At 66.3% G+C, this 461,373-nt stretch carries 379 protein-coding genes, 1 tRNA gene, 4 other RNA genes, 11 pseudogenes and 2 riboswitches (2 of these 397 running past the window's edge); of the genes and pseudogenes, 195 read left to right on the top strand and 200 right to left on the bottom strand.

All coding sequences use genetic code 11. The features are described 5' to 3' along the window. The 4 genes from tilS to FHT08_RS05350 all read left to right on the top strand — a co-directional run. Positions 1 to 1,107, top strand: partial view of a tRNA lysidine(34) synthetase TilS gene (tilS, locus tag FHT08_RS05365; protein ID WP_166774776.1) — the 3' portion only. The gene continues 189 nt to the left of window position 1, outside the view; only the last 1,107 of its 1,296 coding nucleotides appear in the window; the start codon falls outside the window, past its left edge; it ends in the stop codon at positions 1,105 to 1,107. Positions 1,108 to 1,138: 31 nt separating this feature from the next. Then, positions 1,139 to 1,402 carry an exodeoxyribonuclease VII small subunit gene (locus FHT08_RS05360; protein WP_016903977.1) on the top strand — a complete coding sequence of 88 codons (264 nt, stop codon included), beginning with the start codon at positions 1,139 to 1,141 and terminating at the stop codon, positions 1,400 to 1,402. Between the two features lies 1 nt (position 1,403). Next, positions 1,404 to 2,279: a polyprenyl synthetase family protein gene (locus FHT08_RS05355; RefSeq protein ID WP_104535815.1), complete on the top strand. Its 876-nt coding sequence runs from the start codon at positions 1,404 to 1,406 to the stop codon at positions 2,277 to 2,279. A gap of 676 nt (positions 2,280 to 2,955) precedes the next feature. Further along, positions 2,956 to 4,053, top strand: coding sequence for a M35 family metallo-endopeptidase (locus tag FHT08_RS05350; protein WP_166774496.1), 1,098 nt, complete (start codon positions 2,956 to 2,958; stop codon positions 4,051 to 4,053). Positions 4,054 to 4,123: 70 nt separating this feature from the next. On the opposite strand, the gene FHT08_RS05345 is transcribed toward FHT08_RS05350, so the two are convergent. Beyond that, positions 4,124 to 4,588, bottom strand: a complete 465-nt coding sequence (locus tag FHT08_RS05345) for a DUF4870 domain-containing protein (protein ID WP_166774495.1) — start codon at positions 4,586 to 4,588, stop codon at positions 4,124 to 4,126. A 90-nt stretch (positions 4,589 to 4,678) separates the two neighbouring features. Continuing rightward, positions 4,679 to 6,046: a metalloprotease PmbA gene (gene pmbA, locus FHT08_RS05340; protein ID WP_166774494.1), complete on the bottom strand. Its 1,368-nt coding sequence runs from the start codon at positions 6,044 to 6,046 to the stop codon at positions 4,679 to 4,681. A gap of 108 nt (positions 6,047 to 6,154) precedes the next feature. Between pmbA and yjgA the strand changes: the two genes are divergently transcribed. After that, positions 6,155 to 6,736, top strand: coding sequence for a ribosome biogenesis factor YjgA (gene yjgA / locus FHT08_RS05335; RefSeq protein WP_166774493.1), 582 nt, complete (start codon positions 6,155 to 6,157; stop codon positions 6,734 to 6,736). Positions 6,737 to 6,905: 169 nt separating this feature from the next. Here yjgA and tldD read toward each other — a convergent pair whose 3' ends face one another. Next, complete coding sequence (gene tldD / locus FHT08_RS05330; RefSeq protein ID WP_166774492.1) at positions 6,906 to 8,351, bottom strand: metalloprotease TldD; 1,446 nt, start codon at positions 8,349 to 8,351, stop codon at positions 6,906 to 6,908. Positions 8,352 to 8,450: 99 nt separating this feature from the next. Here tldD and FHT08_RS05325 point away from each other — a divergent pair, with 99 nt between their 5' ends. Continuing rightward, a complete protein-coding gene (locus FHT08_RS05325; protein WP_104535821.1) occupies positions 8,451 to 9,206 on the top strand; it encodes a DUF6065 family protein in 756 nt (251 codons plus the stop codon). Positions 9,207 to 9,328: 122 nt separating this feature from the next. On the opposite strand, the gene FHT08_RS05320 is transcribed toward FHT08_RS05325, so the two are convergent. The 3 genes from FHT08_RS05320 to FHT08_RS05310 form a co-directional block, all read right to left on the bottom strand. Then, positions 9,329 to 13,255 carry a YhdP family protein gene (locus tag FHT08_RS05320; RefSeq protein WP_166774491.1) on the bottom strand — a complete coding sequence of 1,309 codons (3,927 nt, stop codon included), beginning with the start codon at positions 13,253 to 13,255 and terminating at the stop codon, positions 9,329 to 9,331. Between the two features lie 169 nt (positions 13,256 to 13,424). Next, positions 13,425 to 14,924 carry a ribonuclease G gene (gene rng / locus FHT08_RS05315; RefSeq protein WP_104605991.1) on the bottom strand — a complete coding sequence of 500 codons (1,500 nt, stop codon included), beginning with the start codon at positions 14,922 to 14,924 and terminating at the stop codon, positions 13,425 to 13,427. Next, complete coding sequence (locus FHT08_RS05310; protein WP_166774490.1) at positions 14,924 to 15,496, bottom strand: Maf-like protein; 573 nt, start codon at positions 15,494 to 15,496, stop codon at positions 14,924 to 14,926. Before FHT08_RS05310 ends, rng begins: the two co-directional genes overlap by 1 nt. A gap of 122 nt (positions 15,497 to 15,618) precedes the next feature. Between FHT08_RS05310 and FHT08_RS05305 the strand changes: the two genes are divergently transcribed. After that, positions 15,619 to 16,350, top strand: a complete 732-nt coding sequence (locus FHT08_RS05305; RefSeq protein ID WP_166774489.1) for an SIMPL domain-containing protein — start codon at positions 15,619 to 15,621, stop codon at positions 16,348 to 16,350. A gap of 234 nt (positions 16,351 to 16,584) precedes the next feature. Here the strand turns inward: FHT08_RS05305 and FHT08_RS19950 are convergent, their stop codons facing one another. Next, positions 16,585 to 16,824 carry a hypothetical protein gene (locus tag FHT08_RS19950; protein WP_243848988.1) on the bottom strand — a complete coding sequence of 80 codons (240 nt, stop codon included), beginning with the start codon at positions 16,822 to 16,824 and terminating at the stop codon, positions 16,585 to 16,587. Between FHT08_RS19950 and FHT08_RS05300 the strand changes: the two genes are divergently transcribed. Next, positions 16,718 to 17,320: an energy transducer TonB gene (locus FHT08_RS05300; protein ID WP_243848946.1), complete on the top strand. Its 603-nt coding sequence runs from the start codon at positions 16,718 to 16,720 to the stop codon at positions 17,318 to 17,320. The two genes, FHT08_RS19950 and FHT08_RS05300, sit on opposite strands and share 107 nt — an antisense overlap. Positions 17,321 to 17,558: 238 nt before the next feature. Here the strand turns inward: FHT08_RS05300 and rlmH are convergent, their stop codons facing one another. Next, positions 17,559 to 18,029 (bottom strand): 23S rRNA (pseudouridine(1915)-N(3))-methyltransferase RlmH, encoded by a 471-nt coding sequence (gene rlmH / locus FHT08_RS05295; RefSeq protein WP_166774487.1) that lies wholly within the window; start codon positions 18,027 to 18,029, stop codon positions 17,559 to 17,561. 121 nt (positions 18,030 to 18,150) lie between these two features. Between rlmH and FHT08_RS05290 the strand changes: the two genes are divergently transcribed. Beyond that, complete coding sequence (locus FHT08_RS05290; RefSeq protein WP_166774486.1) at positions 18,151 to 19,692, top strand: alkaline phosphatase PhoX; 1,542 nt, start codon at positions 18,151 to 18,153, stop codon at positions 19,690 to 19,692. Between the two features lie 210 nt (positions 19,693 to 19,902). Here FHT08_RS05290 and FHT08_RS05285 read toward each other — a convergent pair whose 3' ends face one another. From FHT08_RS05285 to FHT08_RS05255, 7 genes are all read right to left on the bottom strand, one after another. Next, a complete protein-coding gene (locus FHT08_RS05285; protein WP_166774485.1) occupies positions 19,903 to 21,018 on the bottom strand; it encodes a J domain-containing protein in 1,116 nt (371 codons plus the stop codon). A gap of 11 nt (positions 21,019 to 21,029) precedes the next feature. Then, positions 21,030 to 21,440: a ribosome silencing factor gene (gene rsfS, locus FHT08_RS05280; protein ID WP_104605985.1), complete on the bottom strand. Its 411-nt coding sequence runs from the start codon at positions 21,438 to 21,440 to the stop codon at positions 21,030 to 21,032. A gap of 57 nt (positions 21,441 to 21,497) precedes the next feature. Next, the gene (gene nadD, locus FHT08_RS05275) at positions 21,498 to 22,181 is read right to left on the bottom strand and encodes a nicotinate-nucleotide adenylyltransferase (protein WP_343204136.1); all 684 of its coding nucleotides are present in this window, start codon (positions 22,179 to 22,181) and stop codon (positions 21,498 to 21,500) included. Between the two features lie 182 nt (positions 22,182 to 22,363). Then, on the bottom strand, positions 22,364 to 23,392 hold the full coding sequence (gene holA, locus FHT08_RS05270; protein ID WP_104605983.1) for a DNA polymerase III subunit delta: 1,029 nt from the start codon (positions 23,390 to 23,392) through the stop codon (positions 22,364 to 22,366). 22 nt (positions 23,393 to 23,414) lie between these two features. Continuing rightward, complete coding sequence (gene lptE, locus FHT08_RS05265; RefSeq protein ID WP_104535832.1) at positions 23,415 to 24,077, bottom strand: LPS assembly lipoprotein LptE; 663 nt, start codon at positions 24,075 to 24,077, stop codon at positions 23,415 to 23,417. A gap of 222 nt (positions 24,078 to 24,299) precedes the next feature. Continuing rightward, positions 24,300 to 26,942 carry a leucine--tRNA ligase gene (gene leuS, locus FHT08_RS05260; protein WP_166774483.1) on the bottom strand — a complete coding sequence of 881 codons (2,643 nt, stop codon included), beginning with the start codon at positions 26,940 to 26,942 and terminating at the stop codon, positions 24,300 to 24,302. A 72-nt stretch (positions 26,943 to 27,014) separates the two neighbouring features. Next, the gene (locus tag FHT08_RS05255) at positions 27,015 to 27,626 is read right to left on the bottom strand and encodes a DUF998 domain-containing protein (RefSeq protein WP_166774482.1); all 612 of its coding nucleotides are present in this window, start codon (positions 27,624 to 27,626) and stop codon (positions 27,015 to 27,017) included. A gap of 189 nt (positions 27,627 to 27,815) precedes the next feature. Here FHT08_RS05255 and trxA point away from each other — a divergent pair, with 189 nt between their 5' ends. The 4 genes from trxA (at position 27,816) to FHT08_RS05235 (ending at position 30,695) form a co-directional block, all read left to right on the top strand. Beyond that, positions 27,816 to 28,673 carry a thioredoxin gene (gene trxA / locus FHT08_RS05250; RefSeq protein WP_104605979.1) on the top strand — a complete coding sequence of 286 codons (858 nt, stop codon included), beginning with the start codon at positions 27,816 to 27,818 and terminating at the stop codon, positions 28,671 to 28,673. Between the two features lie 119 nt (positions 28,674 to 28,792). Then, positions 28,793 to 29,242, top strand: coding sequence for a DUF4442 domain-containing protein (locus FHT08_RS05245; RefSeq protein WP_104606051.1), 450 nt, complete (start codon positions 28,793 to 28,795; stop codon positions 29,240 to 29,242). A 172-nt stretch (positions 29,243 to 29,414) separates the two neighbouring features. Continuing rightward, positions 29,415 to 29,657, top strand: a complete 243-nt coding sequence (locus FHT08_RS05240; RefSeq protein ID WP_104606050.1) for a DUF378 domain-containing protein — start codon at positions 29,415 to 29,417, stop codon at positions 29,655 to 29,657. 132 nt (positions 29,658 to 29,789) lie between these two features. After that, entirely contained in the window at positions 29,790 to 30,695 is a 906-nt protein-coding gene (locus FHT08_RS05235) for a peptidylprolyl isomerase (RefSeq protein ID WP_166774481.1), read from the top strand. A 43-nt stretch (positions 30,696 to 30,738) separates the two neighbouring features. On the opposite strand, the gene FHT08_RS05230 is transcribed toward FHT08_RS05235, so the two are convergent. Continuing rightward, entirely contained in the window at positions 30,739 to 31,626 is an 888-nt protein-coding gene (locus FHT08_RS05230) for a DMT family transporter (protein ID WP_104535837.1), read from the bottom strand. A 170-nt stretch (positions 31,627 to 31,796) separates the two neighbouring features. Between FHT08_RS05230 and FHT08_RS05225 the strand changes: the two genes are divergently transcribed. Next, entirely contained in the window at positions 31,797 to 32,789 is a 993-nt protein-coding gene (locus FHT08_RS05225) for a LysR substrate-binding domain-containing protein (protein WP_166774480.1), read from the top strand. A gap of 464 nt (positions 32,790 to 33,253) precedes the next feature. Further along, positions 33,254 to 33,547, top strand: coding sequence for a hypothetical protein (locus FHT08_RS05220; RefSeq protein ID WP_104534137.1), 294 nt, complete (start codon positions 33,254 to 33,256; stop codon positions 33,545 to 33,547). 204 nt (positions 33,548 to 33,751) lie between these two features. Here FHT08_RS05220 and FHT08_RS05215 read toward each other — a convergent pair whose 3' ends face one another. Continuing rightward, positions 33,752 to 34,555, bottom strand: coding sequence for a DUF4349 domain-containing protein (locus tag FHT08_RS05215; protein WP_166774479.1), 804 nt, complete (start codon positions 34,553 to 34,555; stop codon positions 33,752 to 33,754). Continuing rightward, positions 34,552 to 34,908: a GFA family protein gene (locus tag FHT08_RS05210; RefSeq protein WP_104535840.1), complete on the bottom strand. Its 357-nt coding sequence runs from the start codon at positions 34,906 to 34,908 to the stop codon at positions 34,552 to 34,554. The genes FHT08_RS05215 and FHT08_RS05210 overlap by 4 nt, the downstream gene beginning before the upstream one ends. A 97-nt stretch (positions 34,909 to 35,005) precedes the next feature. On the opposite strand from FHT08_RS05210, the gene FHT08_RS05205 reads away from it, so the two are divergent. Beyond that, the gene (locus FHT08_RS05205) at positions 35,006 to 36,811 is read left to right on the top strand and encodes a DUF885 domain-containing protein (protein WP_166774478.1); all 1,806 of its coding nucleotides are present in this window, start codon (positions 35,006 to 35,008) and stop codon (positions 36,809 to 36,811) included. A 259-nt stretch (positions 36,812 to 37,070) separates the two neighbouring features. Here the strand turns inward: FHT08_RS05205 and FHT08_RS05200 are convergent, their stop codons facing one another. From FHT08_RS05200 to rraA, 5 genes are all read right to left on the bottom strand, one after another. Continuing rightward, a complete protein-coding gene (locus FHT08_RS05200) occupies positions 37,071 to 38,903 on the bottom strand; it encodes an ABC transporter ATP-binding protein (RefSeq protein WP_166774775.1) in 1,833 nt (610 codons plus the stop codon). 274 nt (positions 38,904 to 39,177) lie between these two features. After that, complete coding sequence (locus tag FHT08_RS05195) at positions 39,178 to 39,774, bottom strand: plasmid pRiA4b ORF-3 family protein (protein ID WP_104581894.1); 597 nt, start codon at positions 39,772 to 39,774, stop codon at positions 39,178 to 39,180. Positions 39,775 to 40,117: 343 nt separating this feature from the next. Then, complete coding sequence (locus tag FHT08_RS05190; protein ID WP_166774477.1) at positions 40,118 to 41,383, bottom strand: cation:proton antiporter; 1,266 nt, start codon at positions 41,381 to 41,383, stop codon at positions 40,118 to 40,120. Between the two features lie 323 nt (positions 41,384 to 41,706). Further along, a complete protein-coding gene (locus FHT08_RS05185) occupies positions 41,707 to 43,302 on the bottom strand; it encodes a serine hydrolase (protein ID WP_166774476.1) in 1,596 nt (531 codons plus the stop codon). 23 nt (positions 43,303 to 43,325) lie between these two features. Further along, positions 43,326 to 43,826: a ribonuclease E activity regulator RraA gene (rraA, locus tag FHT08_RS05180; RefSeq protein WP_119128482.1), complete on the bottom strand. Its 501-nt coding sequence runs from the start codon at positions 43,824 to 43,826 to the stop codon at positions 43,326 to 43,328. A gap of 275 nt (positions 43,827 to 44,101) precedes the next feature. Here rraA and FHT08_RS05175 point away from each other — a divergent pair, with 275 nt between their 5' ends. Both FHT08_RS05175 and FHT08_RS05170 read left to right on the top strand, forming a co-directional pair. After that, positions 44,102 to 44,935 carry a DUF72 domain-containing protein gene (locus FHT08_RS05175; protein WP_104535845.1) on the top strand — a complete coding sequence of 278 codons (834 nt, stop codon included), beginning with the start codon at positions 44,102 to 44,104 and terminating at the stop codon, positions 44,933 to 44,935. Between the two features lie 37 nt (positions 44,936 to 44,972). Next, positions 44,973 to 45,920: a DMT family transporter gene (locus FHT08_RS05170; RefSeq protein ID WP_104535846.1), complete on the top strand. Its 948-nt coding sequence runs from the start codon at positions 44,973 to 44,975 to the stop codon at positions 45,918 to 45,920. An 88-nt stretch (positions 45,921 to 46,008) separates the two neighbouring features. Here the strand turns inward: FHT08_RS05170 and FHT08_RS05165 are convergent. The 4 genes and pseudogenes from FHT08_RS05165 to FHT08_RS05150 all read right to left on the bottom strand — a co-directional run bounded on the left by FHT08_RS05165 (position 46,009) and on the right by FHT08_RS05150 (position 52,584). After that, positions 46,009 to 47,075: pseudogene (locus FHT08_RS05165) on the bottom strand (sensor domain-containing diguanylate cyclase). Positions 47,076 to 47,200: 125 nt separating this feature from the next. Further along, entirely contained in the window at positions 47,201 to 47,923 is a 723-nt protein-coding gene (locus tag FHT08_RS05160) for a pseudouridine synthase (RefSeq protein WP_104535847.1), read from the bottom strand. Positions 47,924 to 47,971: 48 nt separating this feature from the next. Then, complete coding sequence (locus FHT08_RS05155; RefSeq protein ID WP_104535848.1) at positions 47,972 to 50,377, bottom strand: EAL domain-containing protein; 2,406 nt, start codon at positions 50,375 to 50,377, stop codon at positions 47,972 to 47,974. Between the two features lie 272 nt (positions 50,378 to 50,649). After that, positions 50,650 to 52,584: a DEAD/DEAH box helicase gene (locus tag FHT08_RS05150; RefSeq protein WP_166774475.1), complete on the bottom strand. Its 1,935-nt coding sequence runs from the start codon at positions 52,582 to 52,584 to the stop codon at positions 50,650 to 50,652. 171 nt (positions 52,585 to 52,755) lie between these two features. Here FHT08_RS05150 and FHT08_RS05145 point away from each other — a divergent pair, with 171 nt between their 5' ends. The 4 genes from FHT08_RS05145 to FHT08_RS05130 all read left to right on the top strand — a co-directional run bounded on the left by FHT08_RS05145 (position 52,756) and on the right by FHT08_RS05130 (position 54,650). Further along, positions 52,756 to 53,256, top strand: a complete 501-nt coding sequence (locus tag FHT08_RS05145) for a sigma-70 family RNA polymerase sigma factor (protein ID WP_166774474.1) — start codon at positions 52,756 to 52,758, stop codon at positions 53,254 to 53,256. A 26-nt stretch (positions 53,257 to 53,282) separates the two neighbouring features. After that, positions 53,283 to 53,930, top strand: a complete 648-nt coding sequence (locus FHT08_RS05140; protein ID WP_104606134.1) for a hypothetical protein — start codon at positions 53,283 to 53,285, stop codon at positions 53,928 to 53,930. A gap of 160 nt (positions 53,931 to 54,090) precedes the next feature. Further along, positions 54,091 to 54,333: an RNA-binding S4 domain-containing protein gene (locus FHT08_RS05135; protein ID WP_104606133.1), complete on the top strand. Its 243-nt coding sequence runs from the start codon at positions 54,091 to 54,093 to the stop codon at positions 54,331 to 54,333. Further along, positions 54,330 to 54,650, top strand: a complete 321-nt coding sequence (locus FHT08_RS05130; protein WP_104606132.1) for a hypothetical protein — start codon at positions 54,330 to 54,332, stop codon at positions 54,648 to 54,650. Before FHT08_RS05135 ends, FHT08_RS05130 begins: the two co-directional genes overlap by 4 nt. 196 nt (positions 54,651 to 54,846) lie before the next feature. On the opposite strand, the gene ubiM is transcribed toward FHT08_RS05130, so the two are convergent. From ubiM to FHT08_RS05100, 6 genes are all read right to left on the bottom strand, one after another. Then, positions 54,847 to 56,025: a 5-demethoxyubiquinol-8 5-hydroxylase UbiM gene (gene ubiM, locus FHT08_RS05125; protein ID WP_166774473.1), complete on the bottom strand. Its 1,179-nt coding sequence runs from the start codon at positions 56,023 to 56,025 to the stop codon at positions 54,847 to 54,849. 31 nt (positions 56,026 to 56,056) lie between these two features. Beyond that, positions 56,057 to 56,132, bottom strand: a non-coding RNA gene (locus FHT08_RS05120) — sX9 sRNA. A gap of 203 nt (positions 56,133 to 56,335) precedes the next feature. Next, the gene (locus FHT08_RS05115) at positions 56,336 to 56,737 is read right to left on the bottom strand and encodes an MAPEG family protein (RefSeq protein WP_104535852.1); all 402 of its coding nucleotides are present in this window, start codon (positions 56,735 to 56,737) and stop codon (positions 56,336 to 56,338) included. Positions 56,738 to 56,762: 25 nt separating this feature from the next. Further along, positions 56,763 to 57,272 (bottom strand): DUF4019 domain-containing protein, encoded by a 510-nt coding sequence (locus FHT08_RS05110; protein WP_166774472.1) that lies wholly within the window; start codon positions 57,270 to 57,272, stop codon positions 56,763 to 56,765. A 150-nt stretch (positions 57,273 to 57,422) separates the two neighbouring features. After that, entirely contained in the window at positions 57,423 to 57,671 is a 249-nt protein-coding gene (locus FHT08_RS05105) for a hypothetical protein (RefSeq protein WP_104535854.1), read from the bottom strand. A gap of 64 nt (positions 57,672 to 57,735) precedes the next feature. Further along, positions 57,736 to 58,917, bottom strand: a complete 1,182-nt coding sequence (locus FHT08_RS05100; protein ID WP_166774471.1) for a hypothetical protein — start codon at positions 58,915 to 58,917, stop codon at positions 57,736 to 57,738. Between the two features lie 148 nt (positions 58,918 to 59,065). On the opposite strand from FHT08_RS05100, the gene FHT08_RS05095 reads away from it, so the two are divergent. The 4 genes and pseudogenes from FHT08_RS05095 to FHT08_RS05080 all read left to right on the top strand — a co-directional run. Further along, complete coding sequence (locus tag FHT08_RS05095; protein WP_104535856.1) at positions 59,066 to 60,529, top strand: AlkA N-terminal domain-containing protein; 1,464 nt, start codon at positions 59,066 to 59,068, stop codon at positions 60,527 to 60,529. Continuing rightward, positions 60,526 to 61,071, top strand: a complete 546-nt coding sequence (locus tag FHT08_RS05090; RefSeq protein ID WP_166774470.1) for a methylated-DNA--[protein]-cysteine S-methyltransferase — start codon at positions 60,526 to 60,528, stop codon at positions 61,069 to 61,071. Before FHT08_RS05095 ends, FHT08_RS05090 begins: the two co-directional genes overlap by 4 nt. A 36-nt stretch (positions 61,072 to 61,107) precedes the next feature. Further along, on the top strand, positions 61,108 to 62,409 hold the full coding sequence (locus FHT08_RS05085; protein WP_104606127.1) for an ectonucleotide pyrophosphatase/phosphodiesterase: 1,302 nt from the start codon (positions 61,108 to 61,110) through the stop codon (positions 62,407 to 62,409). Positions 62,410 to 62,452: 43 nt separating this feature from the next. Continuing rightward, a pseudogene (locus tag FHT08_RS05080) lies at positions 62,453 to 63,748 on the top strand (chloride channel protein); the annotation flags it as partial. Positions 63,749 to 64,051: 303 nt separating this feature from the next. On the opposite strand, the gene FHT08_RS05075 reads toward FHT08_RS05080, so the two are convergent. Continuing rightward, complete coding sequence (locus FHT08_RS05075) at positions 64,052 to 64,234, bottom strand: 30S ribosomal protein THX (RefSeq protein ID WP_016904806.1); 183 nt, start codon at positions 64,232 to 64,234, stop codon at positions 64,052 to 64,054. A gap of 136 nt (positions 64,235 to 64,370) precedes the next feature. Next, positions 64,371 to 64,787, bottom strand: a complete 417-nt coding sequence (locus FHT08_RS05070) for a MerC domain-containing protein (RefSeq protein ID WP_024939915.1) — start codon at positions 64,785 to 64,787, stop codon at positions 64,371 to 64,373. Between the two features lie 164 nt (positions 64,788 to 64,951). On the opposite strand from FHT08_RS05070, the gene FHT08_RS05065 reads away from it, so the two are divergent. Further along, positions 64,952 to 67,018, top strand: a complete 2,067-nt coding sequence (locus FHT08_RS05065) for a TonB-dependent receptor (RefSeq protein ID WP_166774468.1) — start codon at positions 64,952 to 64,954, stop codon at positions 67,016 to 67,018. Between the two features lie 577 nt (positions 67,019 to 67,595). Further along, positions 67,596 to 69,971, top strand: coding sequence for a TonB-dependent receptor (locus FHT08_RS05060; RefSeq protein ID WP_166774467.1), 2,376 nt, complete (start codon positions 67,596 to 67,598; stop codon positions 69,969 to 69,971). A gap of 359 nt (positions 69,972 to 70,330) precedes the next feature. Here FHT08_RS05060 and FHT08_RS05055 read toward each other — a convergent pair whose 3' ends face one another. Continuing rightward, positions 70,331 to 71,362, bottom strand: a complete 1,032-nt coding sequence (locus FHT08_RS05055; protein ID WP_166774466.1) for an aldo/keto reductase — start codon at positions 71,360 to 71,362, stop codon at positions 70,331 to 70,333. Between the two features lie 153 nt (positions 71,363 to 71,515). After that, positions 71,516 to 72,733: an MFS transporter gene (locus FHT08_RS05050; RefSeq protein WP_166774465.1), complete on the bottom strand. Its 1,218-nt coding sequence runs from the start codon at positions 72,731 to 72,733 to the stop codon at positions 71,516 to 71,518. Between the two features lie 101 nt (positions 72,734 to 72,834). Here FHT08_RS05050 and FHT08_RS05045 point away from each other — a divergent pair, with 101 nt between their 5' ends. Continuing rightward, entirely contained in the window at positions 72,835 to 73,749 is a 915-nt protein-coding gene (locus tag FHT08_RS05045) for a LysR family transcriptional regulator (RefSeq protein ID WP_104606121.1), read from the top strand. Positions 73,750 to 74,462: 713 nt separating this feature from the next. Here the strand turns inward: FHT08_RS05045 and FHT08_RS05040 are convergent. Next, positions 74,463 to 74,666 carry a hypothetical protein gene (locus tag FHT08_RS05040; RefSeq protein WP_166774464.1) on the bottom strand — a complete coding sequence of 68 codons (204 nt, stop codon included), beginning with the start codon at positions 74,664 to 74,666 and terminating at the stop codon, positions 74,463 to 74,465. Positions 74,667 to 74,900: 234 nt separating this feature from the next. Here FHT08_RS05040 and FHT08_RS05035 point away from each other — a divergent pair, with 234 nt between their 5' ends. Then, positions 74,901 to 75,809, top strand: a complete 909-nt coding sequence (locus tag FHT08_RS05035) for an AraC family transcriptional regulator (RefSeq protein ID WP_166774463.1) — start codon at positions 74,901 to 74,903, stop codon at positions 75,807 to 75,809. A 113-nt stretch (positions 75,810 to 75,922) separates the two neighbouring features. Here FHT08_RS05035 and FHT08_RS05030 read toward each other — a convergent pair whose 3' ends face one another. Next, on the bottom strand, positions 75,923 to 76,396 hold the full coding sequence (locus FHT08_RS05030) for a cupin domain-containing protein (protein ID WP_166774462.1): 474 nt from the start codon (positions 76,394 to 76,396) through the stop codon (positions 75,923 to 75,925). Between the two features lie 192 nt (positions 76,397 to 76,588). Between FHT08_RS05030 and FHT08_RS05025 the strand changes: the two genes are divergently transcribed. Beyond that, positions 76,589 to 77,488 (top strand): LysR family transcriptional regulator, encoded by a 900-nt coding sequence (locus FHT08_RS05025; RefSeq protein WP_166774461.1) that lies wholly within the window; start codon positions 76,589 to 76,591, stop codon positions 77,486 to 77,488. Between the two features lie 249 nt (positions 77,489 to 77,737). On the opposite strand, the gene FHT08_RS05020 is transcribed toward FHT08_RS05025, so the two are convergent. The 5 genes from FHT08_RS05020 to FHT08_RS05000 form a co-directional block, all read right to left on the bottom strand. Further along, positions 77,738 to 78,721, bottom strand: coding sequence for an aldo/keto reductase (locus FHT08_RS05020; RefSeq protein WP_166774460.1), 984 nt, complete (start codon positions 78,719 to 78,721; stop codon positions 77,738 to 77,740). A gap of 206 nt (positions 78,722 to 78,927) precedes the next feature. Beyond that, complete coding sequence (locus tag FHT08_RS05015) at positions 78,928 to 79,608, bottom strand: TetR/AcrR family transcriptional regulator (protein WP_104535869.1); 681 nt, start codon at positions 79,606 to 79,608, stop codon at positions 78,928 to 78,930. Continuing rightward, on the bottom strand, positions 79,601 to 81,097 hold the full coding sequence (locus FHT08_RS05010) for an efflux transporter outer membrane subunit (RefSeq protein WP_104535870.1): 1,497 nt from the start codon (positions 81,095 to 81,097) through the stop codon (positions 79,601 to 79,603). Before FHT08_RS05010 ends, FHT08_RS05015 begins: the two co-directional genes overlap by 8 nt. A gap of 1 nt (position 81,098) precedes the next feature. Next, positions 81,099 to 84,242, bottom strand: a complete 3,144-nt coding sequence (locus FHT08_RS05005) for an efflux RND transporter permease subunit (protein WP_166774459.1) — start codon at positions 84,240 to 84,242, stop codon at positions 81,099 to 81,101. A 16-nt stretch (positions 84,243 to 84,258) separates the two neighbouring features. Further along, entirely contained in the window at positions 84,259 to 85,485 is a 1,227-nt protein-coding gene (locus FHT08_RS05000) for an efflux RND transporter periplasmic adaptor subunit (RefSeq protein WP_104535872.1), read from the bottom strand. A gap of 130 nt (positions 85,486 to 85,615) precedes the next feature. Here FHT08_RS05000 and FHT08_RS04995 point away from each other — a divergent pair, with 130 nt between their 5' ends. After that, complete coding sequence (locus FHT08_RS04995) at positions 85,616 to 86,236, top strand: TetR/AcrR family transcriptional regulator (protein WP_104535873.1); 621 nt, start codon at positions 85,616 to 85,618, stop codon at positions 86,234 to 86,236. A gap of 358 nt (positions 86,237 to 86,594) precedes the next feature. On the opposite strand, the gene FHT08_RS04990 is transcribed toward FHT08_RS04995, so the two are convergent. The 9 genes from FHT08_RS04990 to creB form a co-directional block, all read right to left on the bottom strand. Beyond that, the gene (locus FHT08_RS04990; protein ID WP_104535874.1) at positions 86,595 to 87,089 is read right to left on the bottom strand and encodes a transcriptional repressor; all 495 of its coding nucleotides are present in this window, start codon (positions 87,087 to 87,089) and stop codon (positions 86,595 to 86,597) included. A 15-nt stretch (positions 87,090 to 87,104) separates the two neighbouring features. Beyond that, complete coding sequence (gltX, locus tag FHT08_RS04985; RefSeq protein WP_166774458.1) at positions 87,105 to 88,508, bottom strand: glutamate--tRNA ligase; 1,404 nt, start codon at positions 88,506 to 88,508, stop codon at positions 87,105 to 87,107. Between the two features lie 67 nt (positions 88,509 to 88,575). Next, positions 88,576 to 89,670 (bottom strand): DUF3616 domain-containing protein, encoded by a 1,095-nt coding sequence (locus tag FHT08_RS04980; protein WP_104606111.1) that lies wholly within the window; start codon positions 89,668 to 89,670, stop codon positions 88,576 to 88,578. A gap of 136 nt (positions 89,671 to 89,806) precedes the next feature. Continuing rightward, entirely contained in the window at positions 89,807 to 90,691 is an 885-nt protein-coding gene (locus FHT08_RS04975) for a carbon-nitrogen hydrolase family protein (RefSeq protein ID WP_104535877.1), read from the bottom strand. A 46-nt stretch (positions 90,692 to 90,737) separates the two neighbouring features. Next, positions 90,738 to 91,388, bottom strand: coding sequence for a GNAT family N-acetyltransferase (locus FHT08_RS04970; RefSeq protein ID WP_181126203.1), 651 nt, complete (start codon positions 91,386 to 91,388; stop codon positions 90,738 to 90,740). After that, positions 91,385 to 91,807: a hypothetical protein gene (locus FHT08_RS04965; RefSeq protein ID WP_166774457.1), complete on the bottom strand. Its 423-nt coding sequence runs from the start codon at positions 91,805 to 91,807 to the stop codon at positions 91,385 to 91,387. Before FHT08_RS04965 ends, FHT08_RS04970 begins: the two co-directional genes overlap by 4 nt. A gap of 7 nt (positions 91,808 to 91,814) precedes the next feature. Continuing rightward, on the bottom strand, positions 91,815 to 93,134 hold the full coding sequence (creD, locus tag FHT08_RS04960) for a cell envelope integrity protein CreD (RefSeq protein WP_047126869.1): 1,320 nt from the start codon (positions 93,132 to 93,134) through the stop codon (positions 91,815 to 91,817). Between the two features lie 128 nt (positions 93,135 to 93,262). After that, complete coding sequence (creC, locus tag FHT08_RS04955) at positions 93,263 to 94,711, bottom strand: two-component system sensor histidine kinase CreC (protein WP_104535881.1); 1,449 nt, start codon at positions 94,709 to 94,711, stop codon at positions 93,263 to 93,265. Between the two features lie 48 nt (positions 94,712 to 94,759). Then, entirely contained in the window at positions 94,760 to 95,464 is a 705-nt protein-coding gene (creB, locus tag FHT08_RS04950) for a two-component system response regulator CreB (protein ID WP_184402834.1), read from the bottom strand. 34 nt (positions 95,465 to 95,498) lie between these two features. On the opposite strand from creB, the gene rlmJ reads away from it, so the two are divergent. From rlmJ to FHT08_RS04900, 10 genes are all read left to right on the top strand, one after another. Continuing rightward, on the top strand, positions 95,499 to 96,407 hold the full coding sequence (gene rlmJ / locus FHT08_RS04945) for a 23S rRNA (adenine(2030)-N(6))-methyltransferase RlmJ (RefSeq protein ID WP_047130508.1): 909 nt from the start codon (positions 95,499 to 95,501) through the stop codon (positions 96,405 to 96,407). Positions 96,408 to 96,597: 190 nt separating this feature from the next. Then, positions 96,598 to 97,140: a GNAT family N-acetyltransferase gene (locus FHT08_RS04940; RefSeq protein ID WP_166774456.1), complete on the top strand. Its 543-nt coding sequence runs from the start codon at positions 96,598 to 96,600 to the stop codon at positions 97,138 to 97,140. Positions 97,141 to 97,863: 723 nt separating this feature from the next. Beyond that, the gene (gene mfd / locus FHT08_RS04935) at positions 97,864 to 101,334 is read left to right on the top strand and encodes a transcription-repair coupling factor (protein ID WP_166774455.1); all 3,471 of its coding nucleotides are present in this window, start codon (positions 97,864 to 97,866) and stop codon (positions 101,332 to 101,334) included. Positions 101,335 to 101,832: 498 nt separating this feature from the next. Continuing rightward, positions 101,833 to 102,162, top strand: coding sequence for an STAS domain-containing protein (locus tag FHT08_RS04930; protein WP_047126873.1), 330 nt, complete (start codon positions 101,833 to 101,835; stop codon positions 102,160 to 102,162). Between the two features lie 16 nt (positions 102,163 to 102,178). Further along, positions 102,179 to 104,188, top strand: coding sequence for a chemotaxis protein CheA (locus tag FHT08_RS04925; protein WP_047126874.1), 2,010 nt, complete (start codon positions 102,179 to 102,181; stop codon positions 104,186 to 104,188). A gap of 68 nt (positions 104,189 to 104,256) precedes the next feature. After that, positions 104,257 to 106,410 (top strand): methyl-accepting chemotaxis protein, encoded by a 2,154-nt coding sequence (locus FHT08_RS04920; RefSeq protein WP_166774454.1) that lies wholly within the window; start codon positions 104,257 to 104,259, stop codon positions 106,408 to 106,410. Positions 106,411 to 106,420: 10 nt separating this feature from the next. Beyond that, positions 106,421 to 106,939 (top strand): chemotaxis protein CheW, encoded by a 519-nt coding sequence (locus FHT08_RS04915; protein ID WP_166774453.1) that lies wholly within the window; start codon positions 106,421 to 106,423, stop codon positions 106,937 to 106,939. A gap of 28 nt (positions 106,940 to 106,967) precedes the next feature. Beyond that, positions 106,968 to 108,251: an EAL domain-containing response regulator gene (locus tag FHT08_RS04910; RefSeq protein WP_166774452.1), complete on the top strand. Its 1,284-nt coding sequence runs from the start codon at positions 106,968 to 106,970 to the stop codon at positions 108,249 to 108,251. Position 108,252: 1 nt separating this feature from the next. Then, positions 108,253 to 109,059: a protein-glutamate O-methyltransferase CheR gene (locus tag FHT08_RS04905; RefSeq protein WP_104535890.1), complete on the top strand. Its 807-nt coding sequence runs from the start codon at positions 108,253 to 108,255 to the stop codon at positions 109,057 to 109,059. Further along, on the top strand, positions 109,056 to 110,183 hold the full coding sequence (locus FHT08_RS04900) for a chemotaxis response regulator protein-glutamate methylesterase (protein ID WP_208408906.1): 1,128 nt from the start codon (positions 109,056 to 109,058) through the stop codon (positions 110,181 to 110,183). Before FHT08_RS04905 ends, FHT08_RS04900 begins: the two co-directional genes overlap by 4 nt. Positions 110,184 to 110,208: 25 nt before the next feature. Here FHT08_RS04900 and FHT08_RS04895 read toward each other — a convergent pair whose 3' ends face one another. The 4 genes from FHT08_RS04895 to gpmA all read right to left on the bottom strand — a co-directional run bounded on the left by FHT08_RS04895 (position 110,209) and on the right by gpmA (position 115,467). Further along, on the bottom strand, positions 110,209 to 111,771 hold the full coding sequence (locus FHT08_RS04895; protein ID WP_166774451.1) for a phospholipase D family protein: 1,563 nt from the start codon (positions 111,769 to 111,771) through the stop codon (positions 110,209 to 110,211). 153 nt (positions 111,772 to 111,924) lie between these two features. Continuing rightward, positions 111,925 to 114,024, bottom strand: a complete 2,100-nt coding sequence (locus tag FHT08_RS04890) for a M13-type metalloendopeptidase (RefSeq protein WP_166774450.1) — start codon at positions 114,022 to 114,024, stop codon at positions 111,925 to 111,927. Positions 114,025 to 114,275: 251 nt separating this feature from the next. Then, on the bottom strand, positions 114,276 to 114,593 hold the full coding sequence (locus FHT08_RS04885; protein WP_166774449.1) for a hypothetical protein: 318 nt from the start codon (positions 114,591 to 114,593) through the stop codon (positions 114,276 to 114,278). Positions 114,594 to 114,717: 124 nt separating this feature from the next. Continuing rightward, complete coding sequence (gpmA, locus tag FHT08_RS04880; RefSeq protein WP_166774448.1) at positions 114,718 to 115,467, bottom strand: 2,3-diphosphoglycerate-dependent phosphoglycerate mutase; 750 nt, start codon at positions 115,465 to 115,467, stop codon at positions 114,718 to 114,720. 103 nt (positions 115,468 to 115,570) lie between these two features. On the opposite strand from gpmA, the gene nfi reads away from it, so the two are divergent. Beyond that, positions 115,571 to 116,284: a deoxyribonuclease V gene (nfi, locus tag FHT08_RS04875; RefSeq protein WP_104535895.1), complete on the top strand. Its 714-nt coding sequence runs from the start codon at positions 115,571 to 115,573 to the stop codon at positions 116,282 to 116,284. Positions 116,285 to 116,983: 699 nt separating this feature from the next. Beyond that, a complete protein-coding gene (locus FHT08_RS04870) occupies positions 116,984 to 117,445 on the top strand; it encodes a hypothetical protein (protein ID WP_166774447.1) in 462 nt (153 codons plus the stop codon). A 98-nt stretch (positions 117,446 to 117,543) separates the two neighbouring features. Here FHT08_RS04870 and FHT08_RS19945 read toward each other — a convergent pair. Then, positions 117,544 to 117,789, bottom strand: a pseudogene (locus FHT08_RS19945) (OsmC family peroxiredoxin); the annotation flags it as partial. 31 nt (positions 117,790 to 117,820) lie between these two features. Next, positions 117,821 to 118,678 carry a pirin family protein gene (locus FHT08_RS04865; RefSeq protein WP_104535898.1) on the bottom strand — a complete coding sequence of 286 codons (858 nt, stop codon included), beginning with the start codon at positions 118,676 to 118,678 and terminating at the stop codon, positions 117,821 to 117,823. A gap of 230 nt (positions 118,679 to 118,908) precedes the next feature. Between FHT08_RS04865 and FHT08_RS04860 the strand changes: the two genes are divergently transcribed. Next, on the top strand, positions 118,909 to 120,981 hold the full coding sequence (locus FHT08_RS04860) for a carbon starvation CstA family protein (RefSeq protein ID WP_104535899.1): 2,073 nt from the start codon (positions 118,909 to 118,911) through the stop codon (positions 120,979 to 120,981). After that, a complete protein-coding gene (locus FHT08_RS04855; protein WP_016904074.1) occupies positions 120,981 to 121,205 on the top strand; it encodes a CstA-like transporter-associated (seleno)protein in 225 nt (74 codons plus the stop codon). The genes FHT08_RS04860 and FHT08_RS04855 overlap by 1 nt, the downstream gene beginning before the upstream one ends. A 1,020-nt stretch (positions 121,206 to 122,225) precedes the next feature. Here FHT08_RS04855 and FHT08_RS04850 read toward each other — a convergent pair. Then, positions 122,226 to 122,930 carry an HAD family hydrolase gene (locus tag FHT08_RS04850; RefSeq protein WP_166774446.1) on the bottom strand — a complete coding sequence of 235 codons (705 nt, stop codon included), beginning with the start codon at positions 122,928 to 122,930 and terminating at the stop codon, positions 122,226 to 122,228. A gap of 240 nt (positions 122,931 to 123,170) precedes the next feature. Between FHT08_RS04850 and FHT08_RS04845 the strand changes: the two genes are divergently transcribed. Then, positions 123,171 to 123,935 (top strand): ankyrin repeat domain-containing protein, encoded by a 765-nt coding sequence (locus FHT08_RS04845; protein WP_166774445.1) that lies wholly within the window; start codon positions 123,171 to 123,173, stop codon positions 123,933 to 123,935. A gap of 36 nt (positions 123,936 to 123,971) precedes the next feature. Then, the gene (locus tag FHT08_RS04840; protein ID WP_166774444.1) at positions 123,972 to 125,138 is read left to right on the top strand and encodes an XVIPCD domain-containing protein; all 1,167 of its coding nucleotides are present in this window, start codon (positions 123,972 to 123,974) and stop codon (positions 125,136 to 125,138) included. A 184-nt stretch (positions 125,139 to 125,322) separates the two neighbouring features. On the opposite strand, the gene FHT08_RS04835 is transcribed toward FHT08_RS04840, so the two are convergent. From FHT08_RS04835 to FHT08_RS04800, 8 genes are all read right to left on the bottom strand, one after another. Next, positions 125,323 to 126,573: a DUF819 family protein gene (locus FHT08_RS04835; RefSeq protein WP_166774443.1), complete on the bottom strand. Its 1,251-nt coding sequence runs from the start codon at positions 126,571 to 126,573 to the stop codon at positions 125,323 to 125,325. Between the two features lie 223 nt (positions 126,574 to 126,796). Beyond that, on the bottom strand, positions 126,797 to 127,012 hold the full coding sequence (locus FHT08_RS04830; protein ID WP_104536698.1) for a hypothetical protein: 216 nt from the start codon (positions 127,010 to 127,012) through the stop codon (positions 126,797 to 126,799). A 513-nt stretch (positions 127,013 to 127,525) separates the two neighbouring features. Then, a complete protein-coding gene (locus FHT08_RS04825; protein WP_166774442.1) occupies positions 127,526 to 128,134 on the bottom strand; it encodes a nucleotidyltransferase family protein in 609 nt (202 codons plus the stop codon). A 525-nt stretch (positions 128,135 to 128,659) separates the two neighbouring features. Beyond that, positions 128,660 to 129,673, bottom strand: a complete 1,014-nt coding sequence (locus tag FHT08_RS04820) for an XdhC family protein (RefSeq protein ID WP_104535905.1) — start codon at positions 129,671 to 129,673, stop codon at positions 128,660 to 128,662. Next, positions 129,670 to 131,877, bottom strand: coding sequence for an aldehyde oxidoreductase molybdenum-binding subunit PaoC (paoC, locus tag FHT08_RS04815; protein ID WP_166774441.1), 2,208 nt, complete (start codon positions 131,875 to 131,877; stop codon positions 129,670 to 129,672). The genes FHT08_RS04820 and paoC overlap by 4 nt, the downstream gene beginning before the upstream one ends. A 1-nt stretch (position 131,878) precedes the next feature. Continuing rightward, on the bottom strand, positions 131,879 to 132,829 hold the full coding sequence (locus FHT08_RS04810) for a xanthine dehydrogenase family protein subunit M (RefSeq protein WP_104606092.1): 951 nt from the start codon (positions 132,827 to 132,829) through the stop codon (positions 131,879 to 131,881). Next, positions 132,826 to 133,485 (bottom strand): aldehyde dehydrogenase iron-sulfur subunit PaoA, encoded by a 660-nt coding sequence (paoA, locus tag FHT08_RS04805; RefSeq protein ID WP_258077209.1) that lies wholly within the window; start codon positions 133,483 to 133,485, stop codon positions 132,826 to 132,828. The genes FHT08_RS04810 and paoA overlap by 4 nt, the downstream gene beginning before the upstream one ends. 557 nt (positions 133,486 to 134,042) lie before the next feature. Continuing rightward, on the bottom strand, positions 134,043 to 135,050 hold the full coding sequence (locus FHT08_RS04800; RefSeq protein WP_166774439.1) for an NAD(P)-dependent alcohol dehydrogenase: 1,008 nt from the start codon (positions 135,048 to 135,050) through the stop codon (positions 134,043 to 134,045). Between the two features lie 273 nt (positions 135,051 to 135,323). On the opposite strand from FHT08_RS04800, the gene FHT08_RS04795 reads away from it, so the two are divergent. After that, on the top strand, positions 135,324 to 136,829 hold the full coding sequence (locus FHT08_RS04795; protein ID WP_208408831.1) for a sensor domain-containing diguanylate cyclase: 1,506 nt from the start codon (positions 135,324 to 135,326) through the stop codon (positions 136,827 to 136,829). A gap of 299 nt (positions 136,830 to 137,128) precedes the next feature. Here the strand turns inward: FHT08_RS04795 and FHT08_RS04790 are convergent, their stop codons facing one another. Further along, positions 137,129 to 137,644 (bottom strand): single-stranded DNA-binding protein, encoded by a 516-nt coding sequence (locus tag FHT08_RS04790; RefSeq protein WP_166774437.1) that lies wholly within the window; start codon positions 137,642 to 137,644, stop codon positions 137,129 to 137,131. Positions 137,645 to 137,917: 273 nt separating this feature from the next. Here FHT08_RS04790 and FHT08_RS04785 point away from each other — a divergent pair, with 273 nt between their 5' ends. Then, on the top strand, positions 137,918 to 138,916 hold the full coding sequence (locus FHT08_RS04785; protein ID WP_166774436.1) for a polyprenyl synthetase family protein: 999 nt from the start codon (positions 137,918 to 137,920) through the stop codon (positions 138,914 to 138,916). A 76-nt stretch (positions 138,917 to 138,992) separates the two neighbouring features. Here the strand turns inward: FHT08_RS04785 and FHT08_RS04780 are convergent, their stop codons facing one another. The 5 genes from FHT08_RS04780 to FHT08_RS04760 all read right to left on the bottom strand — a co-directional run bounded on the left by FHT08_RS04780 (position 138,993) and on the right by FHT08_RS04760 (position 145,744). After that, positions 138,993 to 139,793: a dienelactone hydrolase family protein gene (locus FHT08_RS04780; RefSeq protein ID WP_104606088.1), complete on the bottom strand. Its 801-nt coding sequence runs from the start codon at positions 139,791 to 139,793 to the stop codon at positions 138,993 to 138,995. A 157-nt stretch (positions 139,794 to 139,950) separates the two neighbouring features. Next, positions 139,951 to 141,360, bottom strand: coding sequence for a UDP-N-acetylmuramoyl-L-alanine--D-glutamate ligase (gene murD / locus FHT08_RS04775; protein WP_166774435.1), 1,410 nt, complete (start codon positions 141,358 to 141,360; stop codon positions 139,951 to 139,953). Beyond that, positions 141,341 to 142,696, bottom strand: coding sequence for a UDP-N-acetyl-alpha-D-muramoyl-L-alanyl-L-glutamate epimerase (gene murL / locus FHT08_RS04770; RefSeq protein WP_166774434.1), 1,356 nt, complete (start codon positions 142,694 to 142,696; stop codon positions 141,341 to 141,343). The genes murD and murL overlap by 20 nt, the downstream gene beginning before the upstream one ends. Continuing rightward, positions 142,693 to 143,151 (bottom strand): hypothetical protein, encoded by a 459-nt coding sequence (locus FHT08_RS04765; protein ID WP_104535913.1) that lies wholly within the window; start codon positions 143,149 to 143,151, stop codon positions 142,693 to 142,695. The genes murL and FHT08_RS04765 overlap by 4 nt, the downstream gene beginning before the upstream one ends. Next, the gene (locus tag FHT08_RS04760; RefSeq protein ID WP_104535914.1) at positions 143,135 to 145,744 is read right to left on the bottom strand and encodes a bifunctional aspartate kinase/diaminopimelate decarboxylase; all 2,610 of its coding nucleotides are present in this window, start codon (positions 145,742 to 145,744) and stop codon (positions 143,135 to 143,137) included. Before FHT08_RS04760 ends, FHT08_RS04765 begins: the two co-directional genes overlap by 17 nt. Positions 145,745 to 145,928: 184 nt before the next feature. Here FHT08_RS04760 and FHT08_RS04755 point away from each other — a divergent pair, with 184 nt between their 5' ends. Next, positions 145,929 to 146,807 (top strand): PhzF family phenazine biosynthesis protein, encoded by an 879-nt coding sequence (locus FHT08_RS04755; RefSeq protein ID WP_047126900.1) that lies wholly within the window; start codon positions 145,929 to 145,931, stop codon positions 146,805 to 146,807. A 31-nt stretch (positions 146,808 to 146,838) separates the two neighbouring features. Then, positions 146,839 to 147,720 carry a PhzF family phenazine biosynthesis protein gene (locus tag FHT08_RS04750; protein WP_166774433.1) on the top strand — a complete coding sequence of 294 codons (882 nt, stop codon included), beginning with the start codon at positions 146,839 to 146,841 and terminating at the stop codon, positions 147,718 to 147,720. Positions 147,721 to 147,848: 128 nt separating this feature from the next. On the opposite strand, the gene FHT08_RS04745 is transcribed toward FHT08_RS04750, so the two are convergent. From FHT08_RS04745 to FHT08_RS04725, 5 genes are all read right to left on the bottom strand, one after another. Further along, positions 147,849 to 148,445 (bottom strand): glycine zipper 2TM domain-containing protein, encoded by a 597-nt coding sequence (locus FHT08_RS04745; RefSeq protein ID WP_047126902.1) that lies wholly within the window; start codon positions 148,443 to 148,445, stop codon positions 147,849 to 147,851. 148 nt (positions 148,446 to 148,593) lie between these two features. Further along, on the bottom strand, positions 148,594 to 149,034 hold the full coding sequence (locus FHT08_RS04740) for an OsmC family protein (protein ID WP_104606082.1): 441 nt from the start codon (positions 149,032 to 149,034) through the stop codon (positions 148,594 to 148,596). A gap of 213 nt (positions 149,035 to 149,247) precedes the next feature. Further along, positions 149,248 to 150,195 (bottom strand): aspartate carbamoyltransferase catalytic subunit, encoded by a 948-nt coding sequence (locus tag FHT08_RS04735; protein WP_047126904.1) that lies wholly within the window; start codon positions 150,193 to 150,195, stop codon positions 149,248 to 149,250. 15 nt (positions 150,196 to 150,210) lie between these two features. Further along, on the bottom strand, positions 150,211 to 150,678 hold the full coding sequence (gene ruvX, locus FHT08_RS04730; RefSeq protein ID WP_047126905.1) for a Holliday junction resolvase RuvX: 468 nt from the start codon (positions 150,676 to 150,678) through the stop codon (positions 150,211 to 150,213). Continuing rightward, on the bottom strand, positions 150,671 to 151,237 hold the full coding sequence (locus FHT08_RS04725) for a YqgE/AlgH family protein (RefSeq protein WP_047126906.1): 567 nt from the start codon (positions 151,235 to 151,237) through the stop codon (positions 150,671 to 150,673). The genes ruvX and FHT08_RS04725 overlap by 8 nt, the downstream gene beginning before the upstream one ends. Before the next feature lie 329 nt (positions 151,238 to 151,566). Between FHT08_RS04725 and FHT08_RS04720 the strand changes: the two genes are divergently transcribed. Continuing rightward, positions 151,567 to 152,121 (top strand): DNA-3-methyladenine glycosylase I, encoded by a 555-nt coding sequence (locus FHT08_RS04720; RefSeq protein ID WP_104606080.1) that lies wholly within the window; start codon positions 151,567 to 151,569, stop codon positions 152,119 to 152,121. Here FHT08_RS04720 and FHT08_RS04715 read toward each other — a convergent pair. The 3 genes from FHT08_RS04715 to FHT08_RS04705 form a co-directional block, all read right to left on the bottom strand. Continuing rightward, positions 152,106 to 152,780: a YitT family protein gene (locus FHT08_RS04715; protein ID WP_166774773.1), complete on the bottom strand. Its 675-nt coding sequence runs from the start codon at positions 152,778 to 152,780 to the stop codon at positions 152,106 to 152,108. The genes FHT08_RS04720 and FHT08_RS04715 overlap by 16 nt on opposite strands. 280 nt (positions 152,781 to 153,060) lie before the next feature. Continuing rightward, on the bottom strand, positions 153,061 to 154,191 hold the full coding sequence (locus tag FHT08_RS04710; RefSeq protein WP_047126909.1) for a PilT/PilU family type 4a pilus ATPase: 1,131 nt from the start codon (positions 154,189 to 154,191) through the stop codon (positions 153,061 to 153,063). 122 nt (positions 154,192 to 154,313) lie between these two features. Then, positions 154,314 to 155,351, bottom strand: a complete 1,038-nt coding sequence (locus tag FHT08_RS04705) for a type IV pilus twitching motility protein PilT (protein WP_003489919.1) — start codon at positions 155,349 to 155,351, stop codon at positions 154,314 to 154,316. Positions 155,352 to 155,672: 321 nt separating this feature from the next. On the opposite strand from FHT08_RS04705, the gene FHT08_RS04700 reads away from it, so the two are divergent. The 7 genes from FHT08_RS04700 to FHT08_RS04670 all read left to right on the top strand — a co-directional run bounded on the left by FHT08_RS04700 (position 155,673) and on the right by FHT08_RS04670 (position 160,704). Then, entirely contained in the window at positions 155,673 to 156,365 is a 693-nt protein-coding gene (locus FHT08_RS04700; protein ID WP_047126910.1) for a YggS family pyridoxal phosphate-dependent enzyme, read from the top strand. A 58-nt stretch (positions 156,366 to 156,423) separates the two neighbouring features. Next, a complete protein-coding gene (gene proC, locus FHT08_RS04695) occupies positions 156,424 to 157,272 on the top strand; it encodes a pyrroline-5-carboxylate reductase (RefSeq protein WP_047126911.1) in 849 nt (282 codons plus the stop codon). A 598-nt stretch (positions 157,273 to 157,870) separates the two neighbouring features. Then, the gene (locus FHT08_RS04690; protein WP_026064288.1) at positions 157,871 to 158,296 is read left to right on the top strand and encodes an HU family DNA-binding protein; all 426 of its coding nucleotides are present in this window, start codon (positions 157,871 to 157,873) and stop codon (positions 158,294 to 158,296) included. Positions 158,297 to 158,431: 135 nt separating this feature from the next. Further along, on the top strand, positions 158,432 to 159,052 hold the full coding sequence (locus tag FHT08_RS04685) for a M23 family metallopeptidase (RefSeq protein ID WP_104535916.1): 621 nt from the start codon (positions 158,432 to 158,434) through the stop codon (positions 159,050 to 159,052). Positions 159,053 to 159,142: 90 nt separating this feature from the next. Then, a complete protein-coding gene (locus FHT08_RS04680; RefSeq protein WP_166774432.1) occupies positions 159,143 to 159,451 on the top strand; it encodes a DUF3861 family protein in 309 nt (102 codons plus the stop codon). Positions 159,452 to 159,731: 280 nt separating this feature from the next. Then, complete coding sequence (locus FHT08_RS19810; RefSeq protein WP_104535918.1) at positions 159,732 to 160,052, top strand: hypothetical protein; 321 nt, start codon at positions 159,732 to 159,734, stop codon at positions 160,050 to 160,052. 55 nt (positions 160,053 to 160,107) lie between these two features. Continuing rightward, complete coding sequence (locus tag FHT08_RS04670; RefSeq protein ID WP_104535919.1) at positions 160,108 to 160,704, top strand: DUF1439 domain-containing protein; 597 nt, start codon at positions 160,108 to 160,110, stop codon at positions 160,702 to 160,704. Between the two features lie 146 nt (positions 160,705 to 160,850). Here FHT08_RS04670 and FHT08_RS04665 read toward each other — a convergent pair whose 3' ends face one another. After that, entirely contained in the window at positions 160,851 to 161,393 is a 543-nt protein-coding gene (locus FHT08_RS04665; protein ID WP_166774430.1) for a type 1 glutamine amidotransferase domain-containing protein, read from the bottom strand. Between the two features lie 106 nt (positions 161,394 to 161,499). Then, entirely contained in the window at positions 161,500 to 161,967 is a 468-nt protein-coding gene (locus FHT08_RS04660; protein WP_104535921.1) for an SET domain-containing protein-lysine N-methyltransferase, read from the bottom strand. 174 nt (positions 161,968 to 162,141) lie between these two features. On the opposite strand from FHT08_RS04660, the gene FHT08_RS04655 reads away from it, so the two are divergent. The 16 genes from FHT08_RS04655 (at position 162,142) to FHT08_RS04580 (ending at position 178,152) form a co-directional block, all read left to right on the top strand. Next, positions 162,142 to 162,600 (top strand): SUF system Fe-S cluster assembly regulator, encoded by a 459-nt coding sequence (locus FHT08_RS04655; RefSeq protein ID WP_104535922.1) that lies wholly within the window; start codon positions 162,142 to 162,144, stop codon positions 162,598 to 162,600. Between the two features lie 16 nt (positions 162,601 to 162,616). Continuing rightward, entirely contained in the window at positions 162,617 to 164,074 is a 1,458-nt protein-coding gene (gene sufB / locus FHT08_RS04650) for a Fe-S cluster assembly protein SufB (RefSeq protein ID WP_166774429.1), read from the top strand. Beyond that, positions 164,071 to 164,526 (top strand): lysozyme inhibitor LprI family protein, encoded by a 456-nt coding sequence (locus tag FHT08_RS04645; RefSeq protein WP_166774428.1) that lies wholly within the window; start codon positions 164,071 to 164,073, stop codon positions 164,524 to 164,526. The genes sufB and FHT08_RS04645 overlap by 4 nt, the downstream gene beginning before the upstream one ends. Before the next feature lies 1 nt (position 164,527). Beyond that, positions 164,528 to 165,292: a Fe-S cluster assembly ATPase SufC gene (gene sufC / locus FHT08_RS04640; RefSeq protein ID WP_166774427.1), complete on the top strand. Its 765-nt coding sequence runs from the start codon at positions 164,528 to 164,530 to the stop codon at positions 165,290 to 165,292. Next, on the top strand, positions 165,292 to 166,560 hold the full coding sequence (gene sufD, locus FHT08_RS04635) for a Fe-S cluster assembly protein SufD (protein WP_166774426.1): 1,269 nt from the start codon (positions 165,292 to 165,294) through the stop codon (positions 166,558 to 166,560). The genes sufC and sufD overlap by 1 nt, the downstream gene beginning before the upstream one ends. Further along, the gene (locus tag FHT08_RS04630; RefSeq protein ID WP_104535926.1) at positions 166,557 to 167,801 is read left to right on the top strand and encodes a cysteine desulfurase; all 1,245 of its coding nucleotides are present in this window, start codon (positions 166,557 to 166,559) and stop codon (positions 167,799 to 167,801) included. The genes sufD and FHT08_RS04630 overlap by 4 nt, the downstream gene beginning before the upstream one ends. A gap of 176 nt (positions 167,802 to 167,977) precedes the next feature. Then, entirely contained in the window at positions 167,978 to 168,517 is a 540-nt protein-coding gene (locus tag FHT08_RS04625) for a GNAT family N-acetyltransferase (RefSeq protein ID WP_166774425.1), read from the top strand. Beyond that, positions 168,514 to 168,843, top strand: a complete 330-nt coding sequence (locus FHT08_RS04620; protein WP_047129065.1) for a non-heme iron oxygenase ferredoxin subunit — start codon at positions 168,514 to 168,516, stop codon at positions 168,841 to 168,843. Before FHT08_RS04625 ends, FHT08_RS04620 begins: the two co-directional genes overlap by 4 nt. A 565-nt stretch (positions 168,844 to 169,408) precedes the next feature. Then, the gene (locus FHT08_RS04615; RefSeq protein WP_104535928.1) at positions 169,409 to 171,727 is read left to right on the top strand and encodes a TonB-dependent siderophore receptor; all 2,319 of its coding nucleotides are present in this window, start codon (positions 169,409 to 169,411) and stop codon (positions 171,725 to 171,727) included. 48 nt (positions 171,728 to 171,775) lie between these two features. After that, complete coding sequence (locus tag FHT08_RS04610) at positions 171,776 to 172,462, top strand: Fe2+-dependent dioxygenase (RefSeq protein WP_104535929.1); 687 nt, start codon at positions 171,776 to 171,778, stop codon at positions 172,460 to 172,462. Next, complete coding sequence (locus FHT08_RS04605) at positions 172,455 to 173,213, top strand: tetratricopeptide repeat protein (RefSeq protein WP_166774424.1); 759 nt, start codon at positions 172,455 to 172,457, stop codon at positions 173,211 to 173,213. The genes FHT08_RS04610 and FHT08_RS04605 overlap by 8 nt, the downstream gene beginning before the upstream one ends. A gap of 7 nt (positions 173,214 to 173,220) precedes the next feature. After that, the gene (locus FHT08_RS04600) at positions 173,221 to 173,859 is read left to right on the top strand and encodes a PepSY-associated TM helix domain-containing protein (RefSeq protein ID WP_104535931.1); all 639 of its coding nucleotides are present in this window, start codon (positions 173,221 to 173,223) and stop codon (positions 173,857 to 173,859) included. Between the two features lie 23 nt (positions 173,860 to 173,882). Next, on the top strand, positions 173,883 to 174,398 hold the full coding sequence (locus FHT08_RS04595) for a DUF2271 domain-containing protein (protein WP_104606067.1): 516 nt from the start codon (positions 173,883 to 173,885) through the stop codon (positions 174,396 to 174,398). 172 nt (positions 174,399 to 174,570) lie between these two features. Continuing rightward, positions 174,571 to 175,374: a DUF4198 domain-containing protein gene (locus tag FHT08_RS04590; RefSeq protein WP_104606066.1), complete on the top strand. Its 804-nt coding sequence runs from the start codon at positions 174,571 to 174,573 to the stop codon at positions 175,372 to 175,374. Positions 175,375 to 175,441: 67 nt separating this feature from the next. After that, the gene (locus FHT08_RS04585) at positions 175,442 to 176,416 is read left to right on the top strand and encodes an FAD:protein FMN transferase (protein WP_166774423.1); all 975 of its coding nucleotides are present in this window, start codon (positions 175,442 to 175,444) and stop codon (positions 176,414 to 176,416) included. After that, positions 176,413 to 178,152, top strand: a complete 1,740-nt coding sequence (locus tag FHT08_RS04580) for a flavodoxin domain-containing protein (protein ID WP_166774422.1) — start codon at positions 176,413 to 176,415, stop codon at positions 178,150 to 178,152. The genes FHT08_RS04585 and FHT08_RS04580 overlap by 4 nt, the downstream gene beginning before the upstream one ends. 291 nt (positions 178,153 to 178,443) lie before the next feature. On the opposite strand, the gene FHT08_RS04575 is transcribed toward FHT08_RS04580, so the two are convergent. The 3 genes from FHT08_RS04575 to FHT08_RS04565 all read right to left on the bottom strand — a co-directional run bounded on the left by FHT08_RS04575 (position 178,444) and on the right by FHT08_RS04565 (position 180,754). After that, positions 178,444 to 179,109, bottom strand: a complete 666-nt coding sequence (locus FHT08_RS04575) for an EF-hand domain-containing protein (RefSeq protein WP_166774421.1) — start codon at positions 179,107 to 179,109, stop codon at positions 178,444 to 178,446. 153 nt (positions 179,110 to 179,262) lie between these two features. Continuing rightward, the gene (locus FHT08_RS04570) at positions 179,263 to 180,018 is read right to left on the bottom strand and encodes a HutD family protein (protein ID WP_166774420.1); all 756 of its coding nucleotides are present in this window, start codon (positions 180,016 to 180,018) and stop codon (positions 179,263 to 179,265) included. 361 nt (positions 180,019 to 180,379) lie between these two features. Further along, positions 180,380 to 180,754, bottom strand: a complete 375-nt coding sequence (locus FHT08_RS04565; RefSeq protein WP_308685772.1) for a helix-hairpin-helix domain-containing protein — start codon at positions 180,752 to 180,754, stop codon at positions 180,380 to 180,382. Positions 180,755 to 180,911: 157 nt separating this feature from the next. On the opposite strand from FHT08_RS04565, the gene FHT08_RS04560 reads away from it, so the two are divergent. The 4 genes from FHT08_RS04560 (at position 180,912) to murU (ending at position 184,631) form a co-directional block, all read left to right on the top strand. Further along, positions 180,912 to 182,405, top strand: a complete 1,494-nt coding sequence (locus FHT08_RS04560) for a M20 family metallopeptidase (protein WP_104606062.1) — start codon at positions 180,912 to 180,914, stop codon at positions 182,403 to 182,405. A gap of 165 nt (positions 182,406 to 182,570) precedes the next feature. Continuing rightward, on the top strand, positions 182,571 to 182,843 hold the full coding sequence (locus FHT08_RS04555; protein WP_006452367.1) for a GlsB/YeaQ/YmgE family stress response membrane protein: 273 nt from the start codon (positions 182,571 to 182,573) through the stop codon (positions 182,841 to 182,843). A 58-nt stretch (positions 182,844 to 182,901) separates the two neighbouring features. Next, the gene (locus FHT08_RS04550) at positions 182,902 to 183,924 is read left to right on the top strand and encodes a phosphotransferase (RefSeq protein ID WP_166774419.1); all 1,023 of its coding nucleotides are present in this window, start codon (positions 182,902 to 182,904) and stop codon (positions 183,922 to 183,924) included. After that, on the top strand, positions 183,921 to 184,631 hold the full coding sequence (gene murU / locus FHT08_RS04545; RefSeq protein WP_104535940.1) for an N-acetylmuramate alpha-1-phosphate uridylyltransferase MurU: 711 nt from the start codon (positions 183,921 to 183,923) through the stop codon (positions 184,629 to 184,631). The genes FHT08_RS04550 and murU overlap by 4 nt, the downstream gene beginning before the upstream one ends. Before the next feature lie 1,018 nt (positions 184,632 to 185,649). On the opposite strand, the gene hda is transcribed toward murU, so the two are convergent. Genes hda through FHT08_RS04525 form a run of 3 tightly spaced genes read right to left on the bottom strand, consistent with a single transcriptional unit; the run spans position 185,650 to position 188,632 of the window. Next, on the bottom strand, positions 185,650 to 186,360 hold the full coding sequence (gene hda / locus FHT08_RS04535; RefSeq protein ID WP_047129075.1) for a DnaA regulatory inactivator Hda: 711 nt from the start codon (positions 186,358 to 186,360) through the stop codon (positions 185,650 to 185,652). Continuing rightward, positions 186,357 to 187,523 carry an AI-2E family transporter gene (locus tag FHT08_RS04530; protein ID WP_039813322.1) on the bottom strand — a complete coding sequence of 389 codons (1,167 nt, stop codon included), beginning with the start codon at positions 187,521 to 187,523 and terminating at the stop codon, positions 186,357 to 186,359. Before FHT08_RS04530 ends, hda begins: the two co-directional genes overlap by 4 nt. Further along, positions 187,520 to 188,632 carry a DUF2066 domain-containing protein gene (locus tag FHT08_RS04525; RefSeq protein ID WP_166774418.1) on the bottom strand — a complete coding sequence of 371 codons (1,113 nt, stop codon included), beginning with the start codon at positions 188,630 to 188,632 and terminating at the stop codon, positions 187,520 to 187,522. The genes FHT08_RS04530 and FHT08_RS04525 overlap by 4 nt, the downstream gene beginning before the upstream one ends. Positions 188,633 to 188,654: 22 nt before the next feature. On the opposite strand from FHT08_RS04525, the gene purM reads away from it, so the two are divergent. From purM to FHT08_RS04500, 5 genes are all read left to right on the top strand, one after another. Further along, the gene (gene purM / locus FHT08_RS04520) at positions 188,655 to 189,788 is read left to right on the top strand and encodes a phosphoribosylformylglycinamidine cyclo-ligase (protein WP_208408830.1); all 1,134 of its coding nucleotides are present in this window, start codon (positions 188,655 to 188,657) and stop codon (positions 189,786 to 189,788) included. A gap of 14 nt (positions 189,789 to 189,802) precedes the next feature. Next, positions 189,803 to 190,261, top strand: a complete 459-nt coding sequence (locus FHT08_RS04515) for a hypothetical protein (protein WP_166774416.1) — start codon at positions 189,803 to 189,805, stop codon at positions 190,259 to 190,261. A 36-nt stretch (positions 190,262 to 190,297) separates the two neighbouring features. Further along, positions 190,298 to 190,951: a phosphoribosylglycinamide formyltransferase gene (gene purN / locus FHT08_RS04510; protein ID WP_166774415.1), complete on the top strand. Its 654-nt coding sequence runs from the start codon at positions 190,298 to 190,300 to the stop codon at positions 190,949 to 190,951. A gap of 65 nt (positions 190,952 to 191,016) precedes the next feature. Next, positions 191,017 to 191,832, top strand: a complete 816-nt coding sequence (locus FHT08_RS04505; RefSeq protein WP_166774414.1) for a DUF3108 domain-containing protein — start codon at positions 191,017 to 191,019, stop codon at positions 191,830 to 191,832. 3 nt (positions 191,833 to 191,835) lie between these two features. After that, positions 191,836 to 192,519, top strand: coding sequence for a DUF3108 domain-containing protein (locus FHT08_RS04500; RefSeq protein ID WP_104597592.1), 684 nt, complete (start codon positions 191,836 to 191,838; stop codon positions 192,517 to 192,519). A 397-nt stretch (positions 192,520 to 192,916) separates the two neighbouring features. On the opposite strand, the gene FHT08_RS04495 is transcribed toward FHT08_RS04500, so the two are convergent. From FHT08_RS04495 to FHT08_RS04485, 3 genes are all read right to left on the bottom strand, one after another. Further along, positions 192,917 to 193,240, bottom strand: coding sequence for a hypothetical protein (locus FHT08_RS04495; RefSeq protein WP_104535949.1), 324 nt, complete (start codon positions 193,238 to 193,240; stop codon positions 192,917 to 192,919). Beyond that, on the bottom strand, positions 193,237 to 194,511 hold the full coding sequence (gene murA, locus FHT08_RS04490; RefSeq protein WP_104535950.1) for a UDP-N-acetylglucosamine 1-carboxyvinyltransferase: 1,275 nt from the start codon (positions 194,509 to 194,511) through the stop codon (positions 193,237 to 193,239). The genes FHT08_RS04495 and murA overlap by 4 nt, the downstream gene beginning before the upstream one ends. Before the next feature lie 120 nt (positions 194,512 to 194,631). Then, on the bottom strand, positions 194,632 to 194,859 hold the full coding sequence (locus FHT08_RS04485; RefSeq protein WP_016905061.1) for a BolA family protein: 228 nt from the start codon (positions 194,857 to 194,859) through the stop codon (positions 194,632 to 194,634). Between the two features lie 54 nt (positions 194,860 to 194,913). Between FHT08_RS04485 and FHT08_RS04480 the strand changes: the two genes are divergently transcribed. From FHT08_RS04480 to FHT08_RS04410, 15 genes are all read left to right on the top strand, one after another. Then, a complete protein-coding gene (locus tag FHT08_RS04480) occupies positions 194,914 to 195,915 on the top strand; it encodes a KpsF/GutQ family sugar-phosphate isomerase (RefSeq protein ID WP_104535951.1) in 1,002 nt (333 codons plus the stop codon). A 49-nt stretch (positions 195,916 to 195,964) separates the two neighbouring features. Continuing rightward, positions 195,965 to 196,513, top strand: a complete 549-nt coding sequence (locus FHT08_RS04475; protein WP_104535952.1) for an HAD hydrolase family protein — start codon at positions 195,965 to 195,967, stop codon at positions 196,511 to 196,513. Then, on the top strand, positions 196,510 to 197,085 hold the full coding sequence (lptC, locus tag FHT08_RS04470; RefSeq protein ID WP_047126938.1) for an LPS export ABC transporter periplasmic protein LptC: 576 nt from the start codon (positions 196,510 to 196,512) through the stop codon (positions 197,083 to 197,085). Before FHT08_RS04475 ends, lptC begins: the two co-directional genes overlap by 4 nt. Continuing rightward, positions 197,063 to 197,623 (top strand): lipopolysaccharide transport periplasmic protein LptA, encoded by a 561-nt coding sequence (gene lptA / locus FHT08_RS04465; RefSeq protein ID WP_104535953.1) that lies wholly within the window; start codon positions 197,063 to 197,065, stop codon positions 197,621 to 197,623. The genes lptC and lptA overlap by 23 nt, the downstream gene beginning before the upstream one ends. After that, positions 197,623 to 198,342 carry an LPS export ABC transporter ATP-binding protein gene (lptB, locus tag FHT08_RS04460; RefSeq protein ID WP_047126940.1) on the top strand — a complete coding sequence of 240 codons (720 nt, stop codon included), beginning with the start codon at positions 197,623 to 197,625 and terminating at the stop codon, positions 198,340 to 198,342. Before lptA ends, lptB begins: the two co-directional genes overlap by 1 nt. Positions 198,343 to 198,382: 40 nt before the next feature. Beyond that, positions 198,383 to 199,822 carry an RNA polymerase factor sigma-54 gene (locus FHT08_RS04455; RefSeq protein WP_104644739.1) on the top strand — a complete coding sequence of 480 codons (1,440 nt, stop codon included), beginning with the start codon at positions 198,383 to 198,385 and terminating at the stop codon, positions 199,820 to 199,822. 87 nt (positions 199,823 to 199,909) lie between these two features. Beyond that, entirely contained in the window at positions 199,910 to 200,227 is a 318-nt protein-coding gene (gene raiA / locus FHT08_RS04450) for a ribosome-associated translation inhibitor RaiA (protein WP_047126942.1), read from the top strand. A 21-nt stretch (positions 200,228 to 200,248) separates the two neighbouring features. Next, positions 200,249 to 200,707, top strand: a complete 459-nt coding sequence (locus FHT08_RS04445; RefSeq protein WP_026064839.1) for a PTS sugar transporter subunit IIA — start codon at positions 200,249 to 200,251, stop codon at positions 200,705 to 200,707. Next, positions 200,704 to 201,654, top strand: coding sequence for an HPr(Ser) kinase/phosphatase (gene hprK, locus FHT08_RS04440; protein WP_104535955.1), 951 nt, complete (start codon positions 200,704 to 200,706; stop codon positions 201,652 to 201,654). The genes FHT08_RS04445 and hprK overlap by 4 nt, the downstream gene beginning before the upstream one ends. Further along, positions 201,651 to 202,523, top strand: a complete 873-nt coding sequence (gene rapZ, locus FHT08_RS04435) for an RNase adapter RapZ (protein WP_166774413.1) — start codon at positions 201,651 to 201,653, stop codon at positions 202,521 to 202,523. The genes hprK and rapZ overlap by 4 nt, the downstream gene beginning before the upstream one ends. Before the next feature lie 517 nt (positions 202,524 to 203,040). Continuing rightward, positions 203,041 to 203,433 (top strand): PTS fructose IIA subunit family protein, encoded by a 393-nt coding sequence (locus tag FHT08_RS04430; RefSeq protein WP_166774412.1) that lies wholly within the window; start codon positions 203,041 to 203,043, stop codon positions 203,431 to 203,433. Beyond that, positions 203,426 to 203,695, top strand: a complete 270-nt coding sequence (locus FHT08_RS04425) for an HPr family phosphocarrier protein (protein ID WP_016904613.1) — start codon at positions 203,426 to 203,428, stop codon at positions 203,693 to 203,695. The genes FHT08_RS04430 and FHT08_RS04425 overlap by 8 nt, the downstream gene beginning before the upstream one ends. Positions 203,696 to 203,753: 58 nt before the next feature. Then, positions 203,754 to 205,484 (top strand): phosphoenolpyruvate--protein phosphotransferase, encoded by a 1,731-nt coding sequence (ptsP, locus tag FHT08_RS04420; RefSeq protein WP_166774411.1) that lies wholly within the window; start codon positions 203,754 to 203,756, stop codon positions 205,482 to 205,484. A 143-nt stretch (positions 205,485 to 205,627) separates the two neighbouring features. Beyond that, on the top strand, positions 205,628 to 206,989 hold the full coding sequence (mgtE, locus tag FHT08_RS04415; protein WP_016904202.1) for a magnesium transporter: 1,362 nt from the start codon (positions 205,628 to 205,630) through the stop codon (positions 206,987 to 206,989). Between the two features lie 211 nt (positions 206,990 to 207,200). Further along, a complete protein-coding gene (locus tag FHT08_RS04410) occupies positions 207,201 to 207,938 on the top strand; it encodes a prolyl oligopeptidase family serine peptidase (RefSeq protein WP_208408897.1) in 738 nt (245 codons plus the stop codon). A 37-nt stretch (positions 207,939 to 207,975) separates the two neighbouring features. On the opposite strand, the gene cydB is transcribed toward FHT08_RS04410, so the two are convergent. The 7 genes from cydB to FHT08_RS04375 form a co-directional block, all read right to left on the bottom strand. Further along, complete coding sequence (gene cydB / locus FHT08_RS04405) at positions 207,976 to 208,992, bottom strand: cytochrome d ubiquinol oxidase subunit II (RefSeq protein WP_166774409.1); 1,017 nt, start codon at positions 208,990 to 208,992, stop codon at positions 207,976 to 207,978. Next, the gene (locus FHT08_RS04400) at positions 208,992 to 210,389 is read right to left on the bottom strand and encodes a cytochrome ubiquinol oxidase subunit I (protein ID WP_166774408.1); all 1,398 of its coding nucleotides are present in this window, start codon (positions 210,387 to 210,389) and stop codon (positions 208,992 to 208,994) included. Before FHT08_RS04400 ends, cydB begins: the two co-directional genes overlap by 1 nt. A 181-nt stretch (positions 210,390 to 210,570) precedes the next feature. Beyond that, a non-coding RNA gene (locus FHT08_RS04395) (sX9 sRNA) lies at positions 210,571 to 210,647 on the bottom strand. A 492-nt stretch (positions 210,648 to 211,139) separates the two neighbouring features. After that, a complete protein-coding gene (locus tag FHT08_RS04390; protein ID WP_166774407.1) occupies positions 211,140 to 212,528 on the bottom strand; it encodes an amino acid permease in 1,389 nt (462 codons plus the stop codon). 262 nt (positions 212,529 to 212,790) lie between these two features. Continuing rightward, complete coding sequence (locus FHT08_RS04385) at positions 212,791 to 213,852, bottom strand: polysaccharide lyase family 1 protein (RefSeq protein ID WP_166774406.1); 1,062 nt, start codon at positions 213,850 to 213,852, stop codon at positions 212,791 to 212,793. A gap of 577 nt (positions 213,853 to 214,429) precedes the next feature. Then, a complete protein-coding gene (locus FHT08_RS04380; protein WP_166774405.1) occupies positions 214,430 to 215,371 on the bottom strand; it encodes a proline iminopeptidase-family hydrolase in 942 nt (313 codons plus the stop codon). Positions 215,372 to 215,646: 275 nt separating this feature from the next. Continuing rightward, complete coding sequence (locus tag FHT08_RS04375) at positions 215,647 to 216,396, bottom strand: LuxR family transcriptional regulator (protein ID WP_166774404.1); 750 nt, start codon at positions 216,394 to 216,396, stop codon at positions 215,647 to 215,649. Positions 216,397 to 216,590: 194 nt separating this feature from the next. Here FHT08_RS04375 and FHT08_RS04370 point away from each other — a divergent pair, with 194 nt between their 5' ends. The 4 genes from FHT08_RS04370 to FHT08_RS04355 all read left to right on the top strand — a co-directional run bounded on the left by FHT08_RS04370 (position 216,591) and on the right by FHT08_RS04355 (position 221,728). Then, positions 216,591 to 217,976, top strand: coding sequence for an APC family permease (locus FHT08_RS04370; RefSeq protein WP_166774403.1), 1,386 nt, complete (start codon positions 216,591 to 216,593; stop codon positions 217,974 to 217,976). A 459-nt stretch (positions 217,977 to 218,435) separates the two neighbouring features. Continuing rightward, positions 218,436 to 219,833 (top strand): trypsin-like peptidase domain-containing protein, encoded by a 1,398-nt coding sequence (locus FHT08_RS04365; RefSeq protein ID WP_166774402.1) that lies wholly within the window; start codon positions 218,436 to 218,438, stop codon positions 219,831 to 219,833. Between the two features lie 232 nt (positions 219,834 to 220,065). After that, positions 220,066 to 220,470 carry a hypothetical protein gene (locus FHT08_RS04360; protein WP_166774401.1) on the top strand — a complete coding sequence of 135 codons (405 nt, stop codon included), beginning with the start codon at positions 220,066 to 220,068 and terminating at the stop codon, positions 220,468 to 220,470. Between the two features lie 250 nt (positions 220,471 to 220,720). Continuing rightward, entirely contained in the window at positions 220,721 to 221,728 is a 1,008-nt protein-coding gene (locus FHT08_RS04355; protein ID WP_166774400.1) for an MBL fold metallo-hydrolase, read from the top strand. A 164-nt stretch (positions 221,729 to 221,892) separates the two neighbouring features. Here FHT08_RS04355 and FHT08_RS04350 read toward each other — a convergent pair. The 7 genes from FHT08_RS04350 to soxR form a co-directional block, all read right to left on the bottom strand. After that, a non-coding RNA gene (locus tag FHT08_RS04350) (sX9 sRNA) lies at positions 221,893 to 221,967 on the bottom strand. 59 nt (positions 221,968 to 222,026) lie between these two features. Beyond that, positions 222,027 to 223,544, bottom strand: a complete 1,518-nt coding sequence (locus FHT08_RS04345) for a tryptophan halogenase family protein (protein WP_166774399.1) — start codon at positions 223,542 to 223,544, stop codon at positions 222,027 to 222,029. Positions 223,545 to 223,719: 175 nt separating this feature from the next. Next, positions 223,720 to 224,757 carry a cupin-like domain-containing protein gene (locus FHT08_RS04340; protein WP_166774398.1) on the bottom strand — a complete coding sequence of 346 codons (1,038 nt, stop codon included), beginning with the start codon at positions 224,755 to 224,757 and terminating at the stop codon, positions 223,720 to 223,722. Between the two features lie 4 nt (positions 224,758 to 224,761). Next, complete coding sequence (locus FHT08_RS04335) at positions 224,762 to 225,523, bottom strand: SapC family protein (protein ID WP_166774397.1); 762 nt, start codon at positions 225,521 to 225,523, stop codon at positions 224,762 to 224,764. 455 nt (positions 225,524 to 225,978) lie between these two features. Beyond that, on the bottom strand, positions 225,979 to 229,137 hold the full coding sequence (locus FHT08_RS04330) for a TonB-dependent receptor (protein WP_166774396.1): 3,159 nt from the start codon (positions 229,135 to 229,137) through the stop codon (positions 225,979 to 225,981). Positions 229,138 to 229,934: 797 nt separating this feature from the next. Then, the gene (locus FHT08_RS04325; RefSeq protein ID WP_166774395.1) at positions 229,935 to 231,926 is read right to left on the bottom strand and encodes a M1 family metallopeptidase; all 1,992 of its coding nucleotides are present in this window, start codon (positions 231,924 to 231,926) and stop codon (positions 229,935 to 229,937) included. Positions 231,927 to 232,126: 200 nt separating this feature from the next. Beyond that, positions 232,127 to 232,573, bottom strand: a complete 447-nt coding sequence (gene soxR / locus FHT08_RS04320; protein WP_104607027.1) for a redox-sensitive transcriptional activator SoxR — start codon at positions 232,571 to 232,573, stop codon at positions 232,127 to 232,129. A gap of 99 nt (positions 232,574 to 232,672) precedes the next feature. Between soxR and FHT08_RS04315 the strand changes: the two genes are divergently transcribed. Then, entirely contained in the window at positions 232,673 to 234,043 is a 1,371-nt protein-coding gene (locus FHT08_RS04315; protein WP_166774394.1) for an MFS transporter, read from the top strand. A gap of 587 nt (positions 234,044 to 234,630) precedes the next feature. On the opposite strand, the gene FHT08_RS04310 is transcribed toward FHT08_RS04315, so the two are convergent. The 9 genes from FHT08_RS04310 to pdxH all read right to left on the bottom strand — a co-directional run bounded on the left by FHT08_RS04310 (position 234,631) and on the right by pdxH (position 241,003). After that, the gene (locus tag FHT08_RS04310; RefSeq protein WP_166774393.1) at positions 234,631 to 235,797 is read right to left on the bottom strand and encodes a glutathionylspermidine synthase family protein; all 1,167 of its coding nucleotides are present in this window, start codon (positions 235,795 to 235,797) and stop codon (positions 234,631 to 234,633) included. Position 235,798: 1 nt separating this feature from the next. Beyond that, positions 235,799 to 236,374, bottom strand: a complete 576-nt coding sequence (locus FHT08_RS04305; RefSeq protein WP_166774392.1) for a DUF1190 domain-containing protein — start codon at positions 236,372 to 236,374, stop codon at positions 235,799 to 235,801. A gap of 12 nt (positions 236,375 to 236,386) precedes the next feature. After that, entirely contained in the window at positions 236,387 to 236,791 is a 405-nt protein-coding gene (locus tag FHT08_RS04300; protein ID WP_005995053.1) for a DUF350 domain-containing protein, read from the bottom strand. A gap of 37 nt (positions 236,792 to 236,828) precedes the next feature. After that, entirely contained in the window at positions 236,829 to 237,506 is a 678-nt protein-coding gene (locus tag FHT08_RS04295) for a YjfK family protein (RefSeq protein ID WP_166774391.1), read from the bottom strand. Then, positions 237,503 to 238,585: an ion channel gene (locus FHT08_RS04290; protein ID WP_166774390.1), complete on the bottom strand. Its 1,083-nt coding sequence runs from the start codon at positions 238,583 to 238,585 to the stop codon at positions 237,503 to 237,505. The genes FHT08_RS04295 and FHT08_RS04290 overlap by 4 nt, the downstream gene beginning before the upstream one ends. Before the next feature lie 25 nt (positions 238,586 to 238,610). Further along, positions 238,611 to 239,381 carry a PspA/IM30 family protein gene (locus FHT08_RS04285; RefSeq protein ID WP_166774389.1) on the bottom strand — a complete coding sequence of 257 codons (771 nt, stop codon included), beginning with the start codon at positions 239,379 to 239,381 and terminating at the stop codon, positions 238,611 to 238,613. A 12-nt stretch (positions 239,382 to 239,393) separates the two neighbouring features. Beyond that, on the bottom strand, positions 239,394 to 239,810 hold the full coding sequence (locus FHT08_RS04280; RefSeq protein ID WP_104533991.1) for a YjfI family protein: 417 nt from the start codon (positions 239,808 to 239,810) through the stop codon (positions 239,394 to 239,396). Between the two features lie 126 nt (positions 239,811 to 239,936). Further along, the gene (gene aac(6') / locus FHT08_RS04275) at positions 239,937 to 240,350 is read right to left on the bottom strand and encodes an aminoglycoside 6'-N-acetyltransferase (protein ID WP_243848975.1); all 414 of its coding nucleotides are present in this window, start codon (positions 240,348 to 240,350) and stop codon (positions 239,937 to 239,939) included. Between the two features lie 53 nt (positions 240,351 to 240,403). Then, positions 240,404 to 241,003, bottom strand: a complete 600-nt coding sequence (gene pdxH / locus FHT08_RS04270) for a pyridoxamine 5'-phosphate oxidase (protein WP_104535976.1) — start codon at positions 241,001 to 241,003, stop codon at positions 240,404 to 240,406. A gap of 380 nt (positions 241,004 to 241,383) precedes the next feature. Here pdxH and FHT08_RS04265 point away from each other — a divergent pair, with 380 nt between their 5' ends. The 17 genes from FHT08_RS04265 to FHT08_RS04185 all read left to right on the top strand — a co-directional run bounded on the left by FHT08_RS04265 (position 241,384) and on the right by FHT08_RS04185 (position 253,595). Further along, positions 241,384 to 241,926, top strand: coding sequence for a shikimate kinase (locus tag FHT08_RS04265; RefSeq protein ID WP_104535977.1), 543 nt, complete (start codon positions 241,384 to 241,386; stop codon positions 241,924 to 241,926). After that, positions 241,923 to 243,035 (top strand): 3-dehydroquinate synthase, encoded by a 1,113-nt coding sequence (gene aroB / locus FHT08_RS04260; protein WP_166774387.1) that lies wholly within the window; start codon positions 241,923 to 241,925, stop codon positions 243,033 to 243,035. The genes FHT08_RS04265 and aroB overlap by 4 nt, the downstream gene beginning before the upstream one ends. 193 nt (positions 243,036 to 243,228) lie before the next feature. Further along, positions 243,229 to 243,480, top strand: coding sequence for a WGR domain-containing protein (locus FHT08_RS04255; RefSeq protein WP_166774386.1), 252 nt, complete (start codon positions 243,229 to 243,231; stop codon positions 243,478 to 243,480). 8 nt (positions 243,481 to 243,488) lie between these two features. Continuing rightward, positions 243,489 to 244,553, top strand: a complete 1,065-nt coding sequence (hemE, locus tag FHT08_RS04250; protein WP_166774385.1) for a uroporphyrinogen decarboxylase — start codon at positions 243,489 to 243,491, stop codon at positions 244,551 to 244,553. Between the two features lie 794 nt (positions 244,554 to 245,347). Continuing rightward, positions 245,348 to 245,641: a RebB family R body protein gene (locus FHT08_RS04245; protein WP_104535980.1), complete on the top strand. Its 294-nt coding sequence runs from the start codon at positions 245,348 to 245,350 to the stop codon at positions 245,639 to 245,641. A gap of 22 nt (positions 245,642 to 245,663) precedes the next feature. Next, positions 245,664 to 245,933, top strand: coding sequence for a RebB family R body protein (locus FHT08_RS04240; RefSeq protein WP_104535981.1), 270 nt, complete (start codon positions 245,664 to 245,666; stop codon positions 245,931 to 245,933). Between the two features lie 30 nt (positions 245,934 to 245,963). Beyond that, positions 245,964 to 246,230, top strand: a complete 267-nt coding sequence (locus FHT08_RS04235) for a RebB family R body protein (RefSeq protein ID WP_104535982.1) — start codon at positions 245,964 to 245,966, stop codon at positions 246,228 to 246,230. 52 nt (positions 246,231 to 246,282) lie between these two features. After that, positions 246,283 to 246,555 carry a RebB family R body protein gene (locus FHT08_RS04230; RefSeq protein ID WP_047696493.1) on the top strand — a complete coding sequence of 91 codons (273 nt, stop codon included), beginning with the start codon at positions 246,283 to 246,285 and terminating at the stop codon, positions 246,553 to 246,555. Between the two features lie 106 nt (positions 246,556 to 246,661). Further along, a complete protein-coding gene (locus FHT08_RS04225) occupies positions 246,662 to 246,997 on the top strand; it encodes a hypothetical protein (protein ID WP_104535983.1) in 336 nt (111 codons plus the stop codon). Positions 246,998 to 247,086: 89 nt separating this feature from the next. Then, entirely contained in the window at positions 247,087 to 247,266 is a 180-nt protein-coding gene (locus FHT08_RS04220) for a RebB family R body protein (protein ID WP_243848944.1), read from the top strand. Beyond that, positions 247,263 to 247,928, top strand: coding sequence for a RebB family R body protein (locus FHT08_RS04215; protein ID WP_166774384.1), 666 nt, complete (start codon positions 247,263 to 247,265; stop codon positions 247,926 to 247,928). Before FHT08_RS04220 ends, FHT08_RS04215 begins: the two co-directional genes overlap by 4 nt. A 79-nt stretch (positions 247,929 to 248,007) precedes the next feature. Further along, positions 248,008 to 248,355 (top strand): hypothetical protein, encoded by a 348-nt coding sequence (locus tag FHT08_RS04210; protein WP_024939226.1) that lies wholly within the window; start codon positions 248,008 to 248,010, stop codon positions 248,353 to 248,355. 19 nt (positions 248,356 to 248,374) lie between these two features. Continuing rightward, positions 248,375 to 249,445 carry a hypothetical protein gene (locus FHT08_RS04205; protein WP_166774383.1) on the top strand — a complete coding sequence of 357 codons (1,071 nt, stop codon included), beginning with the start codon at positions 248,375 to 248,377 and terminating at the stop codon, positions 249,443 to 249,445. A 275-nt stretch (positions 249,446 to 249,720) separates the two neighbouring features. Then, on the top strand, positions 249,721 to 250,062 hold the full coding sequence (locus FHT08_RS19940; protein ID WP_243848943.1) for a hypothetical protein: 342 nt from the start codon (positions 249,721 to 249,723) through the stop codon (positions 250,060 to 250,062). Positions 250,063 to 250,235: 173 nt separating this feature from the next. After that, on the top strand, positions 250,236 to 250,922 hold the full coding sequence (locus FHT08_RS04195) for a glycoside hydrolase domain-containing protein (protein WP_166774382.1): 687 nt from the start codon (positions 250,236 to 250,238) through the stop codon (positions 250,920 to 250,922). 608 nt (positions 250,923 to 251,530) lie between these two features. Then, a complete protein-coding gene (locus FHT08_RS19935; RefSeq protein ID WP_223293132.1) occupies positions 251,531 to 252,154 on the top strand; it encodes a hypothetical protein in 624 nt (207 codons plus the stop codon). 223 nt (positions 252,155 to 252,377) lie between these two features. Next, the gene (locus FHT08_RS04185; protein WP_102580871.1) at positions 252,378 to 253,595 is read left to right on the top strand and encodes a hypothetical protein; all 1,218 of its coding nucleotides are present in this window, start codon (positions 252,378 to 252,380) and stop codon (positions 253,593 to 253,595) included. Positions 253,596 to 253,997: 402 nt separating this feature from the next. On the opposite strand, the gene FHT08_RS04180 is transcribed toward FHT08_RS04185, so the two are convergent. Beyond that, positions 253,998 to 255,521 carry an AraC family transcriptional regulator gene (locus tag FHT08_RS04180; RefSeq protein WP_166774381.1) on the bottom strand — a complete coding sequence of 508 codons (1,524 nt, stop codon included), beginning with the start codon at positions 255,519 to 255,521 and terminating at the stop codon, positions 253,998 to 254,000. A gap of 444 nt (positions 255,522 to 255,965) precedes the next feature. On the opposite strand from FHT08_RS04180, the gene mdtD reads away from it, so the two are divergent. Beyond that, positions 255,966 to 257,387, top strand: coding sequence for a multidrug transporter subunit MdtD (gene mdtD, locus FHT08_RS04175; protein ID WP_104605752.1), 1,422 nt, complete (start codon positions 255,966 to 255,968; stop codon positions 257,385 to 257,387). Positions 257,388 to 257,461: 74 nt separating this feature from the next. Here the strand turns inward: mdtD and FHT08_RS04170 are convergent, their stop codons facing one another. Both FHT08_RS04170 and FHT08_RS04165 read right to left on the bottom strand, forming a co-directional pair. Continuing rightward, positions 257,462 to 261,004 (bottom strand): ATP-binding protein, encoded by a 3,543-nt coding sequence (locus FHT08_RS04170; protein ID WP_343204131.1) that lies wholly within the window; start codon positions 261,002 to 261,004, stop codon positions 257,462 to 257,464. 378 nt (positions 261,005 to 261,382) lie between these two features. Continuing rightward, positions 261,383 to 264,949, bottom strand: a complete 3,567-nt coding sequence (locus FHT08_RS04165) for a hybrid sensor histidine kinase/response regulator (protein WP_104535991.1) — start codon at positions 264,947 to 264,949, stop codon at positions 261,383 to 261,385. Positions 264,950 to 265,045: 96 nt separating this feature from the next. Here FHT08_RS04165 and FHT08_RS04160 point away from each other — a divergent pair, with 96 nt between their 5' ends. Genes FHT08_RS04160 through FHT08_RS04150 form a run of 3 tightly spaced genes read left to right on the top strand, consistent with a single transcriptional unit; the run spans position 265,046 to position 266,855 of the window. Then, positions 265,046 to 265,708 (top strand): YceI family protein, encoded by a 663-nt coding sequence (locus FHT08_RS04160; RefSeq protein WP_166774379.1) that lies wholly within the window; start codon positions 265,046 to 265,048, stop codon positions 265,706 to 265,708. A gap of 2 nt (positions 265,709 to 265,710) precedes the next feature. Then, positions 265,711 to 266,274, top strand: a complete 564-nt coding sequence (locus FHT08_RS04155; RefSeq protein WP_166774378.1) for a cytochrome b — start codon at positions 265,711 to 265,713, stop codon at positions 266,272 to 266,274. A gap of 11 nt (positions 266,275 to 266,285) precedes the next feature. Next, positions 266,286 to 266,855 (top strand): YceI family protein, encoded by a 570-nt coding sequence (locus FHT08_RS04150; protein ID WP_104535994.1) that lies wholly within the window; start codon positions 266,286 to 266,288, stop codon positions 266,853 to 266,855. A 112-nt stretch (positions 266,856 to 266,967) separates the two neighbouring features. On the opposite strand, the gene FHT08_RS04145 is transcribed toward FHT08_RS04150, so the two are convergent. Then, positions 266,968 to 267,201, bottom strand: a complete 234-nt coding sequence (locus FHT08_RS04145) for a glutaredoxin family protein (protein ID WP_104605613.1) — start codon at positions 267,199 to 267,201, stop codon at positions 266,968 to 266,970. Between the two features lie 85 nt (positions 267,202 to 267,286). Here FHT08_RS04145 and FHT08_RS04140 point away from each other — a divergent pair, with 85 nt between their 5' ends. Both FHT08_RS04140 and FHT08_RS04135 read left to right on the top strand, forming a co-directional pair. Continuing rightward, complete coding sequence (locus FHT08_RS04140) at positions 267,287 to 268,669, top strand: L-serine ammonia-lyase (protein WP_104535996.1); 1,383 nt, start codon at positions 267,287 to 267,289, stop codon at positions 268,667 to 268,669. A gap of 433 nt (positions 268,670 to 269,102) precedes the next feature. Continuing rightward, a complete protein-coding gene (locus FHT08_RS04135; protein WP_104605754.1) occupies positions 269,103 to 270,098 on the top strand; it encodes an alpha/beta hydrolase in 996 nt (331 codons plus the stop codon). Positions 270,099 to 270,130: 32 nt separating this feature from the next. On the opposite strand, the gene FHT08_RS04130 is transcribed toward FHT08_RS04135, so the two are convergent. The 3 genes from FHT08_RS04130 to FHT08_RS04120 are packed head-to-tail and all read right to left on the bottom strand — an operon-like array spanning position 270,131 to position 273,461. Next, positions 270,131 to 271,219, bottom strand: coding sequence for a homoserine dehydrogenase (locus tag FHT08_RS04130; RefSeq protein WP_166774377.1), 1,089 nt, complete (start codon positions 271,217 to 271,219; stop codon positions 270,131 to 270,133). Beyond that, on the bottom strand, positions 271,216 to 272,433 hold the full coding sequence (locus FHT08_RS04125) for an O-succinylhomoserine (thiol)-lyase (protein ID WP_104535999.1): 1,218 nt from the start codon (positions 272,431 to 272,433) through the stop codon (positions 271,216 to 271,218). The genes FHT08_RS04130 and FHT08_RS04125 overlap by 4 nt, the downstream gene beginning before the upstream one ends. Beyond that, the gene (locus FHT08_RS04120) at positions 272,430 to 273,461 is read right to left on the bottom strand and encodes a homoserine O-succinyltransferase (protein ID WP_053054152.1); all 1,032 of its coding nucleotides are present in this window, start codon (positions 273,459 to 273,461) and stop codon (positions 272,430 to 272,432) included. Before FHT08_RS04120 ends, FHT08_RS04125 begins: the two co-directional genes overlap by 4 nt. Before the next feature lie 71 nt (positions 273,462 to 273,532). Further along, positions 273,533 to 273,652, bottom strand: a riboswitch (SAM riboswitch). A gap of 128 nt (positions 273,653 to 273,780) precedes the next feature. Here FHT08_RS04120 and FHT08_RS04115 point away from each other — a divergent pair. The 4 genes from FHT08_RS04115 to FHT08_RS04100 all read left to right on the top strand — a co-directional run bounded on the left by FHT08_RS04115 (position 273,781) and on the right by FHT08_RS04100 (position 279,175). Then, positions 273,781 to 274,701, top strand: coding sequence for a M23 family metallopeptidase (locus tag FHT08_RS04115; protein ID WP_166774376.1), 921 nt, complete (start codon positions 273,781 to 273,783; stop codon positions 274,699 to 274,701). 135 nt (positions 274,702 to 274,836) lie between these two features. Continuing rightward, the gene (locus tag FHT08_RS04110; RefSeq protein WP_104590172.1) at positions 274,837 to 276,441 is read left to right on the top strand and encodes a peptide chain release factor 3; all 1,605 of its coding nucleotides are present in this window, start codon (positions 274,837 to 274,839) and stop codon (positions 276,439 to 276,441) included. A 75-nt stretch (positions 276,442 to 276,516) separates the two neighbouring features. Continuing rightward, on the top strand, positions 276,517 to 277,161 hold the full coding sequence (locus tag FHT08_RS04105) for a hemolysin III family protein (RefSeq protein WP_016902756.1): 645 nt from the start codon (positions 276,517 to 276,519) through the stop codon (positions 277,159 to 277,161). 58 nt (positions 277,162 to 277,219) lie between these two features. Next, positions 277,220 to 279,175 carry an AsmA family protein gene (locus tag FHT08_RS04100; protein WP_166774375.1) on the top strand — a complete coding sequence of 652 codons (1,956 nt, stop codon included), beginning with the start codon at positions 277,220 to 277,222 and terminating at the stop codon, positions 279,173 to 279,175. 531 nt (positions 279,176 to 279,706) lie between these two features. On the opposite strand, the gene FHT08_RS04095 is transcribed toward FHT08_RS04100, so the two are convergent. From FHT08_RS04095 to mtgA, 3 genes are read right to left on the bottom strand one after another with little or no spacing between them, the layout of a single operon-like run. Next, positions 279,707 to 280,135, bottom strand: coding sequence for a CBS domain-containing protein (locus FHT08_RS04095; protein ID WP_166774374.1), 429 nt, complete (start codon positions 280,133 to 280,135; stop codon positions 279,707 to 279,709). After that, positions 280,095 to 281,141, bottom strand: coding sequence for a glycosyltransferase family 2 protein (locus FHT08_RS04090; RefSeq protein ID WP_166774772.1), 1,047 nt, complete (start codon positions 281,139 to 281,141; stop codon positions 280,095 to 280,097). The genes FHT08_RS04095 and FHT08_RS04090 overlap by 41 nt, the downstream gene beginning before the upstream one ends. Positions 281,142 to 281,143: 2 nt before the next feature. Beyond that, the gene (gene mtgA, locus FHT08_RS04085) at positions 281,144 to 281,884 is read right to left on the bottom strand and encodes a monofunctional biosynthetic peptidoglycan transglycosylase (RefSeq protein ID WP_166774373.1); all 741 of its coding nucleotides are present in this window, start codon (positions 281,882 to 281,884) and stop codon (positions 281,144 to 281,146) included. Between the two features lie 74 nt (positions 281,885 to 281,958). Here mtgA and FHT08_RS04080 point away from each other — a divergent pair, with 74 nt between their 5' ends. The 3 genes from FHT08_RS04080 to FHT08_RS04070 all read left to right on the top strand — a co-directional run bounded on the left by FHT08_RS04080 (position 281,959) and on the right by FHT08_RS04070 (position 286,930). Continuing rightward, the gene (locus tag FHT08_RS04080) at positions 281,959 to 282,849 is read left to right on the top strand and encodes an Hsp33 family molecular chaperone HslO (protein WP_166774372.1); all 891 of its coding nucleotides are present in this window, start codon (positions 281,959 to 281,961) and stop codon (positions 282,847 to 282,849) included. Positions 282,850 to 283,001: 152 nt separating this feature from the next. Next, a complete protein-coding gene (locus tag FHT08_RS04075; protein ID WP_208408892.1) occupies positions 283,002 to 283,838 on the top strand; it encodes a hypothetical protein in 837 nt (278 codons plus the stop codon). A gap of 242 nt (positions 283,839 to 284,080) precedes the next feature. Further along, on the top strand, positions 284,081 to 286,930 hold the full coding sequence (locus FHT08_RS04070; RefSeq protein WP_166774370.1) for a TonB-dependent receptor: 2,850 nt from the start codon (positions 284,081 to 284,083) through the stop codon (positions 286,928 to 286,930). A gap of 105 nt (positions 286,931 to 287,035) precedes the next feature. Here the strand turns inward: FHT08_RS04070 and FHT08_RS04065 are convergent, their stop codons facing one another. After that, on the bottom strand, positions 287,036 to 287,644 hold the full coding sequence (locus FHT08_RS04065; RefSeq protein WP_016902764.1) for a TetR/AcrR family transcriptional regulator: 609 nt from the start codon (positions 287,642 to 287,644) through the stop codon (positions 287,036 to 287,038). 137 nt (positions 287,645 to 287,781) lie between these two features. Between FHT08_RS04065 and FHT08_RS04060 the strand changes: the two genes are divergently transcribed. Then, positions 287,782 to 288,705, top strand: coding sequence for an alpha/beta hydrolase (locus FHT08_RS04060; RefSeq protein ID WP_166774369.1), 924 nt, complete (start codon positions 287,782 to 287,784; stop codon positions 288,703 to 288,705). After that, a complete protein-coding gene (locus FHT08_RS04055; RefSeq protein ID WP_166774368.1) occupies positions 288,702 to 291,176 on the top strand; it encodes an acyl-CoA dehydrogenase in 2,475 nt (824 codons plus the stop codon). The genes FHT08_RS04060 and FHT08_RS04055 overlap by 4 nt, the downstream gene beginning before the upstream one ends. A 246-nt stretch (positions 291,177 to 291,422) precedes the next feature. Here FHT08_RS04055 and FHT08_RS04050 read toward each other — a convergent pair whose 3' ends face one another. Further along, entirely contained in the window at positions 291,423 to 291,776 is a 354-nt protein-coding gene (locus FHT08_RS04050; RefSeq protein WP_166774367.1) for a DUF1304 domain-containing protein, read from the bottom strand. A gap of 837 nt (positions 291,777 to 292,613) precedes the next feature. Continuing rightward, positions 292,614 to 293,975 carry an MFS transporter gene (locus FHT08_RS04040; RefSeq protein WP_166774366.1) on the bottom strand — a complete coding sequence of 454 codons (1,362 nt, stop codon included), beginning with the start codon at positions 293,973 to 293,975 and terminating at the stop codon, positions 292,614 to 292,616. A gap of 369 nt (positions 293,976 to 294,344) precedes the next feature. On the opposite strand from FHT08_RS04040, the gene FHT08_RS04035 reads away from it, so the two are divergent. The 3 genes from FHT08_RS04035 to FHT08_RS04025 all read left to right on the top strand — a co-directional run bounded on the left by FHT08_RS04035 (position 294,345) and on the right by FHT08_RS04025 (position 297,320). After that, positions 294,345 to 295,688, top strand: coding sequence for a serine hydrolase domain-containing protein (locus tag FHT08_RS04035; protein ID WP_172454262.1), 1,344 nt, complete (start codon positions 294,345 to 294,347; stop codon positions 295,686 to 295,688). A gap of 642 nt (positions 295,689 to 296,330) precedes the next feature. Continuing rightward, positions 296,331 to 296,762: a hypothetical protein gene (locus tag FHT08_RS19930; RefSeq protein WP_243848942.1), complete on the top strand. Its 432-nt coding sequence runs from the start codon at positions 296,331 to 296,333 to the stop codon at positions 296,760 to 296,762. A gap of 240 nt (positions 296,763 to 297,002) precedes the next feature. Continuing rightward, a complete protein-coding gene (locus FHT08_RS04025; protein WP_166774365.1) occupies positions 297,003 to 297,320 on the top strand; it encodes a hypothetical protein in 318 nt (105 codons plus the stop codon). Positions 297,321 to 297,513: 193 nt separating this feature from the next. Here FHT08_RS04025 and FHT08_RS04020 read toward each other — a convergent pair whose 3' ends face one another. From FHT08_RS04020 to nudE, 7 genes are all read right to left on the bottom strand, one after another. Continuing rightward, positions 297,514 to 297,744 carry a hypothetical protein gene (locus FHT08_RS04020; RefSeq protein ID WP_166774364.1) on the bottom strand — a complete coding sequence of 77 codons (231 nt, stop codon included), beginning with the start codon at positions 297,742 to 297,744 and terminating at the stop codon, positions 297,514 to 297,516. Positions 297,745 to 297,770: 26 nt separating this feature from the next. Beyond that, complete coding sequence (gene gcvH, locus FHT08_RS04015) at positions 297,771 to 298,166, bottom strand: glycine cleavage system protein GcvH (RefSeq protein WP_104536012.1); 396 nt, start codon at positions 298,164 to 298,166, stop codon at positions 297,771 to 297,773. 145 nt (positions 298,167 to 298,311) lie between these two features. Then, positions 298,312 to 299,421 (bottom strand): glycine cleavage system aminomethyltransferase GcvT, encoded by a 1,110-nt coding sequence (gcvT, locus tag FHT08_RS04010; protein ID WP_166774363.1) that lies wholly within the window; start codon positions 299,419 to 299,421, stop codon positions 298,312 to 298,314. 267 nt (positions 299,422 to 299,688) lie between these two features. After that, positions 299,689 to 300,024 (bottom strand): YnfA family protein, encoded by a 336-nt coding sequence (locus tag FHT08_RS04005; RefSeq protein WP_166774362.1) that lies wholly within the window; start codon positions 300,022 to 300,024, stop codon positions 299,689 to 299,691. Next, the gene (gene mazG, locus FHT08_RS04000) at positions 300,021 to 300,980 is read right to left on the bottom strand and encodes a nucleoside triphosphate pyrophosphohydrolase (RefSeq protein WP_166774361.1); all 960 of its coding nucleotides are present in this window, start codon (positions 300,978 to 300,980) and stop codon (positions 300,021 to 300,023) included. The genes FHT08_RS04005 and mazG overlap by 4 nt, the downstream gene beginning before the upstream one ends. Before the next feature lie 177 nt (positions 300,981 to 301,157). Continuing rightward, the gene (gene cysQ, locus FHT08_RS03995; protein WP_024939266.1) at positions 301,158 to 301,958 is read right to left on the bottom strand and encodes a 3'(2'),5'-bisphosphate nucleotidase CysQ; all 801 of its coding nucleotides are present in this window, start codon (positions 301,956 to 301,958) and stop codon (positions 301,158 to 301,160) included. Then, positions 301,955 to 302,503: an ADP compounds hydrolase NudE gene (gene nudE, locus FHT08_RS03990; RefSeq protein ID WP_166774360.1), complete on the bottom strand. Its 549-nt coding sequence runs from the start codon at positions 302,501 to 302,503 to the stop codon at positions 301,955 to 301,957. The genes cysQ and nudE overlap by 4 nt, the downstream gene beginning before the upstream one ends. A gap of 41 nt (positions 302,504 to 302,544) precedes the next feature. Between nudE and bioA the strand changes: the two genes are divergently transcribed. Beyond that, on the top strand, positions 302,545 to 303,963 hold the full coding sequence (gene bioA, locus FHT08_RS03985) for an adenosylmethionine--8-amino-7-oxononanoate transaminase (protein WP_166774359.1): 1,419 nt from the start codon (positions 302,545 to 302,547) through the stop codon (positions 303,961 to 303,963). Further along, positions 303,954 to 304,688 (top strand): 16S rRNA (uracil(1498)-N(3))-methyltransferase, encoded by a 735-nt coding sequence (locus FHT08_RS03980; protein WP_166774358.1) that lies wholly within the window; start codon positions 303,954 to 303,956, stop codon positions 304,686 to 304,688. The genes bioA and FHT08_RS03980 overlap by 10 nt, the downstream gene beginning before the upstream one ends. A 299-nt stretch (positions 304,689 to 304,987) precedes the next feature. Here FHT08_RS03980 and FHT08_RS03975 read toward each other — a convergent pair whose 3' ends face one another. Continuing rightward, positions 304,988 to 306,004: a glucokinase family protein gene (locus tag FHT08_RS03975; protein WP_104605645.1), complete on the bottom strand. Its 1,017-nt coding sequence runs from the start codon at positions 306,002 to 306,004 to the stop codon at positions 304,988 to 304,990. A gap of 696 nt (positions 306,005 to 306,700) precedes the next feature. On the opposite strand from FHT08_RS03975, the gene FHT08_RS03970 reads away from it, so the two are divergent. The 10 genes from FHT08_RS03970 (at position 306,701) to FHT08_RS03925 (ending at position 327,450) form a co-directional block, all read left to right on the top strand. Then, on the top strand, positions 306,701 to 309,355 hold the full coding sequence (locus FHT08_RS03970) for a TonB-dependent receptor (RefSeq protein WP_104536020.1): 2,655 nt from the start codon (positions 306,701 to 306,703) through the stop codon (positions 309,353 to 309,355). 208 nt (positions 309,356 to 309,563) lie between these two features. After that, the gene (locus FHT08_RS03965) at positions 309,564 to 311,243 is read left to right on the top strand and encodes an alpha-L-fucosidase (protein WP_166774357.1); all 1,680 of its coding nucleotides are present in this window, start codon (positions 309,564 to 309,566) and stop codon (positions 311,241 to 311,243) included. 14 nt (positions 311,244 to 311,257) lie between these two features. Further along, a complete protein-coding gene (locus FHT08_RS03960) occupies positions 311,258 to 312,313 on the top strand; it encodes a glycosyl hydrolase family 18 protein (RefSeq protein WP_166774356.1) in 1,056 nt (351 codons plus the stop codon). Positions 312,314 to 312,559: 246 nt separating this feature from the next. Beyond that, positions 312,560 to 315,046, top strand: a complete 2,487-nt coding sequence (locus FHT08_RS03955) for a family 20 glycosylhydrolase (protein WP_166774355.1) — start codon at positions 312,560 to 312,562, stop codon at positions 315,044 to 315,046. A gap of 21 nt (positions 315,047 to 315,067) precedes the next feature. Continuing rightward, a complete protein-coding gene (locus tag FHT08_RS03950; RefSeq protein ID WP_166774354.1) occupies positions 315,068 to 317,749 on the top strand; it encodes a glycoside hydrolase family 2 protein in 2,682 nt (893 codons plus the stop codon). A 237-nt stretch (positions 317,750 to 317,986) separates the two neighbouring features. Then, a complete protein-coding gene (locus FHT08_RS03945; protein WP_166774353.1) occupies positions 317,987 to 320,656 on the top strand; it encodes a glycoside hydrolase family 3 C-terminal domain-containing protein in 2,670 nt (889 codons plus the stop codon). 448 nt (positions 320,657 to 321,104) lie between these two features. Next, positions 321,105 to 322,547, top strand: coding sequence for a glycoside hydrolase family 125 protein (locus FHT08_RS03940; protein WP_166774352.1), 1,443 nt, complete (start codon positions 321,105 to 321,107; stop codon positions 322,545 to 322,547). Between the two features lie 135 nt (positions 322,548 to 322,682). Further along, positions 322,683 to 325,025, top strand: coding sequence for a GH92 family glycosyl hydrolase (locus FHT08_RS03935; protein WP_166774351.1), 2,343 nt, complete (start codon positions 322,683 to 322,685; stop codon positions 325,023 to 325,025). Positions 325,026 to 325,074: 49 nt separating this feature from the next. After that, on the top strand, positions 325,075 to 326,916 hold the full coding sequence (locus tag FHT08_RS03930) for a beta-galactosidase family protein (protein ID WP_104536027.1): 1,842 nt from the start codon (positions 325,075 to 325,077) through the stop codon (positions 326,914 to 326,916). 318 nt (positions 326,917 to 327,234) lie between these two features. After that, positions 327,235 to 327,450: a hypothetical protein gene (locus FHT08_RS03925; protein WP_016904393.1), complete on the top strand. Its 216-nt coding sequence runs from the start codon at positions 327,235 to 327,237 to the stop codon at positions 327,448 to 327,450. Between the two features lie 62 nt (positions 327,451 to 327,512). Here FHT08_RS03925 and FHT08_RS03920 read toward each other — a convergent pair whose 3' ends face one another. Together FHT08_RS03920 and FHT08_RS03915 are read right to left on the bottom strand one after the other, a co-directional pair. After that, entirely contained in the window at positions 327,513 to 327,842 is a 330-nt protein-coding gene (locus tag FHT08_RS03920; protein ID WP_104536028.1) for a RebB family R body protein, read from the bottom strand. A gap of 321 nt (positions 327,843 to 328,163) precedes the next feature. After that, positions 328,164 to 329,543: an alpha-L-fucosidase gene (locus tag FHT08_RS03915; protein ID WP_104536029.1), complete on the bottom strand. Its 1,380-nt coding sequence runs from the start codon at positions 329,541 to 329,543 to the stop codon at positions 328,164 to 328,166. A 110-nt stretch (positions 329,544 to 329,653) separates the two neighbouring features. Here FHT08_RS03915 and FHT08_RS03910 point away from each other — a divergent pair, with 110 nt between their 5' ends. Beyond that, positions 329,654 to 330,766, top strand: a complete 1,113-nt coding sequence (locus FHT08_RS03910; protein WP_166774350.1) for a sialidase family protein — start codon at positions 329,654 to 329,656, stop codon at positions 330,764 to 330,766. 535 nt (positions 330,767 to 331,301) lie between these two features. On the opposite strand, the gene FHT08_RS03905 is transcribed toward FHT08_RS03910, so the two are convergent. From FHT08_RS03905 to pilG, 10 genes are all read right to left on the bottom strand, one after another. Further along, on the bottom strand, positions 331,302 to 332,033 hold the full coding sequence (locus FHT08_RS03905) for a copper homeostasis protein CutC (RefSeq protein ID WP_166774349.1): 732 nt from the start codon (positions 332,031 to 332,033) through the stop codon (positions 331,302 to 331,304). Then, positions 332,030 to 333,094 (bottom strand): N(4)-(beta-N-acetylglucosaminyl)-L-asparaginase, encoded by a 1,065-nt coding sequence (locus FHT08_RS03900; RefSeq protein WP_166774348.1) that lies wholly within the window; start codon positions 333,092 to 333,094, stop codon positions 332,030 to 332,032. The genes FHT08_RS03905 and FHT08_RS03900 overlap by 4 nt, the downstream gene beginning before the upstream one ends. 192 nt (positions 333,095 to 333,286) lie before the next feature. After that, entirely contained in the window at positions 333,287 to 333,859 is a 573-nt protein-coding gene (locus FHT08_RS03895) for a GNAT family N-acetyltransferase (protein ID WP_104536032.1), read from the bottom strand. 235 nt (positions 333,860 to 334,094) lie between these two features. Further along, positions 334,095 to 334,571 carry a chemotaxis protein CheW gene (locus tag FHT08_RS03890; RefSeq protein WP_104536033.1) on the bottom strand — a complete coding sequence of 159 codons (477 nt, stop codon included), beginning with the start codon at positions 334,569 to 334,571 and terminating at the stop codon, positions 334,095 to 334,097. 35 nt (positions 334,572 to 334,606) lie between these two features. Next, entirely contained in the window at positions 334,607 to 335,794 is a 1,188-nt protein-coding gene (locus FHT08_RS03885) for a chemotaxis protein CheB (protein ID WP_104605670.1), read from the bottom strand. Between the two features lie 7 nt (positions 335,795 to 335,801). Further along, on the bottom strand, positions 335,802 to 342,878 hold the full coding sequence (locus tag FHT08_RS03880) for an Hpt domain-containing protein (RefSeq protein ID WP_166774347.1): 7,077 nt from the start codon (positions 342,876 to 342,878) through the stop codon (positions 335,802 to 335,804). A 113-nt stretch (positions 342,879 to 342,991) separates the two neighbouring features. Then, a complete protein-coding gene (locus FHT08_RS03875) occupies positions 342,992 to 345,028 on the bottom strand; it encodes a methyl-accepting chemotaxis protein (protein WP_104536036.1) in 2,037 nt (678 codons plus the stop codon). A 39-nt stretch (positions 345,029 to 345,067) separates the two neighbouring features. Continuing rightward, positions 345,068 to 345,598, bottom strand: a complete 531-nt coding sequence (locus tag FHT08_RS03870) for a chemotaxis protein CheW (RefSeq protein ID WP_003482487.1) — start codon at positions 345,596 to 345,598, stop codon at positions 345,068 to 345,070. Beyond that, entirely contained in the window at positions 345,598 to 345,960 is a 363-nt protein-coding gene (locus tag FHT08_RS03865; protein ID WP_104536037.1) for a response regulator, read from the bottom strand. The genes FHT08_RS03870 and FHT08_RS03865 overlap by 1 nt, the downstream gene beginning before the upstream one ends. A 17-nt stretch (positions 345,961 to 345,977) precedes the next feature. Next, positions 345,978 to 346,379 carry a twitching motility response regulator PilG gene (gene pilG, locus FHT08_RS03860; RefSeq protein WP_024711139.1) on the bottom strand — a complete coding sequence of 134 codons (402 nt, stop codon included), beginning with the start codon at positions 346,377 to 346,379 and terminating at the stop codon, positions 345,978 to 345,980. A gap of 240 nt (positions 346,380 to 346,619) precedes the next feature. On the opposite strand from pilG, the gene gshB reads away from it, so the two are divergent. Together gshB and FHT08_RS03850 are read left to right on the top strand one after the other, a co-directional pair. Next, on the top strand, positions 346,620 to 347,570 hold the full coding sequence (gene gshB / locus FHT08_RS03855) for a glutathione synthase (protein ID WP_104536038.1): 951 nt from the start codon (positions 346,620 to 346,622) through the stop codon (positions 347,568 to 347,570). Further along, entirely contained in the window at positions 347,567 to 348,439 is an 873-nt protein-coding gene (locus tag FHT08_RS03850; RefSeq protein ID WP_104536039.1) for an energy transducer TonB, read from the top strand. The genes gshB and FHT08_RS03850 overlap by 4 nt, the downstream gene beginning before the upstream one ends. An 82-nt stretch (positions 348,440 to 348,521) precedes the next feature. On the opposite strand, the gene FHT08_RS03845 is transcribed toward FHT08_RS03850, so the two are convergent. The 5 genes from FHT08_RS03845 to mrcB form a co-directional block, all read right to left on the bottom strand. Then, positions 348,522 to 349,436, bottom strand: a complete 915-nt coding sequence (locus FHT08_RS03845) for an ADP-ribosylglycohydrolase family protein (protein ID WP_104605678.1) — start codon at positions 349,434 to 349,436, stop codon at positions 348,522 to 348,524. Then, positions 349,433 to 350,152 carry a tRNA (adenosine(37)-N6)-threonylcarbamoyltransferase complex dimerization subunit type 1 TsaB gene (tsaB, locus tag FHT08_RS03840; RefSeq protein ID WP_166774346.1) on the bottom strand — a complete coding sequence of 240 codons (720 nt, stop codon included), beginning with the start codon at positions 350,150 to 350,152 and terminating at the stop codon, positions 349,433 to 349,435. Before tsaB ends, FHT08_RS03845 begins: the two co-directional genes overlap by 4 nt. Before the next feature lie 28 nt (positions 350,153 to 350,180). Then, positions 350,181 to 352,187, bottom strand: a complete 2,007-nt coding sequence (locus FHT08_RS03835) for an ATP-dependent DNA helicase (RefSeq protein WP_104536042.1) — start codon at positions 352,185 to 352,187, stop codon at positions 350,181 to 350,183. A 251-nt stretch (positions 352,188 to 352,438) separates the two neighbouring features. Further along, positions 352,439 to 352,963: a hypothetical protein gene (locus FHT08_RS03830; protein ID WP_104536043.1), complete on the bottom strand. Its 525-nt coding sequence runs from the start codon at positions 352,961 to 352,963 to the stop codon at positions 352,439 to 352,441. Positions 352,964 to 352,976: 13 nt separating this feature from the next. After that, positions 352,977 to 355,421 (bottom strand): penicillin-binding protein 1B, encoded by a 2,445-nt coding sequence (gene mrcB / locus FHT08_RS03825; RefSeq protein WP_104536044.1) that lies wholly within the window; start codon positions 355,419 to 355,421, stop codon positions 352,977 to 352,979. Between the two features lie 239 nt (positions 355,422 to 355,660). Here mrcB and FHT08_RS03820 point away from each other — a divergent pair, with 239 nt between their 5' ends. Then, positions 355,661 to 357,763, top strand: coding sequence for a glycosyltransferase (locus FHT08_RS03820; RefSeq protein ID WP_166774345.1), 2,103 nt, complete (start codon positions 355,661 to 355,663; stop codon positions 357,761 to 357,763). 60 nt (positions 357,764 to 357,823) lie between these two features. On the opposite strand, the gene FHT08_RS03815 is transcribed toward FHT08_RS03820, so the two are convergent. Further along, the gene (locus FHT08_RS03815; RefSeq protein WP_166774344.1) at positions 357,824 to 359,338 is read right to left on the bottom strand and encodes a hypothetical protein; all 1,515 of its coding nucleotides are present in this window, start codon (positions 359,336 to 359,338) and stop codon (positions 357,824 to 357,826) included. A 198-nt stretch (positions 359,339 to 359,536) separates the two neighbouring features. Beyond that, positions 359,537 to 361,717, bottom strand: a complete 2,181-nt coding sequence (locus FHT08_RS03810) for a bifunctional (p)ppGpp synthetase/guanosine-3',5'-bis(diphosphate) 3'-pyrophosphohydrolase (RefSeq protein WP_166774771.1) — start codon at positions 361,715 to 361,717, stop codon at positions 359,537 to 359,539. A gap of 293 nt (positions 361,718 to 362,010) precedes the next feature. Here FHT08_RS03810 and pqqA point away from each other — a divergent pair, with 293 nt between their 5' ends. From pqqA to FHT08_RS03760, 10 genes are all read left to right on the top strand, one after another. Then, positions 362,011 to 362,091: a pyrroloquinoline quinone precursor peptide PqqA gene (pqqA, locus tag FHT08_RS03805; RefSeq protein WP_002812057.1), complete on the top strand. Its 81-nt coding sequence runs from the start codon at positions 362,011 to 362,013 to the stop codon at positions 362,089 to 362,091. Between the two features lie 66 nt (positions 362,092 to 362,157). Beyond that, positions 362,158 to 363,057 carry a pyrroloquinoline quinone biosynthesis protein PqqB gene (gene pqqB, locus FHT08_RS03800; RefSeq protein ID WP_166774343.1) on the top strand — a complete coding sequence of 300 codons (900 nt, stop codon included), beginning with the start codon at positions 362,158 to 362,160 and terminating at the stop codon, positions 363,055 to 363,057. Continuing rightward, positions 363,054 to 363,806, top strand: a complete 753-nt coding sequence (gene pqqC, locus FHT08_RS03795; RefSeq protein WP_047127017.1) for a pyrroloquinoline-quinone synthase PqqC — start codon at positions 363,054 to 363,056, stop codon at positions 363,804 to 363,806. The genes pqqB and pqqC overlap by 4 nt, the downstream gene beginning before the upstream one ends. Then, on the top strand, positions 363,803 to 364,081 hold the full coding sequence (gene pqqD / locus FHT08_RS03790) for a pyrroloquinoline quinone biosynthesis peptide chaperone PqqD (protein ID WP_047127018.1): 279 nt from the start codon (positions 363,803 to 363,805) through the stop codon (positions 364,079 to 364,081). Before pqqC ends, pqqD begins: the two co-directional genes overlap by 4 nt. Beyond that, on the top strand, positions 364,078 to 365,217 hold the full coding sequence (pqqE, locus tag FHT08_RS03785; RefSeq protein WP_166774342.1) for a pyrroloquinoline quinone biosynthesis protein PqqE: 1,140 nt from the start codon (positions 364,078 to 364,080) through the stop codon (positions 365,215 to 365,217). Before pqqD ends, pqqE begins: the two co-directional genes overlap by 4 nt. 62 nt (positions 365,218 to 365,279) lie before the next feature. Continuing rightward, positions 365,280 to 365,792 (top strand): hypothetical protein, encoded by a 513-nt coding sequence (locus FHT08_RS03780; protein WP_166774341.1) that lies wholly within the window; start codon positions 365,280 to 365,282, stop codon positions 365,790 to 365,792. A 61-nt stretch (positions 365,793 to 365,853) separates the two neighbouring features. Continuing rightward, the gene (locus FHT08_RS03775; protein ID WP_166774340.1) at positions 365,854 to 367,371 is read left to right on the top strand and encodes a PhoPQ-activated protein PqaA family protein; all 1,518 of its coding nucleotides are present in this window, start codon (positions 365,854 to 365,856) and stop codon (positions 367,369 to 367,371) included. 309 nt (positions 367,372 to 367,680) lie between these two features. Then, a complete protein-coding gene (locus tag FHT08_RS03770) occupies positions 367,681 to 368,715 on the top strand; it encodes a glucokinase family protein (RefSeq protein ID WP_166774339.1) in 1,035 nt (344 codons plus the stop codon). A 101-nt stretch (positions 368,716 to 368,816) separates the two neighbouring features. Beyond that, the gene (locus FHT08_RS03765; RefSeq protein WP_166774338.1) at positions 368,817 to 371,453 is read left to right on the top strand and encodes a TonB-dependent receptor; all 2,637 of its coding nucleotides are present in this window, start codon (positions 368,817 to 368,819) and stop codon (positions 371,451 to 371,453) included. Between the two features lie 63 nt (positions 371,454 to 371,516). Next, a non-coding RNA gene (locus FHT08_RS03760) (sX9 sRNA) lies at positions 371,517 to 371,593 on the top strand. A gap of 109 nt (positions 371,594 to 371,702) precedes the next feature. Here the strand turns inward: FHT08_RS03760 and hrpA are convergent. Continuing rightward, on the bottom strand, positions 371,703 to 375,824 hold the full coding sequence (hrpA, locus tag FHT08_RS03755) for an ATP-dependent RNA helicase HrpA (RefSeq protein ID WP_166774337.1): 4,122 nt from the start codon (positions 375,822 to 375,824) through the stop codon (positions 371,703 to 371,705). Positions 375,825 to 375,914: 90 nt separating this feature from the next. Here hrpA and FHT08_RS03750 point away from each other — a divergent pair, with 90 nt between their 5' ends. The 4 genes from FHT08_RS03750 to FHT08_RS03735 all read left to right on the top strand — a co-directional run bounded on the left by FHT08_RS03750 (position 375,915) and on the right by FHT08_RS03735 (position 379,765). Beyond that, positions 375,915 to 376,472: a Dps family protein gene (locus FHT08_RS03750; RefSeq protein ID WP_016903711.1), complete on the top strand. Its 558-nt coding sequence runs from the start codon at positions 375,915 to 375,917 to the stop codon at positions 376,470 to 376,472. Positions 376,473 to 376,864: 392 nt separating this feature from the next. Continuing rightward, positions 376,865 to 378,661, top strand: coding sequence for a DNA helicase RecQ (gene recQ, locus FHT08_RS03745; protein WP_166774336.1), 1,797 nt, complete (start codon positions 376,865 to 376,867; stop codon positions 378,659 to 378,661). A 138-nt stretch (positions 378,662 to 378,799) separates the two neighbouring features. After that, positions 378,800 to 379,282 (top strand): hypothetical protein, encoded by a 483-nt coding sequence (locus FHT08_RS03740; RefSeq protein WP_166774335.1) that lies wholly within the window; start codon positions 378,800 to 378,802, stop codon positions 379,280 to 379,282. Between the two features lie 78 nt (positions 379,283 to 379,360). After that, on the top strand, positions 379,361 to 379,765 hold the full coding sequence (locus tag FHT08_RS03735; protein ID WP_166774334.1) for a response regulator: 405 nt from the start codon (positions 379,361 to 379,363) through the stop codon (positions 379,763 to 379,765). Between the two features lie 1,221 nt (positions 379,766 to 380,986). On the opposite strand, the gene FHT08_RS03730 is transcribed toward FHT08_RS03735, so the two are convergent. After that, positions 380,987 to 381,697: an rRNA pseudouridine synthase gene (locus FHT08_RS03730; RefSeq protein ID WP_166774333.1), complete on the bottom strand. Its 711-nt coding sequence runs from the start codon at positions 381,695 to 381,697 to the stop codon at positions 380,987 to 380,989. A 116-nt stretch (positions 381,698 to 381,813) separates the two neighbouring features. On the opposite strand from FHT08_RS03730, the gene FHT08_RS03725 reads away from it, so the two are divergent. Together FHT08_RS03725 and FHT08_RS03720 are read left to right on the top strand one after the other, a co-directional pair. Continuing rightward, a complete protein-coding gene (locus FHT08_RS03725; protein WP_104536055.1) occupies positions 381,814 to 382,020 on the top strand; it encodes a hypothetical protein in 207 nt (68 codons plus the stop codon). A gap of 503 nt (positions 382,021 to 382,523) precedes the next feature. Then, on the top strand, positions 382,524 to 384,692 hold the full coding sequence (locus FHT08_RS03720) for a methyl-accepting chemotaxis protein (RefSeq protein ID WP_166774332.1): 2,169 nt from the start codon (positions 382,524 to 382,526) through the stop codon (positions 384,690 to 384,692). Between the two features lie 826 nt (positions 384,693 to 385,518). Here the strand turns inward: FHT08_RS03720 and FHT08_RS03715 are convergent. Both FHT08_RS03715 and FHT08_RS03710 read right to left on the bottom strand, forming a co-directional pair. Beyond that, positions 385,519 to 385,944, bottom strand: a complete 426-nt coding sequence (locus tag FHT08_RS03715) for a GNAT family N-acetyltransferase (RefSeq protein ID WP_104536057.1) — start codon at positions 385,942 to 385,944, stop codon at positions 385,519 to 385,521. A gap of 26 nt (positions 385,945 to 385,970) precedes the next feature. After that, positions 385,971 to 386,474: pseudogene (locus FHT08_RS03710) on the bottom strand (LysE family transporter); the annotation flags it as partial. Between FHT08_RS03710 and FHT08_RS03705 the strand changes: the two are divergent. From FHT08_RS03705 to FHT08_RS03695, 3 genes and pseudogenes are all read left to right on the top strand, one after another. Further along, a pseudogene (locus FHT08_RS03705) lies at positions 386,467 to 386,981 on the top strand (LysR substrate-binding domain-containing protein); the annotation flags it as partial. The pseudogenes FHT08_RS03710 and FHT08_RS03705 sit on opposite strands and share 8 nt — an antisense overlap. 232 nt (positions 386,982 to 387,213) lie before the next feature. Further along, positions 387,214 to 387,888, top strand: a complete 675-nt coding sequence (gene queC, locus FHT08_RS03700) for a 7-cyano-7-deazaguanine synthase QueC (protein WP_104536058.1) — start codon at positions 387,214 to 387,216, stop codon at positions 387,886 to 387,888. 47 nt (positions 387,889 to 387,935) lie between these two features. Further along, positions 387,936 to 388,011 (top strand) — tRNA-Lys (locus FHT08_RS03695). Between the two features lie 411 nt (positions 388,012 to 388,422). Here FHT08_RS03695 and queE read toward each other — a convergent pair. From queE to aspS, 16 genes are all read right to left on the bottom strand, one after another. Then, positions 388,423 to 389,106 carry a 7-carboxy-7-deazaguanine synthase QueE gene (gene queE / locus FHT08_RS03690; RefSeq protein WP_047127026.1) on the bottom strand — a complete coding sequence of 228 codons (684 nt, stop codon included), beginning with the start codon at positions 389,104 to 389,106 and terminating at the stop codon, positions 388,423 to 388,425. A 42-nt stretch (positions 389,107 to 389,148) separates the two neighbouring features. Beyond that, on the bottom strand, positions 389,149 to 389,967 hold the full coding sequence (gene ybgF, locus FHT08_RS03685) for a tol-pal system protein YbgF (RefSeq protein WP_047127027.1): 819 nt from the start codon (positions 389,965 to 389,967) through the stop codon (positions 389,149 to 389,151). 6 nt (positions 389,968 to 389,973) lie between these two features. Then, positions 389,974 to 390,492, bottom strand: coding sequence for a peptidoglycan-associated lipoprotein Pal (gene pal / locus FHT08_RS03680; protein WP_016904129.1), 519 nt, complete (start codon positions 390,490 to 390,492; stop codon positions 389,974 to 389,976). A gap of 57 nt (positions 390,493 to 390,549) precedes the next feature. Then, a complete protein-coding gene (gene tolB / locus FHT08_RS03675) occupies positions 390,550 to 391,869 on the bottom strand; it encodes a Tol-Pal system beta propeller repeat protein TolB (RefSeq protein ID WP_104536059.1) in 1,320 nt (439 codons plus the stop codon). 262 nt (positions 391,870 to 392,131) lie between these two features. Then, on the bottom strand, positions 392,132 to 393,169 hold the full coding sequence (gene tolA, locus FHT08_RS03670) for a cell envelope integrity protein TolA (RefSeq protein ID WP_104536060.1): 1,038 nt from the start codon (positions 393,167 to 393,169) through the stop codon (positions 392,132 to 392,134). After that, complete coding sequence (gene tolR / locus FHT08_RS03665) at positions 393,159 to 393,608, bottom strand: protein TolR (protein ID WP_016904126.1); 450 nt, start codon at positions 393,606 to 393,608, stop codon at positions 393,159 to 393,161. Before tolR ends, tolA begins: the two co-directional genes overlap by 11 nt. A gap of 235 nt (positions 393,609 to 393,843) precedes the next feature. Next, the gene (tolQ, locus tag FHT08_RS03660) at positions 393,844 to 394,623 is read right to left on the bottom strand and encodes a protein TolQ (RefSeq protein WP_016904125.1); all 780 of its coding nucleotides are present in this window, start codon (positions 394,621 to 394,623) and stop codon (positions 393,844 to 393,846) included. Between the two features lie 11 nt (positions 394,624 to 394,634). Next, the gene (gene ybgC, locus FHT08_RS03655) at positions 394,635 to 395,093 is read right to left on the bottom strand and encodes a tol-pal system-associated acyl-CoA thioesterase (protein WP_104536061.1); all 459 of its coding nucleotides are present in this window, start codon (positions 395,091 to 395,093) and stop codon (positions 394,635 to 394,637) included. A 52-nt stretch (positions 395,094 to 395,145) separates the two neighbouring features. Next, positions 395,146 to 396,180 carry a Holliday junction branch migration DNA helicase RuvB gene (gene ruvB / locus FHT08_RS03650; RefSeq protein ID WP_104536062.1) on the bottom strand — a complete coding sequence of 345 codons (1,035 nt, stop codon included), beginning with the start codon at positions 396,178 to 396,180 and terminating at the stop codon, positions 395,146 to 395,148. A 178-nt stretch (positions 396,181 to 396,358) separates the two neighbouring features. Further along, a complete protein-coding gene (locus FHT08_RS03645; RefSeq protein WP_166774331.1) occupies positions 396,359 to 398,266 on the bottom strand; it encodes a potassium transporter Kup in 1,908 nt (635 codons plus the stop codon). A 52-nt stretch (positions 398,267 to 398,318) separates the two neighbouring features. Then, positions 398,319 to 398,903 carry a Holliday junction branch migration protein RuvA gene (gene ruvA / locus FHT08_RS03640; protein WP_016904121.1) on the bottom strand — a complete coding sequence of 195 codons (585 nt, stop codon included), beginning with the start codon at positions 398,901 to 398,903 and terminating at the stop codon, positions 398,319 to 398,321. A 118-nt stretch (positions 398,904 to 399,021) separates the two neighbouring features. Further along, positions 399,022 to 399,546 (bottom strand): crossover junction endodeoxyribonuclease RuvC, encoded by a 525-nt coding sequence (gene ruvC / locus FHT08_RS03635; RefSeq protein ID WP_047127032.1) that lies wholly within the window; start codon positions 399,544 to 399,546, stop codon positions 399,022 to 399,024. Positions 399,547 to 399,675: 129 nt separating this feature from the next. Then, positions 399,676 to 400,404 (bottom strand): YebC/PmpR family DNA-binding transcriptional regulator, encoded by a 729-nt coding sequence (locus FHT08_RS03630; RefSeq protein WP_024940614.1) that lies wholly within the window; start codon positions 400,402 to 400,404, stop codon positions 399,676 to 399,678. Between the two features lie 75 nt (positions 400,405 to 400,479). After that, entirely contained in the window at positions 400,480 to 401,166 is a 687-nt protein-coding gene (locus tag FHT08_RS03625) for an alpha/beta hydrolase (protein WP_243848941.1), read from the bottom strand. 166 nt (positions 401,167 to 401,332) lie between these two features. Then, positions 401,333 to 401,860, bottom strand: coding sequence for an N-acetyltransferase (locus FHT08_RS03620; RefSeq protein ID WP_047130453.1), 528 nt, complete (start codon positions 401,858 to 401,860; stop codon positions 401,333 to 401,335). A 356-nt stretch (positions 401,861 to 402,216) separates the two neighbouring features. Next, positions 402,217 to 403,983 carry an aspartate--tRNA ligase gene (gene aspS / locus FHT08_RS03615; RefSeq protein WP_166774330.1) on the bottom strand — a complete coding sequence of 589 codons (1,767 nt, stop codon included), beginning with the start codon at positions 403,981 to 403,983 and terminating at the stop codon, positions 402,217 to 402,219. Between the two features lie 157 nt (positions 403,984 to 404,140). Here aspS and FHT08_RS03610 point away from each other — a divergent pair, with 157 nt between their 5' ends. Then, positions 404,141 to 404,914, top strand: coding sequence for a DUF3011 domain-containing protein (locus FHT08_RS03610; protein WP_166774329.1), 774 nt, complete (start codon positions 404,141 to 404,143; stop codon positions 404,912 to 404,914). A gap of 83 nt (positions 404,915 to 404,997) precedes the next feature. On the opposite strand, the gene FHT08_RS03605 is transcribed toward FHT08_RS03610, so the two are convergent. Then, positions 404,998 to 405,291 carry a zinc ribbon domain-containing protein gene (locus FHT08_RS03605; RefSeq protein ID WP_047127036.1) on the bottom strand — a complete coding sequence of 98 codons (294 nt, stop codon included), beginning with the start codon at positions 405,289 to 405,291 and terminating at the stop codon, positions 404,998 to 405,000. Between the two features lie 453 nt (positions 405,292 to 405,744). On the opposite strand from FHT08_RS03605, the gene FHT08_RS03600 reads away from it, so the two are divergent. From FHT08_RS03600 to FHT08_RS03590, 3 genes are all read left to right on the top strand, one after another. Beyond that, positions 405,745 to 406,989: an MFS transporter gene (locus tag FHT08_RS03600; protein ID WP_047127037.1), complete on the top strand. Its 1,245-nt coding sequence runs from the start codon at positions 405,745 to 405,747 to the stop codon at positions 406,987 to 406,989. Positions 406,990 to 407,796: 807 nt separating this feature from the next. Then, the gene (locus tag FHT08_RS03595; RefSeq protein ID WP_166774328.1) at positions 407,797 to 410,208 is read left to right on the top strand and encodes a TonB-dependent receptor; all 2,412 of its coding nucleotides are present in this window, start codon (positions 407,797 to 407,799) and stop codon (positions 410,206 to 410,208) included. Positions 410,209 to 410,432: 224 nt separating this feature from the next. Beyond that, positions 410,433 to 412,583, top strand: coding sequence for a phospholipase C, phosphocholine-specific (locus FHT08_RS03590; protein WP_166774327.1), 2,151 nt, complete (start codon positions 410,433 to 410,435; stop codon positions 412,581 to 412,583). Between the two features lie 69 nt (positions 412,584 to 412,652). On the opposite strand, the gene FHT08_RS03585 is transcribed toward FHT08_RS03590, so the two are convergent. Together FHT08_RS03585 and bla are read right to left on the bottom strand one after the other, a co-directional pair. After that, positions 412,653 to 413,600: an alpha/beta hydrolase gene (locus FHT08_RS03585; RefSeq protein WP_166774326.1), complete on the bottom strand. Its 948-nt coding sequence runs from the start codon at positions 413,598 to 413,600 to the stop codon at positions 412,653 to 412,655. A 114-nt stretch (positions 413,601 to 413,714) separates the two neighbouring features. Then, complete coding sequence (gene bla / locus FHT08_RS03580; RefSeq protein ID WP_166774325.1) at positions 413,715 to 414,608, bottom strand: class A beta-lactamase; 894 nt, start codon at positions 414,606 to 414,608, stop codon at positions 413,715 to 413,717. Positions 414,609 to 414,708: 100 nt separating this feature from the next. On the opposite strand from bla, the gene ampR reads away from it, so the two are divergent. After that, positions 414,709 to 415,584: a LysR family transcriptional regulator AmpR gene (ampR, locus tag FHT08_RS03575; protein ID WP_104605738.1), complete on the top strand. Its 876-nt coding sequence runs from the start codon at positions 414,709 to 414,711 to the stop codon at positions 415,582 to 415,584. Positions 415,585 to 415,602: 18 nt separating this feature from the next. Here the strand turns inward: ampR and FHT08_RS03570 are convergent, their stop codons facing one another. Further along, positions 415,603 to 416,103 (bottom strand): YcxB family protein, encoded by a 501-nt coding sequence (locus tag FHT08_RS03570; RefSeq protein WP_046343867.1) that lies wholly within the window; start codon positions 416,101 to 416,103, stop codon positions 415,603 to 415,605. A 50-nt stretch (positions 416,104 to 416,153) separates the two neighbouring features. Beyond that, positions 416,154 to 418,070: an ABC-F family ATP-binding cassette domain-containing protein gene (locus FHT08_RS03565; protein WP_166774324.1), complete on the bottom strand. Its 1,917-nt coding sequence runs from the start codon at positions 418,068 to 418,070 to the stop codon at positions 416,154 to 416,156. 177 nt (positions 418,071 to 418,247) lie between these two features. Between FHT08_RS03565 and FHT08_RS03560 the strand changes: the two genes are divergently transcribed. The 4 genes from FHT08_RS03560 (at position 418,248) to FHT08_RS03545 (ending at position 426,669) form a co-directional block, all read left to right on the top strand. Then, positions 418,248 to 420,635, top strand: a complete 2,388-nt coding sequence (locus tag FHT08_RS03560; protein WP_166774323.1) for a TonB-dependent receptor — start codon at positions 418,248 to 418,250, stop codon at positions 420,633 to 420,635. A gap of 235 nt (positions 420,636 to 420,870) precedes the next feature. Beyond that, entirely contained in the window at positions 420,871 to 421,296 is a 426-nt protein-coding gene (locus FHT08_RS03555; protein WP_047127044.1) for a VOC family protein, read from the top strand. 275 nt (positions 421,297 to 421,571) lie between these two features. Beyond that, complete coding sequence (locus tag FHT08_RS03550) at positions 421,572 to 423,959, top strand: TonB-dependent receptor (protein ID WP_104536076.1); 2,388 nt, start codon at positions 421,572 to 421,574, stop codon at positions 423,957 to 423,959. Positions 423,960 to 424,269: 310 nt separating this feature from the next. Next, positions 424,270 to 426,669: a TonB-dependent receptor gene (locus FHT08_RS03545; protein ID WP_166774322.1), complete on the top strand. Its 2,400-nt coding sequence runs from the start codon at positions 424,270 to 424,272 to the stop codon at positions 426,667 to 426,669. Positions 426,670 to 426,726: 57 nt separating this feature from the next. Here the strand turns inward: FHT08_RS03545 and FHT08_RS19925 are convergent, their stop codons facing one another. Next, on the bottom strand, positions 426,727 to 427,014 hold the full coding sequence (locus FHT08_RS19925) for a hypothetical protein (protein WP_243848940.1): 288 nt from the start codon (positions 427,012 to 427,014) through the stop codon (positions 426,727 to 426,729). A 149-nt stretch (positions 427,015 to 427,163) separates the two neighbouring features. Between FHT08_RS19925 and ybaL the strand changes: the two genes are divergently transcribed. From ybaL to FHT08_RS03525, 4 genes and pseudogenes are all read left to right on the top strand, one after another. After that, the gene (ybaL, locus tag FHT08_RS03535) at positions 427,164 to 428,861 is read left to right on the top strand and encodes a YbaL family putative K(+) efflux transporter (protein ID WP_166774321.1); all 1,698 of its coding nucleotides are present in this window, start codon (positions 427,164 to 427,166) and stop codon (positions 428,859 to 428,861) included. Between the two features lie 129 nt (positions 428,862 to 428,990). Beyond that, positions 428,991 to 429,411: pseudogene (locus tag FHT08_RS03530) on the top strand (aldolase/citrate lyase family protein); the annotation flags it as partial. Then, a pseudogene (locus tag FHT08_RS20190) lies at positions 429,412 to 429,759 on the top strand (hypothetical protein); the annotation flags it as partial. Next, positions 429,681 to 430,376, top strand: a pseudogene (locus tag FHT08_RS03525) (hypothetical protein); the annotation flags it as partial. The pseudogenes FHT08_RS20190 and FHT08_RS03525, both read left to right, overlap by 79 nt. On the opposite strand, the gene FHT08_RS03520 reads toward FHT08_RS03525, so the two are convergent. The 13 genes and pseudogenes from FHT08_RS03520 to FHT08_RS03465 all read right to left on the bottom strand — a co-directional run bounded on the left by FHT08_RS03520 (position 430,283) and on the right by FHT08_RS03465 (position 446,376). Next, a complete protein-coding gene (locus FHT08_RS03520) occupies positions 430,283 to 431,188 on the bottom strand; it encodes a GyrI-like domain-containing protein (protein ID WP_243848939.1) in 906 nt (301 codons plus the stop codon). The pseudogene FHT08_RS03525 and the gene FHT08_RS03520 overlap by 94 nt on opposite strands. A 125-nt stretch (positions 431,189 to 431,313) precedes the next feature. Next, positions 431,314 to 431,376: pseudogene (locus FHT08_RS19805) on the bottom strand (histidine phosphatase family protein); the annotation flags it as partial. Then, positions 431,372 to 431,482, bottom strand: a pseudogene (locus FHT08_RS19915) (nicotinate-nucleotide--dimethylbenzimidazole phosphoribosyltransferase); the annotation flags it as partial. The pseudogenes FHT08_RS19915 and FHT08_RS19805, both read right to left, overlap by 5 nt. Positions 431,483 to 431,511: 29 nt before the next feature. Then, positions 431,512 to 431,649, bottom strand: a pseudogene (locus tag FHT08_RS19910) (bifunctional adenosylcobinamide kinase/adenosylcobinamide-phosphate guanylyltransferase); the annotation flags it as partial. A gap of 44 nt (positions 431,650 to 431,693) precedes the next feature. Continuing rightward, positions 431,694 to 433,571, bottom strand: coding sequence for a TonB-dependent vitamin B12 receptor (btuB, locus tag FHT08_RS03505; protein WP_166774319.1), 1,878 nt, complete (start codon positions 433,569 to 433,571; stop codon positions 431,694 to 431,696). A 115-nt stretch (positions 433,572 to 433,686) separates the two neighbouring features. Next, positions 433,687 to 433,910: riboswitch (cobalamin riboswitch) on the bottom strand. 713 nt (positions 433,911 to 434,623) lie between these two features. Continuing rightward, positions 434,624 to 435,910, bottom strand: a complete 1,287-nt coding sequence (locus tag FHT08_RS03500) for an aminotransferase class V-fold PLP-dependent enzyme (RefSeq protein ID WP_166774318.1) — start codon at positions 435,908 to 435,910, stop codon at positions 434,624 to 434,626. Between the two features lie 210 nt (positions 435,911 to 436,120). Continuing rightward, a complete protein-coding gene (clpB, locus tag FHT08_RS03495; RefSeq protein ID WP_166774317.1) occupies positions 436,121 to 438,706 on the bottom strand; it encodes an ATP-dependent chaperone ClpB in 2,586 nt (861 codons plus the stop codon). A 241-nt stretch (positions 438,707 to 438,947) separates the two neighbouring features. Further along, positions 438,948 to 439,721 carry an ATP-binding cassette domain-containing protein gene (locus tag FHT08_RS03490; protein ID WP_166774316.1) on the bottom strand — a complete coding sequence of 258 codons (774 nt, stop codon included), beginning with the start codon at positions 439,719 to 439,721 and terminating at the stop codon, positions 438,948 to 438,950. Next, positions 439,718 to 440,512, bottom strand: a complete 795-nt coding sequence (ssuC, locus tag FHT08_RS03485) for an aliphatic sulfonate ABC transporter permease SsuC (RefSeq protein ID WP_166774315.1) — start codon at positions 440,510 to 440,512, stop codon at positions 439,718 to 439,720. Before ssuC ends, FHT08_RS03490 begins: the two co-directional genes overlap by 4 nt. 163 nt (positions 440,513 to 440,675) lie before the next feature. After that, a complete protein-coding gene (locus tag FHT08_RS03480; RefSeq protein ID WP_166774314.1) occupies positions 440,676 to 441,659 on the bottom strand; it encodes an aliphatic sulfonate ABC transporter substrate-binding protein in 984 nt (327 codons plus the stop codon). Between the two features lie 11 nt (positions 441,660 to 441,670). After that, entirely contained in the window at positions 441,671 to 442,711 is a 1,041-nt protein-coding gene (mgrA, locus tag FHT08_RS03475; RefSeq protein ID WP_166774313.1) for an L-glyceraldehyde 3-phosphate reductase, read from the bottom strand. Between the two features lie 16 nt (positions 442,712 to 442,727). Then, positions 442,728 to 444,056 (bottom strand): LLM class flavin-dependent oxidoreductase, encoded by a 1,329-nt coding sequence (locus FHT08_RS03470; RefSeq protein WP_166774312.1) that lies wholly within the window; start codon positions 444,054 to 444,056, stop codon positions 442,728 to 442,730. Between the two features lie 64 nt (positions 444,057 to 444,120). Further along, positions 444,121 to 446,376, bottom strand: coding sequence for a TonB-dependent receptor (locus tag FHT08_RS03465; RefSeq protein ID WP_243848938.1), 2,256 nt, complete (start codon positions 446,374 to 446,376; stop codon positions 444,121 to 444,123). 271 nt (positions 446,377 to 446,647) lie between these two features. Between FHT08_RS03465 and FHT08_RS03460 the strand changes: the two genes are divergently transcribed. Both FHT08_RS03460 and FHT08_RS03455 read left to right on the top strand, forming a co-directional pair. Further along, complete coding sequence (locus FHT08_RS03460; protein WP_104536094.1) at positions 446,648 to 446,956, top strand: GIY-YIG nuclease family protein; 309 nt, start codon at positions 446,648 to 446,650, stop codon at positions 446,954 to 446,956. 45 nt (positions 446,957 to 447,001) lie between these two features. Beyond that, positions 447,002 to 447,709 carry a glutathione S-transferase gene (locus tag FHT08_RS03455; protein ID WP_104607480.1) on the top strand — a complete coding sequence of 236 codons (708 nt, stop codon included), beginning with the start codon at positions 447,002 to 447,004 and terminating at the stop codon, positions 447,707 to 447,709. Between the two features lie 133 nt (positions 447,710 to 447,842). On the opposite strand, the gene FHT08_RS03450 is transcribed toward FHT08_RS03455, so the two are convergent. The 5 genes from FHT08_RS03450 to FHT08_RS03430 all read right to left on the bottom strand — a co-directional run bounded on the left by FHT08_RS03450 (position 447,843) and on the right by FHT08_RS03430 (position 454,001). Further along, entirely contained in the window at positions 447,843 to 448,658 is an 816-nt protein-coding gene (locus tag FHT08_RS03450; RefSeq protein ID WP_166774311.1) for a DUF3014 domain-containing protein, read from the bottom strand. Between the two features lie 1,081 nt (positions 448,659 to 449,739). Continuing rightward, complete coding sequence (locus FHT08_RS03445; protein WP_166774310.1) at positions 449,740 to 450,909, bottom strand: lysozyme inhibitor LprI family protein; 1,170 nt, start codon at positions 450,907 to 450,909, stop codon at positions 449,740 to 449,742. Further along, entirely contained in the window at positions 450,906 to 452,507 is a 1,602-nt protein-coding gene (locus FHT08_RS03440) for a hypothetical protein (protein WP_166774309.1), read from the bottom strand. The genes FHT08_RS03445 and FHT08_RS03440 overlap by 4 nt, the downstream gene beginning before the upstream one ends. A 136-nt stretch (positions 452,508 to 452,643) precedes the next feature. Continuing rightward, positions 452,644 to 453,492 (bottom strand): hypothetical protein, encoded by an 849-nt coding sequence (locus FHT08_RS03435; protein WP_243848937.1) that lies wholly within the window; start codon positions 453,490 to 453,492, stop codon positions 452,644 to 452,646. Positions 453,493 to 453,527: 35 nt separating this feature from the next. After that, complete coding sequence (locus tag FHT08_RS03430) at positions 453,528 to 454,001, bottom strand: DUF3574 domain-containing protein (protein ID WP_166774307.1); 474 nt, start codon at positions 453,999 to 454,001, stop codon at positions 453,528 to 453,530. A gap of 228 nt (positions 454,002 to 454,229) precedes the next feature. Between FHT08_RS03430 and FHT08_RS03425 the strand changes: the two genes are divergently transcribed. The 5 genes from FHT08_RS03425 to FHT08_RS03405 form a co-directional block, all read left to right on the top strand. Beyond that, positions 454,230 to 456,665: a TonB-dependent receptor gene (locus FHT08_RS03425; RefSeq protein WP_166774306.1), complete on the top strand. Its 2,436-nt coding sequence runs from the start codon at positions 454,230 to 454,232 to the stop codon at positions 456,663 to 456,665. Between the two features lie 127 nt (positions 456,666 to 456,792). Next, positions 456,793 to 457,551: a trehalose-phosphatase gene (gene otsB / locus FHT08_RS03420; RefSeq protein ID WP_166774305.1), complete on the top strand. Its 759-nt coding sequence runs from the start codon at positions 456,793 to 456,795 to the stop codon at positions 457,549 to 457,551. Positions 457,552 to 457,601: 50 nt separating this feature from the next. Then, on the top strand, positions 457,602 to 459,380 hold the full coding sequence (locus FHT08_RS03415; protein WP_166774304.1) for a glycoside hydrolase family 15 protein: 1,779 nt from the start codon (positions 457,602 to 457,604) through the stop codon (positions 459,378 to 459,380). Continuing rightward, complete coding sequence (gene otsA / locus FHT08_RS03410; protein WP_166774303.1) at positions 459,377 to 460,744, top strand: alpha,alpha-trehalose-phosphate synthase (UDP-forming); 1,368 nt, start codon at positions 459,377 to 459,379, stop codon at positions 460,742 to 460,744. Before FHT08_RS03415 ends, otsA begins: the two co-directional genes overlap by 4 nt. A 329-nt stretch (positions 460,745 to 461,073) precedes the next feature. Further along, on the top strand, positions 461,074 to 461,373 hold the 5' end (the start) of the coding sequence (locus FHT08_RS03405) for a membrane-bound PQQ-dependent dehydrogenase, glucose/quinate/shikimate family (RefSeq protein ID WP_208408886.1). It continues 2,139 nt past the right edge of the window; 300 of the gene's 2,439 nt are visible here — the first part of the coding sequence; it begins with the start codon at positions 461,074 to 461,076; its stop codon lies off the right edge, out of view.

Here is a 461,373-nt window from a genome sequence, read left to right as displayed (position 1 = left end):
CGCCAGTGCGATGCCCTGCGAGTTCCATTGCAGATCGCGCACGTGCAGGTCGCGCGCGACAGCGGCCTGGGGCTGGAAGCGGCGGCACGCCAGGCACGCCACGCCGCATTTGCCGCCGCGCTGGCGCCGGGGGAATGGCTGGCGCTGGCGCACCATCGCGACGATCAGGCCGAAACCTTCCTGCTGCGCGCACTGCGCGCTTCCGGCCCGGACGGCTTGGCCGCGATGCGCGCGCAGCGTCCTTTCGCCGCCGGCATGCTGTGGCGTCCCTTGCTGGCGCATGCGCGCGCCGAGGTGCAGGCGTATGCGCAGGCACATCGCCTGCAGTGGATCGAAGACCCCAGCAATGCCGACGCCCGCCACGACCGCAACTTCCTGCGTACCCGGCTGATGCCCGTACTGCAGCAGCGTTGGCCACAGGCCGCCGAGGCACTGGCGCGCAGCGCGCAGCTGAGCGCCGATGCCAGCGACCTGCTGCTGCAGGAGGACACCGCGCTCCTGCCCGGCCTGCTGACCTCCGCCGGCGCACTGGATCTGCAAGTGTTGCGTGCGCAGCCGGCAACACGTCGGCCGCGGCTGCTGCGCGCCTGGGTGGCTGCGGCGCAGGCGCCGCCGCTGCCTGCGCACGGCGTTGCCGCCTTGGAGCGGGAAATCGACGACGACGCGCCGGATCGGCAGGCCTGCTTTGCCTGGCAACAGGTGCAGGTGCGGCGCTGGCGCCAGTGCCTGTACCTGCTGCGTTCGCATACCGCGTGGCCGGCGTCATGGCAGACCAGCTGGGATGGCGCCACCCCGCTGCCGCTGCCGGACGGCGCATGCCTGCAGTTGCAAGGCGAACCCGGCCTGCGCTTCGCGCAACCGCTGATGGTGCGCGCACGCCAGGGTGGCGAACGCATCGTGTTGCCGCAGCGCGCGCGCACGCATCGGCTCAAGCACCTGCTGCAGGCGCTGGATCTACCGCCCTGGCAACGCGCGCGCCTGCCGGTGCTGTGGGCCGGCGACCAGGTACTGGCAGCCGGCGACCACATCGTCTCGGCGGCATTGAGCGACTGGCTGCGCGCACACGGCGCGTCCTTGCAGTGGCACGACCACGCCAATGCGAATTGACCCGCCTGCCTGCGCGCCGCACACTTTGACGATGGTCAAAAAATCCTTGAACGAAACCTCCCCGGTCGCCCGCTTCGAACAGTCGCTGGAAGAACTCGAGCAACTGGTGCAGAAGATGGAAGTCGGCGACCAGAGCCTGGAGCAATCGCTTACGGCCTACGAGCGCGGCATCGGTCTGTACCGCGACTGCCAGCAGGCACTGGAACAGGCCGAACTGCGCGTGCGCATGCTGACCGACCCCGCGCGCCCCGATCTGGCCGAAGACTTCCAGGCGCCGTCGCAGGACGGCGGCTGAGGTGAGTTCGGCGTTGTTCGAACACTGGATCGGCCGCACCGAACGCAGCCTGGAGGCCTGTCTGCCAAGCCCCTTGTTGGCGCCGCAGCGACTGCACGCCGCGATGCGGCACGCGGTGCTGGGCGGCGGCAAGCGCATGCGTCCGCTGCTGGTGTATGCGGCCGGCGCGCTGTTCGGCGCCGACGAGGACAGCCTGGACACGCCCGCGGTGGCGGTGGAGCTGATCCACGCCTATTCGCTGGTGCACGACGACTTGCCGGCAATGGACGACGATGCCTTGCGTCGCGGCCAGCCCACCGTACATATCGCCTTCGACGAAGCTACCGCGATCCTGGCCGGCGACGCGCTGCAGACGCGCGCCTTCGAGCTGCTGGCTGCGGCCCCGGTCAGTGCGGAGCTGCGGGTCGGCTGGCTGCAGAGTCTGGCCACCGCCGCAGGCGCTGCCGGCATGTGCGGCGGCCAGGCGCTGGATATCGACGCCACCGGCCGGTTGCAATCGCTGCCCGATCTCGAGCGCATGCACGCCCTCAAGACCGGCGCGCTGATCCGTGCCGCAGTGCGCATGGGCGCGCTCGCCGGCGCAGCCGCAGCCGACGATCAGCAGCGCCTGGATGCGTTTGCCGATGCGCTGGGCTTGGCGTTCCAGGTCCGCGACGACATCCTGGATGTGGAGTCGAGCTCGGCGCAGCTGGGCAAGACCGCCGGCAAGGACGCCGCACAAGCCAAATCCACCTATCCCGCCCTGCTCGGAATGGACGGCGCCAAAGCCAAACTGGCCGAGCTGGCCACACGCATGCACGACATCCTGCAGCCCTACGGCCCGCCCGGCGACACGCTGGCGACACTGGGCCGGTTTGCGGTGGACCGCGCGCACTAGGGCGCCGCGTTCGTTCGAGCTACCGTGCCGCCGCGCCGTGCCCCTCGTGCCGATGCCTGGTGCCAGATTAGGTGCAGACATCGCCGCACGGGCAGTCACCGGCCGGCATGAGCAGCGCCGTCCGCGCGTGGTCGATCAGCGCGACGGCCAGCCGACCAACAGGTGACCGACGCGAAGGCAGCGCCCTGCCCGCGCAAGCACCACAGACCGGCCGACGATTCGCCAGCGGCCTGCGGCCACGACGACGACCAGGGTTTTCAGGCAATCGATGGCCTGGCCACCGCATCTCCCGCGCTCGCGGCGGACTCGCACCGCATTCTGTCGCGCACTTCGACACCTGCATCGATCAGACGATCGCGCCGCTTTTTGCGCACACCGTGCGCCAGCGCACGGTGCGGTGATGGCGCACCGCCCTGCAAGCACTGCGCTATGTCACAGAACGTAAATTTTCTTCCCAAACATTTTTCACAGGAAGATTTTCATAGATTGATCAAAAAGCGAGGAAGAATTCACATTTTTCTGCCGATTTGTCGCCATCGGTGTTCGCATTTGTCATTGAGTGGCCACCGGCAGGCCAAAAACAGCATCAATCGATTCTCTTGTTGCGTCTGCTCGCTCTGCCTAGGTTGACCTGCCCGCGTCCGCGGACATCCCCCGACCACATGGAGAGTCACTGGTGAAGAACGTTTTTCTCGCATCGTTTGCAGCAGGCACGCTGGCCGTTGTTGGCGTGCTCGGTTCGGCGCAGGCACAGTCCGTGCGCGGCCCGGTCCCGTTGACCATCGAACTGGCGCCGGTCGCCGATCAGGCCGGGCGACACCAGGGCAAGATCGCGGTGACCGTCACCAACAACGGCAGCCAGATCGCCCGCGTGCCGACCTATCAGCTGCCGCTGCAGACGCTGGATAACGGCATCCTGGAAGTGAGCCGCGATGGCGTGCCGGTGACCTACACCGGACGCCTGGTCAAGCGCGGCCTGCCCAAGGCGGCAGACTTCACCATCCTCAAGCCCGGCCAGAGCGTCAAGGGAGAGGTCGATCTGGCCGGCGCCTACGATCTGTCGACCAGTGGCAACTACACCATCCAGGTCCGTTCGTCGCTGCAATACGCCTCGCTGTCCGACGGCAGTCTGATGAAGGCGGCCAACGGCCAGCCGGCCGTGGCCACCAGCACGCCGCTCACCGTCTGGCTGGATGGCGCGCGTCGCGGCGTGCAGCGCCAGCTCGCAATCGGTCCGACCGCGGTGGTTAATGGCATCAACTACCTCAACTGCAGCACCACCCGCACCAATCAGGCCGCCAGTGCCGTCACCGCCGCGCGTAATTACTCGCAGAACGCGCGCAACTACCTCAATGCCGGCAGCACCGGAGCGCGCTACACCACCTGGTTCGGCGCCTACAACGCCTCGCGCTACAGCCGGGTCAGCTCGAACTTCGTCAACATCGACAACGCACTGGACCAGAACAACGGCCAGCTGACGATCAACTGCAACTGCGAAGCGGATCTGGCGGACGCCTTCGCCTACGTCTATCCAAACCAGCCGTACGAGATCCATGTCTGCAATGCGTTCTGGAGTGCGTCGACAACCGGCACCGACTCCAAGGCCGGAACGCTGGTGCACGAGACCAGCCACTTCACGGTCGTCGCCGGCACCCAGGACCGTGTCTACGGCCAGTCCGGCGCGCGCAGCCTGGCGATCAGCAACCCGGCCCAGGCGATCACCAACGCCGACAGCCACGAGTACTTCGCCGAGAACACCCCGGCGCAAAACTGATCGCATCATCGTCTGAAACGACGAAGGCCCGGCATCGCTGCCGGGCCTTTGTCATTTGCACCGCGCCGGATTACTTGATCAGGCGCAGCGTGAACGGATAGCGGTAGTGCTCGCCGTTATTGGCCTTGACCGCGGCCAGGATGCACAGCACCAAGTTGGCGATCCACACCAGCGTCGGCACGAAGAACAGGATGCCGAACGACACGATGGTCAGGATCACCGCAGCCACATAGGCAATGATCACGGTGATCTGGAAATTCAACGCTTCCTTGGCCTGATCGGTGGCGAACGGCTTGGACGGGCTGGCGTCCTTGCTGATCAGCCAGATCACCAGCGCGCCGATGAAGGACGTGAGGATGCCGAGCAGGTGCGCGGCCAGCGCCAGGGTGCGCTCCTCCGACGGCGTACTGGTCCCGATCGGCGGCGGTGGCGGTACGGCGTGTGACTCGAATTCGCTCATCATCTCTCCCCATGCATGGTTGTGGTGCGGCGGACTATAGCAACGATTCAGCCAGCCACCAGTGCGGGAAGACATGGTCTCGGCGGCGCACGGCCACTGCCGCCAGGCAGAGCGGCAAGATGCGCGCGCGCCGGGTGGCGGGCGCGGCAGCCCGGCCAGCTGCGCTCAGCTGTCGCCTGCCACCGTCATGCGGTTGAGCAGCACCGAGCCGATCTTGACGTGCGAGCGCGGATCGACATCGTTACCGACCGCCTCGATGCCGGCGAACATCTCGCGCAGATTGCCGGCGATGGTCAGCCCGTCGACCGGATAGGCGATCATGCCGTTCTCGATCCAGAAGCCACCGGCGCCACGCGAATAATCGCCGGTCACCGGATTGACGCCGTTGCCCATCAGCTCGGTGACCAGCAGGCCGCGCGACATGCCGGCAACCAGCGAAGCCAGGTCGCCGGCATTTGCGCTGACCTGCAGGTTGTGCACGCCGCCAGCATTGGCGGTGGTCTGCAGGCCCAGCTTGCGCGCCGAATAGCTGCCCAACACGTAACGCTGCAGCACGCCGTCGCTGATCAGTGCCGAACGCCGCGTCGCCACGCCTTCGCCGTCGAACGCGGCCGAACGCAGTCCGCGCCGCAGATGCGGCAGTTCTTCGATATTGAACCAGTCCGGGAACAGTTTGCTGCCGACACTGTCGAGCAGAAAACTGGCGCGGCGATACAGCGCACCGCCGGAGACCGCGCCGAGCAGATGCCCGACCAGCGAGCGCGCCACCTCCGGTGCGAACAGCACCGGCAGCTGGCCGGTCGGCAGCGAGCGTGGCTGCAGCCGCGCCAGGGTGCGTTCGGCGGCGTGGCGGCCGATCGCTTCCGGGGCCTCCAGGTCTTCGCGTGCGAGGGCACTGCTGTACCAGCCATCGCGCTGCATGCCGTCGCCCTGGCCGGCGATCAGCGCGCAGCTGATCGAATGATGGGTGCCGCGCTCGCGACCGATGAAACCATGCGAGTTGGCATACACCGACAGGCTGAGCCCGGTGCTGGCCGAGGCGCCGTCGGAGTTGCTGATGCGCGCATCGGCATCGCGCCCGGCGCTCTCGCAGGCCAGCGCCAGGTCCACCGCGGTGTCGGCGTCCAACGCCCACGGGTGCCAGCTGTCCAGCTCGGGGAAGTCGCGCGCCATCAGCTCCGGGTCGGCCAGGCCGGCAGCGACGTCGTCCTCGGTGTAACGGGCGATCGCGCAGGCCTGGGCGACGGTCGATTCCAGGCTGGAATCCTGCAGATCGGCGGTGCTGGCGCTGCCCTTGCGCTTGCCGAAGTACACGGTGACCGCAATGCCGCGGTCGCGGGTGGATTCCACCGTCTCCACATCGCCCAGGCGCACGTTGACGTCCAGGCCGCGCTCCTCGCTGCAGCTCACTTCGGCCTGGGTGGCGCCGGCCGCACGGGCGCGCTCGAGCAGGCGCTGCGCGATGTCGGTAAGCGCGTCCAGGCGCTGCAGGCTGTCGTCGTGGACACGTGTTTCGGAGGAGAGTGCGTTCAATGCTTTATCCTAGTCTCATGGTGCGAGTGACCTGATAGCGGGTCCCTGCGCAAGAGCTGGCCGGCATGGCCAGAATTTTTAATCAGTCTGTTTTGGGATGTATTGGCAATGCGCGGACGCGACGAAGATACCGGTGAATTTCGCGGCGCCAGCCGCAGCCAGCAGCGGCGCGAGGCGCTGGAAATTTTCGACCTGGGCGAAAAGCTGGTGGCGCTCACCCCCGCGCAGCTGGCCAAGTTGCCGGTGCCAGAATCGCTGATCCCGCATATCGAAGAGAGCAAGCGCATCACCTCGCATATCGCGCACAAGCGCCAGCTGGCGTTTCTGGCCAAGCACATGCGCCGCGAGGACGATCAGACGCTGGCCGCGATCCGCGATGCGCTGGATGCCAACAGCGACACCGCGCGCCGCGAAGTGGCCGCGATCCACCGCGTCGAGCGCTGGCGCGAGCGCCTGCTCGCCGACGGCGACGTGGCGCTGGCCAAACTGCTGGAAACCTACCCGGCCGCCGACCGCCAGCAACTGCGTCAACTGGTGCGCAACGCCATTCACGAGCGGGCCAAGAACAAGCCGCCGCGCGCCTACCGCGAGCTGTTCCAGGTACTGCGCGACCTGTCTCAGGAGCAGGGACTGGAGAGTGGGGAATCGGGATTGGAAGACGACGAATCGGCGTCGGAAGGCGACGAATAAGGCTCCGCCCGATCCATCCAGCCCCGCAACGGCCATCCCGGCCGTTGCCAACCCCGAATCCCGCTTCCTGAGTTCCCGCAGAAACGGACAATCACCCAAGCGGAACCCACCACACCCCGCAGTCCCCGCTGTTGCGATTCCCGATTCCCGATTCCCGAATCCCCGCATCTCAGGCCTGCGTTCCACCAACGGTGATGCCGTCGATCAGCAGCGACGGCTGGCCGACGCCGACCGGCACGCTCTGCCCGTCCTTGCCGCACACGCCCACGCCTTCGTCCAGTGCCAGGTCGTTGCCGATCATGCGCACCTTCTGCATGGTTTCCGGGCCGTTGCCGATCAGCGTGGCACCCTTGACCGGCGCGGTGACCTTGCCGTCTTCGATCAGGTAGGCCTCGGTGGCCGAGAACACGTACTTGCCGCTGGTGATGTCGACCTGTCCGCCGCCGAAGTTGACCGCGTAGATGCCCTTTTTCACCGAGCGGATCATTTCCTGCGGATCGTGCTGGCCGGCGCGCATGTAGGTGTTGGTCATGCGCGGCATGGTCAGGTGCGCGAACGATTCGCGCCGGCCGTTGCCGGTCGGCGCCACGCCCATCAGGCGCGCGTTGTGGGTGTCCTGCATGTAGCCGACCAGTACGCCGTCTTCGATCAGCGTGGTGCACTGGGTGGGTGTGCCCTCGTCGTCGATATTGAGCGAGCCGCGACGGCCATCCAGGGTGCCGTCATCGACGATGGTCACACCCTTTGATGCCACGCGCTCGCCGATGCGGCCGGCGTAGACGCTGGTGCCCTTGCGGTTGAAGTCGCCTTCCAGGCCATGCCCTACCGCCTCGTGCAGCAGCACCCCGGGCCAGCCCGGGCCGAGCACCACCGGCATCACGCCGGCTGGTGCCGGAATCGCATCCAGGTTGACCAGCGCCTGACGCAGCGCTTCGCGGGCGAAGCCTTCCGGGCGACCATCGGCGAACAGTTCGGCATAGCCGTAACGGCCGCCGCCGCCGGAGTAACCGGACTCGCGCCGCCCGCCCTGCTCGACGATCACCTGCACGTTCAGGCGCACCAGCGGGCGCACGTCGGCGGCGAGCACGCCGTCGCTGCGCGCGATCAGTACCGTGTCCACACCGCCGGACAGGCTCACCATCACCTGCTTGACGCGCGGGTCGGCAGCGCGCACGTACTGATCGATACGGCGCAACAACTCGACCTTGGTCGCGCTGTCCATGTCGTCGATCGGGTCGGTCGCCGGATACAGCGCGCGGCCGTTGCCGCGCACCAGCGAACGGGTGGATTGCGCGCCGCCCTCGCGCGAGATCGCGCGCGCGGACTGCGCCGCCTCCAGCAAGGCGTCGCGCTGGATGTCGTCGGAATAGGCGAAGCCGGTCTTCTCGCCGGCAATCGCGCGCACGCCCACGCCTTGTTCGATGGAATGCGCACCGTCCTTGACGATGCCGTCTTCCACGCTCCAGCTCTCGCGCCGCGAATGCTGGAAATACAGGTCGCCGAAGTCGATGCCCGGGCCCAGCAGGGCGCCGAAGGTGCGGTCGAGATGGCCGGTGTCCAGGCCGGAAGGAAGCAGCAGCCGGGTTTCGGCCAGAGTGAGAGCGTTATCGGTCATGCGGTCAGGATGGGGCCCGCGCGCCGGGGAGACAAGTCGTTCGGCTGAACATGCGGCACGGCTATCATCGCAGGCCCATCGCCACGCCGACGCCCGCGCATGAAGCTCACTGCCCACGTCCTGGATGGCCATACGCTGGACATCCGCCCCGCCCCGCACGAGCGCGACTGGATGGACGCCACCGACCAGCGTTATGCGTACCGCTGCCTGCCGCTGGCGATCGCCAATGCGCATGGCTGGGAGCTGTTGTGCCAGGCCGGTTTCGAGGCCAGCTGGGACGGGCGCGAGGGTCTGGATGCGATCCGGATCAGCGTCGATGCCGGCGCCGCGTCACCGGCGATCAGCCACTTCGGCTACGGCGTGCTGACCTTCCACGTGCCCTGCCTGTTTCGCACCGATACCGGCATGGATCTGTTCGTCACCGGGCCCTTGAACCGGCCCAAGGACGGCATCGGCGCGCTGAGCGGCATGGTCGAAACCGACTGGAGCCCGTACACCTTCACCATGAACTGGAAGTTCACCCGGCCCGGGAAGGTGCGCTTCGCGGCCGGCGAGCCGTTCTGCCATCTGTTCCCGCTGCCGCGACACCTGATCGAACAGGTGCAGCCGCAGTGGAAGCCCTTGTCCGAGGCGCCGCAACTGGCGCAACAGCATGCCGACTGGACGCGCAGCCGCACGCAGTTTCTGCAGGAACTGCCGGATGCGCAATCGGCCGCCGCGCGCGAGAAATGGCAACGCGGCTATTTCCGTGGCGTCGCCGGTGCCGATCAGGCGCCGGTGCAGGGCCACCGCTCGCGCCTGCGTCTGCCGATGTTCGTACGCGCCGACAGCGACGGCGACAGTTCAGTCGACTGAGTGCATCAGTGCGCGCAGCTTGCCGGCTGGCGCGCGTGCCGCGTTCGATCGACTTGCGGTAAGACCTGAGCGCCCGCGACGACCAGCACCGACGCTCGCCAGCGCGCCCGCAATCGGGCGCGTCAGCGTGGCGACCGACCGGGCGTGCCTGGAGTTGCCGTTGGCGTGTCTGCTGCAGGCGGCTTGCCCGGCGCGCGCTCGCGCACTTCGCGTTCCACCACGTCCACCTGCGGATCCTTCCACGGCCCGGTGACGTGATAGGTCTTGGCGCCGATCGCCCCCAGCGGCTTGCCGAGCACCGCATTGGCGGCCGCGCCTACCGCCGCACCGACCGGGCCGCCGGCCACGGCGCCGACCACCGTGAGCAGATTGCCGGCCTTGGGGTTGACGTCCACGGTCTGGTCGAAGGTCTGCGCACGTAGGTCGGTCTGCCCCCGGATGGCGATGTCGGCGGCCGGGCCTTCGATGCGGATCGCATCGGTGCGCGCGAAGCCGTCGCCGAAGCGCACCTGGCCGTCCAGCTTGTTGAAGGCCAGCCCCTTGGAGAAGAAATCGCGGAAGTCGAACATCAACCGGCGCGGCAACTGCGCCACGCTGAGCAGGCCGAGCACGCGACCGGCGCCCGGGTCCACTTCCAGCAGCTGGCCGTTGCGCACGTCGATCTTCAGATCGCCGTCCAGCGAACCGAGCGCAAACCCGGTCGGCGAGCCCTGCCAGCCGGCATTGAGTTCCAGCTGCCCTTCGCCGCCGCGCAGCTGGCCGCCCAGGGTGAGGTTCTGCAGCAGGTTGCCGAGATTGCGGCTGTCCACCCGCGCCGACAGCCGGGTGCTGGCGGAATCGCCCTTGCCGCGCCAGGCGCCGGTCAGGCCGATATTCTGGTCGTTGGAGCGCAGCTGCAGCTGGTCCACCTGCATGCCGTCGGTCAGCCGGCTGCTGCGCAGGGTGGCCGCGCCCAGGGTCATCTTGCCGACCTGCAGGTCGTCGATATCCAGCGACAGCGGCGGGATCGAGACCGGGTCGAACTCGGCCACCGCGCGACGCGCCGGTTCCGGCAAGGCACCAGCCAGCGGATCGCCCGGCTCGGGCGCGGCCGGCTCGGCCGCTGCGGCCACCGGCTGCCAGTGCACCGTGCTCAGCTTGCCCTGCACGGCGGCGCCATCGGCATTGGGCACGCTGAGCTGGCCGGCCAGCGATGGGCCGTCCAGGGTCACCGCGACCGCGTCGCGGGTCGGCCGCAGGCGCAGGCGCGTCTGCGGGAACACCCCGCCGATCATCAGCAACCGGTCGGCCTGCACATCCACCTGCTGCAATGGCACGGCGTCCTGCTTGGGTGCTGCTGGCTGGCCCGGCAGCGGCGGCATGTCCGGCTCGCTGCTGCCGCGCGCCAGGCTGATCCAGTCGATCGCATCCAGCGAGGCGGTGCGGCCGGTGACCACCAGGCCGTTGGCGGGCGGACGCTCGGTGACCGTGTCGGTGCCCATCACCACGCGCACGCCGGTCTGGTTGCCGTGGCTGCTGGCCTTGAGCGCGACCAGCTTGCCGAAGGCCACGTCGATGTCGCCATCGCCCACCGGCAAGGCCACCTTGACCTGCGTGTCCAGCGGCTGCGTGGCCGCCTTGTCCAACGGTGCGGGCAGATCCAGGGTGGTGCCGACCAGCTGCGAGCGCAGCGTCAGCAATGCCTGCGCGTCCGCCTGCCCCGGCGACGGCAGCGGCACATCCACGCCCACCTGCCACGGTGCGCTGCCATGCACGTAGGGGCGCAACCATTCCATCTGCGGCGCGCGATCGAACAATTCCTTGGCATCCAGGGTGGCGCCGAAGCGCGCCTCGAAGGCCTGTTCGGGGTCCTGCACGAAGCCGCCGGCGCGCAACGACAACTCGCCGCTGCGGCCCTGGTGCTGCACGCTCAGGCGTTCGGCGGCAAAGCCGGTGTCGCGGTACTGGGCCTGCCCGTTGACCTGATCGAAGGCCAGGTTCCAGCGCGCATCGGCCAGCCTGGCGCCCTGCAATGCGACCGTGCCTTGCAGATGGCCGCCCACGCCCTTGCTGCGTAACGGGCGCAGCAGATCGAAGCTCGCCGCTGCCGGGCCGGACACGGTGAGATTGCGCAAGGTGTCGCCGTAGCGTTGCTCCAGCGGGCCCTTGCGCAGCATGCCCAGCAGCTGCGCGGCGTCGGCCCGGGTGGAGGCGCGCACGTAGAGCTCGGAGGCGGCGAAGCTGGGAATGCCGGCCTCCAGGGACGCGATCGGCGCGCCGGCCAGCTCGCCCTTGCCCTGCAGGGAAAATCCGTTGCCGATGAAGCGCAGATCGGCCTGCACCTGCTCCATTGCCGGCCAGTCCGGATTGAACGGGATCACGCCGTCGCGGATCTGGCCGAAGGCCTCGAACCGGCCGTCGTTGTTGTCGAACGGCCAGTCGTCCAGATCGCCGCTGACCAGGCCGGTGCCGCCGGTGATCACGCCACCGGCAACCGCCGTGTCCAGCCAGTCGATGGCCGCTTTGCTCATCTTGGAGCGGATCCAGAACTTGCGTGCCACCGGCAAGGCGACATCGTCCAGTTGCGTGGCCAGCTGGATGCGCGGGCGGCTGCCATCGTTCTGGAACCACAGCCCGCCGCGCACGCTGGCGCCGTAGTCCTTGGCCTGCACGCGTAACGCCGGCGTGGCTACCTGCCAGCCGGCACCGTCGCGCCAGCCCACGATGCTGCCGGCCAGCTGCAACTCGTGTACCACCCCAAAGCCGGTCGGCCAATCGAAGCGCAGCGTGGCATCCGGTGCGGGGTCGAGCTGAATCGCCTGCGCATCGCCATCGATCCGGCCACGCAGACCGCTGATGCCAGGCGCGTTGCCCACCGGCAGGAAGCCCAGCTCCTCGATCCGGCCCTGCGCCCGCACCGCCCCACCCTGCTCGCCGGCGATCTGCAGATCGGCCAGGCGCACCTGCGGCCGGGACAGGCTCAGCCAGCGCCGCAGGCCGGGCGATAGTTGCTCGCTCAAGGCGGCCGCCGCGATCAGGCCCGAGACATCGAGGTGTTTGCCCACCACCGCATAACGGCGCCCGCCAGCAACGCTCAGCCCGTCCAGCCGCTGCAGCCTGGCCGCCTGGCCCAACCGCAACAGCGGCGCATCCATCCGCCAGCCGCCGTCGATGGCCTGCCAGCGCGCGCGCGCCTGCAGCCGCTCCCACGCCAGCGTGCGGCGTGCGGTCTGCTCGGGCAATGCCGCGCCGGACAATCGCAGTTGCCGCAGATCGGCATCCACGACGACTGCAGTGATCCGGCGCGCGCGCAGTTGCGCCCAGGCCTGCAGGCGTCCGCCACCGCCGTCCACGCGTATGCCGCCGAACTGCAGCAACGGCGCCCAGGCGGCCAGATCGGCCGGGTCGGCTTGCGCATAGGCGCTGCCGTCGCCGCTGTCGCGATCGAACGCGATCACCGTGGTCAACGGCGCGCGCTGCAGGTCGATCCACGCGCGGCTGCCGACCTTAACGGTCGAGCCGTTGACGCGCAGGCGCAGGTCGATGCGCGGCAGTGTGGTGTCCACGCCGAGCGACGGCGCGGCCACCCGCAGGCGCGCCTCGGCCACCTGGATCTCGCCGAGCCGGCGCAGCGCTTCCAACGGGTCCGAACGCCGCCCGGCCGGCAGGCCCTGCACCGACCACACGCCATCGTCGCTACGTTGCAGCGTCAGCGCCAGGCCACGCAGACGCACCTCGGTCAGCGAGTGGCCGGGCAACAGGCCGGCATACATCGCCAGCAGGATTTCGGCCTGGCCCACGCGCACCTCGCCATGCGGGCCGATCCGCAGGCCATCCAGCCGCAGCAACGGGCCGCGCCGGGTCCATTCGGTCTGCAGGCGATCGAAGGCGATCGGCTGGCCGGCGCGCTGGCTCAGCCACGCGGCGATCTGCTGCGGCCGCTGCTCGGCCAACGGCAACGCCTGGCTGGCCGCACCCACCAGCAACGCGATCGCCACCAGCGCAAGCGCAGTGGCGGTGATCGCATAGCGGCGAAACAGACGGAGACGGCGGCGCAGCGGGGTGGGCATTAACGGCGGGGAATGGGAAATAGGGAATAGGGAATCGTAGGAGCACAAACCGCGCCGCGCACACGCTCATCCATCCACGCGCGCCGCCATTCTAAAGATGTCACCAGCACCCCACAGAGCGCCTTCTGCTCCACCCCAATTCCCGATTCCCGACTCTCCATTCCCGGACTCACAACAGCACCACATCGAACTGCTCCTGCAGATACTGGTCGTCGGACTGGAAGCGGATGCTCTTGCCGAGGAATTCCTCCAGCTCGGCCACCGCGGCCGACTCCTCGTCGGTGATGCGGGCGACGACCTTCGACGAGGCGATCACCAGCAGCCGCGCGGCATCGAACTGGCGCACCGCGCGGGTGATCTCGCGGAAGATCTCGTAGGTCACCGTCTCGGCGGTCTTGATGGTGCCGCGCCCGCTGCACTGGCCGCAGGTCTCCGACAGCTGCCGCTCCAGGCTTTCGACGGTGCGCTTGCGGGTCATCTCGACCAGGCCCAGCGGCGAGAACTCGTAGACGGTGGTCTTGGCGTGATCGCGCGCCAGCGCCTTTTCCAGCGTGCGCAGCACCTGGCGGCGATGCTCGGCGTCGTCCATGTCGATGAAGTCGATGATGATGATGCCGCCCAGGTTGCGCAGCCGCAGCTGCCGCGCCACCGCCTGCGCGGCCTCCAGGTTGGTGCGGAACACGGTTTCCTCGAGGTTGCGCTGGCCGACGAACGAACCGGTGTTGACGTCGATGGTGGTCATCGCCTCGGTCTGGTCGATCACCAGGTAGCCGCCGGACTTGAGCGGCACCTGCTTGTTCAACGCGCGCCCGATCTCGTCCTCGACCCCATACAGGTCGAAGATCGGCCGGTCGCCGGTATACAGCTCCAGCCGCTCGGCCAGCACCGGCATGTACTTGGCCACGAACGCCTGCAGCTGCACGAAGGTCTCGTTGGAGTCGACCTTGACCTTTTCCACGTCGCGGCGGATCAGATCGCGCACCGCACGCAACGGCAGGCTCAGGTCCTCGTAGATGATGCTGCACGGCGGCGCCTCGCGGCCGCGCCGCTCGACCACGTTCCAGACCCGCGACAGGTAGGCGATGTCCTCGGCCAGCGCCTCGGCCGGCTGGCCTTCGGCGTTGGTGCGGATGATGTAGCCGAAGCCGCCGTGCTGGGCCGAGACCTCGCTGACGATGGTCTTCAGGCGCAGCCGCTCGGCCTCGTCCTCGATCCGCGCCGACACCCCGACGATCTTGGATTGCGGCAGCAGCACCAGGTAGCGCGAGGGGATGCTGATCTGCGTGGTCAGCCGCGCGCCCTTGGTGCCGATCGGGTCCTTGACCACCTGCACCACGATCTCCTGGCCGTCGCGCAGCAGCTCCACGATCGGCACCGCCGCCGCCGGCGGCGGCGGGATCGGGGTCTCCTCGGTATCGACCACGCTGGCCGGTGCCGGCACCGGGCGCACCACGTCGTTGGCGTGCAGGAACGCCGCGCGCTCCAGACCCAGCTCGACAAATGCCGCCTGCATGCCCGGCATCACCCGCTGCACCTTGCCCTTGTAGATATTGCCGACCACGCCCCGGCGCCAGCCGCGCTCGATATGCAGCTCCTGCAGCATGCCGTTCTCGATCACCGCGACGCGGGTTTCGCGCGGGGTGACGTTGACCAAGATCTCTTCCGACATCAATGCGCTCCGAAGGCTGTGAGCAACTGCGAGGTGTGAAACAGCGGCAATCCCATCACACCGGAATAGCTGCCGGACAGATGGCTGATAAAACGTTCGGCGCGGCCTTGAATCGCATACGCGCCGGCCTTGCCCATCGGCTCGCCGCACGCCACGTACGCGGCAATCTGCGCAGCATCGAGCGTCGCGAAGGTCACCTCCGACACCACCAGGGCCTGCACCGGCGCGCGTTGTGCGCAGACTAGAACCACTGCCGTGAGCACCTGGTGGGTACGTCCTGACAGCAGGCTCAGCATGGCGATCGCATCGTCCGCATCGACCGGCTTGCCGAACACCCGCTCGCCCAGCACCACTTCGGTATCGGAGCCGAGCACGATCGCATCGGGGTCGCTGGCCTGCACCTGCGCCAGGCCGGCACGCGCCTTGTCCAGCGCGACGCGCTGCACGTACTGCGCAGGCGATTCGTCGGCCGCGCGCAGTTCGGGCACGTCCAGTTGCAGGGTCTGGAAAGGCACATCCAAGCGTTGCAGCAGTTCTTGTCGGCGCGGCGACCGGGAGGCGAGATAGAGCATCCGTCCAGCATACCTGTTGCTCCTCCCCGCCCGCTTGCCGATCCGGGCGACAGTGGTCGCGTTCGACTCACAACATGTTCATCGAACCGGCAACACGCTTCCCCTACAGACAAGGAGATCTCATGCGTACCACCCTCACACCGTTGTTGCTGGCCCTGTCCATCGCTGCCGGAACCGCCATGACCGCCCACGCCCAGACTGCTCCGAGCTACACCATTCCCAACGACGGCACCCTGCTCAACGTGTCGGCCGAAGCGGACGCCAAGCGCATACCGGACATCGCCACGCTGTCGGCCGGCGTGGTCACCCAGGCCGCCGACGGCAACGCCGCCATGCGCCAGAATGCCGAACAGATGAGCAAGGTCATGGCCGCGATCAAGGCCGCCGGCATCGCCGACAAGGACGTGCAGACCACCGGCATCAACCTCAGCCCGCAGTACACCTACAAAGAAAACGAAGCGCCCAGAATCAACGGCTACCAGGCCAGCAACACGGTCAGCCTCAAGGTCCGCGACATCTCGCGCCTGGGCAAGGTACTGGACGCGCTGGTCGCGCAGGGCGCCAACGATATCAACGGCCCCAGCTTCTCGGTCGACCAGCCCGAACCGGCCTACGACGAGGCCCGCGTGGCCGCCCTGAAGAAGGCCCAGGCCCGCGCCGACACCTACGCCAAGTCGCTGGGCCTGAAGGTGCGCCGCATCGTCAGCATCTCCGAGGGCCGCAGCGGCGGCGTGCGTCCGATGATGATGGCCGCCTCGATGCGCTCGGCCAAGGCCGAGATGGACACCCAGGTCGCGCCGGGCGAAAGCACCTTGTCGATCAACCTGGAGGTGACGTTCGAATTGGGGCGCTGACCTGACCGAAATCGCGTTCGGTTTGCTTTCCAGACTGCCCTCCTCGAGGGCAGTTTTTTTATGGGGCAAGCCAAAAGTTCTGTTTCCGCGCCTTGCGACGACACCTGCCCGCTTCCCTACACGAGTCTGACGCGCCGAATGTGTGCGGGTCGATACGGCCGGGGCGCATCAACCCGCCGACCGCCAGCGCTTCGAAATCGCTTGTGCCCGCGCAGAGCTCGCGGTAAACCTACGCTACCGGATGGTGTAGTGCGTCCGGGTCGCGCTGGTCCTTTCCGCAGTTCCGTTGAGGAGGTGGATGATGGTTCGCACGCAATCGCAGGTTTCTTCCCGATCCACAGGCATCGACACGTCGCGCGTTCTGGCGATGAGCACGGCGGTGGCCTTGCATCTACTCGCCGGCGGGTTGTTGTTGATACCGCTCTCGTACCGGGCAATTCCGCAACAGCCCGCCCCGAAAGAACGCTGGCTCATGCCCATCACCATCGCGACGCCGCCGCCACCGGTATTTCCGATCGAGGTGGAGTTCACGCCGCAGACAACGCACACACCGCCGACCACGGTGCCGGTGCAGGTGCGGACCCCGGAGATCAGTCAGCCGGCCGTGGTCGACAGCGCACCACTTGCCTTAGCTGCGGTCTCCGATGCGGTGCCTGACAGCGCGCCGGCAATTGCCGCGCCCAGCGGCCCGGTCGAGGCAGGCCAGCTGCAGTATCTGAGTTCACCGGCGCCGAGTTACCCGGTGGCAGCGCTGCGTGCCGGGCAGCATGGCACGGTGCTGCTGCGCGTGTTGGTCGGCACCGATGGGCGCCCGGCCGAGGTGAGCGTGCAGACCAGCAGCGGTCATCGCGCGCTCGATCTGGCGGCACGCAGCCAGGTGCTGCGCAACTGGCGCTTCCAGCCGGCGATGCAGAACGGCCAGGCCGTGCAGGCCTACGGCCTGGTGCCGGTGAGTTTTTCGTTGAACTGATGCGCCATCACCTGCGGCGACCCGGATGCCCGGTCGCCGCATGGTCTGGGGCCGCGCCGCCAGCTGCTGCGAGGCCACGGTTTCAGCTGTTGCAGGCGCATCGTTGCATCGCGCCTTGCGTGCACACTGACGACGTGCGGTCTCGTGAATCGGGTTGAGGATGTGCCCGGCTACTGGCGCACATACCCATCTCGAAAGCGAACGGGCTACGCGCGGAGTACTGCCGTCGCGATGCCGCTTACGCGCGGTGATACGGATGATTGGCCAGCATCGCCGCAGCGCGGTACAGCTGCTCGGCGACGATCAGGCGCACCAGCATGTGCGGCAGGGTCAGCAGGCCGATCGACCAGCTTTCGCTGGCGGTTTTCAGTACCTCGGCGGCGTGACCTTCGGGGCCGCCGATCAGGAACGCCAGATCGCGGCCCTGCCCGCGCCAGTGCTCCATGCGCTGGGCCAGCTGTTCCGAACTGAGCGGGCGGCCCGGGATATCCAGCGCAACCACGTAGGCGTTCTTGGGCAGCGCGGCGAGCACGCGGCGCCCCTCGTCGTCGATCGCCCGTTGTGCATCGCGGCCCTTGCCGCGCAGGCCGGGTTCGATCTCGACCAGCTCCAGCGGCATCCAGTGCGAGAGACGTTTCTGGTATTCGGCAAAGCCCTGCGCCACCCAGGCCGGTGCGCGCTCGCCGGTAGCGATAAGTCGGCATTTCATGACGGCATGATATCCGCGTCACAGCTTGGGCATCGGAACCGGGTCGATCACACCGGTGTCATGGTGCGGTTACAGCGGGCTTCTAGGGTCGGCGCACTACCCAGCCCGCAGGAGTCGTTCGATGCCGATTTTCGATCCCGCCCGCCGCCAGGTGCTCAAGGGCAGCGCTGCCGCGATGGCCGCCGGTGCGCTTGGCAGTTTGAGCGCGCTGCAAGCGCGCCAGGCCCAGGCCGCCACCAGCACCTCGCCGCCGCTGCAACTTGCCCCGGTGCCCAGCCGGTATGGCCCGCTCGCGCCGGTCGCCGACCAGAGCACCGGGCTGCCGTTGCTGCAGCTGCCGCGCGGTTTCAGCTACCGCTCGTTCGGCTGGAGCGGCGATCGCATGGACGATGGCCAGCCCTGCCCCGACCGCCATGACGGCATGGCCGTGGTCGGGCTGCGTCGGCCCGACTGGCGTCCGGGCAGCGATCCGTCGCGCGGCCTGGAATATGTGCTGATCCGCAACCACGAACGCGGTGCGACCACGCCGTTCCGCGCACCGGCGATGTACGACACCGGCATCGTCAGCGGCACCCAACTGGCCGGCGGCGGCACCACTACGCTGAGTTACGGCCGCCGCGGCTGGGGCAGCCTGGAGCCGAGCCTGGGCGGCACGCTGGTCAACTGCGCCGGCGGCCCGACGCCATGGGGCACCTGGTTGAGCTGCGAGGAGATCAAGACCAACGCGGTATCCAGCACCGGCCGCAAGCACGGCTACGTGTTCGAAGTGGATCCGGACAGCCAGCGCACCACCGGCCGGCCGCTGGTCGGGCTGGGCCGCTTCAGCCACGAGGCGGTGGCAATCGATCCGCGCACCGGCATCGTCTATCTCACCGAGGACGATCGCAACAAGGCCGGTCTGTACCGCTTCATTCCCAACGACCGCCGTGGGCGCAATGGCTCGCTGGAAAATGGTGGCCGCCTGCAGGCCGCACGCGTGCGCGGGCGGCGCAATGCCGATCTCACCGTGGCCAGCATCGGCCAGCAGTTCCAGCTGGAATGGGTGGATATCGAAGAGCCGGATCTGGACAGCATCGCCGCGCCGGCCGGTTTTGCCGACATCGGCGCCAACGACACCCTGAGCGGGCCGTTCGCGCAGGCCTGGGCAGACGGTGCGCTGCGCATGAGCCGTGGCGAAGGCATCTGGTATAGCTACGGCAAGCTCTTCATCGTCGACACCAGCACCGGCGTGGATGCGCAGGGCCGGCGCGGTTACGGCAATGGCGCGGTGTGGGTGCTGGACCTGTTCACCCAGCGCCTGAGCGCCCTGTTCGTCAGCGGCAATCAGCTGGCCGCACATAACCCGGACAACGTCACCGTCAGCGCGCGCGGCGGCGTGGTGCTGTGCGAAGACGGCGGCGAGAGCCCGGACGCATACGGCCCCGGCGCGCGGTTGCTCGGGCTGACCCGCGGCGGTGAGTCGTTCTACCTGGCCAAGAACAATGTGCAGCTCACCTCGCAGCAGATCGCCGATGCCGGCAAGACCGTTGCCGAGGGCGATTACCGCGATACCGAGTTCTGCGGCGCCTGCTGGGATCCGCTGGCGCGCACCCTGTTCGTCAACATCCAGACGCCGGGCATCACCCTGGCGATCACCGGGCCGTGGGAGCGCGGGCCGTTGTGAGAGCGGCCGTAAGTTGGCTTTCGTAGGCAGATGACAACGGCCACTGCGGCCGAACGGGCCGGCATCCGTTCGGCCGCGTCGACCCGGCCGCCGGTGCAACGCCGCGCAGGCAGGCGTGTGGGTCGCATGGCTGGCAGCGCATGCCCAACCGCGGTTGCGCGCACCCGCGGTGGCGGGTGTGCACGCTGACAACGACATTCAACACCGGGATCAGAACCAGGGCGCGTCGGGGGCGCCCGCCATGGCGCGCTGCAGTTTCAACCAGCGCTTGAACGATTGCGGGTCTTCCAGCTCGCGCAGGCCCCGGCGCGCGTCCAGCAAGTCGTCTTCGACCTCGCGCTTGAGTTGGGCCATCAACCGGCCCAGTCGCTCCGGCTTTGGGCGCGACGGCAGCTCCAGCCCGTATTCGGCGCAAAAGTCGTCCGACTGCTGCCGCACCTGCTGTTGCAACTGCCTGCACTGCCGATCCAGCTCGCGGTTGTAGTCCTGCAGGCGCGTGGCGCTCATCGCATCCACGCCTTGCGCGTCCATCAGGCCGATCTCGGCCTGCAGTTCGAGCAGACTCAGCAGATCGCCGGCCTTGTAGGCCGCGTTGAGCCGCTGCATCAGGACGGTGCGCGCGGCGTGGTCGTCGGCGCCCTTGGCGCGGTCCGGATGCAGATTGCCGGCCAGCTTGCGATACAGCTCGCGCAGCGGCGGCGGCGCGGCATTCTCCCCCACCGCCTTGTGCTCGGCGCGCTTGCGCCGTTGCGTGTGGCGTTGCTGTTGCTGGGCACGCTCCTGCTGCAGGCGCTCGCTGACGCGCGCGTACAGTTGCTCGGGCGAATCGATGCCATCCAGCTCGTCGGCATCCAGTCCGTAGGCCTGGCCGAGGATCTGCTTCATCAGCGCATCGGACGCGGCGACTTCCTGGTCGTAACCGGCTGCGCTGTGGCGATCGTAGATCGGGCGCAGTGCCTCGTGGCCGGCCTCGATCAGCGGGGCGGCGATATCGCACAGCAACTCGGACAGGAAGGCGCGGTCGGCCTTGCCCAGTTTGACCGTGGCATGCGCACGATCGAGCTCTTCGACCAGCGCGATGTCGGCCGCGCGGCGGCGGTCGAGCAAGGGCTGCAATTCGGCGTGGTAACGCGCGCGCCACAGCGAGAGCGCGAGGTGCCAGGCCTGCAGGTCGGCACGAAGCCGTTCCAGGTCCTGCAGCAATCGGTCGAAGCGCTTGCGTGCCGGCGACAGCGGCGCGCCGGAGGCGTGCGCGCCCTGGCTGCGCAGGTGTTGCAGCGCCTGCGAGGCAGGCGCATCGGTCGGGGGTCGGGCATTGCGCGGCATGCCCGGCTCACTCACTCTTCGGAGTCGGCATCCGCGTCGTCCGGACGCTGGTCGCCCACCGTCCACAGACGTTCCAGTGCGTAGAACTCGCGCACGCGCGGCAGCATCACATGCACCACCACGTCGCCCAGGTCCACCAGCACCCACTCGGCCTCGCGCTCGCCTTCCACGCCCAGCGGCATCACGTCCAGCCGCTTGGCGAACTTGACCACTTCCTCGGCGATCGACTTCACGTGGCGGGTCGAGGTCCCCGAGGCGACCACCATGTAATCGCACACGCTGGACTTGCCGCGCACATCGATCTCGACCACGTCCTTGGCTTTCAGCTCCTCCACGGCCTCGCGCACGGTGGCCAGCAGGGCCGGCACGGACGGCGGCGGATTCGGGATGGAGGTCTTGATGACTTGGGCTTGGGTGGTCAAAGCGGGCAACTCGATGGAATTGGCGTGAATTATAGGCCGGTCCGGCCAGTTGCGTGTTCAGCTCGTCGGCAGGGTGCAGCCATAGAGGCCTTCGTGCGCGATAAATGCCGCCACCGACGCCGGCACCAGCGCCTGCCAGTCGCCGCCGCCGGCGATGCGCGAGCGCACCGCGCTGGCCGATTCGCCGCGCAACGGCTGCTGCAGCGACCACAGGCGGCCGGCTGGCGACATGCCCAGCTCGCCCGCCCCGGCGGCCCAGCGGCCCTGCACTGCGGCGGCGAGCTGCGGCGTAGCGGCCAGGTCCAGCGTCGTGCCCGGACGCGCGGCGATGACGAAATGCGCCAGCTCGAACAAATCCTCCCACTGATGCCAGCTGCTCAGCCCGACGAAGGCATCGGCACCGAGCAGCCAAGCGATCGGCAGCGTGGGGCCGAGCTCGGCGCGCAGCGCGCGCAAGGTCTCGACGGTGTAGGACGGCGCACGGTCGCGGCTGGCGCGTTGCAGCTCGCGGGTGTCCAGCGCCAGCCCGGGGGCGTCGGCCAGCGCCAGCTCCAGCATGCGCGCGCGCTGCGCTGCGGTGGCGCCGGGTGCGGGACGGTGCGGCGGATCGGCGGCCGGGACCAGGTGCACCAACGCGCCCAGCTCGTCGCGCGCGGCGCAGGCGATGGCGAGGTGGCCCAGGTGGACCGGATCGAAGGTGCCGCCGTAGTAGAGGTGGAGCTGGGATTCGGGAATCGGGATTGGAGAATCGGAAGAGCGCGGAGCCGGTGCTGCCGGGTGGGACTCGGTGGGCGGAGAGGTTTGGGCCGCGCTGCTCGGGGTGGCCTTATTTGCGGCCTGGCCTGGGGTTGCGCTGTGTCGGGAGGTGGAGCGCGCATCGCTGTTGGCGGAGGCGTGGTCGCCGGTGGCGGCATCGCCGGCTTTCACGCCAGCAATCTCACCGCGCGGGCTTCGGCCACGGCCACCAGCAGGCGTTCCAGGCCGACCCAGGGGTCGCCATCGGCGCGGCCCTTGGCCATGCGGTCGACCCGCGAGGCTTCGGCGACGAAGCGCTCCCAGCGGCGCGGTTCGGGATGCCGTTGCAGCGCGCGCTTGAACGGCGCCTGGCGCGATTCCCACAGGCCCTGCGCCTTCATTTCGGCGGCGAGGTTGCCGCCGTTGGCCTGCACTTTGGCCAGGGACGCGGTGCGCAGCAGTTCCTTGATCAGGATCGGCATCAGCGCGGCCACCGCCTCGCCTTCGGCGCGCAGGCCGGCGAGCATGCGGATCACTGCGGCCGGCTGCCCGGAAAAGGTGGTTTCGGCCAGGCGGAACACGTCGTAGCGCGCCGCATCGGCAACCAGCGACTCCATCGCCTCCAGGTCCAGCACCTTGCCATCGGCCAGCAGCACCAGCTTGTCGATTTCCTGCGCGGCGGCCAGCAGGTTGCCTTCCACCCGCTCGCTCAGGCGCTGCACGGCAGCGGCGTCGGCACGCAGGCCGTGGCTGCGCAGGCGGCGCTCGATCCAGTCCGACAACTCGTGGGGTTTGATCGCCCAGGCCACCGAGATGGTGCCGATGCGGCCGATCGCATCGGCCCACTTGCCCTGGTGCGCCTTGCTCCAGTCGTTGGCGGTGATCAACAGGACCACATCCGGCGGCGGGTTGGCGCAGAAGCGGGTGATGACCTCGGCGCCGTCCTTGCCCGGCTTGCCGCTGGGCAGGCGCACTTCCACCAGCCGGCGCGGACTGAACAGGCTGGGCGCGTTGAAGGTCGCATCCAGCTGGTTCCAGTCGAACTCCCGGCCATCGGCATCGAAGACCTCGCGCTCGCTGATGCCTTCGGCGCGTGCGCGTGCGCGCACCGCATCGGCCGCCTCCAGCACGCGCAAGGTCTCCGGACCGGCGATCAGGTAGACCGGCTGCAGCGGCTGATTGGACTGGCCGGCGAGCTGCTCGGGACGAAGTTCCATGGGGCGAGAAGCGCGCGCTGGCTCAGCGGTTGTTCGATGACGGTTGTGGCGTCGTCGACGGTTGCGTCGAACCAGGTGTCGTCGATGAGGGCGTTGTCGATGGCTGTTGCACCGGCGGTGTGGTGGCCGGCTGCAGCGGTGCGCTGGGCGTGCTTTCCAGCGTCTCGCCCCGCTCCACGCGCGCGCGCACAACGCTGTCGATGCGCCGCAGGATCGAGGCCGACATGTCCTTGCGCAATTCGTTGGCCAGGATCTCGCGCTCGGTGGCGGTACCGGTGGCGTCCACCGGTGGCGACACGTAGTCGCGCGACAGCTCGATCACCTGCTGCGGCACCAGCACCGAACCGCTGGCAGTGGTGACGGTGAAGATGGCCGCATAGCGCAGGCTGTACTCCTGCGCGCGGCCCTGGCTGTCGATGGCGATCGGCAGATCGCCCCAACGTTCGGACAACACCTGCACCTGAGCAAAGCCGGTCTTGGCATCTTCGTCGGCCAGCGTGGCGCCGGCGGCCTTGAGGCCACGCCGCAGCAACTTGGCCAATTCGCTGTACTGCACCGCGGACTGCACCTTCACCGCAGGCGTATCCGGCGGCAGCGCCAGCGAGTTGCGCAGATGGAAGCCGCAGGCGGTGAGGCTCGAGACAAGCACGAGGGACGCAGCGAAGGCAGTAGGAAATCGAATCATGGGCACAGTCTGGATGAGCGCCCCGGCGGCGGCAACAGGCGGCTAGCCTGCCCGACACCGCGTGAACGGGGCTTGAGAGGGCGCCGCGAAAACCGCGGCGCCCGGGAATGACAAACGCGTCGCCACGCGCCGGTGAAATGAATGACCACACGCCACTGCGGCAATCTCATCTGCGCGTCGCCACACCGGTCCGCGACACTGCCCGGACCGGCGTGGCAACGATCAGCCCGCCACGATATTCACGATCTTGCCGGGCACGATGATGATCTTGCGCACGCTCAGCCCGTCCAGGAACTTGGCCGCGTTCGGCTCGGCCTGGGCCAGCGCTTCGATCTGCTCGCGCCCGACATCGGCAGCGACCTCGATGGTGCCACGCAACTTGCCGTTGATCTGGACTGCCAGGGTCAGCGCGTCGCGCACCAGCGCGGCGGCATCGACCTGCGGAAACGCGACATCTTCCAGCAGCGTCTCGCCGCGGCCCAGCACCTGCCACAGGGCGTGGCTGGCGTGCGGGGTGATCGGGTTGAGCAGCAGCACCATCGCTTCCAGGGCTTCCTGGCGCACCGCACGGCCCTGCGCGCCGGCATCGTCGAACTTGGCCAGCGCGTTGGACAGCTCCATCACTGCGGCGATCGCGGTATTGAAGCTGTGGCGGCGGCCGTAGTCGTCGCTGACCTTGCCGATGGTCTCGTGGGTCTTGCGGCGGATCGCCTTGTGCTCGGCGCTCAGCGCGGCGGCATCCAGTGCGGCGGCAGCGCCCTCGCCCACGTGCTTGTGCACCTGCACCCACAACCGGCGCATGAAGCGCGCCATGCCATCGACACCGGCCTCGTTCCACTCCAGCGACTGCTCCGGCGGGGCGGCGAACATCGAGAACAGCCGCACCGTGTCGGCGCCGTACTTGGCCACCATCGACTGCGGGTCCACGCCGTTGTTCTTGGACTTGGACATCTTCTCGGTGCCGCCGATGTGCACCGGCTGGCCGTCGGCGATCAGCACCGCGCCGGTGACGCGGCCGCGCTCGTCGCGCTGGATCTCCACGTCGGCCGGATTGATCCAGTCCTTGCCGCCGTTGTCGGCATCGCGATAGAAGGTGTCGGCGATGACCATGCCCTGGGTGAGCAGGTTGGTCACCGGCTCGTCGCTGTCCACCAGCCTCGCGTCGCGCATGAGCTTGTGATAGAAGCGGAAGTACATCAGGTGCAGGATCGCGTGCTCGATGCCGCCCACGTACAGGTCGGCCGGCATCCAGTAATTGGCGCGGCGATCGACCATGTCGCGTGCGTTGGGGCTGGTGTAGCGCGCCACGTACCAGCTCGACTCCATGAAGGTATCGAAGGTGTCGGTCTCGCGCTCGGCCGGGCCGCCGCAGTCCGGGCAGGTGGTCTGGCGCCAGGTCGGGTCGGTCTTGATCGGCGAACCGGTACCGGCAAATTCCACGTTTTCCGGCAGCACCACCGGCAACTGGTCTTCCGGCACCGGCACCGCGCCGCACTTGGCGCAATAGATCACCGGGATCGGGCAGCCCCAGTAGCGCTGGCGGCTGACGCCCCAGTCGCGCAGGCGGTAATTGACCCGGCGCTGGCCCTGGCCCTTGCGCTCGAAGCGCTCGGCCAACGCCTCGAAGGCGCCGCCGAAATCCAGGCCATCGAACTCGGCCGAATTGATCAACTCCAGCGGGCGGCTCTTGTCGGTGTACCAGTCGCGCCACTGGCTGGCGTCCCAGCTTTGCTCGTCGTCGTTGCGCGGCTCGCGCAGCTTGACCACCTGCACGATCGGCAGCTCGTACTTGTTGGCGAACTCGAAATCGCGCTGGTCGTGGCCGGGCACCGCCATCACCGCGCCGGTGCCGTAGCCCATCAGCACGAAGTTGGCCACCCACACCGGCACCTGCTCGCCGCTGATCGGATGCACCGCGGTCAGGCCGGTGGCCATGCCGCGTTTTTCCTGGGTTTCCAGCTCGGCTTCGGAGACGCCGCCGTGCTTGAGCGTTTCCAGCAGCGCGGCCAGCTCCGGGTTGGTTTTGGCCGCATGCAACGCCAGCGGATGCTCGGCGGCGATCGACACGAAGGTCACGCCCATCAGCGTATCCGGGCGGGTGGTGAACACCCGCAGCGGGTCCAGTGCAGCGCCGTCGGTGTCGCGCACGTCGAACTGGATCTCCAGCCCTTCCGAGCGGCCGATCCAGTTGCGCTGCATGGTCTTGACCGAGTCCGGCCAGCCGTCCAGCTGGTCCAGGCCGTCGAGCAGTTCCTGCGCGTAGTCGGTGATGCGCAGGAACCACTGCGGGATCTCGCGTTTTTCCACCAGCGCGCCGGAGCGCCAGCCACGGCCGTCGATGACCTGCTCGTTGGCCAGCACGGTCTGATCGATCGGGTCCCAGTTCACCACTGCGTTGCGGCGATAGGCCAGGCCCTTGCGCATCAGCCGGGTGAACATGCGCTGCTCGTGCACGTAGTACTCGGGCGTGCAGGTGGCGAACTCGCGCGACCAGTCGATCGCATAGCCCAGCGATTTGAGCTGGCCGCGCATGTGCTCGATGTTGGCGTAGGTCCACTTGGCCGGCGCGGTCTTGTTCTTGATCGCCGCGTTTTCCGCCGGCAATCCGAACGCGTCCCAGCCCATCGGCTGCATCACGTTGTGGCCGGTCATGCGCTTGTAGCGGCTGACCACATCGGAGATGGTGTAGTTGCGCACATGGCCCATGTGCAGCGCACCGGACGGGTACGGCAGCATCGACAGGCAATAGAACTTCGGCTTGTCCGAAGTTTCGTCGACCTGGAAGGCGCGGGTGGCATCCCAGAACTGCTGGGCGGAGGTTTCGACCTGCTGCGGGTCGTAGGCGTTCGGTTCGACGGTGGACATTGGGAGCGGATGCTCGGGCGGTGCAAAGCGGCACAGGGTACCGCAGTGCAGCAGGTGCTCCAAACGCTTGCCTCAGGTGGCGGGTCTGGCCGGCCAGCGCCAGGCCGCCACCGCGAGCCAGCCGACCCAGGCCAGGAACGCCAGGCGCTGGGCGATCGCCTGCCGCAGCAGGCCCGGCGGGCCGAACGCCAGCACCGCCACCAGCAGCCCCGCGCCCAGGCTCAGCCACGCCAGTGCGCGGGTGCCGGGCCGGTTGAGCAGCGCGGCGGCGAGCAGCAACATGCCCGGCACGAACGCCACCGCCCACAGCAGCCAGGCGGTGGCATGGGCCTGGCTAGCGCGCCCGTCCAGATCGGTGGGGTCCAGGGGCAAGGCGCCCATGCCGAGAAAGGCCAGCCCGGCCAGCACGATCAACTGCCCGCCCACGCGCAGGCTCCAGCTGGACCTGGCCGGCATGCGCGCCAGCAGGCTGACTCCGGTGGCCATGCCGAGCGCACCGACCAGCACGAACGCCAGCAGGTTGAAGCCCAGCGCATGCGGCATCCCGTTGGCACCGAGCAGCGCAACCGGATGGCTGGCCTGCAGGTAACCGGGCAGTGCCACGCCGAACCCGGCCACCGCCAGCACGAAGACGGTTGCGGCGACCAGGCCCAGGTAGCGCTGGGTGCCATCGATGCGTGTCATTGCCTTGCTCCAACGCGGGGCGCAGGCTGCGCCACCAGGACGCAGCATTGTCGTGCCGGGCGCGCGTGGCGTGAACCCCTGCCGGCGTGACGGCCGGCCACGCGCCATGCGCCCGGGCCGGCCAGCCTTGTGTCGGCCCGGTTTGCCACCATTACCTCCCACTGTTGCCGCAATCACTTCTGGAAGCCCATGTCCGACAAGCCGCACGTATTCGATGCCACCACCGACACCTTCGAGACCGAGGTCCTGCAGAAATCGTTGACGACACCGGTGCTGGTGGACTTCTGGGCCACCTGGTGCGGCCCCTGCAAGTCGTTGACGCCGATCCTGGAAAAGCTCGCCGCCGACTACAACGGCGCCTTCGAGCTGGCCAAGGTCGATGTGGACAAGGAGCAGCAGATCGCCGCCGCGTTCCAGATCCGCTCGGTGCCGACGGTGTTCCTGGTCAAGGGCGGCGAACTGGTCGACGGTTTCCCGGGTGCGATGCCGGAAGGCCAGGTGCGCGAATTCCTAACCCAGCACGGCGTGCTGCCGGCCGAGCCGCAGGTCGCCGAAGAACTGCCGCCGGCCCCGCTCGAGCCGCAGGACCAGGTGGCCGCGCTGCGCGAGGCGATCGCCGCCGAGCCGGACAAGGACGAGCTCAAGCTGGACCTGGCGCTGGCGCTGCTCAAGACCGGCGACACCGCCGAGGCCGAGCAATTGATCGACGCCCTGCCCGCTAACCTGGCCACCGACGACCGCGCGGTGCGCGCCAAGGCGCGGCTGAGCTTTGCCAATGTGCTCAAGGACGCGCCGGATACCGACGCCCTGCAGGCCGCCGTTGCGGCCAACGGCACCGACCTGCGTGCGCGCCATCTGCTCGGCGTGCGCCACCTGCTCGACGGCCACGACGAAGTCGCGCTGGAGCAGTTCCTGGAAATGCTGCGGCAGGACCGCGCCTTCGACGACAACCTGCCGCGGCGTAGCCTGATCGATGCGTTCCGGGTGATCGAAGACGAAGACCTGGTCGGCCGCTACCGCCGCAAGATGTCGTCGCTGGTGTTCTAAGCGCAACCGGCACCATGGCGCCCGGTGCAGGCCGGCCGGGCGTTGCCGTCACCGCCACAACCTCCATACGCATGCGAATGGTATGCTGCGGGCCCGCCCCCGCCATGGACCCTGGCCGCATGCGCGCTTCACTGTTCAAGCTCGGTATCAACCTGTGGCCGCCGTACCTGTTCGCCGGTATCCATGTCACCGAGTTGTCGGCCGATTACCGCCACGCAAGCGTGGAACTGCGCCAGCGGCCGTGGAATCGCAATTACGTCGGCACCCACTTCGGCGGCAGCCTGTTCGCGATGACCGACCCGTTCTGGATGCTGCTGACCATGCAGAACCTGGGGCGCGACTACTACGTGTGGGACAAGGCCGGCAGCATCGAATTCGTCAAACCCGGGCGCGGCACGGTCAGTGCGGAGTTCGTCATCGACGACAGCGTGCTGGCCGAGTTGCGCGCGGCCACCGCCAGTGGCGAAAAACACCTGCGCTGGTTCGAAAACACAGTGCACAACCGCCAGGGCGAGGTGGTGGCGCGGGTGCGCAAGCAGTTGTACGTCAAGCGCAAACCGGCACGCTGACATTGCGCCGCCGGTGCATTGCCGGATGGCCAACACATTGCATCGGTTTCGCGCGCGTCGTGCGGAGGTGATCGTGGCGTGCGCCAGCCCGTCACGGCCCCGTGCACGCTCACGAGGCGTTGCGTGCGACATGCGGTCGCTGGGATCTCCCAACCCGCATGGTCTGTTCTTCATGAAAACGCTCAACGTCATCACCCTGGTGCTTCTTATCGTCGGCGGCTTGAACTGGGGCTTGGTCGGCCTGTTCCAGTTCGATCTGGTCGCCACGCTGTTCGTCGGCCAGGACGCCCTGCTGTCGCGTGTGGTCTACACGCTGGTCGGCCTCTGCGCGTTGTGGCAGCTGGTCCTGCTGTTCGGCAACGACCACGGCGCCAACGTTCACCACACCAGCCCGCACGTGCGCAACAACCCGTAAGCGCACGGCAGCAGCAGGCATGCGCATGACAACACGACGCCGGCGCATTCCGCCGGCGTCCTGCTGTGCGTGCGCTTTGCGTCCGGGCGCGTGGTCGGCAAGAATCGGGCATCCCTCCCGCTGGCTGCCTTCATGCTTCTGCGCACTGCTGCTTCCGCCTGCCTGCTTGCCCTGGTGTTACCGACTGCCGCCAACGCCGCCTATCGCAGCCCGCAACAGATCCTGGATGCCTCGCCGGCCAGCGCATGGCGCGTGCTCGACCCCGAGCGCACGCTGTACCTGGAACTGGATGGCGGACGGGTGATCATCGAGCTGGCGCCGCAGTTTGCGCCCGCGCACGTGGGCAACATCCGCACCCTGGCGCACGAACGCTTCTGGGACGGGCTCAGCATCTACCGTTCGCAGGACAACTTCGTGGTGCAGTTCGGCGACCCGGATGGCGAGACGCCGGCCAAGGCCAGGTCGCTGGGCTCGGCGAAGACGCACCTGCCGGCCGAATTCGAACGTCCATCGCAGGGTCTGGATTTCCAGCGCCTGCCCGACAGCGATGGCTGGGCAGCGCAGGTAGGCTTTGTCGACGGCTTCCCGGTCGGGCGCGACAGCGCCAGCGGCAAGACCTGGCTGGCGCATTGCTACGGCACCCTGGGCGCCGGCCGCAACAACGACGAAGACAGCAGCATCGGCGCCGAGCTGTATGTGGTCACCGGGCAATCGCCGCGCCAGCTGGACCGTAACATCACCGTGGTCGGTCGCGTGGTCAAGGGCATGGAGTTGCTCAGCGTGATCCCGCGCGGCCCGGACCCGATGGGGTTTTACGAAGACGCAACGCAGCGCTCGCCGATCCGCGCCATTCGCCTGGCCAGCGAGGTGCCCTTGCCCGAACGCACGCCACTGCAATTGCTGCGCACCGACAGCCAGACCTTCCGCGATGTGGCCGAAGCGCGCCGCAACCGCAAAGACGATTTCTACAAGCGCCCGGCCGGGCATATCGATCTGTGCAATGTGCCGTTGCCGGTGCGGACGCCGCCGGCTGGCTGAGTCGGGAATCGGGAATCGGGAATCGTAAAAGTGGGGCGCTTGCCTAGCGGGCGCGTTGGCTGAAGGCGACGCTGCCCAGGATCAGCACCGCGGCGACCAGCATGGTCCAGGTCAACGGCTCGCCCAGCAGCGACCATGCCAGCAGTGCGCCGAACACCGGCACCAGGTAGGTCACCGTGGAGGCGCGTGCCGGGCCGATGCGCTGGATCAGGCGGTAATACATCAGGAACGCCAGCCCGGTGCAGACCACGCCCAGCGCGGTGGCGCAGGCCCAGGCCACTGCCGGCACCGGCGTGGTCGGCCACTGCCACCAGGCCAGCGGTGCCAGCAGCAGCGCGCTGCAACCCAGCGTGGATGCCGCCGACGCGGCCGGTGGCAAATCGCCCATGTGGCGCTTCACCAGGTTGTAGCCGATGCCGTACAGCAGCGACGCGCTGGCGCCCGCCAGTGCCGCCGGCCCCACGCTCAATCCGGCCGACTTGCCGGTGGCCAGCACCAGCACACCGATGAAGCCGATCAGCAAGGCCAGCGCGCGACGCGTGCCGATCTTCTCGCCGAAGAACAGGAAGGCGATCAGTGCGGTAAACAACACCGTCATCGCATTGCAGATCGCACCGATCGCAGCCGGCGCGTGTTGCGCGCCCCAGGCGAACAGCAGGAACGGCAACGCGGAGTTGAGCACGCCGATCGCCGCCAGCATCGGCCAGCGATGCAGGGGGAACCGCTCGCGCGCCAGCCACAGGAACGGCAACAGCACCAACGCCCCGAGCGCCAGGCGGATTTCCACCAGCACCACGGTGCCGAACCTGGGTGCGGCCACGCGCATGAACAGGAACGAGCAGCCCCAGACGATGCCAAGAAACCCCAGCTCCAGCGGGGTGCGCCATTCGCGTGGCGCGGCCGCCGGCCGCGTTGCCGGTTGCGCGCTCATCGACCCGCCTGCGCAAGCTGCGGTGAAGTGCTGAAACCGCAAAGGACAACGTCAGGCAGGCAGATGGACATGGCACGATCATCGCGATGGGGTAATGCAGCATCGGCTGCCACCGAAGGCGCGACAAGCGCGTAGTATCGAGGCGAGCCACAAATCTCATTCATGCCTCGATGAACCTGCGCCCTACCCTGTTACCCGCGCTGGGCGTGTTCGCCGCCGCCGCGCGCCACCAGAACTTCGCGCATGCCGCCGAAGAACTGCATCTGACCGCCAGTGCGGTCAGCCACCACGTGCGCAAGCTCGAGGCGCTGCTGGGCGTGACCCTGTTCCAGCGCTTGCCGCGTGGGGTCAAACTCACCGCGGAAGGGCGCCAGCTGGCCGATGCCGCCACCGCAGCGTTGGCCGAGATCGCCTCCGTGGCCGGCAACCTGCATCCGCGCGAAGACGCCATCCCGTTGCGCGTGACCACCTTGCGCTCGCTGTCGTACTGCTGGCTGTTGCCGCGGCTGCCGCGCTTCTGTCGCGCGTACCCGCATATCCGCATGGATCTGCAATCGGACGCGGCGTTTTCCCGGTTCGAAGAGGGCGGCCCGGATCTGGGCATCCGCTATGGACAGGGTGCCTGGCCCGGATTGACCTCGCATCACCTGATGGACGATGAGCTGTTTCCGGTGGCCTCGCCATCGCTGCCGGAGGTCGCCGCGCTACGCACGCCGGCGCAGATCGCGCAATTGCCGCTGCTGACCGACATGTCGCCGCAGGGCTGGCGTGACTGGTTCCGTGCCGCCCAGGTGCGCGGCACCACGCTGCCGCCGATGCACACCTTCAACGACAGTACCGACGCGATGCGCGCGGCAGTCTATGGCCTGGGCGCGGTCCTGGCGCGCAAGCACATCGCCCAACCGTATCTGCAGCGTTACGAGCTGGTGCGCCTGCCCGGCCCCACCCTCAAGGCACGCTACGCCTATTACATCGTGCACCCCAGCCACCGCGTCCCCGGCCCTGCGGCAATGGCATTTATCGACTGGCTCAAGCGCGAGGCCCTGGACGAACGCACCCCGATGCCGGCACTGCCGGCAGAGCTGGTGGCGTTGCCGGCGAGCGAGGCGTCGGGTGCACCGCGCGCGCAGCGGCGATCGCGCAAAGCATCGGCTACGGAATGAGGTTGCGCAGGAATCTCCCCTTGCCCCCTCTGCGCGAGCGTTACCTCTGCGTTTTGCCTCCGGGACATCGCCCCCTTCACGGAGAGAAGGTGTCCGAAGAGGTAGCAGCGAGGCCTTGAGCGGCTGTTGCTTCTTCCTCCGGGAGACGTGCCCCCGATGCCGCTGATGAGGGTACGAGCGAAACCGGGCAGAGTTTGAGTGCACGTGTGGCTTCGCCTCGTACCCTCACCCCACCCCCTCTCCCGCAGGAGAGAGGCTTTTTGTTGCGCCGGGGGGCTTTGAAGACGCGCGCGTCAGTGGCGCGCAAGCGTTGCCTTAAGTCACCCCGCAGGAAAGGGGCTTTATCGCGAGCGGCAAAAGCGCTCGATGGGTGACATGCTCGATGGAGCAGCCGACGCCCACCATCACCTCGTTTTGTCCTGCCGGTGCCTAGGCTTTGGCTCCCCAATCCCCAGGACACTCCCATGCCTACTCTTCGCATGCGTATCACCGGCACCGACGACGACGCGCGTGCCATCGCCAACCTGCTGCAGAGCATCGAAGGCATCGAGCACGTGGAAGAAGTCGACGATCTGATGCCGCACCTGGACGACGACGACTCCAGTTCGGCCGGCCTGTCCGACGACGAAGGTCCGGGCAGCCACGAGTTCGAGGTGGAAGCCGGCAACGACGCCACTGCGCAGAAGGTGCGCGACGCCGTGCAGGAACTGGCCCTGCAGCTGGACGTGTTTGTCGAGTACGAACTCGACGAAGGCTGAGCGGGCCAGAGACGACTGCGCTGCCCATGCAGGCGCAGTCGGTACCCGGAAGCTGGCGCACACGACGCGCTGCGCCGCTACCGCGTGCAGACAGCGCAATTGAGAGCACTGTGCAACCCTCAACGCTTCGAGTAACTCTCTGAAGTAAGCGCCCGTCAGGGACACGCGCAGCCGGCGCGGCATCGCCGGCCGGCTGCGTGGTGGTCAGGACATCCGGCGCCGCCGCGCACGCCAGCGCCATGCCTGCAGCAGCAGCCAGCCGGCAATCAGCCCTACCACCGCAACCGGCAGCAACGCCGCCACCGCGCGGATCACCCAGGCCACGCTGGACGCGAAGACCTGGCCGAACTCGGCTGCCGCCCCGGCAACTTCGCCCCTGCCCCGCTCGCCACCGGTCCCGCGAAAATTGAGCGTCAACAACTGCGTGCGTACGCGCCGTTGTTGCTGCGCAGCGTCCTGCTGGGCCTGTTGCGCTTCGGCCTCAATCTCGGCCAACCGCTTGGACAGCGCCAGCAGATCGGTCACGGCCAGATCGCGGCGTTGCTGCAGTTCGAGCAGGCGGGCATGTTCTTTCTGCAGGCGTGTCTGCGCCAGCCCGGTGTCGGCGATCTGCTGCGCCAGATCCTCGGCACGCGTGCTGCGCGCGGCGACATCGCCATGCTGGCCGGCCAGTTGCACCAGCGGCTCGATGGCGTCCGGCACCACCCGCACGCTGACGCCGCCGCTGGGGTCGCGCCCACCGGTTTGCTCCACCGCCAGCAGCGTGCAGTCGCCGAACTGCGCGGACTGGCAGGCGGTGCGTACCGCCGCGATGCGTTGGCCAATCTGATCGGCCGGCAGCTCGATCCGTACATCATGCTCATATGCCAGGGCGTTGCCTTGCGCGGTAGGCGGTGCCGGCGCCGGCGCGCCGCCGTCTGCCGCCATCTCCGCAGACTGCCTGGCACATCCGCTCAGCGCCCAGCCCAGCAGCAACCCGACCGCGTAACGCTGCACGCCGCGCCTCATCGGCTTGCTCCATCGACCGCGTGCACGCTCAGCGCGGCCAGATCCAGTTCCGGCAGGCAACGCAGGTTGACCGCGACACCGGCCTCGCCGGTCTTGGGATTCACGCCCTCGCTGAAGGGCGCGATGCCGCACTGCGGACAATGGTGGTGATCGATATGCTGCTGGTTGAAGCGATAGGTTCCCAGCGCCTCGGGCTCACCCTGCAGACGCAACTGCGCGCGCGTGCCGAACCACAACAGGCCGCCGCGGCGACGGCACAGCGAGCAGTTGCAGTCGTATGCCTCGGTGATCGGCGCATCGGTCTCCAGGTCGAACGCGATGCGTCCGCAATGACAGCTACCGGCGTAATGCATGGTGATCCTCCTTGGAAGGGGCCACTCTAAACCAATGGCGGATGCGGACAAGCGCGCACATGCCTATGCTGGCGGACTGTTTCCATCGGGATCCACCATGCGTCAACGTTTGCTTGTCCTCGCCCTGCTCGCCGGCCTCGGCGCCTGCCAGCAACAGCCCGAATCGCCGCGCGCCGGCGCCCCTGATGCCACGACGCAGGATGCGCAGACGCCGGATGCGCGCTTTGCAGCGCTGTCCAAGCGCGCGCTCGACACCTGGATGCAGCTGTCGCCGGTCACCGCCACCCAGACCGGCGATCACCGCTTCGACACGCAGATCGACGATCTGAGCAGCGCCGGCCGCCAGCGCAGCCTGGATGCCGGCAAGGCTTTGCTGGCCGAGCTGGATGCCATCGAGGTCGCCAAGCTGTCGCGCGAAAACCAGGTCGATGCGGCCATTCTGCGCAACCAGCTGCAATCGGAAATCTGGAACACCGAGGTGCTGCAGAGCTGGGCCTGGGACCCGCAGGTCTACAACGGCCTGGCCGGCAGCGCGCTGTATGGCCTGATGGCGCGCGAATTCGCGCCGCTGTCCGAGCGCCTGACCTCCGCCACGCAGCGCATGGAAAAGATTCCCGGCATCTTTGCGCAGGCGCGCCAAAACCTGGACCCGGCCCGCGTGCCGAAGATCCATGCAGAGACGGTGGCCAAGCAGAACAAGGGCATCCTCAGCATCGTCGATACCTTCATCGCGCCCAACATCGGCCAACTCGGCCCGATCGAGGCGGCCCGCGCGCAGGCCGCCATCGACCGTCTGCGCAAGGCCGTGGCCGAGCAGCAGACCTGGCTGGATACCGTGCTGGTACCCAATGCCAAGGGCGATTTCCGCGTCGGTGCGCAACTCTACGACCAGAAGCTGAAATTCGCGCTGCTGTCGTCGCTGTCGCGCGCCGAGATCAAGCAGCGCGCCGAGTCCGAGCTCAAGCGCGTCCGTAGCCAGATGTACGGCATTGCCCGCACGGTGCTCAAGGACAAGCCCGGCGCACCCAAACTGCCCGAGACGCCCAACGACGACCAGCAGCAGGCCGCGATCGAGGCGGCGCTGGAACTGGCCTATGCCGACAAGCCGGCCCGCGACAAGGTGGTGGACGACGCCAAGGCCGCACTGGCGCAGTCCACCGAGTTCGTGCGCCAGAAGGATCTGATGACGCTGCCCGATTCGCCGGTGGACATCATCCTGATGCCGGAATTCCAGCGCGGCGTGGCGGTGGCGTACTGCGATTCGCCCGGCCCGCTCGACAAGAATCTCAAGACCTTCTATGCGGTCTCGCCGATTCCCGACGACTGGAACGACCAGCAGGTCGATTCGTTCCTGCGCGAATACAACAGCCGCATGATCCACCTGCTCAGCATCCACGAAGGCACCCCGGGCCATTACCTGGAAGGCTGGCATTCGGCCAAGTTCCACTCCACGCTGCGCGCGGTGCTGCGCTCGGGCATGTTCGCCGAAGGTTGGGCGGTGTACACCGAACGCATGATGCAGGAACAGGGTTATCTGGATAACGACCCGCTGTTCCACCTGGTGCAGCTCAAGTTCTACCTGCGCACCATCGCCAACGCCATCCTCGACCAGGGCGTACATGTGGACGGCTGGGAGCGCGACAAGGCAATGCACCTGATGACCCACGACACCTTCCAGCAGGAAAGCGAAGCGGCGGGCAAGTGGGTGCGTGCGCAGCTGTCGTCCGCGCAGCTGCCGACTTACTTCGTTGGCGTGCAGGAACATCTGGACACGCGCAAGGCGGTGCAGGACAAGCTGGGCAAGGACTTCAACCTGAAGGCGTACCACGACAAGATGCTGTCCTACGGCGCCCCGCCGGTACGCTTTGCACGCGAGTTGATGCTGAACCAGCCCATCGAGTGATTGATCCTTCTCCCTCGGGAGTAAGGTGCCCTGCATGGGCGGATGGGGGTACGGGCGAAGCCTGGCGTAGCCGGGACTAGCGAGTGGCTTCGCCCCGTACCCTCACCCCAACCCCCGCTCCGCGCCCCGGCCCGCGCTTGCGGCGCGGGCGCTCCAAGGCACGCGCGCCAGTGGCGCGCAAGCCGTGCCTTGGCGCCCCGGCAGGAGCGGGGCTTGTTGCTGCGGTGGTTGCACGTCTGCGCAACCCACTAAAGCCCTCTCACCGATCCGCCGCAACGAACCCTCCAGTCTGCCGCGCCCACAGACGCGCGTACAGGCCACCCTGCGCAATCAGTTGCGCATGCGTGCCGGTCTCGACAATGCGTCCGGCATCCATCACCACCAGCCGGTCCATGCGCGCGATGGTCGAAAGACGGTGCGCGATCGCGATGACGGTCTTGTTGCCCATCAGCGCATCCAGGCTGTCCTGGATCGCCGCTTCCACTTCCGAGTCCAGCGCCGAGGTGGCCTCGTCCAGGATCAGGATCGGCGCGTCCTTCAGCAGCACGCGCGCAATGGCGATGCGCTGCCGTTGACCGCCCGACAGCTTGACCCCGCGTTCGCCCACATAGGCATCGAATCCGCGACGGCCTTCGCCATCGACCAGCGTGTCGATGAAGCCTTCCGCGCGCGCCTTGCGCACCGCTTCCAGCATCTGCGCGTCAGTGGCCTGCGGCCTGCCATACAGCAGGTTGTCGCGGATCGAACGATGCAAGAGCGAGGTGTCCTGGGTGACCAGGCCGATCTGCCCGCGCAGGCTTTCCTGGGTGACCTGGGCGATGTCCTGCCCGTCGATGAGGATGCGCCCCTGCTCCAGGTCGTACAGCCGCAGCAGCACGTTGACCAGGGTCGACTTGCCCGCACCCGATGGCCCGACCAGGCCGATCTTCTCGCCCGCGCGTACCTGCAGATCCAGCCCGGCAATCACCCCGCCGCGCTTGCCGTAGTGGAAATGGATGTGCTCGAACTGCACCTGGCCGTGCGTCACCTGCAGCGGCACGGCGTCGGGCGCGTCCTGCACCAGCACCGGCTGCGAGATGGTCTGCATGCCGTCCTGCACGCTGCCGATGTCTTCGAAGATGCCGTTGACCGTCCACATGATCCAGCCGGACATGTTGTGGATGCGGATCACCAGACCGGTGGCCAGCGTGATCGCGCCCACGCTGATCTGGCCGCGGCTCCACAGCCACAACGCCAGCCCGCAGGTGCCGACGATCAAAAAGCCATTGGCCACCGCGATGGCGGTATCCATCGTGGTGGTCACGCGCGTCTGCCCGCGATGTTTCACCGCCAGTTCGTCGATCGCATCGCGCACATAGGCCTGCTCGCGGCCGGCGTGGGCGAACAGCTTGAGCGTGGAGATATTGGTGTAACCGTCGACGATGCGCCCGGTGGCCTTGGAGCGCGCATCCGATGCGACCCATGCGCGCGCCTTCATGCGCGGCACGAAGAACGCCATCAGCGCGACATACACCACCAGCCAGATCAGCAACGGCAGCATCAACCAGGGGTCGGCCTGCGCAAACAACCACAGCGCGCTGCCGGTATAGACCACGATGTACCAGAGCGCATCGACCATCTGCACCGCCGATTCGCGCAGCGAGGTTCCGGTCTGCATCACCCGGTTGGCGATACGGCCGGCGAAATCGTTGTTGAAGAAGCCCAGGCTTTGCCGCACCACGTAGTTGTGCATCAACCAGCGCGAGCGGTTGCTCAGGCCCGGCACGATCGCCTGGTTGACCAACAGATTGTGCAGCCCGGTGAACAGCGGCCGCGCCACCAGCGTGATCGCCGCCATCCAGATCAATTCGCCGGCATGACGACGGAAGAAGTCCGCGCCCGGTCGCTCGGCCAGCATGTCGACGATGCGCCCGAGGAAGTCGAACATCGCCACTTCCACCAAGGCCAGCAGCAGTCCGGCGACCAGCGTGGCCAGCAGGATCGGCCACAACGGCCGCAGATAATGCAGATAGAACCGCCACACGCTACGCGGCGGCATGTCCCGCTCGATTGGCGGAAAGACATCGATCAGGGATTCGAACCAGCGAAACATCGCAGACACTTTCGGGAAAAACCGGGGGCTCAGGCTAGCTGATCGCGCGTCAAGCTGCAGTGGCGCCGGTGCCGGTGCCGGCGCCTGCATCCACAGACGCAAGCCAGGCATGCGCTGCATGCGCCGGACAACCGGCTCCCTTGCATCGCTTGCGGCTGCCTGTGCCAGGCAGGGCCTGGTGACCACCACAGGTCATGGGGTGTCAGCCAGTGGCTGCACCGTGCTGACCAGCGCGCGTCGGGATCACGCTGGCCAACGTCCTGCGCAGTGACGCTCACTCACGAACACGCGCGAGCAGGCGGTTGACCTCGGCCGGATCGAAATGGCCCGGCTCCAGGCGCCCGCCCAGAGTGGCCAGTTCCTGCACATGCTGGGCATGATCCGGGTCGGCGATGATCTGCAGCAATGCCTGGTAGTGGTCGATCCCTTCGCTGTTTTCCGGCGGGCAGGCGTTGGCGCCGTCCACGCAACGGGCTACACGCAAGCCCGCATCCGGCGGCAGGATCGCCTCGACCTGGACGCGGTGCTGCCAGCCGGCGCCGGCACCATAGAAATAGTCGAAGCGCTCCAGCTCGCCCACCGCGCTTTCGACGGTGACGCGCGCGGCGTGCTTGAGCCGCGAGCGGTCCGGCACGTCCAGCCCGGACTCGCCATAGCGGCCGCCGCCCAGGTCGAATTCGTACGGATGCGCGCCGTGCCAGCCCATCACCGGTTGCAGCACGCGATGCAGCGTGGCCAGGCGCAGCGCCCCCGCCACCAGCACGCGGCGCCAGATCAACGGCGCGCTCTCCACCAGCGAAACATGCAGCTGATACACCGGCGCAGGCGCGGGCACCGCCTGCTGTGCAGCTTTCTTCTTGGCCTTGCTCATCGTGTCTTGGCTACCTGTTTGCGCTGCAAGTATGCAGCGCCGCGCCACTGGCTGCATCGCTGCGCCGCCGGTGCCGCAAGCTGCACCCTGCCGCTATCGGTCCTGCAGGCGCGCGCACGCACCTGCAACGGACCGGCCACACACGCCGGGATGGTGACTCCGCCGCCGCACGGTGCCCGGATGCTGCACGGATGCCCGCAAGCCGCGCGACGCCGCGCACGCCAGCGCGCGGGGCGCCGTGTATCGCAGCAGGCATCGAGGCGCCTGGATGCGACCACCATCGCGGCGCAGGCGTCAGACGACAGCAGCGCCTGCCCGCATCGGTGGAATCGATGGCAGCGCCTCAGCGCTGCTGCAGGCTCGGCACCGCATCGGTCACGTTGCGATGGCGCCGCATGATCCAGTTGAACAGCGGCGTGGCCATCAAGGTCGAGAGGATCGCCATCAGCACCAGCACCGAGAACAGGCCTTGTTCGATCACCCCGGCCTGCAGGCCGATATTGATGATGATCAGCTCCATCAGGCCACGTGCATTCATCAGCGAGCCGATCGCCATCGCATCGCGGTTGTTCTCGCCGGTGGCACGCGCCGCGGCCCAGCAGGCCACGCCCTTGCCGATGAACGATGCGGCCAGGATCGCCACGCCTGCCAGCATGATCTGCGGCTGCAGCAGCACGCTGAGCTGGGTCTTGAGGCCGGAATAGGTGAAGAACAGCGGCAGCAGCAATACCACCACGAACGGCTGCAGCATCTCGCGCAGTTTTTCGGTCAGCGCACCCCTGGGCAGGCAGACGCCCAGCAGGAAGCCGCCAAACACGGCGTGGATGCCGATCGCATCCATTGCCCACGCGCTCAGGCAGAACAGCATCAACACCACCGCGAGCACACCGTTGCCGAGCGGCTGGTTCGGCACCACGTAGGCGTCCAGGCGGCGCAGCAGATGCCGGCCGACAAAGATCATGAACAATGCATAGGCCACCCCGCCGCCGATGGCCAGATAGGCACTACCCCAACTGCCGCCAAAGCTCGCCAGCACCACGGCAAGAATGCACCAGGCCGCCGCATCGTCGAACGCACCTGCAGTCAGTGCCAGCGTGCCCAACGGGCTATTGGTCAGACCGCGCTCGTGGATGATGCGCGCCAGCATCGGGAACGCGGTGATCGCGATGGCCGCCCCCAGGAACAGCGAGGCCTCCATCAACTTGGCCTTTTCCGAAAACAGGCCGCCGACGTTGATCAACCACGGACACATGGCAAAGGCCAATGCAAACGGCACCGCGATACCGGCCATCGACACGCTCATCGCACTGCGATAGCGCGCGCGGAAATGGTCCCCGCGGAAGTCGGTACCGACCAGGAACATGTACAGGCCCACGCCGAACTGCGCGAACACGTACAGCACATCCATGGTCTGCCTGGGAAACAAGGCTGCCTGCGTCGCAGGTGCCAGCACGCCGAACAGCGACGGCCCCAGCATCACCCCGGCGATCATCTCGCCCACCACCTGCGGCTGGCCGATCCGCCTGGCCAGCAGCCCCACCAGACGACAGGCCAGCAGGATCGCGGCGGCCTGCAGGAAGAAGTACACCGACATCTGCGGAGTGGTCATGCGTTCGGCGACATCCCTGAGAAGTGCGCGGATCATAACGAGCCGTGTCGGTGGGCGATAGCCATCGTGCAGCTGGCACGCAGGCCTTGGCGGAGCGAGGCTGGAGTCATCGTCACGGTTGGCCCGGACGACACGTGGCCGATGCGCCGAGCCCGGTTGCGCAAGTCCGCACTGATCAGACCATGCGCGGTGTGCGCGGCTGCGGCGCCGATGGCGCCCCACCGCCAGGCCATCGGTGCGCACGGCGCCGGCGCTGCAGCACAGGCGGCCGGCCACGCACGCTCGGTGCAGTGGCGATGGCCGCCGCAAGGATCAGCGAGGCATCACTTCTGCGTCGGCTGCGCTGCCGCCACCGGCGTCAACACCAGATCCTGGAAATCGAAGCTGAAATCGGTCAGCGGCGACACCGCCTCCATCCGCATCTCGCGCACCGCGCCATCCGGGGTCAGCGCGAAATTGACGAAGGCATCGGCATTCAAGGAGCGGTCGTCCCAGCGCACGATGAAGCTGTCGTGCTGCCAATGCTCCAGCGTGCCGATCAATTGCGCGGTCCTGGAAAACTGCAGACGCAGGCGCTTGCCGTCCTGACGGATCACCACATCGCCGTACCACGGGTCGCGATAGGTCGCCGCATAGCTGCGCAACGGCAGCGACGGCGTGGAGCGCGCTGCACGTGCGTCCAGATGCTTCTTCCAGCTGGTGTCCGCATCGCCATCGGCCTTGGCCACGGCCTTGGCATAGGCGGCGGTCCAATCGGTGGCCGGCACCTGCAGGAACGCATCCAGCACCTGCAGGGTCACTGCATTGAAGGCCGCGCCGACTTCCTGGTTGGTCAACACCACCACGCCCAGTTGCTGGTCGGGCACCAGCGTCAGCCGCGACACCATGCCCGGCCAGCCGCCGGTGTGCCAGACCAGCCGATGGCCGCGGTAATCGCTCAGGCTCCAGCCTTCGCCGTAGCCGGAAAAATTGGGCCGTGCTGCCGCCAGCTCCGGCACGGCCGGTTCGGCAATCGCGATCGGCGTGATCATCGACCACATGTCCTGCTGCCGCCTGGCACTGAACAGCCGGCTGCCATCCGGCAGCACGCCGCCGGCCAGTTGCACCTTCATCCACAGCGCCATGTCGTGCGCGCTGGCATAGATGCCGCCGGCACCGGAATTGTTGGACCAGGTCAGTGGCGCGACGGTGCGCAGCTCGGTGAAGTCGTACTTGGCATGGCCCACCGCCGCGTTGTCGCCCGGCTGCAGATGGTCGGCATTGAAGCGCGTGCCGCGCATGCCGACCGGAGCGAAGATGCGTTGCTGCAGGAACGCCGCATAGCTCTGCCCGGAGACCTGCTCGATCACCTTCTGCGCCACCGCGTACAAGATGTTGTCGTAGGCGTAGCGATCGCGGAAACCGCCCTTCAACGGCACCTTGGACAGGCGCTGCACCACCTCGTCGGTGCTGTAGCTGGTGGTCGGCCAGAACAGCAGGTCGCCCGCGCCCAGACTCAGGCCGCTGCGGTGCGCGAGCAGATCGCGCAGGCGCATCTCGCCGCTGACGTACGGGTCGGACATGCGGAACCACGGCAGGTGATCGATGACCTTATCGTCGAGCGAGAGCTTGCCCTCGTCGGCCAGGATCGACAGCGACGCGGCAGTGAAGGCCTTGGTGTTGGAGGCGATCGCGAACAGCGTATCGGCCTGCACCGGCGCAGGCTTGCCGATCTCGCGCACGCCGTAGCCGCGCTCCAGCACCACCTGCCCATCCTTGACGATGGCCACCGCAATGCCGGGCACATCGAACTGCTCGCGCACGCGCTCCATCTGCGCGTCGAACTGCTGCATGCCGGCGGGAAGCTCGGCCGCCCGCGTCGTCGCCACCACGCTTGCCAGCATCAGCACGCCTCCACTCAGCCATCGGTTCACGGTCACTGTCCCAGGTCCTCGCATGTCGCTCAGATCGATCCGCCCGCACTGTCCAGCGACAGCGGCAGCGGTGCCACCAACACGCCGTTGCCATCGGCATACAGCCAATGGCCGGGCACGAAGGCCACGCCGGCAAAATTCACCGGCACATCCACATCGCCCAGATCGCGCCGCTCGGTGCGGCGCGGGCAGGCGCCCAGCGCCAGCACGCCCAGCGGCAGCGTGGCCAGGATCTCCACATCGCGCACGCAGCCGTGGATCAACACGCCGGCCCAGCCGTTGGCGAGCGCCTGTGCGGCGATCTGGTCGCCGAGCAGGGCATGTTTCAACGAGCCCTGCCCGTCCACCACCAGCACCCGTCCGTCGCCGGGCGTGGCGGCCAGTTCGCGCACGCGCGAGTTGTCCTCGAAACAGCGCACGGTGACGATCGGCCCGGAGAATGCCGCACGTGCGCCATAGGAGCGGAACACCGGTTCGGCGATGCTCACCTCGGGAAAGCGGTCACACAGATCGGGCGTGGTCCAGGTCATCGCTGCGGTCCGGAAGAGGCGATCTGCGATGGTAGCGGCATGGCCGCGTCCGTGTAAGCCGCCGATCGCCGGCTGGCCGGGCTGCGCCTGCATCGGTGTGCACAATGCCTACATGCCGCCCCGCGCCAACAGCCGCGCCTGCCTGGCAGTGTGCGCGAGCGTCTTGGCAGCTGCCCCACTTCGCTGCGCAGCTGCGGGGCTATCATCTGGGCGGCCTGCCACATGTGCGCGTATCCGACATGCCGGGGGGCGCTCACGCCAACGTGGAATCGCTCATGACCGATCTGTTCGCTGCCACCCCGCCCGCGCTCGATGGCATCCACGTCGGTATCGGCGGCTGGGTGTATGCGCCTTGGCGGGCGGGGATGTTCTATCCGCAAGGGCTGGTGCAGCGCCGCGAGCTGGAATACGCAAGCCGCCACGTCACCGCCATCGAGATCAACGGCACGTATTACGGAACGCAGAAACCGGCGACCTACGCGAAGTGGCGCGACCAGGTACCGCCCGGGTTCGTCTTCTCGGCCAAGGCACCGCGCCGCATTACCCAGTCGCGCAAACTGGCCGGCACGCAGCCGCAGGTGGACGACTTCATCGGCGGTATTGTCGAGCTCGGCGACACGCTGGGGCCGCTGGTGTGGCAGTTCGAACAAGGGCATCGGCTGCAGGCCGACGACCTGGACGCCTTTTTGTCGTTGCTGCCCAAACGCGCCGGCAAGCGCGTGCTGCGCCATGTGCTGGAAATCCGCGACCACGACGCGGTGGATGCGTCGCTGCTGGCACTGGTGCGCCGGCATGGAGTGGCCACGGTATTCACCGATTCGGACGAGCATCCGTCCTTTGCCGATCTGTCCACCGACTTCGTCTATGCACGCCTGATGCGCAGCCAGGCGCGCCTGGCTGCCGGTTACCCGGCGCCGGCACTGGGGCAGTGGGCCGAGCGCATCCAGGCCTGGCAGCGCGGCGACGATCCGGCGGATCTGCCGCATATCGACGCGTCGACGCACGTCGCGGCCATGCCGCGCGAGGTGTTCGTGTTTTTCATCAGTGCCGCCAAGGAGCGCAATCCGGCTGCGGCAATGGCGTTGTTGCAGCAATTGGGTTCGCGCTAGCACAGGCGTTGCGTCGCGTCTTCGGCGACAATGGCGCATGCCCACGACCGACCTGCGCAAGGCGCAACTGCAAATCCATTTCTGCGTCCTGCTCTGGGGCATCACCGCGATCCTGGGCAAGCTGATCACGCTGCCTGCGCTGCCACTGGTGTGGTGGCGCATGTTGATCGTGGTGGTGGCGCTGGCGCTGTTGCCGCGCGTGTGGCGTGGACTGCGCGGCTTGTCCGGGCGCGTGGTGCTGGGTTATTGCGGCATCGGCGCGTTGGTGGCCCTGCACTGGCTGACCTTCTACGGCGCGATCAAGCTGGCCAATGCCTCGGTGGCCGCGACCTGCATTGCGCTGGCCCCGGTGTTCACCGCAGTGATCGAGCCATGGGTGACGCAGCGCCCTTTCCGCCCGCGCGAATTGCTGTTCGGCCTGGCGGTGCTGCCCGGCGTGGCCCTGGTGGTCGGCGGGGTGCCCGATGGCATGCGTGCCGGGGTGGTGGTCGGCGCGATTTCGGCGGTGTTCGTCGGCCTGTTCGGCTCGCTCAACAAGCGCATGGTGGCGCATGCCGACCCGCTCACCGTCACCGCGCTGGAACTGGGCGCCGGCACGCTGACCCTGACCGTGCTGGCGCCGGCCATGCCATTGGTGCTGCCGTCGCTGCACGGCGCGCTGCTGATCGTTCCCAGCCTGCACGACGGCGTCCTGCTGCTGGTGCTTTCGCTGGTTTGCACCTTGCTGCCGTTTGCGCTGGCGCTGGTGGCACTGCGCCATCTCAGCGCCTACTCGGTGCAACTGGTGACCAATCTCGAACCGGTCTACGCCATCTTGCTGGCAATCGTCCTGCTCGGCGAGCAACGTGAGCTGACCCTACAGTTCTATCTCGGCGTGGCGATCATTCTCGGCGCGGTGTTCCTGCATCCGGTGCTGGAACGCCGACGCAGGATCGTGCATCCGGAACTGCTCGGCACTGCCGAGGCGAAGAACATCGTCGACTGACCGCACGGCACAACCAACAACCGTCGTCGTAGGAGCGGCCCAGGCCGCGACCGGCCCTATCGATGACGCACCCGCGTGCGCACGCCACCTACCCCAACGCCACCACCTGGTCGCGCCCGCCACGCTTGGCCGCATACAGGGCCTGATCGGCACGCTTGATCACCGCCTCCACGCTTTCCTGCGGATGCAGCGTGGCCACGCCGATGCTCACCGTCACCGGCAGCGCGATCGTCATCACCGCCACGCTCTGGCGCAGGTATTCGCACTGCACCCGTGCCTGCAGCAAATCCACATTGGGCAGCAGCAGCACGAATTCCTCGCCACCGTAACGCGCAATGGTGCCGGCACCGGCCACATGCGCGCGCAACAATGCCGACAGTTCGCGCAGCACCACATCGCCCTGGTCGTGCCCATGCACGTCGTTGACGGTCTTGAAGTGATCCACGTCCAGCAACGCCACCGACAACGGCTGGCCTGCCGCACGTGTCTGGTCCATGGCCGCAGCCAAGGCCACTGCAAACGCGCGTCGATTGGGCAAGCCGGTCAGCGGATCGGTACGGGGCTGCTCGACCAGATCGGCATTCAACGCATCCATTTGCGCGTAGTAACCGGCCAGTTGCTGCTCGTACCATTCGCGCTCATGCAGTTGCTGCCGCAGGCGCTTGCCGGCCAGACGCAGTTCCAGCAGATGCGCGGCCTGGCGCGACAATGCCTGCAAGGCGGCGCGCTGCTCGTCGCGCAGATGCGCCGGCGTCTGGTCGAAGACGCATAACGAGCCCAGCGCCATGCCCGCGCTGGTCACCAACGGCGCGCCGGCGTAGAAGCGCACCGCAGAACTGCCGGTCACCATCGGGTTGTCGTGGAAGCGCGGGTCGAGCAAGGTGTCGTCGACCATCATCACTTCGTCCGGGCGCAGGATCGCATGCGCGCAGAACGAGATGTCGCGCGATGCTTCGCCGCGCGGTGCGCCATGTGCGGACTTGAACCATTGCCGCTGTTCGTCCACCAGCACCACCGCCGCCATCTGCGTCTCGCACAGCGTGGACGCAATCATGGTGAGGTCGTCGAAGGCACGTTCGGGCGGCGAATCCAGCACCTCGTACTGACGCAGCGCTGCGAGCCGGCTTCGTTGTCCGGCAATGTCGGTTTGATCACTCTGCCCGCTCCCCAGCTGGCTGTCAGCGTCGGAAAGTATGACCGAGCCGGCCATGCGCGGCCATCGGCTTGCGCATGCAGCCGACGCACCGTGCCGCTGGTTCAGCCCAGTGTGCCCGAACAGCTCACCAGTCGGCGCGCTGCGGTAGCAATCCGCGCAATTCCGCATCGCTGAGATTGCGCCACTGCCCGGGCTTGAGCGCGGCCAGCTTGATGTTGTCGATGCGCACCCGGCGCAGCTGGGTCACGCGGTAGCCGAATTCGGCGGACATCAGGCGGATCTGCCGATTCAAACCCTGCTCCAGCACGATGCGGAAGCCGAACTTGGCGATGCGCGCGGTGCGGCACGGCAACGTGGTCTCGTTGTGGATGCGCACGCCGCGCGCCATGCCACGCAGGAATTCGTCGGTAACCGGCTTGTTGACCGCCACCAGATATTCCTTCTGGTGGCGATTTTCCGCGCGCAGGATCTCGTTGACGATGTTGCCGTTGCTGGTCATCAGGATCAGCCCCTCGGACTCCTTGTCGAGCCGGCCGACCGGGAAGATGCGCTGCTCGTGGCCGACGAACTCGACGATATTGCCCTTGACCGAACTCTCGGTGGTGCAGGTGATGCCCACCGGCTTGTTGAGCGCGATGTAGACATGCTTGCGGCCACCGGGCTTGCCGGCGGCGCGCGTGCGCAGCGGCTGGCCGTCCACCAGCACGGTGTCTTCCTCGCCCACCACCGCACCGGTGCCGGCAGCCACGCCATTGACGGTGACCCGGCGTTCGCCGATCAGGCGATCGGCCTCGCGGCGGGAGCAGAAGCCGGTTTCGGCGATGTATTTGTTGAGTCGGGTCGTCATCGGCCGATTATCGGCGATTTGGAGCGGCGCGCGTGCACCAATCTGCGATCAGGACAGCGCCAACAGCGGTTGCCCGGCATGCAGCAGCTCGTCCAGCGGGCATGGCCGATGCAGGCTGAAACCCTGCACCTGGCCGACACCGGCCTCGCGCAGACCGGGAATGTCCGCCTCCGACTCCACGCCCTCGGCCACCACTTCGATCCCCAGCGCCAGGCCTACCTGCGCGATCGAATGCACTGCCGCACGGTCCACCGCGTCATGCGCGTAATTGCGCACGAAGCCGCAATCGATCTTGAGAACATCCACGGTGAATTGCTTGAGATAGCCGAACGAGGCCAGGCCGCTGCCGAAATCGTCCAGCGCCACATGGCAGCCGCGCGCGCGCACGCTCTGCACGAAGCGCTGCGCATGCTCCAGATCGCCGATGACGGCGGTCTCGGTGATCTCCATGCACAGCTTGGGCACCAGGCCGGGGTAGCGTTCGAACAAGGACCACACGAAATCGAGAAAGTCCGGCTGCGCGATCGACTGTGCAGACAGATTGACGTGGCACAGGTCCAGCATGGCCACATGCATCGGATTGGCCGCCAGCTGCGCGCACAGCGTTTCCAGCACATGCACATCGACCATGCGTCCCAGGCCGTAGCGCTCCACCGCAGGCAGAAATTCGCCCGGACTCAGCACCCGCCCGTCGCGCGCGCGCATGCGCACCAGCACTTCGTACTGCAGGCGTTGCGGATCGCTCAACACCTGGATCTTCTGCGCATACAACAGCAGGCGGTCTTCGGCGAGCGCCTGCTGCACCGCGCTGATCCAGCCGCCGTCGTGGCGGCGCCGTGCCAGGGCCAGATCGCTTTCGCCGAAACAGCGGATCCGGTTGCGCCCCTCTTCCTTGGCCGCATAGCAGGCCAGATCGGCGGCGGTCATCAAGGCATTGACGTCGCTGGCGCCCTGGCGGATTTCCACCACGCCGAAGCTGCAACTCGGCGTCAGCGGCCGTCCACCCCGATGGCTCCACGGCTGGCCCAGCACCGCATGCATGCGCTCGAGCAGGGTCCGCGCCTGCACCAGATCGGTATTGGCCAGCAGGATCGCAAATTCGTCGCCACCCAGCCGCCCCAGCCAGTCGCCGGAGCGCAACTGCATGGTGATCACGTCGGCGAAGTGGCACAGGAATTTATCGCCCACCGCATGCCCGAAGGTGTCGTTGACCAGCTTGAAGTGATCCAGGTCGACGAAACACAGCGCGTGGCACAGCTGCGGCGATTGCGGCGGCTCGATCAGGCGAAATAGCCGGCGTTCGATCTCACGGCGGTTGATCAGGCCGGTCAAGGCATCGTGACGCGCGTGGAAGGCGACTTCGTCGGCCAGCTCGTGCGCATGCGAGACGTCTTCGATCACCGCCAGTACCAGGGTCGGCTCCTCCGGGCCGGGCTCCACCAGCGACGCGCTCCAGCGCCCCCACATCACCCCGCCATCGGCGCGCAGAAAGCGTCGCTCGCCGGTCTGCAGCAGCGTCGGCCAGTCGACCAGGCCGCGGCTGTCCAGCGCGATGTCGTCCGGATGCATCACCTCGGCCAGCGTGCAGGTCTGCAGTTCCTCCGGCCGGTAGCGCAGGATGTTGGCCATCGCGGCATTGGCGTCGAGCACTCGGCCGCGCAGGTCGAACTTGACCATGCCCAGCGCCGCCTGCTCGAACGCGGTGCGAAAGCGTCCCTCGTGCGAGAGCAGATAATTGCGGATGCGGCGCATCGCCAGCACGCAGGTGGTCAGCACCAGCAACAAGGTCGCCAGGCTGCAGGTCACCATCACGTCGTGCAGCAGCCGCGCGCAACCGACCAGCAGCGCCTGGAACTGCGCCGCATCGCTGCGCATGCGGCCGTCGAGCAGATGCAGCTCGTCGCGCAAGGCCTGCAACGCGCGCGGATCCGGCCGGCTGGTGGCCTGCACGGATGCGGCCCGGTCGGCCAGGGCGCTCAGCTGCGACAGGTCGGCATCGGTGTGTTTCCATATCGCGATGGCATCGCCCAGATACGGAAGGACATGGCCGTAGCGATACAGCCGCACCATTTGCGGCATGTCCTCACGGGCATTGCGGCCGGCGGCCAGCCCGGCATATACCGCAGTCCGGTCGATCACCGGCTGCTCGACCGCCTCGCGTGCCGCGCGGTCGCCGAGCGGCACGTCCAGTGCGCGGCAGGCGGCCTGCAGGTCGGCCGGATCGCCGCTACCCAGATAGCGCTCCAGCCAGTATGCCGACTCCTGCTGGGCATTGGACCAGTGGCTCTGGCCGACGATCCAGGCCATTGCCCCGGACTGGATCTCGATCACCAGCGCCGAGAGCGCCGCCATGCTGACGGCCATGCCGATCAACAAGGCCAAGGGAAGCGTCAGCCAGCCGCGCATCAGGTGCATGGTCCGCCTATTGCTCTTGCCGCCCGCCTTCTGCGCCATCGTCTTCCTCGACCCCTGCCGCCGCCCAATGCGATTGATGCGCCCGGTGGGCGCCTGAAGGCAGTAACGGCCGCAACGGCGCAGGCTGTATGGCAGCGCCCGCTTGGACGCGATCGAGGCAGGAACTTAGCTCGGCTAACGCGATGCCACCGGCAATCTCCGCCATGTCGGCACGTGACGCCTGCATGCCGATATGCACCAACTGGCATAACGACTGCAGCGACCGGCCGCGTGGGCCGGACGACCGCACGCAACCGGATTGTCAGCGGCGCTTACTCGCCGCGGGGCTTGGGCGGGCCCTTGCGATGCGGCGCGCCGGCGCGGTCCATCGGACGGTTCGGGCCATTCGGGCGGCCGGACGGCCTGCCCCCCCGCGGGAAGCGCGGCTTGGACGGCGATGCGGCCGCCTCGCCTTCTTCCAGCTTGCGCATGTTGAGCTGCTGGCCGGACACCCAGACCTTCTTCAGGTGCGTCAGCAGCTCGCGCGGCATGTCGGCCGGCAGGTCCAGGATCGAATAGTCGTCCTGGATGTCGATACGGCCGATGTAGCGGCTTTCCAGGCCGGCTTCGTTGGCGATCGCGCCGACGATGTTGGCCGGTTTCACGCCGTGGGTGTGGCCCACTTCGATGCGGTAGCTCTCCATGCCGAACTCCGGCTCGCCACGCGGGGCAACCGGATCGCGACGCGGACGCTCGGCGCCCGCGCCGTCATCGCCAAACGCCGGACGTTCCGCACGCGGCGGGCGTGCAGCGCGCTCGCCATCGGCACGCGGGCCACGTTCGAACTTCGGCTCGAAGCGCGGACGCTCTCCACGATCGCTGCGGTCGCCGCGCTCGTTGCGCTCGCGCGGTGCTAATTCCTCGCGCGCGCCACGCACCGGCGGGGTCAGCAAAAACGGCGCATCGCCCTGCAGCAACTTGGCCATCGCCGCGGCGATATCGATCGCCGGCACGTTGTTCTCGCCCTCGTAGCGCTGCAGCAGATCGCGATACATGTCGATCTGGCCACCGGCCAGGGTCTCGGTGATGCGGGTCATGAAACGTGCCACGCGGGTATCGTTGACCGCATCCACGCTCGGCAGCTGCATTTCTTCGATCGGCTGACGGGTGGCGCGCTCGATCGAGCGCAGCATGCCCTTTTCGCGCGGGGTGACGAACAGGATCGCGTCGCCGTTGCGGCCGGCACGGCCGGTACGGCCGATGCGGTGCACGTAGCTTTCGGTGTCGTACGGGATGTCGTAGTTCAGCACATGGCTGACCCGCTCCACGTCCAGGCCGCGCGCGGCCACGTCGGTGGCGACCAGGATGTCGAGCTTGCCGTCCTTGAGCTGGGCGATGGTCTTCTCGCGGGCGGCCTGCTGCATGTCGCCATTGATGGCCGCCGCGGCCATGCCGCGTGCCTGCAGCTTCTGCGCCAGCTCTTCGGTGGCGGCCTTGGTGCGCGCGAAGATGATCATGCCGTCGAACGGCTCGACCTCCAGGATGCGGGTCAGCGCGTCCAGCTTGTGCAGGCCGCTCACCCACCAGTAGCGCTGGCGGATATTGGCCGAGGTGGTGGTCTTGGCCGCGATGGTGACTTCGGCCGGGTCCTTGAGATAGGTCTGTGCGATGCGACGGATTGCCGGCGGCATGGTCGCCGAGAACAGCGCCACCTGGCGCTTCTCCGGCAACTTCTTCAGCACCGCTTCGACGTCGTCGATGAAGCCCATGCGCAGCATTTCGTCGGCTTCGTCCAGCACCAGCGTCTTGAGCTGGGACAGGTCGAGCGTGCCGCGGTCCAGGTGATCGATCACGCGGCCTGGAGTGCCGACCACCACATGCACGCCGCGCTTGAGCGCGCTCAGCTGCTGTGCGTAGGGCTGGCCGCCGTAGACCGGCAGCACGCGGAAGCCGGGAATGGCCTCGGCATATTTCTGGAACGCCTCGGCGACCTGGATGGCCAGCTCGCGGGTCGGGGCCAGCACCAGCGCCTGCGGCTTGAGCTGGTTGAGGTCGGCATTGGACAGCACCGGCAGCGCGAACGCGGCGGTCTTGCCGGTGCCGGTCTGCGCCTGGCCGAGCACGTCGCGACCGGACAGCAGCGCAGGAATGGTGGCGGCCTGGATCGGCGACGGCGACTCGTAACCGACGGCGGCAACCGCCTTCATCACAGCGTCTGAGAGGCCGAGGTCTGCAAACAGCAGCGGCGCGGGAGATTCTTGGGTCATTGGGTAACTCCGGAGGCGCCGCACGGAGCCGGCAGGCGCAAAGCAGCATAGTGTGCGCCCTGAGGCCCCCTGCTGTCGAAATTTCCGTGACAGTCCATTCAGGTTGTGAGGATCCGCCCGCTGCGGCGAACCATCTCCTGACCCTTGTCATCCACCCACCCGGCCGGAGCCATGTCCCTGGAAACAGACCTGCACACCCGCTTCAACGCCTTGCTGCAGCGGCACCGCGGCATCGTCCTGAAGGTCGCGGCCAGCTATTGCTGGAATCCGGACGACCGCGCCGAGCTGGCGCAAGACATCACCGTGCAGTTATGGCGCGCGTTCCCCGGCTACGACGCCGGCCGGCGCTTTTCCACCTGGATGTATCGCATTGCCTTGAACGTGGCGATCAGCGATCTGCGCGGCCGCAGCCGCGCGCCGCAGGACCCGCTCCCGCTGGAGGCGGTGGCCGACAGCATCGCCGACCCGCTGGCGCGCGACCCGGCACACGCGCAGCAGGTCGCCGCGCTCCACGGCTTCATCGCCCACCTGCCACCGCTGGAACGCGCCTTGATGCTGCTGTACCTGGACGCGCACAGCTACCGCGAGATCGGCGAGGTGCTCGGCATCAGCGAGACCAATGTCGCTACGAAACTCAGCCGCCTCAAGGCGCGCATCCGCGCCGAACTCTGACCACCCACTCGCCCAAGGAACATTCGATGGAACTCGACGACATGCAACGCGCCTGGCACGCGATGGAACACCGCCTGGATCAGCACAGCACGCAGATCGCCCACATCATCGGCGAGGTACGTGGCCATGCGGCGCGCACCAGCCTACGCCCGCTGTGGCTGAGCCAATCCGCGCAATTGTTGTGCGCCGTGGCGCTGCACGTCGTGATCGCGCGCAGCTGGCTTGCCCACACCGATCAGGTTGCGGCCATCATCGGCGGCGTGCTGCTGCAGCTGTGGAGCATTGCACTGGCGATCTCCGCACTACGGCAGCTGCAGCTGCTGGCGCAACTGGACTTTGCCGGACCGCTGCTGCCGACGCAGCGCGCACTCGCCCAGTTGCGGCACTGGCGCACACGGGTGGCCCCGTGGCTGGGCGTGGCGTTCTGGGTGCTGTGGGTGGCCGTGGCGGACGCCGGCTGGCGCAGGCTGACCGGCCTGACCCTGCCGCACGACTGGCTGCTGCTCAATCTGCTGGTGGGCGTGCTCGGCGGCATCGGCACCTGGCTCGGCTATCGACGGCTGCAGCGCAGGCGCCATCCGTGGCTGGAGCGCATCGACAACGCGCATGCCGGGCCCGGCGTCGTGCGTGCCGAAAGCATGCTGGAGGAGATTGCACGTTTTCGACGCGAATGAGCGGGCCGACGCCGCGCCGCGACTCCCGCGTGATGGATGCCGGCAGTGCGCCGGCATAGCGGTGCTGTAACGACTCCAATCGCCGGCGCTGCATCTGGCACGGTGGTGTTGTCGGCTGCGACGGGCGGATAATCCCGGTCTTCCTGTCACCGAGCGCACCATGCAATTTCTGGAATTCGACCTGGACGGCGAGTACATCGAACTCAACCAGTTGCTCAAGCTGGCCGGTATTGCCGACAGCGGTGGGCAGGGCAAGGCGATCGTCGCCAGCGGCGCGGTCAGCGTCGATGGCGTGCAGGAACTGCGCAAGACCGCCAAGATCCGCCCCGGCCAGCGCGTGCAACTGGACGATGTGGAGATCCGCGTGCTGGCGCTGGACCCCGATGCGGAGCCAGAAGAATGAGCGTGGTGGAAGTCAGCTGGCGCAACAACGCGCCCTCGGCTGAAGACCCGGACCACGATGTCTATATTTTCTCGATCGACGCCGATTCACCCACGCCATTCTGGTTCGAGCAGTCGATCCGTGGCGGTCACGCCGAGCGTGGCGGTTGCAGCATGCTGGCCTTGCACGAACTGGAAGGCTGGCGCGGCGATTGGCGCGCAGACGTGACCAAGGCCGGCTGCGCCTGGGTGATTCCACTGCTGGAACAGGCCCTGCGCAGCGGCGATGCGCGCACCGCGATCGATGCGATTCTTGCGCGGATAAACGCGCCGGCCTGATGGCCGCGTGCCCGACTGCGGCGCGCCTGATGACAGCCGAGCCGACCGAGCCCACCCGATTGCCGCACGAGCACCTGCGAACGGGCCGCCGACCGCCTTGCCCGCCCACGCGTCGAACAGCGTTGCAGGCCAGTGCGCATGAGGAACACAGCGCAGCGCTGCACGCACTGCGCCTCCCCGCTCCCACGTCGATAGGTCAAACGCTGCGCTGGGTCAGATGCGCCGCGATCGCCTGCTTGAACGGGGCCACCGCCTGCGCCGCGCGCAAGGCACCACGTCGCAGCAGGCGGGCCGGCGCACGGTCGTCGGTGTACAGCGCGGCCAGTGCATTGGTCGCTTCGTAGAGCGGTCGCGTCGCCAGCCGGTGCGCCCGCTCGTACCCCTGCAGCAACGCCGCAGCACCGATGTCGCGCCCGGCGGCGGCAGCGGCGCACACACGCTCGGCCAGGCGCGCCTGGCTCTGCAATCCAAAATTGAAGCCATGCGCAGTGACCGGGTGCATACCCACCGCGGCATCGCCGATCAGCGCGGCACGCTCGGCGATAAAGCGTTGCGCATAGGCCGCCACCAGCGGATAGGCATGCCGGCTGCCGTCCTGCTGCATCGGCCCGAGCCGATGCTCGAACGCCTCGGTCACCGCCGCACTGAAGTCCGCCGCCTCCATCGCCAGCAACGCCTCCACCTGTCGCGGCGGCAGGGTCAGCACCGCACCGGCACGATTGCCCTGCAGCGGCAACAACGCCAGCGTCTTGCCGTAGCCAAACCACTCCCAGGCGGCATGCCGGTGCGGCAGCGCATGCCGCATCCGGCACACCAGCATGGTCTTGCCGAAATCCCGCAGCTGCGCGCCGATGCCGAGCAGGCGCCGGGTGCTGGAAAAGCGGCTGTCGGCCGCCACCAGCAGGCGCGCCGACACGGTTTCCCCATCGGATAACTGCAGCACCACGCGGCCGCGCTCCTGCTGCACGGCCTGCAGCGTGCAGGCGCAGCGGATCTCCAACGCAGCTTGCGCCTGCACCGCCTGCCAGGCCGCGCGACGGATCAGATGATTGGGCACCAGCCAGCCCAGATCGCCGGCACCACGCGCCGAGGCGGCAAAGGTCAGTGCGAAGTGCGAATGCCCGTCCATGACGCGTGCGTCGCGCAGCGGCGAGATCGCATCGGCGGGAAACTGCTGCCAGATGCGCAGTTGCTCCAGCAATGCACGCGAGGCATGGGTCAGCGCGATTTCGCGTCCGTCGAAGGCCGGCTCGGCCAGCTGCGTGCGCGGCTGCTGGTCGACCACCAGCACCGACAGGCCACTGCCGGCCAACGACCGCGCAAAACACAGGCCGACCGGCCCGGCACCAATGACTGCGATATCCACCGATTGCATGCCGCTCTCCTTCACCGCCGATGCCTAGAGAAGCTAACAAAACGCGGCGTGCAGCGGTCAGGTGGATAGGATCGGCGCGGAGAAACCGGACTATACGCCTGGCCCGTGCCGCACCGAGCACGCCCGCCTGGCGCTGAGCGCGGCAGTCTTGATAGTGGTCGTGAGTCTAGCGGCAGTGGTGTCGGCCGGACTTGATCAGGATCAAGCAGCGACCGGAATAGTGGGCCCACCGCAGTCGCGGGCGCGCAACTTATCGCTGCGTTTTCTCAGTCATGACACCACCGGCTGCGCGCACGCAGTCTGGCGTACGTCACCAGCCCAGCAACGCCCGCACCAGTTTGACGATGCCCCACAACGACACCACCCAGATTGCGCTACGCAGATAGGGAATGCCTGCCGCATACGCCGGCACGTAAGCCACGCGCGCCCATAGATACAGCTGCACGCCCAGGGCAGTGTCTGCACTGGTACGGCCGGCGATGCTCACCGCCAGTACCGCAGCGGCGAAGATCGGGAACGTCTCCTGATAATTGCGGAAGGCACGATCCAGCCGCGCGGCGACGCCGGTCAACGGCTTGGGCTCGCCATCGCGCGCGCTGGCGTTCCACTTGGTCCCGCGCTGGGCGGTCATGCTGGCCGAGGCCGCCAGCAGTTGCACCAGACCGAGCACCATGGCCCAGCCCAGCATCTGCAGTTCGATCGTCAGTTCCACGTTGGTCTCCCGATGAGCCGCAGCATCACTTGACCGACGCGCGCAGGCTGTAACCGGCGAGCCGCCAGGTCTTGTCTTCGTCCAGACGGAACGACACCAACTCGCGCACCGGCTGCTGCGCCTTGGCAAAACGGGTCGGGAAGCTGACGTTGATGTACAGGCCTTCGGGCACCTGCGCGCCGGCGGCGTATTTGACCCGCGTCACCGAGCCCTGCCCGCGCCCGACCACCGGCCCCAGGCGCGCGCGCTCTGCGCCGATCTGGGTCACGAAGACATCGCGTTTGACCGCGGTCTTGGCGACGCTGGATGCGCCATCCCACAGCGAGGCCACCTGGTTGGCATCGACCATTTGCGCCACCCGCAATGCCGCCTGGGTCATCTCGGTATTCTGTTTGACCAGTTGCGCCTGCTGCGCCGGGCTGGCCGCGGGTGCCGGCTGGGGAGTTGCGGCCGGACGTGCAGCGGTCTGCGGCTGTTGTGCCAGGACCAGCGAGGGAGCCAACAGCAGCGCGGCAAGCAGACGAGGACGGAACATGGGGCAGATGACCTTGTGCGTAGCAAACGGATGGGAACCACCGCAGGGTTCGCGGCGGGTGCGGCAGTTTAAGACCTGCGCTGCATATTGAGGTGAGTGTGCAGCGACGCGCGAGCCGGGTGCCGGAAACGCACGCCTGTCACTCGAAAATCAGATGTCGCCGCCGGGCGGAACCGCCGCGACACCGCGCGGTCGCCATAGTCGCCAGCTGATCCACAGCGCGCGGACGACGGCCACGATCAAAGCCACCAGGCTCAGCCATACCGCCAGCGTCGCCGGCCACTGCACCTGCCTGGCCGCAGCGATCATCTGCAGCAGTTCGGCCACGCCAAATCCGGCCAGCACCAGCAGCGCCGATGGCAGATATGCCAGCGCTACGCCTTTCGTCTTTCCAAGCATGCCGCCCCCCGGCTCCGTGATATGCCGCGACCATAGGCAGCCGGCAGTGCGGTGGGTGTGAAGCTCAGCCCTCGCCCTGGGCCGGCTCCGACGCGGGCTCGGCAGCCGACTCTGCCGCCGGTGCCGCGGTTGGCGCTGCGGCGGACATTCCCGGCGCTGCCTCGGTCGCCGCCGCGGCCTGCGGCGCGGCGCTGGCCGGCAGCGCGGCGGCATCGGTTTCGGCCAGCGGGCTTTCTTCCGGGCAGGTCGCATCCGGGAAGCCGAAGCGCTGCTTCAAGGCCAGGCCGCAGGCGTTGACCGCCTCCAGATCGGCGCCCTCGCCCTTGCAGCGCTGATCGAAGGCGACCAGAAACGCGTCCTTGCGGCGCACAAAGGCATCGCCGCACTTGCGCATCTGGCGGATGCGCTCCAGGTCGTCCTGCACCGCGTTGGTGCCATCCAGCCCGTACTCGCGCAGCTCGTCCATCGTCAGCAGGCGCAGGCTGCGGTTGGGCACGGTCATCATCAGGTCGGCCACCGCCACGGCCACGCCGTTGCGCTCCAGATAATCCTTGACGTTGCCATAGACCTCGCGCAACTCGCGATTGAGTTCCGCGCGCGAGGTGGCCTTGGAACTGATCCGCATCATGCGGTGGATGCCGACCTTGCCGGCCACCAGCCGGTTGTCGCCTGCGGCCAGCACGAACACGCAGGCGCTGTGGCAGATCGAGCCTTCGCGCACCCAGATGGTCCAGTTGGATTCGCCGATGACATCGCCGGCGCGAATCGCCGCTTCCACCTGCCCGCCGCTGGAATCCAGATCCAGGATGCGATGCGGCAACTGCAGCTGCTCGGCCACTGCGGCCAGCCGCCACACCAATGCGGCGAAGCCGGCGTTGATCTTGCCGGCATAGCGCACCCGCAGCAGGCCGGTGTCCCGGCACGGCGCCAGCGCCGCCTCCACGCTGGCCCGGTCCAGCGCCGGCAGCAACGTGCCGTCGCCGGCTTCGCTGCTGTAATCGGTGGCGCAACTGATCCAGGCCTTGCCCGCGTCCAGCTCCGCCTGCGGCCAGCCGGCCTCGCCAGCCTGTGCACGCGGCCGCGGCGGCGGCGCCGGCTCGGGCGTATCCACCGACACCATATGGTCGCCATCGCCCTGCCCCGCGCCGCTCTGCTGCGTCGCGGCGGCATCGGCCGAGGTACCGGTGCGGTCGCAGGCCGCCAGCGCCAGCACGCATGAAAGGGACAGGCAGAGCAGTTTCAGCATGATGTCAGGCAACAGACCGCGACGGGGATCACCCTCAGTCTATGGCTGAATGGGCGAAGCGTTTGACCCTGCCATGAACGCACAGGCCCGGCGCAGCCCTGTCCGAAAACGGCCAGCCGACGCCGGGGCGAGCGCATAGACTGGCGCCATGCAGACCGCCACGCCCGACCGACTCCAATGCGACCGCGCCCGTCTGGCGCGCGACGCACGCTTCGACGGGCTGTTCTTCACCGCGGTGCGCAGCACCGGCATCTACTGCCGCCCGGTCTGTCCGGCGCCCCCGCCCAAGCCGGGCAACATCAGCTATTACCCCAGCGCGGCGGCAGCCAGTGCCGCCGGCTACCGCCCCTGCCTGCGCTGCCGCCCCGAGCTGTCGCCGCAGGCGCAGCAGCACCTGGGCGAGGAGAGCGTGCAGCGCGCACTGGCGATGATTGCCGACGGCGCCCTGCTGGAGCAGCCGGTGCAGACCCTGGCCGACGCGGTGGGCCTGAGCGCGCGCCAGTTGCAGCGGCAGTTCGTACAGCAGCTCGGTGCCACCCCGATCCAGGTGCACGGCACGCGCCGGCTGCTGCTGGCCAAGCAGTTGCTGACCGAGACCGCATTGCCGGTCACCGAGGTCGCGCTGGCGGCCGGCTTCAACAGCCTGCGCCGCTTCAATGCCGCGTTCCTGGAAGGCTGCGGGATGCCGCCGTCGGCGCTGCGCAAGCAGCGTGCCGAGGTGCCCGGTGGCGAGTTGACCCTGCGCCTGGGCTATCGCCCGCCGCTGGATCTGCCGGCGATGCTGGCATTTCTGCAGCGCCGCGCGATTCCCGGCATCGAGCAGGTCGACGCCAGCGGCTACCGGCGCGTGATCGGCACACCGGGCAACGCGACGCTGATCGAGGTCAGCGCGGCACCGCAGCGTGCGGAGTTGTTGCTGCGCATCGGCGCGACCGACCCGCGGCAGATTCCGCAGATCGTGCGGCGGGTACGCCGGCTGTTCGACCTGGATGCGGATCTGCAGGCGGTGCACGCCACGCTGGCGGCCGAGCCGCTGCTGGCCGAGGCGATCGCGCGCCGTCCCGGCCTGCGCGTGCCGGGCGGCTGGGACGGCTTCGAAGTGGCCGTGCGCGCCGTGCTGGGCCAGCAGATCAGCGTGGCCGGCGCGGCGACGCTGGCGGCGCGGCTGGTCGATCGGCATGGCGGCCATCATGGGGAGATGCCGCCCGGCCTGGACCGCATCTTTCCGACCCCGGTACAGCTGGCCGAGGCGCCGCTGGAACAACTGGGGCTACCGCGGGCGCGCGCCGCCACGCTGCGTGCGCTGGCCTCGGCGTGCGCGCAAGGGCGGCTGCATTTCGGCGCCGGCCAGCGCCTGCCCGAGTTCGTCGCCGCCTGCACCGCGTTGCCCGGCATCGGGCCGTGGACCGCACACTACGTCGCCATGCGTGCGCTGTCGCATCCGGACGCGTTTCCGGCCGGCGACCTGATCCTGCAGCAGGTGCTCGGCACGCCCGGGCGCCTGAGCGCGCGTGCCACCGAGGCGCGCTCGCAGGCCTGGCGGCCGTGGCGCGCCTACGCCGTATTGCACCTGTGGCATCTCGCTGTCGATCGCAAGGACACCCGCTCATGAGCACGTTGTATTACGACACCTTCCCTTCGCCGATCGGCGCGCTCAGCGTGGCCGCCGATGCTGCCGGCGTGCACCACATCCTGTTTGCGCAGAACCGCTACGACGCGATCGGCCGCGCGCGTTGGCAGCACGACCCCGATGCGCCGCTGGTGCGCGAGGCACGGGAGCAATTGCTCGACTATCTGCACGGCGGGCGGCGCAGCTTCGATCTGCCATTGGCCCCGACCGGCACGCCGTTTCAGCTGCAGGTCTGGCATACGCTGGCGCAGATTCCGTTCGGGCAGACCTGGAGTTATGCGCAACTCGCGCATGCGGTGGGACGCCCGGCCGCCAGCCGCGCGGTTGGCGCTGCCAATGGACGCAATCCGTTGCCGATCGTGCTGCCCTGCCACCGTGTGATCGGCGCCAACGGCGCGCTGACCGGCTTCGGCGGTGGCCTGCCGACCAAGCAGGCCTTGTTGCAGTTGGAAGGCTGGTCGCCGCGCCAGAGCGCAGCTGCCGACGATCTGTTCGCCGCATCTTCCGCAGCCGGCGGGCGCTGACTTCGCGGCGTCATTGTGAGGCCGTAAACTGGGGCGATGATCGATCGACGTTTTCTGTTCGCCGCAACCGCGCTCGCGCTGCTCGCGGCCTGTACTTCTCGCCCCCCTTCGCACAGTACGCCAGCGCCCGCCCCTGCGGCGCCCGCGTCGGCAGACGCACCGCACAGCGATTTGCCGCACAGCGTGCTGCTGATCTCCATCGACGGGCTGCGCGCGGACATGCTCGATCGCGGCATCACACCGAATCTGTCGCAGCTGGCGCACGACGGCGTACGTGCGCGCTGGATGACGCCGTCGTACCCGTCGCTGACCTTCCCCAATCACTACACCCTGGTCACCGGCCTGCGCCCGGATCACCATGGCATCGTGCATAACAGCATGCGCGATGCGACGCTGGGCGGCTTCTGGCTGAGCAAGCAGGACGCGGTCGGCGATGCGCGCTGGTGGGGCGGCGAGCCGCTGTGGGTGGGTGCGGAAACGCACGGCCTGCATGCCGCGACCTGGTCCTGGCCCGGCAGCGAGGCGGCGATCGGTGGCGTGCGCCCCACGCGTTGGCGCCACTACGAAAAAGGCAGCGGTCTGGACGCGCGCGTGGACGAAGTGCGGGGCTGGCTGGCCGCGTCCGGCGCCGCCAGCAACCGCCTGGTCACGCTGTACTTCGAACACGTGGACGAAGCCGGCCACGACCACGGCCCGGAGTCGCGCGAATATGCCGACAACGTGCGTGCGGTGGATGGCGCGATCGGCCGGCTGCTGGCCGGCATGCAGCGCGACGGCACGCGCGCGCGCACCAATATCGTTGTGGTCTCCGACCACGGCATGGCCGAGGTGGCGCCCGGGCATGCGATCAGCGTGGACGACATGGCGCGGCCGGACATCGCCACTGCCGTGACCGACGGGCAGGTGATCGGCTTTTCGCCATTGCCGGGACAGCAGGCCCGCGCCGAAGCTGGCCTGCTCGGTGCGCATGCGCAGTACGACTGCTGGCGCAAGCCGGAGCTGCCGGCACGCTGGCACTACGGCACGCATCCGCGCATTCCGCCGATCGTGTGCCAGATGCACGAAGGCTGGGATGCACTGTTCCCGGACAAACTGGCCAAGCGCCCGCGCGATCAGATGCGCGGTTCGCACGGCTTCGATCCGGCGCTGCCCTCGATGCGTGCAGTGTTCCTGGCGCAGGGCCCGGACCTGGCGCAGGGCAAGACATTGCCGGGTTTCGACAATGTCGATGTGTATGCGCTGATGACCCGGCTGTTGGGCATTCCCGCCGCCCCCAACGATGGCAATCCCGCCACGTTGCTGCCGGCCTTGCGCGCGCCGCCGGCTGCCACACACTGAGTGACGCGTCGCGGCCGCGCTGCGTCGATGCGACAATCGCGCCATGCCTGCTCCTGCCCCCTCGCCGCGCCGGCTCCGGCTGCGGCCGTTGTTGTCCCGCGAAGGCTGGCGTCGTCGCGCCGCACTCTGGGGTGGCGCGATTGCAGTGGCGCTGGTGGCGATCGTGTTCGCCAAGGCCAGCGACGCCGCCTTCCAGTTGTTTCAGCGCATCACCGCGCATTCGATCTGGTGGGCGCTGCTGCTGACGCCGGGCATCTTCGCCCTGCTGGCCTGGCTCACCTCCGGCGCAATGCGGCCCACGCGTGGCAGCGGCATCCCGCAGGTCATCGCGGCACTGGAACATGACGACGCGGCATTCCGCCAGACCAATCTGTCGCTGCGCGTGTCGCTCGGCAAGCTCGCCCTGACCACCTTGTCGCTGCTCGGTGGCGCCTCGGTGGGACGCGAAGGCCCGACCGTGCATGTCGGCGCCAGCCTGATGCATGTGTTCGGGCGCTGGTTCGGGTTTCACGATCCGCGCGAGCTCTCGCATTTTCTGCTTGCCGGCGGCGCTGCCGGTATCGCCGCGGCGTTCAACACACCGCTGGCCGGGGTGGTGTTTGCGATCGAGGAATTGAGCGGGCGCTTCGAGCACCGCTTCTCCGGCACCTTGCTGACCGCGGTGATCGTCGGCGGCGTGGTGTCGCTGGGTCTGTTGGGTAACTACACCTACTTCGGCAAGCTGGCGGTGGCCTTGCCGCTGGGCCAGGCGTGGCTGGCGATCGCGCTATGCGGCAGCGTGGCTGGCCTGCTCGGCGGCATCTTCGCGCGCCTGGTGCTGGCCAGTGCCGGCGGCAAGCCGCGCTGGCTGGCGACGCTGCGCCGGCGCCATCCGGTGCTGCTGGCCGCGCTGTGCGGGGTGCTGCTGGTCGGCCTGGCACTGCTGTTCGGGCAAGGCGCGTTCGGCACCGGGTACGAGCAGGCGCGCAGCCTGGTGCAGGGCCAGGCGGTGGTCGGCCACGAATTCGGACTGGTGAAGCTGGTGGCCAATCTGGTCTCGTACCTGGCCGGCATTCCGGGCGGGCTGTTCTCGCCAGCGCTGGCGGTGGGCGCCGGCATCGGCCACAACCTGTCGGTGCTGATGCCGGGCTTGGACCCGCGTACCTTCGTGCTGCTGGGCATGTGCGCATACCTGACCGGCGTGACCCAGGCGCCGTTGACCTCGGCGGTGATCTCGCTGGAACTGACCGACACCCGCCAGATGCTGTTGCCGATCCTGGCCACCGTGCTGATCGCGCGCGCCATGTCTGCGCTGGTGTGCAAGACGCCGCTCTATCGTGGCCTGGCCGAACAGTTGCTGGCGCCGACGCCGACACACCCACCGACCACTGCGGCGACGCACTGACCACCCCACGCGGGAAAGCGGCGCAGGGCCGGTGGACCGCACGGTGCAGATGCCGGCCATGCCACCGCACACTCCGGATGGCGCTGTGACGCCCTGCGCCAACGGGACGCCAGCGGCGCGCGCGCCTTGCCGGTTAGACGCCAGCCGGTGGCGACCCGGCTGGTGGGGCAAGCACTGCATTACGCGTCTGCGCCGATGCCAGGCATAAAAAAACGCGGCGCAAGCGCCGCGTTCTGCTGTCGCGAAGCGGGCGAAGGATCAGCCGGCCTTGGCAACGGTCTTCTTGGCGACAGCCTTCTTGGCCGGGGCCTTGACCACGCCCTTCTTGGCGACCGGGGCAGCTGCACCCACGACAACCTTGCTCACCGCGTGCGAACGCGAATTGCCGTAGCTGGAATTGTAGCGCTTGCCCTTGGCGGTCTTGCGGTCACCCTTACCCATGTTCGTCGACTCCTGAATGTGAATGCTGAATACAAAATCCCCGTGCTGAACACGGGTCTGGCGAGGTTTACGCCGGCGGCGCCCTCGCGCAAGGCCGGCAAGCCTACCACGTAGGCCCCGGCCCGCGCAGCCCGGGCTAGTGTGCGCAGCTGGCGTCGTGGACGTGGGCGTGCCCGTGGTTCAGACGCAGATTGACCAGGTGGGCGATGCCGACCAGCGCACCACCGAGCGTCATCACCACCGCATGCGGCACCACCGCGTGGTGCAAGGGGTCGTAGAGCAAGCCGGCCCACAGCAGCAGCAAGCCCGGCAGCAACAGCGCCAGCGCATGCAGCGCCTTGTGGCGGCGATACCCCAATACCAGGCTAAACAAGCCCAGCAGCGTCACGAACACCACGATGGCCAATTCGACCCCATCGCCCAGCCAGAACGACAAGCCCAATGAGGGGGCCAGGGCCAGTACCAGCGGCAGCACCGCGCAATGCACGGCGCACAGCAGCGAACCGGTCGCACCGAAGCGGTCGAGCACATGGCGAAGAGACGGTAGAGGCATGACTTCCAGCAGGGGCTCGCGGCGACGTGGAATAATATAACATCTTCCTTGTTCCAGACCCGCACCGCTACATCGCACATGCAAGCGGGTCCTGCCGTCGGCACAGTCGCCAAACTGCGCCTTATCATTGATATGCAGTAACAAAACACAGAGTCCGGCCTGCCATGCATCCTCGCCCCGCTTTCTCGTTCCGTCGCTCCACGCTCTCGCTGGCGTTGACCAGCCTGCTGACTCCCGCCCTGGCCATGGCCGAGGACGCGCCGGCAGCTGCCGACCCGCAGACCCCGCCCAGCTCGGACACGCGCCACGACGCCACCGCCTCCAGTGGCCGCCATATCAAGGACCTGGACAAGGTCGTGGTCACCGCCAGCCCGCTGCGCGATGCGGCCGGGGAATTGAGCCGCCCGGTCGAGGTACTGGCCGGCGAGCGTCTGGACGAGGTGCGCAGCTCCAGCCTGGGCGAAACCGTGGCCAGCCTGCCCGGTGTGCAGAGTTCCAATTTCGGCCCCGGCGTCGGCCGGCCGATCATCCGCGGCCTGGACGGCCCGCGCGTGGCGGTGCTGCGCGATGGCCTGTCCAGCCAGGACGTGTCCACGGTCAGCCAGGACCACTCGCCGGCGATCGAGCCGTTCCTGGCCAACCAGATCGAAGTGCTCAAGGGCCCCTCCACGCTGCTGTACGGCTCCGGCGCCATCGGCGGCGTGGTCAACGTGGTCGACGGGCGCATTGCCGAAACCCCGGTAGATGGCTTCAGCGGCCGCGCCGAAGTGCGCTTGGACGGTGGCGACAAGGACGGCAACACCGACATGTTCCGCGTCGATGCCGGCAATGGCAGCGGCCTGTCGATCCACGCCGACGGCGTGTACCGCAACCAGAACGATTACGACACCCCGCAGGGGCGCCAGCTCAACAGCTGGATCGACTCCAAGGTCGGCTCGGTCGGCGCCTCGCTGTCCGGCGACTGGGGTTTCGTCGGCCTGTCGGCCTCGCGTTTCCGCGACAACTACGGCAACCCCGGCGAGCCGGGCGATCCGACGATCGGCGAGCGTGGGGTGTCGTTGAAGCTGCAGCAGGACCGCTACGACCTCAAGGGCGGGCTGACCGATCCCTGGGGCGAAGGCAGCGCGCTGCGCTACAGCTTCGGCCACACCGATTACGCGCACACCGAATTCGAAGGCGAAGAAGTCGGCACCGTGTTCACCAAGCGCGCCAACGAAGGCCGCGTGGAAGCCTCCTTCACCTTTGGCGGCGGCTGGCAGACCGCGTTCGGCCTGCAGGGCAGCGACACCACCTTCCAGGCGATCGGCGAGGAATCCTTCGTGCCCAAGACCGACACCCGCTCGCTCGGCGTGTTCGGCGTTGCGCGCAACAGCTGGGAGCGCGTCACCGCCGAAGTCGGCGCGCGCGTGGACAAGGTCAAGTACCGCACCGACATCGGCGTGGACCGCGACTTCACCCCGACCAGCTTCTCGGCCAGCGGCGGTTTCCGCTTCAACGAGCAGTGGCGCCTGACCGCCAACCTCGACCATGCCGAACGCGCGCCGGCCGAGGAAGAGCTGTTTGCCGACGGCCCGCATATCGCCACCCTCGCCTACGAGATCGGCGATGCGGATCTGAAGACCGAAAAGGCCAACCAGGCCGAGCTGGGGTTGAACTTCCAGAACGCATGGGTGGATGCCAAGATCGCCGCCTACTACAACCGCTACAACGACTTCGTCTACATCGTCGATACCGGCGGCCAATGGTTCAACGAAGAAGACAACGACTTCCTGCCGATCCGCCAGTGGACGCAGAACGATGCGGTCTTCCACGGCTTCGAGGGCGAGGCCACCTTCCATCTGGCCGACAACGACACCGGCGCGTGGGACCTGCGCGTGTTCGGCGACACCGTGCGTGCGCGTCTGAAGGATGGCGGCAACCTGCCGCGTATCGCACCGGGCCGGGTCGGCGCGCAGATGCGCTGGAACGCCGATGCATGGCGCGCCTCGCTCGGCGCCACCCGCACCATGAAGCAGGACAAGGTGGCGGTGAACGAGACCCCAACCGACGGCTATACATTCGTCGATGCGCATCTGGCCTACCACGTGGACCGCGGCAGCAACGCGTGGGAAGTGTTCCTGGACGGCAACAACCTGACCAACCAGGACGCACGCGTGCACACCTCCTTCCTCAAGGACGATGTGATGCTTCCCGGGCGCAGCGCCTCGTTCGGCGTGCGCCTGTTCTTCTGACGGTAGCTCTCTCCCGCCGTCATAAGCGAGGCCGCCTTCGGGCGGCCTCGTCATGTCCGGCATCGGGACCACCGGTCTCGGTGCGCTGCAATGCCGCACGTACCGGCATGGAGATGGCAGTTCTGCGCCGCACTGATCAACCTGCCGATCCGCGAAACGGCGCCAGGACGCGCAGCAGCGTAAAGCGGACGCAAGCGCGTGCCCGCCTGGCATAAGGTAAAGCACCGTGCGTGGTGTCTCGCATGACATGCGTAAAGGCCATCGTGCTGCCGCGATGGATCGCATCGCCTGCGCTGTGGCGCGCATTGAAACAGCGCCACACGCAGCCCGATGTCGACGCAGCTGCCATGCGCACATGCCGCTAGCGCCGTGCTGCAGTGAACGATGGCGAGCCCGTTGACTGCAGCTTGCCGCGGCGCACAACAGCTTTTGCCGGCAACTCCGTTAGAACAACACCGCGACGTGTGTCGCCGCGTTGCGTAACCGGCCTCTATCACGTGCTGCCGGCCACCCTTTGACGACGCATGCACGATGCGCGCATTGCCGCCAGCTGCGACGCCATCTCAGGAGAGCTTTCATGACCTCATCGATGCCCCGCTATGCACTGTCCCTTGCCATCGGCACATTGCTTGCGCCCGTTGCGCATGCGCAATCCTCAACCGCGGAGCCTCGCAGCGAGGCCACCACGTTGGATGCAGTGATCGTCAGCGGCACCGCGCGCTTCAAGGGCCTGGCCAAGCGCGATGCCAGCTTCTCGATCACCACTGCCAGCCCGGAGCAGATCCAGCAGGCCGTGCCGCAGAGCACTGCAGACCTGCTGAAGATCGTGCCCGGCGTATGGGCCGAGCCCAGCGGCGGCGGCACCGGTGCCAATATCTTCGTGCGCGGCATGCCGTCCGAAGGCGATGCGCCATTCGTGACCATGCAACTGGATGGCTCGCCGCTGTTTCCGCCGCCGACCCTGTCGTTCCTGGAGAATTCCACGCTGCTGCGCGTCGACGACACGGTCGAGCGCATGGAGGTGTTGCGCGGCGGCTCCAGCCCGATCTTCTCCAACGGCCAGCCGGGCCTGACGGTCAATTTCATCCAGAAAAAAGGCCAGGACGAGCCCGAAGGCAGCGTGCGCCTGACCGGCGGCAACAACGCCCTGCGCCGCATCGATGTGTTCAACAGCGGGCCGATGGGCAATGGCTGGTACTACAGCGTGGGCGGTTTCTTTCGCCAAACCGATGGCGTCCGCGACCCGCAGTTCTCCGCCGACAAGGGTGGCCAGTTCAGCGCCACCTTGAGCAAGCGTTGGGACAGTGGCGAGCTGTCGTTCTACGCGCGGCATACCGACGACAACAATGCCTTCTACACCGCCATTCCGCTGCTGTCGCGCAACAACGGCAACGATCTGTCCAGTTTTCCCGGATTGAATGCGCAGACCGGCACCCTGCTCGGCCGCGACTTCCGCAATGTCGACCTGCTGGTCGGGCCGGATGGACAGACCATCCGCCGCGATCTGGCTGACGGACGCGGCGTCAACATCGATGTGTTCGGCGGCGAACTGAACTGGGAGACCGGCGACTGGACCATTGCCGACCGCTTCAACGTGATGAGCGGCAGCGCGCCGACCTATGCGTTGTTCACCGGCGATGCGCCGCAGCGCCTGGGCGATTTCATCGCCAGCTACGGCAGCAGCGGCACCGCGACGTACACCAATGGCGGCGGCATGGTCGATCCGAATCAGCAGGTGCTGGAAGCCGGCTGGTGGTCGGTGGACAAGCGCCTGAATTCGCTCACCAACGACCTGCGCCTGAGCCGCGAACTGTTTGCCGGCAATACGCTCACAGTGGGTGCGTACTACGCCAGGTATTCCTCGGCCGACACCTGGTACCTGGGCAACACCATGCTGCTCACCGCGCAGAACAACGCGCGCCGTATCGATCTGGCGCTGGACAACGGGCAGCAGGCCACGCGCCAGGGCTTCACCAGCACCGCGTTCTTCAACCTGCGCGCCAACTACGATGGCGAGAACATCGCCGCCTTCGTCGCCGACGAATGGGAGCTCAACGCGCGGCTGCGCCTGGACCTGGGCGCCCGCTACGAACGCCAGAGCGTCACCGGCGATGTGCACGACACCGCCACGGTCGATCTGGACGGCAACCCGGCCACGCTGTACGACAACGCCACCTCGCTGGCGCTGGCCAGCACGCGCCGCATCGACCAGGACGATGAGGCGTTCTCCTGGACGGCGGGCCTGAACTTCACGCTCGATGCGCACAACAGCCTGTTCGCACGCGTCAACTCGGGGGTGAAGTTCCCAGGCTTCGACAATCTGCGCGATGGTCAGAATCGCGTGCAGGAAGTGGATCAGTACGAACTCGGGCTCAAGTCCGGTGCCGGCAGCTACGACCTGTACCTGACCGCGTTCTACAACACCTTCAAGAACTCGCCGTTCCAGGCGTTTTTGGCCAATGGCGAGAACTTCACCACCGTGGGCGACGCGCGTGCGCGCGGGCTGGAAGTGGAAGGCGCAATTCGCCCGTTCGGCGGCTTCGAGCTGGCCGGCACCGGGGTGTGGCTGGATGCGAAGTACCGCAACTACCGCGAGTTCACCGGCAACCAGGTGATGCGCCAGCCCAAGCGCCAGTTCCGCATCACGCCCAGTTATTACTGGATGCTGCCGTTCGGCGACCTGAAGGTGTTTGCCACCTATTCCTACATCGGCGATCGCTTTGCGGACCTGGCCAACAGCCAGCTGCTGCCGTCCTACGACATGCTCGACATTGGCGCCAATCTGCATGTGGGCGAACACTGGGAAGTGACCGCCAGCGGCAGCAACGTCACCGACACGCTGGGCCTGACCGAAGGCAATGTGCGCGTGCCGGGTGCTGCGACCGGCGGCGTGTTCATGGGCCGGCCGATCGCCGGACGGCAGTATCAGATGTCGGTGGCGTATCGCTGGTAAGCAAGCCAAGGCGTCGTTCCGCGCGGCAGTCCAGGGCCGTCGCGCGGTCTACGTGTGGGCGCACTGCCACGTCCTCGAACGCGCAACGTGGAAACACAGACACACTGCATGCCTGCCTCTGGCAGCCGGTCAGCCGTTACCCCGTCGCAGCCATTCGACTGCTGTGCTTTCTCATCGCCAGCATCGGCCGCGCAACCGCGCACAGCGGGGCCGATCGACGACCTGTCGCATCCGCCGTTCAACCCGGGTGCGCTCTTTCGGCTCTTTCGAGGCATAAGGGTGCCCTATCCCGAGGTAATTCCGCGCGCGGCACGGCCGTTGTGATGCGGCCCTTGTGATGCCGCTCTCGTGATGCCGCACTACACCGGCAGCGGGCTGCGTTCGGCAAAGTGCCCGCGCCAGTACGGGTAATACGGATACGGCGGCTCCACCGCGCTCACCGCATCCAGGCGCGCACGTTGCTCGTCCGTCAGCGACCACCCCACCGCGCCCAGGTTCTGGCGCAGCTGCGCTTCGTCGCGTGCGCCGATCAGCACCGTGCTCACGGTGGGCCGTTGCAGCAGCCAGTTGATGGCGATCTGCGGCACGCTGCGGCCGGTCTCTTCGGCAATCGCGTCGAGCACATCGACGATGTCGAACAGGCGCTCGTCGCTGATCGCCGGCCCGGCGGCAGCGGTGGCGTGCAGGCGACTGTGTTCGGGCAACGCCTGGCCGCGGCGCAGCTTGCCGGTCAGACGCCCCCAGCCCAGCGGACTCCACACCACCGCGCCCACGCCCTGGTCGATGCCCAACGGCATCAGCTCCCATTCGTAATCGCGCCCGGCCAGCGAGTAGTAGGTCTGGTTGGCGACAAAGCGGCTCCAGCCCTGCGCGTCGGCCACCGCCAACGACTTCATCAGCTGCCAACCGGCGTAGTTGGACGCGCCCAGGTAGCGCACCTTGCCGGCGCGGACCAGCGCATCGAGCGTGGTCAGGGTTTCTTCCACCGGGGTCATCGCGTCGAAGGCATGCAGCTGCAGCAGATCGATATAGTCGGTACGCAAGCGTCGCAACGAGGCATCCACCGCACGCAACAGGCGGAAGCGCGAGGCGCCGGCGTCGTTGGGACCATCGCCCAGACGCAGACCGGTCTTGGTCGAGAGGATCACCTGATCGCGGCGGCCCTGCAGCGCCTGGCCGAGAATCTCTTCAGAGGCGCCGTCCGAATACACATCGGCGGTGTCGAACAGGTTCAGGCCCGCCTCCAGGCACAGATCGATCATGCGCCGCGCCTGCGCCACATCGGTATCGCCCCATGCGGAAAACAGCGGCCCCTTGCCGCCAAAGGTGCCGGCCCCCAGACCCAGCACCGGCACCTTGAAACCGGAACGGCCGAGAAAACGTGTGTCCATCGCAATGCTCCTTGAAACCGAAAGAAAATCCGCGCGCCGTGCCGGCCGATCCGGCAACGCGCGACACCGGGCGCGACGATCCGCTCGCCGACCACCTGCGCGATCGCGCAGGTAGCCGGCTGCGCGGCCACTGCGCTCATGCCTAAGAACGAATCAACCGGCCTGCGCGCACACGCCCGGTGCGGCGGCACGCCGGCGTTGCAGCTGCACGCTCCACAACGCAATCCCCAGGCCGAGCGCGCTCAACAGCGTGGCGACCCACGGGGTGGCGACCAGCCCGGCGCGCGTGGCGATCACCACACCGCCCAGCCAGGCGCCCAGCGCATTGCCCAGATTGAACGCGGCGATATTGAGACTGGAGGCCAGGTTCTGGCCGGCACCGCGTGCATGCTCGAGCACGCGCAACTGCAGCGGCGCCACGGTGGCGAAGGCGGCCACGCCCAGCAGCCCGACGAACACCACCATCGCGGTCTTGATGTGCAGCACCAGGCCCATCGCGGCGAGCACCAGCACCAACGCCGCCAGGCTGCCCAGCAAGGCGGCGGTGGGGCGCCGGTCGGCCAGACGCCCGCCCAGCAGATTGCCCGCGATCATGCCGACGCCGAAGACCAGCAACACCGGCGACACCGCCGTCTGCGCGAAACCGCTCACGTCCACCAGCAACGGCTGGATATAGGTGAACACCGCGAACACACCGGCATAGCCCACCACCGTGATTGCCAGCGCCAGCAGCACCTGCCCGCGCCCCAGCACCGCCACTTCCTGGCGCCACGACACCGGCGCGGCCGCGCCTGCGTTCGCCGGCACCCACAACGCCACTGCGGCCGTGGCCAGCACGCCGACGATCGCAACCGCCCAGAACGTCGCCCGCCAGCCCAGCTGCAGGCCCAGCCAGGCGCCGGCCGGCACGCCCAGTAGCGTGGCCACGGTCAGCCCGGCAAACATCAGCGAGATCGCCGACGCACGGCGCTCGGCCGGGACCAGCGAGGTCGCCACCACCGCGCCCACGCCGAAGAAGGTGCCGTGCGCCAGCGAGGTCAGCACGCGCGCAACCATCAGGCCGGTGTAATCCGGCGCCAGCGCGCAGGCCACGTTGCCCAGGGTGAAGATCGCCATCAGCCCGACCAGCACCGCCTTGCGCGGCAGCCGTGCACTGGCCAGCGTCAGCACCGGTGCCCCGACGAACACGCCCAGTGCATAGCCGCTGATCAGCAGGCCGGCGGCGCTGAGCGACACGCCCAGGTCGGTGGCCACCTGCTGCAGCAGGCCCATGATCACGAACTCGGTGGTGCCGATGCCGAAGGCACCGATGGTCAGCGCCAGCAGCGCTGGGGGAAAACGCGAACAACGCGCGGAAGCGGACGTGGACATGGACATGGACCAGGGAAGACAACCCACAGCCTGCGCTCCGGCGTACCAAGCAAAAACCCCTGCTATCCTGATTCACTATCAACCAATCGTTGAGAATCGTAATGGACCGCCTCGGCGATATCGCCCTGTTCCTGCGCGTGCTCGATTCCGGCTCGATCACCGCCGGTGCGCGCAGCCTGGACCTGTCGGTAGCGGTCGCCAGCCAGCGCCTGAAGCGGCTGGAACGCGACCTGGGCGTGCGCCTGCTGCACCGGACCACGCGCCGGCTGCACCCGACCCCCGAAGGCCAGCGCCTGGCCGAGCGCGGCCGCGTGCTGGTGCAGGATCTGGGTGCGCTGGCCGACGATCTGCGCGAAAGCGCACACGCGGTCGGCGGCATCCTGCGCATGACCATGTCGGCCTCGTTCGGGCGGCAGTACGTGTCGCCGCTGCTCCCGGAATTCCAGGCCCGCCATCCGCGCGTGCACATCAGTGCGCACCTGAGCGACGACCTGGTGGACCTGGTCAAGCAAGGCTTCGACCTGGCGATCCGCATCGGCCCGCTGGACGACTCCGGGCTGGTGGCGCGGCGCATCGCCGACAACCGCCGCACCCTCGCCGCCTCGCCCGATTACCTGCAGCGCCATGGCACCCCGCGCACGCCGGACGACCTGGCCGGGCATGCCGGGGTGCTGCTGATGGGCCGCGACGGCCGCCAGGACGTGTGGCCGTTGCAAACGCCGGAGGGCGGCCTGGTACGCGTCCGCATGCAAAGCCGCTTCGAGAGCAATTTCGGTGAGTTGATCCGCGATGCAGCCGTCGCCGGCCAAGGCATCGCGTTGCATTCGTACTGGCATATCGCCGAGGAACTGCGCAACGGCCGATTGGTCGAAGTGCTCCCCGATTACCCGCCGCCAACCTCGCAGATCAACGCGGTGATGCCGGCGCGCCAGCTGCAGCCGCCGCGTGTGCGTGCATTCGTGGATTTTCTGCAGGAACGCCTGGGCGAAGTGCCGCCGTGGGAGCTTGGCGGTTGAACGCGAGCGCGCTGGTCGCTTCGGCCGATCCTTGCTGGACGCAGCCCGATGCGTGGCTGCTAATCAACATCTTGGTTGGTTGGTGGCTGGATGGCACGTTGCAAGACGGAGAGCCGATATGGGTTTGCGGATAGATCAGCTGTAAGGCAGCGATCTGCAGCTTGGCGGCAGGGCCCCTGCCCGCCCACCATCGCAGGACACGCCGCAAGTACGTCCGTGTAGGCTCTTACGCGGCATCCATGCCGCGTAAGGTCCCGCGACGGTGAGCGGGCAAGGACCTGTCGGGATGGTCGGTGTGCACAATTACGAACATTGCCTGCTGCGCGTTGTTTGATGCCGATGCGCCAGCTCAACACCCGATGCATCTCGAGCGACAACCAGTCGGGATGGTCGGTGCGCATAGCTACGAGCAGTGCGTCATGTGCATTTGGATAGCGATGTACCTGCGCGGCCCAACAGTCAACGACCAATGCACGTCGCGCGACAGGCAGCTCTTATGCGAGCGCCGACCATCTTTCTGGTGCGGTGTCCTCGCCGCTTGCGGGACCCTTGGCGGCATGGATGCCGCCAAGGAGTCTCCACGGATGGATTCACGGCGTGTCCCGAAAGTGGTGAGGGCACCGCACACTCGGCTCACCAACCAATAAAGCGCGTGCGGCCGGCATGTTGGCACCGTCGCTCTAGCGTCAAGGATGTTGTTAGCGCCCTCGTTTTTATCGTCCCGCACGCAGCAAGCGCCGGTGCAATCCACGCCGCTGCGCTTCGCTGAGCAGATGTCCATGCGTGTTCAACAATGCCAGGATCTGCTGATGCGCTTGCGCCGTGCGGCGCGCAAGTTCGGCCGTAGCGGCGGTCTCGAGCGCCTTCCAGTCGGCCGGGCTTGCCGGTGCGGCGATGGTCGAACGTTTTGCGGGCATGGGACTGGGCGGTCACGGAAACAGACACCCATGATACGGCGCATATGTGAGCGCCAGATCGTGGCTGGCCTGCCGTTTTGAGGCACCGGGCGCGTGGGCCTGACCGTCTGTGCCGGCGCCAATCGGCGCTACCCCTACCCGCTGCTGTGGCAGGCATGCCAACTCCATGACAGTGGGTCTTGTAGGATCGACGGCATCGCGGCCACGCCGCCTGGTGCCATTGCCGAGTCCTGCATGTCCGCCTTGACCGAGATGACCGACATCCTGCTGCGCCATGCTCCTGGCGACGGCATGCACGCCACCCGGATTGCCGGGTTGCAGATCATGCGCAGCGCCTCGCCCACCGTGTCGGTGCCCACGGTCTATACGCCGATGCTGTGCCTGGTGGCGCAAGGCCGCAAGCAGGCGATGCTGGGCGCGGCGGCGTACATCTATCACCCGCAGATGTATCTGGTGGCCTCGGTGGATCTACCGATCGTCGGTTCGGTGATCGAGGCCAGCGCCGCGCAGCCGTATCTGTGTTTCTGCCTGGATCTGGACACCGCCGTGCTGAGCGATCTGGCCGTCAGCCACCCGGAGCTGGTCGAGCCGCAACGCGATGCGGCGCAGGCGGGCTTGTTGCTCAACCACAGCACGCCGCCATTGCAGGACGCTGCAGTGCGGCTGGCGCGTCTGCTCGACCAACCGCAGGAGATCGCCGCACTGGCGCCGCTGGTCCTGCGCGAAGTGCTCTATCGCCTGATGGCCGATCCGGCCAATGCGGTGGTGCGCCAGATGGCCATCGCCGACAGCCGGCTCAACCAGATTTCCAAAGCCATTGTCTGGCTGCGCGAGCATTACGCACAGCGCTTCCGCATCGAGCAGATTGCCGATCTGTCGGCAATGAGCCGCTCCACCTTTCATGCGCATTTCAAGGCAGTCACCTCGATGACGCCGCTGGAATATCGCTCGCATCTGCGCGTGCACGAAGCGCGCCGGCTGATGCTGGCCGAAGCGCTGAATGCCGCCGATGCCGGCTTCCGCGTCGGCTACGAGAGCGCCTCGCAATTCAGTCGCGACTACGCACGCATTCTCGGCGCGCCGCCCGCACGTGACGCCCAACGGTTGCGTGCCGGGGCACAGGCTGCGACACAAGCGGCGTAAGCTCATTCGTGCGCAGTTACGCAGCGGAGCCTAGTCACGCGCGCCCGCACTAAGCGGCATGCATCACCAACGATGACGCGGCAGACCGCACCACGTCATCGTTGAGCGCCGTTTCACTCGGCCGCGTACTGCGCCTCGCTGACCTGCTCCAGCCAGGTCACCGGCGAGCCGTCCTGCGCTTCGGCGATGGCGATATGCGACATCGCCACGGTGGCGTTGGCGCCGTGCCAGTGCTTGACGCCCGGCGGAATCCACACGATGTCGCCCGGGCGGATCTGCTGCGCCGGCTTGCCCCATTCCTGCACGCGCCCGGCACCGGCGGTGACCATCAGCGTCTGCCCCAGTGGGTGGGTATGCCAGGCGGTGCGCGCGCCAGGTTCGAAAGTCACCGTGGCGCCGCCCACCCGCGCCGGCGCATCGGCCTGGAAGGGCGCATCGATGCGCACCTTGCCGGTGAAATAGTCGGCCGGGCCGGCCGCAGATGCGGCGCCACCGGCCTTGCTCACCCTGATCGCCTGTTGCTCTTCACCACCGGGCGTGGCGGCAGCCATCATCGACAGCGACATCGCAGTTGCGAACAGATTCATGGCAGTGCTCCTCGATCCAAGTGCCTGCACTGTAGCGCGCATGCGCGCCGGCACTACCCGGGCAACCGCGCATGCACCTAGAAACACAGCGCATCAATGCGGCAATGACACCTCGGATTTGAAGCCATCACGCAGCATCGCGCATGATGCAGCGGCATGAATGGCATGCGCTGGAGTCGGCCGTCGCAAGCAATGGCGCGGGAAAATCTCAACGATCTGCAGGTCTTCGTCACCGTGGCGCGCGAGGGCAGCTTCACCCGTGCCGCCGCGCAGCTGGGCGTCTCGCAATCGGCGCTGAGCCATACCGTGCGCGCACTGGAAACACGCCTGGGCGTCCGTCTGTTGACCCGCACCACGCGCAGCGTGTCGATGACCGAAGCCGGCGCACGCCTGTTCGACACCGTGGCACCGCGCCTGGAAGAGATCGACGACGAGCTGTCCGCGCTCACCGACTTCCGCGACAAGCCGGCCGGCACCATCCGTATCACCACCGCCGGCCACGCTGCCGATGCCTACATCTGGCCGGCGTTGTCGAACGTGCTGCCCGACTATCCCGACCTCAAGATCGAGGTCACCGTCGATTACGGGCTGGCCGACATCGTTGCCGAGCGCTACGACATCGGCATCCGGCTGGGCGACCAGGTCGCCAAGGACATGGTCGCGGTGCCGATCAGTCCGATGCAGCGCATGGCGGTGGTGGCGGTGCCGGGCTACTTCGTGCACCACACCATCCCCGCCGCGCCGGCCGAGCTGGCCCGGCACAACTGCATCGGCTTGCGCCTGCCCACCCATGGCGGCCTGCTGCCCTGGGATTTCGAAAAGGACGGCCGCGAGGTCAAGGTGCGCGTGGACGGGCAATGGACCTTCAACGGCAGCAGCGCCATCCTGCGTGCCGCGTTGGCCGGCGGCGGACTCGCGTTCTTGCCGGAAACCATGGTGCTGGAGCACATCGCCGCCGGCCGGCTACGCCGCGTGCTGGAGGACTGGTGCGAGCCGTTCGACGGCTATTACGCCTACTACCCCAGCCGCCGCCAATCCTCGCGCGCACTCAAGGTAGTGATCGACGCATTGCGGCACGACCTGGCGCACTGACGCGCCCCTGTAGGAGCGTGCCTGCGCGCGACGACGCGTTACCGATAACGCCCATCGCGCGCGAGCGCGCTCCTACGAAAGCGTCGGTTTGCGGCGGGTTTGAAGGGGTGATCAACGCATTGCGACACGATCCGGTGCGGTGACACGCCCGTGTAGGAGCGTGCCAGCGCGACGAGGCGTTTTCGATAACGCCCATCGCGCGCGAGCACGCTCCTACGACAGCGTCGGTTGGGCGGGTTGATCGCTGGGTTATTTACCGACCAGCTTCTGTCGCTCCGGGCTGTAACGCTCGCCGACGATCGCCACCGCATCCAGCGCCTGCTGGATGCGCGCAAGATCCTCGCTGTTCAAGGTCAAGGCAGCGGCGCCCAGGTTTTCTTCCAGGCGATGCAGCTTGGTGGTGCCGGGAATCGGCACGATCCACGGCTGGCGCGACAGCAACCACGCCAGCGCGACCTGCGCCGGGGTGGCGCCCTTGTCGGCAGCGATGGCCTGGATGCGTTGGACCAGCACCTGGTTGGCCTGACGCGCCTCGGCAGCGAAGCGCGGCACCTGATTACGGAAATCGTCGGCAGAAAATTGCGTGTCGGCCTGGATGGCGCCGGTCAAAAAGCCCTTGCCGAGCGGGCTGAACGGCACGAAGCCGATCCCGAGCTTTTCCAGCGTTGGCAAGACGCTGGTTTCCGGCTCGCGCCACCACAGCGAGTATTCGCTCTGCACCGCAGTCACCGGCTGCACCGCGTGCGCGCGCCGGATGGTGTCGGCACCGGCTTCGGACAGGCCGAAGTGCGTGACCTTGCCTTCGGCGATCAAGTCCTTGACCGTGCCGGCCACCTCTTCGATCGGCACCGCCGGGTCCACGCGATGTTGATAGAACAAGTCGATGCGGTCGGTCTTCAGGCGCGTCAGGCTGGCCTCGGCCACCGCACGGATCCGCTCGGGACGACTGTCGAGCCCGGCGTCGGCATGTCCGTCCTTGAAGCCGAACTTGGTCGCAATCACCAGTTGGTCGCGGTGCGCCGCCAGTGCTTCGCCCAGCAATGCCTCGTTGGCGAACGGCCCGTAGGCCTCGGCCGTATCGAAGAAGGTGACGCCGCGCTCCACTGCCGCATGCAGCAAGCCAACGGCCTCCTTGCGCGCGGTCGCCGGCCCGTAGCCATAGCTCAGGCCCATGCAGCCCAAGCCCAGCGCGGACACCTGCAGTCCGCTGTTTCCCAACTGTCGTGTTTGCATCGTGTGCTCCCGCGGCAACGGCCGCATCGAATGAGTCGGCCGCAGGCGGCAATACCGCTGCAGCACCGATGCATCACGATAGCCGCGTGCCGCAGGCAGATTGCACAGCAGGCGGTGCTAACGCTTATGAGCGCCCCTCATCAACGCGCGCGGTGCCGGCAACGCGCCACCGACCACCCATCCATCGTGCTGCCCTGCCGCCGCCGCTAGAACCCGTGCGGTACTTCGCGCCTGCCTGTCGTCACCGCCGACGGTTGCGGCCGATACGCGCGCAGGAACAGCGCCACCGCACTGGCGACAGACGCGTGCTGCGCGGCGGCCGGTGGCTGCGACCTGTCGCCACGCATCGCCGCATTGGCCGGCATCCCGGTCATCAATCCGAAGAAATGCACCGAGGCATCCGGCAGACTGTCGATGACCAGGCTGCCCTGCTCCACTTCGCGCGCCAACACCGCACGCATCGTGGTGTCGTAGCGTTCGAAGCCCAGCGTCCACATCTCCTCGCGCACCTGGCTGGGCAGCGCCGGCGGCCGCACCAGGCCATAGGCAGCATCGCCCAGTGCGTTGCTGGCCGCCATACGCACGACCGCCTCGGCGATGGCGAGCAGACGCACAGGCAACGGCCCGCGCATGTTCAACAATGTCTCCCATGGATTGGGCGACTGGTGCGCCAGCGCCTCCAGAGTGGTACGCAACAGCACCTCCTTGGAAGCGAAGTGCACATACACCGTGGCCTTGGACACCATTGCGCGCTCGGCGATGCTGTCCATGCTGGTCCTGTCGAAGCCCTGGCGCGGAAACAGCTCGGCTGCCGCGCGCAGGATTGCGCCACGCTTGTCGTGCGGTGCGCGCCTGGGCGTTGCGGCCTCGGCAGCGGCGTCATCCACGTGGCTGCCCCGTCGCGGTCGTGGCCACCGCCGGGTCGGCCGATTGCAGCCAACCGCCGCCCATCGCCTTGTAGAACGTCGCCAGATTGGTGAAGCGCGACAGCTGCGTGGTGATCAAGGTCTGCTGCGCGCCGTACAGCGCGCGCTGCGCATCCAGCGCCTGCAGGTAGCTGTCCACGCCGCGTTCGAAGCGCGCCTGCGACAGCCGGTAACTGTCGGCAGTGGCATCGACCAGGGCCTGTTGCGCCTGCAACTGCCGGCCCAGGGTCTCGCGTTGGGCGAGCGCATCGGAAACCTCGCGGAACGCGCTCTGGATCGCCTTTTCGTATTGCGCCACCTGGATATCGCGGTTGGCCTTGGCCATGTCCAGGTTGGCGCGGTTACGCCCGGCGTTGAAGATCGGCAACGTCAGCGTGGGCACGAAGCTCCAGGCGCGGGTGCCGGAATCGAACAGGTTGGACAAGCTGCTGCTGGACGAGCCGGTCGATGCGGTCAGGCTGATGCTCGGGAAGAACGCCGCACGCGCCGCGCCGATGTTGGCATTGGCCGCACGCAGGTTGCGCTCGGCCTCCAGGATGTCCGGGCGGCGCTGCAGCAACTGCGACGGCAACCCGGCCGGCACGCTGGCCAGCACGTTGCCGTCCACGCTGGCGCCATCGGGCAAGGCCTGCGGCAACAACGCCGCCGGCACCTGCGTGCCGACCAGCAGCACCAGGGCATTGCGGTCCTGCGCCACCTGCGCGGTGTAGCGCTCCACATCCACGCGCGCGGTTTCCACCGTGGTCTGCGCCTGGCGCAGGCTGAGCTGCGAAGCCACACCCAGCTCGAAGCTGCGTTGCTGCAGGCGATAACTGTCGCTCTGGCTGCTCAAGGTGGACTGCGCCAGTTGCAGCAACTGCTGATCGGCCGCCAGCGTCAGATAGGCGGTGGCCACCTCGGCCACCAGGCTGATGTGGGCGCTGCGGCGTGCCTCGGCGGTGGACAGGAACTGTTGCAGCGCCTGTTCCTTGAGGCTGCGCACACGTCCGAACAGATCCAGCTCGTAGGCGCTGATGCCGATGTTGGCGCTGTAGGTGCGGAACACCTGCGGCTGGCCCGGAATGGCCAGCTCCGACGGCGTGCGTGCGTTGTTGGCGGTGCCGGTGGCCTGGACGGCAGGCAGCAGCGCAGCACGCTCCACCCGGTACTGCGCACGCGCCACTTCGATATTGAGCGCGGCCACGCGCAGGTCGCGGTTGTTCTCCAGTGCCAGGGCGATCACCTGCTGTAGCGCGGGATCGGTGAACACCTGCCGCCAGCCGATGTTGGCGATATCGATCGCCTGCTCGGGGCTCGCCGTATCGGTCGTAGTGGATGCCGTCGCGAGCTCGGTGCCGGCAAAGCGCTCGGGCACCGGTGCGTCGGGCCGTGCATAGCGCGACATCAGCGTGCACCCGGACAGCACGCTGGCCACCGCGATCGCGGTCAATGTCATGCGGATCGGTGTCATCTCAGTGTCCTGCCGGTTGCGGTGCGGGCGGAGTGGGCTGTGCGCGGCGCTTGAACAAGCCGCTGACCAGCACGAAGAACAACGGCACGAAGAAGATCGCCAGGATCGTGCCGGACAACATGCCGCCGATCACGGCGGTGCCCAAGGCGTGCTGGGCGCCTGCACCGGCCCCACTGCCAAGCACCAGCGGCACCACGCCCAGGATGAAGGCCAGCGATGTCATCAGGATCGGCCGCAGGCGCATGCGCGCCGCTTCCAGTGCCGATGCGACCAGGCTCTTGCCGCCTTCATGCAGTTCCTTGGCAAATTCCACGATCAGGATCGCGTTTTTCGATGCCAGGCCAATGGTGGTGAGCAGGCCCACCTGGAAGTACACATCGTTCATTTTCCAGGTCAGCATCGCGCCCAGCAATGTGCCGAACACGCCCAGCGGCACCACCAGGATGACCGAGAACGGAATCGCCCAGCTTTCATACAACGCGGCCAGACACAGGAACACGATCAGGATCGACAAGCCGTACAACAGGCCGGTCTGGCCGGTTGAGGATTTCTCCTGCCGCGACAGCCCGGTCCACTCGAAACCGATGCCCGGCGGCAACTTGGCTGCCGCCGCTTCGACGATCTGCATCGCCTCACCGCTGGAAGCCACACCCGGCATCGCCATGCCCAGGATCTCCACCGACGGCACGCTGTTGTAACGCTCCAGACGCGGCGAGCCCGAACCCCAGCGTGCGGTGGCGAAGGCGTTGAACGGCACCATCGTGCCGGCGCTGTTGCGCACGAACCAACGATCGATGTCCTGCGGATTCATGCGGTACGCCGCATCGGCCTGCAGCATCACCTTCTTGACGCGGCCCTTGTCGATGAAGTCGTTGACGTAGGTACTGCCCCACGCGCTGGAGAAGGTGTTGTTGATATTGGCGATCGACACGCCCATGGCCTGCGCCTTGTGCGAGTCGATCTCCAGCTTGAACTCGGGCGTGTCCTCCTGCCCGTTCGGGCGCACCGCCACCAGCCGCTTGTCCTGCGACAGCTCGGCCAGCAGCTGGTTACGCGCCTGCATCAGGGCCTCGTGGCCGAGGTTGGCGCGATCCTGCAGCATCAGGTCGAAACCGGTCGCATTGCCCAGCTCGGACACCGCCGGCGGTGCGAACGCGAACACCGTGGCATCGCGGATGCCGGCGAAGAACGCAGCGGCCTTGCCGGCCACGTCGGTGACGCTCTGGCCCTTGCCGGTGCGCTCGTCCCACGGCCGCAACTTGACGAAGGCAAAGCCCACGTTCTGGCCGGTACCGGCAAAGCTGAAACCGGAGACCGCAAAAATGCCGGCGACCGAGTCCTTCTGATCGGCCAGGAAGTGATGCTCCACCTGCTTGAGCACCTCGCCGGTGCGCGCATCGGTGGCGCCGGGCGGCAACTGCACCAGCACGAACAGCGTGCCCTGGTCCTCGTCGGGCAGGAAGCCCACCGGCAGCTTCATGAAGCCGACCACCACCAGCGCCAGCAACACCGCGTAGGCCAGCATGTAGCGCCAGCCCTTGCCCAGCATGTGCCGCACCACGCCCTGGTAGCCGTTGTTGCCGCGATCGAACACGCGGTTGAACCAGCCGAAGAACCCGGTGGTCGCCAAGCCATGGCCTTTTTCCACCGGCTTGAGCAAGGTGGCGCACAAGGCCGGGGTCAGGATCATCGCCACCAGCACCGACAAAGTCATGGCGGAAACAATCGTGATCGAGAACTGCCGGTAGATCACTCCGGTCGAGCCGCCGAAGAACGCCATCGGCACGAACACCGCGGCCAGCACCAGGGCCACGCCGACCAGCGCGCCGGAGATCTGGTCCATCGACTTGCGTGTGGCGTCCTTGGGCCATAGATGCTCCTCGCCCATCACGCGTTCGACGTTTTCCACCACCACGATGGCATCGTCCACCAGCAGGCCGATCGCCAGCACCATCGCGAACATGGTCAGCGTGTTGATGGTGAAACCGAACGCCGCCAGCACACCGAAGGTGCCCAGCAACACCACCGGCACCGCGATGGTCGGTATCAAGGTCGCGCGGAAATTCTGCAGAAACAGGTACATCACCAGAAACACCAGCACCACCGCTTCGATCAGGGTATTCACCACCTGCTCGATGGAGATGCGCACGAACGGCGTGGTGTCGTACGGCTTTTGTACCTTCATGCCGGGCGGGAAGAATTTCTCCTGCTCCTCCAGGCTCTTGTCGATCGCGCGCACGGTGTCCAGCGCATTGGCACCGGTGGCCAGCTTGATCGCCAGCCCGGCCGCCGGCTTGCCGTTGTAGCGGCCCACCGTGTTGTAGCTCTCGCTACCCAGTTCGATGCGTGCCACATCGCGCAGGCGCACCTGCGAGCCATCGGACTGCGTGCGCAGCAGGATGTTCTCGAACTCCTCGGCGGTCTTCAGCCGGGTCTGCGCGGTGATGGTGGCATTGAGTTGCTGGTTGGGCACCGCCGGCAACGCGCCCAACTGACCGGCCGAAACCTGCGCGTTCTGCGCCTGGATCGCGGTGCGCACATCCACCGGGGTCAGGCTGAAATTGTTCAACTTGTTGGGGTCCATCCATACCCGCATCGCGTACTGCGAGCCGAACAGGGTGGTGTCGCCCACGCCTTCGACGCGGCTGATGGTTTCCTGCACGTTGGCAGCCACGTAATCGGAGAGGTCCGAATCGCTCATGCTGCCGTCTTCGGAAGTAAAGGCCAGCACGTTGAGGAAGTTGGCGGCCGATTTGGTCACCGTCACGCCCTGCTGCTGCACTTCCTGCGGCAACAACGGCGTGGCCAGCGACAACTTGTTCTGCACCTGCACTTGCGCGGTGTCCGGGTCGGTGCCGTTGTCGAAGGTCAGCGTGATGGTCACCGCACCGCTGGATTCGCTGGTGGAAGCCATGTAGCTGAGGTGGTCCAGCCCCTTCATCTTCTGCTCGATGACCTGGGTGACGGTGTCTTCCAGCGTCTGCGCCGAAGCGCCCGGATAGTTGGCGGTGATGGCGACGGCCGGTGGCGCGATGCTGGGGTATTGCGCAATCGGCAAGGTGGCGATGGACAGGATGCCGGCCAGCATCACGATGATGGCCAATACCCAGGCGAAGATCGGACGATCGATAAAGAAGCGTGCCATGACGTGTGATCCCGCCTCAGTTGGCCGCACGCGGTGCGGTCGGGGCGGGAGGAGTGCCAGCGGCGGCATTGCCGGCACCGGTGGCCTGCTTGCCCTTGGGCTGCCAGGGCACGGTCTTGACCTCGATGCCGTCGCGGGCGCGCGAGACGCCTTCGACCACCAGCTGTTCGCCGGCCTTCAGACCGCTGCGCACCAGCCACTGGTCGCCGACTTCGCGGTCGGTTTCCAGCACGCGCAGTTGCAGCTTGTGATCGGCGCCGACCACGAAGGCGGTCGGCTTGCCGGCGCCATTGCGCGAGACCGCCTGCTGCGGCACCAGCACGCCCTGCTCCTTGATGCCCTCCTGCAGCACCGCGCGCACGTACATGCCCGGCAACAACTCCGCATTCGGGTTCGGGAACACCGCGCGCAAGGTGATCGAGCCGGTGTTCTGGTCGACGGTGACATCGGAGAACGCCAGGTGACCCTGCAACGGATAGGTGCTGCCGTCTTCCAGCAGCAGCGACACCTTGGCCGCATCGTCGCCGGCCTTCTCCAGATCGCCGCGCGCCATCGCCTGCTTCAGGCGGAGCAAGGCCGCGCTGGGCTGGGTGACGTCGATGTAGATCGGGTCCAGTTGCTGGATGGTCGTCAGTGCGGTGGCCTGGTTGGCGGTCACCAATGCTCCCGGGGTGACGCTGGAGCGGCCGATACGACCGGAGATCGGCGCGTCCAGACGCGCGAAGGCCAGGTTGATGCGCGCGGTTTCCACGCTGGCCTTGCCGGCCGCCACGTCGGCCTCGGCCTGGCCCAGTGCGGCGGCGGTGTCGTCGCCGTCCTGTTGGCTGATGGCCTTGATCTGCACCAGTTCGGTGTAGCGCTCGGCCTTGAGCCTGGCGGTGCGCAGGTTGGCCTGCGCCTTGGCCAGGGTGGCCTGGGCGCTGGCGTAGCTGGCGCGATAGGTCGCCGGATCGATCTGGTACAGCGTCTGCCCGGCCTTGACGTCGCCGCCTTCGGTGAACTGGCGCGATTGCACGATCCCGCCCACCTGCGGGCGAACTTCGGCAATCAGGTAGGGAACCGTGCGTCCGGGCAGCTCGGTGGTCAGGGTCACCGAATGCGACTTGACGGTCAGCACGCCCATTTCGGGTATGCCCTCCTCCGGCGGCGGACCGCCCGGCGGGCTGCCGCAGGCACTGAGCAGGACGGTGGCAGCAACGGCGGCAGCGAGCAGGGGCAGGCGAAACGAAGCATGAGGACGCACGGGGAGGTCTCCGACGGGACGCAGGATGATTAAATCTAAACGGTACGGTTCGGTATCCTAATAAGCGAATCCGCAGCCGTCAAGCATTCCTGCCCAGTCGGTATACTTAAGCACCCAAGGGAGCCAGTTGATGCGGGTCAGAACCGAAGAAAAACGCCACGCCATCGTGCAGGCGGCCAGCGAGGTATTCCTCGAACTAGGCTTCGAAGGCGCCTCGATGTCGCAGATCGCCGCCCGCGTCGGCGGCTCCAAGCGCACGCTCTACGGCTACTTCCCGTCCAAGGAGGAGTTGTTCGTGGCGTTTGCCAAGGACATGTCCGACCGCTATATCGACCCGGTGCTGGACGCGCTTTCGCAAAGCAACGGCCCCGTCGCCGAGACCCTGCAGCGCTTCGGCGAGGACATCCTCAGCTTCCTGTGCGCGCCCAGCTCGATCACCATCTGGCAGACCATCATCGGCGTGTCTGGGCGGTCGGACGTGGGGGCGCTGTTCTTCACTGCAGGCCCCGAGGAAGGCCTGCAACGCATGGCCGGCTATCTGCAGACGCAGATGGATCGCGGCGTGATCCGCTGCGCCGACGTCCTGATCGCGTCAAGGCAGTTCGGCGGGCTACTGGAGGCGGAAACCCTGATGCCCTGCCTGTTCGGCGCACTGAAAGACCCCTCGCCCGAGTATTTGCGCGAGGCGACGCAGCGCGCGGTCGCCCTGTTTCTGGCGGGCTATGGATGCAAGAGCGCTGCCGCGGCGTGATGTGCGGTGGTGTTTGATACCTGGGGTAAGCGATGAGTCGCTAGCGACCCCAGTGATGCGCGTGTATGGCACTGGTGCACGCGCGTACTGTTCGAGGCTTTGTCGGTGTGACAACAACAGCGCATCCGTCTGCAGCAGATTGCTGCGTCTGCGCACTGCCGGCAACTTGAGAGCCGCTAACAAAACTACGTCACGCCAGCTGATCTGCTGCATCGCTGCAGGCCCTTGCCCGCCTACTGTTGCGGGACACGCTGCAGGTACGTCCTTGTAAGCCCTTGCGCAGCATCCATGCCGCGTAAGGTCCCGCGACGGTTTGTTCGCCGCTCCAAGTGAACCGCCCTGCGTTGCCTGGCGATCCTTACTCGGCCACCGCGCACTTGGCGCACAGGCCATGCACTTCCAGCGTCTGCGCCTGCGGCTGGAAACCCAGCGCCTTGGCGCGCGCTTCCAGTTGCGCCACCACGTCGCGGTCTTCCAGCTCCACCGCGCTGTGGCAGCGGTCGCAGATCAGGAACGGCACCGAGTGCTGGGCACTGTTGGGGTGGTGGCAGGCGACGAAGGCGTTGACCGACTCGAGCTTGTGCACGAAGCCGTTGGCCATCAGGAAATCCAGCGCGCGGTACACCGTGGGCGGGGCGTCGGCACCGACGCCCTTGCCTTCGCGCACCCAGTCCAGCAGTTCGTAGGCCTTGACCGGCTTGCCGGCGTCGGCGATCAGCCGCAGCACATTGGCGCGGATCGGCGTCAGCCGCAGGCCGCGCTCGCTGCAGGCCCGCTCCACCGCGCGCACGAAGCCGTTGGCGTCATCGACGTGGTGATGCGGTGCAGTGCAGGCGTGTTCGTTGGTCTTCATCACAGGCTCCGGCGGTCAGCCCGCCCCTATCTTGATGAGTGCCGCATCGATGCGTTTCAAGGCGCCCTCGCGTCCGGCCAGGTACACCGTCTGCGAAATGTCCGGGCTGACCTGGGTGCCGGTGATGGCCACGCGCAGCGGCTGGGCCACCTTGCCCATGCCCAGCTCCAGCGCGGCGGCCGCGTCGTGCAGCGCGGCCGAGACGGTCTCCACGCTCCATTCGCCCTGCGCCGCCAGCAGTTCGCGCGCCTTGCCCAGCGGCACCTCTGCGCCCAGCTTGAGGTGCTTCATCACTGCCGCTTCGTCGTAGGTTTCCAGCGGCTGGTACCAGACCACGGCTTTTTCGGCCATTTCCTTCAAGGTCTGCACGCGCTCGCGCAGCGCCACCACCACATCGGCGGCGGCCGGGCCGGCGGCGACGTCGATACCCAGCCTGGCCAGCTGGTATTCCAGCTGTGGGGCGATGCTGGCCGGGTCGTCGGTCTTCAGGTAATGCTGGTTGACCCAGCCCAGCTTGGCCATGTCCAGCCGCGCGGCCTTGGAATTGACGTCCTTGACGTCGAACAGGTCGAGCAATTCCTGCCGACTGAACAACTCCTGGTCGCCGTGCGACCAGCCCAGACGGGCCAGGTAGTTGATCAGCGCATGCGGCAGATAGCCGGCGTCCTTGTACTGCATCACGTCGGCCGCGCCGGTGCGCTTGGACAACTTGGCGCCCTGCTCGTCCAGGATCATCGGCATGTGCGCGAACTTCGGCACCGGCGCGCCCAGCGCCTGGTAGATGTTGATCTGGCGCGGGGTGTTGTTGATGTGGTCGTCGCCGCGGATCACCTCGGTGATGCCCATGTCCCAGTCGTCCACCACCACCGCGAAATTGTAGGTGGGGAAGCCGTCCGGGCGGAAGATCACCATGTCGTCGAGCTCGCTGTTGGCGATCTCGATGACGCCCTTGATCAGGTCGTCGAACACCACCGTGCCGCCGGCAGGATTCTTGAAGCGGATGACCCGGTTGGGGTCGTCGCGGTACGGCAGGTTCTGCTCACGGGCGGCACCGTTGTAGCGCGGCTTCTCCTGCCTGGCCATCGCGGCCTCGCGCATGGCGTCGAGTTCGTCGCGGGTCTCGTAGGCGTAATAGGCCTTGCCCTGCGCCAGCAGCTGCTCGGCGACCTCCCTGTAGCGGGCGACGCGCTGGGTCTGGTAGATCGGGCCCTCGTCGTAACCCAGGCCCAGCCATTCCATCGCCTCGAGGATGGCGTCGATCGCCTCCTGGGTGCTGCGCTCACGGTCGGTGTCCTCGATGCGCAGCACGAACTGCCCGCCGCGGCGGCGCGCCTCCAGCCAGCAATACAGCGCAGTGCGGGCGCCGCCGATGTGCAGGTAACCGGTGGGGCTGGGGGCAAAACGGGTGCGGCAGGTCATGGAGCGCTCGGCAGAACGGGGATCGGCCGATTTTACCTTGACCAGCGCAGAGCTGCCCGCGCCCGCCTCAGCGGTTGCGCAACAGGTCGCCGTAGACCACGTCATCGCCGCCGCCGCTGCGCGCCGGGCCGGGCGCGTCGTACAGCACCAGCCAGCTGGGCGTGTCGCCGGCCAGGTGCCTGGGAAGATTGCAGATCGCCTCGGCGCGGTCGCTGTCGGTGCCGTGCGGCAACACCGCCGATTCCAGCAGCTCGTGCTGAAAGCGCGCCGGCGCCTGGTTGGCGGCCAGCACCGCACGCGCGCCAGGCCATTTGAACAGGCGGATTTCGCCGTTCAGCACCATGGTCGGGCCGGCCAGCAGGTACAGGTCGTCGCCGGAATAATGCAGGTCGCGGATGCCCAGCCCGCCCAATTGCAGGAAGTGCTTGCGCAGCAGCGCGCCGTCTTCGTCCAGCGGCACCAGCCGCAGATGGTCGCCATGCGCCTGGACCCGGATCTCCAGCAGCGCCGACCAGCCGCGTAGCACCGGCCCGCGCAGGCCCAGCAGCAGGCGCTCGCCATCCACCACGATGCCTTCGATGTCGAAGCCGTTGTCCTTGCCGGGGATCTCCAGGAACGGGCCGAAGTGCGGGTCGTCGGCCAGCAGGTCGGTGAGCTGATTGTGTCTGGCATCGCCCTTGAGCCGCAGTGCGCGACGGCCGTCGGCGGCTTCGCGTACCAGGCGCGGGGTGCCGTCGGCATCGCGCTCGATCGGCAGGCAGGCCAGCAGGCGACGGTTGGCGTCGAGCTTGAGCTTGGTCAGGCGCTTGGCGTTTTCGGCATCGTCGCGACTGCGCTTGGCGTTCTTGCGCTTGAGCCCATGCGAGCCGATCACCCACAGCAATCCATCCGACAGCGCCATTCCTTCCAGATCCGCCTCCTCGGCCGCCTCGCCGGGCAGATCCAGCAACTCGGCCAATGCAAAGCTCTGCCCGTGGCCGAAGCGCAACGTCTCGTGCTGCACGGGGTCGAGCCTGCGCAGGCGATCCACGGCGCAGGCCTCGTCGCCGGCCACCCACAGCCAGTCATCGGTGAAGGCCGCGCCGGACAGATTGCTGTGCACCCGCGCACCGGGCGCGAACTCGAGACGGACGCTGTGCGGAATCAGGGTTTTCTTGGCCATGGGAACCTGGTGGTTGGTGCAAGGGATGCGAGTGATGGCCGGCGCAGAACGGTCGGGGCGTACGCGTGGCGCGATGGGTCGCGGGCACCGACTGCGCTCGCCTGATGCTGCGCGCAGTGGCTGGCCGCGCGCCCGGTCAGTCGAACGTGGCCAGCCTGGCACGCACGAGCTGAGCGCCCAGTTGACCGACCCAATCGCGATCGTTGGCGACCTGGGCCTGCGCGCGGCTGGCCTCGAAGGCGGCAAAATCCAGCTCCGCATACGCCCACACGGCAGTGCCCTGGGTCTGTACCAGCACGCCATCGGCCGGGAAGCCGACATCCATCGGTGCGAACACCGCCGCTTCGCCGGTATTGACGTCCAGCGCCGGGCTCCACGGCGCTTGCCCGGCCGTGACCGATTGCGCGACGAACACGCGGTTTTCCAGCGCGCGCGCCAGGCAGCCGACGCGCACCCGCATCGCCCCGGCAGCGGTGTCGGTGCAACTGGGCACGATCAACAGCCGCGCGCCGGCCTCATATTGCGCGCGCACCGGCAGCGGAAACTCGCTGTCGTAGCAGATCGCGATCGCCGCACGCACGCCGTCCAGGTCGAACACCTTCAGCGCATCGCCCGGCTCGATCAGCCCGGTGGCCTTTTCGAAGCCGGTCAGCTGCAGCTTGTCCTGCCAGCCGTGCCGGCCATCGGGCGTGAACCAGTCGCTGCGGTTGCGGTAACGGCCCTGGCCCAGGTCCAGCAGAAAGCTGCCGGCAACCAGATGCAGCCGATGCTGGCGCGCCAGGCCGGCAAACAGCTCCAGCCACGGCGCACGCAGCGCCTGGATCGCCGCCAGCGACTCCGGCAATCCGGCAGAAATCTGCGTATCGAAGGTCGCGCCCAGTTCCAGCGCCAGATACTCCGGCAGCACCAGCAGGCGTGCGCCGGCGGCGGCAGCCTCGCCCACCAGCGCGGACTGGCGTGCGGCGAACGCGGCGAAGTCGGCAGGTTTGCCGATCGGGTACTTGGCGACGGCAATTTTCATCTGCTGGCCTGATTGCGATTGATCGATGGCGGAAGAAGTGACTCGGTCACGGCGGCAGTGGCCGCGTCCACACCCGCAGACTGTGGTCGATCTCGCCGTGTTGCAACTCCGCCCACGCCAATTGCACGCGCATGTCCGGTTGCGGTGCATAGCCACGCTTGCGCCAGAACACATCGTTGGGTCGGTGATCGGCCGGCCTGCGCGGATCGTCCTGCGCGCGTTCCACCGAACAGAACGCGGTGAGCGCGAAGCGGCCCAGTGCGCGCGCATGCGCCTCACGCTGGTCGAAAAATGCGTGGCCGATCCCCTGCCCGCGATATTCCGGCAGCAGCACCGATTCGCCGAAATAGAACACGCTGGCCGGCTCGATGCCGGCCGCACGAAACGGCGCATGAAAGGCCTCGCTGTCGTCGAGCAGCGGCAGCCCGGTGGAGGCGCCGATCACCGCATCGCCATCGCGTGCCAGCACGAACACGCTGTCCGGCGAGGCCGCGTAGGCGGCCAGATAGCCGCGCTCGTAATCGGCGTCGCCTTCGTACAGGTATGGCCAGGCGCGGAACACCGCGATGCGCAGTTGCGCCACCGCAGCCAGATGCGGCAGTACCTGCGCGCCGCGCACCGTTTCGACAATCAGGGAGGAGCCGCTCATGCCGGCCATGGTAAGCCAGCCTGGCGCAGCTGCGCCGCCGTGGGTCAGCGCAGCCAGCCGCCATTGCCCGGAGCCGCCGCAGCCGGCTGCTGCCACAGCAACCACACCGCCGCCTCCTCGCTGGCCAGCAGCACGCCGAGCAGTGCATCGGTGCTGCGCGCCCAGTAGCTGCCGTTGCTCAACCGCTGCCACGGCCCGTAGCGCCGCGGACGCATGCTGTCTGTCTGCACATCTTGCCGCTGCGCCGCCTGCAGGAACCCGCTGCCGCCCAGGCGCAATGCCTGCGCGGTGCCCGCATGCAGGCGCAGGCCGATCACGCCGCAGCGTCCATCGCGGCGCAAGGGCAAGGCCAACAATGGCGAAGCTTCCCAAGACTGCGGCAACGCTGCGGGAAGCAGCGCCACCGTGTCGATCCCGGCGGGCAGCAAGCGCTGCGCCCGCCGGTGCAACTGTGCGTGAGCGCGCATGCCGGCCTCAGCGCAGGCTGTTGCCAAGCTCGTACCAATCGAGCTTGCGGGTGACCCACATGATGCTGGCCAGAATGCCGAACAGCAGCAGCGATCCCATCAGCAGCGCGTTGTCTTCGGAGATCAACAGGCTGTAGAGCACCCCGTACAACGCGGTGAGCATCGCCGAGAACCCGGCTGCACGCACCCAGCTGCGCAACACCCCGGACAGATAGAAGAACTGCAGGCCGATACACGCCGCGGCCGAGACCAGATACGCCTGCCAGAACGCGATGTGCTCGGAAAGGCTCAACAGCAGCAGGAAGAAGATCGCCAGCGCCAGACCCACCAGCAGGTATTGCAGGGGATGGATCGGCAAACGCTTGATCAACTCGAACAACACGAATGCCACGAAGGTCAGCACCACGAACAGGATGCCGTACTTGCTGGCCCGGTCGGCCTGGGTGTACACGTCCACCGGATCGACCAGCCGCACTTCCAGCGTATCCAGCGCCGACTGGCTGGACTGCAGCTGCGTCTGCGCACCAGTGGCCAGCGACGACAACGACCAACTCGCATCGAAACCGCGCTGGCCGATCGTCGGCGCATTCGGCAAGAAGCGCCCGCCAAACAGCGGATGCGGCCAGGCCGAGCGCAGGGCGATGTCGTTGTTGTCGGCAATCGGTGCGATCGCCAGGCTGCGGGTGCCATCCAGCACGAAGGACATCTCCACCAGGTTGCCATCGCCCAGCGTGCCGGCCAGCGCATCGCTCAGCGGCTGCAGATCGGCATGGATACCGGCCGAGCGCTCCGCCAGGCCGCCGGCCCCGCTCTCCAGCGGCAAGCTGCGGCCGTCCACCCGCAGGCTCGGCGTGCCGACCAGGCCGCGCACATCGGAAATGCCCACCGCCAGATGCGGCCGACCATAGCTGCGACCGGCCACGGCCGGATAGGCGAACGGGTCGAACTCGGCCTTGAGCCCGGCCTTCCACGAATACACCTGCACGCGGAACAGGCCGATCTTGCGCTCGGACGGGGTGAGCTCGCCGCTCAGGGTGAGCGTGCGCGGGGTCTGCAGCAGCTGGCCCTCGCGCTTGCGCCAGACCTTGCGCGGGTTGCCCTGTTCGTCGGGCTCGGTGACCTGCACGTCCTCGGTAAACGGCAGCACCCGCACCGGCGCGATGAACTGCTGCTCGCCGGCCTTGCTCTGCGCCACCCGCTCCACCGCCTCGTCGCGGTAACGCGCACGGTCCTGCACCGTGCCGCGGATCAACAGCAATGGAATCAGCAGCAACAGGATCAATCCGCCAATGGTGGCGAAGCGCAACAACAGTTTCAGGGATTTCATCGACCTTCCTCAGTCTGGGAGGTCGCCAGGGTGCGGTGCGCCGGTGTCGGGGATTTGAGGCGAATTTGAAGCCAATGTGAAGTGGATCATCGGACGGCGACTCGGTCGTGCCGGGCCGAAGCCTTGCATCAGCCAGCCGGCAGCCGCAGCGTCGCCAACGCGCCGCCGCCCTCGCGGTTGCCCAGCGTGGCCTCGCCGCCATGCAGGCGCGCGACTTCGCGTACGAACGGCAGGCCAAGGCCGGAGCTGCGTTGTCCGGTCTGCGGGCGGGCCAGCGAATAGAAACGCTCGAACACCCGTTCCAGTGCGTAGTCCGGCACGCCGCTGCCGCGGTCCTGCACTACCAGCTGCACCTGCCCCTTGAGTACCTGCGCACGCAGCTGGACGGTGCTGCCCTGCGGTGAGAACGCGATGGCATTTTCCAGCAGGTTGATCAGCGCCTGGCGCAGCAGGAATCCATCGCCCAGCACGGACTGCTCGCGCGCTGTAGCGGATGCGGCATCGCTTTCAAGCAGCACGCCGGCCGCTCTCGCACGCGGCAGCACCGCATCCAGGACGGCCTGCAGCAAGCCAGCCACCGCGATACGCTCGCGTGTCTGCAGCCAGCCGTGCTGTTCCACCTCGGCCAGTGCGAGCAGCTTGTCGATGGTCTCGGTCAGGCGCAGCTCCTGCGCGCGGATGCTGGCGACAAAGTGCTGGCGATCGGCTTCCGGCAGTGGCTCGCTCAACAATTCGGACGCACCCCGGATTGCCGCCAGCGGGCTCTTCATCTCGTGCGTCAGCGACTGCACGTACTGCTCCACGTAGGCCTTGCCTTCCAGCTTGCGCCGCATGCTTTCCAGCGCCTGGCCCAGGTCGCCGATTTCATCGCCGCGCGGTTTGGGCGGCGGCACCGGTACGCCCGCGCTCACCGCCTGCGCGTAGCGATTGAGCCGGCCGATGCCGCGCATCAGCCACCAGGTCATCCAGATGCCGATCAGCGCGGAAATGCCGATCAGCCAGGCACCGCGCTGCAGGATGTTGCGCTGGCTGGCCTCGATGAACGGGTCGATGCTGCGATTGGGCTGCGCCAGCGTCAGTACGCCGATCAACCTGGCCGGGTCATTCGGCGCGTAGATCGGCGCGGCCACATGCATCACCGTGGCGGTCGGGTCGCCATCGACCTCGGGGCTGGAGCGGGCGCCATATTCGCCGCGCAAGGTGCGATAGACATCGTTCCAGCGCGAGTTGTCGCGGCCCACATCGCGCCCCAGCGAATCGAACACCACCACGCCGCGTGCGTCGGTCACGGTGACGCGGTAGGCCACGTTGTTCTTGCGGAACCGCCACACCCAGGCCTTGGGATCGCGCCGCTGCGCCTGCGCCAGGTTGCGCGCGAAACTGCCGTTGGCGATGGTGCCGGCAGCCAGCTCGCCGCCGGCCATTTCCGCCAGTACATTGGCCGCATCCACCAGCGTGGATTCCATCGCCTGGCGCACGCCCGGCTTGACCTCGTTGACGAACACCCGCATTACGAAGAACGCGGCCAATCCGACGATCAGAAAGAAGCCCAGAAACAGCTTGAGACCGAGCCGCATCTCAGGCCCCGGCCGGGAGAACAACGTGACGCCTGCGCTCGGCCACGGCTATAGCTCCAGCGCGTAGCCGAGGCCACGATGGGTGCGGATCGGGTCGGCCGGCACGCCGGCCTGGCGCAACTTGCCGCGCAGCGTCTTGATATGGGTGTCCACGGTGCGGTCTGCGCTGTCGGCAGCAGCGTCCCAGCCGCGGTCCATCAGCTGCGCGCGGCTCAGGATCGCGCCGGGGCGCTGCAACAGGGCCGACAACAGCGCGTATTCGTAGCGGGTCAGCGGCAGCAGCGCATCGCCGTAACGGATGCGGCTGCCCTCGCGATCGATCGCAAACGCGCCATGCGGCTGCCAGCCAGTGTCCAGTGCGGCGGCCACATTGCGACGCCGCAGCCGCGCGCGCACCCGCGCCACCAGCTCGCGCGGGGAGAACGGCTTGGCCATGTAGTCGTCGGCGCCCAGTTCCAGGCCGAGCACGCGGTCGATCTCGTCGTTGCGCGCGGTCAGGAAGATCACCGGCACATCGCTGAAACCGCGCAGCGCGCGGCACACCTCGAAGCCGTTGATGTCCGGCAGGCCCACGTCCAGCACCACCACATCGGCCGGGTCGGCACGCAGCCGCGCCAATGCGTCGCGGCCCAGCAGGCAATGTTCGGGCACATAGCCTTCGCTGCGCAGCGCGTACAGCACCGTATCGGCAATGGCGGCTTCGTCTTCGACGACGAGCACGCGGGCGGGGGACTCGGACATGGCGCGCAGCATAGCCGCATGCTGGCGCGGCCCGTACACTGCCGCGATGAACTATCGCCACGCCTTCCATGCCGGCAACCATGCCGACGTGCTCAAGCACATCGCCTTGCTGGCGCTGATCGACACCCTCAAACGCAAGGACACCCCGTTCTTCGTGCTCGACACCCACGCCGGGCGCGGGCGCTACCAGCTCGGCGGCGAGGAAAGCCGCAAGACCAACGAGGCCGATGCCGGAGTGATGCGGCTGATGGCCGAATCGACCCTGCCCGAGGTGGTCGAACGCTATCTGCGCGCGGTGCAGGCCGACAACCAGGGCGTCGCCCGCCCGGCCACGCCCGGCCAGAAGCCGGCACGCCCCACCGCCGGCATCCAGATCAACCATTACCCCGGCTCGCCGCTGCTGGCAGCGCAGGCGCTGCGCGAACAGGACCGCATGGCGTTCTGCGAGTTGCAGCCGGAAGAGGCCGAGGCGCTCAAGCGCCTGTTCGCCAGGGACAACCGCGTGCGCGTGCATGCCGGCGATGGCTACGAGGCGATTCGCGCATTCGTGCCGCCGCGCGCGGGCGAAACCAGGATCGGCCGCGGGCTGGTGCTGATCGACCCGCCGTACGAGGCGCAGGAGGCCGAGTACCCTCAGGTCATCCACAGCGTGCGCGAGACCCTGGCGCGCTGGCCGCAGGCGATCTGCATGGTGTGGTACCCGATCAAGCTGCGCCGCAGCCTGCAGCCGTTCATGCGCAAGGCCGCCACGCTGCCGGCCAAGTCGGTGCTGGTCGCCGAGCTGCAGGTGCGCCCGGACGACTCACCGCTGCGCCTGACCGGCAGCGGGTTGCTGATCGTCAATGCACCGTGGCAGTTCGACCAGGTGCTGGCGCCCGCGCTGCCGGTGCTGAAGCAGCATCTCGGCGAGGCCGGCGCCTCGACCCGGCTGGAGTGGCTGCGCCAGGACACCTGAGTCATCGATGGCGGCGCTTCTTCGCGCTGACAATCGCGGCGCCACACTCACGACTGGATCACAGTATCGCTCGGTACAGTGGCGAGGGAAGCAATGCCATCCCCTGACGGCCCCAGCGGCGCACCGGATTCGTTCACGGTCGTGCCCTGGGCGGGTGCCAGAATCTTCCGATCTTTAAGGAACACCGGTCATGGCCATTCGTAATCGCATGCCTCCTTGGCATGAAAATTTCAGCCTGCCCAATGGCCGCACCCTTCTGCTCCGCCCGATCCGCCCCGAGGACGGTCCGCCGCTGCAGGGCGCTTTCAGCCTGTTGGGACCGGAGGAAATCCGCGCGCGCTTTGTGCGTTCCTCCGCCGAAATCACCCCGGAGATGGTGCAGCGCCTGACCCATCCCAACCCCAAGAGCGAAATCGTGCTGGTGGCCGCCGAACAGCTGCCGCCGGGCGAAGCGCTGGTGGGCGCGGTGGCGCGCGCGGCGCTGGTGCCGGGCACCCGCCAAGCCGAGTACACCATCCTGGTCAGCAGCTTCGTCGCCGGCCAGGGGCTAGGACGGCAGCTGATGCGCAAGCTGGTCAAGTGGGCACGGCGCAAGTACCTGGATTGCCTGTTCGGCGACGTGCTGCAAAGCAATATGCCGATGCTGCAGCTGGCCGAGTCGCTGGGCTTCAAGCCGCAGCCGCATCCGGATTCGCCGGAGTTGGTGCGGATGGTGCTCGAGCTGGATGCCTGAGGGCTGGGATTCGGGAATCGGGAATCGGGATTCGGGATTCGGGAATCGGGAATCGGGAATCGGGAATCGGTTTAGAGCAGGATCTGCGGATTGGCTGAAGGCCCTTGCCCGCCCACCATCGCAGGACACGCCGCAAGTACGTCCCTGTAGGCTCTGGCGCGGCATCCATGCCGCTCAAGGTCCGGCGACGGTGGGCGGGCAAGGACCTGTCGGGATGGTCGGTAGGCATAGTGCGAACAGGCACGGTGTCCTGCTCGGGCAAGGACGCGTCCGCCCGTTCCACAACAAAGCCAGGGTAGCGGACCAGCTTTTCAAACAACCGACTAACTGTCTGGGGCGGTGCCCTCACCGATTGCGGGACCGTGTGGCGGCATGGATGCCGCCACCGAGCCTCCACGGATGGATTCACGGCGTGTCCCGCGAGCGGTGAGGACGCCGCACCCTCGACTCACCTGGCTTTGATTGCTGATCTGCTGCTTGGCTGCAGGGCCCTCGCCCACCCACCATCGCAGGACACGCCGCAAATACGTCCCTGTAGGCTCTTACGCGGCATCCATGCCGCGTAAGAGCCCGCGACGGTGAGCGGGCAAGGACCTGTCGGGATGGTCGGTTGTAGATGGCGAGAGCGCCGTACATCCGACCAAGGCGGCGCAGGTGGCCCGACGCCGGCTTTCACGCCGGATGGACCGGCCGCGGTGGGGGCTCTGGTAAAATTGCCAGCTGATGCCGTCGCCAACCACCTTCCCTTCTCCGCCGCTGCCCAAGTCCGGCCAGCTCCGCGCCTATTGGCGCGCTCCGTCTTCGCCGACTGCGCTGGCCTGGTCGATCGCACGCGCCGCCGAGGCGCATGCCGGCCCGCTGCTGGTGATTGCCCGCGACAACCAGAGCGCGCATCAGATCGAGGCGGATCTGCATGCCTTGCTTGGCGAGCACGCGACGCTGCCGGTGGTGCCGTTTCCCGATTGGGAAACCCTGCCCTACGACCAGTTCAGCCCGCACCCGGAGATCATCAGCCAGCGCCTGGCCGCACTGCATCGGTTGCCCGCACTGACCCGTGGCGTGGTGATCGTGCCGGTGCAGACGCTGATGCAGCAGTTGGCGCCGCTGAGCTACATCGTCGGCGGCAGTTTCGATCTCAAGGTCGGCCAACGGCTGGATCTGGATGCGGAAAAACGCCGTCTGGAAAGCGCCGGCTACCGCAACGTGCCGCAGGTGATGGACCCGGGTGATTTTGCGGTGCGCGGCGGCCTGCTCGACGTGTTCCCGATGGGCGAAGCCACTCCGTTGCGGATCGAGTTGCTGGACGAGGATATCGACTCGATCCGCGCCTTCGACCCGGAATCGCAGCGCTCGCTGGACAAGGTCGAGGCCGTCAAGCTGCTGCCCGGCCGCGAAGTGCCGATGGACGATGTCAGCGTCGAACGTGTGCTGGCCTGCCTGCGCGAGCGTTTCGACGTGGATACCCGGCGCAGCGCGCTGTATCAGGATCTGAAATCGGGCCTGGCGCCGTCGGGGGTCGAGTACTACCTGCCGATGTTCTTCAGCAAGACCGCCACCTTGTTCGATTATCTGGACAAGCGCGTGCTGCCGCTGGTCGCCACCGGCGTCTCCAACGCGGCGGACACGTTCTGGGCACAGACACAGGACCGCTACGAGCAGCGCCGCCACGATGTGGAACGCCCGCTGCTGACGCCGGACGAGTTGTATCAATCGCCGGACGCATTGCGCGAGCGGCTCAACAAGCTGGCGCGTATCGAAGTGTGGACCAGCGATCATCCGCGCATCGACGAGGCCGCCGCACTCGGCGACCAGCCGTTACCGCCGCTGCCGGTGGCGGCAAAAGACGCACCGGCCGGTCAGGCGCTGGCCTCGTTCCTGGGCCATTACCCTGGCCGCGTGCTGGTGGCCGCAGATACTGCCGGTCGTCGCGAAGCCTTGATGGAAGTGCTGGCCGCCGCGCAGTTGAAGCCGGAGGTGGTCGCCGACCTGCCCGCCTTCCTGGCTGCGCCCGGGCTGCGCTTCGGCATCACCGTGGCGCCGCTGGAAGACGGCTTTGCGCTGGACGCCCCGCAGATTGCGGTACTGACCGAGCGCCAGCTGTTTCCCGAGCGCGCCAACCAGCCACGCCGCAGCCGCCGGGTCGGACGCGAGCCGGAAGCGATCATCCGCGATCTGGGCGAACTGTCCGAAGGCGCGCCGATCGTGCACGAGGATCACGGTGTCGGCCGCTACCGCGGGCTGATCGTGCTCGATGCCGGCGGCATGCCCGGCGAGTTCCTGGAAATCGAATACGCCAAGGGCGACCGGTTGTATGTGCCGGTGGCGCAGCTGCATCTGATCAGCCGTTATTCCGGCGCCTCGGCCGAGACCGCGCCGCTGCATTCGCTCGGCGGCGAGCAATGGACCAAGGCCAAGCGCAAGGCGGCCGAAAAGGTCCGCGACGTGGCGGCCGAATTGCTGGAAATCCAGGCCCGCCGACGTGCGCGTGCCGGTCTGGCCTTGCAGGTGGACCGAGCGATGTACGAGCCGTTCGCGGCCGGTTTTCCATTCGAGGAGACCGCCGACCAGCTGGCGGCCATCGATGCGACGCTGCGCGATCTGGGCAGCAGCCAGCCGATGGACCGCGTGGTCTGCGGCGACGTCGGCTTCGGCAAGACCGAAGTGGCCGTGCGTGCCGCATTTGCCGCGGCAAGCGCCGGTAAGCAGGTCGCCGTGCTGGTGCCGACCACGCTGCTGGCCGAGCAGCATTACCGCAATTTCCGCGACCGCTTCGCCGATTACCCGATGAAGGTGGAAGTGCTGTCGCGCTTCAAAAGCACCAAGGAAATCAAGGCCGAGCTGGAGAAGGTCGCCAGCGGCGAGATCGACGTGATCATCGGCACGCACCGGCTGCTGCAGCCGGACGTCAAGTTCAGGGACCTGGGCCTGGTCGTGGTCGACGAAGAGCAGCGCTTCGGTGTACGGCAGAAGGAGGCGCTCAAGGCGATGCGCGCCAACGTGCATCTGCTCACGCTCACCGCCACGCCGATCCCGCGCACGCTCAACATGGCCATGGCCGGCCTGCGCGACCTGTCGATCATCGCCACCCCGCCGCCGAACCGGCTCGCGGTGCAGACCTTCATCACCGCCTGGGACAACACGCTGCTGCGCGAGGCCTTCCAGCGCGAGCTCAGTCGCGGCGGGCAGCTGTACTTCCTGCACAACGATGTGGAAAGCATCGTGCGCATGCAACGCGAGTTGTCCGAACTGGTGCCGGAAGCGCGCATCGGCATCGCCCACGGGCAGATGCCCGAGCGCGAGCTGGAACGGGTGATGCTGGATTTCCAGAAGCAGCGCTTCAACGTGTTGCTGTCGACCACGATCATCGAGTCGGGCATCGACATTCCCAATGCCAACACCATCATCATCAACCGCGCCGACCGCTTCGGCCTGGCCCAGTTGCACCAGCTGCGCGGCCGCGTCGGCCGCTCGCATCACCGCGCCTATGCGTACCTGGTGGTGCCGGATCGTCGCTCGATGACCTCCGATGCGGAGAAGCGTCTGGAAGCGATCGCCTCCATGGACGAGCTCGGCGCCGGCTTCACCCTGGCCACGCACGATCTGGAAATCCGTGGTGCCGGCGAGCTGCTGGGCGAAGACCAGAGCGGGCAGATGGCCGAGGTCGGTTTCAGCCTCTATACCGAGTTGCTGGAACGCGCGGTGCGCAGCATCCGCCAGGGCAAGCTGCCGGACCTGGATGCCGGCGAGGAGGTTCGTGGCGCCGAGGTCGAGCTGCACGTGGCCTCGCTGATTCCCGAGGACTATCTGCCCGATGTGCATACGCGCCTGACGCTGTACAAGCGCATCTCCAGCGCACGCGATGCCGATGCGCTGCGCGAATTGCAGGTGGAGATGATCGACCGCTTCGGCCTGCTGCCGGACCCGGTCAAGCACCTGTTTGCGATTGCCGAGCTCAAGCTGCAGGCCAATGCGCTGGGTGTGCGCAAGCTGGACCTGGGCGAGAATGGCGGCCGGCTGGTCTTCGAGGCAAAACCGGCGATCGACCCGGTCGCGGTGATCCAGCTGATCCAGAAGCAGCCCAAGATCTACACCATGGACGGCCCGGACAAGCTGCGCATCAAGCTGCCGCTGCCGGAAGGCGCCGACCGTTTCAACGCCGCACGCGGCCTGCTGACGATGCTGGCGCCGAGATAACGAAGCTCCCGGGGCGGTGGCGCCTGCTTTGCGCACCGCTCTCGGTCATGGAAGACGCAAGGACGGGTCGATCGCCTTGCAATTGCGGCGCGGGGTGAACCCGGTCCAGTGCGGCATTTCACTACGCGCAGCACCTTGCGATGCCGGTGCGTGACCGCTGCTGCCTGTTTCGTGTGCATTCCCGGCAGCGGCGGCGCACCCATCCAGGCCGCACGCAGGAAAAGCAGGCCACCATCCGGCTGGCTGTCCTGCGGGGCTGTCCAGGACATTGGTTCCTGAGTCTGCTTGCGACAAAGCTGAGCAGTTAATGTCCGGGAAGTGATGGGTTTCGCAAATCCGTCACCGCAGTGAATTTGGCCTCAATATTCCTGCCGCGCGCCGATACCTGCATGGACCGGCGTGATCCCCGTGTGCAGAGATGCCCGCGAGCCCACGCCGGAGCGACCGTCTTCCGCGTCCAGGCACGCACCCGTGCGCCATCGCATCGTTGAGGCATCAATGAACACGCTCCTGTCCGATCTACCCGCGCCGCTGACGCTCGCCCTCGAAGGCGAGATGACCATCCGTCGCGCTGCAGAACTCAAGCCGCTGCTGCAGCCGGCATTGCTGCATCCGGGTGGATTGCATCTGGACCTGGGGGCCGTCAGCGAGATCGATACCACCGGTCTGCAGCTGCTGCTGGCGACCAAGCAGGCGATCCAGGCCGACGGACGGCCGTTTTCGCTGACCGATTCCAGCCGCGCGGTGGTCGATGTGATCGAACTGCTCGGCCTGCTCGAAGCGCTGTACCCGCATGCGGTTGCAGGTATCGGCGAACGCATTCACTAACGGACTGGCAACGCGCATGGACATGAACCAGCTGATGCAGACCTTCCTGGCCGAGAGCCGGGACCTGCTCGAAGACATGGAACGTCATCTGCTCGAAGCCGAGCGCGGCGAATCCTCGCCGGACGCGGTCAATGCGATCTTCCGTGCGGCGCACACCATCAAGGGCTCGGGCGGATTGTTCGATCTGCCGCAACTGGTCGGCTTCACCCATGTGGTGGAAAGCGTGCTGGACCTGGTACGCGATGACGCGCTGACGCTGAGCTCGGAACTGATCGCGCTGCTGCTGGTGTGCTGCGACCACATCCATGCGCTGGTGGAAACTGCGGCCGACCCCGGTCACGCCGATGCCGCCGCATTGGCTGCAGAGGCCGAGCCCCTGCTGGCACAATTGCAGACCTACCTGCAGGTCAGCGCATGCGGTGTCACTGCCACGGCCCTCCAGCACAGCATTCCGGAAAAACAGAGCGGTTACTGGCGCATCACGCTGAAACTGTTCGCCGACGCGCTGCGCTACGGCAACTCGCCGCTCAAGCTGATTCGCAATCTGCGTGGGCTGGGTTCGGTCGAGTCGATCAGCACCGACGTCAGCCAGCTGCCGAGCTTTGAGGCACTCGATCCGGAAGCCAATTATCTCGGTTTCCAGATCCTGCTACGCAGCGATGCCGACCGTGCCGCCATCGAGGACGTGTTCGAGTTCGTACGCGAAGACTGCGATCTGGAAATCATCTCGGTGCCGGCGCCGTCAAACGCCACCGCCGTGCTTGCAAGCGAGCCGGCCGTGGCTGCCGCAGCGCCGATCGTCGGCTTGCTGGCTGCCGCCCCGGCCACAGCGCCGGTGCGTGCGGCGCAGGACACCGGCGCACGCAACACCGACGCGCGCTCGATCCGCGTCGATGCCGACAAGCTCGATCGCATGATCGACCTGGTCGGCGAACTCATCATCGCCGTGGCCGGCACCAATGCCAACGCACAACGCACCGGCGACACGCAGTTGCTGGAATCGGCCTCGATCCTGGCCGGCCTGGTGGAAGAGGTGCGCGAAAGCGCCCTGCAACTGCGCATGGTCAAGATCGGTGGTACCTTCAGCCGCTTCCAGCGCGTGGTCCACGATGTGGCACGCGAACTCGGCAAGGACATCGCGCTGGTGGTGGCCGGCGAAGACACCGAGCTGGACAAGTCGGTGGTGGAGAAGATCGGCGACCCGCTCACCCATCTGGTGCGCAACGCGATGGACCACGGCATCGAGCCGGCGGAGGTGCGCGTGGCGCGCGGCAAGCCCGCACGCGGCACGGTGGGCCTCAACGCATATCACGACTCCGGCAGCATCGTCATCCAGATCACCGACGACGGCGGCGGCCTGAACCGCGACCGCATCCTGGCCAAGGCGCTGGAACGCGGCCTGATCGAGCCGGGCCGCCAGCTCAGCGACCGCGAGGTGTTCGCGATGATCTTCGAGCCGGGGTTTTCCACCGCCGAAAAGGTCACCAACCTGTCCGGGCGCGGCGTCGGCATGGACGTGGTCAAGCGCAACATCACCGCGCTGCGCGGCACCGTGGAGATCGACAGCACGGCAGGCGCTGGCACCACCATCTCGGTACGGCTGCCGCTGACGCTGGCCATCATCAACGGCTTCCAGGTCAGTGTCGGCAAGTCGGTGTTCGTGGTGCCGCTAGACGTGGTGGAGGAATGCGTAGAGTTCACGCCCGACTACAGCAGCGACTACATCGACCTGCGTGGCAGCGTGCTGCCGTATGTGCGCCTGCGCGAACTGTTCGCGCTCGGCGGCAGGACGCCGGCGCGCGAAAGCATCGTGGTGATCCGCCAGGGCGCCCAGCGTTTCGGCCTGGTCGTGGACACCTTGCTGGGCGAATGGCAGACCGTGATCAAGCCGTTGTCCAAGGTCTTCGCACAGGTCAAGGGCATCAGTGGCTCGAGCATCCTGGGCAGCGGCGATGTCGCGCTGATTCTCGATGTGCCCAGCCTGCTCCAGCAATTGCATCCAAATCAGGACGCCCTGGCGGCCTGAGCACATACACCAGCACTCTCCACATCACCGCGTCATTCGTTGTTACCTGACCCCAGGAAGCTGCCGCCATGCCACACCGTTCTCCGATCGCCACGCAGTTGTGGTTCACCACCGCCCTCGCCCTCGCCTTGCCCGTCGTGGTGGTGGTTGCGGGCGTTGCGCTGACGTTGTCGCGCGGCGCCCTGATCGCCGCCAGCGTACTCGCCGCACTCCTCAGCGGTGCATTGCTGCTCCGCGCGATCCGTACGGCTACCGGCTCGCTGGAGCTTGCCGCCACGACGCTGGATGCCTTTGCGCGCGGCAACTTCGCCATCGCCATGCCGCAGTTGCCCGACGAGCAGGCCTGCGAGGTGCTGCGTTCGCTGCGCAAGGTGCAAAGCACCATCGCCCACGTGAACGAGGAGATCAACCGCGTCTCGCAGGAACACGACGCCGGCGATATCGACGTACGCATCGACGTGGCACGCTTCGACGGCGACTTCCGCACGATGGGCGAAGGCATCAACCGCATGGTGGCCAGCCATATCGCGGTCAAGAAGCAAGCCATGGACTGCGTGGCCGAGTTCGGGCGCGGCAACTTTTCCGCCGAGCTGGAACGCCTGCCGGGCAAGAAGGCCTTCATCAACGAGATCGTCGACCAGATCCGCGGCAACCTCACCGGCATGGTCGCCGAGGTCAACCGCATGGCGACCGAGCACGATGCCGGCGATATCGACGTGGTCATCGACACCCAGCGTTTCACCGGCGATTTCCGCCGCATGGCCGAAGGCATCAATACGATGGTGGCCAGCCATATCGCGGTCAAGAAACAGGCCATCGCCTGCGTGGCCGAATTCGGCCGCGGCAACTTCACCGCGCAGCTGCCGCTGCTGCCGGGCAAGAAGCGCTTCATCAACGAGACCCTGGAACAGGTGCGCGGCAGCCTCACCGGCCTGATCCGCGAGATCAACCACATGTCGGCCGAGCACGAAGCCGGCGATATCGACGTTGTCATCGACAGCAGCAGTTTCGACGGCGATTTCCGCAGCATGGCCACCGGCATCAACCAGATGGTGGGCGCCCACATCGCGGTCAAGAAACTGGCCATGGGCGTGGTGGCCGAATTCGGGCGCGGCAACTTCGACGCACCGCTGGCGCAGCTGCCGGGCAAGAAGGCCTTCATCAACGATACCGTGGAGCGTGCGCGTGGCAACCTGCGCAGCATTTCCGAAGTGATCCAGGTGATGGGCGCGATGGCCGGCGGCGATCTCACCCACACCGTGGAAGGCCACTACGAAGGCGCCTTCGCCGACATGCAGCGCTACGTCAACACCACCATGGGCCGGCTGACCGAGATCGTCGATGAGGTCAACCGCAACGCCGAGAATCTGGCCAGCGCCGCCGAACAGGTCAGCGCCACCGCGCAGGTGCTGGCGCAGGCCGCCAGCGAACAGGCGGCCGGCGTGGAAGAGACCAGCGCCTCGCTGGAACAGATGACTGCCTCCATCGCACAGAACACCGAGAACGCGCGCATCACCGACAGCATGGCCGCCAAGGCCGCGAGCGAGGCCGCCGACGGCGGCGACACCGTGCGCGCCACCGTGGTGGCGATGAAGGACATCGCCAAGAAGATCGGCATCATCGACGACATCGCCTACCAGACCAACCTGCTGGCGCTCAATGCCGCAATCGAAGCGGCGCGCGCCGGCGAGCATGGCAAGGGCTTTGCGGTGGTCGCAGCGGAAGTGCGCAAGCTGGCCGAGCGCAGCCAGATCGCCGCGCAGGAAATCGGCGAGGTGGCCGGCTCCAGCGTGGACCTGGCCGAAAGCGCCGGCCGGGTGCTCGGCGAGATGGTGCCCTCGATCCGCCGCACCTCCGACCTGGTGCAGGAAATCGCCGCCGCCTCCGAAGAACAGACCGCCGGCGTCAGCCAGATCAATACCGCCGTCGGCCAGTTGAACCAGACCACGCAGTCGGCTGCGGCCAATGCCGAAGAACTGGCCGCCACCTCGGAGGAAATGAGCGCGCAGGCCGAACAACTGCAGCAGTTGATGGGCTTCTTCCGGCTGGGCAATGGCTCGCGCGCCGTAGCCTCGAACGCCAACAAGCCTGGCCCGCGCCGGATCGCTACGCACAGCAACAACCCGATCAGCGCGCCGCCGCGCCGTACCAACGTGCGCCAGATCAGCGCGGTGGCGGCCGCCGCCGATACGATCGACGAATCGCAGTTCGCCAGCTTCTGAGGAAACGACGATGCAACCGCACAGCGCAGCCAGCACCACGACAGCGCCGTCATCGACGGCACCGCAGCAATACCTGACCTTTCTGCTGGGCACGGAAATGTTCGGCCTGGGGATCCTCGGCATCAAGGAAATCATCGAATACCGGGCGCCCACCGACGTGCCGATGATGCCGCCGGCCCTGCGCGGAGTGATCAACCTGCGCGGCGCGGTGGTGCCGGTGGTGGATCTGCAGCAACGCTTCGGCCGCAACGCCAGCGCGATCACCAAGCGCAGTTGCATCGTGATCGTGGAGATCGCCCATGGCGAGGCACATCAGGTGCTTGGCCTGTTGGTGGATGCGGTGAGCGAAGTGCTGGAGATCGCGCCAGACGCTATCGCCGGCGCTCCCAGTTTTGGCGCCGGCATCGCACGCGAGTGCATCCATGCGATGGCCAGGATCGGCGAACGCTTCGTGATCCTGCTCGACGCCGAGGCCGTGCTGGGCAACGACGCACTCGTACACCTGCCTGTCGCCGACCTGGCAGCCTGACATGTTCTGCATGCACGCAAGGACTCCCATGCGCCCCACCCTTCTCTCCTGCAGCTGCGCGCTGGACGGCCCGGTACTGGTCGTTGACGACAGCGTGGTTCAGCGCGAACACGCGATGGCGCTGTGCCGCCAGCTCGGCGCCGTGGCGGTCGACGGCGCGGTCGACGGCCACGCCGCGCTGGCCTGGCTGGGCAGTGCGATTGCGCCATCGCTGCTGCTGATCGACCTGGAAATGCCGGGCATGGACGGCGTACAGCTGCTTGATGCGCTGGCGCGCGGCAAGTACGGCGTGCCGGTGGTCGTGGTCTCTCAACGCGGTGGCGCCTTGATCGATGCGGTGACGCAGCTCAGCCGCAGCGCCGGCGTGCACGTGCTCGGCGGCATCGAAAAGCCGATGCAGCTGCAGGATCTGGCCAACGTGCTGGAATGCGAACCGGAACCGGCCACAAACGCGCCTACGTTTGCACAGGCGGCGATTTCGCCGCTGATGTCCAGCGGTGGCGCGGCGGCATCGCGGCTTGACCGGGCCATGCGCCGCGGTGAAATCCGCGTGGCCTACCAACCCAAACTCGATCTCAGGGATGGCCGTCTGCGCGGTGTGGAAGCGCTTGCCCGCTGGCGCCGTCCGCAAGGCGACATGATCGGACCGGACCGCTTCATTCCGCTGGCAGAACGCGAAGGCCTGATCCATGCATTGACCCAGCAGGTAATCGACCTGGCGGTCGCGCAACTGGTGGACTGGCGTGCAGAAGGCTTCGAGCTGAGCCTGGCGTTGAACCTGTCGCCCAACTTGCTTGGGGAGCAGGGCTTTCTTGAACAACTGTGCGGCAAGCTGAGCGACAACGGCCTGAGCCCTGCCGATCTGGTGCTGGAACTCACCGAAAGCGCCATCGTGGAGCCGACCAATGCCTTGAGCATGCTGGCGCGTCTGCGTCTGCATGGGTTCGGCCTGTCGATCGACGACTACGGCACGGGCTTTTCCTCGCTGCAGCGTCTGGCCAGCATTCCCTTCACCGAACTCAAGCTGGATCGCAGCTTTGTGCATGCCGCCCATCGCAGCCGCAGTCAACGCACCGTGCTCGAATCCACGCTGGAACTGGCGCACCGGCTCGAACTCACCGCCGTGGCCGAGGGCGTGGAAACGCCGGACGACTGGCGCATGCTGCGCGAGCTGGGCTGCGATCTGGCGCAAGGCTATCTGATGGGTTCGCCGATGCCCGGGCCGATGCTATCGGAATGGTGGCGCGAACACGCCGTGCGCATCGCACGCCTGTGCGGCGACGTGCTGCCCAGCGATGCGGATGTTGCCTGACATGAGCACGGCCACCGCCATCACCGAACAGGAATTCGGCCGCTTCCAGCGCTTCATCTTCGAAGCGGCCGGCATCAGCATTTCTCCCGGCAAGAAGGCCATGTTATGCGGCCGCCTGGGCAAGCGCCTGCGCGAACATCAGTTCAGCAACTACACGCAATATCTGCAGTTGCTGGAAGGCCGGCAGGACCGCGCCGAGATCCAGACCGCGATCGATCTGCTGACCACCAACGAAACCTACTTCTTCCGCGAGCCCAAGCACTTCGAGCTGCTGCGCAGGCTGGCCGGCGAACATCGCGGCGGCCTGCCGTTCCGCTGCTGGAGCGCGGCCAGTTCCAGCGGCGAAGAAGCCTACAGCATGGCGATGGTGCTGGACGACACCTTGCAGGGGCGTCCGTTCGACGTGGTGGGCACCGACATCAGCACCCGCGTACTGGCCAAGGCGCGTACCGGACATTACGCGCTGCAACGCATCGACGGCATTCCGCAGGCGTATCTCAAGCGCTATTGCCTACGTGGTCAGGGCGAGTACGACGGCACACTGCTGGTGGAACGCCGCCTGCGCGACCGGGTCAAGTTCGTGCATGCCAACCTCAATACGGCATTGCCGATACTGGGTAGCTTCGATGCAATCTTCCTGCGCAATGTGATGATCTATTTCAACGGTCAGACCAAGCGCGAGGTCATCCTGCGCGTGCTGTCCAACCTCAAATCAGGTGGATACTTCTGCATCGGTCATTCGGAAAGCCTGAGCGAACTCGACATCGGCCTGGTGCAGGTGGCACCCTCGATCTTCCGCAAGGCCTGAGCCAAGGATCCGACGTGTCGACAGCCTTCAATCGCCCTGCCGCCAGCCCCAATCCCATCAAGGCCATGGTCGTCGACGACTCGGCGGTGGTGCGCCAGGTGTTGGTCAGCGTGCTTAACGACGCACCCGACATCGAGGTCATCTCCACTGCGGCCGACCCGTTGCTGGCCATCGAAAAGATGCGCAAGCAATGGCCGGACGTGATCGTGCTGGATGTGGAAATGCCGCATATGGATGGCATCACCTTCCTGCGCAAGATCATGAGCGAGCGCCCCACACCGGTGGTGATCTGTTCGACGCTCACCGAGAAAGGCGCACGCGTCACCATGGATGCCCTGGCTGCCGGCGCGGTGGCAGTGGTGACCAAGCCACGGTTGGGACTCAAGCAATTCCTCACCGACTCGGCCGAGGAACTTGTCAATACGGTGCGCAGCGCCGCACGCGCCAACGTCAAACGGCTGGCCGCCCGCGTTGCCGCAGCGCCACTGGAAGCCGAGGTCAAGCACACCGCCGATGTGATCTTGCCCGCGCAAAGCGGCCGCGCGCTGGCGCAGACCACCGAGCGCATCGTTGCCATCGGCACCTCCACCGGCGGCACCCAGGCACTGGAAGAAGTGCTGACTGCACTGCCACGCGTCTGCCCCGGCATCGTGATCGTGCAGCACATGCCGGAGAAATTCACCGCAGCCTTCGCCGCGCGCCTCAACGGCCTGTGTCAGATCGCGGTAAAAGAGGCCGCCAACAACGACCGGGTGATGCCGGGCCGCGCACTGATCGCGCCGGGCGGCAAGCATCTGCTGCTGCGCCGCAGCGGCGCGCAATATTTTGTCGAAGTGATGGAAGGGCCGCCGGTCAATCGGCATCGTCCGTCGGTGGATGTGCTGTTCCGCTCGGCCGCGCGTGCGGCCGGCAGCAATGCGTTGGGCATCATCATGACGGGCATGGGCGACGACGGTGCCGCTGGCCTGCTGGAAATGCGCCAGGCCGGCGCGCGTACCGTGGCGCAGGACGAACACACCAGCATCGTGTTCGGCATGCCCAAGGAGGCGATCAAACGCGGCGGCGCCGACCGCATCCTGCCGCTGGGCGCGATGGCACGCGAGATCGTGACACAGTTGCAGTGACGCGCGGCACGCGGAAACAGCAGAACTACAACTGCGACTCCAGCGGCAACCAGCCCATCACCGTCGCCGCACCACGTCGCCACACGCTCGCTGCCGGCTCCTGCGACCATACCTCGGGCGGTTGTGCCGCATCGTCGTGCCAGCGCAGCTCGCCCTGATCCAGGGTCACTCGGTAACTCAACGGCGCACTGATCTTGCGGTTGTAGACCTGCTCCAGTTGCGCCGCCACTGCGCGATCGTTGAACAGCAGGCCCATCTCGGTATTGAGGTTCATCGAGCGCGGATCCAGATTGAACGAGCCGATGAAACCGCTGCTGTCGTCCACCACGAATGCCTTGGTGTGCAGGCTGGCACCGCTTGAGCCGAACAGGCTGCCGTCCGGCTTGCCCATCGGCTTGAGCTCGTGCAGACGCACGCCTTGCGTCAGCAAGGGAACGCGGTAATCGGCATAGCCGCTGTGTACGGCAACCACATCGTTTGCAGCCAGCGAGTTGGTCAACACGCTGACGCGCACATTGCGCCGACGCAACTGGTCGATCCAGCGCATGCCTTCCTCGCCCGGCACGAAGTACGGCGAGATCACCTTCAGTTCGTGCTGCGCACGCGCCATCTCGCCGATCAAGACCGGCGTCATCCAGTCCGCCTGCGGCGATGCGCCATCGGCCTTTTCCGGCGGGTCGGAGACGATCCGCGCCTGATCCAGCCAATGCACCTGGCGCTGGCCCTGCGTCAAGGCCTGCACGCTCGGCGATTGACGCAGCCGCTCCACATAGGGATGCGCGCGTGCCGATTCCAGGCCGGCGTCCAGACTGCCGCGCAACGCATCCAGCGCCTGCGGCTGTGCGGTCACCAGCGCGGCCAGCGGCAACGCGTTGGGGCTGTTCCAGTACGCATCGAAGACCTGTTCGGCCTGGCCGACGGCCGGCCCCATCAAGGCCGCATCCATATCCATGAAGTTGGTGTCGCGCGCCGCATCGAAGTACTCGTCGCCCACGTTGCGGCCGCCCACCACCGCCATCCGGCCATCGGCAATCCAGGCCTTGTTGTGCATGCGTCGATTGATGCTGAACATGCGCAGCACCATCTCCACGCCGCGCATCAGCGTGCCTTCGCGCGCACGGGTGGGGTTGAACAGACGGATTTCGATCATCGGGTGGCTGTCCAGCGCCGCCAGTATCGAATCGCTGCCATGGATGTTCATGTCGTCCAGCAGCAGGCGCACGCGCACGCCGCGATCGGCCGCATGCAGCAGTTCGTTGTGCAGCAGGTTGCCGGTGAAGTCCGCATGCCAGATGTAGTACTGCAGATCCAGGCTGCGGCCGGCCGCACGCGCGGTGAGCGCACGCACCGCGAATGCATCGACGTTGTCGGGCAGGATCACCATGCCGGTCTGATCGGCATGTGCCTGCTGCAGCGGCGCGACGACCTGATCGATCGGCGTTGCGATCGCCGTGGCAGGCAGCGAATGGCTCACTGCGCCACGCTGACGATCGGCAAAGCGCCCATAGCCGTACAACGACAGCACGCTGCCCAGCACCAGGACCAGCACACCGATCCCGATCGCTTTGAAGATCTTTCGTCTTGTCACTGCAGCCCCCCCTGCCATTCGGAGCGCGGCAGTCTAGACGCTGCGCAGGCAGCCCGATGTGCAGATGCAGCAAGAATCATGCGCTACAAAGCCGTTGAAACGCGCGGTTGCTGCCGCACGCGCGGCAGCAACCGCGCTTGCCGCAGGCGCCGATCACCAGATCGCAACGCGATCCTTGTCCGCACGGACCATCGCATCGCCAGGCCTGCACTGGAATGCCTGCGCAAATGCCGGCATGTTCGAGGGCGCAGCATTGGCGCGGAAATTGGCCGGCGCATGCGGGTCGGTGTTCAGGCGCACGCGCAACTCACCGTCGGTGAAGTTGCGGCGCCACACCGTGGCCCAGTTCATGAAGAAACGCTGGTCCTGGGTATAACCGTCGATGTCCTTGCCGGCGTCGGGTTGTTCCTTCGACGCCATCTGCAGCGCATCGTAGGCCACGGTGAGGCCGCCCAGGTCGCCGATGTTCTCGCCCAAGGTCAGCTTGCCTTTGACCTGTACGCCGGGAATCGCCTCATAGCCGTCGAACTGCGCCACCAGCCGGTCGGTGCGCTGGGTGAACAGCTTGCGGTCCGCGTCGGTCCACCAGGTATCGAAATTGCCCTTGGCATCGAACTGGCTGCCCGAGTCGTCGTAGCCATGCATCATCTCGTGCCCAATCACCGCGCCGATACCGCCGTAATTCAACGCTGCATCGGCCTTGGAGTCGAAGAACGGCGGCTGCAGGATCGCCGCCGGAAACACGATCTCGTTGCGCGTGGCGTTGTAGTAGGCGTTGACCGTCTGCGGGGTCATATGCCACTCGCGCTTGTCGACCGGTTTGCCGATCTTGTCCAGCATGTAGCGATAGTTGAATGCCTGCGCCGCCTGCATGTTGGCCAGGAAACCATCGCCACGGGTTTCCAGGCCCGACCAGTCGCGCCATTGATCCGGGTAACCGATCTTGGGCGTGAAGCTGGCCCACTTTTCCAGCGCGCGCTGCTTGGTGTCCGCGCTCATCCAGTCGAGCTTTTCCAGCCGTGCCTTGAGCGCCACCGAGAGGTTCTGCACCAGCTGCTGCATCTGCTGCTTTGACTCGGCCGGGAATGCGGACTGCACGTACAACTGGCCCAGGGCCTCACCCATCGCCTCGTTGACCGCGTTCAAGGTGCGCTTCCAGCGCGGCAGCATGTCCTGCTGGCCACGCAGCGTCTTGGCATAGAAATCGAAGTTGGCCTGCTCGAACGGTTTGGCCAGGTACGGCGCTGCCTCATCCACGCTGTGGAAACGCAGGTACGCCTTCCAGGTCTCCACCGGCGTGTCGGCCAGCATCGCATCGAACTCGGCGAAGTAACCCGGCTGGCTCAGCGAGAAAGTCCCTGCCGGAACCTTCAGGGCGCTGAAGAATGCCTGCCAATCGAAATGCGGTGTGATGGCATTGGCGCCGGCCACATCGACCGGGTTGTAGCGCTTGGCCGGGTCGCGCAGTTCGATGCGCGACAGCGAGGCATTGGCCAGGCGCGTTTCGAACGCCATCACCGCCTTGGCCTGGGTTGCCGCCTGCGCTGCTGCAATGCCGGACAGTTCCAGCACGCGCGCGATGTAGGCCACGTACTGCTCACGGATCCTGGCCTGCGCCGGATCGGTGTAATAGCCCTTTTCCGGCAGCCCCAGACCGCCCTGGCCTGCGTAGGCGATCATCTGCTCGGAATTCTTGTAGTCGGCGTTGGCGCCGAACGAGAACATGAACCCCTGGCCCTTTGCATAGCTGTCGCGCAACCATGCGGCGATGGCCGGCGCATCGGTCAGCGCATCGATCGCCTTCAGCTGCGGCTGCAGCGGCGTGATGCCGGCCTTGTCGATCGCCGCTTCGTCCGAGCCGGTGCGCCACAGGTCGGCGATCTTGGCATCCACCGAGCCGGCCGACAGGTTGCCGCGCGCCAGTTGCTCCACCAGCGCGTGCTGGATGGTCAGCGAACGCTCGGCCAGCACTTCGAAACTGCCCCAGCTGGTGCGGTCCGATGGCACCGGATTGGCCTTGAGCCACTTGGCGTTGACGAAGCCGTTGAGGTCCTGGCACGCGTTGATGGCCGGATCCAGATCATTGATGCCGAAGGCCACGATCGGTGCATCGAGCTTGGACACATCCACCCTGGTCGGTGCGGCCGGCGTTGCGGCCGGTGCCGGCCTGGCAGTGTCGTCGGAACCGCCACACGCCGAGAGCGTCACCGCGATAGCCACCGCAAGCGACAGCGTCGCGAATTTGCTCAACATCGTTCCATTCTCCAAGGCATGCGACCGCATCAGACGCGGTCAAAAAAAGTGGGCTATCAACGCAGACACACCAACCACACCATCATCGCAGCGGCACCGCAAGATCCTGACGTCCGGTACCACGCCTTGGCGAAGAACACGCAACGCCCAACCGCGCACTCCGCGGCGCCTGGGCACGCGCGTGCCGGCGCTCTCTACTTCCGCGGAAAACCACCCAGCAGCCCGGCGCAGCAGCGCGCCATCGACTGCGGTCATTTGCGCGCGTACACCGGTGCCATCAGCAGATACACCGGATACGCCAGCACCATCAGCACCAGCGCGATCTCATGCCCGGACGCCGCTTCCGCCCAGGATTCCATCTGTCGCGACGGCCCGAAAAAACCAAACGCCAGCAGCACGACACCCATGACACAGATCAGCAGCGTCAGGCCCATCGCCGACGCGGATACGCTGCCCCGGGCCAGCAACGCGAACGCAGCGCTGCCACCTGCCAACAGCAACCCCAACGTCACCAGATACGCGCGGCAGTAGGTGGCACTCATCTGTTGCCTGTTACGCTTGCTGGACATCATGTCTCCCCTGCAAGAACACACGCTCGCGTGTCAGATGCGGAGCGCGCACTCGAGCGCGCGCTGCGAACCCCACGCCACGCTGCGCGCGTCATGCATGCAGCGCAGCCAGCGGATGCGACGATTATTTTGCCTTGCCCTGATTGGCCACCGCTTCGGCGGCGCACTTGGCCGCTTCCTGGTCGCCCAGATAGCGGTAGCTCTGTACCTGCAGGTTGTCGTCCAGCTCGAACAGCAACGGGATGCCGGTCGGGATGTTGAGCTCCAGGATCTGCTCGTTGGAGACAGCGTTGAGGTACTTGTACAGCGCACGCAGCGAGTTGCCGTGCGCGGTCACCAGCACGGTCTGCCCGGCCTTCAACTGCGGCGCGATCGCGTCGTGCCAGTAGGGCAACACGCGCACCAGTGTGGTCGCCAGCGACTCGGTGCCCGGCAAGGCATTGCGGTCCAGCGTGGCGTAACGACGGTCGTGACACGGATGGCCAGGGTCGTCGACGTCCATCGCCGGCGGCGGGATGTCGTAGGAACGACGCCAGATCTTGACCTGCTCTTCGCCGTGCTTGGCGGCCGTCTCGGCCTTGTCCAGCCCCTGCAGGCCACCGTAGTGGCGCTCGTTGAGGCGCCAGCTCTTGGACACCGGCAACCAGTCCTGGTCGAGTTCCTTCAATGCGCCCTGCAACGTATGGATGGCGCGCTTGAGCACCGAGGTGTGCGCCACATCGAACTGCAGGCCTTCGTCCTTCATCAGCTTGCCGGCCGCAGCGGCTTCCTGGCGACCTTGCTCGGTGAGCTCCACATCCACCCAGCCGGTGAAACGGTTGTCCAGGTTCCATTGGCTCTGGCCATGGCGCAGCAGTACGAGTTTACGGGTCACTACGGTTCTCCGATTGGGGGCCGATCAGCCTGCGATTGTAACGGCAGCCAGCGCATCGCAGGCGTGCACGACACCGCCACGGCCGGCGCGCGATGCTGCGGCCATGCAAACGATCGATCCCGTCTTTGCCGGTTGGGATGGCAGCGTCACCCAGGCGCGACAGTTGCAACAGCAACTGGCACACCGCGTGGTGCTGCAGGACCAGCCCGGCGCAACACCGCAGCTGCTCGCCGGCTTCGACGTCGGCTTCGAAGACGACGGCCAGACCACGCGCGCGGCCGCGGTGCTGCTGGATGCAGACACGCTGATGCCGCTGGAAACCCATGTCGCGCGCGTGCCCACCTCGATGCCGTACGTACCGGGGCTGCTCAGTTTTCGCGAGCTGCCGGCCTTGCTGCAGGCGCTGGCACTGCTCTCGCGCCCGCCTGATCTGGTCTTCATCGACGGCCAGGGCATCGCGCATCCGCGCAAGCTCGGCATCGCTGCACACTTTGGCGTGGTGACCGGCTTGCCCAGCATCGGCGTGGCCAAGCAACGCCTGGCAGGCAGCTTCGTCGAGCCAGGACCCGGGCGCGGCGACCATAGCCCGATCCTGTTGGGCGGCACGCAGATCGGCTGGGCGCTGCGCAGCAAGCTGCGCTGCAATCCGCTGATCGTCTCGCCTGGCCATCGCGTCTCGATGCAGGGTGCGCTCGACTGGACGCTACGTACCTTGCGCGCCTATCGCCTGCCCGAGCCCACGCGCCTGGCCGATCGGCTGGCCTCGCGGCGCGGCGAGATCGCCCTGGACGCCACGGCGCCCGGACAACTGTTCTAGCGCGCGGCAGTCGATCGCGATCGACATGCTGCGTGCCTGCCGCTGTCGTCCGCGCTGGACCATCTCGGCGCGCTCGTGCTGGCCGCCAGCGTACCCCCGCAGTGCCTTTCCAGAGCGCGGCATCCAGGCGCATCGCATGTCAACGGTGCCGACACCGACACGAGCTGTCGCGCGGTCGATGGATGATTCTTCCTGCGATGAGTTACGTCATCTTCGCGCGAGCGTTCATGACTGGGGTCACTGCAGCACATCGCTACGCGCCGCTCGACTGCAATCGCGCGGCATGCGCCGTTGGACATGGGAAAGACACCCCCCGCCTTCGCGCGCGACACAGCCGGAGCGATCCGCCTTGGTTGAGCGCCTTCCCCGCCTGCACGCATGCAACGCTGGCGACCGAACGTGCGCTCTACATCCTCGACGGCGAGGCGCAGCTGGATGGCGCCGATGTGGTAGTCAGCAGCGGGCGGGCGCCGTGTACCCACCCAGGTCTCGAAACGGGAGTGCCCGTGCGCACGGCCGATTGCAGCCCGGCCTGCGAATTGCGCTTGAGCTTGCAGCCAAACCTGTGGTAGTGATGTCTCCATAGGTTGGGACAGGTTGCGTGCGAGGCACAGCCGGGCGGGGAGCGCACAGGCTGATGCGGCGACACGCGCGACGACGCTGTCTCTGCGCAGACATCCAACGCCGGGGAATACTTGAATGAAGTCCGCATCCTGCCTTGTCGGCCTGAGCCTGCTGTGGGCCGCCGCCGCCGTTCACGCCCAAACCTCACCGGTCTGCCCGCCGCTACCGCCAGCCTCCGGGCTGCAGTGGAACGAGCTTGCGGGCGCGGACTATCTGGTCTGCAAGGCCATGACCGCAGACGGTCGCCAGGTGGTCGGTGTGATGCTGACCACCCGCGACCCGGCGATGACGCTGGCGCGCGACCGACGCGCGGAGAAAGGCCAGATCCAGCAGGAGGACTTCTATTGGTACAAGCTCGACCTGGGCGGCCGTGACCTGCCGGGCATGGAATCGCGCCGCGTCACCGTGGTCGAGCTGGGCAAGAAGCGCTACGCACAGCTATGGATCGACGGCGCCAACACCGAGGAACTGGCCTCGATGCAGTCGCTGGTGCAGAACATGGATCTGCAGCCCGCCAGCCTGGCCCTGCAGCGCTGACGCAGGCGGTAGTGAAGCGCCAGGGCATGCCCACCTGACGCGGTCTCTCAAGCGGGCCGGCTGAGCAAATGCTGCCGCACAACCGGCTCGCCTGCTTTCTAGCGCCCGCCGCACCCGCCGACGCGTCGCCGCCTCCTTAGCAGTGCGGTGGCGATCCATACCTTGCCCTTGAGCAGGCGATGAATCGGCCATTCGTCGTCCACGTCCACGCTACGCACCGTCCAGCGCGCCTTCCAGTTCGATCTGCCGCGTGATCACCGTGCCCGCAGCACCGCGCTGGGTGTGATGCAGATGCAATGCACCGCCGTCAAAGACCACTGCTTGCGCGCGGCCATCATCGGCACCGCTGCCCCACGGCGGCTGCAGCGCGCCGGCTCAGAACCGCCCCTCCTGGAAATCGACGAAGGCCTGCATCAATTCCTGCTTGGTGTTCATCACGAACGGGCCGTGTCGCATCACCGGCTCGTTGAGCGGGCGACCCGCCACCAGGATCAGCTGCGCACCGTCCGCACCTGCACGTAGCGTCAAGCGCTCGCCACCGCCCAGCACCGCCAGTTCCTGAGCCGGCAGCGCACGCGCGGCATCGCCCTCGCCCACCGTCACCGTACCTTCGAACGCGTAGGCAAATGCGTTGTGGCCGCTGGGCAGCACATAGTCCCAGGCCGCATCCGGCGCCAGTGCGATATCCAGGTACACCGGCGCGGTGGCCGGTTGCACGATCGGGCCGCGCACCTCGCCCACCGCGCCGGCGATCACCTTGACCGTGACGCCGGGCGCAGGCTGGGCGACCGGAATGCTCTCCGGCGCGTACTCCTGATACCTGGGGTCGGTCATCTTGTCGCGCGCCGGCAGGTTCACCCACAGCTGAAAGCCGCGCATGCGCCCGGATTCCTGCTCGGGCATTTCCGAATGGATCAGCCCGCGCCCGGCGGTCATCCACTGCACGCTGCCCGGGGTCAGCAGACCTTCGTTGCCATGGTTGTCCTTGTGGCGCATGCGCCCGTCCAGCATGTAGGTCACCGTCTCAAAGCCGCGGTGCGGATGGCTGGGAAACCCGGCCAGATAGTCTTCTGCCTTGTCGGTGCCGAACTCGTCCAGCATCAGGAACGGGTCCAGGTCCGGCAGCTGCTGGGTGCCGATCACGCGGGTCAGCTTGACCCCGGCGCCGTCGGAGGTGGGCATGCCACGAATGGTGCGCAGCACGCGTGCCGCTGCGGTGGTGGTGACGCTCATCGACCTCTCCTTAGCGTGAATGACTGGCCCGAATAATGGATGCAGCCGGCACGCGGCCCAACCGCGACCGGCGCAACCGATCGTTCCAAAACCCGCCGGCGCCGCCGCGCGATCCGGCACGCGGCGACCGGACGCTCTACAACTAAAGTTTTACCCTGGCCCCGAACGACGCCATTGACCCCGGGCGGGCAGAGGGTGACCCTTGGGTGAATCGTTCCTGAGGGGCATGCATGAAAGGGTTCTCGAAGCTGGCCTGGGGCGCGCTGGCGCTGCTGGCCGCGTTCTGTCTGGGCACCGTGGCACTACGGCGCGGCGAACACATCAACGCGCTGTGGATCGTGGTGGCGGCGGTGTCGATCTACCTGATCGCCTACCGTTTCTACAGCCTGTTCATCGCCGACAAGGTGATGCAGCTGGACGTCACCCGCGCTACCCCGGCGGTGGCCAACAACGACGGTCTGGACTACGTGCCCACCAACAAGCACGTACTGTTCGGCCATCACTTCGCCGCGATCGCCGGTGCCGGGCCATTGGTTGGCCCGGTGCTTGCCGCACAGATGGGCTACCTGCCCGGCCTGCTGTGGCTGGTGGTCGGCGTGGTGTTTGCCGGCGCGGTGCAGGACTTCGTGGTGCTGTTCCTGTCCAGCCGCCGCAACGGCCGCTCGCTGGGCGATCTGGTGCGCGAGGAAATGGGCCAGGTGCCCGGCACCATCGCCTTGTTCGGCGCCTTCCTGATCATGATCATCATCCTGGCGGTGCTGGCGATGGTGGTGGTCAAGGCACTGGCGGAAAGCCCCTGGGGCATGTTCACCGTCATCGCCACGATGCCGATCGCGCTGATGATGGGCGTGTACATGCGCTACATCCGGGTCGGGAAGATCGGCGAGATCTCGGTGGTCGGCCTGATCCTGCTGCTGGGCGCGATCTGGCTGGGCGGCAAGGTCGCGGCAGATCCAACTTGGGGCCCGGCATTCACCTTCACCGCCAAGCAGATCACCTGGATGCTGATCGGCTACGGCTTTGTCGCCTCGGTGTTGCCGGTGTGGCTGCTGCTGGCACCGCGCGATTACCTGTCTACCTTCCTCAAGATCGGCACGATCCTGGCGCTGGCGATCGGCATCCTGGTGGTCATGCCGGATCTGAAGATGCCGGCACTGACCCAGTTCGCTTCCACCGGCGATGGCCCGGTCTGGAAGGGCGGCATCTTCCCGTTCCTGTTCATCACCATCGCCTGCGGCGCGGTTTCCGGTTTCCATGCGTTGATCGCCTCGGGCACCACGCCCAAGCTGCTCGCCAACGAAGGCCACATGCGCTACATCGGCTACGGCGGCATGCTGATGGAGTCGTTCGTGGCGGTGATGGCGCTGGTGGCCGCATCGATCATCGAGCCGGGCATCTACTTCGCCATGAACAGCCCGGCCTCGCTGGTCGGCAGCGACACCGTGGCCGTTGCGGCCAAGGTGTCCGAATGGGGCTTTGCGATCACTCCCGAGGTGCTGGAGGCCACAGCACGCGACATCGGCGAGCACAGCATCCTGGCACGCGCCGGTGGTGCGCCCACCCTGGCGGTGGGCATCGCGCAGATCCTGCACCAGCTGCTGCCGGGCGAAGACACCATGGCATTCTGGTACCACTTCGCGATCCTGTTCGAAGCCCTGTTCATCCTGACCGCCGTGGATGCCGGTACGCGTGCGGGCCGCTTCATGCTGCAGGACCTGCTGGGCAACTTCATCCCGGCGCTGAAGAAGACCGAATCGTGGGCCGCCAACATCATCGCCACCGCCGGTTGCGTGGCGTTGTGGGGTTACCTGCTCTACACCGGCGTGATCGACCCGTTCGGCGGCATCCAGACCTTGTGGCCGTTGTTCGGCATCTCCAACCAGATGCTGGCCGGAATCGCGCTGATGCTGGGCACGGTGGTGCTGTTCAAGCTGAAACGTGACCGCTACGCCTGGGTCACCCTGGTGCCGGCGTTGTGGCTGCTGATCTGCACCACCTATGCGGGGCTGATCAAGATCTTCGACAGCAACCCGGCGCAGGGCTTCCTGGCGCAGGCGCACAAATACCAGGACGCCATCGCCAGCAACACCATCACCGCGCCGGCCAAGACGGTGGCGCAGATGCAGCAGATCGTCACCAACGCCTACGTCAACACCGGGCTGACGGTGCTGTTCCTGTTCGTGGTGGGTTCGATCCTGATCTACGCGATCAAGACGATCGTGATTGCGCGCCGCAATCCGCAGCGCAGCGACCGTGAAACCCCGTACGTGGCTTTGCAGCCACACCAGATGGCGGATCTGTAATGGGCACCCAACTCGTTCTGGCCAGCCAGTACCAGGTGCATCGTCGCATCTGGCGGCGCCTGATCCAGACCGCACGCCTGTGCTGCGGCATTCCCGATTACGACAACTACGTGCGCCACATGCTGGAAAAACACCCCGACAAGCCGGTGATGGACTACCCCACCTTCTTCCGCGAGCGCCAGGATGCGCGGTACGGCGGCAAGAGCGGGTTTCGCTGCTGCTGACCGGATGACCGGATAGGTGGCGAGTCGGAACGCAGCAGGGCGCGATGCGAATCGCGCCCTGTTGCGTTGATGGCTTGGGATTGGCTGCAAGGCCCTTGCCCGCCTACCATCGCGGGACACGCCGCAGGGTAGGTCAGCGCTCCCATGCAGGCCTGGCAAATCAGCGGGTTTTCAACCGACCACCGAGCAACTTTCTGGTGCGGTGTCCTCGCCGGTTGCGGGACCCTTGGCGGCATGGATGCCGCCAAGAAGCCTCCACGAGCGGATTCACGGCGTGTCCCGCAAGTGGTGAGGGCACCGCGCACTCGACTCGCCGCGCTGTTGACTGCACTCAACCGCCGCTGCTGCTGCGCGAAGTCTTGGTTGCTGTTGTGTCTTTTGTCTCGAGCAGAATTATCTAGTGCGGATGGATCAGTTGCGGAGCGGTTGATCTGCGGCTTCGCTGCAGGGCCCTTGCCCGCCCACCATCGCAGGACACGCCGCAAGTACGTCCTTGTAGATTCTTACGCGGCATCCATGCCGCGTTAGGTCCCGCGACGGTGAGCGGGCAAGGACCTGTCGAGATGGCAGATGTGCATGGTTGCAAGCGGTGCACGATGTGCGTTGGTCGGATCATTGGGTGTCGACCAGCTTCTCACCATCCCATCGCGAGCCGAGCGGTGGACGGGCTTTCAGCACGCAACCCACAAACGTCTCGTCTGCCACCCAAAGCCGAGCAACAATCTCTCGAGAAAGCCACTAACCAATTTTCTGGTGCGGTTCCCTCAGCGGTTGCGGGACCGTGTGGCGGCATGGATGCCGCCACCGAGCCTACACGGACGTCCTTGCGGCGTGTCCCGCAAGTGGTGAGGGCACCGCGCGCTCGACGGACCAAGCTCTTGACTGTCTCCAAGCGACGCTACGACGCAACAGCTCTGTCATTGCAGGTCGATTGAACATCTGGCCCAGTCAGTTGCAGAACGAGAGGGCTGCGATTCCGCCACCCTCGACACTGCGTCCAACACGTTCTGCCGGCAGCTCTCAGCCAGCGCGTTTTTGCGCCAGCTGCCCGAACAACGCAGGCAGATCGCGCATATCGTCGAACACCGCCAGCACACCGATGCGACGCAAGGTGTCGGCATGTCCGTGCGGGATATGGCTGGCACCGATAAACCCCAGTACCTGCATGCCGGCCGCCAGTGCGGCAGTCGCACCGGTGGGGCTGTCTTCGATCACCAGGCAGCGCTCCGGCGCAACGCCCAAGGTCCGTGCAGCCAACAGGTAGACATCCGGCGCCGGTTTGGGCCGCTCCACCATATCGGCACTGAAGATGTGCCCCGCCGCGCGCACGGTGAGCCCCACCCGTTCGACCGAGGCAATCACATTGTGGCGGCGGCTGTTGGAGGCGACCGCCAGCGGCAACGGAATCTGTTCCAATGCATCGCGCGCGCCGGCGATTGGCTGCACCTCGGCTTTGATCAAGGCTTCGCCACGCGTCTGGATCTGTGCCAGCAAGGTCTCCGGCAGCCGGACCGCGAAATGTTCCTGCACGCGCCGCAATACCTCACGCGTGGTCTGCCCGAACGTTGTCCCGAGCAGATGCTCCAACGCCTCGGCCGGCACGAAGGCCGCCAGCGCCTCGCGCATCACCCGGTCGGCCAGTATCTCGCTGTCGACAAGCACGCCATCGCAATCGCTGATCAGTAATTCGTAGACCATTGCACCCATCTGCTCGCAAAGCGCCATTATGCCGGCCGCCCCGTGACCGTCGGCTGTGGCGGAGTGCAGGCGCGTATGAGGCCCATCGTGATGCATCGGCGACAGGCCGACACCACGACGGCAAGCGGACTCAACAACTGAAACCCGTGGCGCCGGCATGTCACAAAATCTTACCGCGCATCGTTTGTGCAGCTGGTAGGATCGGCCCGGCTGCGGAAGGACACACCGCAGTGCCACCAGGAATGCGATCAGGAGAAGGAGATTTCGATGCAGACGCGATTCCCCACCCTGCTCGTTCTTGCGACCTCGTTTTTCGCGGTCTCATGCACCGCCTCGCCCGGTGCCAAGGAGCAAACCACCATGTCAGCTACGCTGCAGGACCACACCGTCGCCTTCCGCGACCCCGGCCTGACCGACATCGCCAGCGCCATTGCCCATGGTGATGTCGCTCGAATCCGTGCACTTGCACCGACGGTCGATCTCGCCGCACACGGCGATCAGAACGTCACCCTGCTCGAGTGGGCGATCTGGAACGAACAACCCCGCGCCCTGGCCGCATTGCTCGATGCCGGCGCAGATCCGTCGTTGCCCGGCATGGACCAGGAAACGGTCGTGCATATGGCCGCCATGGCGAAGGATGCGCAATATCTGAACATCCTGCTGCAGCACCATGCGCCGATCGATGTGGTCAGCGCGCGCGCAGGGTGGACGCCGCTGTTCCGCGCCGTGCAGAGCAAGCGCGACGCGCAGATCGCGTTGTTGATCGAAGCGGGCGCCGACGTGCAGCGCGTCGACAACACCGGCAACAGCGTGCTGCATCTGGCCGCACAGAGCGGTGCGGCAAGCCCGGCAGTGCTGCAATTGCTCAAGGCCGGGGTGGACCCCACGCTGCGCAACGCGCAACACCAGACCTTCCAGGCGTATTTCTTCACCACCCCCGACCGCCTGCTCAATGCCGCCGGCCAGCAGGCCAGGTCGGACGTGCGCGCATGGTTGAGCGCCCACAACATTCCCGTGGAAAGCAGCCGCTAGGCGGGCTTTTCGCACGACGAACGCAAGGAGCCGCGCATGAGCCCGTCAAATTCCTCGTCCACCCCATTCGCAGAGTCGATGCGTGGACAGCAACCGCAGCCGGAAGACCGCCAGTTCCCGGCGGTGCTGCAAGACCTCTACGCCACTGCCTCGCAGCGACGCGAAGGCAGCGCTGAAACCTTTGCGCCACTGCCCAACGGCTGGACGCGCATGGACGACAGCACGCTGCAACGGGCCGGCATCGACTCCGGCCTGCTGCACGATGCCAAGAGCGGTTTCGATGCCGCGTTCTACCGCAACGAGCAGGGCCAGGTGGTGCTCGGCTTCTGCGGCACCGACGAAGGCAAGGACTGGAAGCACAACCTTGGCCAGGGCCTGGGCTTCGACGACGCGCAATATGCGTCTGCCATCCAGCTCGGCAGCCAGGCCAGGCAGGCGTTCGGCGACCAGGTGGTGATCTCGGGACATTCGCTCGGTGGCGGCCTGGCGGCCGCGTCGGCGATGGTCAACGACATCCCAGCCGTGACCTACAACGCCGCCGGCGTCAACGACCGCACGCTGGAGCGCCAGGGCCTGGATGCCTCGGCGGCCAAGGACTACGCCAGCAGCGAGTTGATCCGCGGCTACCACGTCAAGAACGAGATCCTCACCCATCTGCAGGAAGACAGCATCCCGCTGAAGTGGGCGATGCCCAATGCGGCCGGCCATCAGATCGAGCTGCCGGAACCGGACCCGCTGTCGTTCGGGCAACGTCTGGTGCCGGGCATGATGTTGAAGCACCGCCTGGATCTGCACGGCATGGACTCGGTGATGAAGGCGCAGGACATGCAAGCGCCTGGGCAGGCGCAAGGTGCAGGCAGCCAGTTGTTCAACGACGCGGTGGTGCGTCTGGACGGCCAGCGCGAACGCCTGGGCCTGCGCGACGACACCGCGTTTCTCAACACCGCCGCCAGCGTGGCCGCACGTGCGAGCAGCGACGGCCTGCAGCGGATCGATCACCTGGTGCCCAACCGCGACGGCGACAGCCTGATTGCGGTGCAGGGCCGGATGGACGACCCGGCGCATCTGCGCAGCCATGTGCAGACTGCCTCGGCGGCCAACGAGCCGGCGCACGGCAATGTCGATCAGTTGCAGCAGCACAACCAGCAACAGTCGCAACAGGGCACGCAGCAGGAAGCGCAGCGGCGCGGCCTGCAGCAATAATCGCGACCGGGCACTGGCGCTGGTCAGTGCCCGCCTCGAGGTGGCTGACAACACCTCGCAAGCGGCGATCACATGGATGCACGCGTGCATCCGGCACTGCGGCAATGCGTGATACCGCGAGGTAACCCCGGCACGTCCTGCCACACCTTCCCGACGACGCTCCCCCGACCGTGCGACGGTCCGGTCAGCCGGCTCCCGCCATCGCGCGCAACGTGATGCCCACCAGATAGGCCAGATAGGTGCCGGTGGCGTAGCCCATCGTGCCCAGCAGCACACCGACCGGGGCCAGGGCCGGATGGAACGCAGCGGCCACCACCGGTGCCGAGGCCGGTCCACCGATATTGGACTGCGAGCCGATCGCGAAATAGAAGAACGGCACCCGCAGCAGGCGGCCCAGGCCCCACAGCAACCCGATATGCACCGCGATCCAGATCAACCCGAGCAGGAACAGCCACGGTCGGTCCAGCAGCGCCAGCAGATCCATCTGCATGCCGATGCAGGCGATCAGGAAATACAGCAGTAGCGAGCCGATCCTGGAAGCGCCAGCGCCTTCCAGCGAACGCGCGCGGGTGAAGCTCAGCAGCAAGCCGATACTGGTCGCCAGCACTACGACCCACACGAACGGCGTGTCCAGGCTGAACTGGCTGGACCAGCCCAGGTGAGCCTTGCACCACGCGGCCAGCGGATTGGCCAATGCGTGCGCCAGCCCGACCCCGCCGAACGCCACCGCCACGATCACCATCAGATCGGCCAGGCTGGGAATGCGCGCGTGCTCGGCCTGGAAACGCGCCATGCGCTCCTGCAGGGAATCCAGCGCGCGGGTATCGGCGCCGCTGCGCGCATCGATGCTGCGTGCGCGCCCGGCCAGGACGATCAGAACCGCCATCCATACATAACCGACGCCCACATCCACCACCGCAAACTGCCCGAACGTGGTGGCGTCCACATCGAACACCTCGCGCATCGCCAGCATGTTCGCCCCACCGCCAATCCAACTGCCCGCCAACGCGGCCATGCCGGCCCAGGTATCGCCCGCCACCGTGGCCGGATGCACCCAGCCCATTACCCAGAACGCCACCACCGCCCCCAGCATGATGCTCAGCGACGCGCCCAGATACATGGCGACCAGCTTAGGGCCCAGTTTCAGGATGGCGCCCAGATCGATGCTCAGCGTGAGCAGGATCAACGCGGCCGGTAGCAGCACGTCGCGTGCGATGGGGTTGTACAGGCGGGTATTGGCACCGTCGATCAGGCCAACGGTGTTGTAGATGCCGGGCAGCAGGTAACACAGCAGCAGCGCCGGCACCACGGCATAGACGCGTCGCCACAGCCCCTGCTCGCGCGACGAGGTCCAGAACACCGCCCCCAATGTCGCAGCGATCAGGCCGAACACGACGATATCGTTTTGGATCAGTGCAGAACCGGCGACGTTCACTAGGGCGGTATTCTCGACAAAGGACCGCCAAGGTGCGGATCGCAGCAAGAATGGCCGATCGGCTGCATCCAGTCGACTGGATACCCGGGCAGGGAAGTGCGGCGTGACTGCACGGCCGCCGGCTTGGCGCATCCGCACACGTTGCCGGGCACACGCAGTTACCCGCCTCGCCCGGGCGGATCGTCATCGCTTGCCGCACGATCCCCGCAAGGGGCTGGCTCGCTCAGCCGTAGCGACGTACCACGCGGTCGCCTGCGGCGGTCTTCAACACCACGTCGCTGGGCTGACCGGTGGTCAGACAATGCAGCTTGGCCATCAATTCGGCATTTTCCAGCGCGCCCTGCTCGCGTAGATAACGCAGCGGCGACCACTGCGGCCGGGTCACCCACCAACCGCCCTGTTCCGGGTGAATACGGACAACATAGCGGGACTCGTCCATCAGGGCCTCCGGCCGGCGCATGCAGCGATCGAACGACGGAAACGGGCACCGTGGAAAGGCGCAGCGCACCGACGGCGGGAGGGCCATGGCCCGGTCAGGGATGCCGGCGTGCCCTTACTCAAGGGGCCGCGGGAGAGTGGCCAAAGGCCCCGCGTCCGGCATAGCCAGAATGTCTTTTCGCTCATACAAACGCCGTCGGGCGGACACTGGCACAAAGGTAGGAAAATTCTTACATGACACCGATCAGAGCTGGCGCTAAATTCGCGTTCGAGCGGCACGTACACGTCGCAGATGGCCGTCGACGGGCGCAGACGGCGCGGGGAAATTCGTCGCTCTTGAAGATGCCTTGGGGGAGACGTCGCATGCATCTGCTCAGGAAGTTCCAGTTTCCGGTCAAGACCGCAATGGTGGTGGGCTATGTCCTGGTGATCAGGGAAGCGATCGTGCTGTGGTCCTGATACCGCTCTGTCTCCAGGCTGCCGTATAGCGATTAGCTGCACCCGTCACGGTGTCTCAATCCGCATCCACCCAGCCACGCTGTTGCGCTGCGACCAGGTCGGCGGGCGTGTCCACGTCCAATGCGAGCGCCGGGGCGCTGATGCAGCCCAATGTCTGCACGTCCAGGCTGGCGAACAAGCCACGCAGGCCGCTGTCGCCCTGGAGCGGTACATCGGCCCAGGCCGTGTGGGACACCACCGCGGGGATGCCGCGCACACCGGCATACCCGCTGGTGGCACATCCGGATGCGGCACGGTCAGCCTCTTCCAGCAAGGCGCGTAGATGCGGCGCGTCCAGCGCGGGCTGATCGCACCCCAGGATCAGGCTGCGCCTCAGCGACGTATCGTCCTGCACATGCTGGCGCAGCGCAGCCAGACTGGAGCCCATGCCGGCGGCCCACTCGGAATGACGTAGCACTTCCACGTCCAGACCTTGCAGGACATCGGTCAACGCGTCGGCATCGGCGCCCAGCACCACCACGCAGCGACGTGGCGCCGTCTGCAGCGCGATGCGCGCGAAACGCCGCAACAACGGTTCGCCCTCGCGCAGCAGCAATTGTTTGGAGCGCCCCAGCCGGCGTCCTGCACCCGCGGCGAGCAACAGCGCAACGTGATCGCTACTCATGCGTCGGATGCCATCGCGCGAAGCGCACACCGGCGCGCGGTCGGCAGCATCGGGCCCGAATCGAAAAGTGCATTGCACGGGGTTGCGTCTGGACGAACGATAATGGCTGACGACGGCAGTCGAGCTGCGTCGCAGAAGACGTCGGCATAGTGATCAAGTAATTCGGTCATGGCGACGTGGCGTGCATATTGGAGATGCGCCAGCCTAAAGATGTAACTGTGCGCGCAGAGTGACTAAATGCAATGCACTCACCGGACGCGAGTAACGCTCGCGCTGCAGCAGGGATTTCAGCGGATTGCCGGCGCTGGATGGCGCAGTTATCGTCATCCGGGAGGCGCAGCAGGTAAATGCATGCCTTATAAGACATATCAAAGATTACTTTTTTACAAATAAGTCTTTTTCAGTGCAGAAACTTATCCGGCAACCACGCACCAACAGTGTTGGCGACTGAATATTGAGATTCACATTGACGTGAATGCAAACGCGACTGAGGCTTCCCTGCCCGCTCGCAGGGCAGCAACAGACTCAGCCAGCCACTGCAGCTGCCTGCCCATCGGCAACCGCCTGGGTGGCTTCGGCAATGATGCCGAGCGCAATCGTATGCGGTGAGGAGCGCCCCATGCGCCAACCCGCCGGCAGCCGCAATCTGGCCAGGGCGACATCGTCATGCCCGAGTGCACGCAGTGCCTGCAGGCGTGCCTTACGTTTCTGGCGACTGCCCAGAATGCCGATGCAGGCAGCCCTGGAGGCAAGCCCCCGACAGGCGACCTGCAGATCGCTGTCGCCGTCGTGCGCGAGGCTGTACAGCGCAGTGTCCGCATCCAGATGCAGATCCTGCAGCGCTTCGCCCAACGTACGGCGATCGTAATGGTCCGCGGCCAGTCCCGGCGGTGGTTCGCTGGGTCCATGCGGACGCAGCACACGTACCTCGATGCCCATCTGGCTGGCAAGCGACACCAGTACCAGCAGCGCAGGATCGGCACCGACCAGCACCAGCCGTAACGGGGGCCGATGCGTGCGCAGGAATTCGTCGGGACGCAGGTCCTGCATATTGACCGGATAACGGACTGCGCCAGTGATCCGATCCAGCGCGACATGAAACGGGCGACGATGCTGGCGCGCATTGCGCCAGCGTGCCAGATGCTCGCCCAGGTCCTGCACCGGCCAGACCAGCACGCCGATACGGCCGCCACAGCTGAGCTGGATATCCAGCACCTGACTGCCTTCGCCGTAGTCCAGCCAGCGTGGAGTACCGTCGCGCAGGGCGGCGATGGCCTCGTGCGCCACTGCGGCCTCCACGCACCCGCCCGAAACGTAGCCGGCCACCCGGCCGTCGGCGCTGATGGCCATCTCGCTCCCCAACGGCCGCGGCGAGGAGCCTTGCACCTCGATCAGCGTGGCAATGGCCACACGCTGCCCCGCTCGGTGCCAGGCGCTCAGCGTGGGCAGCAGGTCATCGTGCAGGGCATAGCTCGGCCATGCCGGCCACGCCGGCTCGGCCGGCGCCGCATGCGTGACCGGGGCCACCACCGCACTCACGCGCGCAGCAACTCGGGCAGATGCGGGAGCAGCTTGTCCAGCGTGACCGGGTAATCGCGGACGCGCACGCCGGTGGCGTTGTAGACCGCATTGGCGATCGCCGCCGCCACCCCGCAGATGCCCAGCTCGCCGACCCCCTTGGCCTTCATCGGCGACGACATCGGGTCGCTTTCTTCCAGGAAGATCACGTCCTGATGCGGGATGTCCGCATGCACCGGCACTTCATAACCGGCCAGGTCGTGATTGACGAAAAAGCCCAGCCGCTTGTCGACCGCCAGCTCTTCCATCAGGGCCGCACCCGCGCCCATGGTCATGCCACCGATGACCTGGCTGCGCGCAGACTTGGGGTTGAGGATGCGCCCGGCCGCGCACACCGCCAGCATGCGGCGGATGCGCACCTCGGCAGTGGCGATATCCACGCCGACTTCGACAAAGTGCGCGCCGAAGGTCGACAGCTGATGCGTCTTGGAAAGTTCGCCGAACTCGATCTTGTCCTCCACCACCAGGGCGCCATTGGCCGCGGCATCACCGAGCGCGATGCGCTTGCCGCCGGCACGCACGTGGCTATCGGCGAATTCAGCCTTGGCCGGGTCCAGCCCCAACTGCTCGGCGACGGCTTCGCGCAGTTTCACTGCCGCGGCATACACGCCGGCAGTGGAACTGTTCGCACCCCACTGGCCGCCGGAACCGGCCGAAGCAGGGAAGCTGGAATCGCCCAGCCGCACGTCCACCCAATCCAGCGGCACGCCCATCATCTCTGCGGCGGTCTGCGCAATGATGGTGTAGGAGCCGGTGCCGATATCGGTCATGTCGGTTTCCACCACCACCCGGCCGCCCTGCTCCAGCCGCATGCGCGCGCCGGAGGTCATCACCGGTGCATTGCGGAATGCGGCCGCCACGCCCATGCCCACCAACCAGCGCCCATCGCGGTTGCTGGCCGGCTTGGCCTTGCGCTTGGACCACTCGAAACGCGTTGCGCCATCTTCCAGGCACCTGACCAGCTGACGCTGCGAGAACGGACGCTGCGGGTTTTCCGGATCCACCTGGGTGTCGTTGACGATACGGAACTTGACCGGGTCCATGTCCAGCTTCTCGGCCATCTCGTCCATGGCCACTTCCAGTGCCATCAGGCCCGGCGCTTCGCCGGGCGCACGCATCGCATTGCCTTCTGGCAGATCGAGCACGGCCAGGCGTGTGGAAATCAGGCGATTGGCACCGGCGTACAGCAACTGGGTCTGCGCGGCCGCGATTTCCGGTCCGCCCTCGGGCAGGTCGCCGGACCAGCTCTCGTGCGCGATCGCGGTGATCTTGCCATCGCGCTGTGCACCGATACGGATGCGCTGCACGGTGGCCGGGCGGTGCGTGGTGTTGTTGAAGATCAGCGGCCGCGGCAGCATCACCTTGACCGGACGTCCGACCTGGCGCGCGGCCAGCGAGGCGAGCACCGCATCGGCACGCAGGAACAATTTGCCGCCGAAGCCGCCGCCGATGTACGGCGACATCAGACGGACGTTTTCGCGCGGGATCCCCAGCGTCTTGGCCAGATCGCCCGCGCTCCAGTCGATCATCTGATTGGAGGTCCACACGCTCAGCTTGTCGCCTTCCCACATGGCGATCGACGCGTGCGGCTCCATCATCGCGTGCGAATGATCGGGCGTGGTGTATTCGGCATCCAGCTGCACCGGCGCGGCCGCGAAGGCGCTATCGAAATTGCCGACTGCACTGTTCGGCGCCTCGCCCTCCTTGGTGACCTTGGCGCCATCGCGTGCCTTTTCCAGATCGTAGGCGCCGACATGGCGAGCGTAGTCGACCTTGATCAGCTGGCCTGCGGCACGTGCCTGCTCGAAGGTTTCGGCAACCACCACCGCAATGGCCTGGTGGTAATGCTGGATCTCCGGACCGCCGAGCAACCTGGCCGTGTTGTATTTGCCTTTCTGCAACTTGCCCGCATTCTGCGCGGTGACAATGCCAAGCACGCCCGGCGCATTGCGCGCCGCGCTCAGATCGATGCTGCGAATGCTGCCCTTGGAGATGCCGGCGCCCACGATATGGCCGTAGGCGGCACGTCCAGGCAGATCGTGATGCTCGTACGCATACGGCGCCAGCCCGGTGGCCTTGAGCGGACCGTCGATACGATCGACCGGCTTGCCGACGACCTTGAGCCGGTCGATGGGATTGGTACTGGCGGGAGTGTCGAATTTCATATCAGGCCCTCGTCTCGGCCAGGACCGCGGTCAAGGCGCGCTCGACCAGCGGCAGCTTGAAGGCGTTGTGTTCGGTAGGTCGTGCGCCGTCGAGCAGCACGGAGGCAATTGCACGCGCGCCCTGGCGCGACTGCGCTTCGGCCGCCTCGCTGCGCCACGGCTTGTGGGCGACACCGCCTACGCCGACACGCAGGCTGCCATCGCGCTGCACGACCGCTGCAACCGACACCAGGGCGAATGCGTAGGAAGCGCGATCGCGCACCTTGCGATAGACATGCGTGCCGCCGAGCGGCTTGGGCAGGCTCACCGCCGTGATCAGTTCGCCGCGTTCCAGCACGGTTTCCAGGTGCGGCGTCTTGCCGGGCGCACGATAGAACTCGGACAACGGCACCGCTCGTGTCTGTCCATCCGGACGCACCGTTTCGACCACCGCGTCCAGGACGCGCATGGCAACGGCCATGTCGCTGGGGTGGGTGGCGATGCACTCTTCGCTTGCGCCGATCACCGCCAGCTGCCGGTTGAAGCCACCGATCGCCGCGCAACCGCTGCCCGGCAGGCGCTTGTTGCACGGCTGATTGGTATCGTAGAAATACGGGCAACGTGTGCGTTGCAGCAAGTTGCCTGCGGTGGTGGCGCGATTGCGCAGCTGCCCCGACGCACCTGCCAGCAATGCGCGCGACAGCACGGCATAATCGCGACGCACACGGGCATCGGCTGCCAGATCGGTATTGCGCACCAGGGCGCCGATGCGCAGGCCGCCGTCCGGCGTTTCCTCGATGGTATCCAGACTCAGTCCGTTGACATCGATCAGATGCGAAGGCGTCTCGATCTGCAGTTTCATCAGATCGAGCAGGTTTGTGCCGCCTGCGATGAACTTGGCATCCGGCTGGCGCGCAGCCTTGGCCGCGGCGTCGGAGGGCGAGGCGGCGCGTTCGTAGCTAAACGCCTTCATGCGCGCTCTCCCGCAACATCGTTGATCGCATCGACGATGTTGGAGTACGCGCCGCAACGGCAGATGTTACCGCTCATCCGCTCCTGCAATTCCGGCGTGGTGAGCCTGGTCTTGCCGGTCAGATCCTCGGTGACATGGCTGGGGATGCCGCGCTTGACTTCATCCAGTACCGCCACCGCCGAACAGATCTGCCCAGGCGTGCAGTAACCGCACTGATATCCATCGTGCTTGACGAAGGCCGCCTGCATCGGATGCAGCTTGTCCGGCGTGCCCAGGCCTTCAATGGTGGTGATCTTGCCGCCCTGATGCATCACCGCCAACGACAGGCAGGAGTTCATCCGCTGCCCATCGACGATCACGGTACAGGCACCGCATTGGCCATGGTCGCAGCCTTTCTTGGTGCCGGTCAGATGCAGGTGTTCGCGCAGGGCATCGAGCAGCGTGGTGCGATTGTCCAGCGTCAGGGTCACTGGCTTTCCGTTGACCTCGAACGCAACCTGGCTCGATGCATCGGCAGGCTCGACCGCCTGCCGGTGCGACATCGCCTTGCCTGCAGTCACGGCCATCGACTGGTTTGCGGCAACGCTGGCTGCCGATGCCGTGCCAGCGATCAGTATCTCGCGACGGGTCATCTTGATCTCTCTCATGGCTGGCATCTCCAACAATGCTGGCTTATACATTCCTTAAACAATGTGCAGCGCGGTCGGTCACAATCACGTGAGCATGCAGCGCATGCGTGCGGGCGCGAAGCGGGGGTATGGCCCGATTCTAGAGCCGCGTTCGGCGGGTATTGGCGGCATGGAGTGCATGCGCCTATGAAGCGCGCTCATCATTGCTGAAATGCATGGCCCACTCGCTACGCAACGATCATGCGGGCTGGCAGCCCGCGTTTTGCGGGCTTCGCGGCGTATGAAGTGATTCAAGATCTTCTACATGCTGCCAGGAAACACATGCTGAGCGGGAAGACGTCATCCCCGTCCGCGCGCTTGCCTCCGTCTCCACTGCGCGGTGCTCGTCTGCCGCATCCGGATGCACTGCATCGAGGACATCCGGACGCGAACGACCGACTTGGAGCGACCACCAACGCGTGACCGGCAGCCGTCAGGCGGGGCATGGATGGCGTGAAAGTGTGGGTCAGTGCCACATGCCGATTCACGCAGCGCCCGCGCCCGCGCCCGCCTGACGGTAAGCGCAGGAGTTTTGTCAGCCGCTCCTAGAATTCCAGCACGATCTTGCCCAGATGGCCGCTGGCCTGCTGCAACGCGAAGGCGTCGGCGATAGCGTCGAGCGCGAAGGCGCGATCGATCACCGGACGCAGCGGCAAGGCATCCAGTGCACGCACCAGTTGCCGTTGATGCATGCGGCTACCGACCACCAGCCCCTGCAGGCGCTGCTGTCGGCCCATCATTTCGGCGGTCGGCACCGGACCCGCGGCACCGGTCAACACACCGATCAAGGCGATATGCCCACCCACCCGCGTAGCGCGGATCGATTGCGCCAGGATGCCCGGCCCACCGACCTCGACCACATGATCCACGCCACGCCCGTTGGTGATCTCCAGCACCTGCGCCGACCACTCGGCATGCTGACGATAATTGATGATGTGGTCTGCGCCCAGCGCGCGCGCACTGGCCAGTTTCTCGTCGGACGACGATGTCGCAATGACGGTGGCGCCCATCGCCTTGGCGAACTGCAATGCAAAGATCGACACGCCGCCGGTACCGAGCACCAGCACGCTGTCGCCGGCCTTGAGTCCGCCATTGACCACCAGGGCGCGCCATGCCGTGACGCCGGCCGTGGTCAAGGTCGCCGCTTCGGCATGGCTGTAGCCGGTCGGAGCGTGCGTGAACGCATGCGCGGCGGCCACGACCGCAGAGCGTGCATAGCCATCGACGCCATCGCCGGGCGTGGTGGCAAAGCCGGCCTGCTGCGGCTCGCCATCCAGCCACCCGGGGAAGAAGGTGGACACCACATGGTCGCCGACGGCGAATTCGTCCACTTCAGGCCCGACGGCTTCGACCAAACCGGCACCGTCGGACATGGGGATGCGGCCGTCAGCCGTCGGCATCTGCCCGGCCACCACGCCAAGGTCATGGAAATTCGACGAGCTTGCATGCAGCCGCACCCTGATCTGACCGCGTGCCGGCTGCCCGGGGTCGGGCAACGCAACGACGTGTAATGCATTCAGGCCTGCAGGATGAGCTAAACGAATCGCGCGCATGAGGCGCTCCTTGCTGTGATCGACGTTCGGGATAACACCCCGGGCGTTATCCGCATGCAGTCGAGCTGGCTTTCGGTCCTGTTGTCGGTAGCCGTGCGTGATCGCATCGTCGAGCGCGTGACGAGAGCAGGCTGGACAGCAGCGCGGTCGCACGCCACGCGAACTGCCGCGCAACGCATGAGGCATCAATCACAGATCGGCATTGCGCCACGCGATGCAAGCGATTCCACGCGACGCCAACGGCTAAGCTGGCACGGCAGTTGCAATGTCCTGATGTCCAGACAGGTAACTCCCGTGACATCATCCACAAAGCGGCGACGGCAACGAGCACAACGCATCGCGCTGCACTTTGTGCTGAGCATTTCGTGCTTGCTGCTGCTGGGTTCGGAATACTGGTCCATCCACGAAGAGCGCGGAAGTGCGCTGCGCACCGCCGAAGCGCAATCGTTGAATCTTGCCAATTCGCTGGCGCAGCATGCCAGCGACACCATGACGATCGCCGATGCCGTGCTGTCCGGGTTGGTGTCGCGGGTGGAGCACGACCAAAGATCGGCCAGTGCGCGACTGGTCATGCATGATTTTCTCGTGCATGAAGCGCGTCGCTCGGACCGGCTGCATGGCATCTTCATCTATGCGCCCGACGGCAGCTGGGTGAGTTCGTCACTGGATAGCACGCCCAGAACGCACAACAACGCCGATCGCGCCTATTTCAAATATCACCGCAACCATCGCGACGCCTTGTCGCTGGTCGGACCGCCGGTACAGAGCCGATCCGATGGCAGTTGGGTGCTCACGTTGAGCCGGCGCCTGAATACCCCGAGCGGCGAGTTTGCAGGAGTAGTCCTGGTCACGCTGCAACTGAAGTATTTCCAGAATTACTACAGCACTTTCGAGGTCGGCCCGAACGGCACCATCGGCATGACCAATGACGATGGCATCGTGCTGGTGCGCCTGCCCGACAAACCGGGCGTGATCGGCACCTCGATCGCAGGCACTTCGATCTACGCCACCATGCGCGCCCGCAGGCACGGCACTGCCACCTATCGTTCGCCGATCGACGGCGTGGAGCGCATTTCCAGTTTCACGCCAGCGCGGGCGTATCCATTGACCGTGTTGACCGGTGTCTCGGTCGATGACGCATTGGCCAACTGGCGGCAATCGGCGCACCAGCGCATCGTGGTCGCCGCCTTGGGGTGCGCGTTGCTGTTGGGCGTCGGCATCTGGCTGGATCTGCAACTGCGCCGCATGCATCGCAACGAGGACAAACTCAGCACCGAAGCCTGGATAGATGCACTCACCGGCATCGCCAACCGCCGTGCGTTCGACCACCGGCTCTCCCATGCCTTGCAGCAGGCTGTCCATCGACAAGCGCCACTCTCGGTGCTGATGATCGATGTCGATCATTTCAAGCTCTACAATGACACCTATGGCCACGTCAATGGCGACGCCTGCCTGCGTCTGATCGCGCGCGCGATTGCCGGCTGCTCGCGGCGCAGCGAAGACATTGCCGCGCGCTACGGCGGCGAAGAGTTCGGCATGATCCTGCCGCAGACAGATGCCGCCGGCGCACTGCGGCTGGCCGACGCGATCCGCAGCGCCGTCGCCGGGCTCGGCCTGATGCACCTGTCCAGCCCGACCAGCGCGCACGTCACCGTCAGCGTCGGCGCAGCGACGTTCGAACCGGGCCAAGCGCCACGCACCCCGGATGCCTTCGTGCACGACGCCGACTCGGCGTTGTATCGCGCCAAGCAGAACGGCCGCGACCGGACGTCGGCGTAGCGCGACAGACAGCGGAACTGCGCTCAACACCGGGCGGGCGCGGCCCATGTCCGGAATCGGCGTGTGTCAGGCTTACACACCATGGGTGCGCGGCGTTCTCAGCCACCTGACGATTGCACGCGAGGTGCTGTTAGCCACGTTTGGTCGAGATTGGTGAGCGGCGCCGTCGTACTGGGCAGGTCAACCTGCGCGTCCAGGGCGCTTCGGAACAGCCCGGCCTGCGTCGATGCAACAGCGGCCAGCAAGCAAAAGGCCCGCGCGATGCGGGCCTTTTGACTGACAAACAGGCTGACTGCCGATCAGAACGGAATATCGTCGTCGGCAAAATCGTCCATCGGCGGCGCCGACTGCTGCTGGGCCGGCTGCTGACGACGCGGGGCGTAATCCTGACCGCCGCCCTGACCGCCACCGCCCTGCTGCTGGCGCGGAGCCTGGCTGCGCTGCGGGCGATCGCCGCCCATGCCACCGCCGCCGCCTTCGCCACGGCCGCCGAGCATCTGCATCTCGTTGGCGACGATGTCGGTGCTGTACTTCTCCACGCCGTCCTGGCCGGTGTACTTGTCGTAACGCAGCTCGCCTTCGACGTACACCTGCGAGCCCTTACGCAGGTATTCGCCGGCGATCTCGCCCAGCTTGCCGAAGAACACCACCCGATGCCACTCGGTGCGCTCCTGGTTGTTGCCATCGCGGTCCTTGCGCATGCTGGTGGTGGCCAGACTCACGCGCGTGATCGCCATGCCGGCCTGGGTGTACTTGGTGTCGGGATCGTTGCCGAGGTTGCCGACGAGGATGACTTTGTTGATGCCGCGGGCCATAGATGCTTCCGAGATGGTGCGCCGGCGCCAGTGGGCACGGCGGTGAATGTCTTGGTGCCAATGTTACCGCACCTGCCGGCCTCGGTACCGGCGGATCGCCGCTGAACCGGGCCGGGGAATGCCGCGCAGGCAGGTCGGAATCCGGGCGCTCGCGGACAGGCCCGACGCCCGCGCCGCAAGGGTTTGCAGCCACGCCGGAGGCCCTCGCACACGGCCAGCGGGACGGATCTGGCCCAGACATCTATAATCGGCGCACATCACGAACGCCTGCGCATGACCATCGCCGAAGACCTCTCCACCGTCCTGGGCCTGCCCCAGATCCAGTCCCTCGCCGCGCCCGACATGGCCGCGGTCGACGCGCTGATCCGCCGCCGTCTGGCCTCGGACGTCGTGCTGATCAACCAGATCGCCGATCACATCATCTCCGCCGGCGGCAAACGCCTGCGTCCGATGCTGGTGATGCTGGCCGGCCACGCCGCTGGCGGCTCCGGCCCGGAGCACCATCAACTGGCGGCGATCATCGAGTTCATCCACACCTCCACATTGCTGCACGACGACGTGGTGGACGAATCGGACCTGCGCCGCGGGCGCAGCACTGCCAATGCGCTGTGGGGCAACGCGCCCAGCGTGCTGGTCGGCGATTTCCTGTATTCGCGCAGCTTTCAGTTGATGGTGGAGCTGGATCGCATGGAAGTCATGCAGATCCTGGCCGACACCACCAACCGCATCGCCGAAGGCGAGGTGCTGCAGCTGCTGCACGTGCACAACCCCGACACCGACGAAGCCGCCTACCTGCGCGTGATCGAGCGCAAGACCGCGGTACTGTTCGCCGCCGGCACCCGCCTGGGCGCGCTGGCCTCGGGCGCGGATACGCAGGTGCAGCAGCGCCTGTACGACTACGGCATGCAGTTGGGCTTTGCCTTCCAGATTGCCGACGATGTGCTCGACTATGCCGCCGACGCCGCGGACCTGGGCAAGAACCTTGGGGACGACCTGGCCGAAGGCAAGGCGACCCTGCCGCTGATCCACGCCATGGCGCACTCGGATGCGAGGACCCGGGAGCGGCTACGCCAGATCGTCGAAGAGGGCGATGCGAGCGCAATGCCCGAGGTGCTGGCGGCGATTCACGCCACCGGCGGCCTGGATTACAGCCGCCAGCGTGCCGCCGAATACGCTGCCGCTGCGGAACAGGCGCTGGACGGTTTGCCGCCCAGCCCTGCGGTTGCAGCGTTGCGTGGTCTGGCACGTTATGCGGTGGAACGCACGCATTGATCCGGGCGGCAGGTTTCGCCTGCCGCGCTCACTGAACGGGCTGTCAGGCGGCGGTGAGCCGCGTCCAGTCATCTCATCAATCGCCAAAGCGTTCGTCGAAGAAATCGCCGAGCATGCGGTAGGCACGTTTCGCCGCACGCGGGTTGTACAGGCAGCCTGGCGGGCTGTTGGCATCGGCTTCGGCAAAGCAATGCACCGCACCGCTGAAATTGACGAACTGCCAGTCCGCGCCCGCCGCATTCATCTCGGTTTCGAAGGCCGCGATGTCCGCCTTGCTCACGCTCTTGTCGTCGGCGCCATTGAGTACCAGCACCGGCGTCCTGGCCGAGCCGGCCGCCGCCGGGCTGGGTGTCGCGATGCCGCCGTGCAGGCTGACCACACCGGCCAGCTGCGCACCTGCGCGCACCAGCTCCAGCACCGTGGTGCCGCCGAAGCAGAACCCCACCGCACCGATGCGTGATGCATCCAGCGGTGCCTTGCCGGCCTGCGCCTTGAGCGCATCCACCGCTTTCAGCGCGCGGGCGCGCAGCGTCGGCGGGTCCTTCTTCAGGGCACCGGCAAACTGCCTGGCCTCGCTGTCGTTGGCCGGACGCTTGCCCTTGCCGTAGACGTCGGCAACCAGCACCACGTAGTCATCGCCGGCCAGCTGCTTGGCCTTGGTGACCGCCGAATCGTTGACGCCGCGCCAGTTCGGCACCATCACCAGGCCTGGGCGCTTGGCGGCACCGGCATCGTCGTAGACCAGCACGCCGCTGAAGGTGTCCTTGCCGATCGTCCATTCCAGCGGTTTGGCCTGCATCGCTGCGGCCGCGGGCAACGCCAGCGACGCCAAGACACCGAACAACCCAACGCCACGCCATCTCCATTGCTTGTGCATGTGCCTGCTCCCGGGAAGGTCCGGCGAGTGTAGACGCTGCTGCCGTGCAGGCCGGGTCAGCGTGGACGCCGACGGACCGACCGCGGCAGCGTTCTGCCACGGCCGTCGAAAAAACCCAGGCAAATGCCGCCGTCGACTGGCGTACAGCAATGCAGCGCTACTGCACGCCCAAGCCGGGAATCGCGCTGATCGCCGCCGGATCGAACCCGGCCAGCTGGGCGAAATGGCGGCCGCGCGCGACATAGTCGCTATACGCGCCGAAGCTGGGCGCGCCCGGCGACAGCAGCACCACGCCGCCCTGCTCGCCCAGCGCCTCGCGCGCCAGCTGCATCGCGCGTTCCAGGTCGTTGGCGGCATGCAGACCGAAGCGACCGCGCTCGGCCAGCGGAGCCAGCAACGCGTGGATACGCGGCCCGTTCGCGCCCATGGTGACGATTTCCAGCGGCGCCTGCTGCGCCATCTGCGCGGCAAAATCCTGCCAGTCCAGCCCGCGATCGTGGCCACCGACCAGCAAGGCCACGCGGCGTTGCGCAAAGCAGGCCAGCGCCGCCAGTGAGGCGTGCGGGGTGGTGCTGATGGAGTCGTTGACGTAGCTGATGCCGTCCACGCTGCCGAGCAGCTGCAGGCGGTTCGGCAACGGGCGGAAGCTCGCTGCGGCCGGCGCCAGCGCCGCAGCGTCCAGCCCCAGGGCTTCCAGCGCTGCCAGCACCGCGCACAGGTTGCGCCGATTGTGTTCGCCGGGCAGCGGCACGTTGGCGGTGTCGAACACCGGCTGCTCGCCGCGATACACCACATCGCCGCGCAGATGCCAGCCATCGGGATGGTTGAACCAGCGCACCTCGCTGTCCGGCAACTGCAACTGGGTCAGATGCGGATCGGCGGCATTGAGCAAGGCGATCCGCGGACGGCCTTCGGTGACCAGCGCCAGCTTGTCGCGCACGTAGCGCGCCTGGTCGCCATGCCAGTCCAGATGCTCCGGAAACAGGTTCAACACCAGCGCCAATTGCGGACGTGCGCCGCTGCGCCCCACTTCGCCGGTCTGGTAGCTGGACAACTCGATCGCCCAATAGCTCGGCGGCGGTTGCGGCGCCAGCACTTCCAGCAAGGGTTGGCCGATATTGCCGACCAGGGCGATGCGATGGCCGGCCGCACGCAACAGATGCGCCAGCAGCGCGGTGGTGGTGCTTTTGCCCTTGGTGCCGGTAACGCAGATGGCGCCGGGCACAGAGCCGTCAGGCTGCGCCTGTTCGGCAAACCACAGCGCGGTGCCGCCGATGAATTGCGTGCCGTGCTCGGTTGCAGCGGTGTGCGCCTCGGGACGATACGGGCTGATGCCGGGCGATTTCACCACCACTTCGAACCGGCCCAGCGCATGCGCGCTGGCATCGGTTTCCACATGCAATGCAGCATCGGCCAGCGTCTCGAGCTCGCGTGCTTCCTCGGCGTTGCAGAACACCGTCAGCGATTGGGTAGGCAAGCGGGCACGCAACGCGCGATACGCCGCGCGCCCTTCGCGCCCCCAGCCCCATAACGCGACCGCCTTGCCCTCAAGCTGCGAAATTCGCACGCACGCGCTCCCACAGCGCCGACGGAATCCGGTGCTCGCCGTCGATGGCCAGCAACGGCACCAGCTGCAACGCCTGCTGGTCCAGCTGCGGCTGGATCTCGCGGATGAAACGCAGCACCAGCGCGTCTTCCTTCCATTCGGCACGGCCGGCCAGCACCGCCATCGCCGCGCGCGATTCGCGGCCTTCGCCGACGCATTCGAACGGCTTGTGGTCCTGGAATTCCAGCAGCGCATCGTAGCCGCCGGCCTGGGTTGCATCGTCGAGCAGATTGCGCCCGAAGATCTTGACCAGCCGCGTCTTGGGCATGAACGGCGCCAATGCCAGGAACACGAAATGGCACTTCGGGCACACGCCACACCAGCGATGCACCGGGCGCTCGCCCATGATGTGGAAGTTGCGGTTGCAGCTGGAAAAATGCGCGTCGTAGTGATCGGTCTTGGCGAACTGGCGCGCCACCGCCAGCTCCGACAATGGCCGCAGCAACGAGTAGTACCGCAGGTCGCCCGCCACATGCCGCTGCACGTAATCGCCGAACGCCTGCTCGAACGCCCAGCCCTTGGACCACTGGTGATTGACCTCGCCGGTGCCGGGAATCTGGCTGCCGTAACTGGCCGAACGCTCGTTGGAAAACACTACCTGGTCCACACCATTGAGCAAGGCCGACAACACCAGGATGGCCGAGTTCACCGCAGTGACCGGGATATGCCCGTTCCAGGCGCCCTGGCGATTGAGCTCGAACAATTCCGGCGCCAGCACGCGGCCGATATTGAGCACCGGCAAACCGGTGCGCTCGGCGCAGGCCCGGATCAGCTGCGAGCCGCCGATCCAGCTGACGGTCTGGTCGATGCCGGCATGCCGCAGCGCTTCGATACTGACCAGCGAATCCTTGCCGCCACCGATCGCAACCAAGGCGTGCTCGCGCAGGCCCAGCGCGGGCGCAGCGCCAGCAGCCGGTGCAGCCACCGGGAAGTGGATCTTGCCGTGCAGGTTCAAGCCATTGCGATAGGCGAACTCGCCCAGGCCGTGCAGGTAGACGTTTTCCACCAGCGCAGCGGTATCGGCATCGATGCTGTAGCTGTCGATGGCGATGGTCGGCGGCACTGCGGCCTTGTAGTAACTCACGCCCGCGATGAGATGCAGCAACTGCAAGGCCTGTTGCACGGCAGCGGCCTGCGCGCCGTCCAGCGCGAACGGTGCGCCCGGCACCGCGACGGTCTCGACCAGCTCCGGCCCTTGATCGAAGGCATACACCAGCGTCGCCACGCCGGTGTGCGCGTCCAGTGCGCAACGCACGAAACGGAAGGTGGAGATCTGGTGTTTGTCGAAAGCGCTCATGGACTACCTGCAGGAACACGTACGCGACGCAGATAACGCCGGCACAGGACATATTCAATCATGGAAAACGGCACCGCAGCCCACAGCAGCGGCAGGCAACCGAACAGCACCGCCAGCAACAGCACATCCAGACGTGCAGCCGTGGTATCGCCGGACACCGCAAAGGCGACGGCGAGATACAGCGCCACCACCGGCACATAACTCAGCGCGCTCAACAGCACCGTGCGCACCGCCATCCCGCCACTGCGACGCGACGGACCCCGCGCATCGCGCCCACGTTGCCAACGCCCGGCCAACCATGCGCCGATACCGGCAGCGACCAGTGCGGGCAGCAGCCATTTGAAGGTGTCGCTCCACGGCATGCCCAGGCTCAGTTGCTGCAGCGCGGTGGCGAACACGATCGCAGCACCACCGGCCAGCATACTGAGTGCAATGAACTCAGCCTGCGGGCGCATCGATCACCTCTTCGCGCGGCAATTCGCGCTGGTTGTAAGTGCTGGCCATCGAGTAACCGTAGGCACCGGCATCGGCCAGCAGCATCACATCGCCCGGCGCGGTGGCGGCAGGCAGACGACGGCGCTTGCCGAACACGTCGGACGATTCGCAGATCGGCCCGACGATATCGAAGCTGCCATCGGCCGGCGCGCCGAGCTGGCTGAGATTTTCGATGTCGTGCCAGGCGTCGTACAACGCGGGCCGGATCAGCGTGTTCATGCCCGCATCCAGGCCTACGCGCTGCACGCCGTCCTTCTCGATCACCTGGGTCACCTGCGCCAGCAGCACGCCGGCTTCGGCCACCAGGTAACGGCCCGGCTCGATTGCCAGTCGATAGCCCGGATGCACCGCCTTGACCTCGGCCAGGCCCTTGGCCCACAGCTCCAGATCGAACGGCTCGTCCTCGGCACTGTAGGGAATCGGCAGGCCGCCACCGATATCGATGGTCTCCACCGTGCCGATGCGGCGCGCGAAGCCTGCCAGTTCGTCGTACATCATCCGCCAGTGTTCGCCGGTCTCCACGCCGCTGCCCAGGTGCGCATGCACGCCGGTGATGGTGACCTCCAGCGTGCGCGCCACGTCCACGAACTCGTCCACGCGCGTGGACGACAAGCCGAACTTGGACGCCTTGCCGCCGGTGTTGACCTTCTCGTGATGCCCGTCGCCATGCCCCAGGTCGATGCGCAGCCACACGTTGCGGCCGCGGAACACCTCTGGCCAGCGCCGCAATGCTTCGACGTTGTCCACGGTGACGGTCACGCCCAGCGCAAATCCCGCTTCGTACTCGGCCCTGGGCGCAAAACTCGGGGTGAACAGCACGCGCCGCGGCGACAGCTCGGGCAAGGTATCGAACACGCGGCGCAGCTCGCCGTGCGAGACGCATTCCAGGCCAAAACCGGCCTGTTCCAGCGCCATCAGGATCGCCGGATGCGCATTGGCCTTGATCGCGTAATAGCGCTGATCCACCGCCGCGATCTGCGCCAGCGCCTGCGCACGCGCACGCACCGTGGGCAGGTGATAGACGTAACGCGGCGTACCGGCCTTGGACAGTGTCAGCAGATGGGTGCGCTCGGCGTGCCACCACGGCGTGGGCCGCGGGCGCACCGAGCCGATGATCTGCCGCCAGCGCGGCCCGAACACCTCGCCCTCGCTCACCGGCATCGCACCGCTGTCGATCAGTTCTGCATGCAGGATCGGCAGCAGGCCATCGGCATCGGCTTCGTCGATGACGAAGGTCAGATTCAGGTCGTTGGACGACTGCGAGATCATGTGCACGCGTTCCTGCCCGAACGTGGCCCACACGTCGGAGAGCTTGTGCAGCAGCGAGCGCATGCCGCGCCCCACCAGGGTGATCGCCGCACACGGCACGATGATCTTGACCTTGCAGATCTGCGACAGATCGGCCGACAACGCCGCCAGCACATCGGTGTTGACCAGGTTCTCGGACGGGTCCAGCGACACGGTGACATTAGTCTCGGCCGAACCGATCAGGTCCACCGACAGGCCATGCTTCTTGAACAGGGTAAACACATCGGCCAGGAAGCCCACCTGCTGCCACATGCCGATGCCTTCCATCGATACCAGCACGATGCCGTTGCGCCGGCTGATTGCCTTGACGCCCGGCACCGGCTCGGCATTGCCGTCGATGCTGGTGCCCGGCAGATCGGGGCGCTCGGTATCCAGGATCGCCATCGGCACGCCGGAATCGCGGCATGGCTTGATCGAGCGCGGATGCAGCACCTTGGCACCGGTGGTGGCGATTTCCTGCGCCTCGTAATAGTCCAGGCGGGTCAGCAGCCGTGCGTCCGGTACCTCCTTGGGATTGGCGCTGAACATGCCGGGCACATCGGTCCAGATTTCCACCCGGCTGGCGCCGAGCAGCGCACCGAAATACGCCGCCGAGGTATCCGAACCGCCACGCCCCAGGATCGCGGTGCCGCCATCGGCGTGCCGCGAAATGAAGCCCTGGGTGATCAACAGGCGCGTGGGCTGCGTATCGAAACGCGCGCGCCAGTCGGCATCGGACTGCCACTGGCAGGACACCGACAAGCGCTTGGACCACTCGCTCTGATTGGGCTGCGGCGGCAGCGCCGACAGCCACTGGCGCGCATCCAGCCAGCCCATGTCCAGGCCGCTGGCATGCAGATACGCCGCACCGATGGTGGAAGACAGCAATTCGCCCTGCCCCAGCACCTCGGCCTGCCAGTCCAGCGTGCGCGTTGCCGCGCGCGTATCGCCGATCAATGCATGCAGGGCGGCCAGGCGCTCGCCCAGCACCGCATCGGCATCCAGTTCCAGCTCGGCCAGGAACTGGCGATGACGCTGCTCCAGCGCCGCAACGCGCTGCGCGCTGTCGGCAGCGCCATCGGCGATCGCGGTGAGTTCGTTGGTCACGCCCGACAGCGCGGACACCACCACCAGCACGCGGCCGCCGGTCTCGTTGGCCCGTTTGCTCGCCAGTTTTCCAATCGTGTCCCAGCGATGACGACGCGACACCGAGGTGCCGCCGAACTTGAGGACGATCCAACGATCGGTAGAGTGGGGAGCTGACATTGAGATAGGCGTTTAGGATGAGGGGGAAGACGCCCGGTACGCCGGGCGGAACCTCCGATTCTACTGCCAATGTCGCCTGCATGACCCCGTGTGCGGTCGCAGCCTGCCGGCGGCCACTGCCATCACCGCAACGGTTTGCGCTGCAACCATCGACGCGCCTTCCATCGACCGAGATCCATGCCCCATGAGCAAGCACCGCTACCTGCAACTGGATGTGTTCGGCGGCCAGCATGGCCGCGGCAATCCGCTGGGCGTGGTCCTCAACGCGCAGACGTTGTCGTCGGAGCAGATGCAGCAGATTGCCGCCTGGCTGAACCTGTCGGAGACGATCTTTTTCCTGCCGGTCAGCGCACCCGATGCGGACTACCACATCCGTATCTTCACGCCACGCGCCGAGCTGCCGTTTGCAGGCCATCCCAGCGTCGGCGCTGCGTGGGCGGCGGCGACGCACGGGCTGGTTGCGTTCAAGCCGGACGGCCGGATGCGCCAGCAATGCGCGGCGGGCGTATTGCCGGTGCAGGTGCTCGACCGACATGGCGCCTCGCTGGTGCGGCTGCGGGCACCGCATGCGCGCGCGATCGAGACCGGTCAGACGCATGCTGCGGCGTTGCACGATGCCTGCGCTGGCCTGCGCCTGGCCGCACGCCCGGCCGCACTATGGAACAACGGCCCCGGTTGGTGGCTGCTGGAACTGGCCGACGCGCAGGCGGTACGCCAGGCGGCGCCCGATCTGGCTGCGATCAGCCGCCTGACCCAGGCCAGCGCGGCCACCGGCCTGGCCATCTACGCGCCGCAGGCCAGTAGCGACGCGGACCTGGTGGTGCGCGCCTTCTGCCCCGGCGACGGCATCCCGGAAGATCCGGTCACCGGCAGTGCCAACGCCTGCATTGCCGCGCGCCTGCACGGCGAAGGCCGCGTGCCGGGCGAGGCGTTGCGCTACGTCGCCAGCCAGGGCCGCGAGGTCGGCCGCGACGGCCGTGTGCACGTGGAGGTGGATCACGAAGGCGAAGTCTGGATCGGCGGAACGACCAGGCAAGTGATCGAAGGCCGTATCGATTGGTAAGCTGCCGCGCCCTGTTCGCGGAGCCGCCGCCATGACCACCCGCCGTTTCCTGCAACTGGATGTGTTCTCCGCCCGCCCCGGCAGCGGCAACCCGCTGGCGGTGGTGCTCGATGCCGAAGGCCTGGACGATGCGGCGATGCAGGCCATCGCACGCTGGACCAAGCTGCCGGAAACCACCTTCGTGTTTGCGGCGCCGGATGCGCACTGCAGCTATCGGCTGCGGATGTTTTCGCCGCAAAAGGAAGTGCCGTTTGCCGGCCACCCCAGCGTCGGCACCGCACACGCGGTACTGGAAGCCGGCCTGGCCGCACCCGACGACGGCGTGTTGATCCAGGACGGTATCGCCGGCCAGCTGCCGCTGCGCGTGGAGCAGACCGCAGGCCACCGCAGCATCGCCATCCGCACCCCGCGCGCGCGCGCGGCCGAGCAGGTGGAGGCCGACGACCCGCGCCTGCGCGATGCGGTGCGCGGCTGGCCACTCGGCAGCTTGCCGCCCGCCTTGATGGACGGCGGCCGCACCTGGTGGGTGATGGAGCTGGCAAGCGAAGCGGCGCTGCGCGGCCTGCAGCCGGACTGGGACGCGATCGCCGCGCTGGCCGAATCCACCGGCAGCATGGGCGTGTTCGCCTATGCGCGCGCCGCAGCGCCCGGCGCCTACGATCTGGCGGTGCGCGCCTTCGTCGGCAATGGCCGGCGCTTCGAAGATGCCGCCTCCGGCGCGGCCAATGCGGTGCTCGCCGCCTGGCTGGACAGCCGCCAGGCATTGCCGGGCAAGGAACGTCGCTACGTGGTCAGCCAGGGCCGCGAGATCGGCTTTGACGCCTTGCTGGAATTGCGCATCGACGCCAATGGCGATGTGTGGTCTGGCGGCCAGGTGCAGACGGTGATCCGCGGCACGCTGGATTGGGCGTGATCGCGCCTGATCCGGCAGGCTGAAAAGCGCGTGCGTCGGAACAAAAAACGCTGCGATCACCCGCAGCGTTTTCGTCATTCAATGGGCCGATATCGATCGCCTGACCGCGGCACACGACACCGCACCGGTCAGTCGGGACGCACGTCCACGCGTACCCGGATACGGTCGCCCGGGTTGTAGTCGCTACGCGTATGATAGGTGCGGCCCGCGTATTCGTACGTCACGTCGTAGCCGTCGACACGGTCGCGTTCGCGGCGGTAGGACACCGGCTCGCAGACGCTGACATTGCCCTGGTAGTTGCGATTATTGGCTTCGTAGATCGAGCGACCTGCCGCGACGCCGGCCATGGTGCCGACTGCCGTGCCGACCAGACGGCCATTGCCGCCACCGACCTGGCTACCAAGCACCGCACCGGCGATACCACCGATCACGCTGGCCACACCACGATTGGACACGCCGGCCTGGCCATAGCTGCCGCCGTCGCGGTAATAGCCGTCGTTACTGGTGTAGTAACCGTCGGCCGGGCGGTTGTAGCAGCGTTCGCTGCTGCGCTCGCCATACGAATCGGTCACGATGATCGGGTCCACGCGCACCACCCGCGCATATTCATAACGACCGTCCTCATAGCTGCCACGTCCGTCGTAGCCGCTGTCATAGCGCTGCGCCGTTGCATTGCCTGCAACTGCCACACCCATCACCAGAGCACCAAGCACAAGAGTTTTCATTGCGGCAGCTTCTACAGGGGAGGACACGCTGCCGATGCTCGACCTGCGCCAGTGAAACCGCCCTGAACCGAACCGACCTCGCAAAGCCCTATTCAGGTCGCCGCCAGCTGCGTGCGCCGGTAGTTATCGCCAACGCACGCAAGTGGGATCACGCCTGGCTGGAAAACTCGGTTTCCAGACTGATCGGCACGGCGCTCAGCGCCTTGGACACCGGGCAGTTCTTCTTCGCGGTGTCGGCCAGTTCGCGGAACTTGGCTTCGTCGATACCCGGCACCACGGCCTTGAGCTTGAGGCGGATCTGCGACAGCTGCGGGCCGCCTTCCATCGACAGATCCACGTCTGCACGGGTATCCAGCGAGGTCGGCGGAAAACCGGCTTCGCTCAGCTGCGCCGACAGCGCCATGGTGAAGCAGCCAGCGTGCGCGGCGGCGATCAGTTCTTCCGGGTTGGTGCCCTTCTCGTCGCCGAAGCGGCTATTGAAGGCATAGCGGGTCTTGTCCATCAAGCCGCTTTGCGGCGTGCTGAGCTGGCCTTTGCCGGTCTTGAGGTCGCCTTCCCAGTGAGCGGTGGCGTGACGTGAAATACCCATTGCGATCTCCTGCGATGAAAGGAGGCGTCACGATAGGCGACTGGATGTTACGGCGTGGTGCCTGGATCGGGAATCGGGAATCGGGAATCGGGAATCGTAGGAGCAGGCCGCGCGCGGGTTCTGATGGCAAGGCGTTGGGATGTGCGCGCGAAGACGCGCACCTGGCGCGACCGCGACCGCATTGCGGGTGCGCGGCCGCGTTGCTGGGTTCGCTCAACCCAGCAGGGTTTCCAGTACGGCCATGCGCACCGCCACGCCGTTGGCGACCTGGCGCAGCACGCATGATTGCGCGCCGTCGGCGACTTCGTCGGTGATTTCCACGCCACGGTTGATCGGGCCAGGATGCAGCACGGCGGCGTCGCGGCCGGCACGTGCCAGGCGCTCGCGGGTGAGTCCGTAGTCGCTGTGGTACTGCTCCAGCGACGGCACCAGGCCTTCTTCCATGCGCTCGCGCTGCAGGCGCAGCATCATCAAGGCATCGGCCCCTTCCAGCATGGCGTCGAAGTCCTGGCCGACCACGCAGCCATTCAGCATGTCGTCGTCGGGCAGCAGGCTGGCCGGGCCGCAGACGCGGATCTCGCCGGCGCCCAGCGTGCGCAGTGCATGCAGGTCCGAGCGCGCAACGCGCGAATGCTTCACGTCACCGACAATCACCACCTTGAGCTTGGAAAAATCGGTGCCCTTGGCCTGGCGCAGGGTGAGCATGTCGAGCAGGCCCTGGGTGGGATGCGCGCTGCGTCCGTCACCGGCGTTGATCAAGGCGGTGCCCTCGCCTGCAGCCGCGGCCAGCGCTTCCACCGCACCATCGTCGGGATGGCGCACCACAAAGCCGCGTACGCCCATCGCCTCGAGATTTTTCAACGTGTCGCGCGCAGTTTCGCCCTTGCGGGTGGACGAGGTGGAGGCATCGAAATTGAGCACGTCCGCGCCGAGTCGCTGTGCAGCCAGATGAAACGAGCTGCGCGTGCGCGTGGACGGTTCGAAGAACAGCGTGCACACCGCCGTGCCGGCAAGCACGCTGCGCTTGCCCACGCGCCCCACCGCCGCGTCGCGGATCTGGCCGGCACGATCGAGCAGCTGCAGCAGCGTGGCGCGCGGCAGTCCTTCCAGGGTGAGCAGGTGGCGCAGGCGTCCGTCCGAATCGAGTTGCATGGTGGTCATCGCAGGTCGGGAGTGTCAGGGAAGAAGAGTGGCTTGGTCGGGCGCGGCCAACCAGCGTTCGACGATCACCGCGGCCGCCATCGCGTCCAGCGCCTCGGCATCGCGGCGGCGCTTGCGCCCGTCGGCGCGCTCGCGCGCGAAACGCTGCGCGGCTTCGACCGAACTGGAGCGCTCGTCGATCAGCACCACCGGCAGCGCGTAGCGCTCGCGCAGTTGGCGGGCGAAGGCATGCGCGCGCTTGCGTGCGGGTTGGTCCTTGTCGTCCAGGGTCAGCGGGTCGCCGACCACCAGACCGTCGGGACGCCATTGCTTATGCACACGATCCAGCGCGACCCAGTCCGGGCCGTTGGTATGTACATGGATGACGGCCACCGCACGCGCGCCGGCACCGAGCGCGGTGCCGACGGCCACGCCGATGCGGCGCGATCCCACGTCGAAGCCCAGCACCGTGCCATCCGGGCGGAAAGCGCCCGCCTCAGGCATGCCCGGAATAGTCCGTGAGCCGGAACAGATCCACACCGATGCGCCCGGCGGCGGTCTGCCAGCGATCTTCCAGCGCGGTGGCGAACAACACATTGGCATCCGACGGCGCGGTCAGCCAGCTGTTCTCGCCCAGTTCGAATTCCAGTTGACCCGCGCCCCAACCGGCACAGCCCAGCGCCACCAGCGCATTGCGCGGGCCTTCGCCAGCCGCCATGGCTTCGAGAATGTCGCGCGAGGTGGTCAGGTAGACGCCCTGCCCCACTTCCAGGCTGGAATCCCAGTCACGCGCATCGTCGTGGATGACGAAACCGCGTTCCGGGTGCACCGGCCCGCCGCTGAGCACGACCTGCTCGCGCAGGTGCTCGTCGACGGTGTCGATGCCCATTTGCGACAGGACTTCGCCCAGTGTGTATTCGGAGGGCCGGTTGACCAGTACGCCCATGGCGCCGTTCTCGTCGTGCTGGCAGATCAGCGCGACACTGCGCGAAAAGGTGGGGTCGGACAGCGCCGGAAGCGCGATCAGCAGTTGGTTGGCCAGAGGCGTGGGCAAAACAGACATGGCCGCATTCTAGCCGTTCGCTTCGCCGCGCGCAGAGCCGCTGCCATACTTGCTGCATGCGGGCGGCACCGGACCGGCGATGCTGCCGATGGACAGCGACCTCGCAGACGCCACCGATGGCACCCGGCAGGCAAGGCCGGCCCATTCAGATTGCCGGCGGCTGCGCAGCGCGAACATGCAGGCTGCGCTGTGCCGCGATCGATCTGCTACGGCACAGCAGTCGATCCGTGCACCCACGCGTCGCTGTTCGGTCGCTATCGTTGGGCATTGGATTCCCTGCCATTGTGCACGGGTCCACCGACACCTGCTCCACCCACAACAGGCATCTTATGAGCGGCTACTGCAGCATCGCCCCGGGCCACCCGGTCCACGGGCACTATCACGACCACGAATACGGCTTTCCACAGCGTGAGGAGCGCGAGCTGTTCGAGCGCCTGGTGCTGGAGATCAATCAGGCCGGCCTGAGCTGGGAAACCATCCTGCGCAAGCGCAGCAACTTCCAGCGCGCCTATGACGGCTTCGATGTGGACACGGTGGCGGCCTATGGCGAGAGCGACATTGCACGGCTGCTCGGCGACGCCGGCATCATCCGCAACCGGCTGAAGGTGCTGGCGGCTATCCACAATGCGCAGGTCGTCCGGCAGCTGCGCGCCTCGCACGGCAGTTTCGCGCAATGGCTGGACGCACAGCATCCGCGCGACAAAGCGGCCTGGGTCAAGCTGTTCAAGAAGACCTTCCGCTTCACCGGCGGCGAAATCACCGGCGAATTCCTGATGAGCCTGGGCTACCTGCCCGGTGCGCACCATGCCGATTGCCCGGTATTTGCGCGCATCCAGGCGTTGTCGCCGCCGTGGGTGCAAGACGGCAATCAGACACCCATGTAACGATGCGGCCGGTGATTGAACATCAGCACCAGGCTGAGCATCAACGCACCCAGCGCCGAGTACAGTACCTTGTCCGGGGTGAGGACGCCGAAGGCGACCAGCATCAGCATCGCATCGAAACTCATCTGCACCTTGCCGGCGCTCCAGCCGCGCTCGCGCTGCAGGTACACCGCCAGGATGCCGATGCCGCCCAGGCTGCCGCGGTGGCGGATGAAGAACAGGATGCCCAGGCCCGCCAGCGCGCCGCCGACGATCGCCGAAAACAGCGTGCTGATGTGCGCGTAATCGGCCCAGCGCGGCAGCAGGTCGGTGAGTGCGCCGCAGGCGCCCACTGCGGCAAAGGTCTTCAAGGTGAATTCCCAGCCCATGCGGCGCACGCTCAGCCAATAGAACGGCAGGTTGACCAGCACGAACACCAGGCCGAAGTTCCAGTGCAGTGCGTAATGCAGCAGGAACGCCACGCCGGCCATGCCGCCGATCATCAGGCCGCCCTTGGCGAAGATCGCCAGGCCCAGCGACGCCACCAGCGTCGCCAGCACCATGCCCTGCACGTCCTCGGCCACCGAGTGGTGAAACGCATGATCGTCGGCCGCGGTGCCGGCCGAATCCGGTGGCGGCGTCAACGGACCGGAAGTCATCACTGTGCCGTCGTCGGGCAACGGCTGTTGCTCCGGACGGAGATCGGAATCGGGAAGGCTCACGGACTGGGCACTGCGGTGGGGTGCGGATATTAGACACTATCGGCGCACCTGGTTACATCTGAAACATCACGCCATTCGCGCGTTGCGACGCCGCGCGTTCATCGAGCGCAGCGGCGTCCACCGCTGCATCGCGCAGGACACAGCGGCACGCAGGGCGCTGCAACGAATCCGGCGCAGGCCGTCCCGTTCGCATGCACCCCCGGCCATCCGTCACCGCGTGCCACGCGCCTGCAGGCGCTCAGCGAACCTCGGCGATCTCCACGCCATCCAGGCCCTGCGCCAGGGTCTTGGCGTCGCCGCCCTGCGAGAGCTTGATGCGCAAGCGCACCTCGTTCTGCGAGTCGGCGTAGCGCAGCGCGTCTTCGTAGCTGATCTCGCCGGCCTGGTACAGCTCGAACAGGCTCTGGTCGAAGGTGCGCATGCCCAGGTTGGTGGACTCCTTCATGATCTCCTTGAGCTTGTGGATCTCGCCGTCGCGGATGTAATCCTGCACCAGCGGTGTACCCAGCATGATCTCCATCGCCACGCGACGGCCGCGGCCATCCGGGGTGGGGATCAACTGCTGCGCGACCACGCCCTTGAGATTGAGCGACAGATCCATCAACAGCTGGTTGCGCCGGTCTTCCGGGAAGAAGTTGATGATGCGGTCCATCGCCTGGTTGGCGTTGTTGGCGTGCAGGGTGCACAGCACCAGATGGCCGGTTTCGGCGAAGGCCACGGCGTGTTCCATGCCTTCGCGGGTGCGCACCTCGCCGATCATGATCACGTCCGGCGCCTGGCGCAGGGTGTTTTTCAGCGCGTTTTCCCAGCTATCGGTATCGATGCCGACTTCGCGCTGGGTGATGATGCAGCCCTCGTGCTTGTGCACGAATTCGATCGGGTCTTCGATGGTGATGATGTGCCCGGTGGAATTCTGGTTGCGGTAACCGATCATCGCCGCCAGCGAGGTGGACTTGCCGGTCCCGGTGGCGCCGACAAAGATGATGATGCCGCGCTTGGTCATCGCCAACGTCTTGATCACCGGCGGCAGGCTCAATTCTTCCACCGTGGGAATGCGCGTTTCGATCCGGCGCAGCACCATGCCGACCTGGTTGCGCTGGTAGAAGCAGCTCACGCGAAAGCGCCCAACCCCGGACACGCCGATGGCGAAATTGCACTCGTGGGTCTTTTCGAACTCTTCGCGCTGCGACGGCGTCATCACGTTCAACACCAGGTCGCGACTCTGTTGCGCGGTCAGCGGCGTCTGGGTGATCGGACTGATCTTGCCATGCACCTTGATCGCCGGCGGCATCCCCGAGGTGATGAACAGATCCGACGCCTTCTGGTGCGCCATCAGCTTGAGGAAGGAGGTGAAGTCGATGGTGCTCATGGCGTGCTCCTTCGGAGCCGGAAATGGGGAATCGAGAATCGGGAATTGGAAAAGCCGGGAGCCGGGACCGGTCAGGGGTGCATGCTTTCGCGATTCCCCATTCCCGATTCCCTATTCCCGAATCACTCGAATATCCGCTTGTCCTTGGCGTACTCGCGGGCCTGGTTGCGCGTGATCAGGCTGCGCTTGACCAGGTCCTGCAGATGCTGGTCGAGCGTCTGCATGCCGTATTGCTGACCGGTCTGGATCGAGGAATACATCTGCGCCACCTTGTCCTCGCGGATCAGGTTACGGATGGCCGGGGTGCCGACCATGATTTCCCAGGCCGCGGTGCGTCCGCCGCCGACCTTCTTCAGCAGCGCCTGCGAAATCACCGCACGCAAAGATTCGGACAGCATCGAGCGCACCATCGGCTTTTCGCCGGCCGGGAACACGTCGATGATGCGGTCGATGGTCTTGGCGGCCGAGCTGGTGTGCAGGGTGCCGAACACCAGGTGGCCGGTTTCCGCAGCGGTCAACGCCAGGCGGATGGTTTCCAGATCGCGCAATTCGCCGACCAGGATGATGTCCGGGTCTTCGCGCAGCGCCGAGCGCAGTGCCTCGTTGAAGCCGTGCGTATCGCGGTGCACTTCGCGCTGATTGATCAGGCACTTCTGCGAGGTATGCACGAATTCGATCGGATCCTCGACAGTGAGGATGTGGCCGTATTCGTTCTTGTTGATGTAGTCGATCATGCCGGCGAGCGTGGTCGACTTTCCCGAGCCGGTCGGGCCGGTCACCAGGATCAAGCCCTGCGGCTGGTCGATCAACTGGCGAAAGATCGGCGGGCAGCCCAGGTCTTCCAGCGTCAGCACTTCGGAAGGAATGGTACGGAACACCGCACCGGCGCCGCGGTTCTGGTTGAACGCATTGACGCGGAAGCGCGCCAGCGACGGAATCTCGAACGAGAAGTCGACCTCGAGAAATTCCTCGTAATCGCGACGCTGCTTGTCCGACATGATGTCGTAGACCAGCGCGTGTACCTGCTTGTGGTCCAGGGCCGGAATATTGATCCGACGGACATCGCCATCGACACGGATCATCGGCGGCAAGCCGGCCGACAGATGCAGGTCCGATGCCTTGTTCTTGACAGAAAACGCCAATAGTTCAGCGATATCCATGCGCTGCTTTTCCCCTAGGCTGCGATTGGAAGGTACTCCCCAAGCGGCAGTATAGCGTTCTGGCTGCTGGCGGGAAGCGGCGCGCGGCCGGTTCAGGCCGGCATCGTCGCGCGGGCCTGAAGGCGTTGGTCTGGAGCCGCGGCGCGGGCACGGCCGATGCCTGGGCAGCTCCGGCATCGGCCGCCAGCTCGCCTCGCTGTGGGCCGGCCCGGCGCGTCCATGGGCCATGGCCGCGTCATTGGCCGGCCCGGTTCGGCGACCCGGCTGGAAGGACGCAGCCGGGGGCGGCACTATAGCGTTCCTTCCCACCTGGATTGCCACGTGCCGGCTTCGTCGCTGCAGCAGATTCTCGATGCCATCCACGCCGCCGCGACTCCACACGCGCGCACCGATGTGCGCCTGCTGGCGGTGTCCAAGACCCGACCGGCGGACGCGGTTGCCGCGCTGGCGGCGCAGGGCCAGCGCGCATTCGGCGAAAACTACGTGCAGGAAGCGCAAACAAAGATCGCCCAACTGCAGATGCTGGGACTGGAGTGGCATCTGATCGGCCACCTGCAATCCAACAAGGCCGAACTGGCCAGCCAGTGGTTCGACTGGGTGCAGACCGTGGACCGCGCCAAGCTGATCGCGCCGCTGGTCAACCACCGCCCGGCCGATCGCACCCCGTTGAATGTGCTGATCCAGGTCAATATCGACGACGAGGACAGCAAGCACGGTTGCGCGCCGGAAGCGGTCGACGGGCTGGCCGCGGCCATCGCGCTACAGCCGCGGCTGCAATTGCGCGGCCTGATGGCGATTCCCGCGCCATTCCCCGAGCAGGCGCGCCGCATGGCGGCGTTCACCCGCATGCAGGCACTGTTCGAAGAGCTCAAGCGCCGCTACCCGCAGGTGGATACCTTGTCGATGGGCATGAGCTCGGATTTTGCCGAAGCGATTGCGGCCGGCGCGACCATGGTGCGGGTCGGGACTGCGTTGTTCGGCGAACGCGGCTCGTCGGCTACTGCAGCGTCCTGACCGTTTTTCCCGATCAGCCTCGCCCAGCACGCTGTGTCCTCTTACTTAAGGTGTCGCAATGACTCTGCCCTCCTCGCCCTCGCCTTCTGCCGCTGCGCTTACCGCATTCGTCGGCGGCGGCAACATGGCGCGCAGCCTGATTGCCGGGCTGATCCGGCAAGGCGTGCCCGCGGCCAGCATCCGCGTCGCCGAGCCGGTGGCCGACCTGCGCGATGCGCTGTCGCGCGACTTCGGCGTACATGTTGTGGAGCAGGCGCGCAGCGCCGTGGACGGCGCAGCCCTCTGGGTGCTGGCGGTCAAGCCGCAGGTGCTGCCAGGGGTATGCGCGCAGCTGGCCGATCTTGCGCAGGCGCAGCAGCCGCTGCTGCTGTCCATTGCCGCCGGCATCACCGCTCCGCAGCTGGATCGCTGGTCCGGCGGCGACCTTGCGGTGGTGCGCGCAATGCCCAATACGCCCGCCCTGCTCGGCGCCGGCGTGACCGGGTTGTACGCCAATCCACGCGTGTCCGAGGCGCAACGCGCGCAGGCGGCCGGCTTGCTGGAGAGCGCCGGTGTCACCGTCTGGATCGACGACGAGGCGCAGATGGACGCGGTGACCGCGGTGTCCGGCAGTGGGCCGGCCTATCTCTTTCTGCTGGCCGAAGCGATGGAGGCCGCCGCGCAGGCACAAGGCCTGCCGGCCGAGACCGCACGCACGCTGGTGCTGCAGACCCTGCTCGGCGCCTCGCGCATGCTGACCGAATCGGGAGAAGCACCGGCACTGCTCCGCCGCCGGGTGACTTCGCCCAACGGCACCACGCAGGCGGCAATCGAGACATTTCAGGCCGGCCAGTTCGAAGCGCTCACCGCCAGGGCGATTGCCGCAGCGACCGAGCGCGGCCGCAGCCTCTCGGCGGCCAATGACTAGGCCGCCTGTGACCGGGCATCATCCGGATTAGGAATGTTCCGCAGCGGCCGGCCGGGTCGCGCGCAGGACAGCCACGGCAATTGCGCAGTGGAACCGTCACGCAACGCAGCGCACCGGCCCTTGTCGGGTGTGGAAAAATCCGGCGCACGCTGCCGGCGCCCACGGCAGCAGCGGCGCGAACGCAGCGGATTGGCTGATCAGAACAAGGCCTCAGGAACGTGCGCCAGCAGTTGGCGACGCAAACCTGTCCTGCACCGCACGGCCACGCGACGCTTGATCGCGGCAGCGAACGCCACCGGCGGCAGCACACCTTGGCCAACGCTCGGCGCCCAGCACGCGGCGAAAACGCCCAGATGCCTGCGCGCAAACGATCTGCTGCTATGCGTCAGACACCGCGTCTGCCTGCGCATCGCAGCCGCGTCGACAGCGCTTTCGCCGAGGTTTTCTGCCACCGGTGAACGAATCCCCGTCAAAAGACGCTTTTTTTCCGTCGTTTCATCGTTTCCCTATTGGCGGCGCGCAGCAGTTGCCCTACATTTCGCGTTGCCGACTGGGTCGGCAGACCCAACACCACCAACGATCACGGAACACATAACTCATGGCAAAAACCGCCGCTAAGAAGGCTGCCCCCAAGAAGGCAGTGAAAAAGGTCGCCGCGACCAAGACCGCAAAGCCGGCCAAGGCCGCTGCTGCCAAGTCCGCTGCGCCGAAGCCGATCAAGGAAGCGCTGAGCAAGACCGGCCTGGTCGCGCACATTGCCGAATCCACCCAGCTGGCTCCGAAGGACGTCCGCGCCGTTCTGGCTACGCTGGAATCGGCCGCACATTCGTCGCTGAGCAAGAAGGGCGCCGGTTCGTTCACCCTGCCGGGCATGCTGAAGCTGACCAGCGTCCATGTGCCGGCCAAGCCGAAGCGCAAGGGCATCAACCCGTTCACCAAGGAAGAGCAGACCTTCGCGGCCAAGCCGGCCAGCTTCAAGGTCAAGGCTCGCCTGCTGAAGAAACTGAAGGACGCCGCGCTCTAATCGAGCACGCCTCCGGTGTCACGAAGGCGGCCTGCGGGCCGTCTTTTTTTTGAGCGTGCAGGACCGCCCGCGGCACTCCCCACATGCCGCTCATCGCCGCTTGCCTACCCTGCACGCTGATTTGCAACGCAGCAGGTGCATGTGACCGGCCCATCGTCTCCTGGCCCATCCACACCGCCGTCATCGGCAACCCGTAGCCCTGCACGCCGCGTGCGCCGGCTGCTGGTGTCGATCGCGCTGCTGTGCGCCCTGGGTGTCGCCGCGCCTTGGGCATGGCAGTTGCCGGTTGCCGAACAACTGCGCACCAGCTGGGAGCTGTCGCGCATGTCGCCACCGGTGCAGTTGTTGGTCCCGGTTCAAGGCGTGCAGGCGCGCCGCATTGCCGACACCTTCGGCGCACCGCGCGGCCGCGACCGACGTCATGCCGGCGTGGATATCTTCGCCCCGCGTGGCACAACGGTGCTGTCCGCGACGCGCGGAGTGGTCAGCGCCATCCGCGATCAAGGCCTGGGCGGCAAACAGGTCTGGGTGCTCGGGCCGGCAATGGAACGCCATTACTACGCGCACCTGGACGATTGGGCCGCGGGCCTGGCTGTTGGCGATATCGTCGAGCCCGGCACACCGCTTGGCATGGTCGGCACCACCGGCAACGCGCGCGGCACCCCGCCGCATCTGCACTATGGTGTCTACGGGCGCAACGGTGCGTACGATCCGCTGCCGTTGCTACGCAAACCCGTGCCACAGCCGGCACAGTGAGCATGCTGGAACACTGCGTCATGGCCTGAGCTATCGAGGCCGTTGCCGGCTACGCCTATGGTGGAGGCAGCCCAAGGAACGCCCCCCTCCATGTCCCGAAGACGCTATCGCATTACGGTCACGCCCATCGAGAGCGATGGCCGCCCCTGCAGCGATCGCTGCACCATCGAATTCGAACAGCGCTCGCGGGCCGACTGGATGCGGCTGCTCGAGGAGCTGCACCTGCGACGCGATCTGAGCAGCGACGAATGCGCGGCGCTGACGGTCGGCTCGCAGCTGCTGGAAGACCTGGCCGCCCGCCCGCGCGCGCAGCCAAGCGATGCACTGGAGGCCTTGCGGCCAAAACTGCAGTTGCTGCTGGAGCGCCTGCAACGTGTGCAGCCGGCCGCCGGCACCTGAGACCGGCATCGCAGCGATCGCTACACTGCGTGCATCTGGGGACGAGAGATGCGCCATGCGAGGGTTGGGGATCGTCATGCTTGCAGCGGCAATCGCAGGTTGCAGTTGTCATCGCAGCGCAGACCAAGAAACCGACAACGCGGCACCGTCCTCGCACGTTGTCGCGGCGACGCAAACGCCGGGCGTCGGCTCGGGGGGCAATGCGCGCCCAACACCGCCAGGCGACGCCAGGCCCGACGATGCCGTCGCGCGCGCCAACTTCGCTAAAGCAAGCGCAACCGTGCGCCGGTACCTGGGGGCGTTGCCAGGTACGGCGCGTGGCGATGCCGACGCCCTGTGGAGCGGCGGTCGCCCTGCGCCGGTGCCTGACGATGCAGCGCTGCGCGGCATCGGCAATATCCAGTCGATGCGCATCAACAACGACCCGCCGGTCGCACTGGATCAGGAACGGCCCTCGCGCCGGATCGAAGTGCCGGTGCAGCTGATCGTGCGTACCGACACCGGCACCCAACGTCTGGTCGGCGCCTATCGGCTGCAGCCGCGCAACGGCAGCGACGACTGGGAGATCTACTCGGCCACCCTGCACCCGGTATTGCGCTAACCCACGGTTCACCGGCACTGACTAAGGTGATGTCACCTGTTGCCGGAGTCACCCGATGAAACTGCGTTCGCTTGCCGGATCCATGCTTGCCCTCGCTCTGGCGATACCGACGACCGGCGCGTGGGCGACGCCGCAGATCCAGGGACACCAGATCAGCGTACAGGGCAGCGACCTGCAGCAATTCCTGGGCGGTCGCTTCCCGCAGACACACGATGCGCTGGGCGGCCTGGTCGAGATGACGGTCAGCAATCCGGCGCTGTCGCTTCCGCCGGGCGACCGGCTCAAGATGGCATTCGACCTGGCGCTCGCCACCGCCGGCGGCGCGCCCGCGCCGGTCGGCAATGTGACCTTGACCAGCGCACTGCGCTACGACACGGCCAAGCAGGGCTTTTATCTCGATCAACCCACCATCGACGATTTCCGCCCGGCCAACGCTGGCGCAAAACTCGACCACAGCACCCGCGAGTTGCTCAATGCCTGGCTGGCCGATTACGCGCGCAAGGAGCCGATCTATCGCATCGATCCGGCCATCGCGGCGGTGATGGGGAATGTGCAGGTGGAGTCGGTGGGTATCCACGACGGCCGCGTCGCGGTGAATTTCAACCAGAACATCGAGCAACTGGTGCCGGCCGCTGCATTGTCCGGGAAATAGGCTGACGCGCTAGTTGCAACGCAGGACCGAAGCGCGCCGTCATGCCGTTGCGCCAACCTGCGCGAACGGCCATTCGGTCAATACAAAGGCCCGGCGTCATGGCGTCAGGCCTTTGTCTTGATACTTCCAACATTGCAACGAACCGGTCAGGCCACCAGGGCCTTGGCCACTGCAGCGGTGAAGGCTGGGATGTCGTCGGGCTTGCGACTGGTGATCAGCGCCCCGTCGACAACCACCTCCGCATCCTGCCAGCGTGCGCCGGCATTGCGCAGATCGGTCTTGACCGACGACCACGAGGTCACATCGCGGTCGCGAACCAGATCGCTTTCCACCAGCAGCCACGGGCCGTGGCAGATCGCGGCAACCAGCTTGTCGGCACTGGCAAAGGACTGGATGAACGCAATCGCCTTGGCGTCGCCGCGCAAGGTGTCGGGGTTGAGCACGCCGCCGGGCAGCACCAGCGCATCATAGGTGTCGACCTTGGCCTGATCCAGGCGCTGGTCCACCGGCACCGAATCGCCCCAGTCGGTCTTGTTCCAGGCGCGAATCTGCACAGCGTCGCCGGGCGCAATCACATCGACCTTGGCGCCCCAGGATTCCAGCAGGCGCTTGGGCTCAATGAGTTCGGATTGTTCGAAGCCATCGGTGGCCAGCACTGCGATGGTCTTGCCGGAGAGCGAATACGACATGCGGGAATTCCTCATTGAAAAGAAGCCCGCACGCTAGGCATGCACCTGTTGCGCATGAGTGAATCGATGTGTGCGCCGCGTCAGTGCGGCAGCCGGATGCGGATGCTCAGCGCTTGGGCTGCAGCATCGTGCCGGTGCAGTTCTTCGACCCGCAGCGGCACGCCCAGATCTTCTTCAAGCGCGGCGTATGTCGCTCGGCCAGGGTGATGCCGTAATTGTAGGTGAGTTCCTCGCCGGCCTTGATCGCGCGCTTGGCCTCGATGAAGATCTTGTCCTTGCTGCGGTCCTCGCCTTCGGCCTCTTCGATCACCGCTTCGCAGTTGGGATTGCAGCTGTGGTTGATCCAGCGCGCGACGTTGCCTTCGTAATTGGCATCCAGCACGTAGTCGTCGCTGAGCGTGAACAGGAAGGTGTGGCCGCTCTCCACATCGCCGGTGTCATCGGCATCCACTTCCGCGTGCGTGCGCAGGCGCCCCTTGTACTGGATGATGCGCTCGCCTTTGCGGAGCGCGGCGAGGGCGAACATGCCATTGCCGTGGATACGTGACTTGCGGGCGGCAACTTTGCGCGACATGAAGGGGTCCAGTGATGGGGCCGCTCATTGTGACTGCAGCGCGACGATGCGCCAAGCACAAGCGCACCAGAAACCGCAACGGCTACTGCTTGCCGGCGGCTGAACCGGGCAGGTGGCCCTGCTCCGGCTGAAAGCGTACAATTTCGGTCCGCTTTAGGATTTATCGCCTTCCTCATGTTGCGCGTCACCAAACTCACCGATTACGCCACTGTCGTGTTGACCGTCTTGGCAGCGCGCTGCGGTCAGGTGCTCAGCGCCAGCGAACTTGCCGAGCAGGCCGGCCTGGAAGCGCCGACCGTGAGCAAGATCCTCAAGCCGCTGTCGCAAGCGGGCCTGGTCGAAGGGCTGCGCGGCGTGCACGGTGGCTACCGGCTGGCGCGCGCGGCCAGCGAGATCACGCTGGTGGAAATCGTCGAGGCGATGGAAGGCCCGCTGGCGATCACCGAATGCAGCCAGGACCACAGCCAGTGCGGCATCGCGCAGACATGCGGCGTGCGCTCCAACTGGCGCCTGATCAACGACGTGGTCGGCGATGCATTGCGTCGTGTCACGCTCGCACAGATGTTGCAGCCCCTCTCTCTCCCTGGCGACGGCCGTCGGCGTTCCATCGCCGCACGCGTCGCGACCACCTGACCCTGTAGGCAGCCCGATGGCCACCGAACTTGCACCCCCGCAGAATGCCGAAATTATCGAACGGCTGGGCCGACGCTATGACGCCGGCTTCATCACCGAGATCGAATCGGACTCGCTTCCGCCCGGCCTGGACGAGGACGTCATCCGTGCGTTGTCGGCCAAGAAGGACGAGCCGCAATGGATGACCGACTGGCGTCTTGAGGCGTACCGGCACTGGCTGAAGATGCCGATGCCGGAATGGGCGAAGTTGAAGGTCTCGCCGATCGATTTCCAGGCGTTGAGCTATTACTCCGCGCCCAAGGGCCCGAAGTACGCCTCGCTGGACGATGTGCCCAAGGAATTGCTCGATACCTATGACAAACTCGGCGTGCCGCTGCACGAGCGTGCCCGGCTGGCCGGCGTGGCGGTGGATGCGGTGTTCGATTCGGTCTCTGTCGGCACCACCTTCCGCAAGGAACTGGCCGAAAAGGGCGTGATCTTCTGCTCGATGTCCGAGGCGATCATGGAACATCCGGAAATCGTCAAACAGTATCTGGGCAGTGTGGTGCCGGTCGGCGACAACTATTTCGCCGCGCTCAACTCGGCGGTGTTCTCCGATGGCAGCTTCGTGTTCATTCCTGCGGGCGTGCGTTGCCCGATGGAACTGAGCACCTATTTCCGCATCAACGCCGGCCATACCGGGCAGTTCGAGCGCACCCTGATCGTGTGCGAAGACAAGGCCTATGTGTCGTACCTGGAAGGCTGCACCGCGCCGATGCGCGACGAGAACCAGTTGCACGCGGCGGTGGTCGAGCTGGTGACGCTGGAAGATGCCGAGATCAAGTATTCGACCGTGCAGAACTGGTACCCGGGCGACGAAGAAGGCCGTGGCGGCATCTACAACTTTGTCACCAAGCGTGCCGAATGCCGTGGCGCGCGCAGCAAGGTCACCTGGACCCAGGTCGAAACCGGCTCGGCGATCACCTGGAAGTATCCCTCGTGCGTGCTGCTCGGCGACGATTCGGTCGGCGAGTTCCACTCGGTCGCGCTGACCCACCATCGCCAGCAGGCCGACACCGGCACCAAGATGATCCACATCGGCAAGCGCACCAAGAGCAAGATCGTCAGCAAGGGCATCAGCGCAGGGCGCGGGCAGAACACTTACCGCGGCCTGGTCAAGGTCGACCGCAACGCCGACGGCGCGCGCAACTACACCCAGTGCGATTCGCTGCTGATCGGCAAGCAGTGCGGCGCGCATACCTTCCCCTATATCGAGGTGAAGAACCCGGGCGCCACCGTCGAGCACGAGGCCACCACCTCCAAGATCAGCGACGACCAGCTGTTCTATTGCCGCGCGCGCGGCATCAGCCAGGAAGACGCGGTGTCGCTGATCGTCGATGGCTTCTGCAAGCAGGTGTTCCGCGAACTGCCGATGGAGTTCGCGGTGGAAGCCAAGAAGCTGCTGGAAGTCTCGCTGGAGGGATCGGTCGGATGATCAGGCCTTTGCTTCTGCTGCTGGCCTCGGCGCTGCCGACGCTGGCCCTGGCGGCTGCGCCGGCGCCCGCCCCCAGTTGCTACGACGCCCCCAGCCAGGGCGCGCTGAACCAGTGCGCCGCGAACGAGTTCAAGGACGCCGACGCCCGCCTCAACCGGACCTGGAAGGCGATCCAGGCCAAGTATTCCGATAGCCCGCTGTTCCTGGCCAAGCTCAAGCTCGCCCAGCAACGCTGGCTCGCGTTCCGCGACGCCGAGCTGGAGGCTCGGATGCCGCTCGCCGCGCACGCCGATCCCACCGCCGAATACGGCTCGGTCTATCCGATGTGCGTCGGCCAGATCGAGGCCGAGCTGACCCTGCAGCGCGTGAAGCAGCTGCAGGCCTGGCTTGACGGCGTCGAGGAAGGCGAGATGTGCGCCGGTTCCATCAAAAATTCTGCGGAAGTGAAGTGACATGCTGAACATCGAAAACCTCCACGCCAGCATTGCCGGCAAAGATATCCTCAAGGGCTTGTCTCTGGACATCCAGCCGGGTCAGGTGCACGCCATCATGGGACCCAATGGCGCAGGCAAATCCACGCTGGGCAATGTGCTGGCCGGGCGCGACGGCTACGACGTCAGCGCCGGCACCGTGCAGTTCGAAGGCAAGGACCTGCTCGACCTGTCGCCGGAAGAACGCGCGGCAGCCGGCCTGTTCCTGGCTTTCCAGTACCCGGTGGAAATCCCCGGCGTCAACAACACCTACTTCCTGCGCGCCGCACTCAATGCGCAGCGCAAGGCGCGTGGCGAGGACGAGCTGGACTCGATGCAGTTCCTCAAGCTGGTGCGGCAGAAGCTGGCCGTGCTGCATCTGAAGGACGAGCTGCTGCATCGCGGCGTCAACGAAGGGTTCTCCGGCGGCGAAAAGAAGCGCAACGAGATCTTCCAGCTGGCCGTGCTCGAACCCAAGCTCGCCATCCTGGACGAGACCGATTCGGGCCTGGACATCGATGCGCTCAAGAGCGTGGCCGACGGCATCAACGCGCTGCGCTCGCCGGAGCGTTCGTTCCTGGTGATCACCCACTATCAGCGTCTGCTCGACTACATCACCCCGGACGTGGTGCATGTGCTGGCCGAGGGCCGCATCGTGCAGAGCGGCGGCCCGGAACTGGCGCTGGAGCTGGAAAAGCACGGCTACCACTTCCTCAAGGACCGCGTGGTACCCGAGGCGGCTGCCTGATGAGCGCCCTGCTGGATTCCCTCGCCCGCGGCTTCAAGGGCAACGACGCGCGTCGGGTCGAACTCGACGCCGCGCTGCAGACCGGCCTGCCCGGTCCGCGCGCCGAAGCCTGGAAGTACACCTCGCTGCGGCAACTGGAGCGGCGCAGTTTCCAGCCCGCGCCGCTGGTGCCCACATTGATCGATGCGGCGCTGCTGGACGAGATCCCATCGCCGCGGCTGGTGTTCGTCAACGGCCGCCCGTCCGACGCATTGAGCGAACTGTCGACGCTGCCGGACGGCGTGCGGCTGGACACCTTGTCCGCGTCGCTTGCCGCAGGAGACGGCGACGGTGCCCAGCAATTGCTTGGTCGCCGTTTCGAAGGCAGCGATGAAATCTTTGCGCGCCTCAACGCCGCGCTTGCCGACGAAGGCGTGCTGGTTCACGTGCAGGAAGGCGCGCAGATCGAGGCGCCGCTGCACCTGGTCTTTATCGGCGCGGCCGCCGAGCACGATCTGTCCTGGCATCACCGCCACCTGATCGAACTGCGCGCCGGCGCTGCGCTGAATGTGGTAGAGCATCACCTGCATGTCGGCGATGCCGCGCATCTGCACAACAGCCTGATGCATGTCCATCTGGCCCAGGATGCGGTGCTGTCGCATGCCCGCGTGCAGGCCGGCAGTGCGCACGCAACGGCGCTGCTGCGGACCGATGCGGCGCTGGCGCGCAATGCGCGCTACCAGCGCGTGGATCTGGAACTGGGTGCCCACCTGTCGCGCCACGAGCTCAACGTGCGCCTGGAAGGCAACAACGCCCAACTGATCGCCAATGGCGTGCTGCTCGGCAACTGCCGCCGCCATGTCGATACACGTCTGGGCATCGCGCACATCGCACGCGACACCACCTGCGAGCTGGTCTGGCGCGGCGTGGGCGCCGATCGCAGCCGGGTGGTCTTCCACGGCGGCATCAACATCCGTCCCGGCGCAGACGGCACCGATGCGCGGCTGTCGAACAAGAATCTGCTGCTGTCGGCCAATGCCGAGATCGACACCCAGCCGGTGCTGGTGATCGATGCCGAGGAAGTACAGGCCGCGCATGGCGCAACCGTCGGTCAGCTCGACGACAACGCCTTGTTCTATCTGCGCTCGCGCGGCCTGCCGCAGGCCCAGGCGCAGCGCTTGTTGAGCGCCGCGTTCTGCCACGAGCCGCTGCGCGTACTGCCCGCAGCGCTGAGTGCGGTGCTGGCGCTGCAGCTGGACCGCGCACTGGCCTCGGCAGGCGTGGCATGAGCGCACCCGCCGTCACGCACCTCGCCGCGCCGGATTGGGAACGCGTGCGCTCGGATTTCCCGTTGTTGATGCGGCAGGTGCACGGCAAGCCGCTGATCTATTTCGACAACGCCAACACCGGGCAGAAGCCGCTGCAGGTCATCGCCGCGACCGACGAGTTCTATCGTCGTCAGAACGCCAATGTGAGCCGCGCGGTGCATGCGCTGGGCACCGAAGCCACCGATGCCTTCGAGGGCGCGCGCAGCAAGCTTGCACGGTTTCTCAACGTACGCACCGACGAGCTGGTGCTGTGCAGCGGTACGACCTTTGCGATCAATCTGGTCGCCTATTCCTGGGCGCTGCCGCGCCTGGGTAGCGGCGATGTGATCCTGATCTCGCGCATGGAGCACCACGCCAACATCGTGCCGTGGCAGTTGGTGGCGCAACGCACCGGCGCCACCATTCGCGTGGCGGAAATCACGCCGGACGGCGCGCTGGATCTGGACGCCTTGCGCACGGCGATGACGCCGGAGGTCAAGCTGCTGGCGATCACGCATGTGTCCAACGTGCTGGGTACGGTCAATCCGGTGCGCGAGATCTGCCGCGAGGCGCGCAAGCGCGGCATCGTCACCGTGGTGGACGGTTCGCAGGCCGCGCCGCATCGGCGTATCGACGTGGCCGGCATCGGCTGCGATTTCTACGCCATCACCGGCCACAAGATGTGTGGGCCCACCGGTACCGGCGCGCTGTGGGCACGGCGCGAGCACCTGCAGGCGATGCCACCGTTTCTGGGCGGCGGCGAGATGATCAAGGAAGTCAGTTTCGAGGGCACCGTGTTCAACGATGCCCCGCACAAGTTCGAAGCCGGCACGCCCAACATCGCCGGTTTCATCGGCCTGGGCTCCGCAGTCGACTACCTGGAATCGATCGGGTTGGCGCATGTGGAAGCGCGCGAGGCCGAGCTGCTGGCGCATTTCACCGAGGAGCTGCAGCGCATCGACGGCCTGCGCATCTTCGGCACCACACCGGACAAGGCCGCCGTGGTGTCGTTCCTGATCGAAGGCGCGCATGCTCATGACTTGGCCACCCTGCTCGACCTGGAAGGGATCGCGATCCGCTCGGGTCAGCACTGCGCGCATCCGCTGCTGCAGTACTACGGCGTCGCCGCCACCTGCCGCGCCTCGCTGGCGTTCTACAACACGCATGACGAGATCGAGCGCTTTGTTGCTGCGTTGGTGAAGGTGCGTCGGTTGCTGGGTTGATTGGAATCGGGAATCGGGAATGGAGAATCGAAAAAGCGCTGTCGCGCATACTGATGCAGTTCGACACGTTGGAAGTAGCTCATCAAGCGGCGCAACGCTTTTCCCGATTCCCGATTCCCGATTCCCGATTCCCGATTCCCGATTCCCGATTCCCGATTCCCGCTAAACTGCACCCCATGCAGACCATCACCTTCCGAACCGCCACCGTCGACGACATCGACGCCCTTGTCTCGCTGGTGACCTCGGCCTATCGCGGTGATGTCAGTCGCGTTGGCTGGACCACCGAGGCCGACTTTCTGGACGGCGCGCGGATCGATCCTGCGGTGCTGCGCGAGGACCTGTTGCGCGATCGCAGCCTGGTGCTGCTGGTCGAGCAGGACGGGCGCCTGCTGGCCTGTGCGCATATCGCCGACGACCACGGTGCCGGCTACTTCGGCATGTTTGCGGTGGACCCCTCGCTACAGGGCGGCGGGCTGGGCAAGACGCTGCTGGCCGAGGCCGAGCGTATCGCCTACAGCGAGTGGCAGCTGCCGGTGATGCGGATGACGGTGATCGACATCCGCGACGAGCTGATTGCGTTTTACCAGCGGCGCGGCTATCGCCGCACCGGCATCACCAAACCGTTCCCGTATGGCGACGAGCGGTTCGGTGTGCCGCTGCGCCAGGACCTGCGCTTCGAGGTACTGGAAAAACCGCTCGGCGGCGCAGCGCTGTGAACCAGGCCTGGACCTTCGTCTGCGCCAGCGAGGCGCTGCTGCCCGGCGAGCTGCAGACCGTCTGGGACGAGGTGACCGATACCCCGATCGTGATCTTCAACCTCGACGGCGAGTTGTATGCGCTGGAAGACCGCTGTAGCCACGAAGACTATGAATTGTCGCCGGGCGCGTTCGACACCGCAGAAGGCAGCATCGAGTGCCTGCTGCACAGCGCGCGCTTCGACATCCGCGACGGCCGCCCGCTCTGTGCGCCGGCCTACACCGCGGTGCCCAAATTCCCGGTCAAGCGCGAACACGGCGGCATCTGGACCCGCGACGACCGCTGACAACCGCCGGATCCGTGCGTGACACGACACCCTTGAGCGGAGACCACCCGAGGCTCTGATCCGAAGTCTCGGCCCCGGCCGCACGCCCCCCCTGGCATCTGCGGATCTGCAGCCTGCCTGAGAAGAGGCGCTGCGCCATCAACGAGCTCGACCAGCCCGATGGCGGCACGTGGGCATCTTGCCAGGGCGCATACATGCCAAGGTCCCTGCGACCTCAGATCGATGGCGCAAGGCCTGACGCTCCGGGCAGCGTGGTTGCCTCGATGTGTGGCGCCAGACGACAATCATTGCAAAGAAGAATGATTTTCATTTAAGATCTCAGCCCTTCAGGCCTTCTTAACAACTGGCCTGCCCTGCGATCCCATGCGCCCAATTCTGCTCGGCACTTCCTTCCTGACCTTGCCTCGTTTGCGCCCCGCTGCGCAGCGCCGGTGCGTGGCCGGAAACTGGTCGGGTCAATTGGCCGCCTCGGGCTAGCGGGCGCGCATTTTCCGATCTGCCTTCCCATCCGCATCCGCCGAGCCATCGCCAGGCAGGAGCCTCGCTTTCCTCTTCGAGACGCCTCATGACTCCCAGGATTTCCCCGCTCACCTCGGCCGTGCTGCTGACGCTGTCCGCTCCTGCCTTCGCCCAGCCTGGCGATGCGCCGGCACCTCCGGGCGCGGTCGATCTGGACGCCATCCGGGTGCAACAGGAACGCGCGCAGAAGCCATCCTCGCCCAAGTACACCGAGGTGCTGCGCGACACGCCGCAGACGATCACCGTGGTCACCAAGCAGACCATGGACCAGCAGAACCTGCTGTCGCTGCGCGACGTGCTCAGCACCCTGCCCGGCATCACCTTTGGCGCGGGCGAAGGCGGCGGCGGCTACGGCGACAGCATCAACCTGCGCGGCTTCACCGCCAGCAGCGACATCACCACCGATGGCGTGCGTGACAGCGCGCAATACAGCCGCAGCGACATCTTCAACCTGGAAGCGGTGGAACTGATCAACGGCGCCAATTCGGCGATGTCCGGCGCCGGCTCGGTCGGCGGCAACATCAATCTGGTCACCAAGACCGCCGGCCAGGGCGACTTCACCAATGTGGTGGTCGGCGGCGGCAGCGATCGCTATGGACGGCTGACCGCCGACAGCAATCACGACTTCGAGAACGGCACCGCCGTGCGCCTGAACGCGATGGGCCACACCCAGGACGTGCCGGGGCGTAACGAGGAATTCCGTCACCGCTGGGGCTTTGCGCCGTCGGTGGCGTTCGGCCTGGGCTCGGATACCCGCTTCACCCTGAGCTACCTGCACCAGCACGACAACAACCTGCCGCAGTACGGCGTGCCGTTCGCGCTCAGTCCGTTCAACGACGGCCCGCTGCCGGGCGTGGACCCGGAAACCTTCTTCGGTTACCGCAACACCTCGCGTCAGGAAATCGACGTGGACATGCTGACCGGCGTGCTGGAAATGGATTTCGACGACAACGTCAAACTGCGCAGTCTGGCGCGCGTGCAGCGCGTCGACCAGACCACCAACGCCACCGCACTGCAGGGCACCTGGTGCCTGCCCAACGGCACCGACCCGTACACCGGCCGCGCCTGCGTCGGCCAGCCAGCGGCGAGCTGGAATCCCAACAGCGGCCCGCGTGGCCTGGTCCGCGAGACGGAGAACTTCATCGCGCACAGCCAGACCGACCTGACCGCCACCCTGCACACCGGCGCCATCGAGCATCGCGTGGTCGCAGGCGTAGCCTTCAGCAAGGAAGACTTCGAACTCGATAGCGGCACCACCTTCCGCAATGCCGACGGCTCCGCCACCGGCATCACCTATCCGCTGCAGTCCTTCGACAATCCGTACAACATCTGGACCGGCCCGCAGAATTACGTCCGCACCGGGCGCAGCAAGGGCAGCCTGACCAATCAGGCGGTGTACCTGTTCGACACGCTGCAGTTCAACGAACACTGGATGCTCAACCTGGGCGGCCGCTACGAACACAACGAAGGCGACAGCACCACCTACACCGTCAACGCCGCCGGCAACGTCACCGGCGTGAGCGCGGGCTTCCCGGCCGGCAGCGAGGAGGACCTGTTCTCGTATCGCGCCGGCCTGGTATTCAAGCCGGTGGAGAACGCCAGCCTGTATCTGTCCTACGCCAACAGCAAGACGCCGTCCAAGGCCTCGGTCAACGGCTCGTGCACGCCGATCGCCACGGCCACCGCCGGCGCCAACTGCAATGTCGAGCCCGAAACGGCGGTCAACATCGAACTGGGCGGCAAGTGGGACGTGCTGGACCAGCGTCTGGCACTGACCGCTGCGCTGTTCCGCAACGAGCGCGAAAACTACAAGGTCAACAGCGGCGATCCGCTGATCCCCGAGCAGGTGCTGGACGGCAAGGCCCGCGTGGACGGCATCGCGCTTGGCGCCGCCGGTTACCTGACCGACCGCTGGTCGATCTTCGCCAACTACACCTTCCTGGACAGCGAAGTGCTGCAGAGCGTGTCCAACCGCACCGAGAGCCTCACCGGAGACCCGGTGGCCGGACGCGCGCTGGTGCAGACCCCGCGCAATGCCGGCAATATCTGGACCACCTATACGCTCAACCAGTGGACCTTCGGCTACGGCGTCACCTACCAGGGCGGTTTCTATCCCAACAACGCCTCGGCTGCGGCCTATCTCAAGACCGACGACTACTGGGTGCACCGCGCAATGGTCGGCCTGCGCGTCAACGACTGGCTCAGCCTGCAGTTGAACGTCAACAACCTGTTCGACGAGGAGTACTACACCAGCGTGCGCAACAACCTCACCGTCAATGCGGCCGGCACGGTCACTGCCGGCAATGGCTGGGCGCTTCCGGGCGAAGGCCGCTCGGCGGTGTTGAGCGCCACCTTCAGTTTCTGACCCACTGGCACGCCGTCCGCACAACGCGGGCGGCGTGGAGACCACCGCATGTTGCTGCCCATTCCCGATGTTCTCAGTCCCGCCCAGCTCGCCGAGCTGCGCGCGCGGCTGGACGCGGCCGACTGGGCGGACGGCCGCATCACCGCCGGCCATCAGTCGGCGCAGGCCAAGGACAACGCACAGCTGTCCGAAGCCAGCGCCACCGCACGCGAGGCCGGCGCGCTGGTGCTGGACGCGCTCTCGCGAAGCAGCACGTTCTTTTCGGCGGTATTGCCGCGGCGCATCTATCCGCCGCTGTTCAATCGCTATAGCGGCGGGCAATCGTTCGGCTATCACGTCGACAACGCGATCCGCTATGACCGCAGTCGCGGCGGCGCAGATCCCGTGCGTACCGATGTTTCGGCCACCTTGTTTCTCAGCGACCCGGACAGCTACGACGGCGGCGAGCTGGTGATCGAGGACACCTACGGTACGCAGTCGGTGAAGCTGCCGGCCGGGCACCTGGTGATCTATCCCGGCACCAGCCTGCATCGGGTGATGCCGGTAACCCGCGGCGCCCGTGTCGCCTGTTTCTTCTGGACCCAAAGCATGCTGCGCGACGATGCGCAGCGTCGCTTGCTGTTCGAACTGGATGTGTCGATCCGGCGGCTCACCCAGGACACCCCCGGCCATCCGTCGCTGATCCAGCTCACCGGCGTCTATCACAACCTGTTGCGGCAATGGGCCGATGTCTGAGCCCGCACTGGACCCGCCGCAGCTGATCGAGCTGCTGCACACGCAACCCGATCGCGCGGTCGCGCTGCTGCGCAGGGCCGCCGAGCGCCAGGATCTGGCAGCGCAACTGCTGCTCGCCCAGCTCTACGCCGAAGGCCGCGGCATCCCCGCCGATCCGGCCATGGCGATGCTGTGGTACGAGGTCGCCGCCAATGCCGGGCATCCGGAAGCGATGAACCAGCTGGGGCGCTGCCACGAACTGGGCTTCGGCACCGTATGCAACGAGCTGCTGGCGGCGCTGTGGTACCGCCGCGCCGCCGAGCATGGGCTGGATTGGGGCATGTACAACCTCGCCCATCTGTATGGCTCGGGCCGGGGCGTGGCGCAGGACCACGCGCAGGCGTTGGCGCTGTATCGCACCGCCGCCGAGCGCGGGCATGCCAAATCGATGAACTTCGTGGCGCGCTATCTCGACCAGGGCCTGGCCTGCACTGCCGATCCGGTCGCCGCGCGCCACTGGTACCGCCGCTCTGCCGAGGCAGGCGATTTTCGCGGCCAGGCCGGTTACGCCACCTTGCTCGCAGACGCCGGCGACATCGACCAGGCCGAGCGATGGATGCGCCGTGCGATCGCCGGCGGGCATGCCGGCTTCCTGCAACAGCTCACCCCGTTGCTGGCGGGTGCAACGCAGCCACGTCTGCGCGGGTTGCTGAGCGAAGTGGCCGCGCGGCAATCGCACCTGCGGCCGTCGCCCGCAGCGGATGTGGCCTGAGCGCGCCATGGCGACCTCCAACGACACTCTTGCCACCACCCAGCAACGCCGCGGCTTCTGGCTGCGCATGCTGCATCAATGGCATTGGATCAGTTCGGCGCTGTGCCTGATCGGCATGCTGCTGTTCACCATCACCGGGCTGACCTTGAACCATGCCGGGCGCATCGAAGCCAGCCCCTCGACCGAACACCGCACGCTCACGCTGCCGCCGGCATTGCTCAAGTCCCTGGGCACCCGCGACGACGGCGATGCCCCGTTGCCGCCACGCGTGGCGCAGTGGCTGGGGCGTGAGCTGGATATCAGCATCGGTAACCGTGCTGGCGAATGGTCGGCCGACGAGGTGTATCTGGCGCTGCCGCGTCCTGGCGGCGATGCCTGGCTGAGCCTGGACCGCAGCACCGGCGCGATCGAATACGAGCGTACCGGGCGCGGTGCCATCGCCTATCTCAACGATCTGCACAAGGGACGCAATGCCGGGCCGGCCTGGGGCTGGTTCATCGACGTGTTCGCTATCGCCTGCCTGGTGTTCTGCATCACCGGGCTGTTCCTGCTGCATCTGCATGCGCGCCAGCGCCGCATGACCTGGCCACTGGTCGGCCTGGGTCTGCTGATTCCGTTGCTGCTCGCCCTGCTGTTGATCCACTGACTTTTTTCCTACCGGAGACGATCATGCGCGCCACCCTGACCATCGCCCTGAGCGGCCTGCTCGCCATGCCTGCGTACGCCGCCACGCTCGACATCAACGTCGAGATCCCCAAGCTCAACGTCGCCGAATATCACCGCCCGTACGTAGCGATCTGGCTGGAAGGTGCCGACCAGAAGGTCGCCGCCAATCTGGCGGTCTGGTATCAATCCAAGGACACCGCCGAAGGCCACGGTACCAAGTGGCTGCCGGATCTGCGCCAGTGGTGGCGCAAGAGCGGCCGCACGCTGGACGTGCCGGTCGACGGCGTCACCGGCCCCACCCGGCCTGCCGGCGCGCACGCGTTGTCGTTCACCGATACCAAGGGCGCGCTGAAGTCGCTGCCGGCCGGCCAGTACACGCTGGTGGTGGAAGCCGCGCGCGAAGTCGGCGGCCGCGAACTGGTCAAGGTGCCTTTCAGCTGGCCGGCGACGTCTGCGCAGACCGCTAAGGCCAGCGGCAGCAGCGAGCTCGGCGCCGTCAGCCTGGTCGCAAAACCCTGAGCATTGCCTGCTGGTGGCGGCCGCGCGCAGCGTACGCGGCCGGCCGCGGCACAGGTGCGCAGTGCATCGCGTTGCCAGACACATATCGCTTCCCACGCATCCACCCAGCGCCATACCTGCGCGCTGATCAGACACGTGACCTACCGTCCTCATCGTCCTTCAAGGAGTTGTCATGAAACGTTCGCTCGTCCTGATCGCCATGCTCGCCGCATTGCCGGTCAGCGCACTCGCCCACAAGGCCTGGTTGCTGCCGTCGCAGACCGTCATCGCCGGTGAGGCGCCGTGGATCACCGTGGATGCAGCGGTGTCCAACGACCTGTTCTACTTCAACCACGTGCCGCTGCGCCTGGACAACCTCAGCATCACCGCGCCCGATGGCAGCGCGCTCAAGCCGGAAAATCCGGCCACCGGCAAGTACCGCAGCGTGTTCGATCTGCAGCTCACCCAGCCCGGCACCTACAGGCTGAGCATCGTCAACGCCGGCCTGTTCGCCAGCTGGAAGGAAGACGGCAAGCCAAAGCGCTGGCGCGGCGACGAAGCCCGCTTCGCCACCGAAGTGCCGAAGAACGCGCAGGACCTGCAGGTCTCGCAGTCCTTCAATCGGGTGGAAACCTTCGTCACCCGCGGTGCGCCGACCACCACGGTCTTCAAGCCCGCCGGCAAGGGCATCGAGTTGATTCCGATGACCCATCCCAACGATCTGGTTGCCGGCGAAGCGGCGCAGTTCACGCTGCAACTGGATGGCAAACCGGCGGCCGGGCTGGAGATCGAGATCGTGCGCGGCGGCACCCGCTATCGCGATGCGCAGAACGAGATCAAGCTCAAAACCGATGCCAAGGGCGGCTTCAGCGTGACCTGGCCGGAGCCGGGCATGTATTGGCTGGAAACCACCACCGAAGACACCAAGACCTCGCTGCCGCAGGCCAAGCAGCGCCGCCTGGGCTATGTCGTCACGCTGGAAGTCTTACCGCAGTAATCTGCCGGTGCGCGGCAGGAGCGCACGCAGCGTGCATCCTGCCGCCCCATCTTCATAAGATCCGTCCATGTCCGCATCGTCTTCCGCCGACCACGCCATCGCCACGCTCGGCGGCCGCAGCATGGGCACCACCTGGAGCGTGAAACTGGTGGCGCCGCGCCGGCGCGATCTGCACCCCTTGCATGCGTGCATCCAGGCCGCGCTGGATCGCGTGGTCGTGCAGATGAGTACTTGGGAGGCCGATTCGGATATCAGCCGTTACAACCGTGCACCGGCAGGCAGCTGGCACCGTCTGCCCGACGAATTCCACACAGTGCTGACTGCAGCATTGGAGATTGCGCAGGCCAGCGAGGGGGCCTTCGACCCCACTGTCGGCCCGATGGTCGAGCTGTGGGGCTTCGGTGCTGCCGGCGCGCGCCAGCGCGTGCCGGCAGCGGACGCGATCGCGTTGGCGAGCCTGCGTTGTGGTTGGCAACGCCTGCGCCTGGATGGCATGCGGGTGCTGCAGCCGGGCGCGGTGGCACTGGATCTGTCCGGCATCGCCAAGGGCTTCGGTGTGGATTGCGTGCATCGGGCGTTACTGCACTCGGGTATCGACAGTGCATTGATCGAGGTCGGCGGCGAATTGTTCGGTTACGGATGCAAGCCCGACGCCAGCGCGTGGCGCGTGCTGGTCGAATCCACCCCCGACGAAGACGCCGGCACCGCGCTGCCGGCACGTGTGCTGGCATTGGACGGCCTGGCGGTCGCCACCTCCGGCGATCGCTGGCACCGCTTCGATGCCGATGGCGCACGCTATACGCACACCTTCGACCCACGCACCGGCGCGCCCGTTCCGCATGCCCCCGCGGCGGTCACCGTCCTCGCATCCGATGCAATGCAGGCCGATGCCTGGGCCACCGCCATGACTGTGCTTGGCATTGATGCCGGTCTTGCCCATGCCCGCAGCGCAGAACTGGCCGTGCGATTTCTGGTGCGCAGGGACGGCATTCTGTTCGAATCCATGAGCCCTGCATTCGAACGCCACCTGTCCGCGTCATGATCACCGCCAACTCACGCGTGTGGCTCGGCAACGGGCTGGTACTGCTGGCGCTTGCCGCCATCGTCGGCTGGCTGGCCGGCCTGCATGACGGCACCTGGTGGAGCGTACCCACGCCGCATCGCTGGCAGCTGGCAGCGCTCGGCCTGGCACTGTATCTGGCCCTGTGCGCGGCCGTGCTGCTGCGGGCACGCAAACGCGGTGGCGCACACCATGCACACGCCAGCGGTGTGTTGATCGTCTGGGCAAGCCAGACCGGATTTGCGCGTGAGCTGGCGCAACGCAGCGTTGCCGCGCTGCAATCGGCAGGGGTCGCCGCACATGCGCTGCCGATCGAAGCCGTCGATAGCGATCAACTCGCACGCGTACCGCGGCTGCTGTGCATCGCCAGCACCACCGGCGAAGGCGATGCACCCGATCATGCGCAGGCGGCCGAGCGCGCCTGGCTGGCCGACGACGCGCGGGATCTGGCTGCCGTGCGCTATGCCCTGCTGGCACTCGGCGATCGTGGTTATGCGCACTTCTGCGCGTTCGGACGGCGCCTTGACGATCGCCTGCAGGCGCGCGGCGCCACTCGCCTGTTCGAGCGCATCGAGGTCGATAACGCTGACCCGAACGCGCTGCAGCAATGGCAGCGTCTGCTGGCGGAACTGGCGCCCGCGCTCGCGACGCAACCCGACTGGGGCCTGCCGACCTATATCGCCTGGCAGCTACGCGAGCGTGTCCACGTCAATCCCGGTAGCGCGGGTGCGCCGGTCTACCGACTGCGCCTGACGCCATGCGATGGCGCCTTGCCGCACTGGAGCGCAGGCGATATCGCGGAGATCGCACCGCATAATGCGCCGGACGCGGTGGAGTCCTGGCTGCAGCGCAACCAACGCGATGGCGCGCAGCGAATCGACGGCCGCACCCTGCGCGACTGGCTCGGCGGTGCACAACTTCCCGTCGATGCCGATGCCGCTCTGGGTAGCGATGTGGGTGCCGGCGCCAGTCCTGTTTCCGCTTTTGGTTCCGATGCCGATGCCGGAGTCAAAATCGGCCAAGGTACGGATACGAGTACAGACACAGCCACAGCAACTACAGGTGGAAATTCAGCACTGGACGCAGAAGCACTGGTGCGCCGCCTGGCCGCCTTGCCCCATCGCGACTACTCGCTTGCCTCCATTCCCGAGGAAGGCCACGCCGAACTGCTGGTACGCGAGCATCGGCACGCCGACGGCAGCCTGGGGCTGGGTAGCGGCTGGCTCTGCGTCCACGCACCGATCGGCGCGGCCATAGCGCTGCGCCTGCGCAGCAACCCCGGCTTCCACCCGCCCGCACCCGACCAGCCGATGCTGCTAATCGGCAACGGCACCGGCATCGCCGGTCTGCGCGCGCATCTGCGTGCACGCATCGCAGCCGGTGCACGTCGCAACTGGCTGCTGTTCGGCGAACGCAATGCCGCGCACGACGCACTGTATGCCGACGAACTGCAGCAGTGGCTGCAGGACGGATGGATCGAGCGCCTGGATCTTGTCTACTCGCGCGATCAACCACAGCCGCCGCATTACGTTCAACACGCACTGGCGGCTGCCGCCGATCGCTTGTGTCGTTGGATCGATCAGGGCGCCTGCATCTACGTCTGCGGCAGCCTGCGCGGCATGGCGCCCGAGCTCGACCTTGCGCTGGATTCCATCCTCGGTGCCGGTGTCAGACAGGAACTGCTACGCAACGGGCGCTATCGCCGCGACGTGTACTGAACCATCTTGTGCGGCTGCCAGAGCGACCACAACGCGACTGCACAGACGCCAGCCGAGCGCGCCTGTTGCTGACATCCGCAGCATCCATGCATCCGGTAGCAGCGCGCCAACCGCATCGGCTGATCAGCCGATGCGGTTAGCGCGCAGCCACCTGCCCTTCCCGATGGTCCCAACCGTTGCCAGCTGCCGACAACCGCATGTGACGTTGTGTCAGCCGCCGACGGCGAGGGAGAAAGCACATTGCCCCGAAGTGCATCGAAAAGCGTCCCCGTTATCGCCCAACCACCCCAGTTACGCTGCCAGATCGACCAGAGTGCTGGTTGCCGCGCTGCCGCCAATGCTGCGGTACTGCCCTACAGCCATCTGTACCAACGCTGCATACGCCTGCTGCGTGCCATCACTGCCGGATGCATCGGCGGACGACGGCGGGCGCGGCGGCGGATCGCGCGGCTGCATCGCCTCTTGCAGTTCCTGCAGACTCAGCGCTCCGCTCTTGTCGCTGTCGAGCAGGTCAAGCAGTTGCGTGCTCGATGCGCTGTCGCCATTGACCAGCGTGCTCAATTCACCGCTGCTGACACTCTCGTCGCCATCGCTGTCCAGGCCCGCGAACAACGACTGCACGTCCTGTCCTTGCTGACCCGGCGGAGGCGGCGGCGGCGGTAACGCCTGTGCCAGTTCGCTCTCGCTGACGGTGCCGCCACCATCTTGATCTAGCATGCTCAGCAGCCCATCGATGTCGATCTTGCCGTCCTCATTGCTACTGGACGACAACGCGGTCGACAGTTCCGACGCGGTCAGGCTGCCATCGCTATCGCTATCGATGGACTTGAACAATTGCGTCAGCGGATTGGCTTTTTCCGACTGCGCCGTGGATGCGGTGTTGCCGGTGGCCGCACTGCGGTTTGCATAGGACGTGTAGGCGGCATAGCCGGACCCGACCGAGCTGATGGTACTCATGGATTTCCCCCTGGAATTGCCGGAACCACTCCCGACGCTCGCACTGTTCCCGAGCCAGGTGGCACAGCGATGCCATCGTTTGTCTGCATTGACACGAATGCATCCGGGCACGTGCTGAGGGGCGCGACCTGCCGCGGATAAAGATGCAACGTCCTAGACCGGCCTTACCCGGATCGCCAGTAACTCGCCGCCGCCATCGAGCACGTAACGGGTACGCGAGGAGGCGCTCAGCCACGCGGTATCGCCCGCAGCCAACGGCGGCAAGCCACTATCGCGTCCAAAGCTGGCCTGGCCTGCAAGCAGATGGATTGCCCAGGCGCTGCCCGGATCGGCGAAGAACAGCATGGTGCCGACCAGCGGCCGATGCAGCAGTTCGGTCTGCACCAGGTCACGCCGCCACATCAGGTTGAAATCCCGAGTCGGCCCGTCGAGCAGCGTCGCATGTACCGTTTCTTCGCCTGCGAATCGGGCTCGCTGATACGGCGGCAGCAATTCGCAGCTGCGATGACTGCTGCCGGAAGCATCGGTACCGCCATCGGCGCCGGCGTCATTGCCGCCATGGTCAGCGCTACCGCCCTCATTGCCGCTATCGCTTTTGCTGCCACCGCCACCGCCACCGCTAACAGCAGTGCCACCACCAATACCGGTCGCGGTGCCAGTACCGCTGGCGGCATCGCCAAACTGCAACCGCATGCCATTGCCGTGCAATAGCACTAGCTCGCGATCGATGCCCGGGAATGCGGAAAATGCCGCGTCCTGCTCGATCTCGGCGATCGACAGCCGCAGCGCCCAAGCGTCGACATGGCCGAGGCGCAGGATCTCGCGCGTCCAGCCCAGTCGATTGCGCCATCGCTCGCGCCGGTAGTCGGTGGCCGGAATCACCCGGCTGCTCAGGTCTGTCAGCTGCATTGGCGCATTGTGCCGCAAGCGTGGCGCCCAGGCCGTCTCGTATTGTGCATCGCGCCTGACGCTGAGCCTCAGGCGTGACGCCGAGCCTCGAACTTGATGGTGTGGCCAACACCTCACAAAGCGGCCGGTGCCTTGCGATATGACTGGCGCTTCCTGCTGAGACCGCCCTTCCTGCGGTCACCGCCGCTTGGGTGCGCGTAACCCAAGTGGCCCCAAAACGAAAAACGCCCGGCTGCACATCCAAGTGCAACACCGGGCGATTCCACGTCCTTGTCGGCTTCCAGCCATCCCCCGGACATCCTGTCCAGTTAGGTTGCGGCCACGCATCCTCGCGTCGAACCGTATCTCGGATCCCTTCCCCTCAACGCCGTCCCACCGGTTTCACCGCCGCCCCCTTGGCAGCCTTCTTGGCGGGAGCCATCGTGGCTCCTACTTCGATCAGGTCTCGATTCCGTTCGACCGTCTTGAGTCCGATGCCCTTGACCAGTGCCAGTTCCTCGGCACTTTTGAAGGGACCGTTCGCCTGACGGTGCTCGACGATTGCCTCGGCTTTTGATCGCCCGACGTTCGTCAGCACCTTGTCCAATTCCTCAGCAGACGCGGTGTTGATATCGACCTTGTCGAACGCATACGCATTCGAGGACAACAGCAACGCCAGTAGCAGGGACTTCAGGGCTACGGTAAATGACTTCATTGCAACGCTCCTTGTGGCTTGGGTGATGGTCCTAGCCAGCATTCCTGCCGGCGGAGCCAGTGTCCCGCGCCACATGCAGCAATCCTATCGCCAACGAACTTTTCACACAGCCGGTGAACTGCGCGACGCCTTGTAGGGAAATACCTACCCCAAGGCGCGGAGGTAGAATGTGCCGTTACGTCACGTATTCGGAGTCTCCATGGACAGCGCCAAGATCGACCAATTCATCAGCGACACCTGGGACCGCGAAATCGTCCCGCAGTTGGTCGATTACATCCGTATTCCCAACAAATCGCCGATGTTCGATGCCGATTGGGTCGCGAATGGCTATATGGAACAGGCGGTCACCCTGATGGAAACCTGGGCGCGCGTGCAGGCGATCGAAGGCATGCAGGTCGAGGTGGTGCGCCTGGAGGGCCGCACGCCGTTGATCTTCATCGAGATCCCGGCAACCGGCGCCGAATCGGGCGACGACACCGTGCTGCTGTACGGCCACCTGGACAAGCAGCCGGAAATGACCGGCTGGGACGCCGACCTCGGCCCATGGGAGCCGGTGCTGCGCGACGACAAGCTGTACGGGCGCGGTGGCGCAGACGATGGCTATGCGATCTTCGGTTCGCTGGCGGCGGTACTGGCGCTGCGCACCCAGGGCCTGCCGCATGCGCGCTGCGTGGTGCTGATCGAGGCCTGCGAGGAATCCGGCAGCTACGACCTGCCGGCCTATGTCGACCATCTGGCCGCACGCATCGGCAAGCCATCGCTGGTGGTGTGCCTGGATTCGGGCTGCGGCAACTATGAGCAGTTGTGGTGCACCACCTCGCTGCGCGGGCTGACCGGCGGCAATCTGAGCGTGAAGGTACTGGAGGAAGGCGTGCATTCTGGCGACGCCTCCGGCGTGGTGCCGTCCAGCTTCCGCTTGCTGCGCCAGTTGCTGTCGCGGATCGAGGACGAAGTCAGCGGCCGCATCCTGCTGGGCGGACTGCATGTGGAGGTGCCGGCCGAGCGTCTGACGCAGGCCAGGGCCGCGGCGGCGACGCTGGATACCGCCATCTTCGACAAGTTCCCGATGGTCGATGGCCTGGCGCCGATGCATGACGATCTCACCGAGCTGGTATTGAACCGCACCTGGCGCCCGGCGCTGTCGATCACCGGCGTGGCTGGCATGCCGCCGCTGGCTTCGGCCGGCAACGTGCTGCGCCCGCAGACCGCAGTGAAGCTGTCGCTGCGCCTGCCGCCGACCGCCGACGGCAAGGCCTGTGGCGAACTGCTCAAGGAAGCGCTGCTGCGCGATCCGCCCAACGGCGCCCAGGTAACGCTGGAGCTGGAGAAGGCATCGTCCGGCTGGAATGCGCCGGCGATGGCGCCGTGGCTGGAAAAAGCCATCGACGAGGCCAGCCTGGCGTTCTTCGACAAACCGGCGATGTACATGGGCGAAGGCGGCTCGATCCCGTTCATGGGCATGCTGGGCGAGAAGTTCCCGGGTGCGCAGTTCATGATCACCGGCGTGCTCGGCCCGCACTCCAATGCGCATGGCCCCAACGAGTTCCTGCACATCCCGATGGGCAAGCGGGTGACGGCCTGCGTGTCCAAGGTGATCGCCGAGCATCACGCCGCCTGCCTGCGCGGCGAGACCAGCGGCTCGCCGGTGGCCGCTGACAGCGGCACCCGTCATGGCGGGCATGGCTGCTGCTGATTGATCCCTGACCGCCCCGCGCATCATGGGGTGGTCAGGTGCTTTGTCATGCGCGGCGGCGCGCATGGATATGGTCCCAACGCCGTCGCGGCAGTCGGCACTGCACACGTGGTTGCCGCGGCGGCGAATGCTAGTCTGCCGATCCCTCTTCCCTCAGTGCCTGCGATGAACAATCTCTTCGGTAGCGACAGCTGGCTTTACATCATCCTGGTTGGCTTCGTGGTCGGGCTGCTGGCCCGTTTCATCACGCCCGGCACCCAGCGGCTGGGTTGCCTGCTGACCATCGTGCTGGGCATCGCCGGTGCAGTGGTGGCCAGCTGGTTCGGCCGCTACATGGGCTGGTACCACGCCGGTGAACCGGCCGGTTTCCTCGGCGCATTGTTGGGTGCGATCGCGATCCTGGCACTGCTGCGCCTGTTTAGCGGCAGCAAGCGTTGATCGAACCGGCGTCGCTTTCGACCTGGCTACGCCTCACTCCCCGAGACAGCACTCACCCATGACGTCATCGTTGCTTACCGATACCGCGCGCGATGCGCTCCGTCTGCAGTGGGCGCGGCATGTGCTAGATGACCTTGAGGTCACGCTGCAACGTGCCTCTGTCGATGCGGGATTTCGCAGTTACTGGCGTACGCAAGGACGCGGCGCGGATCGCATCCTGATGGATGCGCCACCTGCACTGGAAAACGTGGCGCCCTGGTTACGCATGCACGCCCTGCTCGGCACCCACGGCGTGCGCGTGCCACAGGTGCTTGCGCAGGATCTTGAAACGGGCTTCCTGCTGCTGGAAGACCTGGGCGTGCCGACCCTGGCGCAGGTGCTAACCGACGCCAATGCCGACGCGTTGCTGGATGCTGCGATCAGTCAGTTGCTATTGCTGCAACGCATTGCCCCGCCCCCCGACAGCGGCGTGTTCGGCGAGGCGCTGCTGCAACGCGATGCCGGCCTGTTCGAAGAATGGTTTCTCGGCCGCCACCTGGGCCTGCAGCTGGACTGCGGGCATGCCGAGCAGTTGCAGTTGGTGCAGCGCCGTTTGATGGACAACGCGCTGGCGCAGCCGCGCGTGTTCGCCCATCGCGATTTCATGCCGCGCAATCTGATGCCGGTCAGCGACGGGCTGGCAGTGCTGGATTTCCAGGATTGCGTGATCGGGCCGATCGCCTACGACCCGATCAGTCTGTTCAAGGACACCTCGGTGAGTTGGCCGCTTGCGCGCGTGGATGGCTGGCTGGAGCGCTACCACGCACGTGCCGCAGCAGCCGGTTTGCCGGTGCCGCCGCTGGCGCAATTCCTGCGCGATGCGGACTGGATGGGCGTGCAGCGGCACCTGAAGAATCTCGGCATCTTCTCGCGCCTGAACCATCGCGACGGCAAGCATTGGTATCTGGATAACGTGCCGCGTTTCATCGCCTATCTGGACGAGGTGTTGCCGCGTCATCCCGAGCTTGCGCCGCTGATCGGCCTGCTGGAAGACCTGGTCAAACCCGCCTTGGCGGCACGCTCCGCGCAGGCCGGGGCATGAAGGCGCTGATCTTCGCAGCCGGCTTCGGCGAACGCATGCGTCCGTTGACCGAGCGCACGCCCAAGCCGCTGTTGTCGGTCGGCGGCACGCCGCTGATTGTCTGGCATCTACGTAAGCTGGCCGCGCTGGGCGTGGACGAGGTGGTGATCAATACTTCATGGTTGGCCGACCAATTTCCTCATGTACTGGGCGATGGCGGCGCATTCGGGCTGCGGCTGACGTACTCCTTCGAGGGCGACAGCCCGCTGGAAACCGGCGGCGGCATGCTGCACGCGTTGCCGTTGCTGGGCGATGCCCCGTTCCTGCTGGTTAACGGCGATATCTGGACCGATTTCGATTTTGCGCGGCTGTCGGGTGCGCCGGCGGGACTGGCGCAGCTGGTGCTGGTCGATCAACCAGCCTATGCAGCACGCGCAGACTTTGCGTTGGATGCCGATGGCAAGGTGCGCGCAGATCTGCCCGCGACGCTGACCTACGCCGGCATCGGCATGTATCGACCGGCGTTGCTGGCCGATTGGCAATCGGTCATCGGCCAGCTCCCGGAGCCCGCCGGCACGGCGCCGCGCTTTGCGCTGGCGCCGATCCTGCGCGCGCAGATGGCCGCAGGCCTGATCGACGGCATCCACCATGCCGGGCGCTGGACCGATGTCGGCACGCCGCAGCGATTGGCGGAGCTGGATGCCCGGTTGCTGCGCGACGACGGCTGATCGCAGCCACGCCACTGCAAACGCCCGGCCCCATGTCATGCATTGCTCGAACCACGAACACCGACCATCTCGACGGGCCTTGCATCCAACCCGGTGCCCACCGCTCCTGCTGTAATCCATGCGCACCGCCATCCCGACAGGTCCTTGCCTGCCCACCGTCGCGGGACCTTACGCGGCATGGATGCCGCGTAAGAGCCTACATGGACGTACTTGCGGCGTGTCCTGCGATGGTGGGCGGGCAAGGGCCTTGCAGACAACCCACAGATCTGGAGCTCTGCAGTTCTGCAGCCGATCTATCGCACTGTCTGGGCCACTCGAGACAAACGTGGAGACGTGGACCGTGGCGGTGCTTAGTTGCGGTCCGACATTTGAACCAACGGTTTGGTTGGTCGAGGGCGCGATGCCCTCACCACTTCCGGGACACGCCGTGAATCCGTCCGTGGAGGCTCCTTGGCGGCATCCATGCCGCCAAGGGTCCCGCAACCGGTGAGGACATCACGCCTGCCAGGTTGGTCGTGCGCTGTTGGAACTGCACAAGCGAGATGACTTACAGTAAGCCAGATGACTTAACGTAGCGGCATAGTCGCTTGCATGCATGGATGCACGGCTATGTAACGACATGGGCAATCCCGATTGCCTCTCTGCGCGCATTCGGCGGAAAGCGTCGCTGCAATCAGATCACGTCAGTCAGATCACACAAAGTCCATGGAACTACCGCTGACCTAACTCGCCGACCGCCGCTCCTGCTGTGATCCATGCACACCGACCATCCCGACGGGTCCTTGCCCGCCCACCATCGCGGGACTTTACGCGGCATGGATGCCGCGTAAGAGCCTACATGGACGTACTTGCGGCGTGTCCCGCGATGGTGGGCGGGCAAGGGCCATGCAGCAGAGCCACAGACCATCTGCTTTAAAAGCTTTAGGCGTTGTGCCTCGAGTGCCTGGACACTGCGATAGATGCAGATGGGAAGCGCAAAGCAGCCCGTGCCTGTCTAGCGGTGAGCGGGATAATTCCGTCAGCTGCTCGACGAGCCGCGGTCCTCCAGCACCCGCCGCAGAAACGGCACGGTGATGCGGCGCTTGGCAGCGAGCGACTCGCGATCCAGCCGGTCCAGCAATGCCACCAGTCCGGCCAGTTCACGCTCGCTGTGGGTCAGCAGCCAGTCGATTGCCGCTTCGTCCAATGCCAGCCCGCGCCGTTGCGCACGATCGCGCAATACCGCCGCGCGCCCGGCGTCGTCGAGCACGGGCAGGCTGACGCGGATGCACTGCGACAGCCGCGAGCGCAGATCCGGCAACACCAATGCCAGGCCGTCTGGCATGTGCCGTGCGGTGTATAGCAAGGTGGTGCCGGCAGCACGCGCGCGGTTGTGGAAATCGAACAGCGCCACCTCGTCGTCGCGCTGTCCGGCGACGCTCTCCACGCCATCCAATGCGACCAGGCTGCGCCCTTCCAGCGCCTCGAGCGCATCGCGCAACCGGCCCGTGGCGGCATGCAGAGGCAGGTACGCCGGGGCACGCCCGGCCTGCTCGGCGGCAGCGCACAACGACAACGCCAGATGCGTCTTACCGGTGCCGGCGGGGCCGGCCAGATACAGCCAGTCGTTCACCTGCCCGATCGCCAACGCCTGCAGTTGCGACAGCAGGCCGTCGGGCGGGGCGATGTAACTATCGAATCGCTGATCGGGCGGCGCGCGTAACGCCAGTGGCAACTGCGGAACGCTCACAACCGATCCGTGTCCTTGCTTGGGTCGATGATCACGCTGCGCTCGTTGGTGGACTGCAGCACGATACCGGCGCGTTCGCCCGCATACAGATCGCTGCGCGTGTACTGCTCATGCGCATAGCGCAGCAGCACATTGGCCACCGCCGCCACCGGCAACGCCAGCAGCATGCCCAGGAAGCCGAACAACTGGCCGCCCGCCATCACCGCGAAGATCACCGCCACCGGATGCAGGCCGATCTTGTCGCCGACGATGCGCGGCGTCAGTACATAGCTTTCGAGCAACTGGCCGACGGTGAACACCACCCCGACGCCGATCAGCAGCTTCAGGTCGAAACCCTGCGCCTGCACCACCGCCGCCAGCAGGGCGAGCACGATGCCGGTGGTGGCGCCCAGATAAGGAATGAAGCTGATCAGGCCGGCGATGATGCCGATCAACAGGCCCAGATTGAGCCCGATGATGGACAGCCCGGCGGCGTAGATCGCCCCCAGCGCCAGCATCACCAGGAACTGGCCGCGGATGAAGCCACCCAGCACGTCGTTGGATTCCTGTGCCAGCCGGCTCACGGTGCCGATGTAGGCGCGCGGAATGACCGCAGCCACACGCTCGACCAGACGGTCCCAGTCGCGCAGGAAGTAGAACGCCAGGATCGGCAGCAACGCCAGGTTGATCACCCAGGTCACCATCGCAAAGCCCGACCGCTGCACATAGCCGAAGAAGGTCTTGGCGGCGCCGCCGGCCTGTTCCCAGTGGCTGCGGATCCAGTCGATCAGACGCTCCGGGTCCAGCCAGCCCATCAGCTCCACGCCGGTCTTGGCTTCCAGCCACGGGATGGCGGTACTGATCGCCCAGGCACGCATCTGCGGCAGCGCATCGATCAGCGTCATGATCTGGCGCTCGATCATCGGCACCAGAATCATCAGCGCCAGCACGAACAGCAGCAGCGCCAGCACGAACACCAGCACCACCGCGATGTTGCGCGAGCGGCCGGCGCGCTCGATGCGGTCCACCAGCGGGTCGCCCAGCCAGGCCAGCAGCAGCGCCAGCACGAACGGCGTCAGGATCGGCGACAGCAGCGATACCACCCACAACACGCCGACAGTCACCGCCACCCATTTCAGGCGACGCAGAAACAGGGCGATTTCGGCTTCCGGAGTCAAAGTCATTTCAGGCGGTACTCGGCGTGCTCGTTTTCGAGAATGATCGGGCCCTCGGTCGGCACCGAAACGGGTACCAATGGGCTGTTGTCGCCGAGCATACGGTTGAGACCGGAAATACCCGTGAGCAATTCCAGATCCACTTCCATGCGGTCGCCGTTGGCGCTGATTGGGCGGATGCTGCGCACCACCGAGACACCCTGCAGCGCGGCAGAGACGCGCAGGTAATCGTCGGCGCTGCCGATGCCGGTGATCACCGCGCGGTAGACCCCGGGCACACCCGAATCCACGCGCTTGGCGTAACGCTTGACCAGCGCATCGGCCGCGCCGTCGGCACCGGCAGCCATCGCGCGACGCGCGTCGCCGTCGCTGCTGGTCCAGCTGGACAGCACGTTGCCGTTGTCGACGAACACCCAATCGGCGGTCCAGCCGGCGTCATTGCGGTAGAGCTTGCCGATCAACTGCATCGGCGGGCTGTACTTGGCTGAGGCGCGCGCCACTGCGGCGGTGTCCTTGCGCCAGATCGCGCCGGCCAGCACCTGCTCGGCGGCGGCACCGCCGGGCAGGCCGAGCCGGTAGCCGCGCTCGATTGCCCGGTCCAGCACGCTGCGCGCGGCATTGGCCTGCGCCACACCGACCAGGCGCGGGCCGCTGCCGTCATCGATGGCCAGCCACAGCACCGGCTTGGGCCGCGGCAGCGGCCACACCGGCAGGCCCAATGCGGCGATCAGGCCATCCACGTCCGATTGCCGGAAGCGCGCCACCAGCACGGTGCGGAAGGTCGGCGCGCCGGTGCGCGAGGTGCCCTGGTCCTGACGGTAATCGTAGTTTTCGACATAGCTCGGCGCGCTGCGCAGTGCCTGCGAAACCCCCGGGCGGCTCATCACACCACGGTCGCCGGACACCTTGCCCAGCACCGCGCCGAGCGCGCGCGCCAGCGCACCGGGGCGATCGGACTCGCTCTGGCTGTTGACCGGCACTTCGGCCTCGTAGGCACTTTGCGCCTTGGCGACGTCGCCTTCGGTGCGTAGATCGGCCTGCGCAAGGGCTGGCGCGAGGGGCATGGCGACCACGAGGGCGAGAAAGAAAGCGAGACTGCGGCGCATCGACGGTTCCATGACTTAAGCGTATCCAGGTGAATTGTTGCCCGAATGGGACGCCAGCGCCAACGTGGCTGCTAAAATCGCCGCCTTTACAGCCGAGCCCTCCCCGCCCGTGACCAGCCCAACGCCCTCCAATCCCTCGCCCATGACCTACCGTGAGGCAGGTGTCGACATCGATGCCGGCAATGCATTGGTCGAACGCATCAAGCCGCTGGTCAAGCGCAGCTTCCGGCCGGAGGTGATGGGTGGCCTGGGCGGTTTTGGTGCCTTGTTCGACCTGTCCGGCAAGTACCGGGAGCCGGTGCTGGTGTCCGGCACCGACGGCGTCGGGACCAAGCTCAAGCTGGCGCAGCAGCTGGGCCGGCACGACACCATCGGCATCGACCTGGTCGGCATGTGCGTCAACGACGTGCTGGTGCAGGGTGCCGAGCCGTTGTTTTTCCTGGATTATTTCGCCACCGGCAAGCTGGACGTGGACACCGCCGCGGCGGTGGTCGGCGGCATCGCGCGCGGCTGCGAGCTGTCCGGCTGCGCCCTGATCGGCGGCGAAACCGCCGAGATGCCCGACATGTATCCGCCGGGCGAGTACGACCTGGCCGGCTTCACCGTCGGCGCGGTGGAAAAATCGCAGCTGCTGGACGGCGCGCAGGTCCGCGCAGGCGACGTGCTGATCGGCATCGCCTCGTCCGGCCCGCATTCCAATGGCTACTCGCTGATCCGCAAGATCTACGAACGTGCCGGCTCACCCGCCGAGCTGGTGCTGGACGACGGCGTCAAGCTGATCGATGCGCTGATGGCGCCGACCGCGCTGTACGTCAAGCCGGTCCTGGCGCTGCTCAAGTCGCATGGCGACAGCATCCACGCGATGGCGCACATCACCGGCGGCGGGCTGACCGAAAACATCATCCGGGTGATCCCCGAGGGCCTGGGCCTGGACATCGACGCCAGGGCCTGGACGCTGCCGCCGGTGTTCGCCTGGCTGCAGCGCGAAGGCGCGGTGGCCGATGCGGAAATGTGGCGCACCTTCAACTGCGGCATCGGCTTCGTGCTGATCGCCGCGCCTGGGCGGGCCGCCGCGCTGGAACAGGCACTGGATGCGCAGTCGCTGGCGCATTGGCGCATCGGCCAAGTGGTCCCGGCACAGGGCGACGAGCGCGTGCGGATCGGTTGATCGAGGAGAGCTGCATGGACGCTTCCCCACGCGCACTGCCGGCATCGGCCAGCGCTGACGATCTCCAGCATCTGAAACTGCTGTCGGTCTTTCACTATGTGCTGGCCGCCATCACTGCGCTGTTTTCGCTTTTCCCGTTGATCCATCTATTCATGGGCATTGCAATCATCACCGGGCACCTGCCCATGACAAATGCCAATGCGGACGCACCATCGATGGATCCGCGATTGTTCGGCTGGTTCTTCGTGGCGTTCGCGGCTGTGTCCATTGGCTGCGGCCTGACGCTGGCGGCGTTCATGGCCTACGCGGGCCGCTGCATCGCCCAGCGCAGACGGCATCTGCTGTGCCTGATCGTGGCCGGCATTTCCTGCTCCTTCATGCCGTTCGGCACCTTCGTCGGCGTGTTTACGCTGGTGGTGCTGCTGCGCCCGCAGGTCAAGGCCTTGTTCGCTCCGACCGCCACCGCAGCGTGACGCGCACTGCCCCATGACTTCAGCGAACCCGACCCCATGAGCCTGCGTCTGGCCGTCCTGGCCTCCGGCCGTGGCAGCAACCTGCAGGCCATCCTCGATGCCATCGCCAGCGGCCGGCTGCGGGCCAAGGTCGTCGGCGTGTTTTCCGATCGCCCGCAGGCGCCGGCACTGCACAAGGTCGATGCGGCATTGCGCTGGAGCGCCAGCCCGCGCGACTTCGCCGACCGCGCGGCCTTCGACGCTGCGCTGGGCGATGCGATCGCCGCCGTGCAGCCGGACTGGGTGATCTGCGCCGGCTACATGCGCATCCTCGGCGAGCCGCTGGTGCGTCGCTTTGCCGGGCGCATGCTCAATATCCACCCCTCGCTGCTGCCCAAATACCGCGGCCTGCACACCCATGCCCGCGCACTGGAAGCCGGGGATGCCGAACATGGCGCCAGCGTACATCTGGTGGTGCCGGAACTGGACGCCGGCACGGTGGTCGCGCAGGCGCGCGTGCCGGTACTGCCCGACGACAGCGCCGAGCAGCTGGCTGCGCGCGTACTGGCGCGCGAACACCCGCTGCTGCTGGCCACACTGGACCTGCTCGCCAGCGGGCGCGTGGACGTGCGTGGCGATGGCGTCCATATCGACGGTCAGTGCCTGTTTACGCCACTGCGACTAGAGTCCGCTGACACCGCATTCGCCTGAATGCCGATGCGCCCTCCTCATCCTGTCTCGGACATCCTGGCGGCCCCCTGCCTCGCTCTCAGCGCATGAAACTCCTCCCGATCGCCACCGCGCTGCTGACCACTGCCCTGCTCGTCCCGGCCGGTGCCGGCCGTGCGCAACAGGCGCCTGCCGTGCCTGCGCCAGCGGCCCCTGCTCCGGTTGCGGCGCCGCCGGCATCAGCTGCCCTGCCTGCCAGCACCTGGACGCCGCCGCCACTGCAGCCCTTCGTGGCGACGTACCAGGCGTTCTACCGCGGCAAGGAAGCCGGCGATGCCACCATGCAGGTCAGCAACGGCGAAGGCAGCCAGTGGCGTATCGACATGTCGGTGCACGGCCGCAAGGGTTTTGCCAGCATCCTGGGGTTGAATCTGGAACAGAGCACGGTGTTTCGCGTCGATCGCGACACCTACGTGCCGTTAAGCCAGAGCACCGTGCGCAAGGCGATGTTCTTCGGCAAGAAGGTCACCGGCGTCTACAACTGGCAGACCGCCAGCGCCCAGTGGGACGGCGATCTGAAGAAGGAGCGCCAGCAGGCGATTCCCTTGCAACGCGGCGACCAGAGCGCGCTGTCGCTGAACCTGTCGCTGATGCGCGACGCACAACCCGGGCGCAGCCTGAGCTATCGCTACGTCGATGTCGGCCGGGTGCGCAAGTACGACTACAAGGTCGCCGATGCCACCGAAGTGGTGCAGGTCGGCGATCTCAGCTACGACGCGTTGCGCGTCTACCGCGTCAACAGCGGCGACAACGAAACCATCCTCTGGATTGCCAACGGCGTTCCCACGCCGGTGCGTATCCTGCAACGTGACAAAGGTGAGGATCAGGTCGATCTACGCCTGGTCGAATATCAAGGAGCCTGACCCATGCACACCGTTTCCCGCACCTGTTCGCTGATCGCCGCTGCCGCACTGGCCGTGGCCAGCCTGCCCGCGTTCGCCATGCAGCCGTTCCAGGCCGATTATTCGGCCAACTACATGGGCATGCAGGCCAACGGCACCATGACCCTGGCCGCCGCCGGCGCCAATCAGTGGCGCTACACGCTCACCATCCAGAACCAGCTGGCCAACCTGACCCAGAGCACGGTGTTCGAAGAGAGCAACGGCCAACTGCGCCCGGTCAGCGGCAACGACACCTCGTCGATGATGGTCAAGCGCCGCAACGTCACGGCCAATTACGACTGGAAGACCAGCCAGGCGACCTGGGGCGGCGACATCAAGCCGGACCGCCGTGGCCCGGTGAAATTGCAGCCCGGCGACATGGATGCGCTGCTGATCAACCTGGCGATCACCCGCGACCTGGCCGCCGGCAAGCCGCTGAACTACCGCATGGTCGACGAAGGCCGCATCAAGCCGATGAGCTACAAGGTGATCGGCAAGGAAACCATCACCGTCAACGGCAAGCAGGAACAGGCGACCAAGGTGTCGCGCGTGGACGGGGACAAGGAATTGATCGCCTGGGTGGTCAAGGACCTGCCGGTGCCGGCGCGCCTGCTGCAGAAGGAAAAAGGCCAGGACGCGCTGGATCTGACCATCAAGGGCCTGCGCTAAGCAAGATGTAACTGACATTTTAAGAGCGCGCCAAGGCGCAAGGCTTTAGGAGCCAGTGGGTCGAGGGCGCGGTGCCCTCACCGCTCGCGGGACACGCCGTGAACCCGTCCCTGGGGCTCGGTGGCGGCATCCATGCCGCCACACGGTCCCGCAATCGGCGAGGACACCGCACCAGAGAGTTAGTCGGTTGTCTTATTGAAAACATGCGCACCGACCATTTCGACGGGTCCTTGCCCGCCCACCGTCGCGGGACCTTACGCGGCATGGATGCCGCGTAAGAGCCTACATGGACGTACTTGCGGCGTGTCCCGCGATGGCGGGCGGGCAAGGACCCTGCAACCAAGCCGCAGATCAGCCAATCTACGACTGATCTATATCCGCACCGACCTATCACTCCTCAGGGCTTGGCCGCCGCCTTGTCGTCCCCGTTGGAAAACACCGTGCGGCAGTCCACGCGGATCTGCTCGCCGTTGCTGCGCCAATAGAACAGATCGCAATGGCGCTTGCCGTCGACGGTCTTCTTGACCGCCACCGCATAGAACGACTGCGCAATCTCGTCGCGGCTGGCGGTGCCGTCGTTGTTCCAGTCCATGTCCTTGAACTCGACGCCCTGGGTGATCGCCATGCCCACCGACCAGGCATACGCCAGCCACGCCAGGATCAGCACGATCACGCCGAGCAGGATCTTGCGCCGGGTGGTGAACCGCCCGCGCAGGATCATGCGATGCGCCGGATGGTCGCACCCAGCGCCCCCAGCTTCTCCTCGATGTTTTCGTAGCCACGGTCCAGGTGGTAGATGCGATCGATGGTGGTGTCGCCGTCGGCCACCAGGCCGGCCAGGATCAGCGACGCCGAGGCGCGCAGGTCGGTCGCCATCACCGGCGCGCCACTGAGGCGCTCGGCGCCGCGCACGATCGCGGCATGGCCCTCGACCTGGATGTCCGCGCCCAGGCGCAGCAGTTCGTTGACGTGCATGAAACGGTTTTCGAAGATGGTCTCGTTGATCACGCCCACGCCATCGGCCACGCAGTTGAGCGCCATGAATTGCGCCTGCATGTCGGTGGGGAACGCCGGGTATGGCGCCGTGGTCAGGTTGACCGCGCGCGGGCGCTTGCCGTGCATGTCCAGCGTGATGCTGTCAGCGGTGGTGGTGATGCTGGCGCCTGCTTCGGTGAGCTTGTCCAGCACCGCGTCCAGGGTGTCCGGACGGGCACGACGCACGGTGACGCTGCCGCCGGTCATCGCCGCAGCGACCAGGAAGGTGCCGGTCTCGATGCGATCCGGCAGCACCGCATGATGCCCGCCGCCCAGGCGCTCGACGCCCTGCACCACGATACGCGGCGTGCCGGCGCCTTCGATCTGCGCACCGAGCGCGATCAGGCAGTCGGCCAGGTCGGTGACTTCCGGCTCCATTGCCGCATTTTCCAGCACGGTGGTGCCTTCGGCGAGCACGGCGGCCATCAGCACGTTCTCGGTACCGGTGACGCTGACCATGTCGAACACGTAGCGGCCGCCCTTCAGGCGCCCGTTGCTGGTGGCCTTGATGTAGCCGTTCTCGACGCTGATCTCCGCACCCAGCGCCTGCAGGCCCTTGATGTGCTGGTCGACCGGGCGCGAGCCGATCGCGCAGCCGCCTGGCAGCGACACCTCGGCGCTGCCGTAGCGCGCCAGCAGCGGGCCGAGCACCAGGATCGAGGCGCGCATGGTCTTGACCAGCTCGTAGGGCGCGACCTGGTGGGTGACCGAGCGCGGGTCGACCAGGATCGAGCGCCCCTTGGCCAGCGTGCCTTCGTCGATGGTGACCTCCGCGCCCAGTTCGCCGAGCAGCTTCACGGTGGTGATCACATCGTGCAGGTGCGGCACGTTGCTGATCTCCACCGGCGCATCGGCCAGCAGGGTCGCGCACAGGATCGGCAGCACCGCGTTCTTGGCGCCGGAAATATTGACCTCACCGTGCAGCGCTTGGCCGCCGGTCACTACGATTTTTGCCATGGGAGCTTGGGGAATCCGGTAAAGGGATGTCGGGGGAATGGGAAGCGTCGCCAGGAGTCGGCCGGGCAGCTGGCAGTCGGGGCGCAGGCGCAGCCCGACCGGCCAGGACCCGACTGACGCTCAGCCTTCGTCGGGCGTCAGCGTCTTGAGCTGCAGCGCATGGATCGCCCCGCCCATCAGCTCGCCCAGGGTTGCGTACACCATGCGATGGCGCGCCAGCGGGGCCTTGCCGGCAAATGCGGGGCTGATCACGGTCGCCTCGAAGTGCACGCCGTCGTCGCCGTGCACGTCGACGCGGGCTTCGGGCAAGCCGGATTCGATGAGTTTACGGATGGTTTCGGCGTCCAAAGGGCGTTTCCTCATAAAATGAGCGCACATTCTACTCTTCACCCGAGCCCCCGCATGGCCGTCTCGCACCTGCCCTCCACCACCGTCAGCGATGCCAGCCTGGTCGCCAGCGGCCAGCGCGTGCTGGAGATCGAACGCGAGGCGCTGGCCAGCGTGGGCGCACGGATCGGCAGCGACTTCGCCGCGGCCTGCCGGCTGGTGCTGGCTTCGCGCGGGCGCGTGGTGGCCACCGGCATGGGCAAATCCGGGCATATCGCGCGCAAGATCGCCGCCACCCTGGCCTCCACCGGCACGCCGGCGTTCTTCGTGCATCCGGGCGAAGCCGGGCACGGCGATCTGGGCATGATCACCGAGGCCGACATCGTGCTGGCGCTGTCCTACTCCGGCGAATCGGACGAGGTGCGCATGCTGCTGCCGGTGCTCAAGCGCCAGGGCAACCCGATCATCGCCATGACCGGGCGCCCGAGCTCCTCGCTGGCCCAGGCCGCCGACGTGCATCTGGATGTGAGCGTGTCCACCGAAGCCTGCCCGCTGCATCTGGCGCCCACCTCCAGCACCACTGCCTCGCTGGCGATGGGCGACGCGCTGGCCGTGGCGCTGCTGGACGCGCGCGGCTTCACCGCCGACGACTTTGCGCGCTCGCATCCGGCCGGCAGCCTGGGCCGGCGCCTGCTGCTGCATATCACCGACGTGATGCACAGCGGCGATGACCTGCCGCGCGTGCGCGAGGACGCCAGCCTGAGCGAGGCGCTGATGGAGATGAGCCGCAAGCGGCTGGGCATGACCGCGGTGGTCGATCACGACGGGCACCTGATCGGTCTGTTCACCGACGGCGATTTGCGCCGCGCGCTGGACAGCGACATCGACGTGCGCAGCGCCGGCATTGCCCAGGTGATGACGCACAACCCACGCACCATCGGTGCCGACCAGCTGGCCGCCGAAGCCGCACGGCTGATGGAGGATTACAAGATCAACGGTCTGATCGTGGTCGACGCGCAACAGCGCGCGGTGGGCGCATTGAACATTCACGACCTGTTGCGCGCCAAAGTGGTTTAACAGGTTCAGTTTTCTACCGTTGGAACCCCGTTCTCACCGATTCGTACCGATGCCCTATTCCCCATTGCAGCACCTGCCCGCCGACATCACCGACCGCGCCGCGCGTATCCGCCTGGCCTGTTTCGACGTCGACGGCACCCTGACCGACGGCCGGTTGTATTACGACCATGCCGGCAACGAGAGCAAGTCCTTCAATGTGCTCGACGGCCAGGGGCTCAAGCAGCTCGACCATGCCGGCATCCATGTCGCGCTGATCACCGCGCGCGCCAGCCTGTCGGCGGAAAAGCGCGGCCAGGATCTTGGCCTGCATGTGCAGATCGGGGTCAAGAACAAGCGCCTGGCCGTGCTGGCCCTGTGCCAGGAGCACGGTCTGTCGTTGGACCAGGTGTTGTTCATGGGCGACGACCTGCCCGACCTGCCGGCCCTGTTGGCGGTCGGCCTGCCGGTGGCGCCCGCCGGCGCGCACCCGTTGATCGCCGAGCGCGTGCAGTGGCATACCCGGGCACGTGGGGGCGAAGGTGCCGCGCGCGAGGTCTGCGACGTGGTGCTTGCCGCGCAAGGCCAGATCGAGGGCATCATCGAAAGGTTTTCCGCATGAGCTGGAACTGGCGCAGTACCCTGGGCGTGGCGCTGTTTGCCGCCGCAGTGATTTCCGGCTGGTCGGCCTGGCAGCAGCGCGCGCGCCCGGTTGCCGAGGCGGTGGACGATTCGCGTGCCGACTATGTGCTACGCGACTTCGAACTGATTGCGCTGGACAAGGAAACCGGCAAGGAATCGATGACGCTGCGTGCGCCGGAAATGCATCGCAACCGCGCCGATCGCACCTCCGAGGTCACCACCCCGGTGTTCCTGTTGCCGGACAACGCCAATCAACCCTGGACACTGCGCTCCAAGACCGGCTGGATCAGCCCCAAAGGCGATGAGCTGCGCCTGCGCGGCGATGTCGAGGGCGACAGCCCCACCGGCGGCGCAACCCCACCGACCACGTTCCGCACCCAGAGCCTGGACGTGTTCCCGCAGCAGAATCTCGCCAAGACCGCTGCTCCGGTGAGCATGAGCCGACCGGGTATCATGCAAAGCGGGGTCGGCTTCGAGGCCGATCTCAAATCACGCCAGTACAAGCTCCTTTCCCAGGTCAAGACCCGTTATGAACCGAATGCTGCCCGCTAAACTGGCGTTTGCCGCGCTGCTGCTGCCCGCCCTTGCATTGGCCAAGACCAGCGATCGCAATCAGCCGATGGCGATCGATTCCAATGCCAACGACTGCAACATGCTCGACGACAGCGGCAAGTGCCGCTTCAGCGGCAATGTGGTGATCACCCAGGGCACGCTGGAAATCCACGCCGACACCGCCGACATCTTCCAGAAGAACGGCCAGACCGACCGCGTCGTGCTGACCGGCAAGCAGGCCACGCTGAAGCAGCAGATGGACGACGGCGCGATGATGAACGGCCAGGCCGACAACATCGAGTACCAGGTCGCCAACGAAGTCATCGTGCTGACCGGCAACTACAAGGTCGACTCGCCCAAGGGCACCAATGCAGGTCAGCGCATGGTCTACAACACCAAGACCGGCAACATGCAGAGCGGCGGCGACGGCAGCCGCGTGCGCACCATCATCCAGCCCAAGACCGCGGCGCCGGCAGCAGCAACGCCTGCGGCAACGCCGGCCGCCAAACCCGCTGCCAAGCCGCAGGGGAAGAAGTAATGCTGGTCGCCACCGGTCTGCGCAAGAAATACAAGCAGCGCGAAGTGGTCAAGGAATTCGGCCTTACGCTCGAGGCCGGCGAAGTGGTCGGCCTGCTCGGCCCCAACGGTGCCGGCAAGACCACCTGCTTCTACATGATCGTCGGTCTGGTCGAGGCCGATGCCGGGCGTATCGAGCTGGATGGCCGCGATCTCACCGCCGAGCCGATGTACGCACGCGCCAAGCTCGGTGTCGGCTACCTGCCGCAGGAGCCGTCGATCTTCCGCAAGCTCACCGTGGCCGACAACATCCGCCTGGTGCTGGAGCTGCGCGAGGAACTGGATGGCGACGGCCGCGAGAAGGAACTGGTCTCGCTGCTGGAAGAACTGCAGATCACCCACGTGGCCGACCAGCTCGGCGCCAGCCTGTCCGGCGGCGAGCGGCGGCGTTGCGAGATCGCGCGCGCGCTGGCGGCCAAGCCGCGCATGATGCTGCTCGACGAACCCTTCGCCGGCGTCGATCCGATTTCGGTCGGCGAGATCCAGCGCATCATCATTCACCTCAAGGAACGCGGCATCGGCGTGCTGATCACCGATCACAACGTGCGCGAAACCTTGGGAATCTGCGACCGCGCGTATATTCTCGCCGAGGGGGGCGTGCTGGCGCAGGGGGCACCAGATGCGCTGCTAGCCAATCCCGACGTCCGTCGCGTGTATCTGGGGGAAACTTTCCGCCTTTGAGCGCGTCGCCGCGCCATCGATTCTTCCAGTCAGTGCCCGCATGAAAGCCCGGCTCCAGACATCGCTAGGACAGCAGTTGGTCATGACGCCGCAGTTGCGTCAGGCGATCAAGCTATTGCAGATGTCCACCACCGAGCTGGAACTGGAAATCGCCGAAGCGGTGGAGACCAATCCGCTGCTGGAATGGGCCGACGAGGCCGCGCATGCGGCCAACGAGCTGCCAGTGGAGTTGTCGTCGTCGGCTTCCACCGACGACACCCCGCGCGAAGAACCGGCGCCGGCAGAGCGCGACGACGACTGGTCGCAGGACGAGTTGCAGTGGACCGGGTCGGGCAGCGGCGGCAGCTTCGACGACGACGAGTCCGGCGATGCCGCCGAGCGCGTGGCCGAATCCGAGACGCTGGCCGACCATCTGTTGTGGCAGCTGCACCTGTCGCCGCTGTCGCCGCGCGACCGCCAGATCGGCGCGCTGCTGATCGATGCGCTGGACGAAGACGGCTACCTGCGCGAGCCGCTGTCGGCCATTCTGGAAACGCTGGCGCTCGGTGCGGCGGTGGACGAGGCCGAAGTGTTCACCGTGCTGCACCAGATCCAGCGTTTCGACCCGGTCGGCGTGGGTGCACGCAATCTTGGCGAATGCCTGGCACTGCAGCTGGCCGTGCTCGATCCGGCCACGCCGGGGCGAGAATTGGCGCTGCAGATCGTGGCCGGCCCGCTGGAGCGGCTGCCACGCAGCGGCGTGGCCGGTCTGGCGCACGAACTCAAGCGCTCCACCGCCGATGTCGACCAGGCGGTCCAGCTGGTGCGCTCGCTGGACCCGCGCCCGGGCAAGCAGATCGGCGGCCTCACCCAGGACACCTACGTGGTGCCGGACTGCGTGATCTGGCGCCAGCGCGGCGTGTGGCGGGCCTCGCTGGCCGGCCGCGCCCAGCCCAAGGTCACCATCCACCGCGGCTACGAGAATCTGATCCGCAGTTGCGGCGAGTCCGACGCCGGCTATCTGCGCGGCCAGCTGCAGGAGGCGCGCTGGCTGCTCAAGAGCCTGGAGGCGCGCGGCGAAACCCTGCTGCGGGTGGTGCGCTGCCTGCTGCAGCACCAGGCCGGATTCCTGGAGTTCGGCGCGCAGGCGCTGCGGCCGCTGACCCTGCGCGAGATCGCCGGCGAGCTCGGCCTGCACGAATCGACCATCTCCCGCGCGATCGCCCGCAAATACGTGCGTACCCCGCGCGGCACCATCGCGCTACGCTCCTTCTTCGCGTCCGGCATCGACACCGACAGCGGTGGCGAGGCCTCCAGCACCGCCATTCAGGCGATGATCCGGCGCCTGATCGAGGCGGAAAACCCGCGTAAACCGCTGTCCGACGCCAAGTTGGCCGATCTGTTGAAAACGTCCGGCGTACCAGTGGCGCGGCGTACCGTTGCGAAGTATCGTGAGGCCATGAACATTTCCGCCTCCCACGAACGCGTCCGTATCGCCTGACGTTGCACCCACTGCAACGCCGGCCTGCGCCGGGTGAGTCGGATCACCGGAAAGGTTCATTGGCCCACCGACCAATGGAGGTATCCGATGCGTATCGAGACGTATGGCCACCAGCTTGAAGTGACCCCCGCGCTGCGGGAGTACGTGGCAAGCAAGCTGCAGCGACTGCAGCGCCATTTCGACCAGCACTGCGAAGTCCGGACCCAGCTGGCCGTTCGCAAGCCAGACCATCACGTGGTCGCCACCGTCAACCTTCCCGGTCGCACCCTGCACGCAGATGCCAGCGGCGCCACCATGTATGCCGCCATCGACCTGCTGGTCGACAAGCTCGACCGCCTGGTGCTCAAGCACAAGGAAAAGAAATGTAACCACCATGCACGCGAGGTGCGCGACAATCCCGCATGACGCTTCCCGCTTGATGCCCTCATGCCTTTAACCGATCTGATGGCGGCCGTGCGCACCGTGGTGTCGCCGGCCGCCGATCGCGACACCGTCCTGCATGCCGCCGCCGACTTGCTGTCCTGCCGTCAGGCCGGCGCCGACGAGCTGTATGCCAACCTGTGCGAACGCGAGGCCCTGGGCAGCACCGCCATCGGCCACGGCATCGCCATCCCGCATGGGCGTTGCCCCAATCTCACCGAACCCCGTGGCGCATTGCTGCGGCTGGACACCCCGGTGGCCTTCGGTGGCGATGAGCCGGTGGACCTGATCTTCGCGATGGCGGTGCCTGCGCACTACACCCACCAGCATCTGATGCTGCTGTCGGAACTGGCCGAGCGGTTTTCCGATGCGGACTTCCGTCAGCAGTTGCGCGCCGCCCCCAATGCGGACGCCTTGATGGCGCTGCTCACCGACGCACCTCCAGCACAGGCCAGCGCCGCATGAATACCAGCATCACCGCACGCGAACTGTTCGACCAGCAGCGCGACAAGCTGGCATTGCGCTGGGTGGCCGGCCACAAAGGCGAGCACCGCGAGATCGAGGCCGGCAGCAACATTGCGCGCCGCCCGTCGCTGGCCGGCTATCTCAACGTGATCTACCCCAACAAGGTGCAGATCCTGGGCACCGAAGAGCTGGCCTGGCTGGACTCGCTGGATGCGCGGCAACGCTGGGAAACCATCGAGAAGATCATCCAGGTGCAGCCGTTGGCGCTGGCGATCAGCAAGAACCAGTCCTGCCCGGAAGACCTGCGCGCGGCCGCCGACGAATCCAACACGCCGCTGTGGATCTCGCCCAAGCGCGGCCACGAGCTGCTCAATCACCTCTCCTATCACCTGGCACGCACGCTGGCGCCACGGGTCACCCTGCACGGCGTGTTCATGGAGATCTATTCGATCGGCGTGCTGATCACCGGCGAGGCCGGCTCGGGCAAGAGCGAGCTGGCGCTGGAGCTGCTCAGCCGCGGTCATCGGCTGGTGGCCGACGACGCGCCCGAGTTCACCCAGATCGCCCCCGACGTGCTCGACGGCACCTGCCCGGAATTGCTGCAGGACCTGCTGGAGGTACGCGGCCTGGGCGTGTTGAACGTGCGCGACATGTTCGGCGACACCGCGGTGAAGAAGAACAAGTACCTGCGCCTGATCGTGCACCTGACCCGCCCGATGACCGAACCCACCCCGTCCGGCTACGAACGCCTGACCGGCGATTCCGGCAGCCGGCATGTGCTGGATCTGGACGTGCCGCTGATTACCCTGCCGGTGATGCCCGGCCGCAACCTGGCGGTGCTGACCGAGGCCGCCACGCGCCTGCATATCCTGCGCACCAAGGGCATCGACCCGGCGGCGATGTTCATCGCCCGCCACAGCAACCTGCTGGAGCGACGCACGCCATGAGTACCGCGCCCTCCACGTTGATGATCGTGAGCGGGCTGTCCGGCTCGGGCAAATCGGTCGCGTTGAAGACCTTCGAGGATCTGGACTACTACTGTTCGGACAACCTGCCGGTGGAGCTGCTGCCGGATTTCGTGCGCAGCCGCCTGCGTGGCAACCCGCTCGGCGATCAGCGCCTGGCGGTGGGCATCGATGTGCGCAGCCGCAGCGATCTGACCCAGCTGGCGCAGTGGCGCCAGGCTGCGCAGGAATACGGGATCGAGGCGCGACTGCTGTTTTTCGAAGCCAGCGACGAGGCGCTGATCAAGCGCTACGCCGATACCCGCCGCCGCCATCCGCTCAGCCATCTGGGTCTGGCGTTGCCGGAAGCGATCACCCGCGAACGGCAGCTGACCGAGCCGCTGCGTACGCAGGCCGATGCCATCATCGACACCAGTACGCTCAACGTGCACCAGCTGCGTCGCCGCGTGGTCACCGAGTTTGCGCTCGGCACCAGCGACCGGCTGTCGCTGCTGTTCGAATCGTTCGCCTACAAACGGGGCGTGCCGGCCGAAGCCGACTTCGTGTTCGATGCGCGCGTCCTGCCCAATCCGCATTGGGACCCGGAACTGCGCCCGCTGACCGGCCGCGATGCCGGCGTGCGCGACTATCTGGACGAGCAACCGGATGTGGTGCGCTACAGCGCGCAGATCGTGGACCTGCTCGATACCTGGCTACCGCGGCTGCGCAACGATACCCGCAGCTACGTGACCATCGCCTTCGGCTGCACCGGCGGCAAGCACCGCTCGGTGTATCTAGCCGAACGCATGGCGCGGCATGCGCGCGAACAGGGCTGGCCGGAGGTGGCGACGTTTCATCGCGAGCAGGATTGAGGGGCTGTGATTGGGGAATCGGGATTCGGGAATCAGGAATCGTCAAAGCGGTGCAACGCGGCTTGGAATGTGCGAACGACTACCACATCCGTGCGTCGGAGCATTGTCGCGTGAGTTCTGGCTCTGGCGTCGGGTCCCTGCCCAGGGTTTGCTGTCGATGCTTTGGTGTTGATGGCCGTTTGGAAGCTGCAGGCCACCTTTTGTCGCTGCTGCTTCCTTGTCTTGCCGCGGGCGCAGATCGATCGGCCTGGCGCAGGCATTGGGCCTGCGAGAAAAAACTTTTTTGATCGGTGCATTTCGTCGGCGCGTTCTGGTCGCGCGCTGCAGCGTTCGCTTGTGATGCGGTTCGCATCGGGAGACTGCGCACGTCACGATCACCGCCACGCCGGCAGCAACGCGCTTGCTGCGTGCATTGCACGCGACACACCGCAGCGGTCTTAAACGGCTATTCATTTCGCAACACATCGGTGCCGGCAAACGCTATCGCGCGGTCATGCCGACCTGTTAACGTTTCGGCATGGCCTGTGGCATTCTCCTCATTACTCATCCCGGCATCGGCGTGGCGTTGTTGCACGTGGCGACGGGGCTGTTGCGGCAGTTGCCGCTGAAGACCGAAGCGTTCGATGTGCCGCTCGATGCAGACCTGGACGCATTGCTGCCCCAGGCTTCGTCGGCGATGCGACGGGTCGACAGCGGCGACGGCGTGCTGGTCATGACCGACCTGTACGGCGCCAGCCCCAGCAATCTCGCCAGCCGGTTGGCAAAGCTCGGCACGCCGGTCCGCCGGGTGTCCGCACTCAGCCTGCCGATGCTGTTGCGGGTGATGAACTACCCCGAACAAGGATTGCAGGAGCTACCCGCCACCGCGGCGGCAGGCACCCGCAACGGAGCGATCATCGACGATGCTTGAACGCGAACTCATAGTTTCCAATCGACTCGGACTGCATGCACGGGCAACCGCCAAGCTGGTGCAGACGCTGTCGTCCTATCGCAGCAACGCCACCCTGGCGGCCAAGGGCCGCGAGGTGAATGCCAAGAGCATCATGGGCGTGATGCTGCTGGCCGCCGGCCAGGGCACCAGCGTGGTGGTGCGGCTGGATGGCGAGGACGAGGCGCAGGCCCTGCAGGCGCTGGTGGATCTGTTCGAGCGTCGTTTCGACGAGGACAGCTGAGCATGTGCTGCGTCGGTGCGGGGCTGACCGACAGGGCGCGGCCGCGCCCGGGCCGCGCATGAGCCTGCGTTTGCGTGGACACGCCGCCTCGCGCGGCAACGCGCTCGGACGCGCGCGCGTGCGCCAGAGCCACACGCTGGAAGTGGCCGAACAGCGCGTGCCCGCCAGTCAGGTGGAAACGCAGCTGCAGCGTCTGCATGTGGCAATCGAGGCGGCACGCACCGAGATGCAGCAGCTGCGCGACCGCCTGCATGGTGCGCTTGCGCGCGAGGTCGGCGAATTCCTCGAACTGCATGCGCTGCTGCTCGACGACCCGGAGCTGTTGCAAGGCCTGGACGAGTTGATCCGTACCCACCGTTACAGCGCCGACTACGCCCTGCGCGTGCAGCGCGACCGGCTGGCGGCGGTGTTCGACGGCATGGAGGACGCCTACCTCAAGAGCCGCATGGACGACCTGGATCACGTCATCGGTCGCATCCATGCGTTCTTGCACAAGCGCGCGCCCGACCTCAAGGGCGTGGCCGGAGAAATCCTGGTCTGCGACAACGTGGCACCCTCGGAGCTGGCGCAACTGCAGGCGCAAGGGGTGGTCGGCATCGTCACCACTGCCGGCAGCGCGCTGTCGCATAGCGCGATCCTGGCGCGCAGCCTGCACCTGCCGTTGGTGGTGGGTGTGAGCGATGCGGTACAGCGGATCGACGATGGCGATGTGTTGATCGTCGATGCCGGTTCCGGCCAGGTGATCGTCGATCCCAAGCCCGAGCATCTGCGCGACTACCGCGAGCGCCTGCGCGCGCTGGCCAAGGAACAGCGCGAACTCGGCCGGCTGCGCTCCAAACCCACGCGCACGCGCGACAACGTCGATATCACGTTGCTGGCCAATGCCGAATCGCTGGAGGACGTGGCGAAGGCGCACGCGCTCGGTGCCAGCGGCCTTGGCTTGTACCGCACCGAATTCCTGTTCCTGCAGCGCAACGAGCTGCCGGGCGAGGAGGAACAGTTCCACACTTATCGCGACACCGTACTGGGCATGAGCGGCCGCCCGGTCACTATCCGCACCCTAGATCTGGGCGCCGACAAGGCCGACCGCACCGGTCTGACACTGAGCGATGAGGACAATCCGGCGCTGGGTCTGCGTGGCGTGCGGTTGTCGCTGGCCCGCCCTGCGGTGGCGCAGGCGCAGTTGCGCGCGATCCTGCGCGCCTCCGGCTACGGGCCGGTGCGCATCCTGGTGCCGATGGTCAGCGGCCGCGAGGAAGTCCAGCTGCTGCGCCGGCAGATCAAGAAACTGGCCGCGCAATTGCGCGAGCAAGGCCACGAGATCGCAGAGCACATTCCGCTCGGCGCGATGATCGAAGTGCCGGCTGCGGCCCTGGCGCTGGACTGCTTTATCGACGACATCGATTTCCTGTCGATCGGCACCAACGATCTGGTGCAGTACCTGCTGGCGGTGGATCGCAATAACGAGGCATTGGGCGAGTTGTATTCGCCGTTGCATCCTGCGGTGCTGCGCCTGATCGCACAGGTGATCGCCACCGGGCGCGCGTATGCCAAGCCGGTGGCGGTGTGCGGCGAGATCGCGGGCGACCCGCGCTTCGTGCCGATGTTGCTGGCCTTGGGGCTCACCGAGTTCAGCCTGCATCCGGCCACGTTGCTGGAAGTGCGCCGTGCGGTACGCGACATCCACCTGGGCGAGTTGCGCGTGCAGGGCGACAAGCTGCTGCGCGCGCGCGACCGCAAGGGCATCGAGAAGTGGCTGGCCACTGTCGCGCAGGGCCTGGCGCGCTGAGCGATCGCGTCATCGCGCGGGCGATGTTCGAGCGCGTTGCGAGCGGCACTGTAGGTTTCGTCACCATGCGCAAGCGATAATGCCGTGCTGATTCAGCAGCGCGTCTTCCATCGGGACGTGTCCACTCTTCCAGGGAGCCGCGCATGGCCGAAGCCGTCCGCCACGACAAGACCGCGCGCCAGCTGCGATTGCTGTCCGATGCGCTCGACAGCGGACGCCTGGGCCCGGTACGACGGCTGGTCAATACGCTGGCGCCGGCGGAGATCGGCAACCTGCTGGAATCGCTGCCGCCCGGCAAGCGCGAGGTGGTGTGGGGCCTGGTCGACCCGGAAGACGACGGCGAAGTGCTGCTGCATGTCGGCGATGAAGTGCGCGAAAGCCTGCTGGCCGACATGGACACCGACGAGATCGTCGCCGCGGTCGAAGACCTCGACATCGACGATCTGGCCAATCTGGTCGAAGACCTGCCCGACACCGTCATCGACGAAGTGCTCAAGTCGATGGACCGCGAGAACCGCGAGCGGCTCGAGCAGGTGCTGTCGTATCCGGAAGACACTGCCGGCCGCCTGATGAATCCGGACGTGGTGACGGTGCGCGCCGACGTCAATGTCGATGTGGTGCTGCGCTATCTGCGCCTGCGCGGCGAGCTGCCCGACCACACCGACCACCTGTACGTGGTGAGCCGGCGCCATCAGTACCTGGGCCGGGTGTCGCTGGCCGCGCTGGTCACCCATGAGGACAGCACGCCGGTCAATCGCCTGATCGACGACGAACAACCGGCGATCGATGTCGGCGATGGCTCCGACGAGGTCGCGCGGCGCTTCTCGGACCACGACTGGATCTCCGCCCCGGTGGTGGACGACAACAACATCCTGCTCGGCCGCATCACCATCGACGACGTGGTCGACATCATCCGCGAACAGGCCGAACACCAGGCCATGAGCGCGGCAGGTCTGGACGAGGACGAGGACATGTTCAGCCCGGCGCGGCGCGCCTTCCGCCGCCGCCTGATCTGGCTGGGCATCAACCTGTGCACCGCGTTCCTTGCCTCCAGCGTGGTCAGCCGGTTCGAAGGCACGATCGAGAAGCTGGTGGCGCTCGCGGCGCTGATGCCGATCGTCGCCGGCATGGGCGGCAATGCCGGCACCCAGGTGCTGGCCCTGATGGTGCGCGGCCTGGCGCTGGGCCAGATCGGCTCTTCCAACGTGATGACCCTGCTCAAGAAGGAGCTCACCGTTGCGCTGATCAACGGCCTGGTGCTGGGCGTGGGCCTGGGGCTGATCGTGCTGGCCTGGTTCCAGCAGCCGATGCTGTCGCTGGTGATCGGCACCGCGCTGACCTTGAACATGCTCACCGCCGCATTCGGCGGGGTACTGGTCCCGGTGACGCTGAAACGGCTGGGCTTCGACCCGGCGTTGGCCGGTGGCGTGATCCTGACCACGCTGACCGACGTGATGGGCTTCCTGAGCTTCCTCGGCCTGGCGACGCTGATCCTGTTGCCGTAGTCGTGGTCTGGAGCCATTGCGCCGAACTTTCGTGCCGCGCGCACCGCGGCGGCAATCAAATGAATATTCCGCAGAAAATCGCCGCAGCGCGACATGCCAGCACACCTGCATGCGGTGATACTGCGGGTCTGTCATCGGTCAGGAGGTATGCGTGATCCGTCGTTGTCTTGTTCTTGCGATTCTTGCGCTGGTGCTGGCCGGCTGTTCCAGCATGGCTGAGCGCCACCACGACGGACGCCGCGGCCATTTCGTCACCCGCACGCTGCAGCTGGAGGGGCGGCTCTACCGCTATCAGGTATTCGTGCCGACCTCCAGGGCGCCGCAACCGCGCCCCATCGTGCTGTTCCTGCATGGCTCGGGCGAACGCGGCGACAACGGACGCGATCAGGCCGAAGTGGGCGTTGGCCCTTACCTGAGCGAACACACTGCCGAATTCCCTGCCCTGGTGGTGCTGCCGCAGGTGCCCGACGACGAGGAGTGGCTGGGCATCAACGCACGCATGGCGATCGCCGCATTGGACGCGGCCAGTGCCGAATTCGATGCCGACCCGCAGCGTACCTACCTCACCGGCATCTCGATGGGCGGCTATGGCGCCTGGGAAATCGGGCTGATGCAGCCGCAGCGCTTCGCCGCGATCGTGCCGATCTGCGGTGCGCTCAAGGCCCCGCGCGATGAACGTCGCACGCTCTACGTCAGCCTGGTGGCCAACGAGGCCGACCCGTATACCGCTGCGGTCACCCGGCTCAGGCATGTGCCGATCTGGATGTTCCACGGGGCCAAGGACGACTCGGTGCCGCCGCACGACGACCGTGCGCTGTACCGCGCCGCAAAAGGCGTCGGCGCCAATGTGCGCTACAGCGAGTATCCGGACGGCAACCACAACGCCTGGGATGCGACCTACGCAGACCCGGCGATGTGGGAGTGGATGTTTAGGCAGCGCCTGCGCTGAGCGGGCAGCCCATTGCGCGGATGCGGTCTGCGCCCGATCAGTGGTGATAGCCGGTATCGGCGGTGATCTTGCCGCGGAACACGCGATACGACCATACCGTGTAGCCCAGGATCAGCGGCAGCAGCACTACCAGGCCGATCAGTGCGAACAACTGCGACGACGGCGGCGCGGCGGCCTGCCAGATCGTGTAGACCGGCGGCACCAGATACGGCCACATGCCCAGCACCAGGCCGAGAAAACCGAGCACGAACAGGCCCATCGCCAACAGGAACGGCGGCGTATCCGGCCGCCCCGTGTCGGTGCAACGCCATAGCGCGAACCCGACGATGGCGACCAGCACCGGCACCGGCATCAGCCACAGGTAATGCGCACCGCTGAACCAGCGGTCCATCACATGCGATTGCAGCGACGGCAACCACGCGCTAACCAGGCCGATGAAGATCAACACGCTGATGGTCAGCGGCCGGCTCAACTGCCGCGCGAGCTGTTGCACATGGCCTTCGGTCTTGAGGATCAGCCAGGTGCTGCCGAGCAAGGCGTAGCCGAACACCAGCGCCGCGCCGGTCAGCATCGCGAAAGGACTGAACCAGCCCCAGATGCCGCCGACATAGCGGTCGTTTTCGATCGGCAGGCCCTGCACCAGCGCGCCGAGGATCACGCCCTGCGCAAACGTGGCCAGGATCGAGCCGGCAGCGAAGGCATTGCTCCACAGCCGCCGCGAGCGATGCGCCTTGAAACGGAACTCGAACGCCACCCCGCGGAACACCAGCGCCATCACCATCAACAGCACCGGCAGATACAGCGCCGACAGGATCACCGCATACGCCTTGGGAAACGCCGCCAGCAGCCCTGCCCCGCCCAGCACCAGCCAGGTCTCGTTACCGTCCCAGATCGGGGCGGCGGTGTTCATCATCAGATCCAGCTGCGCTTCGTCCTTGCGGAACGGCGCCAGGATGCCGATGCCGAGCACGAAGCCGTCCAGCACCACGTACATCAGCACCCCGAAACCGATCACCGCGAACCACGCCACCGGCAATACGCTGCTCATGTCCATCATGCGGCTCCGTCGATCGGTTCATCGGCCGCCGACAGCGGCCGTGCCGGCGTGTGTTCGCCGTGGTCCAGCTGCGGCGCGTCATGTGGGGTCGGGCCGATCTTGCCGATCTTGACCAGGTACCAGATGCCCCAGCCGAACACGAACGCATAGCCGGCCACGTACACCGCCAGCGAGATTGCGGTCATCAGCGTCGATTGCGGACCGACGGCATCGGCGGTGCGCAACAGCCCGTAGACCACATACGGCTGCCGCCCCATCTCGGTGACGAACCAGCCCGACACCAGCGCGATGAAGCCGCTCGGCAACATCCAGCGCCAGGTCGCCAGCAACCAGCGCCACCGCAGCAACTTGCCGCGCCACCAGGCGAACGCCGAGACCCAGGCCACCAGCAGCATCAACGAGCCCAGCCCGGCCATGATGCGGAAGGCGAAGAACACCGGCATCACCGGCGGGCGATCGGCGGCCGGCACCGAGGTCAGCGGCGCAATGCTGCCTTCCAGACGGTGGGTCAGGATCAGGCTGCCCAGGCGCGGGATCGCCACCTCGTAATCGTTGCGCTCGGCCTGCGCATTGGGCAGGGCGAACAGCACCAGCGGAAACCCCTGGCCCTGGCCTTCGTCATGCCAGTGCGCTTCCATCGCCGCGATCTTCATCGGCTGGTGCTTGAGCGTGTTCAAGCCATGCATGTCGCCAACGAAGATCTGCAGCGGCACGGTGATCGCCGCGAACGCCACCGCCAGCTTGAGCATGCGCAGCCCGGCCTCGCAGTGCACGCCGCGATGCAGATACCACGCCCCCACCGCACCGACCACAAAACAGGTGGTGATGAACGAGCCCAACGCCATATGCGCAAGCCGGTACGGGAACGAGGGGTTGAAGATGATCGTCAACCACGCCACCGGATGCACGATGCCGTCGACCACTTCATAGCCGGCCGGAGTCTGCAGCCAGCTGTTGGACGACAGGATCCAGAACGTGGAAAACAGCGTGCCCAGCGCCACCATGCAGGTCGCCAGGAAATGCAGGCGTTCGGAAATGCGCCCCCAGCCGAACATCATCACGCCCAGGAAACCGGCTTCGAGGAAGAACGCGGTCAGCACTTCGTAGCTCAGCAACGGGCCGATCACGCTGCCGGCGATCCGGCTCAACTCCGGCCAGTTGGCCCCGAACTGGAAGGCCATCACGATGCCGCTGACCACGCCCATGCCGAACGACACGGCGAAGATCTTCTGCCAGAAGAAATACAGCTCGCGCCATACCGGCAGCCGGGTGCGCAGCCAGCGCCATTCGAGAAATGCCAGCAGGCTGGACAGCCCGATGGTGAATGCGGGAAACAGCACGTGGAATGCGATGACGAATCCGAACTGGATCCGCGATAACAGCAAGGCATCCATGGAGAATCCTCCAGGAAATAGGTCAGCATCAGCGCACGGAGTCCAGGTCGATTGCCAAGACGACAGGCCAGTCGATCGCGACGTCTGCACGAAAGGATCATCATAACGACGGTGGTGCGCGTTCCCGATGCGACACGGCGTCGCATCTGCGGCAAATGGCCGCGCCTGTGCAGCCAGGCGCGGCCAACGAAACGTAGCCAGCGGTCGTCAGGCGGGTGCGGACGGCGCGCTCAGAACCGGAGCGCACGAGCGGTTCGTGCCCATTCCGAGCACCGGCCGTGCGCGCCTGACGGCGGCGCAGTGGTTCTGCTGGCTGCAGCGCGCGATGCTGCACCCGGTGTGCAATGCAGCGCGCATTCCTTGCACCCAGATGTGTTGCGCGCACACCGGTCACCGCGATGCACCCGGCTTTAGCGAGTGCACGCCGGCACGCGATGGAAGGTCCACCGCCCCCCCCCAAGCGGACCCAGGCCGCCGGGAAGCGCACGCTCCCAGGCCCGCAACAAATGGCTGCTATACGCATCCACGATGCCTCGCGCCGACCCGCCGGCACCATGTTCGGCTTGCCATCGGCCAGATGGCAATGTTGCAGACACATGGATCAGCAGATCCGGCGACCCGCCCGCCTGATGGCAAGGAAAACACCGCAAGACTGCTTGCGTGTTCTGGCTCCGGCGGTGTGCAGGAACTCACTGCAGGCTTGTCTTCGCTGCCGGACGGTCACGCACCCAGTCACGTGAACCCGCACGTTTAGGCCCGACCACGGGCGCGTCTGGCCACTCCGCTGACCATTGCAATGAAGGCGGTCAAGCCGACCATCGACAGGAACTGCGCACGGGTGTCCACCGACGACGCCAGCAGCACGAAGATCACCGCCAGAATCGCCAAGGCCAGCAAGGTCAGAAACGGGTAACCCCGCATGCGGAACGGCAACGCGATGCCGGCGCGGTCGGCGCGTGCGCGCAGGATCAGCTGCGACAGCAGCGAAATCGCCCACACCAGCAGACAGGTGGCGCCGACGATGTTGAGCAGCATCGGCAGCACCTTGTTGGGATACAGCAGTTCCAGTGCTGCCGCGGCAAAACCGAACAGCACGCTGGCGATCACCGCCGCCAGCGGCACCTGCTCGCCGCTGGTCCTGCCAAGCAGCCGCGGCGCTTCGCCGCGCTGGGCCAGCGAGAAGATCATCCGCGAGGCGCCATACAGATTGGCGTTGAGTGCCGACAGCAAGGCCACCACGGCGACCAGGGTGATGGCGGTGGCCGCGCCGGGAATGCGCGCCACCTCCAGCACGGCAGCGAACGGCGAGCTGAGCGCCGTACTGGTCCACGGCACCACTGCCACGATCACGCTGATCGAGCCGATGTAGAACACCAGGATGCGCCAGGCCACGGTGCGAATCGTGCGTGCCAGACTGCGGCCCGGGTCGGCGGTTTCCGCAGCGGCCACTGCCACGATTTCGGTGCCGCCGAAGGCGAACACCACCACCAGCAACGCCGATCCGATGCCGGCCAGCCCCTTGGGCGCGAATCCGCCGTTGCGGGTGAAGTTGGACAGCCCCGGCGACACCACGCCGGGCAGCCACCCGGCCAGCAGGGCCACGCCGATGAGCAGGAACACCACGATGGCAACGACCTTGAGGATGGCGAACCAGAATTCGAACTCGCCAAAATTGCGCACGCCGAGCAGATTGATCGCGGTGAAGGTGGCCATGAACACCACCGCCAGCAACGGCACCGACAACGCCGGCCATACCGAGGCGAGCAGGCCGGCCGCGCCGACCGCTTCGGCCGCGATCACCACCACGATCTGCAGCCACCACAACCAGCCCACCGTCGCCCCGGCGGTCGGCCCCATCGCGTCGGCTGCGTACACCGAAAACGCACCGCTGGCCGGCTTGGAAGCGGCCATTTCGCCCAGCGCGTTCATCACGATGATCACCAGCGCCCCGGCGATCAGGTACGACACCAGCACGGCCGGCCCCGCCGCGTGGATCCCCACGCCCGAGCCAAGAAACAGCCCGGCGCCGATCGCCGTGCCCAGGCCCATCATCATCAATTGCCGCGGTTTCAGCGCATGGCGCAATGCGGGCGCGGCGGACGGAGCGTGCTCAGCAACGGGATCGGTCGGAAGCGGCATGGACGGGCTTGGATGGATGGAATCGCAACACGATACCGCGTCGCGTCGCCCGCCGCGCCTCTTGACGCCGACCAGGAAGCGAGGGTGGATCAGCCCGGGCGGGCTCTTGCCCGTCTCCACCGCCGGCAGCTTCACCGCCACGTACGCAGCAACCGGTGACCACGTACCCGTCTTCAAACCACCAGTGCACGAACCAGCTGCACACCACCGACAAGAATCCCCGGACAGGCCGGGGATCCATGTGACCGCGCCCCGTTGCCGCTTACTCGGCCAGGTTGGTGGCTGCACCGGCGGTGGCGATCACCTTGGCCTTGACCTGTGCGGCCGGAGTGATGCTGTAGGTGTAGCCCAGCGGTTCGGGGAACACCTTGCTGGTGATCCAGTTGGTGGCGTTGGCGTAGGGCTTGCTGCCATCCGGGGTGCCCCAGGTGATGCCGCTGCCGACGTAGTTGTTGATCAGGTCCCAGTAGCCGATCTCGCTGCTGTCGCGCGAGGTCACCGGGTTCTTGATGTTCTCGAAGTAGTTGGACTCGATCTTGGCCACCCCGCCCATGCGCACGTTGATGCCCGAGGTGGTGACGTTGTTGAAGTAGTTGTTGTAGATGTGGCTCAGCCCAAAACGTTGCAACGGCACGCGCGATTCGACGTTCTCGAAGCGGTTGTGGTGATAGGTGGTGCGAGCGGCCGAATTCTTGCTGTCGCTGTCGCTGAATCCGTTGAGCGCGACCTTCTGATAGTTGTAGACGTAGTTGTAGGACACGGTGACGTGATGGGTGCCCTTCTTCATGTCGATGCCGCCATCGAAGGACGCATCGCCGGCACCGGAGCACTTGGTCAACGAGGCGAACACGGTGTTGTGGTCGACCCAGATCCTGGACGGCGAACCGCTGGAAGTGCCTTCCAGGGAAATCGAATCGGCATCTTCGCCGCCCTGCAGCAGGCCGATGGTCATGTTCTGGATGATGACGTTGCTGGAGTTGCCCACCACCCACAGCCCGAAGTTGGCCGACGAGCCGTTGGCACCCTTGATGGTGATGTCGCTCTTGTTCTTGATCTGCACGGTCTTGGCCGGCAATTTCCACTGTGCGCAGACGTCCTTGATGGTGCTGAAATCGAACTTTCCGGTGTAGTTGAGCACCAACCCGCCGCTGCCGGAATAACTGTCGATCGCGGCCTGCATCGCCGCGAAGGTAGCCACAGTCACCGGTGTCTTGTTGCCGCCGCCGGTAGTGCCGGCACCGTATCCGACCGGGCCGGCGATGGCGCCCGCAGTGCAGGCGGACAGTGCAAGCGCAAGTGTGCCCTGGAGTGTCTTGATCATCATGCAGCCTCTCCCAAAGAAGTGAACGAGCGATGCATGCTGTCTGCGCCGCAGCGACGACAACAGCAAAGCGGTGCGTGGGGGCCGCATTCTTCGCGCGATTTAAGACATAAAACAATTATCCATCACTGAAACTTTGACGCACCACGGTGTTCTTCTTGCAGGACATGCGAAAGAGACAGCGGGAGACACCCGGGACAGGACACTGCTGCGCCGCGCGCAATGTGTATTTTGTATGCACATGTGTTTTCTATCCATGCAAACGCCGGCCGATGCTGCGTTTGCGCACTCACGCTTTCGACTGCCGTTGGTAGCGGCAAATGCGCCTGTAGGCATCCGCGTGCATCACCAGGTACTGCGCACTGGTAGCTGCGCACGACCGCGTGCCGTGGGCCATCGGACGTATGAGGCACAGCTGCCTGCATCAATACGACTGCTCTTCACGATCACTGTTGCAACCTTGCTCCCACGATGCGCCAGCAAGGCAGTTCATGCTCGATTGCGACCCGTCGCAGCAGCGCCCGCAGGCCGGGCACGCGCAGGTTCGCGTGCGCACTTAAGTGTCCCACACTGCATCGGCTCAAACCGCGCGACTGGCCTGCATGGACGCATGCACCAGCTGCTCGCCGGGCCACGGCGTGTGGTCGTCGAGGAAGTTGCCGACCAGGCGCATGCACGCCGGGCGTTCTTCCACATGCGGCATATGGCTGGAATTGGCGAACACATGCCACCGCACGTCCGGGATCAGGCGCGCGTACGGCTCCACCGTTTCCGGTGTGGCCTCGTCGTATTTGCCCGACAGCACCAGCGTGGGCGCATTGATGCGATGCAGGCGCTCGATGATGCTCCAGTTGCGCAGGCTGCCCACCACATGGAATTCGGTCGGGCCATTCATGGCGTGATACACGGTCGGGTCGGCATCGATGGCGGCGAAGGTGCGCGCCACTTCCGCAGGCCAGGACAACACGCGGCAGACGTGCTGGGCGTAGAACACCTGACTTGCGACGCGATAGGCCGGGTCGTCCAGGGTGCCGGCCGCTTCGTGCGCGTCCAGCGCCGCCTGGATGTGCTCGGGCAGGTGCGCGCGCAGCCGCAGCGCAGCAGCGCGCCACAAGCCCATCGATGCCGGCGAGTTGGCAATCACCAACGCACGCAGGCCGGCCGGCCGCCGCACCGCATGCTCGGCCGCCAGCATCCCGCCCCAGGACTGCCCCAGTAACGCGTACTGCGACAGCCCCAACTGCGTGATCAAGGCCTGCAACTCGTCCACAAACAGTCCCACCGTCCAGAAACCGGGGTCTGCATCGGGAAGATGGGTGGACTTGCCGTTGCCGAGCTGGTCGTAATGGATCACCGCGCGGCCATTGGCCGCCAGGTCCTTGAAGCTGTCCACATAGTCATGGGTGCAGCCGGGGCCGCCGTGCAGCACGATCAGCGGGCAGGCATCGTTGCGCAGATCGCCGGTGATGCGGTACCAGGTACGGTACCCACGGAATTCGACGTAACCCTCGGTGGACTGCATGACCTGCGCCTGCTGACGGCAAGAATGAGCACCGAGCCTAGCCAGCGAAACGCCGCGCCATAACTGGCAAAACTCCCAGGTTCGCGCCGCTTTGGAAGGTCAGTGCCCGACAGGCGAGCGGTGCGATCCAGCCGAGCGCGTAGCTGGTCGCCAGGACGGGCATCGACCAGTGCAGCGATTGCGCTTGCCGATCGCCAAATTTCACTACTGGGGAAATCGTCTATCGCGGCCTGGAGTCGCAGGCGCCGACCGCGACGCGCCTACGGCTCCAGCAATCAATAATGCATGCCGCGTACGACGGCCTCGACGCGATTGCGCGCGCCCAGCTTGCGTGCTGCCGAGTTCAGATGCAGGTTCACCGTGGCGGTGGAGCGGTTGAGCGCAGCAGCGATGCTCTTGGCTGTCAGCCCCTTGGCCGAGTATTGCAGGCATTCGCGCTCGCGGCGGGTCAACGCGATGTGGTGGCAGCGGCGTTCCTGCGGATCGAGCAGCTCCTGCGCGCGTGCCTGGAAGGTATGCGCGAGCAGCAGGAATGGCGACAGCTGGGTTTCGGCCAGCCGCAGCGCCTCGGCCGCGACCGCGTCGACCGCAGCGCTGAATGTCGCGAACGCGCCACCCGGCAGGTGCAGGGGCACGGTGACACCGGTTCCCATGCCGCTATCGCACAGATAGCGCGTGACCTGCCGATGCTGGCTGCCGACGTATTCCACGCCTTCCATCTCGCCGTCGCTGCGGTAGGACCACACGAATGGCGTGGTGCGGCGCGTCGCACGCTGCTGCACCGGGTCGTGCTGGTAATAGCCGTGCTCGCACCAGATGTGCTGCATGTCGCCCGGCGCATTGCGCTGCATGAACACCGACGGGGTGATCAATGCCCCTTCCAGGCTCAGCGGGACCGGCGCGTAATCGTAGACCAGCGACTGGAAGCCCAGCCCACAGACATCGGCAAACGCCCGGTCCAGGCAGGCATTGAGCGTGTGCAGCGCCTGCAGATCGCGGCCCAGGCTGGCCAAAGTGTCGAACATGGGGGTCATTCGGTACCGACGTGCGCCGCTGGATGACATCCAGCAGGGAAAACCTAGCATTTTTACCAATGGATGGGTTTGGCGGCCACATTATCGTCACAATGCCAGCCAGGCAGCTGCACAGAAGCATCGACGTACAGACGCTCCCACCGCGCCTGCGTCGCGACCCGGCATTCCTTTCAGCGGACACCTGCATGACCGACACACCCTGCCGCGACGCCGCGGCCGCGCTGGAGCGCTTTGGCTACGCCCAGGAGCTGAAGCGGCAGCTCACGCTCAAGGATCTGCTGATCTACGGGCTGGTGTTCATGGTGCCGACCGCGCCATTCTCCATTTTCGGCGGCGTGTTCGACATCAGTGCCGGGATGGTGCCGCTGACCTACCTGGTCGGCTTCGTGGCAATGCTGTTCACCGCGTTGAGCTACCAGCAGATGTCGCAGGCGTTTCCGGTCGCCGGCTCGGTGTACGCGTACGTGGGGCGGGGCGTGAGCAGCGGCGTGGGCTTTCTGGCCGGTTGGGCGATCCTGCTCGATTACCTGCTGGTGCCGACCCTGCTCTACGTGGTCGGCGCCAACGCCATGCACAACGTGTTGCCGGCGGTGCCGCAGCCGGCGTGGATCGCCTTCTTCGTGGTGCTCAACACGCTGGTCAACCTGCGCGGCATCGAAACCACCGCGCGTGCCAATCGCTTCTTTCTCTACGCGCAGCTCGTGGTGCTGGCGGTGTTCGTGGTGCTGGCCAGCGTGGCGATCCAGCGTGGCGTCAATGGTGCGTACTGGAACCTACGTCCGTTCTACAACCCGCAGGCATTTTCGCCGCAGTTGATCTTCAGCGCCCTGTCGGTGGCGGCGGTGTCGTTCCTGGGCTTCGATGCAATCTCCACGCTGTCGGAAGAGGCCCGTGGCGGCAACCGCGTGGTCGGGCGGGCAACCCTGCTGTCGCTGTTGCTGGTGGCCGGCTTATTCGTGCTGCAGACCTGGCTGGCGGCGCTGCTGCAGCCCACCCTGCAACGCTATCCCAGCGCGCAGGCCTCCAACGATGCCTTCTTCGAGATCGGGCGCTTGATCGCCGGGCCGTGGTTGCAGATCGTCATTGCGCTCACGGTTGCGATCAGTGCGGCCGTTGCCAATTCGTTGGTGGCGCAGGCCGCCACATCGCGCCTGTTGTTCGCCATGGCGCGCGATCGCCAGCTGCCTGCCTTTCTTCGCTACATCCATCCACGCTCCGGTGTACCGCAGCGCGCCATCCTGCTGGTGGCAGGCTTGAGCATGGTGCTGGGCGAAGTCTTCGTCGGACAGATCGCGCTGCTGTCCTCGTTGTGCAATGTCGGCGCGCTGACCGCCTTCATTCTGTTGCATGCGGCAGTGCTGTGGCATTTTCGCGGACAGGGCCACAGCACACTGTTGCATGTAGCGACACCGTTGATCGGCATCGTGATCCTGGCGTATGTGCTGATCAATGCCGACCAGCATGCGCAACTGGGCGGCGCAGCCTGGATGATGGTCGGGCTTGCCGTCCTGGCGTTTCTGAAAGTCAGCGGTCGCTCGACCGACTTCCGCGCCAGCGACGCGTTGGAATAGTGCGTCGCGGCTCAGTGTGCGGCCCTGCAGCGGTCTGCTGGCGCGCATCGACATTGCAGGTACGTCGAGCACGCAGGGCAACGCCCGCAACGGCGATGCGCGCTGGCCCTCCCGCATGCAGCGTATCCGCCTGAAGCGTCTGACAGGTTGATCGAAGCGTCGCTGGCGGCGGCGTGCGCGATCGTGTTGCCGCAGGTGGAGCGGCACGCGTGTCGCAGACGATTCCCAGGATGCCGCATTGCGGCGCCTTGCGTCTGCGCAAGCGAGTGCCAAGGCGTGCACACGTCGACCGCCGCACGCAAAATACGCTTGTGTTTTTGTCGGCCGCTACCTTCTGAACGAGATTTTCAGCACATATTCAGCCGTCAACATTCGCTAGTCTCATTCGGCGCCAATGATGGCGCCCGCAGGATGTGGCCCCCGCCGCAACCTGTCGTTCCCTGACGAGAAGGACTACCCATGAATCGCAAGAATGCGTTGTACCTGGCGCTGTTTTCCGCCGTTTCCGGCTCTGCACTGGCAACGCCGCCGACCGAAATGGACGCCGCGCCAGTGAGTACCGCGCCGCAAGCAGCCAAACTCGGCGCGGCGACGTTGCAGTCGGCAAGTCTGCGTGGAGGCATCCTGCCCACGCGTGTGGTGCAACTGACTGCGCCCACCAGCACCGAGATCAGTCGCGTGCGTGAGCGCCGCATCGCACAGGTCAAACATGGGCAGCCCCTGCAGATCGGGTTTTCGCGCACGGTTGCCAAACCCCTGGTGAATCTGGCCACACTCGATTGGAAGATGGCCAAAGACGGCTCGCGCGTGGCGACCTTGAACGTCGGCTCCGCGCAGGCGGCCTCGCTGCGTGCGTCGCTGATCCTGCGTGGCGCCGGCGCCACGCCGGGCGATCCGTCCAAGGTGACGCTGCGCTTTGCCGGCGACGACGGCAGGGTGTTCGAACAATCCGGTGCCAGCTTCGCCGCCGGCGGCGACGCCATCGGCTGGTCGCCCACCGTAAACGGTGAGAATCTGCTGGTGGAGCTGTCGCTGCCGGCCGGCCAGTATCCGGAGAACTTCAGCCTGAGCATCCCGCAGCTGTCGCATCTGGACATCAGCCCCACCGCCAGCGCGCGCGACATGATGACCATTGCCATCGGCGAGAGCGATTCCTGCCAGAACGATATCGTTTGCCGCGCCAATCCCACCGCCGGCTTCACCAACGCTGCAAAGGCGGTTGCGCGCATGGTGTTCACCACCAGTCAGGGCTCGTTCCTGTGCACCGGTACGCTGCTCAACAACACCAACTCGCCCAAGCGCAATCTGTTCTGGACTGCGGCGCATTGCATCAGCACGCAGACGGTGGCCAATACGCTGCAGACCTACTGGTTCTACGACGCGGCCAGCTGCAACGGCAACACTGCCAGCGCGCAGGCCACCACGTTGACCGGTGGCGCGTTCCTGCGCCACGCCAACACCACGCGCGACACCGCGTTGCTGGAGCTGAAGACCGCACCGCCAAGCGGCGCGTTCTATGCGGCCTGGAACAGCGCGGCGATCGGCGCGACCGGCACGTCGATCGTCGGCATCCACCACCCGTCCGGCGACGTCAAGAAGTACTCGCTGGGCACCGTCAACGGGCTGAGCACCACCATCGACGGCAAGAGCCCGCTGTACCGTGTGGTCTGGAACGATGGCGTCACCGAAGGCGGCTCGTCCGGCTCGGGCCTGTTCACCGTCGCCAGCGGCGGGGCCTACCAGCTGCGCGGCGGCCTGTACGGCGGCTACTCGTTCTGCACCGCGCAGACCGACCCGGACTACTACTCGCGCTTCTCGGACGTGTATTCCAGCATTTCCACCTACTTCGGCCCGTAAGCGGGTGATGCGCGTGGCAGGCGGGTAGCGCCTGCCACGTGCGACTGCGCACTGGACTGCGCGGAGCGCGGCCGGTTGTTTGAGGTGCTTCGTGGATCGATGGAAGTGCATCGATCTTAGGTGAGTCGATCTGGGGATCGTTGTCGACCGCATACGTCGGTCAGCGTGCAGTCCTTCATCTGCAGTGCCCGGATGATGCAGACTTGGCAGCTCGTCCTTCACCTGGATCGGCATGCCCGTTCAACGCACTCCTCATGTCATCGCCGCAGCTGCACTCCTGGCCTTGTCGCTACAGGTCACCGCCCATGCAGCCGGCAAGCCCGCCAATCGCGACGACGTCAAGGCCTACGCGCTGCAGCTGTGCCTGGACAATAACTATCAGCGCAGCGGCAAATACACCGCCGACCAGCTGCGCGATCGCTCGTATCTGCTGACCACCTATGCGCTCGACAATGCCAAGACCGGTGCCACCGACCGCCTGCATCGCTTCGTGGCCGGGCGGACGGCAGACTTCAATCGCGCCGAAGTGCCGATGAAGGACGAAGCCCGCCGCGGCCCGTTCAACCGGATCTTCGCGCAATGCATGGCGTTTTATCGTTCGCCTGCGTTGAACGAGTTCATCGCACGGGAGCTCTGAAGGCACTCGATGCAAGCCCACCGTTGGAAGGCGACGGATGGATCGAACGTGGCCGATTCGGGAAGGGTCATCGGACCGAGCAGTACACGCACCGCGTGCATCGCAGTTGCGGCTCTCCTGCATCGGGCGCGGGCATGCCGGTGCCGAGGTTTGCGTGGCGCCGTCGCAAACCCCGGCCGCCCCACGATAGTCTGACGCAGTGCCACGCCCCGCCTGGCACATTCTCTCCCCCGCTTCGACAGGAGCCGTCATGTCCGCCTCTTCGCCACGCCCTTCCCGTCGCCAGGTGCTGCGCATCGCGCTGGCAGCGACCACGCTGAGCGTGACGAGCCAGCTCGGTGCCGCGTTACGGCGCGAGCCGAAGGAAGACATCGCGTCATCCGACCCAACGCCGCCGGCGTCCTTCCCGGCCAACGGCAGCGTACTGGTGCTGCTCGGCACCAAGGGCGGCCCCACGCCATCACCGCTGCGCGCCGCGGCCGCCAATGCGCTGGTCATCGACGGGCAGCCCTACCTGATCGACTGCGGCAATGGCGTTGCACAGCAACTGGCCAAAGCCGGCATCCGCCTGCCTGCGCTGCGCGACATCTTTCTCACCCACCACCACTCCGACCACAATGCCGACCTGCTCAACGTGGTGTGGCTGGCCTGGGCCAGCGGGCTGCAGACGCCGGTGCATCTCTATGGCCCGCCCGGCATCGCCAGGATGGTGAATGCGTTTGTCGAGATGAATGCCATCGACATCAATGCGCGCATCCGCGAAGAAGGCCGCCCGCCATTCAAACAGCTGATCCATGTGCACGAGTTCGACCACCCCGGCACGGTGCTGCAAAACGACCAGGTCACCGTCACCGCCACGTTGGTGGATCACTACACGCTCAAGCCGGCGTTCGCCTACCGCTTCGCCGCGCGCGACCGCACGGTGGTGTTCTCCGGCGATACGCGCTACCTGCCTGCACTGGCCGAATTCGCCAAGGACACCGACATCCTGGTGCACGAGGTGATGTACCTGCCCGCGCTGGAAAGCATGCTCAAGACCAACGACAACGCGCCGACCTTGCTCGACCATCTGCTCAAGAGCCATTCCACCGGCGAGGAAGTCGGCAGGATCGCTGCAGCGGCCAACGCAAGGATGCTGGTGCTGAACCATCTTGTCCCTGGCGGCGACCCGACGATCACCGATGCGATGTGGAGCGAGGGCGCGCGCACGCACTACGCCGGGCCGATTGTGGTCGGCAAGGATTTGATGCGGTTGTAGTAGAGCAGTTGGGCGCTGCAGCGATCGGTCGTCAGCGCATTCGATCTGCGTCCGGCCGCGATGTTGCGAACCGCCCTTAACCAGCCAAAGATCAAAATGCACAGCGCGGACCGGGCATCAAACAGCACGCGGCACTGCATCTCCGGTTTCGTGTGCCCAAGAGCGGCTAATACGTAGCACGCAGCCGTCAGGTGGGGCGTGGACGGCGCGCCCGGAACCGCAGTGTACGAGCAGCCCATGCCGATTCCGGGCAACGGCGGCGCACGCCTGCCGGCTATGCAGCCTTTTGCCAGCGGCCCTAAGTCACCACCGGACTGCGCAGGCCCCATACGCTCGCACCTGCCTCGCAATACGCGTCGATAAACGCCTGCTGTGACGGCATCTGATCCACCGCGTGGCGGATCGGCTGGGCGATGCCGTCGAGCAGGCGGCACAAGTCGCGATCGGACACCGCGCGCGCCAGCGGGTGATGCTGTTCGGGCACGATGCCCTGCCCCATCAGCACATGGGTCCAGGAGTCGACGCGGAACAGTTCATCGGCCGCTTGCCAGGCATGTGCGCGTTCGCGCCAGGCGCGCAGGCGCAGGGTAAGCGAGTCGGGCAGCTCCATCGCGCGGCATTGGCGCCATAGCGGTTCGTCGCGCTGGGTGGCGTGGTAGTGCAGGATGATGAAGTCGCGCACATGTTCCATCTCGGCGCGGCTGATGTCGTTGAACAGCTCCACCTGCGAGGGCGCGATGCCCTCTGCCGGGAACAAGGTGATCAGACGCACCACTGCGGCAATGGTGAGATGAATGCTGGTGGATTCCAACGGTTCGATAAAGCCGCTGGCCAGGCCCAGCGACACCACGTTCCGGTTCCAGGCCTTGCGCCGGCGGCCGGTACGGAACGGCACCAGCCAGGGGTCCTTCAGTGCAGGCGCGGCCACATCGCGCAGCAACCTGGCATGCGCCTCGTCGTCGGACAGGTGCCTGCTGGAAAACACCAGACCATTCCCGACGCGATGCTGCAGCGGGATATGCCAGCGCCATCCGGCTTCGTGCGCGATGGCGCGGGTGTACGGCACCGGCGGGCCAAGCGCCTCGGTCTGCACCGCAACGGCGCGATCGCACGGCAACCAGTGGCTCCAGTCTTCGTAACCGGTGTGCAGTGCCTGTTCGATCAGCAGGCCGCGAAAGCCGCTGCAATCGATGAACAGATCGCCCTCGAGTAGCTGCCCGTCTTCCAGCAGCAGGCTGGCAACATCGCCGCTGTCTGGCTGCAGCGTCACCTGCTGGATCCTGCCCTCGATGCGCTTGACGCCACAGGCTTCGCTGCGTGCGCGCAGGAATCTGGCATACAACGCGGCATCCAGGTGATAGGCGTAATTGACCGCAGGCTCGCGCAGCAACGCGAAACGATCCACGCGCGAGGCAACGGTTTCCAGGCAGTAATCGCCAAAGCTGCCCGGCATGCCGCGGCGCTGGCTCTCCAGCCATAGATGATGGAAAGCGCACACCAGCGTGCTTTGCCCGGTGATACCGAACGGATGGAGATAGCGCTCGCCCTGGCGGCGCCAATGCTCGAAGGAGATCGACAACTTGAAGGTGCCGGCCACCGCGCGCAAGAACTCCTGCTCGTCGATCTGCAGGAAACGATGGAAGGTGCGGATCGGCGGCACCGTGGATTCGCCCACGCCCACGGTACCGATCTGCTCGGATTCGACCAGGGTGATCTCCAGCAGCTCGCGGAACTGATGCGACAGCGCGCAGGCTGCGATCCAGCCCGCGGTACCGCCACCGGCGATGACGACCCTGCGAATCGGGGCTTGGCTCACTGCGCGCTCCTGTGTGATGGATTGGGGGTGAGGTCTTGATCGATCGTCTGGACAACGCGGAAGGCCCGCAGGGAGCGGAACGCGTGAGTGGCGCATGCGAATACCGCACATCGGCCCTGGCCGTCCGGCAGCTGCGCAGTTGTCCGGTCGGTGGCCCTGGAACCAATCTGGCGCATCAGCGGTTGAGCTTGCCGATCAACATCGCGCGCAGCTGTCGCGCGAGCGTGGGGTCGATCGGGCCCAGCGCATGCCGTGCCTGCTCGGGCAGGTGCTCGCCCGCGCGCTCGGCAGGACCGAACACGTAGTAGTCGAACAGGGCGCGCCAGGCCTCCTTCTCCGCCGCCGGGCGATCGCGGATGGCCCACAGCGCGTGATACAGCGCGGGCATCGGCGCCGGCAGGTACGCGGGCACGCTGCTCCACCAGTAGTTGACCAGCACGTTGAACGGCTGCAGCGACTGCACGTGGTGCCACCACATACCGGGAATGAACACCGCATCGCCCGGCTCCAGCACGGCGGTGCGCGCCTGCGCCAGCGCCTGGGCGAAGCGTGGATACCGCAGCAGGTCCGGGGCGGCGATATCCACCATACTCACGACCTGCCCGCCCGGCGTGGGGTCCAGCGGGCCGGGATACAGATTGACCACCTGGTCGGGCGGAAACAGCGTAAAGCGACGTTGTCCCACCGCGCAGCAGGCCAGGTTGTTGGGCGCATCGTAATGGCAGGAGGCGATGACGCGATTGCCGATCCAGATACTCGGCTGCACCGCGATGCCGCTGGCGGCAAAATCCAGATCGTTGCCTGCACGCAGACCCGGCAGGTTGTCGTCGACCGGCAACGACGCAAGATAATAGGTGGGCGGCTGCGGATCGTCGCGATACGTGACGATGGATTCCAGCAAGCTGCTCAAGCTGCCACGCTGCACCTCGAAATTCAGCGCACTGCAATCGTCGGTATAGAACGGCCGGCCGGCGATTTCCGGGCCGCCGCGGGAATACTGCAGGGGGCGTCCACTATCGTGCGCGCGCAGCAGCGCCATCGCCTCCTCGGGGCTGCGCAGCCCGGCCTGCACCAGCGACCAGTCGCGTGCGATGCCACGCAGCACCACCGGCTCGGCGGCATCGCACAGCGCGGCAAGCGGCAGCGCGTCGGGGTGGCAATCGCTGCGCTCGGCGACGGCCGCGATGGAGGAGAAGGCTGCGCCGGTCGTCATGCGCTCAGGCAAACGCAGCAGTCGCAGACGCACTGTGCGCCTGCTGCAGGCGGCGCTGCTTCTCGGCCATCAGCCGACGCACATTGTGCAGCGAGGCCAGCATCAGGAACGCAGCCTCCAGATAGCCGGCCCGATGCAGTTGCTGCAACGAGGAGGCATCGAGTGCGGCAAGCCGCTCGCGGTCGATGGCGAACAGGCCTTCCAGCTTGGTGGCGTGGGTGGCATCCAGCGCCACATCCAGCTGCACCGGCTGGATCAGCCCCAGCGCATCCAGCGCGGCCGCCATCGCCTGGCCGGCATCCACACCGTCGCGGATGCCGCGCAGCACGCCGATGATGTGCTCCAGGTACGGGCTGTGGCCGCCCTGCGGCAGAAACACCGCCTCGCCTTGGTGGCGGCTGATGCGTGGGTGCTCCAGATCGACGTGGATCACCGGCTCCTGCACCAGGGCGCCATCGATACGCTGCTCCTGGAAACCGATCAAGAATGGCCCCTTGGCGACGATGCCGGGCAGATAGCTGGCAGTCCAACGGCCGTCCTGTAGGAACAGATTCTCGTCCTGTGCAAAGCCCAGCAGCGCCACCGACTGGTAGCCGCCGGTGGCCGGATCCGTGCGAAAGAACAGCGGGTACTCGCGTTGCAACTCGGCGTATTCGGTGACGAACGCCGGCACCAGGCCGAGCGCATCGCCGAACTCGGCACCGAAGCGCAGCACGACGCGTTGATCATGATGCGCCACATTGTTGAGCACTGCGTATCGCGTCATCTGGAACTCCCACGGTGCTCCGCCACGGAGTACCGCATTGCGTGGAATGCCTTGATCGCGCGGCCAGGTGGCGCGCCCGCTGTTGGCGAGCATTGCCAAAAAGCGACAGGCCGGCAAGCGGCACAGCAACATGGGAACAAGCCTGCGGCAATCGGCGTCGCTGCGCTGCCATAGCGGCCATCAGCAGGCGGGCGTTTGCTTGCAGGCAACCGCAATGCGTACCGGCTGCACCGACGAATGCGTCGCGGCATCGAGCTCGTGCCTGCGGTTGCGGTCGCCAGACCAGCGCCACGCAGGCTGACAACTCGACCCCGGCCACTCGGCGCAGCCAGCGAACGATTGCCCGGCTACCTCAAAAAACGCGCACCACAGGCCCGCAGCAGGCTGCACGCCGGCATCTGCCACACCAGGCACCGACTGCGCTCACCGGGAGGGAAGTGAGCGCAGCCGGTGGGTCAGAACGCGTAACGCACACCCAGCGTGTAGCGCGGCTGCTGGTCGATCAGGCGGATGATCTGCTTGTCCGAGCGCCCATGCCAACGCACGTCCTCGCCGGTGAGGTTGATCGCCTCAAAGCCAACGGAGAGCTGCTTGCTGAAGCTGTAGCTGACGCTGAGATCCAGCTGCTGATAGGCCTCGACGTAGTACGGATTGCGGTTGGCATTGTCCTGGTTGGCGGCAATCAGGTACTGGTCGCGCCAGTTCCAGGCCAGCCGCGCGCTCCAGCCGTATTTTTCGTACATCAACATCACATTGGCGGTGTCGCTCAGGCCGAGCAGCGCGAACTGGTCGCGGTCGATCACCGTGTTGTCGAAGCCCACATCGCCTTCGACGATGGTGTAGTTGGCGTAGATGCCGAAGCCGGTGCTGTCGAAGAAGTACTGCCCGCCCAGTTCCCAGCCGTGGATGTTGGCCTTGTTCTGGTTGACCGGGCGCGACACGTCGAACTGATACAGCGGATCGGAGGCATTGCCGACGATGTCGTAGGCATTCTCCAGTGCCAGGCTCTGTGCGGAGCTGCCGTTGTAGGCGGCCAGTCCGCCGGTGGCCGCGGCGTTGCGCAGCAGCGCCATTGCCGCAAACAGCGAGGTGTCGTTGGCCGAACACGCAGCCGCGACGTCGTTGCCCGAAGCACCCACCTGCGCCGCGCAGGCGCCGCTCTGCAGGAATGCCAGCGCGGACTGGGCATCCGGGCCGGAGGTGGGATCGCGCAGCCCGAACAAGGACTCGCGCGAGACCGTGTTGCCGATGAAGTTGCTGACGCGCTTGTTCCAGAACGTGGCCGACACGTAGCTGGCATCGGCGAAGTACCACTCCAGCGCCAGATCGAGGTTGTCCGATTCCAGCGGATCCAGTTGCGGGTTCTGCGAGCTGCCGCCGGCACGGTTGGAGGGATTGATCAGGATCGAGCCGTTGGGCGTATTCGGCGTCGGGCCGGCGATCAGGTTGTTGTAGGGCGCACGTGCGATGGTCTGGCCGAACGAGGCGCGTGCCTTCAGCTGATCGGAGATGTCGATGCTGAAGTCGAGATTGGGCAGGATGTAGTTGTAGCTGGTCTTTTCGCTGAAGGGCTGCTGCTCGGTGGAGCGCAACAGCTGGAAGTCGTTGTTGGCCTGCCACAACAATGCCGTGGGCGTAGCCACCTGCGAGGTGGATTCCACATCGGTACGCTCGTAGCGCAAGCCCAGCCGCGTATTGGTGGTCATGCCGGAGATATCGCCCTTCAGTTCCAGCTGCACGTAGGCGGCGCGGGTCTTCTCTTCCACCTGGTTGTCGGCGCTGTATTGCGGGTTGTAGCGGGTCGTGGCGCCGTACTGGCTGCCACCCCACAGCGCCAGCTGATCGGCATCGCCGCGCCATGCACTGGGTGCCGCGCCGTTGGCGTTGAAGTCCTCGAACATGCCGGTGATGCTCACCGGTCGCAGCAGCGCCTGCATGCCCGGCTCGTTGCCGGCGTTGGCCACACCCCAGTCGCCCAGGGTCGAATAGGTGTCGCTGGTAAGCCGGTTCATGGTGGTGTCGGCCGTGCTCACGCCGAACTGGAAGCGTCCGTCCTCGAAGTCGAAGGTGCCGTCCATGCGGCCTTCCTTGATCTCGGTGACCTGCGATTGATAGAAGATGCGCAAGACCTGCGAGCCGAGCTCGGCGGGGGTGAAGTCCGGGTTGAGCACGCCGTTGGTACCGGCCAGGGAATCGGCCGCGGTGGGATACCAGGTGCGTGCGCCGATCGGCAGGCCGTTGTTGAAGCGCAACTCCTGCCCCCATTGACCGCCGCAGGACGGTCCGTTGCTGCAGTTGTTGGTGCCGGCAAAACTGAAATACGTGGCGCTGCCGCCGGTGACCGGGTCGTTGGGCAGGCTCTTGGTCTTGGAGTTGTGCGCATCGAAGGACAGCTGGAAGCGATCGCTCACCTGCCAATCGGCATTGAAGCCGAGCGAGCCGAGCGTGTACTTCTGCTCGTTGCGCTGCTGCTCCATGCCGAAGTCCTTGGCACCGTTGGGCACATCGCGCAGATACACCGGCGTGGCCACCGCCTGGCCGGTATCGAAGGTCAGATCGGTGAAGCTGTTGGCGCGCTGCAGCCAGATGCCCTGCTCGCCGCGCTCTTCGCGGATCTCGTTGGACGAATAGGTGTAATCCAGGGTCAGGGTCAGGCTGTCGCTGGGTGCGAACTGCAGCACCGCCTGGCCGTTGGTGCGCTCGCGCTGGAAGTCGGCAAACGCATAGCGCAGATCGTTGGGCATGCCGTACAGCTGGCCGATCGCCGGTGCATTGGTCACCACCGCATCCGGACGCAAGGCCGGATCGGTGCCGGTCCAGCGCTGGATGTTCCAGGTGTTTTCGGTGGCCTGCACCGAGCCGCCGTGACGCTTCTGATAGCTGCCGCTCAAGCCGATGCCGAAGGTCTTGTCGGCATTGGTATAGCTGAAGATGCCGGACACTTCAGGGGTAAGCGAATCGCCGAACGGCTGCGAACGATCCGACACCATCTTGGCGCCGGCATTGGCCACCACGCCCTCGTGATTGAACGGCTTGTCGGTCTGGATGTTGATGGTGGCGCCGATGCCGCCGCTGGGCGCAGTGGCACGGCTGGTCTTGAATACCTCGATCCCGGTGATGGCTTCGGAAGCCAGCTGGGCGAAATTGAACGCGCGCGTGCCCACCTCCACCCCGCCGATCGGGGTCTGGCCCGGCGCGCCGAACGCATCGGCGCCGGGAATCAGGCGGCCGTTGAGCGTGACCGTATTGAACTGCGGGCCAAAGCCGCGTGCGGTGACCTGCGCGCCTTCGCCATCGCGGCGCTCGATCGAGATCCCGGTGATGCGTTGCAGCGACTCGGCCAGATTGGTATCGGGAAATTTGCCGATGTCTTCGGCACTGATCGCATCCACCACGCCGGCAGCATCGCGCTTGATGCCCATCGACTGATCCAGGCTGCTGCGGATGCCGGTGACATTGACCGCATCCAGGGTGGTGGCGGTTTGTGCGCCGGACTGCCGCGGCGACACCTGCTGCGCGGCAGCGTCCTGCGCAAAGGCGGGGTTGATCACCAGGATGCCACCGACGAAGGTAAACATGGCCTTCGACTTGAACTTGCTCAACGTACGACGCATCGATCTATCCTCGGGTCTGGAGTCCAACACCCACGGCCGTGGTCGCGGAATGCGACGCGGCGCTTTGCCTGGCCACGCGCTTGGACGGCACGCGGCATACATCCCTGCACAGCACTTGCCCTGATGCACCGCCTCGACCGCCGGCGCCCCCCCCTGATGCCAGCCGTGCGCGTGCCACGTCCCTGACGGACGCGACCTGCTGCCGGACCTGTACAGCACCTGCGGCTGCCTTCCCAACCAGTACGCCTGCAAGACATGCACTGCCGTGCGCCTCTGCACTCATCCCGGTGTCAGCAGGCGATGCAGAAAGCTGATAGCGCTAACACGCGGCGCAGCCTAGTCATGCGTGCCGGGGCTTGTCACCGTGCGTTGCAGCAAACACACCAGGCCACACGCAGGCACACAACACCGCGTGCGCTTGAGTCCGCAGCACGAATGCAGACGCAGTGTGGCTGTAAGCGTTACCAGCCTGTGACCTCAACAAATGCGCTGCAGCGGCGTTGTCGCACGTCGTCGCGTAGCGGCGAGAACACCGCATGGAACAGTTGCGCAAAGCGTCGCTAGGATCGCAACGCGGCAGCCTTCGATAGCTGCGTGCCGAGCGGCACACCTGCATGACAATCGCGCGACGATGCGAGCACATCGTCGCGCGATTGTGCTCGACATCGGACTGCACGGCGCAACGAGAAACGGCGCAATCGCTGTAATCGATTGCGCCGTTGCCGACGGTAAGCCGCGTGCGCTGAAAGCCCGAAGCATCTGCGCCATTGCAGCGCAGATGCCTGCACCGGCACCCACTAGCCGATCATCTCCAGCTGGTTATCGCCACGCTGGGCATCGGGCAATACATGGTCCGGATCCAGCGTCACATGCAGCACTTTCTGCGTGGTCGGCAACGTCAGCTTGGGCGCCGTGTTCTGCAGCCAGGTTTCCACCGGCACGCGGCGGTCCAGATGGCTGCCGTCGGCCAGGTCCACCCGCACGGTGACCGGCATCACCAGTTTCTGGCTGCTGCGCAGGGTGAGTTGCAGGCCCTTGGCAGGATCGTGATCGACGTAATGGGCCTCGCTGATGCCCATATCCAGCTGCCAGTTGTTGAGATACCAACCGCGCCACCACCAGGCCAGATTCTCGCCACTCTCGCTTTCCATCAGCCGGAAGAAATCCGACGGCGTGGGGTGCTTGTAGGCCCAGCTCGCGATGTATTTGCGGAAGGCCGGATCGAAGCGTTCCGGCCCCAGGATCTGCTCGCGCAACAGCACCAAGCCCAATGCGCCCTTGAAATAGGTCAACGAATGACGGTAGGTCTCGCTGGTGGAATCGGCGTTGTCCATCAATGTCGGCGCGCCGGCATCGGCCAGCAGCGGCAGGATTTCGTCGACCGGGTTGCCACCCTTCGGCGCATATTCCGAGTCGCGCTTGGGCGCGTACTCGCCCTTGTTGAAGGCATCGGACGCATAGACGTCGATGAAGGTGTTGAAGCCTTCGTCCATGAACGCGTGGCGGCGCTCGTTGGAGCCGACAATCATCGGGAACCAGGTGTGGCCGATCTCGTGCGCGGTGATCCAGAACAACTCCTTGCCGCTGTCTTCGAAACCGTCGAAGACGATGCCCGGATACTCCATGCCTGCACCGTACCCGCCCAGGTTGATCGCGGCCGGCCACGGATAGGGGTACCACTGCGAGAAATGTTCGATCGCGCCTTTGACGTATTCGGTGGAGCGGTTCCACTTGTCCGCGCCCACACCTTCCAGCGGATACACCGACATCGCCAGCGAGGTCTTGCCGCCTGGCAACTTGATGCGCGCGGCATCCCACACAAATGCTGGCGAGGCGGCAAACGCCACATCGCGGGTGTTGTCCATATGGAAGCGCCAGGTGCGCGTGGTGGTCCCCGCGGGTTTGGCCGCGCGCGCGGTCACTTCCTCGGGCGTGCGGATCAGCACCGTGCGATCGCTGCTGCGTGCCTGTTGCAGGCGTTGCTGCTCGGTGCGGCCGAGCACCTCGGCCGGATTGGTCAACGCGCCGGAACCGGCGACCAGGAAGCCCTCCGGTACGGTCACCGCGTAGTCGAAGTCGCCGTACTCCAGATAGAACTCCGAGCCCAGGTACGGCTGCGTATCCCAGCCGCGCAGGTCGTCGTAGACGGCCATGCGCGGATACCACTGCGCGATCTCGTAGATCTCGCCCTGCTTGCTGGCACTGACCGCGGTGCGCCCGCCCCAGGTGCCCGGAATCGTGTAGCGGTAGCGGATATGCATGGTCAGCGCCTTGCCCTGCCCCGCCAACGGCTGCGGCAGGTCCACCCGCATGCGGGTGTCGTCGACGACGAAGTGCGCGGGCTGGCGACGCCCGCCGTCGTCGATCTCGACACTGGCGATCTGCATGCCATCAGTGAACTGGGTGCGGCGCGAGGGCCGGCTGGCGGCAGCGCGCGCATCGGCGCGGTAGATGTTCTGGTCCAGTTGCAGCCACAGCACATCCAGCGTGTCCGGGCTGCGGTTGGTGTAGTGGATCGCCGCCTCGCCGGTGAGCGTGTGGGTCGCCGGGTCGATGCTGGCGTTGAGCGTGTAGTCGGCACGGTTCTGCCAGAACAACGGGCCGGGGACGCCGCTGCCGCTGCGGTAGGCATTGGGCGCATCGGGCAGTTGCAGCGGTGCGAACAGGGCCAGCGGATCGAAAGCACTCGCCGGCGCGGTGGCGCTGGCTGCGGGCGCGGCGTGCGCGTACGAGGTGACGCACGCCAGCGACAGCGCAACGGCGAGCGATCGGCGCAAGGTGGGGAACATGCGTGAAGTCCTGCGGCGGAGGGGAACCCCATCCTACGGTCGTCTTCCCCCGTCACGGTACTGCCATTGGTCCCGGTGGCGGCATTGCAGCCTCGAGGGTGACGGGCCGTCCGGCATGCAGCAGCGGCGCAGCCGCCACGGTCCGCGCGCGCGCTGCAGATGTCGATCACGTCACGGCGGCGCAGCCGGCGCACGTCACTTCAGCCGGCTGCAGGCCGCGACAGTCGCAATGCGCCATCCCCGCCCTCGGCCAGCGTATCGCCCGGATTGCTCAGCCGGCAGCGGCGCAGCGACAGACAGCCGCAACCGATGCAGTCGGTGAGCTGGTCGCGCAAGGCCTGCAGTTCGGCGATGCGCGCATCCAGTTGCCCGCGCCAGCGAGCCGACATGCGTGCCCATTCCGCACGCGTGGGCGTGCGCTGGTCCGGCAGCACCGAGAACGCATCCAGCACCTGCTGCAACGGCACGCCGAGCCGTTGCGCCACGCGAATCACGGCGATGCGCCGCAACACATCGCGCGCATAGCGGCGTTGATTTCCCGCAGTACGCAGGCTGCAGATCAAGCCCTTGCGCTCGTAGAAATGCAATGCCGACACCGCCACGCCGCTACGCTTGGCCACCTCGCCCACGGACAACTCACGCTGCATTGCCTTGACCTCAACCTTGGTTGAGGCAGGATGCTGCGCGGCCATGACCGGTGCAAGCACCGGCGTCATGGCTCTACACCCTGCCGTCCTGGATGCTCGATGCCCACCGATACCGCCCTGCCCGCCAGCTCACCTGGCGACACCTCACCCAGCTCCATCCTGGCCGCTCCGTATCGCGCCGCAACGCTGGGCATGGTGGCGCTGGTGTCGCTCAATGCCTTCGAATCGCTGGCGGTGGCCGCCGCCATGCCGACCGTCGCGCACGAATTGAATGGCTTGCCGCTGTACGCGCTGGCGTTCGGCGGCACCCTGGCGACCAGCGTGGTCGGCATGACCGCCGCCGGGCGCTGGAGCGACCGGCGTGGCCCCGGCGGGGCGCTGGCTTACGGCCTGCTGTGCTTCGTGATCGGCCTGCTGGTGGCAGGACTGGCGCCGAGCATGCCGGTGCTGATTTCCGGCCGTCTGCTGCAGGGCCTGGGGGCCGGCGCGTATTCGGTGGCGCTGTACGTGATCGTCGGGCGCTTGTATCCGGACGCCTTGCGGCCCCGCGTGTTTGCCGCGTTTTCGGCCGGCTGGGTGGTGCCGTCGTTGATCGGGCCGGGCATCAGTGGATGGATCGTGCAGCACGTCGGCTGGCGCTGGGTGTTCCTGTCTGTGCCGCTGCTGGCGATTCCGGCCGGGCTGATGCTGTGGCCGGCGATCCGGGGGCGCACCTGGTCCAGCGACGCAGCCGGCGCGTCGGATTCCGCGTTGCGCTGGGCGGTGGGAGCGGCAGTGGGCGTACTCGGCGTGTATCTGGGCGGGCAATTGCACGGCACGAGCGCGTTGCTGGCGATGCTGCCGGCATTGCTGCTCACCGTGTGCTGCGCCTGGCAACTGTTGCCGGCCGGCACCCTGCGGCTTGCGCGCGGGCTGCCCAGCGTGATCGCGCTGCGCGGGATCGCCGCGGCGGCCTTCTTCGGCTTCGAAGCGTTCCTGCCATTGCTGCTGTCGCGCGAGCGCGGCCTGTCGCCACTGCTGGCCGGCGTGGCGCTGAGCGTCGGCGCGCTGGGCTGGTTCAGTGGCTCCTGGTACCAGGGCCATAGCCGCGCCGGCTGGTCGCGCCCACGCCTGCTCACGACCGGTGCGTCCTTTATGTCGCTGGGCATCGTGATCAGTGCGGGGGCGGTGTGGCCGGTCATCCCGGTGCCGGTGGCGATTGCCGGCTGGGCGCTGACCGGCCTGGGCATGGGCCTGCTGTATCCGAGCCTGTCGGTGTTGACGTTGTCGCTGTCGCCGCCGGCGCAGCAAGGCGCCAACAGTTCGGCACTGCAGTTGAGCGAGGCGATTGCGGTGGCCGGCATGCTGGCGTTGGCCGGTGCATTGTTCGCCGCGCTGCTGGCCTCCGCGACTGCGGGCGCCTACCTGAGCGTGTTCGCCCTGGCGTGGCTGCTGGCGGTGGCGGGCTTGTTCGTGGCGCGGCGGGTGTGATGGGTGACGGGTGTGCGATATGCGATGTGGGCAAAGTGTCGAAGTAAGGAAAGGAAGCACTGATCGCCAGCGCCGATGCGTTGCGCTCGGTCGCTGTGTATCGCCTGCATCGCATGCAGCGCGCGCGCTCTGCACGACTTGCATGATCTGGACGCTCGGCACGGCGCCATGGCATGGCGCAAGGCAGACCGGGACGCCGCACCGCTCACGGCGCGACCGACTTTGCCGATCCTGTCGAGATCGCTGCGATCGAGGCCGGAAAGACGCATCCGCGAGCAGCTGGCCATTTTTTCGCCACCCATCTTGACAGCGTTGCAGGCCGGGGCCTGCGCCCACTTGTCCACAGCCTTGTGCAAGTTCCATCCACAGGCGATGTGGAAAACCTGCGCTGCGCGGCAGGCAGCGCAGGGCTTGCGCGCCACTGCAGCGTGTGTCGGGCGATGCGGCATGGCAGCCGCGTCACGCGGCGCGGGCCATGGCGTACGGCCCGGCCATGCGGAGCAAGCGCTTCACTCACGCGCATATGCAAGGGCGATCGCAACACACGGCACCGCCGCGCCACGGCGGCGATGCGCACTCCTGCAGCATCAGTCCAGAATCACGTGCGGCACGAAGCGCGAGGTGTCGCGGGTGATCGGGCCGTCGTCGTCGCGCATGCCCAGCCCGGCCGGACGATCGGCCACCACCCAGCTGCCCACCAGCGCATGCCGGCCATCGAACACCGGCAACGGATGATGCGCCTGCAGGATCGCCGGCCCGTCCACATACGGGCCGTCGGTCTGCGCAGCGTCGCCTTGGGTAGTGACCAGGGAAATATTGGCGCCCTCGCGCGACAGCAGCGGCTTGCGTACCCAGCCTGCCGTGGGCGCTTCGCCCGCTTGCGCAAAGTGCGCCGGCAGCAGGTTGGGATGGCCCTGATGCCGCTCCCACAGCAGCGGCAGGATGCCCTTGTTGCTCAGCACCGATTTCCAAGCCGGCTCGATCAGGCGCACGCGGTTGGCGCACAGCGCCGGGCCGAAGCGTTCTTCCATCATGAATTCCAGCGGGTAGAGCTTGAACAGCGTGTGGATCACCCGGTCCTGCTCGTCGGTGAACCAGCCATCGGCGCTCAGGCCGATGTCTTCGATGGCCACTTCCTCGGTAATGATGCCCACCTGATGCGCGCAGTCGCGCAGGTAGCGCACCGTGGCGCGGTCTTCCAGCGACTCGCGCACCGCGGAGAAATGCATCTGCGCACCGAGCGCGCCATCCACCGCCAGCGCGCCCAGGGTTTCGCACAGCAGGTCCTGGATCAGGTTGTACTGATCGGTGCCCTTGGGCAGCGCACCGGCGGCGATCTGCTGTTCCAGCCACAGCCACTGGAAATACGCCGATTCGTACAGCGAGGTCGGCGTGTCGTAGTTGAGCTCATACAGCTTGGCCGGGCCGTTGCCGGCATAGGCCAGGTCCATGCGGCCGTACAGATGCGGGTCGCGGTTCTTCCACGAGGTGGCGATCCAATCCCAGTAGAACGGCGGGATCGCCAGCTGTGTCATCAGCTGTTCCGAGCCCACCACCTCGTCCACCAACTGCATTGCCATGTCGTGCAGTTCTTGCGTGGGCGCCTCGATGTCGTGTTCGATCTGCTGCAGCGTAAACGCGTAGTACGCGCTTTCGTCCCAGTACCGCTCGCCGTCGATGGTGTGGAAATGGAAGCCGAGCGCCTCGGCCTGCTCGCGCCAGTCCGGGCGCTCGGCAATTGCGATCCGTTGCATGTCAGCCGCCGTATCCGGAGCTGCGCCCGCCGCTACCGAACGAACTGCGCGCCGCCGCACTGGAGCCGAAACCCGAGCGCGACACGGTGATCGCCCGCGACGGCATGTCGATGGCACCGCTGCGCCCGCGGACGGTGCCGACGCGGTTGCTGGCCAGATCGCCATTGGGCTTGTAGTACCCACCGCTGCGGTAATCGCGGTACAGCGGCACCGCGCCGCCATAGCGATAGCCGCCACCACCGGTCATGTTGCCCAACGCGTAGCCCAGCAAAAACCCGCCCATCGGCGGGATCCAGCTCTGCTGGCCCTGCGCCGTCTGCACCGCCGTGCAACTGCCGAACTGCTCGTCGCACTCGTAGCGCGTATTGAAGCGCGGCGCGGCCTGCTGGTGCTTGGCCACCGCCTCGTCGTAGGCCTTGAGGCATTGCTGGATGTCGGTCTGTTCCTGCTTGATCTGGTAGCAGTCGGAGGCCGACTGCAGCACCACGCCGGTTTCCGGTTCGGAACCGCAGCCGGTGAAGAAGGCGGCCGGCAATGCGGCCATCAGGGTGAGCTTGAGATTGCGTGATCGCTTCATGCCTGCGCTCCGTTACGGCGTGATCGCTGCGGCATTGATCAGCCCGACCGCGATCGACACGCCGGCCGAGAAGATGCCGGCGGCGGTGACGTTGTCGGTGATCTGCCGCGAGATGCGCCCGGCTACCAGGTTGGCCAGCAGATACGCCACGACCTGGATGCCGCAGGCGACCGCACCCCAGATCAGCGCATCGACCAGGCTCACCGAATGGGTGATGGCCGAATGCAGCGGCAATGCCACACCGATCAGGTTGCCGGCCAACGCGGTGGCCGCAGCCACGTTGCCTTGCCGCAGCAGGGTGAAATCCTTGTGCGGGGTGACCAGGGTCACCAACACCACCGCGACGATCAACACGCCCAGGCCGGTGCCGAAGTAGGAAAGAAACGCGAGAAAACTCTGCAGGTTGATCGGGTTCATGACAGGACCAGTGTAGGTGGAAGACGAGCGCGCACGCTCAGGTGATATCCAGATCGGCGACGGTGACATCGATGCCGACTGCATAGGTGACGCAGAATTCGTTGGGGCCGGAATCCTCGCCGGTGACCAGCAGGAATTCCTCGCGCTGTAGCTCCGGCACATCGCGGCTGTAGAGCATGGCGTAGTGGGTCAGATCGCCATCGCGGCGTGGCGGCTGATAGCGGTACAGCACTTCGTCGTAGGCGATCGGCGGAATCCGCGCGGCATCGTCGGTGGACTGCGTGGCGCGTTGCCAGCGCTTGCCGGCGTACTCGATCTGCGCCGCACCCAGATGCGGATGCTGCATCACGAACTCCTGAAACGCCTGCTTGCTGGGCGGATTGACCGTCTCGCAATACACGAACGCCTTCATCGCTTCCAGATCGCCGCCGACCGTGGTGACCTGCAGGAACGCATCGTCGTCCAGATAGAAACGATGCAGGGCATAGCCATCGCCCAGATTGACGTGGCCGTAGCACGGAATGCCTTGATGCCCACCCGGCAACTCGGCGGTCATGGCCTCCGGTGCCATGCGGTACAACGTGGTATCGATCTCCAGCTGCCCCCCCACGCGCAAGCCCAGCGGCAGCGCGTGACCGATGGCGCCAGTGCCGGATGCGGGCAACGGCGGCGGTTGTGGTTGACCGAACAACTTGCTGAAAAAACTCATCGTCATGCACCTTGTGGCGATGGGGAACGGGACACGGTGGCAGCGCGCAGCGCCTGCCATGCGATGGCATGCGCGGGCACGCGCTGTTCGGCCAGGTAGTACAGCATGGCACCGGCCGGCACCGCGGTGTGTGCGGGCGGGTTCAAGCGCAGCGCGCCATCGGGCGCGCGCAGGCCCAGCAACAGGGCGCCACGCTGGCCAAAATCGGCGGCCAGCAGGCGGTAGTCCAGCGGGTCGACATCGGCAGGAACCGCCAGGCTGAACTGGGTCGGGCCATCGTCCACCGACAGCAGTTCGGCCATGATCGCCGCGCTGCCCGGATCCTGCGCAGCGCGGGCCAGGATCTCGGCGGTCATCGGCCGCGTGCATTCGATCGCCGGATAGTGGCAATTGACCAGCCGCGCGGCGCTGCCCGAGTCGAAGTGCGCCACGATGTGCGCACGCGGCGCATGCGCCATCAGCGCGAACACCGCCGCCAGGGTCTGGTCGTCCGAGGGCGGGTTGACGATCACCCGCGCCGCGCCGGCGATGCCGGCACGCAGGTAGACCTCGGTATGCGTATACGACTCGGCGGCAATGAAGCGCATATGGTCGGGCATCGGGTTCTCGGCCACGCCCTCGGCGATCAGCACCACGCCTTCGTCGTCGGTGGCGGTGTCGGACAGCAACAGCTCCACCAGGCGCATGGACGCGGCGCCCTGCCAGCCGATCAGGATGGTGTGCCCGCGCAGATCGGCGTAAGCCATCTTGCCCATGTGGTGGCGCCTCCAGAAGGTAATGAGCACGCCGCTGGTCTTGGCCAGCACCGTGGCGAACAGCGCCACTGCGCCCGGCATCAGCACGAACGCGGCGATATAGCGCCCGGCCACCGAACCCGGCGACAGGTCGCCGTAGCCGATGGTGGTGGCGGTGGTCATGTAGTAATACGGAAACGCGTCCAGGCCAACGAGCCTGTGCTCGCCGGCCAGCAGCAGCAACACCCAGCTCAGCGCCATGTGCGCCAGCAATGCCAGCGCCACCATGCCCCAGCTGACGCGGCGCACGTGGCGCCGCAATACCCGCAACAGCTTTCCGACGATGATCATGGCGCGTCCTGTGCCGTGCGGCGGATCAGCTGTCGCTGCGCGGAACCTGCTGCACGTCGCGCACCTGGCCGATCAGCGGCGCGCTGCCGCCGGCGGTGTCGTGGCCGAGCTGGGCCGGCTTCTTGAAGCGTGCCAGCACGGCGGCGGCGTTGGACTCGCCTTCCATCAGGCCGGCCGCGGCCAGACGCCGGTTCAGGTCGCCGTCGCCGCTGGACGCTTCCAGCTCTTCGGCCGATTCGATGCGTGCGGAGGTCTCGGCCTGACGCGCCTTGATCCGCTCCAGCGATTCCAGTGCCGAGCCCATCTTGCTGCTGGCGCCGGAATGCCGCGCGGCAATCGCCGCCTGTGCCTTCTGCACCGCGTCGGTGGCCTTGACCGTATCGATCTGCTGGCGCATGCCGCGCAGCTGGTTCTCGGTCTTCTGGATGGTGGCCTTGAGCGTCACCACCGACTGGTCCAACGCCGTCTTGGAGGCCTTGTCGCCGGCGTCCTCGCTTTCCAGCGCGGCGAGTTTGCTCGCCACGTCGTGGGCCAGCGATTCGTCGCCCTTGGCCAGCGCACCTTCGATGTAGCGCGTGTATTCGGCCATCTTGCCGGCGCGCGCGTCGATCTTCTGCTGGGCAAGCTTGCTCTGCGCCATCAGCTTGGTCAGCTCTTCACGCGAGCGCGTGAGCTGGGCACCGGCATCGCGCATTTCCTGGTCCAGGATGCGCAGCGCGTTGGCGTCGACCGCCTTCTGGCCGGTTTCGTGTGCAGTGCCACGCAGCAGCGTGATCAGCTTTGAAAAGATACTCATGACAACACGCCTTTAGGAAAAGAACGGCTTGAGAGATTCGGCGGCATCCAGCGTATTGGCCGCCAGGGTCTGGATTTCCTCGTCGATCTGGTCGAGCGTGGACGACGCCGACAGTTCGCCGAAGACCACATAGCTGTCCTTGCCGTCGACCTGCACCAGGCCCAGGTTGGACAACGGGTTGAGCGGGTTGAGCCGCAGGCAGGCATCGTTGAACGCCGCGCGGTCGCTGACCTGGTCGGCATTGGCCAGCAGCGTGGAGACGAACACCTGCGAGCCGGAGGCGGCGACCTGGATCTGCATGTCGCCATGCTCGGCCAGGGTGAGGTTGATGGCCGGTTCCAGGCCGTCGATCAGCTCGACCTCGATCGGCTGGTCGCGGTAGCGCTCGGCCAGCAGGCCGTGCAATTCGACAGTGGTGTACTGCGTCATACGATGTCCTGTCCTTTGGTCATGCAGCGGTGGTGATGCAGATGCAGTGATGCGGCAACGGTCGTGCAATGGGCGGACATACTACAGACTGTCCGCGACCGGCAGAAAGGGCCGGACGTCGGCCGGTCAGGCCAGCGGCAGGCGGTAGTAGACCACCCGTTCAGTCGGCTCGAAGCCGCATGCCGCATGCGCCGCCTGGGCGCCGCTGTCTTCCAGCCGCGCATCGGAGGCCAGCTCCGCGCAGCCCTGCTCCCGCGTCCACTCCACTGCCGCGGCCACCAGCGCGCGCCCCAGCCCGCGGCCGCGCCAGGCTGGACTCACATACCAGCCTTCCAGAAAGCCCACCGGCGTACTGTCGGTGCCGTTGACGTAGTCGTGGCGCACCGAGACCTCGGCAAACCCCAGCGCCGCATCCGCGTCGTCCACCACCAGCAGGTGGCTGGCGTCTGCCTGCACCAGCGCGGCCTGCAGCTCGGCGACGCTGTCGTCGGCGACGCCATCGTCGGCATCCGGCCACAAGGCCAGGCGCAAGGCCTGCAATGCCTGCGCATCGGTGCCGACCGCCGCACGCACCCGCCACCCGGCCTGCGCGCTCACGGATACAGCATCCGCTTGCTCCAGTGGCTTGCCGCATCGGCCTCGTAACGCCAGCGCTCGTGCAGGCGGAACGTGGCGCCGTACCAGAACTCGAATGCCTGCGGCACCACCCGGAACCCGCCCCAGCCATCCGGACGCGGCACCTCGCGGCCTTCGAAGGTGGCTTCGACCTTGGCGATGGCCGCGTCGAATTCCTCGCGCGAGCCCAGCGTCTGCGACTGCAGCGAGGCCCAGGCACCGATCTGGCTCATGCGCGGGCGCGAGGCGAAGTAGGCATCCGATTCCTCCGCGCCGACCAGTTGCACGCCGCCTTCGATGCGTACCTGGATGCCGGCCTCGCGCAGGCTGCGCCACAGGAACAGCAGGGCGGCCTGCGGATGGGTCTGCAGGTCGCGGCCCTTGGCGCTGTCCAGATGGGTGTAGAACACGAACCCGCGCGCATCGAAAGCCTTGAGCAGCACGGTGCGCGCGCTCGGCCGGCCGTCCACGTTGGCGGTGGCCACGGTCATTGCGCTGGCTTCGAGCTCGGCGCCGGCATGCGCCTCGGCATACAGCGCGGTAAAGGTGGCAAGGGCTTCTGCGTACAGATCGGTCATGGCGGTGCGAGGGCAGCAAGATTGACGCCTATTGTGGGCGCATCGCGCCTGCTTCGCCTATGCGCGGCGGCTGACAGGTCCGCGCGCGCTGCCAGGACCTGCGGCTGGCGCCCGGAAAGCGTGCTGCGCAATCGCGCCCGCCACCCTGACAGCACGCCGCGCGACACCGTGGTGTTCTCCCACGTTGCACGCGTGCTCCTGGGCGTCCTTGCGTCGCCGACGCCTGGCTGCCAAGCGCTCGCCACGTTCGCTTGCAGCCGTTCTCCACGCCGCGGCGGGTGTCGGTGCTGCTGCGTGCAGCCGACGGGCGCCGCGCAGGAATGGTTTCAGTCCATGCGGATCGGCCCGATGCGCGGGCCCGAATGCTACGATCCCTGCGCATGAACCCCGCTCCCAATCTCGTGATGGTCGGCCCGATGGGCGCCGGAAAAAGCTGTATCGGCCGCCGCCTGGCCGAGCGCTTCGGGCTGGAGTTCGTCGATGTGGACCAGGCCATCGTCGAGCAGGTCGGCAGCAGCATTCCGGCCATTTTCGAGCAGCATGGCGAAGCGCGGTTCCGGCAGCACGAGGGCCAGACCCTGCAGACGCTGCTGGAGCAGGACAACAAGCTGATTTCCACCGGCGGTGGCGCGGTGCTGGATCCGCTCAACCGCCAGCGCATCCGCGAGCGCGGCTTCGTTGTGTACCTGCACGTCAGCGTGCCGGCACAGCTCACCCGGCTGGCGCGCGACCGCAACCGGCCGCTGTTGCAGCGCGCCGACCGCGAGCAGGTGCTGCACGCGATGGCCGCGCAGCGCACCCCGCTGTACCAGGAGGTCGCCGACCTCAGCCTGGAAACCGATCACTTCTCCCCCGCCGAGGCCACCGCCCAGCTGGTGCTGCGCCTGGCCGCGCAATGGCGTATGTCGAGTACCCCCGCATGACACTTCCCCGTTCCTCGCGCAGCGTCGATGTCGACGGTGCGCAGCCGTACACCATCACCATTGCGCCCGGCCTGCTGGCCGACGGCGCGCGCCTGGCCAGCCATGTGCGTGGCCGCCACGCATTGCTGCTCAGCGACTCGCAGGTGGCCCCGCATTACGCTGCCGGCCTGCGCAAGGCGCTGCTGCAGGCGCGCCCGGACCTGCAGCTGGGCGAGCTGGTGATCGCCGCCGGCGAGGCTTCCAAGACGCTGGACAATTTCGGCGCCGCGATCGCGGCATTGGCCGAGCTGGGCGCCACCCGCGATGCCTGCGTATTCGCGCTCGGCGGTGGCGTGGTCGGCGATCTGGCCGGTTTCGCGGCGGCCTGCTGGATGCGCGGGGTGGACTGCGTGCAACTGCCCACCAGCCTGCTGGCGATGGTGGATTCCTCGGTCGGCGGCAAGACCGCGGTGGACATCCCGCAGGGCAAGAACCTGGTCGGCGCGTTCCATCCGCCACGCGCGGTGATCGCCGATACCGACACCTTGCACACCCTGCCCGCGCGCGAGCTGCGCGCCGGGCTGGCCGAGGTGATCAAGTACGGCGCCATCCGCGACCCGCTGTTTTTCCAGTGGCTGCATGCCGAACGCCGCGCGCTGCTGGAGGGCGATGCCGACGCGCTGGCGCAGGCGATCGCGCGCAGCTGCGAGCACAAGGCCGACATCGTGGCGCGCGACCCGCTGGAAAAGGGCGAGCGTGCCCTGCTCAACCTGGGCCACACCTTCGGCCATGCGATCGAGACCGAACAGGGCTACGGCGCACCCGGCAACGACAACCTCAACCATGGCGAAGCGGTCGCGGTGGGCATGGTGCTGGCCGCCCGGCTGTCGGCCGCGCTGGGCATGAGCGATGCGCAGGACACCGAGGCGCTGCGCGCCCTGCTGCACGAGTTCGATCTGCCGACCGCCATTCCGCCCGGCCTGTCGCCGCAAGCCTTGCTGGGGCGCATGCGGCTGGACAAGAAGAACATCGCCGGCCGCCTGCGGCTGGTGTTGTGGCGCGGCATCGGCAAGGCCGAGGTGGTACCCGATGTCGACGAGGCGGCAGTGCTGGAGATCCTGGCGGGCTGAGCAACGCCATCGCTCACTAGTCTCCGGCGCATTCGTAGGAGCGTCCCCGGGCGCGACAGGGCCTTGCCGGTAAATCCCCATCGCGCCCAGGTGCGCTCCTACGCATTGCCTGCCAATGCCCCCTTCGCAACCGGAGCAACCCGGCGCGCCCACTGCTCCCAGCCTTCAGCACCGCCCGGCTACAATCGGCGTCATGCGCATCCACTTGCAACACGATCCTGGCGGCAACGCGCCGCTCCGCTACGTCCAGCTGACCCTGCAACCGGATCTGTTCGGCGGCTGGGAGCTGCTGCGCGAGAGCGGCGAGATCGGTGGACGCTCGCAGTTGCGACGCGGCCAATACCTGCTGCAGGACGAAGCGGACCGGGCCTTCGACAAGGCGCGCGACACCCACCTCAAACGCGGCTTCCAACTCATCACCGGCGGCGCCGACGCGCCGCGCTGAGGAACACCATGCTCAAGAACGATCGCCTGTTGCGTGCCCTGAATCGCCAGCCCGTCGACCGCACCCCCGTGTGGCTGATGCGCCAGGCCGGCCGCTACCTGCCGGAATACCGCGCCACCCGGGCGCGCGCGGGCAGCTTCCTGGGCATGGCCAAGAACCCCGAGATCGCCTGCGAAGTGACGCTGCAGCCGCTGCAACGCTTTCCGCTGGACGCGGCGATCCTGTTCTCCGACATCCTGACCATTCCCGATGCGATGGGCCTGGAGCTGTATTTCGTCGAAGGCGAAGGCCCCAAATTCCGCCACCCGGTGCGCGATGCCGCCGCGATCCATCGGCTGGGCGTGCCGGACATGGAAACCGAGCTGCGTTACGTGATGGATGCGGTGCGTTTGATCCGCCGCGAGCTGGACGGCGCGGTGCCGTTGATCGGCTTCTCCGGCAGCCCGTGGACGCTGGCCTGCTACATGATCGAAGGCGGCGGCAGCAAGGAATACGCGCGCATCAAGGCCATGGCCTTCAACGCGCCGGACGTGCTGCATCACCTGCTCGGCACCGTCACCGATGCGGTGATCGCCTACCTGTCGGCGCAGCGCGCGGCCGGTGCACAGGCGCTGCAGGTGTTCGACACCTGGGGCGGCGTGTTGTCGCCGGCGATGTACCGCGAATTCTCGCTGCCCTACCTCACCCGCATCGCGCGCGAGCTGGAACGCGGCGACGGCGCCGAGCGCACCCCGCTGGTGTTGTTCGGCAAGGGCAACGGCGCCTACGTGAACGAGCTGGCGGCCAGCGGCGCCGAAGCGGTAGGCGTGGACTGGACCATCTCCCTGGCCGACGCCGCCCAGCGCGCCGGCGGCCGCGTCGCCCTGCAAGGCAACCTGGACCCGGCCACCCTGTACAGCTCGCCCGAGGCGATCCGCGCCGAGGTCGGCAAGACCCTGGACAGCTACGCACAAGGCAACGGCGGCTCGCGCGAAGGCCATGTCTTCAACCTCGGCCATGGCATGTCGCCGGATATGAATCCCGAACATGTGGGTGTGCTGGTGGAAGCGGTGCAGACGCTGAGCAAGCGGTAAGGCCAAGGCACGGGTGGACAGCGCACCGGTGTGCTGTCCACCGCCGCTCAACGCGCGCACCCGAGTAGCGCGCGCTGAGCGTGATGACGGGCGGTGGCTGCATCAGCAATAGATCGGCAGCACCGCCGGGACGTCTCTGCTGCTGCCAGGCCACCCCAGGCACGCGGCACAGCGACGAAGGCAGTCTTCAGCGATCGCAAGGCCAGCCTCCATGCCTTCACCCGCATCGCGTCTGCATCCGCTCCAAACACGGCCTGCCCGCCTCGTTCCGTTGAACGTTATTCCGCCACCCCAGTGATGTGCGGCAGTGAGCACCCTGCCGACGTCACTGCGAGGTGATGCGCGCCGCGCTCAACCGCACTGCGGTCAATCATCGATGCGCCTGGGCTCCGGTTTCGCAAGGCTCCGACAGCGTGTCGGCTGGCCATTAACTTGCCGCAAAGAATCGCCAAGCGGACGCGAGCTTTCCTGCCTTGCGTCAAGAGCGGCCTGTGCTCGCCTGTTCCGCATGGTCTTTGTGTAACTCCCTTCGCGATTCCCCGCGACATTCCCCGCACGCCGTTCCAAAACGCGTCATTACCTCGCATACCGCTCTAAAGCGGATCGGCTTCACGTCGATAAGCCCGGCATTGCCGTCGTTTAAACCAATATTTCCGGAGCAAGGAGATCTACTGTTTCTCCACGGTGATGCGGTGCCACTGCAGCACATCTCCGGACAGGCAGGCCGCCTGCCGAACCTCGACATCGTCACGTTTGTTCAAACGCTCCACTCATTCGAGAACAAGGAGAAACGCATGGCATTTCCAACCGCCGTCAACGACCAGATCACCGACTCCGTCACACAAGCCAATACCAAGGTGCTGGGCGATGCCCCCGCCATCGCCATGGGCAATCTGTACCAGGCCACCGCGCAGGCACTGGCCAATGCCGCCCATAACGCGACCAATGCGCAGCAGCAGAGTTATGTCACCGCGCAGTCGGCCACCACCATGGGCGTGGCCACCCTCTATTCCATCGACACCGCCACCACCGGGGTTGCGACCAAGCAGGTTCTGAGCACCGGCGTGCCTGGGCTCGTCTCGCGCTAACTCGAATCTTTAGGAGAAGAAAATGGCATTTCCGACTGCAGTCAATAATCAGATCACCGATTCCGTCACCCAGGTCAATACCAAAGTCCTGGGCGATGCACCGGCCATCGCGATGGGCAATCTGTATCAGGCAACCGCACAAGCGTTGGCCAATGCTGCCCATAACGCGACCAACGCGCAGCAGCAGAGCTATGTCACCGCGCAGTCGGCCACCACCATGGGTGTGGCCACCCTGTACTCCATCGACACCGCCACCAGCGGCGTCGTCACCAAGCAGATCCTGGGCGTCTGACGGCCCGGCTAACGCCAAGGACATGCGCCAATGGCATTTCCCACCGCCGTCAACGACCAGATCACCGACTCGGTTACCCAGGCCAATCTGCAGGTATTGGGAAGCGCTCCAGCCGCAGCCATGGGCAATCTGTACCAGGCCACCGCGCAGGCGCTGGCAAATGCGGCCCACAACGCAACACTCGCGCAACAACAGATGTATGTCACCGCACAGGCAGCAACCACGATGGGCGTTTCGCTGCTGTATTCGCTCGATACCGGCGCCACGGGTGCCGCCACCAAGAAGATTCTCGGCTAACCGCTAACGCCGCAGCGTCTTCATTTCTTCACTACCTCAAGGAGCTATCACCATGGCCTTTCCGACCGCCGTCAACAGCCAGATCACCGATTCCGTTTCCCAGGTCAACACCAAGGTCCTCGGCGATGCGCCGGCGATTGCAATGGGCAACCTGTTCGTTGCCACCAGCCAGGCGCTGTCCAACGCCGCGCACAACGCCACCAACAACCAGCAGCAGTCCTACGTGACGATGCAGGCATCGACGACCCAGGGCGTGTCCACCCTGTATTCGGTCGATACCGCATCCGAAGGCGTCGCCACCAGGCAAATCCTCGGTCTGACCTGATCGGCCACCGGGCGCCGCTGCTGCCGCACGAGCGGCGCCCGGTTGACTAAGCGATGTGATGCCAACCCCACGCGGTTTCGTTGATCGAATCGAGAAAGGACGCCTCATGCTGCAACTACGTCATATCCCGACGTCCAACACCCTGGACGTCGTCGTCAGACTGATCCGGGGCCGCACCATTGTGGCGACGTTCGCGCCGCACCAAAAGGCAGTGATCAACGTCGAGTTCGACGGCATCCTGCCGGTGATTCCCGGCGCGCAACCGTTGGTCTATCGCCAGAAGCTGGATAGCGTTATCAACCTGCCGCAAGGCAACTTTGCATTCTTGGAACGCGTGCCCGATGGCGTGGCCTTGCAGTACGCGTGCAGACACGAACCACAGAACACCGTGCTGTTCTCGGCGTCGGCTGGCGTTGAACAGCGCAGGCCGTCGTTGGCCTAGAACGCCGACGCCAGTGCCCCGTCATGGAGCCAAGCGCGCAGGCCGCAAGCGTCGCCAGCCTGGTCGGCACTGCCGCTACAGGCGCGGCGATGGCCATCGGGCAGGCGCCGGCCTTCGCGATGGCGGCGACCTATCTGGCGCTGTCGGACTCCATCGCCCTGGCAATGGAAAACGCGGTTGCCAATCAGCAGCGCGGGCAGGTGCTTGCCGATGCAGCTCTCACCCAGATCCTTGCCTTAATCATCCAGAAGGGAGCGACTTCGTCATGATCGACGACAGTAGCGTGAACAGCCAGATCGTCGATGCGGTGAGCAGCATCGTCACGCTGACCACCGGTCAGGCACCCGCACAGGCGCTCGGCATGCTCGATGCCGTGATGCTGGAGACGCTGGGCATGGCGATGCACAACGCCGTCAACCGGCAGCAAGGCGCCGGCATGATCAATGCAGCAGCGATCACCGCCGCCTGCGCCAAGATGATCTCGGCACCGTTCCCGGTTCCGCCACCACTACCACCGCCTGCGCCACCCGGACCACCACCTACGGTTGCGCCGTTGCCTGGCCCTCCCCCTGTACCGCCCCCGCCGGCAGCGCTCATCGCCGCCGCCGCGGCGGAAGCCAAGGTGGCCGTCGACGTGCTGAAGACGCAAGCACAAGGCGCCTCGGCAGATGCTGCGACCGCCACCGCCGACCTCATGGAAGTGCATGCGCTGAGCGTCCCGCCGCCCCTGCCCGCCACTCCCCCCGCCCCCGGCGCCGGCCCCGATCATGCTGCCACTCCTGATGCTCCTGCTGCTGCACCGGCAACTTCACCCGCAGCTGCAGCTGCTGGCACACCCCCTGTTGTTGCTGCATCTGCACCTGCTGCTCCTGCTGCACCTGCATCTGCATCTAGCTCTGCACCTGCACCTGCGCCGCCTGCTCAGTCGTAGGCCGTCTGCAGAGATGAGGTCAGCCACCCCTACCACCAGGCCTCATTGAAAGGCGGCCGATCATTCCATAGGAACCAAGATGGAACCGACAAAGGTCAATGCGCAGGTCATCGATGTCATCAACCAGGTGCAGCTGGCGACCATGAGCCCGCAGGTCGTGCTGACCAGCGGAGCCGGCAAAGCCTACCAATCGGTGGCGCAGTCCACCGCCATTGCGGTGCAGGACGCCACCGACGCGTTGCGCAATGTCTCCACGATCGCAACCACGGCCGTTGGTGTGGCGATGGCGCAGTACCTGGCCACCGGCGATGACAAGTACGTCACCGCACTCACCCAGGCGCAGGCGCTGATGCAGGGCGCCACCGACGACTTCGCCAGGATCGGTTCGGCGGCCGGGCTGGTGCTGAAGAATTTCCCCGCTGGTTGACCTCACAAGGAGTCATGCAATGTCCGTTTCGATCGCAGGCCGCCTGATCTCGATGCCGACGATGCTCTCGACGCTGGGCAGGCAGTGCCTGGCCTTCATCGATGGAGGCACGCAGTGGCTGGCATGGGCGATCCAGTCGCCCGGTGTGCGCTATGACTTTCCCGACGAGAGCAGCTTGCTCGACGAGGTGCAGCAAGGCCTGCACGGCTCGCGCCTGGCCTTGTTGCCGCAGCTGGAACTGAAGGTCGGCCCGGTCAAGCTGATGACCTTTAGCCCGACCGACCTGGCCACGCTGGCGCAGGCAGAGGCCGGCGACACCGGCTCGGTGGTCAAGGCGCAGCTGCAGCGCATCTTCCGTGACAACGCCCTGTACACCGCAAGCGACCTGGCCGCAGGCCGCAGCCTGCTGACACAGCTGAAGATCGATGGCGCCGGCGTGTTCCAGTCGCTGGACCTGGAAGAAAGCCTGGCGCTACGCCAACTGGCCGCAGACGCGCCGCCGGCCAACGTGACGCCGGCACTGCAACAGGAGGCAGCGGCTTTCGCGGTCGAGCAGGCGCGCACGCCGCTGGAATTCTGCGATTACTACCGCTTCTACCTGGCCTGCAGCGCCACCATCGCAGCTGCGGACGAGCGCGCGCATGCGGCGGCTTCGGCGCTGCAGACGCTGTTGCCGCAGCTGTTCACTACCCTGGACTGCCCACAGGTCCAGGGGCTGCCTTCGCCCAACGAGGTCGAGCGCAGCGTGGCCGAATGGCTGGCACGCGGTCGCCAGATCGGCTTCGCGCGGCTATCGCTAGCGGCCCAGCAGATCGTCCAGCACACCCGCTACCGAGGCGAAGGCGACGACCAGGCAGCGAGCGACGCGATCCGCCTCTACCTGCAGTCGGCGCAGGCATTCCTGGCGGCCAACCGGCCCAGCCGTGGGGTGCTGGGCCAGGACGGCAGCAGCTGCATGTTCTCCATGCACAACGACACCCTGGCTGCGCTGCTGCAGGTCAACAACGGCGTCATCTCGCTGCGCGACTTCGGTGCCGCACCTGCATCACCCACCACCTCGCAAGACACGGATGCGGAGGCCACGCAGTGAGCGCACCGCCGCCGCCTGCTGCGGCCGGCGACCAGGCCCCGCTTGCGACCAGCGCCGCCGACGCGGCGCGCGAAGCGGTGCATGCAGGTCGCGCCGCTGCCCTAGCGGCCGCACGCCAGGGCATGGCGCAGGCCGAAAACGCACTGGGTGAGAGGCTGCGCGCGCTTGCAGCGCAGCGCCCAACCGAAACCGCACCACTCGCCGCGCCGATGCGACCATCGCGTGCCGATGCCGTCACCCCGCTCCATTCCGCGTCCACTTCAGGAGATACCAGCATGTCCGACGATACTCAGCCCACGCCCCCGGACCAGACACCAGCCTCCACTGCGCAATCGTCAGGATCCTCGCAGATCGAAGCGGCGCTGAAAGCGGCGCAAGCCCAGATCGATCAGGCGATGGCGGCCAGCGATAGGGCAGTACGGGCGGCCATGCAGGCCGCAACCGCCGCGACCGCCGCAGCTGGCAATGACCAGGCGATCGATAGCGCAAACCAGGCACTGCAGCAGGCCGAACAGGCCGCCGCTGCGGCGGTGACCGCCGCGCAGCAGCAGACCGAGCAGGCAATGGCGGCGACGTCGCCGGCCACTCCGAACGCCGACGACGGAATAGCCAGCTGACGGAGCGATGCGTTTCGGCGTTGCGATGAAGCCGGTCTCGCGATGAACCCGTCCGGTCTCATTGGCGCCGGTCTGCCGGCTCCCCGCCGCCACGTTGATCCAGCAGCGCAGCTCCACTTGCCGCGGCCATCTAGCCCCGGCCCAGCCAACGCCCGATCCGAAGGAATTCCGACATGACCTTCTACACAGGCTTCGACACCGATCAATTCCCCGGATTGCCCGCCCTTGACTGGCTCAAGACCCAGGCCGAGCTGGCGTGGTGCGGCTACTACCTGGCACCGGCGCCAAGCCATGCCGACACCGGCTGGATGGGCCAACGCGCTGCGTTGATCGCACAAGGCTGGGGCCTGGCGCCCGTCTACCTTGGTCAGCAGACGGTCGGCCCCGGTTCGCACGACGTCACCGCCCGGCAGGGCAGCCTCGATGGTGCACAGGCCGCAGCGCTGGCACGCGCCGAAGGCTTTCCCGATGGCGCGGTGGTCTATCTCGACTGGGAAGATGGCGGCAGCCCGCCACAAGCAGCCATCGACTACATCCGTATGTGGATCGCCGCGCTGTTGGGCAATGGTTTTTCGCCCGGCCTGTACTGCTCGCACGCGCGCGCAGTGGAACTGCTGTCGCGGATCGGCCCCCGCCCCTCCCCGCGCGTCTGGGCCTGGCGGGTCTCCACGGCAGGGCGTCACCTCTACGCCGGCGACATCCGGCACGTCCAGCCCTCCGATCCGGCCGGCTGCGGCTATTCCCAGGCCATGCTCTGGCAATACGAACAGGATGCGGTGCTGTCGCTTCCTGGTACGCCGTGCGATGGGCTGGAAGTTGACCTCAGTTATTCGAGTTTAGCCGATCCGAGCTCGGCGTGATTGCGCGTATTTCCTGCATCGGGAAAAAGCAGAAACCCATAAACTCCAGCAATGCATGAAGATCCCTTGCAACCAACCCGACACTCCCTGCATCGATAGACGACACCACGCATCACCCCACTTTCCCCCGCACTGATTCAATGCATTAAACGACCGGATAAGCGCATCACCTGCGTCAATCAATCCGCCAACGCACTCGTCGAAACCAGGCCAAAGCCGAATCCGGATCAACGCCTGGTGCGGACCTACCTCCATGGAATCACATCAATATTCCATAGCAACCCTCGCCCAAAGGGCCCTGCAACGATTGGCTAGCGCCCTCGGAAAGAATAATAACTGTGACTTTCCCCAATAAAGTATAGAGAAATCGGCGGTATTACTAAACGCTCCGACACCCCTGTCCAAGAGCCCACGTCTGTATCGAGCGTGCATACGCGTATCCCCGCAGACCGGGATCATGCCGATCTAACCGCATAAAACCTAGCGCCTGCAGCAGCCAGCCCACGAGTACGCATTACCGCAGCGGCAAGAGAACTCCGCCATCAGGTCGCTCGATCTCGGTACGACATATGCCGGCCTGCACCTTCCGCCCCGAAAGGAGATGTGAAATGACAGTAATAGTTGATTTGATGTCAGAACAAACCAATTCCGTCGGCATCGCAGGCATCTCACGACACCAAGGACGTTGGAGGCACCGGCCAGACATGCGCTATGAAGTCGACCCCGACCCGACCTTGATCGCTTGGACCGAGCAAAACATGGGAATCGGATCCTCAAGATTATCGCGCTCCCCCCTGTTACAGCAATTTACAGGTCATACGGCCGTTCTGTCTCGTCTTCGCGGGCGGGTCCAGTTCGTCAGGGGACTGGTACCGAATGTGTCGGGTTATCCATGGGCGTTCTTTGGCCAAGGCGGTGGAGGCCACTGGCAAGATGATAGCGCCATGCTTGACGACCCGACCTGCGTCAGTTTCGAGATACCTGTAACAGAGGAGGATGCCGGAAATTTCCCGCGATGGTTCCGTGCTGTGGCTCCGGAAATAAATGTCTTCGCACTGAAGAATGGTGACGGATTCAATAGCTTCAATTGCGTCCTAGCTTCTCTCACGCTGCTCATCAACTACCTTCTCGAGTCGGAGAACGACTATTCCTCCTATGTCATCCAACTGACAAAAGTACGTGACTCGCTTCAAGGCCATTTGATGCAAAACATCATGGGTGGATTTATATAAATCCACCACATGACACGCCCGCCGCAATCACAACCCCGGTCAACAGCAGTGCATTGAATAATCACGCAACTCGACTACAGCGAAAGTTTAGCAGAAAAAGCCACATTTCACTCCATGAATGCATCAAGAGTTCACCCTCATACCACCGTAGTGCACGAGCCCCGTAATCCACACATAGATTAATACAACGACCCAACCACCCGAGATTATGGAGACATCAAGAATGTCAACATTCACAGTATTTTTTTGCGGGACAGGATCGAACAGCCTGGATTACGACAGTGCAAACTACAGCGAAGGACAGCTTATCTCCACATTGGCACGCAACCATCTCGGGGTGGAGTTCGATGATTGGCTCATAGCGGATGGACCGGGCAGCGGGAATCAACAAGAAAACGATAAATGGACACTCCCGGGGAACTACACTGATGCTCGGGGCACCACTTTTGGCTCGGGCTGGGAGGAGAACGTCAAGCACGCGATTGCGGTGATCAAGAAGGACCCCAGCCATATGAGGACCTTAATGACAGATGCGGAAATACGCATCCTACAAAGGGAAAAGGCAGCTGCCGAAGCAGCTGGACTTGAGCCGCAGAACACTTTTGGTGGCTGGACCCCTGCCAATAGGCACCGAAAAATCGTTCCCCAAGCTTTACAAAAGGCGCGAGCAAAAGTCCTGCGAACACCACTGCCTGACCGCGTCAACCTCATTGGCTGGAGCCGTGGCGCAGTTACCTGCCACATGATGGCCAATGCAATGTATGCCGACCCGCAGCTCCGCCACATCTGCGTCAACATTTTTGCGATAGACCCGGTACCCGGTCCTTTGAATTTCCAGTTAAACAGGACAACACTGAATACCAACGTGCTGGAATACCGCGCCGTATACGCACGCGATGAGAGGGCGCGCGGCTTTACTCCGATCATCCCGGACGTAAAAGTAAAGAAGGAACTAATCCTCATGCCTGGTGCCCATGCGACCCTTGTCGGAAACGCATCCAAGAATGGCAAGGGCGGCGGCAACCAGATCTTTCCGGAACCAGGACAAATGGTGCGGCATCTTGCGGAGACATTCCTGCGGGATAATGGGACGCAGCTCGGCTCATGCCTGAATCTGAAGGATACCGGCTTATTGGAACTCTACGAACAAATTCTCAAGGACGATAGAAGCTACATCGCAATGCGGCAACTGGGCTACGGCATGGGATGTGTGGAAACGGAAAGCGGAGACCGATGGGCAGCCGTGGGTTCCGGTGCGGTTGTTGCGGGCCTGACATCGCTACCGATGCTGCACCCCGATCCGATCTTTGTAAATTGGCACCATCGCAGTGTTTACATCAAGCACTATGCCGATCTGACAGGAAGGCCGGAGGCCATTGAAAGGGACTTGCTGGCTCAGTGGTTCCCGGTAACCACAGGGCGGTTCATTAGTCGTCCCTGAAAGACGTCACTCGCCCGACCGCCCCAATGCGTTACAGGCAGCCCAACCGTGCCACAACTGCGCTTTTTCGCTACGCTGGACCTGATCGCTAGCAATCCGGGACCATCCTTGCACTGCCGTACCCGTGGCCGAATGATGCCAGCTCGTTGTCGGCAGCGCAGGAGTGAAGCGGGATTGGACGGATTGCTGACGCACGCGATCGATGCCGCGCATGTAGTAGAGGTAGAGACAGCCGATGGGCACGACCCGGCGCGGGCGATCTTTTCGGGCGCCGCAAGTCGGCCACCCCAACCAATCGGTGCTTGAATAGAATTTTTTCTGAGAGGCGGCGCATTTGTAAGCAACCGCATGCTGGGCCCAGCCGATGAACCCAGCACGAAGTTGGGGCCTCATATCTGACGGTCAATCCTGGCCATAGACCCTACGGAACTCACGCGGGCTTACCCCAACCAGCCGCCGGAAGCTCTTTTCGAAATGGCTCAGGTCGCCGAAGCCGACCTTCAGCGCTACTTCGGTGATGCGCAGCTTCGGTTGCCGGTGCAAAAGCTCCTTGGCCTTTTCGATCCGTAGCTGCTGCAACATCGGTTTGAACGGGGTGCCGAGTTCGTCGCGGAACAGAAAGCCCAGATGCGACTGGCTAACGTGCGCCTGCCGGGCCAGATCGCCCAGGGTCAGCGGCTCGGCATAGTGCTCGCCCAGATGCACCAATGCGCGCCGCAGTGCGTCGTGCAGGGTGGCGAGACGTTGCCCGGGGCGATGCGGAAGGCCGTCGATCCAGTCGACCGGCGTTTCCGGCGGCGTGGGCTCTGCCGGAGGATCGGCCTGTCGCGACACCGTGGCGCGCGCATCGTGCTGCGCTCCTTGCGCCCGGCCTTCCAGCAGACGCGGTGCGTGGCGCTGGATGTCGGCGCTGCCGACCGGCCTGCCTGCAGTCATGACCGCCAGGCGCAGCACCACCCGCTCCAGCTCCTGGAGGTTTTCCGGCCATGGGTAGTGCGTCAGGGCGTCCATCAGCACCTCGGTGACCACCTGACCGTGATCCAGTCCATGCCGATCCAGCACGCGCTCGACGTGAAAACCGATGTCTGCCCGCCGCGTGCGCAACGGCGCGAGCTCGATTGCCAGGACATCCAGTTGCGACAGCAGCGCGCGTGAGAAGCGCCCCGCGCGTACGCGGCGCGACAGATCGGCGGTCGTGGAGGCGATCACCCGCGGCAAGGCCCCGCCGCCCGAGATAGCCCACGGTGTGGACCTGCCCCGAAGATGCACTGCAAGTTGATGCTGTGGCGCGTCGTCGAGCTCATCCACGCCCTGCAGGAACAGCGTTCCTCCCATTGCGCGCTCGAACCATGTTGCCGGCATGTCGTCTGGAGCGGCGCAATCGACCGCAACGAACGGCCCCTCTCGCCAGGGTGCAGCTGCATGCAGCAAAACGGCCACCTCCTCTTTCTCGGTGCCGAACTCGCCGCGCACGATGACTGGCAAACGACTGTCTGCGGCCTGCTCGACGAACGCATCGATCATCCAGACTTCTTCGCAGACCCCCGTCATCATCAAAGATCGAGCGAGCCGGTCTTCCGCCAACGTCCGCGCTGCATCGCGCTTGATCAGGTACGCACAACATTTTGCGATCTGCCGACACAGCGTCATCGCCTGCGCGGTCATGCCGCCGTGGGCCGGGGTCACGTGCAGCGTACCGAGCACTTGCCTGGCGTGCTGGACCGGAAAACACCGCGCAATCGTTGCCTGATCGTTCGCCTGATCCGGAGCAAGCGGATCGCTTTGCGCTACCCCGACGAACGCGCATGTCGCACCGTTCAAGATCTCGCTCTGCGATAGTTCCGCAGCGATCTTGCCGAGCATTGCCGCCAAGGGATCGCCCGGGAGATAGGCGCGCTGCAATACGTCTAAGACCTGCTTTTCCATTATTAGTCCGACCTGATCAACGGCGCGCTCAGAAGGCGGCCATACCCAAGTCGCGCCATCCCTGACCAGACCGTCGGCAAAGCTCCAAGAAATGAATTCCGCTTTTAGGTTCAACGCTCCCCCACCTCCCGCTCGATCGATCCATCGCAACGTGGAGTGACCCTCGCCTGCCTTGTCTGGACCCGTCGGAGGAGCGAAGGATTCGCCAGCGAATCAAACGCTTGTTGCAAGCCATGGCGGGCATTAGCACGCCACCATTCCCCTTTCCCGACGATTCGTGGCAGGTGGCCGACCTTGAATGCGATTGGTTGAAGCGCGTCTCATTCGTTACCGGCACATCGGTGCGTTACTGCGACGGACTCAAGCAACGACGTGCCGCATGCCGTTGCGACGTCCTGCACAGCGGCGCGGGGATAATGCGCTGTCTTCCCTATGGCGATGCTCATGCCTCAGCTTGTTTCCGCCTTGCGTGCCTACGACACCATCAAGCCCTTGCTATGGCTGGTGTCGCTGGCGATCTTCATGCAGATGCTGGATGCGACCATCGTCAATACGGCGCTGCCGTCGATGGCGCGCAGCCTGCACGAAAGTCCGCTGCAGATGCAGTCGGTGGTCTTCAGTTATGCCTTGGCGGTGGCGATGTTCATCCCTGCGTCGGGCTGGATTGCGGACCGCTTCGGCACCCGGCGCACCTTCCTTGCGGCGATCATCGTGTTCACGCTGGGCTCGCTGCTGTGCGCAGCCGCGCAGCAGCTGCCGCAGCTGGTGGCCGCGCGCGTGGTGCAGGGCATTGGCGGGGCGATGCTGCTGCCGGTGGGCAGGCTGGCAGTGCTCAAGACCGTGGCACGCGCCGATTTCCTGCGCGCGATGAGTTTCATCGCGATTCCCGCACTGATCGGCCCGCTCATCGGTCCCACGCTGGGCGGCTACCTGGTGGAAGTCGCCTCGTGGCACTGGGTGTTCCTGATCAATCTGCCGATCGGCGTGATCGGTTTCATCGCTGCGTTGAAGATCATGCCCGACCACTATGGCGATGCGCGCCAGCGCTTCGATCTGATCGGCTATCTGATGCTGGCGTTCGGCATGGTGGCGCTGTCGCTGGCGCTGGACGGCATCTCCGAGCTCGGCTTGCGCCATGCTTTTGTCATGCTACTGGCCATCGGCGGGCTCGCCGCATTGGCCGGTTACTGGCTGCATGCGGCCAGCACGCCGGCGGCGTTGTTTCCGCTGGCCTTGTTCAAGGTGGCCAGCTATCGCATCGGCATCCTGGGCAACCTGTTCGCGCGGGTGGGCAGCGGCTCGATGCCGTTCCTGATTCCGCTGTTGTTGCAGGTCGGCCTGGGCATGAGCCCGATGAACGCCGGACTGATGATGGTGCCGGTGGCGTTGGCCGGCATGGCGGCCAAACGTGCCGCGGTGAAGCTGGTCGGTCGCTTCGGCTATCGCCGCGTGTTGATGCTCAACACCGTGCTGGTAGGCCTGGCGATGGCCAGCTTTGCCTTGATCGATGTCGGCCAGCCGCTATGGCTGCGGCTGGTGCAGCTGGGCTGCTTTGGCGCGGTGAACTCGCTGCAGTTCACCGTCATGAACACCGTGACCTTGCGCGACCTGGATCGCGAGCAGGCCAGCCCCGGCAACAGCTTGTTGTCGATGGTGATGATGCTGGCCACCGGCTTCGGCGCGGCGGCGGCGGGCAGTCTATTGGCTGCCTTCAACACGCATCTGGGCGACAGCCACGGCGCCACAGCCGCATTGCATGCAACCTTTTTGTGCGTCGGTGGCATCACCTTGTCGTCGACGCTGATCTTCTGGCAGCTGGCCGAGACGCGGCCGCATCCCAGGCAGGTGGAAGAAGTCGCCGAATGACGCGACCTTTGCGGCATCGACCGGCGCCGTACGCAAACGCAGGGCCGTGCGCGATTTCAACGCAGCATACGGTTCTAGATCTCGTCGCGCGGGCGTTCGCGTTGCAGTGCTTCTGCGATGGTGTCGGCCAGCATGTCTCCGGTAAGCGGCTTGCGCAGGAAGCTGTCGAACCCGGCTTCCTGCGCGGTGGGTTCGGCCTCTTCGTCCGAGCGTGCGGTCACTGCAATCAGCGGCATGTCGTAACCGAATACGCGCAGCTGCCGCGCCAGGGCGAAACCATCCAACCCCGGAAGATCCAGATCCAGCAAGGCCAGATCGAAGGCGTTGTCGGCCGCTTCGGTCAGCGCGGCCAGCCCGTGCGGCGCATGCACCACCGAGTGCCCTTGCGAACGCAGCAGGCCAACGATGACCTCGGCGATAGTGGGGTCGTCTTCCACCAGCAGGATGCGCTGCGGGGCGACCGCGCGTCCCGCGCGCGCCACCTCGCTGCCTAGCGTGGCGTTGGAGGCGACCCAGCGCAGCGGCAGATCGACCACGAAGCGCGTGCCGGCGCCCAACCGGCTGATCACCTCGATATGCCCGCCCATCGCCATCGCCAATTCCTGACAGATGGCCAGACCCAGGCCGCTGCCGCCGTAACGCGAGGTGGTCTTGGCGCCATCGCCCTGTTCGAAGCGCTGGAACAGGCGCGCTTTCTGGTCGGCGTTGATGCCCGGGCCGGTATCGGCCACCTCGAAACGCAGCCCCTGATACGAGCCCAGCGTGGTCAGCTTGAGCCCGACCACGCCGCGCTCGGTGAACTTGATCGCATTGCTGAGCAGGTTGAGCAGAATCTGGCGAATGCGGGTGACATCGCCGCTGGCGGTGATGTCGCCAAGCAGCCCTACTTCCAGGCTGAAACGCAGGCCGCGCTCCTGCGCCAGGGGCGCCATCAAGCCCTCCACCTCGGCCACGAGCTGGCGTACCGAGAACGGCTCCAGATCCAGTTCCAGGCGCCCGGATTCGATCCGCGCCAGGTCCAGCGCATCGTTGACCAGCCGCAGCAGATGTGCGCCGGCACGACGGATCGATTCGGTATAGCTGCGTTGTTTGTTGTCCAGCGAGGTCTTGAGCAACAGCTCGCTCATGCCCAGCACACCGGTCATCGGGGTACGCACCTCGTGGCCAAGCGTGGCCAGAAAGCGCGTCTTGGCCAACGACGCCTGCTCGGCCAGCTCCTGCTTGTGCACCGCCAGTTGCCAGGCATTCAAACGCCGCAGGCGGCGGCGATACAACAGCACCGCCGCGGCGATGACGCATAGCGCGAGCAGGCCCAAAAAAACCAGTCCCCACGGCGACAACCACCAGGGCGGCAGCACCTGGAAACGTAACGTCTGGCTGGCCGACCAGATCCCGTCGGCGGTGCGCCCCTGCACTTCCAACGTGTAATGCCCCGCGGGCAGCCGCGAAAACTGCCGCTCGCCGCTGGGACCGACATCGATCCAGTCCGGATCGTAGCCACTCAAACGAAATCGGTAACTGTTGGATTCGGAATCGGCCAGGCTGAGCAGGCGCGCGACGATATGCAGATCGCGGTCGCCGTCCTGCATCGTGAGCGGCTCCTGTCCGGTGATATCCAGACCACGCTCCCCGCGCCGCAAGCCCACGCGTTCGATGATCAACGGCGGCCTGCGCGTGCTGGGGCGCATCGTGGCCGGATCGAATACCACCACGCCGTCGGGCGATGCGGCGACGATCCGCCCGCTGCCGGCCTGCACCAATGTATTGATCTGCAACTGCTGGTTGGGGAGCCCATCGTGCACCCCATATACACGCACCAGTCTGCTGCCCGGATCGATCCGGATCAGGCCGCGTTGACTGGACACCCAGGCGACTCCCCGGGCGTCGACCACCAGCCCGTTGGGCGCCACCAGCGGAAACTCCTGCTCCTTTCCGACGGTATCCAGGTGCTTGAGCCGCGTTCCGTCCCACAGATACCGCCGGATCTCGCCGGCCAACCCGATCCAGACCACGCCCTCCTCTCCCAGCCGGAACAGATACGTCGGCAGGGCCGGCGCACCGTCGACGGGGACAAATCGGTCGGCAACGGGATCCCAGCGCCGCAGACCGGCGTTGTTGCTCAGCCATATCTGGCCATCCGGGCCAAGGCGTATGTCCAGGATGGTCAACACCTCCAGTCCATGACCGCCATTGACGATGGTCCGCAGCAATCGCCCCTCCTGGTTGCGGATTTGCAGACCGTATTCCAGTACCGTCACCCACAGTCGGCCCTGCGCGTCCTCTGCCATCCAGCCCGGTCGGTCCGCAGCGCCGTCTGGATCGGGTTCGATATCCTCACGCAACGGCCAACGCCTGACTTGCCGGGTCTGCGGGTCATACCGCATCAATTTTCCTTCGACGCCGATCCAGACCAAGCCGCGCCGGCTTTCGAGCATGGAATCGGGCGGACGCGCGTCGATCTGAGCCAGATGCGTCTGCAGTTGGCCGGTTGCCGCATCGAGATACTCCAGTACATGCCGCGAGCCAGCCAGCCAGACACCGCCGGCAGCCGAAGACGCCGTTGCCAGCACGGACGGATTGGTCAGCGACTGTGGATCACCGCCGTGGTGGGCCAGTACCGCAAAGGTGTCCCAATGCGGGGGCAGGTGCCACAGGCCGCCTTCGAGCGCCGCAAACCACAGCCCGCCCTCCCGATCTTCGTAGGCTGTAATCCAGTTGCGTCTGACCAGGCCGTGCGCCGACAGGCTGTAGACCGGCACGCTGCTGATCTCGGTTCCTGCAGTGGACAGGCCCAGGCCGCTGTCGGTGTCCAGCCAATAGCGCCCGCTGCGATCGTGCAGCAACACCCCCATGACCCGCCGCTTGCTCACGGCTTTCTGCCATGGCTGGGGCCGCGCCTGGCCGTCGGCGCCCACACGAAACGCATCGCCGGCCACATCCGACACCCATAAGGTGTCGCCACTGTGCTCCATGTGCAGCCGATTGATCGCCTGCGTAGTTCCGGGCAGCGCAACCCGTTGAAAATGCGCACCGTCCCAGCGAGCAAGCCCGCCATGGGTCCCGATCCACAATGTTCCGTCGGGCGCGACTTCGAACCCGATCACGCTGTCGGACGGCAGGCTGGTGGGGTCCTCGGGCACGTTGGAAAATCGCTGCATGCTGCCGTCGGGACGTCGCCGGTACAGCCCGTGGGCCGCGGTACCAAGCCAGACATCGCCGTTCGGGGTGTTTGCCAGCGCCCACACCGTGATTTCGCGCAACTCCGGAAACTGCGGGTTCTCCAGCCGCCTGAACGTGCGTGTCTTGGGCTCCAGAAAACCGGCCCCGCCGTTCTCGAACCCCATCCACACCCGATTGTCGCGATCTACGCACAGGGTCCAGATCGCGTTGCTGGTCAACCCGTCTTCCATCCGCCAGACGCGGTAATTGCGGCCATCGAATCTGGCCAAGCCGTCATCGCTGGCGATCCAGAGATAGCCCTGCTGGTCTTCGGCCAGCTCACTGACGGTGTCCGAGGGCAGCCCGTCGGCGACCGTGACCTGACTGGGTACCGGCGTGAGCAGCGCGCGCGTGGTCGCCCCTGCAGGTGGCACCGCGACGCACAGACACAGCGACACTGCTGCGATCAACCAATAGGAAAAACACAAAAAAAGGCGCACTGGACAGGTTTCACGACGAGTCGCCGCATAGTGCGGGCCGCACGCGGTGCGAGCAAGCCCGAGCGAGCTTGCCGCGCGGCGCATCCGTTCCCGCGTCACGTGGCTTCTCCACCGTCACTGCCCGAGCCGCGCGCGCCTGCCGTGCAGCCACGATCGCTTCGACCAGCATGTCGGCCGTGGCCTGCTAGCTCACGTATCCCTGTCCCCTCGGCACCTGCGCGGTCGCGCGCGCCCTGACGGGACTGCACGTGACCCGCTCCACGGCAGCCGGGCTCAGAGTGGCCAACAAAACTACGGCGCAGCCGTCAGGGCGCGCTACGTCTTTGTCGGCCGCTCCTAGTCGGCGGCCGGCACGTCGTGCGCATCGACGGCGTCGGCCAGCACACGTGCCAGTGCCTGCGCCAGCAGCTCGCCGGTGACCGGCTTGCGCAGGAAGCCATTGCAGCCGGCGGCCATGGCCTGCGGTTCTGCGTCGGCATCGGCACGTGCGGTAACCGCGACGATCGGAAAGCGCACGCCGCGCGCGCGCAATTGCGCCACCAACGACGCACCGTCGATGCCCGGCAGATCCAGATCGCACAGACCCGCGTCGAAGCTGCGCGTACTTATCTCGGCCAACGCCGCCAGGCCATGCAGGACATGGGTGACCTGATGGCCACGCGTCTGCAACAGGCCAACGATCACCTGCGCCACGGTCGGGTCGTCTTCGACCAGCAGCAGCTGCAAGGGTGCCTGTGCCTGCGGCGAGGTTGCGCGTGCAGGCGCAGGCACCGCGGGGAGCACACTCACCCAGCGCAGCGGCAGCTCGACCGCAAAACATGCCCCTTGCCCCAGTTCGCTGCTGACCGTCACCGTACCGCCCATCGCCGCCGCCAGTTCGCGGCAGATCGCCAGGCCCAGGCCACTGCCGCCATGCCGGGCAAGCGTCACGGCGCCTTCGGCCTGCTCGAAGCGCTGGAACAGGCGCCCGCGCTGTTCTGCACTCATGCCCGGGCCGGTATCGCACACGTCGATCCGGATGCCGTGCCTGTGGCTTTGCGGCACCACCGCAACACGCAGGCTGACGCTGCCGTGCTCGGTGAACTTGACCGCATTGAACAACAGGTTGAGCAGGATCTGTTGCACCCGGCTGGCATCGCCATGCAATGCCGGCGGCAGCGCGTCGTCCAGCTCGCACGCAAAGGCCAACTGCTTGTGCTCGGCGCTCGGGCGCACCAGCTCGGCCACCTGCCCGATCAGCTGACGCAGATCGAAGTCGCGGTAATCCAACGGCAGCTTGCCGGCCTCGATCCGCGCCAGATCCAACGCATCGTTGACCAGCCGCAGCAGATGCTTGCCTGCCAGCTGGATCGCACTGGCATAACCCTGCTGACGTCCATCCAGCGGCGTCTGCAGCAGCAACTCGCTCATGCCCAGCACACCGGTCATCGGCGTGCGCACTTCATGCCCGAGCGTCGCAAGAAAGCGCGTCTTGGCCAACGATGCCTGTTCGGCCAGCTCGCGTTTGTGCTGGGCCAGCTGCCACTGCGCGCGCATGCGCACACGGCGACGATAGGCGGCCGCGAGGAATGCGCTCAGCAGCAACCCAAGCAGGCAGATGAGCGCGATGCCTGCGTCACTGCGCCACCATGGTGGATTGACCGAGAACCGCAGCGAGCGCATCTGTGAGCGATTGCCCAGCGGATCCACGCCTTGCAGCGCGAGTTCGTAGCTACCGGCAGGCAAACTGGCAAATTCTCGGATTCCCGCATTGCCCGACGTCTGCCAGTCGGTGTCGAAGCCTTTCAGGAAACTGCGATAACGATTGGAAAGCGGATCACTGTACGACAGCAGACGGCTGACGATCTGCAACTGGCGATCTCCAGGACCCAGCTGAAACGGGCGATCCATGGGTAACGCGATGCGTGCGCCATTGCGTAGCACGCTGACATGCTCCAGCTGCAATGCAGGTACGAACGGTGCGATATCGGGCATTGCTGTATCCAGCAGCACGGTAGAGCCATCGCTGGTCGCACCGATCAGGATATCGCCTGCCATCAGCAGGCAATGCTGGGTGAACTCCTGGCTGGTCAATCCATCGCGCGTGCCGATATTGCGCAGCCGTGCCGGCGTTACCGAAGGGTCGATCCGCCATAGCCCGCGCAAGCTGGAAATCCAGACCCTGCCACGCGCGTCGATCCGCATTGCGGACGCGTCGAACCCGGTCAGGCCATCAGCCTGGCCCACTTGGCGCACGCGCACCCAACGTGTCGCGGTTTTTTTCCATTGTTCTGCACCGATGGCCCGATACACCCAGACCATGTCCGGCGATTGGCTGGCAAATGCCTGGATCTGCGTTCCTTCCAGGCCTGCGACCGGCACGAACCGGCGTGACGCGTCGTCCCAGGCAAACATGCCGCCCTCGCCTGCAACCCAGACACGCCCGTCCGGGCCCTGTTCCAGCTGCTGTACGGCGATATCGCGCAGGCCGTGCAAGTCTTGCTGCGTAATGCGCTGCAGGACACGACCGCTACGCAAATCGCGCTGCTGCAGCATGTCGATGAAGGCCATCCATACCGTGTCACCATGCTCGATGATCCAGTCAGGCGCCGATAGCGCCGACGCCGGTTCAGGGCCATGGGACGGCCAGTGGATGAATTCACCCGTACGCAGATCCATGCGAGAAAGACCAAAGCTCAAGTTGCCCAGCCACACACGTTGCAGGCGATCCTCCAGCGCCGATACCAACTCCATGTCCTTGAGATGCGGCGACTGCAGACCTGTCTGAAACGTGTCGCCGGTGCCTGGATCAACACGCAACAAGCGCCCTTCTGCATCGACTTGCCACAGGCCACCAGAACGGGTGGCAGGGGCCAGGTTGCAATAGATGGCATCGCCCGTCGGCACCGGTGGTTTGAGCACGGCGGTGCGCTTCCAGTCTGCCGGCAAATACCCAAGGCCGGTACCATGCATCGGAACCCAAAGCCCTCCATCGGCTGCTCCCAGCAGGCCAATGACATTACGGCGTGACAACGGCCCTTCACCGCTGAAGGCAGGGACCGGTGGACGCTCGCCACGGGTCCGCCACAGACCGCGTCCGCTTCCCAGCCAGAATTCGCCGTCCGGGGCAGCCACTGCACCCCAGAATTCGTTGCCGGTGCCGAACATCGTCCCCCAGGGAAGCGGCAGCCATTGATCGTCGGTTCCCATGACATGCAATCCCGACTCGCTGCCCAGCCACAGACGGTCCCCCGCCCATTGCAGACCGAAGATGGCGGACTGCCGGTTCGGTTCGTCCGGGACATGTACGCGATGCAGACGTTTTCCGTCGTAATAGGCCAGGCCGCTACTGGTTCCGATCCACAGCCGCCGCCGGTTGTCCGCCGCAAGATTCATGACCATGGCCTGGTCAAGGTTGCCATCGACCATCCCCAGATCCACCGACGACATCGCGCCGGAAGTATCGATGCGAACCAGCGCGCCGGTCGTGGTTCCGGCCCAGATATCGCCGTCGAACGCAGCGACGCTGTAAATCTCGCCATCCTTCATCGACGGATAGTCAACCGCGCGGTAGTGCCGAAAGTGGCTTCGTCCGGCATCCATGACGCTCAGCGTCTTGCCGCAGCCGATCCATATCCTGTCCAGCGCGTCGATGTGCAGCGCCTGGATCGCGTTGCAGGGCAACGATGCCGGGTCGGAAGGATCGTGTCGCCAGGTCCTGAATCCTGCGCCGTCGTATCGCACCAAACCATCCAGGGTGCCAAGCCACAGATAGCCGGCACGATCCTGATGGATCGCAACCACCATGGTCGATGGGAGTCCGTCGCTGGGACCGACGATCCGGAAACGCGGGATCTCCGGAATCTTCGCCGCACAGGGCAATGCGCCCAGCAGCAAGACGAGCAAAACGGCAAACGCACGCATGTGGGCATCCTTTCCACGTCCAGCCCGCATGCTCGCAACGGATCGTTGCGAGCGCAAGCCAAGCGCGGTGCAGCGGGATATGTCTAGAATCCGCCCATGACAACCCTCTCCCGCCTGTTGCTGCTTCCCGCCCTGGTCGTGACCAGCCTCGCCGCAACCGCTGCGCCGGCGCGGTACGCGCTGGATCCGGTGCACACGCGGGTCCTGTTCGCAGTCGAACATGCCGGCTTTTCCAAGGCGTTGGGCACCGTTTCCGGAACCAGCGGCACGCTGGTGTTCGACCCGGACGACTGGGCCTCGGCACGGCTGGAAGTGACCGTGCCGCTGCACCGCGCCGACCTGGGCGATGCCAAGTGGAACCAGGCCACCCTGGCACGCAACCTACTCGACGCCGAGCGGTTTCCCGACGCGCATTTCGTCTCCACGCAGGTGGAAGCCAGCGGCGAGAACCACGCCAAGGTCACCGGCAATCTGACCCTGCACGGGGTCACCCGCCCGGTCACCCTGGACGTCACCCTCAATGCGCTCAAGCGCCATCCACTGCCGCCGTTCCGCCGCACTGCCGGGTTTTCTGCCACGGCCACGCTGAGCCGTGCGGAGTTCGGCATCGACGCGTGGAAATCGATGATCGGCGATACGGTGGAACTGCGTATCGAAGCCGAAGCCGTGCGCGAAGGCCGCGCCGACGACGACACGCCGCAACCGCAACCTCAAAACGCACCCGCCGCCCCCGACGCTGCCCCCAACCCGGAATCCTGAGCATGACCCTGAAGAACGTCGAACGCTGGGGCGGTGTCAGCCAGACCCTGCACTGGCTGATCGCACTGCTGATCCTGGTGCTGGGCATCGTCGGCCTGACCATGGGCGAATTGCCCAAGACGCCGAAATATTTCTGGGTCTACACCGCGCACAAATCGGTGGGCCTGACCGTGTTGGCACTGGTGATCGTACGGCTGGGCTGGCGCCTGTATGCGGGCGCGCCGCCGCCGGTGTCCGGCACCCCGCGCTGGCAGGAACGCATCGCCGGGCTGACCCACTGGCTGCTGTACGCGATGATCTTGGCGATGCCGCTGTCGGGCTGGTTGTACGACTCCACCAGCGGCCTGCGCCCGTTCCGCTGGTTTGGCCTGTTTGCCGTGCCCAAGCTCAGCCCGCCGGACGAACAATTGCGTGCGGTTGCGCACTTCGTCCACGAGTGGGGCTTCTGGTTGTTGATAGCCGTGGTGCTGGCGCATGCCGGCGCTGCGCTCTACCACCACCTGTTCCAGCGTGACGCCACCTTGGTGCGGATGTTGCCGCGCGGTTGGCTCTCTTCCAAACCCTGAAGGATTTCCCCATGTCGTCCAGATTGCTCGCCTCCCCCCTGCTGGTCGCCGCCGCCCTGGTGGCCACATTCGCTGCCGCCCCGCTTCTCGCTGCCGATTACGTGCAGGCGCCCGGCTCGTCGCTGGTATTTGCCAGCAAGTACGACGGCGAAGTGTTTACCGGCAAGTTTCCCGGTTTCGACACCACACTGAGTTTCGACCCGGCCAATCTTGCCGGCGCCAAGCTCGATGTGCGCATTCCCCTGGCCAGTGCCATCAGCGGAAACAACGATCGTGATTCGACCCTGCAAGGGCCGGACTTCTTCAACGTGGCCAAGTTCGCCACCGCGCGCTACCGCGCCGACAAGGTCCGCGCACTCGGCGGCAATCAGTACGCGGCCGATGGCACGCTGGAATTGCGCGGCGTCAGCAAGCCGGTCACGCTGACCTTCACCTGGACACCCGGCGCGCAGCCGGTGCTGGCCGGCAAGGCGCTGGTCAAGCGCCTGGACTTCGGCGTCGGCGGCGGCGACTGGGCCGATACCAAGACCATTCCCAACGAGACCGCGATCAGCACCAAGGTGGTATTCAAGGCGAAGTAACGCCACCGGCCGCAACCGGACGCGGCCATTGAACGGCGGCCTACCTCGTCGGGCCGCCGTCTTTTACGCCTGTGCCAAACGCATCGCCGCCGCACAGTTGTCGCCTGTTGCATCAGCGCACGCCGGCATCCAGCCACTCGCGCAAACGCCGGCGATCGAACGGCCAACCCAACTCACGCCCATCCGCATCGCACACCACCGGCACGCGCTCACCATAAGCGGACTCAAGCGCCGCATCGCCGTCGATGAAGACGCTACTGAACTCGCCTGCGCGTGCCTGCGCCAGTACTTCCACGGCCTGGTCGCACAGGTGGCAATCGTCGCGCTGGTACAGGACCAAGGCCATCCGGAACTCTCATGCTGCGCTGCAGCCGTGCCGCAAGCGCCGAGCGACTAGAATAGCCGCCTTTACGCTCACCTCTCCGGCAAGCATGGCTGTCAGCACGTTCGACCTGTTCAAGATCGGCATCGGTCCGAGTTCCTCCCACACCGTGGGGCCGATGCGCGCGGCCGAGCGCTTCGTGCATCGCTGGCTGCTCGACGCCGGCCGCCTGCAGGATGTGGTGCGCATCCGCGCCGAAGTCTTCGGCTCGCTGGCCCTGACCGGCCGTGGCCATGGCACCGACAAGGCCGTGCTGCTCGGCCTGGAAGGCCACCGCCCCAACCTGATCGACCCGGACATCATCCCGGCCACGCTGGAGCGCATCCGCGCCAGCAAGCGCATCAGCCTGATGGGCCAGCACGTCATCGCCTTTGACGAAAAGCGCGACCTGCCGATGAACAAGCGGCAGAAGCTGCCCTACCACACCAATGGCATGCGCTTCACCGCTTACGATGCCGATGAAGCGGTGATCGCCACGCGCGATTACTACTCGGTCGGCGGCGGTTTTGTGGTCAATCAGGACGATGCCGCCGACGACCGCATCGTGGCCGACGAAACGCCGCTGCCCTATCCCTTCCTCAGCGGCGACGAACTGCTCGCGCAATGCGCGCGCAGCGGCCTGAGCATCGCCGCGCTGATGTTCGAAAACGAAAAGAGCTGGCGCAGCGAGGACGCCATTCGCGCCGGCCTGCGCGAGCTGTGGGCGGCAATGCAGTCCTGCGTGGAGCGCGGTATCCGCCAGGAAGGCACGTTGCCGGGGGGCCTGAACGTCTCGCGGCGCGCGCCGGCGTTGTATCGCGAACTGTCGTCCAAACCGGAAGCGGCGATGCGCGATCCGCTGACCACACTGGACTGGGTCAATCTCTACGCACTGGCCGTCAACGAGGAAAACGCGGCCGGTGGCCGCGTGGTCACTGCACCCACCAATGGCGCAGCCGGCATCATCCCGGCGGTGCTGCATTACTTCGACCGCTTCTGCCCCGGTGCATCCGAGCAGCGCATCTTCGACTTCCTGCTCACCGCTGCAGCCATCGGCATCCTCTACAAGGAAAATGCCTCCATTTCCGGCGCCGAGGTCGGCTGCCAGGGCGAAGTGGGCGTGGCCTGCTCGATGGCCGCCGGCGGCCTGGTCGCCGCGCTGGGCGGCAACCCGGGGCAGATCGAAAACGCCGCGGAAATCGGCATGGAGCACAACCTGGGCCTGACCTGCGACCCGATCGGCGGCCTGGTGCAGATCCCGTGCATCGAACGCAATGCAATGGGCGCGGTGAAGGCGATCAACGCCAGCCGCATGGCCATGCGCGGCGACGGCAAGCACAAGGTGTCGCTGGACAAGGTCATCAAGACCATGCGCGACACCGGCCGCGACATGCAGGACAAGTACAAGGAAACCAGCCGCGGTGGCCTGGCGGTCAACGTCATCGAATGCTGAGCCGGGCGCGGCCCCGGGCCGCGCCCTGTATCGCCACCGAGCGCGGCAGCGCGCTGCGCACCCGTCGCGCACGCGGAAGAAGACGCCCCGCCCCTCCCCTCTGGCAAGAGCAGAAAGCGGCGCAGATCGAGCAGGCCGCGAACGTCTTGCCCTGCAACAAGTGCCCCCGCAGACACCCTTCTGCCGCCTGCGGGGCACGGGCTCCGAAGTGCGGATGGGGCCATTGCGATCGTTATCGCTCGCCGGAAGCCGGCGCGCGGCGCAGCCATGCAAGATGCCCTGCCATGGTGTGATTGCAGTCACTGTCTGCAGATCGCCAAACAGGGCGATACGTCCAACGGCCGCGCCCGCCGATGCAGTCGCATGACAGCGCTGTACGTCCCCACCACATGCCGCCATGTACCGTTTGACGCTGGTTCCGACGGAGATCGCGATGCGACAGCTTGCCTGCACTCTCGCCCTGGCCCTGGCCTGCGGCCCCCTGTTGGCGCAGGAAACCAGCTACGGCCCGCGCCTGGAAGGCTTCGACTACCCGTATCCGGTCAAGACCTTTGCGTTCACCTCGCAACGGCAGACGCTGGAAATGGCCTACCTGGATGTCGCGCCCACCGGCAAACCCAACGGGCGCACTGCCGTGCTGTTGCATGGCAAGAACTTCTGCGCTGCTACCTGGGAGCAGACCATCGCGGCCTTGAGCACCGCCGGCTATCGCGTCATCGCGCCTGACCAGGTGGGCTTCTGCAAGTCCAGCAAGCCGGCCGCCTATCAGTTTTCCTTCGCGCAGCTGGCCAACAACACGCAGGCACTGCTGAAAAAATTGGGCATCGAACGTGCGGTGGTGGTCGGCCATTCGATGGGGGGCATGCTCGCCATCCGTTACGCGCTGATGTATCCGCAGTCCACCGATCACCTGGCCTTGGTGGACCCAATCGGCCTGGAAGACTGGAAGGCCGAAGGCATCCCTTGGCGCAGCGTCGACGCCTGGTACGACAATGAACTGAAGATCAGTTTCGAGCGCATCAAGAAGTATCAGATGGAGGTCTACTACGCCGGCCAATGGAAGCCCGAGTTCGAACGCTGGGCGCGCATGCAGGCCGGCATGTCGCTGGGCAGAGGTAGGCAGGCAGTTGCCTGGAACCAGGCGCTGACCTACGACATGGTGTTCAACCAGCCAGTGGTCTACGAACTGCCCAAACTTGCCGTGCCGACCACATTGTTCATCGGCCTCAAGGACCGCACCGCGATCGGCAAGGACACCGCACCGCCCGAGGTCAAGGCACGTGTCGGCGATTACACCACGCTAGGCAAGCGTGCGGCCGAGGCGATTCCGAACGCCAAGCTCGTCGAATTCGCCGACCTCGGACATTCGCCGCAGGTGCAGGACCCGACACGTTTCAATGCCGCGTTGTTGAAGGCGCTTGCGCAGTAAGCAGAGCCGGTCCTCTCCACTTCCCCAACCCGCTACCCAGCCACAATCCGCAACACGTCATCCAGCAACGCCGCCGCCGTCACCTCGGCACCCGCGCCCGGTCCCTGTATCAGCAATGGCTGCTGGCGATAGCGATCGCTGCTGATGGCGACACGGTTATCGGCGCCGGCGCCGCCGGCCAGCGGGTGATCCAGCGCCAACTCGCGCAAGCCGACGCTGGCACCATGCGCATCCACGCGGCCGACAAAGCGCAGGCAACGCCCTGCGGCACGTGCCTGCTGCCAGCGCGCGCCGACCACCGCATCCAGCGCGCCCAGCTGCGCATCCAGGGTATCGAGCGGCACCCGCGCAATGCTCGCGGGCACCAGCGATTCCACATGCACCTGTTCGGCTTCCAGCTGCCAGCCCGCCGCGCGCGCCAGGATCAGCAACTTGCGCCGCACGTCCTCGCCCGACAGATCGATGCGCGGATCCGGCTCGGTATAGCCGGCCGCCATCGCCTCACGCACGCAATCTGAAAACGCGCCATTGCCGTCGTAGCGATGAAACAGCCATGCCAGCGATCCGGACAACACGCCTTCGATCGAATGGATATGGTCGCCGCCTGCCACCAGCGCGCGCACGCTGCTCAGTACCGGCAGCCCCGCCCCGACGGTGGCGCTATCGCCGTAATGCGCACCGCTGGCGTGACGCGCCGCGTGCAAGGCCTGCGCCCGCGACAACGCGGTGCCCTGGCCCAGCTTGTTGGCAGTCACCACATGCACGCCGCGCAGTAGCCATTCCACATGCCAATCGGCGACGACATCGCTGGCGGTCGCATCCACCAGCACATCCCCGGCACGCAAGGCGGTGGTCTCCGCCCAGGGTTGCAGCACGGTCTGGCCGCGCGGCGCAGCATTCGCCTGTTGCAGGGCCTGGGCGGCGCTGGTGCCGCAATCGTGGGCAATGCGCGAATTGGCCAACCAGTCGAAGCGCGGCAACTGCAGCTGGCGCTCCTGCAGCGCGGTGTAGCGCGCCACGAACGCGCGCCCCACAGTTCCGGTGCCCAGCAAGGCCAGCCGCGGTGTCGGCGCCACCGCTGCCGCCGAAGCGCGGCGCGAAACAGGCAGCACAGTGCTCACGCGTCGACCTGTTTGCGGCTTGCGCTGGTCAGTGTCGCCTCCGCACGCGCCAGACCGGCGCGCAGATCGATCAACAGATCCTCTGCCGATTCGATACCGATCGACAGCCGCAGCAAGCCATCGGAAATGCCGGCGGCAGCGCGTGCTTCGGCAGTCATCGCCGCATGCGTCATCGAGGCCGGATGCGCGATCAGGCTTTCCACACCACCCAGCGACTCGGCCAGGGTGAAGTAACGCAGACCATCGACAAAGGCGCGCACTGCGGCTTCGCCACCATCGAGCTCGAAACTCATCATCGCGCCGAAACCCTTCTGCTGGCGCGCCGCCAGCGCATGACCCGGATGCGCGGCCAGGCCCGGGAAATACACTTGATTGACCACCGCATGCCCGTCCAGCAATTCGGCGATCGCATCGGCGTTTTCCTGATGCACGCGCAGGCGCGCATCCAGCGTGCGCAGACCACGCAAGGTGAGGAAGGCATCGAACGGCGAACCGGTCAGGCCCAGTGCGTTGGCCCACCACACCAGCTGTTGATGCAGTTCGGCATCGCGCGCGACCACCGCACCGCCCACCACATCGCTGTGGCCGTTGATGTACTTGGTGGTGGAATGCAGCACCAGATCCGCACCGAACTCCAGCGGCTTCTGCAGCGCCGGCGACAGGAAGGTGTTGTCCACCACGGTCAACGCGCCGACCTTCTTCGCCGCCTCGATGACGAAGCGCAGATCGGTGATGCGCAGCAACGGGTTGGACGGGGTTTCGATCAGCACCAGCTTGGGCGACTGTGCCAACGCATCGGCCAGCGAACGCGGGTCGGTGAGGTCGGCGGTGATCAACGCGAAGTGGCCTTTCTTGGCCAGCGCGTTGAACAGGCGCCAGCTGCCGCCGTAGGCATCGTGTGGCACCACCAGGGTGTCGCCCGGCTGCAGTAGCGCATTGAGCACCAAGTTGATCGCGCCCATGCCGGTGGAGGTGATCACCCCGCCGGCGCCGCCTTCCAGCTCGGCCAGCGCTTCACCAAGCAGATCGCGGGTCGGGTTGCCGCTGCGGGTGTAGTCGTACTGGCGCTTGTTGCCGAAACCATCGAAGGAGAAGTTCGACGACAGCACGATCGGCGGCGTCACCGCGCCATAGGCAGTGTCGCGATCGATGCCGGCGCGGACGGCGGCGGTGGCGGCAGTACAGGGGGCGTCGGCAGGGTCACGAAAGCTCATGCGGTTTCTCCGGTGATGCGAAGGGCAGTGGCGAGGATCGCGTCGATGCGATCGATTTCTTTCAGGAAGGCGTCGTGGCCATATGGCGAGCGCAGCACGCGCAGACTGCCGCGCGGCCCCAGGCCTTCGACCAGGCTGACCAGGTCGGCCAGCGGCACCAGGCGGTCGCCCTCCACCGCAACGACGACGGTGGGCACGCGTACCTGCGCCGGGTCGATGCGGTGCAGGTCGATGGATTCGGACAGCCGTAAGTAGGCGGTCACCGGGGTGCGCGCGACATACTGCGCGCCCGCGGCATCCAGATAGTCTTCGGCGGCCACGCGCACGCGGCCATTGATCACTTCCGGCGGCGCGTCGAAGCGCTCGCTGAATTCTTCCGGGGTGCGGTAGCTGAGCATGGCGAACTGTCGTGCCAGCGCCAGCCCATGGTTTTCGGCGCATTGCAGCTGACCCAGCGCCACCGCGCGGCGCTGCAGTGCACGCCAGGCGGCGGCATACGGATGCGCGCGATGCGCACCGCTGACCGCAATCAAGGTGCCGACGCGGGTGGCATGGCGGGTCGCGAACTGCAAGCCGACCAGCGCACCGTATGAGTAGCCGACAAAGCCGTGCAGACGCGCGATCCCCAGCGCATCCAGCAATGCGGCAATCGCATCGGCCTGGTCGGCGGTATCGATCGGCGCATCCAGCGTGCCGTCGGCGCCAAGGAAATCGAATGCCAACAGACGACGCGATGCCGGATCCAGCGCGCGGCCGGCACCGACCAGACCATCCACCCAGCCCTTCTCGGGGAACAGGTCGCTGGCGGCCAGATGGCGATGTGCGGAAATCCCGCCGGCCACGAAGACCACCGGCGCATTGGCGGCGCCGATCAGTTCATAGCGCAGCCGCAGCTCGCGCATGCCGGCATGGCGCATCGGCAAGGCAATGACAAGCTCACCGCGCACGGCAATCAAGCCGTCGTCGGTGGCGGCGGGCGTATCGGCGTATTCGGTCGGTGATGGCGATGCTGTATTCACGAGGCTCATGGCGATATCCGGGGTGGATCGGCCATCGAGCTTCGCGGGAGCTCGCGTTCGACGTGCGCAAGGCACGATTCGAACCATCTTTCGGCGGACACGACGTCCCCGCAGGATTTGGCACCAAACGCGGGCGCTTGCGCGCTCCGCTGGCTGCCCCGGCATCAAAGGGCCTGTCCCTCCGCCGGTCTCGATGGTGAGGCTAAGATGCCACCGCTTTTCTGCGATGTCAATCTCTTCATGCGGATGGAAAGATATATTTTCATCCGATACCACCCCTGCCTGCGATGGACCGCATACTTGATGTCCCCCCGTTCGAGTCGATCGCGTGCCCCACCACGTGTCTCGCGGCGCCCTGCCCGCCCTCGCCTGGCATTTTTTCATTGCGTTCCTGGCGTGCACCACGCCCGCCAACGCGCAGCAACGCTGGCATTGGCCCGGTGCCGCAAACACGCCTGCGCGCTCGCCAGCAGGCGCAGTTGCGCAGACGGCGCCCGCATCGCCCGGCACCGGCCCGGCGCTGCAGCTGGAGTGGCAGGCCCCGGCCTATCTGGCATGGGTGAACAACCCGCTAGCCGGACCCGCACAGGTGCAGCTGAGCGCACCGCCCAGCGAGGATTACCGCGCCGTGCCGCAGTTGCCGCTGACGGTGCAACTGGCTGCGCACCAGCGCCGCCTGCTCGCCCGGCTGTATCCGGCCAGCAACCAGCGCAGCCTGGGCGGGCTTGGACTCAAGCTCGACGTGGTGCCCGGCGATCCGCAGGCCCGCCCGCAGCAGCAAGTGCGCTACCAGCTCCCGTTTCGCGATGCGCCGATACAAGTGGACCAGGGTTTTGGCGGGGCCTTCAGCCATACCGATGCGCCCAACTGGTACGCGGTGGACTTCGCGCTGCCGCAAGGCACCCCGGTGCTGGCGGCGCGCGAGGGCGTGGTGATGGAGGTACGGCGCGACGTCATCGAAGGCAGCCCGCACGACCAGGCAGCCGGCGGCGGCAACCTGGTGCGGGTGCTGCACGCCGACGGGAGCATGGCCATTTATGCCCACCTGGCGCCCGATGGCGTGGCGGTACGCCCCGGCCAGGTGATGCGCACCGGCGAGCGCCTGGGTGCTTCGGGCAGCACCGGCTTCAGCACCGCCCCACACCTGCATTTTTCGCTCCAGCGCAATGCGGACATGCGCCTGATCTCATTGCCGTTCCGGATGCTGGGCCCGCAGGGCGAGTTGCAGCTCCCCTCGCCGGCACCGTAAGTGACGGCGCCCGGAAGCGCCCAGCTGCCGACATCGGGCCACCCGGCCAGCGCCACAAGGGCCCGCCGCGGCGAAGCCGCTATAATCACCGGCTTCCTCAGTTTCCGCGGGCGCCCGACCGGGCGCGCTCAACCCATGTCCGACGTCTCCAACGAAGCCGCGCGCCGCCGCACCTTCGCCATCATTTCCCACCCCGATGCGGGCAAGACCACGCTGACCGAAAAGCTGCTGCTGTTCGGCGGTGCGATCCAGATGGCCGGCTCGGTGAAGGGCCGCAAGGCCGCCCGTCACGCCACCTCGGACTGGATGGCGCTGGAAAAGGAACGCGGCATCTCGGTCACCTCCTCGGTGATGCAGTTCCCGTACGAGGGCAAGATCGTCAATCTGCTCGACACCCCCGGCCACGCCGACTTCGGCGAGGACACCTATCGGGTGCTGACCGCGGTGGACTCGGCGCTGATGGTCATCGACGTCGCCAAGGGCGTGGAAGAACGCACCATCAAGCTGATGGAAGTCTGCCGCCTGCGCGACACCCCCATCATGACCTTCATCAACAAGCTCGATCGCGAGGGCAAGAACCCGATCGATCTGCTGGATGAAGTCGAAACCGTGCTGGGTATCCAGTGCGCGCCGGTGACCTGGCCGATCGGCATGGGCCAGCGCCTGAAGGGCGTGGTGCACCTGATCACCGGCGAGGTGCATCTCTACGAACAGGGGCGTAACTTCACCCGTCAGGATTCGACTATCTTCCCGTCGCTGGATGCGCCTGGACTGGCCGAAAAGATCGGCGCGCAGATGCTGGCCGAGCTGCGCGACGAGCTGGAACTAGTGCAAGGCGCCAGCAATCCGTTCGACCTGCAGGCCTACCGCGCCGGCCAGCAGACCCCGGTGTTCTTTGGCTCTGGCGTCAACAACTTCGGCGTGCAACCGCTGCTGGATTTCTTCATCGAGCACGCACCGCCGCCGCAGGCACGCGACACCACCGGCCGCCGGGTCGAGGCGACCGAAGCCAAGCTCAGCGGCTTCGTCTTCAAGATCCAGGCCAACATGGACCCGCAGCATCGTGACCGCGTGGCCTTCATGCGCGTGTGCTCGGGCAAGTTCACTGCCGGCATGAAGGCACTGCACGTGCGCAGCGGCAAGGACGTCAAGCTGGCCAACGCGCTGACCTTCATGGCCTCCGACCGCGAGATCGCCGCCGAAGCCTGGCCGGGCGACGTGATCGGTATCCACAACCACGGCACCATCTCCATCGGCGACACCTTCACCGAAGGCGAATCGCTGTCGTTCACCGGCATTCCCAATTTCGCGCCGGAGTTGTTCCGTCGTGCGCGCCTGCGCGACCCGCTCAAGCTCAAGCAGCTGCAAAAGGGCCTGGCACAGCTCTCCGAAGAAGGCGCCACGCAGTTCTTCCGCCCGTTGATGAGCAACGATCTCATTTTGGGTGCGGTGGGCGTGCTGCAGTTCGACGTGGTGGCTTACCGGCTCAAGGACGAATACGGCGTGGACGCGATCTTCGAGCCGGTCAGCGTCACCACCGCACGCTGGGTGCATTGCGACAACGCCAAGAAGCTGGAGGAGTTCCGCGAGAAGAACGCCGGCAATCTGGGCATCGACGCGGCCGGCCAGCTGGTCTATCTCGCTCCGACACGCGTGAATCTGCAGCTGGCGCAGGAACGCGCGCCGGACGTGCGCTTCTCGGCAACGCGCGAACACGCGCATGCCAAGGCGATCGATTGACCGCGGCTTGAACCGATGCATGCAACCGCACCCGCCGGCAATGCGAATTGCTCGCAATTGCGGTACCTTTTTGGCATGAACGCAGACGCCTCTCCCTCGACCGACCTGCGCGACGAGATAGCCAGCGCCGTCACCCACGGCCTGGGTGCCATTGCTGCATTGGCCGGTGGCTCGGTGCTGATCACGCTGGCCGCCATCTATGGCGACGGCTGGCAACTGGCCACCTCCATCGTCTTCAGCGCCACCCTGGTCTTGCTGTACGTCGCCTCCACGCTGTTTCATGCCATCCCGCATCCCGGCGCCAAGGCGCGCCTGCAGGTACTCGATCACTGCGCGATCTATCTGTTGATCGCCGGTACCTATACCCCGTTTACGCTGATCAATCTGCGCGACTCCTGGGGCTGGGGCCTGTTTGCCGCCATCTGGACGATCGCCGCTGCCGGCGTGGTCTTCAAGTTGTTCTTCACCGGTCGTTTCCGGCTGCTATCGACAGTGCTGTATCTGGCGATGGGCTGGCTGATCGTCGTAGCGATCCAGCCGTTGCTGCGTTCGGTCGATACCTGGTCTCTGTGCTGGCTGTTGGCCGGCGGACTCTTCTATACGCTGGGCACGTACTTCTACCAGCGCGACACCCAGCGCTATTTCCACGCGATCTGGCATTTGTTCGTGCTGGCCGGCAGCGCTTGCCACTTCGTTGCGGTGATTGCGCAGGTGATGTGAAGCGCGATCTGCAGCGCGTTCGCGCGCCGTGCACGAGCCATCGCCAACCATGGCCGGCGTGAACATCGTGACCGACACCCCAGCTGCACCACCTTCCCCCACGCCACGTCGCCGACGCTGGCTGGTCGGGCTTGCCATCGTCGCCGCTGTCGTGGTGATCTTCGTGCTGCTATTCCAGTGGAACTGGCTACGCGGCCCGGTCGAGCGCGTGGTCAGCGCCAAGACCGGCCGCGAATTCCATCTCGGCTATCTGGACGTGAAGCTAGGCCGCACGATCACCGTGCGCGGCAATCGGCTGAGCCTGGCGAACGCAGCATGGTCCAAGCGCGGGCCGATGGCTGAGCTCAATTCGGCCGAAATCGATGTCGAGTTGTGGCCGCTGTTGCGCGGCAAGGTGCGTCTGCCGGAAATTCGTCTGGATCACCCAATCGTCTTGCTGGAAGCCGGCGACGACACCCACCCCGGCAACTGGGTATTCGATCAGGACGGTGGCGATGGCACGATGCCGCGCCTTGGCCGCCTGCTGGTGAACAACGGGCGCCTGCAGTACATCGATGCAGCCAATCGCTCGGATGTGGATGTGGCGATCAACAGCCTCGCACCACCGAGCAGCGATCAACGTGCTGCGCCGATCGGCATCGACGGCAAGGGCCGCTGGAAGGGCTATCCCTTTACACTCAAGGGCAATACTGCCTCGCCGCTGGAGCTGAGCCAGAGCGAGCACCCGTTCCGTATCGATCTGCGCGGCAGCGCCGGCGCCACCCGCACGCACGTGCGCGGCACCTTGACCAACCCGTTCCAGTTCCAGGTCTTCGATCTGCAAATGGCGCTCAGCGGCCAGGACATGCAGGATCTGTATCCGCTGACCGGCGTGGCCATGCCGTCGACGCCGCCGTACAAGCTAGACGGCCATCTGCGCCGCAACGGCCAGCTCTGGCGCTACGAAAAGTTCACCGGCACCGCCGGCGACAGCGATTTGTCGGGCACTGCAGAAGTGGACCTGCGCAACAAGCGTCCGTTCCTGCGTGCCGATCTCGCGTCCAAACGCCTGGACTTCGACGACCTGGCAGGGTTCGTCGGCGCCCCACCGAAGACCGGCGCGAACGAGTCGGCAAATGCCGAACAGAAAAAACAGGCGGCACAGCTCGCGGCCAGCGCGCGCGTGCTGCCCAGCACCCCTTACGACTTGTCGAAGCTACGCGCGATGGATGCGCAGGTACGCTGGCGCGCGCAGCGCATCAATGCGCCATCGTGGCCACTGGACGACATGGATGCCTCGCTGACATTGAAGGACGGCCTGCTGCAGCTGGACCCGCTGAACTTCGGCGTTGCCGGTGGCGATATCCGCTCCACCATCCGCATGGATGCCCGCAACGAGGTGATCACCACGCAACTCAAGGCCGGCCTTCGCGGCATTCGGCTGGATCAGCTCTTCCCCGATACCGCGCTTGCCAAGCAGGCCTCGGGTGCCATCGGTGGTGAATTCGACCTACGTGGCCGCGGCAACTCGATCGGCGCGATGCTCGGTACCGCCGACGGCACGATCGGCGTCGGCATGGGCCGCGGTCATGTCGGCAATCTGATCATGGAGCTGGCCGGGCTGGACATCGCCGAGTCGCTGAAATATTTGTTCACCAAGGACCGTCAGATTCCGGTGCGCTGCATCTTCGGCGACTTCGGTGTGCAGGACGGGCTGATGCAATCGCGTGCGTTGGCGTTCGACAGCACCGACACCATCATCATTGGCGAAGGCAGCATCAGCTTGAAAGACGAAACGCTGGATCTGCTGCTGCGCCCACGCCCGAAAGACCGCAGCATCCTGAGCCTGCGCTCGCCATTGCGAATCGCTGGCAGCTTCAAGGACCCGACCTTCCGTCCCGACTTCAAGGCATTGGGCCTGCGCGGCGCGCTTGCGGTTGGCCTGGGCATGATCGCCCCACCTGCCGCCTTGCTCGCAACCTTCGAACCGGGTCCCGGCAAGGACAGCAACTGCGGCGGCAAGTTCGCGAAGTAAGTGCACGACATCACTTTGGGCGGCCGGCAAACCTGTCGAACGCTGTAGCAATAATGGCAAGGCGGTAACCGCATGCACTTTCTCTGACGGGTGCAGTGATCCCGAAACCTGCAGTGATGGCCCGGATCGAAAGCTGCTGATCAGACTGCAGTCCTCCGAAGACCGCACGGCATGCACTGCTTGCACCATGCAAACCGACCCTTTCGACTGGTCATTGGCCGCCCACCGTCGTGGGACCTTACGCGGCATGGATGCCGCGTAAGCGCCTACAAGGATGTACTTGCGGCATGTCCCGCGATGGTGGGCGGGCAAGGGCCGTGCAGCAAACTCACAGTGTCGAGAACACCGCACCAGAGAGTTTGCTGATTGTTTTATTGAGAGCTATGCACACCGACCATCTCAACTGACGCTTGCGACCAGGCCGCAGATCAAACGCTTCAAAAATGATCTATCTGCCCGCCAGACTCCTCAAGTTATTCCGACCAGGAGCGCGGTTCAAAACAAGATGCACGGAAATTTGCCAGCGCTGCTCTAGCTGGCGATGTACCGCTGCAGCTGATCGATATCGCGCTGCTGGTTCTCGATTACCGCCTTGACCAGATCGCCGATGGACATCACGCCCTGCACGCGGCCGTTGTCGACCACCGGCAGATGCCGGAAGCGTCCATCGGTCATCAACTGCATGCAGCGCTCCACCGTGTCCGATGGCGACACTGTCACCACCTGGGTACTCATGATGTCGGCAACGCTGCTGGTCGATGAGGCGCGATCGCGCAGCACCACCTTGCGCGCGTAATCGCGCTCGGACACGATGCCGACAAGGCGTGGCCCGTCCATCACCAACACCGCGCCGATGCCTTTCTCGGCCATCAGCCGGATCGCCTCGATCACTGCAGCGTCTGCCGCTACCGCGAACACCTCAACCTGTTTGGTCCCCAATAGCTGTCGTACGGTCTGCATGGCCCGCTCCGCGCTTGGTCTGGTGGTCGCAGACTACTCCCACCGCGCCGCGGTGGGTATCGACCAGATACAGCGGACGCTGCTTGGCCTCGTCATACAAGCGGCCCAGGTATTCGCCGATCAGTCCCAGAGCGATCAGCTGGATACCGCCCAGGAACAGGATCACCGACATCATGGTCGGCCAGCCGGCCACCGGGTCGCCCATCAGCGCCGCCTTGATCACCACCCAGCCACCGAACAGGAATGCCACCAGCGCGGTGAGCAAGCCCAGATAGGTCGCCACGCGCAGCGGCACGGTGGAAAAACTGGTGATGCCATCCAGCGCGAAGTTCCACAGCCGCCACACCGTGAACTTGCTGCGCCCCGACAGCCGCGGCGCACGCCGGTACGGCAATGCCACCTGGCGAAACCCGACCCAACCGAACAGCCCCTTCATGAAACGGTGGCGCTCGCGCAGCTGCTGCAAGGCTTCCACCACCCGCGGCGACAACAGCCTGAAATCCCCGGTATCGGCCGGAATCGGCGTACGCGACAACTGCCGGATGACCCGATAGAACGCATGCGCCGCACTGCGCTTCAACCAGCTCTCGCCCTCGCGAAAGATCCGCGTGCCGAAGACGTTGTCGTAACCGGCACGCCACAGCGCGACGAACTCGGGGATCAACTCCGGCGGGTCCTGTCCATCGGCATCGAGCAGCACCACCGCACCGGACAGCACATGGTCCAGGCCGGCAGAAATGGCCACTTCCTTGCCGAAGTTACGCGACAGCCGCACCGCACTCACCTGCGCATCGGCATCGGCAAGTGCCTGCAACACGCTCCAGGTGCCATCGCTGCTGCCATCGTCGACATACAGCACATGCGTCTGCACTCCACTCAAGCCCGCCAGCACTGCGCACAGGCGCGGATGCAGCAGCGGAATGCTGGTCTCCTCGTTATAGGCTGCAATCACCACCGTCAGGCGGTCTGCGACCACCGGCAGCTGCGCGGGGCCGGACGTACGCATGCTCACGGCGCCTGCAGATACGCAGGGCCGCCTAGCTGGCGCGCCTGCCGCTGGATCCATGCCGTCCGCCGTTGCACAAAGGCGCCGGGGCGACGGGCGTCATAACGGCGTGGCGAGGGCAGCACCGCCGCCAGACGCGCCGCCTCGGTCGGCGACAACCCGGCCGCGTCCTTGCCCCAGAACTGCCGGGCAGCCGCCTGCGCGCCGTACACCCCGTCGCCGAACTCGGCCACGTTGAGATACATCTCCAGAATGCGCTGCTTCGGCCACAACAGCTCGATCAGCACCGTGTACCAGGCCTCCAGGCCCTTGCGTACCCAACTGCGGCCTTGCCACAGGAACACGTTCTTGGCGACCTGCTGACTGATCGTGCTGGCCCCGCGCACGCGCCCACCGCGCGCATTGTGATCGCGCGCCTTTTCAATCGCCTGCAGGTCGAAGCCGTGATGCACCGGAAACTGCTGATCCTCCGCAGCCACCACCGAAATCGGCAGGCTGGCGGCAATCCTGTCGTAGTTGCGCCATTGCTGGTGCAGCGAAAAATCCCAATCGCGCTCGCCCCAGGCTTCCAGATAACGCCCGACCATCATGCTGCTGATCGGCGGATCGATCACCCGCAGCACCAGCACCTGCAGCACGCTCGCGGCGGCAAACAGCAGCGGTGCTGCCAACAGCCAACGTAGCCAGCGCTGCGCGCGCCGCGGTGGCGCCACCTGCTTGCCATCCAATGCATCCGTCCCCATTGTTCGCTACGACCTTTCATCCCGATGCTCGTTGCATTATCCGGCAACCGGCGTCCCTTACGTTCGATGTACCCATGACCGATCACGATCAGCTTTCCCGTTTCCTGCTGCCTGCTGCCGGCGTGCGCGGCGTCCATGTCCGCCTGACCCAGGCCTGGCACGACATCCAGGGCACCGCCGACTACCCGCCCGCCGCCCGCCAGTTGCTTGGCGAGGCTGCCGTGGCCGCCGCCTTGTTCACCGGACACACCAAGGTCGATGGGCGTTTGTCGGTACAACTGCGCGGCAATCAGACGCTACGCACCCTGTTTGCCGAATGCACCGCGGCCGGCACCTTGCGCGGCATCGTGCAGCTGGCCGACGGCGCCGATGCCCCCACCGACCTGCGCGAACTGGGCGAGGCCGCGCTGCTGGCGATCACCATCGAAAACCCCGGCCTGGACCCACGCGAACCGCAGCGCTACCAGAGCCTGGTCGGCATGCAGGCGCCGGATCTGGCCGAAGCCTTCGAAACCTATTTCCAGCAGTCCGAGCAGTTGCCAACCCGGCTGCTGCTGGCCGCGGGTCCGGACCAGGCCGCCGGCCTGCTGTTGCAAAAGCTGCCCGGCGACGAAGGCGACAACGATGGCTGGACCCGCATCGGAGCGCTGTTCGACACCCTGGGCGCCCCGGAATTGCTCTCGGTCGCCAGCGAGGACCTGCTGCACCGGTTGTTCCACGAGGAAGACACCCAATTGCTGGGCAGCAAGCCGCTCAGCTTCGGTTGTTCCTGCTCGCGCGAGCGGGTCGCCTCGATGCTGCACTCCCTGGGCGAAGACGAGGCGCGCGCCGCTGCCGAAGCGACCGGCGAGGTCGAGGTTCGCTGCGAGTTCTGCGGGCGTGAGTATCACTTTCCGTTGACCGCGCTGGACGTACTTTTCAACGAGGCGCCGCTGTCGCTGGACGCGCCGGAAAGGTTGCAATAGATAGCGTCCACGCCGCATTCCGGGGAACGCGGCTACTTGTTAAATAATCATAAACGCCCTAGCATTCTCGTTGCCCGCTCTCGGGAACTTAACAACTGCCCCTGGGTCTGAACTCTGGTATGCGCCACCTTCTTCGCCTCCCGCTTGCTTTGCTGGTTGCTCTCGCGGCAGCCACGGGCGTGCACGCGCAGTCGGCATCCCAGCAGTCGCGTGAGAGCACCATCCTGCCGGTTTGGAACAAGGGCAGCGGCAAGGTGGAAGCCTTTCTCTACCTGGAACCCACCGGCGAGCAGAAGGCTGGCGCACGCTGGCACTTCGGCCGCAACTCGCTGGATGCAGCCTTCGGCCTGACCTCTGGCGATTCGCTGGGGCTGATCTGCAACAGCAGCCGCGGGACCAACATCAACGGGCTCGCCAGCCACTGTCTGCTCGCAGGCATCGGCGATGACGAAGAGGACAGCGCCACTGCATCGCGCCGTGTCTCGGCGACCCTGGGCTTCAACCGCGCTGGCGCCCGCGCCGGCGTCACCGCTGGCACCGGCCGCGACGCCCTGCCGGCCTGGTTAATCGGCGCCGGCAAGGCGCCGCTGACCCGCGTCGAACAGAACGACCTGACCGTGTTCGGGCAGAAGAATATCGGCCGCGAAGGCTTCGTCTCGATCGGTGGCACCTATGCGCGCGCCCGCCTGGTACCGCTTGCCGACGTTTCGCCAGCGATCGCCGACCAGTGGGACAGCAAGACCTTGAGCGTCGGCGGCGGCTATGGCGCCTTCAGCGCCAACGTCATCGGCCGCGTCGTCGACGTCCCCGGCCAGCCGGAAAAGTGGGAAGGCCTGGGCCTGGGCCTGACCTGGCGCACCCCCTGGAGTGGCCAGCTGACAGTCGGCGCAGAGAACGTCATCTCCCGCGGCAAGAACCCGTTTGCGCCAAGCAACGAGAGCAACAGCGACGGTACGATTCCCTACGTCCGGTACGAGCAAGATCTCTAAGTCGTTGATTCAACAATAATTTGATAGGACGCCACCGGTTTGCAACTGGTGGCGTTTTTCGTTCTGGGCCCGCGCCAAAGGCTGCCTTTCACGTCTTTCTTCTTTTTCGTTAACGGGACTTTAATTTCTCGCATAACGCATATACCATCGGTTCACCCTGACGTTTTGGATCCGCTTCTTTCGGACCCCCCGACAGGCAAACAACCCTTGGCAGTACCCAAGATCACTTGGAGAGAGAGCTAATGAATTGCAAGTCCAACAAGCTGCGCGATGCAGTTGTCCTCGCGCTTGTCGTGGGCGTCGGCGGTACCGGTACCGCCATCGCTCAGGAAGCCGGCACCACCAACCTCGACAAGATCGAAGTGACCGGTTCGCGCATCAAGCGCGCGGACGTTGAAACGTCGCAGCCGGTTTTCAGCATGAGCCGTCAGCAGATCGAATCGCAGGGCCTGACCTCGATTGGCGACGTGATCCAGAACATCAGCTCCGGCGGTTCGGCGCTCAATAGCAATGTCAACAACGGCGGCAACGGCGAAACCCGCGTCAACCTGCGCAACCTCGGCTCCAACCGCACTCTGGTGCTGGTCAATGGTCGTCGTTGGGTCGGCGGCACCGGCCTGGGCGGCGCAGTCGACCTCAACACGATTCCGACTGCTGCCGTCGAGCGCATCGAAGTCCTGAAGGATGGCGCCTCCACGATCTACGGCTCCGACGCCATCTCCGGCGTGGTCAACATCATTTTGCGTCAGAACTTCGATGGCGCCGAAGCGAATGCGTATTTCGGCCAGTACGACAAGGGCGACGGCAGCCGTGAGTCCTACGACTTCACGATCGGCTCCACTGGCGATCGTTGGCACGCCACGTTGGGCGTCGGCTATGTCAAGGAAGAGCCAGTCTGGGCAGGCGATCGCGAAATCTCGTCGGTCCCGGTGTTCGGCGCCGTCGCCGGTACCGGCAACAGCACAACGATTCCTGGCGGTCGCTTCGGCATCTTCGGACCGACCGGCACCAGCGCCACCGGCACACCCACCTTTGGCGCAACGCGCTTCAATGGAACGCCTGGGTTCTCCATCACCAACGACGGCGGTACGACCTCGCGCAACTACACTGCAGCCGACAGCTACAACTTTGCGCCGGCCAACTATCTGGTGACCCCGCAGGAGCGCAAGTCGGTATTCGCCGATGCTGGCCTGTCGATCACGGACAATGTGCGCTTCAAGACCACGGTGACCTACAACGAGCGCGAGTCGAGCCAGATCCTGGCACCGATGCCGGTCGTTCTTGGTCGCTCCGCGCCCGGCACCAACGGCGCAGATATCGTTATTTCGGCAAATAACATCTACAACAATACCGGCCGCGATATCGACTACATCCAGTACCGTGCCGAAGAGACCGGCGGTCGCATCTTCACCCAGAACGTCAAGACGTTCGGGTTCAGCGGTGCATTCGAGGGTGATTTCGAAGTCGGCCAGCGCTTCTTCAACTGGGAAGCCGGTATGTTCTACGGCAAGAATGACCAGACAGATCGCACCACCGGCCTGTTCAATATTTCCGCACTGCGCAACGCACTTGGCCCGTCGTTCGTCGATGCTGGCGGCGTGGCACGCTGCGGTACCGCAGCCAGCACGATCGACGGCTGCGTGCCGATGGATATGCTGAGCGGCCCGGGCTCGTTGACCCCGGAAATGCTCGGTTACGCTGGCTTCAATGCACATGACCTCTATGGGTACGAGCAGAAGACCTATTTCGGCAACATCGGCGGCGAGCTGTTCGACCTGCAGGGAGGTGCATTTGCATTCTCCTTTGGTGCTGAACACCGCGAAGAGTCGGGCTTTGACGATCCGGACGCGCTGATCAACTCCGGTGACACCACTGGCAACGCACGTACCGCCACCAATGGCGGCTACAAGCTGGACGAAGCCTACCTCGAACTTGCCGTGCCTCTGCTGGCTGACCTGCCGGGCGCACAGTTGCTGGACTTCAGTCTGGCCACGCGGTATTCGGACTACAGCAACTTCGGCGACACCACCAACAGCAAGTTTGGTTTCCGCTGGAAGCCGATCACCGACTTGATGATCCGTGGTAACTGGTCGCAGGGTTTTCGCGCACCGTCGATCAACGAGCTGTTCCAGGGCGTAAGCGATACCTTCGAAGACGTGCGTGATCCGTGCGCTGGCTCCTTCAGCGATGGCTCTGTCAACGGAACGCGTCCGGGTTCGTGCGGCGCGGTGCCGGCCTACGCTCAGGCCAACCCGCAGGTGCGTACCGCTACTGGCGGCAACCCCAACCTGCAGCCGGAAACGTCGACGTCCAAGACCTTGGGCTTTGTGCTCAGCCCGAGCTGGGTCACTGGTCTGGATATCTCGCTGGACTGGTGGAACATCGAGATCGAAGATGCGATCGACACGCAGACCGTGCAGGAAACCCTGGACAGCTGCTATCTGGCAGGCATCGCCAATGCTTGCTCGCTGATTCAGCGCGAACCTACTGGCGAAGTGTCGAATCTGCTGGCAGTGCCGAACAACATCGCAAGAATCGAGGCTGAAGGTTACGACCTGACCGTGGGCTATCGCCTGCCGGACACCGCGTGGGGCAGCTTCAGCCTGGTGTGGGACTCGACCTACATGAGCAAGTTCGTGGTCGAGAAGCCGCTGCAGGACCCGGAAACCCGCGTTGGCTTGTACCGTGGCGGCTCGGCCCGTGACAACAACTGGCGCATCCGCTCCAACCTGATGCTGAATTGGGAATTGGGCGACGTCGGTGGCTCGGCATCCATGCGCTACTACAGCTCGCAGGTCGAAAACTGCACGGGCGCCAATGTGGCGACTCCGGCAAACGTGGCACTGCTGTGCTCGGATCCGGATCGTGTGACTGCTGCTGGTGCAGCGCCGCGCAACCACGTTCCCAGCGTGACCTACACCGATCTGGCGGCGTACTGGAAGGCGCCGTGGAACGCACGGGTTACCGTTGGCGTGAACAATGCGTTTGACCGTGATCCGCCGCAGGCAGCGACTGCCTTTGCGAACAGCTTTGACTCGCAGTACGAAATTCCGGGTCGCTTCTACTACATGCGTTACACCCAGAAGTTCTGATATCGGCTGCTCATGTAATACGTAACCAAAAAACCGCGACTCGAAGGAGTCGCGGTTTTTCTTTGCCTAATGATCAGGCATCAATCCATCCCGGGCGTCTGAGACCTAGCCAGGAATCAAGGTCTGGATCACATGCTCGACGTAGGCTTCGAAATCTTCGCGGGCTTGCTTGGGTTGCTGCAGTTGCAGCGAGAGCTGCAGGAAGCCGACGTAGGCGGCATAGGCCAGGCGGGCGCGGTGCTGGGCGTCGGTGCGGCTCAGGCCGGCCTGGCGGAACGAAGCGATCAGGTAGTCGAGACGGCGCTGCGAGACACGGTCGATGACCGGGCGCACGGCCGGGTGGTCCAGTGCCTTGAGCAATTCGCTGTAGATCACATGCGGTTTGACTTCGTGCGCGACCAGTTGGAACAGCGCGCGCAAGCGTGCGCTAGGGTCCGGGACGTCTTCCAGGCTGCCGAACACTTCCTTCTGTTCGAAGATCTCCCAACGTTCGAGGGCTGCCTGCAGCAACGCATCGCGCGAGGGGAAATGCCAGTAGAAGCTGCCCTTGGTCACGCCGAGACGGCGTGCCAGCGGCTCGACCGCGACGGCGCCCACCCCTTGTTCTGCGATCAGGTCCAGTGCGGCCTGTGCCCAATCATCCGCGCTGAGGCGATTGCCGCGACCGGACGTGGCGCGGGGTGTGGTGAGGCTTGGGTCGGTAATGTCATTCATTGACGCGATTTAACCATACGCTTGAGTCAGTTGCAGTATGCATCACAAAAAGGACATACAAATGCCACGATTCAATGGCTTAACCGTCCATACCAGGCAGTATTGACAGCAGCCAGGGCAGGTCCATACCATGAGGTATGGTCACGCCCTCTCCTAGCCTCGCCCACAGTGCGTCTGCCACTCGCATCGACGCTGGCGAGACATCGCTTGCTGTGTCGGTGCGAGGTGCTGACCACGCGGCGACGGTGCTGCTGGCACACGGGTTCGGACAGAATCGGCATGCGTGGGGAAGCACCGCGGCTCGATTAGCCGATGCCGGCTACCGAGCGTTGGCCTACGATGCGCGCGGTCATGGCGATTCCGGTTTCAACGACGCAGGCCTGCCCTACTCGTCCACCCAATTCACTGATGACTTGATTGTGCTGGCAGGCGAGCAGGCCGAGCCGCCGGTGTTGGTCGCCGCATCGATGGGCGGCTTGTTCGGCCTGCTTGCGGAGGCGCGCTGGCCAGGTCTGTTTCGCGCGATCGTGCTGGTCGACATCACGCCCCGCTGGGATACTGCCGGCGTGGAGCGCATCCTGCGTTTCATGACCGCGCATCCGGATGGCTTTGCATCGCTGGATGCCGCTGCCGACGCCATTGCCGCGTATATGCCGCAGCGCCCGCGCAAGACGGCCGAGCAGTTGCAGGCCTTGTTGAGGCGGCGCGCGGACGGTCGCTGGCACTGGCATTGGGATCCGCGGCTGGTCGACGAACTGGCGGGACAGGATCCGCACGCACAGCAGCAGACCTTGCTGCACGCCGCCGCGCAGGTGCGTTGCCCGATGCTGCTGATCAGCGGCGGGCGCAGTGATCTGGTCACGCCGGACAATATCAACGAATTCCTGTCGATCGCGCCGCATGCGCAGCACGTGCATTTGCCCGATGCCACACACATGCTGGCCGGCGACGACAACACCACGTTTACCGCAACCGTGTTGCATTATCTGGACGCACTGCCCCCGGTTGGCACCATCGTAGCGTCCAACATTACCGAGCATGTCACTGGAGCAAGACCATGAGCATCGTTGCACCGTTCCTCCTCGTCATCCTGGCGGCGGGCATCGCTGCCTATCACCGCATGCGTCTTGCCACCTGGGTTGCGCTGAGCGCCTGTGTGCTGGTGGCCTGCTGGTTGCTGGGTGCCAATCTCACCGCAACCATCGCCGCTGCCGTGCTGGTGGTACTGGTCTCCGCGCCGGTGCTGTTGCCGTTCCTGCGCAAGCCACTGCTGACCACGCCGCTGATGGGCTTCTTCCGCAAGGTGCTGCCGCCGCTGTCGCAGACCGAACGCATCGCGCTGGAAACCGGTTCGGTGGGCTTTGAAGGCGAGCTGTTCACCGGCGACCCGGATTGGCAGAAGTTGCTCAACTACCCCAAGCCCCAACTGAGCGCCGAAGAGCAGGCCTTTCTCGACGGCCCGGTCGAAGAGCTGTGCAAGATGGTCAACGATTGGGAGATCACGCACGTCCACGCCGACCTGCCACCGGAGCTGTGGGAGTACATCAAGAAGAACAAGTTCTTCGGCATGATCATTCCCAAGCAGTACGGCGGCCTGGGCTTCAGTGCGCTGGCGCATCACAAGGTGATCCAGAAGCTGTCCTCGATCTCCAGCGTGGTCAGCTCCACCGTCGGCGTGCCCAACTCGCTCGGGCCGGGTGAGCTGCTGCTGCATTACGGCACGCCGGAACAGAAAGACTATTACCTGCCGCGTCTGGCGGTCGGCGCCGAGGTGCCGTGTTTCGGTCTGACCGGCCCGTTCGCCGGCTCCGATGCGACCTCGATCCCCGACTACGGCATCGTCTGCAAGGGCGAGTGGAATGGCGCCAACGTCCTCGGCGTCAAGCTCACCTTCGACAAACGCTACATCACCCTGGCGCCGGTGGCCTCGTTGATCGGCCTGGCGTTCCGCGCCTACGACCCGGATGGCCTGATCGGCGACAAGAAGGACATCGGCATCACCCTGGCACTGCTGCCGCGCGAGACCCCCGGCGTGGAAATCGGTCGTCGCCATTTCCCGCTCAATTCGCCGTTCCAGAACGGCCCGATCCATGGCGAGGAAGTGTTCATCCCGCTGAGCCAGCTGATCGGCGGCGTGGAGATGGTCGGCAAGGGCTGGAACATGCTCAACGAGTGTCTGGCGGTGGGCCGCTCGATCACCCTGCCCTCCACGGCCAGCGGCGGCGGCAAGTACGCCGCAGTGGTGACCGGCGCGTATGCGCGCATCCGCAAGCAATTCGGCCTGTCGATCGGCCGCTTCGAGGGCGTGGAAGAAGCGCTCGCGCGGATCGGCGGCAAGGCATATGCGATCAGCGCGTTGTCGCAGGCCACCGCTGCGGCGGTGGACCGTGGCGACGTGCCGTCGGTGCCATCGGCGATCGCCAAGTATCACTGCACCACCATGGGCCGCGAAGTGGTCAGCGACATGATGGATGTGATCGGCGGCAAGGGCATCATCCTGGGGCCGCGCAACTTCGCCGGCCGCGCCTGGCAGGCGGCGCCGATCGGCGTGACCGTGGAAGGCGCCAACATCATGACCCGCAGCCTGCTGATCTTCGGCCAGGGCGCGATCCTGTGCCATCCGTGGGTGATGAAGGAGATGCAGGCGGCGCAGGATCCGGATACGCGGCGTGGCCTGGAAGAGTTCGACCAGAGCCTGTTCGGGCATATCCGTTTCGGTATCTCCAACGCAGTGCGTTCGTTCTGGTTCGGGCTGACCGGTGCGCGCATCGGTGCAGCGCCGGGCGACGCGTACACGCGGCGTTTCTTCCGCAAGCTGGACCGTTATTCCGCCAACCTGGCGCTGATGGCCGACGTATCGATGCTGATGCTCGGCGGCAAGCTCAAGTTCAAGGAATCGCTGTCCGGCCGTCTGGGCGACGTGCTGAGCCATATCTACCTGACCAGCGCGATGCTCAAGCGCTATCACGACGAGGGCGCGCCGGCGACCGACCAGCCGCTGCTGGCCTGGGCTTTCCATGACAGCGTGCATAAGATCGAAACCGCGCTGTCCGCGGCGTTGCGCAACTTCCCGATCCGTCCGGTGGGTTGGTTGATGTGGGTGTTGATCTTCCCGCTGGGCCGTCGTGCCGAAGCACCGGGTGACCGCCTGGGACATCGTGTGGCATCGATCCTGATGACGCCGAACGAAGCGCGCGACCGTCTGGGCCAGGGTGTGTTCCTGACCCCGTGCGCCAACAATCCGGGCGGACGTATCGCCAGCTATCTGGCCAAGGCCGTGCTGGCCGAGCCGGTGGAGCGCAAGTTCCTCAAGGCGCTCAAGACCAAGGGCATCGAAGCGCTGGGCTTCACCGCGCAGTTGGACGAGGCCGTGGCCGAAGGCGTGATCACCGGCGACGAGCGCAGGCAGCTGGAGGAGTTGCGCGAGATGATGATGGACACCATCACCGTTGACGACTTCGATCCGCACGAGCTGCGCGCGGCCAGCTACTACGACAAGCCGCAGGCCCAGCAACCGCGCGAAGCGGCGTAAGGCTCAGGGCGAGGTAACAGCAGATAACGGCGGGCTTCGGCCCGCCGTTGTCGTTTGTGGAGACTGGCTGTGGTGGAGGCCGAGCATTTCGCAACTGCACTGCCTGCCGTCAGCGTCTTCGACCAGTTCCCAGCAACTGCAATCCCGGTGGGCTGTCTGGTAAGAGCGGGCTTGCCCGCGATGAAGCTCCACCGGTAACGCCTCATCGCGGGCAGGCCCGCTCCTACAGACAGCGAGCAAGCCGCCTCAGCGCGGCAACCACAGCAACGCCAGGGCAATCAGCGCGGGCAAGGCCTGTACGAAAAAGATGCGGCGGTTGACGCTGTAGGCGCCGTAGCCGCCTGCCACGACGACACAGCCCAGAAAGAAGCTGAGCACATCGGTGCGGGCCTGGAGCGCGCCCCAGAACAGGCCCGCGGCCAGGAAACCGTTGTACAGGCCCTGGTTGGCCGCCAGCACGCGTGTGGCCTGCGCCTTCTCGAGGGTATTGCGGAAGGTCTTCAAGCCCAGCGGCCGCGTCCACAGCACCATCTCCAACACCAGGATGTAGACGTGCAGCAGAGCGACGCACAGACCGGCGACGATGGCAAACAGGGACATGGCGGATCGGCGTGGCGGATGTAGCGGTCAGCATAGCTGCGATTGCGGTCCTGTTGTTCATGGGCCCCATCGCGCCAGCGGTGCATGGCGATGTACAAGACCTGCACGATCGGAGCGTCGCGATTGCCGGAATCGGCGGCGTCTCCCGCGGACGTGTCCCGCGGTGGTTGGTGGGCGGGCACAGGTGCTGCAGCCGAGTTGCAGGTCAAGCGCTCTACAACTGATCTATCTGCTCGCCACGCTCGCCCGAAGGCAAACGCGGCTAGTTCAAACAGCGGCATCGTTTAGGTGCAGCCCAATGCCGCGGTCAAGAGCTCAGTGAATCGAGCGCGCGGTGCCCTAAGTTGCTTCATTGAAAGCCTGCTTGCTGCTCGGCTGGTCTTGGCAACTGATTGGGCATGCTGCAAACAATGCCTGTCATGCCCTGCTTGCCTGTGCACACCGACCATCTCGACTGGTCCTTGCCCGCCCACCGTCGCGGGACCTTACGCGGCATGGATGCCGCGTAAGAGCCTACACGGACGTACTCGCGGCGTGTCCTGCGATGGTGGGCGGGCAAGGACCCTGCAACCAGGCCGCAGATCATCCGCTGTAAAACCGATCTATCCGCACTGGCCCGGGACCCCGAACAAGGCGACCAAGAATCCGAGGCCAAGCGTCATTCAGCGTATCCAGTCAAGAACTGGTCAATAGAATGCGCGGCGCCCTCGCCGCATCAGGAAGTTTGCAGATGGCGTTGTCGAAAACCATCCACACAGGCTGGTACCCCCACAGCATGTCGCTCCAAGCAATGGTCGCGCCCGCCTGATACCCACGAAGTCGTCTTGCTGGCTGCTTCTAGTCGGAGGTGTGCTTGCTCGTTTCCGCATCGCGTTCTGCGGGCAGTTTGCGCGCCTCGCGCAGCAGGCCGAACGCGCCCAGGGTCATGCCCGATGCCACCAGCAGACCGACGCCGAACACTGCGCTGGAGCCGAATGCGGACACCAGCTTGTGCACCCACACAAAGGTGAGATCGCCACCGCGGTAGATCACGGTGTCGATCGCCGCACCGGCCTTGTAGCGCCATTCCCGCTCCACCCGCGTGTACAAGGTCTCGCGCGCCGGCTTGGCCAGCGCGAACTCGCTGGAGCGGGTGATCACCTGCACGATCGCAAGCATCATCGGCAACGGCGAGGCCGTCAGCACGGCATAGCCCAGCGTGATCGCCACGCCCGGGATCAGCAGCGCCGGTGCGATGCCGAAGCGGGACAACAGCGCGCGTGTCACCAGCAGCTGCAAGACCAGGGTAAGCGCGTTGATCGCCAGGTCGATGCTCGCGTAATAGGCAGTGGCGGCCGCTGCGTCCGTGTAGAGCCGCCGTACCAGCGCTGCCTGCTCGTTATAGAGCAAGGTGCCGACGCCCACACCGAACAACACCACAAAGGCGAGCCAGCGCAGCAACGGCTCGCGCACGATCAGCTTGAGCCCGCCCAGCACATCGCCGCCCATCGGCACCTCGCCGGAGCTCAGCTGTCGCTCCTGCTCGCGCGCAACCGCCCACAAGCGCAGACGCAGCACGCAGACCACGCACACCGTCAGGAACCCGGCCGACACCAGCATCAGATGTGCGATGCCGATGCGCTCGACCAGCGTGCGGGTGAGGATCGGCCCGAGAAACGCGCCCAGCGTACCGGCCGCGCCGATGTAACCGTAGTAATTGCGCGCTTCGGCATTGCTGAAGACGTCGGCCATGAAGCTCCAGAACACCGCCACCGCAAACAGGTTGAAGACCGTCACCCACAAGAAGAACGCCATGCCGCGCCCGGGCACGCCGCTGTCGAACAACACGTAGAACAGCAACAGGGTCGTGATGAAGAAGCCATATACCACCGGCAGGAACACCCGGCGCGGATGGCGGCTGACCAGGGCGCCGTAGACCGGCTGCAGCAACACCATGATCAGGAAGGTGCAGGTGAACAGCACCTGCAGGGTGAAGTCCTTGAGCGGCATGCCGCGCACAGCGAAGAAGGCGATCATGCCGGTGGGAAAGATCGCTTCAACATCCGCCGACGCGCTCATCGCCTCGCGCACCGGACGCAGCACGTAGTAGCCGCTGAGCAGGCAGAAGAAGTACAGGAACGACCACGCCAGCGGCGGCGAGCTGCGCAATGCCGCACTCAGACGGTCAGCCGCCGAGCGCGGCGGAGATGGGCTGGTCATCGGATAAGGCTCGCTCGCATCAACGGGCGCGACAGCAGGGACATGGCAGCGGCAACACCCGCGAAACAAGCGCGCAAGTTAGCCGATGCCGCGCTACATCACCAGCGGCAGCGGGCGGCACGGACCATATCGATCGCGTGCGAGTACGGCACGCAGCTTGCAGCTGTCTCCGTACGGGCCCCGCGCTGCGCTGCAAAGGCGCCGAGCAAGTCGATTTATGAACCTAAAATCATCAATAGGATCAATATGATGCCCATTCATCTTCTGGCAGTTTGTGCTATTGCGAAGCGCGGCGCTAGAATCGCCGGAGGCAGTGGAACAGGCGGGATGATCATGACTCAAATGCGCAGGCGCCGACGGTTCCGACCGTTGGCCATCGGGCTGCTCGGGGCGTTATTGCCTTTGGCCCTCTCTTCCACCGCGCAGACACCCGCGCCGGCTGCTTCTGCGCTGCAGCCGGCCACCGTCGTCCAGTCGCCTACCGCTCCGCTGCAATATCGTGCGTCGCTCCCGGCCAGCCAGGTGCTGGCCCCGGCTGCCGGGTTCGATGTGGCCGCGTTCGAATCGATGGCCAATCAGTTGACCTACGGCAATCGCCTGCCCGGCATGGCGATGGCGATCGTGCAGGGCGGCAAGGTCCTGAGCGCGCGCGGCTACGGCGTCACCGACGTCAATCACCCGCAGCCGGTCGATGCCCACACCGTGTTCCGTCTTGCATCGCTGTCCAAGGCTTTTGCCGGCACCATGGCCGGGTTGCTGGTCAACGACGGCGTGCTGCGTTGGGACAGCAAGGTGGTGGACTACGTGCCCGGCTTCCAGCTCAGCAATAACGTCGCCACCCGGCAACTCACCGTTGCCGAGGTGCTCAGCCACCGCGTCGGGCTGACCCGCAATGCCTACGACAACGATATCGAGTCCAACGTCGACTACTACTCGCTCAGCCACAAGCTTGCCGCCGCGCCGCTGCGCTGCGCGCCCGGCGATTGCTATGCGTACCAGAACGTTGCCTTCAGCCTGGTCGGCGATGTGGTGTTCGCTGCGTCAGGCAGCTTCTACGAGCAGTCGGTGGAACGCCGCATCTTCAAGCCGCTGGGCATGAACGATGCGAGCATGGGTCTGGCCGGTATCCAGGCCAGTCCACGCTGGGCGCGCCCGCACGTGCGCAGCCGCAATGGCTGGGTGTCGCTGACGCCCAAGCCGACCTACTACCGCCTCGCCCCCGCTGCCGGCGTCAATGCCAGCGCCAGCGACATGGCGCAGTGGTTGCTCGCGCACACCGGCCACCGCACCGACGTGCTGCCTGCGCCGCTGCTGGCGACGTTGCACGCGCCGCTGATCTCCACACCAGGGGAAATGCGTTCGGGTTGGCGCCACGAGCGCGTGGACGCTGCCAGCTACGCGCTGGGCTGGCGCGTGTTCGACTACGCCGGCCATCAAGTCGTCTTCCATGCCGGCGCAGTGCAAGGCTACCGCGGCTTGGTCGCACTGCTGCCCGAGCGCGATCTCGGCATCGCAATCATGTGGAACGGCGAGAGCGGTTTGCCCTCCGGCATGCTGCCGACCATTCTGGATCGTGCGCTGGGCCTGCCCGCCAAGCGTTGGCTGGATATCGATGTGGATGGCGACTTCGGCAGCGAGAACATGCTGGCCGAGCGTCCCGACCCTGCCGGCAAAGGCGCTTCGTCCGGCAAGTCGGTGGCATCGCCGCGCTAAGTGGAGCTTGCTGCGACCTCGCACACAGGCGGCTTCGGCCGCCTGTGTCGTTTCTGGCCAGCAGGATCGAATCGGGCGTGTCGACATCGGTGGCCGGAAGCCGGGCATCGCTCCATGGCCCTGCGATGACGGTCATGGCAGGCGCAGGTCTGATTCACCTTTTCGACTAAGCGCGTCAGGCCTAACTGAAAAAGCGGGCGGTGGTTCGTCGCCACATGATGCTGCCCAATGCATCTCCCTCGCTTGGCACGACCAACCCATCGCACCGCTACGCCAATCGATGGCGGCACTGCCGATCAGGACAGACGATGGTCAGCTGGGCGGACGGCGCAGCGGTCCAGCCCACCAGAAGGGATGGACCGGAGCAAGCGGTGGCGAATCGCAAGTGGCGAATAGGGCGGCGATAGCCACAACGCTTCGGCCTGACATTCCGTCACGCAGAGCGCGGCGCATCCGGCAGCCATAGCTTTGGCTGCCTGCGTGCGACCGGCACGTCCTCGATCATGGACGTTCTGGACCAATAAAAAAGCTCCCTCCCCGCTGGGCGTCGGGGAGAGAGCTCGATGTTTACGGCGATCGGGTAGTGCGGATCAGATCAGCGGCGCCGGGGTTGCGGGCAGCGCGACCGGAGCGGCCTTCTTCTTGCGAACGGCCGGCTTCTTCTTGGCGACCTTCTTCACAGCAGGCTTCTTGGCGGCAGTCTTCTTGGTGGTGGACTTCTTGGTCGCCTTCTTGGCGACTGCCTTCTTGGCGGTCTTCTTGACTGCCTTCTTGGCGGTCTTCTTGACTGCCTTCTTGGCGGCGGTCTTCTTGGTCGCCTTCTTCGCAGTCTTCTTCACTGCCTTCTTGGCGGCAGTCTTCTTGGTTGCCTTCTTTGCAGTCTTCTTCACTGCCTTCTTGGCGGTTGCCTTCTTTGCAGTCTTCTTGACGGCCTTCTTGGCAGCAGTCTTCTTCACTGCCTTCTTGGCGGTCGCCTTCTTGGCGACCTTCTTGACGGCCTTCTTGGCGGCAGTCTTCTTCACTGCCTTTTTGGCAGTGGGTTTCTTTTTCGCAGCTTTTGCAGTGGCCATGTAATTGGCTCCTCGTCAGTGAACTATGGAGGTGAAACGCCCAGTTGAAGCAAACCCCGCAACGGCACGCCGTCGTCGGGAACCATCCGCAGGTAATGCGCGACGGGACGGATACAGAAACACCCGCATCAAACTGCGACGCGGGTGCGTGATCGGAGCGGCTACTGCTTTTTTGGAGAGAAGCGGACCCAGCTCCACCGTGGATAGCGCTTCGGTGGACATCTGAAACAAGCGTGTCTGCTTGATGTTGATCCTGCTCACTCTCTTTCGCAGCAACGTCTGCTGGGCGAAACCTAATCACGCTTTTTTTTACTGTCAACAGTCTTTTGCATTTTTTTTTCAACACCTCGTCGCCATGCGCCCCGTCGAGATGCCCCAAAGACGCTGCGCGATGCCGCGCGCAGCTGCCCTTCGCATGCGGTCGTGCAACGGCATTTTCAAAAAAGCACTTCTTTTGTGCTGTTTTTTTTTTGCGATGCAGACAAGCGCGCCGTTGTCCGCTGCACCGATGGAGCGGCGCACACCTTCTCGCCGCAGTGCGCACCGCCTGTCCGCCAGCTGAAAATTTTTTATCCGCCAAGCTTGCCTGAGGCGTCGCACAAGCAAAAATGCGCAAACTTATTGCGCGGTTCTCGACCCATGCGTGCATCCGCATGCGCTGCCAACGGCATGCACTGCACACCGTGTCCGATGTTGGACGCACGCGATGCTGCAGACATTCTTCACCGGCTGCACGCCATCTCCTCACGATTAGCTCACGTCAGAAATCCGGCACCGCGATGGTGGCATCGTGTTGGACGATGTCGCGCGCGAAGACCGCTGGCAAGTGCGATTTGTCGAACATCGGCAACGGCATGGGCCGCGATCGACAGCCGGCACTGATCGGTCGCGCGCTGATCGGCAGGATGCACGCCGTCGTCGGGCAGGATCGGCGCGCGGCCACCGCCGCGCAGGCAAAAAAAATGGCCGCTCCAACGAGCGGCCATCCGGGTCTGCGACGGGCCAGGCGAAGTCAGTGCGCGTCGTCTTCCAGCAGCTCGGCGTAGTCGTCCGGCGTCAGCAGGTCGTTGAGCTCTTCTTTGTCGTCGAGTTCGACCACGAAGATCCAGCCTTCGCCGTAGGCGTCTTCGTTGATGGTTTCCGGCTTGTCGCTGAGTGCGCTGTTGACTTCAACGACGGTGCCACTGACCGGGCTGTAGACGTCGGAGGCGGCCTTGACTGACTCCACCACCGCCGCGCCGTTGCCAACCTGCACGGTGTCGCCGACGCCGGGCAGTTCGACATAGACCAAGTCGCCCAGCAAGCCCTGCGCATGGTCGGAGATGCCGACAGTCACGCGGCCGCTGCTTTCGACGCGGGCCCACTCGTGGGACTTTAGGAACTTGAGGTCGCCAGGGATCTCGCTCATGGGTGTGCTCCGGGGAAACTGAGGGGTTGGGGACAGGTGGCTAGTTTAGACCGCACGACAAGACAGGTGCACGCGTGTCGGCAGATGGCGGGTGGCGACGGATGTTGCACGCCGCCGGATGTTTGCATGTCCGGCAGCATTTGACTCATTCGCCAAGGACGCCGGGCTGCGCCTGGCCGTCGCGCACGAACGGAAACTTCACCGCGCGCAACGGCACCTGCTTGCCACGGATGTCCACGCGCAGCGCATCGATGCTGCCGGCCGGCACGCGCGCGAACGCGATCGCCTTGCCGAGCGTGGGCGAAAAGGTACCGGACAGGATCTCACCTTCGCCGCTGGCGCTGAGCACGGTCTGGCCATGCCGCAGCACGCCCTTCTCATCCATCACCACACCGATCAGCTGACGCGGTGCGCCCTGCGCTTTCTGCGACTCGAGTACGGCGCGACCGATGAAGTCGCGGCCGTCGTCCAGGGCGATCGTCCAGGCCAGCGCAGCCTCGTACGGACTGACCGTGTCGTCCATGTCCTGGCCGTAGAGATTCATGCCGGCCTCCAGACGCAGGGTATCGCGGGCGCCCAGACCGGCCGGCTTGACGCCTTGCGCGAGCAGCGCGTTCCAGAACGCCACCGCTGCCTCCTGCGGCAACACGATTTCGAAACCGTCTTCGCCGGTGTAACCGGTACGCGCAAGGAACAGCTCCACGCCATCGCGCGAGCGCGTCTGCAGCGCAGCGAAACGGCCGAGCTTGCTCGCCGCTGCGGTATCGGCCGAATCCACCAGTTCGATCACCTTGGCGCGCGCGTTGGGGCCTTGCACGGCGATCATCGCAAAGTCGCCGCGCTCTTCCACGCGCACCTCGAAACGTGCAGCTTGTTCGCCGATCCACTGCAGGTCCTTTTCGCGGGTGGCCGCGTTGACCACCAGGCGGAAGAAATCCTCGCGCAGGAAGTAGACGATCAGGTCGTCGATCACCCCGCCCTGCGGATTGAGCATGCAGGTGTACAACGCCTTGCCGGAGACCTTGAGCTTGTCCACCGAGTTGGCGAGCAGGTAGCGCAGGAACTCGCGCACGCGTGGACCGTGCAGGTCGACCACGGTCATGTGGCTGACATCGAACATGCCGGCGTCGCGACGCACCTGATGGTGCTCGTCCAGCTGCGAACCGTAATGGATCGGCATGTCCCAACCGCCGAAGTCGACCATCTTGGCGCCAAGCGCACGATGGGTGTCGTTGAGGATGGTCTTCTGGGTCATGCGCGCCGGTCCAAGGGAAAGAGGACCATTATCGCCGCCCGGCCGCGCTTGGGGGAACGGCGCAGGCCACGCAGCAGCGCGCTGCGCCAGCCGGACCTGGCCGCACCATATCGCGCCGCACTGCAGCATCGCTGCCTCGGCACGACGCGCGTGCCTGCCCCGATCAGCCGGACGCCTGCACCTGCAAGGTGTCGGCGTTGCGCATCTCGCCGCAACGGAGCAGGCAGCCGCGCGTTGCGAAACGCCGACGTTGCTGCGACGGCGCGCTCAGACGCCGCGCGGCGAGAACATGATGATCGCCATGCCAAGCAGGCAGCACGCTGCGCCAAGCAGATCCCAACGCGTCGGCGTCACCCCGTCCACCCACCACAGCCACACCAGTGCACTGGCGATGTAGACCCCGCCATAGGCGGCATACACGCGCCCGCTGGCATCGGGATGCAGGCTCAACAACCATACGAAGACGGCCAGGCTCAACGCCGTCGGCAGCAGCAACCAGATGCTGCCGCCTTTACGTAGCCAGAGATAAGGCAGGTAGCAACCGACCAGCTCGGCGATGGCGGTGGCCGCGAACAACAACAGCGTGGTCGGTGCGACATTCATGCACGGCCTGGCTTGCCGACGCCCTGCTTGCCGCCATCAGCTTGCTGCAGCTCGGAGGTGTCGCGCGCCTGATCGCCGACCGCCGGCGCGTCAGTGACAGGCGTTGCGGCAGCCGGCGGACTGAGAGCAGACGGATCACCGCCGCGTTCGCCGCGCTTGACCTGTTGCCACAGCGCCTCCTGTTGCTGCAGCGAGAGTGCGACCAAGGAGGTGCCATTCGCCTGCGCCTGCGCTTCCATTGCGCGAAAGCGACTCTCGAACTTGAGGTTGGCGTGGCGCAGCGCCGCACCCACGTCGACCCTGGCATGGCGCGCCAGGTTGGCGCAGACAAACAACACATCGCCGAGCTCGTCCTCCAGCCGGGCCTGGTTGTCGGCGACCGGGCCACGGGCAAACTCCACGCGCAGCTCCTCGATTTCTTCCTGCAGCTTTTCCAGCACCGGGGTCGGGCCGGGCCAATCGAAACCGACCCGCGCCGCACGCGCCTGCAGCTTGGTGGAGCGTTGCCATTCCGGCAGGCCGCGTGCGATGCCGGCGAGCGCGGAGTCGTCCTGATGGCCCGCCGCGCGACGTTCGTCGCGCTTGATCTGCTCCCAGTTGGCGCTCACCGCCTGCGCATCGTCGGCGCGTTGCTCGGCGAAGACATGCGGGTGGCGGCGCACCAGCTTGTCGCTGAGCGTGGCGACCACGTCGGCGAATCCGAACGCGCCCTGCTCGGCAGCCATCTGCGCATGGAAGACCACTTGCAAGAGAAGGTCGCCCAGCTCGTCGCGCAGAGCCGGCAGGTCGTTGCGATCGATGGCGTCGGCGACTTCGTAGGCTTCTTCGATGGTATACGGCGCGATGCTGGCGAAGGTCTGCTCCACATCCCACGGACAACCGTGCTCACGGTCGCGCAGGCGCGCCATCAGCTGCAGCAGGCGCTGGAGGTCGCCGGTCGGCGGGGACTGAGACATGGTGGGTTCCTGGCAGATGTGGTGCAGTTGAGCGGCGTGGCCAAGCGATGCCGTGGGCAAGTACCGCGTCACCTGGCGGAAGGCGATGCGTAAGGACCGCGTTGGACATGACTGCATCGGGATTGCGCGCAGCCGTCGGAGCTTTCCGGCGGGCGCGCAGGCAGCTGTCGGCGATGCTCACACCAGCCAGCTGCGCCATGGCAGATTGGGATCACCCAGCGCGATGAAATCGCCATTGAGCAAGGTGTCGCGGCGGTTGTAACGGAACGGTTTGCCGGTGCCGCCGGCCAGCAGCACACCGCCGGCGGCGTGCAGCACGCACTGGCCGGCCGCGGTGTCCCACTCGGAGGTAGGGCCGAAGCGCGGATACACGTCCAGGTCGCCCTCGGCGATGCGGCAGAACTTCAACGACGACCCTTGCGCGACCACATCGATCTCGCCCATGCGCTCCAGCGCGGCAGCGGTGCGGGCGTCACGGTGCGAGCGACTGGCGGCAACCCGCAGCGGCGTGGCCGCCGGCGTACGCGTGTGCAGCATCTCGTCGCGGTCGCCATCGCGGCGGTAGGCGTTCTCGCCGCGCGCGGCATACCAGACCCGGCCATCGACCGGCGCCTGCACCACGCCGAGCACCGGTGCACCCATATGGATCAGTGCGATGTTGACGCTGAACTCGCCGTTGCGCTTGACGAACTCGCGGGTGCCGTCGAGCGGGTCGACCAGCCAGTAGCTGGTCCAGAACTGACGGTCTTCCCAGGCCACGTGCGCGGATTCTTCCGACAGCACCGGCACGTCCGGGGTGACCCGGCGCAAGCCTTCGACGATGACACGATTGGCGGCAAGGTCGGCCTGGGTCAGCGGGCTGGCGTCGTCCTTGATCTGCACTGCGAAATCCTGCGCGTAGACATCCATGATCGCCGCCCCCGCCTCGCGGGCGATGGCGATCACGGTTTCGCGCAGTTCCATCGGGATGCGGATCATGGGTTGCGCTCCAGCCACTCGCGCGCGATGAACAAGGCGGCCAGCGAGCGGCCTTCGGAAAAATCTTCTCGCAGCATCAGGTCGTCCAGACGGGCGATCGGCCAGGGCACCACCTCCATCTCCTCCGGCTCGTCGCCGACCAGGCGCTCGGGATAGAGATCGCGTGCCAGCACCAACCAGGATTGGTGACTCATATAAGTAGGAGCGAGCGTCATCCCACGCAGCACCTGCACCTGGCGCGCGCCGTAACCGGCTTCTTCCTTGAGTTCGCGGTCGGCGGCCTGCTCCGGCGTTTCGCCGGCATCGATGCGGCCCTTGACCAGACCCAGCTCGTAGCGATGCACGCCGGCGGCGTACTCGCGCACCAGCAGCACGGTCTGCGCGTCGAGCATCGGCACCACCACCACCGCGCCATGACCCTGGCTGAGTTGGCGTTCGTAAAGGCGACGCTCGCCATTGGAAAATTCCAGATCCAGCTGCTGGCGACGGAACGGCCCGTCGCCCAGATCGGTGATCTTGTGGATGGTCGGCAGGCGCGGGCTCATGCGCAGCACGCAGCGGCGAAGCCGACCGATAGAATAGGCGTATGCATCGACATGTTCATGAGCCCGAAATCCTAGCAGACCCGGCAGCCTCTCAAGCTGACGAACATTGGCGGCAACGCGATCTTGAGGTGCTGTGGCACCCCTGCACGCAGATGCGCGAGCACCCGCACACACTTCCGCTGGTGCCGATCGCCCGTGGCGATGGCGCATGGCTGATCGGCCACGACGGCCGCCACTATCTGGACGCGGTCAGCAGTTGGTGGACCAACCTGTTCGGCCATAGCGAACCGCGCATCGGCGCGGCCATCGCGCGCCAAGCTGGCGAACTGGAGCAGGTGATGCTGGCCGGCTTCACCCATGCGCCCGCCGTGCAGCTGGCCGAGCGTCTGCTGGCGATCGCGCCGCGCCAGGCCGGCCGCGCGCCGTTGTCCAAGGTGTTCTATGCCGACAATGGCTCGGCCGGCGTGGAAGTGGCCTTGAAGATGGCCTTCCATTATTTCCACAACCGCGGCGAGCACCGCCGCACGCGTTTCGTGGCGCTGGAGAACGGCTACCACGGCGAGACCATCGGCGCACTGTCGGTCGGCGACATTCCGTTGTATCGGCGCGTATATGCGCCGTTGCTGCTGGAGTCGATCTTTGCGCCCTCGCCCGATGCCTACCTGGCCGAGCCTGGACAGAGCGCGGAAGATTACGCACTGCAGGCGGCCGATGCGCTACAGGCGGTGTTCGAACACTCGCCTGGCGAAATCTGCGCACTGATCCTGGAGCCGCGCGTGCAGTGCGCAGGCGGCATGCGCATGTATCACCCGGCCTATCTGCGCCGCGCACGCGAACTGTGCGACGCGCATGGCGTGTTCCTGATCGCCGACGAGATCGCCACCGGCTTCGGTCGCACCGGTAGCCTGTTCGCCTGCGAGCAGGCCGGGATCATGCCCGACCTGTTGTGCCTGTCCAAGGGGCTGTCCGGCGGATTCCTGCCGTTGTCGGCAGTGCTGGCCACGCAGCAGTTGTACGAGGCGTTCCTGGACGACGCGCGCGAACGTGCGTTTCTGCATTCGCATAGCTATACCGGCAACCCGCTGGCATGCGCCGCCGCGCTGGCGACCCTGCAGATCTTTGCGGACGACGATGTCATTGCGCGCAACCAGCGCACCGCCGCGCACATGACCAGGCTGGCTGCGCAGATCGGCGAACACCCCGCGGTGGCGGACGTGCGACAGGCCGGCATGATCGTGGCGTTCGAACTCACGCAGGGCGGCGACAAGCGCACGCCATTCCCGGCTGCGGCGCGGGTGGGCCTGAAGGCCTATCGCGCCGCACTGGACAAGGGCGTGGTGCTGCGCCCGCTCGGCGACGTGCTGTACTGGATGCCGCCGTATTGCGTGGACGATGCGCAACTTGCGCTGCTGGCTGCGACCACCCGCCACGCCATCGGGGAGGCCGTCGCATGCGCCTGACCCGCTCCCATGTCGCACTGCCGCTGCACTGCGACCAGGAGGTGACGCTGCCGGAAGAATCGGCCAATCACCTGCTGCGTGTGCTGCGACTGCGCGAGGGCGATGCCTGCGTGCTGTTCAATGGCGACGGCAGCGACTACCACGCGCGCATCACCCTGGCCGGCAAGCGCGAGGCACGCGCACTGGTGGAACGTGCCGAGCCGCTGGGCAACGAATCGCCGTTGTCGATCACCCTGATCCAGGGCATCGCGCGCGGCGAGAAGATGGATCTGATCCTGCAGAAGGCCACCGAGCTGGGGGTGACGGCGGTCGTGCCGGTCAACGCCGAGCGCACCGAGGTCAGGCTGGACCCGGCGCGCATGGAAAAACGCCTGGCGCATTGGCGCAGCGTGGTGGTGTCGGCCTGCGAGCAGTCCGGGCGTGCGCGCATTCCCACGGTCGCTGCGCCGCACGGCCTGCAGGACGCTGCGCAGGCCAGCGACCGGCAGGCGCTACGGCTGACGCTGGACCCGTACGGCGAGCATCGCCTGGGCAGCCTGACGCTGGGCGCACAACCGCATGTGGTCGTGGCGATCGGCCCGGAAGGCGGCTGGTCGCCACGCGATCGCGCCACCCTCGCCGAGGCCGGCTTCAGCGGCCTGCAATTGGGGCCGCGCATTTTGCGCACCGAAACCGCGGGGCTGGCCGCGATTGCGGCGCTGCAGTCGCGGCTCGGGGATCTATAGCCCCATGTCGTCGTAGGAGCGCACCTGGGCGCGACCGGGCGTTTATCGGTAACGCTTCGTCGCGCCCGGGTGCGCTCCTACGGGGATGTGGAGTTGCCCGACGTTGCGTCGTCCGCTGCGTGTTGATGGCTCCGTCCACTGCGTCCCGGCCCTAAACCCGCGCCGACTCGTAGGAGCGCACCTGGGCGCGACCTAGCGTTATCGGGAACGCCCCGTCGCGCCCGGGTGCGCTCCTACGGAGATGTGGAGTTGATTGGTTTGGTGCAGCCGGACTGCTGCACCTGGCGATGCGCACGCGCTCAGCGGCCGTGCTGCAGGAACCAGCTGGCCGCGCCGATCACACCGAGCTGGCCGTGCTCGACGATGCTGACCGGCACTTGTTCCAGCGCCGGACGCAATGCGCCCTTGTCGAGCAGACGTGCGACGAAATCACTTGCGGCCACGAATGCGGCAATCTGCGGCAGGAACCCACCCGCCAGATAGACACCGCTGCGCACGCCGTAGAGCAGCATCATGTCGCCGACCACGCTGCCCATGAAGCCGCAGAACGCCTGTAGCGCATCGCGCGCCAGTCCGTCATCCCCAGCCAGTGCGGCAGTAGTGACATCGGCCGGGCTGGCGTGCAGCACCGGCGCGCCACGCAGCGCGGCCAGCGCGGTGTAGAGATTCAACAGGCCCGGGCCGGAGAGCAGGTGCTCGGTGGCCACGTGCGTGCGCGTGCGGCGTAGCTCCTGCAGCAAGGCCACCTCCAGATCGCTGGCTGCGGCAAGCGCGGCGTGGCCGGCCTCGGTCGGCAACACCACCGGGCTGGCACCGTTGGGAATCCACAACGCCGCGCCCAGGCCGGTGCCGGGACCCAGTATCAGCGCCGGACCCGGTGCGCCCTGCGGCGGGCCGGACAACTGCATGACCTGATTGCCGGCCATGTAATTGGCCGCATGCGCCACCGCTTCGAAATCGTTGACCAGATGCAGCGCCTGCATGCCGAGCTGGCGGCGGATCTGCTCGGGCGCCAGTACCCACGGCAGGTTGGCGGTGATCACGCTGCCGTCCTCCAGCGCATACCCGGCGCTGGCGATGACGCCGCGCTGCACCGGTGCGCAGCCCAGCTCCGCAAAGAACGCGGCCATGATCTCGGCCAGGCCCGGGTAATCGGCGCACCGGTACTTGCGATAGTCCAGCACTACGACCGGTTGGCGTGGATCGACGCTTTCGCACACCAGCGCCAGACGCACATGCGTCCCTCCTACGTCTGCGGCAACGAAGGTGTCGGGGCGCGGAAAGGCCACCGCTTCCATTGGACTGCTTGCGCTCACGCATTCTCCTGATAAGTGGCCGCGGGCCGACGTCACGCCCGTCGTCAGACGAACGGTGACGGCAGACAACGTTGTCAGCAATTGCCTTGCAACGCAACCGTGGCGGTTACGATTTAAACAGGATGCCGCAAATTTCATCATCCACTGAAAATCCGCACCTGCGGCAACGATTTCAGCACAGACCATGGCCTCTCATCCGCACATACGCGATTCCCCATAGAAGCGGCCGATCACAACACAGACGCGCTATTGGCACGCTGCACGACAGTCATGACGAGGTGCATGGCGTCAACCGGAAATGCTGCAATGCAGCGCAATCGCAGTCGCTTCAGAGATCTGTGACGATGTGTTGACAACGCTGTCAACGCTACGCGAGACTCGATCCAAATCGGAGTTATGGCAGGCGGGGCCATGGACTGTTCGCCACTCAGGAACGGGCACTCCCTCGCCGGCGCATTCCAGGTTCGTGAGCGGGACATCGCCTGATGTCCGACTCGCTGAAGTCGCAGTCGCTCTATCGCTTCACCACACGGGGGACACCTCCTCTACCACGCGAATCACCTGGACCCGCCGCTTGCGACGCGTGCCAGTGCGATCACCGCGATCGGTCAGGGCGTGTTGTTTTGCCGGCCACGCCGAGCGCGTGACGCCTTTCCGAGGCGGCGCGCTCACAGCACTAACCAACGAGGTTTAGCCATGCACAGCCGCACCACGACGTTAGCACTCTGTATCACCGCCGCTCTGTACTGCTCCGGCTCTGCAATGGCTGCCGGACAAGAACAACAGGCTGCTGCCGCCACACCGTCGACGACCACCGAGCTGGATACCGTCACCGTCACCGGTTATCGCGCGTCGCTGGAGAAGAGCCAGGCGGTCAAGCGCTCGGCCAACTCGATCGTCGATGCGATCAGCGCCGAAGACATCGGCAAGTTCCCGGACGTCAACGCCGCCGAATCGCTGTCGCACCTGCCGGGCATCAGCGTCGATCGCCAGTTCGGCGAAGGCGAAAAGGTCAGCATCAACGGCACCGACCCGGCCTTGAACCGCGTGCTGCTCAACGGCCAGACCATCGCCTCGGGCGACTGGGGCGGCAACCCGACCGACACCAGCGGCCGTACCTTCAACTACACCCTGCTGTCGCCGGAAATCATCGGCCTGATGGAGGTCTACAAGACCCCGGAAGCGCGCATCGACGAAGGCTCGATCGGCGGCACGGTGATCGTGCACACCCGCAAGCCATTGGACCTGCCCAAGAACACCATCCGCGGCTCGGTCGGTTACAACTACAACGACCGTTCGGAAGAAGGCAATCCGCGCGGCTCGGCGCTGTGGAGCTGGAAGAACGACGACGAGACCTTCGGCGCGTTGATCTCCGCCACGCATGACAAGCAGGATATTGCACGTGCTGGTATCGAATTCTTCGGTTACAACACCGGCGCCGGCATTGCGCCGACTGCCGCGATCTCGGGCGACGGCGGCGACGTTGCCACTGCCCGCATTCCGGTAGGTATCAACAGCGCCTTTTTCCAGCAGACCCGCCAGCGCGATGGCCTGCAGGGTGCATTGCAATGGAAGCCGAACGAGCAGAACGAATTCAATCTGACCGGCGTCTACATCAAGGGCAAGTACAACAACTTCAGTGAATCGCGCTACGTCTGCCCCGGCTGCGGCGATCAGGACAAGATCACCAGCGCAACCGTCCAGAACGGCTACATCACCCAGGCAACCGTGACCGACGGTGCCGGTAACGGCAACCAGCCCTACGCGCAGCTGGACACCAACTATCGCGAGAGCGAAGTCACCACCAAGAGCTTGAACCTGCGCCACGACTGGCTAGGCGAGAAGTGGGTTTTCACCACGCAGATTGGCGATACCAAGGCTACCGGCGGCAAGAATCCCGAATACCTGATGAAGTTTCTGCTGCAGGACGGCGGCTATAACTTCAACTATGACGGCACCAGCACAGGCGTCACGTATGGCAACAATGGCGCATCGAACTGGGGCCTCAAATCCGGGCAGCAGGCTGGCGGCATTGAATACACCACCAGCAAGGATCAGGAAAAGTATTTTCAGTTCGATGCGGCACGTGACCTCGACTGGGGTCCGCTCAACAAGCTGCAGCTGGGCTACAAGTACATCAACCACCAGAATGGCCAAGACTCGCGTGGCAATGCGATCTTCGCCAATCAGGATGTGCTGCTGACGTCATTTAATCCAGGAACTACCCCTAGCGGCCTTTACGATGGATTAAATGCCAGCTCCGATCTGGTCAACTGGCCCACTGCAAATCTCAACTCTGTACTTTCGTATCTAAAGTCGTTGCCACAGGGCGCACTGGAGAACAAGTATGGCCAGATGTTCGATGTCAAAGAGATCACCAGCAATCTCTATGCCCAACTCAACTTCGAGTCCGGCAACTGGCGCGGCAACCTGGGTGTGCGTTACGTCGACACCATGGACAAGTCGCTGTACTGGCTTAGTTCCAATGGGGGTACGTTCACGCAGGTTCAGTCCAAAACGAACTACTACAAGCCTTTGCCGAGCTTCAACATCGCCTACGACATCGACGACGACAAGGTATTGCGCTTTTCGGCAGCAAAGGTCATCGCCCGCCCCCGCTATCAGGATCTGGCAGGCTCGGTCTCTCTCAACAGCACCAGTAGCGATGGCACCGTCTGTACCGATGCGAACTCCTGCAACCTGACGGGCAGCGGCGGCAACCCCAACCTAAAGCCATATGAATCAACCAATTACGACCTGGCGGCCGAGTGGTATTTTGCTCCGTCGAGCATGCTGTCTGCTGAAGTGTTTTATCGTGACATCGGCTCTTACATTGTCACCGTCACCAATGCGCAACAGTTGACCGATCCGATCAATGGAGTCAGCGGCACCTATCAGATCAGCTCTCCAGTCAATGCAACCGGCGCGAAGGTGACCGGTGCCTCGCTGAACTATCAACAGGCCTTCGGTTATGGTTTCGGACTCCAGGCAAACTATACGTACGCCGAAGCAGATTCCGATGGCGGGCTCAATCTTCCATACCTGTCGCGCAACACTTACAACGTGATCCCGTACTGGGAACAAGGCGACTGGATGGTACGTGTGAATTACAGCTATCGCTCTAAGTACTTCACTCAGATCGGCCGCTTGAACTCGAACGTCTTTACCGACGAATACAAGCAGCTAGACCTGACCGCTTCCTATCAGATCAACGACTGGATGGGCATCAGCGTGAGCGCAACCAATCTGCTGGATTCGACCTACTACTGGTACAACGAGGTCAAGTACGCGCCGATCGGCATGTACAAGAACGGCCGCGGTTATCAGGCCCAGTTGAACTTCAAGTTCTGATGTAGTCCCGGCGCGCCACCGACCCTCCACGGTGGCGCGCTTTTTTTTGAGCTGTGCGTTGCATGCAGCGCACCGCTCGATGTTGTACCAAGGAGTGGTACTGGCCACGCCCCTTCGCGGTTGAGGGCGCATGGCCAGGCCCGCTTTTGCCATCCACGTGCCGGCTGCGCTGCAACCGCCATGTCTCGCTTGAAGGAGTGCAGTTCCCATGACGACCGATAGCCGCCCTGCGGCTCCATCCCGCCGCCACGCCGGAGCTGCACCCAGAACGCGAATGCTCGCGCTCGGTCTGCTGCTCGCGTTGCCTGCTGCCACGCTCAGCGCGCAATCGCCCACCGCGCCCACCGCCACCACGCTCAGCCCGGCACAGATCGACCAGCAGTGGCTCAGCGCCACCGCCAAGTACGCACCCGAGCGCGAGCGGCTGGTGCGCGAAGCCGAACAAGGCGCGCGCAAGGGCCCGTTCCGCCCCGATTGGGCTGCGCTCAAGGCCTATCAATCGCCGGCGTGGTACGACAACGCCAAGTTCGGCATCTTCATCCACTGGGGCGTGTTCTCGGTGCCGGCGTTCGGCAGCGAGTGGTATTCGCGCAACATGTACCTGGAAGGCTCCAAGGAATTCGCCCATCACGTGGCGACCTACGGGCCGCAGGCGCGCTCCGGCTACAAGGATCTGATTCCCAAATTCACCGCACCCAAGTTCGACCCCGATGGCTGGGCCAAGCTGTTCCGGCAATCCGGCGCACGCTATGTGGTGCCGGTGGCCGAGCACCATGACGGCTTTGCGCTGTACGACTCCAGGTTGTCGGACTGGACCGCGGTCAAGATGGGCCCCAAACGCGATCTGTTGGGCGAATTGTCCAAGTCGATCCGCGCGCAGGGATTGCACTTCGGGCTATCTTCGCACCGCGCCGAGCACAACTGGTTCTTCGATGGTGGACGCACCTTCGATTCGGACGTCAACGACCCGCGCTATGCCGCGCTGTACGGCCCGGCGCAGGTGCGCCTGCCGGGCAAGGACGATGCCGATGTGGCCAACGACTGGACGCCGGTGTCGCAGGCGTGGCTGGACGACTGGTTGGCGCGTACCACCGAGCTGATCGACACCTATCAGCCGGACCTGATCTATTTCGACTGGTGGATTGCCCACCCCACCTTCCGCAGCAGTCTGCCGACCATGCTGGCCTACTACTACAACCAGGGCGCGGCACGCACCGAAGCCGATCGCGGCGTGGTGGTGAATTACAAGCTGGGCGCGTTTCCGGAAGGTGCCGGCACGCTGGACATCGAGCGCGGCCAGCTCACCGGCATCCATCCCACCCATTGGCAGACCGATACCTCGGTCAGCAATGCCTCGTGGGGCTACATCGAAAACGACACCTACAAGTCGCCGACCTTCATCATCCACATGCTGGCCGACGTGGTGGCCAAGAACGGCAACCTGATGCTCAACATCGGCCCGCGGGCCGATGGCTCGATCCCGGATACCGAGCGCGGCATCCTGCTGGCGATCGGCAAGTGGCTCAAGACCAACGGCAGCGCGATCTACGACAGCAAGCCGTGGCGCGTGTATGGCGAAGGCCCGACCGAAGTGGTGGGCGGCACCTTCCAGGACGTCAAGACCAAGCCGTACACCGCCGAGGATTTCCGCTTCACCACGCGCGATGGCGCGCTGTATGCGATCGAACTCGGCTGGCCGGCCGGTGGCAAGGCGGTGATCCGTTCGCTCACGCCGGCCGACGGCGTGCGCGGCGTGACGCTGCTGGCCAATGGCAGGAAGGTGCCGTTCGAGCAGCAGGCCGACGGCCTGCATCTGAGCCTGCCTGCCAAGCCAGTGGGCGAGCACGCCTACGTGCTGCGCATCGATCTTTCTTCTTCCACTCCCTGACGGATGCTGTTTTCATGAGCAAGCGATTGACCTGGATGTTGCTTGCGCTGGCGTTTGCCTGCGCCCCGGCCCTGGCCAAGAACCCCACCGCGTTGTTCTATCTGATGAACACGCAGAAATCGACCAACGCGTTCCTGGCCAATGTCGACAAGATCGACGTGGTGGTGCCGACCTGGTACGGCGTCGACCAGAACGGCCTGGTCAACGGCACACCCAACACGTACCTGTACGACATCGCCAAGCAGAAGAACCTGCGGGTGATGCCGATCCTGTCGATGACCACCGGGCGCGACGGCTTCCACAAGCTGATGCACGACGAAGCCGCCAAGAAGCGCATGATCCAATCGCTGCTGATCCACGGCAAGCAGCACAAGTACTATGGCTTCCAGTTCGATTTCGAGAACATCGCCTGGACCGACCGCGATGCCTACACGCTGATGGTCAAGCAGACCGCCGATGCGCTGCACAAGGCCGGCTTCAAGATGTCGGTGGCGGTGGTGCCCAATGCGCCGGGCCATGCCGAAGGCGGCCAGTTCTCCAAGTGGATGTGGGAGTACTGGCGCGGTGCATACGACCTCAAGGCGCTGGGCCAGGCCGCGGATCTGGTCAGCATCATGACCTACGACCAGCACACCCGCTGGACCACGCCAGGCCCGGTCGACGGCATGGTGTGGATGAAAAAGCACCTGGACTACGCGATCACCCAGGTGCCGAAGGACAAGCTCTCGCTCGGCATCGCCACTTACGGCTACCGCTGGTACACCGGCAATCCGGTCAAGGAAGACGGCACCGAAGCGTCGAACATCTCCGCCACCTACATCGATGCCGACGAATCGTTCCCGCTGGCGATCGAGCAGAACGCCACCGTGCAATGGGATCCGGTCGAGCAGGAATCGTGGTTCTACTTCTACCGCGACGACATGCGCGAGTGGGTGTTCCGCCCGGATGCGCGCAGCTTCAAGGCACGCTACGACCTGGTGAAGCAGTACGGCCTGGAAGGTTTCAGCTGCTGGGTGCTGGGCGCCGAAGACCCGAAGGTGTGGGACGAGTTGCCGACCGCGCAGCGCTGAACGCGTCATCGCACTGCTGCACGACATGACGGGCGCGGTCGGTGTTCGCATCGGAATGCATCCACTGCAATCCGATGCGCGCACTGCCCGCGCCCGTTCTGCAACAACGATGCGGAGCGCGGTTGCTGCGCGACACCACACGCCGCGCCCCCCGACGAAGCGTGCGCCAGTCCCTGCGCCATGCGGCAAGGCTTTGCTACTGTGCGTGGCTGCCGTGTTTCCCCCGCCATACCGGGATGTGATTGCATGATGTCCAACTCCGCACCGAGCCTGCGCTCACCGCTATCCAGGCAGCCGTTGCCGCGCAGCCTGTCGTCGCGCCTGCTGTCATCGCACGGACGTTCCTCGCGCCTGCTTGCAATGGCGTTTGCGACGATGGTGCTGGCTGGCTGCGGCCAACGCGGTGCAGCGACCGCACCTGCGGCCAATCCCGGCAACACCGCAACACTGCCTGCGACCACCGCACCGCTGCCCCTGATTCCCGCCCCGGCCGAAGCCAGGCGCGGCACCGGCAGTTTCCGCGTCGGCACCGGCACGGTGATCTCCATCCCCACCGGCAACGCCGAGGTGCGCCGCAGCGCCGAGTCGCTGGCCAGCCTGTTGCAACGCACCCGCGGCCTGGCCCTGGAAGTGCGCACCGAAGCCAGCGCCTCGCCGCGCAGCATCCGCCTGGAGCGCACACCGCAGGCGCCGGTGGCACACAAGGAAGGCTATAGCCTGGATGTGGATGGCAACGGCATCCGCATTGCCGCGCGCGATGGCGCCGGCCTGTTCTATGGTGCGATCAGCGCCTGGCAACTGATGACGCCGGACGCGCGCAAGGGCGACGTCGCCGTGCCGGCGGTGGCGATCCGCGACTGGCCGCGCTTTGGCTGGCGCGGCCAGCATCTGGATGTGGCCCGCCACTTCCACGACGTGGCCACCGTCAAGCATGTGCTCGATGCGATGGCCGCGCACAAGCTCAATGTGCTGCATTGGCATCTCACCGACGACCAGGGCTGGCGCATCGAGATCAAGCGTTACCCCAAACTCACCGAGGTCGGTGCCTGGCGCACCCCGCCCGGCGCCGGCCAGCACGGCACGCCCGAGCGCTATGGCGGTTTCTACACGCAGCAGCAGATCAGCGAGATCGTCGCCTATGCGGCGCGCCTGCACATCACGGTGCTGCCCGAGCTGGACATGCCCGGGCATGCGCAGGCCGCGGTGGCGGCATATCCGGAAGAAGTCGGCGTGCCCGGCCAGCGCACGCAGGTGGGTGTGGACTGGGGCGTCAACCCGTACCTGTTCAACACCAGCGAGCGCAGCCTGAGCTTCATCACCAACGTGCTGGACGAAGTGCTGACCTTGTTCCCGTCGGCGTATATCCACATCGGTGGCGACGAGGCGGTCAAGGATCAATGGGAAGCCTCGCCCGCGGTGCGCGCGCAGATGCGCAAGCTCGGGGTCAAGGACGCGCATGCGATGCAGGGCTGGTTCAACGCGCAGCTGGCGACCTATCTCACCAATCACGGCCGGCGCATGATCGGCTGGGACGAAATCCTCGAAGGCGGCGTGCCTGCAAGTGCCTCGGTGATGTCATGGCGTGGCACCGACGGTGCGGTGACCGCCGCCAGGCAGGGCCACCATGTGGTGCTGGCGCCAGGCGACTGGCTGTACCTGGACAACCTGCAGACCACCCGCAGCGACGAACCCAACGGCCGCCTGACCGTACTGCCGTTGTCCAAGGTCTATGCCTTCGACCCGGTACCTGGTGAACTCAGCGCCGCGCAGTCCAAGCATGTACTCGGCGCGCAAGGCGCGTTGTGGTCCGAATACATCCCCTCGCGCTGGCATGTGGATCACGCGCTGTTCCCGCGTCTGTCCGCCATCGCCGAAGTGACCTGGTCGCCGGTGGCTGCCCGCAACTGGAAGGATTTCCTGGCGCGCCTGCCGGCGCAGCTGCAGCGCTACAAGGCGCTGGGCATCGACTACAGCGACGGCGCCTTCGCCGCCGATATCGCATTGGAAAGCGGCCCCAACCCGGTGCTGGCCGGTGGCCCGGCCAAGGTGGCACTCGGCACCCAGGCCGGTGCCGGCACGCTGCACTACACCGTCGACGGCAGCGATCCCACGCCGGCATCGCCACGCTATGCGGCGCCGTTTACGATCCAGCTGCCGACCACGGTCAAGGCCACCGCCTTCGATGCCGGCGGCACCGCGCTGGCGGCCACGCGCAGCCGTACTTTCGATCGTGCCGGGTTGTTGCGCGTGGACACCCAGGGCCTGCGCGATTGCGTGGACACCGGTGCGCTCGGCCTGCGCCTGCCGCTGCTGCCGGAACTGACCGCTGCCGACACGCCGGTCTACAACGTCGACCTGTTCCATGCCTGCCGGCTGTATCCGCAGGCGCGCCTGGATGGCGTCGGCGCGATCCGGATCGAGGCCGCACGCCTGCCGAACAATTTTGGCCTGGCCCACGAACAATCCAAGGTGGTGCAATACCCCGCCAAGACGCGCCGCGGCGAGCTGGAAGTACGCCTGGGCTGCGAGGGCGAGCTGATCGCCAGCGTGCAATTGCCCAACAGCACCACGCTGGGCGAACAATTCACGCTGGAAACCGCACTGCCTGCACGCACCGGCATCCACGATCTATGCCTGCGCTTCACCGCGCCGATCAGCGGCCCGCTGTACGCCATCGGCGCCGTCCAGTTGATTGAAACCACCGCGCAGGCGCCCCCCGCCGCCACGCGCTGATCCATCCAAGGAGAGTCATCCATGCCCCTGTCCCGTCATCGTTGCGTTCCCGCCCACGCCCGCCTCGGGCTTGCCCTGGCCGTTGCCATCTCGCAGGCCTGGGCCGCGCCGCCCACGGCAACGCCCCTGGACAGCGGCTGGCAGGTGCGGCTGGTGCCGGGCCAGGAGCAGGCCAGGACCTATCCGAAAGCAGCGGCGTGGTTGCCGGCGCAGGTGCCGGGCGCGGTGCAGACCGATCTGATCGCCGCCAAGATCGTGCCGGACCCGTTCTATCGCGACAACGAAGGCAAGATCCAGTGGGCGGGCCTGAGCGACTGGCAATACCAGACCCGCTTCAACGTGGATGCGGCCACGCTCAAGCGCGAGCATGTCGAGCTGGTGTTCGACGGCCTGGACACGTTTGCCGAGGTCACCCTCAACGGCAAGCCGCTGCTCAGCGCCGACAACATGTTCCGGCAGTGGCGCGTGGATGCCAAACCCCTGCTCAAGCGCGGCGACAACGTGCTCGAGGTCAAGCTGTTCTCGCCGATCAAGAAGATCCAGCCGTGGCTGGCCAAGCAGCCGTACGCGCTGCCGGGCGCCTACGATTCCGCCTTCGGCGACGAGCCCGATTCGCGCCACAGCTCCACCTACGTGCGCAAGGCGCCGTACAACTTCGGTTGGGACTGGGGCCCGCGCATGGTCAATGCCGGCATCTGGAAAGACGTGCGCCTGGAAGCCTGGGATGCGGTGCGCGTGGACGGGCTGCATATCGCCCAGCAACGCGTGGATGCCGACAGCGCGCAATTGCAGGCGCAGCTGGAACTGCAGGCCGGCCGCAGCGGCCCGGTGCAGGTGACGCTGGACGTGCTCGGCCCGGATGGGCAGAAAGTCGGGCAATTCACCCAGCAGGCGGTGGTCGACCCGGGGCAGAACCGCATCGATGTGCCTGTGCGCATCGCCAAGCCCAAGCGCTGGTTCCCGGCCGGCTACGGCGCGCAGGACCGCTACACCTTCGTGGCCAGCGTGCGTGATGCCGATGGCGACAGCCAGCAGATCAAGCGGGTCACCGGCCTGCGCTCGGTGGAGCTGCGGCGCGAGAAAGATAAGTACGGCAAGAGCATGGAGATCGTGATCAACGGCATCCCGATCTTCGCCAAGGGGGCCAACCTGATTCCGCTGGATGCGTTCCCCGCACGTGTGAGCCCCGAGCGCATGCGCAGCACCTTGCAGGATGCGCGCGATGCCAACATGAACATGCTGCGCATGTGGGGCGGCGGACATTATCAGGACGATCGCTTCTACGAGGTGGCCGACGAGCTGGGCATCATGATCTGGCAGGACTTCATGTTCGGCGGCGCGGTGCCGCCGTACGACGTGGAGTTCCGCGAGAACACCCGGCAGGAGGCGATCGAACAGGTCAAGCGCCTGCGCGACCATCCCAGCATCGTGCTGTGGTGCGGCAACAACGAAGTGCAGACCGGCTGGGAAAACTGGGGCGACCGGGTCAAGTTCAAGCAGTCGGTGGACCCGGAAGAACGCAGCCGCATCGAGCGCGGCATGACCACCTTGTTCGGCACCGTGTTCCGCGAAGTGGTGGCCACCTACGACAGCGACGTGCCGTACTGGTCCACCTCGCCGGGCACCAACTTCGACGGTGCCGCCGACCAGGCCAACGATGGCGACATGCATTACTGGAAGGTCTGGGGCGGCCCCGCGCTGCCGGTGACCGAATACCTCAACGTCACCCCGCGCTTCATGTCCGAATACGGCCTGCAGTCGTTCCCGGACATGCGCACCGTGCGTGCCTTCGCCGAAGCCGGCGACATGGATCCGGAATCGCCGGTGATGCGTGTGCATCAGAAGTTCGACAAGGGCAACGGCAACAAGCGGCTGATGCTGTACATCCGGCGCGAGTTCGGCGAGCCCAAGGATTTCGAGAGCTTCGTCTACCTGAGCCAGCTGATGCAGGCCGAGGGCATCAACCTGGCCGCCTCGCATCTGCGCGCCTCGCGCCCGCAATCGATGGGCTCGTTGTACTGGCAGCTCAACGATGTGTGGCCGGGTGCGTCGTGGTCCAGCGTGGACTACTACGGCCGCTGGAAGGCGCTGCATTACCACGCCCGCCGCTTCTACGCGCCGGAGCTGATCGCCGCACTGCGTAACGACAAGGGCCAGACCGAGGTGTCGCTGGTGTCCGACCGCACCACTGCGCTGGCAGCCCGCTGGCGCATGCGGGTGATGAACATGGACGGCAAGCTGCTGAGCAAGCGCGAGGAAAAGGCCGCCGTCAAACCGCTTGGCAGCCTGCAGGTGGGCAACTTCAGCGACAAGCAATTGCTGGGCAGCGCCGATCCCAAGCGCAGCTATGCGGTGTTCGAGTTGTTCGACGGCGAGAAGCTGCTGTCGCGCGAGGTGGTGTTCTTCGCGCCGGCCAAGCAGCTGGCCTTGCCGGCCGCGAAGATCGACAGCCAGTGGCGCGCCGATGGCGATGGCTACGCGCTGACGCTGTCCAGCAACACGCTGGCACGCGAGGTCTGGCTGTCGTTCGGCGATGTGGATGCCACGCTGTCGGACAACGCGTTCGACCTGCTGCCGGGCGAGCCGTTGACCGTGCACGTGAGCAGCAAGGCCGCGCTGGCGCAGTTGCAGTCCACGCTGCAGGTCCGCGACCTGGCCGGCACGCTGGCCGGCGCGCCGCCGGAGCCGGCCGAGCCGAAGTAAGCCGCGCCGGGAACACGCGTCGGACGATGGCGCAGCGCTCGCATCAGGGCGCTGCGCCGTCAGCCAAGCCGGCGCGTGGCGCAGCGGCGGTAGTCCCGGGCGCAGGTCGCATCCAATTCGGCGTCCGATCAGCAACCACCACTGCGCCAAGTGTCACCAACCGCTGCCCGCGGTCTCACTGCGGGCAATCCAAGAACAACGCGTGACGGCCCGTCGCCGCCCCGCAGGAGTGAGCAGATGTCGTTGTCCGTGTTTCCATGCCGCCTGGCGGTCGCGCTGAGTCTGGGCGTGGGCCTGCCGCTGATCTGCGCGCCGGCATTGGCCGCAACAAGACCCGATGCGACGCCGGAGCAACGCGCCGCCGCCCTGGTCGCGCAGATGAGCCGGGAGGAAAAAGTCGCGCAGGCGATGAACGATGCGCCGGCGATTCCGCGCCTGGGCGTCCCCGCCTACGAATGGTGGAGCGAAGGCCTGCACGGCATCGCACGCAATGGCTACGCCACGGTGTTTCCGCAATCGATCGGCCTGGCGGCCAGCTGGAATACCGCATTGATGCAGCAGGTGGGCACGGTGGTGTCGACCGAGGCGCGCGCCAAGTTCAATCAGGCCGGCGGCCCGGGCAAGGATCACAAGCGCTACGCGGGCCTGACCATCTGGTCGCCCAACATCAATATCTTCCGCGACCCGCGCTGGGGCCGTGGCATGGAAACCTACGGCGAGGATCCCTTCCTCACCGGGCAATTGGCGGTGGGCTTCATTCGCGGCTTGCAGGGCGACGATCTGGATCACCCGCGCACCATCGCCACGCCCAAGCACATCGCCGTCCATAGCGGACCGGAGCCGGGCCGGCACGGCTTCGATGTGGACGTGTCGCCGCGCGACGTGGAGGCGACCTATACGCCCGCCTTCCGCGCCGCCCTGATCGACGGCCAGGCCGGCTCGGTGATGTGTGCGTACAACGCGCTGCACGGCACCCCGGCCTGCGCGGCCGACTGGTTGCTCAACGGCCGCGTGCGTGGCGACTGGGGCTTCAAGGGTTTTGTGGTGTCCGACTGCGATGCGGTGGACGACATGACCCAGTTCCATTATTTCCGCCCAGACAACGCCGGCTCCTCGGCCGCCGCGCTCAAAGCCGGGCACGATCTCAACTGCGGTTACGCGTACCGCGCCCTGGGCACTGCCATCGAACGCGGCGAAGTGGACGAAGCCCTGCTCGACCAGTCGCTGGTGCGCCTGTTCGCCGCGCGTTATCGCCTGGGCGAACTGGAAGCGCCGCGCAAGGATCCGTATGCCAGGCTCGGCGCCAAGGACATCGACAACGCCGCCAATCGTGCCTTGGCACTGACCGCGGCCGCCGAGTCGATCGTGTTGCTCAAGAACCAGGCCAATACCTTGCCGCTGAAGGCCGGCACGCGGCTGGCGGTGATCGGCCCCAATGCCGATGCCCTGGCGGCGCTGGAAGCCAATTATCAAGGCACCTCGTCCGACCCGGTGACGCCCCTGCTCGGCCTGCGCCAGCGCTTCGGCGCGCAGCAGGTCAGCTATGCGCAAGGCGCGCCGCTGGCCGCAGGCGTGCCCGGCATGATTCCGGAAACCGCGCTGCGCAGCGACGGCAAGCCGGGCTTGCATGGCGAATATTTCGACACTGTCGATCTGGACGGCGCGCCGCGCGTGGTGCGGCAGGATCGCACGGTGAGTTTCAACTGGGACCAGGTCGCCCCCGCAAAGGGCGTGCCGGCCGATCGCTACGCGGTGCGCTGGAGCGGCGAGCTGCTGCCGCCGAGCGCGGGCGACTACACGCTGGCGGTGCGGGTGGCGCGCTGCTTCGATTGCGCCGGCCATGACCCGGTGCGGCTGTACGTCGACGACAAGCTGGTGGTCGCCGGCAATGCCGAAGACAAGCACGTGCCGGCCGGCATGCACAACGCCGACGGCCGCAGCGTGGAGACCGTGCTGCACTTCGACGACACCCGCCCGCGCAGGATCCGCCTGGAGATGGAACACCGCGGCCAGGACCAGGGCGTGCGCCTGGAGTGGCTGCCACCGGCAGCCGCGCAACTGGCCGAGGCCGAGCAGGCGGTGGCGCAGGCCGATGCGGTGGTGGCCTTCGTCGGCCTGTCGCCGGATGTGGAAGGCGAGGAGCTGCGCATCGACGTGCCCGGCTTCGACGGCGGCGACCGCACCGACATCGCCCTGCCCGCCCCGCAGCAAGCGCTGCTCGAACGCGCCAAGGCCTCCGGCAAGCCGCTGGTGGTGGTGCTGATGAGCGGCAGCGCGGTGGCCTTGAACTGGGCCAGCACGCACGCCGATGCGATCGTGGCGGCGTGGTATCCGGGCCAGTCCGGCGGCACCGCGATCGCGCGCATGCTGGCCGGCGACGACAACCCCGGCGGGCGCCTGCCGGTGACGTTCTATCGCTCCACCAAGGACCTGCCGCCCTACGTCAGCTACGACATGAAGGGCCGCACCTATCGCTACTTCAAGGGCGAGCCGCTGTTTCCGTTCGGCTACGGCTTGAGCTACACCCGCTTTGCCTACGGCGCGCCGCAGCTGTCCACTGCAACCCTGCAAGCCGGCAGCACCCTGCAGGTGACCGCCACCGTGCGCAATACCGGCACGCGTGCCGGCGACGAAGTGGCGCAGGTGTATCTGCAGTATCCGCAGCGCCCGCAGTCTCCGTTGCGCAGCCTGGTCGGCTTTCAGCGCGTGCATCTGCAACCGGGTGAGCAGCGCACGCTGCGCTTCACCCTGGATGCGCGCGCCCTGAGCGATGTAGATCGCACCGGGCAGCGTGCGGTGGAAGCCGGCGATTACACGCTGTTTGTCGGCGGTGGCCAGCCTGACTCCGGCGCGGCTGGCGAGGCCGCAGCGTTCTCGATCTCGGGGCGTTCGCCGTTGCCGAAATAAGCGGGGCATCTGCGCGACATGCAACAGGCGTCGGCTGTCATGGCCGGCGCTCGGCGGCAGCCACATGGACGCCTGCAAGGCGTTGCTGATCCATCCGGCGATCGGCACGTAGCTCGTCGCGGCGCATGCTGGCAGAAGGTTGTCCGGGCGGCATGCGCAGGACGATGGCCACTGCGCAGTGCCGGTCTAGCGGCGCGGACATGCGCTCGAGCGAAGGACGGTGCTGCGCGAGCGCGGGTGAGGCCGACCAGCCGCCGCGGGCACGGCTGCAGGCCACGCGTACGGCGCCGAATTGTGCGGGTGCACTATGCACATTCGGCGCACACGTTGTATGGTCATCGGGAATTGGTCATGCATAGGTCTGATCCTCGGGCCGGCACGTGATGCCGCCGCTGCAAGGAAGTCCACTGCGTCGACCGTTTGCTGAAATCCCAGGGAGCTCCAGGTCATGCACACCCGCCGCGACATCCTCCAGTTGCTGGGCGCCAGCGCGGGCGCCGGCCTGCTCGCCGGCGCACTGCCCGCCTTCGCCGCCACCGCTGCCGGCAACTTCGTCAGCAAGCGCCCGCCCAAGGCGCAGCGCCGCTTCGTCAGCAAGGCGGTCGAGCAGCAGATCGTGCAGATCAAGTCGCGCATCGCCGACCCCGAGCTGGCCTGGCTGTTCGAGAACTGCTACCCCAACACGCTGGACACCACGGTGGAAACCGGCACCCGCAACGGCAAGCCGGACACCTTCGTCATCACCGGCGACATCCATGCGATGTGGCTGCGCGACTCCTCCGCCCAGGTGCACCCGTATGTGCCACTGGCCAGGCGCGACCCCGCCTTGCGGCGCATGTTCCATGGCCTGATCCAGCGCCAGGCCGCCTGTATCCGGCTGGATCCCTACGCCAACGCCTTCCTGCCCGATGGCCAGACCCAGCGCCTGAAGTGGTCGCTCAACGACATCACCGAGATGAAGCCCGGCGTGGGCGAGCGCAAGTGGGAGATCGATTCGCTGTGCTACCCGATCCGCATCGCGCACGCATACTGGCGCGCCACCGGCGATGCCGCCCCGTTCGACGACGACTGGCGCGCGGCGATGCACGTGGTGGTCAAGACCTTTCGCGAACAGCAGCGCAAGGACGACCGCGGCCCGTACGTGTTCCAGCGCCCCTCGCCGCTGGCGACCGAGACCCTGGTGCTGGAAGGCTACGGCCAGCCGACCCGGCCCAACGGCATGATCCACTCGATGTTCCGCCCCTCCGACGATGCCTGCGTGTATCCGTTGTTCGTGCCGGCCAACCTGTTCGCGGTGGCTTCGCTGCGCCAGCTGGCAACGATGAGCACGGCCCTGCATCGCGATGCCGCGTTCGCCGCCGACTGCACCGCGCTGGCCGACGAAGTGGAAGCCGCCACGCGCAAGTTTGGCCAGCAACGCGACGCCGATGGGCAGGCGTACTGGGCATTCGAAGTGGACGGTTACGGCAACCAGTTGTTCATCGACGACGCCAACGCCCCCGGCCTGCTCAGCCTGGCCTACCTGGGCTGCTGCGACCGCACCGACCCGGTGTTCCTGCGCACGCGTCAGCTGGCCTGGAGCGAACGCAACCCGTATTTCTCGCGCGGCAGTGCGGCCGAAGGCGTCGGCAGCCCGCACAGCGGCATGGGCACGATCTGGCCGATGTCGATCATCCAGTACGCCCTGGTCAGCGACGACGACGCACACCTGCGCCAATGCCTGCAGTGGCTCAAGACCACCCATGCCGGCACCGGCTTCATGCACGAGGCCTTCGACAAGGACAACCCGAGCACCTTCACCCGCGACTGGTTCGCCTGGGCCAACACCTTGTTCGGCGAACTGATCATCGACCTGCACCAACGCAAACCCCAGCTGCTGCGCAGCGCCTGATTTTGCGAAGGGCCCGCCCTTCCAACGCGGAACTGCAGAGCGCTTGATCTTCCCTTCTCCCGCCGGGAGAAGGTGCCCGAAGGGCGGATGAGGGTACGGCCCGCCCCATTTCGTGACATCCAAGAGCACATCACCATGGCAACACGACGCGGTTTTCTCCAAGGCGCCATCGCAGCGGCACTGTTCGGCGGCGCAGGCCTCTCCGGGCGCGCGCGCGCGCGCGCCGGCAACTACGCACTGCCGGCCGATGCGCGCACCCGCGCCGAGCTCACCCGCCATGTCGATGTGTTCATCGGCACCGGCGGCCATGGCCACACCTTCCCCGGTGCGACCCTGCCGTTCGGCATGGTGCAGCTGAGCCCGGACACCTACAACGCGGTGTGGGATGCGTGCTCCGGCTATCACGCGTCCAACGGCTCGATCATGGGCTTCTCGCACACGCACCTGTCCGGGACCGGCATCGGCGACATGCTGGACTTCCTGCTGGTGCCCGCCACCGGCGAAGTGAAGCTGGTGCCTGGCGCACTCGACGCACCGGACAGCGGTTACCGCTCGCGCTACGACCATGCCGACGAAGCCGCCTCGCCCGGTTACTACCGCGTGCGGCTCAAGGACAGCGGCGTGCATGCCGAACTCACCGCCACCGCGCGCGCCGGCCTGCACCGCTACCACTTCCCCAAGGGCAAGCCGGCGCATGTGCTGCTGGACCTGTGCCACGGCATGCAGGACAAACCCGGCATCCCCACCCGCATCACCGACGCGCAACTGCGCGTGGTCGACGACCGCACCCTCACCGGCGGCCGGCGCGTCCATCAATGGGCGCAGGGGCGCTACATCTATTTCGCCATGCGGCTGTCGCGACCGTTCAAACAGGTGCAGCTGTACAACGAAGACCAACCGCTGGCCGCAGGCACGCGCAGCGTGGACGGCGTGCACCTCAAGGCCGCACTGCACTACCCCGACGCAGCCGACGCACCGCTGCTGATCAAGGTCGGCATCTCGGCGGTCAGCGCCGACAATGCGCTGGCCAACCTGGATGCGGAACTGCCCGACTTCGACTTCGCCCGCGTGCATGCGCAAGCCGTGGCCGCCTGGGAAAAGGAACTGGCGCGCGTACGCATCGACAGCGACGACGACGCGCAACGCCGCATCTTCTACACCGGCCTGTATCACAGCCTGCTCGCGCCCACCCTCTTCAGCGACGTGGATGGCCGTTACCGCGGCATGGACCTGCAGATCCACACCGCCCCCAAGGGCTATCACAACTACAGCACCTACTCGCTGTGGGACACCTACCGCGCCGCGCATCCGCTGCTCACCCTGGTGCAGCCCGAGCGCGTGCCGGACCTGGTGCAATGCCTGGTGCGCGGCGCCAACGAATGCCCGGATGGCGTGGGCATCTGGCCGCTGCAAGGCGTGGAGACCGGCTGCATGATCGGCTACCACTCGGCCGTGGTGCTGGCCGAAGCGCATGCCAAGGGCTTCACCGGCATCGACTACAAGGCCGCCTGGCCGGCCTACCGCAAGCGCGCCATGGACGACACCACCCATGGCCTGGCGGACTACCGCACGCTCGGCTACATCCCCGCCGACAAGGTCGACGAAGCGGTCAGCCGCACGCTGGAATACGCCTACGACGACTGGGCCTGCGCGCATCTGGCGCAGGCCGCCGGTGCCACCGACGATGCACGCGCACTGCGCGAACGCTCGCGCAACTACCGCAACGTGTTCAATCGCGACAGCGGCTTCGTGCAGGCGCGCCTGGAAGACGGCAGCTGGGCTAAACCGTTCGATCCGCGCGGCATGGGCCACATCGGCAAGTGGCGCGACTTCACCGAATCCAACGCCTGGCAGGCCAGCTTCCTCAACCAGCACGACCTGTACGGCTACATGGACCTGTACGGCGGCCGCGACGGCTTCGTCGCCAAGCTCGACGAGCTGTTTTCCACCAGCTCCGAACTGCCCGCCGATGCGCCACCGGATATCGACGGCCTGGTCGGCCAGTACGCGCACGGCAACGAGCCCAGCCATCACGTGGCCTATCTGTTTGCCTACGCCGGCCAGCCGTACAAGACCCAGGCGATGGTGCGCCGGCTGCTGCGCGAGCAGTACCACGATGCGCGCAACGGCCTGTCCGGCAACGAGGATTGCGGGCAGATGAGTGCCTGGTTCGTGCTCAGCGCGCTCGGGCTGTATGCGGTGGACCCGGTCAGCGGCAACTACGTCCTTGGCAGCCCGCTGTTCAAGCGCGCAGAACTCGATGTCGGCAACGGCCGTACGCTGCGCATCGTCGCGCACAACAGCGGCGCGCAGAACGTGTATGTGCAGTCGCTGAGCTGGAACGGCAAACCGACCAACCGCAGCTGGATGCGGCATGCCGACCTGGCCGCTGGCGGCACGCTGGAATTCACCATGGGCGCCAAACCGAATCCGGCCTTCGGCGCGAACAAGGAGGATCTGCCGCCTTCGTTTGCTTGATGTTTGTTCTTGCTCGTCACTCGTCACTCGTTACCGCCGGGAATCGCCCATGTTGCGCAGCACCCTCAGCCCCCTCGTCCTGGCCCTCGCGCTGGCGCTTCCCGTCGCCGCCCGTGCCGCCGACACCGACACCTGGCCCAGCTTCGGCACCCAGGGCACGCAGTTCGTGCGCGACGGCAAGCCGTATCAACTGCTCTCCGGCGCCATCCATTTCCAGCGCATTCCGCGTGACTACTGGAAAGACCGCCTGCAGAAGGCGCGCGCACTGGGCCTGAACACGGTGGAGACCTACGTGTTCTGGAACCTGGTCGAACCGCAGCAGGGCCGGTTCGACTTCACCGGCAACAACGATGTGGCCGCATTCGTACGCGAAGCCGCCGCGCAAGGCCTCAACGTGATCCTGCGGCCGGGCCCCTACACCTGCGCCGAGTGGGAAGCCGGCGGCTACCCCGCCTGGTTGTTCGGCAAGGACAACATCCGCGTGCGCAGCCGCGACCCACGCTTTCTCGCCGCCAGCCAGGCCTATCTGGATGCCGTGTCCCGACAGGTGCGTCCGCTGCTCAACCACAACGGCGGGCCGATCATCGCCGTGCAGGTCGAGAACGAATACGGCTCCTACGACGACGACCACGCCTACATGGCCGACAACCGCGCCATGTACGTCAAGGCCGGCTTCGACGACGCCTTGCTGTTCACCTCCGACGGCGCCGACATGCTCGCCAACGGCACCTTGCCGGACACCCTGGCGGTGGTGAACTTCGCTCCCGGCGAGGCCAAGAGCGCGTTCGACAAACTGATCAAGTTCCGCCCCGGGCAACCGCGCATGGTCGGCGAGTACTGGGCCGGCTGGTTCGACCACTGGGGCAAGCCGCACGCCAGCACCGACGCCAAACAACAGACCGAAGAACTGGAGTGGATCCTGCGCCAGGGGCATTCGGCCAACCTCTACATGTTCATCGGCGGCACCAGTTTCGGCTTCATGAATGGTGCCAATTTCCAGGGCAATCCCAGCGACCATTACGCCCCGCAGACCACCAGCTACGACTACGACGCCATCCTGGACGAAGCCGGCCGTCCCACCCCAAAGTTCGCGCTGATGCGCGACGCCATCGCCCGCGTCACCGGCGTGCAGCCGCCCGCGCTGCCGAAGCCGATCGCGATCGCGGCACTGCCGGACACCCAACTGCGCGAATCCGCCTCGCTGTGGGACAACCTGCCCGCCCCGATCGCCATCGACACGCCGCAGCCGATGGAACATTTTGGCCAGGACTACGGCTACATCCTCTACCGCACCACCGTCACCGGCCCGCGCAAGGGGCCGCTGTATCTGGGCGAGGTGCGCGATGCGGCGCGGGTGTATGTCGACCAGAAGCCGGTCGGCAGCGTCGAGCGCCGGCTGCAGCAGGTTTCCACCGATGTGGATATTCCGGCTGGCCAGCACACACTGGATGTCTTGGTCGAAAACAGCGGCCGCATCAACTACGGCCCACGCATGGCCGACGGCCGCGCCGGGCTGGTCGACCCGGTGCTGCTGGACAACCAGCAGCTCACCGGCTGGCAGGCCTTCCCGCTGCCGATGCGCTCGCCCGACAGCATCCGCGGCTGGACCCGCACTCCCGTCGCAGGCCCGGCCTTCCACCGCGGCACGCTGCGCATCGGCACACCGACCGACACCTATCTGGACATGCGCGCCTTCGGCAAGGGCGTGACCTGGGCCAATGGCGTCAACCTGGGCCGCCACTGGGCCATCGGCCCGCAGCGGGCGTTGTATTTCCCGGCGCCGTTCCAGCGCAAGGGCGACAACGCCGTGGTGGTGTTCGACCTGGACAGCACCGCCAAGCCCGGCGTGCGCGGCCTGCAGCAGCAGGTATGGATCACGCCGAAGGAGTAACGGGCACGCGGATGGCGGGCCGGTGACGATCACGCACCGGTCCGGGATGGCGATCGCAAGCCGCATACCCATGCCCGCCGACGCCCAAACCAACCGCGCGGCAACCCGCCGGGCGCTCCCGGACTGGCGCCCCTTCAGACTGCCGCGTGCGTGCCGCTATCTGGAGGTCCGCTGCCCGCGCAGCGTCTGCTACCTGTGCGGTATCGGACCGATCGCATTCCAGGCAAGATCACCGGCTCACGCCGTTGTGCAAAGGCAGTGGCGCATTCCCGTCGTCCCCTCGGGCGACGGTCAGATCGTGAGTTCCAGGAGCGTTTCATGTCCTCGTCCACCGTTACGCAAGACCCTGTCTCCGCGGTTCCGGAGCAGACCCAGCACGCCTTCGCCGAACACGTCCACAGCAAGCCCGCGCCCAGCCAGCCGATCGGCAGCACCGAAGCGGCGCACCTGATGACCTTCCTGTGCCAGACCCACTCGGCCAAGCAGCCGCAGATCCTGCTGCCACCGCAGGCGCGCGACGACGACGCGGCCTGAGTGCACCGACGCACTCGCGTCAGCAACATTGGCGACAGCACTGCCGCTGTCGCCAGCCGCCATTATTTGCCGGTGTTGAACGCATTGAGCACGGTGAGCAGACTGGTCAGATTGTCGGCGACACCTGCTTGCGCGACCTTCTCGACATCCGCCGCCGAGGCGGTCGTATCAAGGCTGTAGATCTGCATCACGCCCTGATTGGCGGCGGCCTGCGACAGCGTGTTTTGCTGCTGTTGCGCCGATACCGCGTTCTGAAACAGGATGTCGGTCGAATGCGCCATGCTCTGGTAGATCGTGCCCATCGCCATTGCAGGCGCCTCGCCAATGACCTTGACGTTGGCCTGCGTGACGGTATCGGTGATCTGGTCGTTGACTGCGGTGGGAAACGCCATGTGCGTGCTCCTGGGTGGATGGATACACGGCACTACGCGCTCAGCCCGGTTGCGCCGAAGGCCAGCCGCAGCCACTGATCGCTTCGCAGTCCACCGGGCAAGCGCCAGCCCCAACTGCATACCGTGTCATCTCGATAACGGCCTGCGCGTGTACGACTGAACCCTTGCAGCACACCGACGCAATCTGCGTCGCAGGCACATCGTGGCCGCGCGCAACCGCTGTGCGATAACACTTGTCACCACATGGCTGACCGGCTCCCGATCGGAGCCGGCCTGGCAATCGGCATGTTCGCTACGTGCCAACACACCGCTCAACCACGCTCAGCGCGCAGCCGCACCCTTGCCGGTATTGAACAACTGGAACTCGCGGATATGCACCGCATCGGCACCGGACTGGATGTTCAGGCGCACCCGCGACGCGGTCACCGGCGCGAAGTGATCGATCTTCATCCGGCCGATCGCCTGCGCCTTGGCCAGCGGCACCCACTTGCCGTCCTGCCAGGCTTCCACCGCATACTTCTGCACCAGCTGGCCGTCGTTGATCCACTCCATGCTCAGCGCGCTGTCGAAGGTCACCGGCTGCTTGAACTGCAGCTCCAGCACCGCGCTATGCGAACCGGCCGGTGCGCTCCAAAACGTCTCGCGATCGCCGTCCACTGCCGCGTCGATGCCGTCGGTTTTCTTGATGTTGCCGGCCACCAGGTTCTTGTCCGCGCCGTAGCGCGCCTGGAGCGCCTGGCCGAGTTCCTGCAAGCGTGCAACGTCGGCTTCCGGCAACAGTCCGCGCTTGTCCGGTGCAAGACCCAGCACCAGCTGACCGCCCAGGCCGACGCTCTTTTCCCAGATGTCCACCAGTTCATCCACGCTCTTGAGCGTCTGATCGCTGTTGGGGTGCCAGAACCACTGCAACTTGTGCAACGGCGTATCCACCTCCACCGGGCGCCAGCGCAGGTAGCCGTGGCGGTCGATCACGTTCCAGTTTTCGCCTTCGATGAAGCCGGCCTCGTTGCCCACCCAACGCACGTCGCCGTACTCGAACAACGCGGTGTCGGCGAACACCATCGCATTGGCCTGATAGGTGCGCAGCTCTTCCATGTACTTGTCGAAGTTGTACACGTGGCCGGCGCTGCCGGCGCCGTCCAGCCACCACTCGGTGATCGGGCCGTAATGCGAGGCCAGCTCCACCAACTGCGCGGCGTAGAACTTGTCGTATGCCTTGGAATCGGCATATTTGGGCTCGTGGCGATCCCACGGCGACAGGTACACGCCAAAGCCCATGCCCTCCTTGCGCACCGCATCGCTGGTGAGCCTGACCAGGTCGCCCTTGCCGCCCATCCACGGGCTGCTCTTGACCGAATAATTGCTCTCGGCGGTCGGCCACAGCGCAAATCCGTCGTGATGCTTGGCCACCAGGATCACGTACTTCGCACCGGCCGACTTGGCCGCGCGCGCCCACTGGCCCGGGTCCACATTGGTCGGGTTGAAGGTCTTGGCGCTGGCGGTTCCGTCGCCCCACTCCTGGTCCAGCCAGGTATTGGGATTGAAGTGCACGATCACGCCGAATTCCAGGTCCTGCCACGCCACCTGCTGCGGCGAAGGCTTCACCTCGGCAAAGTTCTGCGCGATGGCGGTGGGCAGGGTCAGCGCGGTCAGGCCGAGCGCGGCCAGCCAGCGCAACGGGGAGAGCGGGTGTGATGACATCGCGGGTCCTCGCAGTGGTGGGCGACCACGGCCGCCTGGATGGCCAGAGCATATGGTATTTAATAGATGATAAATAGGTATCTTTAAAATCTGCACAGGACTGGACCACGATGCATCCGTCACGCCTGCTGAGCTGCCTTGCCGCAAGCCTTGCCGTCTTCGCAGTCCAGGCCGAATCGCGCACGCCGCCGTGCTCGCCCATCGTGCTCAGCGAGTTCATCGCCGACCCTGCACCGACGCCGCAGGCGCACGCCTCCACGCTGCTGGAAACCCGCGACGGCACGCTGCTGGCGGCCTGGTTCGGCGGCGCGCACGAGGGAGCGGCCGATGTCGGTATCTGGCTCGCGCAGCGCGGCGCGCAGCAATGGCAGCCGCCGCGACGCATCGCCGACGGCGCGCATGCCGGCACGGATGGCGCGGCGCTGCCGGCCTGGAATCCGGTGCTGTTCCAGTCCGGCGCCGGCCCGGCGCAGCTGTACTACAAGCTCGGCCCCAATCCGCGGCAGTGGTGGGGCCTGCGTATCACCTCGGATGATGACGGTGCGCATTGGTCGCCACCGCAGCGCCTGCCCGACGGCATTCTCGGCCCGATCAAGAACAAGCCGGTGCAGTTGCCGAATGGGCGCATCCTCGCGCCCAGCAGCAGCGAAGACCGCGGCTGGCGCGCGCATCTGGAATGGAGCGACGACGACGGCGCGCATTGGCAACGCGGCATGCCGCTCAACGACCCGGCGGTGATCGGCGCGATCCAGCCCAGCGTCCTGCTGCATGCGGACGGGCGCGTGCAGCTACTCGGGCGCAGCCAGCAGAACAGGTTGTTCAGTACGTTCTCGCAGGATGGCGGCCTGCATTGGCACCCCATGCAGTTGCTGGACGTGGAGAACCCCAACTCCGGCACCGACGCGGTGATGCTGCGCGACGGCCGCGCCCTGCTGGTCTACAACCCCGGTATCGCCGGCAAGGACTGGTGGGACGGTCGCGGCACGCTTGCGGTGGCGCTCTCGAGCGATGGCGTGCATTGGCAACGCGCCATCACGCTGGAAAACAGCGCAAAAGACGAGTTCTCCTATCCGGCGGTGATCCAGACCCGCGATGGCCTGGTCCATATCAGCTACACCTGGAAGCGCCAACGTATCAGGCATGTCGTCCTGGATCCGACACGTCTCGGCAGCGAGGCAGAGGACACGAGATCGCCCCAATCACTGCCCGGAAGTGCGCAATAGATCGAGAGATTGAGGGCGCGGTGCCCTCACCACTTCTGGGACACGCCGTGACCCCGTCCGTGGAGGCCCTTGGCGGCATCCATCATGCTCTGCTTGCAAACACGCACACCGACCATTCCGACTGGTCCTTGCCCGCCCACCATCGCGGGACCTTACGCGGCATGGACGCCGCGTAAGAGCCTACAAGGACGTACTTGCGGCGTGTCCTGCGATGGTGGGCGGGCAAGGGCCCTGCAACGAAGCACAAGATCAGATGCTTTGCGCTCGCTTCTTCCACAGTGCCCCTGCTCTTATCCACGCACACGACCATCTCGACAGGTCCTTGTCCGCCCACCGTCGCGGGACCTTGAGCGGCATGGATGCCGCGCCAGAGCCTACAAGGACGTACTTGCGGCGTGTCCCGCGATGGTGGGCGGGCAAGAGCCCTGCAACGAAGCACAAGATCAGATGCCTTGCGCTCGCTTCACCTGGATTGCCCAGCCCCAGCATGCAAAAAGGTCCCAGCTCACCTGCTCCACAATCGGCACGCAGCGCCTCACAGCTCCTGCAACAGCTCCACGATCCGCCGCACCCGCGCCACATCGGTACGCTGGTAATCGCCGCCCAGGTCGGAGATGTGCGCATGCGGCGCATGCACCTGCGCCGCAACCGGCCCACGTGAGGAGGCATGGAACTCGCGCGCACCGGTGTTGGCACGCAGCGCACGCACATTGCTTTCGGATACGCCCGCACCGGGCATGATGCTGATGCGATCACCCGCCTGCCGCACCAATGCGGCAATGGTGTCGATACCGTCAAGCGCGCTCGCACGCGCACCGGAGGTCAGCACGCGCTCGCACCCCAGCGTCACCGCATCTTCCAGCGCGCGCGACGGATCGGCACTGACATCGATCGCACGATGAAAGGTCACACCCAGCGGACCGGCTGCGGCGATCAACACCCGCATCGTGTCCATGTCGACCTGCCCATGCGGATCCAGCGCGCCCAACACCACGCCATCGCAGCCCAACCGCACGCAGTGCTCCACATCGCGCCGCATCACCTCGACCTCCGCCGCATCGAAGACGAAATCGCCCGCGCGCGGACGGATCAGTACGTACAGCGGAATCTGCAATCGCTCACGCACCACCGCCAGCGTGCCGAATGATGGCGTCAGCCCGCCGCCATCCAGGCCCCCGCAGAGCTCGACACGCATCGCACCGCCTTCCTGCGCCGCCAATGCCGACCCCACCGAATCGGCGGCCACTTCCAGCCCCAACGCACTCATGCTGCAGGCGCAGCGGTGTAGTGGCTTTCGCCGGGCACCAGCAGATCCTGCCGCTGCGCATCGCAGACCGCGTAACTGAAACCCTTCTGGATCGCGAACGCCCCCACCTCGCCGCGCTTGTTCATTGCCAGAAACCCCACCTGCAAGGTGCGGGTGAGTTCGGGCTTGCGGCGAATCAGCCGCATCACCACCTCGCGGCAGGCATCGGCAGGCGACTTGCCCTGGCGCATCATTTCCACCACCGCAAAACTGCCGACATTGCGGATCACCTCTTCGCCGACGCCGGTCGAGGTCGCACCGCCGACCTCGTTGTCCACATACAGGCCCGCCCCGATGATCGGGCTGTCGCCGACCCGCCCGTGCATCTTCCACGCCATGCCGCTGGTGGTGCACGCGCCGGACAGGTTGCCGTGCGCATCCAGCGCCAGCATGCCGATGGTGTCGTGATTGTCCTTGCCGCCCGGCAGCTTCGCATCGCGCCAGGCACGGTTTTCGATATTGGCTTCCGGCGAGTACTTCGAGGTCTTCAGCCACTCTTTCCACGCCGCTTCCGAGCTGGGCGTGAGCAGCCTGGTCTGCGCAAATCCCTGTTCCAGCGCGAACTGTCGCGCGCCGTCGCCGACCAGCATCACATGCGGGGTTTTTTCCATCACCGCGCGCGCCACCGAAATCGCATGCACCACATCTTCCAGCGCCGCCACCGAGCCGCAATTGCCCAGGTGATCCATGATGCAGGCGTCCAGCGTCACCCGGCCGTCGCGATCCGGGTAGCCGCCCAGCCCCACGGTGGGATTGCTCGGGTCCGCTTCGGGCACCCGCACGCCGGCTTCCACCGCATCCAGTGCGCTACCGCCACTGCCGAGGATTTTCCAGGCCGCCTGATTGGCGGCAATGCCGAAATCCCAGGTGGAAATCACCCGCGCCGCGCCGTGCGGCAGCGCGGTAACGCGTCCGGCCGTGCCGGCACCGACCGCCGCCTGCGCGCGTGCGCCCCACCCGGCCAGGCCGGAAGCGATCGCACCAAGCGTGGCGCTCTTGAGGAAGTGACGACGTTGGATCATCCGGGCGAACTCCATGCGGGAAGAAGACAGCCAGCCGCACTGCGCGGCGACAGTCTTCCATCATGCGGCAGCGCCGCGCGCGGATAAACCGCCTTGCGGCGCTGTCGGCTGCGGATCCGCGCACAACTACCGCTGCATCCGGCCCGTTGCGCGCGCGGTAGCCTGCCCGCCCCACGACGAGGGCAGACAGACTCACCCGCCACAGGTGTCAGCGTCGTCGCGCAATTTGCTGGTCAACACATGGTCGCGCCAGACGCCGTTCAATTGCAGATACCGGCGCGCATAGCCTTCGATCTGAAAGCCCAGCCGCTGCAGGACACGCGCACTGCGCAGGTTGTCGGGGACGTATTGCGCCATCACCCGATGCAGGCCAAGCGGGCCGAACGCAAACGCGATGCCCTGCATGGCGGCCCACTGCATCAAACCGCGTCCCTGCTGCTGCGCATCCAGGCCGTAACCCAGATGACAGCCCTGGAAGGCACCGCGCTGGATCTGGGTGAAGCCGACCGTGCCGATCACCTGCGCATCGCGCAGCAATACCAGTTGCAACTCGCGTTCGCCGGGCACTGCGGTGCGGTAGGCGATGCTCAGGCGGCGCCAGCCGTCGGTGCTGTAGAACGCCGGCGGCCGCAGCGGCATCGCAGCGGCCAGATGCGCGCGATTACGGCTGTGGTAGTCGGCCATCGCCGCCGGATCGACGATGGCCAGATCACACAGCACCACACCCTCGGCGTGCTCGACGCGGGCAAAGACGGGCAGACTCATGACAACCACGACCGCGCCTTGCGCGCGTCGTGCGTGTTGCGTGGATCAGGCTGATGCATACAGATCACGCCCCCGCAAACGGTTGCCCAACGGCAGCAAGAAGGCTCGGGCATCTGCCGTGTCATCATGGACTGCACGCAGCAGGGGCACGCCCGACTGGCCGGTGCAGCTCTGTCCCGATCCCCATCCCGACACTACCCGCACGCCGGCAGCGGCGGCGTCCAGCAGCGGCGCCTTAGGCGGCGACCGCCGCGAGCGCCTGCGCAACCTGCGCTTCGATCGCATCCAGGTTCGGCAGCAATGCGCTCTGCTCGCCCAACAGCACGCGCATGTGCACGCCGTCGGGCAGCGCATCTTCGGAGGCGTCGGCCAGCAGGCCATCGCGCGGCACCGAGATCAGCTGCGGGAACGAAGCGGTGAGCAAGGCGAAATACGGCAGCGCCGGATTGCCACCCAGCGCCTTGAGCACGATCACCTTGTTGTTGACCGCCGTCGGCTCCTCGCCCATCCCGCTCAAGCGCGCGAACGACAGCAGCGGCACCTTCCAGCCGTACCAGTCGATGCGCCCGACCACCCAGCGCGGCATCTCGGCCATCGGCTCGACCGCCACCCGCGACATCACCTCGGCCACCGTGGCGTTCGGCAGCAGCACGCGCTCGTGGCCGGCCTGGATCAAAACGCCGCGGATTTCGTCATTGTTGGCGTAGCTCATCGCACCTATTCCGATCTTGAGAGGAAGCGCCCGGCTTATGCCGGCCAGCGCTGTGCCAATGCCTGCGCCAACTGCACGGGGTCGCCGGTCAGGATGCCTTGGCGTGCCAGACGCGCCGCCGCGGCCGGGTCGTAGCAGCCATCGGCGGATTGACCCGCCAGCCAGCCGCCCTGCTCGGCCAGCGCCAGCGCTGACTCGACCAGCGCCTCATTGGCGCCGCTGAGCATCAGCACCGCGCTGTCGGTCGGCGGCAACGCGGCCACCAGCCCGGCAGGATCGGCCTGCGCGACAAACGCCAGCGCGCCGGCATGTTGCTGCACGCCGATGTCGTCGGACAGCACGTAAACCTTGCCCGACGTAATCACCTGGCCGGCCTCGCCCAGTTCGACCGGCAACGCCGACACGCGTCCCATCTGCCGCACCAGGTTGCCGTACTGGCCGCCATCCAGGGTCATGCGCACCAGCACGGCGCGCGGAAACGCCGGCGGTAGCGCGGACAGCAGGCGACGGATCGCATCCGGGCCGCCGATGCCGGCCAGCACCAGCACTGCACCGGTGGTCGCACCGGCCTGATCCAGCTCGACCAGCGACAGCCCGCCGGTCGACAACGTATCCATGTTCACTTCGGCACGCGGGCGCACCACCACGGCCACCTCGTCGACCAGGCCCCAGGTACTGGAATCGCCCAGCGTCAGGACTGGCGCCTCTGCCGCCGCTGCGGTCTCGGACGCGTCGGCGCCACGTGCGAACAAGGTGTCGCTGGGCACGCTGTCGAACGCATGCGCAGCTGCCTGCAGATGCTGGTCCAGCTGCAGATCCGAATGCTGCCGCGGTGCCAACTCCAGGCCCGGCTCGGGCTGCAGCGACGGCTCGCTCTCGGTGCCTGGCGGCAACACGTCGGCGTGGCCATGCAGCTTGGCCGCCAGATGGCGCACCCAGCGCTGCGCTTCCCAGCCCTCGCGGCGCACGGTCAGCTCGGCTTCGTCGAAGATCACCGTGACACCGGGCATGTTGAAGGCCGGCTCCAGCGCTTCGAGCGCGTCTTCGATCGACGGCTCCAGCGCAACCAGCACTGCCACCGGTTCGGCATCGCGCAGCATCTGCACGTCCACCGCCGCCGGTTCGTCTTCCAGCACCACGTGCGCGCCGGCCAGGCCGAGCGCTTCACGCAGGCGCTCGCGCGCCTGCCCGGGCCGGCCCAGCAGGGCGACCGGAGTTCCCATTGCGCCATTATTCTCGGACACGGGCGATCCCCAGCAGGTCATACACGTTTCGCATCAGATCCAACTCTTGGTAGGGCTTGCCCAGGTAACGCTGCACGCCGATCTCGAAGGCGCGCTGGCGATGCTTCTCGCCGCTGCGCGAGGTGATCATCACGATCGGCACCGCCTTGAAGCGTGGGTCGGCACGCATCGCGGTCGCCAGCTCGTAGCCGTCCATGCGCGGCATTTCGATGTCCAGCAGCATCAGGTCGGGCACGCGCTCCTGCAGCAGTTCCAATGCCTCGACACCATCGCGTGCGGTGGTGACGTCCAGGTTGTGGCGTTCCAGTACGCGGCTGGTGACCTTGCGCATGGTCAGCGAATCGTCCACCACCATCACCAACGGCACCTGGCGCTGCGATTCGGCCGGGGTTTCCAGCGCCGGCCGCGCCGGCTGGCTCAGATAGCGACGCACCAGCGGGGCCACGTCCAGGATCACCACCACACGGCCATCGCCGGTGATGGTGGCGCCGTAGATGCCCGGCACCGAGGCGATCTGCAGGCCCACCGGCTTGACCACGATTTCGCGGTTGCCCAGCACCTGGTCGATCGCCACCGCCGCGCGCAGGTCGCCCGCACGCACCAGCAGCAACGGCACCTGCGCCTGACCATCGGCACGCGCGGCGGCCTGGCCGACCAGCGAGCCGAGATCGTGCAGGACGTACTCTTCGCCAGCGTAGTGGTAGCCGCCCTCGCCAGACGCGTAGCGGCTGCGCGAGATGCGGCCGATACCGCTGACCGACGCCACCGGCACCGCGAAGGTGGTGTCGCCGATGCGCACGAACACCGCCTGGGTGACCGCCAGCGTCTGCGGCAGGCGCAGGGTGAAGGTGACGCCCTGGCCGCGCACCGAGTGGATGTCCACCGAGCCGCCCAGCTGGCGCACTTCGTTGCGGACCACGTCCATGCCCACGCCACGGCCGGCCAGCTGGCTGACCTGCTCGGAGGTACTGAAACCGGAGGCGAAGATCAGCCCATCCAGCTCGGCCTCGCTGAGCTCCTGGCCAGGTTCGATCAGGCCGCGCTGCTCGCCACGGCGACGGATCGCCTCGCGGTCCAGCCCGGCGCCATCGTCGGCCACTTCCAGCACGATTTCCGAACCTTCGCGGCGCAGACGGATCGCGATGCTGCCCTCTTCCGGCTTGCCCGCGTCGCGCCGTTGCTCCGGCGTCTCCAGGCCGTGCGCCACCGAGTTGCGCAGCATGTGTTCCAGCGGCGCGACCATGCGATCGAGCACGTTGCGGTCGAGTTCGCCCTGGGTGCCCTCCAACAGCAGATGCACCTGCTTGCCGGTGTCGCTGGCCGCCTGGCGGACCACCCGACGCAGACGCGGCACCAGGCCGTCGAACGGCACCATGCGCGCGCGCATCAGGCCGTCCTGCAACTCGGAGCTGACGCGCGACTGCTGTTGCAGCAGACCATCGTATTGACGCGACAGGTCCTCCAATACCCCTTGCAGACCGCCCAAGTCGGCGGCCGATTCGTTCAGCGCGCGGCTGAGCTGCTGCAGGGTGGAGAAGCGGTCCAGTTCCAGCGGATCGAAGGTGCGATCGCCCTGGTCCTGCTCGCGCTGATACCGCGCCACGATCTGCGCTTCGGTTTCCAGATCCAGACGCCGCAACTGGTCGCGAAGACGGGCGTTGGTGCGATCCAGTTCGCCCATGGCACCGCGGAAGGCGCCCATCTGCTGTTCCAGGCGCGAGCGGTAGATCGCCACTTCGCCGGCGTGATTGACCAGGCGATCGAGCAGGTCGGCACGCACGCGCACCTGTTCCTGCTGCGCGCGCGGCATCAGTTCTTCCTCGACTTGGCCTTCGACCGGCACCGGCGCCGACAGCGGTGCCGGTTCCACCGACGCCTTGGCGATCGCACGCACATCGGCGTCGCTCGGCTCTGCGGCATTGCGGCCACGGGTACGGGTTTCGAAGGCTTCCACCAGGTCGGTCGGCATCGCCACGGCGCGGTGCATGCCGGTGCGGGTCAGCAGCTGATGCAGGCGGTCGAAGCCGCGCTCGAACAGGCGCACGTCGTCGCGGTCGATGTCGGTACGGTTGGCCGCCACCGCCTCGAGCAGCGATTCGATCGCATGGCCGAGATCGCCAATGGCGTTGATGCCGGCCATGCGCGCGCCGCCCTTGAGCGTGTGCAGGTCGCGCTGCAGTCCGTTGAGGACCTCGCGGTCTTCCGGCACCTCGCGCATGCGGGCGATCAGACCATCGCAATGATCCAGCAGGTCGCGGCCTTCCTCGACGAAGATGTCGACCAACTCGCCATCGAGCTGGTCGAAGTTGAGCGGGCCGGCATCGAAGTCTGCGCCCACATCGTTGGCGGTGCCATCGGCCGCTGCGGCGTCTTCCACCGGCGCACTGAAGGGCACGGCTGCAGCGTCTTCGTGTTCGCTTGCGGGTTCGGCGTGTCCGACTTGTTCGGGATGCTCGACAGGATCCGTTGCGTTGGTAGCCTCGAGCGTCTCGTCTGCGTCTGGATGCTGCGCGTGGACCCCGGCATCGGCACGAGAATCCGCCTCGGCGTCGGCAACGACGTCCGAATGCAGCTCCGGCGCAATTTCCGACTGCGGATCGCCGGTTTCTTCGACCCGATCGGCCACCTGCGCCATCTCGAAGGCTTGCACCGACTCGATGGTGCGTTCGGGTAGCGCTTCGGCAGCCTGCTGTGCTTCGTCAGTCTGCTGCGCTTGTGCAGCGTGCTCTGCCTCTGCAATGTGCTCGACTTGGTCGGCATGCGCGTGCGCGTCCGCGCGTTCCTGCTCGCTCGACTCGACGTGCGCGTCCGATTGCGCAGGCTCGTCCGCATGCGCAGGTTGCTGCGGGTGCACCTGCTCGCCCGACAGAGCATGCTCTTCGGAAGCCGGCTGCTCGCCAAACTGCGCCGTGTCTTCCATGTGCAACCGGTCGCCAACCTGCGCGTCGGCATCGTGCGGCAACGCGGCATCGCCGTGCTGGGCTGCTTCGTCGGCAGGCAGCTGCGCGTGCTGTGCCTGCCCGGCGGTCGTCCCTTCGTGCGGCGTGGGGACGTGGTCGCCCCGCTCAGTCGCACCACTGTCCAGCGCCGCGGTGCCCGGCGTCCAGTCTTCGCTGGTCGCCGCGTAGGTCTGGTCGGCAAGCAGGGCCTGCGCGTGCACCGCTTCCAATGCCTCGATGGTCTCGACAGGCGCATCGTCCGTGGACGCGGCGCCATCGTGTTGGTCGTGCACGGCCGCGTGCTCGCCCAGCGACTGCTGCTCGGGGTCTGCACGGTCGGCATCGACATCCCCGGCTTCCGGCGCGGCGAGCGTCTGCGCGTCGCCCAACGTAGCTTCCGCGTCGGACAACTCGTCCACCGCCACGTGCTCGCCAGCGTCCGGCACCTGGCTTGATTGCTCATGCGAGGCCGCATCGCCACTGCCGGCCTGCTGCAATCCGGTCGCGTCCCAGGCAGCGGCGTCGACCACCGGCTCATCGGCCGGCGTGTCGTGCGCACCGACGCCAAGCGACTCGGCGTCGGCTTCGGCTGCGTGCTGGTGCTGGACAGCATCGCCATGCACCGCGTCGGCGACCTGCTCCGTACCGGCCTCGGATGCGAGTGCATCCCCAGGTGCTGCCTGCGCGGTCTCGACCGATTCGACACCCGGCTCTAGCTCCTGTGCAGCAATGTCAGCTGCCTGTGCCTGTTCGTGCGGTGCCGGCGCTTCCAGCGCAAGCGCCGACGTGTCGTCGGCCTCGGCCTCGGCCAGCTCGTCCACCGCGATCGGGGCGTCGGCGTGCGCATCGGCATCCGGCGCGGCGTCATCGGCGACATGCGCGGGCGCGCGGTGATCGGCCGCATCCGGCGGCAGCACGTTGGCGTCCAGATACTGTGACAGATCCTGCGCGCCGGTCAGCTCGACCGCCGACTCGCTGTCGACCCCCGACTCGCTCGGCGCATCCAGGTCGTCCAGTTCGTCCAGGAACGCATGCGGTGGCCATTGCACTTCCGGCAGGGTCTCCACCAGCGCGCGCAGGCGCTCGGTCAATGGCGCAAACGAGGGGATCAACGGCGCATCGGCGCGCAAGGCGGTCACGGTGACGGCGATTGCGGCGGCCGTTGCGGCGATGGCGTCGATGCCCTCCTGCGATGGGACCAGCGACGCGGCGAGCAGCCGCTTGACGTAGCTTTCGGCCGGCGTGGTCACCAACGTGATTTCCGGCACATCGGTCATCGCGAATGCGCCGCTCATGGTGTGCACGGCGCGCAGCAATTCCTCGCTCGCCAACTGCGGCTCGGCCTGGCTGGCGTGCAGCCATGCGTTGACGGTTTCCAGATGGGTGGCGACTTCGGCTTCCAGGATCTCGCGCAGCACGCTATCCACCGACGCCGGTGTGCCACCGGTCGCCGCGAACACACCTGCAGCTGCCGGAATGAAACCGACATCCGCAGCCGCCGGCGTCGCCGGCGCGGCCACGTAATAGACTTCTTCGCCTGCGGCCACACGCTCGGCAACTGCCTGGATGTCCGGCAGGTCGGCACTGATGCGGCCCTGGTCGCGCAGTGCGGCGTTGAACTGCGGCAGCACCTGGTAGGCCAGCTCGACCATCGCCACCACCGCCGGGCTGGCCGGCCGTGAATTGTCGAGCACGCGATTGAGCATGCTCTCGATCTTCCAGCTGAACTCGCCGAGCACCTGCGCGCCGACCAGACGACCGCTGCCCTTCAAGGTGTGGAAGACGCGGCGGATCGGGCGCAGGTTGTCCTGGCTATGCGGCGCGGCACGCCATACCGGCAGCAGCTGGCCCAGATTGACCAGTTCCTCGTCGAATTCCTCCAGGAACACGTCGCGGATATCGTCGTCGATATCGCTGTCGCCAAAGCCGCCGAAGATGCCAACATCCGCACTCGCCTGGACCGGCTCGCTCACTGCTGGCTCGGGCGCTGCCTTCGCTGCCTGGGCATGGGCATCGGTCGTCTGCGGATGCTGCACATCGAACTGCGCGGCGGCCGCGTCGAGCTGGGCCAGGAACGCCGTCGATGCGGCGTCCAGTTCGAATTCGCTGACCACCGCCTGCTGCACGCGCGGCGCGCTCTGCCCGGAGGCTTCATCGGCCGGGGCTGGCTGCGGTTCGGGCACGGATTCGACGAACGGGTCGTCCAGCTCCTGCGGCGCGACAGGCGGCAACGGCGGCGGCGAGAACGCATCGTCGATGCTGGTCTGCGCGCGGTTGGTTTCGGCCTGCGCGATGAAGTCCAGCGGTGCCTCGGTCTGGTCGGCATCGCCCGGCAACTCGATCTGCTCAATCTGCAGCGGCGCCGGTTCGGCAACCGCGGGCGTGGCGCTGTCGTCCTGCTCCAGCGCACTCAGATCCACGGTGTAGCTGACCTGCGCGGCATCGGCAGACACGCTGCCGTCCTGCTCGGCCGACACCGGGTCGAACACGGAGGTGGCGATCGGTGCGGCGTGCTCGCTGGTTTCCAGCTGCCAGTCGCCTGGCGCCTGCGCGCCATCGTCGGACAGGTCCAGCGGCGCGACCGTGAACGGCACGTGCGCCTGGCCGGAGACGGTTTCTTCGGCGGCGACCGGGTCGAAGGAGAACGCCGTATCGGTGGCGGCAGCGCCGGTGTCGTGCACCACGCTGGCGGCGAACGGCGCCTCGACCACGGTTTCGTTGGCCCATTCCAGCGACGGCGTCGGCGCAGCGTCGTTGGCCGCCAGCGCCGGGGCACCGGTTTGCCGAGCGAGCGATGCGGCGGACGGCTGCGGCTCGGCCACGCTGCCCGGCTGGTCGGCACCGACCGGCAGGTCGGACGGCTGGCCCGAGGGCAGCGGCCAGTAGCGCAGGGTCTCCAGGCTGTTGCGGGTGATGTCCAGGATCTCCTCGCGGCCGGGGCGGCGCTCGCGCAGGGCTTCCAGGTAGTACTCCAGGCTGGCCATCGCGTCGGCCAGGGTGTCCAGCTGGCGACCGCTGGGCACGCGCTGCTTGCCGATCAGTTCCAGATCGACGTAGCGGCGCACGCCTTCCAGATAATCGGCTGCCTGCGGCAGCTCGAGGATACGCAAGGCACCGCCCACTTCGCCGAGCAGATGCGGAACATCGGTCAGACGGGCGTGGTCCCAGTTGGTCTCGATGAAGGCGACGAAATGCTCGCGCGCCGCACCGAAATTGGCGATCGCTTCCTGCGCCAGCACGTCCACCGTGCGCCGCACTTCCGAGGAGGTGGCGCTGTTGCTGGCTTCGTTGCCGTCGCCGACATCGGCGCCCAGGCTGGCGACCTGATCATCCAGCGAGGCATCGACATAGAGCAGCGCGCCGGCGATATCCAGCAGCACGCCTTCGTCCATCTGCACCTGGCCGTCGACCACGCGCGCCAGCGCATCGCGCTGCTGCACGACCACGTTGCGCGCCACGCCCAGGCCCATCATGCCCAGGGTGTCGGCAACGCTGCCGAGATCATTGACCTGGCTCTGCAGGTCGGCGATCTCGCCGCCGGTGCGCAGGTGCAGGTCCAGCGCATCCTTGACGCGCAGCAATTCTTCCTTGACCGCGTTGCCGACGGTGTCGAGCAACTCGCGATTGCGCCCGCTCAGACTGCCGCGGGCATGATCCAGCTCGGCCTCGGTGGCGGCACCGGCCTGCGGATCGAACGCGAACAGCACGCTTTCGTTCAGACCCGGCTGACCACGCGTGGCACGGATTTCATTGAGCAGCGGCAGCAGCACGATCGGAATGTCGCGGTGACCGTTCTGCAGGCGCTCCAGGTAATCGGGCAACAGCACGGTGCCACGCATCAGCATGGCGCAGGCTTCGTCGCGGTCGGCCACGTCGCCGGCCTGCACCGCCTGGGCCAGCAGTTCGAGTTCTTCGGCCACCATCGCCGGGGCGTATAGCTCGACCATGCGCAAGGTGCCCTGCACCTGGTGCAGATAGCCGGCGCAGAAACGCATCCGACTGGTGTCGGACGGTTCTTCGGCAAAATACTCGATCTCGTTGCGCGCCTGGCGCAACGTCTCGTCCAGCTCCGGCTTGACCCAGCCCAGCGCGGCGTGACTCATCGCATCGCGAAGCGCACTCATTGCAGCCCCCTGCCTACGGCCGGCGTACCGCCAGGGCGGCCACCGGTCTGTTCCTGCATCGACGTAACGCTACTACGCGCCATCTGCTGATCCTTTCCCGTTCCGCGTCGTGCTCACGCCGGCAGCTTGAAGTCGGCGACCGAACGGCGCAGATCGGCCGCGAGCTGAGCCAGGTTGCCGATCGACTCGGCCGTCTGCTCCGCACCCTGCGATGTCTGGCTGGTGATCTGACGGATCACGCCCATGGTCTGTGTGATGTCCGTCGCTGCGGCCGACTGCTGGTGCGCGGCGATGGAGATGTTCTTGATCAGGTTGTTCAAGGCGTTGGACACGCGCTCGATTTCGGTCAGCGCGGTACCGGCGTCTTCGGCCAGGCGTGCACCGGACACCACTTCGGAGGTGGTCTGCTCCATCGAGCTGACCGCTTCGTTGGTATCGGCCTGAATGGTCTGCACCAGGCCTTCGATACGCCGGGTCGCACTGGAGGTGCGTTCGGCCAGGCGCTGCACTTCGTCGGCCACCACCGCGAAACCGCGACCGGCCTCGCCCGCCGAGGCGGCCTGCACCGCAGCGTTGAGCGCCAGGATGTTGGTCTGCTCGGAAATGTCGTTGATCAGTTCCACGATCGAGCCGATCTCCTGCGAGGACTCGCCCAGGCGCTTGATGCGCTTGGAGGTTTCCTGGATCTGGTCGCGGATCTGGTCCATGCCCTGGATCGTCTCGCGCACCACGCCGGCACCTTCGGCGGCGATCACCACCGAGCGCTGCGCCACCTCGGCCGATTCGGTGGAATTGCGCGACACCTGTTCGATGCTGGCAGCGATTTCGCTGATGCGCTCGGAAGCGGTGGTGATCTGGTTGGCCTGCTGCCCGGCTGCGTCGGCCAGCTGCATCGCGGTGGCCTGGGTTTCCTGGGTCGACACGGCGACCTTGGCCGAGGTGTCGTTGATCGTGGTCACCAGGTGGCGCAACTCGTCCACCGCGTAGTTGATGGCGTCTGCAATCGCGCCGGTCATGTCCTCGGTCACCGAGGCCTTGACGGTCAGGTCGCCCTCGCCGAGCGAGCTGATTTCGTCCAGCAAGCGCATGATCGCCTGCTGGTTGCGGCTGTTGAATTCGACCTGCGCCTGATAACGCACGTCCTGCTCGCGCGAGCGCATCCGCACCGAGCTCCAGACGAAACCAATGATCGCCAGCAGCGCCAGCAGGCCGGACACCACGCCCAGCCAGAAGTTCGGAAACAGGCGCGTGTCGCGCACCGAGCCGAACGCCGAGAACGCATCGAACAGCTTCTTGCTGTCGTCCAGCATCTTGTTCGAACCGGCGGTCAGTGCGGCGGCCGAGGATTGCGCGGCGAACAGGTTGCGCGAGCTGGCCAGGATGGCGTCGACGTCCTTCTTCATCGTCACCCACTGGGCCTGCGACTGCTCCAGCGCCGACAACGCGGCCGGATTGCGCACCGCGGCGATCCCGAGTTCGTCGTTGCCTGCGCGCAGGCCCTCGAGCATCTGCGTGAACACCACCGAGTCGCGCGCCAGCGCATCGCCGGAGGCGGCGGCATTGGCGCCACCGGCGCGCATTTCGGTCACCCGGCGCGCCATGGTGCCGGCAACCACGACCTGCTGCAGCGTGTTGTAGATCTGCGACGCGGGCGCGCCGCTGACCGTCATCGCGCGCACCACTTCGTTCAACTGCGCCTGCAACTGCGGCACGCTGCCGGAGAAGCGTTCGGCATTGCCGGCCAGCCCGAGCACCGCCGGTTCGCTGGCAATGACCTGATCGGCGTTCTTGCTCAGCGGCACCCAGGTCGCCTTGAGCTGGGCCATCGCACCGGCGACCGAACCTTCCTGGCCGTAGCGGCCATCCAGTTCGCTGACCGTGCTGTCGATGCGGCCCTTGGTCTCCTTGAACGCGGCGAACGCCTTGGGGTCACCGGAGACCGCTTCGCGGCCCTGGTTGGCCAGCTGCTGCGACAGCACCTGCAGATCGGCCGCGCCGGTGCCGGCACCGGCCAGGCGACTGCCCTGCCAGGTGGCGACGCCGGTATTGGCGCCGAACACGATCATCGACAACACCAGCAAACCAAGCCAGAAGCTGGTGCTGACGCTGCCGAGCTTGTTGGTCTTGCGGGCGTCCGGGGCGGTACTCATGGTTCGACCTCGATCTGTATGACGTGGCGGGGTCGCGGCTTAGGCCGCGGCTTGCCGGAATTCAGGAGTGCGCGACAGCAACGCCAGGGAGAACACACCCCAGTCCTGCGTCTCGTTGCGGAAGGCACGGTCGATGAAGTGGGCGTAGCGGCCTTGCGCCAACTCGCCGGGTTCGACCGCCTGGACCTGCTCGAAGCTGCGCTGGCCGTACAGCTCATCGATGGTCAGCGCGACGTCGCCGCCGCTCTGGCGCATGATCAGCACGCGCTGGCCTTCCTGCAGCACCGTCCGTCGGCCCTCCAGGAACTGCTTCAGATCGATCACCGGGAACAGGTTGCCGCGCAGGTTGCCCACGCCCAACAGCCAGGGCTGTGCGCCCGGCACCGGCGTGACCGGCGGCATCGGCACGATTTCCGCGACTTCGCGGAAATCCGAGACCAGGCGCCGGGTACCGACGCGATAACCGACGCCGCGCCAGATGTCGGCCGAGAACTGGCGTTCCGGCAGCGGCGTGGCGTGCGCAAGACTACGACGCTCGTAGTCTTCGAGAATGTCGAATGGAGAACGCATCAACGCACCAGTTGTTCGATGCGGGCGATCAGATCGTCTTCGCGCGGCGGCTTGACGATGTAGTCGCTGGCACCCTGTCGCAGACCCCAGGCCTTGTCGGTCTCCATGCCCTTGGTGCTGACCAGCAGCACGGGGATGTCCTTGGTGGCCTGGTCGCGCGCCAATGCGCGCGTTGCCTGGAAGCCGCTCATGCCGGGCAGCACCACGTCCATCAGCACCAGATCGGGCGCCTGGCTGCGAATCAGCGCAAGTCCCTCCTCGGCATTGTCGGTGGCGACGACCGTATGGCCTGCTTTTTCCAGCCATTGACTGAAGACTGCCCTATCGGTGGGCGAGTCCTCGATCAATATAATTCGAGCCATGTTGCCTTTCCCCCTGGTCAGGCGTGGACGTACGTGCGAATCGCGCTCAGTAGTTCTTCACGTGTGAACGGCTTGGTCAGATATTGCTCGGAGCCGACGATGCGGCCGCGTGCCTTGTCGAACAGGCCGTCCTTGGACGACAGCATGATCACCGGCGTCGACTTGAAGAGCTGGTTGCCCTTGATCAACGCGCACGTCTGGTACCCATCCAGACGCGGCATCATGATGTCGACGAAAATGATCTGAGGTTGCTGGTCGGCAATCTTGGCCAGTGCCTCGAAACCATCGGTCGCTGTCACTACTTCACAGCCTTCCCGCTTCAGCAGCGTTTCGGCGGTGCGGCGAATGGTCTTCGAATCATCGATCACCATCACCTTCAGTCCTGCGAGTTCCCCACCCGCAGCAATGTTTTCAGTCATGCAAATATCCCCGGACGCGCGACGCTTCTTCCCTTCCGGCGTCGCTACGAAACTACATGTATATCCCAAGACCCGCATCGACTGTCAAGGGTACGTTGCCGGGGGCCCGCCAGGCGGACGTTCCGACCGTGTGCAGCTGCGGGGGCGACCGGCAAGTCGCGCACTCACGACCGGCCGGGCGCGCCATCGCCCACCGCTTGAAGTTACCATCGGCAGCCTGTTCTAGAGGTTTAGCTCCCCATGTCGCTCGACGTCGTTGTGGTGATGGATCCCATCGCCTCCATCAAGATCGCCAAAGACACCACCTTCGCCATGTTGCTGGAAGCGCAGCGGCGCGGTCACCGCCTGCAGTATGTGCGTCCGGGCGGACTCAGCCTGCGCGAGGGACGCGCGGTGGCACAGGTCGCGCCCTTGAGCGTGTGCGAGGACAAGACCGGCTGGTTCACCCTGGGCGAGTTCGCCGAACTGGCATTCGGCCCCGGCCAGGTGGTGCTGATGCGCAAGGACCCGCCGGTGGATGCGGAGTTCGTCTACGACACCCAGGTGCTGAGCGTGGCCCAGCGCGCCGGCGCGCAGGTGGTCAACGACCCGCAGGGCCTGCGCGACTACAACGAAAAACTGGCCGCGCTGCTGTTTCCGCAATGCTGCCCGCCGACCCTGGTCAGCCGCGATGCGGCGGCGCTGAAGGCCTTCGTGCTCGAACATGGCCAGGCTGTGCTCAAGCCGCTGGACGGCATGGGCGGGCGTTCGATCTTCCGCAGCGGCACCGGCGACCCCAACCTCAACGTGATCCTGGAAACGCTGACCGACGGCAATCGCAAGCTGACCCTGGCGCAGCGCTTCATCCCCGACATCACCGCCGGCGACAAGCGCATCCTGCTGGTCGATGGCCAGCCGGTGGACTACTGCCTGGCACGGATTCCGCAGGGCGACGAATTCCGCGGCAACCTGGCCGCCGGCGGGCGTGGCGAAGGCCGGCCGCTGTCAGAGCGCGACCGCTGGATCGCCGCGCAGGTAGGCCCGGAAATGCGCCGCCGCGGCATGCGCTTCGTCGGCCTGGATGTGATCGGCGATTACCTGACCGAGGTCAACGTCACCAGCCCCACCTGCGTGCGCGAGCTGGATGCGCAGTTCGGCCTCAACATCGCCGGGCTGCTGTTCGACGCGATCGAGGCCGGCGCGGCGCAATGAGCGCGGCCGCGGCACCGGCTCCCATGGACGAGCGGCGACGGTTGACCGCGACGCTGGTGATCTCGCTGCTGCTGCACGGCGCGCTGATCCTGGGCGTGGGGTTTGCGGTCAGCGAGGACGCTCCGCTGGTGCCGACGCTGGATGTGATCTTCAGCCAGACCAGCACCCCGCTGACGCCCAGGCAGGCCGATTTCCTGGCCCAGGCCAACCAGCAGGGCGGCGGCGATCACGCCACCGCGCAACGTCCGCGCGACAGCCAACCCGGGGTGGTGCCGCAGGACCGCAGCGGGCTGGCACCGCAGGCGCAGCGTGCAACCACGGTGCAGGTGCCGGAACCGACCCAGACCCGAGTGGTGGCCAGTCGCCGCGGCGAGCAGACCGTGCCCACACCGCAGCCGAACCCGCAGACCGACCCGCTCTCGCCCACCGATGCGCAACGCGTGCAGCGCGACGCGGAAATGGCGCGACTCGCTGCCGAGGTGCATCTGCGCTCGGAACAATATGCCAAGCGTCCCAATCGCAAGTTCGTCTCGGCCAGCACCCGCGAGTACGCCTACGCCAACTACCTGCGTGCCTGGGTGGACCGCGCCGAGCGCGTCGGCAATCTCAATTACCCGGACGAAGCGCGCCGGCGCCGACTCGGCGGCAAAGTGGTGATCAGTGTGGGCGTGCGCCGCGACGGCAGCGTGGAAAGCAGCCGCGTGCTGGTCTCCAGCGGCACCCCGACCCTGGATGCGGCAGCGCTACGGGTGGTGCAGCTGGCGCAGCCGTTCCCGCCGTTGCCCAGGACCAAGGACGACGTGGATATCCTGCAGGTCACACGCACCTGGCTGTTCCTGCCCGGTGGCGAACTGCACGACGATCGTTGAGCCGTCGCGCGTGCCGACAAGGACGCGTCTTTCTGCGGCATGCCTTTCCGGCAGACTGTATTGGCCGATGCGCGACGCGGCGTTATGCGAGCTGCGCAGCTGCGTATAGCCGATCGGCCAGCTCGACGATCGCATCCGCATCCTGCACGCGCGCGCGCCAGGCGGCAGGAATCCCGTCGATGCCATGGAACGCACCGGCCAGCTGACCGCAGATGGCCGCGGTGGTGTCGGCATCGTCGCCCAGGTTGGCCGCACGCAGCACCGCATCGGCGAACGTGTCGGTGGTGGCGAAGCACCAGAGCGCCGCCGACAACGCATCCACCACGTAGCCGGTGCCGCGGATCCGTGCGGCGGGAACCGCACGATGGTCGCGCGCCGACAACGCACGCAGCGCCGGTGTCGACAGCCCTTCGCAGCGGGTCTGCAACACCTGCTGGCGCTGGCCGCCGAGCAACGCGGCACGCAACTGGAAGGCGAACAGCCGGCAGGCATCCAGCGCTTCGTCGGCGGCATGCGTGGTGCGCGAGCTGTCGGCGGCGCGCTCGCCCAGCTGGTCGGGGCGGTGCGCGTAATACATCGCCACCGGCGCCAGCCGCATCAGCGAGCCATTGCCGGCCGAGCGTGGATCGGTGCTGCCGCTGAAGGCCGGGCCGCCATCCAGATAGCGCTCCAGTGCCTGCCGCACGGTCGCGCCGATGTCGAAGCAGGTGCCGGTGCTGCTGAGGTAGCCGTGCTGGTACCAGTTGCAATAGCGGTTCATCTGGTCGGCGGCGTCGAAGCCCTGCCGATGCAGCAGGCTGTGCGCCAGGCACAAGGCCATCGAGGTGTCGTCGGTCCACTGCCCGGCGCGCAGCGCGAACGGGCCGCCGCCGCGCATGTCGTCGATCGGCGTGAAGCTGCCCGGCGCGCAGAATTCCAGCGTGGTGCCCAGCGCATCGCCCACCGCCAGGCCCAGCAGGCAGCCGCGAAAACGCGCGCGCTGCAGGTCGTCGGTCACGGCGCGGCGCCAGCGGCCCTGGCAGCGCGTGCGGCCTGCTGCTCGAGCAGGGTCAGCGCCACGTTGTCGCGCAGATACGCCGGCTCCACCCGCTCCGGCGCCACGCCTTCGCCGCGCAGCAGCGCCGGCACGGCCAGCGTGAGCAGATCGGCGGCATGCGGCAGTGCGGCGGCATCGATGCTGCTCAGCCGGGTCGCAAAGCGCTGTTGCAGCAACGCCTCGGCAGCGGCGAATCCGCTGCCGACACCGGCAAAGCGGTGCAGCGTGTCCGGCACGACGCATTGCTGCGGTGCGCAGACCACTTCCGGCATCAGCTCCCGCAGCGTGTCGCCGCCGCGCGTGAAGACGCCGGCATATACCTCGCCCATGCGCGCATCGATGCAGGCCAGCACCTGCGTCGCCTCGGCGGGCGCGCGCAGCGCCAGCACCTGCAGCGTGGACACCGCCAGCACCGGCACGTCCAGCCCCAGCGCGATGCCCTGCGCGATGCCGATCGCCAGACGCACGCCGGTGAAGGCGCCCGGGCCACGACCGACTGCAATCGCATCGAGCTGGCGGCGCGCGATGCCGGCGTCGGCCAGCAGTTGCTCGGCCCATGGCAGCGCCAGTTCGGCATGGCGACGCGGCGCCAGTTCGAAGCGCTCCAGCACGCGGCCATCCACGTGCAGCGCGACGGAACAGGCTTCGGTGGAGGTCTCGAACGCAAGCACTTTCATGGCAGGACCGCAGGCAGGAAGGGGACGCTCACGCGTCGCCGAACGGCAACGCGAGCACGCCATTGTCGCCCACCGGCTCGGCGACGCCAAAGAACGCGCGCACGTCGCCGATCTCGCGGGTGCGCGCAAACGGCGGCAGCGAATTCATGAAGGTGCGGCCGTAGCCCTTGTTCACCAGCCGCGGGTCGCACAGCACCAGCACGCCGCGATCGGTTTCGCTGCGGATCAGCCGGCCCACGCCCTGCTTGAGCGCGATCACCGCCTGCGGCAACTGCTCGTCGCGGAATGGGTTGCCGCCGTCGCGGCGGATCGCATCCAGGCGCGCTTCGAACACCGGGTCGTCGGGCGCGGCGAACGGCAGCTTGTCGATCACCACCACGCTCAAGGCATCGCCCACCACATCCACGCCCTCGCGGAAGCTGGCCGACCCCAGCAGCACGCCGTTGCCGGAAGTGCGGAACCGCTGCAGCAAGGTGGCACGCGGCGCCTCGCCCTGCACGAACAAGGGCCACGGTGCGCCGCGCAATGCGTCGGCCGCCTCGCGCAGCGCGCGGTGCGAAGCGAACAACAGGAATGCGCGGCCGTTGGAGGCGTCCAGCACCGGTGTCAGCGCCGCGATCAGCGCCGTGCCGAACCCGCGCGCTGCGGGATCGGGCAGATGCGGCGGTAGATAGCACAGCGCCTGGCGCGCCCAGTCGAAGGGACTGGGCTGCAGCAAGGTCACCGGATCGCTCAGGCCCAGGCGCTGCGCGATATGGTCGAACTCGCCGCCCACCGCCAGCGTGGCCGAGGTGAACACCCAGGCCGCATGCGATTTTTCGCGATGCTCGCGCAGCGGGCCGGACACATCCAGCGGCGTGCGCTGGCAGCGGAATCCGCGCGGGCTGAGCTCGTACCACAGCACATCGTTGTCGACGGTCTTCGGCAGCTCCTGGTCGAAATCCGGCACCGGCGCGTCCTCGCCCAGCCACCGCGACAGCCGCGCCAGCGCTTCCTGCGCACGTGCACAACAGCCGTCGAACCCGGGCGAGGCCTCGCGCAACGGCAGCAAGGCCTCGCCCAGCCGCGCCAGCGACGACAGCACCGCATCGAATCCTTCGCGCACCTGCGGCCTGGCCAGCGCGCGCCATTGGGTGCCGCGTGACGGCAGGCCTTCCATGCCGGCACGCAGGCCGCGCAGGGCCTGGTCCAGGGCCAGGATCGGTTCCTGCAGGCTGGCCTGCGCACCGGCGACCAGGCGCGCTTCGACCATGCAGTCGCGCGCCAGTTCCTGCCACGGCCGCATGCCGAAACTCTCGCCGAAGAAGTTCGCCGCCAGTTCCGGCAGCTGATGCGCCTCGTCGATGACGAAGGCCTGCGCGCCGGGCAGGATCTCGCCGAAGCCTTCCTGCTTGAGCGCCAGATCGGCCAGCAGCAGATGGTGGTTGACCACCACCAGGTCGGCCGCCTGCGCGCGCTGGCGCGCCTGCACCACGAAGCATTCGCTGTAGAACGGGCATTCGGTGCCCAGGCAGTTGTCGACGGTGGAGGTCACCAGCGGCAGTAGCGGCGAATCGTCCGGCAGCGCTTCCAGCTCGGCCATGTCGCCGAACTGGGTGCGCCCGCTCCAGGCCACGATGCGCTGAAACTGCGAGACCTGCTCGGGCGTGGCAAGGCGCGGCTCGCCGCGCGCCTGCTGGGTGCGGTACTTGCACAGATAGTTCGCGCGGCCCTTCAGCAGTGCGCTGCGCAGGCCGATGCCGAGCGCGGCGCGCACGCGCGGCAGGTCGCGATGGAACAACTGGTCCTGCAGCGCGCGCGTACCGGTCGAGACGATGGTCTTCAGCCCCGACAGCAGTGCCGGCACCAGATAGGCGTAGGTCTTGCCGGTGCCGGTGCCGGCTTCGGCCAGCAGCACCTCGCGTGCCTCGAACGCCTCGGCGATGGCGCCGGTCAGGCGCAACTGCGCAGCACGCGGCGCGAACGCATCGAGCTGACGCGCAAGCGCCCCGCCCTCGCTGAGCGCCTCGATGCTGGCAGTGGCAAGTTGAGACATGGGACCGGATGCTGGGGCAGGAAGCGCGACAGCCTAGCGCGTGCGCGGTGATGCTGTGTGGGTTGCGCGGCGGAGGTGGCAATGGCCGCGTAACCGGCCCTTACGCCTCACGGAGGACCGCGAGGCAACGCTGGCAGTCGTGCGCGGGCAGCAACGGCGCGCGCCGAGCAAGTGCTTGCGGGCGATACAGACCGCACCGCACGCCGGCTGCGCCTGCCTTGTTGCAGGCGCAGCCGGCGGCGTCGCCGTGCTCAGTAGCGCTTCACGCCGGGCACCGTGCACCCGGCAATCTGCGACTTGGCCGAAGCGGCGTTTTCCTTCTCGCCGCGCGCCAGACGCGATTGTTCGATGGTGGCCCAATGCCGACGGCACAGCGGCCCGGTCTTGGAGCCCAGCTCGATGGCCTGCCTGGCGAAACGCTCGGCGGCAGGCCAGTCGGCCTGCAGCACCGCCACTTCGGCACGCTCCTGCAGGATGGCGGGATCGCCGGAGACCAGACCCACGGCCTGATCCAGCGCCGCCGCCGCGCCGGCCAGATCGCCGGCCTGTCGCTTGCTCTTGGCGGCCTCGCGCAGGTCGTCCACCTGCGGGTCGCGCAATGGCTGCACCGACAGCTCGGTGTCGTCGACGCCGGCCTCGCGTTCGATCAGCAGCAGCCGCTGTGTCGGCGTCGTCGGGTCCACCGGGGTCGGCGGCGGCACGGGTGGCGCGCTGACGCAGGCGGTGAGTGCGGCAGACACGCCAGCGAGGGCAAGCAAACGGTGCAGTCGGTTCATCAGGTCACTCCAGTCAACGTGCAGGTGCAGCCGCGGCGGGTGCCGGCGCAGGGTCTTCCGGCTTCTTTTCCAGACCGAAGAAGCGACGCCAGCCACCACCGCTGGATTGCTCGGCCGGCGCGGATGCATCGCCGGGCACGCCTTCGATCGACGGTGCATTGCCGGCACAGGGGGCGTAGGCCGGCGTGAAACCGACCACGAACGGGAACTGACGCGCGCCAGGGCAACCGGCATCGGTCACGCCGGTACCGGCCGCGTCCACCCACTGCCAGTCCAGGCCCTTGCCGCTGACCTTCAACGGCGCACTCGGCAGCCGCGCGAAGATGCTCGACCACACCCGCATCGCGCCGGTGGCGCCGTATAGGCCGGTCTGCGCGTTCTGGTCGTTGCCCATCCAGATCACCGCCAGATGGTCGCCCGTGTAGCCGGCGTACCAGCTGTCGCGGCCGTCGTTGGAGGTGCCGGTCTTGCCGGCCGGCGACAGCCGGCCCAGGCCATCGCCCAGCAACTGCCGCGCGGTACCGCCGCTGACCACCTGCTGCAGGGCGATGCTGATCAGGTTGGCCGCCACCGAATCGCCCTCCTGCGCCGGTGCCGGGGTCTTGTCGTAGCGCTTGAGCAGCTTGCCCTGCGGATCGAGCACGCCGCGCACCGCATGCAGCGGCTGGATCTCGCCACCAGCGGCCAGGAACTGGTACAGCTGCGCCATGCCGTACGGGCTCTGATCGGTGGCACCGAGGATCAGCGAGGGATTGGTGTCGGCCTTGATGCCGGCCAGTACCTGGATCAGCTGCGCGATGCGCTCCGCGCCGACCTGCATGCCCACGCGCACCGTGGCCTGGTTGTAGGAATGCGCCAGCGCATCGATCAGCCGCACCGTGCCGTGACTGCGGTTGTCGGAATTGCCCGGCGACCAGGTCTTGCCGCGGCTGAGCTGCACCGTCACCGGTGCATCGTCGACCCAGCTGGACAGCGCCCAGCGGTCCGGCGAGGCCAGCGCCAGCAGGTACACGAACGGCTTGAGCAACGAGCCGACCTGCCGCTGCGCTTCGACCGCGCGGTTGAAGCCCGGCTTGGCCACGTCGCGGCTGCCGACCACCGCCAGCACGTCGCCGTTATGCACGTCGGTCAGCACCAGGCCGGCCTGCAGCGGGGGGCGCTTCTTGTTATCCAGCCGCTTGATGGTGCCGGTGACCGCGCCTTCGGCATAGGCCTGCGCGGACGGCGACATGCCGGTGAGCACGCTCATGCCGGCGCCCTGCAGCACGCCTTCCGGGTAGTCGTGCGCCAGCTGGCGCCGCACCAGATCCACATAGGCCGGGAAGCGGTTGGCCGCGACCAGGCCCGGCTCGGCGGGCACGCCCAGCGGTGCGGCCAGCGCGCGCTTGTATTCGGCCGCGTCGATCAGGTCGTTTTCGTGCAGCTTGCCCAGCACGAAATTGCGCCGATCCAGCGCGCGCTCCGGGTTGCGTCGCGGGTCGTAGTAGGACGGCCCCTTGACCAGGCCGATCAGCAAGGCGATCTGCTCGGTAGTCATCGAATTGAGCTCGCGACCGAACCACAGCTCCGCGCCCGAGGACACGCCGTGGATCGCCTGCCCGCCACGCTGGCCCAGGTAGACCTGGTTGAGATAGGCCTCCAGGATGGTGCGCTTGTCGTAACGCGCCTCCATGATCACCGCGTAGAGAATTTCGTTGAACTTGCGGGTGAGGGTCTGTTCCTTGCCGATGCCGAGCAGGCCGCTACGGGCCAGCTGCTGGGTCAGGGTGCTGGCGCCCTGGCGGACCTGGCCGCCGGAGCGCGCCATGATCCAGGCCGCGCGCACCATGCCGCTGAGATCGATGCCGTGGTGGCTGTTGAAGTCGCGGTCCTCGACCGCCTGCAGGCCGGTGACCAGCAGCTCGGGCACTTCCTCCATGCGCACCAGACGCCGTTCTTCCTGCTTCTGCCCATACAGCGTGGCGATGCGCGCCGGGTCCAGCCGCGCACCCTTCAGCGCCTTGCGGTCGCCGGCGTCGCGCAGGCTGGCAATCCGCCCGCCGGAGAGGCCGACCTCCACCCGCCGCGCGGGCACGCGCCCATCCACATCGATATAGCCGCGGCTGGCGATGGTGAAGCGGCTGCCGTCCTGCTGGTAGGTGCCGGCCAGCTTGGCTTGTCCGTCGTCACGGTACGAGGCGGCGTCCAGCTCGGTCTTCAACGTCGCCGCATCCAGCGCATTGCCCGGCGCCAGCACCAACGGCCGCCCGTACACCCGGGTCGGGATCTGCCAACGCAGCTCGCCGAAACGCTGGGTGACCTGCTTGTTCAGATACACCGTGTAGGGAATCAGAAAACCGAGCGCCAGCGCGAATGCCGCAAAGGCCCAGACAATCAGCCTGCGTTGCCAGCGGGAGCCTTGCTCGGTGGAGTCGTCCTCGAAATCGTCGGGAGCGTCGTTGTCGTGGCGTCGGGGCACAGGGATGCGAGAATGTAGAGTCCGGCGAGTCTAGCGCAGCGCTGTCGTGGTTGTGGTCGGCCGGCCCCGCTGACTTAAGAGCGGCTAACAAAGCGGCAACGCTCGCCGTCAGCGGGCACGGACCGTCTTCGGCATCTGCGGGTACCCTGCGTACCCTGCGGTTGCCTTGTGCCGTCCTCGCCGCCTGTCGACTGCTCGCCGGGTGTTCTTCGCCACGCCACATCTGGAGGTCCAACGGAATGTCGATGTCCCTGGCCGATGCACGCTATCTGTTCAATCGCGTGCTTGGGCTGATTCACCGCAGCGTGGCAAGCATGCGCACACGCGGCTGGCGCGCCACCTGGCAGCGCATTCGCGTACATACGCAGGCACCGCCGGTGGCGCTCGGCACGCCGCTGTGGTTGCCGGAGGCGGCGCCGTTTGCCGCGTTCGCGGTTCCGTACAGCGACACCCCGCGCGTGACGGTGGTGATTCCGGTCTACAACCACATCGCGCACACGTTGGCGTGCCTGCGCTCACTGGCCGCACATCCGCCGCTGCTGGAGGTGAAGATCATCGTCGTGGACGACGGCAGCAGCGACGCCACGCAGGCGCAGCTGCCGCAGGTGCAGGGGCTGCACTACCACCGGCGCGCCAGCAATGGCGGCTTCATCGCCGCCTGCAACGACGGCATCGCACTGGCGCGCGGCGACTACGTGGTGCTGCTCAACAACGACACCATCCCGCAGCCCGGCTGGCTGGATCGGCTGATCGACACGTTTGCCCAGCACCCCAGTGCCGGGCTGGTCGGCGCGCAACTGGTGTACCCGGACGGACGCCTGCAGGAATCCGGCGGCGTGGTGTTCGCCGATGGCAGCGCCTGGAGTTACGGTCGCTTCGAATCGGCCGACGACCCGCGCCATGCCTATGTGCGCGCGATGGACTATTGCTCCGGCGCGGCCATCGCGCTGCCACGCGCGTTGTTGCAGACGCTGGGCGGGCTGGATCGCCGCTACATGCCGGCGTACTACGAAGACACCGATCTGGCGTTTGCGGTACGTGCGGCCGGCTACCGGGTGCTGGTGCAGCCGACCAGCGTGGTGGTGCACGACGAGGGCACCAGCAATGGCACCGACACCCGCACCGGGGTGAAGGCGTATCAGGTGCGCAACCAAGGCGTGTTCGCCGACAAGTGGCAGCAGGCCCTGGCAACGCAGCTACCGGCCGGCACGGTCCCCGGACCTGCGCTGCTGCATCGCGGCCAACGCCAGGTGCTGATCCTGGACGAATGCGTGCCGCAACCGGATCGCGACTCGGGTTCGTTGCGGCAGTTCAATCTGATCCGCCTGCTATGCGAAGAAGGCGCGCACGTGGTGTTCGTGCCGACCCGCCGCGAACACGCCGGACGGCACACGCAGGCACTGCAGCAACTGGGGGTGGAAGTCTGGTACGCGCCGTTCCTGGACGGTATCGGCAGCTGGCTGCGCACGCACGGCCCGCGGTTTGCCGTGGTGCTGCTGGTGCGTCACCACGTTGCGCATGCCTGCCTGCCGCTGCTCAGACGATACGCCCCGCAGGCCCGCACCCTGTTCGACACCGTCGATCTGCATTACCTGCGCGAGCGCCGCGGCGCCGAGCTGGCCGGCGATGCCAACCTGTTGCGCGCGGCCGAACGCACCCGCCTGCGCGAGCTGGAGATCATGGCCGCCACCGATGTCACGCTGCTGGTCTCGGCGGCCGAACAGGCGCAGCTGCAGGCGGACGCACCGCAGATCCGCACCGCGCTGCTTTCCAACCTGCATGAGGTGGCCGGCAGCGGTCGCCGCTTCGAGCAACGCCACGACCTGGTGTTCGTCGGCGGCTTCCGGCATCCCCCCAATGTGGATGCGGTGCAGTGGTTCATCAGCGCGATCTTTCCGCAGGTGCGCGCGCAATTGCCGGAGGTGATCTTCCACTGCATCGGCGCGGACATGCCGGAGGCGCTGACACTGCTGGCCGACGAATGCCCCGGCGTGCGATTGCACGGGCATGTGCCGGATCTGCTGCCATTCATGGAAAACGTACGCATCGCGGTGGCACCGCTGCGCTTCGGTGCCGGCGTCAAAGGCAAGATCAATCTGAGCATGGCGCACGGGCAGCCGGTGGTCGGCAGCACCTGCGCGGTGGAAGGCATGCATCTGCGCGACGGCGAGGACGTCTGCGTGGCCGATGATGCCGCTGACTTCGCCGAGGCGATCGTGCGCCTGTATCGCGATGCGGCGCTGTGGCAGCGTCTGGCCGATAACGGGTTGCATAACGTGGCCCGGCATTTTTCGCTGGATGCGGCGCGTGGCACGGTGCGCGCGCTGTTTATTGCGGAGTGAGTGTGCGCCGGGCGCCCAGGGATGGCGCTGTGGGTGGCGCCGCCGCAGACAGCCGCTGCGTCAACGCTGTTCCGTCACGGCCTTGACCCGGCGCGCGAACTCGGCCAATTCCGGCAGCCCCGGATCCAGCTGGTGCGCCTGGTCCTGCGCGCGCCGTGCGAAGGCGGCGTCTTCCTGTCCCAGGCGTTCGCTGCCCACCGCAACCCAGCGCTGCGCAAGACGGCGGCGCGCGCCGGGCAGTGCATCGCCATTGGGCGTCAGCGCCTGCCACGCATCCAGACAGCCGCGCGCGGCACGCAGGCGGTTGTTGCGCAGCTCGTCCTCGAAGCAGCGCTGACTGGCCGGCACCACACGTGCGGCGGCCTGCAGCACGCGTGGATCGTGCGGCGCCAGCGCCTGTGCGGCACGCACCGCGTCGTAGGCACTGGCGCCGGGCGGCGTCATCCATTGCTGCTGCGCTTCGGCATCCGTCACCCGTTGCAGCAGCGCGCGCAGGCGGCGCTCGCGGGTAGCGCGCGACAGCCCGGTTGCGGGGCTGCGTTGGGCATCGCGTGCACGCGCAATCGCCTGCTCGGCCTGCGCGATCGCTGCGGCGCCGGGCAGCAAGGTCTTGGCTTCCTGCAGCGACTGCAGCGCGGCGTCGAACCGGAAGTCTGCCGCCTGCCGGCCGGCTTGCGCGGCATATTCGCCTGCTACCTGCTCCAGCCCACGCTGGGCGCCCGCATCCGCCGGCTCGGCTGCCAGCACTGCAGTGAAATCGCGTGCGGCCGGTGCCAGCCGGCCACGCCGCAACAGGCCCTGCGCACGCTGACGGCGTTGTTCCAGCACACGGTGGTAGTGACCTTCGGTCAGCGGCACATCGGCATGCCCGGCATCGTAGTGCCTGGCGGCGGCCAGCAACATCGCCGCATCGGCCAGCGCGTCGCGCGCCAGTGCGCGGCGGGCCTGCGCCAGCAGATCGGTCAGGGCGTCCTCGCGCCCTTCCAGCGCATCGGTGCGGTCTGGCGCCAGGGCCAGGATGCGCTGATACAACGGCAGCGCGCTGTCCGGGCTGCCATCCAGGCGTCCTTGCTGTTGCGCGGACACCGCCTGTGCGAACAAGGCGTCCAACCCGGCCTGGCGCGCCTGCACCTCGCGCAAGCGCAATGCCACCGGTGCGATCTGCGCCTGCGGCACCTCCAGAGCGCCCGCCAGCGTCAGCGCGCGCTGTGCAGCAGCGGTGTCCCCGGCCGCGATCGCCGCACGTGCCTGCACCACGGCGGCGGCACCGGTGCGCGCCAGCCCGGCGCGGGCCTCATCACGATCGCCGTCCAGCGCAAGCGCGGCAGCGAACAGTTCGCGCGCGCCGTTGCCGTCGGCTGCACTGAGGTGGCCGCGCGACAGCGCCGCATCGCCCCGTTGCAGCAATTGCTGGATGCGCGTGTCCGGCCATAGCCAATCAGCCAGCGGCTTGCGCAGCACGACCGTGGCCAGCAAGAGACAGGCGCACGACGCCAGCACCACGCGCCATAGCGCGCGGCTGCGCAATGGCGCCCAGAGACGAGGCGACCGGGCCCAGCGCGGAAGCGGGAGCATGCGGTGGCGTCCGTCCTTGGCGCGACCTGAGGGAGACGCGTTCACCCCGTCATGGTAGCGGTCTGCTGCGAAGACGATGTGGGCTTGGGGGAGTCGGGATTCGGGATTCGGGATTCGGGAAGCGTCAGGCGGGCACACCTTGTTTGCTTTGGGTGCCGCCTGTTTCAAGGCGATTGGCGCCGGCGGGCAGCGGCGCACTCAACCGAGTCGCCGCACCTCGTTTACGCCGGGCAAGGCATCCAGTTTGCCAAGCAGGCTGGACAGCTGGTCGTAGTCGCTGACCTTCAGGCGCAGGCGCAGTTGCGCCCTGCCGGTGTCGCGCACGTTGTCGCTGTTGATTTCCAGCACGTGCGCGTCCTCCTGCGCGATCAGGTTGGTGATGTCCTTGAGCAGCCAGCGGCGGTCGACCGCGCGCACCTGCACATCCACCTCGTAGCCGCTGCCGGCCTGGCCCCACTCCACCGGCAATACCCGCTGCGGATGCGTCGCGGCCAGACGCGCCAGTGCCGCGCAATCGGTGCGATGCACGGTGATGCCGCGGCCGCGGGTCAGATAGCCGGCGATCGGCTCGCCCGCCACCGGTTGGCAGCAGCGCGCCAGCTGCACCAGCAGGTTGCCCACGCCCTGCACGGTGAACTTGGACTTGCCCAGCCCCTCGCGGCGCGCGGTGGGCCGTGGCGGCGCCGGCACCGCCGGCTGCGAGGCCGCCCGCTCGGCTTCCAGCAGGGCACGGCTGACCTGGTTGGGCCCGGTATCGCCCAGCGCCACCTGGATATACAGATCGTCGACATTCTCGGCGTGGAACTTGCGCGTGGCCACGCTCAGGTCGGCATGCTGCAGGCCCAGCCGCTTGAGTTCGCGATCGAGCAGGTCCTTGCCGGCCTGCACATTGCGCGCGCGATCGAGCTTGTGGAACCACGCGCGCACCTTGTCGCGCGATCGCCCGCTGGCCAGGAACCCGTTGGACGCCAGCAGCCAGTCGCGGCGCGGGTCGGCCTCCTTGGCGGTCATGATCTCGACCCGGTCGCCGCTGCGCAGCCGGTAGGTCAGCGGCACGATGCGGTCGTTGACGCGCGCGCCACGGCAGCGATGCCCGACCATGGTGTGCACGTGATAGGCGAAATCCAGCGGCGTGGCGCCTTGCGGCAGATCGATGACCTCGCCCTTGGGGGTCAGCGCATACACGCGGTCCTCGATCAGCTCGGCATCCAGCGCGCCGGCCAGTTCGCCGTGGTCGCCTTCCTGCACCTGCTCCAGCAACTGGCGCATCCACAGGATCTTGCGGTCGAAGGCCTTCTCGCCGCCCTTGCCGCCTTCCTTGTATTTCCAGTGCGCGGCCACGCCGAGCTCGGCCTGCGCGTGCATCTCGTGGGTGCGGATCTGGATTTCGATCGTGCGCCCTTCCGGGCCGACCACGGCGGTATGCAGCGATCGGTAGTCGTTGGCCTTGGGCCGGGCGATATAGTCGTCGAACTCGCTCGGCACCGGCGCCCACAGCGAGTGCACCGCCCCCAGGGCGGCGTAGCAGGCGGCCACGTCGTCGACCATCACTCGCACCGCGCGGATGTCGTACAGCTGGTCGAAGGACAGGCGCTTTTTCTGCATCTTCCGCCAGATACTGTAGATGTGCTTCGGCCGCCCGCTCACCACCGCGCGCAGGCCCTGCTGGGCCAGCGTCGTCGACAGGGTGCGCTTGACCGCATCCAGATAGCGCTCGCGCGCCACGCGGGTTTCGTCCACCTCGCGGGCGATGCGGCGGTAGGTCTCCGGCTCCAGATGCCGGAACGCCAGGTCTTCCAGCTCCCACTTCACCTGCCAGATGCCCAGCCGGTTGGCCAGCGGCGCATGGATGTCGCGGGTGAGCTGGGCCAGTGCGCGGCGCTGCTCTTCGCTCAGGCGGTCGGCCACGCGCATGCGCGCCAACTGGCGCGCCAGCAGGATCGGCACCACCCGCAGATCGTGGATGATGGACAGCAACAGCCGCCGCAGGCCTTCGCTGTTGCGCCCGGCCTCGCGCCCGGCATGCAGGGCCCAGACCTGGTCGGCCGCATCCAGTCCGTCCAGCAGGCCTTCCACCGCCACTCGCCGCTCGGCCGGCTGCCACGGCAGGCCGGCGATCTTGGCGCGCAGCGCCGGCAGGTCGAACAGCAAGGCCGCAATCAAGGTGGCCTCGTCGGCCGCCAGCAGCGCCAACGCGTCCAGCGTGTCGGCGATCAGCGCCCAGGCCACGTCCTCGCTCTGCGCCGGCAGCTGCTGCCAGGCCTGCGCCAGGGCGTCACGCAGATCTGGCGCGATCGACGCGATGGCGGGACGCTGCAGCAAGGCATGCAGACGCTCGAAGGAGGAACTGGTCACAGCGGTGGACACGGCGATCGGCAACGACACGGGGATGACAGCTACGGTAACGTGCGCGTCACCTTCTCCACAACGCGCAATTACGCTGTCGCTGGCGCAATGCCGCACGCTTGCGCTTATGGTCGGTTCACCCGCCAACGTCTTGATTCGCAACCGCTGTGCGCCGCAATCGGTGCAGTGTTAGAAACCAAGCGGCACGCGCAATCGGCTTTTTACGTGCTTTTTACAACTCGCCCAAACCGCCTGCCTATCCTCCAGTGGCGTCGTCGCTGCGTCCTGCCGCGGCGACGTTATTCCAACCAACTGCGAGGTAGCCGATGAAGACCTGGAAGAAGCCTGTCGTTCGTGAAGTCAACTGTGGCGCCGAGATCAACTGCTACGTCTCCGGCGAATTCTGAGCTCACCTGCCGCCCTTCCTCCCGATGCATGACCGGCAATCGCCGGCAGACAGGTAACAGTTCTCCATGCGCATCATCGTTCTGGGATCGGCGGCCGGCGGTGGGCACCCGCAGTGGAATTGCCACACACCCGCCAGTCGGCGAGCGTGGCAACAAGCCGACGGTGCCCAACGTCGTACCCAGGCCAGCATCGCCGTCAGTGCCGATGGCCAGCGCTGGGTCCTGATCAACGCCTCACCCGATTTCCGTCAACAAATTCTTGCAACGCCCGCACTCTGGCCGCAGCGCGACTTGCGGCATTCGCCGATCGAAGCGGTGCTGCTGACCAGCGGCGAGATCGACCATATCGCCGGATTGCTGTCGATGCGCGAAAGCCAGGCATTCTCGCTGCATGCCAGCAGCCGCGTGCTGGATCTGCTGTCGCAAAACCCCATCTTCGACGCGGTCAATCCCGCCTACGTGGAGCGCCAGCCGTTTGCGCTGGACACGCCGGTGTCGCTGTTGGGCCTGCAACTCACGCCGTTCTCGGTGCCCGGCAAGGTGCCGCTGTTCATGGAATCGCGCAGCGGCGGCGACCTGGCCGGCTCCAACGAAGAAACCCTCGGGCTGACCATCGACGATGGCCGGCACCGCGTGCATTACATTCCCGGCTGCGCGGCGATGACCGACGCCTTGCGCGCGCGCCTGCAAGGCGCCGAACTGGTGTTCTTCGACGGCACGCTGTGGCGCGACGACGAAATGGTGCAACTGGGCATCAGCCAGAAGACCGGCCAGCGCATGGGCCACATGAGCATCGACGGCCCCGACGGCACGATTGCCGCGTTCGCCCCGCTGGATGTGGCGCGCAAGATCTTCATCCATCTCAACACCACCAATCCCGTGCTCGACACCCACTCGCCGGAGTACGCCAGCGCGCGTGCCAGCGGCTGGGACGTCGCGCACGACGGCCTGGAGATCACCCTGTGACCACCCTGCTCACCCCGGACCAGCTGGAAGCGGACCTGCGCGCCATCGGTGCCCGCCTGTATCACGACCAGCATCCCTTCCACGCGCTTCTGCACGAGGGCAAGCTCGATCGCGGCCAGGTCCAGGCCTGGGCGCTGAACCGCTTCGAATACCAGCGCTGCATTCCATTGAAAGACGCCGCGATCCTGGCGCGCATGGAAGACCCGGCGTTGCGGCGGATCTGGCGGCAACGCATTCTCGATCACGACGGCAACAGCCCCAGCGACGGCGGCATCGCGCGTTGGCTGCACCTGACCGATGCGCTCGGCCTGGATCGCACGCTGGTGGAATCCGGCCGTGCGCTACTGCCCGGCACCCGTTTCGCGGTGCAGGCCTATCTGCAGTTCGTGCGCGAAAAAAGCCTGCTCGAGGCGATCGCCTCCTCGCTGACCGAGCTGTTCGCCCCCAACATCATCGGCCGGCGGGTGGCCGGCATGCTCAAGCATTACGACTTCGTCTCGCCCGAAGCGCTGGCCTATTTCGAGCATCGCCTGACCGAGGCGCCACGCGATTCGGATTTTGCGCTGGACTACGTCAAGCAGCACGCCGATACCGTCGAAAAACAGGCCCTGGTCAAGGCCGCGCTGCACTTCAAGTGCTCGGTGCTGTGGGCGCAGCTGGATGCATTGCACGTGGCTTACGTCGCCCCCGGCATCGTGTGGCCGGATGCGTTCGTGCCCGACCGCGACGCCAGCCGGGCCGCGGCGTGAGCAGCATTACCCGCGACAGCCAGCCGGCCCTGCGCGCAGGCGTGCGCCTGCAGCACGACCGCGCGCGCGACCAATGGGTGCTGCTGGCGCCGGAACGGGTGGTGGAGCTGGACGAGATCGCACTGGTGGTGGCGCAGCGCTACGACGGCACGCGCTCGCTGGCGCAGATCGCGCAGGAACTGGCGGGCGAATTCGCTGCCGACGCGGCCGATATCGAGATTGATGTGATCGAACTCACCAATACGCTGCATCAGAAGCGCCTGCTGCGGCTATGACCATCGCCCCGCCGCCACTGTCGGTGTTGCTGGAACTGACCCATCGCTGCCCGTTGGCCTGCCCGTATTGCTCCAACCCGATCGCGTTGGCGGCGCTGCGCGAGGAAATGGACACCGCCGGCTGGCGCTCGCTGCTGCAGCAGGCCGCCGACATGGGCGTGCTGCAGGCACATTTTTCCGGCGGCGAACCGATGCTGCGCAAGGACCTGCCCGAGTTGGTGGCGCATGCACGCGCGCTCGGGCTGTACAGCAACCTGATCACCTCCGGCGTGGCCGGGGGCGAGCCGATGCTGGACCAGTTGCAGGCAGCCGGACTGGAGCATGTGCAGCTGAGCGTGCAGGACGTCGACCCGGCCGGTGCCGACCGTATTGCCGGCTATCGCAACAGCCTGGCGAAGAAGCGCGAGTTCGCCGCGGCCGCGCGTGCGCGCGGCCTGCCGCTGACGCTCAATGCGGTGCTGCATCGCCATAACGCCGGGCGCGTGCCCGGCATGATCGCGCTGGCGCTGGAATGGCAGGCCGAACGCATTGAAGTGGCGCATACCCAGTACTACGGCTGGGGCCTGCGCAATCGCGCCGCGCTGATGCCCAGCCGCGAGCAGCTGATGGCCACGATTGATGCGGTGGAAACCGCCCGCCGCGAGCTCGGCGACCGCCTGGCGATCGACTTCGTCACCCCCGATTACTACGCCCGCCAGCCCAAGCCGTGCATGGGCGGCTGGGGCCAGCGCTTCGTCAACATCTCCCCGCGCGGCGATGTGTTGCCCTGCCACGCGGCAGAGACTATCGACGGCATGCGCTTTGACAACCTGCGCGAGCGTTCGCTGGCCGACATCTGGAACAACGGCGAGGCCTTCGTGCGCTTCCGCGGCACCGCATGGATGCCGGAGGTCTGCCAGGGTTGCCCCAAGCGCGAGATCGACTGGGGCGGTTGCCGCTGCCAGGCGCTGGCGCTCAGTGGCGATGCCGCCACGTTGGACCCGGTCTGCGAACGCTCGCCGCGGCATGCCCAGGTGCGCGCCACCGCCGAACGCGAAGCCGCCGCACCGCCGCCGGAGTTCGTCTACCGCCGCCCCGGCCGCCCCGAACGCGCGGCATCGGCCAGCGCAGACGCACGCATCGCCGACGCGCCGTAGCCGGCTGCGGCAGGCGCGGGCTAGCGTCTACACTAGCCGCCTCCTCTGATCGGATGGCCTCCATGTCGCTCGCGCGCCGCATTCCCTTGCTGGTCTGCCTGACCCTCGCCCTGAACGCCGCTCCGGCCCTCGCGCAGCGCGCGGTGCAGGGCGACCTGCAGTCGCAGATGAGCGCCGAACAGTTCAAGGCCGCCGGCCTGGACAAGCTCGATGCCGGCGAACTGGCCGCGCTCAACGACTGGCTGCAGGGCAAGGTCGCCAAGGAAGCTGCGGTCGTGGTCGAACAGGCCAAGGAGGCCGGCCGCCAGGAAGTGATCGTCAAGAACCGCGGCTTCTTCGATTTCGGCAGCAACGAGCCGATCCAGAGCAACATCGTCGGCGAGTTCAAGGGCTTTTCGAAGGGGCGCGTGTACACGCTCGCCAATGGCCAGGACTGGGAGCAGACCGACGCTGCGACGTTGTCGGGCGTGCGCAAGGAGGCGCCCAAGGTCAAGATCAAGCCGGGTCTGGTCGGCGTGTGGTATCTGCAGATCGAGGGTTACAACACGCAGGCCAAGGTGCGCCGGGTCAAGTAAGCGCGCCGGAACACTGCCGGCCCGTCACCACAGACTGCGGCAGGCCACCCGGAGAACACGCATGCGTTGGATGACACGTTGCAGCCTGGCGGTGCTGGCGTCACTGGCCTGGTTCGCAGGCGCTGCGCCTGCAGGCGCGGCCACGGCGCCCCCGCTGTCAGCGCAGCAGTGCGCCGCAGCGCCCGAGGTCGGCATCGACCAGGCGCTGGTGTGCTATCGCGATGCCATCGAGCGCCAACCGCTGGTCTACCGGCGTGTGGCCACCAGCACGGTGGACGGTGTCGAGCGGCGCGATTACCTGCTGACCTCGCAGCAGTGGTCGCCGGAGGACCTGGTGCAGCCGGCCAGCTGGCAGCACGATGTGGCCATCTACGTGCCGGCGGATGCGTTGCCGACGCGTGCGCTGCTGATCTCCACCAATGGCACCCGACAACCGGCCGATGGCGGCGCGCCGCAACCGTCCAGCGAATTGCCGCCCGAGGCCCTGGCCGCAGTGGCGCAACGCAGCCGCACCGTGGTGATCGCGCTCGGCGATCTGCCCAGCCAGGCACTGACCTACCGCAACGATGGCAGGCCGCGCCGCGAAGACGACAGCGTCGCCTACAGCTGGTCGCTGTTTCTGGCATCGCCGCAACGACGCAAGACCATGCCGCTGCATGTGCCGATGGCCGCGGCGATCGCGCGCACCATGAGCCTGGCCGAACGCGAATTGGCGCCGCTGCAGATTCATCGCTTCATCCTCGCCGGCGCCTCCAAGCGCGGCTGGGCCAGCTGGCACGCCACCATTGCCGATGCGCGCGTGGAGGCCGTGGTGCCGTTCGTGATCGACATCCTCAATATGCCGGCCGTGCTCGAGCACATGTCTCGGGCCTATGGCGGCAACTGGCCGATCGCATTCGGCGCCTATGCCAGGCAGGGAATCACCGCGCAGCTGCACACGCCGGCATTTGCGCAACTGGTGCAACTGCAGGACCCGCTGAGTTATCTGCACACGCCGCAGCGCAAACGCCTGGCCGTGCCCAAGTACATCGTCAATGCCAGCGGCGACGATTTCTTCCTGCCGGACAACACGCAGTTCTTCTACAACGCGCTGCCCGGCAGCAAGGCGCTGCGCATGGTGCCCAACAGCGCGCACAACGGCATCCGCGCCTCGATCGTCGACAGCCTGGTGCCCTTCGTGAACCGGCTGCAGCAGCAGCGTGCATTGCCGACGGTGCGCGATTCCCTGCACGCAGGCGAACATTCGCAGATCCGCTTCCGCTCCTCAGAGCGCCCTGCGCAATTGCGTCTGTGGCAGGCGAACAACCCGGCAGCACGCGATTTTCGCTATGCCTGCGGCATTCGTTACAGCGCCACGCCGATCGCGCCTGCGCGCGGCAACACGGTGTCGGTACCGGTGCAGACTCCCGATGCCGGCTGGAGCGCGTACTTCGTCGAGGCCACCTACGCGGACGGCTTCGTCGCCACCAGCCAGGCCTACGTGCTCGGCAAGCAGCAATACCCGACGCAGGCGCCACCCACCGACGGCGCGGCCTGCAGCACCTTGCCGGGCACTGCCGCTGCGGCGCCTGCACGCTGAGTCGGCGGCTCCGCGGATCGCTCACCCAACCAGGCCGGCCGTCTCGATATCGAGGGTCGATGTCGACGCTGCGCCAGGACCGACAACGGTGCTAGCGGTCAGAATAAGCCATGAGTTGAGTGGACACTTTTGCCCGCCTTGCGCAATCAAGTCCGCATAAACGATGTCGAACCGAGCTATTTTGCACTTGAGTCCGCCGACAAGATCGATCCAACCCGACTGAACCATTGACATCGTTGTCACCAACTTCTACACAGGCCGCTACTCGCCGATCGCATTGGCCGGTCGGACGAATCCAAAGGACTGCACGTGGCTGCGACTTCGCGTTCTGCTCTCGCTTCTGACCTGCCCACCGCACCGGTCGCCACCGGCTTCATCGCGGCCGACGTGGGTGGCACGCATGTGCGGGTCGGCCACATCGCGCGGGCAGGCACTGCTGCGAGCGAGTTGTCGCATTACCGCACCTACCGCTGCGCCGAACACGCCAGTCTGGAGGCCATCCTTGCCGACGTCCTGCAGCAACGGCGCGACGTCGAGGCCGTGGTGATCGCCAGTGCCGGGGTCGCGCTGGACGACGGCAGCTTCATCAGCAACAACCTGCCATGGACGATTTCGCCGGGCCGCATTCGCGCCACGCTCGCCGTGCCCAGCGTGCGCCTGGTCAACGATTTCGAAGCGGTGGCCTACGCCGCACCGCTGATGGAACAACGCGCCGCGCTGCAACTGAGCGGACCGACACCCCGGCATGCGCGCACCACCGGCCCAATCCTGGTGGTCGGCCCCGGCACCGGGCTGGGTGCGGCGGTCTGGATCGATGCCAAGCCGCAGCCGATCGTGCTCGCCACCGAAGCCGGCCAGGTCGCCCTGGCCAGCAACGACGGGATGGAGCTGCAGCTGCTGCGGATCCTGCTGCGTGGCGAGCGCTATCTACCGCTCGAACATGTGCTGTCCGGACCCGGCCTGCTGCATCTCTACAACGCCCTGTGCGAATTGCACGGCGCCACTCCACGCCACCGGCTGCCGGCCGCGATCACGCATGCCGCGCTGCGCGACGACGATGCGCTGGCACGCGACTGCCTGCAGATCTTCTGCGCGGTGCTGGGCAGCGCGGTCGGCGACATGGCGCTGGCCTACGGCGCGGCCGGCGGCATCTATCTGGCCGGCGGCTTTTTGCCGGCGATCGGGCCGTTTCTGCAGAGCAGCCGCTTTCGCGAGCGTTTTCTGGACAAGGGACGCATGCGCGCGGTGCTCGAACGCATTCCGGTCAAGTTGGTCGAGCACGGGCAACTGGGCGTGCTCGGCGCGGCCAACTGGTATCTGCAACACCCCGCTGACCTGTCGTAAGCGATCCACCACGCGCTCGGCCCCGAGCGCGCGTCTGCAAGACCCGCATCCGGCGTGCAGCAGCCCGCCGTCCATCCCTGTGCGTGATGAGGAGAGACATCATGAAATACAGCACCACCCTGCTGTCCAGCGCGATCGCGTTGTCGCTGGCATTCGCTGCGCAAGCCCAGGACGCGGTCGACCGACAGGCCACCGATCTGGATGCCGTGCAGGTGGTCGGCATCCGTGCCAGCCTGGAAAGATCGCTCGACACCAAACGCAACAACGCCGGCATTTCCGAAGCGATCACCGCCGAAGATATCGGCAAGTTTCCAAGCACCAACGTAGCCGAGGCGCTGTCGCAGATTCCCGGCGTCACCCTGGACCGGCGCTTCGGCCAGGGCGAGCGCGTCAGCATCGACGGCACCGACCCCAGCCTCAACCTGTCGTTCCTGGACGGCCACCCGGTGGCCCAGGCGATCTGGCTCTATGGCGAGCAACCCAGCCGCGGATTCGATTACACCTTGCTGGCGCCGCAAATACTGGGCCGTGCGGAAATCCTCAAATCCTCCGAAGCGCGCCTGACCGAAGGCAGCCTGGGCGGCACCGTGTTGATGCACACCCGGCAGCCGCTGGACCTGAACGTCAACGAGGTGGCCGCCTCCATCGGCTACAGCTACAGCGAGCAGGCCAGCGAAGGCAAACCGAACGCGGCGCTGCTGTATAGCTGGAAGAACGCGGCCGACACCTTCGGCGTCGCCGTGTCGGCGCAGCATTACGAAGAACGCGTCGATCGCCGCGGCATGGAAGTGTTCGGCTACGCGCCGGCCGGCACGTTCGCCAATGCCGCAGGCGGCGTGCCCGCCGATGCGGACGTGCCCAATTCGATCAACGCAGCCTGGTTCCAGCAGGATCGCGAGCGCAACAGCGCCGTGGTCAACCTGCAACTCAAGCCCAGCCAGGCGCTGGAATTCAACCTCAGCGGCCTGTACATCAACGAAAACTTCGACAACTACAACCAGTCGATGTACAGCTTCCTGACCTGGAATGCCGGCACGGTCGCGGCAGTGGATCAACTCGGCGGCCTGCGCAATGGCGTGGTGACCAGCGGGCATTCCGCTGCCAATGCCGACCCGCTCGGCGGCACCGTGATCTACGACAACAACGTGCGTGAATCGGAAGTGACCACCAAGGGCCTGGACCTGCGCGGTGCATTTCGCGGCGACGGCTGGGGATTGAATGGGCAGGTGGGCCAAAGCAGATCCGAGAACAAGGATCTATCGCAGTATTTCATCGAGCCGTTCTACAACGGCGGCTTCAGCTGGGATACGCGGCGCGGCATCCGTTTCGACGATCCGGCGCGTGCGCGCGATCCGGCCAGCTGGGGGTCTGCCGGCGGCTGGTTCGGCAATAACGGCATCTTTTCCACCGAAAGCAAGGACACCTACGGACAACTCGATCTGAATCTGCAGTTCGACAGCGTGTTCAACCAACTGCTGCTGGGCGTACGTCATGGCAAGCATGAGGAACGCTTCGAGCTCAACGTCTATGGCGGCGTGACGCCGGGCACGCTGGCCGACGTGGGCACGATCGGGCTGACCGATCTGCAGGATTTCTATCCGGATCACGGCCGGCATGTGCAGGCAGGCCGCAACAACGTGCTGAACTGGATCCGCAACAGCCCGGTCGATTACGCCGCGCCGGATCCGGCCAGCTATCTCAACAACACCTGGGCGCTGCAGCAGACCAATAACGCCGCCTACGCCCAGTTGAATTTCTCCGGCGGCGGTTTGCGCGGCAATCTCGGGCTGCGGTATGTCGATTCGAAAACCGAGGGCAGCGGCTTCGTCTACAGCGGCACGCCCACACTGCAGAACGCCGGGGACCTGTGGCAGACCCGCACGCGCAAGGAGGATTTCCTGCTGCCCTCGCTCACGTTGTCCTACGAGGCCGCCGACGATTGGGTGTTCCGTCTTGCCGCAGCCAAGGTGATCGCCTGGGCGCCGTACAACCAGATGGTCAACAACACCTTCCTCAACGACACCACACTGACCGGCAGCGGCGGCAATGCCGAGCTGTCGCCGTACGAATCCTGGAACTTCAACCTATCGGCCGAGTATTACTTTGCGCAGCAGTCGGTGGTGGCGTGGTCGCTGTTCTACAAGAAGATCGACAACTACATCGACACCAGCGCCAGCGTGGAGCGCCAGTACAACGCGCTGCGCGATACCGCGCCGCAGAGCTGGGCGCAGTTGCTCGGCAGCAACGGCTGCACCGCCGATGGCTATTGTGATTACAGCATCCAGCGGCCACGCAATGCCGGCGATGGCAAGGTCAAGGGCTTCAACATCGCGTTCCAGCAGCCATTCGGCGACAGCGGTTTCGGCCTGACCGCCAACTACACCTACGCCAATGGCGAAAACAACACCGGCGATGCCCTGCCCTACCAGTCGCGCAACAGCGTGGCAGTCAGCCCGTACTACGAAAAAGGCCCGCTCAATGCACGGCTGACCTACAACTGGCGCGACAGCTATCTGGCCGGCGGTTACGTGGCCGGTGCCGCGCCGGCAAGCGTGGATGACTACGCCGAACTCGGCGCAAGCATCGGCTATGCGTTCAGCCCGAACTGGTCGCTGCAGATCGACGCGCAGAACCTGCTGGACGAGCAATACCTGCAGTACCTCGGCGACACCGACCATCTGGCCGGTCGCTACAGGAGCGGGCGCCGCTACATGGCGAGCCTGCACATGAAGTTCTAAGCGCGGCTGGCAAAAAGCACGGCGCTCACCGCCAGGCGGGCGCGGCCGGCACTCGGAATCGGCATGCACCACCCGCAGATGCCGGTTCAGAGCGCGCCTTCCACGCCCTGCTGACGACTGCTCGCTGAGTTTCGTTGGCCGTTCCAAGCGCAGCGCTCGGCCTGGGCCGCCAGTCGATGGCAGAACCTGCGCGGACACAGCGCGCTGGCGATGACGGCAAGCCGTCATCGCCAGCGCATCGATCACCATTCAGTTGCGCAACGCAGCCACCCGCTGCGACAGCTTCTTCGCCGACACGCCCGACCTGGCACCCAGCTCCTGCGCGAACACCGACACGCGCAATTCCTCCAGGTCCCAGCGTAGCGACTGCCATTCATCACGTTGCTGCAGACCACGCGCAGCCGCCTGGTCCAATGCATCCACGAACGGCTTGAGTTCGAGCATGCGTGCCTGGTCGCGGGCCGGATCGCGTTTGGCGCGCTCGGTCCGCAGGATCATCGCCTTGAGATAGCGCGGGTAATTGGCCAGCGCCTCGGCCGGTGTTTCGCGCAGGAAGCCGGCGTGCACCAGCGCACGCAGCTGCTGCTCCATATCGTCCAGGTTGCCGCGCGCCCAGCCCATCAGCGGCGCTTCCAGCAGGGGCTTGAGCTCGGCCACCGCGGCGAGAATGCTTTCGGCCAGCTTCAGCCGTTCCATCGCCTCGCCGAACAGGCGCTTGATCGCCTCGTCGCGGCGCTGCGCAAAGGCACCGGGGTCGCGGATCGCGCCCAGACCATCGGCCAGCACTGCGTTGAGCGCGGCATCGACCAGATCGCCGCGCAGGCGTTCCTGCGATTCGATCGCCGCGTACAGCAGGCCGGTCTTGGGCGACACCGGCAACTGCTTGCGCGCCTGCTTGCTCTTGTCGGCCAGCGCGATTTCCAGCAGCCGGCGCACGCCGCGCGGATGCGCCTGCGCCGCCTCGTTGCGGTCGGCAAAGATGCGTAGCGCCGCGTCGTCGCCCCGATCCACCAGCGCCGGATAGGCCGGCACGCCGGCTTCGCCGGCAACCTGTTCGGGAATCGGCGTGGACGGAAAATCGCGCAAGCCCTCGGCAGCCAGCGCGCGCCCTGCACGCGCGGCAAAGGCCTGGCCGGCACGCTCGCCAAAGCGTGCGCGCAATCCATCCAGATCGCGCGACTCGGCCAGCACCTTGCCGCCGTCATCGCGCAGGCGCAGGTTCATCAGCAGATGCGTGTCCAGCGACTCTTCGTCGAAATCCAGCGCCGCCACCTGGGTGCCGGTGGCCTTGGTCAGGAAGCGCGCCAGCTCGCCGCGGATGTCGTCGGCCGAGGCGATGCTGTAGGCCTCGTAGAACGCGCGTCCGAAATCCGGCGCCGGCACATAATTGCGCCGCTGCACCTTGGGCAGGCTGCGAATCAGGGCCGATGCCTTGTCGGCAACGAAGCCCGGCGCCAGCCACGACAGCCGCGCCGGATCCAGCGCGTTGAGCAGGTGCAACGGCACATCCAGCGTCACGCCGTCATCGATGGCGCCCGGCTCGAAGCGGTAATGCAGCGGCAGCCGCGCATCGCCCAGCGGGAAATACTTCGGAAAACGATCGGCCTCGCTGCCTTCGCCCGGCAGCAGGTCGTTCAATGTCCAGTGCAGGCTGCGGCGCTTGTCCGGCGGCAGGCCTTTCCACCATGCATCCAGCCCGCTGGCCGAATGCAGTTCGGCCGGAATGCGGTCCAGATACCAGCGCGCCTGCCAGTCTTCGTCGGCAACGATGCCGGCGCGACGCAGCTTGGCTTCTTCTTCGCGCGCCTGCTCCAGCACCTTGAGGTTGTCGGCGATAAACGCCGCACGCGTATTGATTTCGCCCGTGACCAGGCCCTGGCGCACGAACAGGTCATGCGCGCCGGCGGGGTCGATCTTGCCGAAATGGACCGGCTTCTTCGGCGCCAGCACCAGGCCGAACAGGCTGATCTGTTCGGACGCTACCACCTGCCCCTGCGCACGCGACCAATGCGGGTCGAAATGCTTGCGCGCCAGCAGATGTCCCAGCTCGGCGATCGCCCAGTCCGGCTCGATCGCGGCATTAGTCATGCCCCAGACCTTTTGCGTATCCAGCAGCGTGGCCGCCAGAATCCACGGCGGCGGCTTGCGTGCCAATGCCGAGCCAGGAAACGGCACGAACCGGCGTTGCCGCGCGGCGAGAAAGTCGCCTTTTTCGGTGCGATGGCCGATCTGCGTCGGCAGGCCCGCCAACAGCGCGCGATGCAAGGCCTGATACGCCGCCGCACGTTCGCGCTCGCTGGTGCGTGCCGCCGCTTCGGCCGCTTCGGCCTGTTTGGCGGCAGCAGCAGAGACGTGTTGTGCAGGTGGCGCGTTCGGATCCGGCTTGCCTTCGCGTGCCAGCCGCGCAGCGCGATGCAGCTGCCCGCGCGTGGGCCGGTTGGCGTTGTGCCCATCCTCGCGCGCAGGCGCGCTGGCACCGGCCAGCAATGGCGCCAGCATCGCGGTGGCGGGCTCTTCGCTCCAACCCAGCTCTTCGCACAACAGGCGCAGCTGCCGATGCAGCTCGCGCCACTCGCGCATGCGCAGGAAGCCGAGAAAATGCCGGTTGCACCAGTCGCGCAGCTTGGACTGGGTGAGATCTTCGTGCACCTGTCGGTACGCCTCCCACAGCCGCAGGATGCCGACGAATTCCGAGCGTGCATCGGCAAACAGCGCATGCGCGTTGTCGGCCGCTTCGCGTGCTTCGGGCGGGCGCTCGCGCGGATCCTGGATGCCCAGGAAGGCGGCGATGATGATCATCTCGCGCAGGCAGCCGTGCTGTTGCGCAGCCACCAGCATGCGCGCCAGCTTGACGTCCACCGGCAGGCGCGCCATCTGGCGGCCGGTCGCGGTCAAGCGCCGTTCGGCATCGATCGCGCCCAGCTCCAGCAACTGCTGCCAGCCGTCGGCGACCGCACGCTCGTCCGGCGCTTCCAGGAACGGGAAATCCTCGATCCGCCCCAGGCCCAGTTGCAGCATGCGCAGGATCACGCCCGACAACGACGAGCGGCGGATTTCCGGATCGGTGAATGCAGGCCGCGCGGCAAAATCCGCTTCGGCATACAGGCGGTAGCAGATGCCTTCGGCGATGCGCCCGCAGCGGCCCATGCGCTGATTGGCGCTGGCCTGCGAGATCGGTTCGATATGCAGCCGGTCCAGCTTCTGGCGCGGGCTGTAGCGCTTGATCCGCGCAAAACCCGGGTCCACCACGTAACGGATGCGCGGCACCGTCAGCGAAGTTTCGGCCACATTGGTGGCCAGCACCAGGCGCCGACGCGGCCCCGGGTTGAACACCCGGTCCTGGTCGGCCGCCGACAGCCGCGCATACAGCGGCACCACTTCGGTTTCGCGGTACTTGCGCCGTTCCAGCGACTGGTGCGCATCGCGGATCTCGCGCTCGCCGGGCAGGAACATCAGCACGTCGCCACGCGGATCGAGGCGGGTGATCTCGTCGATCGCCGCCACGATCGCATCGTTGACGGTGCGTTCGCCATCGCGGCCATTGCCACGCTCGCTGTCGCCGCTGTCGCCGGCCTCGCCTTCGAGCGGCCGGTAGCGCACCTCGACCGGAAAGGTACGGCCTTCCACATCGATCACCGGCGCGTTATCGAAATGCTGTGCGAAACGCCCGGTATCGATGGTGGCCGAGGTGACGATCAACTTGAGATCGGAGCGCTTGTGCAGCAACTGCTTGAGATAGCCGAGCAAGAAATCGATGTTGAGGCTGCGTTCGTGCGCCTCGTCCACGATGATGGTGTCGTAGGCCGACAACCAGCGGTCGCTGGCGATCTCGGCCAGCAGGATGCCGTCGGTCATGAACTTGATCCGCGATTGCTCGCCGACCCGGTCGGTGAAGCGCACCTGGAAGCCCACCGTGGTGCCCAACGGCGTCTTCAGCTCCTCGGCTACGCGCGCCGCCACCGCGCGCGCGGCGATCCGGCGTGGCTGGGTGCAGCCGATCATGCCGGCCGCACCGCGCCCGGCCGCCAGACACAGCTTGGGCAGCTGGGTGGTCTTGCCAGAGCCGGTTTCGCCGGCGATGACGACAACCTGATGGTCACGGATCAGCGCGACGATGCGCTCGGCCTCGCGCGCGATCGGCAGTTGCTCGTCCAGCGTGATGGCCGGCTGCTGCTCGGCGCGCGCCTGGCGTTGCGCCTGCGATGCCGCCAGCGCCTGCTCGAACGCCTCCCGCACCTGCGCGTTGCCGGGCTTGCCTTGCCAGCGCGACCATAGACCGAGCAGCCGGCCACGGTCGCGGCTCATCGCGCCATCGACGGCGCGGCGGCGCTCACGCAAGGTGGTGGCAAGGTCGGTGTCGATAGCGCTCATTGATGGAAAAATGTGAAAGATTGAATGACAGAAGATCCTTTAGCCTGTCTATTGTGACCCGATATCAGTTCCCTCAGGAGGATCATTCCCATGTCCAAGAAAAAGAACGCCAACAAGCCCGTCGTCATCAATGAAGCACTGGATGCACTTCCGGTCGCCGCAGCATCGGCACCACACATCGATATCGGGATCAAGGACAGCGATCGCAAGCAGATCTCCGACGGTTTGGCCCGCTACATGGCTGACGCCTTCACCTTGTATCTGAAGACCCACAACTTCCACTGGAATGTCACCGGGTCGATGTTCAACTCGCTGCACACCATGTTCGAGACCCAGTACACCGAACAGTGGGCCGCGCTGGACGAAGTCGCCGAGCGCATCCGTGCCCTGGGCTACAACGCACCGGGCTCCTACAGCGAGTTCGTCGCCCTGACCTCGATCCCGGAAGAACAGGGGCTGAGCGACAGCGCCGACTGGCGTGAAATGGTGCGCCAGCTGGTCAGCGGCAACGAAGCGGTCTGCCGTACCGCGCGCAAGGTGCTGGGTACCGCCGACGACGCCGGCGACGATCCGACCGTGGACCTGCTGACCCAGCGCCTGCAGACCCACGAAAAGTACGCCTGGATGCTGCGTTCGCTGCTGCAGTAACCCCCTGGGCTTCGCCCTGCGGGTTGCCCAAGGTTTCGCTGCGCCGAAACCTTGGACCCCTGCTCCATTAGTTAGACACTGAGCCTTCTCCCCTCGGGGCGAGGAGGCAAAGCTGGCGCGCCATGGGCGCGCGTGCCTTGGAGCGCCCGCGCCGCAAGCGCGGGCCGGGGCGCGGAGCGGGGGCTGGGGTGAGGGTACGGAGCGAAGCTCACGTGGCCCACCCACTGCGCGGCCACTGCCCGTTTGCTGCGCCGTCGGTCCTGCCCCGGCATACGCTTAGGTGTGCATTTTCCCGCCACGCCCAACAAATCACGGCAATCCCCGACCCGCCATCGCGCAGCACCGCCGGCATGACACCGACCAGGGCTTGACCCGCGCGGTATCCTAAGCGGATGTCTTCCCCCGCCCACGAACTGCTCAGCCGCGTCTTCGGTTACGACGACTTCCGCGGCCCACAGCAAGCCATTGTCGAACATGTCGCTGCGGGTAACGATGCCCTGGTGCTGATGCCCGCCGGTGGCGGCAAGTCGCTGTGCTATCAAGTGCCGGCGCTGTTGCGCGACGGCATCGGCATTGTGGTCTCGCCGCTGATCGCGTTGATGCAGGATCAGGTCGAGGCCCTGCGCCAGCTTGGTGTGCGCGCCGAATTCCTCAACTCCACGCTGGACGCGGAGAACGCCCAGCGGGTCGAACGCGCCTTGCTGTCGGGCGATCTGGACCTGCTCTACGTCGCGCCGGAACGCCTGCTGACCCAGCGCTTCCTGTCGTTGCTGGAACGTAGCCGCATCGCGCTGTTCGCCATCGACGAGGCGCATTGCGTCTCGCAATGGGGCCACGATTTCCGCCCCGAGTACCGCCAGCTCACCGTGTTGCACGAACGCTGGCCGCAGATCCCGCGCATGGCGCTGACCGCCACCGCCGATCCGCCGACCCAGCGCGAGATCGCCGAACGCCTGGATCTGGTCGACGCGCGCCACTTCGTCAGCTCCTTCGACCGCCCCAACATCCGTTACACCGTGGTGCAGAAGGACAACGCGCGCAAGCAGCTACAGGAGTTCCTGGGCCGCCACCGCGGCTCGGCCGGGATCGTCTATGCGATGTCGCGGCGCAAGGTCGAAGAGACCGCGCAGCATCTGTGCTCGCAGGGCTTCAATGCCCTGCCCTACCACGCCGGCCTGCCAGCGGAGGTGCGCGCGGAAAACCAGCGCCGCTTCCTGCGCGAGGACGGCATCATCATGGCCGCCACGATCGCCTTCGGCATGGGAATCGACAAGCCGGACGTGCGCTTCGTGGCGCATGTGGATCTGCCCAAATCGCTGGAAGGCTACTACCAGGAAACCGGTCGTGCCGGCCGCGATGGCGACCCGGCCGAGGCCTGGCTCTGCTATGGCCTGGGCGATGTGGTGCTGCTCAAGCAGATGATCGAACAGGGCGAAGCGGCCGAGGAGCGCAAGCGGCTGGAGCGCGCCAAGCTCGATCACCTGCTCGGCTACTGCGAATCGATGCAATGCCGCCGTCAGGTGCTGCTGGCCGGCTTCGGCGAGACCTATCCCAAGCCCTGCGGCAACTGCGACAACTGCCTGACGCCCGCCGCCGCGTGGGACGCCACCGTGGCCTCGCAGAAGGCACTCAGTTGCGTGTACCGCAGCGGGCAGCGCTTCGGGGTCGGCCATCTGATCGACATCCTGCGCGGCAGCCAGAACGAACGCATTAAGCAGCTCGGCCACGACCAGCTGAGCACCTATGGCATCGGCGGCGACCTGGACGAGCGCACCTGGCGCGGGGTGTTCCGCCAGCTGGTGGCCGCCAGCCTGCTGGAGGTGGATAGCGAAGGCCATGGCGGGTTGCGCCTGACCGATGCCAGCCGCCAGGTGCTCAAGGGCGAGCGCCAGGTGATGATGCGGCGCGAGAACCCGGCTGCCGGACGCGAGCGCAGCGCGCAACGGACCGGCCTGCCGGTGCAGCCGCAGGATCTGCTGCTGTTCAATGCCTTGCGCGGCCTGCGCGCGGAACTGGCCAAGGAGCAGAACGTGCCGGCCTTCGTGATCTTCCACGACAGCACGCTGCGCAATATCGCCGAACAGCGGCCGACCAGCATCGACGCACTGTCGCGTGTCGGCGGTATCGGTGGCGGCAAACTGGCCCGGTATGGAGCGCAGCTGATCGAGATCGTGCGCGAGCAGGGCTGATGCAGCAACATGTGTCATCGCGGTGGCGGCGCCGGCACAAAAATCCGCAGAATCGACAGCGCGCATTCAATCAGCCGTTGCTAGTTTCACCAGGCGATCTGGCACGCGCTGTCAGTCACTCTCAAAAGAGTCCACCCGATGAAACGCAGCCTGCTTCTCCTGGCCACCCTGTTTGCCGCCGGCAGCGCGCTCGCCCAGGCCGGCGAGAGCAGCGCCGAGCCGGCGTCGGCGCGATCGCTGGACCTGAGCGTCCCGCAAGCCCCGCTGCAGTACCGCTCCGACCCCGAGTACAGCACCGACCCGCCGGGCACCTTCTACGGCGACAAGAGCGGCCCCAAGCCTGCGCTGACCCGCCCCAGCGCCGCCTCGCTTGCCGCCGAACGCGCCGAGCAATGCCAGGGCAAGCTGCATGGCGCGGTCGAAACCGGCATGGGCTACTCCAGCCGCGGCGGTAACAGCAACTGGCAGGCCGTCAACCTGAATTCCTGCAAGACCTATTACGACGACGACGGCAAGGCGCACCAGATCGGCGTCAGCATCAGCGTCGGACGCGGCGAGGGGGCGCTGTTCGGGCCGCGCTACGGCCCTGGCGGCTATGGCCCTGGTCCGTTCGGCTGGTAGGCGTACGGTGCGGTCTGCGTTGACAAAGGGTTCACTGCCGCATCGCTGAGAATGTGGCCTGCCTTACGAGACGTGCTCATGTCACAGAACAAGGAACGGCCAGTTGTATTCGTCGTCGAAGACGGCGATGGCACCCGACAACTCAGCTGCCTTGTACTGGAGAGCTATGGTTTCACCTGCCGCAGCGCAGGCTCGGTCGAAGAAGCGCTGGCCCTGATCGAAAGCGATCCACGCGTCGATGTGCTGTTCTCCGATATCCATTTCCCGGGCGGCCTGACCGGCGTGGACCTGGCGCTCAAGACGACGCACGCGCCCTACAACCTGCCGGTGCTGCTGACCTCTGGACTGGCGGTCGAGTATGTGGAAGAGATCCTGCCGGATGGCGTGGCCTTCCTCGAAAAGCCCTATACCCCCGAGCAGTTGCTGGGCGCGATCCGCAGTGTGATGGCCAAGCACCGGGTGCCCTCTACGCCGGTCGCATGATACGGGCAGCCGCAGCCGGATGGCCGCCCACGCTCTCGGCATGAAGTAGCACTGGTCGCGCGATGCGTGGGCAACGGGGAGGCCACGGCCGGGGGACCGCGCAGCTCATGGCACAACGGATGTGGGGACTGGCCCGACACGCTGTCGGCGCAGCCCCGATTTACCCGGTGCCTTGCTCGTTTAGACTGCAGCCACCGGACGCGAGGCCTGTTGGGCCGCTCAACTCGCGAGGCGCTGAGCACGCCCCTGTCGGGACACTGTCGGCATCGGGGTGAGACGCATCACGTCGTAGTTGGTTGTTCGTCCACCAGCCTGGTTGCGCGCGCTATCTCAGACGATGAAGTCATTCGCGCGCAAGCGCAGGCGACTTGAGTTTGCAGTCGAAACGCTCGATACCTGCGCGACCACGGTGCCTGCGCCCCAGCGGACGTGACGTGGCTCCCAACCTGCAGCGCGATCCGTGCCGATGCTCGTTGTTGCTTAGCTCACGCGCCGTCATTGCGTGCGCATCGAGTCGATAGCCTCCATAACCGATGTCCTGACGCTGCTGCTGCTTCTGTTCCTGCGACTGGAGACTTACCGGCTTGCCGTTGCAACACACGCAAACACAGCGTCAGTCGTGCCTGTATGGCGACGACAGCGTGGGCAGGCAGATGCCGAGCAACCGCGCTCGCAGCCATAGGGTGTTCTTGCGGGATTGGCGATGTATCGCCGCTGCGAGTCACGAATGCAGTGTATTTCACGCCATCAAGCAAGCCGCTCGCTAGGCTGATGTCGGTGCAGCACTTGGCTGCGAAGACTTCAGGAAATTCTCATGGGCGACAATTCGTTTCTGTCACCGGCCTTCATCATTCTGGTCGTCGGTGTGATTGCCGTAGTGTTCTGGTTGGTGACGCGCGCCAAGAAGAAGCGCAACAAGAAATAAGCGATGAAGCAAGCGGGTCTGGCACCGGCATACGCAACGCAGTTCGCGCTCGATACGCGGTTGCCCTGAAGTGCTCATGCCGGGCGCTGGTTTAGAAAACCAGGCCGGCCTTCGCCTGGTGCGGCTTACGCCTACTTTCCGCGCAAAAGCGCACCGGTGCCGTAGCGGCCTGAACAGCGATGCACCGTAGCCATATCGCCATGTTGAGGCCGCATGGCGCTTGATGCAGATAACGCATCAGCAGCATCGACACGCGACCGCAGTGCGATCACGCGCGTCCGACAGCCGGATGCCAATCAAAAACGCTCGCCTGTCGGCAGGTAGCGCCATTGGCCGATGGCCAGCTTGCCCAGCGACACGCGGCCCACGCGCAGGCGCCGGATGCTGACCACCTCCAGTCCCACCTCAGCGCACATGTAACGCAGCTGACCGGGTTGCACGTGCTTGATCGCAAACCGCAGACGCTCCTCGTTTTGCCAGCTGACCTTGCACGGCGACAGACTGCGCTGTTGATACACCAGACCATGCGCAAGACGCGCCATGCCATAGGGACGCAGCTCGCCGCGTACCTCCACCAGGAACTCCTGTTCGATGGACGTCGCGTCGGCGTTGAGCCTGCGCAGGACGCGGCCGTCCTGGCTCAGCACCAGCAAACCGCTCGCCTCGTCCTCCAACGGCAACGGCGCGTGCAGGCGCAGGAAGTGCCGCTTCAGCACACGCATCTCGAGCTGGTCGAGTGCGCTGCGCGTTGCCGGAGTAGCCAATGCCAGCGCCGCTGCAGCGCTCATCCCTGCCGGCTTGTGCAGCAGCAGCGTGGCGGGCTCGGCAGGTTCGAGCACGGCGTTTTCCGCCAGCGTCACCTGCGCTGCAGTCGCCAAGGCTTGCGGCTCTTCGACCACGCCCCCGTCCACGCTGACCCAGCCGCCTTCGATGTATTGCTGCGCCTCTCCACGCGAGCAGCCGAACAGCGCGGCCACGCATTTATCGAGACGGATCGGATCGGACATCGGGCGAGCTCGGCTTCAGGGGACGGCAGTGTACGTGCTGGGTCGACGGATGCGTGAGGCGGCTTCTGCACTGCCCGACGACGTGGGAAACTGGGCGCTCACACAGGAGATCGCAGATGTTCATCAAGTTCGGTACCACCCGGATCCGCCTCAACCATATCTCCGTCATCAACGATCCCTTCAATGCAGGCGAAAGCTTCGGGTCATATTGCCACTCGGTCCGGGTCGGCCTGCTCTCCGGCGAAGAAATCTTTGCACGCTTCAATACCGAAAGCGGCGCCGAGCAGCTCTATGCAGAGTTGCTTGCTGCGCTGGAAGGTTGAGCACAAGCCCCACTATGACGCAGCGCGCGTGATGCCCCACGTGCGCTGCGCGGTGCCGACAAGAGCAGCCGGCTATTCCGACCTGCAAGATGCAGGTGGCAAGGCCGGTTTGTCGCACCGCATCAGAGCCGATCGAATTGCGGGCCGTTCCACTGCACTGCTGCCGGCGCTTGCCAAAGACAAGCGTATCGCGACACGTGGCGGATCCTGTCTCAGCATCTGCCGCACGCTAAATGCGGCACGCGCCTGTCCGCAGAACGTCGGAAAAACGTTCCGCCGCTGGCATGCTTGGATCCAGCAACACGCAATGAGACGCAGTTCTTGCGCACGTGTCAGGCCGCTGCGGACGGCTGTCGGGAAATCTCTTCCCCACAATGAATTCAATATAAGCAATTTCAAATACGAGCCTTTAGCTCGTCGCAATCCGGCCGCTAGCTGGGGCAAGACGCTTTGGTGGATGACCCATTCATCGAGCCCCTCCGTTGCACTACCTGGATGCGGTAATGAACACATATCTGCAACGCCTCAATGTCGGCCGTCGCCTGGGCTTGGCCTTTGGCATCCTGATCCTATTGTCGGGCCTGCTTGTGGCCACCGGCCTGGTCACCATGTCCAACGCCCGTTTCGAGCTGGACACCATCGTCAACAGCAACATGGAGAGGATCCAGCTGTCCTCGGAAATGCTCGACGCCAATACCAACGTGGCAATCGGCCTGCGCGATATCGTCATGGTCGCCGGCGACGCAGCCAATCGCCGTGCGATGGACATGATCGAAAAGAACCGCGCCCGCTACAAGCAGGCACACGACGCCTTGGCCGCACTGCCCAACAGCGCGGCTGAAAAGCAGGCGCTCGACCTGGTGCAGGAAAAGCGCGACATCTCGGTCAAGCTCAATAACCAGATTCTCGAATACGGCCTTCGCGATCAGAACCAGCAAGCGCAGGTGTTGCTGCAAGGCGACGCCGCAGCGGCCATGGATGCACAGCAGACGGCGATCCGCGAGAACGCTGCACTGGAGCGCCGCCTCAGCAAGGATGCCTATGCGGCCGCAGTTGCATCGATGCATCGAGGGAAAATCACCCTGGCCACCGGCGGCATCGCCGCACTGGTCATCAGCGGCCTGCTCGCATGGCTGATCACACGCAGCCTGACCCAGCCGCTCAGCCAGGCCACACGCACCGCAGAAGCCATCGCGGCCGGCAACCTGCACAACGATGTGCACACCAACGCTACCGACGAAACCGGCCGTCTGCTCAAGGCCATGGACAAGATGCAGCTGCAGCTGCGCAACCTGATCGCCGCGCAAACCGACATGGCCAGGCATCACGACAACGGCCAGATCAGCTTCCGCATCGATGCGGCGGCATTCCCCGGCGACTACGGCCGCATGGCCAACGACACCAATCTGCTGGTCGCCTCGCACGTTGCAGTGCAGACCGATCTGGCACGCATCATGGGCCGGTATGCGGTTGGCGAACTGTCGGAAGACATGCAGCCGCTGCCCGGCGAAAAGGCCGTCTTCAGCGACACCATGTCGCAGGTCAAACTCAACCTGTCGGCGATGAATCACGAGATCAAGCATCTCGCCCAGGCAGCCGCCAATGGCGACTTCAGCGCGCGCGGCGATGCCGAGCGCTTCCAGTTCGATTTCCGCATCATGGTCGAAAGCCTCAACCACCTGATGTCCACGGCCGACGGCAATCTGCAGTCGCTGTCGTCGTTGCTGCAGTCCATCGCCGCTGGCGACTTGACCGCACGCATGAGCGGCGAATTCCGCGGTGTATTCGCACAGATGCGCGATGACGCCAACACCACGGCCAGTCAGCTGGCGCAGATCGTCGGCAACATCCAGGAATCGGCCGTGTCGATCAACTCTGCGGCCAGCGAAATCGCCGCCGGCAACCAGGATCTGTCGCAACGCACAGAGCAGCAGGCGGCCAACCTCGAAGAAACCGCAGCATCGATGGAAGAGCTGACCTCCACCGTCAAGCAGAATGCCGAAAGCGCACGCGAGGCCAATCAGCTGGCGATCGGCGCCGCACGCGTTGCCTCGCAAGGTGGCGAGGTGGTCGGCAAGGTCGTGGACACGATGACCGGTATCGAGGCCTCGTCCAGGAAGATCGCCGACATCATCAGCGTCATCGACGGCATCGCCTTCCAGACCAATATCCTGGCCCTGAACGCGGCAGTGGAAGCGGCACGTGCCGGCGAGCAGGGTCGCGGCTTTGCCGTAGTGGCCTCCGAGGTGCGCACGCTCGCGCAGCGCTCCTCCGGCGCCGCCAAGGAGATCAAGGACCTCATCGACGACTCGGTGCAACGCGTGGCCGAGGGCTCGGTACTGGTGCACAGCGCCGGCAAGACCATGGGCGAGGTGGTGGCGAGCGTGCAACGCGTCACCGACATCATGGGCGAGATTTCCGCTGCCTCGCAGGAGCAGTCGGCCGGCATCGAGCAGGTCAACCAGACCATCACGCATATGGACGAAACCACCCAGCAGAACGCCGCGCTGGTGGAAGAAGCCACTGCCGCCGCACGCGCAATGGAAGAGCAGGCAGTGCAGCTCACCGATGCGGTGGCGATCTTCAAGATCGACGCACGCCAGGCGCGGCAGTCCGCCACGCGCGCAGCGGAGCCAGTGGCACAGCTGCTGAGCAAGGTCCGCAATGCCTGAGCAAGCGGCCGGCACTGCGCCGTCGATCGGATCGTCGGTGCAGGCACGCTGATGCGACGGTGCGGATGTGCCCGCAGCCATTGACGCTATCGCACAAGAAGAAGCGCCCGTCAGGGCGCTTTCTTCGTTTTATCCCGCAAGCTCCACCGGCATCCGACGCAGACATCTCAGACACCCGTAGCGCGCGCTCAGTGCACACAAAACAACCTGGAAACCAGACACTCGAGCCACCCAAAAGCGCTGGTTTCCAGCGCCATGCCTGGCTACGCTGCGCCGGTCGAAAGAGAGCAGGCCGGAGGGTAGCCCGGCCACCGTCTGCAGCGCAGGTGGCACCGCTCGGCACGCCTTCTCAATCGCAGAAGGATCACCCCTGAACACCAGCATCGACAGTCACGATCTGCATCACCCAATCAACGACAAGCACGCCAACCTGCATGCTCGCGCTTTCGCAAGGGACGCAGGCGGTGACCGGCACGACGATGCCTTATCGCACTGGCGACGAGCCCGTCTCAACGCACGCGTGATCTGGCGGCGGCAGCTCACGCTCCAGGACGGCATGCCGGTGCTGTTGGAAGCCTGGCAGATGCCGCACTCGCTGCGCTGGGAGTGGGAGGCCGTCGACCTGCCGCAGGATCGGTAGCTGTCCGGCGGCAACTGCGATTTGTCGCTGGCGGCAATGCGCGCTGCCGATGCCTGGCCGGCGCTGTGCCGTGACGAGGTCACAGTGCTTGCCTAACACCACGCAGCCCGACAGCGCGTTGAACCGTCTTTCTGCCCCGACGCAGCCCCATGCCGGTGCGGCCGCGCAATAGCCTTGCCATCGCGGCTAGCGCGTGTAGAGGCCGGGACGATAGCGTTCCATCAGCGACTGCGGAGACAGCGGTGGTGTGAAGCCGTAGCGCGCATAGAGACCATGCGCATCGCTGGTAGCCAGGCTGAAACGGCGCAGCCCCTGCAGATCGGGGTGCGCCATGACCGCATCCATCATTACCTTGCTATAGCCCTTGCCCTGGTGCTCGGGCAACACGAACACATCGCCCAGATAGGCGACGGTTGCGTAGTCGGAAACCACCCGCGCAAACGCCACCTGCCCGCCCTCCAGAAACCCGCCGAAGCACAGCGAGTTGGCGATGGAGCGCTGTACCAGAGCAAGCGGGATGTCCCTGGCCCAATTGCTGTGCTGCGCCAGGTAGCGATGGATCAGCGCAACATCGAGCTCGGATTGATCGGTGGAAACGCGCAGCGGCGACATGACAACAACTCCGGCAACAGTGGGCCTCAGGTTAGCGCTTGCGAAGGCGGCAGCAACAGTGCGCACAGCACCAGCATGAATTCTGCGATGGCCGCATCCAGCACACGCCATGCGCGCGGATCGCGGGAGGCCGGCTGCAGCAAACGCGCGCCATAGCCCAGACCGGGAAACCAGGCGATGCTGGCCAGGCACGCACCCAATGCGAATACCCAGCGCAGCTGGCCTGAGTAGCGCGCGGCCAGACTGCCCAGCAACAGCATTGTGTCCAGATGAGACATGCGGGTTGAGAAAGGTAAATGCCAGGCACGCCAGCATGGCGCGCTGCCAGCGTTGCGCACCGGCCTGCGACGGCGTCAACCCGCTGGTGCCACGCCAGGCCCTGCGCGCAGCCATCGCTCCATATGCCGCGAGAAATGCAGCTCCCGCATAGCGAAGTCCCTGCAGCAGCTGCGGCCATCGCGTCACCAGTACGCCGATGCCGGCCACGCGCCCAGCACGATCAGCGCGATATCGCCGAACGCGCAGATGGACGACCAGGACCACACCCTGGAGCTGTTGCGCTCCGGGGCGGTGCTCGGTGCCGTCACCGCCGAGCGCAAACCGTTACAGGGCTGCAACGTGCAAGCGCTGGAAGTGATGCGTTACCACGCCATCGCATCGGCCGCATTCGTTGCGACGCATTTCAAGCAGGGCTCAGCGCAACGGCCCTGGCCCACGCGCCGATGCTGGTGTTCAACCGAAAGGACACGCTGCAAACCCGCGTTGTCCGCCGCATCACCCGCACGCAGGTAGCGCCGCCGATCCACTACCTGCCGACCTCGACCAGCTTTGTCAAAGCGGCCGCACGCCGACTCGGATGGTGCCTGGCGCCGGAATCGATGGTCGTGCCTGCCGTGCGCGACAGGCAGGTGGCCATCATCGACCCGACACGCTGGCGCGATGTGCCGCTGTATTGGCAGTGCGCTGCGGTGCGCTCGAACGCCTTGCAGCAGCTTGGCCAGGCCCTGCGCAAAACAGCGGCTGCGAGCCTGCGCTGAGATCAGCCGTGCGCACGCGAAGCGGGCAGGCAACACCGGAGCCTGAGACAACCAACCGCCGGCAGGACGTCGCACCCGATTGACGTGCAGATGCGGTCGCTACCCTGCCCGCGCACGCTTGGCACAGCCGCGTTGCCTGACATCCTGCTACCGCCGCAGCGATTGCCGGGTCGCCGTGCCACGCCGAGCCTGCTAGCCTTTCCGCCTATTCCGTTGTGATTGCCGATCCGTCATGAAAAAAGCCGTTGTTCTGTTGTCCGGGGGCATGGATTCCGCTGCCGTCATCGCGCTTGCGCAGGAGCAGGGCTTTGCCGTGCATGCCTTGAGCGTGCGCTATGGCCAACGCCATACCTCCGAGCTGGACGCCGCCGCGCGCGTGGCGACGGCGCAAGGCGTCATCGCGCACAAGGTGGTGGACGTGGACCTGCGCAGCATCGGCGGCTCGGCGCTCACCGACGACATCGACGTGCCCGATGCCGGTGGCGACGGCATCCCGATCACCTACGTGCCAGCGCGCAACACCATCATGCTGTCGCTGGCACTGGGCTGGGCCGAGGTGATCGGCGCCAACGACCTGTTCTGCGGCGTCAATGCGGTCGATTATTCGGGTTACCCCGACTGCCGGCCCGAATTCGTGCGCGCCTTCGAAGTGCTGGCCAACCTGGCCACCAAGGCCGGCGTGGAAGGCGCCGGCCTGCGCGTGCATGCACCGCTGCAGTTCCTCAGCAAGGCCGACATCGTGCGTGAAGGCGTGCGCCTGGGCGTGGACTTCGGCCTGACCGTGTCCTGCTACCGCGCCGACGCCGACGGGCGCGCCTGCGGCCACTGCGACGCCTGCCGCCTGCGTGCCGCCGGTTTCGCCGACGCCGGCGTCCCGGACCCCACCCACTACGCCATTTCGCCTTGACGCCGGTGTAGGGTAGAATGCGCACCCCGGCGCACTGCCGGGACAGTGGGCCGTTAGCTCAGTCGGTAGAGCAGAAGACTTTTAATCTTTTGGTCGATGGTTCGAATCCATCACGGCCCACCAATCACATCAGCAACTTGAAGAGCGCCGAAGGCGCTTTTTTTGTGCCTTTGAAAAACTCATCGGAATGGTGAGCGGCCGGGGAAGATGCCCCACAGTCACAAGATTGACCAGATGCTTCGCCTGCCGAAGCCTGTCAACGCAAGAAGCACAACGCTGCGACCACGGCTGCGAATAAACACGGCGAAAGCACTGCACGCGGAGCCAGCAAAACCTGAAACTCCCGCACGTCGCGCTGGGCGATCAGCTGGGCCGATGCGTCTGGCCCTCGGGACTAGTGCGACCAACTAACGCAGTGATCGTCAGGCGGGTACGGACGGCATGCCAGCAACCGCAGCGGAATGTGGCACATGCCGATTGCGGGCGACCGGCTGCGCCCGCCTGCGGGGAGCGCAGGCGTTCTATCGGTCGGGTTTAGCGCCCCGGCTCGTCGTTCCACAGCAGCTTGTGCAGCTGCATCTGGAAGCGTACCGGCAGACGATCGGCCACGATCCAGTCGGCCAGCTGCCGCGGCGTCACTTCGCTCTTGCTGGGCGAAAACCACACCGTGCAGCGGCGGTCCAGCGCATGCGCGGCGACAATCTCGCGCGACCAGTCGTAATCGGCGCGGCTGCAGATCACAAACTTGATCTGGTCGCGTGCGGTCAGCAGCGGCAGATTCTCCCAGCGGTTGCGCAGTTCCTCGCCGGATGCGGGCGTCTTGATGTCGACCACGCGCGCCACGCGCGGATCGACAGCCGACACATCCAATGCACCGGACGTCTCCAGCGAGACATCGAAACCGGCATCGCAGAGTTTCTGCAGCAGCACCAGACAGCGCTTCTGCGCCAGCGGTTCGCCGCCGGTCACGCAGACATGGCGCACGCGGTGGCTGGCCACCTCGGCGACGATCGCATCGATGTCGTGCCATTCACCGCCGTGGAAGGCGTAGGCGGTGTCGCAGTAGTGGCAGCGCAGCGGGCAACCGGTCAGCCGCACGAACACGGTCGGCCAACCGGCGGCCTCGGCTTCGCCCTGCAGGGACAGAAAGATTTCGGTGATCTTCAATCGCGGCAACGGCGACTGGACGATCTCGCTGGGGACGGCGGCGGCGTTCATGGGCAAAGTATGCGTCACGCCCGAAGGCGCGCACGCGCGGGCTCAGCGCAGTTGCTGGCCCAGACGGATGGACTGCAGACGCTCCTGGGCCACGCGCGCTGCGTCGGAGCCGGGATACTGCGATGCGACCTGCTGCAAGGTCTGCTGGGCCTGGTCGTTCTTGCCTTCGCCATACTGCGACAGGCCAAGCTTCAACAGGCCGCCAGCGGCCTTGTCATGCGTGGGATAGCGGCTGACGAGATCGCGGAACTGCGCCTCGGCAAGCTGGAAATTTCGGGTGGCGTAATAACTCTCGCCCAGCCAGTACAAGGCATTGGGGGTGTAGACGCCATTTGGATACAGCTCCAGAAAACTCAGGAACAACTGCGAGGCATCGTCGTACTTGCCGTTCTTCAAAGCATCGAAGGCGACATTGTAGGCAGTGCGCTCCTCGTTGCTAACGGCCAGGGTGCCTGGATCGCCATGCACGCTGGGCGGCTTCTCGGAAGTTGCCGCCGCTGCAGGCCGCGCGGCCGGAGCCGGGGCGGGTGTGACGCTGCCGGTGGGCGATGGCAATGGCGGGGTTGCGCCACCTGCACCTTCCAGCCGATTCAGGCGTCCGTCCAGATCGAGATACTGATCCTTGGACTGCTGCTTGAGTTGTTCGTTGTCGTGCTGCAGTTGCTCCACGGTCGCTCGCAAGCCCTGCAGGTCCGACCGCGCCTGCTGCAGCTGATTGAGGAGATCGTTGTTGGCCTGGCTGTTGGCCTGCTGCTGCTCGAGAACGGCAACACGATCAGCGAGACTGGCTCGCTGCGCGTGCGCCGGCGCGGCGACCACAAGGGCCGCCGCGACGAACAGGGATGTCACTCGAAAGCGCATCGCTTCTTACTGAGCCGTGTACACGATTTCGACGCGACGGTTCTGCGACCAGCAGCTTTCGCTGGTTTCGGTGCAGACCGGACGCTCTTCGCCGTAGCTGACGACGGTCAGCTGGCTGGCGGAACCGCCGGCAGCCTGCAACGAGGACGACACGGCATTGCCGCGACGCTCGCCCAGACCCATGTTGTACTCACGCGAACCGCGCTCGTCGGCATTGCCCTGCAGGGTGATGCGCGAGGAAGGACGGTCACGCAGGTACTTGGCGTGGCACGCCATGATGGCCTGGAATTCCGGCTTCAGGGAGTCCTGATCCAGATCGAAGTAGACAACGCGCTGGCGCAGGCAGGCATCGGTATCCAGGTCGCCCGGGCCGTACAGGCCAGAGGTGGACGGGCCGGTGGGAACGGAGGAACCAGCGGTGGTGTCAGTCGCGGGAGGCGGAGTTTCCTTCACCTTCTTCGAACAACCGGCCAGCACGGCAACGGACAACAGGGAGACAAGCAAGACGCGGGTGGACTTGTTCATGGGATACCTATGGAGGCTCTGGGCCAATGAGTGGTTTAACGCAGCGAAATATTAACATTAATGCGCGGTTCGGTAAGGCCCCCATGCAGGTTCTCTCACATCTCCATCGGCCAGTACCAGACGCTGGCGGACGCGAGCGTCGGCGGATACCGCATAGAGCACCCCGCGACCACCCTCACGTGCGGCGTACAGCACCATGCTGGCGTTCGGTGCGAAGCTCGGCGACTCGTCCAGCGACCCCGGCGAGAGCGTGCTCCAGCTCGGCGAACCCAGGCTGCGATCCATCATGGCGATGCGGTAGCTATTGCCGCTGCCCTGTGCCACGGCAATCTTCTTGCCGTCGAACGAGACGCTGGCGGTGGCGTTGTAGTTGCCCTGGAAGGTCACGCGGTTGGCGCTGCCGCCACTCGCGGCCACTTGGTAGATCTGCGGGCGACCGCCGCGATCGGAGGTGAAGTAGATGCTGCCGCCGTCCGGCGCCCAGGTCGGCTCGGTGTCGATGCCGAAGTGATTGGTCAGCTGGGTCAACTGCTTGCTGCCCAGATCCATGACGTAGATTTCCGGGTTGCCGCTGCGCGACAGTGCCAGCGCCAGGCGGCGGCCGTCCGGCGAGAAGGACGGTGCACCGTTGATGCCGCGGAAGCTGGACACCAGCTCACGCGCACCGGTGGCGATGTCCTGCAGGTAGATCGACGAATTGCCGCGCTCGAAGCTCACGTAGGCCAGCTTCTTGCCGTCCGGGCTCCAGTTCGGCGACAGCAGCGGCTCGGCCGAACGCACGATGGTCTGCGGGTTGTAGCCGTCCGAGTCGGCCACCATCAGCGCATAGCGCATCGCGCCGCCCTTGCCGCTGGCGGTCACATAGGCGATCCGGGTCCAGAACGCGCCACGCACGCCGGTGATCTTTTCGTAGATCGCGTCGGCCATCTGGTGCGAGACATCGCGCATCGCATTGGCACGTGCGGTCATCGCCAGACCGAGCAGGCGCTCGCCCTTGGCCACGTCGAACAGTTCGTACTCGACGCGGTAGGCGCCTTCGCCGGCATCCATGACGCGACCGACCACGATGTAGTTCTGCTTGAGGGTGCGCCAGGTCTGGAACTGCACCTCGGTGCCGCGGGTCGGCTTTTCGACGATCTGCGCGACCGGCAGCGTGCGGAACTGGCCGGAACGGTCCAGGTCGGCGCCGACGACGGCAGATACATCGGTCTGCGGCGCCGTGCCGGAGCCCTGGTACGGCATGGGCACGACGGTGATCGGCGTCGCCGAAGCGCTACCGCCGACGATATCGATGGTGAGCCCTTGCTGCTGCGCGAATGCGCTCAGCGGCAACAACAGGGCGGTCAAGGCAGCTAGCCAACGCAGCGGTTTTTTCATGGACGGCTCGGATCGGGCAGGAAAAGTGTGCAAGGGATACCAATCAGCGAGTGAACATACTCGCAATCGTGAACGAAACAGCGTGAAAGTGGAGCGAGTGGTCAAGCACCGGGCATTCCGTCGGCCAGATGCGTGGGCATGCGTGCGGTGGCGCAGCAATATCCACCCGGCAGAGCGCCACTCAGTCGACCACACCCCGCGAATCTATATCCCAGCCGGGGCGCAGCGCAGGTCATGCGGCCGCGCCCCTGACCTGGGGCTACTAATCCTGCGGGGTGAACACAAACGTCAGGTTGCGCTGGAACACCGATTCGAACCCACGATACGGCAATGGCTGGGCACTCAGCACCGCGGCTTCGATCGAGCGCTGGCCGGCCTCGTCGTAAGGGCAACCCGGCGCCACCTTGGCCTCCATCACCGTGCCACCCGGCAACTGACGGATGTTGATGCTGCACTTCTGGCCCGGCGGCACCGACGGCGGGCGCACCCACTGCGCCAGCACCTTCTGCTGGATCGCCGCGGCGTACTTGGCCGACAGATCGGTATTGGTTCCGCCCTGCCCTGCCGTCGGTTGCGCAGTGGCGGCGGCAGCCGACGAAGCCTGCTGCGCACGCGCGGCGGCGACCTGCCGCAACTTCTGCTCGGCCAGTGCGGCTTCCTTGGTGGCCTGTTCGCGCTGGCGGCGGATGTCTGCGATCTTCTTCTCGCGCTCGGCATCGGCAGCGGCCTGCTGCGCTGCGGCCTGCTTCTTCTTGGCGTCGGCTTCTTCCTGCTGCTTGGCCAGGCGCAGTTTCTGCTCGGCCTCTTCCTGGCGTTTGCGCTCGGTCAGGTCGATCTGCTCCTGACGGCGCTTGGCCTCCTGTTCCTGCTTGGCCTTTTCCGCCGACAGCGCCAGTGCGTCGACGCGGTCCTGGTCGACCTTGTCCGGCTGCGCGACGCGCTCCTGTGCCTGCGCCTGTTGCGGGGTGGGCGCATCCTGCGGACGCGGCTCAGGAATCGGCTGCGGCGGCGGCACGGTATCTTCGGGTGCCGGTTCGGGCAGCGGCGCCGGCGGTGGCGGCGCCTCCACCGGCGTGGCCTTCAGCGCCTGGCGCGCAACCCGCGCTTCGGCCGCGGACACGTCCAGCGAGGCTTCCATGCTGGGGTCGCCCGCTGCCGGCTCGACCGAGCGTTCGGGCGACCACAACCAGCCGGCGATGAACACCAGTGCGACCAGCACGTGCACGACCAGGGCCAGCACGACCGGCCGCAACCAGCCATCCTCGCGCGCCGTCTGAGTGGGGAATGCGTCAGCGTGCATCGCTGCCTGCAGTGCCGCCGGAGTCGGAAATCAGGCCGACCTTCTCGACCTTGGCCTGCTTGAGCACGTCGATGGCGTCCATGATCTTTTGATACGGCGCGGCACGGTCGCCGGCCACGACCACGCGCGCGTCCTTGTCCTGCGCCACGATGGCGGCCAGTTGCGCCTGCAGCGCCGCCACGTCCATCGCCTGCGGCTTGCCCTTGGGCAGCTGCAATGCGAGCTGGCCGTCGGCGGCGACCACCACCACGACCGGATCCTGCTTGCTCTCCAGCGCCTTGGCGCGTGAGCTGGGCAGGTTGACATCGGTGCTCAGGGTCAGCAGCGGCGCGGTCACCATGAAGATGATCAGCAGCACCAGCATCACGTCGATATACGGCACGACGTTGATGTCGGATTTGAGCTTGCGCTTCTTACGGCGGGAAATACCGGAAATCATCGCGGAACGTTCCTATTGATCCCCCGCACATGGATGTGCGGGCTCGTGCGAGGGACTCGCCCATCCAATCCCTCGCATACGTGTGTGCGAGCTGTCGCGAGAGGCTTGCCTGTCCAATCCCTGCGCCGCGCCAGACGCGCGTGTGCGAACGCCCCGCCTGCCACGTCCACGCACCGGAATGTGCGTGCCGTGACGGGGCATTCGCCCGGCTGCCGGCTGGCGCAGGGCATGCGCATTACTCGTCCGCGCCAGCCTGGCGCTGCAGGATCGAGCTGAACTCGTCGGCGAAGGTCTCGTAGCGCACCGACAGCCGTTCCACGCGGGTGGTGAATCGGTTGTAGGCCCACACCGCGGGAATCGCCACGAACAGGCCGATGGCGGTGGCGAACAGCGCTTCGGAAATACCCGGTGCGACCGCGGCGATACCGGCCTGCTCGCCGCTGCTGACCATGTCGTGCATGGTCACCATGATGCCGAACACGGTACCGACCAGGCCGACGTACGGCGCGGTGGAACCGATGTTGGCCAGCAATTCGAGATTGCGCTCGAGCTGGTCGACTTCGCGGGTGAAGGCAGTGCGCATGGCGCGCTGTGCGCCTTCCAGTTGCACCCGCCCGTCCAGCCGGCGGCGGTCGCGCAGGCGAGAGAACTCGCGGAAGCCGCTCTCGAACATCGACTCCAGGCCGCCGACGGTGCGGTTACGGTCGGTGGCCGACGCGTAGAGCTTGGCCAGATCGGCGCCGGACCAGAAGCGGTTTTCGAACTCGTCCGCCTCGCGGTTGGCCTGCTTAAAGGCGCGCGCCTTGCGGAAAATGATCACCCAGCTGATGAACGAGCCGATCAGCAGCAGCAATACGATGATCTTGACCGGGATACTCGCTCGCAGGATCAGATCGACATAGTTGATGCTGCTGTTGTGCGCCACGCTGGCGGTCTGTGCCGCAGCGGCGGCAACGTCCTGCGGTAGTGCTTCCACTACCGTGTCCTGCAGGGCCAGGAGCAATGCAATCGACATCCGTTTGTTCCTCAGTAATCGGATTCTGGGGTTTCTAGAGCTTTCAATACGTCATACAGCGCATCGTCCATCCCGCGCGGGCGGAAGTCGCTGGTACCGAGTGCGGCAATGCGCACCTCGGCGGTCAGCAGCACTTCGCCCTCGCGACGTACCGACTGCGCAAACAGCAGGCTGGCCCGTTTGCATCGCAGCAGTACCGCCGACACTGACAGCGCGTCGTCGAGCCGGGCCGGCTTGAGGAAATCCAGTTGCATCGAGCGGACCGCGAACACCAGGTCGTGCTGCTGGCGCATGCGTTCCTGCCCATAACCGAGTGCGCGCATCCACTCCGTGCGCGCCCGCTCCATGAAAGCAACGTAGCGCGCGTGGTAGACCACGCCCCCGGCGTCGGTATCTTCCCAGTACACGCGTGTCGGCCAACTGAATACAGGCGGGGATTGGGGACTCGGGAGTCGGGAATCGGATGTCATGGGCACGGAATGTTGGTCGAGACGGCCCGGGCGCGCGACGAACGGAGCGTCATTAGAACAAATCTCCCGGCTCGCCGATTGCAGGGGCGCGGTCGCGCGGCGGTTTCAGGCCCAGGTGCAGATAGGCCTTGGTGGTGACCATGCGCCCGCGCGCGGTGCGGATCAAAAAGCCCTGCTGGATCAGGTAGGGTTCGATCACGTCTTCCAGCGTGCCGCGCTCTTCCGACAGCGAGGCGGCCAGCGACTCCACCCCGACCGGGCCGCCGTCGAAGTGGTCGACGATGGTGCGCAGCATGCGGCGGTCAAGCTCGTCGAAGCCTTCCGGGTCGACCTTGAGCATCTGCATCGCCGCCTGCGCCACCGGCAGGTCGATATGCCCTGCCGCCTTGACCTGGGCGAAGTCGCGCACCCGCCGCAGCAGCCGGTTGGCGATACGCGGGGTGCCGCGCGCGCGACGGGCGATCTCGGCCGCGCCCTCGGGCGTGCAGTCGATGCCCAGGATCGCCGCCGAGCGGATCACGATGCGGGTCAGTTCCTGCGGCGAGTAGAACTCCAACCGCTGTACGATGCCGAAGCGGTCGCGCAGGGGTGCGGTCAGCAGGCCGGCACGGGTGGTGGCGCCGATCAGGGTGAACGGCGGCAGGTCGATCTTGATCGAACGCGCGGCCGGGCCGTCGCCGATCATGATGTCGATCTGGAAATCTTCCATCGCCGGATACAGCACTTCTTCCACCACCGGCGAGAGGCGATGGATCTCGTCGATGAACAGCACATCGTGCGGCTGCAGATTGGTCAGCAGCGCAGCCAGATCACCGGCCTTCTCGATCACCGGGCCGGAGGTCGAGCGCAGGTTCACGCCCAGCTCGTTGGCGATGACGTGGCTGAGCGTGGTCTTGCCCAGACCCGGCGGGCCGAAGATGAGCACGTGATCCATCGCCTCGCCGCGCGCCTTGGCCGCTTCGATGTAGATCTCCATCTGCTCGCGCACCGGCTGCTGGCCCAGGTAATCGGCCAGGCGCTTGGGCCGGATGCTCGCATCGGCGGCATCGTCTTCGCGGGTAGCACTGCTGGCGATGATGCGGTCCATTGAAAAGCCGGGAATGGGGAATCGAGAATGGGGAATCGAGCGGACAATAGTAGCGGTTACCGGCACGGCTGGTGCCCTTTTCAGCCGCCGCCGAGTGTCTCGGGCTGGCGCAGGCCGTTGCTCTTCCTATTCCCCATTCCCGTCTCCCGAATCCCAAGGCCGCGACGCTGTCGCGGCCTCAGATCTCCACCTGGGCGCCCAGCTCGACCAGGCGGTTGCCGGGGATGCGGAAGAAGCCTGTGGCCGGGGCGGCGTTGCGATGCATCAGCGCGAACAGCTTGTCGCGCCAGATCGGCATGCCGCGGTTGGCGCTGGCCACGATGGTCTCGCGGCTGGCGAAGAAGGTGGTGTCCATCGGGTCGAAATGGATGCCGCCCTGGTCGCAGGAACGCATCAGCGCCAGCGGCACGTCCGGCGTTTCCATGAAGCCGAAGCGCACATAGACGCGGTAGAACTCGTCGCCGATCGATTCGATCTGCAGCCGCTTGTCCGCCGGCGCATACGGGATCGGCAAGGTGTCGACGTTGAGGAAGATGTTGCGCTCGTGCAGCACCTTGTTGTGCTTGAGGTTGTGCATCAGCGCATGCGGCACGACCATCGGGTCGGCGGTGAGAAACACCGCCATGCCCGGCACGCGCGCCGGCGGGGCCAGCATCAGGCCCGGCAGGAAGCTGTCGATACGGATGCCGTCCTTGCGGATTTCCTCGCGCAGCAGCGCGCGGCCGCGGCGCCAGGTACGCATCAGGGTGAACACCACGATGCCCAGCGCCAGCGGGAACCAGGCGCCCTGCAACAGCTTGGCGCCGTTGGCGATGACGAAGGCCAGCTCGATGAAGAAGAACACCACGCACAGCGGCAGCACCCAGTTGCGCCAGCGCGGCCACAACGAGCGCGCCACCAGCGCCAGCAGCAGGGTGTCGATCAGCATGGTCATCGACACCGAGATGCCGTAGGCCACCGCCAGATTGGTGGAACTGCGGAAGATCAGCACCAGCGCGATCACCATCACCATCAGCAGCCAGTTGATGCCGGGCACGTAGATCTGGCCGATGGTGGTGCGCGAGGTGTGCTTGATCAGCATGCGCGGGATGTAGCCCAGCTGCATCGCCTGGCGGGCCACCGAATAGGCGCCGGTGATGACCGCCTGCGACGCGATCACGGCCGCCAGCGTGGCCAGGATGATCATCGGATACAGCGCCCAGCCTGGCACCGCTTCGAAGAACGGGTTCTTCAGTGCGGAGGGGTGATTGAGCACCAGCGCGCCCTGCCCCAGGTAATTGAGCAGCAGCATCGGCAACACGAAGAAATACCAGCCATGCCGGATCGGCCTGGCGCCGAAGTGGCCCATGTCCGCGTATAGCGCCTCGCCGCCGGTCACCGCCAGCACCACCGCGCCGAGAATGAACACCCCGTGCCAGCCGTGCTCCATGAAGAAGCGGATCGCCCACCACGGATTGAAGGCCTTCAGCACCTCCGGCGCATCGACGATGTTCCAGGCGCCGATCGCCCCCAGCGACAGGAACCACAGGCAGGTGATCGGGCCGAACACCTTGCCCACCTTTTCGGTGCCGAAGCGCTGCACCATGAACACCACCAGCAGCACGACCACGGTGATCGGCACGATGAAGGGATGCAGGCTGGGCGCGGCGATTTCCAGGCCTTCCACCGCGCCCATCACCGAGATGGCCGGGGTGATCACGCCATCGCCGAAGAACAGCGAGGCGCCGAAGATGCCGAGGATGCCGACCACATACGCCGAGCGCGACCCGCTGCGCAGGGTGCGCTGGGTCAGCGCCATCAAGGCCATGATGCCGCCCTCGCCCTCGTTGTCGGCGCGCATGATGATGGTGACGTACTTGAGCGTCACCGTGACCATCAGCGCCCAGAACGCCAGCGACAGCACGCCCAGCACGGTGTCGTGGTCGCTGGTCAGCCCGTAGTGCGGCGAGAACGCCTCCTTGAGGGTGTACAGCGGACTGGTGCCGATATCGCCGAAGACGACGCCAATGGCACCGATGACCAAGGCCATATGGCTATTGGCAGGCGCATGGCCGTGGCCAGCTGCGGAAGTGGGGGTCTGGGACATGAAGTGGGCAGGGTATCGCCAAGTGGCGTGAAGGAGAGGAGGACGGCGCGACCTAACGCAGCGCGGCCTGGAGGGCCTTGCGAATGACCGTGGCGACTTCGTCGCCTTCTGCCCCGGCCTCGCGTGCCATGCGTGCGGCCTCGGCCGGCTTGTAACCCAGTTGCTGCAACGCCACCGTGGCTTCGGACACCGCATCCGGGCCGAGCTGGCCGGTGATCGGCGCGCCACTGCTGAAGTCGGCGGCGCGGTCGCGCAGCTCCACCACCATACGCTCGGCGGTCTTCTTGCCGATGCCGGGGATGCGCGTCAGCGCGGTGATGTCGCCGCTGGTGATCAGGCGGGCGAACTCGTCCACGCTGACCCCGGACAGCACCGCCAGCGCAATCTTGGCGCCGATGCCGGTGACCTTCTGCACGTCGCGGAACAGCCTGCGCTCGCCTTCGCGCAGGAATCCGTACAGCGACACGCTGTCTTCCTTCTGTGCGTAGTGGGTGAACAGGATCACGTCGCGGCCGACATCGGGCAGGTCGTAGAAGGTGCTCATCGGCGCCTCCAGTTCATACCCCACCCCGCCCACATCGATCACCAGCCACGGCGGCTGCTTGTAGGCCAGGAGCCCGCGCAGACGGCCGATCATTGGGCACCGCCTTGGCGGTGCCGGGAATGGGGAATCGGGAATGGGGAATCGCAACAGCGCGCGCTGCTGTGGACTCTGCGTTTGCAATTCCCGATTCCCGATTCCCGAATCCCGATTCTCATTTCTTGCGGCTCCAGGCCTGTTGGGTAGTGACGCCCAGGCGTTGCGCGGTGGCGCGTACGTGGGCGTGGGTGATGGCGACCGCCAGCGCGTCGGCGGCGTCGGCCTGCAGCTTGCCTTTCAGGTTGAGCATGATGCCGACCATGTGCTGGACCTGCACCTTGTCCGCCCCGCCCTTGCCGACCAGTGCCAGCTTGATCTCGGTGGCAGCGTACTCGTGCACCGGCAGATCGCGCAGCACCACCGCGCAGATCGCCGCACCGCGCGCGTGGCCCAGCTTGAGCGCGGAATCGGCGCTCTTGCCCATGAACACCTTCTCGATCGCCACTTCCTGCGGCCGGTAGGTCTCGATCACCTCGCCCAGCCCGTGCAGCAGGCGCTTGAGCCGCTGCGCGAAGTCGCCCTCGCCCAGCAGCACCAGCGGCGCGTGATAGACATGCCGGCTGCGACCGCTCTCGTCGACGTCGATGATGCCGAGCCCGGTGCGTTGGGAGCCGGGATCGATGCCCAGGATGCGGGTCATCGAGCGGCCGGGAATTGGGAGTCGGGAATCGGGAATGGGTAACGCAGCCTCCTGGCGTGCTCGACGCTGCCGAGCAATGCAGGATGCGGCTGTTTCGATTCCCGATTCTCCATTCCCAATTCCCGGCGCTTACGCGCCGAGCGCCGCTTGATCGACGTTCGAATAGACGTCCTGGACGTCGTCCAGGTCTTCGAGCATGTCGAGCAGCTTGCGGACCTGCACGGCGGTGTCGCCGTCCACGGCGATGTCGTTTTCGGCGCGGAAGGTGATTTCGGCGTGCGCCGGTTCCAGGCCGGCGGCGGTCAGCGCCTGCTTGACCTGGGCGAAGGCGTCCGGGGCGGTCAGCACGTCGATGGCGCCGTCTTCCGGGTAGACCACCACATCGTCTGCGCCGGCTTCGATCGCCGCGTCGGTGAGGGTGTCTTCGTCGGTGCCGGCGGCAAAGCTCAGCACGCCCAGGCGCTTGAACATGAAGGCCACCGAGCCGTCGGTGCCCATGTTGCCGCCGCACTTGCTGAAGGCATGGCGCACGTCGGCCACTGCGCGCACACGGTTGTCGGTCAGGCAGTCCACGATCACCGCCACACCGCCGGGGGCGTAGCCTTCGTAGCGCACTTCTTCGTATTCCACGCCTTCCAGCTCGCCGGTGGCTTTCTTGATGGCGCGCTCGATCACGTCCTTGGACATGTTCGCCGACAACCCCTTGTCCACCGCCACGCGCAGGCGCGGGTTGTTGGACGGATCGCCACCGCCGCCGCGCGCGGCGACGCTGATCTCGCGAATGATCTTGGTGAACATCTTGCCGCGCTTGGCGTCGGAGGCGTTCTTGCGGCCTTCGATGGAGGGGCCTCTACCCATGGGTGGTTCCAGACTGGCTTGGATGACAGGGCGCGGATTTTACCTGATTGCTCGCCCGCACCGGGGCGGCGGCGTTCAGTGGCGGAACCGGCCCTGGCGCAGGAAGCGCAGCACCTGCTGCGCGGCCTCGGGCGAGCGCAACAGACCACTGTGGCTGGCCTGCACCACACAATGGTCGCGCAGCCCGGGCAGGCGGGTTTCGGCCAGCGCCACGGTGCCGTCCGAGCCGCCGTCCAGCGGCGCCAGCCAGTGTCCCACCCCGCGCGCGACAGTGCCGGCGATCTGGCCGATTTCCGCCTCGCCCTCCCATTGCACGACACCGTGCTGCAGCAAGGCCGCGCTGCGCCCCAGCGCCCAGCGCCCGCCTCGGCGGGCCAGGCCGCGTGCGGCGGCGCTGCCGCACAACGGCGAGCCCAGACAGACCACGCGACGCACCGGCAATTCGGGCGCGGCGCGCAGCGCCTGCAGCGCGACCAGCCCGCCCAGGCTGTGGCAGACCAGCAACTGCGCGCCGGTCGCCTGCAGGCGTTCGATCAGCCGTGGCACCGCCTGCGCGGGACCGCCGAGCACGCTGGCGTAGCCGAACAATGCGGGCGCCAGACCGTCGACACGCAGTCGACGCGCGAGCGGCAGCAGCCAGTGCGCGGTGTTCCAGATGCCGTGTACCAGCAGCACGTCGGCGGTGGCGGGCGTGTCCCGCTCGCGCAGGATGCGTTGGCGGCGACCCGGAAGGATCGAGGATGCGCCGGACGCGGACGTCATGACCGCGACAGGGCGCCGGCTTCGGGTGAGCGCGACGACGTGCCGGATCTGACGTGGGGCGCTCGCGCGCCAGTCAACGCCACCCGCGCCGGGCCGGCAGGCCGGCAACCGATGGGCGCCGGCGGTCGTGGTCGCACGCCGCATAAGCCGGGCATCGGCGCGCCGTTCAATCGGCCGCAATGCGCGGGGTGCGGCGCAGGATGAATTCGCGGTCGAGGATCTTGCCGACCGGGAAGTCGTACTCGCCGACCTTCTCGAACCCGTAACGGGCGTAGAAGCGCTGCGCACCGAAATTTTCCGACCACACGCCGATCCACAGCGTGCGCGGGCCTTCGCGTTCCAGCCACTCCAGCGCGGTCTCGAACAGGCGACTGCCCCAGCCGCTGTTCTGGTAGTCCTTCAACAGATACAGCCGCTTGAGCTCACCGTCGCCGGGACGCACGTCCTGGTGCGGCAGCCCGCAGGGGCCGGCGGCGGCGTGGCCGACCAGCAGGTTGTCCATCTCCAGCAGCCAGACCGCATAGTCCGGATGCGCCAGCACGATGCGTGCGCGCTCGACCGCATAGGTCTCCTGCAGAAAGCCGTGCAGTTCCTCCTGCGGATACAGGTGCCCGAAGGTTTCGGTGAAGGTCTGCGCAGCCAGCAACGACAAGGCTTCGGCATCGTCCGGTGTGGCGCGGCGGATGCGGGTCATGCGGGCGTCTCGTGCCGGGTGGACGTGGCAGCTTCGCGCATGCGGTGGTGGGGTCGCAAGCGGGGAATCGGGATTCGGGAATCGGGATTCGGGAATCGGGATTCGGGAATCGGGAATCGGGAATCGGGAATCGGAAGAGCATCTGCGATCCGATCCGCGTTTGCGGGTGGGCGCAGGTTTGGACTGCGCGCAGTGCGTTGTTGAGGGCGAGCGCGGGGCGCGGCCCTGCGTCGCGGCTGCGGCAGGCACCGCCGCCGGTGTGGGCATCGATCGTTGGGCCGGGCGCGACGCGCCCGCGGCATCCCTGCATGCGACACGCTGCACGGCCACGCTGGCGTGGCCGTGTGGGTGGCAGGTCAGACCTGCTTGGGGCGTACCTGCACGTGCACCTCGGCCAGCTGGTCGGCGGCGATCGGCGACGGGGCGTCGGTCATCAGGTCCTGCGCGCCGGTGGTCTTGGGGAACGGGATGACGTCGCGGATGGAGTCGGTGCCTGCCATCAGCGCGGCGATGCGGTCGATGCCGAAGGCGATACCGCCGTGCGGCGGTGCGCCGTAGTTGAGCGCATCCAGCAGGAAGCCGAACTTGGCACGCGCTTCCTCAGCACCGATGCCGAGCAGCTCGAACACCGCGCTCTGCATGTCCGGGCGGTGGATACGGATCGAGCCGCCGCCGATTTCGTTGCCGTTGAGCACCATGTCATAGCCCCGCGACACCGCGGTGCGGGCGTTGGCGCGCAGGTCGGCGATGTCGTCCACCGCCGGCGCGGTGAAGGGGTGATGCAGGGCCACGTAGCGCTGCGCCTCCTCGTCCCACTCGAACATCGGGAAATCGGTGACCCACAGCGGCGCCCAGCCATCGGCGATCAGGTTGAAATCCTTGCCGGCCTTCAGGCGCAGCGCGCCCATGAAGTCGGAGACCTTGTTGTAGCCGCCGGCACCGAAGAACACGATGTCGCCGTTGCCGGCCCCGACGTGCCTGAGCAGCGCAGCGAAGGCCTGCTCGCCGAAGAACTTGGCGATCGGCGAGCTGACTTCGCCACTCTCCGACAGCTTGACGTAGGCCAGGCCCTTGGCGCCGTACTTGGCGGCGTGGGCGGCGTATTCGTCGATCTGCTTGCGCGACAGCGTGGCGCCACCGGGGATGCGCAGCGCGGCCACGCGGCCGTCGGCATCGTTGGCGGCGGCGGTGAACACCGGGAACTCGCTGCTCTTGACCAGTTCGGCCACGTCGACCAGTTCCAGCGCGATGCGCAGGTCCGGCTTGTCCGAGCCATAGCGACGCATCGCCTCGGCCCAGGTCATGCGCGGGAACTGCGCGGCCAGTTCGACGTCCACCGCTTCGGCGAAGATGGCACGGATCATGTCTTCGACGAAATCCTGCACGTCACGCTCGCGCACGAAGGCGAATTCCATGTCGAGCTGGGTGAATTCGAGCTGGCGGTCGGCGCGCAGCGCTTCGTCGCGGAAGCAGCGCGCGATCTGGTAGTAGCGGTCGAAGCCGGCCACCATCAGGATCTGCTTGAACAGTTGCGGGCTTTGCGGCAGGGCGTAGAACTCGCCCGGATGCATGCGCGCCGGCACCAGAAAGTCGCGCGCGCCTTCTGGGGTGGCCTTGGTCAGGATCGGGGTTTCGATGTCCTGGAAATCGCGTGCGTCCAGGTGCCGGCGCAGCGCCTGCACCAGCTTGATGCGGGTGCGCTGCATGCGCTGCATTTCCGGACGGCGCAGGTCCAGATAGCGGTACTTCAGGCGCGTCTCCTCGCCCGGGTTCTCGTGCGCGTGGAACGGCAGCGGCGCGGCCTTGTTGAGGATGCTGATGCGGGTGGCGATCACTTCCACCTTGCCGGTGCGCAGCTTGTCGTTGACCGCGTGCCGCGCACGCACCACGCCTTCGACCTGCAGCACGTCCTCGTAGCCGAGGCTGGCGGCCACCTTGAACAGCTCGGCGCTGGCGTCGTCGCCGGCCACCGGTTCCACCGTCACCTGCACGATGCCTTCGTGGTCGCGCAGGTCGATGAAGCACACCCCGCCCAGGTTGCGGGCCACGTCGGTCCAGCCGGCGAGAGTGACGGTTTGGCCGATCAAGGTCTCGTCGACCAGGCCGCAGAAGTGGGTACGCATCGAAAGCTCCGCTGAAAAACCCGACACAGGACAGCGCCGGAGAGCCGGATATTCTGGGGCCGGCGGGCGGCAGGAGCAAATGCGCGGGCGCTCATGGTCGCTTAAGTCAGTGCCCGGCTGAATAGGCGCCAGACCCTTCCGCACCAAGGACGCCACGATGCTGCGCACCGCCCTGCTGCTCTCCGGCTTCGGCCTGATCACCCTGACCGGCCTGCTGACCAGCGCTGCCGCCGCCGCGCAGGACCGCGGCTGGAACGGCCCCAGCATCACCTGCTCCAGCAACGACAACCGTCGCCGCGAGTGCGATACGCCGTTCCGCGGCCGCGCGGTGCTGGTCGAGAACATCTCCGGCACGCGCTGCATCGAAGGCCGCAACTGGGGCAGCGAACGTGGCCGCGTCTGGGTCGACAACGGCTGCCGCGCGCGCTTTGTCGATGGCCGCAACGGCGGCGGCGGTTGGGGCGGCGACAGTGGCCCCGGCGCTGGCGGGGTCGCCGGCACGGTGCGCTGCGAGAGCAACGACCAGCGCCAGAAGATCTGCGACACCGGCTGGCGCCGCGCCATGCTGGTGCGCCAGCTGTCCAACACGCCCTGCGTGGAAGGCCGCACCTGGCGCCAGGACGGGGGCCGGATCTGGGTGGACGACGGCTGCCGGGGCGAGTTTGCTCAGGCACGCGGCGGCGGCTGGGACCGGGATGACGGCGGCTACGGTGGCCGCGACGACCGCCCGCGCAACGATTACGCCATCACCTGCGTCAGCGACGACCGCCGCCTGCGCACCTGCGGCTGGGATGGCCGCTATGGCCGCCCGGTGCTGACCCGCCAGCTGTCCGACACCCGCTGTGAGGAAGGCCGCAGCTGGGGGTACGACGACCGCCGTGCGACGGTATGGGTCAACGATGGCTGCCGGGCACGCTTCGAGGCGCGTTGAGGCGGCGAACGGGCGCGCCGCACGCGGCTGAGGACGGGGATCACGGCGTCGGCACTGCCGGCGTTGTGGCGCGCCGGTCCGGCTCAGGCAGGGTCGGACGCAGGCTTGGCAGCGGGCTTGCTCTCGGCGGCGGGCGCCGGCTTGGCATCGCCACCGGCGCTGCTGCTCTCGGTGAGGTTCTTCTTCTTCTCGCCCGCCGACTTGAAGTCGGTTTCGTACCAGCCGCTGCCGGACAGACGGAACGCGGGCGCGGTGATCTGGCGCTTGATCGTGGCCGCCGCACAGGCCGGACAGGTCTGCGGATCGGGGTCGGCCATCTTCTGCAGGCGGTCGAAGGCGTGACCGCAGGTGGTGCACTGGAAACCGTAGATGGGCATGGCAGGATCAGCTGAAGACGATGCAGGGGCGCAGATTCTAGACGGATGCGGGCAGGCAGGTGCAGTGGTCTGCCCATGCGGTTGACCACGCGTGGGCGTGTTGCGGGCGAGAGACATCGATCGATGGTCGCTGCGTTACGACTGCACGCCAGGTGCGCACGTTCAGTACCGCAGTTCTCATCGGCAGATACACGAAGTTGAGGCGTCCGCGCGCATGCCGAAGAATGCCGATCTACGTATCGAGTGGTCATCAGGTCGGCATGACCGCGCGAATTGCGCAGACAGCCGGGGCAGCCATTTGCACGCCAGAAACCCTCGTTTCGCATCGACCTGACACCACATCAGCCGGCATCGGGAGCCGCAGGCCAGGTCGCTGCAATCAGGCCGCACGACCCGGGCTGCTACACTCGAACACGTGATCGACGTGCCTCTTCCCCCACGAGGACCGCATCCATGTTGCGGCTGACTGCCTTATTGCTGGGCGTTGCCCTGTTGCTGACCGGCAGCGGGCTGCTCGGCACCTTGCTGGCCGTGCGCGGTGGCCAGGCCGGCTTCGATGCGCGTGTGCTGGGCCTGATCATGTCCGGGTATTTCGCCGGCTTCTTTCTCGGCACCTTTTTCGCACCGCCGCTGATCCGGCGCATCGGGCATATCCGCGCATTCGCCTTCTACGCCGCGCTGGCGGCGATCGCGGTGCTGCTGCATCCGATCTGGTTGAACGCCTGGGGCTGGGGCGTGCTGCGCCTGGTCACCGGTGCGGCACTGGTCGGCCTGTACACGGTGATCGAAAGCTGGCTCAACGCCGAGCCGGATGCGCGTCGGCGCAGCCGGGTGTTCTCGGTGTACATGGCGATCAATCTGTCGGCGTTGGCGCTGGGCCAGATATTGCTCACTGCAGGCGATGCGGGCGCATCGGCGATGTTCACGCTGACGGCGATCCTGATCTGCGCGGCGGTGATGCCGGTGATGACCACGCGCCTGATTCCGCCCGAAGTACCGCACGTCTCGCGTCTGCGCCTGAAAACGCTGTACGCGTTGGCGCCGGTGGCGACCATCGGCGCGGGGCTGTCGGGTCTGGCGATGGGGGCGTTCTGGGGCTTGTTGCCGGTGTACGCCAACCGCATCGGACTGGATGCCGATGGCGTGGCCATGTTCATGCTCACCGCCATCATCGGCGGCGCGGTGTTGCAGTGGCCGATCGGGCGCATCAGCGATGGCCATGACCGGCGCATCGGGCTGGTCACGATCAGCGTGCTGGCGGCAGGCATTGCGATCGCCGCCGCGGTGCCGATGGTGCAGGCGCAGACCACCCTGTTGTTCGTGCTGTTCTTCGTGTACGGCGGGTTGGCGTTCTCGCTGTATCCGTTCGCGGTGGCGCACATGCTCGATTACCTGCCGCGCGAGGATCTGCTCTCCGGCTGCAGCAGCCTGCTGCTGGTGCATGGCGTGGGCGCGGCGATCGGACCCGCCCTGGCCGGTGGCGCGATGCAGAAATTCGGACCTGCGGCACTGCCGGTGTATTTCGCGGTGATGCTGCTGGCGCTGTCCGGATTTACGTTGACACGCTTGCTGCGCTTCACGCGCCGCCGCACCCATCCGATCTCGTTCCGCCCGATGCTGCGCACCACACCATCGGCGCTGGAGTTGATGCCGGAAACGCAGCAGGCCGAAGCACCGCCGCACGCCAAGAGCGGCTAGCACACCTGTTTCGCTGTCGTCAGTCGCTGCGCTGCTGATCATGTGATCTGCGGCGTTGCTGTAGGGGCCCCTTGCCTGCCCACCATCGCGGGGGGGGGGGGGGCGCTGAAAGGCGGAGCAGATGGTGGACGACTTTGTGGATGGATCAGCTATGGAGCGGTCGATCTGCCGCTTGGCTGCAAGGCCCTTGCCCGCCCACCATCGCAGGACACGCCGCAAGTACGTCCTTGTAGGCTCTTACGCGGCATCCATGCCGCGTAAGGTCCCACGACGGTGAGCGGACAAGGACCAGTCAAGGTAGCCGGTGTGCATGGTTAAGAGCAGTGCGTGATGCGCGTTGCTCGATACTGGCGTGCCGCTCGAAACCCGACACACGTGCGACAAGCGGCTTTTCACGCGGCCACCGACCAACTGTCTGGTGCGGTGTCCTCACCAATTGCGGGACCCTTGGCGGCATGGATGCCGCCAAGGAGCCTCCACGGACGGATTCACGGCGTGTCCCGCAAGTGGTGAGGGCACCGCGCACTCGACTCAGCAGGCTTTTGACCTAAGCACTTGAGTGCATCTACAACAACGCGACGACTCGGAATCGCTTGTCTTGAAGTGGAGACAACGCTGCGACACGAAACTCCGGGTGTCTTGCAACAGCGAGGCCCGGAAACATCCAAACAGCGCTGAATCGCAATCATCGCGGCGCCAGGAATTCGTGGATACATCCGGTGATCCCGGCCACACCTTTAGCGCGGTCATGATCACGCAATGCAAGCGCGGCAGTCTCTGCAGACCCTCCCCGCTTGTTGGATTGCAATGGATTCGACGTCTTCCTCGCGCGTGCGCCGTCCGGCCACGCTCGCGTTGTTGCTGGTCCCGCTCACTTTGCCCGCTTACGCAAGAGACGTCCCGGATGGTGCGGCGTCTGGCGCGGCTGCGGCCGAAGCGAGTGCCGCTGGCGAGCAGGTGTCCACGCTGGATCAGGTCCAGGTGGTCGGCCAGGCAATGACGTATTCCAGGACCAATGTCAGCAAGGAAATGCTGGACCGCCAGTTCGTGCTCGGCAGCGTCAACGATGCACTCAACGAACTGCCAGGCGTGGTGGTCACCGAGGCCGACGCCTTCGGTTCGTCGGATTGGGGCACCCAGATCAGCATGCGCGGCTTCGTCAGCAACCGCGATACCCAGCAGATCGGCACCACCATCGATGGCGTGCCCAACGGCGGCTCGGCGTATGGCGGCGGTTCCAAGGCCAATCGCTTCATCGACATGCCGGATCTGGAAACGGTGGAGGTCAGCCAGGGCACCGCCGACATCGCCTCGCGCTCCAACGAAGCGCTGGGCGGCACCTTGAACTACCTCACCGGCGACCCGCTGGAAGAGCAGCGCGTGCGCGTGATCGGCGGCATCGGCGACAACCAGGCGCGCAAGTACTACGCGCGCTACGACACCGGCCTGCTCGGTGACCACACGCGCGCCTGGGTCAGCGGCTCGTCGGCACGCAACGACGACTGGATCGACGGCAGCGGCCATACCAGCCGCGATCACCTGGCCGGCAAGTTCGTCAGCGTGTTGGACAACTGGACGCTCAGCGGCTATGCGTCCTACGACGATGCCGACGAATCCGAATACACCAGCGTGACGCCCGAGCAGTTCGCGCGCGACCCCGAGCACGATCTGTTGACCGGCACGCTCACCGGCATTCCGTACCTGGACCAGAACTACCGCTCCGGCTCGCGCGCGTTGCGCGAGAATACCTTCGGCTATCTGCGCGGCGCCTTCGATGGCGGCAACGGTTTCAAGACCACGCTGACCGGCTATGCGCATCGTATGCAGGGCCGCGGCGACTGGATTCCGCCGTATCTGGTGGATGTCGTAAACGATGGCGCCGGCGCAGCGGAATCCGAAGCGCGTGGCGGCAACACCGTGTACGCCGGCAGCGACCTGGGCAAGCTGTATTACCTCACGCCCGGCGGCGCGGCCGCGACCCTGCTGGCTGGTTGCGCCGGCAGCGATGCGGTGCCGGCCGAATCCAACCCGGCCTGCTATCCGGCCGGCTCGGTGCCGGTGCAGTCGTATCGGCACAGCCACTACGACAACCACCGCGCCGGCGCGATGGCCGATGTGGAATGGCGCGCCGATCTCGGCGCCATCGACAACACCGTGCGCGCCGGGGCCTGGCTGGAGCGCTACGACCGCAGTGTCACCCGCGACTGGCATCGCCTGCTCAACGTCGGCACCAACATCAGCTTCGATCATCAGCCGTACTGGGTGCAGTTCAAGGACAACTACCAGACCGACGAGCAGATGTATTACGTCGAGGACGTGATGCGCTACGGCGCCTTCGCCTGGCGCGTGGGCGTCAAGCAGTTCTTCGTCGACCAGACCCGCGACCGCCGCATCGGCGATGCGCAGCATGTGGAATCGGATTCGCATTCGGACCCGTTGCTGTCGGCCGGCCTGACCTGGACCACCCCAGTGCAGGGCCTGGAAGCCTTCGCCGGTTACTCGCAGAACTTCGCTGCGATCCCCTCCGGCGTGCTCGGCGAAACCGACCCGGTCGCACTGAGCCGCGTGCAACCGGAAACCGCCGACAACGTCGAACTCGGCCTGCGCCTCAGCCGCTGGCCGCTGACCGGCAGCGTGACCCTGTACGACATCCGCTTCGACAACCGCATCGTCTATGTGCCGGCCAACTTCGTCACCGGCATCGACTACCTGGGCGAAACCGACGGCGTGTACGAGAACTTCGGCGGCGTGCATGCGCGCGGCTTGGAAGCGGCACTGGGCTATGGCTGGGACAACGGCTGGCGCATCAACGGTGCCTACACCTACAACAAGGCCGATTACCTGGGCAGCGGCGACGCCGCACGCGATACCGCGCTGGAGATCACCCCGGGCGCGCAGGTGATCGGCCAACCGCGCAACACCCTGGTGATGTCGGCGGACTGGCGCGGCCAGGCGTGGCGCTTCGGTGTGTCCGGGCGCTATCTGGGCAAGCGCTACCTGGATGCCTCCAACCGCGCCGCACTCGATGGCGTGACCACCTTCGATGCCAACCTCGGGGTGGAGCTGTCGCAGCTGTCGTCGCAGCTCAAGGGCCTGCAGCTGGCGCTCAACGTCAGCAACCTCACCGACAAACGCTATCTGGAAGGCGTGGACGGCAGCGACAGCGCCTTTATCGCCGCGCCGCGCACGGTCGGGCTGACGTTGACGCTGGATCTCTAGCGTCGGCGGCGCGTTGCCGAGCTGCATTAGATGGCCATTGCCACGTGCGCGAGCGGATCGGGCGGAAGACACGCCCGATCCGCTCCCTGCATCGGCTGCCCGCAGGTGCAAACGGAAAGGGTCGGCGGTGTTGCAAGCACGCAAGAGAACACACGCGCTGACGCGTCGGGTACGCTCGACCCGCTCCAGCGCAGACAGGATGGGAGCGCCAACCAGGTGACACGATGATTGACCTTCCCCGCCGCCGCGTCCTGCAGACCGGGCTTGCCGGTGCCGCCGCCGCGCTGCTGCCCCCCAGCATCGCGCGGGCCGCCGCCATCGCGCCCGACCGCCGCACCGGCACGCTGGAGGATCTGCAGCATGTGGTGATCCTGATGCAGGAAAACCGCGCCTTCGATCATTACTTCGGCAGCCTGCCCGGCGTGCGCGGGTTCGGCGATCGCTTCCCGATTCCCGCACCGCCGCTACCGGGCGCGCCCGCGCGCACGGTGTGGCTGCAGCCCAGCGAAGACGGCCGCCAATGGCTGACGCCGTTTGCGCTGGATACGGCAGCGCAATTCGGCTTCATGCGCGTGCAAGGCACGCCGCATAGCTGGGTGGATGCGCAACGCGCCTGGGATCACGGCCGGCTCGGGCATTGGGCCGCCGCCAAGCACAACCACGCGCTGGGCTATTACCGGCGCGCGGATATTCCGTTTCAGTACGCGCTCGCCGACGCCTTCACCATCTGCGATGCGTACCACGCCTCGATCCAGACCGGCACCAATTCCAATCGCGTGTTCCTGTGGAGCGGCGGCAACGACCCGCAGGCGCGTGCCGGTGGCCCGGTGATCGGCAACTCGCACGACAACTTTGCGGAGCTGGGCGGTTTTGCCGAACCCTACCGCTGGGCGACCTACGTCGAGCAGCTACAGAACGCCGGCGTGTCCTGGCAGATCTATCAGGACATGGCCGACAACTTCACCGACAACCCGCTGGCAGGATTTGCGCCGTTCCGGCAGGCCTTCACTGCTGCGCCCGGACACGATGCGCAACTGCGCGCGCGTGGTGTCAGCACGCGCGGTGTCGAGCAGCTGCGCGCCGATGTGTTGGGCGGACGCCTGCCATCGGTGAGCTTCATCATTGCCGATGCGGCCGGCAGCGAACATCCTGACCCCTCCAGTCCTGCGCAAGGCGCGGCCTACACCGCAGGCGTGCTGGATGCGCTGACCGCCGATCCGCAGGTGTGGAGCCGCACCGCACTACTGTTGATGTTCGACGAGAACGACGGCTTTTTCGATCACATGCCGCCACCGGCGCCGCCGTCGCCGGACCCACGCGTGGCCGGCGGCTTTGCGGGCGCATCCAGCATCGCCACCGACGACGACTACCATCGCCACCCGGCACCGGGCGAACAGAAGGTGGATCTGCCCGAGCTGCGTGGCCGCCCCTACGGCCTGGGTCCGCGCGTGCCGCTGTACGTGATCTCGCCGTGGAGCCGCGGCGGCTGGGTGGATTCGCAGGTGTACGACCACACATCGGTATTGCGGCTGCTGGAACGCCGCTTCGGCGTGCCCGCACCGGAGATCACGTCGTGGCGGCGTGCGGTCTGTGGCGACCTCACCAGCGCATTCGACTTCCTTCATGCCGATGCGCGCCCGTTCGTCGCGGCGCTACCCGATGTCAGCGCAACCGCAGCGCGCGCGGCAGCCCTGCGCGAACACGCACTGCCGCCCTTACCTGCCGCGTTGCAGCCGCCGCAGCAGCCGTTCGGTGCACGCCGTTCGCGGGCGCTGCCGTATCGCCCAAGGGTGGAGCCGGCCCATCTGCCAGAGTGTGGAGAGGTGAAGCTGCGCATGTCCAACGCGGGCGCTGCGGTGGTGCTGCATGTCTACGACCGCTTCGATCTTGCGGCGGTTCCGCGCCGTTACACCGTAGGGAACGGCGCGGCAGTGGACGCCACATGGACCACCGACGATGGCCGTTACGATCTGTGGTTGCTCGGCCCCAACGGATTTCATCGCCACTACCGTGGCGACCTGAGCGCACCGGTGCTGGTGACCGAGATCACCCAGGATGCAAACGATCCCGAAGCCGTATCGTTATCGCTGCGCAATGCCGGCAGCACTGCCGTGCAGGTGGAGCTGCAACCGGCCGCATATTCAGCCGCGCAGCCGCACGAACGCCTGAGCGTTGCACCCGGCACCACCGAGCGGCGTGGCTGGAAAGCGGCGGCAACTGGCGGCTGGTACGACCTGTGGGTGCACCACGACGGCGCAGCCCAGCGCCTGGCCGGACGCATCGAAACCGGCACAGACAGCGTCAGCGATCCGGCTATGGGTGGGCCGGCGCGGCTGCAGCAAGACCTGCCTTTGCCGATCGGCGCACCCGGCTGAACCTTGCAGCCAGGCATGCAGTGAGAACGCAGGCGGCTGCGGGATCAGCATGCTTGCGCACGGTCGCGCTCAGTGCGCGTCGGCCGCATCCAGCATGCCGATGGTCCCCAACCAGGTTTCCACCAGATGCGGCCATTGCGCGATCGGCAATGCGTCCGCGCGCAGACCGAACGCATGCCCGCCTTCGGCATAGAGATGCATTTCCACGGGTACGCCGGCTTGCTTGAGTGCCACGTAGTAGGCCAGCGACTGACTCACGCCATCCACCGCATCGTCTTCGGCCTGCAGCAAAAAGGTCGGCGGCGTCCGTGCAGTGACGGCGATGTCCGGCCGCAGCGACAGATGGGCAGGATCGCGTGTGGCGCTGTCTTCGTCCTCGTGCGCCCACAGATGGCCCGGATAGACCGCAATGGCGAAGTCCGGCCGGCAACTCTGCGCATCGGACGCGTCCACCGGCGGATACGTGCGCGTTGCAAAATGCGTACTGACCGCCGCCACTAGATGACCGCCAGCAGAAAAACCGAGCACACCGATCTTGTGCGGATCAACGCCCCACTGGCCTGCCTGCGCGCGCACCAACCCTAGCGCGCGCTGCGCGTCCTGCAGGCCCGTTTGCACTCTTGGGTAATAGCGGCGGCCGTTGGTCCAGGTCGGCCCCGAATTCGGTACGCGGTATTTCAACAGCACGCAGGTGATACCGTGCGCGGTCAGCCAGTCGCAGATTTCCGTGCCTTCCAGATCCATGGCCAGCATTTGATAGCCCCCGCCGGGGAACACCAGCACCGCCGCACCGGTGATGTGCTGTCTGGGCGTGTAAACCGTCATCGTCGGGCGGCTGACATCGCTGACCTTGGTCCATGGGAAGCGCCCCTCGCCGCTGCCCACCGATTCGGGCTTCGGGTGGCGCACCGCATCCGGCACCGCGCGCGGCCAGAGCGGTATCTCTACCTGGCCAGGCGCTGGTTGCCAGGCAGCAGCCGTTGCGAGCCCATGAACCAGCAGCAGCGCAACGGCCACAGACCAATGACCTATCCTGATTCGCACTGTCAGACCTCGAAAAGCTGAAGGAAAACAGCAAGCACCTTGTGGACTCGCACGCGACATAACGCGGGAGGCAGCGGGTCGTTGCACTCAACCCACGATGCTGTCGCGCACCGCGGCCGCCACTGCCTTCAATGCCGCGTCGCGCGCGTCGCTGTCGACACTGGCGCCATTCAAGTACGCGGTGAGCAGCAACGGCGCCTTGCCTGCCGGCGGCCACACGATGGCGATGTCGTTGCGGGTGTCGGTGCCGTTGTTGCCGGTCTTGTCGCCGATCTTCCAGCCGCGCGACAGGCCGGCGCGCAGGCAGCTATCGCCGGTGCGGTTGTCGATCATCCAGTCGGTCAGCTGCTTGCGCGAGGCCGGCTGCAGCGCGTTGCCGAGCAGCAGGGTGCGCAATGTGGCGGCCATCGCCGCCGGCGTGGTGGTGTCGCGCGGGTCGTCCGGGGCGAACCGGTTCATCTCCGGCTCGTGGCGGTCGCTGCGCGTGTGCGCATCGCCGATGCCGCGCAGGAACGCGGTCAGGCCGGCCGGCTCGCCGACCAGCGGAAACAGCAGGTTGGCGGCCGGATTGTCGCTGTAGATCATCGTGGCCCGGCAGAGCTCGGCCACGCTCAGCGACCCGCCGACATGGCGCTCGGTGACCGGGGCATGCTCGACCATGTCGGAGGCGCGGATCTTGACCCGTTGCGCCAGCGTCAGCTCGCCCTGGTCTACCTGCTGCAATACTGCCGCAGCCAATACAAATTTGAAGGTGCTGCACATCGGAAAGCGCTCGTCTTCGCGCTGGCCGAGGCGCTTGCCGGTGGCGCTGTCGAGCAGGCTGATGCCCAGGCGGCCGCCAGTGCGGCGTTCGATCTCCGCCCACTGTGCTCGCAGCACATCGTCCACCGTCATCGCCGGCGTGAGTGCCCATGCAGGTCTGGAGGCCGCAAGCAGCACGCCCGCGCCGGTTGCGTACAAGAATTGTCGACGGTTCAACATGGAGCAGCTTCCCGGGGAGAGCCCGCAGTATCGGCGCCTGCTGGCCACCGGACTATTGCGATGTTTCGATCCCTGGCATGAATTGAACTAATCTCTGCGCATGCCCCGCCCCCGCCTCCCGCTCAACGCCTTGCGCGCCTTCGAGGCCGCCGCGCGCCACCAGAACCTGACCCGCGCGGCCAGCGAGCTGTGTGTCAGCCAGGCCGCGCTCAGCCACCAGATCAAGGCGCTGGAGCAGCAACTGAAAACCAGCCTGTTCCACCGCCTGCCGCGCGGCGTGGCGCTCACCGACGAAGGCGCGGCACTGGCGCCGGTGCTCGGCGAGGCCTTCGACCGCATCGCGGCGACCCTGGAGCGCTTTGCCGATGGGCGTTATCGCGAGGTGCTCAGCGTCGGCGTGGTCGGCACCTTCGCCACCGGCTGGCTGCTGCCGCGACTGCCGGCGTTTCATGCCGCGCATCCGGATATCGAATTGCGCCTGTCGACCCACAACAACCGCGTCGATCTGGCCGGCGAAGGCCTGGATCTGGCGATCCGTTTCGGCGACGGCGACTGGCAGGGCCAGATCGCGCATGCGCTGATGGAGGCGCCGTTTGCGCCGGTGTGCGCGCCCAGCATGGCGCGGGGCCTGCGCACACCGGCCGATCTGGCCCAGCTGCCGTTATTGCGCTCGTACCGTCTGGACGAATGGCCGCAGTGGTTTCGCGCGGCGGGCGTGGCCGAAGTCGCCGCACGCGGGGCGATGTTCGATTCGTCGTTGACGCTGGCCAGCGCGGCGGCCGCCGGTGCCGGCGTGGCGTTGTTGCCGTTGCCGATGTTTCGCCAGGATCTGGATGCCGGGCGCCTGGTCTGCCCGTTCCCGATCCAGATCGACGCCGGACGCTATTGGCTCACCCGGCTGCGCTCGCGCCCGGAAGGCGATGCCGATGCGCGATTGCGCGACTGGCTGACAACGGAGCAACAGCGCTCCGGTTGAGCGAGCCCGACGCTGCGCTCAGCGGCGCGCGGATGCCGCGATCCCCTGCACTGCCACGCGGCGAAACGCCTCGTAGTGCGCCCTGTCGGCGAACCAGTGCGGGGCGAACAGCTCGAACAAGCGGTCGTTGTGATACAGCAGCAGCACCCGCTCGTTCTCGCGGTAGCGGATGTAATCGGACCAGGGCCGGCGCAGTCGCCCGTCTGCCCAGGTGATCTCCAGCCCGGTCTCGTCCCACGCAAAGGTGTAGGTATGCCGCAGCGCGGCCTGCTGCGCGTGCAGGCGTTTGATCTTCCGCGGCAAGCCCCAGACGTGCAACACCACCAGGCCGATCAAGCCGCCGCCTCCGGCACCGATCAGCATCGGGCCGATGATTTCGCCGGCCCCGATCAGTTGCAGCAACCCCGCCCCGATCAACAGCAGGACCACCAGGATCACGATCAACAGCTTGGCCGTCTGTCTGGCATGCAGGCGCTGCGCAGCCAGATGATCTTCCAGACTGATGGTGGCGCTGATCATGTTGCCTACCTCCCTGTGCCCGGCCCCACGCGCATCTTAACGCCTGCGCGTTACGCGCCTTCGATCAACTCCATCCACGCCGCCTCGGCGGCGGCCAACTGCTGCGCCGTGGCCTCACGGTCGCGGCCCAGCACGGCCATCTTGTCGCTGTCGGCATAGTTGCCGGGGTTGGCCAGTTCACGGTCCAGTGCCGCCAGCGCCGCTTCCAGTTCGCCGACGCGCTTTTCCGCACTGGCCAGCTTGTGCGGGTTGACGGCTTTCTTCGGCGGCAGTGGCTTGGTCGGTGGCGGCGGGGTCGGCGCCACTTCGGCCATCTTCTGCTTGGTGCCCTGGGCGGCCGGGCGGCTGCGCAGCCAGGCGGCGTATTCGTCCAGATCGCCGTCGAACGGCTCGACCACGCCATCGGCCACGCGCCAGAAACTGTCGCAGACCAGGCCGATCAGATGGCGGTCATGCGAGACCATCACGATGGCGCCTTCGAAGTCGCTCAGCGCTTCGGCCAGGGCCTCGCGCATCTCCAGGTCCAGATGGTTGGTCGGTTCGTCCAGCAGCAGCACGTTCGGCTGCTGCCAGGCGATCAGCGCTAGCGCCAGACGCGCGCGCTCGCCGCCGGAGAACCCATCCACCACTTCGAATGCGCGGTCGCCGGCAAAATTCCATTTACCCAGGAAATCGCGGAACGCCTGGTTGGAGCCATCCGGCGACAGCTCGCGAAAGTGATCCATCGGCGACTGGCCCTCGTGCAGCGACTCCACCGTGTGCTGGGCGAAGTAACCGATCCGCAGATCCGGATGCGCACTGCGCTCGCCCGACAGCGGCGCCAACTCACCGACCAGGGTCTTGACCAACGTGGACTTGCCCGCACCATTGGGCCCCAGCAACCCGATCCGGTCACCCGCCTCCAATCCGAATCCAACATCGTGCAACACGGTAATCGCATCGCTGGACCCCAGCTTTTGCGATTCCCCATTCCCCATTCCCGAATCCCGCGGCGCAGCCGCATACCCGCAAGCGGCGTGATTCAGCCGGATCAACGAAAACGGCAACCGATTGGGCTGGGCGAACTGGATGCGGAACTCGCGCTCGGCGCGCACCGCCTCGGTGCCGGCCATCTTGGCCAGGCGCTTCATGCGGCTCTGCGCCTGGGTGGCCTTGCTGGCCTGCGCCTTGAAGCGGTCGATGAAGCTCTGCAGATGCGCGCGCTCGGCCTGTTCCTTGTCGTGGGCGATCTGCTGCTGACGCAGGTGCTCGATGCGCTGGCGCTCGAAATCGGTATAGCCGCCGACGTACAGCTTGGCGGTGCCGCCGTGCAGATGCAGCGTATGCGTGGCCACGTTGTCGAGGAACTCGCGGTCATGCGAAATCAGCAGCAAGGTGCCCGGGTACTTGAGCAGCCATTGCTCAAGCCACAGCACCGCGTCCATGTCCAGGTGGTTGGTCGGTTCGTCCAGCAGCAGCAGGTCGCTGGGCATCATCAGCGCGCGCGCCAGATTCAGGCGCACACGCCAGCCGCCGGAGAACGAGGAGACCGCGCGGTGATGGGTGTCGGCCGGGAAGCCCAGGCCGTGCAGCAACTTGCCGGCACGCGCCTCGGCGTCGTAGGCGCCGAGCTCGGCCATCTTCTGGTGCGCGTTGGCGACCGCTTCCCAGTCTTCGCGCGCGGTGGCCGCGGCCTCTTCCTGCAGGATCGCGGAGACCTCGATGTCGCCGCCGAGCACGAACGACAGCGCCGGATCGGGCAGCGACGGGGTTTCCTGCGAGACGCTGGCGGTGCGCACCTTGCCGGGCAGGTCGACATCGCCCTTGTCCGCTTCCAGTTCGCCCTTGACCGCGGCGAACAGGCTCGACTTGCCGGTGCCATTGCGGCCTACAACACCGACGCGGTAGCCGGCATGCATGGTCAGGTCGACGTTGGACAACAGCAGACGCTCGCCGCGTCGCATGGAGAAGTTGCGCAGGGAAATCATTGATGGACAGTCCGATAGAACGAAAAGGAATGAGCAGATGAGCAGCACTCCTGCGACGCCATTCTAGCGTTAACGAATAATTAGCGCCTTCGGGCTGGCCGTCGTTCCCTTCGCGTTACCGCGACCAGATCCCGCCCAGCCTTGCTGGTCCTGCCTGGACCCCCGTTCGGAGTTGTCATGAATTACCCGCTGTCCACGCTCGCAGCCGCCGTCGTTGCGGCGCTGCTCGCCTCCCCCGCCTTCGCCCAGACCGCCACCCCGGCCAGCGCGCCCGCCAATACGCTCGATACCGTCATCGTCACCGGCACCCGGGTGTCCGACCGTACCGTGGCCGAGTCGCAGTCGCCGATCGACATCATCAGCGCCGAGTCGCTGCAGGCCACCGGCACCTCGGAGCTGGCCACCGCGCTGGCCCGCGCGCTGCCGTCGCTGAACTTCCCGCGCCCGGCCCTGAGCGACGGCACCAGCGCGATCCGCCCTGCGCAGCTGCGCGGCTTGTCGCCGGACCAGGTGCTGGTGCTGGTCAACGGCAAGCGCCGCCACACCTCCTCGCTGCTCAACCTCAACGGCACCATCGGCCGTGGCGCCGCAGCGGTGGACCTGAACACCATTCCGGTGGCGGCGATCGCGCGCGTGGAAGTGCTGCGCGACGGCGCCTCGGCGCAATACGGCTCCGATGCCATCGCCGGCGTGGTCAACATCGTGCTCAAGGGCGCGGAGAAGGGCGGCAGCCTGCAGGCCGGCTTCGGCCAGTATTCGGCCGGCGACGGCAGCAACTACGAGTTGTCCGGCGACACCGGCGTGGCCTACGGCAACGAGCGCGGCTGGCTGCATGTAGCCGCCCAGCTCAATCAGCAGGACCCGACCGACCGCGCGCGCGGCTATGCCGGCGCACCCAGCGCCTCGCAGCCGGCCGTCGGCCAGAAGGCGTTCAAGATCGGCGACCCGGACGTCAACGCGCAGGCGGTGTCGGCCAATACCGAGTTCGCCTTCAGCGACAGCATCACCGGCTACGCCTTCGCCACCGCCAGCAACCGCGACATCACCTCGTTCGCGTTCTTCCGCGCACCGGGCAGCACCACCCAGAACATCCTGTCGGTATATCCGCAGGGCTTCCTGCCGGAAATCCAGACCTACGCCAAGGACCGCTCGCTGGTGGCCGGCGTGCGCGGCTCCACTGCCAGTGGCTGGGACTGGGATGCGAGCTACAACTACGGCTACAACCGGATCGATTTCCACACCCGCAACACGCTCAACGTCAGCCTGGGGCCGAGCTCGCCGACCTCCTTCTACGATGGCGCGCTGGAGACCACGCAGAACATCGTCAACCTGGACGTCAAGCGCGGCTTCGACTGGGGCCTGGCGTATCCGGTGACGGTGGCCTTCGGTGCCGAGTACCGCAACGAGAAGTGGAACCAGTCGCCGGGCGAAGTGGGCTCGTATTTCCAGGCCGGCACGCTGGCCGGTGGCGCGCAGGGCTTTGGCGGATTCGCGCCCAGCGTCTCGGGGCGGTACTCGCGTGACAGCTACGCGTTGTATGCCGACCTGGAAGCCGATTTCACCGACAAGTTCTCCGCCGGTCTGGCCGGGCGCTACGAAGACTTCAACGACTTCGGCAGCCAGGCATCGGGCAAGTTGTCCGGGCGCTATGCGTTCACCGACAAGATTGCGCTGCGCGGCACGGTGGCGTCGGGCTTCCGCGCGCCGTCGCTGGCGCAGCAGTATTTCCAGTCCACCAGCACCACCTTCCTGGCCGGCAATCCGAACCCGTTCGAGATCCGCACCTTCCCGGCCGACAGCAACGTGGCGCGCGCGCTGGGTGCAGAGCCGCTTGATGCCGAGACTTCGCTGTCGTACAGCCTGGGCCTGGTGCTGCAGCCGACCGATGCGCTCTACCTCACCGTGGATGCGTACCAGATCGATGTGGACGACCGCATCGTGCTGTCGTCCAACCTCACCGGCACCGGCGTGCGTAACCTGCTCGAAGCACAGGGCATCTTCGGCATCAACGGTGGGCGCTACTTCACCAATGCGGTGGACACGCGCACGCGCGGCGTGGACGTGGTCGGCAGCTACCGCTGGCAGCTCGCCGCCAGCAGCGTGGACCTGACCGCCGGGTACAACTACTCGGAAACCGAGGTGCGCAGCGTCGCCGCCAACCCGGCCGCGTTGTCGGCCAACGGGCTGAGCCTGGAGCGCATCGATCGCACCGAACGCGGCCGCATCGAAGAAGGTTTCCCGCGCGACAAGTTCCTGGTCAACGGCAGCTGGAACCTGGAGCACTGGACGCTGGCATTGGGTGCCACGCGCTATGGCAAGTACAGCACGCGTCCGGCTGCGGCGATCAACGACCAGACCTTCGGCGCCAAGTGGGTGGTGGATGCCTCGGCCAGCTACAAGATCGATCGCTGGACGCTGACCCTGGGTGCGGACAACCTGCTGGACGAGTACCCGGACGAGAACAACTTCGCCAACTCTACCAGCGGGCAGTTCCCGTACAGCAATCTGTCGCCGTTCGGCTTCAACGGTGCCTACGTGTACGGCCGCATCAACTATCGCTGGTAACACGGCAATCCATCTTGCTGCGGTGTTGCTCGGCGCTTGTTGCTGACGCACGCGGCACCATCGCATCCTGACGCTTGACCACACGCCCCGGCCTGCCCGGGGCGTGTGCGTTTTTGCCCGTTGTACGTGCAGCGTCTTGATGCAGCCATCTAACCGCAGGCATCGGCGCGCCGTGAAGAGCTGCCGGCAGCCGCGGTGGTATCAACACCGCTTCCACCCTGCCGGAGCACCCACCATGGACGCAGCGCAGCTCTCACGCGGCCGCCTGATCGATCACCTGCATCTGGTCGTCCGCGACCTGGCGGCGAGCCGACGTTTCTACCAGGCGGTGCTCGATGCCCTGGGCGTTCCCATCGGTGGCGAAGGTCAGGGATTCTTCTGGGCCGACGAGCTGTTCGTGTCCGATCGCGACACGATGGCGCAAGGCGAACTCACCGGCCGCCACCATCTGGCCTTCCAGGCGCATGACGTGGCCATGGTGCATGCGTTCCATCAGGCCGCCCTCGCCCATGGCGGCCGCGACAACGGCGCGCCGGGCGTGCGCCCGTATCACCCGAGCTATTACGCTGCGTTTGTGCTCGACCCCGATGGCAACAACATCGAGGCGGTGTTCCATGGTCCTGCGCAACGCAGTGCCGATGCGGTGCAGATCACGTTCTGATGCAGAAGTTTCATATCTGGCAGCGATGTCCATGATGGTGCAGGCAAGCGACTGATCCCGCAGGTCTGGTGCAAACGACGCATCACTTTGGTGCACGATGACAACGATGGCAGTAACACGTCATGCATGACAGTTACTTGCACAACGTAACCAAAATTTGACATGTGGTTAGACGTGGTTAATGGTTCCGAACGCACCGCAGCTGCCGCAACGGACGCGGCCCGGGAGGGGGCCCCCCTGCGATGCATCCGTTCCCCACTCGGAGTTGTCACCGCATGAATTGCAAGACCAGTCCACTCGCAGTTGCCGTCGTTCTTGCACTGTCGTTTTCCGCGTCAGACGCATCCGCGCAGTCACAGGCTCCCACCCAGAAAACCCTCGACACCTTGATCGTGACCGGCACGCGCGTGGCCGATCGCACCGTGGCCGAATCGGCATCGCCGATCGACATCATCTCGCCGCAGGCACTGGAATCGACCGGCACCACCGAGCTGGCTACCGCGCTGTCACGCGCGATCCCCTCGTTGAATTTCCCCCGCCCGGCCATCTCCGACGGCTCGGACGCGGTGCGCCCGGCGCAGCTGCGCGGCCTGTCGCCCGACCAGGTACTGGTGCTGGTCAACGGCAAGCGCTATCACACCACCGCGTTGATCAATCTCAACGACACCCAGGGGCGTGGTTCGTCGCCGGCCGATCTCAACACCATTCCGATCGCCGCAGTGGAGCGCATCGAAGTGCTGCGCGACGGTGCATCGGCGCAGTACGGCTCGGATGCGATTGCCGGCGTGATCAACATCGTGCTCAAGGGCAGCGGCGAAGGCGGTAGCGTCAATGGCCGCTACGGCAAGTACAGCGCCGGCGACGGCGAGCAGTATCAGCTGTCCGGCGATGCCGGTTTCAGCTTTGCCGGCACCGGCAAGGTGCATCTGGCCGCGCAGGCCGGTCACTCGGACCAGACCAACCGCGCATTGCCGTTCGGCGGCCGCGTGGAGCAGCGCTACGGCGATCCGGACATCGACCAGGGCGCGATCTCGTTCAACGGCGAATACAGCCCCACCGATTACCTGACCTTCTACTCGTTCGGCATGGTTAGCCGCCGCGAAGTGCTCTCCAACGGCTACTTCCGCTTTGCCGGCGACAACCGCAACCGCCCGGAAATCTATCCGGACGGCTTCCTGCCGCAGATCTACAACGTCAGCAAGGACGTGTCGTGGGTGGGCGGCTTGAAGACCTCCACCGAAGGCGGCTTGAACATCGATCTGAGCTACAACTACGGCCAGAACAACCTCACCTTCGATGTACGCAACAGCTTGAACAACAGCCTGGGCCTGACCAGCCCCACCGACTTCCATGCCGGCACGCTGGAAGTGACCCAGAATGTGCTCAATGCCGACTTCACCAAGACGCTCGACTGGGGCCTGGCGTATCCGGTCACGCTGGCCTTCGGTGCGGAATGGCGCGGCGAGAAGTTCAACCAGTCGCCCGGCGATGCGGCGTCCTCGGCCAATGGCGGTATTCCGTCGGCCAACGGCGCGTTGATCCCCGGCGCGCAGGTGTTTCCGGGCTTCAAGCTCTCCGACGCCGGTTACTACAACCGCAATAGCCACTCGGCCTATGTGGATCTGGAAGCCGATCTGACCGACAAGTTCTCCGCCGGGCTGGCCGGACGCTACGAGAAGTACAGCGACTTCGGCGATACCGCCACCGGCAAGCTGTCGCTGCGCTATGCGTTCACCGACAAGATCGCGCTGCGTGCCACCGCCTCGACCGGTTTCCGTGCGCCGTCGTTGCAGCAGCAGAACTTCCAGTCGATCGCCACGCAGTTCCTCAACGTGGCGCAGCCCAACGGCACGGTCACCGCGATCCCGTTCGAGATCGGCACCTTCCGTACCGACAATCCGGCCGCCATCGCACTCGGCGCCGAACCGTTGAAGGCCGAGGAGTCCAAGAACTATGGTCTGGGCGTGGTGCTGCAACCGGTCGAGAACCTGTACATCACCGTCGATGCGTATCGCATCGAGATCGACGACCGCATCGTGCTGTCGGAAAACCTCACGTCCATCGCGGCGCGCAATTATCTGCAGGCCAATGGCTTCCCGGGTATCGGTGGCGGGCGCTACTTTACCAACGCGGTGGACACCAAGACCCAGGGCGTGGATGCGGTCGGCACCTATCGCTGGAACCTGGACGGCGGCAGCGCAGAGCTGACTTCCGGCTACAACTACAACAAGACCGAAGTGGAACGGATCGCCGACAACCCGGCAGCGCTGGAAGCGATCGATCCGGGTGCGGTGCGCATCGGCCGCGCCGAACTCGGTCGCATCACCGAAGGCACGCCGCGCGACAAGTTCTTCCTGGGCGGCACCTGGTCGCCGGGCAACTGGTCGTTCACCGGCACCGCCACGCGCTGGGGCGAGTTCAGCACCTTCGGCACCAACGCCGGCAGCGACCAGACCTATGCGGCGAAATGGACATTGGATCTGGCCGCGTCCTACAAGTTGAACGACTGGAACTTCACCATCGGCGGCGACAACGTGCTCAACGAATATCCCGACCGCCAGGAAGCCGGCCTGGGCACGCGCACCTACCTGCCCTACAGCAGCGCCTCGCCGTTCGGTTTCAACGGCGCGCTGGTATATGCCAACGTGAGCTACAAGTGGTAAATCGCCGCGTGCCGGTCGGCAGCGGCCGGCATGTCGATCGTCTCGTCCCACGTCGCTGAGACCAGGCAACACCCCGCAGCATCGCTCGCCCTTTCCGATTGTGGCCAAAGGGCGAGTTCCCCCCTCTTTCGCAAGGATGCGCCACGCAGCAGACGCTGCGTCGCAGTCTGATGTCTTGCTGTGCACGCCGCCTCGCCAGCGCATACACGCTGCGCGCAGGCAACCCGGATCACGCAGTCCGCAGTCATCTTCCCCCGGCAACACGCGCAGCGCATCGCTGCGTCCACATCCCCTTTGAGTCTCCATTCCCATGCACACCTCCAACGCACTCTCGCTTGCGATCTCGGTCGCACTCACCGTCTGTACGTTCGCTGCCAGTGCGCAATCGCAGCCTGCCCAGCCGCAGAAAACCCTGGACACCCTGATCGTCACCGGCACGCGCGTCAGCGACCGCACGGTGGCCGAATCCGAATCGCCGATCGACATCATCACCGAGCAGTCGCTGCAGGCCACCGGCGCCACCGACATCGCCACCGCGCTGGGCAAGCTGCTGCCGTCGCTGAACTTCCCGCGCCCGGCGATCTCCGACGGCAACGATGCCGCACGCCCGGCCACGCTGCGCGGCCTGTCGCCGGATGCGGTGCTGGTGCTGGTCGACGGCAAGCGCTATCACACCTCCTCCCTGATCAACTACAACCCGTATGTCGGCCGCGGCTCGGCACCGGCCGACCTGAACTCGCTGCCGATGTCGGCGATCGCGCGCATCGAAGTGCTGCGTGACGGCGCCTCGGCCCAGTACGGCTCCGATGCGATCGCCGGCGTGGTCAATATCGTGCTCAAGCATGGCGCCGATACCGGCAGCAACAGCGTGTCGATCAATGGCGGCATCATGGACAAGGGCGACGGCGAGCAGAACGGCATCGACGGCTCGGTCGGCCTGCCGTTCGGCGGCAGCGGCGGCGATGCCGCACCGGGCTGGGTGCGGTTGTCGTGGAATTACCAGAACACCATGAGCACCAACCGCGGCGAGAACACCAACCGCGCCACCACCGTGCCGGGCACGCCCAATCCGGGCGGTGTGCCCTACCAGCGCCACGGCGACCCGGCCTCCACGTTCTATCAGGGGCTGGCCGCATTCGGCTACGCGTTCTCGCCGAACCTGGAGCTGTACGGCCACCTCAGCATGAGCCGTCGCGAGGTCACCTCCAACGGCTATTACCGCGCGGCCGACAACACCGCGCGCAATGTGCAGGCGATCTACCCGAACGGCTTCCTGCCGCAGATCTACAACCCCACCAACGACCGCTCGGCCGTGCTGGGCTTGAAGGGCAGCACCGAGAGCGAATGGAACTGGGACGTGTCGGCCACCTACGGCAAGAACGACATGACCTTCAACATCCTCAACAGCATCAACACCAATCTGTACTACACCACCGGCAGCTCGCCGACCAACTTCAATTCCGGCGGCTTCGAAACCGAACAGGGCACGATCAACCTGGACGTCAACAAGTCCTTCGACTGGGGCCTGGCGTATCCGGTCAACGTGGCCTTCGGTGCCGAGCATCGCCAGGACCGCTACCAGATCACCGCCGGCTCGCCGGAGTCGTACTTCTTCGATCCCAATACCATCAATCCCGACGACGGCGCGCCGTATCCGGGCGGCGCACAGGTGTTCTCCGGCCTGGAGCCGACGGTGGCCGGCAAGTTCGGACGCCACAGCAATGCGGTCTACGCCAACCTGGAAGCGGACATCACCGACAAGCTGTCCGGCGGCATCGCCGGGCGCTACGAAAACTACAGCGATGCCGGCTCCACGCGTTCGGGCAAGCTGTCGGCGCGCTACGCCTTCAGCGACACCTTCTCGCTGCGCGGCACCATCTCCAACGGCTTCCGCACACCGTCGCTGGCCCAGCAGAACTACGCCTCGGTGGTGACGCTGATCCAGAACGGCGAGCTGGTGCAGGTCGGTACCTACCGCACCTCCGACCCGGTCGCGGTGGCGCTGGGCGCCGGCCCGCTGAGCCCGGAGAAATCCACCAACTACGGCCTGGGCGGCGTGTGGCAACCGACCGCCAGTTTCACCTCCAGCCTGGACGTCTACCAGATCCGCATCTGGGACCAGATCCTGTATTCGGACCAGTTGCAGCTGGCGCAGCCGATCGGCCAGGTGGCCGCGGTGCAGTTCTTCGTCAACGGCGCCACCAGCCGCACCCGTGGCGTGGACTGGATCAACAGCTATCTCGCCGACCTGGGCAGCTACGGCAAGCTCAATCTCAGTGCCAGCGCCAACTACAACAAGACCACGATCCTGGAACTGTCCAACCCCAACTTCGGGCGCGCCAGCCAGGGCCTGCTCACCGACGCCACCCCGCGCACCAAGTACATGGCGGCGGCGGACTGGACGCTGGGCGGCTTTGCGCTCAACTTCAATGCCACCCGCTATGGATCGATCAAGCGCATCAGCGACCCGGCCGATGGCAGCCAGGACCAAACCTACGACGCGCGCTGGCTGTTGAACCTGGCTGCGAGCCAAACCTGGAACGCGTTCACCGTCACCGTGGGCGCGGACAACCTCACCAATCAGTATCCGACCAAGGCGCAGCTGACCACCGCCTACGATGATCGCGCCGGCGGCCTGCAGTATTCGTCGCTGTCGCCGTTCGGCTTCAACGGCCGCTACTGGTACGGGCGGGTCACCTACCGGTTCTGATCAGCGGTTCCGAGCGGACGTGCTGAGCCGCTCCCGCGTACACGCCAACACCGCCGATCACTCGGCGGTGTTTTTCGTTGTGGGCATCTCGGTTCGCGTGCATCGGATGCAGCATGCCGCCCGGGGAACCGCCACGCTCTCGATCTCGACATGCTGCAACACCGTGCCCCCGGCCTGGATGAAGCGCGCGATCAGATCGTCGTCGCCATCGCAGCGAGGTTGCGCGCTCACGCCGTGGAAAGACGCTGCCAACTGGTCGTACACAATGCTGGTCGCCTGCAGTTCTTCAACCGTCGTGCGCTGCGTGTCGCATCGCGTTAATCGAGCGCTGTGTAGTATGGACACCCGGCCAACCGGACCAGTACCGCGGTCCTGGTTTCCCCCGCGCCGGACTCCAGCCATGACCACGCAATGCCCGCAGGCGACGCCCGGCGCAGTGCCGTCGGCTGGTCGCGCCCGCGACGCTCTCTCGGACACTCTCACAACGGATTGGAATGCATCACGACACCAGCCTCATCGACATCATCGCCGTCGGCCTCGCGGTCGCTTTCGTGCTGGGCACGCTCGCACAGAAAGTGAAACTCTCGCCGCTGGTCGGCTATCTGCTGGCCGGCGTCTGCGTCGGGCCGTTCACGCCCGGCTTCGTGGCCGACCAGACCATGGCCAACCAGCTGTCCGAGCTGGGCGTGATGCTGCTGATGTTCGGCGTGGGCCTGCACTTCTCGCTCGACGATCTGATGGAAGTGAAATGGATCGCCATTCCGGGCGCGTTGGCGCAGATCGTGGCCGCCACCCTGCTCGGCTGGGCGCTGGCCTGGAGCATGGGCTGGCCGTTGATGCATGGGCTGGTGTTCGGCCTGGCGTTGTCGGTGGCCAGTACCGTGGTGCTGCTGCGCGCACTGGAAGAGCGCCGCCTGCTGGAAACCCAGCGCGGCCGCATCGCGGTGGGCTGGCTGATCGTCGAAGACCTGGTGATGGTGATCGCGCTGGTGATGTTGCCGGCCCTGGCCGAGGTGCTTGGCACCGCCGCGCCGGCCGTGGCGCACGCGGGCGAGTCCACCTCGCTGCTGGCTGCGCTCGGCCTGACGCTGTTCAAGATGGTGGCGTTCGTGGCGGTGATGCTGGTGGTCGGGCGGCGGGTGATCCCGTGGTCGCTGGAAAAGGTCGCCGCCACCGGCTCGCGTGAGCTGTTCACCCTGGCCGTGCTCGGCATCGCGCTGGGCGTGGCGTTCCTGTCGGCCACGCTGTTCGGGGTGTCGTTCGCGCTGGGCGCGTTCTTCGCCGGCATGTTGCTGAAGGAATCGGAGCTCAGCCACAAGGCCGCCAGCGATTCACTGCCGTTGCGCGATGCATTCGCGGTGTTGTTCTTCGTCTCGGTGGGCATGCTGTTCGACCCGATGATCCTGGTGGAGCATCCGTGGCAGGTGCTGGCCACGTTCCTGACCGTGACCCTGGGCAAGTCGCTGGCCGCCTTCGTGATCGTGCGTGCGTTCGGCCACCCCACCGGTACGGCGCTGACCATTTCCACCAGTCTGGCGCAGATCGGCGAGTTCTCCTTCATCCTGGCCGGGCTGGGCGTGCAGCTGGCAATCCTGCCGGAAACCGGGCGCGACCTGATCCTGGCCGGTGCGCTGCTGTCGATCATCGCCAACCCGTTCCTGTTCTCGTGGCTGGACCGCTGGCAGGCCAGGCAGGCGCAGGACGCCCCGGCCAAGGTGGAGCCGGAGCTGCCGCCCGGCCCGCCGCTGCCGCTGGACGGCCATGCCATCGTGATCGGCTATGGCCGCGTCGGCAGCGCGCTGGCGCAGTTGCTGCGTAGCCGCGGCGTACCGGTGCTGGTGATCGACGACAACGGCGATCACGTGGCCAAGGCGCATGCGGCCGGCATTCCCGGTATCCGCGGCAGTGCGGCGGCCGACCGCGTGCTGGCCGAAGCCCGCCCGGAGCATGCCAAGATCGCGATTCTGGCGATCCCGCAGCCGCTGGAAGCCGGCGAGGCGTTGGCCAAGCTGCGCGCCATCAACCCGTCGCTGACGCTGCTGGCGCGCGCGCACAGCGATACCGAGGTCAAGCACCTGCTCGAACACGGCGCCGACGGCGCCGTGCTGGCCGAACGCGAGCTGGCTTACTCGCTGGCCGAGATGGTGATGTCCACCCCGCCGTATCGGGCCTTGCGCGTACCGGCGTCGTAACTGCGAGGCGGGATGACGCAGCGCTGCACAAAACGAAAACCCGCAGGCAACGCCTGCGGGCTTTTTGCTGCCCGCAGGTGGTTCAGTGCGGAACGGCTCGCAGTCAGACATCGATCAGACTGCGACCAGGGCACCGAAAACCGCCCGCTGCCCACCTATATCGCGGACCAATCGCGCTATCCGCATCGTGCCGATGATCGAAAGCGCGGCCGGCATTGCGGCAGTGCCCGAGCTGCTTGCGCTGCCCGGCGTGGGGCCGATGATGGAAGGCGCACTGGATCTTGCGCTGGATCTGGGCCCGGGCCCGCAACCGACCCATCCACAGGTGTGGGAGCTGCTGCTGCAACTGCATGCGCACTGCATTGCGGCCAACGTGCCGTTCTGCCCCGATCCGCGCACCGATGCGCAACGCGCGCACTGGCAGCGACAGCCGGATCTGCGCTGGCTGCTTGCCGGCGAAGACCACGCGCTGATTCAACGCGCACTGCGCAGCCACCTGGCCACCTTCGCCGCACCCACTCCACCACCCGCCTGCAGGAGCACGCTGTAGATGCCGACGTTCCGTTTCCACGTCCTGACCATCGCCATCGCTGCGGCTTCCCTGACCCTGCCGCCGTCGGCGATCGCGGCGCAGGCCGGCCGCTGCGTGCCGGTGTTCCTGCGCATGAACATCGCCGTGCCCGGTGCGCAGAGCACGCGCCTGATGATGGGTGGGCAGCCCTCGCCGGTCGGCCTGGACCCGGACGATCTGGATGCGGCGATCCAGCGGCTGCGGGCCAGCCCGTCGCTGCGGTTGGAAGGTTTCCATTTCCATCTGATGTCGCACCAGCGCGATGCCGGCGCGCAGCTGCATCTGATCGCCGCCTACTTGCGCATCGTGCAGCAGTGGCGGCAGGCCTACGCGCTCGGCCCGTTGCGGGTGAATGCAGGCGGCGGCTTCGGTGTGGATTATCTGGCGCCGGAAGGTCGTTCGACTGGGCCGGCTTCTGCGCCGGCTTGCCTGCCCTGCTGGGCGCACACGGCCAGGCGCTGCGCCTGCGGCTGGAACCGGGGCGCTCTGTCAGCGCCAGCTGCGGCTGGTATCTGATGGACGTGCTGGACCTCAAGCGCAGCCACGGCGTGTGGTTTGCGATCGCCCGCGGCGGCACCCATCACTTCCGCACCCCGGCCGCGCAAGGCCACGATCATCCGTTCCGTGTGTTGCGTGGCAGGCACGCGCCGGTGCTGCGCGACACCCCGGTCACCCTGGTCGGGCAGCTGTGCACACCCAAGGACGTGCTGGCGCGCAACCAACCTGTCGCAGCGCTGGCGCCAGGCGACTGCCTGGCCTTCCCGCTGGCCGGCGCGTATGCGTGGAATATCTCGCACCAGCAGTTCCTGATGCATCCGCCGCCGCAGATGGTGTTCCTGCCAGTGGCAGCTCAGGCGGCATCGGCGTCCGTCGCGGGCCGGACCGGCACGCGAATGTCGGCACGCAGCTCTGCCTCTGCCACCGCTTCGGGGTCGTCCAGGTAGAGGTAATGCAGCGGCGCATCGCGCAGGACGTAGCCGCTGTCGGGCAGCCATTGCGCGAGCACGCGGTCGAGCGCGTCTTCGATACCTGCATAGGAGCCCACATGACGCAGCACTGCGTGCGCGCCGCCGTCGAGCTGGCGCAGTTGCAGCGGCGCCGGCGGCGACAGTGCGGCGTCGAAGACCATGCCGCATTCGAATAGATGCCGATGTGCCGGCACATCGCGGTGGTCGCTGAGCGGCAGGCCGATCAAGGCCTGCAAGTGTTCGATCGCACCGGCGCGCTCGGCCCAGGCCGCAATGCGGCCGAAGCCACGATCCAGATCGTCGAAGGCGCCGCGCTGGCGCAGCACCACCACTTCCAGCGGATCGAGCATTTGCACCAGCACCTGCAAGGGTGCGCCGGATATCTGCGCCGGCAGCGAGGGCATGGCCAGCTGCTGCAGTTTCTGTGCGCGCACAGCGGGCGCGTTGCGCAAGCTGCTCGGGCTGGCCTGCAACAGGCTGCGGAACGCGCGTGCCAGCGCCTGCGGGGTCTGATAGCCCACCGCCAGCGCCACCTCGGTCACCGTGCTCGTCGGCTCGCCCAGCAGATGCAGCGCATAACTCAGACGCAGCCGCGCGATGGTCTGCCCCAGGGTTTCGCCGGCCAACGCGCGATAGACCCGATGGAAATGATGCGGCGACTGCTGCGCCACGGCCGCCAATGCGGCCAGGTCCGGCAGCGGTTCGCCGGCGCGGATGCTGGCCTGCAGATGGGCGACGACGCGCTCGACGCTGCGCTGGCGATTGAAGACTGACGAGGCTGCTGGCATCGGGCGATTCCTGATGGACAGCCCCAGCATCGCGCAGATCGGCTAGGCCTGCGGTCCCGATCTTGCGCAGTGTCTGTGGCGCGCGCGGCTGCATACAACCTGGCGGCGACCAAGGCGCGGCGCTACAGCGTCGAGGCCACCACCGCGTCCCATGCGCCGTCGGCGATGGCCGCGCGCAGTTGCTGCCAGCTGTTCCAGCCGGCCCAGCGCGCCGGGCGGCTTGGTCAGTTGTTCCTGACGCGCCAGCGCAGCCGCGCGCACGCGCGCGTCCGGCAGCGCGCAGGCACCATGGATCCAATCGCTGGTCGCACCGCCCCTCCCGTCAGAACCATCGGCAAACCTGCCACCGCCAGCACCACACGCTCGCACTGTAGCGCCAATGCCTGGTGCAGCCGGCCGGCCTCGCCGACAAATCGACGCGTGAGTTCGCCCAATGGCACGACGCCCTGTCCCACCTCGTTGCGCGCTCGCACCGCAGTGCGCATGGCCGGCGCAACAGCCGCGCTTACTGCGCGGCCTGATAACGCAGTGTCAGCAGATAGTTGCGCCCCGGCTGCGCATACCAGCGCGCGGTTTCGTACTGGCGATCGAACACGTTGTTGGCGGTGAGCGATACCTGCCAATCCGCAATCACTGCATAGCTCACGCGCAGATCCAGCAACCCGTAACCGCCCAGGCGCTCGGTGTTGGCCAGATCGTCGAAGCGCTTGCCGGACCCGAACAGGCTTGCGCCGACGCCGAATGCGCCGACACTGCGGTCCGCATCGATGCGCCCGCTCTGCCGCGCACGCCGCGGCAGCCAGTTGCCATGATTGACCTCGCCATCGGCCTGCGGCTGCAGCCAGGTCAAGGCGCTGCGCACGGTCCAGCCGGCCAGCTCGGTGGCGTAGCCGGCTTCCACGCCGCGGATGCGCGCCTGATCGATATTGTTCGGCTGCCCGAACGGATGCGCCGCATCCACCAACGACGCGTCGTAGGCGATCAGAGCGTCGATGCGGGTCTGGAACGCGCTCAGCGTCCAGGTGCCCCAGCCGTAGCTGCCGCGCAGGCCAAGCTCGGCGCTCCTGGAGGTTTCCGGCCCCAGCAACGGATTGCCGAAATCGGGGTAATACAACTCGTTGAAGGTCGGCGCCTTGAACGCGGTGCCGTAGCTGGCGCTCAGGCGCAGATGCTCGGCAAAATCCCGGCCCCACAGCAGGCTGCCGGTGGTCTTGCCGCCGAACTGGCTGTTGTCGTTGCGACGCAGGCTGGCCTGCAAGGACTGCGCACCGAAGCTCTGCTGCCATTGCGCGAATGCGGCGCGGTCGATGCGGCTGTCGGCATCGTAATTGTCGCTGCTGGCGATGGCGTCGCGCTGCCAGTCGAAGCCGACCGTGAGCAGGCCCGCGCCGGCAGCGATATCGGCCTGCAACGCGCCCTGCTTGCGGCGGGTGTCGTAGGTGGACAGATACGCACCGTCGTAATACGCATCGCTCAAATCGGAACTGCTGCCGACGCTGGCGGTGAGCTTGAGCGCATCGGTAGGCGCGTAACGCACACGGCCACCGACCGCCTGCTGCACGCCCTTGGACAGGTTGCCGCCGAAGGCCGAGCCGTCGTATTCGTTGCGGCTTTGCGCGCGCAAGGCATGCACGTCGGCGTCCCACTGGCGATTGAAGCGCCAGCCGCCCTGCACGCTCAGCGAATCGTTGCGGTAGCCATCGCGATCCGGGTCGTAGTCGCTGGAGCTGGTGTCCAGATACGCGTTGATGCCATCGGTTTGGTCATGCACCGCGTTGGCCGAATACCAGCCACCGCTTTCGCTCAGATCGCCTCCACTGCGCCCGGCCAGGCCCGCGCTATAGCGGCGCGCGTTGTCGCTGCCGGCCGCCGCGCTGAAGGTGGGCACGAAGCGGCCTTGCGGGCGCCGGGTAAAGATCTGGATCACCCCGCCCAGCGCCTCGGAACCGTACAGGCTGGAGAACGGGCCACGCACGATTTCGATGCGCTCGATCTGCTCGATCGGCAGGTCCTGCAATGCCGCCCCGCCCGCGGTGGCCGAGCCGATGCGCACGCCATCGATCAGCACCACTACCTGGTCGGACTCGGTGCCGCGCAGGAACAGCGAGGTCGGCTTGCCCGGGCCGCCGTTGTTGGCCAGCGCCACCCCGGCTTCGCCACGCAGCAGGTCCTGCAGCGAATTCACCTGGCGACGCTCGATCTGCGCGCGGCCGATCACGGTGACCGGCGCCAGCGTCTGGTCCTGGGTCTGCGCAGTACGCGAGGCAGTGACCACGACCTGGTCGAGATCGATGGCGGCCTCGGCATGGGCCAGGGTGGCCACGCACAGCGACAGCCCCACGGCCAGCACCGCACGACGCGGCAAAACGGAAGAAAGGGACATCGACTGCTGCTCCTGGAACCGCGCCTACCCGCGCGGGGGCAATGGGGGCGGCAGGCAGCAACGGGCCAGGCGTCCAACGCCGCAGCGCCAGACGATCAAGGCCACGCCCACCGCGTGCCGGTTCAATCCCTCAGGCCGGTCTCCGGGCTCGCGAGTGGAAGCCTGCGCCTCCGATGCCGCGCCTTCCCATGCGACTGCACAGTGGCGTGTTGCGGCATCTGACCTCGCCCACCGTTGCGGGGGCAGCTCCGGCATTGCAGCTCGCCAAGGCGATCCGCGCACCGGATTCCCGTTTAAACCACCGCAACTCCGGCAGTCACCTCAGGGGCGCGCATGGTAGCAGGATTGTCCGGCGGCGCCTCGGCGGTCTCCGGCAACCGGCCAAGCGCAGCGCCACACGCCTGGATGGTGAATCCCTACTCCCTTCTCCCACCGGGAGAAGGTGCCCCGAAGGGGCGGATGAGGGTACGGAGCGAAGCCTCATGCCATGGATGGAAGCAGCATGCTGGGTTGCCTGCATGTCCGCCACCGAGCTTCATCTCGCACATACGAATGGGCTTCGCCCCCGTACCCTCGCCCCAACCCCCGCTCCGCGCCCCGGCCCGCGCTTGCGGCGCGGGCGCTCCAAGGCACGCGCGCCCATGGCGCGCCAGCTTTGCCTCCTCGCCCCGAAGGGAGAGGGACTTCGAGCCGAACTTCATTGGCGTGTTCAAGATTTCCGGGTCATGGAAGTGACGTGCCGAGACGGCAGCGTGGCCGGGGATCGGCGGAGAGCGGCACACGGATGTGCCGCGACGGCGAGTCAGACAGGATGTCTGCCGAGCCGAAAAGCCGATCCCCGGCCGCGCTGACGCCCTGACCGAAGCCAGTACCGACAGGCAGTGTGCTTCGCCGTACCCTCACCCCAAGCCCCACTCCGCGCCACGGCCCGCCCTGCCAGCGCGGGGGCACCACGTCACGCGCCGGTGGCACGCAAGCTGCGCCTTGGCGCCACGTTGGAGAGAGGCCAGCTCGCCCTTCGCCTATTCCAACCAGAAAGGGGCTCTAAAACCTCAGCCCCCCTGCAGCGCCTGCTCCAGATCCGCCAGCAGGTCGTCGATATGCTCGATGCCGATCGACAGCCGCACCGTGTCTTCGCTGACCCCGGCATGTTCCAGTTCGGCCGGGCCCAGCTGACGGTGCGTGGTCGATGCCGGATGCGTTGCCAGCGACTTCGCATCGCCGATGTTCACCAGCCGGGTGAACAACTGCAGCGCATCCAGAAAACGCGCACCGGCCGCGCGCCCGCCGGGCAGGCCGAAGGTCAGCACGCCCGAACCATGCCCGCCCAGATACTTCTGCGCCAACGCATGCTCCGGATGCTCCGGCAGCGCGGCGTAATTGACCCAGGCAACCCGCGCGTGCTGCTGCAGATACGTCGCAACCGCCAGCGTGTTGGCATTGATGCGCTCCATCCGCAGCGGCAGCGTTTCGATGCCTTGCAGGATCAGGAACGCATTGAACGGCGACAGCGCCGCGCCGGTATTGCGCAGCGGCACCACGCGCGCACGGCCGATGTAGGCCGCCTCGCCCAGCGCTTCGGTGTACACCACGCCGTGATAGCTCACGTCCGGCTCGTTGAGGCGCGGAAATCGCTGTGTGCGCGCCGCCCACGGAAAGCGCCCGCTGTCCACGATCGCCCCGCCGATGCTGTTGCCATGGCCGCCCAGGTACTTGGTCAGCGAATGCACCACGATGTCGGCGCCGAAGTCGATCGGCCGCAGCAGCGACGGCGTGGCCACGGTGTTGTCCACGATCAGCGGCACGCCGTGCGCATGCGCCACCGCGGCCACGGCCTCGATATCGGTGATGTTGCCGCGCGGATTGCCGATCGATTCGACGAACACCGCCTTGGTACGTTCATCGATCAAGCCGGCAAACGCCTGCGGATCGCGATAATCGGCAAAGCGCGTGCCGATGCCGAACTGCGGCAAGGTATGCGTGAACAGATTGTAGGTGCCGCCATACAACGCACTGGAGGAGACGATATTGTCGCCGGCCTCGGCGATGGTCTGGATCGCATAGGTCACCGCAGCCTGCCCGGAGGCCAGCGCCAATGCACCGATGCCGCCTTCCAGCGCAGCCACGCGCCGCTCCAGCACGGCGTTGGTCGGGTTCATGATGCGGCTGTAGATATTGCCCTGCACCTTGAGGTCGAACAGGTCCGCACCGTGCTGGGTATCGTCGAACGCGAAGGCCACGGTCTGGTAGATCGGCACCGCCACCGCACGCGTGGTCGGATCGGGCGTGTAACCGCCGTGCACGGCGATGGTTTCGGGCTTCCACTGCGGATCGGTCATGGCACGGCTCGCTCGGACAGGAGTGCCGACCATAGCCGGCCCTGCACGCGTGTCTGCATACCAGCGGTGATAACCTTATGCCGCCGCGTTGTGAGCGCAAACGATGCGCCGCATGCGCCATCCCCCTCATGCAAACGGGCACTGCCTGCGCAGTGCCCGTTGCTTGCTTCAACCACTGCCAGCGATGCGGCGCACACGCCGCGCCGCGTCTCAGCCCTTGCCAAACACCAGCCGCCCACCCTCGGCACGCACGCGCACGGTGTCGCCGCCGAGGTACTGGCCGGACAGGATCTGCTGGGCCAGCGGGTTTTCCACCTGCGACTGGATCGCCCGCTTGAGCGGGCGCGCGCCATACACCGGATCGAAACCGACATTGCCGAGCAATTCCAGCGCGGCATCGTCCAGATCCAGCTTGAGGCCGCGCTCGGACAGGCGTTTTTCCAGCCCATGCAACTGGATGCGCGCGATCGACTTGATCTGCGCCTTGTCCAGCGGATGAAACACCACGATGTCGTCGAGCCGGTTGATGAACTCCGGGCGGAAATGCGCCTGCACCACGCCCATCACCGCCGCCTTCATCTGCGTATAGGCCTCGGCGCTGCCGTCGCCGGACAGCTCCTGGATCTGATGCGAGCCCAGGTTGGAGGTCATCACGATGACGGTGTTGCGGAAGTCCACGGTGCGGCCCTGGCCATCGGTCAGGCGGCCGTCGTCGAGCACCTGCAGCAGGATGTTGAACACGTCGGCATGCGCCTTTTCCACCTCGTCCAGCAGGATCAGCGAATACGGGCGCCGACGCACCGCCTCGGTGAGATAGCCGCCCTCCTCATAGCCCACATAGCCCGGAGGCGCACCGATCAACCGCGAGACCGAGTGCTTCTCCATGAACTCGCTCATGTCGATGCGGATCATCGCCTCGGTACTGTCGAACAGGAAGTCCGCCAGCGCCTTGCACAACTCGGTCTTGCCCACGCCGGTCGGGCCCAGGAACAGGAACGAGCCGCTCGGACGATTGGGGTCGGACAGGCCGGCGCGCGAGCGCCGCACCGCGTCGGAAACGACCTTGATCGCCTCGTGCTGGCCGACCACGCGCTGGTGCAGCTCGTCTTCCATGCGCAGCAGCTTGTCGCGTTCGCCCTCGAGCATCTTGTTGACCGGGATACCGGTCCAGCGCGACACCACTTCGGCGATTTCCTCGGCGGTCACACGGTCCTGCACCAGCTTGAAGTCGTGATGTTCGACCTCGTTGGCCAGCGCCATCTGCTTTTCCAGCTGCGGCAGCACGCCGTACTGGATCTCGCTCATCTTGGCGTAGTCCTGGCGCCGTTGCGCGGCTTCCAGTTCCAGCTTGGCGTGCTCGATCTGCTCCTTGACCTTGGTGGTGCCCTGCAGCGCGGCCTTTTCCGACGTCCACAACTCGTTGAGGTCGTAGAACTCGCGTTCGAGCTTGTCGATGTCGTTTTCCAGATCGGCCAGGCGCTGACGCGAGGCGTCGTCCTTTTCCTTCTTCAGCATCTCGCGCTGGATCTTGAGCTGGATCAGGCGGCGCTCCAGGCGATCGAGTTCCTCCGGCTTGGAGTCGATCTCCATGCGGATGCGCGATGCCGCCTCGTCCATCAGGTCGATCGCCTTGTCCGGCAACTGGCGGTCGGTGATGTAGCGGTTGGACAAGGTGGCGGCGGCAACGATCGCCGGGTCGGTGATCTCCACGCCGTGATGCACCGCGTAGCGTTCCTTCAAGCCACGCAGGATGGCGATGGTGTCTTCCACCGTCGGTTCGCCCACGAACACCTTCTGGAAACGCCGCTCCAGCGCCGCGTCCTTTTCGATGTACTTGCGGTATTCGTCCAGGGTGGTGGCGCCGATGCAATGCAGCTCGCCGCGTGCCAGCGCCGGCTTGAGCATGTTGCCGGCGTCCATCGCGCCATCGGCCTTGCCGGCGCCGACCATGGTGTGCAGCTCGTCGATGAACAGGATGATCTGGCCTTCGTTCCTGGACAGGTCGCTGAGCACCGCCTTTAGCCGTTCTTCGAACTCGCCGCGGAACTTGGCACCGGCGATCAGCGCGCCCATGTCCAGCGACAGCACGCGCTTGCCGCGCAGGCCTTCGGGCACTTCGCCATTGATGATGCGTTGCGCCAGGCCTTCGACAATGGCGGTCTTGCCCACGCCGGGTTCGCCGATCAGCACCGGGTTGTTCTTGGTGCGCCGCTGCAACACCTGGATGGTGCGGCGGATCTCTTCGTCGCGGCCGATCACCGGATCGAGCTTGCCGCTCTCCGCACGCGCAGTCAGGTCGATGGTGTATTTTTCCAGCGCCTGGCGTTGTTCCTCGGCGTTTTCCGATTGCACGGTCTCGCCGCCGCGCAGCTTGTCGATGGCGGCTTCGATCTTCTTCTTGTCGCCGCCGGCCGCGCGCAGGGCCACGCCCAGCGGGCTGGCATCGTCGGCGGCGGCCAGCACGAACCACTCGCTGGCGATGAAGGCATCGCCATGTTGCTGGGCCAGTTTGTCGGTCTGGTTGAGCAGGCGGTTGAGATCGTTGCCGATCGATAGGTTGCCTTCCTGCCCGGAGACCTTGGGCAGCGTGTCCAGCGCCTCGCCCAGCCGCTCGCGCAGCAGCGGCACGTTGACGCCGGCCTGCGACAGCAGCGGACGCGTGCTGCCGCCACTCTGGTCCAGCAATGCGGCGAGCACGTGCACCGGCTCGATGATGTTGTGGTCACGGCCCACGGCCAGCGACTGTGCATCGGCCAGCGCCTGCTGGAACCGCGAGGTGAGCTTGTCCATCCGCATGGGAAGAATCCTCTGAACTGGTGGCCGGCGACGCCGGCAATACCGTGCAGATGCGGTTGCTGTGCGGGGTTTCAAGGTTTGGCGAGTACGGCAGCGCCGATGCGGGGCAGCAGGACCGGCTCACACGGTGGCATATGGGCTACGCGATATGGGCTCGCCCGTTGGGCTTGGCCGACCCAGGCCGGCGGACAAATCGTTAGACGATCCGCCGCAGCGGCAGCGAGGCAGGCGCCGCAACGCCCTACTCCGCGCCAAGATTCTCCGCCGCCGCTGGCGTCGCCACTAGCGACGCCCCCAGCAGACGCGACAGCACCTGCGCCTGGATTGCCGCCAGGGCCGGCGCGCCGGGGGCACGCGGATGCGGCACCGGCACCGGCAGGTCCAGGCCGACCTGGCCGTGCTCGATCAGCACGATGCGATCGGCCAGCGCGCTCGCCTCGGCCACATCGTGGGTGACCAGCACCAGGGTGAAACCGAACTGCCGCCATAACTGCACGATCAGCTGCTGCATCTCGATGCGCGTCAACGCATCCAGTGCGCCCAGCGGTTCGTCCAGCAACAGCAGCCGCGGCCGATGCACCAGTGCGCGCGCCAGCGCCACGCGCTGGCGTTGACCACCCGACAACGTCGCCGGCCAGTCGCCGCCGCGTGTGCCCAGCCCCACCGCGTGCAGCGCCGCCTGTGCCTGCGCGCGCCCGGCACGCCCCAGACCCAGCGCCACGTTGTCGATCACGCGCTTCCACGGCAGCAGCCGCGCGTCCTGAAACATCAGCCGCACCGCATCGCGCTGCGCTGCCAGCGCTGCATGACCGCTGTCGACCGCGCCGGTATCGGCCGCCTCCAGCCCGGCGATCACGCGCAGCAAGGTGCTCTTGCCGCAGCCGCTGCGCCCGACCACCGCCACGCTGGCGCCGGGTGCGATCTCCAGGTCGATGCCGCGCAAGACCTCGCTGTCTCCGTAATGCTTGCCGACACCGCGCAGGCTCAGCGGCAGGCCAGGGTCGGTCGCGCTCATCGGCGCAACGCCGCACGCTGTTGCTGCGCCGGATGCCAGCCCAGCCACCAGGCTTCCAGGCCGCGTGCGGCCAGATCGGCCAGCTTGCCGAGCAGCGCGTACAGCACGATGGCCACCACCACGATGTCGGTCTGCAGAAACTCGCGCGCGTTGGTCGCCAGATAGCCGATGCCGGAACTGGCGGAAATGGTTTCGGCCACGATCAGGGTCAGCCACATCAGGCCCAACGCAAAGCGCAGCCCGACCAGAATCGACGGCAACGCGCCGGGCAACAACACATCGACAAACAGCTGCGGGCCGCGCAAGCCGTAATTGCGCGCCATCTCGATCAAGGCCGGGTCCACGCTGCGGATGCCGTGATAGGTATTGAGATAGATCGGGAAGAAGGTGCCCAGCGCCACCAGGAACAGCTTGGCGCCCTCGTCGATCCCGAACCACAGGATCACCAGCGGGATCAGCGCCAGATGCGGCACGTTGCGCAGCATCTGCAAGGTGCTGTCGAGCAGGCGTTCGGCCACGCGCGACACGCCGGTGAGCAGGCCCAGCGCAAATCCGATACTGCCGCCGATGGCCAGGCCCACCGCCGCGCGCCAGCTGCTGATCGCCAGGTGTTGCCACAACTCGCCGGTTTGTACCAACGTCACTGCGGCACGCAATACCGCATCCGGCGCGGGCAGGATGCGCTGCGGCAACCAGCCGCAGGAGGCCGCAATCTGCCAGGCCACCAGCAAGGCCAGCGGCACTAGCCAGGGCACCAGCATGTTGCCTAAACGCTGCGAGCGGCGACTCATCGCGCGGCCTTGCTGGTGGGGCGCTGCAGCAAGACAACGGCGTGCGCATGGCCGCTCACGGATGCTCGGCACGCGTTCCCGCTTGCGCGTGCGCTCTTGCTTGCCCGTGCGGTCCCGCTTGCGCGTGCGCTCCTGTTTGCGTGTGTACTCCCGCTTCCACGCATCACCTGCCCGCCGCCTGCTTGCCTGCCGCGTGCACCGCGGCAACCGCGGGCGCACGCCATACCGCCGGCGCCACCAGCACGCGCCTGGGCAGCAGGCGCTGCGCGTAGAACAGATCGGCAGTGCCCTGTTGCGCCTTGATGACCTCGGCGCTGAGCGGTTGCACGCTGGCCGGCGGGCGATGCGCCAGCGTGCGCTCGACCACCGCAGGCGACAATCCGCTGACCTGCGCCAGCACCTGGATGCTGCCGGCGCGGTCGCGCTCCAGCAATCCATCGGCCTGGTTGAGCTGTCCCATCACCTGCTGCACGAACGGACCCCACGCGGTGGCGTAACGCCGCGACGACAGAAAGAACCCGCCGGTCAATCCCAGCCCTTCGCCGTTGGCGAGCAGGCGCGCGCTGCCGTCCAGCGTCAATGCCGAATACCACGGGTCCCAGATCGCCCAGGCATCCACCTGCCCGGCCGCGAACGCCGCACGCGCGTTGGCCGGCGACAGATACAACGGCGTGATGTCGCGCATGCTCAGGCCGGACTTGGCCAACAGCCGCAGCAGCAGGTTGTGCGCGCTGGAGCCTTTCTGGAAGGCAACCCGCTTGCCCTTGAGGTCGGCCACGCGCCGCAGCGTGCTGCTGGCCGGCACCAGGATGGTCTCGGCCTTGGGCGTGGGCGGCACCCAGCCCACGTACAGCAGATCGGCACCGGCGGCCTGCGCGAACAGCGGCGGAATATCGCCCGCACCGCCCAGGTCGATGCTGCCCACGTTCAAGGCTTCCAGCAGCTGCGGGCCGGCCGGGAACTCGACCCAGCTGATTTTGGTGCGCGGAAAGCGCTGTTCCAGCAACCGATGCTGCTTGGCCAGCACCAGGCTGGATACCGCTTTCTGATAGCCGATACGCAGCTGCGCCGGCTCGGCCGCCAATGCGGGTTGCAGCCACGCGATGCCGGACAACAGCAACGCAACAATCAAAAAGCGGTAGCGCATCGGAGCGTTCCTCATTGCCAGTCGGTGGAGGGTTTTTCCCAGAGGTTGACGCCACCTTCGACCGCAAAGCGATCGATCTCGGCCAACTCGTCCGCACTGAACTCGGGCGACTGCAAGGCCGCGACGTTTTCGACCAACTGCTCCGGGCGGCTGGCGCCCAGCAGTGCCGAGCTCACCCGCGCATCGCGCAGCACCCAGGCCAGCGCCAGCTGCGCCAGACTCTGCCCACGCCGCTGCGCGACCGCATCCAGCCCGCGTGCGCGCTGCAGGTTGGCCTCGGACAGATGTTCCGGCCGCAGCGAGTCGCCACCGGGACGATTCACGCGCGCGTCGCTGGGTACGCCATTGAGGTACTTGCCGGTCAACAGGCCCTGCGCCAGCGGCGTGAATGCAATCACCCCCGCGCCGACCTCGTCGGTCGCCTCGAACAGCTCATGCTCGGCCCAGCGATTGAACAGGTTGTAGGCCGGCTGATGGATCAGCAGCGGCACCTTCCACTCGCGCAGCAATGCGGCGATCTCGCGCGTGCGCGCCGCCGAATACGACGACACGCCCACATACAGCGCCTTGCCCTGCTGCACCGCGCTGGCCAGTGCGCCGGCGGTCTCTTCCAACGGCGTGTCCGCATCGAAGCGGTGCGAGTAGAAGATGTCCACGTAGTCCACGCCCAGCCGCTGCAGGCTCTGATCCAGGCTGGACAGCAGGTATTTGCGCGAACTGCCGCCCTGCCCGTACGGACCCGGCCACATGTCCCAGCCGGCCTTGGTGGAGAGGATCAATTCATCGCGATACGGCTTGAAGTCTTCACGCAGCAGGCGGCCAAAGTTGATTTCCGCACTGCCATACGGCGGGCCGTAGTTGTTGGCCAGATCGAAATGGGTGATGCCCAGGTCGAAGGCGGTCCGCAGCAATGCGCGCTGCGTATCGATCGGCGTGCTGTCGCCGAAGTTGTGCCACAGGCCCAGCGACAGCGCAGGCAGGACAAGGCCGCTGCGGCCGACACGGCGGTAGGCGATACGGTCGTAACGATCGGGATGTGCGAGATAGGTCATCAGGGTATCCGGTGAGTCAGCGTGCGCTGAAGCGATTGACGGGGCGTGCCAGCCCCAGATGATCGCGCAGGGTGCGCCCTGCATATTCACGCCGGAACAGTCCACGCCGCTGCAGCTCGGGCACCACATGCGTGGCCACATCGGCCAAGCCGCCGGGCAGGTGCGGCACCAGCACGTTGAAACCGTCCGCAGCCTCGCCCTCGAACCAGGCCTGCAGCTCGTCGGCAATCTGTGTCGGTGTGCCGATCAGGCTGTAGTGCCCGCGTCCACCTGCGATGCGCCGACCGAGCTGGGCGATGCTCAGTTGCTCCTGTCCGGCCAGCTCGGTGAACAACTGCTGGCGGCTGCGCTGGCCGGTTTCGGTGAGCGGCAGTTCCGGCAACGGGCCATCGGGCGGATAGCCGGACAGATCGAAGTTGCCCAGCATGCGCGACAGCAGCGCGATGCCGACCTCCGGCTCCACCAGCTCCTGGAACTGCGCGAACTTGTCCTGCGCCTCGGCCTGGCTCTGCCCCACCACGATGAACACACCCGGCATCACCTTCAACGCATCGCGCGCGCGCCCGAACCGTTCCAGCCGGCCCTTGATGTCGGCATAGAACGCCTGCGCCTTGGCCAGCGACGATTGCGCGGTGAACACCACCTCGGCGGTTTCCGCAGCCAGCGCGCGCCCGGGCTCGGACGAGCCGGCCTGCACCAGCACCGGATGCCCCTGCGGCGCACGCGCGATGTTGAGCGGGCCGCGGACCTGGAAGTGTGCGCCGCGGTGATCCAGCACATGCAGCCGCGCCGGATCGTAGTGCACGCCCGCAGCGGTGTCGGCGATGAAGGCATCGTCGTCCCAGCTGTCCCACAGCCCCGCGACCACCTGCTGGAATTCGCGCGCCCGCGCATAGCGCTCGGCATGCACGTAGTGCGCGTCGCGGTTGAAGTTCAACGCTTCGTCGGCGGCATCGGAGGTCACCAGATTCCAGCCGGCACGCCCACCGGACAGATGATCCAGCGAGGCGAACTTGCGCGCCACGTGGTACGGCTCGTTGTAGCTGGTGGTCATGGTGGCGATCAGGCCGATGCGCTCGCTCACCACCGCCAACGCGCTCAGCAGCGTGAGCGGTTCGAACAGGCTGGAGCGCGCCATCCGCGACGCTACCGGCCCACCGGCTGCAGCCAGGCTGTCGGCGAGAAACACCGCATCGAACTTGGCGGCTTCGGCGATGCGCACCATCTGGCGATAATGGTCGAACACCAGCGGGTCGGCACTGGCCTGCGGGTGCCGCCATGCGGCCACGTGATGGCCGGTGGCCATCAGGAACGCCCCGAGCGAGAGCTGTCGTGCAGCGCTCATCGCAGGCCACCGTGCGTGGTGCCTGCACTGCGCGAATCAGCGTCAAAAGCCATCACGGACATCGTCAAAAATCCTTGTGCAGTTGCAGCCCGACATAGCGCTGGTCGTCGCGTGGCACCAGCCGGAACACGTTGCCGGTGGCATTGGCCAGCAATGGGGCGTACGAACGGTCGCCCAGATTGCGGCCGAGCACCGCCACCCGCCAGCCATGCACATCGTCGGCCAGCGCGATGCTGGCGTTCCAGATCGCATACGGGCCCTGGATGGTCTGCGGGGTCTGGCTGAGGTCGTACTGCACGCTGTCCTGCCAGCTCACGTCGCCGTTGAATTCCAGCGCCAGGCTGCCGCGCAACGGCACCCGGTAACCAGCACGCAGATTGCCCTTCCAGTCCGGCGAAAACGGCAACGGCCGGCCATCGACATTGCAGTTGGCCGCCGCTGCGGTAGGGCAGGCAAACCGCTGGATGCGCGCCTGCGTGTAGGCCAGCGAGGCGGCCAGGCTGAGCCGCTCGGTGGGCCGGTAGTCCAGATCCAGCTCCAGGCCTTGCGTGCGCACCTGCCCGGCATTGATCAGGCGCGTCACCACCTGCCCGGCCACGGTGTCGAAGAAGTTGGCCTGGTAGTTGGCGTATTCGGTATGGAACAACGCTACGTTCGCACTGAGGCGATCGTCCAGGGCACGCGCCTTCAGGCCCAGCTCCCAGGCATTGGAGGTCTCCGGCTTCAGCGGCGGCGTATCGCGCGGCTGCATGTTGAAGAACACGTTGTAGGCCGGGCCCTTGTAGCCGCGCGAATAGGTCAGGTAGCCGGTGGTCTGCGCATCGACGTCGTATTGCAGGCCGGCGCGGCCGGACACGCCGTTTTCTGCGGTGCTGCCACGGCTCGCGGTGGACGGCTGGATGCCGGTGACTGCGGTTGCGGAACTGGACACGCGCTGGTGCCGGTAGTCGAGCGTATCGCGGGTAAAACGCGCACCCAATAGTGCACGCAGATCCGGCCGCCAGTGCCAGGTGGCCTCGCCGAAAGCGGCATAGGTTTCCGCGCGGGTGGCGTAATCGGCCACACCCGCAGTGCTGGCGGTCGGCGTCGTCACCGTGCGCCGATAGGTTTCGTCGCTGCGCGCATGCAGGTAATACAGCCCGGCGACCGCTTCCAGCGCACGGTCGCGCGGGGTCTGGATGCGCACTTCCTGCGAATACTGCGTGTAGCCCAGGTCGCCACGGTCGTGCGAGGACGGAAACGCCGCGCTGCGTTGCGCGGTGCGGTCGCCATCCTGGAACTGGGTGTTGTCCCATTGCCGCCACGCGCTGATCGAGGTCAGCAGCGCATCGCCGAGTTGCTGGTCCAGCTGCAGCGAGGCACCCTTGTTGATGTCGTCCAGATACGTGCGGTAATCGCTGTTGATCTGCCGGTTGTCGGCACTGGCGATGACCGGTGCCAGCGCCGCGGCGAAATCGGCACGCGTGCTGGCCACCACCACACCGCTGGGCGCGTCGCTGTGCGATTGCAGGTAGTCGGCGAGCAGCGTCGCGTTCAAGTCAGGGTTCGGGCTCAGGTCCAGCCGCAACCGCGCGCCGGCGCGCCGGTAGCCGTTGACGGTCTGGCCGTCGGCCACATTGCGCACGTTGCCGCCGTAGGCGGCCCACAACGCCGACACGCTGGCCTTGAGCAGCTCCGGCACCAGCGTGCCGCCGACGCTGGCACGCACGCGGTCTTCGTCGCCGCCACCGAAGTGCGAGTAATCCACAGAGCCGCCGAACAGCTCCGGCGCCGGCTTGCTGACGATATTGAGCACGCCGGCCGAGGCGTTCTTGCCGAACAAGGTGCCCTGCGGCCCGCGCAGGACTTCGATGCGTTCGACATCGAGCAGGTCCAGCGTGGCCTGGCCCGGACGCCCCAGCACCACGCCGTCGATCACCGTGGCCACACTGGGCTCGACCCCTGGCGAGGTGGAGATGGTGCCCACGCCACGCAGGAACAACGAGGTGTCCTTGTTGGAGGCACCGCTGCGAAAGGTCAGGCTGGGCACCAGCGCCGGCAGGTCGGCCACGCTGTTGCGATTTTCGCGCTCCAGCGTCTCGCCCTGCACCACCGATACCGCCACCGGCACCTGCTGCAAGGTGGTTTCCCGGCGCGTGGCGGTCACGGTGACCGCGCCCAGGGTCTGCGCACCGCGCTCCGGAGGCGCGGCAGCCTCGCCCACTTCATCGGCCAGCACCGGCGCACATGCCCATGCCAGACTCCACGCCAGCACCTGCGGCCTGGCCAACCATCTCGAAGCAGCGAGGATCCTTGCAGGGGTCCGGTGTCGCGCAGGCATGTACGTCCTTTCGTGGCGTCGGCTGTCTTGCAGCAGCGCGGGGGAGATGTGCGAATCGGCGAGCGCTGTGCATGCACGCCGACCCGGGCGCAGCGCAGGCCGAAGCGGCGCTGCAATGCGGTAGCGCATGCTGTTTGCAGCGGCCGCGAGCGTCAAATAACCAATGTTTAGGTGGTTATTCACTCACGCGTCGCCGCGTACCGGCCACCCGTGCCCAGCGCTCGCCAAGAACATCGCTGCACGACGCCAGGCCAATGGCTATAATGGGTATATGGATGCACCCAAGCCCTGGCACCTCTATCTGCTGCTGTGTCGCAACGGCAGCTATTACACCGGCATCACCAACGATCTGGAGCGGCGTTTCCAGGCGCATCAGCGTGGGACCGGTGCGCGCTACACGCGTGCAAATCCGCCGCTTGAAGTGCTCGCCAGCCATCCGTATGCGGACCGTGCCGCAGCCTCGCGCGCAGAGTGGCAGCTCAAGCAGCAACCGCGCGCGCGCAAGCTGGCCTGGTTACTGGCGCAACCGCACGACGGCACCGGGTCACAGCCCGCTGACGCTTCGATCACGCCCGCCTAGCCGCGCGGTTTCTACGCTGCAGCGTCGTCAATCGCGGAGCAGCGCATGCACTATCAGCTCTATTACTGGACCGGCCTGCAGGGCCGTGGCGAATTCGTCCGGCTCGCACTGGAAGATGCCGGCGCCGACTACACCGATGTGGCGCGTGTCCAAGGCGATGAAGTGATGAATGCCTTTCTGGAAGGCACCAAAGCCGGCGCGCAGCCATTCGCGCCGCCCTTCCTCAAGATAGGTGACGCAGTGGTTGCGCAAGTCGCGGCCATCCTGCATGTCATCGGACCGCAACTGCAGCTGGTGCCGGATTCGGACGCAAAGCGCATCCACGCATTGCAGTTGCAGCTGACCATCGCCGATCTGGTGGCCGAGGTGCACGACAGCCATCATCCGATCGCCACCGGCCTGTATTACGAAGACCAGAAAGCCGAAGCCGCCAAGCGCGCCAAGGATCTGCGCAACAACCGCCTGCCCAAGTTCCTGGGCTACTTCGAGCAGGTGCTGCAACAGGCCGGCGGAACGCACGTGCTGGGCACGCATTCCTACGTGGATCTGTCGTTGTTCCAGCTGATCAGCGGGCTGGAATACATGTTTCCCAAGCGCATGAAGACGCTGTCAGCCGAGTTGCCAGGCCTGAAAGCCCTGCAACAGCGGGTGGCCGCCCGCCCACGCATTGCGGCCTATCTGGCCTCCGAACGGCGCGTGGCATTCAATACCAAGGGCATCTTCCGCCACTATCCGGAGCTGGACGCGGCATAAGCGATGGCCGGGCGCGTTGCATCGCGTGCTGCCCAACCTGCGTTGCTCCCATGCTGGAATGGTGCACGAGGCTGCATCCATGCATGCAAGGCCGCATTCGGGCGGCCTTCTCCTCACCTCACCACACGCCGCCTCAACGTCCCTGCAGCAACGCCGTCCGGATGCGCTGCAACTGCGCCTTCACTGCAGCCGCTTGCACCGGTCCCAGCCGCAGCAACGCCTTTTGACCGACCGACAGCGACTCCAGCGCGGGATCGACAAAACGGTACCGGCCACGCTCGTCGCGCTGCACCTTGATCGGCTGTGTCGGCTCGGGCGTGCGCAGCAGATGATCGATCACATCGATCACGCGGTCGTTGAAGTAGCGGTCCGGCGCGCCCAGATCGGCATAGGCCTGCTGGAACAGCGGATAGAAACGCACATAACTGCGCACCAGTGCCTGTGCATCCACCTGGGTGAACGCTGCCACGTAAGGCGCATACCGCGCCGCATTGGCCTGATCGACCACCACATTCCCGCCGGCATCGGACACCGCAAACTCGCCCGCCACCGGCTGCAGCACCGAGGCGCGACGGCTGATGCTGGGCTGGGTGAGATTGTCGATCACCACCACCACGCGTTCGATCAGGTGCTTGCGCAGCACGATCGACAACGCGCCATCGTCCTGCACCAACTCCAGCAAGGCCTGCCACGCAGCCCCATCGCTCTGTGCCAGCGCGGGAATCGCGGCGTCCGCGGCATCGACCGAGGGCTGCTGCACCGGATGCCGCGGCCCCGCCGGTGCCGGCGGCGCCGGGGTCACCGCCGCTGCCACGGCGCTGGCGGTCTGGCTGATCGGCGCAGGCAATGCGCCCGGCGCAGTGGGTGACCCGCTGAATAGCCACCAGGCGGCGCCAGCCACCACCGGCACCGCCAGCAGCCACGGCCAACGCGAAGACTTGGATTGCATCGTGGAACTCCTTACATCGACAACATCCAGGGTGTGACCATGAGATATCGCGGTGGTTCCATCGATGTGCGGCGATGACGCGATCAAGCAGGCATGTGCATCGCGCGTAAGCGATTGGCACGCGAGGGTGACTGTCTCTGGCAGCAAACGCTGGCTGCAGCGCTAGAACTCACAGCCGAGTTGGTCAAGCGCACCTCATGCTCTGCTTGCAACCATGCACACCGACCATCTCGACGGGTCCTTGCCCGCCCACCGTCGCGGGACCTTACGCGGCATGGATGCCGCGTGAGAGCCTACACGGACGTACTTGCGGCGTGTCCTGCGATGGTGGGCGGGCAAGGGCCTTGCAGCCAAGCCGCACATCGTCTGCTCTACAGTCGGCGCATTCGCACCGCTCAATACCTTCCAAGGCGACCGAGCGCTTGAGCTTCCGCAGCGTCTGGACGTTCCAAAGCCGAGTTGGTCGCCTGCGCGGTGCCCTCACCGCTTGCGGGACACGCCGTGAATCCGTCCATGGAGGCTCCTTGGCGGCATCCATGCCGCCAAGGGTCCCGCAACCGGCGAGGACACCGCACCAGAGAGTTGGTTGGCCGCTTTCTTGAAAGCTTGTCGCTTGGCTTGCGGTAGCAGATGAGACGTTTGTAGGTTGCGTATTGAAAGCCCGTCTGCTGCTCGGGTTGCGATGGAAAAATGCTGAAAGGTTGATCGAACACACGGTGATCCGACCAGCGCATGCCATGTACCGCTTGCAACCATGCACACCGACCATCTCGACTGGTCCTTGTCCGCCCACCGTCGCGGGACCTTACGCGGCATGGATGCCGCGTAAGAGCCTACACGGACGTACTTGCGGCGTGTCCTGCGATGGTGGGCGGGCAAGGGCCCTGCAGCCAGGCCGCAGATCGCATGCTCTAGCTCTGGTTTTGGTTTTGGTTTTGGTTTTGGTTTTGGTTTGGCTTTGGCTTTGGCTTTGACTCTCGCTCACCCACATCGCCAACTCTCGAACCAGAACGACCAGCGTCGCTGCATCAAGCAACAACGCCGCCCGCCCGATGGCCGCGAGTGGCAATGTCCGCCGCTTTCAGCTTGCGAAATCCAGCCGCGCATCCACCCAGGCCGCCACGATGGCGGCGGCGACCTGCTCGGCCTGTTTCGCAGGCAGGCGCTTCTCGCGCACCAGCCATGCGGCAGTGTCGGCGCGCACCTTCGGCAGCAACGCGCGCACGGCCTTGCGCTGCGCCGCCGGCCAGTCGCTGTCTTCCCCGGTCCAGGCCGCAATCGCCTTGTCCGGATCGTCGCCGTAGCGCTTGCGCAATGCCGGTGTCAGGTACAGCAGTGGCGATACCGACGCGCGTAACGCGATGATTTTCCACTCGGCGTAACTGGCGTAGCGAATGGTGCCGGCGTCCTTGCTCAGGGCCTCGATCAACCCGTCGAAACCGGCATCCAGCTGTTTCCAGCTGGCCAATGCAAACAAACCGCCCGGCGGCTCGCAGATCGGCGCAAACCCGTCGCGGGTGGAGCCATACAGCGACCCAAACGCCTCATACGCCGGCTCGCCCACTGCAGCAAAGATGAAGCAATGCACGTAAGGACGATGATCACTGTTGTCGCGTTCGATCCACATCCGCAGCAATGTCAGCACGCGTTCCTGCGCCTGCATGGCGGGCATGCCATCCGCATCGTCGAGCAAGGATGCGGCGAAGTCGTCGACCTTGCGCAGCGCCTTGCGCGCACTTTCAAACCGCGCACTCGCCAGCTTTGCATCCACGCCCGCGGCGGGAACGAACTGATGCAGATACGCCAGCCACGCCGAGGCCAGCGGCGTGTCGTAACCCTGCAACTGGCGCGCCGCCTCGGCAGGCGCGGCGGGAATCTCGGCGATGATGCGGTCCAGCGCCTGTTGCTGCGCAACGAGCGCCTTGGCCAGCACATCGGCCCTGGCCTTCAATGTGCGTTGCAGGCACTCGTCCGGCTTGGCGTCCTGCGCGCAGGCATTGCGCTGCCGCAGCCAGGCGCGTTGCTGATCACGCACGCCTGCGACCGCGTTGCGCGGCGTGGTGTCCACCAGCGCCCGGTAGGATTCGTCCAGCTGATCGTCCAGACTGCCCAGCGCCGGCACCGCACACAGCCGTTTTTCGACTGCGGTGCCTGCCTGCTTGCAATCGAACGACGCCGCCCAGGCACCGCCGGCGCCAAGCAACAGCGCGCCACCGATGACCAGCCGCAACACGCTGGAGCAGGCTGTCATTGCACTGCGTCCTTGCGTGCGGGCAGTAGCGAGAGCAGCAGCAGGGTCACCGCCAACGCAACATAGGCACCGACGAACTGCCAGCTGATCACGCGCGCCAGGCCGTGCAGCGACCATGGCAGATAGATGCCGCCGCGCGGGTCCACCGAATGGATCAGGCCGAACAGCGTCAGCCCGGCGGCCACCAGCAGGAATACCGCACTGCGGCGCAGCCGGCCATCGATCATTGCCACCACGGCGGCGATCCACAGCATCGCGGTGATGATGAAGCCGTTGCCCAGCGCGAAGATCACCGCCAGCTCCGGCAGGCCGTGTCCATCGAGTTTGGTGGTCAGTGCGACCAGTTGGTCCGGCGGGATCCAGCCGGGCGCCTTGATGGTCAGCAGGTACGCCACCGACGGCAGAAAGCCCAGCACCATCGCACCGGCGTGCTGCCTGGGCGTGGCCTGGAACGCCTGCGTGGTGATGTCGATCGACACGTACACGATGATCGGCGCCAGCACCGCCAGCGGCAGCCACTGCACCAGCCCGGAGATCACACCGAGCATGCCGCCGATGCCGACGAACAGGCCGGTCAGCAGCGTATAACCGGAGCGCGCGCCCATGTGCTTGTAGGCCGGCTGGCCGATGTAGGGCGTGGTCTGTGCCACCCCGCCGCAGACGCCTGCAACCAGCGTCGCCAAGGCTTCCACCAGCAGGATGTCGCGGGTGCGGTAGTCATCGCCCGCCGCACGTGCGCTCTCGCTGACATTGATGCCGCCCACCACCATCAGCAGGCCGAACGGCAGCAGCAACGGCAGGTACGCCACCGTGGCCGGCAGGCCGTCGATGAAGCCCAGGTTCGGCAGCGGCAACACGATCTTCGGCGGCGTCCATTCCGGCACCGCGAAGCCCGGTGCGCCCAGGCCCGCCAGTCCCAGCCCGTAATACAGCGCAGTGCCGATCACGAACGCCACCAGCACGCCGGGCAGCTTGGTCGGCAAGCGGCCCTTGGCCAGCAGCACGTACAGCAGCAGACCCAAAGTGACGAAGCCGGCCACCGGCGAACGCAGGGTTTCCAGCAGCGGCAATAGGCCCATCAGCACCAGCGCGATGCCGGCGATGGAACCGAGCAGGGCGGCGCGCGGCAGCGCGCGCGTCACCGCCTCGCCGACGAACGACAGCACCAGCTTGAGCAGGCCCATCACCACCAGCGCGGCCATGCCGAGTTTCCAGGTGGCGATGGCGGCCGCCTGCGGGTCCAGCCCCTGTGCCTTGAAACCGACGAACGCCGGGCCCAGTACCAACAGCGCCATGCCGATGCTGGTCGGCGCATCCAGGCCCAGCGGCATCGCGGTAACGTCGTCGCGGCCGGTGCGTATGGCCAGCCGTCGCGCCATCAAGGTGTAGAGCAGATTGCCCACCAGCACGCCGAACGCGGTGCCGGGAAACATGCGCCCAAACACCACCTCGGCCGGGAACTGGAACATCCCGACCAGCGCCATCGCGATGAAGCCGAGGATGGAGAGATTGTCGACGACTAGGCCGAAGAAGCCATTGAGGTCGCCGGCGACGAACCAGCGCGGCGAGGCCGCGGTACGCGAGGAAGGGGCCGACATGGGAACCAGGAAGCGTGGGGATCGGCCGATGGTAGCCGCTGCCCCGCACGTGCGACAGCGGCGCGGTGGATCAGAGCGTGTCGCCGCGATTGCATCGGTCTGCTCCGTGCCAGGCGGCTGCGTGGCAGCAACGGCGCTACTTCATCGCCGCAGCGACCTCGATCCAGCCGACGATGTCGCCACTGCCGGCACTGCGATAGCGTACCTGCACGCGCGTGGCATCGGCGCTGACATCCAGCGCGTCGGCCCGATCGCCTTGCACCAGATAGCGCTTGGTGCTGGTCGCCGTTGGGGTGGCATATAGCGGCAGACGCGCCACCCGCACGCGCAGTTGCACCGGCATCGGCGCGTCCAGCGTGGTGCCGATCTCGCTTGACACCTTCGCCCCGTGCACGTCGTAACGCGGCCACACCGAGAGGGGCATGTCATCGCCGGTGCCTGGATCCAGCAAGGTCTGGATGTCGGGCGAGGCGATCGGCTGCTGCGTCCTGGCCACATACAAGCGCCCGTCGGCCGCGTAGCGATACACATCGGCGTACCACATCGGCCCGCCGCGGCAGGAGCTGGTCAAGCTGCGCTGCTGCTTGTCGGGCGTCAGATTGAAGAAGCCTTCGCACTGCACCGCCGGGCGCGTGGGCGCGGTCAGCGCACGAAAGCGGCGCTGCGCCGGATCGAACACGAATACCAGCACCGCTTCGTTGACCTGGCCGAGCATCGCCGACACCGCAAGATCCGGATGCCCGTCGAAGTTGTAGTCGTCGCTGTCCACGCCGGCGCCGCCTTCGCCCTCGTCCACGTTCGCGTCGAACCATTGCTCCTTGCCGCCCGGGCGCAACACCACATGCAGGCGTGTGCCGACCAGCGTGGCGGTCGCCTGCGTGTTTGCGTCGAGCGTCACCTGCACACTGGCGTCGCGTGCAAAGGACGCAAACGACAGCCCGCCCAGTGCGACGAACAGCAGCTTGCGCGCAGCGCTCACGCGCATTCGGTGCAGATGTTCACGGCGCATGGTCGCCAGGCTCAGAACGACACCTCCACCGCCTGCCGCGACCACAACACCGACTGGTGGCCGGTGGCCTGCTTCCAGGCCAGGCGGATCGCCTCGATGTCGTTGCGCCGCTGCGGGGTGTCCTCGTGCAGGATCACCAGCACCTTGGTGCCCAGCCGGTTCGGCTCCTTGGCGCCGCTGAACAGCCACTGGCCGTAGGCATCGAACACGGTCAGACCGTCGGGAAAGCGCGGGGTCACTTCCTTGTCCAGAAACGCCCGCCACTGGGTTTGGTCGATGGTGCGGGTCTGTGGGCGGTCGGCCGGGCCGGTTTCCTCGCCCACGCCGAAGTACAGCTCGCTGCGCACCCAGCCGCGCGCGGTTGCCGGCCGCGCCGTATCGCCCTGCAGGCTGGCAGTGGTCGATCCCGGCGCGCCGCCGGGGGTGGTGGCGCAGGCGGACAGCGCCAGCATGGCGGCAAGCAGGCAGGACGGCAGCAATTTCATCGACTTCTCCACAACGGGTACGTTTAAGACGGATCGGGGGCGGGCTCATGCAGGGCCGGCATCAGCTGATTCCGGCGTGCGCGCACTGTGCCATCTCGCACACGCCTGAACAACGCGATAATATCTCTCCATCCGGATGAATGTGGACGATCCGAACCCCTTTGCGCCCCTGCCCGGCCGGATGCCGCCCGCGCGGCGCGTTCGCAGTTGCTGTCGCAGGAGAGAGAGATGACCCGCCCCACCCTTTCGGCTATCGGCCTGGCCGTGGCCGCCGTGTTGAGCGCCAACGCCCAGGCCCAGCAGGCCGCCCCCGGCGCCACCACGCTGGACACCGTGATCGTCACCGGCACCCGCGCCAGCGACCGCACCGTGCTGGAATCGACCGTGCCGGTGGACGTACTCACCGCCGAGGACATCCGCAAGGCCGGCGTGGTCAACGGCGAGCTGGGCAGCGCACTGCAGGCGCTGCTGCCCTCGTTCAACTTCCCGCGCCAGTCCAACTCCGGCGGTGCCGACCACATCCGCGCCGCGCAGCTGCGTGGGCTCTCGCCCGACCAGGTGCTGGTGCTGGTCAACGGCAAGCGCCGCCACACCTCGGCGCTGGTCAATACCGACAGCAAGATCGGCAAGGGCACCACGCCGGTGGATTTCAACTCCATCCCGATCAATGCGATCAAGCGCATCGAAGTGCTGCGCGACGGCGCCGGCGCGCAGTACGGCTCGGACGCGATCGCCGGCGTCATCAACGTGATCCTGGACGACAACCCCGAGCGCGGCGAGCTGGAAGCCAGCTTCGGCGCCTACAACACCGAGGTGGAGCCGATCGATCGCCGCGTCACCGACGGCCAGACCAGCTACGCCAGCGCCAAGGTCGGCAGCCTGCTCGGCGATGACGGCGGCTTCTTCAAGGTCGGCCTGGAGCTGAAGAATCGCGAGGCGACCAATCGCGCCGGCTTCGACCAGATCCCGTCGTTCGAGGAACAGACCCCGGCCAATCTGGCGCTGGCCGGCAAGCGCAATTACGTGCTCGGCGATGGCGCCACCAAGGGCCTGAACGCCTGGCTCAACACCAAGGTACCCTTCAGCGCCAACGGCGAGTTCTACGCCTTCGCCACCTACAACCAGCGCGACACCGAAGGCGCCAATTACTTCCGCTACCCGGACGGCAGCGCCAACTGGCGTGAGCTCTATCCCAACGGCTACCGCCCGATTTCCGAGGGCGAAAACCGCGATCTGCAGATCGTCGCCGGCGCGCGCGGGCAGCTCGGCAACTGGGACTACGACGCCAGCCTCAACCATGGCCGCAACGACTTCACCTACCGGCTGCGCAACTCGCTCAACGCCTCGCTCGGCCCGGGCAGCACCACGCGCTTCAAGACCGGCGATTTCGGCTTTGCGCAGACCGTGGCCAATCTGGATCTGACCCGCGTGTTCGATGCGGCCAGCGCCACCCATACCTTCGGCACCGGTGCCGAATTCCGCCGCGAGCAGTACCGCACCCATGCCGGCGACCCGGCCAGCTATGCGGCCGGCCCGTTCACCGACCGCCCTACCGGTTCGCAGGCCGGCGGCGGGCTGACCCCGCAGGACGAGGCCGACCTGTCGCGCAACGTGGCCAGCGCCTACGCCAACGTGTCCAGCCAGTTCGGCGACAAGTTCTCCACCGACCTGGCCGGCCGTTACGAGCAGTACCAGGATTTCGGTAGCCAGTGGACCGGCAAGCTGGCCGCGCGCTATGCCTTCGCCCCGGCGTTCGCGCTGCGCGGCGCGGTCTCCAACAGCGTGCGTGCGCCCTCGCTCAGCCAGATCGGCTACGAAGCCACGTCCACCGGTTACGACGCGGCCGGTCGCCTCACCCAGGGCCGCCTGCTGTCGGTCAACAACCCGATCGCACGCGCGCTCGGTGCCACCGACCTGAAGCCGGAAAAATCGCTCAATTACAGCCTGGGCTTCACCAGCCAGCTGGGCGATCACTTCGACCTGTCGCTGGACTTCTTCCAGATCGATATCGACGACCGCATCGCGCTGTCCGAAGACATCACCGGCACCGCGCTGACCGACTTCGTGCAGCAGAACTTCGCCGTCGCCGGCGTGCAGAGCGCCAGTTATTTCCTCAACGCCGCCGACACCCGCACCCGCGGCGCCGAGCTGGTCGGCAACTGGCGCCAGTACGCCTTCGGCGGCGACCTGCTGCTGACCGGCACCTACAGCTACGCCAAGACCGAGTTGAAGAACATCATCGGCACCCCGGCGCAGCTGCTGGCGCTGGACCCGGCCTATGTGCTGTTCGGTGTCGAGGAGAGCAACACGCTCACCGATGCGGCGCCACGCACCCGCGCTTCCCTGGCCGCCAACTGGAACAACGATCACTGGAACCTGCAGACCCGCGTCAACCGCTACGGCAGCGCCACGCGCGTGTTCGACTTCGGCGGCGGCTTCGTGCCACGCCAGACCTACGGCGCGGAATGGCAGCTGGACCTGGAAGCCGAGTACCACCTGGGCACGCAGTGGACGCTGGCGATCGGCGGCCAGAACATTCTCGACAACTATTCGGACCGCTCCATCGACGACATCGCCTACTTCGGCAACCTGCCCTACGACGTGCTCTCGCCGATCGGCAGCAATGGCGCGTATTGGTATGGGCGGGTGCGCTACTCGTTCTGACGCCGGGATTGGTGGATTGGGGATTCGGGATTGGCAAGGGCGGTGCATCGCGAATCCCCACTCCCGAATCCCCACTCCCCGCTGTTGCATAACCTGAATATCACATCGCCTTGCGCACACTAGCGCGATGGCAGACGTGCACTCCCCCCTTCCGTCGCCGCCATTGCTGGACGATGCCTGCGCATTGTTTCTGGACGTGGACGGTACCCTGATCGACTTTGCCGACAGCCCAGAGGCTGTGCGGCTCCTGCCCGAGGTCCGTGCGGCCATCGGCCAGCTTAGCGACCGCCTGCATGGCGCAGTGGCACTGGTCAGCGGACGACCATTGTCGCAGCTGGACGCCTTGTTCGCGCCGTTGCTGCTTCCGGCCGCCGGCCTGCACGGGCACGAGCTCCGTGGCGATATCGCCGCACGCGTCGCAATGCCGCAGGACACCTCCGGGTGGCTGCATGGCCTGCACGAACGCGCCGCCACACTCGCGCATCGGCATCCTGGCGTGCTGGTCGAAGACAAAGGCGTCAGCGTCGCGCTGCATTGGCGCGCGCAACCGCTTGCCGGCCCCGAGGTTCTCGCCTTTGCGCAGCAGGAAATCGCCCAGCTTTCCGGGTATCGCCTGCAACCGGGCGACCACGTTGTCGAATTCGTGCCCGAAGGCAGCAACAAGGGTCTTGCGGTCGAACAGATGATGCAGCACGGCGCATTCGCCGGCCGCACGCCGGTATTCGTCGGCGACGACCTCACCGACGAATTCGGCTTCGCAGCGGCCAATCGCCTCGGCGGCTGGAGCGTGCTGGTCGGCGCTCGCGCCCGGACCAGCGCGCGCTTCCGCGTCGATGGCACTGCCGACGTGCATGCGTGGCTGCAACGCAACGTGCGCCAGTCCTGAACGCGGCGCGCCGTCCCCTCTTCATTCTTCAAAAGGATCGTTCGCACTCCATGACCGAGCCAAACCTGGATCTGGGCGTCATCGGCAACTGCAGCTTTGGCGCATTGGTCGATCGGCAGGCGCGTGTGGTGTGGAGTTGCCTGCCGGCGTTCGACGGCGACCCGGCGTTCTGTTCGCTGCTCTCGCCCAAGCGCGAGGGCGGCGACTTCGCCGTGGAGCTGGAAGACTTCGCCAGCAGCGAGCAACACTACCTGCCCAATACCGCAGTGCTGCGCACCGTGTTGCGCGACCACCACGGTGGCGAAGTGGAAGTCATCGATTTCGCGCCGCGCTGGCGCAACAACGGGCGTTTCTATCGGCCTGTCAGCATCATCCGGCAGATCCGCCCGCTCGCCGGCAACCCGCGCATCATCGTGCGCGCCCGCCCGCTGGCCGACTGGGGCGGCCGCACTCCGGAAACCACCTGGGGCAGCAATCACATCCGCTGGGTGCTGCCCGAATTCACCCTGCGCCTGACCACCGATGTGCCGGTACGCTTCGTGCGCGACGGCCTGCCGTTCGTGCTCAGCCACCCGGTCAACCTGGTGCTGGGCGTGGACGAATCGCTGACCCGCTCGCTCACCGGCTACGTGCAGGAAGCGCAGGAACGCACCGAAGAATACTGGCGCGAATGGGTGCGCTACCTGTCGATTCCGCTCGACTGGCAGGAAGCGGTGATCCGCAGCGCGATCACGCTCAAGCTGTGCCAGTACGAAGACAGCGGCGCCATCATCGCGGCGATGACCACCTCGATCCCGGAGGCACCCAATACCCCGCGCAACTGGGATTACCGCTATTGCTGGCTGCGCGACGCCGCATTCGTGGTGCGTGCACTGAATCGATTGGGCGCCACGCGCACGATGGAGCAGTTCATCGGCTACATCTTCAACATCGCCACCGCCGACGGCACCATGCAGCCGCTGTACGGCATCGGTTTCGAATCGCAGCTGGAAGAGCACGAAGTCGAAACGATGGACGGCTACCGCGGCATGGGTCCGGTGCGCCGGGGCAACCTGGCCTGGATCCAGCAGCAGCACGATGTCTATGGCAGCGTGGTGCTGGCGTCCACCCAGCTGTTCTTCGATCTGCGCCTGAAGGATCAGGGCGATGCGGACACCTTCCGCCGCCTGGAGCCGCTGGGCGAGCGCGCCTTCGCGCTGCACAACGTCCCCGATGCCGGCCTGTGGGAGTTCCGCGGCCGCGCCGAAGTGCATACCTACACCGCTGCGATGTGCTGGGCTGCCTGCGACCGGCTGTCCAAGATCGCAGACCGGCTGGTGCTGCCCGAACGCAGCGTGTACTGGCGCGAACGCGCCGATACCATCCGCGAGCGCGTGCTGAGCGAGGCATGGAGCGAAGAACGCGGTCATTTCACCGATACCCTCGGCGGTCACCGCCTGGATGCATCGCTGTTGCTGCTGGCCGATATCGGCATCGTCGCCAACGACGACAGCCGCTTCGTGCGCACGGTCGAAGCGGTCGGCCGCGTGCTCAAGCATGGCGATGCGCTGTATCGCTATATCGCACCGGATGACTTCGGTGAGCCGGAAACCAGCTTCACCATCTGCACGTTCTGGTACATCGACGCGCTGGCCGCGATCGGTCGCAAGGAGGAGGCGCGTGAACTGTTCGAGCGCATTCTCTCGCGCCGCAATCACCTCGGCTTGCTGTCCGAAGATCTATCGTTCGAAGACGGCGAAGCCTGGGGGAATTTCCCCCAGACCTATTCGCATGTGGGTTTGATCATTGCAGCGATGCGCTTGTCGCGGAGCTGGCAGGAGGCGTCATGAGTCGTTTGGTGGTGGTATCCAACCGCGTTGCAGTGCCCGGCGAAAACCGCGCCGGCGGATTGGCGGTTGGCCTGTTGGCTGCGCTCAAGGAGCGCGGCGGTGTGTGGTTCGGCTGGAGCGGCAAGACCGTACGCGGCGACAGCGGCGGCATGCACGAGCAGACCGAGGGCGACATCAAGTTCGTCACCATGGACCTCAACAAGCGCGACATCGATTCGTACTACAACGGGTTCGCCAATCGCACGCTGTGGCCGCTGCTGCACTTCCGGCTGGACCTGGTCGATTACGACCGCGCCACCCGCGAAGGCTATATGCGTGTCAATCGGCTGTTCGCCGAGAAGCTGGCGCCGTTGTTGAAAGACAGCGACACGTTGTGGATCCACGATTACCACATGATTCCGCTGGGCGCGATGCTGCGCGAGCTGGGGGTGGGTTGCAAGATGGGCTTCTTCCTGCACGTGCCGATGCCCTCGGCCGATCTGATGCAGGCGATGCCCGACCATGCACGTTTGTTCAGCACGTTCTATGCCTACGATCTGGTCGGTTTCCAGACCCAGCGCGATGCCGAGCGCTTCAAGGCCTATGTGCGCCTGTTCGGTGGTGGCCGCATTCTCGACGGCGACATTGTCGAAGGTCCCGGCGGGCGTCGCTTCAGTGCCGTGGCCTTCCCGATCGGGATCGATACCGACCTGATCGCCCACCAGGCCAAGGCCTCGGTCGGCAAGCAGGCAGTGCGCGATCTGCGCGAGAGCCTGCGCGGCCGTCAGCTGGCGATCGGCGTGGACCGGCTGGATTACTCCAAAGGCCTGCCGGAACGCTTCCAGGGATTTGAGCGCTATCTGGAGCGCTATCCGGACCAATCCGGCAGCCTGACCTATCTGCAGATCGCGCCGGTCTCGCGCGGCGACGTCAACGAATACCGCCAGCTGCGCGGGCAGCTTGAGCAGATCGCCGGCCATATCAACGGTGGTCATGCCGAACCGGATTGGACGCCACTGCGCTACGTCAACCAGAACTTCAGCCACGCAACGTTGACCGGTTTCTATCGCGCGGCCTCGGTCGGGCTGGTCACGCCGCTGCGCGACGGCATGAATCTGGTCGCCAAGGAATTCGTCGCGGCGCAGGATCCGCAGAATCCAGGCGTACTGGTACTGTCGTTGCTGGCCGGTGCAGCCGACGAGATGAAGGAGGCGCTGCTGGTCAATCCACACGATCTCGACGGCGTGGCCGATGCGATCGCCACCGCGGCAAGCATGCCGCTGGCAACCCGCATCGAACGCTGGCGGGCGATGATGGATCATCTGTGCAAGAACAACATCAATCATTGGCGCCAGCGCTACCTGCAGGCGCTTGCAGATATCTGAATCCGGCTATCGCGAGCTACCGTCACGCAGACGCGCTGCGCACCGGCAGCGCCCCGCTCCCCTCTGGCACGCCGGTTCTCGTTCCGTCACGGACACGAACGTCGTTGCGGTCTAAAATATTCACATGAGTAGCGCTGAGGACCCTGGGAGGGGCTGCGCGTTCATATCCGGACGTTCTGGTTTAGGACGTTTTTGTTAGATCGAAGGCCGCCCTTTGCCAGCCCGTGATCTTTCTCCCTCCACGACTCGCCACCGCCTGCCGGTGCCTGGGTCCTTCCTGACATCTCAAAATGACTGATCAATCCTCAAAACGTGGACTAGGCACCTGGCTGCTGGTGGTCTATGCCGTGGTGATCGCCGTGCTCGGTGCGGTGCTTGCCTACGAGGGCGGCCGCCTGGTCGCCGTCGGTGGTTCCTGGTATTACCTGCTGGCGGGCATCGGCCTGTTCCTGGCCGGCGTATTGTTGGCGCTGGGCAAGCGTGCCGGCCTGTGGCTGTTTGGCGCCACGCTGGCTGCCACCATCGCCTGGGCGCTGTGGGAAGTGGGCCTGGATGGCTGGGGTCTGGTGCCGCGTCTGGCCTGGATGTCGGTGCTGGGGCTGCTGCTGCTGCCGTTCTGGGGCGTGGCC

Source organism: Xanthomonas sp. CFBP 8151, from assembly GCF_011761885.1.
GTDB lineage: Bacteria > Pseudomonadota > Gammaproteobacteria > Xanthomonadales > Xanthomonadaceae > Xanthomonas > Xanthomonas arboricola_B.
The sequence above is the reverse complement of the archived record's forward strand: the minus strand, read 5'-3'. Positions and strand labels throughout refer to the sequence as shown.

Excerpts from the sequence above, each read along its gene's own strand:
- FHT08_RS05360 (WP_016903977.1), top strand. The coding sequence starts at position 1,139 with ATGGTCAAAAAATCCTTGAACGAAACCTCCCCGGTCGCCCGCTTCGAA.
- FHT08_RS05345 (WP_166774495.1), bottom strand. The coding sequence starts at position 4,588 with ATGTCTTCCCGCACTGGTGGCTGGCTGAATCGTTGCTATAGTCCGCCG.
- yjgA (WP_166774493.1), top strand. The coding sequence starts at position 6,155 with ATGCGCGGACGCGACGAAGATACCGGTGAATTTCGCGGCGCCAGCCGC.
- tldD (WP_166774492.1), bottom strand. The coding sequence starts at position 8,351 with ATGACCGATAACGCTCTCACTCTGGCCGAAACCCGGCTGCTGCTTCCT.
- FHT08_RS05325 (WP_104535821.1), top strand. The coding sequence starts at position 8,451 with ATGAAGCTCACTGCCCACGTCCTGGATGGCCATACGCTGGACATCCGC.
- FHT08_RS05320 (WP_166774491.1), bottom strand. The coding sequence starts at position 13,255 with ATGCCCACCCCGCTGCGCCGCCGTCTCCGTCTGTTTCGCCGCTATGCG.
- rng (WP_104605991.1), bottom strand. The coding sequence starts at position 14,924 with ATGTCGGAAGAGATCTTGGTCAACGTCACCCCGCGCGAAACCCGCGTC.
- FHT08_RS05310 (WP_166774490.1), bottom strand. The coding sequence starts at position 15,496 with ATGCTCTATCTCGCCTCCCGGTCGCCGCGCCGACAAGAACTGCTGCAA.
- FHT08_RS05305 (WP_166774489.1), top strand. The coding sequence starts at position 15,619 with ATGCGTACCACCCTCACACCGTTGTTGCTGGCCCTGTCCATCGCTGCC.
- FHT08_RS05300 (WP_243848946.1), top strand. The coding sequence starts at position 16,718 with ATGAGCACGGCGGTGGCCTTGCATCTACTCGCCGGCGGGTTGTTGTTG.
- FHT08_RS19950 (WP_243848988.1), bottom strand. The coding sequence starts at position 16,824 with ATGAGCCAGCGTTCTTTCGGGGCGGGCTGTTGCGGAATTGCCCGGTAC.
- rlmH (WP_166774487.1), bottom strand. The coding sequence starts at position 18,029 with ATGAAATGCCGACTTATCGCTACCGGCGAGCGCGCACCGGCCTGGGTG.
- FHT08_RS05290 (WP_166774486.1), top strand. The coding sequence starts at position 18,151 with ATGCCGATTTTCGATCCCGCCCGCCGCCAGGTGCTCAAGGGCAGCGCT.
- FHT08_RS05285 (WP_166774485.1), bottom strand. The coding sequence starts at position 21,018 with ATGCCGCGCAATGCCCGACCCCCGACCGATGCGCCTGCCTCGCAGGCG.
- holA (WP_104605983.1), bottom strand. The coding sequence starts at position 23,392 with ATGGAACTTCGTCCCGAGCAGCTCGCCGGCCAGTCCAATCAGCCGCTG.
- lptE (WP_104535832.1), bottom strand. The coding sequence starts at position 24,077 with ATGATTCGATTTCCTACTGCCTTCGCTGCGTCCCTCGTGCTTGTCTCG.
- leuS (WP_166774483.1), bottom strand. The coding sequence starts at position 26,942 with ATGTCCACCGTCGAACCGAACGCCTACGACCCGCAGCAGGTCGAAACC.
- FHT08_RS05255 (WP_166774482.1), bottom strand. The coding sequence starts at position 27,626 with ATGACACGCATCGATGGCACCCAGCGCTACCTGGGCCTGGTCGCCGCA.
- trxA (WP_104605979.1), top strand. The coding sequence starts at position 27,816 with ATGTCCGACAAGCCGCACGTATTCGATGCCACCACCGACACCTTCGAG.
- FHT08_RS05245 (WP_104606051.1), top strand. The coding sequence starts at position 28,793 with ATGCGCGCTTCACTGTTCAAGCTCGGTATCAACCTGTGGCCGCCGTAC.
- FHT08_RS05240 (WP_104606050.1), top strand. The coding sequence starts at position 29,415 with ATGAAAACGCTCAACGTCATCACCCTGGTGCTTCTTATCGTCGGCGGC.
- FHT08_RS05235 (WP_166774481.1), top strand. The coding sequence starts at position 29,790 with ATGCTTCTGCGCACTGCTGCTTCCGCCTGCCTGCTTGCCCTGGTGTTA.
- FHT08_RS05230 (WP_104535837.1), bottom strand. The coding sequence starts at position 31,626 with ATGAGCGCGCAACCGGCAACGCGGCCGGCGGCCGCGCCACGCGAATGG.
- FHT08_RS05225 (WP_166774480.1), top strand. The coding sequence starts at position 31,797 with ATGAACCTGCGCCCTACCCTGTTACCCGCGCTGGGCGTGTTCGCCGCC.
- FHT08_RS05220 (WP_104534137.1), top strand. The coding sequence starts at position 33,254 with ATGCCTACTCTTCGCATGCGTATCACCGGCACCGACGACGACGCGCGT.
- FHT08_RS05215 (WP_166774479.1), bottom strand. The coding sequence starts at position 34,555 with ATGAGGCGCGGCGTGCAGCGTTACGCGGTCGGGTTGCTGCTGGGCTGG.
- FHT08_RS05210 (WP_104535840.1), bottom strand. The coding sequence starts at position 34,908 with ATGCATTACGCCGGTAGCTGTCATTGCGGACGCATCGCGTTCGACCTG.
- FHT08_RS05205 (WP_166774478.1), top strand. The coding sequence starts at position 35,006 with ATGCGTCAACGTTTGCTTGTCCTCGCCCTGCTCGCCGGCCTCGGCGCC.
- FHT08_RS05200 (WP_166774775.1), bottom strand. The coding sequence starts at position 38,903 with ATGTTTCGCTGGTTCGAATCCCTGATCGATGTCTTTCCGCCAATCGAG.
- FHT08_RS05195 (WP_104581894.1), bottom strand. The coding sequence starts at position 39,774 with ATGAGCAAGGCCAAGAAGAAAGCTGCACAGCAGGCGGTGCCCGCGCCT.
- FHT08_RS05190 (WP_166774477.1), bottom strand. The coding sequence starts at position 41,383 with ATGACCACTCCGCAGATGTCGGTGTACTTCTTCCTGCAGGCCGCCGCG.
- rraA (WP_119128482.1), bottom strand. The coding sequence starts at position 43,826 with ATGACCTGGACCACGCCCGATCTGTGTGACCGCTTTCCCGAGGTGAGC.
- FHT08_RS05175 (WP_104535845.1), top strand. The coding sequence starts at position 44,102 with ATGACCGATCTGTTCGCTGCCACCCCGCCCGCGCTCGATGGCATCCAC.
- FHT08_RS05170 (WP_104535846.1), top strand. The coding sequence starts at position 44,973 with ATGCCCACGACCGACCTGCGCAAGGCGCAACTGCAAATCCATTTCTGC.
- FHT08_RS05160 (WP_104535847.1), bottom strand. The coding sequence starts at position 47,923 with ATGACGACCCGACTCAACAAATACATCGCCGAAACCGGCTTCTGCTCC.
- FHT08_RS05155 (WP_104535848.1), bottom strand. The coding sequence starts at position 50,377 with ATGGCGCAGAAGGCGGGCGGCAAGAGCAATAGGCGGACCATGCACCTG.
- FHT08_RS05150 (WP_166774475.1), bottom strand. The coding sequence starts at position 52,584 with ATGACCCAAGAATCTCCCGCGCCGCTGCTGTTTGCAGACCTCGGCCTC.
- FHT08_RS05145 (WP_166774474.1), top strand. The coding sequence starts at position 52,756 with ATGTCCCTGGAAACAGACCTGCACACCCGCTTCAACGCCTTGCTGCAG.
- FHT08_RS05140 (WP_104606134.1), top strand. The coding sequence starts at position 53,283 with ATGGAACTCGACGACATGCAACGCGCCTGGCACGCGATGGAACACCGC.
- FHT08_RS05135 (WP_104606133.1), top strand. The coding sequence starts at position 54,091 with ATGCAATTTCTGGAATTCGACCTGGACGGCGAGTACATCGAACTCAAC.
- FHT08_RS05130 (WP_104606132.1), top strand. The coding sequence starts at position 54,330 with ATGAGCGTGGTGGAAGTCAGCTGGCGCAACAACGCGCCCTCGGCTGAA.
- ubiM (WP_166774473.1), bottom strand. The coding sequence starts at position 56,025 with ATGCAATCGGTGGATATCGCAGTCATTGGTGCCGGGCCGGTCGGCCTG.
- FHT08_RS05110 (WP_166774472.1), bottom strand. The coding sequence starts at position 57,272 with ATGTTCCGTCCTCGTCTGCTTGCCGCGCTGCTGTTGGCTCCCTCGCTG.
- FHT08_RS05105 (WP_104535854.1), bottom strand. The coding sequence starts at position 57,671 with ATGCTTGGAAAGACGAAAGGCGTAGCGCTGGCATATCTGCCATCGGCG.
- FHT08_RS05100 (WP_166774471.1), bottom strand. The coding sequence starts at position 58,917 with ATGCTGAAACTGCTCTGCCTGTCCCTTTCATGCGTGCTGGCGCTGGCG.
- FHT08_RS05095 (WP_104535856.1), top strand. The coding sequence starts at position 59,066 with ATGCAGACCGCCACGCCCGACCGACTCCAATGCGACCGCGCCCGTCTG.
- FHT08_RS05090 (WP_166774470.1), top strand. The coding sequence starts at position 60,526 with ATGAGCACGTTGTATTACGACACCTTCCCTTCGCCGATCGGCGCGCTC.
- FHT08_RS05085 (WP_104606127.1), top strand. The coding sequence starts at position 61,108 with ATGATCGATCGACGTTTTCTGTTCGCCGCAACCGCGCTCGCGCTGCTC.
- FHT08_RS05075 (WP_016904806.1), bottom strand. The coding sequence starts at position 64,234 with ATGGGTAAGGGTGACCGCAAGACCGCCAAGGGCAAGCGCTACAATTCC.
- FHT08_RS05070 (WP_024939915.1), bottom strand. The coding sequence starts at position 64,787 with ATGCCTCTACCGTCTCTTCGCCATGTGCTCGACCGCTTCGGTGCGACC.
- FHT08_RS05065 (WP_166774468.1), top strand. The coding sequence starts at position 64,952 with ATGCATCCTCGCCCCGCTTTCTCGTTCCGTCGCTCCACGCTCTCGCTG.
- FHT08_RS05060 (WP_166774467.1), top strand. The coding sequence starts at position 67,596 with ATGACCTCATCGATGCCCCGCTATGCACTGTCCCTTGCCATCGGCACA.
- FHT08_RS05055 (WP_166774466.1), bottom strand. The coding sequence starts at position 71,362 with ATGGACACACGTTTTCTCGGCCGTTCCGGTTTCAAGGTGCCGGTGCTG.
- FHT08_RS05050 (WP_166774465.1), bottom strand. The coding sequence starts at position 72,733 with ATGTCCACGTCCGCTTCCGCGCGTTGTTCGCGTTTTCCCCCAGCGCTG.
- FHT08_RS05045 (WP_104606121.1), top strand. The coding sequence starts at position 72,835 with ATGGACCGCCTCGGCGATATCGCCCTGTTCCTGCGCGTGCTCGATTCC.
- FHT08_RS05040 (WP_166774464.1), bottom strand. The coding sequence starts at position 74,666 with ATGCCCGCAAAACGTTCGACCATCGCCGCACCGGCAAGCCCGGCCGAC.
- FHT08_RS05035 (WP_166774463.1), top strand. The coding sequence starts at position 74,901 with ATGTCCGCCTTGACCGAGATGACCGACATCCTGCTGCGCCATGCTCCT.
- FHT08_RS05030 (WP_166774462.1), bottom strand. The coding sequence starts at position 76,396 with ATGAATCTGTTCGCAACTGCGATGTCGCTGTCGATGATGGCTGCCGCC.
- FHT08_RS05025 (WP_166774461.1), top strand. The coding sequence starts at position 76,589 with ATGGCGCGGGAAAATCTCAACGATCTGCAGGTCTTCGTCACCGTGGCG.
- FHT08_RS05020 (WP_166774460.1), bottom strand. The coding sequence starts at position 78,721 with ATGCAAACACGACAGTTGGGAAACAGCGGACTGCAGGTGTCCGCGCTG.
- FHT08_RS05010 (WP_104535870.1), bottom strand. The coding sequence starts at position 81,097 with ATGACACCGATCCGCATGACATTGACCGCGATCGCGGTGGCCAGCGTG.
- FHT08_RS05005 (WP_166774459.1), bottom strand. The coding sequence starts at position 84,242 with ATGGCACGCTTCTTTATCGATCGTCCGATCTTCGCCTGGGTATTGGCC.
- FHT08_RS04995 (WP_104535873.1), top strand. The coding sequence starts at position 85,616 with ATGCGGGTCAGAACCGAAGAAAAACGCCACGCCATCGTGCAGGCGGCC.
- FHT08_RS04990 (WP_104535874.1), bottom strand. The coding sequence starts at position 87,089 with ATGAAGACCAACGAACACGCCTGCACTGCACCGCATCACCACGTCGAT.
- gltX (WP_166774458.1), bottom strand. The coding sequence starts at position 88,508 with ATGACCTGCCGCACCCGTTTTGCCCCCAGCCCCACCGGTTACCTGCAC.
- FHT08_RS04980 (WP_104606111.1), bottom strand. The coding sequence starts at position 89,670 with ATGGCCAAGAAAACCCTGATTCCGCACAGCGTCCGTCTCGAGTTCGCG.
- FHT08_RS04975 (WP_104535877.1), bottom strand. The coding sequence starts at position 90,691 with ATGAAAATTGCCGTCGCCAAGTACCCGATCGGCAAACCTGCCGACTTC.
- FHT08_RS04965 (WP_166774457.1), bottom strand. The coding sequence starts at position 91,807 with ATGCGCGCTCACGCACAGTTGCACCGGCGGGCGCAGCGCTTGCTGCCC.
- creD (WP_047126869.1), bottom strand. The coding sequence starts at position 93,134 with ATGAAATCCCTGAAACTGTTGTTGCGCTTCGCCACCATTGGCGGATTG.
- creC (WP_104535881.1), bottom strand. The coding sequence starts at position 94,711 with ATGCGGCTCGGTCTCAAGCTGTTTCTGGGCTTCTTTCTGATCGTCGGA.
- creB (WP_184402834.1), bottom strand. The coding sequence starts at position 95,464 with ATGCTGCGCGCCATGTCCGAGTCCCCCGCCCGCGTGCTCGTCGTCGAA.
- rlmJ (WP_047130508.1), top strand. The coding sequence starts at position 95,499 with ATGAACTATCGCCACGCCTTCCATGCCGGCAACCATGCCGACGTGCTC.
- FHT08_RS04940 (WP_166774456.1), top strand. The coding sequence starts at position 96,598 with ATGGCCATTCGTAATCGCATGCCTCCTTGGCATGAAAATTTCAGCCTG.
- mfd (WP_166774455.1), top strand. The coding sequence starts at position 97,864 with ATGCCGTCGCCAACCACCTTCCCTTCTCCGCCGCTGCCCAAGTCCGGC.
- FHT08_RS04930 (WP_047126873.1), top strand. The coding sequence starts at position 101,833 with ATGAACACGCTCCTGTCCGATCTACCCGCGCCGCTGACGCTCGCCCTC.
- FHT08_RS04925 (WP_047126874.1), top strand. The coding sequence starts at position 102,179 with ATGGACATGAACCAGCTGATGCAGACCTTCCTGGCCGAGAGCCGGGAC.
- FHT08_RS04920 (WP_166774454.1), top strand. The coding sequence starts at position 104,257 with ATGCCACACCGTTCTCCGATCGCCACGCAGTTGTGGTTCACCACCGCC.
- FHT08_RS04915 (WP_166774453.1), top strand. The coding sequence starts at position 106,421 with ATGCAACCGCACAGCGCAGCCAGCACCACGACAGCGCCGTCATCGACG.
- FHT08_RS04910 (WP_166774452.1), top strand. The coding sequence starts at position 106,968 with ATGCGCCCCACCCTTCTCTCCTGCAGCTGCGCGCTGGACGGCCCGGTA.
- FHT08_RS04905 (WP_104535890.1), top strand. The coding sequence starts at position 108,253 with ATGAGCACGGCCACCGCCATCACCGAACAGGAATTCGGCCGCTTCCAG.
- FHT08_RS04890 (WP_166774450.1), bottom strand. The coding sequence starts at position 114,024 with ATGTTGAGCAAATTCGCGACGCTGTCGCTTGCGGTGGCTATCGCGGTG.
- FHT08_RS04885 (WP_166774449.1), bottom strand. The coding sequence starts at position 114,593 with ATGTCCAGCAAGCGTAACAGGCAACAGATGAGTGCCACCTACTGCCGC.
- nfi (WP_104535895.1), top strand. The coding sequence starts at position 115,571 with ATGCAAACGATCGATCCCGTCTTTGCCGGTTGGGATGGCAGCGTCACC.
- FHT08_RS04870 (WP_166774447.1), top strand. The coding sequence starts at position 116,984 with ATGAAGTCCGCATCCTGCCTTGTCGGCCTGAGCCTGCTGTGGGCCGCC.
- FHT08_RS04865 (WP_104535898.1), bottom strand. The coding sequence starts at position 118,678 with ATGAGCGTCACCACCACCGCAGCGGCACGCGTGCTGCGCACCATTCGT.
- FHT08_RS04860 (WP_104535899.1), top strand. The coding sequence starts at position 118,909 with ATGAAAGGGTTCTCGAAGCTGGCCTGGGGCGCGCTGGCGCTGCTGGCC.
- FHT08_RS04855 (WP_016904074.1), top strand. The coding sequence starts at position 120,981 with ATGGGCACCCAACTCGTTCTGGCCAGCCAGTACCAGGTGCATCGTCGC.
- FHT08_RS04850 (WP_166774446.1), bottom strand. The coding sequence starts at position 122,930 with ATGGCGCTTTGCGAGCAGATGGGTGCAATGGTCTACGAATTACTGATC.
- FHT08_RS04845 (WP_166774445.1), top strand. The coding sequence starts at position 123,171 with ATGCAGACGCGATTCCCCACCCTGCTCGTTCTTGCGACCTCGTTTTTC.
- FHT08_RS04840 (WP_166774444.1), top strand. The coding sequence starts at position 123,972 with ATGAGCCCGTCAAATTCCTCGTCCACCCCATTCGCAGAGTCGATGCGT.
- FHT08_RS04830 (WP_104536698.1), bottom strand. The coding sequence starts at position 127,012 with ATGGACGAGTCCCGCTATGTTGTCCGTATTCACCCGGAACAGGGCGGT.
- FHT08_RS04825 (WP_166774442.1), bottom strand. The coding sequence starts at position 128,134 with ATGAGTAGCGATCACGTTGCGCTGTTGCTCGCCGCGGGTGCAGGACGC.
- paoC (WP_166774441.1), bottom strand. The coding sequence starts at position 131,877 with ATGAAATTCGACACTCCCGCCAGTACCAATCCCATCGACCGGCTCAAG.
- FHT08_RS04810 (WP_104606092.1), bottom strand. The coding sequence starts at position 132,829 with ATGAAGGCGTTTAGCTACGAACGCGCCGCCTCGCCCTCCGACGCCGCG.
- paoA (WP_258077209.1), bottom strand. The coding sequence starts at position 133,485 with ATGCCAGCCATGAGAGAGATCAAGATGACCCGTCGCGAGATACTGATC.
- FHT08_RS04800 (WP_166774439.1), bottom strand. The coding sequence starts at position 135,050 with ATGCGCGCGATTCGTTTAGCTCATCCTGCAGGCCTGAATGCATTACAC.
- FHT08_RS04795 (WP_208408831.1), top strand. The coding sequence starts at position 135,324 with ATGTCCAGACAGGTAACTCCCGTGACATCATCCACAAAGCGGCGACGG.
- FHT08_RS04790 (WP_166774437.1), bottom strand. The coding sequence starts at position 137,644 with ATGGCCCGCGGCATCAACAAAGTCATCCTCGTCGGCAACCTCGGCAAC.
- FHT08_RS04785 (WP_166774436.1), top strand. The coding sequence starts at position 137,918 with ATGACCATCGCCGAAGACCTCTCCACCGTCCTGGGCCTGCCCCAGATC.
- FHT08_RS04780 (WP_104606088.1), bottom strand. The coding sequence starts at position 139,793 with ATGCACAAGCAATGGAGATGGCGTGGCGTTGGGTTGTTCGGTGTCTTG.
- murL (WP_166774434.1), bottom strand. The coding sequence starts at position 142,696 with ATGAGCGCTTTCGACAAACACCAGATCTCCACCTTCCGTTTCGTGCGT.
- FHT08_RS04765 (WP_104535913.1), bottom strand. The coding sequence starts at position 143,151 with ATGCGCCCGCAGGCTGAGTTCATTGCACTCAGTATGCTGGCCGGTGGT.
- FHT08_RS04760 (WP_104535914.1), bottom strand. The coding sequence starts at position 145,744 with ATGTCAGCTCCCCACTCTACCGATCGTTGGATCGTCCTCAAGTTCGGC.
- FHT08_RS04755 (WP_047126900.1), top strand. The coding sequence starts at position 145,929 with ATGAGCAAGCACCGCTACCTGCAACTGGATGTGTTCGGCGGCCAGCAT.
- FHT08_RS04750 (WP_166774433.1), top strand. The coding sequence starts at position 146,839 with ATGACCACCCGCCGTTTCCTGCAACTGGATGTGTTCTCCGCCCGCCCC.
- FHT08_RS04745 (WP_047126902.1), bottom strand. The coding sequence starts at position 148,445 with ATGAAAACTCTTGTGCTTGGTGCTCTGGTGATGGGTGTGGCAGTTGCA.
- FHT08_RS04740 (WP_104606082.1), bottom strand. The coding sequence starts at position 149,034 with ATGGGTATTTCACGTCACGCCACCGCTCACTGGGAAGGCGACCTCAAG.
- FHT08_RS04735 (WP_047126904.1), bottom strand. The coding sequence starts at position 150,195 with ATGACCACCATGCAACTCGATTCGGACGGACGCCTGCGCCACCTGCTC.
- ruvX (WP_047126905.1), bottom strand. The coding sequence starts at position 150,678 with ATGCCTGAGGCGGGCGCTTTCCGCCCGGATGGCACGGTGCTGGGCTTC.
- FHT08_RS04725 (WP_047126906.1), bottom strand. The coding sequence starts at position 151,237 with ATGTCTGTTTTGCCCACGCCTCTGGCCAACCAACTGCTGATCGCGCTT.
- FHT08_RS04720 (WP_104606080.1), top strand. The coding sequence starts at position 151,567 with ATGAGCGGCTACTGCAGCATCGCCCCGGGCCACCCGGTCCACGGGCAC.
- FHT08_RS04710 (WP_047126909.1), bottom strand. The coding sequence starts at position 154,191 with ATGAGCACCATCGACTTCACCTCCTTCCTCAAGCTGATGGCGCACCAG.
- FHT08_RS04705 (WP_003489919.1), bottom strand. The coding sequence starts at position 155,351 with ATGGATATCGCTGAACTATTGGCGTTTTCTGTCAAGAACAAGGCATCG.
- proC (WP_047126911.1), top strand. The coding sequence starts at position 156,424 with ATGACTCTGCCCTCCTCGCCCTCGCCTTCTGCCGCTGCGCTTACCGCA.
- FHT08_RS04690 (WP_026064288.1), top strand. The coding sequence starts at position 157,871 with ATGGCAAAAACCGCCGCTAAGAAGGCTGCCCCCAAGAAGGCAGTGAAA.
- FHT08_RS04680 (WP_166774432.1), top strand. The coding sequence starts at position 159,143 with ATGTCCCGAAGACGCTATCGCATTACGGTCACGCCCATCGAGAGCGAT.
- FHT08_RS04670 (WP_104535919.1), top strand. The coding sequence starts at position 160,108 with ATGAAACTGCGTTCGCTTGCCGGATCCATGCTTGCCCTCGCTCTGGCG.
- FHT08_RS04665 (WP_166774430.1), bottom strand. The coding sequence starts at position 161,393 with ATGTCGTATTCGCTCTCCGGCAAGACCATCGCAGTGCTGGCCACCGAT.
- FHT08_RS04660 (WP_104535921.1), bottom strand. The coding sequence starts at position 161,967 with ATGTCGCGCAAAGTTGCCGCCCGCAAGTCACGTATCCACGGCAATGGC.
- FHT08_RS04655 (WP_104535922.1), top strand. The coding sequence starts at position 162,142 with ATGTTGCGCGTCACCAAACTCACCGATTACGCCACTGTCGTGTTGACC.
- sufB (WP_166774429.1), top strand. The coding sequence starts at position 162,617 with ATGGCCACCGAACTTGCACCCCCGCAGAATGCCGAAATTATCGAACGG.
- FHT08_RS04645 (WP_166774428.1), top strand. The coding sequence starts at position 164,071 with ATGATCAGGCCTTTGCTTCTGCTGCTGGCCTCGGCGCTGCCGACGCTG.
- sufC (WP_166774427.1), top strand. The coding sequence starts at position 164,528 with ATGCTGAACATCGAAAACCTCCACGCCAGCATTGCCGGCAAAGATATC.
- sufD (WP_166774426.1), top strand. The coding sequence starts at position 165,292 with ATGAGCGCCCTGCTGGATTCCCTCGCCCGCGGCTTCAAGGGCAACGAC.
- FHT08_RS04630 (WP_104535926.1), top strand. The coding sequence starts at position 166,557 with ATGAGCGCACCCGCCGTCACGCACCTCGCCGCGCCGGATTGGGAACGC.
- FHT08_RS04625 (WP_166774425.1), top strand. The coding sequence starts at position 167,978 with ATGCAGACCATCACCTTCCGAACCGCCACCGTCGACGACATCGACGCC.
- FHT08_RS04615 (WP_104535928.1), top strand. The coding sequence starts at position 169,409 with ATGACTCCCAGGATTTCCCCGCTCACCTCGGCCGTGCTGCTGACGCTG.
- FHT08_RS04610 (WP_104535929.1), top strand. The coding sequence starts at position 171,776 with ATGTTGCTGCCCATTCCCGATGTTCTCAGTCCCGCCCAGCTCGCCGAG.
- FHT08_RS04605 (WP_166774424.1), top strand. The coding sequence starts at position 172,455 with ATGTCTGAGCCCGCACTGGACCCGCCGCAGCTGATCGAGCTGCTGCAC.
- FHT08_RS04600 (WP_104535931.1), top strand. The coding sequence starts at position 173,221 with ATGGCGACCTCCAACGACACTCTTGCCACCACCCAGCAACGCCGCGGC.
- FHT08_RS04595 (WP_104606067.1), top strand. The coding sequence starts at position 173,883 with ATGCGCGCCACCCTGACCATCGCCCTGAGCGGCCTGCTCGCCATGCCT.
- FHT08_RS04590 (WP_104606066.1), top strand. The coding sequence starts at position 174,571 with ATGAAACGTTCGCTCGTCCTGATCGCCATGCTCGCCGCATTGCCGGTC.
- FHT08_RS04585 (WP_166774423.1), top strand. The coding sequence starts at position 175,442 with ATGTCCGCATCGTCTTCCGCCGACCACGCCATCGCCACGCTCGGCGGC.
- FHT08_RS04580 (WP_166774422.1), top strand. The coding sequence starts at position 176,413 with ATGATCACCGCCAACTCACGCGTGTGGCTCGGCAACGGGCTGGTACTG.
- FHT08_RS04575 (WP_166774421.1), bottom strand. The coding sequence starts at position 179,109 with ATGAGTACCATCAGCTCGGTCGGGTCCGGCTATGCCGCCTACACGTCC.
- FHT08_RS04570 (WP_166774420.1), bottom strand. The coding sequence starts at position 180,018 with ATGCAGCTGACAGACCTGAGCAGCCGGGTGATTCCGGCCACCGACTAC.
- FHT08_RS04565 (WP_308685772.1), bottom strand. The coding sequence starts at position 180,754 with ATGCTGGCTAGGACCATCACCCAAGCCACAAGGAGCGTTGCAATGAAG.
- FHT08_RS04560 (WP_104606062.1), top strand. The coding sequence starts at position 180,912 with ATGGACAGCGCCAAGATCGACCAATTCATCAGCGACACCTGGGACCGC.
- FHT08_RS04555 (WP_006452367.1), top strand. The coding sequence starts at position 182,571 with ATGAACAATCTCTTCGGTAGCGACAGCTGGCTTTACATCATCCTGGTT.
- FHT08_RS04550 (WP_166774419.1), top strand. The coding sequence starts at position 182,902 with ATGACGTCATCGTTGCTTACCGATACCGCGCGCGATGCGCTCCGTCTG.
- murU (WP_104535940.1), top strand. The coding sequence starts at position 183,921 with ATGAAGGCGCTGATCTTCGCAGCCGGCTTCGGCGAACGCATGCGTCCG.
- FHT08_RS04530 (WP_039813322.1), bottom strand. The coding sequence starts at position 187,523 with ATGACTTTGACTCCGGAAGCCGAAATCGCCCTGTTTCTGCGTCGCCTG.
- FHT08_RS04525 (WP_166774418.1), bottom strand. The coding sequence starts at position 188,632 with ATGGAACCGTCGATGCGCCGCAGTCTCGCTTTCTTTCTCGCCCTCGTG.
- FHT08_RS04515 (WP_166774416.1), top strand. The coding sequence starts at position 189,803 with ATGGACGCTTCCCCACGCGCACTGCCGGCATCGGCCAGCGCTGACGAT.
- purN (WP_166774415.1), top strand. The coding sequence starts at position 190,298 with ATGAGCCTGCGTCTGGCCGTCCTGGCCTCCGGCCGTGGCAGCAACCTG.
- FHT08_RS04505 (WP_166774414.1), top strand. The coding sequence starts at position 191,017 with ATGAAACTCCTCCCGATCGCCACCGCGCTGCTGACCACTGCCCTGCTC.
- FHT08_RS04500 (WP_104597592.1), top strand. The coding sequence starts at position 191,836 with ATGCACACCGTTTCCCGCACCTGTTCGCTGATCGCCGCTGCCGCACTG.
- FHT08_RS04495 (WP_104535949.1), bottom strand. The coding sequence starts at position 193,240 with ATGATCCTGCGCGGGCGGTTCACCACCCGGCGCAAGATCCTGCTCGGC.
- murA (WP_104535950.1), bottom strand. The coding sequence starts at position 194,511 with ATGGCAAAAATCGTAGTGACCGGCGGCCAAGCGCTGCACGGTGAGGTC.
- FHT08_RS04480 (WP_104535951.1), top strand. The coding sequence starts at position 194,914 with ATGGCCGTCTCGCACCTGCCCTCCACCACCGTCAGCGATGCCAGCCTG.
- FHT08_RS04475 (WP_104535952.1), top strand. The coding sequence starts at position 195,965 with ATGCCCTATTCCCCATTGCAGCACCTGCCCGCCGACATCACCGACCGC.
- lptC (WP_047126938.1), top strand. The coding sequence starts at position 196,510 with ATGAGCTGGAACTGGCGCAGTACCCTGGGCGTGGCGCTGTTTGCCGCC.
- lptA (WP_104535953.1), top strand. The coding sequence starts at position 197,063 with ATGAACCGAATGCTGCCCGCTAAACTGGCGTTTGCCGCGCTGCTGCTG.
- lptB (WP_047126940.1), top strand. The coding sequence starts at position 197,623 with ATGCTGGTCGCCACCGGTCTGCGCAAGAAATACAAGCAGCGCGAAGTG.
- FHT08_RS04455 (WP_104644739.1), top strand. The coding sequence starts at position 198,383 with ATGAAAGCCCGGCTCCAGACATCGCTAGGACAGCAGTTGGTCATGACG.
- raiA (WP_047126942.1), top strand. The coding sequence starts at position 199,910 with ATGCGTATCGAGACGTATGGCCACCAGCTTGAAGTGACCCCCGCGCTG.
- FHT08_RS04445 (WP_026064839.1), top strand. The coding sequence starts at position 200,249 with ATGCCTTTAACCGATCTGATGGCGGCCGTGCGCACCGTGGTGTCGCCG.
- hprK (WP_104535955.1), top strand. The coding sequence starts at position 200,704 with ATGAATACCAGCATCACCGCACGCGAACTGTTCGACCAGCAGCGCGAC.
- rapZ (WP_166774413.1), top strand. The coding sequence starts at position 201,651 with ATGAGTACCGCGCCCTCCACGTTGATGATCGTGAGCGGGCTGTCCGGC.
- FHT08_RS04430 (WP_166774412.1), top strand. The coding sequence starts at position 203,041 with ATGGCCTGTGGCATTCTCCTCATTACTCATCCCGGCATCGGCGTGGCG.
- FHT08_RS04425 (WP_016904613.1), top strand. The coding sequence starts at position 203,426 with ATGCTTGAACGCGAACTCATAGTTTCCAATCGACTCGGACTGCATGCA.
- ptsP (WP_166774411.1), top strand. The coding sequence starts at position 203,754 with ATGAGCCTGCGTTTGCGTGGACACGCCGCCTCGCGCGGCAACGCGCTC.
- mgtE (WP_016904202.1), top strand. The coding sequence starts at position 205,628 with ATGGCCGAAGCCGTCCGCCACGACAAGACCGCGCGCCAGCTGCGATTG.
- FHT08_RS04410 (WP_208408897.1), top strand. The coding sequence starts at position 207,201 with ATGGCTGAGCGCCACCACGACGGACGCCGCGGCCATTTCGTCACCCGC.
- cydB (WP_166774409.1), bottom strand. The coding sequence starts at position 208,992 with ATGGACATGAGCAGCGTATTGCCGGTGGCGTGGTTCGCGGTGATCGGT.
- FHT08_RS04400 (WP_166774408.1), bottom strand. The coding sequence starts at position 210,389 with ATGGATGCCTTGCTGTTATCGCGGATCCAGTTCGGATTCGTCATCGCA.
- FHT08_RS04390 (WP_166774407.1), bottom strand. The coding sequence starts at position 212,528 with ATGCCGCTTCCGACCGATCCCGTTGCTGAGCACGCTCCGTCCGCCGCG.
- FHT08_RS04385 (WP_166774406.1), bottom strand. The coding sequence starts at position 213,852 with ATGATGATCAAGACACTCCAGGGCACACTTGCGCTTGCACTGTCCGCC.
- FHT08_RS04380 (WP_166774405.1), bottom strand. The coding sequence starts at position 215,371 with ATGCAGTCCACCGAGGGTTACGTCGAATTCCGTGGGTACCGTACCTGG.
- FHT08_RS04375 (WP_166774404.1), bottom strand. The coding sequence starts at position 216,396 with ATGTTCGACACTTTGGCCAGCCTGGGCCGCGATCTGCAGGCGCTGCAC.
- FHT08_RS04370 (WP_166774403.1), top strand. The coding sequence starts at position 216,591 with ATGACCGACACACCCTGCCGCGACGCCGCGGCCGCGCTGGAGCGCTTT.
- FHT08_RS04365 (WP_166774402.1), top strand. The coding sequence starts at position 218,436 with ATGAATCGCAAGAATGCGTTGTACCTGGCGCTGTTTTCCGCCGTTTCC.
- FHT08_RS04360 (WP_166774401.1), top strand. The coding sequence starts at position 220,066 with ATGCCCGTTCAACGCACTCCTCATGTCATCGCCGCAGCTGCACTCCTG.
- FHT08_RS04355 (WP_166774400.1), top strand. The coding sequence starts at position 220,721 with ATGTCCGCCTCTTCGCCACGCCCTTCCCGTCGCCAGGTGCTGCGCATC.
- FHT08_RS04340 (WP_166774398.1), bottom strand. The coding sequence starts at position 224,757 with ATGACGACCGGCGCAGCCTTCTCCTCCATCGCGGCCGTCGCCGAGCGC.
- FHT08_RS04335 (WP_166774397.1), bottom strand. The coding sequence starts at position 225,523 with ATGACGCGATACGCAGTGCTCAACAATGTGGCGCATCATGATCAACGC.
- FHT08_RS04330 (WP_166774396.1), bottom strand. The coding sequence starts at position 229,137 with ATGCGTCGTACGTTGAGCAAGTTCAAGTCGAAGGCCATGTTTACCTTC.
- FHT08_RS04325 (WP_166774395.1), bottom strand. The coding sequence starts at position 231,926 with ATGTTCCCCACCTTGCGCCGATCGCTCGCCGTTGCGCTGTCGCTGGCG.
- soxR (WP_104607027.1), bottom strand. The coding sequence starts at position 232,573 with ATGCAGCGTGAGTTGTCCGTGGGCGAGGTGGCCAAGCGTAGCGGCGTG.
- FHT08_RS04315 (WP_166774394.1), top strand. The coding sequence starts at position 232,673 with ATGCCCACCGATACCGCCCTGCCCGCCAGCTCACCTGGCGACACCTCA.
- FHT08_RS04310 (WP_166774393.1), bottom strand. The coding sequence starts at position 235,797 with ATGCAACGGATCGCAATTGCCGAGCGCCCGGACTGGCGCGAGCAGGCC.
- FHT08_RS04305 (WP_166774392.1), bottom strand. The coding sequence starts at position 236,374 with ATGAAGCGATCACGCAATCTCAAGCTCACCCTGATGGCCGCATTGCCG.
- FHT08_RS04300 (WP_005995053.1), bottom strand. The coding sequence starts at position 236,791 with ATGAACCCGATCAACCTGCAGAGTTTTCTCGCGTTTCTTTCCTACTTC.
- FHT08_RS04295 (WP_166774391.1), bottom strand. The coding sequence starts at position 237,506 with ATGACGATGAGTTTTTTCAGCAAGTTGTTCGGTCAACCACAACCGCCG.
- FHT08_RS04290 (WP_166774390.1), bottom strand. The coding sequence starts at position 238,585 with ATGATCATCGTCGGAAAGCTGTTGCGGGTATTGCGGCGCCACGTGCGC.
- FHT08_RS04285 (WP_166774389.1), bottom strand. The coding sequence starts at position 239,381 with ATGAGTATCTTTTCAAAGCTGATCACGCTGCTGCGTGGCACTGCACAC.
- FHT08_RS04280 (WP_104533991.1), bottom strand. The coding sequence starts at position 239,810 with ATGACGCAGTACACCACTGTCGAATTGCACGGCCTGCTGGCCGAGCGC.
- pdxH (WP_104535976.1), bottom strand. The coding sequence starts at position 241,003 with ATGACCGATCTGTACGCAGAAGCCCTTGCCACCTTTACCGCGCTGTAT.
- FHT08_RS04265 (WP_104535977.1), top strand. The coding sequence starts at position 241,384 with ATGAACCCCGCTCCCAATCTCGTGATGGTCGGCCCGATGGGCGCCGGA.
- aroB (WP_166774387.1), top strand. The coding sequence starts at position 241,923 with ATGACACTTCCCCGTTCCTCGCGCAGCGTCGATGTCGACGGTGCGCAG.
- FHT08_RS04255 (WP_166774386.1), top strand. The coding sequence starts at position 243,229 with ATGCGCATCCACTTGCAACACGATCCTGGCGGCAACGCGCCGCTCCGC.
- hemE (WP_166774385.1), top strand. The coding sequence starts at position 243,489 with ATGCTCAAGAACGATCGCCTGTTGCGTGCCCTGAATCGCCAGCCCGTC.
- FHT08_RS04245 (WP_104535980.1), top strand. The coding sequence starts at position 245,348 with ATGGCATTTCCAACCGCCGTCAACGACCAGATCACCGACTCCGTCACA.
- FHT08_RS04240 (WP_104535981.1), top strand. The coding sequence starts at position 245,664 with ATGGCATTTCCGACTGCAGTCAATAATCAGATCACCGATTCCGTCACC.
- FHT08_RS04235 (WP_104535982.1), top strand. The coding sequence starts at position 245,964 with ATGGCATTTCCCACCGCCGTCAACGACCAGATCACCGACTCGGTTACC.
- FHT08_RS04230 (WP_047696493.1), top strand. The coding sequence starts at position 246,283 with ATGGCCTTTCCGACCGCCGTCAACAGCCAGATCACCGATTCCGTTTCC.
- FHT08_RS04225 (WP_104535983.1), top strand. The coding sequence starts at position 246,662 with ATGCTGCAACTACGTCATATCCCGACGTCCAACACCCTGGACGTCGTC.
- FHT08_RS04220 (WP_243848944.1), top strand. The coding sequence starts at position 247,087 with ATGGCCATCGGGCAGGCGCCGGCCTTCGCGATGGCGGCGACCTATCTG.
- FHT08_RS04215 (WP_166774384.1), top strand. The coding sequence starts at position 247,263 with ATGATCGACGACAGTAGCGTGAACAGCCAGATCGTCGATGCGGTGAGC.
- FHT08_RS04210 (WP_024939226.1), top strand. The coding sequence starts at position 248,008 with ATGGAACCGACAAAGGTCAATGCGCAGGTCATCGATGTCATCAACCAG.
- FHT08_RS04205 (WP_166774383.1), top strand. The coding sequence starts at position 248,375 with ATGTCCGTTTCGATCGCAGGCCGCCTGATCTCGATGCCGACGATGCTC.
- FHT08_RS19940 (WP_243848943.1), top strand. The coding sequence starts at position 249,721 with ATGTCCGACGATACTCAGCCCACGCCCCCGGACCAGACACCAGCCTCC.
- FHT08_RS04195 (WP_166774382.1), top strand. The coding sequence starts at position 250,236 with ATGACCTTCTACACAGGCTTCGACACCGATCAATTCCCCGGATTGCCC.
- FHT08_RS19935 (WP_223293132.1), top strand. The coding sequence starts at position 251,531 with ATGACAGTAATAGTTGATTTGATGTCAGAACAAACCAATTCCGTCGGC.
- FHT08_RS04185 (WP_102580871.1), top strand. The coding sequence starts at position 252,378 with ATGTCAACATTCACAGTATTTTTTTGCGGGACAGGATCGAACAGCCTG.
- FHT08_RS04180 (WP_166774381.1), bottom strand. The coding sequence starts at position 255,521 with ATGGAAAAGCAGGTCTTAGACGTATTGCAGCGCGCCTATCTCCCGGGC.
- mdtD (WP_104605752.1), top strand. The coding sequence starts at position 255,966 with ATGCCTCAGCTTGTTTCCGCCTTGCGTGCCTACGACACCATCAAGCCC.
- FHT08_RS04165 (WP_104535991.1), bottom strand. The coding sequence starts at position 264,949 with ATGCGTGCGTTTGCCGTTTTGCTCGTCTTGCTGCTGGGCGCATTGCCC.
- FHT08_RS04160 (WP_166774379.1), top strand. The coding sequence starts at position 265,046 with ATGACAACCCTCTCCCGCCTGTTGCTGCTTCCCGCCCTGGTCGTGACC.
- FHT08_RS04155 (WP_166774378.1), top strand. The coding sequence starts at position 265,711 with ATGACCCTGAAGAACGTCGAACGCTGGGGCGGTGTCAGCCAGACCCTG.
- FHT08_RS04150 (WP_104535994.1), top strand. The coding sequence starts at position 266,286 with ATGTCGTCCAGATTGCTCGCCTCCCCCCTGCTGGTCGCCGCCGCCCTG.
- FHT08_RS04145 (WP_104605613.1), bottom strand. The coding sequence starts at position 267,201 with ATGGCCTTGGTCCTGTACCAGCGCGACGATTGCCACCTGTGCGACCAG.
- FHT08_RS04140 (WP_104535996.1), top strand. The coding sequence starts at position 267,287 with ATGGCTGTCAGCACGTTCGACCTGTTCAAGATCGGCATCGGTCCGAGT.
- FHT08_RS04135 (WP_104605754.1), top strand. The coding sequence starts at position 269,103 with ATGCGACAGCTTGCCTGCACTCTCGCCCTGGCCCTGGCCTGCGGCCCC.
- FHT08_RS04125 (WP_104535999.1), bottom strand. The coding sequence starts at position 272,433 with ATGAGCTTTCGTGACCCTGCCGACGCCCCCTGTACTGCCGCCACCGCC.
- FHT08_RS04120 (WP_053054152.1), bottom strand. The coding sequence starts at position 273,461 with ATGAGCCTCGTGAATACAGCATCGCCATCACCGACCGAATACGCCGAT.
- FHT08_RS04110 (WP_104590172.1), top strand. The coding sequence starts at position 274,837 with ATGTCCGACGTCTCCAACGAAGCCGCGCGCCGCCGCACCTTCGCCATC.
- FHT08_RS04105 (WP_016902756.1), top strand. The coding sequence starts at position 276,517 with ATGAACGCAGACGCCTCTCCCTCGACCGACCTGCGCGACGAGATAGCC.
- FHT08_RS04095 (WP_166774374.1), bottom strand. The coding sequence starts at position 280,135 with ATGCAGACCGTACGACAGCTATTGGGGACCAAACAGGTTGAGGTGTTC.
- FHT08_RS04090 (WP_166774772.1), bottom strand. The coding sequence starts at position 281,141 with ATGCGTACGTCCGGCCCCGCGCAGCTGCCGGTGGTCGCAGACCGCCTG.
- mtgA (WP_166774373.1), bottom strand. The coding sequence starts at position 281,884 with ATGGGGACGGATGCATTGGATGGCAAGCAGGTGGCGCCACCGCGGCGC.
- FHT08_RS04080 (WP_166774372.1), top strand. The coding sequence starts at position 281,959 with ATGACCGATCACGATCAGCTTTCCCGTTTCCTGCTGCCTGCTGCCGGC.
- FHT08_RS04070 (WP_166774370.1), top strand. The coding sequence starts at position 284,081 with ATGAATTGCAAGTCCAACAAGCTGCGCGATGCAGTTGTCCTCGCGCTT.
- FHT08_RS04065 (WP_016902764.1), bottom strand. The coding sequence starts at position 287,644 with ATGAATGACATTACCGACCCAAGCCTCACCACACCCCGCGCCACGTCC.
- FHT08_RS04060 (WP_166774369.1), top strand. The coding sequence starts at position 287,782 with ATGGTCACGCCCTCTCCTAGCCTCGCCCACAGTGCGTCTGCCACTCGC.
- FHT08_RS04055 (WP_166774368.1), top strand. The coding sequence starts at position 288,702 with ATGAGCATCGTTGCACCGTTCCTCCTCGTCATCCTGGCGGCGGGCATC.
- FHT08_RS04050 (WP_166774367.1), bottom strand. The coding sequence starts at position 291,776 with ATGTCCCTGTTTGCCATCGTCGCCGGTCTGTGCGTCGCTCTGCTGCAC.
- FHT08_RS04040 (WP_166774366.1), bottom strand. The coding sequence starts at position 293,975 with ATGACCAGCCCATCTCCGCCGCGCTCGGCGGCTGACCGTCTGAGTGCG.
- FHT08_RS04025 (WP_166774365.1), top strand. The coding sequence starts at position 297,003 with ATGTTGATCCTGCTCACTCTCTTTCGCAGCAACGTCTGCTGGGCGAAA.
- FHT08_RS04020 (WP_166774364.1), bottom strand. The coding sequence starts at position 297,744 with ATGGCCGCTCGTTGGAGCGGCCATTTTTTTTGCCTGCGCGGCGGTGGC.
- gcvH (WP_104536012.1), bottom strand. The coding sequence starts at position 298,166 with ATGAGCGAGATCCCTGGCGACCTCAAGTTCCTAAAGTCCCACGAGTGG.
- gcvT (WP_166774363.1), bottom strand. The coding sequence starts at position 299,421 with ATGACCCAGAAGACCATCCTCAACGACACCCATCGTGCGCTTGGCGCC.
- FHT08_RS04005 (WP_166774362.1), bottom strand. The coding sequence starts at position 300,024 with ATGAATGTCGCACCGACCACGCTGTTGTTGTTCGCGGCCACCGCCATC.
- mazG (WP_166774361.1), bottom strand. The coding sequence starts at position 300,980 with ATGTCTCAGTCCCCGCCGACCGGCGACCTCCAGCGCCTGCTGCAGCTG.
- cysQ (WP_024939266.1), bottom strand. The coding sequence starts at position 301,958 with ATGATCCGCATCCCGATGGAACTGCGCGAAACCGTGATCGCCATCGCC.
- nudE (WP_166774360.1), bottom strand. The coding sequence starts at position 302,503 with ATGAGCCCGCGCCTGCCGACCATCCACAAGATCACCGATCTGGGCGAC.
- bioA (WP_166774359.1), top strand. The coding sequence starts at position 302,545 with ATGCATCGACATGTTCATGAGCCCGAAATCCTAGCAGACCCGGCAGCC.
- FHT08_RS03980 (WP_166774358.1), top strand. The coding sequence starts at position 303,954 with ATGCGCCTGACCCGCTCCCATGTCGCACTGCCGCTGCACTGCGACCAG.
- FHT08_RS03970 (WP_104536020.1), top strand. The coding sequence starts at position 306,701 with ATGCACAGCCGCACCACGACGTTAGCACTCTGTATCACCGCCGCTCTG.
- FHT08_RS03965 (WP_166774357.1), top strand. The coding sequence starts at position 309,564 with ATGACGACCGATAGCCGCCCTGCGGCTCCATCCCGCCGCCACGCCGGA.
- FHT08_RS03960 (WP_166774356.1), top strand. The coding sequence starts at position 311,258 with ATGAGCAAGCGATTGACCTGGATGTTGCTTGCGCTGGCGTTTGCCTGC.
- FHT08_RS03955 (WP_166774355.1), top strand. The coding sequence starts at position 312,560 with ATGATGTCCAACTCCGCACCGAGCCTGCGCTCACCGCTATCCAGGCAG.
- FHT08_RS03950 (WP_166774354.1), top strand. The coding sequence starts at position 315,068 with ATGCCCCTGTCCCGTCATCGTTGCGTTCCCGCCCACGCCCGCCTCGGG.
- FHT08_RS03945 (WP_166774353.1), top strand. The coding sequence starts at position 317,987 with ATGTCGTTGTCCGTGTTTCCATGCCGCCTGGCGGTCGCGCTGAGTCTG.
- FHT08_RS03940 (WP_166774352.1), top strand. The coding sequence starts at position 321,105 with ATGCACACCCGCCGCGACATCCTCCAGTTGCTGGGCGCCAGCGCGGGC.
- FHT08_RS03935 (WP_166774351.1), top strand. The coding sequence starts at position 322,683 with ATGGCAACACGACGCGGTTTTCTCCAAGGCGCCATCGCAGCGGCACTG.
- FHT08_RS03930 (WP_104536027.1), top strand. The coding sequence starts at position 325,075 with ATGTTGCGCAGCACCCTCAGCCCCCTCGTCCTGGCCCTCGCGCTGGCG.
- FHT08_RS03925 (WP_016904393.1), top strand. The coding sequence starts at position 327,235 with ATGTCCTCGTCCACCGTTACGCAAGACCCTGTCTCCGCGGTTCCGGAG.
- FHT08_RS03920 (WP_104536028.1), bottom strand. The coding sequence starts at position 327,842 with ATGGCGTTTCCCACCGCAGTCAACGACCAGATCACCGATACCGTCACG.
- FHT08_RS03915 (WP_104536029.1), bottom strand. The coding sequence starts at position 329,543 with ATGTCATCACACCCGCTCTCCCCGTTGCGCTGGCTGGCCGCGCTCGGC.
- FHT08_RS03910 (WP_166774350.1), top strand. The coding sequence starts at position 329,654 with ATGCATCCGTCACGCCTGCTGAGCTGCCTTGCCGCAAGCCTTGCCGTC.
- FHT08_RS03905 (WP_166774349.1), bottom strand. The coding sequence starts at position 332,033 with ATGAGTGCGTTGGGGCTGGAAGTGGCCGCCGATTCGGTGGGGTCGGCA.
- FHT08_RS03900 (WP_166774348.1), bottom strand. The coding sequence starts at position 333,094 with ATGATCCAACGTCGTCACTTCCTCAAGAGCGCCACGCTTGGTGCGATC.
- FHT08_RS03895 (WP_104536032.1), bottom strand. The coding sequence starts at position 333,859 with ATGAGTCTGCCCGTCTTTGCCCGCGTCGAGCACGCCGAGGGTGTGGTG.
- FHT08_RS03890 (WP_104536033.1), bottom strand. The coding sequence starts at position 334,571 with ATGAGCTACGCCAACAATGACGAAATCCGCGGCGTTTTGATCCAGGCC.
- FHT08_RS03885 (WP_104605670.1), bottom strand. The coding sequence starts at position 335,794 with ATGGGAACTCCGGTCGCCCTGCTGGGCCGGCCCGGGCAGGCGCGCGAG.
- FHT08_RS03880 (WP_166774347.1), bottom strand. The coding sequence starts at position 342,878 with ATGAGTGCGCTTCGCGATGCGATGAGTCACGCCGCGCTGGGCTGGGTC.
- FHT08_RS03875 (WP_104536036.1), bottom strand. The coding sequence starts at position 345,028 with ATGAGTACCGCCCCGGACGCCCGCAAGACCAACAAGCTCGGCAGCGTC.
- FHT08_RS03870 (WP_003482487.1), bottom strand. The coding sequence starts at position 345,598 with ATGCGTTCTCCATTCGACATTCTCGAAGACTACGAGCGTCGTAGTCTT.
- FHT08_RS03865 (WP_104536037.1), bottom strand. The coding sequence starts at position 345,960 with ATGGCTCGAATTATATTGATCGAGGACTCGCCCACCGATAGGGCAGTC.
- pilG (WP_024711139.1), bottom strand. The coding sequence starts at position 346,379 with ATGACTGAAAACATTGCTGCGGGTGGGGAACTCGCAGGACTGAAGGTG.
- gshB (WP_104536038.1), top strand. The coding sequence starts at position 346,620 with ATGTCGCTCGACGTCGTTGTGGTGATGGATCCCATCGCCTCCATCAAG.
- FHT08_RS03850 (WP_104536039.1), top strand. The coding sequence starts at position 347,567 with ATGAGCGCGGCCGCGGCACCGGCTCCCATGGACGAGCGGCGACGGTTG.
- tsaB (WP_166774346.1), bottom strand. The coding sequence starts at position 350,152 with ATGAAAGTGCTTGCGTTCGAGACCTCCACCGAAGCCTGTTCCGTCGCG.
- FHT08_RS03835 (WP_104536042.1), bottom strand. The coding sequence starts at position 352,187 with ATGTCTCAACTTGCCACTGCCAGCATCGAGGCGCTCAGCGAGGGCGGG.
- FHT08_RS03830 (WP_104536043.1), bottom strand. The coding sequence starts at position 352,963 with ATGAACCGACTGCACCGTTTGCTTGCCCTCGCTGGCGTGTCTGCCGCA.
- FHT08_RS03820 (WP_166774345.1), top strand. The coding sequence starts at position 355,661 with ATGTCGATGTCCCTGGCCGATGCACGCTATCTGTTCAATCGCGTGCTT.
- FHT08_RS03815 (WP_166774344.1), bottom strand. The coding sequence starts at position 359,338 with ATGCTCCCGCTTCCGCGCTGGGCCCGGTCGCCTCGTCTCTGGGCGCCA.
- pqqA (WP_002812057.1), top strand. The coding sequence starts at position 362,011 with ATGAAGACCTGGAAGAAGCCTGTCGTTCGTGAAGTCAACTGTGGCGCC.
- pqqB (WP_166774343.1), top strand. The coding sequence starts at position 362,158 with ATGCGCATCATCGTTCTGGGATCGGCGGCCGGCGGTGGGCACCCGCAG.
- pqqE (WP_166774342.1), top strand. The coding sequence starts at position 364,078 with ATGACCATCGCCCCGCCGCCACTGTCGGTGTTGCTGGAACTGACCCAT.
- FHT08_RS03780 (WP_166774341.1), top strand. The coding sequence starts at position 365,280 with ATGTCGCTCGCGCGCCGCATTCCCTTGCTGGTCTGCCTGACCCTCGCC.
- FHT08_RS03775 (WP_166774340.1), top strand. The coding sequence starts at position 365,854 with ATGCGTTGGATGACACGTTGCAGCCTGGCGGTGCTGGCGTCACTGGCC.
- FHT08_RS03765 (WP_166774338.1), top strand. The coding sequence starts at position 368,817 with ATGAAATACAGCACCACCCTGCTGTCCAGCGCGATCGCGTTGTCGCTG.
- hrpA (WP_166774337.1), bottom strand. The coding sequence starts at position 375,824 with ATGAGCGCTATCGACACCGACCTTGCCACCACCTTGCGTGAGCGCCGC.
- FHT08_RS03750 (WP_016903711.1), top strand. The coding sequence starts at position 375,915 with ATGTCCAAGAAAAAGAACGCCAACAAGCCCGTCGTCATCAATGAAGCA.
- recQ (WP_166774336.1), top strand. The coding sequence starts at position 376,865 with ATGTCTTCCCCCGCCCACGAACTGCTCAGCCGCGTCTTCGGTTACGAC.
- FHT08_RS03740 (WP_166774335.1), top strand. The coding sequence starts at position 378,800 with ATGAAACGCAGCCTGCTTCTCCTGGCCACCCTGTTTGCCGCCGGCAGC.
- FHT08_RS03735 (WP_166774334.1), top strand. The coding sequence starts at position 379,361 with ATGTCACAGAACAAGGAACGGCCAGTTGTATTCGTCGTCGAAGACGGC.
- FHT08_RS03730 (WP_166774333.1), bottom strand. The coding sequence starts at position 381,697 with ATGTCCGATCCGATCCGTCTCGATAAATGCGTGGCCGCGCTGTTCGGC.
- FHT08_RS03725 (WP_104536055.1), top strand. The coding sequence starts at position 381,814 with ATGTTCATCAAGTTCGGTACCACCCGGATCCGCCTCAACCATATCTCC.
- FHT08_RS03720 (WP_166774332.1), top strand. The coding sequence starts at position 382,524 with ATGAACACATATCTGCAACGCCTCAATGTCGGCCGTCGCCTGGGCTTG.
- FHT08_RS03715 (WP_104536057.1), bottom strand. The coding sequence starts at position 385,944 with ATGTCGCCGCTGCGCGTTTCCACCGATCAATCCGAGCTCGATGTTGCG.
- queC (WP_104536058.1), top strand. The coding sequence starts at position 387,214 with ATGAAAAAAGCCGTTGTTCTGTTGTCCGGGGGCATGGATTCCGCTGCC.
- queE (WP_047127026.1), bottom strand. The coding sequence starts at position 389,106 with ATGAACGCCGCCGCCGTCCCCAGCGAGATCGTCCAGTCGCCGTTGCCG.
- ybgF (WP_047127027.1), bottom strand. The coding sequence starts at position 389,967 with ATGCGCTTTCGAGTGACATCCCTGTTCGTCGCGGCGGCCCTTGTGGTC.
- pal (WP_016904129.1), bottom strand. The coding sequence starts at position 390,492 with ATGAACAAGTCCACCCGCGTCTTGCTTGTCTCCCTGTTGTCCGTTGCC.
- tolB (WP_104536059.1), bottom strand. The coding sequence starts at position 391,869 with ATGAAAAAACCGCTGCGTTGGCTAGCTGCCTTGACCGCCCTGTTGTTG.
- tolA (WP_104536060.1), bottom strand. The coding sequence starts at position 393,169 with ATGCACGCTGACGCATTCCCCACTCAGACGGCGCGCGAGGATGGCTGG.
- tolR (WP_016904126.1), bottom strand. The coding sequence starts at position 393,608 with ATGATTTCCGGTATTTCCCGCCGTAAGAAGCGCAAGCTCAAATCCGAC.
- tolQ (WP_016904125.1), bottom strand. The coding sequence starts at position 394,623 with ATGTCGATTGCATTGCTCCTGGCCCTGCAGGACACGGTAGTGGAAGCA.
- ybgC (WP_104536061.1), bottom strand. The coding sequence starts at position 395,093 with ATGACATCCGATTCCCGACTCCCGAGTCCCCAATCCCCGCCTGTATTC.
- ruvB (WP_104536062.1), bottom strand. The coding sequence starts at position 396,180 with ATGGACCGCATCATCGCCAGCAGTGCTACCCGCGAAGACGATGCCGCC.
- FHT08_RS03645 (WP_166774331.1), bottom strand. The coding sequence starts at position 398,266 with ATGTCCCAGACCCCCACTTCCGCAGCTGGCCACGGCCATGCGCCTGCC.
- ruvA (WP_016904121.1), bottom strand. The coding sequence starts at position 398,903 with ATGATCGGCCGTCTGCGCGGGCTCCTGGCCTACAAGCAGCCGCCGTGG.
- ruvC (WP_047127032.1), bottom strand. The coding sequence starts at position 399,546 with ATGACCCGCATCCTGGGCATCGATCCCGGCTCCCAACGCACCGGGCTC.
- FHT08_RS03630 (WP_024940614.1), bottom strand. The coding sequence starts at position 400,404 with ATGGGTAGAGGCCCCTCCATCGAAGGCCGCAAGAACGCCTCCGACGCC.
- FHT08_RS03625 (WP_243848941.1), bottom strand. The coding sequence starts at position 401,166 with ATGACGTCCGCGTCCGGCGCATCCTCGATCCTTCCGGGTCGCCGCCAA.
- FHT08_RS03620 (WP_047130453.1), bottom strand. The coding sequence starts at position 401,860 with ATGACCCGCATCCGCCGCGCCACACCGGACGATGCCGAAGCCTTGTCG.
- aspS (WP_166774330.1), bottom strand. The coding sequence starts at position 403,983 with ATGCGTACCCACTTCTGCGGCCTGGTCGACGAGACCTTGATCGGCCAA.
- FHT08_RS03610 (WP_166774329.1), top strand. The coding sequence starts at position 404,141 with ATGCTGCGCACCGCCCTGCTGCTCTCCGGCTTCGGCCTGATCACCCTG.
- FHT08_RS03605 (WP_047127036.1), bottom strand. The coding sequence starts at position 405,291 with ATGCCCATCTACGGTTTCCAGTGCACCACCTGCGGTCACGCCTTCGAC.
- FHT08_RS03600 (WP_047127037.1), top strand. The coding sequence starts at position 405,745 with ATGTTGCGGCTGACTGCCTTATTGCTGGGCGTTGCCCTGTTGCTGACC.
- FHT08_RS03595 (WP_166774328.1), top strand. The coding sequence starts at position 407,797 with ATGGATTCGACGTCTTCCTCGCGCGTGCGCCGTCCGGCCACGCTCGCG.
- FHT08_RS03590 (WP_166774327.1), top strand. The coding sequence starts at position 410,433 with ATGATTGACCTTCCCCGCCGCCGCGTCCTGCAGACCGGGCTTGCCGGT.
- bla (WP_166774325.1), bottom strand. The coding sequence starts at position 414,608 with ATGTTGAACCGTCGACAATTCTTGTACGCAACCGGCGCGGGCGTGCTG.
- ampR (WP_104605738.1), top strand. The coding sequence starts at position 414,709 with ATGCCCCGCCCCCGCCTCCCGCTCAACGCCTTGCGCGCCTTCGAGGCC.
- FHT08_RS03570 (WP_046343867.1), bottom strand. The coding sequence starts at position 416,103 with ATGATCAGCGCCACCATCAGTCTGGAAGATCATCTGGCTGCGCAGCGC.
- FHT08_RS03565 (WP_166774324.1), bottom strand. The coding sequence starts at position 418,070 with ATGATTTCCCTGCGCAACTTCTCCATGCGACGCGGCGAGCGTCTGCTG.
- FHT08_RS03560 (WP_166774323.1), top strand. The coding sequence starts at position 418,248 with ATGAATTACCCGCTGTCCACGCTCGCAGCCGCCGTCGTTGCGGCGCTG.
- FHT08_RS03555 (WP_047127044.1), top strand. The coding sequence starts at position 420,871 with ATGGACGCAGCGCAGCTCTCACGCGGCCGCCTGATCGATCACCTGCAT.
- FHT08_RS03550 (WP_104536076.1), top strand. The coding sequence starts at position 421,572 with ATGAATTGCAAGACCAGTCCACTCGCAGTTGCCGTCGTTCTTGCACTG.
- FHT08_RS03545 (WP_166774322.1), top strand. The coding sequence starts at position 424,270 with ATGCACACCTCCAACGCACTCTCGCTTGCGATCTCGGTCGCACTCACC.
- ybaL (WP_166774321.1), top strand. The coding sequence starts at position 427,164 with ATGCATCACGACACCAGCCTCATCGACATCATCGCCGTCGGCCTCGCG.
- FHT08_RS03520 (WP_243848939.1), bottom strand. The coding sequence starts at position 431,188 with ATGCCAGCAGCCTCGTCAGTCTTCAATCGCCAGCGCAGCGTCGAGCGC.
- btuB (WP_166774319.1), bottom strand. The coding sequence starts at position 433,571 with ATGTCCCTTTCTTCCGTTTTGCCGCGTCGTGCGGTGCTGGCCGTGGGG.
- FHT08_RS03500 (WP_166774318.1), bottom strand. The coding sequence starts at position 435,910 with ATGACCGATCCGCAGTGGAAGCCCGAAACCATCGCCGTGCACGGCGGT.
- clpB (WP_166774317.1), bottom strand. The coding sequence starts at position 438,706 with ATGCGGATGGACAAGCTCACCTCGCGGTTCCAGCAGGCGCTGGCCGAT.
- FHT08_RS03490 (WP_166774316.1), bottom strand. The coding sequence starts at position 439,721 with ATGAGCGCGACCGACCCTGGCCTGCCGCTGAGCCTGCGCGGTGTCGGC.
- ssuC (WP_166774315.1), bottom strand. The coding sequence starts at position 440,512 with ATGAGTCGCCGCTCGCAGCGTTTAGGCAACATGCTGGTGCCCTGGCTA.
- FHT08_RS03480 (WP_166774314.1), bottom strand. The coding sequence starts at position 441,659 with ATGCGCTACCGCTTTTTGATTGTTGCGTTGCTGTTGTCCGGCATCGCG.
- mgrA (WP_166774313.1), bottom strand. The coding sequence starts at position 442,711 with ATGACCTATCTCGCACATCCCGATCGTTACGACCGTATCGCCTACCGC.
- FHT08_RS03470 (WP_166774312.1), bottom strand. The coding sequence starts at position 444,056 with ATGAGCGCTGCACGACAGCTCTCGCTCGGGGCGTTCCTGATGGCCACC.
- FHT08_RS03465 (WP_243848938.1), bottom strand. The coding sequence starts at position 446,376 with ATGCCTGCGCGACACCGGACCCCTGCAAGGATCCTCGCTGCTTCGAGA.
- FHT08_RS03460 (WP_104536094.1), top strand. The coding sequence starts at position 446,648 with ATGGATGCACCCAAGCCCTGGCACCTCTATCTGCTGCTGTGTCGCAAC.
- FHT08_RS03455 (WP_104607480.1), top strand. The coding sequence starts at position 447,002 with ATGCACTATCAGCTCTATTACTGGACCGGCCTGCAGGGCCGTGGCGAA.
- FHT08_RS03450 (WP_166774311.1), bottom strand. The coding sequence starts at position 448,658 with ATGCAATCCAAGTCTTCGCGTTGGCCGTGGCTGCTGGCGGTGCCGGTG.
- FHT08_RS03445 (WP_166774310.1), bottom strand. The coding sequence starts at position 450,909 with ATGACAGCCTGCTCCAGCGTGTTGCGGCTGGTCATCGGTGGCGCGCTG.
- FHT08_RS03440 (WP_166774309.1), bottom strand. The coding sequence starts at position 452,507 with ATGTCGGCCCCTTCCTCGCGTACCGCGGCCTCGCCGCGCTGGTTCGTC.
- FHT08_RS03435 (WP_243848937.1), bottom strand. The coding sequence starts at position 453,492 with ATGCGCGTGAGCGCTGCGCGCAAGCTGCTGTTCGTCGCACTGGGCGGG.
- FHT08_RS03430 (WP_166774307.1), bottom strand. The coding sequence starts at position 454,001 with ATGAAATTGCTGCCGTCCTGCCTGCTTGCCGCCATGCTGGCGCTGTCC.
- FHT08_RS03425 (WP_166774306.1), top strand. The coding sequence starts at position 454,230 with ATGACCCGCCCCACCCTTTCGGCTATCGGCCTGGCCGTGGCCGCCGTG.
- otsB (WP_166774305.1), top strand. The coding sequence starts at position 456,793 with ATGGCAGACGTGCACTCCCCCCTTCCGTCGCCGCCATTGCTGGACGAT.
- FHT08_RS03415 (WP_166774304.1), top strand. The coding sequence starts at position 457,602 with ATGACCGAGCCAAACCTGGATCTGGGCGTCATCGGCAACTGCAGCTTT.
- otsA (WP_166774303.1), top strand. The coding sequence starts at position 459,377 with ATGAGTCGTTTGGTGGTGGTATCCAACCGCGTTGCAGTGCCCGGCGAA.